This is a genomic window from Candidatus Thiothrix putei (assembly GCA_029972225.1).
GTDB lineage: Bacteria > Pseudomonadota > Gammaproteobacteria > Thiotrichales > Thiotrichaceae > Thiothrix > Thiothrix putei.
On sequence record CP124756.1, the window covers coordinates 3,717,265 to 4,178,637 of the forward strand.

Genomic DNA, 461,373 nt, shown 5'->3' on the forward strand with positions numbered 1-461,373 from the left:
AAAGGCGGCGGGAATCAGGCTGCCGGCTTGCCCGCCCAATTTCGCCAAGCCATAGCTTAAACCAAGGTTGAACATGATCATGCCGATCACCGCAAGGGCGATGCCGTAAGTGATTTGACCGGGTTCGGGGAGTTTTTCCTTGAGGATTACCCACATGACCAGCAGCAAAAACAGCACCAATGGCACAATGGCGCGTAAACCAGCGATGATTTCCAGCCACGGGGTTTGGCTATACCATGCCGGTTCCAGTGCTTGCTGGGCGTGGGCGGCGGCGGCAATGATCCCGGCGGGCGTGGTGGTGAACGCGAGATACAGCGCGAGTAATTGCACACTGAGAATCGGGAATAGCGAGGCTAAGGTGACGATACCAAAGCCTGACAGTGAGGATTGCCCTTTGCCAGCGGCGGCGGCAATGCCGATCCCCAATGCCAGCACCAGCGGCACGGTGACGGGGCCGGTGGTGACAGCGCCGCTATCCCACGCCAGCCCCAAGGTTTTACTGAGTTCGGGGTCGAATTGCATGAAAACGGTGAGGGCGATAATCGGGATGAGTGACAAGTAAATCAGCGGTTTCAAGCTCCAGCCATTGAGCAGGCGCAATGTGCCGAGGATGGCGGCAGCACCGACGCCAATCCCGACTCCTAACACCAATACTTCTGCCCATTCGTTGAGCATGGCGTAGAGATAGGGAGCGGATTCGACTTGCACAATTTGCCCGGCAGCTTTCAATGCGCCAATGGCGGGTTCGGCAAAGGTGACACCAATACCGAGCAGAAAGACAATGCTGAGTACCACCGGCAAAGTGGCTTTGGCGGGGAGCGTATTGCCGAGTGTTTCGCCAAAGGGCATCAGGCCAACTTTTAAGCCTTCCATGAAAAACATTAAGCCGAGAATTACCGCGACTAAGCCGCCGGTAATCAAGCCAGCGTCGGCGACGCCTTGTTGCAGCACAAAAATCTGGAACAGCACGAGGTACAGCGCGAGTGGGACAACGGCTTGCATTTGTTCCATCAGGCGGCTGCTGATGTAGGGTTGAATCAGGCGGTAAGCATCAATCCAGCGTAGGTGGATTTTGGGGGCGCGGTAGGGAATTTCGCTGCCATCAGCGGCGTGCCACACTTTGGGCGTGAGGTTGTTGTAGGAGATTTGTTGCTGCTGAAGCGTAATTTCGCGCACAAATGCGCCAAAGCGGATTTCAGTTGGCATGGTTTTCCTGAATACTGATTGGCTTATTGCGACAATACCATATTTTATGAACACTCACTTGAAGAGCAAGCAAATTCACGCCAATACACACATATTACGTGCTGATCCTGCACACCCTCGCCATGCCCAAGGACACCAACCCCAACGGCGACATCTTCGGCGGCTGGATTCTCTCGCAGATGGACATGGCAGGCGGCATGTAAGCCTCAGCCCTTCGTCCAGTCCGGCAGGTATTGCATTGCGCCCTTCATCTGCGCGTGGATCGCCTTGTAGTCTGGCGCAAACTTCGCCACCAGCGCCCAAAACCGCGTGGAATGGTTCATCTCCACCGTATGGCACAACTCATGAATCAGGGTGTAACGCACCCATTCCACCGGCAGCAGCACCAGCTTGTAGTTGAGGTTGATATTGCCACGGGTGGAACAGCTTCCCCAGCGCGTTTCTTGCCCCTTCACACTGTAACTGACGTAACCCAGACCGGTCTGCGTCGCCAGTTGTTGCAGCATCTGCCCCAGATGGTAGCGGGCGTAGTTTTTCGTCCACTCGCGCAGCACGTAACGGCAATGTTCCGGGTTACTGACCGCGCCGGAAAGAGTCAGTGTGCCGTCATCCCCAATATCCGCCGCAATATTGTGGCGCGAGGTGGGTGTATACACCAGCCGGAAACGTTCGCCCGTGAGCGGAAACTCAAGGTATTCAGGCAGGGCAGGCGCATCCACCAGGGGTACGGTATAACGTTCCACCTTGGGCAGGTTGTCCGTAATCCAGTCCAGTTTGCTATGAATCCAGTCACGTAACTGCTGCTCACTCACCCCGACTGGCTGTGTCACCACCAGCCCCTTGTCAGTCGACAGATTCATCCGCATGTATTTCGCTCGCGCTGATTGCCGTACCTGATAATCCAGCACCCGCCCATCCACCAAGGTCAACCGTCCCATCCTGTTAATCCTTCAATCGTGAGAATCCTCTTGCAGAAAGTGGATTCTACCCCGCAACCCGCCTAAAATCCCCCTTTTGCCCACACCCGAAAAGAGCCTGATGAATATTCGCCAACTGCTTGATGACCGTATTACCGCCGCGCTGCACACACTCGGCGCACCTGATACCGTGACCGCCATTGTGAAACCTTCCGCCCGCCCCGAATTCGGTGACTACCAAGCCAACGGCGTGATGGCAGCCGCCAAGCAGTTGAAAACCAACCCGCGAGAACTGGCAATGCGCTTGCTGGAAGTGCTGGATTTGTCCGACCTCGCTGAAAAGCTCGAAGTCGCAGGCCCCGGTTTTATCAATATCCACCTAAAAAATGCCTGGTTGAGCGAAACAGTAGGTCGGGCTTCAGCCCGACAACCCACCCCCAACACCCAAACCATCGTCGTCGACTATTCCGGCCCCAACCTAGCCAAAGAAATGCACGTCGGCCACCTGCGCTCTACCATCATCGGTGATGCCGTCGCCCGTGTCCTCGAATTCCAAGGCCACACCGTCATTCGCCAAAACCACGTTGGCGACTGGGGCACGCAATTCGGGATGCTGATTGCGCACATGGTCAGCGTTGCCGAGCAAAACGGCGGGGTGAGCGGTGTCGAACCCCAACTCGCCGACCTCGAAACCTTCTATCGCGAAGCCAAACAGCGCTTCGATGCCGAACCCGCTTTTGCCAACACCGCCCGCGATTACGTGGTGAAACTGCAAGCCGGTGACGCAGCATGTCACGCGCTGTGGCAGCAATTCATCGACATTTCCTTGCACCACTGCGAAGAGGTTTACGAACGTTTGGGTGTTTCCCTGACCCGCGCGGATGTGATGCCGGAAAGTGCCTACAACGCCGATTTAGCTAATATTGTCAGCGAGTTACAGGCGCAAGGCTTACTGGTGGAAGATCAGGGTGCACAATGCGCGTTCCTCGACGAATTCAAAAACAAAGACGGCAGCATTACGCCGATTATTGTGCAGAAAACGGGCGGCGGCTATTTGTATGCGACGACAGACCTTGCGGCATTGCGCTACCGTAGCGGTGTGTTGAATATTGACCGGGCTTTGTATTTCACCGATGCGCGTCAAGCGTTGCATTTTCAGCAAGTGTTTCTGTTGGCGCGTAAAGCCGGATTTGTGCGCGAAGGCGTGTCACTGGAACACATGCCGTTCGGCAACATGCAGGGCGAAGATGGCAAGCCGTTCAAAACCCGTACTGGCGGCACGGTCAAGCTGGTGGATTTGTTGGTGGAGGCGGAAGAACGTGCGTTCACCCTCGTCACCGAGAAGAACCCTGAACTGGGCGAAGCCGAACGCCACGACATCGCCCGCACGGTCGGCATCGGTGCAGTCAAATACGCCGATCTGTCCAAAAACCGCAACTCGGATTATATTTTTAACTGGGAAACCATGCTGAGTTTCGAGGGCAATACTGCGCCGTATTTGCAGTATGCGTATGCGCGGATTAAGAGCATTTTCCGCCGCTCAGGTGTGGATGCGGCGGCGATTAGCCCCCCCATTTCGCTGCATGAAGTGGCTGAACGCACCTTGGCGATGAAGTTGCTGCAATTCACGGAGGCGACGGATAGCGTGGCAAAAGAGGGTTTGCCGAACCATCTTTGCACTTACTTGTATGAATTGGCGGGCAATTTCATGAGCTTTTATGAAGCCTGCCCGATCTTGAAAGACGGTGTGGCGGAAGAGGTGCGTAACAGCCGTTTGCAGTTGGCGAATTTGACCGCGCAAACCCTGCAAACTGGCTTGGGTTTGCTGGGGATTGGGGTGTTGGAGCGGATGTAATTACGTCAATTCCTCTTCCGGCTTCGGCTCTAATGATAATTTCGCCATGAAATCAGCATCTGCCGCCTTGGGCTTTGCCTCCGGCGCAGGTGCTGCCGGACGCGGCTTATTCAAATTCCCCGACAAGTTAATTTTCAGCTTCAAATTGCTGGGTGAGTCGGCATTGCGCAAGGTTTCCGCCAGCGAAATTTGCCCTGCGAGATACAGCTTGTAGAGGTGGCTGTCGAAGGTTTGCATTCCCTGTTCTTCAGACTTTTCCATGATTTCTTTGATGGCGTGAACGTCGCCTTTCATGATCAGGTCACGCACCATTGGTGTGCCGAGCAGGATTTCGATGGCGGCAACGCGCTTGCCATCCACGGTGGGGATCAGGCGTTGCGAGACAAAAGCTTTGAGGTTGAGGGATAAATCCATCAGCAATTGGTGGCGGCGTTCTTCGGGGAAGAAGTTGATAATGCGGTCGAGGGCTTGGTTGGCGTTGTTGGCGTGCAGGGTGGAAAGGCACAGATGCCCGGTTTCAGCGAAGGCTAGGGCGTGTTCCATCGTTTCTTGGGCGCGGATTTCGCCGATTAAAATCACGTCGGGGGCTTGGCGCAGGGTGTTTTTGAGTGCGTCTTCGTAGCTGTCGGTGTCTACGCCAACTTCGCGCTGGTTGATGATACATTTCTTGTGCGGATGCACGTATTCCACCGGGTCTTCGATGGTGATGATATGCCCATCCGCGCTGGCGTTGCGGTGGTCGATGAGGGCGGCGAGGGAGGTGGATTTGCCCGAACCTGTGCCGCCGACGAACAGGATTAGCCCGCGTTTTTCCATGATCACGTCTTTTAAAACTTGTGGCAGACCGAGTTTGTCAGCGTTGGGAATTTCGGTCTTGATATTGCGGATTACCATCGCGATTTTGTGGCGCTGCTTGAAGATATTGATGCGAAAACGCCCGATGCCTTCTTCGCTGATGGCGAGGTTCATTTCCGGTTTCTTTTCAAACTGTTGTTGCTGTTCGGGGTTCATTAGCTCGTAAGCCATTGCTTTGAGCATTTCCGGGGTCATGATGACTTTATCGACGGCTTTGAGTTTGCCTTGGAATTTGGCTTTGGGTTCGAGATCAGCGGTTAAATACAAGTCGGAGCCGTCGTAATGGGCGAGGATGCGTAGATAGTCTTTGAGTTTCATGGGTATTGCCTTTATTGTTGTTGGTTTTTTCCAGTATAGCAGTAACTTTATCATGCGTTTAGATCAGTTCGTCAGTCAAGCCGCCGCCATTACGCGGGTGGATGCCCAAAAAGCCATTCGGTGCGGATGGGTGGAGGTGGATGGTGTGCGGGTGACGAAAACGTCTACGCACATTGAGCCGACCATGGTGGTGGTGACGTTGGATGATGCGCCGCTGACCTTGCCGGGGGATATTTATGTGATGTTGCATAAACCCGCAGGCGTGGTGAGTGCGCGGGAAGACCCTGAGCATCCCACGGTGTTGGATTTGATTGATCATCCGCACCGCAAAACGCTGCATGTGGTGGGGCGGCTGGATAAGGATACGACGGGTTTGTTGTTGCTCACCAATGACGGTGATTGGTCGCACCGGATTTCTGCGCCGAAACACCATGTGCCGAAAACGTATTTAGCGACGTTGGCGTGGGAATTGACGGAGGCGGGAGCGCAAGCGTTACGCGCTGGGGTGCAATTGCACGGTGAAAAGGGGTTGACCAAACCGGCAGAGGTGGAGATTTTACCGGACAATCAGGTGCGGATTACGATTTCGGAAGGTAAGTACCATCAGGTGAAACGCATGTTTGCGGCGGTGGGGAATCGCGTGGAGGTGTTGCATCGGGAGCGGATTGGTGGGCTGGTGTTGGATGATGAACTCCCGCCGGGTGGGTGGCGGGAGTTGCGTGATCAGGAAGCGCGTGACCTTATGGCGATGTGAAATTCGCGGTTAGGGTTTTTGCTTCCGTCATGGTCACTCTGCAAGTCGTAGACGTGGTGCAACTGGTTGCGCCTGCGCCTGTCCAGCCGGTAAAGCGTGAGCCAGTGACGGGTTTGGCGTAAAGTGAAATAATCTTTCCTGTCACCATTGCTTCGCTACAGTCTGTCCCACAGTCGATCAAGCTGACAGGAGAACTGGTCACTTTACCCGTACCTACGATACCCACTGTTAGTGGCACTAAGGGTCTAAACGTCGCAGTGACGGTTTTGCTTGCCGAAAATGCACTGACGGTGCAGGTATTGCCGGTGACAGCGCTACACCCAGCCCAACTGTACAAGCCGTAGCCGCTGGCAGGTGTGGCAGTCAGCGTAATGGTGGCTTGATTAGGATAGGCTTGGGAACACGCCGTTCCACAGTTAATAGCGCCATCGGTGCTGGTGATAGTGCCACTACCGACGGTTTTTGCAGTTAACACCAGATCGAAATGAGCCGTTAGGGTTTTTGCTTCCGTCATGGTCACTCTGCAAGTCGTAGACGTGGTGCAACTGGTTGCGCCTGCGCCTGTCCAGCCGGTAAAGCGTGAGCCAGTGACGGGTTTGGCGTAAAGCGATATGACCCTGCCAGTGATCACGGGTTCCTCGCAATCGGTTCCGCAGTTAATACCAGTGATGGAACTCGTGATGGTGCCACTGCCGGTTCCTGTCTTATTAACGTTAAGCGCATACGTTCCGGTTGAGGCGGCGGTGGTGCTGGTGAAAGTACCCGTTACGCCACCAATGCTGAGTGTTGTATTGGTGCTGCTTGAGTAATTCGCCGATGAGGTGTGTTGCACCCGTACAGTGTTACCATTATTAACTAAACCGGCAGCGTTGGTGAAAGCACCACCGTTGATGCTATAGCTTCCCCCCGATACGCTGATCGCAGCGCCAGTATTGATACCACTGACTGTAATGGCGTTAGAGGTGATAACCGTGGAACGGGCTACCGCTGTTTGTGCTGAGAAACTAAAAGCGTTGGGTTGGGTATCAACGGCGGCAGAAGTTTCGCTGTAAAGTAATGACCCCCAAGCAAGCCCCGGATAACCTGCCCATGGGATGACCCGTGCCGTTAAAGCATAACGTTTGCCGCTAACCGGCGTGAAGTTAAAGCTGGTGTTGCTACCCGTATTCTGAGTGTTTTCAGCAACGACTTGTTGAGCATTGTTAATTTGCACATTATCGACCAAGAAACTAACATTAGTACCAGTGCCGAGGTAGCGGTATCCCGTATGTCGGTATTGCGCCCTGAACTTCACCAGTTTATTAGCGTAGGCACTCAGTGAAATACTTTTGGTTGAGAAAGCAGTTTCTTCAACACTTCCAGAATTTGTACCGGTTTTGCTGTAAATGTCCTGCCAGCTTGCACCACCATCCAGACTGATTTGCATGGCTGCGGTTTGCTCGTTGGTTGCCAAGCCTAATTTAGAGTCAAACTGCAATACACTGTTTGAGGAGGGGATATAAATTCGCGGAAATTCGACCGTTTCAGACTCGGTGGCAGGTGCGAGACGGTAAACATTTGTGCCATTCGTGCCGCTGCCGGAATAGACCAAGGTATAAGAGCTATCAGTGCCATCGGTGACGTTCAGGCTACCGGTTTCCGCATTGTATACGCCGGTCGCGGCAGCAATTTCGGCGATGTAGGCTTCGTATTGTTGAGCAAACGCTACCGGATTAAAGGTATAAGTGGCAGGTGTATTCGCAGGTGGTGAAGTGTTACCGCTGACTGTGACTTGCTCTTCTCCTACACCGGCTGTTTGTGGATCAAAGACAGTGACGGTGTAAGTAAAACTGCGTGGGCTGCCGCCGACAATGACGTTACTCACAGTGACTTGGTAACTGGTATCGGTGGTTGGCTTAGGCCAGTTTTGGTTAGCTGTCATGTTATTTGGTCGCCACACCAAGGTGTTTTCGCCATAGCCGTTTGCAACTGTTTCGAGTGCCACGGGAATACTGGTTCCGCCTTGGGTCATGCTAACCGTCGCATTGGTAAAATTAGCACTAGGGTAAGAAAAAGACCAACGCACAGGAACGACTGGGTAAGGGTTAAAACCTTTCGTTGGCCAAGCAATAAAGTCATCGCGGGTGGCGGGGCGAGTGCTGTACGCATTGCCATCAAATACCCAAATCGCATTGGCAGCAGCGAGCGAGCCAACTTTGGGTACGTCCCCTGTTCCCATGGTTTGGGTCTGTGGATGTAGCAACCAACGCCGATGCCCAACGGCGTGATTGTCGATGCCATTATCCTGAATCTGACCGTCTACGGCATTCCAAGCATTGTGACCCCAGGAAATGTTAGAACTGCCCGCCGCAGTGGCACCATCAGCAGTATAGCAATTCCAAGAGGAAGGCGGATTATGGCTCAGGCTATTGTTGGCACTCATCATCAATGCAGCTTGTTGGGCTTTGGTATTGAAGGTTGCATTGAACGTTATACTGGCGGGTACACCTGCCATGGCACGGAAATAATTGATACGGGCAAGCACCGCATCTTTGAATTCACTGCTGGTTGTACCCGGTGTACAGGTGCTGTGGTTGCCTGTCCATGCTATCGGTGTATTGTTTGAAGCCAAATAAACGCTGTTGTAAAATGCTCTGGCTAATTGGCGATTGCTGGGGTCAATAGCCCAGCCGCCCGTATTGGATGCGGGGACACGCCATGCCTGTTCGGATTCATCGGAAAAGTGATGAGGTTGTAGCCCAGGATACGGCAGGGCATCACCTAGTAGAACGGAGCCGGATAATGAGGATTCTGTTTTAGCTTGCCCCGGAGAAAATGTTTGTCCGCTTTCTTTTTGACAAGCGGACAATAATACCATTGACGTTACCACCAGTATGGTAAACGCTTTAAACCTTCTGAAGACACTCATAGCCTATTCCCCCATTGATGTAACTAACCGATGCCCTTAGCCAATCAATAGAATGGTAAATGAATTGGCTATTAAGTAAGCCTAATCATAAGATTTACATTGTTTTGATACAAGTAATTAATAAAGGCGAATTCGTATCATAAGTGCATAGCCTGTTAATCGAGGCGGGATGCGATTTTCCTCATCAGGTCAGCGGCAAGATGTGGTAAAAAGCATCCCGAAAAACCACTGACAGGAGAGCTTCATGGCTTACACACACCTTACCTCTGAGGAGAGGCATTATATCGAAACCCGGCACAAGATGAAGGAATCGACGGCAACAATCGCGTTAACCTTGGGGCGCAGTCAATCGACGATCAGTCGTGAACTGACCCGCAACCGAGGGCAACGCGGCTATCGGCACAAGCAAGCGCACGCCAAAGCGCAACAACGCCATGCGGACAAGCCCAAAGCGGTCAAGTTGACCCCGGAACTGGCGGTCAGCATTGATACGCTGCTGGAACAGCAATGGAGTCCTGAGCAGATCAGCGGTCGACTGAAAGCGGAAGGCAAAACGACTATTTGCCATGAAGCCATCTACCAGCATGTACTCAGGGACAAGCGTGCGGGCGGCAAGCTGTACCTGAACCTGCGCCGCCATACGAAGAAATACCGCCAGCGTTACGGCAGTAAAACGGGCAGCGTCAAAGGCATCCCCAACCGAGTGGACATTGACGAACGCCCAGCGGTAGCCAACCAGCGTGAACGGCTCGGTGACTGGGAAGCCGACACCATGATCGGCAAGGGACACCAAGGCGCACTGGTGACACTGGATGAACGCAAATCCAAGCTACGCCTAGCTTTTCCAGTGGCAAACAAGACCGCAGAAGCGGGTGTGAACAAAAGTGCGGTGTCCTGTAGACTAAGATGGCATCCCCTAAAACCAGAGAAAAAGGACTTTCCCATGTTGACAGTTAGCTCCCGCGACCAAAAACTTTTAGAAGCCTTGAACCGCAACCCCGCATTAAAAGCTCGGATGGAAGGGCTAATCGAGGTGGTTGAAAATGCCGGTGATGACATTATCAAAGCAGCAGACGCCGAACAGCGGGTGATAGAAGAACTGCGCCAAATGGGAAATGATGCGATCACTGCATGGGCAAACAAACGTGTAGAAAAATGCACAGCCCCAGCCTGTGAAGAAGGCATTGGGAAGTATGTAAAGAGTGGAAAAAAAACTGTCATTGGCACACGACCTACGGAAAAATCCACATAAGCGAACCGGTCTACCGGATTCCCGGCAAGCGTGTCCGCCCCTTTAGCCAGAGTGCCGAGGTTGTTTGCCGAGGCTGTTCGCTCCCGCTGCAACGGGCGGTGACGGACTTTGGGGCGGACTGTTCATTTGCTCAAGTGCCTGATAAATTAGAAGAACATTACGGGATACGGCTGGCATCCAGCAGCATCCGACACATCACCGAAGGTCACGCCAAACGCATCCATGAATCCCAAGTGTTGATAAAAGACTATCCAAGCACGTTGGGAAAAGCCTATGTCATTGCCGAAATGGACGGCAGCATGATCCCCATCGTCGAGATTGACGAAACAGCCCCCGACAAGCGCAAAGGCAAAAAGGAAAGCTGGAAAGAAGCCCGCCTGTGTCTTGCCCACGCCAAAGGCAGTGCTACGCCAACGTTTGGCGCAATATTCGGTGGCACGGTAGAAGATGCTGGAAAAATCTTATTCGACACCGCCTGCCGTGCTGGATTTGGAAAAAGCACGTTCCTCCATGCGGTGGGTGATGGGGCAAGCTGGATCAACCGTCAAGTGGATGAACAATTTGGCACACAAGGACATTACCTGATTGATTTTTATCATGTTTGTGAATACCTATCAGCAGCATCCGCAAGCTGTTCATGCCTCAAGGACAAGGATAAATGGTTTGCCAAACAGAAAAAAGCCCTACAGGATGGTCAAGCTCAAGCGGTCATCGACACACTGAAACCTTTCCTCGAAGCAGAAACGGTAGAAGACAGTAACGCCCCAGTACGAGCTTGTCACCGTTACCTGAGCAACCGCATTGAGCAACTGGATTACCCGACAGCAAAATCCCTCGGATTGCCCGTGGGGTCGGGCGAAATAGAAAGTGCACACCGTTACATCATCCAGCAACGCTTAAAAAAATCGGGGGCATGGTGGAAAAGTGATAATGCGGCGGATATGTTGGCGTTGAGGGTCATGCGGGGAAACCAGCAATGGAAGCATTATTGGCGAAACACCGCTGAGGCGGCATGAGGTTTACCGCACTTTTGTTCACACCCTTGATCGGTATTGCGATTGCCACCGCTGGCGGCTTTGTGGTGTATGGCATCCTCAAAGCCACAATGGGCATTCGCTTGTCACAAGAAGAAGAGTACAACGGCGCTGACTTGAGTATTCACAAAATCAAAGCTAACCCGGATAACTAACGTATAATCAACCCCATCGTCCATGACCTTGGGGTTTTTATTGGAAACGTTGTTTATCTGGCTCGGTGCAATTTCTGCCATTACGTTTGTATTGTCGCTGCTGCTCTTGCCGTGGTTTGTCGCACGGATTCCCTGCGACTATTTCACCCGCCCGCGTGACCCGCATCGCTGGCAAGTGTTGTTGCAACCTCGCGCTATCGTCCGCAATTTGCTCGGTTTACCCGTGCTATTAGCCGGGATTGCCATGCTGGTGTTACCGGGGCAAGGCTTGCTCACCATTATGATTGGCTTGGGGATTATGAATTTTCCCGGCAAATTTGAGCTGGAAAAATGGATCGTCACCCGCAAAGGCGTGCTCAAAGCGCTTAACTGGATACGCAAAAAAAATCGGCATTTACCTATTTCTGAACCATGATTTTCAGGATTAAAAGATTACCAGGAAAGAACCGTCTCCCTCATCCTGTCATCCTTTAATCCTAAAAATCCCAGTTCAAGACTACAGCAACACCTTCTCTATCCCGCCATGCGTAGCCTTGCCGACAAAACCTTGCTGCCAATCATTGCCCAGCAAATAATTCGCCATTTCCACCACTATGTAATCGGTTTCCATGCCGGTATCATCCGCATAACGCGACAACCCTTGCTGACAAGCCGGGCAGGACGTGAGAATTTTCACCTTACCCTCCTGCGCCATGTCCGCACCCGTTAGCTCTTTGATACCTGCTTTGAGGCTTTCGGCTTTGCGGAAACGTAACTGGCTGGCAATATCCGGGCGGCTAATCGCAAACGTCCCCGCTTCCCCGCAGCAACGCTCGCTCAAAACCACGTTGGAACCCGTTAATTCCTGCGTGACTTTCAACGGGTTAACCTGCTTCATCGGCGTATGGCAAGGGTCGTGGTACACGTACTGAATACCGCTAACCCCGTTCATTTTCACACCTTTTTCCAGCAAATACTCGTGAATATCGAGCAAGCGGCAACCGGGGAAAATCTTGTCAAACTCGTATTTGAGCAACTGATCCATGCACGTCCCGCACGATACCAGCACGGTTTTAATGTCGAGGTAGCTCAACGCATTCGCCACGCGGTGGAACAACACGCGATTTTCGGTAGAAATTTGCGTTCCCTTTTTCAAATCACCGCCCGCGTTTTGCGGGTAGCCGCAGCACAAATACCCCGGTGGCAATACCGTGGTCGCACCGGTTTCGTACAGCATCGCCAGCGTTGCCAAGCCCACCTGACTGAACAAACGTTCCGAACCGCAACCGGGGAAATAGAACACCGCATCGCCACGTTTATCCGCTGTTTTCACCGGATCACGCAAGATCGGAATCACGCTATCGTCTTCCAAGCCCAACATCGCACGGGTGGTTTTCGCGGGCAACCCTTTCGGTAACGGCTTTTTAATGAACTGAATCACCTGCTCTTTAATCGCCGGTTTGCCCAAAGTTGAGGCAGGACGTTTATCAGTGCCTAACACATTCGCTGCTTTCGCCAAGGAATACGCGAAACGCTGCGCTTTGTAACCGAACTTGATCATCCCGGTACGCATAATATTGATTTGCGTCGGGTCTTTCAGATTCAGGAATTGCATCGACGCCCAGGTCACCGGGCTGGTCTTTTTCTTGCCACGTTCGCGCAAAATACTGCGCATCCGCACGCTGACTTCGCCGAAGTCGATATTCACCGGGCAAGGGTTGAAACACTTGTGGCACACCGTGCAATGGTCGGCAACATCGTTCATTTCATCGAAATGGCGGATCGACACCCCACGCCGCGTCTGCTCTTCGTACAAAAACGCCTCAATCATCAAACCCGTTGCCAGAATCTTATTGCGCGGCGAATACAGCAAATTGGCACGCGGAATATGCGTATTGCACACCGGCTTGCACTTACCGCAGCGCAAACAATCCTTAATGTCGTTGTTGAGCGCACCCAACTCATTGTGTTCCAACAGCAACGCTTCGCGCTCGACCAAACGTAACGACGGCGTGTAAGCATTCTGCAAACCTGACCCCGGCAGCAATTTACCTTTATTGAAATGCCCTTGCGGGTCAACGTCTTGCTTATACGCGGCAAATTCGTTGATTTCACGCGCATCCAAATACTGAAATTTGGTAATGCCAATGCCGTGTTCGCCGGAAATCACCCCATCCAATTCCCGCGCCAACACCATAATCGCATCCACCATGCGCTCGGCTTCGTGCAACATGCCGTAATCGTTGGAATTCACCGGAATATTGGTATGCACATTGCCATCGCCCGCGTGCATGTGCAGCGCCACGAACAAGCGGCTGGTGCGAATCTTGCGGTGGATTTTTTCCATCGCCTGCATCAACGGCTCTAATTCACGCCCGGCAAACATTTCCTGCAACGGTCGAATGATTTCCTTGCGGTAAGAAATGCGCAAATCACGCCGCAACAGCAAATCAATCAGCCGATCTTGCGGGCGTTGCGCGGCTTTCGCAGTATCATCCAACAAGTCTTGGTGAGCAGCGGCAGGTGCATCGAAATGCGCGAGAATCTGTTCCCAACGCTGCTTGCGTTGCTGAAGGTAATCCACCGCATGAGCCAGCTTGTTTGCCCAGATGGAACTGCGTTCGGCACTCGCCTCGTAGTCCGCCACTGCCCGCAATTCCGGCAAATCACCCGCCAAATGTTCCAGCAAACCGTCGATCATGCGCAGCTTGTTTTGCATCGACTGGCGGATATTGAGGGTTTCAATGCCTTCGGTGTAACGCGCCAAATTGTGCAGCGGAATCACCACGTCTTCGTTGATTTTAAAGGCATTGGTGTGTGCCGCAATCGCCGCCGTGCGCGAACGGTCTGCCCAAAACTGACGACGCGCTTCCGGGCTAATCGCGATAAAACCTTCGGCATTCCGCGCATTCGCCAAACGCACCACTTCGGCAGCGGACTCGGCAACAGCCTTTTCGTCATCGCTCACAATGTCGGCAATCAGCACCATTTTTGGCAACATGCCGCGTGCGCCTTTCGGGGTGTATTTCACCGCTTTGACGTAACGTTCGTCGAGATGCTCCAAGCCGGACAGCAGCACGTCATTGCGCCCATCGAGGTAGTTTTTCACCTCCACAATCGCGGGGACAGCTTCGTGCAAATCCGTGCCGTAGAATTCCAGACAGACGGTACGAATTTGGTCGGGCATCCGATGCAAAATGAATTCGCCGGAGGTAATTAATCCGTCACAACCTTCTTTCTGGATACCGGGCAAACCGCCAAGGAATTTATTGGTGACATCCTTGCCCAGCCCTTCTTTGCGGAAATAGCGCCCTTCAAAGGTGAGGATTTCCGGCTCACCCTTGCGGGTTTTGCCATCGGCTAGGAAGCGTTGCACCGAAAATTGCACGGTTTGCTGATCGTGGATTTTGCCGAGATTGTGATTCAGGCGCGTGACTTCCAACCAATCCGCATCCGGCGTGACCATGCGCCAAGAGAGCAGGTTGTCGAGGCTGGTTCCCCACAAGACCGCTTTTTTGCCACCGGCATTCATGGCGATATTACCGCCAATGGTGGAAGCATCCTGCGACGTCGGGTCAACCGCAAACACCAAACCGTGCTTGCCTGCCAAATCCGACACGCGGCGGGTAATGACCCCTGCCCCTGTGCGCACGACTGCCACGGTTTTATCCACGCCCGGCAAATCGTTGCGGTATTGCACTTCACTGAGGGATTCGAGCTTTTCGGTATTAATCACCGCGCTACGCGCATCCAATGGCACTGCGCCGCCGGTATAACCCGTGCCACCCCCACGCGGAATCACGGTCAACCCCAGCTCAATGCATTCGCCAACCAACGCAGCCATTTCTTCTTCGGTGTCCGGGGTCAGCACCACGAAGGGCAATTCCACCCGCCAGTCGGTCGCATCGGTGACGTGTGACACCCGTGCCAAGCCATCAAACTGAATATTGTCTTTGCGGGTAATCTTTTGCAGACGCTTGCGGGCTTTTTCGCGCAAATCGTATTCCGCCCGAAACATCTCCGCAAATTGTGTCAAGGCGCTGCGGGCAATCTGCATCAACTCTAACGTCAGGGCATTGCCGTTGGCACGTTCTTCAATCTTTTCGACGCGCCCATTGAGGGTGTCGAACAGCGATTGCCGCCGCTCGCGGTTTTCCAGCAGGTCATCGTGGATGTAAGGATTGCGCTGCACCACCCACATATCACCGAGGATTTCCAGCAACATGTGCGACGAAATGCCGGTTTCGCGCTTTTCACGCAAGGCTTGCAGGATTTCCCATGCCCGCGCACCCAACAAGCGTTGCACGATTTCCTTGTCGGAGAATGAAGTGTAGTTGTACGGAATTTCCCGAATCGGGTGGGTAGCTGTCATGGCGTTCACGAATGCTCTTATGCAAAGAGGCGTAGTGTAACGCGCTGCACCATTGAAAAAAACCTGTTATCACAAAGGGGATTGTTTAATGCCACAAGCGGTGGCCTTGAGCAATTTTTGCAGCCACCTCCTGCTGGAAGTCTGGCGGGCCGTAAGCAATGGCTTGCTGGTCTTTCTGGAACTTGCCGTCGAGGATTTCTTGTTCCAAATAGACCAAGGGGCGACCGTGTTGCTCGGCAAACTGTTTCAGCCAATTCAAAGCTCGCGGGGGAATGCGTTTACCGACGGGAATCGCCACATCAACCGGCACACCGCGCCATTGGAATTTGTTGAACAGCACCATGACTTTGGCTTCGTTTGGTTTCATCCAATCCGGCAGTGGACTGTTGGGAATGACCCAACCGCAGTTGAAATTATCGCACGGATCTATAGGGCGGTTGGCGTAGTCGTTGCAGCCTTTGCCGGTACTGTGCGGGCAGGGGCAACCGGGGTAGACATCTGCCCCCATGATGTTCATCTGAACCCAACCGTCGCAACAGGCGGTACAGGGCTGGCATTGACGGATTTTAGGCATCACCAGATCACTTTAACCGGATACTGCTGAATCAAGGGATCAGGAGTAAGCAGTACCATGCCCTCCTCAACTGCCTGACAAATCAGCATCCGATCAAACGGGTCGCGGTGAATTTCGGGCAAATTCGCCAAGTGTTGAATCGCCTCCTCATGCAGACTGAGTGACTCTATCTGATGCTGGATGCGTTTTTGCGGAATATACTGACGCGGATGCTGTGGCAAGGGCAACTTACCCAACTGGTATTTCACCGTAATTTCCCACACTGACACAACACTTAAAACAACTTCGTTTTGTGGATTTTGAAATAGCTCGCGTGCCGCTTGGCTCAAGCTATCATCATCAGAGATAAGCCACAAAAATGTACAGGTATCCAACAACAAGCGCATTCTTAGCGTCCCTCAAATGCGGCGATTAAATCATCCGGCAAGGGGTCGAAAAACTGACTTGGCACGGTGAATTCACCTTTTGCCAAACCGATGGGGCGTTTTTGTTGGAGCGGTTTGGATAATGCGCGTATCTCTGCAATAGGCACATTCCGTTTACATAGAAAGATACGCTCACCTTGCAGCAGTTGCTCAAGATAACGCGATAGATGTGTTTTGGCCTCATGGAGATTGAGATATAACATGACTTACAACCTAGTTCAGTACATGGTCAAGATTATACTTTTATAACGGATTCCCCACAATGCGAAAAGGCTCCCGAAGGAGCCTTTTCTTTAACTGTCAGCTAAAATCCAGCAGGATCTTAGAAGTCAGTAACCAAACCAACTGCTGTGGCAGTAGTTGAGCTTTCATCACCAGTCGCAACACGACCAGTGTTGGTGTTGTCGTTCCACAGCAAGTAAGCAGAAGTTTTCTTGCCTAAGCTGTAGTCAACGCCGACAGTAGTTTGCTCTTCTTCACCAGCACCGTCAGTTTCGCCTTTACCGTAGCCAGCTTTGAACGTCATAGCACCACTCTTGATACCACCAGCAACATACAAATTGGTATCTTCTTTAGTACCGCCTGGGAAACCAGCTACAGCAGGTGAAACAGCGTTGTCACCTTCAGACGTTTCACAAACCGCATTCACAAAATGACCAGCTTCGGTTTTGTAGCTACCACCGATATTAATCATAGTACCAACATCATCAACAGCAGTATAACCTAAGCCAGCATAGAAAGGGCCATTGCTGTAGTTAGCCATTACAGTGTTAGCCGTTGTACCACCGTTACGGTCACCGTCAGCAGATGGTACCACATCAATTTCAGTAGAATGAGCCGCTGCCAAACCGACAGGACCAACTTTAGTGATGTAAGCAACAGCGTTGTCTACACGATGACCATCAGCACCGATAATGTTAGACATATCAGCGTAGGTATCAGCAAAAGCATCCAGACCTGCTGTAGCCAATTTAGCTGGAGTATCGTGACGACCAACGCGAACTTCACCGAAACCGCCTTTCAAACCAACGAAAGTGTTACGGGCACTTAATCCACGAGACTGGGCATTACATTTCGTAGCACCAGCAGTAGTATCGCTACAACCTGACGGATTTTTCTCATTATCCCCATCTAGGTCAATACCGTATTCCAAGCCATAAGTAGCGCTCAGACCGTTGTCTAGTTCGGTAGAACCTTTAACACCCAGACGTGAAGAGTGGCTTTCTACAACTGTTTCAGAAGATTCTACAGCACCTTTAGTTGTTTCAACATTACCAACAGTAGCGTGCAGTTTGCCGTACAGAGTGGTATCAGCCATTGCCGCAGCAGGTGCGATCAGTGCAGTAGCAACTGCGATTACGAGTAATTTTTTCATGAGTCGACTCCTATTAAGAAGGTTTGTCCTGTCTTTAAAATTTAATCTTCGATTTGTTCAATCTGACGGAAGTATTTATACATCCCTTGCCAGCGTCTTGCAACTGCTTTTTTGCAAATACGCTACAAAGCTTAGTACAAATGTTGCAGAAACGCCACATCTATTGCTTGACAAAAGCGCAGCATACCGACGAACGGTAGCATCTTGAATTTCAGCAGCTTAGAAACGACAAAGCCACAGGTGGCAACACGCTGTGGCTTTGTTACAACAGATTGGGAACGCCTTAAAAAACTGCGCCGACCTGCCGGATAATTAACGCTTGGAGAACTGTGTCGCGCGGCGTGCTTTGTGCAAACCGACTTTCTTACGTTCAACCTTACGCGCATCACGGGTCAGGAAGCCTTCAGACTTCAGATCACCACGTAGCGTTTCGTCATATTGCAACAGCGCACGGGCAATACCTAAACGGATCGCGCCGGACTGACCGGTGATACCACCGCCAGCAACCGTCACATTGATGTCAAATTTCTCAGCCATGTTAACGGTGTGCAGCGGCTGGCGCACGACCATGCTGGCGGTTTCACGCCCGAAGAAGTCACCCAGTGCTTTGCCGTTAACGGTGATCGCACCACTACCTGCACGCATGAAGACGCGAGCAGAAGAAGATTTGCGACGACCAGTGCCGTAATATTGTGTTTCAGCCATGTTTCATTCCTGCCCGATCAAAAGTCCAGCGCTTGCGGCTGCTGTGCTTGGTGGTTATGTTCTGTGCCAGCGTAAATTTTCATTTTACGGTACATGGCGCGACCCAGTGGATTCTTTGGCAACATGCCTTTAACAGCCAGCTCGATAACACGACCGGGAGCACGTTGTTGCATCTTTTCAAAGGTGAAGGCACGCATGTTACCGATATAGCCGGTATGATGGTGATAGGTTTTGTCTTTGGCTTTATTACCAGTAATACCTACTTTGTCTGCATTGATAATAACGATGTAATCACCGGTATCAACGTGCGGGGTGTACTCTGGCTTGTGCTTGCCACGCAAACGCCGGGCAACTTCGGAGGCCAAACGGCCTAGCGCCTTACCTTCGGCATCGACGACGTACCAGTCGCGTTTTACCTCAGCTGGCTTTGCACTGAATGTTTTCATCTTGCTCAATCCACTTCTTAAATCTGTTTTGCCGATCCACCCCAAACCTAAAAAGGTGGGGGAACAAAGAAACGCGGCATTTTAGGGTAAGTGGCGCTAATTCTCAAGTGTTTACCATCAGCCAACCCACAAAAAAATGCCTCACACAGACGGAGAGGCAATAATAAAGAGACAAACACATGAAAAATCAGGCAACCATTACTATCAATCTGACATAAAAAAACGCGGCTCATGTGAGCCGCGCAATTACCACCAAAGGAGGATGGAGGAGTGTTAAATCGGTAGTAAACAATATATGAATATTCTAATATTCGAGCTTTTCCTTGTCAACATTCTGTAACAAACTTTTCGCACATTTTTCATATCTTTGGTGCGCTAATGCACCTAAAGAGGGCGTATGCAATACGCCCCTACCAGTGGGGATGGGTAGGGGCGTATTGCATACGCCCTTCCCTCCAACATCATCCACCCAATAGGCGCGTTGCACACTAATCATCTTGCATACCACGCGCGGCAATTTATCGTAACGCTTCCCCAAACGAAAACCGATGAGTTTCACTAGGGTTTGTAGCGCCGCGAGTGGCAATAACCATTTGCGACGTTTAGACAAATACGTAATCAATGAACGCACATACACCCAAGCTTCACGATCAGGTAATCCAACCGCCTGCATCAACGGCTGCTCGGCGGCATGAAACACCCCCACATCAAAATAGCGCCTGAAAATCTGAATCAAAGAATAATGGTGTGAATGTTCCACGGTACTATCAGCCGCATACACCGTTTTCCACCCAGCCAGCAACAGACGTGCTGCCACATAACTGTCTTCACTAACGATAATATGTTGCGGAAACCCACCGATGCTGCGCAACGCACTCGCCCGATACACCGCATACACATCCGAGGCAAACGCCGCACGATACCCCAGCGTTTTAAAACTCTCACGATCACGCACAGACACTATTGCAGGATACGTAAACTCACGCGCATGGCATTCTAAGGCATCCGCATTTGCACGTGGTAAGTGCCGCCCGTAAGTCATTCCCACCTGCTCATCATCGCAATGCCTCAACAACTTTTCCAACGAATCCACTTGTTTGAGGACTGCATCTTGCGTCAGGTAAACCAGAAACGCCGCATCCGGGCATAATTCTGCCGCCAATTGGCGTGTGCCACCGTGGCTGAAATCACGCGGATGAATACACTGCACCGCTAGACCCGCAGCCACTGCCAAGTCTGCCGTATGATCGTCAGACATGGAATCAATGACCAAATAACGCCCTGCCTGCACCGTCTGATGCTGAATAGCCTTGATCCATTCCGGCCACAAACGCCCGGCATTGCGCGTCAACACGATAACAGCCACATCAGGGCGCGAAATTATTGTTGTCATAAGTATATCCCTGTGATTAAGCAAACAGCAGTAACGCCACATTATTCAAAACGCCCTGCTTAAATAGCCGGTGATGTAAAATATGTTGCCGCCGTTTCCAACCGCGCAAATGGCGTAACCCGGCAACAGCCTCCACCAGTTTGTAATCCTCAGCATCTAACTGCTCACCGAAACGGTGCAAGAAAACGTCTGCCTGTTGACTCCATGCCTCAACCCGCTCACTCAACCCATTCACAGTGGCTGGCTCTGCCCCGATCTCGTTATCCTCATGCTGGCGATACAACAGTAACGGGTGTGGTAAAGGCTGTATCTGCCCAAACCATGCGCATACCAAGGCCAACCAACGGTCATGCTCCATCGCATACACCGGCAGCGGAAAAGCCAATTGCGCCGCCGCACGATTAAATGCCGTCGCACAACCCGTCACCACATTATTCAGCAAATACGCCTGCTTGCGCTGATTCACCTCAAAACCACGATAGTCCCAAAATGACACCGTTTGTAAAACCCGCCCCTGATCCACCACCACCAAATCGGAATGCACCAACAAGGGGGATTCCTCACCATACTGTGCTTCCAAACGCCGCAGTGCCGTGTATTGCAGTTCCACTTTTTCGGGAAACCACACATCATCCTGATCGCAAAACATCAAGCATGGCGCGGTACTCGCCTCAACCAAGCGGCTGAAACTCAGCTTGCTTCCCAAATGACTGCCATCCAACAGCAAACCTGCCAGCTTTTCCGGGTAGGCTGCCTGCCACTTCAGCAAAATACGTAAGGTTTGGTCAGTCGAGCCATCATCCCGAATCAGCAATTGCCAATCCTGAAACGTCTGCCTTTCCAGCGAAGCCAATAACTCAGGCAACCAGCGCTCACCGTTCCAAGTGGACAGTAAAATCTGCACCCGCACACTATCCATACTCACGCAGACTCAAACCACCCGCGCCACCACTTAACCGCAGCACGATCTAATAAAAACAAGCGCAGGCGTGTAGCGTACCAAATTGTCATTGCCTTGATTCCGGGGCTAAAACAACGCCCACGCCCCGATGAAAAACGGAACGCCAGCGCATACACAAACAGTTTTACTGGACTCAGCACCATAACAGTCCCCTTGGTTTATTATTTTTTTACGGTGTGTAAATACGCGATCCGAAACACAAAATTCGCAATCCCCAACGGCATCCGCTCAAACAAGGCATAGCGCCAAGCACTCAACTCCAACCGCTGCCACAAACGACGCGGACGTAATAAATCCCCCCAGCCCACCGCTTGATTCGCCAGAGCCAACACATGGTCATGCCCAAAATCTTCGGTATGCACTAACTTCGTCAACTCACAGGTTTCCTCTGTCGTGGGGTAAACCACCGCACGCTCTAACACACCGTGCACATAAGGCAATAATTGTTGACTAGAATACCCAGTCAGTTGCTGAACAGCGCGAAAATGTCCCCAATGATGCGCGATACCTAGCTGCATCTGTGCCACCAACGGATTGCAAGCCAATTCAGCCTGCCGGTCAGGAGCCTGTGCGGACTTCAAAACCGGCACAATACGCCCATCTTGCTCCCGGTAAGCAATCGTGGTTGCCTCGTGAGAACGCGCCCCCTGCTCAAAAATCTCCTCAAACTCGGCGGGAATACGCTCGCAGGCATTACCCCGTCGCGAATCATGCACAATGCCTTCACAGGTATTATCGTCCCCAAAGTCCGCATACAATTTCGGGACAAAGGCAAAGTAATAACCCTGTAACTGCGGAAAATCCTTACGCATTCCAAACGCCTGCTTCAAGAACTTCTGCACCGTGCCATTCCAACCAATATCCACCAGCGCCACCCGCTGATGCGCGAAAAAACCCACCTGTTCCAGATACCGTTGCAATAAATCGCGGTGCTGCTTACCCTCAGCCCGAATAATAGCCTGTACCGCTTCATCCTGGAGAAAGTGATGCAAACGCACATCCTCCCAATCATGAATCGGCGCGGAAAAATCCTCAAACCCGTGCTGTTGCGCCAATGGCTGCAAGGCAGCTTCCGGCAAACCGTACACCTTACAAACCGAAGCTAACCCCTGTTGCTTGGGGTTATAGAACGCCACTATTGCTTGCGCATGACTCAAGCCATCTGCTGTTGACGCTGCCGTTATGACACGCCGCGATAAATACACGTACTCAGCCGGAACCGTTGCATCTGTCGTGCGGTACAAACGTTCAAACAAAAAACCATCACGCGCCACAAACAACAACTTTTCCAAGGGCTTACCTGCATCGGCCTGCTGCTGCAAACGTTCTTGCAACCCTTGCATAAACACACTAAAGGCGGGGCCCAATACATCACGCCCATAACGAAAAAAGAAATCACGCGGGTTTAGGCCATCTTGCTGCTGGCTACGGGTTTGCACGCATTCAAAAAAGTGCCGCCCTGCCCAAATGCCACCGCGTTGCGCCATACGTGCTGACAGCACCTGACGCTCACGACGACGTAAGTCTGCTTTTTCATATAACCAAACACCCTGAACCCCAGTACGGCACGCCATGCGTCGATCTGAAATGGGGTTATCGCCGATGTGAACCACCTGTTGGCTATCCAACCCTTTGACTTGCAGCATTTTCTCAAACAAGCGCCCGCTGTATTTACCCAACTTGAAATCCGCTGACACATAGACAAAGGTGAAATAATCAACAATACCCAGTCGCCGTAACAACTCACACAGCATATCGCCATCCAGATACATATCCGACATGGCAATAATTTCCAGGTTTTGTTCGCGCACCCAGTCCATGAAGACTTGTGCATCAGGCTTGACATACAGGGTTGCAGCTTCTAGCGCCAGCTCCGTTTGCCGAATAAACTGCGGTAAAGTCTCCTTCTCTCGCTCCCTAAGCGCAGTCGAAGAGAGACACTCCAGCCAACGGGTAAGTAACTCACTATAACGGCATTCATGATCAAAACCCGCCTGTACGGCTTCAGCACGTAACGCCTGCTCTGCTTGCTGACGCGCCCGCCACACTGTTTCCGCATCCATACCGATACGTTGGCTCACGGCACGGCACACCGCACGCTGCACTTCTAGCGGGTCGCCCACATAACGCCCCAACACCGTATCAAATACATCGAGGGAAACCAGCCGCACATCCTGAAGACGCGGTTCCAACCATACCCGAACGTGTCGCCAATCACGCACAATCAACTTTTCAGGCACAATTCACCCCCCATCAGCCATTGCTTGCAGCGGCGCAACGGGTTTAACAATGCCTGTCCCAAACGGAAAGCGCGGCTATGCAGCAATACGTGTTGCTGCTGTTGTAATTGCTGGATAAGGGCATCACGTTCGCGTATCCACCCATCACGATCAGCCACCCACTGATCACGTGCCGCTAAAGCTGCAACCTGTTGCTGAATTAACGTATCACGTTCCACCAGCCAACCATCACGTTGCACAATCCATGCATCACGCTCGCTTATCCAGCCATCACGATCAGCCAGCCATTGGCGCTGTTCTGCCACATGCTGCTGCAAATCGCGGATAATCTGGTCGCGCTCCGCAATCCAAGCATCACGATCACGGATTAACGGTAGCAACTCCTGCTCACGCGCCAGTAGACGTTGATGTACCAACGTCAACCACTCTTCACGGGTATAACGGTATAAATCCTGAAGTTGTGCCGACAAGCCAGCCAACGGTGCTGACAACAGTGGCAACCAACGCAACAGCAGTTGCATGTTTTCTTCAATCGCCGCCAACGGTTTTTCACGAATGGTATTGGTATCGTGCAAACGATAACCCAACAATTTCTCACCACTCAGAAATTGCACATGCAAACCTGCCGCCACTACCCGCAAGGCATACTCATAATCGTGCACATAGCGCAACTCGGCGAACTTCCCAACCTGCTCATACACACGACGATGGAAAAAGAAATTAGAGGTTGTAATCAGGAAATTACCACGCAGTAACGTTGCCTTGGTATTCGCATGAACGGCATAATCCCGCTTCAAACCTTCAAACCAAGCCACCCAATGGGGTTCCGCCTGTTCTTTGGGATTGGAATCTGCATCCAACACAGCGACATCCGTACTGATGAAATCAACACCCTGGCTCTCTGCCACGCCAACTAAGCGTTGTAAACGCCCAGCATCCCAGACATCATCAGAATTCAGGATGGCGAAATAGTCGCCCCGTGCAAGTTGCAGCCCTTCATTAAGCGTAGCAGGTGCACCCTGATTGCTTAGATGGCGTAAGCAACGTATCTCTACTGCCGAGTGTATTGCACAAACAGACTGAATCACCTGCCAAGAAGTATCCGTTGAGGCATCATCAATGATAATTAACTCAAACGCGGGAAACGATTGTGCCAACACTGACGCAATGGCCTGTTGCACCCATTGGGCATGATTGTAAACCGGCAGAATCACACTGACTTTACTGTTTGCGTGCTGCTGCGTCACGGCCTAATACCCCAACTTGTTATAATTATTACAATTTAATCAACCATCACTGTATCACTCATGCGTGAATCGTGCCTGAATATTGCGCCATGCCGTCGCCCCCCGACGCAGCATTTGCCAACTCCTAGTGGCATAAACCCGCTCCAGTTCTGCCTGTGCAAGTGCCAACTCCGTGTGTACTTTGCCCCATGTTTGCCAAGAAGCATCAATCGGCTTTAAGCGATGTTGGATGGTTCTTACTTTACCCTTAGGGGATTTCTCCACAATGGGGCTGCCTGCAATAATAAATTGGTATGCAACGGCCTCTGGCTCATGAAACTTGGCTAACGCTGCGGGCGTGGACTCTAAACCTGCCGCTTGCAAGTACTGCTTAATCACCTCATCCGGCAAATCATGCCAAGTATAGTCAATCTCATTCACTGCAAACCCAGCATCCGCCAGCAATGCCTGCACACTTTCAACTGTAAAAAACTTTAAGTGTGTCTCATCCAAAATACCCGCTGGCTCATAATCAAAATGCCCATTGAGTAATTCTAGGCGTACCGAAGCATGGGCAATATTGGGAATAGAAATCAGAATTTGCCCCTCATCCAACAACAAGGGTTTAAGCCGTCGCAGCAGTGACTCAGGGTGTTTCAAGTGTTCCAACACGTCAACCAAGGTAATAACGTCAAATTTCTCATCTTCTAACGCATCCAAACTCTGCGGGTCATCCAAATCCTCAGTGAAGACGTAATCACAATAACGCTGGGCTTGCCAAACAATATCCGGGTTGTGATCAATACCAATAATGTTTGCCTCACAACGTTCACGTAGCAAACGTGACATACTGCCATCACCGCAGCCCAACTCTAGCACGTGGGCATAGCGTGGAACGCGCCGTACAATTTGACTATGGGAATGGTTATCGTCCAGTGAGTTGGCTGTCGCCTGAGTCATTCTTGTTACTCCGTAGCAGAGGGAGTGCAGGCCATAACCACCAGTGACCGGGATTTTCCCGAATGCGCTGTTCCAGTTGGCTGGCAAGCATCCCCATCAATGCCGTTTCGTCATAATCATATGGATCAAGCAATGCCGTAAACTCTGCACAAACTCGACCCCCCCCCAAATCACGCATAAAGAATGGCGCGATCCATGCCTTGGTTTTTTTTGCAATTCGATAAATACCGGCAGGCAGGTCAATAGTACCGCTTATAAAATTAACTGTCACCCTTCCTTTATGCGCTTCTATGTATGGAACATCAAAAATCAACGCAATTAAGTGATCGTTAATCGCCCGATACAGGGGACGCAACTCACCGCCTTCCACTAAAAAAGGCCCGCCCAATGCTCGCTGTAAACGCTGCAATTTAAATAAACGGTAACGGTACTCGGCAGGATGTAGCCCATGAACGTTCGCATTACCACCATCACGGGTAATCGTACCTGTCGTCACACCACGCGCCCGCATCGCGGCTCCTGCCATCCAGAAACGCCCAAAATGCCCCCCCGTCAACATGACTCGCCTGCCTTGTTTACGTGCCTGCTCGATGGCGGCAAACCCTTCCATCTCAACAATTTGCTGAATGGGTTGGTATTGCAAGTACCAAGTATCCAGCGCTTCCTGCTCCACCATACGGTAATAATCACTGAGCCAACCTTCTACTTGCATCGCGCTCGCCTGAGGAAAAGCGCCTTGCATCTGGGTACGGATCAGCCCCTCCTCATCCTGCTTTTTGCGCCTAAAAAAGGCAGCTTGTTGCGCAGCTAATGCATACCCGGCTGACGGTGGCAAGCGACCATACAATGGAAACAACAGGTTATAGCGTAATGAAAAATCATCAGGACGTAACGGCATGTGCCACCTCACCCCAACGGTGCGCCAATGCCACCATACCAACCCCTTGATGCTGCCCAGCTTGTTGCACCCGAAAGTGACAACAACGTTCCCGCGAGTCATACACATGCACCCCGCTGCTGTCGATCAACCACACTTCTAAACAATATTCCCCAGCCAGCAATGGCAGTTGCTCAATACTGAAAGTAGTAGCAAGGATACCCTCCCCCACCGTTTGCAGCGTGACCCCATCATGCAAGGTGCTGATGCCGTAACATTGCACCTCATCATTACGCCGGATAACAATACCGACATGGACATCCCCCAGCGGACGATTCCCTTGAGTGGCTTGAATATGAATCGAAAAAGGCTCATACGTTTGAAACACATCACGATTCAAGGTAACACTGAGCAACAGCGGTAATCCTAGGTGGCTACCCTGTTGCTGATGCTTGAAACCACTAGGTAAATCTGCCCCGACAGCAGCTCTGGCACGCACCGCATCCTGATACGCATCCACCACCGTTTGCGCATCACCCAACAACCTGACTTTACCCTGTTCCAACCACACGGCCTGGCGACACATTTCCCGGACTTGATAAAGATTGTGAGAACAAAACACCAGCGTTGCGCCATTGCTCAAGATAGCCCGCATCCGATCCAAGGATTTTTTTTGGAAATATTGATCGCCTACCGACAATGCCTCATCCACAATCAATACGTCTGGCTCAATCACCGCTGCCACTGCAAACACCAAGCGCACAATCATGCCGCTCGAATACGTTTTCACGGGCTGTTGAGCAAACGCTCCCAACTCCGCAAACGCCAACACCGCTGGCAATTTCGCAACAATCTCTGCATGGCTCAGCCCGCGCAATGCCAGACCCAGCCGCGCATTCTCCACCCCACTGAACGCTGGTTGCAAGCCCGTGCCTAATTCCAACAACGCTGAACGCCTGCCCCGAATCTCACACCGTCCCTCCGTCGGCGGCAAATTACCTGCCAGCATTTTCAGAAAAGTGCTTTTACCCGCCCCATTGTCCCCCACCACACCCAAGGAAGCGCCTGCTGGCAAGGCTAGGCTCACCCCCTGTAATGCATGAAATGGCGTATGGCGCGGACGACGCAACAACCATTCCAGCAAAGCATCACGCGGATGCGCATAACGTCGATACGCCACGCCTGCATCTTCCAAGCGAATAGCCCAGTCAACACTCACAACACATACCTCACCCGTAACAGTAAGTGTTGGAATAACCACCACCCCAGCGCTACACAAGCGCTTGCCAACACCAGCAGCCCCGCAAATGCCTCCCACAAAAATCGCCCTTCCAGCAGAGCTACCCGGTAGCCTTCCACCAAATAAGCCAGTGGATTCCATGCAAACCAGCCCTGAAATGACTCAGGTACAATACTCATGGGGTAAACAATCGGTGACACCAGCAGCAATACCGTCAACAACGGTGGGATCAACTGACGCAAATCACGCAAGAATACGCCCAGTACCGCCAAACCATACGCAAAGGCTAACGAAAACAACAAGCGTAACAACAAAAAAGGCAGGTAAAACACGATAGCCAGTGGCTGACATTGCCCCTGCACACACAGCCACAACCACAATAACCCCACAGATAAACCTTCCACTATTAGTGAAGCCCCCACCGGCAACAGCGGCAATAGCACAGGCGGCAAAGGTGAATTGAGCAATAACTCACGACGTTCAGTAAGAATAGAGGGGGCACGCGTCAACACCTCTGCCAAAGCATTGAAGGCACTTAAACCCGCCAATAACCAAGCTGCAAATGCCCCTGTTTCGGTTGATGTTCCCAAACGCACTTGCAAAATCTCACCAAAGACCAAGGCATACACCAGCAACATGAATAGCGGTTGCGCCAATAACCAAAACACCCCTAAAGCCGTGCCGACATAACGCTCTTGTACATCATGCCGGAGCAATTGCCACAATAACGCCCAATGCGCTGCCATTAGCGTGCAGCTTGTTGCGATTTAAACGCGGTGCTCAACGACTCCAACAACATTCTTTCACGGTCTGTGCGGTATTCTTGTTGCAGTTCCGTCATAATTTCTGATTTTACTTCAGCAAAGGTTCGTGTTTCTGGCGCTTTACGATCCAAAAATGCGAGCAAATAGGCTTTATGGTTGTGAATAAAAACCTCACTCAATGGCTTATCGGCTGACAACTGCTCGGCTGCCTGAAAAAACACATCCGGTCGCTGACCTTGCTGAAACCATTGCGAATCACCTTCTGTCAGTTTCAGATCCACCGCATCACTATGTGCCATCACGGCTGTTTTGAAATCGGTTTTACCCGCAGCAACTTCGGCACGGATACCATTAAGTTTGTCACGTATTGCAGTCGCGTCACCTTCTTTAACCGCCATTTCCAACACGCGCACCCGCAAACGCAGCGGTAATTGGTACTGTTTTTCTTGGCGTGCTTGGTAAAGCTCTTCAGCACGGGCAGTGAAATCAGGCATACCTTCCTCACGAGCCGCGTCTAACGCTAAACGAGCTAGTTGATCATTGCGGAATTCGGTAACGAGTTTTTCCAACTCTGGGCTTTTATCCAACCCGCGCTCTAAACCTTGTTGTACCAAAGTATTGCGGATATAGGTCGTTTCTGACAGTGCAGAATCATCAGCAGCCAGTGCCGGAAACACACACGCGCACAGCAGCGCGAAAGTTAAGTGACGCAGCATAAACATATTTACCTGATAGCAAGCCATATATCATAAAGGGCAGCAGGAAAAGCGCCTGCCGCCCATGGTTTCCCCCGCTATTAGCGGGAGTGTCCGCTGTTAAGAATTAACGCTGGACTTTGTGTGGTAATGCATCACCAAAGCGAGCATTGGGATTATCACTAATGTTGCCTTCTAGGAACGCGGAACCAACAGCCGGTACACCTTTGTAAATGTTGCTGTTTGCATTGTAAGTACCCGCTGTTGAGCCGTAAGCCTCTGCGGCTTTGAAACCTGCTTTCAGGTCGTAGCCAGTGAAGCCCAAACGCGCCCAACCACTGACAAATGCTCCTGTAGTCACGCTTTGCTTCGCGTAGCTGGACAATACAGTACGGCTATCATCGTAAGATGGGTCTGTTGATTTGAAGCTAATGACGTTCACTTCACGATTCAGAGTACTGGAGTCAGGCTTTTTACCCGGCAATACTGGAGAGAAACCAAAGCCACTATTAGGTTTGGAGAAACCTGCTTTGGTTTCTTCACGGTCAAAAATGCCATTTTCAAAGTTGGCAACCACATCTTGATGGATACCGTGCTTTTTCATCGGGAAGGTGATTACCCAATCAGTATGACCATCATAACCACCGGTTGGATCGACGAAGTATTCGTTCATGACATGGGGTGCAAGCAGCACGTGTGCAATCGGATATGGGTTAGTACCACAGCGCGGCGTCAATTCATCTTTGTCTTCCAAACACGCATCTGCTTGCGCATTCCAATCAGTCACAACCATTTCACCCTCACCTGAAGCATTGCGCACCATAATGCTACTGCTGGCGACGTTACCCGATGCCAAGGAAGGCAGCAGGAAGGTTTCCGGGTCATGGGACAGATAATGCTGTGCTTGTGTACTGTAGTTATCAATCGCAATCGGGTCGATAGCAAACGCGGAACCTTTGGCGATATTGATGACGGCTGAAGAGCCAAATAACCCACCTGTTGGTGCTGAAAGACCTTTTGGAGGGGTGTTTTCAGATTCCACAACGCCTTTTTTATTGATAATCATTGGACCTTGGGTGAACGTACCTTTAGTCCAAGCCTCTTCAACCGTTTTGCAGTTGTTAGGTTTACCGTTGTTGTGCAACACACCTTGTTTGACTGTAGCATCATCCACAACACCCATTTCGATGACCTCAACATAACCTTCTTTGGTATCCGCACCAGTAACGCCTTGGTAAATATTGTGACCATTGAATGGCTGTTCTGCCAAACACTTACCGTCATCGCAAGAGGCTAATGCAGGTAACGTACAAGTACGGTCAGTGGTACTCAGCACACCTGTCCAGTTGCCAGAGGCATCTTGACCGTTTTTCACCGTACCAGTCCAAACATCTTCCGGTGACATGTAAATATTAAAATCCAACACGTCATGGCTGGTTTTACCTTCACGGAAACGGATCTTAACGGCCTTAGTCTGGTCAGTGGAGTTCACCAAGTTAATATTAGTGACGTAACCGCCGGTACCATTGTAGTAAGGGAACAGCAACACCTGACCCGTACCGTCTGGATTGATGTGTACCGCTTGGACACTCGTGATGACTCCCACTACACCTAAAATGCCGGTTGCGACACTGATGGCGACTTTATTTTTCTTGAACACTTGCGTGCCTCCTGGTTCTATCTTTTATATTGTTGACGGAGTATTGAAAGATTTACTTATTTAAATCTGCTTATTCCCAGACCCATTTGCCTCTAGGGATGACCAGACCATTATACGCAATCAATAGATTATTATTACCTATAAATTTATTCTTTTACGTACCGCCAGTCTGAAAACCAACCGTTCTTAACCCACGTTTCCTGAACAATATCGCTGGTCTCCACCGGTTGGTTTAGACCCCGCATTTTCAGTGAAACCGTGACCTTTACATCCACCCGACAGCGCTCGGCCTCACACTGGACTTTTTGCACCTGTGCCTTACTCCACAGCCCGGCTCCTTGGGTTTTACGTTTGAATATCTCCGGTGGTGTCGTGGCCTTGAAAGCATCGGTATAAAACTCGTAGGCTTTTTCAAGCTCACCTTTAATCAATGCATCCCAACGTTGTTGTGAACGCTCACTAATGACCGACTCCGTTGAGCTGCACGCGGTTAGCAGAGAGCCAACCAATAACACAACGATTCCATTATTAATCGACATATTGCCCCTTTAGTTGTGGCAAGAATTTATCGCCATCCATCAAACCTTGCATACGCTCGCGCATTTCTTCACCAGCCTTAACCAGATCGCGCTGCCCTTTAATTGCGGTTGGGGTAATCAGTACCAGTAATTCGGTACGTTTGCCGCCACTGCTGTTAGCACTGAACAGCCCGCCCACCAAGGGGACTTTACTCAAACCCGGTACACCATTGCGCCCTTGCGTATTGTTATCACGGATCAAGCCCCCTAACACGATGGTTTCACCACTTTTCACCGCCACTGTGCTCTTGATATTGCGTTGCAGGAAACTGCGGTTGCCAGTGGCAGAATCCACCTCACCCACATCCGTAATATCTTGCTGAATATCCATCTTCACCAAACCATTGCTGTTCACCTGTGGCGTGACCTGCAAGGAAACCCCTGTATCCTTGTACTGCACCGTGGTTGCAGTGGTTAAACTTGTGCCATTACCATTTGGTGTAGAGAGACTTCCCGTAAATACAGGCTGCTGATCCCCTACTTTAATGGAGGCTGTCTGATTATCAAGCACCAGAATAGACGGTGAAGACAATACTCGCACTTTAGATTCACGCGCCAACGCATTCAGCGCCCCCATGACCCGTTCCGCTCCCAGTGTTGCTGAGAACGAGAAGCCACCCGGTGTCATGTAGCCATTGCTACCGGAAGCCAGTCCACCAACGCCGTTAGAACCAAAGGCATTACCATCGTTTTTGAAATACCACTGCAAGCCGTATTCCAAACCATCGGTCAGTGTCACCTCCATAATGGAAGCTTCTACCTGAACCTGCATCGGCATCACATCCAAGCGTTTGAGCGATTCCAAAATCTGCTGGTAAGCCTCTTCGGTGGACATAATCATCAACGAGTTATTGGTTTTGTCTGCCACAATGCGGACTTCTGCATCCGGGTTAATCGTCACACCACCGCTATCGCCCAGCATGGTCTTGGGAGCCCCTGCCGCAGCCACAGGATGACCATCTGCTCCGACCGTTGCTGGCTCTAAACCGGGTGCAAGGCTGGAAGCATTACTTCCCGGCAATGCACTTTTCGTGCTACTGCCCTTCTTGCCACCAAAAATCTGGTTCAACATATCGGCTAAATGTTCTGCATTGCCATTTTGTACATGGTACACAAACAATTGCTGGCCGGCGGTCTGGCTAACTTGGTCGAAGCGATCCACCCAGTCTTTCATGTCCTTCAGGTAATCGGCGTTAGCAGAAATAATCATAATGCTATTCATGTGCTCGATTGGCATGATTTTAATCATGCCTGCCATCGGGCTATTACCGCTTTCACCAAACAAGGCATCAAGGTTCTTTGCCACAATGTTGGCTTCGACATTTTTGACGCGGTATAGACCTACTGACATACCTTTCAAGACATCCACGTCAAATGTCTTAATGGTTGCCATCAAGTTCGCCAATTCAGAACTTGTACCCGCCAACACCAACATATTGCGGTTCGGGTCAACGCGAACAAAAGCGTCAGGGCTGGCAAGTGGCTCCAGAATCTTTTGCATTTCAGCAACGGGAATATAACGCAAGGTTACGACCTGCATACTGTAACCTGGCTTAATTTGCCCAGTGGATGGCATGAAACCACGCCCTTTCAAGTTGGCGCGTGCAGCTACCCGATAATTGCCCGTATCATCCTTGTACAGCACCGCCCCTTGGGTTTGCAGCAAGGATTCTAAGGTCGGAATCAAGGCACTGCGATCAATCGGATCAGTGGAGTTAATCGTGACTTCACCTTCCACCCCCGGTTCGACGGTATAGGTTTCCTTGAGAATATCCCCCAATACCACCTTGACCACTTCCCGGATACTGGCTCGTTCGAAATTGAGGGCAATACCCGCGTCGTCACTACCGCGTTTACTGCCAGCAGCCACCGGATTTTTGACATCAGAACGGTAATAATCCTGACTGCCAAGGATCAACTCAACGTCATCGGCTTTACTTTTAGTTGTTGCGCCAGAACTACCCGCTGACATGGCATCCCATGCCGGTGTCGCCCGACTTTCTTCTTGATAGCCTACCGTTTGGATACCACCCGTTTCCGCCGGACGTAATACCGGACGCGACAAACCAACAGCGGCTGGCTCCAGCTCCTTCACAGCATTACTGCGTTGAAAACCTTGATGCTTGATATTGTTGCGATAACCCGGACTGCCTTTTATGGATGTGCAAGCGGACATGAGTACCGCCACACTGACCAGCCCTACAATGCTGCCCCTGTATTTCACAAAGCTAACCCCATTTGTTTTTTATTTTTATTCTAAGACCCGATGCAACAAACGTTGTCGAGTTTGGTTTTAACTATACTAATGGTTTATAAATTCAATAAAAAGTACAGCTCATCGGATAACCCATCCTTATTGGTTTGGTTTCGGCGCTTGATCCGGGTTTTCACCCGTTAACCCCCCCCAGCGTGCTGCCATCAAACGCTGACGAGCTTCCAATGCATCTTGAACGGATAAGGCTGGCGGCTGTTTTTCCATATCAGCAGGAAATGGCAAGCCTGCACCTGCTGGAACATTTGCCGCATTAGCTGTCGGCAATACCAGTGGTTGCGGTGGGAAGGCTACAGGCTGCTGCGATGCTACCTGTTGTTGCGCCCGCGCTTGTGCCACTTGCGGGTTTTCTTTTGGCGCAGAGAAGTATCCCACTAATGGAATAGTCTGTTGCTGCTCACCAAGCGCCAAAATTAAACGATCAGGGTCAATCCCCTTCACAGCCCAAGCGCCCCACATATCGCCGCTACGCAGATGCACACTGCCACCAGCGGCATTTTCCATAATGGCAAACAGGCTACTACCCATATCCACGATCCCAATTAAACGTCCCTCTGGTAACGTCGTATCAACAGGTGTAGCGGCGATGACCGGTATTTCAGCTTGCTTTGGTGCTAATGCCTTGCGACTTTCCCAAAATAATGGCGCACTCACCATCTGTGAATAACGGTTCAAATCCGGTGCATCCAACGCACTGGCATCAGGAATCTTCACCGTGACTGCATTGGCTTGCTGTGCCTGCTCCTCATCTAGCAGTTTCAGGTTAACCAGACTCCAGCCTGCCACCCCCAGCAACGCTGCGCCCCCCAACCAAAGCAATGACTGGATCGGTGGATCAATCAAGCGCTTCATGCCGCACCTCCCCACCGCGCCAATAGGTTGAAATCTGAACTTCGGCTTTTACCATCTGATTTTTTTCTTCTTCTTTTCCCAGCGGCTTTACATCAAGGCTTTCCACAAACATAAGCGGACGCGCCCGGTAAGCCTGATGCAACACTTCACGTAATAAAGCAGGTTCGCTCTGAAAGACCGCCTTCACCATAACACGCTGGTAAACTGCATTCTCCTGCTCCGCTTCTGTTTGCGGAACATCCAATACCTCAGAGCTTAGCAACACGCCATTATCGCGCGTAATCACGGTAGCAAGGTTCCTCTGTAATTCTTTTGCTACTTGTGCAGCGGTCATACCAGCGGGGTAAAACAACTTATCCAAGCCATTTTGCTGCACCCGTTCGTATTCCGCCATAAATTCAGGTGTAGCCGCTGCCATTTGCCGAAAACGTGCAAGCTGCTGGTAGCCGGTTTCAATACGCTCACTCAATTCCAGTGATTTTTGTGCGGCGGGGATAAGTACCAAAAACAATCCAGCCACCACCACCAACACCAGTAAACTCCACGCCAGCAATACCTGATGCTGCCGCCACAACCCATTATTCAGCATGAGGAACCTCCAATGTTGCTTCGATATGGAAGCGGTCGCGTCCATTGTCTTTATTGCGGGTAACGGGTGACTTGAAACGTACATCCGCAAACTCAGCAGCATCCTCCAACGTATCAATAAGGCTCAACGCCATTCCTGACTCACCGCGAATTTCCAATTTACCGCCCTGAAACTCCAAGCGCTCCAACCATGTATGCTCCGGCAACAGGGCAGAGAGTGTTTCCACCACATCCAAAGCCATGGGGGAGGTTTTACGTTTTGACTCAATAAACGTCAGTGCATCCTCAGCCTCAAGCAGCTTGTCACGGATAGCAAGCTGCTCAGCCGAGGAACTACGCACCTCTGTCAGTGCGGTTTCAATTTGCTCCACCCGACGATACTTGTAACCCAGCGGAACCACTAACGAGAGCATCAAAGCTCCCAGAAAAAAATACAGTGGAATGCGCGACCAACCCTGTGCTTGCTGCGCTTCTTGGCGAGCAACCAAATTAATATCCGGGTGCGCTCCCTCAACAGAAACCACCTGTATAGGGCTAACACCTATCGCATCCAAAAGACGATTGAAGCGCTCCACCACATACTTAGGAACCACGAAAATATCAGACAGAATTTCTTTGCGGCCTTTATCATGCTGCGCCACCCGTGCATCAAATAACGCACTATCCGCCGTAAACGGTGTAAGGCGATCCAGTTGATAACCCAATACCTGAACCAAGTTTTCCTTAACCGCTTCGGGAAAGTGATGTTGTAATGCTAAGACTTGAGTCTTCCCCAAACGCAACTCTACCGCGTAAGGCTTACCATGCGCATGAGAGGGCAGCAAATCAGCCAATTGAGTATTACCGTCTTGCAAGGCAAACTGACCTCGCATCTGTGGCTTGCCGTCTTGCGACCACAAGGCATCAACATTGCATCCATCGTGCGTATGCAAAATCAAACGCGGCAACTCTGTGCGGAAAAATTTACGAGTCGTGTTAGGCAAGCCGTTGTACAAGCCTTCCTTCCACCAGCGTATGAATGTTTGAAACTTTGGAATAAATGACATGGCTTTTTATATATTGTTGTAAACCCCAAGACTCATCCTAACGTATCGCCCGATGAGTGTCGAATCTTAGCCGACCAACTGCACATCCCTCGACCAAGGCATCGAAAGTCTGGTTTCACAGTTTACAAGCCTCCTGTCCTGCGTTACGATTGCGCCCTTGATTTTGCGGATAGCAAAACTCTGCGGAAAAGTGTCCGAGTGGTCGAAGGAGCACGCCTGGAAAGTGTGTATACGGCAACGTATCAAGGGTTCGAATCCCTTCTTTTCCGCCATTATTCAAAAAGCCCCGTATAGTCAATGACTTACTGGGCTTTTTTGTTTTATGATAAAAAACAATCTATTCCAATCAAACAATTTTATTGATACCATTCTAAGACATACACATAACAACATTCGCGCAGCTAAAAATTACTCAAAAATAAACGGGGATACAGCGCATGAAACACCCATTACGGCTGACATCAGCTTTCATTCTATGCAGCACATTGAGCTTGGCTCACGCTGAAACACCCACCATCAAGATCGGCACACTCAAAGCCGCACCACAACTCGACGGTTCAGCCGAAGACTGGCAAGACATTGCCTCCAGTAAGATCAAACTCACCTATGTTGGCAAACCTGAACTCACCAAAACCGTCTTATTGAAAGCGGGGGTCTTCGGCGATGAAGTTTTCTTCCACACCGAATGGGAAGACAGCACCCAAGACATTCAGCATAAGCCCAGCGTCTGGGATGAAGCCCAGCAAAAATACGTCGAAGGCCCACAACTCGAAGACCGCTTTGCACTAGAGTTCGCGATGAAGGGTGATTACGACGCGAATTGGTTTTCCGGCAAAGAATTCACCGCTGATATGTGGAACTGGAAAGCGGCACGTACCAACCCCATCGGCATAAGCCATGACAAAATCACCGTCATCAGCAAACAGCCCATGGCTGAATCGTACAAAGCCACCTTGCCAGATGGTTCACACTTATACATCAATCGCCCTACCGATATGGGCGTTGAACCCTATGAAACCAAACGCTATTTTAAAAAACAGCAAGACATCATGCCTAAATACGTGCCGTTAGAAAAACTCCCCGCTGGCGCTGATGACATCAAAGCAAAAGGCGTGTGGAAAGACGGACGCTGGTCTCTGGAACAACGTCGCAAGCTCAATACGGGTTATGAGGATGATGTGCGTTTCACCGTAGGCAATCCCGTTAAAGGCGCGGTGGCGGTGTTTGACCACGATGACAGTGCTCATCACTTTATTTCAGAGACACTGACTTTTGCGTTTTAACACGAACCATAACGACGAATAATTAATTATGCGCGTTTTCAATAACTTACGGCTACTGCAAATTATTGACAGTACATTCCTAGTCACGTTGCTAGGAATTATTGCCGTATTACTGTGGTTCAACCTCACCGACATATCCAACCAAGTGCGCCAGAATATGCAGGTGTCGAATACCTCGTTGCAGCAATCCCATGCTGCCTTCGTACAACAGGTCAAACTGGAAACGACCATTGACCAACAACGCGCAACGTTTGATCAGTTGAATGATGAATTCTTCAAATTTGCGTTTAACCCCAATAGTACGCCGGATAATCTACCGCTCCTGCACCAGCTTAGCCACCAATTGCAACAACAAGGCGAAGAACTTTTAGCCGTCTGGCCACTGGAAAACCGCCCTGACCTGAAAGCCGACTACGAAGAAGTCATTGGCATCATGTCCAACCTCAGCACTGAGCTAGAAGGCTTAAACTCCCCGCATTGGCGGCAACTCGCTGCGGATGCCCGCGATACCGCCCATCAGGCGAAGGAGTTGATGGCAGAAATCGAAAAAATCGACAATCAATTAGGCACAAAAATTGGCGATGCCATTCAGCAATCCATCCAAAACACCAATGCCAGCACCGCACAGATGGCGGAAGAACTCACGCATTTAAAACAACGCACCTTGTGGGGAACATTACTCATCATTACCCTATTAATCATCAGTCGCCTGTATTTTTCCACCCGCTTCCAGCACATGACCCAAATGGCACGCAATGCCCAACAAGTTGCTGAAGAAGCCCTCAAGACCAAAGCACGCTTTCTCGCTACCATGAGTCACGAAATTCGTACCCCCATGAATGGGGTGATCGGCATGACCCGCTTGCTGATGAATACGCCGATGAGCAAGAAACAAACCGAATTTGTCGATAGCATCCACCTGAGTGGTGAACACCTGCTAACGGTCATCAATGACGTACTGGATTTCTCCAAAATCGAAGCGGGTAAGCTCGACCTCAAGCGCGAACCGTTTGAGTTACGCGCCTGTATTGAAGAAATTCTCAACCTCCTGAATGCCAAAGCCTTAGAAAAACACCTGGAACTGGCTTATGCCGTTGGACCCTCCATACCGCTGTTCATTGAGGGTGATATGGTGCGTTTACGGCAAATTCTAACCAACCTCATTGGTAACGCCATTAAGTTTACCGATAGGGGCGAAATCACCATTTTTGTTATCCCGCGCAACCAAAAAGGCGAAAATTACGAACTCGAATTCCAAATCAACGATACCGGCCCAGGTATTCCGGCAGAACGGCTGGAAAGTATTTTCGAGCAATTCAGCCGTGCCGACGACAACCTCGCCCGCCGCCATGAGGGCACTGGCTTAGGGCTAACCATTTCGCGCCACTTAGTCGAGATGATGGGGGGAACTATTTGGGCAGAAAGTGCTGTGGGTGTCGGCAGTCGCTTTCATTTCACCATCAAAACGCACAAAGCTGTGGGGAAACTCAAACCGTTTCTGCACAGCAATATCCCCGAAATTGTCGGCAAACGCATTTTGCTGGTGGAAAACAACCCTGCCAGCAGCCAAGCCATGCAAGACTTTTGTATAGGCTGGGGTGCGGTAGTTGACACCGCCAGCACCAGCACTGACGCGATTAGCCGTATCGCCATCGGTAAAGCTTATGACATCGCGTTAGTCGATAGCAATTTACCCGGCGACACCCCGCTGGAACTAGCCAAATACATCCGTAAGCGCTTCAGTAAACAAGAACTTCCCCTGATTCTGATTGCGCCGCCCAATGACCGGCATTCCAAAGAAACCGTGCGCGAACTCTACAATCTCTACCTAACCAAACCCATTACCCGCAGTCGCCTATTCGACAGCCTCATGACCGTATTGGGCGAACTCAACCTCGTCAGCTCCAGACCGGAAAAATCCAAACTCAAACTGGGGGAACGCCTACCGTTATCGATCTTGCTGGCTGAAGATAACCCCATCAACCAAATTGTCGCGGCCTCAATACTCGATGAAATGTCTTACAAAACCGATGTGGTCGAAAGTGGTCTGCAAGTCCTGCAAGCCCTGCACAAAAAAGCCTATGATGTTATTTTCATGGACATGCAAATGCCGGATATGGATGGTTTAGAAGCGACGCGCCGCATCCGTGCCGATTTTCCACCTAACCAACAGCCGATTATTATCGCCATGACTGCCAACGCAATGGAAGGCGATAAGCAACAATGCTTACAAGCAGGCATGAACGACTACATTAGCAAACCCGTATTGCCCGAAGCCGTCGAAACCGCCTTGCAATACTGGTGTACACCCAACAACCGCTATCAGCCTCGTGAGGAAGCCAACCATGCCGTTACTAGCCACTGAAGCACTCCAACAGCTCCCGGCTGCTATCTTACCACGGCTAATTCAATTATTTAGCAGCACTACGCCCGCCATGCTGACTGATATTCGGCAGCACGCCAAGAGTGGAAATCTTCTTGCCATGAGCCAAACAGCTCACAAACTCAAGGGTTCTTGCATAAGTCTAGGCGCGGAACACATGGCTGACATCTGCAAAACCTTGCAACACAAAGGTGAAATCGGCGATGCCAGTAACATCAGCACACTGATTGCCGAACTCGAAGCCATTTATCCACAAACTCTACAGGCATTAGAACAAGCCACCTAATAGCGACGTTGCTATTGATTTGTGGTAGAGACGCAAATAAGATTTGCCATAAATCTACACATAACAATAAAATAACATGATCAAAAACAAGAAGGCTCAATATGCGTTTCAGGGTCTTATCCCAACAGCAGCGAAAGCAAGGACTGTAAGGCAGCTTGCCCCCGTTTCCTGATGTTGTGAAGAGACTCGAAGAATGCAAGGTAACACGGTAGCTTTTCTTGTGAGATCCCCCGATGAGGTCGTAACCATGAGCGTAACAGTGACCAAAAACCTTCCATCGTATTGACGTGGACTTCATGGAAACCGTCACCATCTTCGTCACGGGCATATTCGCCTGCGCCATGGTTGACGGTTTTGTGGGCATAGCCCCATTCTTCCAATCGGCTGTAAATGTTGTACTCATCGGTGTAGACCAGCGTGCCTGCTGCCACCGTTTCCACAATCAACGGCTTGATCGTCGTCTGTTTCACATTCGCCAGCATACGGATCACGACCTCCCCGGAACGCTGGATCATGCCGAAAATGGGTGGTTTGTCCTTTTCCAGTGTCCCACGCCCCGGCGCACCTTTCAGGGCGCGGCGGCGACCTTCACGCCCAGCATCCGCGACGGCTTCGGGGTTTCCCTTGTGTCCAGCCTTGACATAAACCTCATCAAATTCAACATTCCCAAACAGGTTTACTGGCGTTTTTTTCTCGACACCACGCCGTAACTGTTCCGTCATCGCCTGAACATCATCCTTGTTCAACCCCAATTCGCGGGCGATTTGTTGGTTGGACAGGTTCAACGACATCAGGTACAGGCACAACACCCACACCTTCAGCGGCTGGTGGTGGCCTTCAAACACCGTGCCCGTCAGGTCATCAAAACGCTTTTGGCAATCCTTACACTGGTAACGCTGGCGTTCCTGCTGGGTGTCATCCTTGCCTCGACGGATAGTGTCCTGTGAACCGCAGTGCGGACAAATCACCCCATTAGGCCAACGCACGGAACGGACTTGCTCGAAACAGGCGGCATCACTGGTCAGGCTGGAAATACTGATGAGCGAGGTCATAAAGCCTCTCCTTGGCTATCGGAAATGACTAACTTTACCGCTATCCATCACGTTTGCAATGCCGGGGAAAACAAGACCCTGAAACGCATATTGAGCCAACAAGAATAATCCGGTGAGTTAGTTTATGTTATCGAGAGGAATATCCGTGCAGCCTCCTACAATGGTCAGACAATCTCAATCTATCGTAGAAACCGTCGAAAAAGACGGCTGCCCCTACTGCGGCAGTTTGGTATGGGAACAAATTCACCGTACCAAGTTACAAAAAATCATCAAGCCATTCAAAGGGCGTTGCTATTGCCGAGCTTGCCAGAATGAATTCTGGAAAGAGGTCGATTAAAGAGTCACCGTAACCTTTAAGCCACCTAGGTGCTCAGAACGCCCGAAGATAAGCGTTCCACCGTACAATTTGGTAATGTCTTTACAAATCGACAGCCCCAAACCATGGCCTTCAGCGCTTTCATCCAGCCGCACCCCGCGTGCGGTCATCTGCTGTAATTCTGCTTCAGTACGCCCAATGCCATCATCTTCCACACTGATATGTACTTTGCCCGCGACGCTGCTGATCTGGCAAAGTACCTGTTGCTGCGCCCATTTGCAGGCGTTATCCAGCAAATTTCCCAACAATTCCAGCATGTCTTCGCGGTCGCCGAAACGGGTGATCGTTGGGGCAATCTCCAGCGTAATGCAGTGTGGGGATTTGTGGTGCACCTGTGCCAACACTTCCACCAGCACGGGTAATTCCACGCGAGGATCAAAGCGTTGTGTGGTATTACCCAAGCCTGCCATGCGGGCGCGTTTGAGTTCGCGCTCAGTCAATTGGCGGATGCGTTCGGCTTGCAATTGCGCCTGCTGATGGCTGGTCGCTGATATGTCAGCATCAAGGTGTTGCGTGAGTAAATTGAGCGGGGTTTTCAGCGCGTGCGCCAGATTGCCTAACGCATTGCGGGAACGTTCCAAACGCTCCTGCATCAAGCTCAACAGGTGGTTGAATTCCTTGATAATCGGGTAAATTTCCGCAGGCACGGCCTCATTGAGCTTATTGATATTGCCCGCATCAAGCTGTTGCAGTTCCGCACGAATGTAATCCAAACGTCGAAAAGTTCGGCGGATAACAATGCCTTGAATCACCAAAATCAAGGCAATCCCCGCCGCCGCCAACAACGGAAATAACCACTTGAAACGCTGCGGACGGTGTTGCGTCGCGTCTGGCACAAACACCACCCCTGCCGAATGCACATTTTGCACTCCTTCAAAAAACCAGGGCAACGCCATTCCCACGCCCCAAATCAGCGCCATCACCAACACCAAAATAATCGCAAGATTGACCTGCAACTGACGTTCCAACGACTTCATGCGAGTGGCTCCGGCTTGTCAGGATCAATGAAAATATACCCCTGCCCGCGCCGCGTTTGGATGCGCCAATCCCCCAACTTGCGGCGCAAATGGCGCACATACACCTCGATCACATTGCTATCACGGTCAAAATCTTGCTCGTAAACGTGTTCGGTTAAACGTGACTTGGTAAGAATCCGACCCGGGTGCAACATAAAATAGCGCAACAAACGAAACTCTGTTCCTGTCAACTCGAAAACTTCACCGGCTGGCGTGGTGACTTGCTGGTGTTCCTCATCCAATTGCAAGCCGCAGCAATGCAGCTTTTGGTCGGGAACTGCCGCTTGCAAATTACGGCGAATCAACGCCTGCACCCGCACCAACAATTCCTCAAAATGAAACGGCTTGCCGAGGTAATCGTCTGCCCCGGCTTTGAAACCGTCCACCCGTTCGTGCCAGGCATCACGGGCGGTGAGGATAATCACCGGCACGCGATTGCCGCGCTGTCGCCAGTGTTGCAACACCTCCAGCCCGCTGCGTTGCGGCAAACCGAGGTCAAGAATCACCGCATCGTAAGGCGTTTCATCGCCCATGAATTCACCATCCACACCGTTACTGGCAATGTCCACCGCGAAGCCTTCACGCTTCAAGCGTGTGTGTAAACTGCTGCTGAGTTCGGTGTCGTCTTCGACCATGAGTAAACGCATCCGTCATCCTTATTTATTGCTGCGCCGTGAAATATTTCCCTAACAAGTCAAGCTGCTCGTCAGATAACTCAAAACGCCGGTGGGCGCGGATACTACCGGAGCGTAACAACGCGGGAATATCTTCTGCTGGTGTTTTGAAGCTGGCAGGGTCAGCCGCATGGCAACTGACACAATGTTCTGTGTACAGTTTTTGTCCTGTTTCTATAGCAATATCCGGCGTTTTTCCAATAGGCGCAACCGGCTGCACTGCCTTATCCAGACTTTGGTAAAAGCTGCCCTTATCCCAAAAATCCGGCTCAGAACAACCAATACAAGGATGACCTGCCTCAATGGGCGAACTCGTCCCTTCATTCCACTGATGCAACGAACAGGCATTGTGGGTAACAGGGCCTTTGCAACCCAGCTTGTACAAACACCAACCCTTGCGGTGACCTTCATCCCCAAAGCGTTTGGCAAATTTTTCCTCGGCGTAATAGCGGTAACGGGAACAGCGGTCATGCACACTATTGCCGTAAATACTCAAGGGGCGCTTGAGTGCATCCAAATCAGGCAGGCGTTCAAACGCAAGGAGATACGCGAATAGGCTGCTAATCGCCATGGGCAGCGGCGGGCAACCGGGTAAATTCACTAAGGGTTTCGTGGCAATCAACCCAGCTTGCATTAACGCTGCCACACTGTTAGCGCCGGTTGGGTTAGGCTGTGCGGCTGCCAACCCACCAAACGCCGCACAACTGCCCACCGCGATCACGATAGCCGCATTGGCGACGCCTTCACGCAGCATATCCAGATTGGTGCGACCTGCAATGGTTGAATAAACACCATCGGCTGCCGTGGGTATTGAGCCGTCGACAATGAGCCAATACTTGCCCGCATGGTGCTGAATTGTCTCCTGCCGTGCTGCTTCTGCCGCTTCACCCGACGCTGCTTGTAAGGTGTGGTGGTAATCGAGAGAAATCAGGTCAAATATTAGCTCTTCAATACTGGGCGTATACGAGCGGGTCAGCGATTCAGTACAGCCGGTGCATTCCTGGAAAGACAACCAAATCACCGCCGGGCGTGCTGCTTGGCGTAGCTTTTCCGCGAGTGCAGGAATCCCACTAACAGGCAGCGCCAAAATGGATGCCACTAATGCGCAATACTTCAGGAAGGCACGGCGACTTACGCCGTACTCCGTCAATCGGGTTACTAACGCTGGACTGTGCATCGTACCTCCCTCCTTAACATGTTCTCAACAGACCTTGCATCACATCAGCAGTTTCTCAAAGCGGAAAGGTTTGTTACGTTAAGTGTTTTTCTGAATACCTTTGGGAACGGGTTTCAACCGTGCAGCAATATACGTCTCGATAGCACTACGGTCGGTCGTACACGCTTCACTGGCAATGACAGCTTCAGCCTGTGGACTAAAATCCACCTTGATATTGCCTTCAAAAAATTTGCCACTGACACCCATCGCGTGGGCTTTCAAAAGCTGGTAAGCGCACGCATCGGTAGCCACTTTTTCAACCAAAACATTATGCCCAGAAACCGACACGCGGGTTTCGTAACGGTGTTCGGTTTTCATGTAGGCATCAGCTAAAAACAGTTTATCCCACTCACGGGGATTACCGCCATTCGCCATTGCCGTTCCCATAAACACGATATGCTTTTGAAGGTTCTCAGCTTGTTCTGCCGTTTGCGTCGCAATCAGCCATGATAAGGAATAGCTGGTATCTTCAAAACGAGCGCTCGGATTTTCCGCCGTACCCGTATTGGTGTAAGCCGCATGATTACTGGCGAGGTAGTCAATGTAAGACTCCGTGGGTGCGCCGCCACCACCGTTACCGCCAGTGGCATTGCTCGTGCTGTTGCCATTGCCGCCACCACCGCCGCAGCCGACGAGTGCCAATAAGGAACACAACGTAACCACACACCCTACTGCCATACTTTTGTTCATTTTCATGCCGAACAATCCCATCCTCTGTTATCTGTATTACGAAAAGCACGGGACTGTAACGGTCCAACCTGAAATGAAGCTGAAAAATCTATCCTCCAAACTGAAGGAAAAACGGCACAAACAAGGCTTTTACTTGCTTGGTTCGCGCCACAATCGCAGCGGAATCATTCGCAGTCAAGGCGGCGGCTAAGGCTTCCAGATTGTTGGTTTGTGCCGTCAGGGAAGTATTCAACGCTGCCTGTTTTTCGGCACTGAACGCGTAGAGCGTTGGGTCAAGCTGTTGCACGGCTGTGACCATTTTTGGCATTTCAGCCTGCAAGACTGGCAAGGTTTGCGCAATAATCGCGGTGATTTCAGCGGTCAATTGGCTGCCATCCGCCACATTCTTCACCGCTGTCAATGCAGGCTCAAAACCGTGATGGTAACGGGTAATCGGATCCATCACCCACGCATAATTTTCCAAGGTGCGCAGTACCAGCAATTGCATCCGAATATCTTCCAGCGGTTCGTGCGCGGGCGTGATGTCGGTGGGGAAATCACCTGCTGCCAAGGCTGCCTCCAACGCGGCTTTTGAGGTGGCAATGTTGGTGTTGATGGCGCTGAAATACGTTGTCCAATTCAGCGGGGTTTGCAAGGTCACGGGATAACGGCTGGGCGTGGTGGCTGAACCCAGCACATTCCAACGGGTTTCCAAGGCGGTTAACGCGGTTTGGGCGGCTTGCACATTTTCAAAGGTGGCGGCGGTGTTATTGCTGGCAAACAAAGCAGGGATGTAGGCTTGATCAAACGCGCCCCATTGCGGCGCGGAAGGGCTGAGAAAATCTCCATACGCGAGAAACAATTTCACAAACAACGGCTTCACTTTGTTCGCGGCGGCTAGGATAGCGGCATTATCATTGAGCAAGAGCGCGTCTTGCAGCGCCGTATTATTTTGCTTGGAAGCGCTTATAGCGGCTTGTATCCCTTGGGTTTTTGCGGGGGAAAAACCGAACAGCTCACTGTCAATCTTACGGGCTGCCAAGGTGTTAAAGGCGCTGATGTAGTTGGCAAGTTGCACGGTCAAATCGGCTTTGTGTTGCTGTGTCAGCAAGGCGGGCGTGGTTGCCCCCGTGAAAGCGGCGATCACATCGCCCATGCTCCGATGCGCCAAGGTCAGGGTATCCATCACATCGTCAACACCATTATCACGGCGCATTTGCAGCATAACGGTGCGGATGTCTTCGAGATGTTCGTGGGCAGCACTCAAATCGGCGGGGTACGCGCTGACTTGATCCAACGTATTTTTAGCTGCCAGCAGATGGGTATCCACCGCCGGTTTGGCAGTGGTTGCGGGTGGAAACGTGGCGGTACTGTTAACCACGAAGGCTTGCCAGCGACTATCCAAACGGCTCAGGGCGGCTTTGCCTGCGGCGGCAATCGGCTGGGGGGCAGCCGTGTTATTGGTGTAAAACAAGGCAGGCACGTAAGCACGGCTGACTTGCGCCATTTCCGCTGTCAAGGCGGGGGTCATGCTTGTCGTGGGGGTGCTGCTCAGTGTGGTGGTATCAGTGGCGAGGTTGGCGGGGCTGTCTGAATTGTTGCAAGCAAACAGGCTCAAGGTCGCCAATAAGGTCGGGAAAACAATACGGTATTGCATAGCGGTCACTCCATCCTAGTAAACATTATCTTTATTAAAAAATGCAAACCGTCTAAGTGTAGCCACAATAAACAATGGTAACACGATATTTTCACCTAAAAATACGGCATTAAGACATTTGTCCGATGCTTCTTATTCCATAGCACAACGCCATGAAAAATCCAAATTAATCAAAGCCACATCAATGAAATTAAGAATATTATAATTTAATAACTAATTAATATAAATTAAAAATCAAATTTATTATTGCTATTTTTTAAAACTCAATCTAACATCTTGCTATATTAAATTTACAAATGAAGACCGTTTAGGAGATCCCACGTTATGCTAAAAAAAGTTATCACCCTGTTTGCCCCCATCGCCCTCGCCAGCATGGTTGCTTTTTCATCCGTTCAGGCATCCCCGACCCCTGATGCTTCAGGGATGTTCCTAGAAGACACGTCTCCTGCTAAAGGGCAGGCTGCTTTTGTCAATGCCATCAAGCTATTCAAGGAAGAAGTGACTGCGGCGGGCTGGTCATTACTCGGCACGGATAACGTCGCGGGTATTCTCTCCGAACGCGGTTTTACGGTTCAGCCCGTCATGGTGTTTTCCGTTTGTAGCGGCAAATACAGCTCTAAACTGCTGGCAAAAGACGAAACCCGTTTTGTCGCATCCATGATCCCTTGCCGGGTCGCCATTTACATGAAATCCGATGGCTCGGTGGTCATTTCACGCATGAATTCCGTCGGTATGGCACAAATGATCGGTGGCGAAGCGGGCAGTGTCATTCAGCAATCCGGCTCCGACATGGAAGGTATTATTGCCAAAACCATGAGCCGTTTAAGTGCCAACTAACAGGGGGCAGTATGGTTGTGAAAACCTTGGCAGCTATCCTCCTGACGGTGGCGAGTTTGCATTTGGCTGGATGCGGCAACGATGACACCAGTACGCCGCTAACCACGCCGACAAACAGCGCCGCCTTGTTTCTGGAGGACACCAGCCCCAAAAACCTGACAGCAACCAGTGCCGCTTTTCAGGCAGCAGCAGTGGCTAATGGTTGGAGCATTCTTGGCATGGACAATATCGGCGAGATCTTGGCAGAACGTGGTTACAGTGTTGCGCCAGTGCTGGTATTCCAAGCCTGTAGTGGCAAATACAGCTCCAAACTGTTGGGCAGCGATGACACCCGTTTTGTCGCCTCCATGATCCCCTGCCGCGTCGCCCTGTACCAAAAAAGCACAGGTGAAGTCATTATTTCCCGCATGAATTCCATCAGCATGGGGGACAAGATCGGTGGGGAAGCGGGCAGTGTCATGAAACAATCAGGGCAGGATATGGAAACCATCATCCAAAACACCCTGAGCAAGCTCAAATCCTGAAACAAACTGCCTGCTACCGGTATTGCGCCGGTAGCAGGCGCATGACTTACATCCCTCGACCTTGCCCTCTACCTTGTCCACGCCCATTACCAGCGCCTTGTCCGCCACCACCTTGCCCACGCTCATTCGGGCTGTTAACGATGGCATCGACTTCCGCTTGTGGCATGGTTTGCGCCACATACGCGATACCTTGGCTTTGAATCTGCCCAACAAACGCCCGCAGGTGATTACGTGACGCTCGCAGCAAACTGTCGTAAGTGTTGAGAAGATCGGGGCGGGTGGTTTCACGCATGGATTTTTGCAAGTCCACAATATCCACTTCCTCAATCAACGCACCGACGTACAGCGCATCCAAAGCGGACGCTTGTCCACGCGCCATCAGCGTGGCGTACAAGGCTGCCAAATCCGTATTCTGGAACACGCCGACGGCATCATTGATCACAGGGTCAGCAATGCGGTAGGTTTGCAGCAAGGCTTTGACTTTATCGGTATGTTGCTGTTCAGATTGGGAAATATTGTTAAACACCGGCAATTGCCATTGCTGATACAGGCTGATGTACACATCCCGCGCCAATTTTTCTTCCTCGCGCATGAAACGCAGGGATTGGGTTTCAGCGGCGCTCAATACCTGAGCTTGCGCTTGCTGCTGTCCGTTGCCTTTAGCAAACGTGGGGGTGGTCAACAGGCCTGTGCAAGCGATAGCAATCATGCCTGCGATGAGTGTTTTACGGAATGTCATGGGAATATCTCCTTGTATTTATGATTGGGGGGTAACAGTTGTCGCCGTTATTTGCCGCATTGCTCTTCGGGGCTGTTGACGATGGCATCGACGGTGGCTTGTGGAATCACTTGCGCTTGGTAATCCACGCCGTTTTTCTCAATTTGCCCCACGAATGAGCGCAAATGGTTGCGTGAACCGCACATCAAGTTGGTGTAAGCGGCAATAATATCGGCGGGTTTGCTGCCAGCGTTGGCTTCGTCGATGGCTTCTTGCAAATCGTTAATGTCGAATTCTTCGATGAAACCGCCGACGTGCAAACCGTCATTCAGCGAGGTAGAGCCACGCATGACCAAATCTTGGTACAGCCCCAGCAATACCGGGTCAGTGAATGCGCCGATGGTGTCGATCACTACAGGGTCTTGCAGGTTGTAAGTCGCAACCAGTGTCCCCATCACATCCATGTGTTGCTGTTCGCTGTTGAGGGCGATGTTTTGGAAAGTTTTAGTACCCCACTTGTTGAAGAGCGTGAGGTAAACGTCGCGTGCCAGCTTTTCTTCTTCGCGCACGAACAGCAGCGTGGCGGTTTCGTCGGCTGTCAGCGTAGTGGTTGTGCTGGGCGTGGTGATGGTGGTGGTATCATCCGCAACGCCAGTAGTCGCATCATCCGCATCGGTAGTGCTGGCTGTTGCAGCGTCCACAACAGACGCCGCCGCCGCCGTTGTGCTGAGTGCCGTAGTATCAGCAGCACTGCTACCACACCCAACCAACAACGTGACGGCACAAGCCAACAGCGCATGACGGGTCAGGGTTAAGGTTTTCATGGTAAGTCTCCAAACAATTCAATTAATGTATGTTTGTAGACTAACCGGCTTATCTGAAATGAAGCTGAAAATCCCCCAAGCGCATCACACCAAATACCACCCCAAGAAACCCACGATTGCCACCAGCAACACCACACCCAAACCAACATACGCCCGCGTAATACCGGCTGCTGTGGCAGATTGCTTGTAGCCGGTAAACATCGCCCGCACCAAGTTTTCCCGATGCAACACACTACTAATCAACACCCCCGCAATGTGCACCAGCACCACCAACAACATCAGATTCGCGGCGATTTCATGCAATTCCTCCATGAAATCTTCAGCACCGATTTCCCATTCCAAGCCCAGCCCGCTGACACTGATCAGCAAGCCCAACGCCAATAGCGCAAAAATCGCCACCCCACCCGCCGGATTATGCCCCACGTAATGCGGCGGCTGCTTGCTCAGCAAACCCAGCAAATACGCTTTCACTTGCGAAGGCGTGAAGGTAAACGCGCTGAAACGCGCATACGCCGTTCCCACCAGCCCCCACACCAAGCGAAACACCAGCAGCCCCAGCAAGACATAGCCCAAGGCCAAATGAATATCGCGGTAACGTTCCGATTCCGCCGTCACATACGCCCCGGCAAAGGACAACGCTAACGACCAGTGAAACACCCGTGTCGGCACATCCCACACTAAAATACGTTGCAACATGGGAACTCTCCTTAACGTGGAATTTTAATGAAATCTTCGTCGTAATTACCCTGTTCCGCCGTGGTATGGCAAGCCGTACAATTGGCAGGGCTGCTCACTCGCTTCCATACCGCAGGGGATAATTCATCGTAATGCTCATGCACAAACCAGCGCGTTTCAGTAATGCGCAACGCTGATTTGCCTGCTGCCGCCGCGTATTTGCGCTCAGAACCGGCGTTTTGTTCCAAAAATGGCAAAATCTCGGCAATGGTGGCGGCATCCAAACTCGCATCCGTGCCAAAATGTTGCCCCAGATTACCCATGATTTCGCGCCAGCCACTGGCGGGTAATAACTTCGCTGGGTACGCAAGGTGACACTCAGCGCATTCGGTTTTCCAAGAAGGTGGCATCGCTGCCGAAGTATCGTTGCCTCCGCCTTTTTCACGGTATTCATCGCCGTCATCATCCGCTGTCACCGGCAAACTGGCGACACTGCCTAACAGCAATGCCCCTAATACCCAAGCGATCGCGCGGTTACGCTTCATTCTTAACATCGTCATGCCCTCATTGAATGCTCAGTAAATAGGTCAACACATCGCCTTTTTCCAGCGATGTACAGGTGCGTTCCAGCACATCGTTGCAATTGCGTTTGAACCACTTTTCCACCTTTTTCGGGTTGGTGAAACGCTCGGCATTCGCACTCGGTGCTAATGGGTCGATGCTTTTAGCGGTTTTGTCGTGTTTGCCCATAGCGGCAGGATTGCTGGTGTGGCAAGTCGCACAACTCCAGTCGTTGGCGTGCGTCTTATTGAAAAATTGCTCGCCGCGTTGCGGATCAAACGCTTTGAAATCAGGGCTTTCTGCTTGTGCTTGCGCCTTGTAACCGTCCAACAGTTGTTGCGGCGTGTCTGCCCATATTGGGGTACTGCCGCACACACTGCCTACGAGGATAAGCCAGCCGTATAATCGCTGATGTTGCATCTCAAAAACTCCATAAACCTAACAATAGGCTTAGAATGCGCTAACATCAGCAGTTAACGCTATCCGCCAACCGTCCATTAGCCGTCAGGCATTTAACCGATAGCCAAGGCTTGGGACAGTTGCCTACAATGCTTTACCTCCACATTAGCGAGAAATGTCACCACCATGGCGCGTTACAAAGATCACTTTTTGCTGTTTATTTTGATTTTACTGGCAGTTCCCTATCTGCTTAATTTTATTCATGAATTTACTGAAGATTATCACGGTATCCATTACCTGATCATGGAAGGCATTATCACCTTGCTGGCGTTGGGCGGTGCTACTATTGTGGTTTGGCAAATGCGGCAGCGTTACCAAGAAAACAAGGAATTGCACCGTACCTTAACGCTCACTCGTGCCGATTTACAACACGCGCATAGCGATCTTGACGCGCTCAATACAAAATTACGTGATACCAGCAAACAATACAGCGCCGTGATTCAAGAACAACTCACTGCGTGGGATTTAACCCCCAGTGAAAAAGCCGTGGCACTGTTATTGCTTAAAGGTTTGAGCTTTGAAGAAATCGCCAGCGTGCGCGATACCAAGGAAAAAACCGTGCGCCAGCAAGCCAGCAGCATTTACCGCAAATCGGGTTTGAATGGGCGGCATGAATTTGCTGCGTGGTTTTTTGAGGATTTTTTAGGTTAAGACACTTTGCGTTATCATTTACACTTTTATGCATTACTGGGAACTTGATTATGAAACGATACTTATCCATTGGCGTACTCATTGGCTTAGCTGTCATCAGCTTGAATGGCCACGCCGACGAAAAAGCCAAACCCAATGCTTGGCAAGGCAAAACCGGCGAAGACGTTTACAACACGGTCTGTTTTGCCTGTCATAAGGAAGGCGTTGCCGATGCCCCTAAATTGGGCGACAAAGCCGCATGGGCAGACTTGATAGAAGAAGGGCAAGCAGTACTCACCGCTCATGCATGGGTTGGGGTTCGTGCCATGCCTGCCAAAGGCGGGCAACCTGACATGCCTCTGGAAGCCTTTGCGGATGCCGTTGCATGGATGGCAAGCAATTCCGGTGGCGATTGGAAAACCCCTGATGACGCATTGTTGGCGGTTATCCGAGAAGAAGCGATTCAACGCATTGGCGTTCAAGTCACTGAAATGCAGGAAATGCAACAAGAACTCCACAAACTGACACAAGAGCATCTGGAAAATCGCCTGCAAAACATGGAGCAACAATTGCGAACACTCACCACTGCCACCGAAAAACCCGCAGAAAAAGCCAACAAAAAATAAGCATTTGGGGCTGATGCCAACACATCAGCCCGTGCTTTGCGCTATGCTCTTTAACAAAAACTTCACAATCAAACGCAATACCGCCGGAAGGAGCATTTCATGCACAACACTGTTATTAACACCACGCGGGAGACGCTTGTCACCATCAGCAAACACTCCCGCAGCTTTTCAATGCTAGTTACCCAAGACGACTCAGCCTTCAAAAACCTGATTTGCAGCTTTTCAGAACACGGGCAGGAACTCTATGCGGCGGTGATCGCGCCCGCTGATGAGCGACAACGGCTGGCACGTCGCGTGGTATCGTTTTTGAATGCGCATTTGCGGATTCGGGATACACACGCGATGCAACGTGAAATTTTGCGATGCATTGAGAGTTGTTTAAGTCAACGCCAACTGTCGGGCTAACACGCCCAACAGTCGACAATTACCATTGCGCTTGGGTTGCGTCTACGCGAAGGTATCGTTGAACAAATTGGTCGTCCAATCAAACATGCGGTTGTAATACATATTGCTGGGCGCGGCGGCAGCACCGAAGGATTCCGGCACCAGTTTCATCGTGCCACTTGCCAAATCATACGCATACACCGCCGTTAACCACGAAGCCGTATCACTGGAAATCGGGCTGTAACAAGCCGAGTTGGTGACAGGTGCGGCATAAGGCTGGCTACCGGACAACAGGCGCAAGATAGCATCCGCACACACTTTGGCTTCCGCATTAGCAATATGCCCAGCCTTGGGTTGCCCCGTACCTTGCGAGTCACCGATGATGTGGATGTTCGGTACGGCGGTGGATTCGTAACTCAGCGGATTCACCCCTGCCCAGCGCCCGCCCACATTCGCCAGCCCAGATTGCAGGACGATAGCCCCGGCACGTTGCGGCGGGATCACGTTCAGCACATCGCCCTTGAAGTCACCCGCGCTGGTTTTCGCAATCCTCAGGTCGGAATCCACGCTTTGCAACGCCGCATTCGGCACGTATTGCACACCATAGCTGGTAAACGCATTACCGAAAATGGTCGGCTCGACCACGATCGCCGGGTTGGCATCCAGCACCACCACCTTGGAACCGGGCTTGTTGGTACGCAGCCAGTCCGCCACCACACAGGCGCGTTCATACGGCCCCGGCGGGCAACGGTAAGGCACACCCGGAATGGTCATGACGAACGTGCCACCCGCTGGCATGTCTGCCAGTTGCTGTTGCAGCAAGGTGGTTTGCGCCCCCGCTTTCCACGCATGGGGAACCTTGTTGCTGTCCAGCCCCGGCACATCCATGAACTCGATCCCCGGCGCAATCACCAGCCGGTCGTAACTGAGGGTCGTGCCATTGCGCAGTTGCACCGACTGGTTGGGGGCATTGATGCTATCCACCCAATCATGGATGACCTTGATGCCATACTTTTGTGACAAGGTGCTGTAATTGAAGCTGATCTGCCCCAGATTGCGCTGGTTGTTCAACACCAGATTGCTGAGGATGGGGGAATAATAGGTCGCATTGGGTTCCACCAGCGTCACATCAACCGTAGTCGACCAGTAGCGCAGGTATTTGGCAACCGTTGCCCCGGCAAACCCGCCCCCGATCACCACCACATGTGGGCGACTGGTAGCGGCCTTGATAATGCCCGGAAATGCGACAGCAGCGCTAGCCGCCGAAGCCAGCCCCAGGGTTTGCAAAAATTGACGGCGATTTAGGTTAGCCATTAGTCATTCCCTCCATTGGCGCTTTTGGGCAGTGCAGCAAGATAGGCTGACAGGGAACGGATTTCGTCTTCGCTGTAGCCTTTGGCCTGATAGTGCATGATGTCGATTTCGGTGCTGTATTTCATTTCCAGCATTTCATCGACCAGTTCTGCGGTGCTTTCCCCTGCGATGCTTTCAATGCCGCTGGCGGAACTGCCGTTCATGCCGTGGCACTGGAAGCACTGGGAAGCCAGCAGGCGTGCGCCATCGGGTGCAGTGATATTGGGTGCAGTACCACTCCCGGCTGTCGTGGTATTACTCGTATTGCTGGTTGTGGACGTTCCACCGCCACCGCACGCTGCCATTAACACCCCTAGCGTCAACGCCAAGGGGATATTTCTACCAATTTTCATGAGATTATCTCCAAGTAGTGTGTCGTTTGATTATCCACGCTGGGGCAACATCCGCAGCAGGGTGTTGTCACGCTGGACATAGTGATGGTACAAACCCGCCAAGGCGTGTAAGCCGATCAGGAAATAGCCCATGGTTCCCGCCGTGCCGTGTATATCTTCCAGCCATTCTGCCAGTTCTTTATCGGGTTGAATCAGGGCTGGTAATTCTAGGCCAAACCATACAACCGCCTTGCCTTCCCCACTGAGGATTGCCCACCCCAGCAGCGGCATTGCCAACAACAACGCATACAGCGCAAGGTGCATCACGCTGGCAAATAACCGTTGCCAAGGCTGAATGGCAACGTGATTGGGCGGGGGTGGATTCATCCAGCGGGTCAGCAAGCGCAGCCCTGTCAGACCAAAGACGGTCAAACCCAGCATAAAATGCCAGCTTTTCAGGGCGGTGCGCGGGTCACTGCCTTTGGGATAAAACTCGCGCAGTTCAATACAGGCATACACCGCCACCAGCAGTAGCAAGGTCAACCAATGGAGCGCAATGGGAAAGGGTTTATAACGTTTGGGTGTGTCGGACATAATGGTTCTCCTGATTCCAACCTGAATGTGTGTTGATTGGTGCAGCTTGCAGGAAAATCCCATGCTCACCAACCGACAAACCTCACAAAAGGCTCACCAAGGCATACGCCAAACAACTCACGTACATTTGTCTTAATGCAGGAAATCCTCAAAAAACCATGCCGCAAACTCATGCCGCCCATTCAACCCTGATTTGCGGTAAATAGCGGTGGCCTGCTGGCGCACGGTCTTTTCCCTGGAATCACGGACACTCGCGATTTCGTCAAAACTCAACCCTTTCAGCAACAACATCGCAATCTCTTTTTCACTGGGGGTGAAATCCCACGTAATTAATTGTTCTTGAATCACTTCACTGTACTGACGACTGGCTTGACGCATTTTATCATTCGTCTCACTCAGGTCTTTGCGGGTCGTTTTCAACTGCTGGCGTAAGGTATCCACTTCGCGCCCACGCTGTTGAATCACGCGCATCAGGAAGGCAATCCCCAAGGTCGATGCCAAAATCACGAAAGCTTCCAAGACAAGGTTAAAAATGCCGTAATCACCGTCCTGATACTCGCCGTAATCGTTGTAAAAATCGTAGATATTCAGCAGCGTGATCACGATGAGCAGATTAATGAAGAATAATTCATTGGTGCGTGGCATGTGGCTTACTCCTTCCGTGGCGGGACTTCAAAACGTAATCGACACATCATTCCCAGTTAAACGCCCATTCGTACAGTGGGCATACGCCTCGTTTTTGTGCAAAAACCGGCGGATACTGCCACTGTGGGACATTTGCCCCACAAGTTGCTTTGCATCCCCTGCACCATCCCCTAGAATCAGCAGTCTGTTAAGACACCCTCACAGGCACAGGCCCGATGTTCCGCCCCAGAGACATTTTCCTCATCGCATTGCTGTTCAGCGTCGCCGTTCTGCACACTTACGGCTTCAGCCTTGATCTCCACCATGCTGACCGCCCGCTGTTGCACACCTTGGTGGATGCCATTGTGGTCATCATCTCATTCATGGGGGTCGGTTATTTAATGTGGGAAAACTACCGCAAGCAACGTGAAATCACCCAACTTCACCGCCAGTTACACCATTCACACGCCCGCATTTCCGACCTGCACAGCAAGCTCCAACAAGCAGGCAAAGGCTATGTTGCCGTGATCCACGAACAATTGAATGAATGGGAACTTAGCCCCACGGAAAAAGAAGTCGCCCTGTTATTACTTAAAGGCTTGAGCTTTGACGAGATTGCCAGCATCCGTCATACCAAAGAAAAAACCGTGCGCCAGCAAGCCATTGCGATCTACCGCAAATCGGGGCTGAATGGGCGACACGAATTCGCCGCATGGTTCTTTGAAGACTTTCTTGGCTGAGCAACGGTAGGGCAAATGCCCTAAAACACCGGTTTCTGACCCTTTGCCGCCTAACCTTTATGAGTCATGACTAATACACTCTGATAACGACTAAACCAGAGTGAATGCCCGTGATCCGTAGAATAACACCCAGCCTATTGAGCTTAGCCTTGCTGCTTCCCAGCATCGCCACCGCCGCCGCTATTATTCCCATGCCAGCAGAACAACGCAGTGCGCTCGGCATTGAAGTCACCCCACTCACCACCTCCAGCGCCAACACCGCGCTGGAAGTGAATGCGCAAGTGATGTTACCGCCTTCCAGCGTGCGCGTGGTCGCCGCACCCGCCAATGGACTCATCACCACCTTACTGCATCAAGCGGGTGAAACCGTGAAAGCGGGTGACAAAGTAGCCTCGCTTTCCTCCCCTGATGTCGTGGAGGCGCAACGCCAATACCTGCAAGCTCGCCTCAAATACCAACTTGCCGCCGACAATGCCGCCCGCGACCAACGGCTGGCAGATCAAGGGTTAATCGCCAAAAACACCTGGCTGCTGACCCAAAACGACGTCAAATTGGCGCAAGCCGATCAGGAAGCCGCGATTGCCACCTTACGCTTGCTAGGCGTTAAACCCGGCAGCGACAGCGCCGAAATCACCCTAACCGCCCCCATCAGCGGCTGGATACTGGAAACGCTGGTCGAACCGGGGCAACGGGTCGAAGCCCCCGCCGCGCTGGTCAAAATCGGCAACTTGCGCCAACTCAGTTTAGAAATTCCCCTCACTCCCGCGCAAGCCAAAGACGTGCAAGCCGGGCAAACCGTCACGATTCGTGACAGCCAACTCAGCGGCACGGTTCGCGCCTTGCAACCCGCGCTGGATAATGCGCAAAACGTCATCGTGCGAGCGGATATAACCCAAGCAGACAGCACCACGCTACATCCGGGGCAAACCGTCAAAGTCACTCTGCAAAGTGCCAGTGCCAGCAACACCTCCGCCGCCAGCATCCCCACCAGCGGCTTAGTCTGGTCGGGCGATCAAGCGTATGTATTCACCGAAAGCACCGAAGGTTTCACCCCAACCGCCGTCAAGATTGTGCAACAAAACGATACCCAAGCCACCATCAGCGGCTTGCCAGCCGACAGCCGCATTGCCACCAAGGGCGTTGCTGCCCTCAAAGCCAAGTGGCAAGAGGCGGAGGAATAACCCATGCTTAACTGGCTAACTGAATTTTCCCTCGCACAACGCTGGCTGATTCTCGGTCTGACCGTGCTGCTGACCGTGTTTGGGGTTCGCACCTTTCAGGAACTGCCGATTGATGCGTTTCCCGACGTCTCCACCACGCAAGTCAAGCTGATCCTCAAAGCCCCCGGCATGACCCCCGAAGAAGTCGAAGCGCGAATCGCCCAACCCGTCGAAACCGAATTGCTGGGGATACCCAACCAAGTCGTGTTGCGCAGTATCTCCAAATACGCCCTCACCGACATCACCCTCGACTTTGCCGAAGGCACGGACATTTACTGGGCGCGAAGCCAAGTGGCGGAACGCTTTGCTAATGTCAAAAACGATTTGCCCGACAATGTGACCGGCGGTTTAGCCCCGATTTCCACCCCGCTTTCCGAAATTTTCATGTTCACCGTGGAAGGCGATTTGCCGCTGCAAGACAAACGCACCTTGCTGGATTGGACTATTCGCCCCCAACTCCGCGCCCTGCCCGGTGTTGCCGATGTCAACGCGCTGGGCGGACGTGCCACCACCTTTGAAATTACCCCCGATTTAGCCGCCCTCAACGCCCGGCACTTAACCTTGGACGATTTGCGTACCGCGCTGAACACCAATATCCGCAACGATGGCGCGGGGCGCGTCAATGAAGGCGAAGAAACCTGGGTGGTGCGTATCGAAAGTGGCATCAACGGGCTGGACGACTTGCGCCACATTGTCATCAAAAGCGTGGACGGCGTACCCGTCACCGTCGGGCAAGTCGCGCAAGTCACCCTCGGCGAACTCACCCGTTACGGCGCAGTTACCCAAAACGGCAAAGGCGAAGCGGTCGAAGGCTTGGTTCTGAGCTTGCGCGGCGCAAATGCGGGGCAACTCACCACCAGCATCAAAACCAAACTCGCGGAAATCAGCCAAACTTTGCCGCCCGGTGTCACCATTGAGCCGTTTTACGATCGCTCCACCCTCGTCGATAAAGCCATCCACACCGTCAGCAAAGCCTTGCTGGAAGCGTTTGTGTTGGTCGGCATTATTCTGTTCGCGTTCTTGGGTAATTTGCGGGCGGCTTTCGTGGTGGCGTTAATTTTACCACTGTCGGTGTTAGGCACATTCATTTTGATGCGCCAATTTGGTTTATCCGCCAATTTGATGAGTCTGGGCGGCTTAGCCATCGCTATCGGCTTATTGGTGGATGCGGCGGTGGTGATTGTCGAAAATATCGTGGCACATCTGGCGCATGACGATGAAAAAGCCAAAACCCCGCAACGCCAAAAAGTCCTGTGGGCGGTGCAAGAAGTGTCCTCCCCCGTCAGTATCGGCATCGTCATTATTGCCTTGGTATTCCTCCCACTGCTGACGCTGGAAGGGTTGGAAGGCAAGCTGTTCTCGCCAGTCGCGCTGACGATTGTTTTCGCGCTGTCCATTTCCTTGCTATTGGCATTGACGGTCATTCCGGTACTCGCGTCGTGGTTGCTCAAGCAAGCGGCGCACACTGATCCGTGGTTATTGCGCGTGTCGCGCCGCGTGTACTTGCCAGTGTTAGATGCCGCTTTGAAACGCCCTAGCTTGGTTTACATCCTGACCCTCGCGGTGATGTTAGGCGCAGGCGCTACTTACCCCTTGATTGGTAAAACCTTCATGCCGACGATGGATGAGGGCGACTTGCTGGTGCAATTGGAAAAACTGCCCTCGATCAGTCTGGATCAAAGCATCGACACCGACTTACGGGTGCAACAAGCCTTGCTGGATAGCATCCCCGAAATTGAGCGCATCGTCGCACGGGTCGGCTCGGATGAACTCGGTCTTGACCCAATGAGCCTGAATGAAACCGACAGCTTTCTGGTATTAAAGCCCCGCGAAACCTGGCGAACGCCGGATAAAGAATGGCTGCAAGAAGAAATCCGCCAAGTGTTGGAGAAATTCCCCGGCGTGGGTTACAACTTCACCCAACCGATTGATATGCGCGTCTCCGAAATGCTGACCGGCAGTCGTGGCGATATCGCCATCAAAATTTTCGGCACGGATCTGGCGGTGTTAGGCGATCTGGCGCAGAAAATCGTCACGATTTTGGAAAAAATCCCCGGTGCATCCGACGTTTACACCCAGAAAAACGCGGGCGTGCAATACCTGCGTGCCGAAATTGACCGCCAAGCCGCCGGACGCTTTGGGCTATCGGTAGACGACATTGCCAGCCTGTTACGCACCCAGCTTGAAGGTGAAATCATTGGCATTATCCAGCAAGAAGGGCGACGCATTCCGCTGCAATTACGCGGTTCTGCCGAATTGCGCCAAGCACCTCAAGCCTTGCAGCAAATCCGCCTGACACTTCCCGACGGGCGCATTATCAGCCTTGATCAGGTGGCAAAACTTGTCCGCACCGAAGGCCCCGTGGCGATTAAACGCGAAAATGCCGGGCGTTTCGTGGTGGCACAAAGCAATGTGGCAGGGCGCGATTTGGTGAGTTTTGTGGAAGAAGCCCAAGCTGCCGTCGCCGCTAACGTGACTTTGCCGACCGGCTACAGCATTACTTGGGGTGGGCAATTCGAGAACCAGCAACGCGCGGCGCAACGCTTGCTGATTGTGGTGCCGATTGCGCTTGCCATGATTGGCTTGCTGCTGTTTTTGACGTTTCGGGATGTGCGCCAAACCGTTCTGGTGATGGCGAATGTGCCGTTGGCGTTGATTGGTGGCATTTTTAGCCTGGGGATTTCTGGGCAGTATTTATCCGTACCCGCGTCGGTAGGCTTCATTGCATTGCTGGGGATTGCGGTACTCAATGGCGTGGTATTGGTGACATTTTTCAACCAATTGCACCAGCAAGGCTACCGAGGCACGGCGGTGGTACGCGAAGGAGCGTTGCGCCGCCTGCGTCCGGTATTGATGACCGCCAGTATTGCGGCATGGGGTTTAGTGCCGTTGTTATTCGCCACCGGCCCCGGCTCGGAAATCCAGAAACCGCTGGCAACGGTGGTGATCGGCGGGTTGGTGAGTGCGACGACCTTGACGCTGATTTTGTTGCCGCTGCTGTATCGCCAGTTTGTGCTCAAAGATGAAGCTGCACGCGAACCTACTCACTCTCATTAACGTTCAATCAACATTCGAGGAAAAAATCATCATGTTCACCGTCAAACCTCTATTAACCAGCATCGTTTTAGCGGTCAGCATCAGCGCGTGTGCCATTGCCCCAGGCGATAATACGACGAATCGCTTTGTCACTGACACCCATGCTGCCCCTGTTGCCTTTCAAGCACTGCGCGTAGAAGGTCAAACAATCAAAGGGCAAATTCGCCTCACCGGGCGTGAACCTGTGCGTTTCGGGCATGTCGATTACGCCGTGCTGGATGTGAATGGCAAACCTCGCGAACAAGGCTGGGTGGAACATTCTGCCGCCATCCGCTTCCGCAATACACATCGCCCTGCTTTGTTCAGCATTGATTTAAAACAACCTTTAGCTGCCGGGGAAAAAGTGATGCTCACGTATCATCTTGACACCCATTAACGCCACTCTGCTAACAGCAAGCTAAGTTTGTACATAAGCACCATCAAGACTATGCTTCTCTTTAAATCAGACTGAAACAATCAGAATAAGGTCTTACCCTGAAGGAAAGGAGCATAGCGTGGAAAATCCAGTCATTACCCTGACACCAGAGGCATTTGTCGTCATTAGTCAGCATACGCACAGGCTTGCCTTGTATGTTCAACGAGAAATTTTTCCGTTGAACAGCCTCATGTGCCATTTTTTGGAAAACGAGCGTGAACTATATGCTGCCGTAAGCGACTCGCATGACAACCTGCCAAACTTAGCCCATCGGGTTGTGTCGTTTTTAAGTGCTTATGTACGCATTCATGACAGCCGCTCTATGGAGCGTGATATTCTCGATTGCATTGAACGTTGTTTACGTAGACGAGAAAGTTGATGCTCACAATTCACGCCATTCGCCGCTGGCTAAACCTTCCAACGTCCAAGTACCGATCCGGTAACGAATCAGGCGTAAGGTGGGGAAACCAATCGCCGCCGTCATCCGCCTGACTTGGCGATTACGCCCTTCACTGATCGTTATTTCTAACCAGGTGTCTGGAATCGACTGGCGTACCCGAATAGGCGGATGGCGCGGCCACAAGCAGGGCGGTTCTGCCATAAGACGTACCGTAGCCGGGCGCGTCATGCCATCTTTTAAACGGATTCCTTGACGCAAGGGTTGTAAATCAGCTTCAGTCGGTGCGCCTTCTACTTGCACCCAATAAGTCTTGCTGGTTTTATGTTTGGGGTCAGCAATCCGGTGCTGCAAGTTACCATCATCCGTCAACAGCAATAGCCCTTCACTGTCACGGTCTAAGCGTCCTGCTGTGTACACATCAGGAACAGAAATGTAATCAGCCAGTGTTGCACGACCTTCCTGATCGGTGAACTGACAGAGGACATCAAACGGTTTATTGAATAAAAGAATACGGGGCATAACAACACAAGTACATGAATGACACTTGCATCATAACAAAGTTATGCCCCGTCTGCCCCCTTAGCCCTTCCTTACCCTTTGTGATGCAATGCCTGCATGACTTTCTTATTGCGAATGTCAAGACTCACCTTGCCACCGCCTAAGTCTTTTAGCACAGCCTCATCGTTTTCACGCTGCCAAACAACACCTTTTGCCTCGACCTCATCCGGTTTACCGAATAAGTTAATGATCTTTTTCCCATGCGCGTCATACAACGCTTCATAGTTACCGGAAGTTTTCATTTGCACTTCCAGACTACACAACTGATCTTCCACAAACACCGCTTTGAAAAAACTCAGTTTCTCATCCCAGAGTTTGCCCACTTCACCGTTTACGGGGGTCGCCTTGCATTCTTCCAGCAAGTAAGCCTTACGCTTATCACCTAGCCCAGTCTTGCCCAGTTTACATTCCAGCGGTGCGCGTAAGAGAGTTTCCAGTGATTTAACTGCTTCTGCCCGCTTATCGCCCAACTTAACCGTCTCAAAACCATAACGATCAAGTGTGGCATCATCCGGGGCGGATAACATATCTTGTTCTAGCCGATCGCAGCCTGCCACGGCAAACAGGAGCAACGCTGAAAGACAGTAATGGATTATTTTCACAGTAGCCCTCATAAGCTGTGGTAAAAAATACCTCCCCGTCTGATCCGAGGAGGAAGATTGTCGGAAGAGTCCACGACCTGATACAAGATTGTCAATAACTTGCATCACCGATTATGACAAGCCATTTTGTGAAATGTTCAGCGCAATAGGAAGAAAAAAGGCAGGATAAACAAATTGTGGCGACACGAAGGCCGCCACAGAGGATGAGAGTATTGGGGATCACTCCCTACCTGATAACACGCTACTTAGTCCGCAATCAAACGAACATAGTTATAATGCGAACCATGGGTAAGGTGCTCTTCTACCAAGCCATTCTTACTGCCAAAGCTGATTGCTACACGTCTGGAAGCATCCGTAGCTACTGCTGTACTCGTCCAGTAGCCACGTGTAACCTGATTGGCTCCTGCTGGATCTTCTGCCGCAGTACTACCGAATACAGGCTTGATGTACGGCTTCTGTGTCTGCGTTGAATCAACCAAACTCATCAATTCATCTTTCGTAGGCAGACGCCATGTCGTTTTATTGCACACTTTTGCTGCATTTACTGCTGCAATATAGTCTTTTGTATCACATGTCTTAAGCGTCGTTCCATAGGCTTGGCATGGCGTACCACTGAACAAATTCGCGACCGTCGCAGCACCGGCTGCTGGGCCTTTAGCACCGCCTGTACCATCAAACCAGAAATACCCATAATCCTTATCTCGGAACGTTTCGCCACTCAGTGTTTGACCCGATGGCTCATCTGTTTTGGCTTCCCAATAACGATCAGCTCGCCCACTTTGGCTATCTTTAACACAGGCAGCAGACTCAAGACCAGGCGTTACATCACCACCATTCGCATCCAACTGGGTAAACGTTCTGGTTGCAGGGGCAGTAGTTGTAGGGTTCGTGGTTCCTGGTGCCGGACTGGGAGTAGCGGCGTTATCATTACTGGCAGAAGAACCACCGCCGCCGCCGCAAGCAGTCAGTAACGAAGCTGACAATGCAACAGCCAAGAAAAGCCCCTTGTTTGCATATAGACGGCCAGTAGATTGAGTTGTCATTTGCATAATAATTATCCTGCTCTATAAGTTGGTTATTTCATTAGTTACGCAGCCTTACGCAACAGATATATTTATAGAACAAAATAAAAAATAGTGTGATATTTATTGATACAGACGTAATATTTTTTATGATAGATGGGCAACAGGGGGAAAAACCTCCCCCCCTGAGTGTAGATTATTACTTACAAATCAGGCGTACATGTCCAGCCAATGTAGGCGCAGCTGGAGGAGCCATACCCTCATCAGATACATTGTTGAATGGAGTTCCCGCTGGAATAACTTTAGAGTAATCAACCTGCTGATCATCAGTGGAATTGAACCATAAGGCACTCGGAATTGCCTCAGGGAAGAAAGCAGCAGGGGGGGCATAATTTGTCGTCGTCGTTGATAACTTCGCATTCCCGTCAGGTTGTGGGAAAGCCGCTGTCGGAAGCGCCAAATAGATTAACTCCGTATGGGAAGGAAGACTGCAAGTCCTCGCGCCACAAGGTTTAGTCGCTGAAGCATTCACGGCTATTGCATAAGCCTCAGGCGAACAAGTTGTAAGAGTACCACCACAAGTAACACCAGATGCGCCATCCTTAGCATAAGACCAATCTTTGTCACGCAAGAGACCGTCATCGGTTTTGACTTCCCAGAAATTCTTCAGCAACGTGTCTTCCACACATGACCAAGAGGTTGCTGAATCATCCAGCATAGCCCCGGTACTGTCATATTTACAGAAACGGGCAGTTAGTTTAGTTGTATCATCTTTTGCCGCGCATTTGGGCGCTGTAGTAGTAGGTGTTGTTATACCGCCGCCAGTGCCGTCACTTGGCGTTGTGCCTGTCGGAGACGTACCTTGTTGCGCAACGCCAGTGCTGCAATCACCATCACAGTCACACGCACTTAATAAAGAAGCACATAACACCATGGCCAAAACCAAGCCACCTTTTTTAATTGCTGGGCGTTCTTTGGGTGAGAAAATTTCTGACATAGCTATTATCCTAATAAATCTTAAGCAACGAAATTCTAGCCTATACGCTTTATGGCTAAATGTTTTATAGCACAGCTCAAGAAAATTGAAGGCACATTTTTAACGCAAATACTCCAAGCAACTGTTTTAAAAACATTAACAGTGCAGCAACAAGCCCTGCTAAGGTCAGAGATCTACTCACAAATCAAGCGAGTATGGCAAGTCGCGCCCGCATCGACAACGGGAGCCATGTATAACGTAAAAGCATCTGCCCGTGTGTTTGCTGGAATACTGACACCATATATCACTTGTCTGGAGCCAACATCCTTAATAGTGTCAGTACAATAGCTTCCACCATCCAGATGATCTGGGAAGAATTTTTTGTCAGGTAAATAGGTCTGCTCACGTTCAGTCAGTTTACCCGCCTCCGAAGGTAACAATGCTGTTGGCATAGCCAGATCAATCAACTCGGAATGAGTGGGAATTCGACAAACTTTAGTCGTACCACAAGGGCGTGGTTCCGATAGTGCAGCATTCACCGCATCAACGTAAGCCGCTGGTGTACAAGCTCCCAAGAACCCGCCACAATCCACACCCGTTGTACCGGTCAACGCATAACTCCAAAGGTTATACCGCGCACTACTGGCCTCAAGGCTTTTCACCTCCCAAAACTTTTTGGTCGCCGTATCTTCCACACATGACCAGTTTTCAGCGAGGTCATCTAATCTAACACCCGTATTGTCGTACTTACAAAAGCGCCCCGTGCACGTTTGTGGTTGAGCCTCTTCTTGTTGAGCTCCCCCACCACCAGCAGGTAACGGCGTAGATGTTAATGGTACTGTTGAACCAATATTACAATCACCATCACAAGCCGTCATTAAAACACCGCATAACGCAGCGATCACGATGACACTAGGCATTTTTACTAGACGTATCAACTGAAATGGATTTTTTTTGAACATAAAGCCCCCGCTAACCAATAAATTTCAACAATAAATTAATTGAAATATTTATAGCACAACGTTACTAGCTAATCATTAAAAATTAGCGCTCAAAAATATATCTCATCTAAATTTACGGGAAAATACCTTAAACAAGGTTTTATCATTATTTTTATATATGCATTTATTTTTTTAATACATATTGCATTCCCTTAGTTGCATAGACCTTAAATCCGTCATGCACTCGCCAGATAAAATAGGCATGAATGTTATAATTATCAGCAAAATCCTTGCCTTTTTCTTCACCTAAAGCCATCAGCAACGTCGCATACGCATCCGCACGGGTCGCATCGGCAGCCAATACCAACACAGAGGCAAGATTGTGTGTAACTGGCGCTCCGGTAACAGGATTCACCGTATGTGAATAACGTTTACCCTCTTTCATAAAGAAATTACGGTAATCGCCCGATGTCGCCAAACCGGCATCTTGCAGAGAAATGCCTTGTTGGATAGCCCGCCGCTCTTCCTGAGGTTTTTCAATCGCAATGCGCCAAGCATCACCTCGCGGACTGAGGCCACGGGTACGAACCTCTCCTGCAATTTCCACCATGTAGTCGCGGATCCCCAATGACTCCAAATACAAACCTACCTGATCAGCAGCAAAACCATCGGCGACCGAAGCCAGCTCTACTTGCACGTCTGCCTGTGATTTGCGCAGAGCTGCTGGATCAAACCGCACCTGAAGTTTCTGATAACCAACCCGTGCAAGTGCGGTATCAATATCCGTCTGGGTCGGAATTTGGGCTTTCTCTGACTCATGTGAACCAAAGCCCCATAAACGAACCAGTGGCCCGACGGTCACATCGTATGCACCTTCACTTTGCTTGCTAATGTTTAAAGTAAGATCAACCAGTTGTGCCAATTCTGGCTCCACCGGAAACCAGTCCGTACCCTGATAACGGTTGAATTGCGAGAGAACGGAGGTTTGATCCCACGTTGCCAGTAACTGATTGGTTTTAGAAAAGGTTTTAGCCAAACCATCCCTGAGTGCAGCCTCATTGAGGTCTGGGGAAGGCGCAGTAAGTGTGACATGCCACAAAGCAGTACCTTGCATACCCTCGATATGCCATGCAGCGCTGCGTTGCTCACAAGCGCTGAGCAACGACAATAACAACCAGAGGCAAAACGCCTTAAGCAGATTTGGCTTTATCACCGGATGGACTGGTAAAGCGGTCATTCAAATGCTGAACAAAACGGTCAGTGGCATGACGAATAGCATCCAAACGACCACGTGTCCGGCGGCTCCACCCCGCAGGTGAATTCTGAAAAATGCTGCGCCAAAACTTGGTACTTTTCAAAAAAGCAGCCGACAAGTTACCATAGGATTCCGACTTACTCAGCGTAGCAGCCAGCCGCTTTGCCAAACGATTACGAATCAGGTAGTGCAAGCCCAACGCCAATCCCACGACAACCGCAAGTACGGCTAATGTCGCCCATAGATTACCAGCAAAAGCCGCTAACCACGGTGGGTTGAATAACAACCCCTCCCAATAACCAAACTCAATACTCATCGCCACCAATGCAACCGCCAGCAAGCCAAAAACCAAAGCATCTGCTGCCAGCACTTGCTTTTTCCAACGCTGTAATGCCTCACGAATACGCGGCACAGCTTGCTGCTCTATCTCGTTGGCCTGCGACTCCATTGCCCCCACAATACGATAAACACGCTCGATGTTTACCCCATCAACTCGGCTCATGATCCGCTGGTAATCTGCATCACGTTTCGCCACGTAACGTGCCCATACATTTTCATTGGCTACCGGCACTGCCAACTTGTCATTGAACAAAATGTGGAAACTACCGGCCGACAATCCTTGTTGTACCAATGCCTTTTGCCAAGCCGATACAATATCTTCGAGGTTATCTTCACGGGCGGAAGTATCAATCTGATTGAGGATAAACAAGAACTTACTACTGTCATTACGGCGTAATGCACCTTTGACCAAATGCTCCAGTGTATCCTGCATCGCCCCCGGCTCTGGATGACGGGCATCAAAAAACACCATCACCAAGTCGGATAATTCAATGATATGGTCAGTAATCCGCAACGTTGCTTTACGCTGTTCATCAGCATCAAATCCCGGCGAATCAATTAAAATTTTACCGCGAATCTTTTCACTAGGGGCAACCTTCATCTGGAGATAATTATCAATTTTTGCCCCCTCACCCTTGGAGACATGTTCAATCTCTTCGCTGATTTGGTAGAAAGGAAAACGTGGGTCGCCATCCAATGCCAAACCCGGCAACGTGCGCACATGTCCATCCGGGCTGAAGGTAATTACCGTAAAACGATCATCAACCGCCTGATTACCGGTACGTTGTAAATCCATACCTAAAAAAGTGTTGATGAAACTGGATTTGCCCGCTGAGAACGTCCCCAGAATTGAGATCATCGGCCACCACGAAATCTGGGTAGCATACGATTCTCCACCACTCAACAAACCAAGCTTTTGCGCAATGGCATCTAGTTCACGATACTGATTGACTGCTTCAACCAAAACCGGATTCTCGCGTTTAAGATGTTCCTGCAACCGTTTAAGGCGTTGCTCCATTCGCTTGGCTGGTGTCATGTCTATCCTTTAATTACTTAGGGAGGCGAGGCTATCACCTTCTATTGTCACCGAACTGTGTCCATCTTTCGCTGTTGCCGAATCAGTCGGCGAAGGCTCAACGACAGGACTCCCTCCAATCGGTGGCGGTACACTGGTTGCTGCTGGTTGCACCGGCGTAGCAACTGTGGGTATTTCAGGCTGTATAGGTTGTTGCAATTGTGGTTGAACCGCTACAGATGTTCCTTGAGGGGCAACGTTTTGAGGCACTGCATAGTAATTATAGTAAGGCGTGGCAACGGCGGGAGGGGGAACAACATACGGTGAAGTCGTGTCGTTACCAAATGGGCTAAATTTATTAAACATTTTCATTGGGCCGGAGATGTTTTTATTCATACTCCACATATCACGTTGCATATTGTACGTGGAAACAGCCATATTTTGGGTTGAAGCATCCATCTGCTTCATGTTCCCGGCCATATCTTGAGTGCTACTGTTCATATCCACAATATTGTGGGTCATTTCACCCACCGATTGTGTCATGTTCGTCATATGAAGCGTCATGGTATCGAAATTATCCGCCATCCGATTCATATTGGAGTCAACCGTTTGGTTCATGCTAGAAATGGTTTCAGTCAGTTTATGCACGTCGGTGGTAAGCGACTGAACTAAATAAAAGCCATAAGCCGAAAGAATGATGAACGCCACCATTGCAGGATAGACAATCATCTGCAAAGTACGAGTGACATTAACCTGTCGCTCCTCAAAATCCTGCAACTCATCCTCAACATGGTGTAACTCATTTTTAATGTCGTTGACACCTGACTCTGAGGATTTCTCATTCGTATTCATACTTGGCTCCTGATTTCCCGACGCGTCTCTATCTCTCTAGATAACAGATCGGCTACTGTGAATGCGTATCACGCTTCATCCCATGCGTTCTACATTAATTTGTCTCCTGAACATCCTTTGGAATCTATTTTATTCTTTTACTCGTAATCTAGCAGTAGAGACAGGTCAAGTTATTGCATACTTAAACCTGCCTCTCCGCTGCTGACCTGCTTTATTTTTTCAGCGCAGCATCAATTTGCTTCGCAAGATCAGGGTTTACCATATCCACATACAACTTCATGTTTAATGCTTCGGTAACACGACCTTGCTCAGCAAGTTTAGGAGCCACCTCTGCAAACAACGTAGCCGCTTGTTGAGCATTACCTTGCTTCCAATAAACGTTTGCCAATTCGCCTTTGTATTCTAAGGAATCGGGCGTTTGTTTGAGCAGGTCATTATACAAACCAACGGCTCTATCCAGTTCGTTAGCCCAGTAAGCTTCACGGGCAGCACGTAACATATCAGCAGAGGCAACAACCTGAGCAGTAGCTGCGGTTTGAGTCGCAGCCTGCGGCTCTGCAACTGGCGCGGCTTGTTGAGTAGCTACCTCAGCAGGCGCAGCAGCTTGTGGCTCTGCAACTGGCGCGGTTTGTTGAGTAGCTACTACCTCAGCAGCCGCAGCAGCCTGTGGTTCTGCAACTGGCGCGGCTTGTTGAGTAACTACCTCAGCAGGCGCAGCAACAGCTTGTGGTTCTGCAACTGGCGCGGTTTGTTGAGCAACTACCGCAGTTTGATTGTGCTCAACAGCAGACGGCTGCTCATGAGCCGTCGCTGCGACTTCGTTACCGTGTTCACCTTGCTTACTACCCATGCTGAAATTTAACAGAATGGCAATAATAGCCAGCAACCAAGCTAGCAAAATTGGATGTTTCATTAACCAACGAAAAATATGCATCTGAATCTCCTTAAAACCCCAGATTTATTAAAAATAATGTTTATACAGGATACAAAGCACGTCCCAATGCATCCAGTTCTAATGCCGCTTTGGAACGCGGCTCCATTTCAAATACCGCCAAACCTTCACTAAAGGAACGTCGGTAAGTTGTGCGCATATACAGACGCTGTTCTAGCAAGCGGATGCCGGGAAGCATTTGCATGGCTTCAGCAGCCTCTGACGTTTCACGTACTGCGTGATGGGTATCTGCTCTGTTGATAACACCTAATAGTTCAACATCGCGTCCCTTACGGACATCCCCAATCATTTTCAGAAAACGCTGGGTCGACCAAATATCTGCTTGGCTTGGCGCAACAGGGATGACAATACGGTCAGCCTTGCTGATTGCCACTTCAACCGCAGCCATGTCAGCCAAGCCCATATCCACCAAAATTTCAGATTTACTGTCTGCCGCACCTAAATCACTGACAGAGGTTAATGGCACAATAGCAGGCAAAAATCCCTCTTCCTGACGAATCTCAAAAGCATCAGCACTCGTTCCTTGAGGGTCAAGATCGTACACCACCACATGTTTATTGTGACGGGTCGCCACCCACAACGCTAGGTTAAACGTTATGGTACTCTTGCCAGTTCCTCCTTTGAGGTTGCCAATCAGCGTAATCATCTAAGACTCACTTAACTCTAAGTTTGCACGAAACCCGCCCTCACGGACGGGCTAACGGTATGCGCTGTTATTACTGTGCAGGTGGTTGCTGTGGTGGCACTGGCATTTGAGCAACACCGTGACCACGCTCCATCGGCATAGGGTAACCACCTTGCGGCATGTATTGCTGCATTTCTGGTGCTCGTTGCCCCTGCGCGGGAGGCATCATATTAGGCGCAGGAGGCATCCCATTACCAGCACCATTGCCGTAACCCGGCACTCCTTGCGGCATAGGGATAGCATACAAGTAATAGTAAGCTGCTGGCGGCTGAGGCATTGGTGGCGGAGTCGGAGCTGCTGGTACTTCAGGAGCAACTTTAGTTTCAGCCGCTGCCGGTTGAGCCGGAGCTGCTGGTACTTCTGGAATGGCTGGAGCAGCGGGTACAGCAGGTTGCTCTGGAACGGCTGGCTGTGCGGGAACAGCAGGTTGCTCTGGAACAGCTGGAGCAGCGGGTTGTGCAGGAGCTTGCTGCGCTGCTTCAGTGGCAGAAGCTGCTGCGGGCATACCAACAGGAGCAGTTGGTGCTGCCGGAGCTTCTGGAGCCTTTGTTTCTGGCGCAGTTGGTGCTGCCGGAGCTTCTGGAGCCTTTGTTTCTGGCGCAGTTGGTGCTGCCGGAGCTTCTGGAGCCTTTGTTTCTGGCGCAGTTGGTGCTGCCGGAGCTTCTGGAGCCTTTGTTTCTGGCGCAGTTGGTGCTGCCGGAGCTTCTGGAGCCTTTGTTTCTGGCGCAGTTGGTGCTGCCGGAGCCGTTGCCTCTGGAGCTGCGGGAACTTCGGGTGTTTTCAATTCAGTAGCGGCTGGAGCAGCAATAGCTGCATCTGCAACAGGAGCCGAAGGGGCTACAGGTACTTCTGGCTGTGCAGGGGCAGCAGGTACGACAGGGGCTGCCGGAGCCGCCGGAAGCTCTGGTGCTTTAGGAGCGGCTGGAGCCACAGGTGCAGCAAGTGCTCCTGCTACACCTACCATTTGCTCAGAACCTTCTGTTACAAATGGGCCTGGCGGCGGCGGCGGTAATTCTGCACCTTCAGCCCATACATTCGCACTCAACAACATTACAGCAGCAGATGTTGCAGCCGTTGCAACGGCTGATGCCATGCGCTTTTTGTTAAATATAGTCATGCTAGTCTTCCTTCCAGATTAAATATCCGTCTTAAGTTTTATGCCCCGTCTACCGGAGGATTTCTTTCGCTCTTGGGAGTCACCAGAACCCAAGGGCATCTCATCTTGTTGTTGCTTACTGTCGGCGGTATCTGTCTCCGGCTTTACAGCCTCGACAACATCAATAGATTGTTCTTGTACTGCATCATCATCAACCGTCGCCGCAACAACCGCTGGCGCTGTAGTTGCTGTAACAGTCTCAGGCATCACACTAACTGTTTTACCTTCACCCGCTTGTTTAGCAACTGAGGCTATTGCTTGCTTTTTAGACTGTTGACGTAACGCTTGCTGTTTTGCCGTTTCACGATTTTTGCGTTTTTGTAATAACTTACGTAGAGCTGCAAATATACCGATGATACCTGCCACCAAACCACCTAACAACGACACTAAGTACATACCAATGTAAACCACCGTATCTTTAGCGATTGTTCCAACACTTTTACTAGATGTTTCAGTGTGCGCTCCACTACTTCCATGAGCACCGACAGCAGCATGTGCACCCGAAGAACCGCCACCTCCATTACTACCGGGAGCCCCCCCCAATGAATCACCCGCGCTAATACAACCCAATGGAATGATCAACAAAGTCAGTAAGGTCGCGACAGCACCACCGAAAATAAGCGACACGGCCATGCCTTGGAAAATGGGGTCGGATAAAATAACCATCGAACCACCAAACAAGGCCAGTGCGGTAATAATGATAGGGCGAGTCCGTGCTTCACAAGAACGAATGACCGCTTCCAGCACCGTTTCACCACTTAGGACTGCCTCACGCGCAAAGTCTACTAATAGAATAGAGTTACGCACGATAATCCCAGCCAAAGCGATGAAACCAATCATGGATGTTGCTGTGAATTCTGCATCCATCAACCAATGTCCCGGCACAATACCAATCAAGGTCAGCGGAATCGGAGCCATGATAATGGCAGGCAAGGTGAAGTTACCAAACTGCGCCACAATCAACATATAAATCAACACCAACGCTGCGGCAAAGGCGATACCCATATCCCGGAACGTTTCCCATGTAACCGTCCATTCCCCGCCCCATTCAAAGGCTGATTTGCGCTCCACATCTTGTGGTGACTTTAACCAATATGCTTCGTCTAATAACAGCGTACCGTCGGGTGAACGATACCCTTCTCCGTTATTAAACTCTGCCAGTAAGGTTTCAACTTGTCCTTGACCGTACACGGGGGCAGCCAAACGCCCTACCGTTTCGGCGGTAACATATTCCACCGCACGCAAATCTTTACGGTAAATCGGCTTATCTTGCTTATCGAATACGAATGTACCGAGTTCATGCAATGGAACAAATTGCCCAATTTGGTTAGTCACCGGTAATTGCGACAAACGGTAAATCTGGGAACGCGCACTCAATGGCACTTGCATCACAATGCGTGTCGGATCAATCAGAGCATTTTTCTTAATATCCCCAAGAATGAAACCACCCATCGCCATTTCCAAGGTACGATTGACACTTTCTGCAGTGATTCCATTTCGTTGTGCTTTATCAGAATCAACCATGAAACGTAGGATCTCATGATCCTCTTCCATCAGGTTGTCCACATCATCCAAGTTTTCCGCTTGCTCGAACAACTTGGTCAAATCAGCAGCGACTTGTCGACGAGTATTAGCATCAGGCCCATACACTTCAGCTACAACAGACTGCAATACAGGCGGGCCTGGTGGCATTTCAACCACTTGCAACTTCCCCCCCGTACCTTTCAGCATAGGCTGCAACAAAGCACGCGCCTCTACCGCAATCTCGTGACTGGTGCGTTTACGGTCATGTTTATCCGTCAATTGCACTTGAATATCAGCCTGCCAGGATTGTTGACGCAGGTAATAATGGCGAACCAAACCGTTGAAGTTAAACGGTGACGCAGTACCCGCATAAGTTTGCAGCGCCGTCACCTCCGGTATTTCTTTCAACTTAGTCGCCATGGTATGCATGAGGTTAGCCGTGACAGGCAATGCAGTACCTTCTGGCATATTAATAACGACATTGAATTCTGGCTTATTATCCAAAGGCAACATTTTCACCCGTACCGATTTGAGCGGGTAAAACAACAACATGAATGCGAAGAACACCACAATAATGGCAAGCAGGAAAGCGTAACCTTTTTTCTTATCCGTTACCAACGGCACAATCATGCCACGGAACAACTTCTCCATCCGGGCTGCTTGTTTGTGTTCCTTTTCAGCCGCATCGTGCAGACTCTTCAATGAAGGTTTGAAACGGTTCGTTAACCATGGCGTAAAGGCGAATGCCGCAAATAACGAGATGACCATTGCCACCGACCCCAAGACGGGAATTGGTAACATATAAGGTCCCATCATGCCACTGACAAACCCCATGGGTAACAGTGCCGCAATAACCGTACCCGTTGCCAGAATGGTCGGGTTGCCCACCTCGCGCACCGCATCCACAGCAGTTTCAACATCTGTATTTTCAATCAACAACCAACGGCGGTAAATATTTTCCACCACCACAATGGCATCATCCACCAAAATCCCGATGGAGAAAATCAAGGCAAATAAACTTACCCGGTCAATGGTCATGCCCATAAGCCAAGCTGCAAAAACCGTGGTAGTAATAACGGCGGGAATAACGATCAATACAACCCCTGCTGCCCGCAAGCCGAGGAAGAACCATACCAACACAGTTACGATACCCGTTGCCACAAACAACTTAAAGATCAGTTCATTGACCTTTGCCTTAGCAGTTTCACCGTAATTACGGGTTATCTCAACATTAACATTATCAGGAATAATTCGCCCTTTAAGGCCGTCAAGTTTTGCTAACACAGCAGAGGCAACATCCACCCCATTGGTGCCATGCTTTTTCGCAATTGCCAAAGTCACTGCTGGGGCATTGTCAGCCTTCTCCTCAGCCTCACCAATGGCAGAACCCGTATAATAACCAACCGAACGCCCTGCATCGCTTGGCTCTTCCGTCACTGTTGCCACATCCCGCACATAAACGGGTCGTCCCTCAATGACTGCCACCATTAAACGCTTAACATCTTCAGCAGAACTGAGGAACGCGCCGCTGTATACTTTAAACACACGCTCATTGGGTTCAACCGAACCGGTATTACGCTCAGAGTTTGCCATACGGATAGCATTAGCCACTTGATCAAGTGACACCCCAAAAGTCGCCAAGCGCTCTGGCAGAATTTCCACCTTCAACTCTTCATGCCGACCGTCGACAATGAAACTCTGGCTAGTGTTTTCCACTTCACGCAGGCTTTGCAGCACATCCAACGCGACTAAGCGCAAATTAGCATCATCTACCTGATTCGACCACAAAGTCAGCGTCACCAACGGCACATCATCTGCACCTTTGGGCTTTACCATGGGTTCTTGCACCCCGATAGGAATACGATCCTTGTTAGACGCCAGCTTGTCATAGAGCTTGACTAGCGAAGACTCCAGCTCCTCTCCCACAATGAACTGCACGGTCACCATGGAATGTTCACGAGCGGAATAAGAGTAAACGTGGTCGACACCCGTCATTTCCGACATGATACTTTCTAGTGGACGGGAAATGAGATTCTCAACTTCTTGCGCCGACGCACCGGGGTAACGCACAAAAATATCCACCATCGGCACAGAAATCTGTGGGTCTTCCTGACGTGGCGTTACCCACATCCCTAACACACCCACTGCAAAAAAAGCCAACAGTAGCAATAATGAGAGTGGGGAGGTGATGAAGGCTTTAGCCATAGCACCCGCCATACCCAAATTATGCTGGGGCTGACTGGATGCGTTGTGCGGCGAATCATTCATAATTACTTACATTCCTAGCAGGGAAAATCACATTCATCTTTATTCTGCATGGGGCATCCAGCCAGATGAGGCAGTAGCAGGAGGTTTATCAATCACCCGCTCATCTGCACTCAAACCAGAAACCACTTCTACTTTGCCATCTTCTTGTTCAGCGCCCAGTCTAACCAAGCGTAATTCGGAGGTATTATCATTTTTTACCACTAGCACACTCGGAAGGCTGCGCCCTTTGAGCAATGCAGTTTTAGGGATCACCACAACTTTAGCATCACCGGCTTTACCCTCTGGCAAATAGACTTCGGCATACATGCCAGGAGCAGCTACCGAATCCACCGGCAAATCGAATTTAACCGTTACCGTATGGCGACTCGGATCAGCCACAGGATAAATTTGTGAAACCTTCACCATTATCGTGGTTTTACTGTCAATTTTAGCAGGAACCAACATTCCTTCGCTCAAATTACTCACCAAACCGGAAGGCACATCCGCCTGTAAGCGTTTGTACTTAACATAACCAAACTTAATTAACGGCTGACCGGGTTGTACCGTATCACCAGCCTCAACCATTTTTTCCAATACAATACCATCAAAAGGAGCAATGGATTTAGCATCACGCAAACCTGCATCAATTTCCTGCAACTGCGACATCGCCTGCTGTAAATTACTTTGTGCTTGCGAAACCCCCGTTGCACTACTCATCAGATCAGAATAACGCCCCATGTCAGAGTCATAATTACCCATCATAGAGTCAGCAAACGGCCGAACCATCGCCATATCAAACATAGCGGGTAATCCAAAACCCGGCATCGTACCAATATCTTTACTACGCGGAGAAATCATCTCGCGGGTATATTGTGCTTGAGCGTTTTGTAACGCCGCTTGTGCGATAGAAATTTGCGCAAATACCGCATTGCGTTTCGCCACCAATTGAGATTCATCAATACGAACAATCACATCACCTTGCTTAAAACTCGAACCTGCCTCGCCAGCAACTAATTTGACTGCCCCAGGAACTTGGGCAGACAATGTTACCTCTCTGTATGGGATAACCGTACTTCCCAATACAGAGCGAGACAATGAAGTGACAGTTTCTACACGCACGATCTCAGCCGCCTGCACTACAGCAGGTAGCCAGCCGATAATGCCAAGCACTAGCAGCAATCTCAGTGTATTTGTTCTTATACTCATCGGCGGTCAGGTTTCCTCAAAGCGGCATGATCTCAAAGGCACGCAAGAGGAATGTCCCGACTGCAACCAGTGCACTCGCTCCTCTCCATCCCCTCTCAACAATCTAGGCAGAACTATATCGTTTAAACTCCCTGAATTCCAGTCGCCCACCAATGAATATTAGCAATCTCTTATAAATATATACCAAAAACGCGCCTAAGCACACCAAAGCGTTTGTGCCGCAAAGAAAACTCGACTGCCATCAATGTCGCCCGCTCTTTAGGCAACTCATCCTTAAACTCACCACCCCGCACAGACAAAAAACGAAAACGCGGCTCACCTTCCAGTCCCTCTAATAAAGTCAGGGACACCGGTGTCGCCCCTTCAACATGGTCAACCAAGTTCCATGTCTGCCGCAGCAGCTTACCGTCTTCAAGTACGTAACGAACCCGCTGCAAACCACTACGCATTTGCCCCGAAGCACGCAATTGCCAGGCCACATCAGGATGACCACCGCGTGTAAACTCAAGCAACGCACCCAAATCTTCAGGCTTAACAATACTGCTATTAGCAAGACCAACATCCTGCCCAATCCCCCCGGCACTCTGCGGGCGCAACAAAGCCAGTTGACGCATATCCCGTTCGACAAACACCATCGCCCGCTGTAATTGCTGCAATTCAACTTGCGGCTGCTCAACCTGACGCCCCGCATCCAGCAACACATTAACAGACTGATACGCCAACGTAATCAGCAAGGAAAAAATAGCCAGCGAAATCATCAACTCAACCAAGGTAAAACCACGGATACGCCTCATTGCCCCTGACTCCGCATCTTTGGCTGGGGATTAGCCACATAAGCCACCTCAACCGCGAGAATTTGCTGTGCCTGCCCCTCACGAAACACACTAACTTTCACTTTACGTAAATCAGGGTCAGGCGTCGCTAAAATTTCCTGCTGCCATTGCCAAGCCCCCTCCCCCATTTCAGCTACCCCCTCAGACTTACCTGTTGCAGGAAAGCCTTTGCCTGTTTGCACCGCCGCAATTTGATTAAAAGCCACCCAACGTGCCAACGTAGTGTCTTTCATACGGTTATAGCTAGCAAAATCACCGCTACTGGTTTCCACACTGACCGAGATCACCAACCCCAGTAACAGCAACGCAAACATGATTTCGATTAAGTTAAAACCTTGCTGGCGCATTTCAACCAGCCTCCGTGGCTAAATCCACTAAGCGACCTACATTATCGAACTGAACAACACCCTCTCGCTGCGCGTTATCCCGCAAATGCCATTCAAACGGCATCATCTCACCCGTCGGCAAAATAAAAACCTGTGGGCGGATTTTGTCATTATCCGGCAAGCTAACCGCTTGCCCTTGCAGATACAGCACCTGCTCATAACTCCCTCGCCAAGTGTAGGCTTGCAACAAACCATCTTTATCAATCGGTTCCCATTGAAGCTGGTCGTTCTGGGCAAAAAAAGCATAGCCATTTTCCCCAAAACCCAATGCCAATGCCTGTGAACGCACAATACTTTCATCTTGAGCCATTTGCACACGCTCACGCAAACGCGTCACTTCTTCATTCAGCGGATCAGACACCGACAAATTCAACATCGAACCCGCTAACGCATATAAAATGCCGATCACCATAATAACGATCATCATTTCCAGCAGGGAAAATCCCTGCTGGCGGGTTTGCCTGCACTTATAACTGCCAGCTACCCACATCATCTTCTGTACCTTCACGTTTATCCGGCCCAATACTATAAACGTCGATTTCACCGCCACGAGTGCCCGGATTCAGGTAACGGTAGTCATTACCCCAAGGGTCTTTAGGCAAATCTTTCATGTACTGACGCCAACGCGGTGCATTACCCGGATTCGTCACCAACGCACCCAACGCGCCAGATGGTGGGAAAACACCATTATCCGCACGGTACATTTCCAGTTTAATTTTCAAATCACCGACTTCTTTTTTTGCTTTCAGGTTTTGTGCATCCCCCATAACATTCAGGTTACTGAACACCAATCCCAACAAAATGCCGATGATCACAATCACGATCATCAACTCCGTTAAGGAAAAACCTACCTGACTTGGCTTACCCCGCCCCGCCTTACTGATACTCATGCCCTTTAGTCCTCATAAACAAGATTTCGTAGTTGCGATTCTGGCATACTGTTTACCATGTTGCACACTTTAGACATCAGTAAACCCACCCGACAATGCGTCAACACCTGCATTATTGCCATCATTTTCACGGTGTTGCTGCCATTATTACAGTTTTTTCATGACGAATTACTGTACCACCGCCATTGGATTGTCGCCGGAGAATACTGGCGTATCTGGTCAGGTAGCTTAGTGCACACTAATTTTTGGCATTTAGCGCTCAATCTTGCAGGCTTATGGCTATTGGCTTTTATTGCACCACTGCCATTCAGCAAAAGTATTCAGCTTATACAGATCGCTTTTTTAACGAGCTGTGTAGGAGCAGGTTTGTGGTGGCTCAACCCCGAATGGGTTTGGTATGCAGGCTTTTCGGGTACGCTTTACGGTCTATTCATGCTCGGCGGCATTCACCTACTGCAACAACGAGACTGGCTGATGGCAGCTCTCATCCTGCTTGGCTTAGGTGGCAAAACTGTGTGGGACTGGTGGTCAGGGGGAGAATCAGCCTCTGCCAGCCTAATCGAAGCACCTGTTATTTACGCTGCTCACCTTTATGGCATGGCAGGCAGTCTATTGCTGAGCATACCAACATTACTTAGCAACCTAAGCAAACGATGAATTACGCACAGCAACTGTGGCAAACATTAAGCCATAGCCTTACCCCTTATTGTGCCTTTTGCTGTGAGCAACGTCTTCCTAACTACCCACTCTGCGAACACTGCCATGCGGATTTGCCCTGGCTATTACCGGAACAGAACGTGCCCTTACCCGGCTGCATTAACAGTCTCAGTGCATTTGCTTACCAACCACCGATTAGCAACCTGTTACTCGGCATCAAATTTGGTAAGAATCTGCGCGAAATCGCCACGCTAGGTGAATTAACCGCCACAGGCATTTTGGCACAATTAACAACAAGTCCCGAGGCCATTCTCCCCGTACCATTGCACACAGCAAGACTACACAAACGCGGTTTTAATCAAGCCCTAGAACTCGCTCGCCCGTTAGCCAAGCAACTGAATATCCCACTGTTGAATCACGCGATTACACGCAGCAAATTCACCTTACCCCAAACAGAACTGGACTCCAGCCAACGTCAACGCAATGTACACGCGGCCTTCCAGTTACAATCGCCACTCACCTACCGACACATTGCCATTTTCGATGACGTCATCACCACAGGCTCAACTGCCCGCGAACTGGCCTCTTTATTGCTGGCACAGGGTATTGAACAGGTTGACATCTGGTCATGCGCCCGTGCCATCTTACGGCAAAAGCATGAACTCACGCCCCAAATCGACTACCATTAACATTAACCAAGATAAACGGAAACCAATACCCATGATTCGCAGCATGACGGCTTTTTCTCACCGCGAACTGACTATTGAGCACGGCACGCTCCAATGGGAAGCCCGCACAGTCAACCACCGCTACCTCGACATCAGTTTACGTCTGCCAGAAGAGTTTCGCAGTCAAGAAAACAGTTTCCGGGACATTATCCAAGGCAGTCTCAAACGTGGCAAATTTGAAGCCAGCCTACGCTTTACCCCGACAACTGGAAATACCAGCGAAATCCACATCAACGAACCACTCGCTCGCGCCCTGATTATTGCCTGCCGCCAGTTAGAAACCATCACTAACAACCCCGAACCCCTCAAAGCAGTAGACATATTGCGCTGGCCTGGCGTTACTCAAGACGCCACCCCGGACAAAGACGTCCTCACAGCTCATGCTAAAGCCTTGCTGCAAGACACCTTAGATGACTTGCTGGAAATGCGTGAACGTGAAGGCAAACGCCTCGCCGATTTCATTTACCAGCGTCTCGACCAAATTGCTGAGATTACCGTGCGTATCCGCAAGCACCGCCCCAGCATCATCTCAGCCCAACGTGAAAAAATCCTCAGTCGCATTGAAGAACTCAAAATATCACCGGATTACAACCGAATCGAACAAGAACTCGTCATCCTTGCCCAACGACTAGACGTAGAGGAGGAACTCGACCGTCTTATGGCGCATTTGGACGAAATCAACGCCGTACTAGAACGCGATGAGCCAGTCGGGCGACGCCTAGATTTCCTAATGCAAGAACTTAACCGAGAGGCTAACACCCTTTCCTCAAAGTCCAACGATTCCGACACGACTCAAGCGGCAGTTGACCTCAAAGTCATGATCGAACAAATGCGCGAGCAAGTACAAAATATCGAGTAAGGCCAAAAAATACATAAAAAAACCTCTTGAATCCCGATGCCGCACCTCCATATTCGCGTTAAGTTAATGAAACCATTCACAATGGAGGTTAAACCATGAACATGACACGTTATGAACCTTGGTCAGTATTAAACCAATTGCAACGCGAAATGGACAGCCTGCTGCGTCGTGATTCAGACACCACCAGCCCAGTCAGCGACTGGACACCAGCGGTAGACATTCGTGAAACGGCAGATGCCTGGTTAATCCACACCGATATTCCGGGTGTTAAAGTGGAAGACATTGAAATACACATGGAAAATGGCGTATTGTCCATCAGCGGTAAACGTGAACTGGATAACACGGAAGAAAAAGAAGGTTACAAGCGCGTTGAGCGGGTGCGAGGGCGCTTTCATCGCCGCTTCAGCCTGCCGGATACGGCTAACGGTGATAAAATCACGGCCAAGTGCAACAATGGGGTGCTGGATATTACCATTCCCAAACAAGAAAAGGTTTTGCCCCGCAAAATTGAGGTACAAATCGAATCTTAATAGGCTCAGATAAAGACATACTTCGTCAGAAAACGCCGCCTATGCGGCGTTTTTTGTCGTAGACTCTGCGACAGAGGTATTAGATGGAATACAAAGACTATTACAAAACTTTAGGCGTTGAACGCAATGCGGATCAGGATAGCATCAAAAAAGCGTTCCGGCGCATGGCAGCTAAATATCACCCTGATCGCAATCAGGACAAGGGCGCGGAAGCACGCTTCAAAGAAATTAATGAAGCTAACGAAGTCTTGAGTGACCCAAGCAAACGCGCCCGTTATGACCAACTGGGCGCAGATTGGCGTGCGGGTCAGAATTTCAAACCGCCACCCAACTGGGGCAATAGCTCTCAGTTTGATGCCTCGTTTTTTGAAGACATTGCCCGGCGCGGATTCAACCATCAACAATCCGCCTCTGGATTCAGTGATTTTTTTGAAGGTTTATTTGGTGGTTCCCGACGCCCGGCCAATGGCACTGCCAACACCTCTCATGCTGCACAGTCTGCTTCTACTTTAGAAATTGATATAGAAGACATCTACCGGGGACTAAAAACCATTCGGCTACCAACGGGAGACAACGTACAAATACGCATTCCCCCAGATATATCGGATGACAAAAGAATCCGTATTCCCGGTAAAGGCTCACATGGCTCGGATGTTTACCTGAAAGTAAGGCTTAAGGAGCACCCCCTGTATCGACGCGAAGGTAGCCACATCTACCTCGACTTACCCATTACTCCTTGGGAAGCCGCGCTAGGAGAGACCATCACCGTAAAAACCCTAGCAGGCAAAATCAGTCTAAAAATCCCCCCCGGCTCCCAATCAGGCAGAAAAATGCGCTTAAAGGGACGTGGCATTGCAGGGCAGGAAACAGGGGACTTGTATATCGTACTGCAAGTTCATACACCTCCTGCTGATACAGCAGAGCAAAAAGAGTATTATGCCAAAATGAAAACGCTGTTCACGTGGAACCCCCGACAGCACATAAGTTGACAAGGAACCTTATCCACGGATAACTGTCTGAAAACATTGAACACCCCATACCGAGAACAGTAGAATATGGTTATGCTTCCCATCACACGCAAGATAGTTTTATTAGCAGCGTTTGTATTGCCCATTGCCTCGCCCAATGCTGTCTTTGCTGCATTGCCAACAGAAATCAATGGGCAAGCACTTCCTTCTCTGGCAACGATGTTAGAGAAAATTACACCTGCTGTTGTCAATATTGCCACGGAAGGACGCCAGCCAATTAATGACTCGCTACTCAATGACCCCTTTTTCAAGCGTTTTTTTGGCGATGCCCCGCCCGGCGAACGGCGGATTAATGGTACTGGCTCAGGGGTCATTATTCATGCTCAACGTGGGCACATTTTAACAAATTCTCATGTTATCGAGAATGCTGATGCTATCCACATTACCTTAAAAGACGGGCGCAAGTATTTGGCAGAAGTCGTTGGTATCGACCCCCGTGCTGATTTAGCGGTATTACAAATCCCGGCAGAACGCTTAACTGACATGCGTTTTGGTGATTCAGATCGTTTGCGCGTCGGGGACTTCGTAGTCGCGATAGGCAACCCTTACAGCATTGGTCAAACAGTAACATCCGGCATTATTAGTGCGCTACACCGTAATCCCGGCATCAGTGAATACGAGAATTTTATTCAAACTGACGCCCCCATCAACTTAGGTAACTCAGGTGGTCCTCTCGTTAATTTAAATGGCGAGTTGATCGGTATAAATACAGCAATACTGGGGGATCAAGGCGGTGGTAATTTAGGTATTGGCTTTGCTGTCCCCATCAACACTGCTGCGGGTGTTATCACACAGATTATCCAGTACGGAAGTGTTGAACGTGGTCAACTAGGCGTCGAAGTACAAGATATTGATGCCGAAATGGCACGTAACTTTGGCATGAAACCCAATGAGGGGGCGATTATCAACCAAATTCTCCCCGGGTCTCCTGCTGAAAAAGCCGGTATTGAGGCAGGTGACATCATCACACGGTTAAACAGTAGAAATGTTCAAAGCGCTGTTGATGTTAAAAACATCATAGGTGATTTACGGGTAGGCTCAGAAGTACATATGACATTGTTGCGGGGAGGGCGTCCTAGGAACATAACTGTCATCATTGCCCCGTCAACGCTGGAAAGATCAGCAATCCCAAGGCACACTGAGAATCTTCAGAGCGCCGCTAATAAGCCGTTCTGGGAGAAAGGTTTACGCTAAACTATATAACTTGGCAGCTCCCAAAAGAGAGCAGGCTTATCATATAAGACGCCAAGACCATTAAAGTATTTTATTTTTACAATACTTAGAAATGCGTTACTATTCGAAACAGATACTTCAAAAATATTTTTGATTTTATGAAAAGTTTCCGTGAAGTATCAAGAAATACACTAGGTGATGCTTAAGCCCGGCATCAGTATTTCTTGTTTACGGACACAGGTTTGGTGTCCCCAATCCAGACCTGTTCGTTAAACCCCGGCTTTTTAGACCCCCTGTTTGGCCGGGGTTCCTTTTTCCTACAGGAAGAAGGATACCCTTAACGAAATGAACTCTTCCTGAATAAGCACCGTTAAATATCCTTGCCCAACCATTTATCCAGAATACCCCAGCATTCGTCCAGCCCTTGCTTGTTAAGTGCAGAAAATGTTTGTACTGAAGCTATGCCGTAATCAGCCAAAGCCTTGCGTACTTGTAACAGCACATTCATCCCCGCACCGCGAGTTAATTTATCTGACTTATTCAGCAACACATGCACCGGCAACATTCTGTTGCGTGCCCAACGCAACATCGCCTGATCGTAATCCGTCATTGGATGTCGAATATCCATCACCAACACCATTCCGCGTAAGGTATTCCGCTGCGTCAAATACGACTCGATGAATTTCTGCCATTCCAACTTAACCACTTCCGGTACTTTTGCATAACCGTAACCGGGCAAATCCACCAAAAAATGGGTATCCGGTAACTGAAAAAAGTTAATTAACTGGGTTCTACCTGGCGTTTTACTGGTTCTCGCCAATGACTTCTGCGAGCATACCCGATTGATTACACTTGATTTTCCCGCATTGGAACGCCCAGCAAAAGCAATCTCCAAACCACTTTCTGCTGGCAGGGTCTTACGAGTGGTCGCACTTTGTAGAAAAGTTGCTTGTTGGTAATAGTGATTCATAATGTTAGCGTTCTCTAATATTTTTTGCGGAATACAAGCAGAATATGTTGTACAATCCATTCGTTTTTTTCAGAATACCTTTCCCGTTACCGCGAAAGGGTGACACTGGAAAAGCTGTAGAGCGTGTGGATTATGGTATGCCTGCGTCAGGGTGGGTGCAGATTAAGATGCACTTGGTATGATTGCAAGTAATTGCCGCAACCGCGAGAAGACGGTTAGGCAACGCATCACATTCAGTGAACATGGGGAGTCACCGAGTGTCATGCAAAAATATGACAGATTTTGTAGATATTAGGAGCACTTCGATTATGAAAAAAGTACTCATGCTTGTACTGAGTGGCTTAGCTGTTAGCATCGCTGCCTCTGCTTCGGCAGAAGGTGGCAATGCTGAAGCGGGCAAAACCAAATCCGCGACTTGTGCAGCCTGCCACGGTGCAGACGGCAACAGCGTTAACCCTGAATGGCCCAAATTGGCAGGTCAACACCCAAGCTATATCTTGAAGCAGTTAATGAATTTCAAGAATGATGAGCGTGTTAACCCATCCATGACCCCAATGGCTAAACCATTGAGCGATGCAGACATGGCTGACCTGGCGGCTTACTTCTCCTCTCAAGTAGCAAAAGCAGGCGAAGCAGACCAAACCAAAGTCGCGTTAGGTGAGCAGATTTACAAAGGTGGCAACAATGCCACTGGCGTTGCTGCTTGCGCCGCTTGCCACGGCCCTAACGGGGCAGGCAACCCTGCTGCTAATTTCCCGGCAATCAGCGGTCAACATGTCGCTTACACCAAGCTTCAATTAAATGCTTTCCGCAAAGGTGAACGTGCTAATGATGCTGGCAAAATGATGCGCAACATCGCCGCAGGCATGACTGATGCTGAAATCGAAGCCGTTGCTGAGTATATTGCTGGCTTACAGAAGTGATATTACCATTCGGTAATGCTTTGCTGTAAAACGGGGGGTGGCTTTTGCCACCCTTTGTTGTTTTAATGCATTCACTTTGTCAAGACGATTTTGTGGTATGAGAAACTCGCCAAGCTCCAGTACACGCCTGATCAATTTTTTAGGTTCGATGAATTTAGCCATCAGCTTGTTGGTGGTGGTCGCCATTGCTTCCATCATTGGCACAGTGCTGCAACAGAACCAACCCTACACCAGCTACCAAATCAAATTTGGCCCCTTCTGGTTTGATTTGTTCAAATCATTAGAGCTGTATGATGTGTATTCAGCCTTGTGGTTCTTGGCTATCTTGGCGTTTTTGGTGGTGTCGATTGCCACCTGTGTAGGGCGTAATACCCCCGGTATTATCCGCGAACTACGCCATTTTCGTGAAAATGTGCAGGAAAAATCCCTGCGTGCCATGAAACATCAAGCCGCCATCAACAGCGTGCAAGATGCTACTGTTACACAAGCGTTGGCAACCCGAATTCTACACGCTCAAGGCTTCAAAACCCGTCAAAAAGTGGCTGAAGATCATACCGTTGTAGCAGGTATGAAAGGCAGCGCTAACCATTGGGGTTACTGGCTGACACACCTTGGCATGATTGTTATCTTCCTCGGCGGATTGATGGATAGTCGCCTTCCCATCATGATTGCTGAATGGCAAGGCAATCTGAAACCCGAAACCCGCAATATTCCTGCATCGGAAGTCCCCGCTATTAGCCAATTATCGGACAGCAGTTTTTCTTACCGTGGCTCCGTCGACATACCAGAAGGCAGCCGTGCGAATATTATTTTCCAACCGGTACGTGACGGCTACTTGGTACAGCACTTGCCGTTTGAAGTCGAAGTTAAAGAATTTCGTGTCGAACACTACTCCACCGGGCAGCCCAAATCGTTTGAAAGTGACATTGTGATTCACGACAAAACGCTTGATGCACCGTTGGAAACCACTATTTCCGTGAATCACCCCTTGATTCACAACGGCGTGGCAATCTACCAAGCAAACTTTGGTGATGGCGGTTCGGAACTCAAACTGCGCCTGCATTCACTCAGCAACCGCTATGCCTCGCAAGACGTTGATGGCAAAGTCTTCCGCGACTACACCTTAACCAGCTCCGACCAGCAATATAAACTGGAAATTAATGACTTCCGCCTGTTTAATATCAATGACATGGAAGACAGCAGTGGCAAGATCGAAAAGAAAAATGTTGGCCCCAGTGTTACCTTCAAATTACGTGATGCCACCGGACAAGCGCTCGAATACCAAAACTACATGAACCCCTTGAGTATCAAAGGGCAAAACTATTTCATCAGCGGGGTACGCACCACGCCGAATGAGCCTTTCCGTTATTTGCACATTCCCGTTGACACCAAAGGCAGCATGGAACGCTTTATGCGGTTTTTGTCCAATATACAAAATACCGAATTGGTGAAACAATCCGCGCTCCAGACCACCCGTAACTCCATGCAACAAACCACGGTTGCTGATCCGGCGGTCGAAGCACAAATCGTGGAGTCGATGCAGCGCTTAACCGAACAGTTTGCGACCAAAGGTTCAGAAGGCATCATGGCTGAAATTGCGGCAAAGTTTCCGCAAGATAAGCAAGAAAGCGCCGCCGAAGCTTTCATGAAAGTGCTGAATGCCGCCTTGCGTGAGGTCTATAAAGAGACGCTCAAGCAAGAAGGCATGACCGCTGAACCGACGGAGGCTGACTGGTTATTCTTCGATGATAGCTTACTTGCGATTGATAAATTGCCTGCTTACGGGTCGCCTTGGCTGATCCACATGGACAGCTTTAAACAGATTGAAGCGTCTGGTCTACAAATCACGCGCTCGCCCGGCAAAGATGTGGTTTATTTCGGCAGTCTCATGTTAACAATAGGGGTATTTCTCCTGTTTTACGTGGCGCATCGTAGAATATGGGTATGGATTAAACCGCTGGACAATAATCAAGCGGAAATCGTCCTGGCAGGTAGTAGTAACCGCAATCAGCCAGAATTTGAGCGTTATTTCCAACAGTTGCAGGGCCTGTTCCAGCAAGTGATGAAACAAGAGGTGAAACATGTCGACTCCCCAACAAACCATTGACTCGCTCATTGATCAACCCAGCCTATTCCAGCAACTGCGTTTGTCGGATTGGCTGTGGGCAGCATTAGTCATTGCTGCCAGCGCATGGGTATTCTTTCAATACGGTAGCGTAATGGATGAATACGAAATCGGGATTCTTGCACTGACTGCACCTTCATGGATTGCCTTGGGTTGGTATTGGAAAGCCTTCCGCCCCTATACCATCGCCGTCGCGCTTTTGAGCTTGTTGGGCATTTGGTTGTATGGCGGCAATTACGCCAATGCTGAACAAGTGTTCGGGCTGAAATTTTTAGTCTCCAGCCAATCTGCCGTAATGTGGATGAGCGCTTTATTTGTACTGGCAACGGTGACTTATTTCGCGGGTTTATTCACAAACAATGCATTCACCTTGAAAACCGGTTCAGCCATGACATGGGTTGCCTTGGTAATGGGTTTCACCGGGTTAATGGTACGCTGGTATGAATCTTATCTGATTGACCCTGAATTTGGTCACATTCCCGTTAGCAACCTGTACGAAGTTTTCATTCTATTCTGCATTATCACCGGCTTGTTATATATGTTTTATGAGGGACGTTACAAAAATCGTTCACTCGGCGGTTTTGTATTGATGGTGATCAGCGCGGCGGTTGCTTTTCTGCTGTGGTACAGCTACACCAAAGGCGCACATGAGATTCAACCATTGGTTCCAGCCTTGAAAAGCTATTGGATGAAAATTCACGTACCCGCCAATTTCATTGGTTACGGAGCGTTTGCTTTGGCAGCCATGACCAGTATTGCCTACCTTTTGAAACACCATGGGCAACAACGCAATGCGAATGGCTTGCTGGCAACGCGCCTGCCCTCTTTGGAAATGCTTGATGATATAACCTACAAAGCGATTGCACTGGGCTTTGCGTTTTTCACCATTGCCACCATTCTTGGCGCAATGTGGGCTGCCGAAGCGTGGGGCGGCTACTGGTCGTGGGATCCGAAAGAAACATGGGCATTAATTGTCTGGTTAAACTATGCTGCATGGCTGCATTTACGCTTTTCCAAAGGCTGGCGCGGTGTACCCATGGCGTGGTGGGCAATCGTTGGCTTATTTGTTACCCTGTTTGCATTCCTCGGCGTAAACATGTTCCTCTCCGGGTTGCATTCTTACGGTGAACTTTGAGTACCTAGCCCAGTCCAACTCAAAGCGAGCGATGAAGATAACTGACAAATCAATGCAGTTCTTACACAAACACAAGCAGGAGACAATAATTAATGAAACGTACCTTAAGCCACACCCTCGGCTTTATGATGGCAGCACTGTTCGCTTTAACGGGTTGTATTCCTGAAGCCAGCCAAGCGCAGGATATCAAAGAAGGCACACATTACGTTACGCTATCACCCACGATTCCGACACAAGCACCTGCTGGTAAAGTCGAGGTTATCGACTTATTTTGGTACGGTTGCCCGCATTGTTATTCTCTGGAACCTACTATTGAGAAGTTTCTTAGCAACAAACCGGATAATGTTGTTTTCCAGCGAGTACCCGCCACATTAAGCCCACGCTGGGAATACCACGCCAAATTATTCTATGTTGGGCAAATGCTTGACCCTGATGGCGCTAAACGCGTCCATACCAAAATCTTTGAGGCAATGCAAAAACAGCGCCGTAAGATCAACGATGACGATGCCATGACCCGTTTCTTTACGGAGCTAGGTTTTACATCTGATCAAGTTAAAAATGCTCTGAACTCCATGGAAATGAAAGCCATGATGGCACGCGCTAATGAAGTAGGTACAAAGTCCAAAGCAGATTCTGTTCCCGTCATTATCGTCAATGGCAAATACCGCACCAGCCCCAGCATGGTTGGCAGTGAAGAAACCTTACTACAAGTTGTTGATTATCTTGTAAAACGAGAGGCTCAACAATAACGTTAATGGAGAGTGAAATGCGCAAACTCAGCTTGTTGGATAAAATTCTGACCGAAATTGACCAGTCTCTGCGCGTGGTTCATGCCACAGCACCAACCACGGAACGCCCTAATCCGGCTGCGGGGATACCAGAAACCGCCCCGCTTAGCGAAGTCGACCGTGAATTGATCAGCAGGTTGATGCGCATTAATCACACAGGCGAAGTATCTGCCCAAGGTTTATATCGAGGGCAGGCATTAACTGCTAAGCGTGAAGATATACGGGAACAGATGGAACGCTCTGCTATGGAGGAAAACGACCACCTCAACTGGACGGAAAAGCGTTTACAGGAACTAGGCGGTCGGAAAAGCCTGCTGAACCCATTATTTTATTGGGGTTCATTCACGATTGGTGCCGTCGCAGGCAAGATTGGTGACAAATGGAGCCTTGGTTTTGTCAAAGAAACGGAAGATCAAGTCATTAAGCATTTGGAAGAACACATCAATCGCCTCCCCCCTCATGCACTAACTGATATGGCAATTTTGCAAAAGATGAAGGCTGACGAACAGCATCATGGCGATGTTGCTATGCAAGCAGGAGGCGCAAAACTTCCCTTGCTAGCGCGTAAATTGCTGATGCCGTTGATGTCAAAAGTCATGACTAAAAGTGCTTATTATCTCTAATTCTAAAGCCATTTTAGCGCTGCGTAACCTAAACGGTGCGTTAAACATTCACACAACTCACGGGCAAGTTCAAACGGTGCTTGTTCAATACCCAAGTCTTGACATTGCGTAACCTGCAAGCCTGCGTAACCACACGGGTTAATGCGCAGGAAAGGCTCTAGATCCATTGCCACATTCAGGCTCAACCCATGATAGGTACGACCTTTCGATACCCGTAATCCTAAGGCTGCAATTTTACGTCCATCGACGTAGACGCCCGGCGCATCCCTATCCCCTCGTGCAGTAATGCCATAATGCACCAACAAATCGATCACCGATTGCTCAATGCCTGTGACCAGCTCACGCACACCTAAAGCTTTACGACGAATATCTAATAGCATATAAGCCACTAGCTGACCTGGGCCGTGATATGTCACCTGCCCACCACGATCAATGGGAATCACAGGAATATCGCCTGGCGCTAACACATGTTCCAACTTACCATTGCGTCCTAGCGTAAATACCGGCGGATGTTGTACTAGCCACACTTCATCCGGTGTATTGAGAAGACGATTTTGGGTAAATACCTGCATCTGCTTCCAAGCGGACACATACTCTAGCAAACCCAGTTGGCGGATATGCAAAATATCCACCACTCGATGCTCTACAATGCCCACAGCACCAACTCACAGGCTTTCAAGTCCTGATACACTGCATCAATCTGCTCCTTGCTGATTGCACGCAAATTCACCGTTAGACTGTGGTATTTACCAGCAGAGCTATCACGTCGCTGTAACCGCACTTCAGGATCAAACACAGAGTCGTGACGGCACACAATTTCACAAATCCGCAGATGAAACTCTACATCTGCACGACCCACCACTTTGATAGGAAAATCACAAGGAAAATCCAGTTTTAATTCATCCTGCTGTCCAAAACGCTCCACAGCCCATCCTCACGCTTGCGGTTATTAATCCGCGAACAACTTCTGAATACTATCCATTGTCCGCCGCCACCAGCCGCCTTCGGTCACATCTTCCAGCGCCAACAACGGGGTTTCCTTAACGACTTTACCCAGCTCTTGATCAGTAATAATCACTTTGCCCAGTACGCCACCCCGTTTAATGGGGGCGTCAATCCCTTTATCAAGCTGCATTCCACCTTTCAATTGGTCGTAGCGCCCTTTGACAATACTAACAAACAAATTATCAACCACCCCAGCAGGCACTTCCGTTGCCTCACCCTTCCAAACTCGCACTTTTGCCAACACAGCCCCTGCATCGTAGAGCTTGTGTGTTTCAAAGGTACGGAAGCCGTATTCCAACAACTGTTGGCTGACATTCGCGCGTGCTTCTTCACTTTTTGCACCCAACACCACTGAAATCAAACGCATATTGTCACGTTTGGCAGAGGCTACCAAACAATAACCCGCTGACTCGGTATGCCCGGTTTTCAAACCATCCACCGTTGGGTCACGCCACAATAAGCGATTACGGTTTTGCTGCTTGATATTGTTGTAGCTGAATTCCTTAATAGCATACAGTTTGTAATACTCTGGAAACTCATGCACCAAGGCTTCCACCAGTTTCACAATGTCACGCGCCGTCGTGTAATGATCCTTAGCTGGCCACCCTGTGACATTCATGTAACGGGTATCCGTCATGCCGAGCTCAGCCGCCGTCTGATTCATACGCTGCACAAAGGTTTCTTCACTACCCGCCACATGCTCTGCTAACGCCATCGCCGCATCATTACCCGATTGGATAATCATGCCCTTGAGTAACTTCTCAAACTGAATTTTTTTGCCCAACTCTACGAACATGCGTGAGCCTTCCATTTTCCACGCTTTTTCGCTGATCAGTACTTCATCCTCCAGCTTAACCGTACCCTTACCTAATTCCTGATAAACCAAGTAAGCCGTCATCAGTTTAGTAATACTGGCAGGTTCCACCCGCATTCCGGGGTTTATACCAGCCAACTCCTCGCCACTTTGGAAATCAACCAGCAAATAGCTTTTCGCCTCAATTTCTGGCACACCAGGTGCCATCGCAATGATTTCCGGTGGAATATTAGGGTCATTGTAGGGAGCAGTGGACATATCTTTAGGTGCAGGCTCACCCGTGTCCGACGGTGCTGAAGCAAACTCAGCGCTAACAATGCCGCCTGCCAGCAATCCCGCTAACAATAACGATTTAAGTATCCTTGTAAACATGAACAATCCTTTCACTTATAGGCATTATTTTCATGGTCAGTACGGTAGCGAAGCTAGCGCCATCCTGCAACTATTTGCCTGCAACGACCTTAAAGTTTGCCAAACCGTTACTTTCCAAAATATCTTTCACATTATCAATTTGATCTTGGTTATACAAAGGGCCAACCCTAACCTGATACATTTCGCGCCCATTTTGTTGCGCAGTAGCCATTTCTGTTTTCGCCAAGCCCACTGATGTCAAACGCACAAACATATCGAGAGATGCATTACGATCAGGCCATGTACCCGCAATCACGTAATAAGGCTTAGACTTATCCACAGGCTCAACCGATTTCACCGGCGGTGCAGCCGCTTTAGGCTTACTCGCGGCTTTAAGCTCAGGTGGCAATTGCTCAGGTGGAATCGCCGCCACTTCAACAGGTGCACCTGTTTTTGCCTTAATACCGAGCGCATTGGCGGCTGCAAACGACAATTGGATCAAATCCCCACTCTCAAATGGTCCACGGTCATTGATACGTACAATAATATGCTTGCCATTCTGCTGATTAGTGACTTTTGCAAAACTGGGTAATGGCAAGGTGCGGTGTGCAGCAGAATAACCGTACATATCAAAGACTTCACAGCCCGCTGTTTCCGTTCCTTGATATTCTGCTCCGTACCATGCCGCAGTGCCGTGTTCCGCATAACCCGCTGCCGAGTCCAACACTTGGTAAGTTTTGCCTTCAATCGTGTAAGCGGGGTCATTACCACACTCACTACGGGCTTCGGTGCTTACCTTATTCTGCACTTGCGCCGTATCCATATTTGATTTTTTAGCGCCATTGCTACTGCAAGCGACCAAACTTATGGTCATGGAAGCCAATAAGACTCCCGAAAATCGCCAGTTTATTGTCATCGTATTGTCCAGCTTTTTATCATCGCCCATTAGAACACTGACCCGCGCTGCGATACACGAGCCAGCTTATCGCTTTCACTATTATAACGTTTAGAAACCAAACTTACGCTTACGAATTTCCTGCGCAAGCTGATGTACTGCCATTGCATATTTTGAACTAGGATTGTAACGGGTAATCGCATAGAAATTTTCACCGCCTACCCAATACTCATCAGTCGTCCCATCCAGCTTAATCAAACTCACTTTGGCAGAGTTGATAGCCCCTTGTGGCCTTACCCCTTTAGCAGCAAGTTCACCCAAAGTACGTGATGGTTTTTTCGGTGTTGCTTCAGCAATACTAGCATAACCCGCACCGGAAACATAAGCAGGGACAGCAACACCGCCACCGCGCTTCCAACCATTTTTAGCAAAATAATTCGCAACACTGGGAATAGCATCCTGAGGATTCCACAAGTCACGCTTACCATCACGGTTGCCATCAATCGCGTAACTGCGATAGCTGCTCGAAATAAACTGCCCTAAGCCCATTGCCCCGGCATAGGAACCGTTAAAAATCTGCGGCCTCACCTTCTCTTCTCGCGATAACAATAAAAACTGCTCCAGTTCTTTCTGATAAAAACTGGAACGACGTGGAAAATCAAACCCTAACGTTGTTAATGCCTGCAAGGTATTGTGCTTACCCGTATTTTTACCGTACTGCGTTTCCACGCCAATAATCGCCACTAAATACTCTGTATCCACCCCGTATTGACGGGTAGCCGCATCTAACAGCGCCGCATAGCGATTCCAAAAATCAACCCCGCCATTAATACGTTCCTCTGTGAGGAAAATGGGGCGATAAGCCCGCCATACTTGCCCTTCGGTAGGTGCACCCGCCTTGGTTAACGCTTCTTTATCACGCTGCACGCTGGAAAAGGTCTGTTCCAAAAACGCAATATCAAAACCATGCTGGCTGTTCATTTTACCAATAAACTGGCGCAGTGCCGGGTAACTGGCATAATCCCCGCGTAGTCCGGCAGGATAATTAACGGGTTGACGCGGTATCGTCGTGTTAGTTGGCTGCTGTGTTGCCGTACTGCCACCAGAAGACGGGGTTCCGACTGGCTGTCTGATAACAGTTGGGGGTAAACCTTGTTGACTGGGAACATTTGCAACCGGTGGATTGAATACCCAAGGCCACTGCGGCCCCGCAGTGCATCCCCCTAATACTCCCCCCATCATAATGACACTTACCAGCTTACCCAGCGACTTATTCCATTGAACTGAATCATGCATGATTTTCATATACTCCATCTCCAAACCTGTTGAGGAGAGCATGAAAATCCTTCTTCAGCTATCCCGTTGATAAATGCGTTTGCGTTTCCTCATCCCCATGATGATCCCGAAAGCCATCATCAGCGTGACCACGGAGGTTCCCCCGTAACTCACCAAGGGCAGTGGCACACCGACAACGGGGAGCAGCCCGCTGACCATGCCGGTGTTCACAAACAAATAAAAAAAGAATGACACACTCAGACTACCACCCAGCAGACGCGCGAACGTATCCTCACCCTTACTAGCAAGGTATAACCCCCGCCAGATGATAAATATGTACAGCCCCATTAAAATCAGGTTGCCCACTAAGCCGAACTCTTCACCAAATACAGCAAAGATAAAATCGGTGTGCCGTTCTGGCAGAAAATCCAGATGCGCTTGGTCGCCTTGCATCCAGCCTTTTCCATAAGCCCCACCAGAACCAATCGCAATTTTTGACTGATAAATATGGTATCCAGTTCCCAACAAATCCGATTCTGGATTCAAAAGCGTATCGACCCGACGCCGTTGATAATCATGCATCCCAAAAAAGTACAACAACGGGGCAGCAACCGTCACAAAAGCAATTGCACCACCAATCAACCACCATGACATACCTGCTAAATAAATAACAAAAAATCCAGAAGTAGCAATTAACAACGAGGTTCCCAAATCTGGCTGCTTCATAACCAGCAGCATCGGAACCAATACCAACAACAACGCAATCACAATATCCACAAAACGCGGCGGCAGCGGTTTCTCAGAAAAATAGTAAGCCACCATCATTGGCACTGCCAACTTCATGATTTCAGCAGGTTGAATATCAACACCAATATATAACCAACGGGTTGCGCCCTTTTTCGTTACCCCAATGATTAAGACCAAGATCAGTAACACCACCCCAATGCCATACAGCCATACTGACCACTGGCGCAGTGTCTTACTGGAAATTTGAGAAAAAATGACCAATAGCCCCAGACCGATTGAAAAATGAATAATTTGCCGCTGCACCTGCTCGATATTGCCATCGCTGGCACTGTACAACGTGGCTAACCCCAAAAAAACCAGCAGTGACAACACCGCCAACAACACCGCATCAACACGCTGTAGCGCAATGATCAACCAAGAAGGCAACAAACCACTAATCACCGTTTACCCCCTGTTTTTCTGTTTTCCTGACTTTTTAGTAGGCTCTTGTACCGATGTAGCTGGCTGCGCTTGCTCCAGTTCCTGCTGCGCTAGCGCACCGGCTGGTTTTAATGCATTATCGCCATATGCTTGATTCAAGTAGGCATCCATGAGCTTGCGAGCAATCGGTGCGGCCGTCGCACCACCACCACCCATAGCATTTTCCACAATCACTGCCACAGCAATTTTAGGATTATCCGCTGGAGCGAACCCAACGAACAATGCATGGTCACGCAACCGCTTAGCAATCCGACCTGCATTGTATTTACCACCAGCCAAACCAAATACCTGAGCTGTGCCCGTCTTACCCGCGATACGGTAGGATGCCCCAGCCCCCGCTGCCCGTGCAGTACCACCGGGACGCATCACATTTTCCATCCCTTGGATCGTCAAATTCCAATAATTATCCTTTGCTTCAAGGGTAGGAAACGGTTCAGGCTTGAGAACGCTTTCTTCCTGATTTCGCGCAGTACGCACCCCACGCAACACATGCGGCTTCAATCGCACCCCACGATTCGCCATAATCGTCGTCGCATGAGCCAATTGCAGGGGTGTTGCTAACCAATAACCTTGACCGATACCAATATTAACCGTATCCCCAGGAAACCAATCACGCTTATGACGTTTCTCTTTCCATTCCTTGGTTGGCATCAAACCTGACGCTTCTGATGGCAAATCAATCCCTGTCTTTTCTCCAAAACCAAAGCGCCTCATCGCCGCAGAGAAACGATCAATCCCCATCCGATAGGCCAAATCGTAAAAATAGGTATCACATGACTGTTGAATCGAATACTTCAGGTCAACCGAACCGTGGCCACTCTTATTCCAACACCGAAAGGCATGTTTTTGCCCCGGCAAACGAAAGAAACCAGGGTCGTAGACCCTTGAACCAGGCGTCACGACCCCCTCAATTAAACCCGCCACGCCGACCATTGGCTTAATGGTAGACCCCGGCGGATAAGTACCTTGCAGCGCACGATTAAACAACGGACGATCAGGATCTTCACGTAAAGCCGTATAGTCCTTCTGAGAAATGCCATTAATAAATAAATTAGGGTCAAATGTTGGTACACTTGCCAAAGCCAGTATTTCACCATTACTTGGATCCATCGCCACAATCGCCCCACGCTCATTTTTCAGCAAATTTTCCGCAAAGATTTGTAAATTAATATCCAAACCGAGAAATAATTCCTGCCCACCAACAGGGTCTTTTTTGCTCAGCAACGACTGTTTTTTACCATGGGCATCCACCTCAATCAATTGATACCCGGCTTGCCCATGCAAGCGATCTTCATGGAAAGCCTCTATCCCCGTTTTACCGATATGGGTGGTACCGATGTATTCATCCTTGTTCAAAGTCTCCAGATCACGCGCATCAATACGCCCTACATACCCAATGACATGACTCGCTGTTTTAACTAAAGGGTAGTAACGCTCCATACGCACCTCTACCCGCGCACCAGGGAAACGCGGACGATTGACAGCCCACGCAGCGTACTCTTCTTCTGTTAAATTTCCCCGAATGAGGATAGGCTGGTATTTAAAACGCCTTGCTTGAGTTTTAAACAAACGGACATCTTTTTCCGCTAGCGGAATAATGGATCCCAAACGCTCAACGAAAATATCAACATCGGCTAACGTCGACTTGCCATCAGCATTCTCATCACCGATATTGTCACGTACCACCTCTAGGACATATTGCGTGTGGCTATCCGCCAGCAGTACACCATTACGGTCATAAATCTGACCACGATTAGGCGGGATGGGAATGCGCTTCTGGTAATGTTGGCGGGAAAGCTCAGAATACTTGGCGTGTTCGGATACTTGGAGTTGGTAAACCCTCCCCAAGATCCCCAACAAGGCAAACAGGATAATGATACCCGCGACCATGGCTCGCACATTGAACATGTGCTGTTCATCACGTTCTAATTTAATCGGTCTATCGCTCATGAATTGCTGACGAGCATCCTGTCTGCCCTGTTTGAAATCGGGCGACTATAACAGATTAAGAGAACGGAATCTCCTCTGGTTGCACCGTATTATAACGCTCAATACTGTCCAAGATTTCTTGTTTGGCTTCCTCAATCCCTGCCCAACCTTCAACTTTCACCCACTTGCCTGCATCCAGCTCTTTGTAACGCTCAAAGAAGTGTTGAATTTGGCTTAACAACAGCGGTGGCAATTGCTCATAGGAGTTAATTTCACGATACCCAGAAGACAGCTTATGTGCCGGAACTGCCACAATTTTGGCATCAATCCCCGACTCATCCGACATTTTCAACATACCCACCGGGCGCACCGGAATCACACAACCGTGCATCAACGGCGTAGGGCTAACCACCAAAACATCAGTAGGGTCGCCATCCTGTGCCAATGTGTGCGGAATAAACCCATAGTTAGCAGGGTAAAACATCGGCGTAGACAAGAAACGGTCAACGTACAACGCCCCGCTTTCTTTATCCAACTCATACTTCACAGGCGTGGACAAAGCCGGAATTTCGATGATGACATTCACGCAATGCGGAACATCACGCCCAGCAGGAACTTTATCAATATTCATTGTTTACTCTACTCTTGTGTAAAAATCACGGTATTATAACGCTTGTTAACGAATCTAACAGCAACTAACCACCACTACTTGTCGACAATTTCAAGAGAACAGCATGGCACACTCACTACGCGACCAACTCCTCAAAGCAGGGTTAGTCACCGAAGCACAGATTGAAAAGGCTAACCAACCCAAACCGGCTCCCTCACGGCAACCGCAACAGCGCAACCATGCCCCGCGTCGTGACAACCGACCAGCCCCTACGCTAGAAAAACCGCAACGCACTGAAAATAAAGCGCCACGTCAAACGCCCAAAGAAAAAAGCGACCTTGAACAATTCTACGCAGCCCGTGCCAAAACCGAACGCGAAGAGCGCGAGCAAGCCGAACAACGCCAGCGTGAAATCGCTGCCCGCCGCAAACAAACCCGCGAACAGGTTGCTGCACTGATCAACGCCAACGTCAAAAATGTCGACGATGCTGACATTCGCTATAATTTTGTGGTCGGTGACAATATCAAATACCTCTACGTCACCGAAGCCCAGCAGCAAGCCTTAGCCGATGGCGAACTCGCCATTACCTTCCTCGGTGGCAAACGCTGCCTGATTCCGCTCGACATTGCGCAACAAATTTTAGCGCTTGACCCCGACAAACTGATTGTCATCAACCGTCCAGAAGAATCCAGCGAGTCGCCAGAAGCAGTCGATTAAACCATCGCCAGCGCTTGCTTGTATAACTGGTTTTTCGGCAATCCGGTCAAGCGGGCAGCAATCGCGGCTGCCTGTTTCACTGGCAATTCCTCCAGCAATACCGCCAGAATACTGTCCGCACGCAAGGCACTGAGTTGTTCCTGATCCTCATTCGCCACCTTACCCGCCACTACCACCACGAATTCACCGCGTGACATATTCGTATCGGTACTCAGTTGCGCGACCAATTCCCCGGCACTGCCCCGGTAAATGCTTTCAAACAGCTTGGTCAACTCACGCAATACCACCACCGGGCGCTCCTCACCCAAAGTACTTGCCACATCCGCCAGCATCTCGGCAATGCGGTGGCTGGATTCATAAAAGACCAAAGTGCGCGGCTCATCCACCAAGCTTTCCAGCCATTTGCGCCGCGACACCGCTTTTGCCGGTAAAAAACCTTCAAACACAAACCGATCCGTCGGCAACCCCGCCACCGATAGTGCTGCAATCAAGGCACTTGCCCCCGGAACCGGCACGATTTTGAACCCCGCATTCCCCAAAGCATGAACCAGCTTGTAACCGGGGTCGCTAATTAACGGCGTACCCGCATCGCTGACCAACGCCAATTGCATTCCCTGCTCCAATTCGGCTTGGATGCTAGCAACGCGACCCGCCTCATTGTAATCGTGCAAACTCGCCAACACCCCTTGAATACCGAAATGGGTCAGCAAACCACGGGTCACGCGGGTGTCTTCCGCATAAATCTTATCCACTTCCGCCAAGATGCGCTTGGCACGTTCCGTCATATCCGCCAAATTACCGATGGGCGTTGCCACGCAGTACAAAATGCCTTGTTTCATCCACTTCCCCAAACAACGAAGCCCACCACGAAGGGCGGGCTTCTGGTTTTTGCTGGCAAAACCAGCCGTGCACTACCTTACGCCAGCAAAGGCACAATCAGCAACGCAACAATATTAATGATCTTGATCAACGGGTTGACCGCAGGACCTGCCGTATCCTTATACGGGTCGCCAACGGTATCGCCAGTAACAGCCGCTTTGTGCGCCTCCGAACCTTTGCCACCGAAATTGCCTTCCTCGATATATTTCTTGGCATTATCCCAAGCACCGCCGCCGGTTGTCATGGAAATTGCCACGAAAATCCCCGTGATAATCGTACCCACCAACACCCCGCCAAGCGCCTCTGCGCCCAAGGTCAGCCCCACAATCACCGGCACTGCCACTGGCAATAATGACGGTACAATCATTTCCTTAATCGCCGATTTGGTCAACATATCCACACAAGTACCATATTCCGGCTTCCCTGTGCCCTCCATAATGCCGGGAATTGTCTGGAATTGCCGCCGCACTTCCACCACCACCGAGCCTGCCGCCCGCCCCACAGCTTCCATCGCCATTGCCGCAAACAGATACGGTACCATCCCACCAATAAACAGACCGATAATGATCAAATGGTTGGAAAGATCAAAGTTCATGGTTGTTTGATGTGCTGCGGACAACGCATGGGTATAATCCGCAAACAACACCAAGGCCGCCAAGCCTGCTGAGCCAATCGCATAACCTTTGGTCACAGCTTTCGTGGTATTGCCGACGGCATCCAGTGGGTCAGTGATATTGCGAATATCTTCAGGCAAACCAGCCATTTCCGCGATCCCACCCGCATTATCGGTAATCGGGCCGTAAGCATCGAGCGCGACCACAATCCCCGCCATGGACAACATCGAGGTTGCTGCAATCGCAATCCCATACAACCCCGCGAGTTCATAGGCTCCCCAGATTGCCACACACACTGCCAACACTGGTGCAGCCGTGGAACGCATCGATACACCCAAACCTGCGATGACATTCGTGCCATGCCCAGTGGTGGATGCTTGCGCAATGTGCCTAACCGGACTGTATTCGGTTGCGGTGTAATATTCGGTAATCCACACCATCGCTGCTGTCAGTAACAAACCAATTACTGCTGAACCATACAACGCCGTCACCGAATAATCGGGGCTATCCCCCATCATAATGACCGTGACCGGATAGAAAAATATCAACGATGCCACTCCGGCTACCGCCAACCCACGGTACAGCGCATTCATAATTTTGCCGCCCGCACGCGCCTTCACAAACATCGCCCCTAAGATGGAAGCCAAAATAGAAAAGCCCCCCAACACCAACGGGTAAATAATGGCATTTTCTGAGCCATTCATCAGCAACCCACCCAGCAACATGGTAGCAATAATTGTAACAGCGTAAGTTTCAAACAAATCCGCCGCCATCCCGGCGCAATCACCCACATTATCCCCGACATTATCCGCGATTACTGCGGGGTTGCGTGGGTCATCTTCAGGAATACCCGCTTCCACTTTCCCCACCAAATCGGCACCCACATCCGCACCCTTGGTGAAAATACCGCCGCCCAAACGGGCAAAAATCGAAATCAATGACCCACCAAACGCCAAACCGACTAACGCATGGATAGCATCAGTCGCCGATGTTCCGGTCATGGTCAATACCGCGTAATAACCAGCCACACCCAGCAATGCCAAGCCAACAACCAACATACCGGTAATCGCGCCACCTTTGAAAGCGACGTCCAAAGCCGCATTCAAACCGTTTTTCGCTGCCTCAGCCGTGCGCACATTGGCGCGTACCGAAACATTCATGCCGATATAGCCGGTAGCACCGGATAACAATGCACCCAACGCAAAACCAATCGCGGTTTGCCAACCTAGTGCAATAAAAATCACCGCAAACAGCAAAATACCCACCACCGCAATTGTGGTGTATTGACGATTTAAGTAGGCTTGCGCCCCTTCCTGAATCGCCTGTGCGATACTGCGCATTTTTGCATCCCCCTCAGGGCGAGCAAGCACCCAGCGGGTCGTCACAATACCGTAAACCAGTGCGGCGAGCGCACACAAAATGGCAACTGCCAAACCTGTGGACATCAGAACACCTCCGTTGTTTATGAATGTATTTTAATCATCGCAAACCATCCCCCTGTTGCAACGACAACAAGGACAATAGTTGTAACAAGCATAGTCCTATTTTTAGCATCCAACCGCACTGTTCATAGACTTAATTGATGTTTATCAGGCAACAAACGACAGAATACCCCCAGTAAAATACCGCTTGCCGAATCAAACATGCAGCAGGCTCAACAAAAAGTGCTATATTTCGACAACAATACCCCACCAATAGGTACTAGGATTCACGTCATGCAAACAAAATTTCGCCAATGCATCCTGAAATACTGCTCGGTTGCCTTATTAGTTGTGCCATTGATATTACAAGGCTGTTCACCCAACGACTTCATGGATAGCGAGGGCAGCTCCGCAATCCAAGGCAATGCCACTGTCGAACAAGCCAATACACTATTTAATCAAGGAAAAAAACGGGAAGCTGCTCAAACGTATTATGCGGCGGCTGCACGCTACCCCTCACCACAACGTGAGCGCGTCATTTTGCAAGCAGCCGAAATTGCCGCCTCCATCGGCGATGCCAAACTTACCAATACCTATTTAGCCAAGGTTCCCGCCTCGGCATTAGACGGTGAAAATCGTGCCCGCCAAGCCTATGTGAAAGCCTTACTGGCTTTACAACAAAACAACCCAGCCTTAGCGCTACGCACGTTGCCAGCTAATCTTGACAACCTATCGCCAGCATTGCGCGAGAAGGTCAAACACATTCAACAACGTGCTCAAACCATGAGCAAAGGCAACCCCGGCGTTCAAAATGTACAAGCAGCACTTATTCCCAGCAGCGTGACCCGTGTTGCAGCCCTACTTCCCCAGTCCGGGGCATTAGGCAGTGTCGGGCAAGAGATTTATCGTGGCATTGATACCGCACGTAACAGTATTGCCAGCGAAACCAGCGTGCAACTGTACGATGTGAGTGCGGGCGGCGCTGTTGCTCAATACCAACGGGCTGTCGCCGATGGTGCTGACATGATCATCGGGCCACTGGATAAAGAATCATTAGCTGATTTACTAGCGCACCCTCAAATACTTTCCAAGCCACTGCTTAGCCTGAATTACTTAACCAACAGCCGCAACATACCGGGTGCGCTTTACCAATTCGGCTTACTGCCAGAAGATGAAGCACGCCAAGTCGCTGAAACGGCGAGTGCACGCGGGCTGCGCACGGCTATCGTATTAGCACCGGCCTCCAGTTGGGGCGACCGCATCGCCGGTGCATTCCGGGCTGCTTACCAAGCCAAAGGCGGGCAAGTCATCAATATTCAGCAATACCCTGATGCTGCATCCAACGCTTATATGCAGAATGTGCAAAATGCACTGGCAGCCACCCAAGGCCGCGCCAGCATGGTGTTCCTTGCCGCATCCCCCAGCCAAGCACGTCTGATGCGCCCTTTGCTAGCAGCACAAGCCCCAGAACTGCCAATTTATGCAACCTCACATATCTTTTCCGGGCGCACTAACCCCGGCAAAGATGCCGACCTTGATGATATTCTGTACACCGAAATTCCGTGGGTTATCGAAGGCTTACAATCCGGCACATTAAACAACTCCAATTTCCCGCGCATGTTCGCGTTGGGAATGGATGCTTTCCTAATTGCTAAAAACCTGCCCAGCATTGCCCGCAACCCGAATACGCAAGTCAACGGCAAAACCGGCAACATCCGTTTAGCAGGCAATCGTCAAATCCAACGTACCTTGCTATTCGCCACTTTCGTTAACGGCGTACCGCAAGCTGTTGGACAATAAGCCTACCGCGCCGCACCTGCAACGCGGCATCAGCACCGAACAACTGGCTTGTGAACACTTGCAAGCCAGTGGTTTACACCTGCTGCACCAGAATTACCGCCTGAAAATGGGCGAAATCGACCTGATTATGCGCGACGGCAGCATCATCGTGTTTGTCGAAGTCCGTTACCGCAAAACCCGCCGTTACGGCGGCGCATTGCACAGTATTGACCCTCGCAAGCAAGCGCGTATCATCCGCACCGCACAACACTATTTGCAATACCGCGCACCGGATGCCCAGGCACGTTTTGACGTGGTAGCGGTCGAAGGTGATAACACTATCCTTTGGATCAAAAACGCTTTCGACACGGGCTAACGCATGAATTTGCAAACACGCATCCAACAACACTTCGCCGCCAGCATTGACACCAAGCAAAAAGCCCTCGCGGTATTACAAGAACCGATTCTCACTGCCGCCACGATGGTGTTTACTGCTGTTCAAAACGGTAACAAAATCCTCAGTTGCGGCAATGGCGGTTCGGCGGGCGATGCCCAGCATTTTTCCTCCGAAATGCTCAACCGTTTCGAGCAGGAACGTAGGGGTTTGCCCGCGATTGCGCTGACCACGGATACGTCCACCCTCACCTCCATCGCCAACGATTACAGCTACGAACGGGTATTTTCCCGCCAAATCGAGGCATTGGGGCGCAACGGTGACGTGCTGCTGGCAATTTCCACCAGCGGTAATTCCACCAACGTGAATCGCGCCATCGACGCAGCACATGAATGCGGGATGCACGTCATTGCCCTCAGCGGCAAAGCAGGCGGCAGCATGAAAGATTTGCTGCAAGCAGGTGATGTGGAATTGCGCGTCCCTGCTGACAGCACGGCACGGATTCAGGAAACCCATTTGCTGTTAATCCACTGCATTTGCGACTTGGTTGATCAGATGTTGTTAACCCAAGGGTAATCAACATGAGGCCAGCACCCAGCCCGCACAGCGTCACATTTTTCCGCGAAGCCGCACCCTACATTCACAACCATCGGGGCAAAACCTTCGTGATCGCCTTTGCCGGTGAAGTGATTGCCACACCACGCTTTCGGCAAATTGTGCAAGACCTCGCCATTATTTCCAGCCTCGGCGCACGGCTGGTACTGGTACATGGCACTCGCCCGCAAATTGACGAACGCTTACACCGTACCAACACCCCGATTCGCTTGCACAAAGGCATTCGTATTACCGACAGCGTATCGTTGCTCGCCGCTCAGGAAGCCATCGGTTTTTTGCGCATTCGCATCGAAAATCTGCTGACTCACGCGCTCAATCAGCCGTCGCTGAACAATGAAGGGCTGGGGATTATTTCCGGCAATTACCTTACTGCGCGTCCGCTCGGTATTTGCGATGGCATCGACTACGGTTACAGCGGGCAAGTCCGCAAAATCAATCACGCGCTGATTAAGCAACAACTCGACTCCGGTAATATCGTGCTGCTCTCGCCGATGGGTTATTCACCGACGGGCGAAGCCTACAACCTGCGTTACGAACAAGTCGCAGTTGCCGCCACCAAAGCCATTAAAGCTGACAAGCTAATTTTCCTCAGCCATCAGCCCTTGAATTTGCCGCACGAACTCACCCTTGAGGAAGCCAAAGCCAGCTTGCCCTACAACCCGCTGCTACCCGCCGTGATTGAAGCATCGGAAAACCAAGTGGAACGCATCCACCTGCTTGACGCCGAGATTGATGGCGCATTACTGCTGGAACTGTATACCCGCGACGGCGTAGGCAGCATGATTGCCGCCGAACAATTTGAACGCCTACGTCCGGCAACGATTGAAGACATCAGCGGCATTATGGAACTGATCCGCCCGTTGGAAGAACGCGGCATTTTGATCAAACGTTCCCGCGAACAACTGGAACTGGAAATCGACAACTTCCACATTATCCTCCGCGACCGTGACGTGATTGCGTGCGTTGCCCTTTATGATACCGCTGATCCACAAGTCGCCGAACTCGCCTGCCTTGCCGTCAGCCAACAAGACCGTGGCGGCAATCGCGGCGATAAACTACTCAAACACGTCGCGCAACTTGCTAAAACACAAGGAAAAACCCGTTTGCTGGTGCTGACTACCCAGACCACGGATTGGTTTCGGGAACGCGGTTTTGAAAAAGGCAGCGTAGACGACCTGCCTGCCAATAAGAAATCGCTGTACAACTACCAACGTAATTCGCAAATATTGTTCAAAACTATCAGCTAGTAAGCAAACTGTTAACGCTCATCCCCCCAATACTATACCCACACCTACTGCTGGCATAAGTTGTTGTTAACTTGATGTCTTAGAAACACGAGGGACAGCTATGCTAGACCAACCGATGATACCTAACCTTGCCATGCAAGCACGGATTCCCCGCGTTATTCACCAAACGTATTACACCAAAACCGCGTTGCCGCCACCGCTACAAAAAAATACCTGCCAGATTCAGCAACTCAACCCTGATTGGGAATACCGCCTTTACGACGATGCGGATATTGAAACCTTTATTCTGCAACACTACGGGCAAGACTTGTTCAACATCTACCAACGCATCGACACCGCTTACGGCGCGGCGCGGGCGGATTTGTTTCGGTATTTGTTGATTTATGCCGTGGGTGGGGTCTATCTCGACATGAAAAGCACCATCACCCGCCCGCTCGATGCGGTATTGTTACCCGATGACCGTTACATCCTTTCCAAATGGGATGACGACAACTACTACGGCTGGGGGCTACACCCAGAACTTGCGGGAATTGAGCGCGGTGAGTTTCAACAATGGCATGTGATAGGCGTCGCCGGACACCCTTTCCTGCAAGCGGTCATCCGCCAAGTGCTCCACAATATTTTACACTACGACCCCCATACCGTTGGCGTCGGGTTCAAAGGCGTGATTCGCACCACGGGGCCGATACCCTATACCTTGAGCATTGAAGCGCTCCGACCATTTCATCCCTACCGTCAAGTCGAAATCGAACGAGATTTGGGCATTATCTACAGCATATACGACTCTCAGAGCACTGACCGCAACCAGAATCATCGCCACATTTCCAAAAAACACTACACCGAATTAGACATCCGGGTCATTGCTCCACCTGCAAATGCTTACCCGCCGCCCACACCAACCACAGAACGGGAATCCCGATCAGGGTGGTAAACGTGAAAAAGCCTGGGTAGCCAATATTATCCACAATCGTGCCGGAATACCCGCCAATGGTTTTCGGCAACAAGGTCATTAACGAGCTAAAAATCGCGTACTGCACCGCCGTAAACGACACGCTGGTTAGTGAAGACAAAAACGCCACGAACGCCGCACTCGCAAACCCGGCGGCCAAATTATCTGCTGTCACAGCGGTATACATTACCATCACGTCATGCCCCACATACGCCAGCCACACGAACACCAAATTCGTAAACGCCGTCAAAATCGCCCCCAACATCAAGGTACGCATCACCCCGTAGCGCGTGGCAAACAATCCGCCCAAAAAGCCACCCGCAATACTCACCACCACCCCGAAAGTTTTCACCGCCGTTGCAATTTCTGGCTTACTAAACCCCAAATCTTGATAAAACACATTGGAAATCACGCCGGGAACAATATCGGTAATCCGATACAAGCCAATCAATGCCAGCAATAACAACGCAGTACGCACCCCGTAGCGGCGGAAAAAATCCGCAATCGGTGCAATCCACGTATCCCGTGCCATCACCTTATTGGCTGCACCCAGCCGCACCAACACCCACCCAACCAACAATCCCAGCGCCAGCCCGCTCAATAAATGCAACGCTTCCAAACCAAAACCGACAAACGCATCATCAAACCGTTCCTGCCACACGCCAAACATGCCCTTGGTATACGCAAATACCAACACAAATCCCGCCACACCTGCCGCAAATACCAACACCAAGCGCAGATAATCCAGCGCCGCATAATGGTAACGCTCTGCCTGCTTTTGCTCCGGTTCGGGAATCACCAACGTTGTCACTACGCCGACCAACATCGTCGCCGCCATTGCCCAATACGTCCACTGCCAAGCCGTGTACACATAATGCTCTTTTTCCGACCCCAGCCAAGACGCCAAAAACAACGCGCCCGCGCCCGCCACAATCATCCCCAGCCGATAACCCGCGATATAAGTCGAAGACATCATCGCCTGCAAGCGTGTTTCTGCCGCCTCAATCCGGTACGCATCAATCACCACATCCTGCGTTGCCGATGAAAAACCCAGCAACACCGCCGCCCACGCCATTAACACCAAATGATCTTGCCCCAAAGACGGGTCGATATTGCCCATCAACACAATCGCCAAAATAATCAACGCCTGCGCGACCAATAACCACGCCCGGCGTTTCCCCAACCATGCGGTTAAAAAAGGCAATGGCAATTTGTCGATTAACGGTGCCCACACAAATTTGAACGAATACCCCAACGCCGCCCAACTGAAGAATGTCACCGCTTTGCGCTCCACCCCCGCTTCGCCCAACCATAACGACAAGGAAGAAAAGATCAGCAAGATCGGAATCCCTGCCGAAAACCCTAGAAACAACATCGTGATAACGCGCGGATGCAGAAACGCCTGCAACGCTTCAGCCCAGCTCAATGGCTTGGCAGGAGAGGATTCAATCATGAGGCAGCGACCTTCTAATGTGATGGATTAATGCTTAAGACCGCATCATCAGCGAATCATTCCCCATTGTAAATGCTCAAACAACACCTGCATTTACACCGCTCGTAAGCGAGTTTGCAACTTTCATCCCTCCTGCCATCACGAACCAAAAAAGCTTGGCACATACTCCAGAACATCGCGCAACGCACCACAACCCCAAAGCAGAGCGCAACAAAATTTATTCTGCGTGAAACAGAAACAGGACGTCTGATATGGATTTTCTGGCACGTCTGTTGACCCTGAACCACTCAGGCTGTTGCACACGGAATAATAAAAAGCGGCTGAAATGACTTCAGCCACGATTAGTAAAGGCAAAGGAGCATAAAATGTCCAATCTCAATCCTCTCAACAGCACCAACAATCACTCTGTGATTAGCGGCAGCTATGGCAGCAATAATACCAATTCAACCTCTGGTTCAGGCTCATCCAGCACATCCATGACGGGTGGCACAAGTGGAATGCCGGGGCTAAGTGGTGATTCCACCCAATTACTAATGAACCTGCTGCAAATGATCATGCAGCTACTGCAACAAATGCAAAGTGGCAACAGCGGCGGCAACCAAGGCCAAGACTGCGACGGTTCCAACGGCACTGGCGGTACCCATGGTAACGGCGGTTCCAACGGCACTGGCGGTACCCATGGTAACGGCGGCTCCAACGGCACTGGCGGTACCCATGGTAACGGCGGCTCCAACGGCACTGGCGGTACCCATGGTAACGGCGGCTCCAACGGCACTGGCGGTACCCATGGTAACGGCGGTTCCAACGGCACTGGCGGTACCCATGGTAACGGCAGTCCCAACGGCGGCGTAAATGGCGAACATAATAATGGTCGCGGTCATGGGCGTGGGCGTGGTCATTACGGCCCTCGTGGTCCACAAGGGGCGACTGGTGCTACTGGTGCTACTGGTGCTACTGGTGCTACTGGTGCAACTGGTGCTACTGGTGCTACTGGTGCTACTGGTGCTACTGGTGCAGCAGGTACCAATGGTGCAACCGGTGCTACTGGTGCTACTGGTGCTACTGGTGCTACTGGTGCTACTGGTGCTACTGGTGCTACTGGTGCTACTGGTGCTACTGGTGCTACTGGTGCTACTGGTGCTACTGGTGCTACTGGTGCTACTGGTGCTACTGGTGCTACTGGTGCTACTGGTGCTACTGGTGCTACTGGTGCTACTGGTGCTACTGGTGCTACTGGTGCAGCAGGTATCAATGGTGCTAACGGCGCTACTGGTGCGACCGGTGCTACTGGTGCAGCAGGTACCAATGGTGCTAACGGCGCTACTGGTGCGACCGGTGCTACTGGTGCTACTGGTGCAGCAGGTACCAATGGTGCTAACGGCGCTACTGGTGCGACCGGTGCTACTGGTGCTACTGGTGCTACTGGTGCTGCAGGTACCAATGGTGCTAACGGCGCTACTGGTGCAACCGGTGCTACTGGTGCTGCAGGTACCAATGGTGCTAACGGCGCTACTGGTGCAACCGGTGCTACTGGTGCAGCAGGTACCAATGGTGCTAACGGCGCTACTGGTGCGACCGGTGCTACTGGTGCAGCAGGTACCAATGGTGCTAACGGCGCTACTGGTGCGACCGGTGCTACTGGTGCAGCAGGTACCAATGGTGCTAACGGCGCTACTGGTGCGACCGGTGCTACTGGTGCAACCGGTGCTACTGGTGCAACCGGTGCTACTGGTGCAGCAGGTACTAATGGTGCTAACGGCGCTACTGGTGCGACCGGTGCTACTGGTGCTAACGGCGCTACTGGTGCGACCGGTGCTACTGGTGCAGCAGGTACTAATGGTGCTAACGGCGCTACTGGTGCTACTGGTGCTACTGGTGCAGCAGGTACTAATGGTGCTAACGGCGCTACTGGTGCAACCGGTGCTACTGGTGCAGCAGGTACCAATGGTGCTAACGGCGCTACTGGTGCTACTGGTGCTACTGGCGCAGCAGGTACCAATGGTGCTAACGGCGCTACTGGTGCTACTGGTGCTACTGGTGCTACTGGTGCTACTGGTGCTACTGGTGCTACTGGTGCTACTGGCGCAGCAGGTACCAATGGTGCTAACGGCGCTACTGGTGCTACTGGCGCAGCAGGTACCAATGGTGCTAACGGCGCTACTGGTGCTACTGGCGCAGCAGGTGCTACCGGTGCTACTGGTTCTAGCGGCTCAAACGGTCAAGGCTTCTTCGATTGGTTTAAAGACACTATTGGTGACTTTGATGGAAGCGGTAACACTGACCAGAATGACGTCCGCGCATGGCTGAAGGGTGACACTGGTGCAACCGGTGCTACTGGTGCTCAAGGTGCGACCGGTGCTACTGGTGCTCAAGGTGCGACCGGCGCTACTGGTGCAGCAGGCACTAACGGTACCAATGGTACTAACGGCGCTACTGGTGCAACCGGCGCTACTGGTGCAACCGGCGCTACTGGTGCAACCGGCGCTACTGGTGCAACCGGCGCTACTGGTGCAGCAGGCACTAACGGTACCAATGGTACTAACGGCGCTACTGGTGCAACCGGCGCTACTGGTGCAACCGGCGCTAACGGTACCAATGGTACTAACGGCGCTACTGGTGCAACTGGTGCAACTGGTGCAACTGGTGCAACTGGTGCAACTGGTGCAACTGGTGCAACTGGTGCAACTGGTGCAACTGGTGCAACTGGTGCAACTGGTGCAACTGGTGCAACTGGTGCAACTGGTGCAACTGGTGCAACTGGTGCAACTGGTGCAACTGGTGCAACTGGTGCAACTGGTGCAACTGGTGCAACTGGTGCAACTGGTGCAACTGGTGCAACTGGTGCAACTGGTGCAACTGGTGCAACTGGTGCAACTGGTGGTACGTCAATGCCTCCAATGATCACACCGGGTACGCACATGGGTAAAACCACTGATGGTTGCAATGCCGATGTTAAGTTCATTTGGAACGGTGGCAGCACTGCAACATTGTGGACTTCCAAAGGTGACATCAATCTGACAGGTGTACAGAAGCAAGCTGACGGCACACTGACAGCCACTGGCGGTTCTGGTTCTTACAACGGCTGGTATGGCAGTTTGGTAGACAATGACGGTAACGGTAAAGTCTTTACTTTAAGCACTCAAGGTGCTGACGGTAAATTCAGCTTCGAAGCCGATCTGAAGAAAGGCATGGATTTGACTGGTAAAGTATCCTAAGCCTGACGTTATTCCATAAGTAACGGGTGGCGGTTCTCTTAAGAGTCCGCCATTTCTCGCCAGAGATGAAAAGCCCGCCTTTTGGTGGGCTTTTCTCTAATGCAAACCTTAACAAGGAGCTATAAAAAATGAACAAACAAAAGCCCAGCATTTGCTTAAACATGATCGTCAAAAATGAAAGCAAGGTTATTACCCGCTGCCTCAACAGCGTTAAAGACAAAATCGACTACTGGGTAATCAGTGACACTGGCTCAACGGATGGAACCCAACAAATCATCCGTGACTACTTTGCACAACACAATATTGACGGCATTCTCATAGAAAATGAATGGCGTGATTTTGCTCACAATCGCAATATTGCACTCGAACACGCCAGAGATAAGGCCGATTACATCCTCATCATGGATGCTGACGACTGCCTGATGGCGGCCGATGACTTCCAATTCGGCAACCTCACCGCTGACAGCTACAATCTAAACATTCGCTATAACGAACTTCAGTACGCCAACCTCAAACTGATTAGCACCAGACTTCCATGGAAATGGCAAGGTGTCCTGCACGAATACCTCGAAACAAACACCCCCTTCACCAACGAAATCTTGCAAGGTGATTATTTCATCCGAGCATCTACCGAAGGTGCAAGAAGCAACGACCCCAACAAATACCAAAATGATGCAAACGTTTTAATCAAAGCATTACAGAATGAACCCAACAATACCCGCTACCGCTTCTATCTGGCTCAAAGCTACCGTGATGCTGGCAATGCTGAAGCTGCCATCGAACATTACCAGCAACGTGCTGCAATGGGCGGCTGGGCAGAAGAAGCGTGGTACTCCCTATTCGAGATCGCCCGCCTCAAAGAACAATGCGACCACCCATCAGAAGAAATTATAAACGCCTATCTAAAAGCCTATGAATACCGTCCCCAGCGTGCAGAAAGCTTATACCATCTGGCACGTTATCTACGCATACACAACCGCTTTGCACTCGCCTATCCATACGCATTAGTGGCTGCTAATACCTCGATTCCCAAGGATATCCTATTCGTGCTCCCTGAAGTTTACCGCTGGAAAGCCAAAGACGAACTAGCTGTTATTGCTTACTGGATAGAGCATTACCAAGAGTGCATGGACTTGTGTGATAATCTATTGTCAGACCCTGAATTACCGGCTGAAGAGCGTTCACGGATACAGCAAAATCTCCAATTTGCGGCAGACAAGCTGGTCACGCCCGTCAGCCCCTCCTAACCTGTACGGACATGGAAAACCTGACCCATGGAAGAAGCACTTTCCCTGCGTGACCGCCTCAACCTAGAAACCGCCCGCATCGGCTGGCACGAATTAGAACGCTATTTTGCTGGCGGCAAAGTCATTCACGTGGATGCGACCCTTGATCTCGTTGAAGTAGCCACCACCATCGCAGAAGACAATACCCACAGACTGCAACAATGGCTTCACGCCAAGCAAGTCGCACAGCTTCGCGATGAGACAGCCATCGGCTGGGCAAATCACCACCCCGACAATCTATGGGCAGTCGTGGTAGCTCCTTGGGTTTTAGTGCAAGAGCGCTTAAGCCCCTAAACAGAAAAAGCCAGCATCTCTACTGGCTTTTTGTCATTCATTTCAAATCAATATGCTTACTTTGCAGCAGCGGGTTTAACCGTCGTCAAACCAAGAATCGCCCAATCCTGCATCCCGCCGCGATACCATTTGAGTTTATCCGCTGGGTAGCCAAACTTCAGTAAGGTTTTGATATTGGTTGGTGACTGACCACACCACATACCATTACAGAACATTACCAACGTCTTAGCCCCAGAATAGTCAAACACCTTACTAACAGCATCACCACCAGCGGCAACCGCTTCGTCCACTGCCAGCGCATCACTACCTTCAGCCAATTTCGCACCGAACTGCTCAGTCAGGATTTTGATGATGTCATCAGTACTAGCGCCCTTATCGGGTGCTAAATTTTCCCACGGCAAATTCACTGCACCTGGAATAGTACCCTTTTCAACCCAGTCAGCAGTACGGGAATCAACCACTAAAACACTAGCATCGCCACCGCTCATTTTTTCGAGATAATCCAACATACCCATTTCAGCAATGGTTTCAACGCCTTCCGCAATAGTATCCGGCTGGATACAGAATGGTGGGCAAGGGCGCGAAGTTTTGGCAAAATCATCAACCACTACGGCTTTATTATCTTGATTACGCTTGATTTCTACCGACTCACCGCCGTGTTTAACCGTAACGCTCATTTTGTCTGCGGTAATGCCTACAGGCTTAGCATCTTCAGCTATAGCCGCACTGGAAACACTCATACCCGCAAGTAAAGCAGCAATACCAAACAATTGAATTAACTTCATTTATATCCTCCAGTTATTAAATCTTACACCGAAATGACTGAACTCCCTCACTCTCTCCTTGCGGGAATACAGCAAACACTATCGACAGATTTTTAGTTACAATCAGGCTCATCATCTTTTGCTTTCTTCTCGCCCTCAGCAGCAGGTGCATTAGCATCAGGCTTTTTCTCACCGTCAGCCGCCGCTGGCACAGTTTCAGCAGGTTTAACGTCGGCAGCAGTCATCACCACTTCTTCAGTAACGACTGGTTTTGCTTCTGTTGTAGCCATTGGCTTAGCAGCATTTTCCTCGGCGTAAGCGGTTAGGTGCAAACTAAATAATGTGGTAACTGCTATTAAGAAAGGTAGTTTTTTCATCATTTTTCATCCTAAGCACATTAAATTGTGCTGTTTTTACAACACAACGTATATTTACCAGAAACAATTACCATACACAAGAAATCAGTTTATTATCAATAATTTATTATATGGTAATAAACTGATTAAACTAAATAACAACCTGTTGTTATTTAAATTCAGATAGTTATTCCACTTTACTTGTTTCATTAACAGGAAAGCGCTCCTTAACTTTACGAGCGGGATTGCCTGATACAAAACTATTGGCTTTGATCGGACTCATAACGATGGAATAAGGTGCAACAAAGCATTCATTTTCGATAGTCACTGCTGGCAAAATAACGGCACCCAAGCCAATACCAACATTATTACCAATCACGATAGGTGCTGATAATTGCGCCAATTCACCCCCCCAGCTATAACACACGCGCCGATCTGGATTAGCAGAATCCGTTGGTAAATTAGTCAAAGAGTAAATTTTTGCTCCTGAACCAGTTCCGCAATCATTCCCTATCTGCACACCACCATGCGCTTGAATCAGCGAGAATGGTGTAATGTGAACATTATTACCAACATGCAACTCACCAACTTCATGCTGATAATTTGGATTATCCAGTACTTTTGCGCCTTGTTCTAAAGGGACTTTACCTGCCATCAGGATGCAATAACGGTCGATCCAGACGTTATCCCCCAGATGAATGTCGCGAGAACCCTGAATAATAACACCCTCATCAATGACCAAATTTTTACCACAACTGCCTAAACGGCGGCTGTAATACCAGTAACGCACGGTGCGGCCTGCTGAGCCACCTAATGGTCGAATGATGCTTCTCAGTAAATTATCAAAAAAAAGCGCTATGGACTTCAACATGAGTAATCCTTTTCTAGTAGCTAGAGGAGAAAGGAGAAAATGACAAATAGCAGCCGTATAATATTAGGACATTACCTGCCCACCATTCACGCGAATCGTTTCCCCTGTCAGGTAATCGGATTGGTGAGAAGCGAGGAAGGCTACCACACCAGCCACATCATCAGGCTTGGCGATACGCCGCAATGGTACCCGTGCCGCCGCCATTAAACGAATGCGCTCTGGCACTTCCGCTAACTGAGCCGTATCAGTCATACCAGGGGCAACCATATTCACTCGAATCCCCTTAGGAGAAAGTTCAATAGCCAGCGCATGACTAAAGCCATCCAATGCTGCTTTAGCGGTGATGAACGGCAACAAATTTCCCATCGGTGCCTCAATCAATTGCGCACTAATGTGGATAATTTTACCGTAACTCGCCGCCTCCATCTGTGGCGTGACATGGCGCACCAAATGGAAAGCACCTTGCAAGGCGGTCTGTAAATGCGCTTCAAAATCTTTCCACTGCACATCGTCCCAGCGGATAGCTGCCATCGGTGCCGTCGTGCAATTAACCAACACCGTAATATTGCCCAAATGGCGCTGTACATAGTGCGCCATATTGGCTACCGCTGTTTCGTTACGAATGTCTGCGGCTATCATGACAGCTTTCTGACCAGAAGCCTCAACATCACGCACGACCACTTCGGCATTCGCCACTTGGGTGAAATAGTGAACAGCGACATCAAAGCCAGTCGCCGCAAGGTGACGACAAACAGCACTACCAATGCCTCCCGATCCTCCGACCACCAATGCCACTGGGCGCGGCGGCTCTGATTCCACACCCGCCTCGTCCTCGAATTCCACCACTTTGACTTTAGCGACACCGGTAGTCACTTTTTGTCGATGCTGGTTGAAAATATCCGTTTGCAACTCAATGACCTGCATCCGGTCAATCTTGCGCAATACTTCTGCCCGCACCGTTAGGGTATCACCGACCCTAACCGGCAATAGAAACTCAAGATTTTGTGCAAACCATAAGGCACCATCGCCGGGTAAGCGTGTACCGATAATCGTTGAGATAAACGATACCCCTAACATACCGTGGGCAACCGGCTTTTTGAAACTGGTACGGGCAGCGTAAGTCGGGTCAACGTGTAAACGATTGTCATCGCCACTGAGTTCCACAAAGCGTTCCAGATCTTTCTCTGTCACGACATGTTCTAACTCAGCTACTTGCCCCACGAGGATTTCATCAAAACGTGCCATGCCCGCCCCTTATACTGCTAAATGAGATCACCATATTAATAATAGCTAAACAAACCGTCATCGGCAGGTGCGGAGGTTTCTTCCTCACACTTATGCAGCGTTAGCGCCACAATATCAGCCGCCGTGTCTAACTGTGCAAATTCTTCTTCTGTGTAACGAATACCGAATTCTTCTTCCAGCAGCAATAGAATCTCAACCTGCTTGAGTGAATCCCAGTCCTTACGCCCACTCATGCTTAACCATACGCCTTCATCATCGGCAACCGGCTTACCCAAAATCGCGACGAGCGCTTGTTTCAGGGTATCCTTAATTTTTTGTGAATCCATGTCTTGTTATTCCTCAATTAATTGAACGCTTTGTACAGGCGTAAACTGTTCAAGGGCGTGTCTAGGAATACCATTCAGCCCTTCTTGAACGGTATCAGGAGCTACCTGCAAATGCCCTGCCAGCCATGTCACCGCAGGCTGGTTACGCGGGCCATGCTGCACACGGAAACAGACTTGCTCACAGCTCTGAAACTGCGGCAAATTGCGGATCGTCCACAGCACAATGGTGTCTTCTAATTGTCGGCCTAACGCACGACAACTGATGCAGAGCTCCTCAATAATCAGCAGATCGCCATGACGCTCTGCAACAACAACTGCAATGATACCACTATCTGACAAGCGGTCTTTCAATTGTACGCAAGCCACACAAGAATTTTCATTTTGGTGACGCTCAGTCAGTTCCGACAAGCTAAAACGCCGCATCGCCAAATTGAACTGATTAGTTTTCTTACATAAATCAGCCAAACGCGACAAATGTTCTTGCGGTGAATGGTTGAAGACCAAGGTCACTTGCAAATTACGCAGGTATTCTTCGTGATCCGTCACTTCCGTCATCAATGACTCACGTAACGCATTCGCTTTCATATCCTGATTACGCTTCACATCATCAGCCGTTACTTTCCAACGCCAAAGAGCGGGATAGAATTCGACCGCACGGCGCGTTAACTCTGCATTTTCGTGAGCGTGAATGGCATGAACCTGGGGCAGTTGACTGGTGACCGCCGCCAATTCCCCAATATTGTCATCCACGAACAGTACTGCATCCGGCGCAATCCGTAAGGCTTGAGCCACGCGTGCAATGGCACTGGCTTTATCGCCCCACGATATTTCTGTTGCCGCAAAATCATCCCATTTCAAGGGAAAATCCTCACGTTGTGCAAACAAGTCTTCCACATCCACACGCTCATTGCGTGACACCAATGCGAGGAAGATACCTTTTTGCTGCAACGCTTTAACGGATTCCTGCAACGCTTTGTGTTGCGGGGTCAACTCCACCCCTTGGATCCCATCTTCGCCCAAAATACCTTTATGCAAAGTATTATCCAAATCCAAAGCCAAGGCTTTGATGGGGGGCGACAATGCCGCAGGAAGCCAATGGCAAGCCAATTTACGCGCTAATAGGGGTTGAGCAGCATTGCTGACAGGGGAACCCGTTGCCACCGCAATACGCATATCCAGCAAGTCCACTCCTGCTGCTGCGCACACACTACCAATATCAGCAAAGTAAATATCTGGCAAGGTATCTACCAGTGCCTGCATTTGTTGGTGCTGTTCATCACTTTGCAGCCAAGTTGCCACAATGATCGGTGCAGTAGTCGCAGCGCGTAACACCCCCAATCGGGTCAACAGCCACTCACGCCACGAAGTAAAATCGGTGTTAGCTAAATAACGGCTACTATCCAGCCACAACAACTCAATATCCGCCTGCTCACGCCCTGCGAACATCAAAGAATCATCGTAATCCCCAAAATTAAACGTCACTTGCCAGCGCCCAAACGCAAAATAAGGTTGCGCCAAACTCGCAATAGACTCTAAGGCATGATTACGCCAAACGTTAACCCTCACCGCACGCTGCTGGTCTTCCCCAAAGTTCAGTTGCTGTAAAGATAACCGGGTAGGTCGCGCAGTAAATAGGGTTGGTTGCCCTTCCATGCGCTTGATAGTTGAAGACATCTCAGGAAACATTACATCCCGCTCCAGACAAATTTCATAAAGCATTGACACTTTTTAGCATGTAGACCCCGTTACCTTACCTGATTGTCAGGATGTAGCAACAGGATGACCCGATCAACTGTCATAAGGAGCTTTATTGACAAATGATTTATTTATTATAATTACCGGTATGCGCTTCAGCAACCGGCAGAGGTATATATAGAAGCCTATACTTATATTTGCAACCAAAATGTCACCGGCCCATCATTCGTTAATGAAACCTGCATGTCCGCAGCAAATACGCCCGTTTGTACATGGTCAGCTAATTGTTGCCGTGCTTTATCCGCAAAATAAGCGAATAATACCGCTCCCTGATCGGGCGGAGCTGCAGGTGTAAAACTGGGTCGCATTCCCTTGCGGGTATCGGCGGGGAGTGTAAATTGCGGCACAATCAGCAATTCTCCACCGATCTCACGCAATGACAGATTCATTTTTCCCAGCGCATCGGGAAAAATGCGATAACCTAACACCCGCTCCAATAAACGTTCTGCTTGAGTGGGTGTATCGGCTTTTTCCACACCCAGCAACAACATAATACCGCGCCCAATCTGCCCAACCGTCACACCATCAACAGCCACTTGTGCACCAGAAACCCGCTGAATTAACCCAATCATGCCAAGTAATCCACCAACGCATCGGTTGCTTGCACCAACGCCTGCTGAATAAGGGCTTCACTTGCCGCATGACCACTTTCAGGGATGACATGAAAATCAGCATTCAACCATGCCCGGTGCAAGGCAAGGGCTTGTTCTAACGGGCAAATCATATCATAACGACCGTGAATAATACTGCCCGGCAAATGCGCAATACGGTGCGCGTTATTCAAAAGCTGATTAGGTTCAAGAAAGCCATTATTGATGAAATAATGCGCTTCAATACGTGCCACACTCATCGCCGTGTAAGGATCGGTAAAATGCGATAAAACCGTTTCTTTCTGCTGCAAATTCGCGCAACGCGCCTCCCACGTTGACCATGCTTTCGCCGCCTGCATCCGGGCAATCTCGTTTCCTCCGGTGAGACGCCGGTAATACGCCGCCACCATATCACTGCGCTCAGCTTCCGGGATCGGAGCCAGATAGTCTTGCCAATAATCGGGATAAATGCGCTCAATGCCCTGCCCCAACTGGTAAAACCAGTCAATATCCTGCTTACGGCACAGAAAAATACCGCGCAAAATCATCCCCTGCACGCTAGCAGGGTAAGACTCTGCATAAGCTAAAGCTAAGGTCGATCCCCACGACCCCCCAAACAAAACCCATTGGTCAATCCCCAACTGTTCGCGAATCAATTCCATGTCCGCCACCAGATCCCACGTCGTATTGCGCTCCAGCGACGCATGGGGCTTAGAACGCCCACAACCACGCTGATCAAACAAAATAATGCGATAACGATTAGGATCAAAAAACTGCCGATGCCAGGATTCACAACCAGAACCAGGGCCACCGTGTAAGAACACCACCGGTAAGCCATCCGCTACACCGCATTCTTCCACATAGATTTCATGCACATCATCCACTTTCAAGTAAAAATGATGGTTCTCACGGATGGGGGGATACAGTGCACTCACGCATTATTCTCCTTCGTTTACCAATAACTGGCGGCATTCTTCAAAACGGGCACGGTCAGCCTCGTTGGGTTGCGGGTAATCCATTTGCAATGCCTCCAAGGTCTTGACAATGATCTCAGCAACGGTAACACGCATGAAATCCTTATTATCAGCGGGAATAGCATACCACGGCGCATGTTGGCGAGATGTCTCCCGCAATGCCTGTTCATAGGCTTGCATATATGCTGCCCAATATTGGCGTTCTCTTACATCCCCCGGAGAAAACTTCCAGTTTTTATCGGCTTTATCGAGCCTTTTCAGGAAGCGTTTTTTCTGCTCACCCCGTGAAATATTCAACCAAAATTTAAGGATCACCGTGCCATTACGCGCCAGATGTCTTTCATGGTCACGAATAGATTCTAACCGATCTTGCCAAAGGGTATCACGGTTTACCTCGGCTGGCAGGTTTTGCCCCTCTAAATATTCGGGGTGAACTCTGACTACCAGCACTTCCTCGTAATAGCTGCGGTTGAAAATGCCGATTCGCCCACGCTCTGGCAAACATTTGCTGGTACGCCACAAGAAATCATGATCCAACTCTTCCGCCGACGGCTGTTTGAAAGAAAACACCTGACAACCTGCCGGATTCACCCCACGCGTCACCGCACGAATCGTCCCATCCTTACCCGCTGCGTCCATCGCCTGAAAAATCAATAACAATGAATGTTTATCATGAGCATAAAATCGTTGTTGTAGCTCATCCATACGCTCCACCAACTTTTGCAGGCGTTCTTCTAAAATCTTATCATCCGGCACATCCTTAGGCGGGCGAGTTGGTGCTGTGGATAAGTCAAATCGACCATCAAACGACACCTGATAATCCATGGGAAATTGGAACATATGGATTTTCTCCTACTGCATTATTAGGAATAGTATAGCCAATAACTGACTCTCGACTGGATTAGCAACATGACCGACATCAAACTCCACTGGGCTAGACTGGAAAACCTATCCGCCCCCCAGTTCCACGCCATTACCCTCGCCCGCCAAACCGTATTCATCGCCGAGCAACACATCTGCTGCCCCGATTCTGATGAACATGACCCCCACTGCTGGCATCTGACCGCCTTGCATGACGGCAAAGTCGCCGCCTACCTGCGCGTCGTCGACCCCGGCGAAAAATACCCCGAACCCTCCATCGGCAGGGTACTCACCACCCAAGCCTATCGCCGCACCGGTCTTGGCAAGCGCATCATGCAAGTCGCCATCGCCAACATCGCTGAACGCTATCCCGGTCAAGCCATCCGCATCAGCGCCCAAGCCTACCTCCAGCCGTTTTACGCCAACCTCGGCTTCACCACCGTTAGTGAGGAATACCTCGAAGAAGGCGTCCCCCACCTCGAAATGCTACGTTTTTCCGACACATAACACTACAAACTGCCATTGATTTGACGCAACTAATTCCTAGTCCTACCATCAGATATAACAAGTCAAAAATAAAACTGTACCGAAGGAGGATCAAGCATGAAAAGCGTTGTCATCGCCGGGTACGCCCGCACCCCGTTCACTCTTGGTTTCAAGGGCGCATTTGCAAAAGTCCGCCCTGACGACCTTGCCACTGCCGCCGTTACCGGCTTACTGGCAAAAACCGGCGTCGATGGTGCTGAAATCGAAGACCTGATCCTCGGCTGCGCCTTCCCTGAAGGTGAGCAAGGTTTCAACATGGCACGACTGGTGGTGCTGATGGCAGGCTTACCGCAAGCCGTCGGCGGCGTCACCGTCAACCGCTTCTGCGGCTCCTCCATGCAGGCCATCCATCAGGCGGCGGGCGCAATCCAAATGAATGCCGGAAACGCCTTCATCTGCGCTGGGGTGGAATCCATGACCCGCATCCCCATGACAGGTTTCAACCCCTCGCCTAATCCGCACCTGTATGAAAAACTGCCCGCTGCCTACATCAGCATGGGGCAAACTGCCGAAAATGTAGCGAAACAATACGCCATTCCGCGTGCGGAACAGGAAGCCTTCGCTGTTGCCAGCCAGCAAAAAGCCGCAGCAGCCCAACGTGACGGCAAACTGGCGGATGAAATCATCATGGTCGGTGCCGTCAAACAGGATGGCTGCCTGCGCCCCGACACCACCACCGCAATACTGGCAGGGCTGAAACCTGCTTTCGACGCCAACGGCACGGTTACGGCAGGCACAGCTTCCCCGCTCACTGATGGCGCATCCGCCACCCTGGTATGCAGCGAGGAATTCGCCACCGCGCACGGCTTGCCGATCCTCGCCCGCATCCGCAGTATCGCCATTTCCGGCTGCGCCCCCGAAACCATGGGGCTGGGGCCGATCGTTTCCAGCCAGAAAGCTTTACAACGCGCCCGGCTGAGTGTCGCCGACCTCGACATCATCGAACTCAATGAAGCGTTTGCCTCCCAATCCATCGCCTGCATCCGTGATCTCGGGCTGGATGAAAGCAAGGTTAACCTCGACGGCGGAGCCATTGCCCTCGGCCATCCACTCGGTGCCACTGGCGCACGTATCACCGGCAAAGCCGCATCCCTGCTCAAGCGCGAAGGCAAGCAATTTGCCCTTGCTACCCAGTGCATCGGCGGCGGGCAAGGTATCGCAACCATACTGGAGGCCGTGTGATGGACATCCGTAAAGTTGCCGTAATCGGCGCAGGCGTGATGGGCGCAGGCATTGCCGCCCACATCGCCAACGCCGGAACCCCCGTGATGCTGCTCGACATCGTGCCGGAAGGTGCGACCGACCGCAGCCAAATTGCCAAAACCGCCCTCGACAAGCTACTCAAGGCCGACCCGGCACCGTTCATGCACAAGAAGAACGCCCACCTCGTCACCCCCGGTAATATCGAAGACGATCTGCCGCAACTCGCCGAATGCGACTGGATCATCGAAGCCATCGTCGAACGCCTCGCCATCAAGCAAGACCTGTACCGCAAGCTGGCAACGGTGCGCAAAGCGGACGCGATCATTTCCTCCAACACCTCTTCGATCCCGCTACACGAACTGGTGGCAGGCTTGCCGGAAGACTTCGCCGCGCACTTCATGATCACCCATTTCTTCAACCCGCCGCGCTACATGCGCCTGCTGGAAATCGTCACCAGCCCGCAAACCGATCAGGACGCTGCCCGCAAAATCCGTGAATACGCCGACCTGAAGCTGGGCAAGGGTGTGGTCGATTGCAAGGATACCCCCGGATTCATCGCCAACCGTATCGGTATTTTCTGGATACAGACCGCGATTCAGGAAGCCATCGACATGGGGCTGACGGTGGAAGAAGCCGATGCCGTCGTTGGCAGGCCGATGGGTATTCCCAAAACCGGCGTGTTCGGCCTTTCCGATCTGGTGGGCATCGACCTGATGCCGCACCTGATGCGCAGCATGAACCGCAGCCTGCCAGCGGGTGACGCCTTGCTGGAAAAGGCCACGATTCCGCCACTGATCCAGAAAATGATCGACGAAGGCTATACCGGGCGCAAAGGCAAGGGTGGTTTCTACCGCTTCAATACCGCAGGTGGTGGCAAGGTGAAAGCATCCATCGACCTGCAAACGGGCGAATACAGCCCCACCCAACCCGCCAAACTGGCAAGTGTGAAGGCGGCGAAAGAGGGTGGTTTACAGGCTTTGGTTTCGCACTCCGACAAGGGTGGTCAATATGCCTGGCGGGTGCTGTCGCAAACCTTGCGCTATGCCGCCGCGCTGGTGCCGGAAATTGCCGACGATATTTGCGCCGTCAACACCGCGATGAAGTTGGGGTATAACTGGAAATTTGGGCCGTTTGAGCTGATCGACCAATTGGGGGCGGAGGATTTTGCCAAGCGGTTGGCGGCTGACGCCGTTCCCCCCATCCCCAGCCCTTCCCCCGCAAGGGGGGAAGGGAGCGAAGAGGTTCGTGGAGATAGCGTCTTGTCCCCTCCACCCCTTGCGGGGGGAGGGTTAGGGAGGGGGGGGATTCCCCCTCTGCTGGAAAAAGCACGTGCCCACGGTTTCTACCGGCACGACGCAGGCGAAACCCTCTACCTCCAACCCGACGGCTCGTACATCCCATTACAACGCCCCCCCGGCGTCCTGTTGCTCGCCGACCTCAAACGCCACGCCGAACCGCTGCTGGAAAACGACGCTGCCAGCCTGTGGGACATCGGCGATGGCGTCGCCTGCCTCGAATTCCACAGCAAAATGAATTCCCTCGACCCGCTGATTCTGGAAATGATTGAGGAAAGCGTCGAGTTCATCCCGCAAAACCACCAGGCGCTGGTCATTTACAACGAAGGCAGCAATTTCTCCGCTGGTGCCAACCTCGGCTTGTTGATGTTCGCCGCCAAACTCGGCGGCTGGGATGAAGTCGACAAAATGGTCAGTGGTGGCCAGCAAGCCTACAAAAAGCTCAAATATGCCCCCTTCCCGGTAGTGGGCGCACCCTTTGGATTGGCGCTGGGCGGTGGCTGCGAAATCCTGCTGCACTGCGATGCCCTGCAAGCCCACGCTGAAACCTACGTCGGACTGGTCGAAACCGGCGTCGGCCTGATCCCCGGCTGGGGCGGCTGCAAGGAAATGCTGCATCGCTGGAGCAATAACCCCAGAATGCCGCGTGGCCCATTACCACCCGTGCTGAAATGCTTTGAAATCATCAGCGTCGCCACCGTCGCCAAATCCGCATTTGAAGCCAAAGACTACCTGTTCCTGCGCCCCACCGACGGCATCACCATGAACCGTGACCGCCTGCTGGCTGATGCCAAAGCACGGGCGCTCTCCATGATTGAAGGCTACCAACCGCCCGTTCCGCCCATTTTCCACCTGCCCGGCGCGACCGCGAAAGTGGCAATGGAAATGGCTGTCAACGACTTTCTCGCACAGGGCAAAACCACGCCTTACGACGCCGTAATTGCTGAGGCACTGGCAACCGTCCTCAGCGGCGGCGACACCGACATGACCGAAACCCTGAGCGAAGACGACCTGCTGGCGCTGGAATATGCGCAATTCACCCAACTGGTACGTAAACCGGAAACACTGGCGCGGGTCAGTCACATGCTCGAAACCGGCAAACCGTTGAGAAATTAACAACGCCCATACTCGTCTCAGCAAAAGTTTATGGAGAAGTAGATAATTAGTTACACAACAACAAAATTTGCCGAAGCAAGAATTTGACAATGTGCCCATTCACACAAGACCAAGCCAAGAATAAATAAAGATTATTAGTTAATATATCATTAGTTATGCAAATATAATATCATTATACAGAGGACTTGCTTTTAATGATATGTATTTATTATGAGTATTAATAATTTATTTATGGTTTGTGTGGCGTGTCTGATATTTCCACACTCAACCAACGCTAATAATTTCGACATACACGGTCGTGACATCGTATACATAGATGGCTATTGGCGTTTCCAATCTGGTTGGGTTGGGCATTTAGGAGTTGAGTATTCCAATCTGGTTTATCATATCCTCCCGGAAAACAGTGCCGGTTGTGATGGCACTGTTACCAAATTAGGTCAAAAAAGCTGTTTGCATCTTACGTCCTTGCCCGCTTTTAAGGAACCTATTCCAAACTTTAAGGGTTACTGGGGAGTCAGGTATGATTATCCCCCCTCACCAATGGGGGTTTTATTGTTTTTAGATTTAGCAAAAAAAGTAGGAGTTGATTATACCCCGCTACCTGCTGCCTCTGAAGCCCCCAGTATTACCTATAATGCGCGGACGAAAAAATATAGCTACAACCGTGGACGATACCGAAGTGATACGTTTGCGATGAAGGCATTGGCATCGGGTGGTAAGAACTATGGTTTACTTGATAACGTCCAGCCCAAATACGTTTTTAGGCATTTGCCCTTTGCGAGGTAACAGGCGCTATGATCTTGCAAGATACTTATTTGACTGACCACAAATACCCTTGGATATTATTGGCAACATTAGCGGTATCTATGAGTATTTATTTTTATCCGCCTGATTCGGGGTTAGTTGAGATTGTCAGAGATAGAGGACTAGAGTTGGCGTCAAAAGTACAGACTTTTCCCATGCCAACAACAGCGTTTCCTCGCCACTTAGGGAACGTGGCAAGCGCTAAACCAATCAGACCTAACCGTAATCTTAAAAAAGCTCAACAGACGGCTAATACTAGCAATGCGATGGATAACCGTCCCGTAACAAACATTAACCAAGCATTCCAACAACTGAATCCGACTAATGAGAACCGGAGGGAGGTTTATACAGTTGCAACATTGACGCAATCGACGCTACCTGAGCAAAAACTTCTCCTGATTGAACAGTTGCTGGATTCAAAAGAAATGATAGGCAAAACTGGGGAAGTTTATAATTTGTTGTTGAATGAGAATAACCCAGTCATTATCAAATCCCTGTCTAGGTTGCTTATGAGTTCTTTTGACGAAAACACGGATGTCGTGGGTGTGTTATCGACATTGGTAACAAATGACAAGATTGCGGCGGATGTAATTGATTATATTCCAGAGTTTTTGTCACCGGAGGAAATCCGGGCATTGTATGTGCTGAACAACAACCAGCTTTCTATTGAGCAAAAGGATATGCTGCTGACATATTACATCAACACCTCGATCCTTAACGCAGAAGACCCTTTTGCTGATGCTTACATGAACCAAGAGTACCAATACCGCAGAGCCAACTTGGCAGTTTCACCGAGAGAGACTCTAGCATTGGCCTTGGTGACAGGCCGAGATAATCTGGAGTATGTAGCCATGCAGAAAAGTCATTTCTCAACCCGGCTGATTTTGCGGGAAAAGCCTTTAAATCCAGACCAAGAGACCTTGTTTATGTGGTTTGAGGCTAATCTGATCATTTCGGAGGATGATGCAGATAAGGCTTTATTTATTGAAGCAATGTCTTATGAATTAACGAATGAAGAAAAGCAGGCAATTAATCTGATGTATCCGATGATATTCTAAACATTTAATAGAGCAACCCTACTCCCTGATTTGTTTCTGGATACCTGAATGGCAGATGCTTTAAGATGAGGTAAAACAATACCCCGTCACAGCGGGTAAAGGAGGAGGAAATGGACAAGCTATGGCTGCAAAGCTACCCACCACAAGTCCCGGCAGAAATTGATCTGAGCCAGTACCGTTCGCTGGCAGATTTGTTCCACCGTAGTGTTGAAAAATACCGCGACCGCCCCGCCTTCAGCAATCTGGATAAGGTGCTGAGCTATGCTGAAGTGGATGAATTAACCCGCCAGTTTGCCGCTTACCTGATCCACGGCGCAGGCTTGCAACGCGGCGACCGTATCGCCATCATGATGCCCAACCTGCTGCAATACCCGATTGCATTGTTCGCTGCCTTGCGTGCCGGGCTGGTGGTCGTTAACACCAACCCGCTCTACACTGACCGTGAACTCGAACACCAGTTGAAGGATTCGGGCGCGAAAGCCATTGTCATCCTTGCCAATTTTGCCCATACGCTGGAAGACGTGATGGATGAAATCGGTATCAAAACCATCATTACCACCGAAATCGGCGACTTGCTAGGCTTTCCCAAATCCCTGCTGGTCAACACCGTAGTCAGGTATGTGAAAAAGATGGTTCCTGCCTACCAGTTACCGGAAGCCATCGGTTTCAATCAGGCATTACGGCTGGGCAGGCAGTACACGCACAGCTACCAAGATGCCAACCCCGGACATGAGGACATTGCTTTCCTGCAATACACCGGCGGTACTACCGGTGTTGCAAAAGGTGCAGCGCTCAGCCACCGCAACCTGCTGGCAAACATGCTGCAAGCCGATGCATGGACGAAAGGCTGTTTGGAACACGGCAAGGAAATTTTCATCACCGCCCTACCGCTGTACCATGTGTTTGCCCTGACCGCGAATGCCCTGTTTGCGATAGAAATGGGCGCAAAAAACGTCCTCATCACCAACCCGCGTGACTTACCCGCTTTCCTCAAGGATCTCGCCAAAGAACCGTTCACCTTCATCACTGGCGTCAACACCTTGTACAACGCCATGCTCAATCACGCGGATATTGGCAAGGTGAATTTTTCCCACGTCAAGATTTCGCTAGGTGGCGGTATGGCGGTGCAGAAATCAGTCGCCGAACGCTGGAAAGCACGAACCGGCTCGGTGCTACTAGAGGCTTACGGGCTAACGGAAACTTCCCCTGCGGTCTGCATCAACCCGGTTACGCTGGAAAGCTATAACGGCATGATCGGTTTACCGATTTCCTCGACGGAGGTATCCATCCGCGATGTCAACGACAATGAGCAAGGGGTGGGTGAAGCAGGCGAATTGTGGGTGCGGGGGCCACAGGTGATGCAGGGCTACTGGCAACGCCCGGATGAAACCGCCAAAGTAATGCCCGGTGATGGCTGGCTAAAAACCGGCGATATTGCCGTGATCAATGCTCAGGGTTATGTCAAACTGGTGGATCGCCTCAAGGACATGGTGCTGGTTTCCGGCTTCAACGTATACCCGAACGAGGTAGAAGAGGTGTTAGCAGCCCACCCGAAAATTCTCGAAGCGGGTGTGATCGGCGTGCCGGATGAGCATTCGGGTGAAGTGGTCAAAGCCTTCATCGTCAAAAAGGATGACAGCCTGACGCTGGAAGAACTCAAGGCGTATTGCCGCAAGGAACTGTCTGCCTACAAGTGTCCAAAACAAATCGTGTTTGTCGCGTCGTTGCCAAAAAGTAATGTGGGCAAAATTTTGCGCAAGGAATTACGGCAGTTGTAATAACCATCAAATGCTATACTACCGCCATTACTTGTTACCGATGGATTCCCTCATGGCATCACTCAAAGACCAACTGCTCAAGGCTGGCTTGATCGATAAAACCAAAGCCGCCAAGCTCGAACAAGAACAGCGCAAGCAAGCCCACCAAAAAACCGCCAAGGCACAGAAACAAGCCAAGAAAAGCGGTGAAGTCATGGTGGATGAAGCCAAATTACTCGCCGAAAAAGCGCTACAGGAAAAAGCCGAACGTTCCAAAGAACTCAACCGTCAACAGCGCGAACAAGCTGAGAAAAAAGCCATTCAAGCACAAATCAAGCAATTGATTACCCTCAACCGCATTGACCGCAAGCGCGGCGATATTGCCTACCAGTTTGCCGATGGCAGCAAGATCAAAAAGATTTACCTCACAGCAGAACTGCAAGACCAACTGGCCTACGGCATTATCGTGCTGGTCAAATTGGGCGACGGCTACGAACTCGTTCCCAAACAGGTTGCCGAGAAAATTGCCCAACGCGATGCCGCCTGCATTCTGGTGCAAAACACCGGCAGCACCGAGCCAGCAGCCGTGGAAGAAGACGATCCCTACGCCGATTACAAAATTCCCGACGATTTGATGTGGTAAACACCTTTTTCTTGAATTGTAATTCAAAAATATCATACTATTCACGAATTACGATTCAAGAAGTACTGCATGATCAACCGGCAACTCCTCGCGGAAATACAAAGCAAGCTGTTCAAAGGCAAAGCCATCTTGCTCATGGGTTCACGACAAGTCGGTAAAACCACGCTAGTACAAACGTTGCTGGCAAATCTCGCCATGCCCGTCATGAAGTTCAACGGTGATGAGCCTGATATGCGGGAAATACTCGCTAACACCACCTCTACACGCCTAGCCGCCTTGGTCGGCAATCACAAAATTGTTTTTATTGACGAAGCACAGCGCATCGAAAATATCGGTTTAACCTTAAAATTATTCACCGATCAATTACCCCATATTCAAGTGATTGCAACGGGTTCATCAGCGTTTGAGCTTGCCAGCAAAATTAATGAACCGCTCACGGGGCGTAAATTTGAATACGAACTGTACCCGCTATCGTTTGTTGAAATGGTTGAACATCATGGCTGGTTTGCTGAAAAACGCTTGCTGCCACACCGCATGATTTACGGTTATTACCCCGATGTCGTCAATGCACTCAGTGAAGGCAATAGCGCACACGTATTGAAATCACTCACGAGCAGCTACCTCTACAAAGACTTACTCAGTTTGGAAGGTGTTCGCAAACCCCAACTGCTGGATAAATTAATCAAAGCCGTTGCCCTACAAGTTGGCTCAGAAGTGTCTTTCAACGAATTGGCACAACTCACCGATACCAACGCTCATACGGTTGAGAAATATATCGACCTGCTAGAAAAAGCCTATGTGCTGTTTCGTCTGCCCGCTTACAGTGGTAATCACCGCAATGAAATCAAAAAAGGGCGCAAAATCTACTTTTTCGACAATGGCATTCGTAACGCCCTGATCAATAACTTCAACCCGCTGGAATCACGTACTGACGTAGGTTCACTCTGGGAAAACTTCCTGATTAGTGAACGTATGAAATACCTGTCCTACCAACAAAATCTTTTTTTCACACGGCGTTACTTTTGGCGCACCACCCAACAGCAAGAGATCGACTACCTCGAAGACAGTGGCGGCAAACTCCACGCATGGGAATTCAAGTGGAATCCCAAGGCGAAGGCAAAGTTTCCTGTTACATTCACGAATGCTTACCCAGATTGTGTAACCATGCGTGTAGACCCCGACAATTTTGAAGCATTTATTGGCTTGGCATGACTTCCACACATCACCATTCACAGGGCTAACAACTATTATGCAATTCAACCGCTATATTTGGGATTTGTACCGCTCCTCGCCAGAGGGGCAGGCAGCCATCAAACGTGATGTCACGGAACATTGGAAGGTACTTGATAATACGGGTGACATACGCCAAGAGTTGGAATTTACCGCTGAAGTTTTCGGCTTTGAAAATATTGAGGATGGAGAATCAGACATTCTCTCAGTCAATCTGAATAACTTACTTCATGAATTCACAGACGATATTCCTATCCATGACAATCAAGAAGCCGACGAACTATTTATAGAAATGGTAGATGATGGCTGGGAAATACCTGTCAATGTTGGGGAGGAAAATCAATGGCTCGTTTTAGTAGGCGGTGGACTTGAAGATGATACAGTTTATCGACAAGTTTTTACTACTATTACAGGGCTATCAGCGGGCTTACATACCGCTCATCCTGATTACTTCATCCCCTATTTTTTTATCAAACGTTTTGATCACCTGACCAAAATCTGTCATTTTTTTGGCATTACTCTACCCGATGAACCTACCAAGCAACAAAAGCGTGAACGTGCTCTGTACTATCTTGAAATTAATCGAGTATTTCAAGCATTTCGCCATGAACATGGTCTTTCCCCTGAGGAATTGAACGCCTTTTTATATGACTTCGCGCCCAAAAATATCCAGTTAGCAAATACCAATTCATTACCCGAAGCGTCCCGTGTTTGGTTTTCCATTGGCAACAGCGTTGACTTTGAATATTTAGATGAAGCCAATGAAAAATCCATCAGTTTTTGGCAAGGTAACTTAGAAGCGCGTCGTGGTGACATCGTATTAATGTGGTGCGCTTCACCGCGTAGCTATCTCCACTCTATTTGGCGTGTTGTGGATGACGGTTTTAACGATCCTTTTTTCTATTACTACAATAGCATCAGAGTCGGGCATCCTCTCAAAATACCCCCCATCACGTTTAAAACATTCGCACAAGACCCGTTGCTCGGTGCTTCTCCTGCTGTAAAAGCCCATTTTCAAGGGCGTAGCGGTAGCGCACTAAGCCTAGAAGAATACCAAGCCATTTGCGAACTCATTAAACAAACAGGTTTTGATACAACCCTACTTCCCATCGCCCCCAGCGAACTCACTTTCGGCGATTTGACATTGAACAATGAACGGGATGTCGAAACCCAATTACTTGAACCGCTACTGTTAAAATTAGGTTTCACACCAACCGATTGGGTTAGACAACTCCCCGTTAGAATGGGACGCGGACAACGCAACTACCCCGACTACGTACTCGGTTGTGATCTCAAATCGGGCGAGGAAAGCGCGATTTCGGTACTCGAATGCAAATTCCGCATTAGCTCACCCAAAGAATTGAAAGATGCTTTTCTGCAAGCAAAATCCTATGCCCTACGCCTACAAGCTCAATCCCTAACATTAGCGGATGCTCGTGGAATTTGGGTATTTCAGCAACGCAGTGACGGATTTGTATTTGATGCCTTTACATTCAAGGTATGGAAAGAACTTACCCATCCCGACATACTGCATGAAATTTCTCTCATTTTCGGTAAGAAAGTGATTGATGATGCGGTACAGTCACGCTTGCGCACTATGAAAGCGCCTAGCAAGCCAAAAGGTTAAACGTCAAGCATGAAACCCTTCACCCGCATCCTCCGCCTGTGGACGATCAACCGTGTCTTCATCCGTCACGGTTTGGACGAACTCGTCCTCAATCTCCCTTTCATGCGCCCTGTAGCGTTTATCTATCACATTCTGCCGTGGAATTGGGGCAAGCAAGAAACCCGCCCACGCGGCGAACGCATCCGCCGTGCACTGGAAGATTTAGGGCCGATTTTCATCAAATTCGGGCAAATGCTCTCCACCCGCCGCGACTTGCTGCCGGATGACATCGCCGCCGAATTAACCCGTTTGCAAGACCGTGTGCCACCGTTTTCCAGCATCGAAGCACGGAAAATGATCGAAAAGGCTTACGGCAAATCCGTCACCGACGTGTTCCAACGCTTTGAAACTGACCCAATGGCATCCGCCTCCATCGCCCAAGTGCACGCCGCGCAATTGTGGGATGGCAAAGAAGTGGTGGTCAAAGTATTGCGCCCCGGCATTGAAAAAACCATCAGCCAAGATGTGGAACTGATGTACATGATGGCGGGCTTGCTGCAACGTTATTGGAAAGAAGCCCGCCGTCTGCGCCCCGTGGAAGTGGTTGCTGAATACGAAAAGACCATTTTCGACGAACTCGATTTGATGCGCGAAGCCGCCAACGCCAGCCAAATCCGCCGCAATTTCGAGGGCAGCACCACCCTGTATGTGCCTGAAATCTATTGGGATTACACCCACCCCAACGTGATGGTGATGGAACGGATTTACGGCATCCCCGTCGGCGACATCGACCAACTCAAAGCGCACCATATCAATTTCAAACGGCTGGGCGAATTGGGCGTGGAAGTGTTTTTCACCCAAGTCTTCCGCCACAACTTTTTCCACGCCGACATGCACCCCGGCAATATTTTCGTCAATGCTTCCAACCCTAACGAACCGCAATACATCGCGGTGGATTTCGGCATTGTTGGCACGCTATCCCCCGCTGACAAGCGTTACCTCGCGGAAAACTTCTACGCCTTTTTCCAGCGCGATTACAAACGGGTCGCGGAACTGCATGTGGAATCCGGCTGGGTTCCGCCCACCACACGAGTCGATGAATTTGAATCAGCGATCCGTTCGGTGTGCGAACCGATTTTCAACCTGCCGATTAAAGACATTTCCTTCGGGCAATTTTTGCTGCGCCTGTTCCAGACGGCACGACGCTTTAATATGGAAGTACAACCGCAATTGGTTTTGCTGCAAAAAACCTTGCTGAATATCGAAGGTTTGGGGCGGCAGCTTTACCCCGACCTGGATTTGTGGTCAACCGCGAAACCGTTCATTGAGCGTTGGATGGATGAGCAAGTGGGCGTGCGTGCCTTGTTCAACGGCGTGAAGGTCAACCTGTCTAAGCTCCTCGAAAACTTGCCGTACATGCCCAATATGCTGCACGACATCATGCAGCAAACCACCCAGCAAAAACTCAAAATGCAGTGGGAATCGCAGCAACTCGAAGACTTACGTAAAGAAATACGCCGTTCGCAACGCCTTAACCAAACGCTGATCATTACCGGCATCCTTATCTTTATAGCCATACAAGTCTTCAACGCTTACCACTAACGCAAAAAAGCCGCCCCGTTTCCAGAGCGGCCTGCTCAAAGCGCTGGCGTTACCGACGCTTAAGCCGGAGGGCTATTGGGATCTTTGATATTGGCTGGAGCCACATCAACGGTCACCGTCGCTTGCGCCTGATTACCGTACTTGTCTTTCACGATATAGGTGAACTCGTGGTCAGCACAATAACCATGACGTAAGGTGAACAGGATGGATTTGCCATCAGCACTGATACGCGCAGTACCGTACTGCGGCGTACTGACCGCGATAATGGTCATTTCATCACCCGTATCGTTATCCAATACTGCCAAGGTTTTCGTGGTGGTATCGTTCAGGTCAATCAACAGATAATCACCTGTTGGTGCAAGATTACCCGGTGTTGTCGTGCCACTGATGGTGATATCCACCGTTGTTTCCGTGGTAAAGCCCCGATCATCCGTCAGACGATAGGTCAACTCATCCACACCTGAGTAACCGATTGTCGGCGTATACACGATCTGATTACCAGAAACACTCGCAGAACCATGACCCGGCGCGTTAACAATGGTCAACGTTGCCCCGCCTGCCGGAACCTCGTCATTACTCATCACAGCAAACACGTTGTCGCTGCTGTTCATATCAACGGTGTACAAATCGGCCTGTGCATTCAAGTTACCACCCGGCGTATTCACCCGCACAAACACATCACCCGTTACCGTGTTGCCATTACCGTCGGTAACGGTATAAGTAAACCGGTCATCACCGGTAAAACCTGGATTAGGCGTGTACGTTACGTTGTTACCACTTTGCGTTACTGTACCATTGGTAGCAGCACCCGTGCCGGTAACGCTCAACGGATCACCATTGGGGTCACGATCATTATCCAAAACAGGGATAGTGACGGCAACATCCCGAATCGTTTCCACTTGATCGGTATTCGCAATAGGTGCATTCGGGTTAGCAGCCCCACCGACCGTGACAGTGACTGTCGCTTGGCTTTGATTATTGCCTGGATCTTTCACAATGTAGGTAAACTGATCAGTACCAGTAAAACCCGCCACCGGTGTGTAGACCAACATATTACCCACTTGTGTCACGGCACCATTCGTACCCTGAGCAAAACTGGCAATGCTCAGTGGATCACCGTTCGGGTCGGTATCGTTCGTCAGCACATCAATCGCAACCGGCGTCTCAGCGGTGGTCGTCGCATTGTCATTCACCGCAACCGGCGTGTTCCCGCCATTGCCGCCGTTAGCACTGCCAGCCGTGGTCTTGTAAGTATCCACGGTTTGTTTGTGATCAGCCGTGTTACGCAAGGCTTGACGCACCCACAGTGGTGGCTCAGGAATCAATTCTTTGCGCCATACCACTTTAGGGTCGCTGGTGGACGTTCCACCCTGCTCAATCACTTCATCCTTGTATTCATTCTGGTAAGTAACGTATTCGATGTCTACCCGACGGTTTTTATGGCCTTCTGCTTCAGTATTGGGGTATTTAGGCTGCGATTCACCCAAACCACGCGCCTGCAATTCGTCCGCACTGAAACCGTTTTTGACCATAAAATCACGCACGGCATTCGCACGGCGTTCAGATAGACTTTGGTTGTGCGCATCTGAACCTTTATCGCAGGTATTGCCGGTAATGCGGATATTACCTTCATGTCCAGAGGCACGAATTTGTCCCATAACCGCTTTCATCCGTTCCTGTGCTTCAGGTGTTAACTTGGCGCTATCGAGTTTGAAGAAGGTATCAGATTCCAATTCCATGGTGTTTTTAACCAGCTTGCGCTCAATTTTGGGCGGCTGCTTGATTTGTTCACCTGGAATTTCAGTACGGATACGACGATAGCGCTGTTCAGGTTGCCACACGCCAGCTTCACTGCCGATGTCATAGCGGTAGGAAATACCACCACGGGCTTCGGCATCTTCGGAAACCATGGCACCACCGGCTTTTTTGTAGACCTCTACTTCTGCACCCACACTATGCGGGGTATCGGGGAAGAATTTTTCCACACCGCCCGTGAGGGTTGTTTGCGTGGGGCGCTTTTCACTGGCAGAAAAATCTTTGCCCCACTCATAGTCCAAACCACCTTGCACACGCATTTGCTGCTCAGGCAAAAAAGTCCCAACGCGCCCGCCAACACCCAAGTCATAGGCTTTCTCAGTCACACCCGGCGTAGTGGTTGCCCGCCCCTCAGAAAGCCCTTTACTGACATGCCCTGACCAGAACAAGCTGGCATTCTCCTGACCATAACCAAGCGTGGCTTTTTTATCTTCTTGCTCATTTTGGTCATAAGCACCAAAAATCTTGTTGACGCGTGAAGGATTATTAGCATCGCCGGATACCCAGTGATGGCTCAGTTTTGCACCTGCACCTGTTAAGGATTCTTCACCAGCATCTTTGTCAGCATTCGGGTTGAAACCAACGTAGCCCTGCCCGATAGTAGCGCTGCTGCCATTTTCGTGAATTACTTGACTGGCCTCAGCCTTACCCTTGAGCTCAGTGTCAATGCCAACACCAATGCGGGTATTGCCCCCCACATAACCCGTATTTACCGTGGAGGTTTCTGTGGAATCTTCCAGAAAGCCATCACTTTCCTGCCCCAGTGCTTGGGCTTGAGCCATAGAATCGGGGACAGGTACGGGTGCTGCTGCGTTATCTTCCAGCGTTAGCGCTGCGGCTGGTGGAAGAGGAATATTACCATATGACCCATCATGACCGCCGTCTCCTGCGAGAACAGCGGCAGAACAGAATAGCAATGGTAAGATAGCCCATTTAGGGGAAAGTATTTTTTTGTTATTCATCGTGATATCTCTCTGTCTGCGTGCCTTTATTATTGTATTGGGTCACATGATCAGGCTCACTATATTCTGTGTGGCAAACACACCACAAAATATTCCGACGAACGTATTAGCGCGTGTATACTGTAGTGATATTCTCGAAAGAAGAACGATGGAGTGTCAGTAATTTTATGTTTAAAATAATACAAATTGTCCCATTTTTTGGCATATTACTGCTGATCTACTGGCTGGCAGTGAAAACCAACTTATTCCCTGACGGCTTAAACCACGTTTTGTTTCACTTGCACTTACCTTCCAAAGCGTTGTGGAAACCCACATGGGGGGATTTCATGGTTCTACTCGGTGTGCTCTTCTTGTATGTTGAACTATTCAAATCGACCCGTACCTCAGAAACGACGATTGTGGATCATTTATTATCAACATTTGTGTTGATTTTTTACCTAACAGCCTGGTTGATCTACCCATGGGCTGGTAATTCTGTTTTCCTGATTTTGACTGGCATGGCATTTCTTGATGTCATTGCAGGCTTCACTATCACGATTTCAGCCGCACGTCGCGATTTGGCGATTGGTGGAAAATAACCATTTACACCATAATACTTCAGGTATTTTTGAGAGAGAGTCTTCCATGCACACACTGATTGCCCGCTTGACTGTGCTGTCTACCCTGTCAGTTAGCGCTTACGCTGAAACGCCGCAATTTCCCGACCCTGCGATGTTGCCGCCCGATACCAGCATTACCACCGACAGCACCACATCGAAACAAACGTATAGCTATACCCAACCAGCAGCAACCAGTACTGGCACAACGGGAACATATGTTTACCCACAAACCAGCACGAGTAGCACCAGCGGTAACAGTGCAGCGGGTATTTACGTCTACCCTCAAGCAGATACCGCCACTACTAACGCCAGTACAACAGTCACCCCAACCAGCACCTATACTTACACCCAACCGCAGGCTGTCAGTAACTGGGGAAGTAACTACGCCCAACCCTACACGGGCGGTATGCAACCCTATTCCTACAACCCAGCACAATACTTCTTGCATAGCCCAATGCTAACGCCCCCTACCCCTCCATCACCTCCCCCCATGGTCATGCCCCCCATCCCAAGTTTTACATGGCCAAACATGGGCTATGGCTATCGCAACAACCCTTACAGTTATTGGATGGGCAACACTGCCCCCCCCCAAACCAACACACAACCGGCTGCGGCGCAAACGCAAAACACCCAACAAATTGACACCCTGAATCAAAGTCTCAGCAGCCTGCGCCAACAACAAACGGAATTAGAAAGCAAAACGCAGGAAACCCTCGCAACTCAAGAACAAACCATTGCGGCATTACGCAAGCAACTCGAAGATGCCAGCAAAGGCAAAGGCGACCTCGAAAGCCAACTGACCGCTCTCAAAGGCGAATTAGCCGAAAGCGTCAAAAAAGCCGAGCTAGAAAGCTGTAAAGCTGAAAAAGACGAATTAGCAGGCAAAGTTACCGACATGGATCAAAAAGTGTCAGCGATTGCCGAAGTATCACAGCAATTCGCACAATTGCGCCAAAACTTTGCCACGCTCGAAACCGAAAAGCAGCAATTGGTGAGTGCGCTGGAAAACGAAACCAAAGACACTGATGCGGATGGCATTCCTGACAAACTCGATAAATGCCCTGAAAGCGCACTAGGTGTTAAAGTCGATACCAGTGGTTGCGAACCCCCCAACGATACTGATAATGACGGTGTTATTGATGAGAAAGACCGCTGCCCCACCACGTCTGCGGGTGTTAAGGTTGACGCCAATGGCTGTGACTTACCGCCACCAGATGGCGATAAAGATGGTATTCCTGACGATGCCGACAAATGCCTCGATACAAAAGCAGGCGTAAAAATCGACGCGCTCGGTTGTGACTTACCACCTCCTGACGGTGACAAAGACGGCATTCCTGACGAAGCCGACAAATGTCCAACCACTACTACTGGAGCAAAAATCGACGACAACGGCTGTGACCTGCCGCCACCTGATAGCGACAAAGACGGTATTCCTGATGAAACCGACAAATGCCCTGACACCAAAGAAGGGGTAAAAATCGACGCACTCGGCTGTGACTTACCCCCTCCGGATGGCGACAAAGACGGCATTCCTGATGATGCCGATAAGTGCCTCGATACCAAAGAAGGCGTCAAGGTCGACGACAAAGGTTGCGACGCAATTCCTGACGCTGACAAAGACGGTGTTGCCGACGCTGATGATCTTTGTCCTGACACTACCACCAATACCGAAGTCAATCAGGTCGGCTGCTCCAAAACCGAAAACATTAACCTCAAAGGCGTTACCTTTGAAACCGGTTCTGCGGTTCTGACGGCTACCTCACTGCCGATTCTGGATGAAGCGGCCACCACTCTGAAGAAATACCCTGACCTCAAAATCGAAGTTGGCGGTCACACTGACAGCAGCGGCGACAAAACAGCCAACGAAAAGCTTTCGCAAGCCCGTGCCGAAGCCGTGATGAAATACTTGGTGGAAAAAGGTGCGAAAGCCGAACTCCTCAGTGCTAAAGGCTACGGCCCCAACACCCCGCTGGCGGACAACACCACTCCCGACGGCAAAGCGCAAAATCGCCGCGTCGAACTGAAAATATTGGGGCAATAGTGAGCCAATACCAACAACACGCCAAAAAACGTTTCGGTCAGCACTTCCTGCATGACCGCAACGTCATCGACAACATGCTCCGTGCGGTTAACCTGCAACCCACCGATCATGTAGTCGAAATCGGCCCCGGCCCCGGTGCACTTACTTTCCCTCTGCTGGAATTACTCCCGCGTCTGGATGTGGTCGAAATCGACCGCGACGTGATTGCATGGTGGCAAGAACAGCCACAAGCCCAAGGTAAACTGCACATTCACGCCCAAGACGCGCTCAAGCTGGACATTCCTGCATTGCGCGGCGACGGCGACACGTTACGAATTATCGGCAACTTGCCGTACAACATTTCCACGCCGCTGATTTTTCACTTTCTGGAACATCGGGTTCATATCCACGATATGCTGTTTATGCTACAAAAGGAAGTGGTGGATCGCCTCACCGCCGAACCGGACAGTTCCGATTACGGGCGACTATCGGTGATGGTGCAATACTATTGTGAACCGCATTATTTGCTGAAAATTGGCCCCGGCGCGTTTACTCCGCCCCCCAAGGTCGATTCGGCAGTGGTGTATCTGAAACCGTGGACAACGCCCCCGCACGTTGCCAATGATCCTGAACAATTCGGCAAACTGGTGCAGCAAGCATTCTCACAACGCCGTAAAACCTTGCGTAATACGCTGAAAGGTTTGTTGACAGCAGAACAGATCGAAAGCGTGGGGATAGATCCGGTGCGTCGCGCGGAAACCTTAGCGGTTGAGGATTTTGTTAATTTAGCGAATTTTCTGACTGCATAATATCCCCCTAATTGCAAAGAGCTGAAAAATAAATACCCCCGCTATGGAGCCGGGGGTTAGAGGAGTCGAAGCATGGTCAGGCAATTTATTGTTATTGATGTTTAAGCCTGCTCTCTGCCTCTTGGGGCTTGCTGATAAATTTTTTATGTTGTTGCGCTGTTCTGACTGAAAGGCATACTGCAATGGGTGTGCCAATGTTGGTCTCTGCAATTAAACCATTGATAATATTTACTATATCTATTGTTGATGGGAAGGCGTGACAGGTATTAACTTGGCAATGCTGTCAGAAAGCGACAGGTGTCACGTCAGTGGGTGACAAACCTGCCAATGTGACGGGTTTTCAGTATATGATTAGCTCACAACTTTTCTGATTTTGACTAGGAGCCTGCCATGATCCGCTTCACCAGCCCTGCCGCTGCCAGTGTTTCCATGTTTGAAAAAGATGCGAAAGCCCTGATTCGCATGATGGGGCATAGTGGTACGATTCCCAGTGCCATCCGTGCCGAAGACGTGGCAACCGCACTGCAATGCCTTGAAGCCGCCTTAAAAGCCGAAGCCGCTCAAACTGATGCCACCACCAAGCAACCACCAGCAGATGCGGAAGAAACCGCCGTTAGCACTAATGTTCGCGCTTACCCTTTGCTGGAATTGCTCCGAGCCGCAGTTGCCAAGCAGAAAAATGTGATGTGGGAACAAGATAAGGCATTTTTCTAAAGTCACAAACAGCAAAAAGGCTGCACTAGGCAGCCTTTCTGTTTTTTGCGGACTTGTGTCGAAACTCAGTGACCGCGCAGCTTACCGATACGGTGCAGCATTTCGATCTGCGCCTTCGCTGACTCCAGCTCAGTCTGGATCGCCTCATAATCGAGGTCTTCCGGGTCTTTGCCTTGCAGCGCGTCTTGGGCTTGCTTCATCGCTTCGCGGGCGGCGGCCTCGTCGAGGTCTTCCGCACGCATCCCGGTGTCAGCCAATACCGTCACTACATGCGGCTGAACTTCCAGCACGCCACCGGAGACGAACAGCGATGCCATTACGCCTTCCTCGGTTTTGTACTGCAATTCACCTGCACGCAGCTTGGAAATCAACTGGGAGTGACGTGGCAAAATACCCAAATCACCCATTACACCCGGTGCAATCACTTCTTCGACTGTGCCAGAGAACAGTGCTTGTTCTGCCGTCACTACGTCCAAATGAAATGTCATCGCCATGATGCCCTCCTATCAGAGCTTCGTAGCTTTTTCGACCACTTCGTCGATGCCGCCGACCATGTAGAACGCTTGTTCTGGCAAGTGGTCGTATTCACCGTTCAGGATGGCTTTGAAGCTGCTCAAGGTTTCTTTCAGGGTAACGTATTTACCCGGTGAACCCGTGAACACTTCCGCTACGAAGAACGGCTGGGACAGGAAGCGTTGGATACGACGCGCACGACCGACGACTTGTTTGTCTTCGTCAGAGAGTTCGTCCATACCCAAGATCGCGATGATGTCCTTGAGTTCTTTGTAACGTTGCAGGATACCTTGAACGCCACGCGCAATACTGTAGTGTTCCTGACCAACGACCAGCGGGTCAAGCTGACGCGAGGTGGAGTCAAGTGGATCTACCGCTGGGTAAATACCCAGTTCCGCGATATTACGTGACAATACCAGTGTCGCATCCAAGTGGGCGAACGTGGTAGCTGGGGATGGGTCAGTTAAGTCATCCGCAGGCACGTAAACCGCTTGGAACGAGGTGATCGAACCCGTTTTGGTGGAAGTGATACGCTCTTGCAGTGCGCCCATTTCTTCCGCCAGTGTTGGCTGATAACCTACCGCCGATGGCATACGACCCAACAGTGCGGATACTTCCGTACCCGCCAGCGTGTAACGGTAGATGTTGTCAACGAACATCAGTACGTCACGGCCTTCGTCACGGAAATATTCCGCCATGGTCAGACCAGTCAACGCTACGCGCAGACGGTTGCCAGGTGGTTCATTCATCTGACCGTAAACCAGTGCTACCTTGTCGATAACGCCGCCTTCAGTCATTTCGTGGTAGAAGTCGTTCCCTTCACGAGTACGTTCACCAACACCCGCAAACACGGACAAACCGCTGTGTTGCTTAGCGATGTTATTGATCAGTTCCATCAGCGTTACGGTTTTACCTACACCCGCACCACCGAACAGACCGATTTTACCACCCTTGGCGATTGGCATGATCAGGTCGATAACCTTGATGCCTGTTTCCAGAATGTCAATACCGGATGACAATTCATCATACGCAGGTGGCGCACGGTGGATTGGCATTTTCTTGTCGCAGACAACTTCGCCTGCATTATCAACCGGTTCACCCAGAACGTTCATGACACGTCCCAATGTACCCGGACCAACAGGCACAGAAATCGGTGCGCCTGTGTTTACTGCTTGCATACCGCGCTTAAGGCCATCAGATGCCCCCATCGCGATGGTGCGTACAATGCCGTCACCCAACTGCTGCTGGACTTCCAAGGTCAGACCTTGGTCGGCTACTGTTAACGCATCGTAGACCGCTGGCACAGCAGTGCGTGGGAATTCCACATCAACAACCGCGCCGATGACTTGAACGATGTTTCCAGTACTCATTATTCAGTACCTCACTAAAAATTTAAAATCCGTAACAGCCTTAGACAGCCGCAGCACCTGCAACAATCTCGGAAATTTCCTGAGTAATCGCCGCCTGACGCGCTTTGTTGTAGATCAGCTTCAAATCACCAATCATTTTACCGGCGTTGTCGGATGCGCTCTTCATGGCGACCATCCGCGCTGCCATTTCACAGGCAACGTTTTCAACAGCACCTTGGTAAATGATTGATTCAATGTAACGCTGCATCAATGCGTCAATAACTTCTTTCGACTCAGGCTCGTAGAGATAGTCCCAATGGTGCTTGATTGAATCCGTGCCTGTGGCGACCAACGGAATGAGCTGCGTCACTTGCGGACGTTGCGTCATGCTGTTAACGAATTCATTCTCAACCAAGAAAAGGCGATCAATGCGACCTTCTTCGTAAGCATCCAGCATTACCTTAATTGTGCCTACCATATCCGCCACTTTGGGCGCATCGCCCATGTGGGTTTTCTGGGCAACGATCCCGTAACGACGGAAAGCCGCAGATGCTTTTGCACCGAAAACGCAGATGTCGACTTCGACATCCTGCTTTTTCCATTCCGCAATACTCTGCAAGGCTTTCTTAAACAGGTTGACGTTCAAGCCACCACACAAGCCCCGGTCAGAGGACATGATGATGTAGCCAACCCGTTTGACGTTTTCGCGCACCTGGGTATAAGGGTGTTTGTACTCAAGATGACCATACGCCACGTGGTTAACCACTTGGCGCATTTTCTCAGCATAAGGACGGCTGGCTTTCATCCGGTCTTGCGCACGGCGCATTTTGGATGCAGCAACCATCTCCATTGCCTTGGTGATCTTCTTGGTATTGCCGATACTCTTGATCTGGGTCAGTATTTCTTTACCAACTGCCATAGGAATAACCTCCCATTACCAAGTGTTGGTCGACTTGAAAGTTTCCAGTGCTTTTTTCATTGCACCAGCAATCTCGTCGTTGAAATCACCTTTCTCGTTGATCTTGTCCAGCAGTTCCTTTTGAGAAGAGCGCAGATAGCTCAGCATCGCGGCTTCAAAGTCCACAATTTTCTTCGCATCGACGTCATCGAGGAAACCCTCGTTGGCGGCGTACAGCGAGAACGCCATTTCTGCGACGGACAGTGGGGAGAATTGCGGCTGCTTCATCAGTTCGGTAACACGTTGACCACGAGCCAAAGACTTACGAGTACCTTCGTCGAGGTCAGATGCGAACTGGGAGAATGCTGCCAATTCACGGTACTGCGCCAATGCCAAACGTACACCACCACCGAGTTTCTTGATGATCTTGGTTTGTGCAGAACCGCCTACGCGGGAAACCGACAAACCTGCGTTGATCGCAGGGCGGATACCGGCATTGAACAGGTCGCTTTCCAAGAAGATCTGACCATCAGTGATCGAGATAACGTTGGTCGGTACGAAGGCAGAAACGTCACCGCCTTGGGTTTCGATGATTGGCAGTGCGGTCAATGAACCGGTTTGGCCTTTCACTTCGCCTTTGGTGAATTCTTCAACGTATTCCTTGTTAACACGCGCTGCACGTTCCAGCAAACGGGAGTGCAGGTAGAAAACATCCCCTGGATATGCCTCACGACCCGGTGGGCGGCGCAGCAACAGGGAAACCTGACGGTAAGCCCAAGCCTGCTTGGTCAAATCGTCATAAACGATCAAAGCGTCTTCGCCACGGTCACGGAAGTATTCACCCATGGTGCAACCCGCGTAAGGCGCGAGGTATTGCATGGAAGCGGGGTCAGCCGCTGTTGCCGCAACCACCACCGTGTATTCCAGTGCACCGTACTCTTCGAGTTTCCGTACTACGTTAGCAACGGAAGAGGCTTTTTGACCAACCGCGACATAAACGCATTTTACGTTTTTGCCCTTCTGGTTGATAATCGCATCAACTGCCACTGCCGTTTTACCGGTTTGGCGGTCGCCGATAATCAATTCACGCTGACCACGACCGATGGGAACCATTGCATCCAGTGCTTTCACGCCGGTTTGCAGCGGTTGGTCAACCGATTTACGTTCGATAACGCCCGGAGCCATACGCTCAATCGGCGCGAAACCGTCGTTTTCAACAGGGCCTTTACCGTCAATCGGATTGCCCAGTGCGTCAACAACGCGACCCAGCAAACCACGACCGTGGGGTACTTCTAAGATACGACCAGTACATTTTACAGTGTCGCCTTCAGTGATACCTTTGTAATCACCAAGGACAACCGCACCGACGGAATCACGTTCTAGGTTCAAAGCCAGACCGTAAGAGCCGTTGGAGAATTCGATCATCTCGCCAGACATTACATCGCCAAGCCCGTGAAGGCGGACGATACCATCCGTAACGGAGACAACCGTACCCTCAGTGCGAGCTTCAGCACCAGACTCAAAGCTGCTGATGCGCTTTTTAATCAGGTCACTGATTTCAGTTGGGTTAAGTTGCATATGCTATTCCTCAATATATCGGCTGGGCTTAACGCGCCAACGCCGCCTTCATATCTTTCAGCCTGCTCTGGATTGAGCCGTCGATCACCAAGTCACCGGCGCGAATAATTGCGCCCCCCATCAGGGTCGGGTCTACTGTAGTGACGAGCTTAATCTCACGTCCCAAGCGTTTTTGGAGTGCCGCAGCAATGGTCTGCTGCTGGTCATCGCTCATTTCCTGTGCAGAAATAATTTCCGCTTCAATCGCACCTTCCGCTTCCGCCTTCATTTGTTCAAAGATGGTAGAAATTTCAGGCAATAATGAAAAACGGTCATTCTCTGCCAGTGCCTTGAGCAGATTACGGCCTTGGTCGTCGAGTGCATCACCTGCAATCTCGGCGAACACGTCCGCTTTCTGTTCTTTGGTCATGCGAGGATGAGCCAACAAGGCAGATGAACCGTCAGCCGCGACCACCGCAGACATGGCTGCCAGTTGCGCTGACCACTCGGTCAGTTTCCCGGCTTCCTGCGCCATCTCAAACACCGCACGGGCGTAAGGACGGGCAGCGGTTGTCAAATCAGACATGGTTCACCACCTTAAATTTGCGCAGCCAGTTCATCCAATGCTTTAGCGTGAGCTTTGGCATCCACTTCGCGACCAAGAATTTTCTCAGCCCCAGCAATCGCCAGTGCAGACACCTGTGAACGCAAGCTTTCACGAGCGCGGGAAACTTCCTGCTCGATGTCTGCCTGAGCCGCCACTTTTACGCGACCTGCTTCTTCCACAGCAGCACTCTTGGCTTCGTCCACGATTTCAGACGCACGCTTTTGCGCTTGTGCGACGATTTCAGCAGCTTCAGCTTTGGCTTTTTTCAGCTCATCCAAGGCGTGTTTGCGAGCCAATTCTTCTTCGTGCTTGCCTTTTTCGGCAGCAGCAAGACCATCAGCGATACGCGCTTTACGATCTTCCAGCACTTTCAGCATCGGTTCCCACAGAACACCTTTGATGAACCAGATCAGGATCGAAAAAACGATCATCTGCCCAATCAGGGTTGCAGTTACGTTCATGTTAACCTCCGAATGTTAGTAACAACGTTTAACAATCGGGGAATTAACCAGCACCCATTGCAGCTTTAGCAGCACCGATGAACGGGTTGGCAAAGATGAACCACATGGAGATACCCAGAACGATCATTGGGAATGCTTCCATCAAGCCGCCGGTAAACAACATTTGACCAGTCAGTTGCGCACGCATTTCAGGTTGGCGAGCGATACCTTCGATAAATTTAGAACAGATCATACCCCAGCCCAGCGCTGAACCCAGACCAGCAGCCGCCAAGATAATGCCAACGCCTACAGCAGTGTAGGAATAGATCATTGCAACAACTTGTGCATCCATTGTGAAGTCTCCGAAAAGTTAAAAATCAAAAAAAGTAAAATCAAAAAATCTTAATGGTGTTCGTCGTTCTGGCTGGCCAGCCCCAGATACACAATGGTCAGCAGCATAAAGATAAATGCCTGCAACGGAACCACCAGCATATGGAAAATCGCCCACAATGTGCCCAATGCAATCTGAGCAGGCATTGCCCAAACTGAAAACGCCAACAGTGCAATCAACAGGAACAACAATTCACCCGCAAACATGTTTCCGAACAAACGCAGACCGAGACTGACGGGCTTCGCCACCTCCTCAATCGCCGTCATCACAATGTTAACTGGCATTAGGTAAGGTCCGAATGGGTGGAATAGGAACTGTTTGGTATAACCCCACAGACCTTTGTGTTTAATGTTATAGAAAATAATCAGTGCGAATACACTTAAAGCCAAACCGAACGTGGTATCCAGATTGGTGGTCGGCACGACTTTCAGGTAAACATGATGTGGATCTGCACCGAACAGGCTGGCAATACCACCCGCTAATGCTGGTAACAAATCAACCGGCAAGAAGTCCATGGCATTCATCAGCAGCACCCAGACAAAAATTGTCAGTGCAAGCGGGCCGATTAAACGGTCAGCATTTGGAAAAATATCCTTTACCTGTTGGTTAACAAACTCAAGTAATGTCTCGACGACATTTTGTGCCCCGGTGGGCTTATCAGGATTCAGGTTTCTGCCTATTTTCCAAGCAAAAAATGCAACCAAACCTGCGAGTAACACACTGAACAAAAAAACATCGACATGAAACACGCTGAAGTCAACAATCTTGACTTGCTTACCGTGTTCAACGCCAACGCTCCAGTTGGTCAGATGGTGCTGGATGTACTCGACAGGATTTGAGATTGCTGGCGCGTTAGACTCGCTCACAATTCACCCCGTACACTAAAGTTAAAAAATCATTGGCTGGCATCACCCGACTTGGCGAGTTCCCATCAGCATATAAGCCAGTTGCGACACCATAAACGTGCCGAGGAGTGGAACAGGGGACAACTTCAAATAGCCCAGACCTAAACCTAACGCAACTAACACAAATACAAATCGTTGTACCACACCAAAATACAAAGCATTCACGCTTTGCTGTGGACTGGTTTTTGCCATCTCCCCTGCTTGCACCACGCGACGCGATAACAGCAAGGTATTTGCGAGTGCAATAGCACCGCCGTAAAATGCAGGCAACAATGCTGAATCACCTTGGTATGACCACGACACCGCTACACCGCCCAACATCAAGATAAATTGAATAATGAGTATGCTTCGCATTTGTTCCTCTAGAGCAAGTTAAATTACAACCTGCTCTCGCCTAAATCCCGATGGAGTATAAATACATACTAATATACGGTCAACCACTAGGGCTTACCCTGACCCATTAAGCAACAGGGGTGGATTATATATCTCTTTTGGCATATCCCGCCACAACAAAATGCCTTATATTTTGTCTACAAAGTTGAATAATGACAGCGGCTTACCCAAAGGAGGGAAATTCATGCACTCGAACCGGCATCGCACCGCCATATCATTACTAAGCCTGACATTATGGATAATATCACTGATACCCACTGCCTTTGCTGAAGAGATCATTCCAGAAACTAACGACTTCTATGCTTTACAGCAGGAAATGAAAAGCAAAGGACTACCATTACTGCTCGCATTTCGGGCAGATTACTGTGGGTTTTGCAGAAGATTAGAAACCGAACACCTTGAACCTATGTTGCGCAGTGGTCAGTATGATTCACGTATTCTAATTCGCCGCTTTGACATAGGCGGTAATCAAACTGTGATTGATTTTAATGGCAACAAGATCAATGCAGAGGAGTTTGCGGCAAAACATCAAGCATCACTAACACCAACACTGCTCTTTTTGAATGCGGAAGGTAATGAAGTAGCAGAACGCCTACTAGGGTATAACAGCCCTGACTTTTACGGTGCTTATTTAGAAAGCGCCATTAGCGCTGCGCAACAAGCAGTGAATTGATCAGCAAAGATAGGGGCGTGAAGCTATCACGCCCCAAATAGGAGAAATTAACGGTTACGCACGAATCGACGCACTTCCGCCAAGTGGCGACGACTGACTTCCAATTGATCGTTGACATTATCCAGCACGATTTGAGTACGACCTACAGATGATTTCGACAACCCTGCAATCGCACTTTTGGAAACCAGTGCATTACGGTGGATACGAATAAAACGGTCTGCCAAATCCGTTTCCAGTGATTTCAATGACTCCTCGATGATAACCTCGCCTTTCTTATGACGCACTGTCACGTATTTTTGGTCGGCTTGGAAATACACCACATCTTCAATGGGAATCAACTCAAGGTTCCCTCGCATCCGCGCACAAATATGCTTACGTGACAGCAGATTACGCCCTTCACGATTTTCCAGCGCTTCCATACGTTGCGCACGGTTCAGTGAACGGGCTTGTTCCAGACTTTGTAATAATTGTTCTTGTCTAATAGGCTTCATAAGATACCCTGTTGCTTTTGTTGAAAAGGCTTCTAAAGCATATTCACCATACGCTGTGGTGAATATGACGGCTGGCGGGCTATCCATGCCCGAAATATGCCGCGCCGCTTCCAACCCATCCATACCGGGCATGGAAATATCCATGAGCACGATGTCGGGCTGATAACGCTCGGTCATAATCACTGCATCCACCCCGTTTTCGGCTTCTGCACAAACACCATAATCGACTTGGCTTGCCAACAACCCCTTAATGCGGGCACGCGCATACTCCTCATCGTCAACGATTAAAATTTTTAATGTCATAATTCTTCTACTCCTTGGGGATGGAAAACGAAACCCGATATTGTTGTACATTCTTTTGGATTTTTAGATTAGCGCGGTCGCCATAGGCAAGATGCAAGCGTTTCACCATATTTTCCTGCGCAATATGATTGCCTTTGGTATGAGTACTCATACCTGAAGGTGGTAAGGGGTTGGTAACAGAAACATCCAAACGATCACCTGCGTCATACAAACTAACCGTTAACAAGCCACCATCCTGCCGTGGCTGAATACCATGGTAAACTGCATTTTCCACCAATGGTTGCAGTAAAAAGGGAGGAATATCCATATCCAATGGCAAACTGTTTTGATCCATATCTAATTTAACGGTCAGGCGGCGTTCTCCCAAACGCAAACCTTCCATACGCAAATACGCCAGTGTTAACTCTAACTCTTCTTTGAGTGCAATCCGCGACCGTTTGTCGAGTGTAAGACGCATAATATCGGCTAGGTCTAATAGCGCTGCCTCTGCTTTATTGGGATCAATATGCACCAAGTGTGCAATCGTATTCAGACTGTTGAATAGAAAATGTGGGCGCATCCGAGCTTGTAACGCATCGTACTTAGCAGCCGAATCAGACTCGACTGTCTCCTCCCACTGTCCATGAATGTAAAAATATCGCAGCAAGACCAAGGTGATAATCAAACTAATCACCAAGTTTTTAAACACGAACAGGGCGTCGGTTAATATACTGTCAGCCCCCCTGCTACTACTTGACATCAACAATCCCAAAACCGAGGCAATCAAAATAAAGCCAGCAACCGTAGCCAAGACAATAACTGAGGCTTGAGATACAGAAGGATTAACCAAAAATCGACCGATGAAGCAGAGCGTAAACATAGAGGCCAGCATTACCCATAACACAAACAGGGAATGCAACCCAAGATTAACGAAGAAATCTCGCAAATCCGTTGCCACCACCAACGCCAATACCATTGCCAATAACTCACCTGCCAGAACTGCACGCAATAGCACCTGAGGAACGCAAAGGTTTGGTAAATAATTTAAGGTTTTTCCATTAAGTGATGGCATTTTTCGCTCTCAATCAGACTTGATAACACCCAACTCCACAGTTGCGGCGTTTCATTCTGACCCAGTTGTAATTGTTTATATTTTTTATAATTCCCTGACCTGACATAGCAGGCTGAGCATTTCCTTGTATACTAGTTGCAGCTAACGCTGCACGAATACAACATTGAGGATCGCGTTTTTTATTCTTCCACAATGTGATAATGTTTGGCAACTTCTTTTAACAACTTGATGAAAATTCAACATTAACTCATGAACCAACAACTACCAGATAACGCCCAAGACAAACCTTGGGGCGGACGTTTCAGCGAATCCACCGATGCCTTTGTTGAAGCATTCACTGCATCCATTCCCTTTGATAAGCGCCTGTACCGTCACGACATCCAGGGTTCTCGTGCCCACGCCCGCATGTTGGGTAAAACCGGCTTATTAAACACCACGGAAGTTGAACAAATCCTGAGTGGACTGGATGAAATCGAAAAGTCCATCGAAAAAGGCGAATTAGAATGGAAAATTTCGCTGGAAGATGTGCACATGAACATCGAAGCTCGCCTCACCGACCGCATCGGCATTTCTGGCAAAAAATTGCACACAGGACGTTCCCGCAATGATCAAGTAGCCACCGACGTGCGCTTATGGCTGCGTGACCAAGTAGACGGCATTAGTCACGAATTACGCCGCCTGCAACGCGCCCTAGTTGACCTTGCTGAACGCGAAGCGGACACGATTCTCCCCGGCTTCACCCACTTGCAAGTAGCCCAACCGATCACCTTTGGTCATCACATGCTGGCATGGTTTGAAATGCTGCAACGTGACTTCGAGCGCCTGCAAGATTGCCGAAAACGTATCAATGTTATGCCTTTAGGTGCAGCCGCGCTGGCAGGAACGACCTACCCCATTGATCGCCTGTATACGGCTGAATTACTCGGCTTTGACCACCCCGCACGTAATTCTCTGGATGCAGTGAGTGATCGTGATTTCGCTATTGAATTCACTTCCGCAGCATCCCTGATCATGATGCACCTGTCTCGCTTTTCGGAAGAACTGGTACTATGGACATCAGCCCAATTTGACTTCATTCGTCTGCCTGACCGCTTCTGCACCGGCTCGTCGATCATGCCGCAAAAGAAGAACCCAGACGTGCCAGAACTAGTACGCGGCAAAAGCGGTCGTGTTTTCGGACATCTGTTCGCCCTGCTAACCCTGATGAAAGGCCAGCCCTTGGCTTATAACAAAGACAACCAAGAAGACAAGGAGCCGCTGTTTGACACAGTAGACACATTACTAGGCAGCTTGCGGGCATTTGCTGACATGATGCCACACGTCCAACCAAAACCAGAAAAAATGCGGCAAGCTGCTATGCAAGGTTTCTCAACAGCAACTGACCTTGCCGATTATTTGGTACGTAAAGGCTTACCCTTCCGTGATGCTCATGAGGTTGTCGGCAAAGCGGTAGCATTAGGCGTAGAAACTGGGCGGGATCTTAGTGAAATGCGACTAGAAGAGTTACAGACATTTTCCAACATCATCGAGCCTGATGTATTTGCCGTTTTGACATTGGACGGCTCAGTGGCCGCACGTAATCATTTGGGAGGCACTGCACCGGAACAAGTAAAGCAACAAGTACAAATTGCGCGTGGACTGCTCAGCGCCAACTAACATACCCCAAAGACAACCATGATAGGGGTAGCCTCTATCATGGTTAATCGCCTGATTTTGCGTATCACGACTCCAGGTCAGAGGTAAATAAACTTAGTAATACCAACAAAACTGCCCCGCAGGTAATCGCAATATCCGCCACATTAAAAATCGCAAAATGATAGTTATCCATCACAAAAGGAATATCGAAATACACATCAATAAAGTCGATAACCTTACCGTACAACAAGCGATCAATCAGATTGCCAATCGCACCGCCTAACACCATGGTTAACCCTACCGCCACCCATACACGACTTTTTTTCAGCTTACGCAGCCAGTTAATGATAAAAACACTGACAGCAATCGCCAAAATAGCAAAAAACCAGCGCTGAACTCCACCCATATCAGACAGAAAGCTAAAAGCAGCGCCAGTGTTATACGCCAACGTCATATTCAAGTGTGGGAATACCGCAAATGACTCTCCGGGTTCAAGATTTGCCTCAGCCATCCACTTAGTCCACTGATCAATAAACACCAGCGCAGCCGATAGCCACAACCAACCCAACATCCCCGTATCCGCAGAAAGAGAACGAAAACTACGCATACTGACGCACCTCGCCCGTTCCTTCGATATTCTCAATGCAACGCCCACACAACTCAGGATGTTCAGCATGACTGCCTACATCCTCACGATGATGCCAGCAACGTGTGCATTTGCCATGTTCGGAGCGTACAACCTTCACAAACACCTGATCCAACACCTCTACTGCATCCCCCGGCACATCGGCTAAATCATGTAAATGCACGCCAGATGTAATCAACACAAAGCGTAATTCCTCCCCCAATTTCAGCAGCGGATCATGATTCGTCTCAACACCTGCCTGACGGTAATAAATTGCCACTTCCGCATCTAAACCAGCACCAATTTGCCCGGCAACACGCACATCCTCCAGTTGCTTACTGATCAGTTCGCGTAACGCAAACACATAACTCCATTCACCCGCAGACAGTTTGTCAGCCTCATCCAGCCTAAACAGCCCATCATACCACTGGGTAAACAGCACAAAATCCTGCGCCTTTTCACCCGGCATATTCTGCCAGATTTCCTCAGCCGTAAAACTCAATACCGGATACAACCAGCGCACCATTGCATTCAAAATATGCCAGGCTGCTGTCTGTGCCGAACGCCGCCCGCGACTACCCGCCTGCATAGTGTATTGGCGATCTTTGGTAATATCGAGGAATAAACTGCCCAGCTCCACCGTACAGAAGTTCAACACTTCTTGCGCAATCAAATGAAAATGGAAATTATCGTAAGCAGCCAGCACTTTATCTTGTACTTGCGCGGCTTGATCGACCGCCCAACGATCTAACGGCAACATATCCGCTGCCGCAACCAAATCAGTTGCCGGATCAAAATCATTCAAATTTGCCAACAAAAAACGGGCTGTATTGCGAATACGTCGATAAGCATCCGCAGTACGCTTCAAAATCTCATCGGAGACCGACATTTCGCGACTGTAATCGGTAGAAGCCACCCACAAACGCAAAATATCAGCCCCCAAAGAATCGGTTACTTTTTGTGGCGCAACAATATTTCCCTTGGACTTGGACATTTTCTCGCCCTTACCATCCACCGTAAACCCGTGAGTTAGCACAGTACGGTAAGGCGCTTCGCCGCGCGTGCCAATCGCTGACAGCAACGAAGACTGGAACCAACCCCGATGTTGATCAGAACCCTCCAAATACACATCAGCAGGAAAACGTAAATCAGCCCGACGTTCCAATACCGCCGCGTGAGTAACCCCAGAGTCAAACCACACATCCAAGGTATCACCTACCTTGTCATAGTCAACTGCATCCTTACCCAGTAACTCTTCAGGCGTTAAGCGGAACCAAGCATCAATACCTTCTTGCTCAATACGCTGTGCCACCGCCTCAATCAAGGTGGCGGTTTGTGGATGTAACTCACCGGTTTCTTTGTGGATAAATAAAGCAATCGGCACACCCCAGTTGCGTTGACGCGAAACACACCAATCCGGGCGGTTTTGCACCATCCCCTCGATTCGCGCTTTGCCCCAGTCGGGAATCCACTTGACGCCCTGAATCGCCTCTAGTGCCTGTTTACGCAAACCATTTTGCTCTAAGCTAATGAACCACTGCGGCGTAGCACGGAAAATCAGCGGGGTTTTATGCCGCCAGCAATGCGGGTAACTGTGGCGTAACTTTTCCGCTTTCAACAATTTGCCGCGCTCGGTCAACACCTCCAACACATGCGGATTCGCCTTGTGGACTGATTCACCCGCAAACAATTCTGTATTTGGTAAGAAGCAACCATCGCCACCCACAGGGTTATCCACCGGCAAACCGTATTTCAAACCAACCACAAAGTCTTCCTGACCGTGCCCCGGCGCGGTATGGACAGCGCCCGTCCCCGCCTCAGTGGTGACATGCTCGCCCAAGATAACCGGTACTTGACGCGCATAAAACGGATGCTGTAATAACAGCCCCTCCAGCTTATCACCCGTGCAACGCGCCAATACCGTGTGCTCAGCAAGCTCTGCCCGTTGTAACACAGACTCCAACAGAGCTTCTGCCACCAACAAACGCTCACTCGCGATTTGCACCACCACATAATCGAGTTCGGGGTTCAGCGCCACCGCTTGGTTAGCCGGTAATGTCCAAGGTGTGGTTGTCCAAATAATTACTGACAACTCACCTTGCCCAGCGGCATCAGGCAAACGTTGCAGCCATTCAGCTTCGTCGGCAACCGTGAAACGTACATCAATCGAAAACGAGGTTTTATCCGCGTACTCCACCTCCGCTTCTGCCAACGCCGAGCCGCAATCGGTACACCAATGCACCGGTTTTGCGCCTTTGTGTAAATGCCCATTAGTAGCAATTCGCCCCAACGCCCGCACAATATCCGCTTCGGTTTGGAAATCCATCGTCAAATACGGGTTTTCCCAATCGCCCAGTACGCCCAGACGTTTAAAATCTTTACGCTGCAAATCAATCTGTTCCGCCGCGTATTCACGGCAAGCCTTGCGGAACACAAACGCATCGACTTTATCGCCCGCTTTGCCGAGTTTTTCTTCGACTTTTAACTCAATCGGCAAGCCGTGGCAGTCCCAACCCGGCACATAAGGCGCGTCAAAACCACCTAAGGTTTTGCTTTTCACAATAATGTCTTTGAGGATTTTATTGACGGCATGACCAATGTGAATAGTACCGTTTGCATACGGAGGGCCATCGTGCAGAATGAACTTGGGGCGACCGTGCGCTTTGGCACGCAATTGTTGGTAAAGCTGGCGATTTTCCCAGTCTGCCAGCATCCCCGGCTCACGTTTAGCCAAGTCGCCGCGCATTGGAAACAGCGTATTAGGCAGATTGAGAGTGTGCTTGTAGTCCGTCATCGTTCGATCCTATTGTCTTCTTGAGGCGTGTGCCATGCCGTAAGTGCCGAAGAATACCAAGTTTTACCTTAAAAACCGATAGATTACCGTCAGATTAAAGTCTTTTCACACAACCGACGGATACGTTATAGTCCTTTAATTATTCATGCCTCTCGCCTTGGGCTGTTATTATTTTCAATATGGGACTCAAAAAAATGCGCCAAACAACCCTTATTACCCGCACCTTCCTGTGTCTTGGTTTAGCCATCTCACCTAGCTTATTGGCTGAAATCAATATCGCCCCACCGCTTTCACCCCCTGCGACGCAAGCCGTCATGCCTGCACCGGCAGTACCCGCCGAACCAGCCGTCTCAGAAGCACCCACACCGGTTGCTAATGAAGTTGAAGCCAGCACCAGCAACACACCACTCGAAGACGAAGTGGTCACCACACCGGATGGTTCAGACCCACGCGCTAAAATCAAAGATGCGGTCGTTAAAGTTCACGTCGTGCAGCACACTTACGATACGCTCTCCCCTTGGAACTCCGATTCGCAGAAAGGTTCTGGCTCTGGCTTAATCATTGCTGACAACCTGATTTTAACCAATGCGCACGTTGCCTCTAATGCAACTTTCTTGGAAATTCAACGCCATAGCGAAACCAAGCGTTATGAAGCGGAAGTCGTGTACATTTCGCACGAGTCCGACCTCGCGATTTTGCGCACCAAAGACGCCAGCGCTTATAACGATGTTACCCCGCTGGAACTCGGCGATTTGCCTAAAATGCAGCAATCTGTCGAAGTGTACGGCTTCCCAATTGGCGGCAACACCCTCAGCGTCACCCGTGGGGTGGTGTCTCGTATTGAAAAGCAAAATTACGTGCATACCGGCGAAAATCTGATCGCGGTACAAGTGGATGCCGCGATTAACTTCGGCAATAGCGGTGGCCCGGTTATCTCCGATGGCAAAGTCGTCGGAGTCGCAATGCAATCAGGATTCCTAACCGAAAATATTGGCTACATGATTCCGACCCCGATTATTCGCCACGTATTAACTGACGTAAAAGACGGCAAAGTGGATGGCTATGGCTTCCACGGCTTCCTTGCTCAGTCGATGGAAAACCCAGCAATGCGCCGCAAGTACGGTCTAAGTGACGACCAAACCGGCATGTTGGTACACAAGGTTTACGAAAATTCCCCAGCGTATGGCAAAGTGCAAATCGGTGACATAGTGACCGAAATTGACGGGCACAAAATCGAAAACAATGGCACGGTAGAATTCCGCCCCGGTGAATTCATCGACCACACGCACTACATCGACATGCACCAGATCGGCGAAAGCATCGCTTTCAAAATCCTGCGCAATGGTCAAGAGCAACTTGTTAACTTACCGCTCGACAAACCCGGTAAAGAATACCTGCTGGTGAAACCGAACCAGTACGACAAACAGCCCACCTACTTCATCTTCGGCGGGCTGGTATTCATGCCATTGAACCAAGACGTGATTGACAGCATGGACGGCACGCCCGCCCGCATCGGCGCCTTGACCTACGAATCCCCCGATGAAAAACGCAGCGAAGCGGTCATTCTCACCAAAGTATTACCGGCTGACATTAACAAAGATTATCACCATGACAACAATTTGCTGATTGAAAAAGTCAACGGTGAAAGCATCCGTGATTTCAATGACTTCTACCAAAAAATACAGTCATCCAACACCGATTACATTACGTTGGAAACCTCTGATCACTATCAGTTGGTGATTGATCGTAAAGAAGCTATTGAACGTCAGCCCAAAATTCTAGCACAATACGGCGTGAATGCAGATCGCTCTAAAGACTTGCAAGCCATTGCTCAACCTCCGGTAACACCTATACCCGTAGCCGAACCAACACCCGCCACCGCGCCAACGGCAGAAGCAGTGCCAGCAACAATCCCTGCCCCCGCACCAGCGACAGCAGTGGTACAACCAGCACCGGTTGCCACTCCCCCAGCACCGCTCGTTGTGCCACCACAACCGGTGATGCCGCAAATCCCACCAGCGGTAGGCGGTACGCAACCCTAATGCCGATACGCCAGCTTCCTAACCACCTCATTAACCAAATCGCCGCTGGCGAGGTGGTTGAGCGCCCCGCGTCGGTAGTCAAGGAATTGCTGGAAAACGCGCTCGATGCGGGTTCAACCCGTGTCGAGATCGACATTGAACAAGGTGGCAGCAAACGCATCCGCATCCGCGACAATGGCAGCGGCATTCCTCACGAGGAACTCACCCTTGCCCTAAGCCGCCACGCAACCAGTAAAATTGCCAGCCTCGACGATCTGGAACAAGTGCGTAGCCTTGGCTTTAGAGGGGAGGCTCTCCCTAGCATTGCCTCGGTTTCGCGCCTGATTCTCAGCTCCCGACACACTGATGCCTCCCAAGGTTGGCAACTGTTTGGTGACGGTCAGGAGGTTTTCGATACCCCTGAACCTGTTGCTCATGCCACCGGAACGACCGTGGATGTGATTGATCTTTTTTTCAACACACCCGCACGGCGCAAATTTCTCAAAACCGAAAAAACCGAATTCGGGCATATCGAAGACATGGTGCGCAAAATTGCCCTCAGCCGCTTTGATGTCGGTTTTGAACTCAACCATAATCAGAAAAATGCCCTGAAATTACGCCCAGCCGTTGAACGCAGTGGCGCAGAACGCCGCATTGCCGACATCTGTGGCAGCGCTTTCGTCGAGCAAAGCGTGTATCTGGACTACGAAGCGGCAGGTTTACGTCTGTGGGGTTGGGTAGGTTTACCCACCTTCTCACGCTCACAAGCAGACTTACAATATTTTTATGTCAATGCCCGTAATGTACGTGACAAACTGATTACCCATGCGGTGAAACAAGCTTATCAGGATGTGATGTACCACGGGCGACACCCTGCCTTTGTGCTGTTTCTAGAGTTGAATCCGCAACTGGTGGATGTGAATGCACATCCCACCAAGCAAGAAGTACGGTTTCGGGAAGGACGGCTAGTACATGACTTCCTCTTTCGCACCCTGCACCAAGCACTGGCGGATATTCGACCTGGGGATGAAGCGAATGCGCCTACGCAGATTCCTGCACAAGTGCCGGATACCCCCCGTTCCAACCTTCCCCCGCAGGGGGGGAAGGAGCAAGCCCCACCCCCTCGTCCAGTTTATCAGGCACAGTACCAGCAACGTTTACAAATGCCGGTGCGGGAACAGATGGCAGCTTATCAGCAGTTGTATCAGCCGATTGTGCCATTAGAAAACGTGGATAAAGATGTCGGGCTGAAGCCTGACCTACAACCAGACCGTAGGTCGGACTTTAGTCCGACAATCCCCCACCAGGACGATGGTATGCCACCCCTAGGCTACGCAATCGCGCAACTCCACGGCATTTACATCCTCGCACAAAACGCCAACGGCCTAGTGGTAGTGGATATGCACGCCGCCCACGAACGCATCACCTACGAATACCTCAAACAAAGCATGGCACAAGATGCCATTCGCTCACAGCCACTACTAATACCTGCCAGCCTCAATGTTAGCAAAAAGGAAGCCGATCATGCCGAACAATACGCCACTACCTTCCGCACCCTCGGTTTTGAACTCGACCGTCTGGGGATGGAAAAACTGACTATCCGGGCCGTACCCAGCCTGCTCAAAGAATCAGACACCGAAGCACTGGTACGTGACGTACTGGCTGACCTGATAACGCATGGCACGAGCCACCGTATCCAAGATGCCATGAATGAAATCCTTGCCACGATGGCCTGCCATGGCTCAGTACGGGCTAACCGCAAACTCAGCATCCCCGAAATGAACGCCCTGTTACGCGATATGGAACGCACCGAACGCAGCGGGCAATGCAATCATGGTCGCCCCACTTGGACGCTGCTATCACTGGATCAGATCGACAAACTCTTCCTGCGGGGGCGCTAATGTTACCCAAAGCCATTTGCATTATGGGACCAACCGGAACGGGTAAAACCGATCTTGCGGTAGAATTATGCAAACACTTTCCGCTAGACATCATTAGCGTTGATTCTGCCCTAGTCTACAGGGGTCTGGATATTGGCAGTGCCAAACCTGATGCAGCCACATTGGCACAAGCACCACACCGTCTAATCGACTTTCTTGACCCAGCGCAACCCTATTCAGCCGCCGAGTTCCGCACCGATGCCTTACGTGAAATGGCAAACATCACCGCGCAAGGGCGCATTCCACTACTGGTGGGTGGAACCATGCTCTATTTCCGCGCTCTTGAATACGGCTTGTCCGATCTACCAGAAGCCAACCCCGATATCCGCACCCGCCTAGAAGCCGAAGCCGCAACCCACGGCTGGCAAACCTTGCATGACCGTTTAGCACAAATTGACCCTGTAGCCGCCCAGCGTATTCACCCCAATGACCCCCAACGCTTGCAACGCGCACTGGAAGTGTACGAACTTACTGGCAAATCGTTAACGGAATTGCAACAAGCAGCCTGGCATGATGCCTGCCCTTATCAATTATTAAAAATTGCCCTGATTCCCGAAAACCGGGCATGGTTGCACGCACGATTAGCACAACGTTTTGATCAAATGCTAAAGCAAGGGGTCATTGAAGAAGTACGCCAACTCTTGGCACGCGGTGACTTAAACATTCATCTACCGGCAATAAGAGCGGTTGGCTACCGGCAAATTTGGGATTATTTAATTAATGAAATAGACTACAATCAAATGCGCGATCGTGCTATTGTCGCAACACGACAGCTTGCTAAACGTCAAATGACGTGGTTGCGTTCGGAAAAGGATGTGTCTTCGTATAACCCCCAAGAACTCAACCTTTCATCGGTCATCAGCAACGTTTCAACGTTTATTGGCGGATGAACGGATACGTCCGACAAACTGGCATTCTGGTGAGACGATAGAACTGATAAGCTTTTATGCGTCGTAGGAAACAAGCGACTGGCTCACGACCACCCCCTAGCTTTAGGTGTGAGACCATAACAACCACAAACCCGAGAATATTTTTTAGGAGAAGCTCATGTCGAAAGGGCACACATTACAAGAACCCTTCCTTAATGCTCTGAGAAAGGAACGGATTCCTGTCTCCATTTACTTGGTCAACGGCATCAAATTACAGGGTCACGTCGAATCATTTGACCAATTCGTTGTTTTGCTGGGTAATACCGTCAGCCAATTAGTGTACAAACACGCCATTTCCACTATCGTGCCAGCTCGCCCGATTAAGCTGGCATTGGCTCCAGAAGAATAAATCATTCGACTAAAATCATCAGGAAGGTTGCCGATTGGAACTGTTTGAGCGCCCCGGTGGCGGTGAAAATGCTGTTCTTGTTCAAATCAGTTTCAATACGGCAAAGTCTACACAAGATGAAAAGGAATTCATTGAATTAGCGGATTCGGCTGGTGCTCAAGTAGTCGGCTTCGTTAATGGCTCGCGCCAACGCCCTGACCCTCGCTATTTCGTAGGCACAGGTAAAGCGGAAGAAATTCGCCAGTTACGCGAAGCCCATAATGCCGATTTGGTTATTTTTGACCATTCGCTTTCTCCTGCCCAAGAACGCAATCTCGAAAGGCTGTTGCAATGCCGTGTTCTCGATCGCACTGGCCTAATTCTGGATATTTTTGCGCAACGTGCACGTAGCTTTGAGGGCAAACTGCAAGTTGAACTGGCGCAATTAAAACACCTTTCAACCCGCTTAGTACGTGGCTGGACTCATCTTGAACGTCAAAAAGGCGGGATAGGGATGCGCGGCCCCGGTGAAACCCAATTGGAAACCGACCGACGCTTGATTGCAGAACGCATCAAACAAATCGACCGCCGCCTAGAAAAAGTGCAGAATCAGCGCGAACAAGGGCGTCAATCGCGCAAAAAAGCCGAAATCCCCACAGTATCACTGGTTGGTTATACTAATGCAGGCAAATCCACTTTATTCAATGCTTTAACCAAAGCAGAGGTTTACGTCGCAGACCAACTATTTGCGACCCTCGACCCTACCTTACGCCAAGTACAATTACCTAATCAGCAAGAAATCATTCTGGCAGATACTGTTGGCTTCATCCGTAACCTTCCTCACGACCTAGTTGCTGCCTTCCGCTCTACCTTACAAGAAACCATTGATGCTGACCTGCTGCTCCACGTCATCGACAGCCACGACGAACACCTTGAACTATTCCGTGAACAAGTAAACAACGTCATTGCTGAAATCGGCGCAGAACATGTGCCGCAAATAGAAGTCATGAATAAAATTGACCTCGGTGGACTCAGCCCGCATATCGAAGAAAGCATCGGCACAACGCCGCCCCGCATCTATATTTCTGCCCAAAACAATCTGGGGCTAGAGGCGTTACTGGGCTATTTGGGAAATTACTTTGCCGGAAACATGTTCCGGGGCGAACTGACACTCAAACCCCAACACGCACGCTTACGTGCTAAGTTGTATGCTGATAAAGCGATTCAACAGGAAAGCATTACGGATGAAGGCAATTTTAGCTTGAAAGTAGTCATCGACCAACGACGGCTGGAACAGTATCTACGCGAAGAAAATCTAACAATGGAAGATTTGTAGGGGCGTATTGTATACGCCCCTACGATTTAGCCGCGACGCATCACATCAAAGAACTCACTGTTCGTTTTGGTCTTCGACAACTTATCAAACAGCAATTCCATTGCCTCCAGATCATCCATACCGTGTAAGAACTTACGCAACACCCACAACGTTTGCAGTTCGTCTTGCGTAGTAAGCAACTCTTCGCGACGTGTACCGGAACGGTTGATATTGATCGCAGGGAACACACGCTTTTCAGAAATACGGCGATCCAGATGGATTTCCATATTACCCGTACCTTTGAACTCCTCGTAGATAACCTCATCCATCTTGGAGCCGGTATCAATCAGCGCCGTTGCAATGATAGTTAAACTACCACCTTCTTCGATATTACGTGCTGCACCAAAGAAACGTTTCGGGCGATGTAAAGCATTGGCATCCACACCACCGGTTAACACTTTGCCGGAAGATGGCACGACAGTATTGTAAGCACGCGCCAAACGCGTAATGGAATCCAGCAAGATTACCACGTCACGCTTGTGCTCAACCAAACGCTTAGCTTTTTCAATAACCATTTCAGCAACTTGTACATGGCGTGCAGCAGGTTCATCGAAGGTAGAAGATACCACCTCACCTTGCACCATACGCGACATTTCAGTCACCTCTTCCGGGCGCTCGTCAATCAGCAAAACGATCAGGTAACTGTCCGGGTAATTGGAAGCGATGCTCTGCGCAATATTTTGCAGCATGATGGTTTTACCGGCTTTGGGCGGTGCGATAATCAGCCCCCGCTGGCCTTTACCGAAAGGAGCTACGATATCAATAACGCGAGCAGTAATGTCTTCACGGCTACCGTTACCTCGCTCCATCCGCATCCTCTCATCAGCATGTAGGGGCGTGAGATTTTCAAACGCAATTTTATTACGCGCACTTTCCGGTGGCTCAAAGTTGATCGTATCAACTTTCAATAGCGCAAAGTAACGTTCGTTATCCTTAGGTGGACGAATTTTACCTGATACCGTATCACCGGTGCGCAAACCAAAACGGCGGATTTGGCTAGGTGATACATAGATGTCATCTGCGCCCGCAAGATAGCTGGAATCATCAGAACGCAGAAAACCGAAACCATCTTGGAGAATTTCCAGTACGCCGTCACCATGAATATCGACATTATTGGCGGCATTAGCTTTCAGCAAAGCAAAAATGATGTCTTGTTTACGAGTACGGGAGATACTCTCGATACCCATGGCTTGAGCCATTTCGAAGACTTCGGCGGCAGATTTCTTTTTTAGTTCAGACAGGTTCATAGAATAATGAGTTGATGGAGACATTAGGAGTAAACAATCAGGAAGCCCCTGCTCGATGTATGTTTCTCAATCGGGAAATATGACTGAATACCATGCAGTCACCATAAGTGAAGCGAACACCTATGACAGTCTACGCGGGTAATAATTGAGAAAACGAGACAGGATTTTCAGGAATGAATCTGGATGCAAATTCAAGTAGGTTTAAACTAGCACGTCAGTTTCATAGAGTCCAGAAAAATAATACATACAACGCCCCACAGAAGTAAAAATCTCCATGGGGCATTCAGATTACTTAAAGGCTTTGGTTCAAAAATGCCGTTAACTGTGACTTGGATAAAGCACCAACCTTGGTTGCCTCCACCTCACCATTCTTAAACAGCATCAGCGTCGGAATACCACGGATACCGTAGCGCGGTGGTACAGCTTTATTGTCATCAATATTCAGCTTAGCTACTTTTAATTTGCCAGCGAACTCAGTGGCAATTTCATCTAGCAAGGGTGCAATCATTTTGCATGGCCCACACCATTCAGCCCAGTAGTCAACCAGTACTGGTACACTGGATTTCAGCACTTCTTGATCGAAAGTGGCATCGGAAAGGTAAATAATGTCATTACTCACAGAAGGGTTCTCCCTGATTTTTGAGGTGTCACGATTGCTATTCTCTAATATTTTGCGCCATCTTTGTAGTATAGCGTTTCAGAACCAACACAGCTTGCTGTAGTCTAATCAGGTCAGTAGCATTTAACCAGAAGGAAACATGCATGAAACGTTTGATTGTTGCCGCAAGCTTGGCCTTATGGGTATCAGCAGGGGCTGCGGCACCAACTGCCTTCCAGGCAAACTATACCGTCACTGCCAAAGGTATCGAGATGGGAACCATGTCTGCCAGCCTACGCTATGACGGCGATGCGTATACTTACCAAAAACTTACTAAGGCCAATGGTCTAGCCGCGTTGCTGAGTGGCGATACCCTTACCGAACGTAGTACCGGTACAAAAAAGGCTGACACGCTCATCCCGGAACACTACCTTCATCATCACCAAAACAAGCGCAAAGATAAAAAAGACCAGTTGAGCTTTACCAGCCCCACGAAAGTGGAGGGTACATTTGATGGCAACGCCTACCAACTAAACGTTCCGAAAGGCACGTTAGATATAGCTGCATTAGAATTGCATGTAATGGATGCGCTCGCAACCAATAAACCTCTCAACTACCAAGTAGTTAGCAAGGGTAAGTTACAAGATTATCGCTTACGTAAAACCGGAAAAGAAACCTTGGAGGTTCCAGCAGGCACATACGAATGCGAAAAAGTCGAAGTCATCCACAACAGCAAAGAACGTCAAACGACATTATGGCTGGCTCCCTCCTTAAATTATGCGATCGTGCAAGTGCGCCACGCAGAAGAGGGTGAAATCATTGAGACACGTCTATCGCAATACCGCTAACAGCAAGGGACGTATAATGTACACTCAACTCACGATAAATAGATATTTTTTAGACTTTTCATAGTTATGTAGCTAATATATTCGCGTATCAGTGTTTAAGCCTATAAATTTTCTGAAAAATGAACCTCATCAATCCCCCGATAAATGTTGAAAGCAATCGTCAGATTCTGCTCGTCGATGATGATCTTCTGCTGCATAAGCTATTAGCGGAGTATTTGCTTGGACATCATTACCACCTTCACACTCTGCCTAACGGTGAAGGGATCAGTAACTTTTGCCAACACCAACAACCTGACATCATTTTACTTGACATTATGATGCCCGGCGAAGACGGCATACACTGGCTGAAGTGGCTAAAAGCAAATCACTCCACTATCCCCGTCATGCTATTATCGGCCAAAAAATCAGCACAAGAACGCCTGCAAGGGCTAGAAGTTGGTGCTGACGACTACCTAACGAAACCCTTTCATCCGAAAGAACTGCTGATTCGTATGCACAACATCATGCGTCACCAACCCGTTAAACACATACAAACGATCAAAATTGGCAGCAATGTGTTCGACCCTGAACAAGAAAAGTTAGAACGTGATAACACCATTATCAAACTCACCGCTCAGGAAACCAGCCTACTACGCTTTCTCTGCCAGAATGCCGGACAAATTTTGACGCGAGATGCCATCTCCCATGCCATTAACGGCAACGACTATCATCCCCTCAACCGCAGCATCGACATGACCATCAATCGTTTACGCAAAAAACTAGGAGATGATGCGCATTCCCCCCAGTATTTACGCACCATTTGGCGGAAGGGCTATCGTTTAACACTGAATACATAGAGACACCGCTAATGTTCACCACTCTGACTGAAATGCTAGGTAAAGAAGCGGCACAACGTTTTCTAACCGTTGCTCAAACGCAACTTCAGCAATATCAATATGACTTACAGGCTGGTTTACAACAACAAGATTGGCACACTGCTGCTATCATTGCCCACAAACTTTCTGCCACTGCGCATCTGTATGACTCAAGTACCTTACCTGACTTATTAGCACTAATTAGCTCGCAAAATACAGAAGTTTTGCAACAAGCGAATTTCATAGACAAACTTAATCAAGAATTTCAACAAATTACCTCGAACATTTATCTTTTCATTGATGATTATCCCTAACGCCACACAGGCTGTTACATTTTTTTACAATTTTTTACGTTACAAACCCTACTAGGTTCGTTAAGGTTGTGCACAGCAATTTGATTAAATTCATTTAAAGCAACAAAATTAAGTTAATAGGGATATTGTAATCATGGTCAGCGTGCTTCGCCTCCAATTATGCCTATTTGTTGGGTGGATAGTATTCCAACCAGCAATGGCCTTATCAGAAAAAGGGACTCAAACCCTGCAACAAGCCAATAGTAGCGTCACGACAGAAGTTATTGATGTGCAAGATCCGTTAACATCACCCAGCTCAAATGATTTCTTACCAAAACTGCTTGGTTCACACTTGTATTTGTATTTTCTCCAGTCAGATCAATTCATCACCCTACAGGGAGTAGTCGAATCCCTTTGGGCAAAACACATGATAAAAAAACAGTAAGTTCTCCTTACTCGACTCACCAAGCTGCGCCAAAATTGGTGGGTTTTTTGACAGCCCTACTTACTCCCCTGTAGTTAGGGCTTTTTTTTATCACTATTGTCTCTCTGCATAATCGTGAAACCCACACACAGGATGGGTATAATCGTGCCTCTCTTATCCACGCGACACAAAAGGAACCCCGATGAGGCCAAGCGAACGCGCACCCGACCAAATGAGAACGGTCAAATTTACCCGCAACTACACCTGCCATGCTGAAGGCTCGGTATTAGTAGAGTTTGGCAACACCAAGGTGCTGTGCACGGCTACCGTAGAAGACCGCCTACCCGGCTGGTTAAAAGGTAAAGGCCAAGGCTGGGTAACTGCTGAGTACGGCATGTTGCCGCGTGCCACAGGTTCGCGCACTGCGCGTGAGGCGACCAAAGGCAAGCAAGGTGGGCGCACCATGGAAATTCAACGCCTGATTGGACGCGCCTTACGCGCCGTGGTTGACCTTGAAGCACTGGGCGAATTCCAAATCACCATCGACTGTGACGTGATTCAAGCCGACGGCGGGACGCGCACGGCTTCAATCAGCGGTGCTTACGTCGCCTTGTGTGACGCGATTACTTGGCTGCAAAAAAACCGCCGCTTGAAGAAAAACCCATTGCACGGGCAAATCGCGGCGATTTCCGTCGGCATTTTTGACGGTGTGCCAGTGCTGGATTTGGATTACGCTGAAGATTCCAAGGCCGAAACCGACATGAACGTGGTGATGAACGAAGCCGGACAATTCATCGAATTGCAAGGCACTGCCGAGGGTCACGCCTTCCGCCGCGACGAACTCGATGCCCTGCTGGCATTAGCAGAAAAAGGCATTCGGGAAATCATGCAAGCACAACAACAGGCATTGGAATCATGAGTCAACGTATCGTATTAGCCTCCGGCAATGCCGGAAAACTGCGCGAATTCAACGCAATGCTGGCGGATTTAGGCATTGAATTTGTGCGCCAAAGCGAATTTGGGGTGCAAGATGCCGACGAAACCGGTTTAACCTTCGTCGAAAACGCCTTAATCAAAGCGCGTAACGCCGCCCAACACACCGGAATGCCAGCCATGGCAGACGATTCCGGCATTGTAGTCGATGCACTGGGTGGTGCGCCGGGGTTATATTCTGCCCGTTACGCAGGAGAACACGGCGACGATGCTGCCAATAACGCCAAACTACTACAAGCCTTGCAAGACGTGCCGGATGCGCAACGCACCGCACGTTTCTATTGCTGCATCGTTTACTTGCGCCACGCTGAAGACCAATTGCCGATCATTGCCGAAGCCAGTTGGGAAGGTCGTATTCTGCACAGCTTAAGCGGGGCAAACGGCTTTGGTTACGACCCCTTGTTTTACGTGCCTACCCACGGCTGCTCGTCCGCCGAATTACCGCCGGAAGAAAAAAACCGCATTAGCCATCGCGGGCAAGCGTTACGCAAGCTACATGAATTGCTGGAGAAAGCCGGGTGAAACTCATCATCCTTGACCGTGACGGCGTGATTAACGAAGATTCCGATGCGTTCATTAAAACGGTGGACGAATGGATTCCTATCCCCGGCAGTATCGAAGCCATGGCACGCTTGTATCAAGCCGGTTACACCTTAGCCATTGCCACCAACCAGTCAGGCATTGCGCGGGGCTACTACGACGTGACCACCTTGAATGCCATGCACGCCAAGTTGCACGACTTACTCGCGCAACACGGTGGTAAAGTGACTTATATTGCCTATTGCCCTCACCTTAGCAGTGATCATTGCACTTGCCGCAAACCCAAACCCGGAATGCTGCTGACGATTGCCGAACACTTTGGCATAGCACCGCATCAAGCCACCGTTGTGGGCGACTCCTTACGCGATTGGCAAGCCGCAGCAGCCGTTGGCGCAGCGTATGCTCAAGTGCGCACGGGTAAAGGCTTACATACACTCGCGGATGGCAAATTACCGGCTGACATTCCCGTATTTAATAATCTAGCCGCTTACGCCGACTCACTTCTAGGAACAATACCTACATGAATGCACTCAACACGCTTTGGCTAGGCACTCGTGCCGCAATCTTTTGGGTAGGCTTTGCCATCAGCACCCTACTAGCAGGCTTGTTAACCCCGGTGGCATGGCTGTTTCCGCTTAAATATCACTACCCTGCCGCCACCTTGTGGAATTGCTTTAATCTCTGGTGGTTAAAGGTAACGTGTGGCGTGAAATATCACATCATCGGACGCGAAAATATCCCAACCGATAGTGCCTTCATTATTATGTCCAATCACCAGTCGACATGGGAAACCTTAGCTATCCCCTGTATTTTCCCTCAACAATTAAGCTGGGTAATGAAGCGCGAACTATTGAAAATTCCCTTTTTTGGCTGGGGATTGCGCCTGATTCGCCCAATTGCGATTGATCGTAATGCAGGCAAGGCTGCCGTCAAGCAAATCTCCCAGCAAGGTAAAGCCTTGTTGCAAGAAGGCATCAGTATCGTCATATTCCCTGAAGGCACACGGGTAGCCCCGGATACCACTGTACCGTTTAAAATAGGTGGGGCAATCCTTGCCTCTCATTCTGGTTTTCCCGTCGTACCCGTTGCCCATAACGCGGGTCTGAGCTGGCGGCGTCATGCTTGGATCAAAAAACCCGGTACGATTACCATCAGCATCGGCCCAGCCTTTGCCACGCAAAAGCTAAAAACGGATGCCATAAACCAGCAAGCACAACACTGGATCGAGACAGAAAAACAACGTCTAGCGCCCCCCTGAGGACTGGCAAACGTTTTACTATTGAAGGATGAAGTAACCAATGAACTTACCAACCCTAACGCATTACGACATGCTCGGCAAAGAAGAGGGTGTGCTGCGCCTCGTCAACCGCTTTTATGATGTGATGGATGAGTTACCCGAAGCCTGGGAATTGCGCAAAGTTCACCCGCAAGATTTGCAATCAGCACGTGACAAGCTATTTAAGTTTTTATCAGGATGGTTAGGTGGCCCCGGTTTGTATGAAGCTGAATACGGACATCCCCGTTTGCGAATGCGCCATGCTCCTTTTCCCGTGGACATCCAGATGCGCGATCAATGGTTAATGTGTATGAATGTCGCCTTAGATGAACAGGTAAGGGATGAACTGTTCAAGATGCAATTAAAATCTGCCTTTGCCAACGTAGCCGATCACATGCGTAACCGCGCAAATTGAACAACTTTTATTCTGGAAAGCACAATAAATGGATATTTTCGGCATTTCTGCTAAATTCATTTAAGCATAAACATAGAATGAGGAAAGTTGGATGAATAAATATTTACCTTTGGTAAGTGTAGCGATATTACTATGCAGCAATGCCGCATTGGCGGGTTCACCGAAAGCACCTTATATCGGTGCAGGGGTAGGGATTAATACATCCGTCGACGACAATGACCTGAGTAGCACTTGTGGTGTTGGCGGTGTCGCCTGCCGTGAAGTGTGTGATACAGATAAAGCGATCAATGCTTATGCGGGTTATCCACTTAGCCCCAATTTGGGTGTGGAAGTCGGCTATACCGATATGGACTACACCGCTCGTATCGAACAGGAAGGCGGTGCAGTGCGTGGAGACCAGCAATCTAAGGCGCTGACATTAAGCGCCATCGGTAGAAAACCGTTAACGCAAAACGTCGGTGTTTTCGGTAAAGTTGGTGCAGCTTATTGGAAAAGTGAAGTCGTGAGCACAGCAGGCAATGCCGATGACTCTGGTGTAACCCCTACGTTGGGTGCGGGCGTAGAGTATAACTTCAGCGAACACTTTGGTGTTCGTGGGGGTGTTGACCATTTCTTCAACATGGGCGAACAGTCCAAATTGATTGAATCAGGTGTTGTTGGTACGGCTGATACTGGCATTACCACAGCAACCGTTGGCCTGCACTATAATTTCTAAGTCATTAACCTTGAATTGGTTGTGATATTTGTCTTGAGCCGGGAAATAAATTTTCCGGCTTTTTTATGCGTAATCGCTCCCACCTCCCACACCGTCTTAAGATTATTTTTTGAGCTTGCTATTTGTCATAAATAAAATCTATTATTTGGGGCAATAAAATCGACCGAACTAGCGCAATCCTGACAAGATGCACTATATTCAAACTTGGCATTGACAGGGGCGTCACGCCAAGACGCAATAACACGATGGTTGCCACTAAGAAAAAACTCAATGAATAAGAAAAAGACCCATTCATCTTTACACAGTTCCCCCCTGATTCTTCATGGGCAGATCGCGTTTTTATCGCGGCATGGGTCTACTTGGTTTTTAGGAAATGCCTTTGCGGCCAGTCTGTTTATCTTATTACGTTGGGTTGACAGCGATGAAAACATGCTATTACTAATAGTGTGGTATGCATCTATCCTTGCCACCAATGTGATGCGCTGGTTATTTGGACAACGATTCTTACCCTCACAGCACTATTCTCTTGAAGAACTACAGGAATTTGGGCAGCGTTACCTCACTTACTCCACGCTAATCAGTGCGCTATGGGGAGTATCCGGCTTTATTCTGTTTTCACAAACGATATCCACTCAAGCTGTGCATATTTTATTATTAGCCGGTGCCATTGTTGCCGCCATGCCCGTATTAGCCTTATCCAGTTTTGCATTGTACGTGCAAATTGGTGCGATTCTTCTGCCAGTGACGCTCAATTTATTGCTACTCGGCGCGGCACCACAACAATCATTAGCCTTAGCCACCCTCCTCCTTGCCGTCTTGCTGGTGATGGCCTCACGTTCCATTACCAGTCTACTCAATGATCTTCATGCGGTACAAATACAGGTTCAGGAACAGGCTCATACGGATCCCGTCACCCAAATTTCCAACCGCCGTTATTTTGATAGCACCTTTAAAACAGAGTGGCGACGTGCGGCACGTGAAGGTAAACCACTGTCTCTGTTAATGATTGATGTTGATTATTTCAAGCGTTACAACGATAAACATGGGCATCAAGCAGGTGACCAGTGCTTACAGATTATTGCACAATGCATTAAAGCGGTAGCGCGGCGTGCCTCAGATGTTGTGGCACGTCATGGCGGAGAAGAATTCGTCATTTTGTTACCGGATACCAGTTTAGAAGATGCTGTATTACTGGCTGAACGGGTACGCAAAAGCGTAGAAGACCAACGTGTACCACACTCTGACGGTGCTATTCCTCGCATTGTTACGGTCAGTGTCGGTGTCTCCAGTTGCACCCCCAATACACCCCATAATGCTCAAGCCCTGCATGATGCAAGTATCGTGTACCCCGCCATGCTCATGAATGCGGCTGATCGGGCGCTGTATCGGGCTAAGCGTAATGGACGCAATCAAGTAGCAAAAGAAAGCTGTGGAGAGGGTATAATCCAGCTTAATCTTCCAAGCACTGCGGTGACTCACGCAGCGTAAGCAAGATGCTCACTTAAATACCTGTTACAACTTGTTACAAAAAGTTTTCTCTTGGTTAGCAAAAATAGCATTTTTTTATCGCAAAAAACATGCTATACATTACTGCCTCACCTTTTAGAAAAAACACAAGAAACAGGAATTTGCTGGCTTCCATGAATATTGATAGAGAACTTGTCATTGCCGAGTTGGAGCAACTTATTGCCAGCCCCAACTTCCGTTCGAGAAAGGTCATCAAATCGTTCTTACAATATGTTGTACATGAGACACTAGTGCATCGTCATTCCTTAGATTTGGGATAAATGGATTTGAGTTTACAGCGTGCATCGCTGATGTTCATCTGCCAATCCACCCCACGCTGCTGGCTATTCACGTCGGTAGACCATGCTGCAATTTCTTTCTGTAAGGTTTCAATATCGCCAATACGGCGACCTGATACACACTGGCGCGTCATGGAACTCAATTCATTTTCAGCGATGTTGAGCCAACTGCCATGTTTAGGGGTATGGCAGAACTCAATCCGACGTACCAATGCCCGCGCCCGTTCCGGTTCAAAGGCTTCATAAAATGCACCCTTGGTATGGGTGTTAAGGTTGTCGCTAACCAAGGTGATTTTGTCACACTCCGCGTAACGCCCTTCCAGCAGCTCGGCAACTTCAATCGCCCAGTCCACTTTCGTCCGGCGTGGGCGGGCATGGGCTTCGCGCCAACCCGATAGCGGTTCGGTGAACATAAAGATGCTGGCTGTACCCGCCCGTTCGTATTCGTAATCCACCCGACGGGGATGGGTTTGGGTCGCTGCAATCGGTTGGCGGGTTTCTTTGGTGAGCTGCACGGGTTGCTCATCCATGCAAATCACCGGATGCTGGGCATCGTAGGGTTTCGCATAGGTTTCAAGCACTTCCTCCATATTAGCCACAAACTCGGCATCACTGTCCGGTGGGATAACCCAATATTGGAGCTTGCGCGAGGTCATACCGTTTTTTTTAGCATCTTCCGTAGGGTTTCGTGGCTAACCGACTCCACGATCGCCAATTCAATCACGTGGCGGGTGAGCAGGCGCAATGACCAGTTGGCATAACCCGCTGGCGGCGAACCTAAGCGCAACGCGATAATCTTCGCCTCTTGTTCGCCATCCAGTATTTTTGGGATGGCTGGGTGTTCACGTCGCTTGCCGTCCAATGCCTGCTGAAAACCGTGCTGCACCAACTGTTGGCGAATATTTTCAACGGTCTTTGTCCGGCAGTTGAAGGCTTCAGCTATCTGACGGTCTGTCCAGTTGGCTCCTTCTACATCAGCTTTCAGCAAAATCTGTGCACGGCGGACTCTTTGTCCACTGCCACGGAGTTTCTTGATGGTTTCTTCAAGGATCTGACGCTCTTCATCGCTTAAGCGGACAATGTATTTCTTTTGCATGGGCTAACCTTTCGTGTGTTGCCCATAGCATCTACCTAAATCAGGTGACTTAAAACCCTAATTTCTGAATTTGGCAATGCACTAGCAGGGCGTGGAAACGGCTTAAACCAGCAAACCATTGCGACCCAAGCCTTAGGCAGACCCGCTGACTTTTCCCCACTTAACAACCCACTGGTACGCATTGAAGCTGGGCGGTTGCGCAAATTACTGAAAGAATATTATGAGGATACTGCCAATTACAGTGCTATCATGATCACCATGCCCAAAGGCACTTATCAAGTCGTTTTTGCACAGCGCCCCCCGCAGCCCAATACCGTTGTACCGGTATCAGAAAACCTGACCCCCCGTATTACAGAAGGACCTCGCTTATTGTTGCGTTGCCAACTGCTAGAGTCCCCCCCGCTTACTAGCTACCCTATTTGTTATAAGCTACATAACGAACTGTTAACGATGTTGAATCGTTTTCGTAATATCCGTGTGGTGGCAACGGATCATACACAAGAAAAACTTCACCATGTAGATTACACCTTAAATTGTAACATTCATCAAACGCCCCAACACCTTGAATTATTTTTTGTGCTAACACAGGTCATTGGTGGTGTATTGGTATGGACACACACATTCTACCTACCCCTGCAACCCAGTCACGATGACTTCGATGCAATCGGTTTATGCATTGCAGCCAATACGGTTGCCGTACACTCTGGCGCGATGTTGTCCCATTGGGCACATTACCAACAGAGTCTGCCAACACCTATCCCTGAACACCACAAGACGTTAATCCATTATTTAGCCTTTCTGCATGACATTAGCAGGGATAGTTTTCGTAACGCTTTAGTAACTTGCCAACAACGTTTACAGCAGTATCCTGATGATAGTAAGGCACTGGTTATCTTAGCGCGTCTGTGTGGTTATGATCATGTACTGCAATACCACCTCATTGAACACTTAGAAACCACGTGGACACAAGCAGCACGCAGTGCCTTGAAACTAGACCCTGGTAATGCCGAAGCACATTCGATTTTTGCACATAATCGCTATTTTTTAGGAGACTATGCGCTGTGTCGTGAAGAACTTGAAATTGCACGACATACCAATCCTTTCGACACCTCGATAGAGTACTTATACGGTTTTGGACTTTATATGATGGGCGATCAAGAAACAGGAATCAAAGCCATTCAACGCTTGATGGCTATTCCCTTTCCACAACCAGACTGGTATCACGTACTGCCGTTTATTCACGCATTCAATCATGGGGATTACCAGCAGGCATTGGCACTAGCGGAACGTATTCAACATTTTGGTTATTGGGGAGAAATGGCTCGTTGTGTCAGTTATTTTAAACTGGGTCAGACCGAACGTAGCCTACGAGAGTATCAGGAATTATTGCGTTATAATGCGATCATTCCTACTCATTCCAACACTGAAAACCGCTCTATTTTTACACATAATGCACTAAAGACGCTCTTAAGTGTTTTACAAGAAATTAACAAATCCAACTTATCTGCACTAAAAAAATAAATTAATAATAAGATGGTCATCGCTTCATTAATTATTAATCACTATCAATAAGTTTTGCGTATGTATTTTTAAAAAAATTGATTTAATTAATTATCGAAATCAGCATATAAATCAGCATAGTTTATCCAAATGCTGATAACGGGGAAATTTTATGAAGTGGGTTCAAGTTGTAGCAGCAATACTAGCAATCATGCCTTACTTAACCGGATGTGGGGGGGGAGATACCGCAGCTACATCGCAAAATAGTATTAACGACAAAACAACAGCAGCCAACGTAACCGCAACAGAACCCAGTTCATCGACACCTGCCGTGTCGAGTACGAGTAACAGCGCCAACACCAACTCGACCACGAGCTATGCTCTCGTCTCCAGCAGTGGGGCAATCATCGCTTCGACGAATAATTCCGCATCCAATAACACTGCATCGTTTGGCTCAACCGGTATCGAAGGTCGCCTTGAAGCTGATGACGTAGATCTAACACCGCTGAGTGATGCCGAACGAGCCGCTATAAAAATAGCTACACCCACCGCAACAGCCCGCATCATTCAAGAATCAATACTAGGCTTTGATAGCCGCTTCCAAGTAATTCCCGCCAGCTACCCAGAACGCGCCGTGGCACTTATCACTTATAACGGCAATACCCACTGTTCAGGGTGGTTGGTCAGCAAAGACACCCTAGTAACCGCTGGGCATTGTGTTCACGGCGGGGGCAGCACGGGGCGCTGGGGAGCCACAACAGCTTTCAAAGTATACCCTGGCTTCTCTGATGGCTATGCGCCGTATGGCTCTTGCACACCCAGAGAGCTTTATTCCACCTATGGATGGGTAACGAATGCTGACAGCAATGCTGATATTGGTCTTATTAAATTAGACTGCACCGTTGGTAACTCAACCGGTTACTTCAGTTACGCAATAACCGATACCATTGATAACACCGCTGTGAATATCAACGGCTATCCCGGTGATAAAGCAGGTGGCGGTCAACAATGGGGCAGCAAAGGCATTGTCTTATACGCCACACCCACCAAAATACATTATGACAATGACACCACCGGTGGCATGAGTGGTTCACCTGTTTGGGTACAAGACAGCACCACGGCTTGGGCACTTGGCATTCATACCAATGGCGAAAACACACTCGCCCCCGGTAGTAATTCAGGAACACGAATTTCCAAAGAGGTCTTTGACCTGATTACCGCCGCGAAAGCCCTACCGTAAGTCAGCCCTGTTTCTTAAGCGACAGGTGAATCCCGCAAGGTGGCGCGTTACAATGCCCGCCTTGCTTTAATGCTTAACGCTGGATTCCTACCTGAGTGAGTACCCTCATCCAAAAACGCGCCTTGCGCCTACAAAATCTGCCCAAACCCGAATACCCGGAAGAACTGCCGGTAGCAGCACGACGCACCGAAATCATCAAGGCGATTGCCGAGCATCAAGTCGTCATTATCTGCGGCGAAACCGGCTCAGGCAAAACCACCCAACTCCCCAAAATGTGCTTAGAACTCGGGCGCGGCGTAGATGGTTTCATTGGACACACCCAACCACGCAGGATTGCGGCGCGTAGCGTTGCCGCACGCATTGCCGAAGAGTTGAAGGTGCAACTGGGGCAGCAAGTTGGCTACAAAGTGCGTTTCCACGACCGCTGTTCCCCCGACAGTTACGTGAAACTCATGACAGACGGCATCTTGCTTGCAGAAATTCAGCAAGACCGTTACCTCAAGCAATACGACACCCTGATTATCGACGAAGCACATGAACGCAGTCTCAATATCGACTTCCTGCTTGGCTACCTCAAATGGCTATTGCCCAAACGCCGTGATTTGAAAGTCATTATCACCTCCGCTACCATCGACCCCGAACGCTTTTCGCAGCACTTTGACAATGCCCCGATTATTAACGTCTCAGGGCGCACCTATCCAGTGGATATTCGCTACCGCCCACTGGTTGATGTGGATGCCGAGGAAGAATTTGAGCGTGACCAAACCCAAGCAATTTTAGATGCAGTGGATGAATTGGGGCATGAAGCCCCCGGCGACATCCTAGTCTTCCTGCCCGGTGAACGGGAAATCCGCGAAACGGCGGAAGCCTTGCGCAAACATCACCCACCCGCCACCGAAATTTTGCCGCTGTACGCCCGTCTTTCCAACGAAGAACAGCACCGTATTTTCGAGCCGCACGGTCGCCGCCGCATTGTATTATCCACCAACGTAGCTGAAACTTCCCTCACCGTCCCTGGCATCAAATACGTGGTGGATAGCGGTTACGCCCGCATCTCACGTTACTCATGGCGTGCGGGTGTGCAACGTTTGCCCATTGAAAAAGTCTCACAAGCTTCTGCCAACCAGCGTTCCGGGCGTTGCGGACGCGTTAGTAATGGCATTGCCATCCGCCTCTACAGCGAAGACGATTACCTCAAACGACCGGTGTTTACGGAACCGGAAATACTGCGAACTAACCTCGCTGCCGTCATTTTGCAACTGGCAACGATGTGGACGGCGGACGTCGAAAACTTCCCTTTCGTCGAGCCACCCGACACACGCCTGATCCGTGACGGTTACAAGCTGCTGTTTGAACTTGGCGCGGTGGATGTGGATTACAACGTCACCCCAAGTGGGCATCAACTCGCCAAACTGCCACTCGACCCGCGTTTCGGACGCATGTTGCTGGCAGCACACGATAATGGTGCATTACGCGAAGTATTGATCATCGTCAGCGCCCTCACCCTGCAAGACCCGCGTGAACGCCCACTGGATAAACAACAAGCATCCGACGAAAAACACGCACGCTTCAAAGACGAACACTCCGATTTCCTAGGTTTTCTGAAACTCTGGGATTATTTTCACGAGCAGCGTAAACACCTATCACAGCGCAAATTCCGCGAACTCTGCCAAAAAGAATTCCTCTCTTACATGCGCCTGCGCGAATGGCACGACATCCATACCCAACTGCATCAAATGGTGCTGGAAATGGGCTGCAAGGAAAATGAAACCGCAGCCAGTTACGATGCCATTCACCTCAGCCTGCTGACCGGGCTACTCGGCAATATCGGCATGAAAGACGAAGAGCGCGAATACATAGGCGCGGGTGGACGCAAATTCCACCCATTCCCCGCCTCCAGCTTGCGCAAAAAGCCACCTCAATGGATCATGGCTGCCGAATTAGTGGAAACGTCACGCTTATTCGGGCGCACCCTCGCTAAAATCCAACCGGAATGGATTGAAAAACTCGCTGCCCACCTCTTGCGCCATCATTACACCGAACCGCATTGGGAACAAAAACAAGCGCAAGTTGCCGCCTTTGAACGCACCTCGCTGTATGGCATTACCATCACCCCGCGCCGCAAAGTCAGCTACGGACGCATTGATCCCATCGTGTGCCGCGAAATTTTCATCCGCCATGCGCTGGTTTATGGCGAATACCGCACTACTGCCCCCTTCTTTCAACACAATGCCGAGCTAATCGCCGACATCGAAACCCTAGAAGCCAAAGGCCGCCGCCGTGACATCCTCGCCGATGAACATCGTTTGTATGCGTTTTATGATGAGCGTCTCCCCGCCCACATTGTCAACGGACACGCCTTCGAGCGCTGGCGCAAAAAAGCCGAGCAGCACAACAACACATTGCTGTACCTCAACCGCGATTATCTGATGCAGCGTGAAGCAGGGCATGAAACCAGCGGGCAATTCCCCGATACCTTGTCAATACAAGGCATGATCCTACCGTTACGCTATCACTTTGACCCCAAAGCAGAAGATGATGGTGTCACCGTGCGCTTGCCCTTGTTAGGCTTAAACCAACTGAACCCGATACGCTTTGAATATTTAGTACCGGGGATGTTAGAAGAAAAAATCACCGCACTGATCCGCACCCTGCCGAAACACATCCGCAAACAATTTGTGCCTGCTCCTGATTACGCCCGTGCCTGCATGGAAGCCATCCAACCCAGCGATACGCTCCCCCTGCAAACAGCGCTGGAAAAACAACTTTTACGCATGACCGGCAACCAAATTCCGCCAGAAGCATGGTCAGAAGTCGCTCTGGAAACACACTTGCAAATGCGTTTTGAAATCACCGATGAAGCAGGCAACGTTATCCGCAGCGGGCGCGATTTGGAAATATTACGCGGCAAAGTCCGCCAACAAACCCGTGCTGAACTCGCCGCCAAACCCGTACAATCCATCGAGCGGGTCGGCATTACCACATGGGATTTCGGCGATTTACCCGAATTCCATTGGCTGGAAGCAGGTGGCACGAAATTACGCACATGGCCTGCCCTCGTCGATGCCAGCAACAGCGTCAGCATTCGCCTGTTTGATAATGAAGCCGATGCCAACCAAGCGCATTGGCAAGGCGTTTTGCGCTTGTTTTTGCTCACCTTGCCTGCTGAAGTCAAAGACGTGCCTAAATATATTCCGCAAATGCAGACCTTGTGCCTGCACTACGCCGCTACTGGCAAATGCGATGAGTTGAAGGAAAGCCTTACCCGCTATGTATTCCGGCAAGTGTTTAACGATTATCTGACTATCCGTAAACAAGACAGCTTTACACACGCATTGAGTGAATGCCGCTCACAGATTTTCCCACAAACCCAAGACACAGCGCGTCTGGTTGCCCCCATACTCGCGCTTTATCACGATTTACGCAAACAACTCAAAGGCAAAGTGCAACCCATTTGGCTCGAAGCCCTCACTGACATCAGCGAACAATTGAATCATCTGGTTTATGTCGGTTTTCTGGATGCAGTATCCCCAGATGCGTTGCGGCATTTCCCGCGTTATCTAAAAGGTATTCAAAGACGTTTACAAAAATTGGCGGAGAATCCGACCAAAGACAGGGCATTACGGGTACAAGTACAACCGTATTGGGATCAGTGGAAAACAGCTTCGTCTAGGAACTTAAACGAATACCGTTGGATGCTGGAGGAATTTCGGGTGTCGCTGTTTGCGCAGGAATTGGGAACCGCAAGGCCGGTATCGGCCAAGCGGCTGGATGAACTCTGGAAAAAGGCGCTTACTGAGTAGCCACCATGGCTGTCTGACCGCTACGCGGGTAGCGGTTCGGATAACCGTAGTATTTGTTGGATACTTCAGGCGACTTCAATTTAGTCAGCACTGCACCGATGATGTTGCATTGTGCTTGCTGTAAACGCCCAACAGCATCTTTCAAATTGCGCTTGCGGGTTTGTCCATTAGCATTCACTAACACGGTGTTGCCGGTACGATTGGAAATGATCAATGCATCCGCTAAGCCCATAACGGGCGGCCCATCAATGATAATGTGATCAAACATACCTTCCACTTCACTCAACAAGGCTGTAAAACGCTCACCAGCCAATAATTCGGTCGGGTTAGGTACAGCAGAACCGGCACAAATAGCAGACAGATTTTGTACTGTCGTCTCCTGAATCAACTCGCCGACATCTTTATCACCGAGCAAGAAATCACTGACGCCAACACGATTCTCTAAACCCAACTTATTATGAGCTTCTGGATGACGCATATCGCAATCAACCAGCAATACTTTTTTACCTGTATAAGCAAATACTGTCGCCAAATTCACTGCTGTCGTGGTTTTACCTTCGCTAGGTGAAGCGCTGGTAATATTCATAATAAAAGCCAACCCTTGATGAGAAGGCGTCTTCATCATAATCAGATTTTCACGTAGCGACCGGAACGCCTCCAGCATGAATGAACTACCAACCTGCCCACGCAGTGCCAATACATTCTTGTTGTTACGACCTGAAATATAAGGGATAACACCCAATAAAGGTATAGATCCCAGCACACGGCGCAAATCTTCAACACTTCTCAGGCGATCATCCATTACTTCTGCTATCGTGGCAGCCAATAAGCCTAAGAGCAAACCAACAGCAACTCCCATCACCAGATTCAAGGGAATATTCGGTGAAAACGGTTTAGTAGGAACGCTGGCCTCATCAACAATAGCAACGTTACTGGCACTGCTGTCCGCAACCCGACCAATTTCATTCAAACGCTCCAGCAAGCTTTCGTAGTTATCACGATCTGCTTCAACCTCACGTTGGCGTGTCATATAGTCAACCGACTTGTCACGATTGCCCATCAGTACCGCTTCTTGCTTTTTGACCTCAGCCTTTAACTCACCTTCCCGTTGTTTAGCTGCCTCGTACTCTGCTTGCAGCTTACTGCGAGCAGTACGGTCAATACTGGATGCTTCACGCTGAATTTCACCACTCAGTTGATCAATACGTGCTTGCAGTTGCTGCATTTCTGGAAAGCTCGCTTTAAACAAACGAGATTGGTCACGATACTCAGCTTGCACACGCGCTAACTCTTCTTTCAAACGCTGTACGGCTGGATTTTCCAAGGTTCGGTCAGCACCCGCTACATTTTTAGAACGGTTAAAAGCAGCCTCAGCCGCAATTCGCGCCCCTGTTGCGTCAGTCAGCGCTAAATTGAGGGAATCCAGTACCCCTGATGCTGAAGAACGATCCCCATCCAAGGTGATAATACCCTGCTTACGCGCGTAAGCCACTAGCTCATTTTCAGATTTTTCCAGTTTACTTTTAGCTTCTTTTAATTTGGCTTCCAGCGTTTCTTTCGTATTAGAAACAGCCTCATTACGCAAATTCAAACTCATCTGCTTATAATTTGCTGCTAAGGCATTGACTATCGCGGCACTTAGTTCTGGATCAGTATGATCATAGCTAATTTTGAAAATTTGAGAATCTTCAACAGGATAAATAGAGAGATTACGCCTAAAGTTTTCACCGACATCACTCACTGCATCAGGAGCCTCTCCATCACCTGCAACACTGCGTTTAACGGATGTTAACCAGCTATAGAGTTTCGTATACAAGGAAGTGTCATCTTCAAAGCGTGACGAAATCCCCAACTCCTTAATCGTTTCACTCGTCAACCGTTCACTTGCGAGTAATTCGGTTTGCGTTTGGTAAAACTCCCGCTCACTTCGTGGAGTACGTGCACCTTCAGCACCATCACCCAATGTCACTCTCACCTCTTCAGGCGTCACTTGTAAAGTAGTCGTTGCACGGTAGACATCTGGGGATAAAAAGCTAATAACAGCCGCTAGGATGAAAACGCTCAGAGCTGTTCCTAGTAACAACCATTTGCGCCGCATCAACCTTCGCCATAACTCGCCAAAACCAACTTCTTCGACTTGATTTCTCGGCGCTATATCTTCAATCGGGATATACTCAATCATTTGACTATTGCCCGCTGCTCTCACTTCGAGACTTTTTGACTGGTTTGTGTAATAGTTTTCCATCACTGCTCCTTGAGCCTTGCCGCTAACGGCTGCCTTTTGTTAATGACAAAGGTTTTTGCAATTCAACCAATAATAGTAAGTGCTGTAACAGTTGCACACACATACGACTAGGCTTCGTTTCGACCATACTGATCTTCCAGACGCACAATATCGTCTTCCCCAAGGTAACTACCTGATTGCACTTCCACTAACTCCAAGGGTACTTTACCCGGATTAGCCAGACGGTGAGTGCTACCCAAGGGGATATAGGTTGACTGATTCTCGGTCAACAAAAAGGTCTTGTCACCACAAGTCACCTCTGCTGTACCCTTGACGACTATCCAGTGCTCCGCGCGGTGATGATGTTTTTGCAGGGATAGTTTTGCTCCGGGCTTGACTGTAATACGCTTGACTTGAAAGCGTTCCCCTGCATCTACCGAGTCGTAACATCCCCACGGGCGATTAACTAAACGGTGAATAATCGCTTCACTGCGACCTTCTGCTTCTAGCGCATTAACAATCTGCTTAACATCTTGAGCCTTACTTTTATGTGCGACTAGCGTGGCATCTTTAGTGTCAATAACAATGAGATCATCTACACCAACCAATGTGACCAAGCGATCTTCAGTAAATACCAAGTTATTACCTGAACCATGGGTCATGACATTACCGCGCAATACGTTATTAGCCGCATCACGCTCACTCACCTCCCAAACGGCAGACCATGCCCCCACATCGTTCCAACCGGCAGTGAGTGGCACAGTCGCTGCATGGCGAGTATGCTCCATAACCGCGTAGTCGATCGAATCAGAAGGGCACTCTCTGAAAGCACCCGCATCCAAGCGTACAAAATCTAAATCATGTTGAGCCTGTGCCAAGGTTTTTTTGCAAGCAGCCAATATTTCAGGCTTATAGGTTTCTAGTTCATGTAAAAAGGTACTCGCTTTAAACATGAAAATACCGGAGTTCCACAAGTGTTTCCCGCCATTCAAATAGGCAGTGGCAATTTCCACATTGGGTTTTTCAGCAAACGCTGCCACTTGCCAAGCATTATCAAAGCCGATGATGGCCTCACCTTGTTCAATATAGCCATACCCTGTTTCTGGTGACAGTGGCGTAATACCAAATGTCACTAAATAACCCTGATTGGCTAAGGAAGAAGCTTGCATAATAGCCTGTTGAAAAGCACTTACGTCAGCAATCACATGGTCAGCAGGCAATACCAACATCACCGGATCTTGCCCTGTTTTCTCCAACAAGCTCAATGCGGCGACAGCTACTGCCGGAGCCGTATTGCGCCCAACCGGCTCTAACAAAATACCTTGGTGAGTCTGACCGATACTTTGCAATTGTTCTGCAACCATAAACCGGTGCTCTTCATTGCATACGATGACGGCGGGTTGCTTATCAACAATTCCCTCCAAGCGCTCTAATGTCGACTGGAATAGCGTTCGATCTGCTGCAATCAACGGCAGGAATTGCTTCGGGCGCAGCTTACGAGATACCGGCCACAGGCGTGAGCCAGAGCCACCAGAAAGAATGACAGGGGTTATTGGGGTTACCATCTCAATACCTTCTTTAAACTTGTTAAGATTGACGGAAATCACTTTGGTGGCTTACAAACCATTCATACGTTGATTTCAGCCCATCAGGTAAGGATATTTGGGGTTCCCATCCCAGACTTTTGAGACGAGAAACATCCAGCAATTTACGGGGAGTGCCATCAGGCTTACTCGCATCAAACATAATCTGTCCCTGATACCCTACAACCTCAGCCATCAACTCAGCCAGTTGGGCAATGGTGCAATCCGTGCCGGTTCCGACATTAATATGTGACAAAGTTTGTGGAACAAGCTGCTGGTAAGCAGCATCATCCATTTCCATCACATGAATCGACGCAGCCGCCATGTCGTCTACATGTAAAAATTCCCGGAGCGGCTTTCCTGAACCCCAAACAACAACTTGGGGAGCGTTTGCCAACATTGCCTCGTGAAACCGTCGCATTAAAGCAGGAATAACGTGCGAGTTTTCCGGGTGGAAATTATCATTAAACCCGTACAAATTGGTCGGCATAACACTACGGTATTGCGTGCCATGCTGCCGGTTGTAGGATTCACATAATTTGATACCGGCAATTTTGGCAATAGCATAAGGCTCATTAGTACATTCCAACTCACCTTGTAATAATTCAGACTCTGAAATCGGCTGTTTTGCAAACTTGGGGTAAATACAAGACGAGCCAAGGAATAGCAGGCGTTTGACACCTGCTTTCCAAGCTGAATGAATAATATTGCATTCAATCATCAGATTTTCATAAATAAAATCTGCCGGATACGTGCTATTAGCATGAATCCCCCCGACTTTTGCCGCTGCCAGATAGACTTGATCAATATTTTCCGTTTGGAAGAACTGCTCAACGTCTTGTTGACAACTTAAGTTCAACTCCTGCCGGGAACGAACCACCAACTCAACCTCAGAACGCTGTTCCAATTGGCGAACTAACGCGGAACCGACCATTCCACGATGGCCTGCGACATAAATGCGGGTTTTTTTCATGCGTATTACTCGTGATAAGACATAATGCGGTGACCGTGATCCTTCAAATGCTTTTCTTTCAGCATCAATTTCAGGTCAGATTCCATCATGTCATTCACCAGTGAATTCAGATCATGCTTAGGAACCCAACCCAACTTTTCCTTGGCTTTGCTTGGGTCGCCGATCAACAGCTCGACTTCAGTTGGACGGAAGTAACGTGGATCAACCGCTATCACTTCACGTCCTACGGTTAGCCCATGCTGCTCAGGTGTGCCACCTGTCGCCGTTTCGTACACATCGCGGTCAAAACCAGCAATGATACCTTTTTCATCAATACCTTCACCCTGGAAGTCAATCTTGATACCTGCACGTGCGAACGACATGCGTACAAATTCACGTACTTCGGTGGTAACGCCAGTGGCAATTGCAAAATCTTCTGGTTGGTCAGCTTGCAGAATCAACCACATCATTTCCACGTAGTCTTGTGCATGACCCCAGTCACGTTTCGCAGACAAATTGCCTAAATGCAGGTTTTCTTGTAAGCCCAAAGCAATACGGGAAGCCGCACGAGTGATTTTACGGGTTACAAACGTTTCACCACGTAAAGGCGATTCGTGGTTGAACAAAATGCCATTGCACGCAAACATACCGTAGGCTTCGCGGTAGTTAACCGTGATCCAATAAGCATATAACTTAGCCACTGCGTAAGGTGAACGTGGATAGAACGGTGTGGTCTCTTTTTGCGGCACTTCTTGCACCAAACCATACAATTCAGACGTTGATGCTTGATAAATACGAGTTTTCTTGGTCAAGTTAAGAAACCGAACTGCTTCAAGAATACGCAAAGTACCAATACCATCTGCGTTGGCGGTGTATTCGGGCATATCGAACGAAACATGTACATGGCTCATTGCCGCGAGGTTATAAATTTCATCAGGCTGCACCAGACCGATAATACGGGTCAGGTTCATGCTGTCAGTCATATCACCATAATGCAGCACGAACTTGCCATCAGAGGTATGCGGATCTTGGTACAAATGGTCGATACGATCAGTATTCAGCGACGAAGAACGACGCTTGATACCATGCACGGTATAGCCCTTTTTCAACAAAAACTCGGCCAAATAAGCACCATCTTGCCCAGTGATCCCAGTAATTAAAGCCGTTTTACTCATGATTATTCCTTATTTAGATAACTTGATTGTTAGAGGTCGTTTTGCTGCGGATCAGCAAATACAAAGGGTATGAGAACCGTTTCAGATTCATCAAACCAACCGAACGTGCTGCATATACAGCCGACGATGCAGGTGAGCAAAGACCATTTTCCACCCTTAAATTAAAGTCTTCCTTGATACCGGACAGTCGCCGATTATTAGAGACACCCGTCATATCAAAGCGTGAAATGACCATATCTAAACGCTGCATCTCCGCTGGGTGTTTGAGCATTTTCACTGCTTTCACGATATAGTCATAGTCCGACGAAATTTTATACTTAAGATCGTAACGCAACCCGGCATAGCGATAGTGAAAAAACATAGACTGATGGCTACAGAACATGCCTTTCTTAAGACTAATTGTGTTGCTTGCTTCTTTGATTATTTGCTTACCATCAGTAAACTCTTCGCACATATGCCCATATACGATCGCAGGCAATTGATTACTAACGGCTTGAATACTTTCATCCAACTGCTCAAGAGTCGTAGGTGAAAACAACGAATCCCCAGAGTTAAGAAAACAGAAATAATCACAAGGCTGAATATGGCTAATTCCCTTGTTCATAGCATCGTAAATACCACGATCTGCTTCTGATATTGAACGAATCTTGGTTTGTGTTGCAGACAGTTGCTCTAGATAAGCTAGAGTACCATCCCCTGAACCACCGTCGATGATAACACACTCCCAATTGCTATAAGATTGCGCAAGCAAAGAATCAACAGTTCGTCTTAAACCCTGAAGATTATTATAGCAAATTGTTATAAAAAAGAACTTACTACTCATAAATATATCTCAAAACCTCACGCACCGCATTAAATTCAACCTTTTCATAAGGTTGTAGATGCTGAGTATGTCTATCAATGGCTAAAATAGCCGGTACAATTTCCTGAACATGGTCGCAAACTGCACATAATTTCTGTGACCGCACATAATTCGCTAGCTCAGCTTGGTGCTTATCCGGTCTTTCCACATTAGGAACAACTAATACTCTTTTTTTGTGTTCCAATAACATAAAAATGGTACCAGCACCCGCGTGAGTAATAAAAAAATCATAGTCTGCTAATTTATCTCGCAGGCTTTTATCGAAATCAAACCATGCTTTATATTTGGGGTGATATACACCTTCTCCGATCTGCAAAGTGATTTCATAGTTCTGTTCAAGCTCTCTACTCTCATCAATTTTTCGCACAAGAGAGTCAAACCCAGTAGTACCCGTTATAACTAGGATTCGCGTTTTTTTATTAGAGGCGTCCGGCGAACTCAGCGTCACGATATAACTCCTTCAACGATTCATTTTGTACAAAAAATTTAGTACTAAAGGGAGAGCACGCCTTACCAGATAAGCTTTTACTAGTAAATCGACACCAATCTTCAAAAAATATACGTTTCTTAACCCCAAGAACTTTGCAAACCATAAATACAGGAATGCAAATCCCAGGCCCAAAACCAATCACCGCACGCGGCTTATACTGTCGCACCAGCTTTATGGTTAAGCTTACCGCTTTTAGATAAGCATTCACAAAAGCGAGAGGATTGAAGGACTCATTTTTATGCCTAATGGGCATCACTGTATAAATATTTTTAATTGAATCGGATTTCATCGTTTCTGTATCTGTTATGTGGATGAAATCCAGCTTAGGATCAAGAGACTGCATCTGTTTCATCAGACGCATAGCCTGATCATGATGTCCGCCCTCGCCGTACACAAGCAATATACTTATGTCCATGGTCTACTCCTTGCAATCTAATTAATACCATTAATAATGCAAACTCTTCAGCTCCCCTGCCCAAGAAATCACCAAATGGAATGATCATAAAATCTGCCAATAATGTTGCCATCAATATTATTGAAAAATGATTACGATATTTTTCGCCCAAACGATGCACAATCATAATCATCATAAAAACTAGCGGAAAAAAGAAAATGCCAAATTTGAACAATAAACCACCCAAACCAATATCTGACACATACATATTAATCCCGTAGACTGAACGAAATCCCTCATTAAATTGAAGAGACAATGCACCATGAGGCAGCAAAAAGTGGTTCAGTGCTTCGCCCAACATCACATGCAATTCTCGGTTGCGGTGATAATCGTAGAAGAACACCGGTTCATTAAATGTGTAGGCATACAAGAAATAGGACAAGTACCCTAGAATAGCCACCGCAGGCACAAGTAACATAACACCAACATTAAAATTACTCAGGCGCTGCCGCAAAATAGTTATCCACAGCAACGTCAGCACAATAGCCAAACCAAATCCACGAGTTTGGTTGATGAACAACATATATGCCGCCAACAATACAATGGGCAAAACAGCCTTTAAAAATTGCCCACGAGCAATCAGATAATAAGGGTAAAATGTTATAAGGAACCCCGCTTCTAAAAAGCGAGTATCGAAGCGCTCATCGGTTGCCACAAAATCTTCAGCAAACTGCTCTGAGTGTACCGAAAAAGCAAAGCCAGAGTTACGCGGAATCAGCTCAAAGGCATTCGCAGCAGACCATGCCAAGCCCAAGTAAAACAAATACTTAAGAACCGATTCCAAATCAGCTTCACCGTATGCCTTGCGTCCTCCAATCGTCAACATAATCAAAAAGTAAACGAAATAAAGTAACGTGCGGCGTTCTTCTAACAAACCGTACTGCAAAGGCTGTTGATAACTAAGATAAGCAAACACAGGCGGAATAAGAAATAGCAATAACACCATTGCTAATAAATACCAATCAACAGTGTCCAACTCCTCTTTTTTTAGAACCAAAACATATCCGACCGCCAACACGGAAAGAACAATGACCCCTTCTCGCAGAAATACTAAACCATAGCGGTGGTCGTCGCTCAGAAAAAACAAACCAGACGCCAATGCAAATGCAGCCACCATCAAAAATTTATCGTAAGCAGAGGCTACCGCACCATTATACTGGGGCACTTTCAGGAATGTAGAGTTAATCTGCATACAAATTCCCCTTACTTATTAATGACATCCAATATTTTCCTAGCATAGCCCTTATGATCAAAACTGCTAACGCGCTTCCGCCCTCTCTCCGCCAGCTCAGATGCTAACGACTCATCACGTAACAATTGCAGCATCTTACTTGCCATATCTGCGGGATCATTTGGATCAAAAATTAAAGCTGCATCACCTACCTGTTCAGGCAAAGCAACCACGTTAGAACAACATACAGGTACACCCAAAGCAAATGCCTCATAAATAGGTATACTTACACTTTCGAATAATGTGGGCATAACCAACATCTGTGCCATTTTGTAGAGGTAGGGAATATCCTCATAATCAATATAGCCCAAGTGTTTAACACGGTGTCCAATGCCTAATTCTTGTATTTTGCCCACTAACTTAGGGTAATTGTCTTGCTGAGAACCGGAAAGAATCAAAGTGACATCTTCATCCGTTTCATTCACAATGATACTAAATGCCTCAACCAGCTTGACATGGTTTTTATGAAACCAACACTGGGCAGGATAAAACACATAACGCCTTGGTAACCCATATTTACGTTTTACTGCGGAAAAGTTATCCTGATTAACCTCATAACTCAGCAAAAAGCTTGGCGGTGGCGATTGAATAACCGCAATTTTGTTACTATCAACACCCAAAAAATGCACGATGTCTTGTTTGACATAGTTTGACTCACAAATCACTGCACTCGCCGACTTGCTCAATGCTCGGTTCCGTAACTCCCGCTTGAAACGCTCAACCCATGTAAAAGCATGAGGATAATATTTTTCCTGCATATCATGCAAAGTAAAAACAAATGGCTTTCTCAGAAACAAATGTGGGTAAACCGAAGTTGCCGGTGACATGAACAAATCAATATCGGCATAGACTCGTTTCTCATCATCTCTCAAAAAAAATGGCTGACGTAACCCCAGCAAAAGCTGAGCAAAAATAATAACCTGGTTGATGCCAGAACGATTAGAAGGATTCAGTTTCCTGACCTCTAAACCGTAACCATCAAAGCGTGTATCATTTGTGTCGGCAAAAATAATATACGTATTACTCCCATCCGCAACGAGTGCATCAACCATGGATTGAATATATTGAAAAATACCCCCGCCATGCATAGGATAAAATGTCAATATACCGATTTTTTTCTTCATACAAAGCAACCAGATCGTTATTTATTAATATGTTACTCAAATCGAAGCCGTAGTTTTTCCCTAAAAAGGTATAACAATGACACGCCAATAACACCTCCCAAGATGAGGCCATCTACCAAAATAATTAATACATTATTAGGTATATAATGATGAACTTGGCTCAGCAGAAGAATAATAAGTAACCCAACCGTGACAAATAAACTGGTGAGCAATAAATACTCTCCAAACTTATGCCCAACATTACGTTGCACCCACCAATAAAAATAAGGCAATGGCAACAACAACAGGAACAACGACATCGCAGCACCATCATAGCCATAGTAGTATGTTAGGAAATACATACCGATGAAATAAGCCAAAGTCCCCAAGAAAGAACTGATTGCCGTCACCTTAGCATTACCTGAACCCTGTAATACCCAGTAAGCGACCACGGTGTTGGACTGAAAAAAGAAATACAACGCAATAATTTGTAGCGTCAGCGTGCTCTTAGCGGCAAATTCTGGTGATATCCATAACTCAAGAAATGTGCCACCCGCCGAGATTAACGCCACATTGATTCCCATACTAAACAAGAAAACCAATAACATGGCGTGTTTGTACAGAGCAAGCCGCCCTGCCTGATCATCCAAACTGGATAATTCGCTAAAGCGGGGGAACGTAATTTGACTGAGAACTTGAATGATTCCATTTGCCATTTGAGCAATTGTGTGCGGAATCTGGTAATAAGTGACGGCCTCTGTACCCAGAATCATACCAATAATAAGCTTATCAAGCCTTGATACCACACCACCTAAAAAGTTACTGACAAAGGTATAAGCGCTGAAACCTATCATTTCAGCAAAAATATGTCGGTCAAATGACAAGCCTAACTTAACGCCTTTCGGCAAAATCTGCTTACCTAGAGTAAAACCTATCGCCAAAGCCACCGTCTGAATAACGACATATCCCCACAAAATGGTCAGCAAGTCATATCCGGTGAGCACAAGTGCTGTGGCAATCACAATGCCTGCAATATTCGCTGAATTTTGAATCACTGCGGGAATATCAAAACGATGATAAGCCTTAAACACATTCAAAAAGAACTGATTGATGTAGCTTAATAAAAATGCAAAAGCAGTAATGGACAACGCTTTTGACGCTAATATCGCTTTTGTTGAGTCCAGTGCATTGCTGTAAATCAGCTTCCCTAACGGTACAGAAAATAATGTAACCGCAGCAGCAATGACAACCCCTAAAACAAGGTACATGAGTAATGCGATATCCAGCACGGGCTTAACCTTGATGCCCTCTCCTGTTGCCTCATACTGTGAAACATACTTAACAATCGTTTGACCCACACCAAGGTCAATAAAGTTCATAAAACCAATCAACGAAATACAAATAATATAAAGACCATAGACATCGTCGCCCATGCCCTTGAGCATCAACGGCATAGTGGCTAATGATGCCAATAATGGCAAAATATAACCAAGACCACTGAATACAACGTTTCTACGAATATTTTTCATGGCTCAATATGCGTTTCAGGGTCTTATCCCAACAGCAGCGAAAGCAAGGACTGTAAGGCAGCTTGCCCCCGTTTCCTGATGTTGTGAAGAGACTCGAAGAATGCAAGGTAACACGGTAGCTTTTCTTGTGAGATCCCCCGATGAGGTCGTAACCATGAGCGTAACAGTGACCAAAAACCTTCCATCGTATTGACGTGGACTTCATGGAAACCGTCACCATCTTCGTCACGGGCATATTCGCCTGCGCCATGGTTGACGGTTTTGTGGGCATAGCCCCATTCTTCCAATCGGCTGTAAATGTTGTACTCATCGGTGTAGACCAGCGTGCCTGCTGCCACCGTTTCCACAATCAACGGCTTGATCGTCGTCTGTTTCACATTCGCCAGCATACGGATCACGACCTCCCCGGAACGCTGGATCATGCCGAAAATGGGTGGTTTGTCCTTTTCCAGTGTCCCACGCCCCGGCGCACCTTTCAGGGCGCGGCGGCGACCTTCACGCCCAGCATCCGCGACGGCTTCGGGGTTTCCCTTGTGTCCAGCCTTGACATAAACCTCATCAAATTCAACATTCCCAAACAGGTTTACTGGCGTTTTTTTCTCGACACCACGCCGTAACTGTTCCGTCATCGCCTGAACATCATCCTTGTTCAACCCCAATTCGCGGGCGATTTGTTGGTTGGACAGGTTCAACGACATCAGGTACAGGCACAACACCCACACCTTCAGCGGCTGGTGGTGGCCTTCAAACACCGTGCCCGTCAGGTCATCAAAACGCTTTTGGCAATCCTTACACTGGTAACGCTGGCGTTCCTGCTGGGTGTCATCCTTGCCTCGACGGATAGTGTCCTGTGAACCGCAGTGCGGACAAATCACCCCATTAGGCCAACGCACGGAACGGACTTGCTCGAAACAGGCGGCATCACTGGTCAGGCTGGAAATACTGATGAGCGAGGTCATAAAGCCTCTCCTTGGCTATCGGAAATGACTAACTTTACCGCTATCCATCACGTTTGCAATGCCGGGGAAAACAAGACCCTGAAACGCATATTGAGCCTTTTTCATTAATTGACTGGCTCTGGGGTTTGGCAAACCAGGCTCAACACCAAGCCTGATTAATACCAGCATTCTAACTTCTTATTGAAACATTTCCATACATTTCCTGACAGCCGCGCATACACGCTCGACATCACGCTTCTCCATGTCAAAATAAGAAGGAAGATTAATCCCTGTCTTATAGACTTGATACGTCATTGGCGTGGATGTACCCGGATAGTCACCCATTTCGGAGAGTGGATAAAAATAGGGGCGGCTATCCACCTCAAGTTCACGTAACTTCTTCATGAAAGCATCACGTGTTGTCTCATCTGCGCCTTCCAGCTCTGCGGTCACCATCCAATATACATTTTTTGCCCAAGGTGCTGTGCGATTTAAGGTAATACCTGCCACATCTCTTAGCGCTTCTTGATACCAAGCAAATATTTCCTGCTTTTTATCCAGAATTTCTTCGATCCGCTCTAACTGCGCCAATCCCAATGCTGCCTGCAAATTAGTCATCCGGTAGTTGTAACCCACCTCGGTATGCCAATAGCGTTTGGTAGGACTCATCGCATGGTCACGTAAATATTTAGCACGCAGATACAGGGCTTCATCATCGGTCGTAATCATCCCGCCCTCACCGGAGGTAATGACCTTATTGCCATAAAAACTGAATGAGCCACAGTGTCCCCACGAACCCACTTTTTTACCGTTCACTTCAGCACCATGTGCTTCTGCGGCGTCTTCAATCACCAACAAACCATATTTCTCAGCAATCGCCATAATCTCAGGCATATTGGCTGGATGCCCATACAGGTGAACCGGAATAATAACTTTCGTTTTCTCTGTGATAGCCGCCTCGATAGCTGCCGGGTCAATACACAACGTTTCAGGGTCAATATCAACAAGCACTGGCACTGCCCCGACATACTTAGCAGCGTTGGCAGTAGCAATAAAGGTCAAATCAGGCATGATGATTTCATCCCCTGCCTTAACCCCCATACTCACCAAGGCCAAATGCAATGAAGTCGTGCCATTACTGCAAGTAAGTGCATACTTACTGCCACAGAATTGAGCGAATTTTTCCTCAAATGCGGTGATGTACTCGCCTAACGATGAAACCCAACCGGAGGCAATAGCAGCCGTCACATACTCGATTTCTTTCTTAGTAATGGTCGGCCTGGAAACAGGCAGAAAACCATTGTTCTGTTGTAATTGAGTCATTTACATTATTTCCTATGCTAAACAATCTGTTACTCAGCGAATTTTCTTTTCAAATGACGCACCCTGAAAGTATAAAGGACAAAGCCCATCAGGAAAGTCAAAAAGATAGTGACGTCTTGAAAGTGACTAACATGCATTGCTATGCCTACAACTGCAAAAAATGCCGATAAAGTGCAAATTCTCAAAAGAGCCATGCGCTTATCATCCCCGCCTTGCAACAAAATATGGTGAAGATGTGTACGATCTGCTTTCAGCGGTGATTGCCCGCGCATTAATCTATCGATGATCACCCGCGCCATGTCCATCAAAGGAAACGCAATCAACCACAACGCTGTTGCTGCGGAAAAACCAACCGCAGATTTAGCATCAACTGGCTGTATTCCCTGAATCAGCAGCCAAACGAGACGGTAAACCCAATCAGCATCGACCCTGTATCACCCATAAAAATCTTGGAGAGTCGTTTATCTTTTTCTTGAACTCCCCCTGCGAGATTCGCGATGAGATAAGGAATGAGTGCGCCTGAGAGAATCAAGGTTAACTTCATATTCGTTAAGTCTCCCTTGAGGAAGAACAGAACTCCCATGCCCACAAAGGTAATGAGCGATGAAATACCAAGCAATCCATCAATGCCATCAATCATATTGTAGGCATTGATAGCCGCAATGACTGCCAACACCGTCACCACATAGCCAAACACCCCCAAATTCACTTCACCAAGACCCACAATATTTCCCAGACTATGAATGTAAGTCTCACTTCCCACGCACATCAGCACAGCCACCAGACTTTGCACCAACAAGCGGAATTTAGCTGACAACTCTTTAGCATCATCAACTACCCCTAGGGCAACGATCAGACTACTGCATACCAGATACGTCAAAGAACTAGAGCTAGGCGTAATGAAGAACGAAATACCCATCACCAAACCTGCATAAATCGACACCCCACCGATCAGCGGTATGTTGCCATCATGAAACTTACGTTCACTGTTTGGCGCATCAACCAAGCCAAATCTCATCGCAAAAGGCGTGAGCAGCAAAATGGACAATGCAGATACAAGAGAAACTAATAAAAAAATACCCGCAAAACTCATTGGAACCTCCTGTTCACAACAGCACCCACACAATATCGACACAACATAAAAAGTCACCCCCCATCTGCTACCGACCGCCCAGTCGCGTTTCCCGGCAACTTAATAAACACTCGTTAGTTATAAATCCAACCACGCTGAAAACAGATGGGATTGACATGAACGCACAAAATACTGAAGTCAATAACCATCTATTGAATCAAAATCCTATGACGTAAGATGAACGATAGCTGAAAAGAACTCAGTGATTACAATCACAGTAAAACACCTAAATACATAGATCGACATCATTTCTTAATCACTTTTCCTATAAGGAAAAAAACCATGCAAATAAAAAATATTTATAATAAAGGTTGGACTCAATGCTAATCTTGGTGTAATTCATCGATGAATACACCATGCCAATATAATCAGGCAGGAAAATACCATCCACCGTTGAAAAAGAATTTCCATAAAAATCATATAGGTGCTTGACTAACAAGACAGAAAACATTGCGCCAAACATCAAGGCAAGCTAATTAAAAATATCTTTTTTTGCTTATAAAAAAAGCATATAACAATAAGTACCCTTAATACCTTAGTGTTAAACTATAGTTCGTTTTTACATTATTTCTATGGATTTTTTGGCTTTTTGATTTATTTTTTTGATCATAAACAAGGAAATGATTTTTTATTAATAATCATATAAAAACAATGATTATTAATTAATCAATTCTCTCACGGTGACACAGCCTCAAAAATTTTCGTAGCACACCAATACACCCTAAACGGCGATACGCAGCAAGCAAAATACAGCGTGACACTGGAACACCTTACGCCAAAACCGCTACACTACAGCAATCCCTCATACAGCTAAAAGCTTGATCTCATGGAAAAACCAGCAGCACATATCCTCTCTCCACACGGTCATCGTGAAGAGGCTTACACCGAAGATCACATTCGCCCACGCCGCCTGCAAGACTATATTGGTCAGCCCGTCGTTCGCGAACAAATGGAAATTTTCATCCATGCCGCTCGCCATCGTGGGGAAGCGCTGGATCACGTGCTGATTTTTGGCCCCCCCGGTCTGGGCAAAACCACACTTTCGCATATCATCGCCCATGAAATGGGAGCCAACCTGCGTCAAACCTCAGGACCAGTCCTGGAAAAAGCCGGGGATTTAGCCGCCCTGCTCACCAACCTCGAACCTCACGACGTATTATTTATTGACGAAATCCATCGACTTAGCCCGATGGTGGAAGAAATCCTCTACCCCGCCTTAGAAGATTTCCAACTCGACATCATGATTGGTGAAGGCCCTGCGGCACGCTCCATCAAATTGGATTTGCCCCCCTTCACCCTAGTGGGAGCAACCACGCGAGCAGGCTTACTGACCTCACCACTGCGTGACCGTTTCGGTATTGTGCAACGTCTGGAGTTTTACAATATTGATGACCTGGCCTACATCGTGCAACGCGCTTCCGGCATCATAGGTGCGCGGATTGATGGCGGTGGCGCACAAGAAATCGCCCGTCGCTCACGCGGCACACCCCGTATTGCCAACCGCCTGCTGCGCCGGGTACGCGATTACGTGCAAGTAAAAGGCACCGGATTGATTGATAGCGAGATGGCAGATAAAGCCCTCAATATGCTCAATGTCGATAATCAAGGCTTTGATCATATGGACAGACGTCTGCTGTTGGCTGTCATGGAAAAATTTGACGGTGGTCCTGTGGGTGTTGACAGCCTGGCAGCGGCGATTGGCGAAGAACGCGGCACGATTGAAGATGTACTCGAACCCTTCCTCATCCAGCAAGGTTTCCTGATGCGTACTCCACGTGGCAGGGTCGCCACCCGCAGGGCATGGCAACATTTTGGGCTGAACATCCCCTCACGTTTGAACCTCTCTACCCCCAATACTGACGAAGAAGGCACGAGTTTTGACCTGTTTGAATGAATTTATTCTCCCAGTGCGCGTCTACTACGAAGATACTGACGCAGGCGGTGTGGTATATCATGCCAACTACCTACGGTTCATGGAACGCGCCCGTACCGAATGGCTACGTACCCTAGGCTTTGAACAAGACAAGTTGGCACAAGAATTAAACATTGTCTTCGTCGTGGCCGGATTGGAGATTGCCTACCGCAAACCTGCCCGATTTAATGATGCATTGTTGGTTAGCACCCATGTCGACGCCATTGGTCGGGCAAGTATTGCATTTAAACAAGAAATTTGGCGTGAAGGCAGCAATAATTCGCGTGAACTCTTGACAACTGCCAGCGTCAAAGTAGTCTGTGTCAGCACGGGCAACTTTCGTTCAACATCTATTCCAACAGCAATCAGGGAACTTCTTCAGTGACAACAGACCTCTCCATACTCAAGCTGATCATGGATGCCAGCTTGGTCGTCAAAATTGTGATGATCTTGCTGGTATTGGCTTCGCTGCTGTCTTGGACTTTGATCATGGTCAAATCCAGCACGATTAACAGCACCCAAAGCAATGTCACCAAATTTGAAGAACGCTTCTGGAGCGGCGTTTCACTGAACTCCTTATACGAAGAGTTGTCTCAGAAAGCACAGCGGCACGGGTTAGAGCGGATTTTTTATGACGGCTTCCACGAGTACAAACGTGCACTCAACGTAGACCCGACATCACGACTATCCGTAACAGATTCCGTGCAACGCTCAATGCGCGTCGCTGCTTCCAAAGAAGTGGATGATTTGGAACAAAATCTAGCGTTTCTTGCCACCGTCGGCTCGACTAGCCCATATGTTGGTTTATTTGGCACAGTGTGGGGAATCATGAACTCGTTTATCTCACTAGGACAAATGCAGCAAGCTACTTTAGGTGTCGTCGCTCCCGGTATTGCGGAAGCACTGATTGCCACTGCGATTGGGCTATTTGCTGCGATTCCAGCCGTCATTGCCTACAACCGCTTCAGTGACAAAATTGACCGTCTGGTCGTGAGTTACGACAACTTCCGGGAAGAGTTCACGGCCTTATTGGAGCGTCACGCCAATACACCAAGGAAAGCGGCATGAGCAGTTCGCGCCGTCGCCGTAAAATCATGGCAGAAATGAACGTCGTGCCGTATATCGACGTTATGTTAGTCTTGCTGGTTATTTTCATGGTCACTGCCCCCATCATGCAAACCGGTGTCACTGTGGATGCACCTGATGCGCAAGCAGAACCATTAGATGCCAACAACCAACAAGAGCCATTGACGATTTCCGTTGATGCCAGTGGTAAATTATTTCTGGATGATGGCACAGAAGTTCCTGCTGCCAATGTGACAGAATACGTCACCAGCCAATTGGATGCCAAAGCCGAACGTCCGGTGTATGTGCGTGCCGATAGCACCGTCGAATACCGTCACCTGATGAACGCCATGGTTGCCGTGCAACAAGCTGGCGCAAAAAAAATTGGCCTGATGGCGGATCCAGCACCGCCTGACCGCCCCTAACACACCAGTGATCTAACAGGGCTAATGACAAGATCATGTTTAAAGAAATACGCAATAAACCACAAGCACTCTTTTGGGCTATCGCCCTGCACATCCTCATCGTGGCAGTGCTCTTGCTCAGTTTTCAGCTAACCGATCGCCCGGATACCGCTGAAAACACCGCCATCGAAGTCACGCTTCCTGAAGGGACACTCCCCCCAGAAGAACCTAAGACCAGCGAACCGGAGCGTACCGCCTTAACCGCAACCCAAGACGCCTCTCCAGCCGAGGTTCCACCCACAACAAACGCCGATACAGAAGCGGCTGAAGCACAAGCCAAGCAGCAAGCGGCTGAAGCAGCTGCTGCGGCAACGGCACAAGCCGAAGCACAACGTAAAGCACTGGCTGAAAGCAAGGCAGAAGCGGCTCGTGAAAAAGCAGCCGCAGAAAAAGCGGCTGCCGAAAAAGCCCAACAACAAGCCGCAGCCCGTGAAAAAGCAGCAGAGCGCCAAGAAACGGCTGCCGAAGAACGTGCCAAAGCCGAAGCTCGCCGCCGTGCCGAAGCCAGAGCCGAAACCCGCCGCCAAGCATTAGCTGAAGAAAAAGAAGCTGAACGCAAACAAGCCTTAGCCGCCAGCAAAGCCAAGGCGGAAGCAGCAGCCAAAGCTCTTGCCGAAAAGAAAGCCCGCGAAAAAGCCAACGCCGCAGCAGAGGCCGCTGCCAAAGCCAAGTCAGAAGCAAAAGCAGAGGCCACCGCGAAAGCTAAAGCAGAAGCGGCTGCCGAAGCAAAAGCCAAAGCTACCGCCGAAGCCAAAGCAGAGGCCGCAGCGAAGGCTAAAGCAGAAGCCGACGCCAAAGCCAAGTCAGAAGCCCTTGCCAGTAAAAAAGCGGCTGAAGAAGAAGCCAAACTTGCAGCCGACCGTGAGCGCTGGAAAGCGGCTGAAGCCAAACGCAAAGCGGCTGAAGAAGAAGCCCGTCGAGCAGCAGCGGCTGCCGCAGGCCCCAGCAACAGTGACCTCAGCTCCGCCAGAGCCGCTTGGAAAGCTGCCGTCAACCGCAAGATTAAAGCCAATTGGAACAAACCCAGCGAACGCTTCGGTATGTCTGCCACTATCCGCCTAATGATCAGCCCATCCGGCGGGATTCAACGCTTTACCTTGTCTTGTGATGGCAGCCCGGCTTTTTGTGAATCAATCAAAGCGGCTGTCCACCGCTCTGATCCGTTTCCACGTCCAGAATACAAAGAACTGTACAACGATACCCACGTTATCAAGATGGATTAACAGCAATGCACATGAAAACAACCACTTTACTGGCCTCCGTCCTGTTAGTCACCGGACTTGGCTTACCGCTCGCCTCAATGGCTGAAGAGCTACACTCGCGCATTGACATTGATGCCACTGCCGGTGAAACCAGCATCATTATTGCGCCGTTCAGCCCGCTCTCCAAAGTGATCGAAGCGGATCTGCAACGTAGCGGACGCTTTGCCCTGATGGATCCCGCCCGTATTGGGGGTAATTTATCCCCCGAAGCCTTGCGGGCGACCGGCGCAGAATACGCAGTGGTCGGCAGTCATAACGGGGATATGAATTTCCAACTGATCAATTTACGCACCGGGCAAGCGGAAGGCGCATTTCGCATTCCGTCACACCAAAACCAACGCCGCATGGCACACAAAGCCGCCGATCTCGTTTTTGAAAAACTCACCGGTGTTAAAGGCGCATTCGATACCCGCATCGCCTACGTATCCGCCAGTGGCCCTGCGAAAAACCAAACCTACCAACTGATCGTGTCGGATGCGGACGGTTTCACCCCCCGCACCATCGTTTCCTCACGCAAGCCGGTCATGTCACCCAGTTGGTCACCCGATGGCCGACAAGTGGCTTACGTCTCCTACGAAACCGGACGACCGGTGGTATACGCCCAAGACTTAGCCTCAGGCAGTAAGCGCACCATTTCTGACCCGAACCGCTCCAGCATTTCCCCCTCTTGGTCGCCGGATGGGCGCTCCATTGCCTACAGCGTGGCAGAACGGGGCAATTACAACATCGTCGTGGCAGGCGCGAATGGTGGCGGCGCACGCCAAATTACCAATACACGCGGTATCAATGCAGAACCACAATGGGCAGACAGCAATACGATTGTGTTTACCTCTGACCGCAGCGGGCAACCCCAACTGTACAAAATCACTGCGAGTGGTGGTAGTGAAAGCCGCATGTCCTTCAGTGGCGGCTATAACGCCGGAGCCAGTATTGCAGGCAATAGTGTCGCAATGGTACGGCAAAATGGCGGCACATCCAGCATCACCATTATGGATGCCGCGACCAAACAAGAGCGTACTATTTCGCGCGGTACACAAGACGATTCACCTGCCATTTCCCCCAATGGCATGATGGTGTTGTACGCCACGGATGCCGGTGGACGCAACTCCCTAGCCGTTGCCAGTGACAATGGTAAAGCCCACCAAAGCCTGTATTCACAGGCTGGTGATGTACGCGACCCCGCGTGGTCCCCCTACCTTGATTAATGAATAGCGAGATGAGTGTTATGAATAGGAAAGCATTAGCAATGTCAGTATTGGTTGCCGCATTAAGTATTACTGGCTGCCAACAAGTTCCGCCGAATGGTGCAGGCACAGGCGGTACAACAGGTAGTGGTTATGGAACCGGCGGTGGCTACGGCACAGGCGGCTATGGCACGGGTGGCACTTACGGGAACGGCTACGGCACAGGTACTGGGCAATACACACCCGCAGAACTGCGCAACCCCAACAGCATTCTCGCGCAACGGGTCATTTACTTCGACCTTGACCGCTCGGAGATCAAACCGGAGTACATGAATATCCTCAATGCTCACGCCTCTTTACTTGCCGCCTACCCTAACCTGCGGGTACGGTTAGAAGGCCATGCAGACGAACGTGGCTCACGCGAATACAACGTCGCCCTGTCTGAACGGCGCGGCTATTCAGTACTCGATTACATGCAAGTCAAAGGCAGCAGCAGCAACCAGATGGAAGTCATCGGTTATGGCGAAGAAGTTCCTGCTGTTTTCGGGCATAATGAAAGCGCGTGGGGTAAAAACCGCCGCGTCGAAATCAAATATGCCGGAGAATAATGTCATGCAAAACAAGCTAAACCGCAGCGTCCTAGCCGCTTTGGTAGCTACTCTACTGACTGCGCCCGTCGTGGCGCAACCCATGTCAGATGAAGCGGCAGTCCAGTTACTGCAACGGGTGAATGAGCTGGAGCAAGAACTGCGCAACCTGCGGGGTGATAACGAAACCCTGCAAAACGAGCTGGAAACCATCCGCAAAAGTCAGCAGGATACCTTTCAACAAGTTGACGAACGGATTGAAAAGCTGCAAAGCGAGACTCCCGACACCACGAACAGCGGCACTTCTGCTGACAAAGTGTTGGACAATACGGACGCCGCTGCTCTTAAAGCCAAGGAATCCGCCACTGACGTTACCGACAAGGTAACTAAAACAGATCCCAACGGCTTCTACAGCTACGGCACTGGCAAGTCAGATGACAAAAATCTACCTGCGGATAAAGCGGCTGTTCCTCCAGCAGAGGCTAAAACAGATGCATCCACAGACGTCAAAGCAGATACGGCGAATAGCAGTGAGATAAAAACGCCTGACAAAGTAGCCCTACCCGAACAGGAAGAGCGTTCTGTTTATGACCATGCTTTCCAAACCTTGCTGCAAGACCCGAAAGAAGCGGTTCCAGAATTTCGCGCTTTCCTCAAGGATTACCCCAAAAGCCCACTGGCTGCCAGCGCACAATACTGGGTAGGTGAAGCGTTATACGCTGAAAAGGATTTCAAAGCAGCTATTGAAGAGTTCTTAGTGGTACTCAAAGAACACAAAGGTAGCGACAAAGCCCCGGATGCCGCACTCAAGTTAGGCTACAGCTTCTACGAACTCAAAGACTGGGAAAAAGCCCGCAAGACCTTGGAAGACGTGATCAGCTTCTTCCCCGATAACGCGGAAACTAGCAAACTGGCCAAAGCAAGGCTTAACCAAATGCAGGCTGAGGGGCACTAAGCCCCTCTTTTTTTAATCAGACTGACAGCTTCTTCTGCAAAATTCTGCTTCTTTGCATATAGTTATTGGGCATGGATGACCATTAAAAATAGCGGAGATGTGCATGTTCGGCAAAAAAATCCCCAAATCCCCCCCTGCCATTGATCTAATGCAGGCATTCCCCACGCCGTTAAAAACCGCCGCAGCGCGACGTTTCATGGAGTTTTGCTTGCAAGACTTGCCTCGCCATACCCATGCGGATGGCTTTGATCCCCACGTGTATGCGGATGCTGTCGCGCTGGTGATCAGTCGCCTCGAAGCCACCCGCCACATGGAGTAAGTCAGATGATCATCACTGCCATTAACGCCGAAAACTTCCGTAAATACACCAGTCTGCAACTGGATAACTTGCCTGATCGTGGCCTCATTGCCCTGAGTGGTGGCAATGAATCGGGCAAAAGCAGCATTGGTGATGCCATCCAATTCGGTTTGTTCGGGCGCACCGATCAAGTTCCCCCCGAAGAAGCAGCCAAATTGATTCACTGGGGTACAAACCAAGCCAGCGTTGCCCTACGCTTGCAACACCGGGGGCACGAATACCGCCTAGTACGCTCGATCGACACCGAGGGCAACGTTGCTGCAACACTGTTTTCCACTGAGGAAGAAGTCACGCTTGCCGACACCCCGGAAAGTGTCGAACGGCAGATCAAAGCACTGTTCGGCTATTATTATGGTGCATTTTCCAAAGCCTTTTACTGGGGGCAACAAAGCAGCAACACCAAGGAAGGTGATAGTGACAATCTACGCGCCATTGCTGGCCTTAAAGAACACGCCAACCTGAGCAAACAACTCGAACGCGAACAACAAGAACGCCTCGATACCCTCAAGGAACTGGAAGGCCGCAGCCGCCATACGCTGAATGCCATCGACACCTTGCATATTGATGACACCCAACTGCCACGCCTCAACACGATTGTTGCGGATATTGAAGCGCGTCAGCAACAACTCACCTTAATGGGGCAACGGCTAGACAAGGAGTCACTAGCCTACCCTGCCAATCTTGAGGCTTTTCAAGGTGTTGACCGCAACACCCGTAAGCTGGGACTGTGGACTACGCTTACCTTACTCGTGTTTCTTATTGCCCTACTCATTGGCTTATTCCTGATGTTTACCCCAGAATGGGGTAATAAACTGTTAAGTGCTATTTCAACACCAACACAAGACTTAGTGGGGAGGAGTGCTATTCGACTCGCCTCGCTTGCAGCGCTGGTGGGGGCAATCCTCTTGGTTTACGGTTGGTATGTGGACGTGCGTCGCTTACGCCCCTTGCAAACCCAAGCCAATCACCTTGCTGCGGCACTAGACGATAGTTACCAAGCCTGTACCCAACCCATCAGTCGCCACTTACAAACCGATAGCATCGACTATTTAGTGGAAAAACACTTGGATTTCCCCGAAACCAGCACCAACCACCCCGATATGGTCGCCATACCAGAGTGGACACAAGCAGCACGGCAGTATCAATCCAAAGCACTATACGTGCACAGTGCCGCTGACACCCTGAATATTGGGCTGACCAACCGTCGCCAAGAACTGGCACAACACCTTGAAACGGTTAAAGCCGATATGCTCACAGCCCAACAACAACTGGAGCATCGTGCTCATTTGCAAACGTTAGCAACCGAGCAAGAAACCACGCTGGAAAACGAACGTCGCCAACAAGTCGTCACCAGCACAGCCATCGACCTGTTGCAGCGTGATGCCAGCCATTCTATCGAACGCTTCAACCAGTTGGTCAAAACCCGTTGCCCAGAGTTGTTGCAACGTTTCACCCAAACCCACTACAAATCCCTGGAAATCTTGCCTGACTTCAGCCTAAAGGTATTGTCGGAAGAAAAAGGTGATTATCTCGATTTCAATGAGATCTCCACCGGTACACAACGGCAAGTTGCGTTAGCGATGCGTATCGCCCTAGCGAATGCATTGGCAGATGCCACTAAAACCGATAAACAAATGCTGTTCTTGGATGAGCCATTTGCCTTTTTTGACCCCGAACGCACGCAGAACACCCTACAAAGTCTGGCAGAAACCAGTAAAGGTGTAATGAGTCAAATATGGTTGACAGCCCAAACCCAACCAGAAGGAGTTAAACTGGCAAGGAGCATCCATTGCCAGCAAGGGAATCATGCCCTGAAGGTATAGAGGCTTTCTTCTTTGCGATTTGTCAAACTATAATCGCCTCTGCACTACAGCTAGAGGAGTTACTATGACATTTGATAATTTTGCATCCGCACAGTCGTTTTTGCTGATCGCGGGGTTTGTGATTGCCTTCATCATGGGGGCAATCGTCAACAAAACACATTTTTGTACCATGGGCGCGGTATCGGACTGGATCAATATGGGCGATACCGGGCGTTTCCGTGCTTGGGGTTTAGCCATTGGCGTTGCCCTATTAGGGGTGGTATTACTGGAAATGGTGGGGCTGGTGAATGCCAACGGCTCTTACCCGCCTTACCGTAACGGGCAACTGATCTGGGCTGAAAATCTACTCGGTGGTATTCTGTTTGGCATCGGCATGACCATTGCTGGCGGCTGCGGCAATAAGTGCTTAGTGCGCATTGGGGCGGGCAATCTCAAATCCATTTTCGTGTTTCTGATCATTGGAGTTGTCGCCTATTTCATGTTAAATCCATTCCCCGGCTCGGATAAAACCTTGTATTCTTTATTGTTCTACCCATGGCTTAATCCTTTAGCCGTGAATATGGGCAACTCACAAGATTTGGGCAGCGTCATTGCAGGCGAAGGTAATGCCCTGATCGCACGACTGGTCATCGGTTTGATTATTGGACTATTTCTAGTATGGCTGGCATTCAAATCCAAAGATTTCCGCAGCAGTAGCGACTTCGCACTTGGCGGCATTGCCGTCGGTTTATGCGTTTTAGCGGCGTGGTATGTCACCAGCAATATCGTCGTAACCATCGACGAGCAACCTTACCCCCTTACCCAATATTACAGTGAATGGGACATGCTGGCAGAATCTGAGGAAGGCAAACCGGCTATCGGTGCAGCACTCAGCTCACAATCGTTTACCTTCATCAATCCAATGGCGCAAGCGGTGGGCTACGCAGCGGGTGGTTTCAACAGCAGTCTGTTGACCTTTGGTGTAATGGCTTTCTTTGGTGTGATGGCAGGCTCATTAGCTTGGGCATTGGTCAGCCGCACCTTCCGCATCGAATGGTTCGCTTCTGTGGGCGATGTGATTAACCACGTCTTAGGTGCAACCCTAATGGGTATCGGCGGGGTATTAGCAATGGGTTGCACAGTAGGGCAAGCAATTACCGGTGTTTCTACCCTCGCGATTGGCTCATTTATCGCCTTTGCAGGCATCGTACTGGGTAGTGCACTGACGATGAAAGTACAGTTCTACAAAATGATGTACGAAGAAGAAGCCAGTTTTGGCAAAGCGTTAATTACCGGCTTAGTCGATTTGAAACTACTGCCTGAATCTTTGCGTAAACTGGAAAAAGTTTAACAGAACCTGAAAAAAGACTTGCACGCCAAAAGTCTTTCCTTATAATAGCGCTCTCTCACGGGCCGTTAGCTCAGTCGGTAGAGCATCTGACTTTTAATTAGGTGGTCGTGCGTTCGAGTCGCACACGGCCCACCATACAAAACAAAGGGTTGCACCCATAAAAGTGCAGCCCTTTTTTGTTTCTGACGTTCTATCATCTTATGGAACAACTCCTACCATGCAACACCCCATTATCATCAGCATCCTGCTACTGCTATGCAGCAACGTGTTCATGACGTTCGCTTGGTATGCCCATCTGAAGGAACTCAATCACAAACCATGGCTCATCGCCGCCTTATTCAGTTGGGGCATTGCCCTGTTTGAATACTTGCTGCAAGTACCCGCCAACCGCATTGGCTACACAGCACTCAGTGTCGGGCAACTCAAAATCATGCAAGAAGTGATCACCTTGACAGTATTTGTACCCTTTGCCGTGTTCTACTTGAAAGAACCGCTCAAGCTAGACTACCTGTGGGCAGGACTATGCATACTGGGAGCCGTGTATTTTATTTTTCGCGATAAGCTGTAGCTGAACATTAAATCTTAGCTGTCACAAAAAGTTCATCTTTCTGCACATCTGCGCAAGCGGGGCAACCGCGCTATACTTGACTATGTTCTTCTATCGCTATCAAAATATTATGCAATTGGAAATTTTCACCAAAGCCCTTGCCGACCAGACCCGTCTACGCATCCTGTTATTACTAGCAGTAAGGCGGGAACTATGTGTCTGTGAACTGACCCAAGCATTGGAGCTAGCACAGCCGAAAATTTCCCGCCATTTGGCGGTTTTGCGTGAGAGCGGTTTACTACAAGACCGCAAAACTGGGCTATGGGTGTATTATCGCCTGCACCCGGACTTACCCCAGTGGGCAACTGCTACCTTGGACAACCTGCATTCAGGCAGCATGACTGAAACACTGTTCCTGTCAGACCGACAGCGTTTAGATAATGCCAACCGTATCGGGGAAAGCTGCACAAGCTGAAGTTACCAACTGCTTGCTTCAATCGCATGTTTTCTTCAGCAAGGCGGTCAATGCCCCCAAAACACGGCACAAGTGCCCCCACTAACCTTCCCGCAACAAAGTACCCAAATCAATCAATGCCGCATTCGCCCGTGAAATTTGCGATGCCATCACCAAGGAATGGTTAGCCACAAAACTGTAACCACTGCCATTGAGGATAACCGGACTCCATATCATGGCTTGTGTATCTTCCAGCTTATTAATGATTTGGCGCAAACTCACCAAAGCATTTTTCTGACGCAGAATATCCTCAAAATCCGCTTCAATCGCTTTCAATAAATGTAACAGCGCCCAAGTTTGCCCCCGTGCTTGATAAAACACATCATCAACCTTTAAACGCGGGGTTTTCACGATCACTTCATTAGGGTCATCGGTTGCCGGTAACACTTCGGGTTGCAACTCAATGCCGGGTACGGGTGTCACACTGCCGTCACGTTGCATCGCAGCGCCCTCTTCTTTCACTTGGCGAATACCAACGCTGGCACTCAAGGCAATGGATAGCGAACCCATTTGGCGTTGCACCTTGTTCAACCAGTTATTCAGGTTATCCGAACGGGCATAAAACTGCGCCTGACCTTGCTGCAAACGCTGCAAATACGCCTCCAATGCCTGTGCCCCTTCATTGAACTGGCTTTCTGCCGGAGGAAACAGCCACAGCTTACCATCGGTATTGAACCGCAATTGCGCCCTCACCAAGTCCGGGTCGGCGGCTGACTGTGATTGCGAACGGCTCAAATCATCCCGCATTGCCAGCGACATATCCCGTAATTGCGTCAATACCCCCAATTCCCAGTTCGGAATATTGTCCATCACAATGCCTGGCGGGGTCACATCATTACTCAAATAACCGCCGGGCTTATCCAATAAGGTATTGGCAATGTGCGCCAAAGTAGCGGTGGTAATAACACCGGGGCGCAGCGGCTCATTGGCACTAACACCCACCATCTGCCGCGCATTGGCACGCACGTCAAAGGTATCCGGGTCACGGCTCCACAAAAACATCAACAGCGCCTGCGTGACCAAGAAAATAATCAGGAAAAATTGCAGCGTCCACCGCAAGCCTTTTTCCCGCCAGAAACGCGGGTCAAAATGCCGTAACAGGTAAATCAAAACGGCACGCCCCCAACCTTCCACATTACGTTGCATTGCCTTTTCAAACTCCACGACCACAAAAACCAATGAACCAACGCCGACTATCCAGAACCACGCATACAAATCAATTGCATCCGTGCCAAATACGCCCTGAAAAGCAGGCATATACGTAAACAACCCCTGTAATACCAATACGGAGACAATCGCGGCTAATAACCACGGATTTTCACGCAAGCTCGCCCATTGCCACCCCGGTTCACTCGCATGGCGCACACTCAACAAGTAGAAAATCTGCCCGATTACCAAGGTATTCAGTGCTGCCGTGCGAGCCGCCTCCAAGGTTTCACCGCGCTGCAATTCCCAGTGGAAAATGGCTAATACACTCACCAACAGCAGCCCCGATACCAACAACAGCCGCCACACCAAGAAGCCGCTGATTAACGATCCCACCGGCTGTGCGATGGGTTGCCCGCGAGCCGCCGGTAATGCCGCTTTCTCAAACGCCAAGGTCAGCGCCAAAATACCCGCTGTCACCAAATTGACCCACAACACCTGTACCGGCATCAGCGGCAACGCCAAGCCAAACCATGACGCCAAAATAATGGCAGCGGCTTGTGCGCCATTGGTCGGCAACATGAATTGCACCATTTTGTAAAAATTCTGAAAGACCTTACGCCCCTCCTGCACTGCCGTCATCAGCATCGGCAATTGGTCACGCATCAGCACGATTTCTGCTGACTGCCGCGCCGCTTCCGTGCCATGAATAGCAGGAGCCACGCCAACATCCGCCTGTTCCAACGCGGGTGTATCGTTTACCCCACCGCCCAGCATTACCACGCGCTCGCCATTTGCTTGCAAAGCCTTGACCAAACGCAATTTTTGTTCAGGGCGTAACCGTGCAAACACATCAACGTGCATCACCGTTTCCCGCAAGGCATCCTCATCCAATGCGTCCAAATCAGCTCCCGTTAACACGGTTTCACCGTCACCGATCCCCACTTGCTTGGCTAATGCGCAAGCAGTCAGCGCGTGATCCCCCGTCAGCATTTTGACGGACAATCCCGCCTGCTGGCAGGCTTGTACCGCTGCCAATGCCGACGCTTGCGGCGGATCGCCGATGCCCACCACCCCCAATAACACCATTCCGTACCCCACATCCTGATGCGTTAGGGTTTGCAACAGTGCATCGGGTTGGCGGCTGGCAATCACCAACGGCTTCATGCCCTCTTCGGCAAGCTTTTTCAGCTTGTCTTCCCAGACATCTTGTTGCAATGGCTCAAGCCCCGTATCGGTTTGCACATGACTGCAACGCGGCAAAATGGCTTCGGGTGCACCTTTCAACGCCACGTACTGAGCTCCCGTTGCATCTTGGCTTAACGTCGCCGCATAGCGGTAAGTTCGATCAAACGGGATACTTGCCAAGCGGGTAAATTGCTGCCGCAATGCGTCAGGCTCCACCCCACATTTATGCGCCATTACCAGCAATGAACCGTCCAAAGGGTCGCCCAGCACTTGCCAGTGTTTATCCAACTGCTGCAACCGTGCGTCACTGGCTAATACAGCCGCCTGCGCAAGCCGTTGCAAATCAGCGCGGTCATCGTGTTCGGGAAACTCAAAATTTTCCCGCAAGAGAGCGCCTTGTGGGGCGTACCCCACCCCCTGCAAGCGCACGCCACCACGCGGGGTAATCACCTTTTGCACGGTTAATTCATGGCGGGTCAGGGTATGGCTTTTATCCGTACACACCACGCTCACCGTTCCCAAGGTTTCCACCGCAGCAAGCTGGCGCACCATCACATCTTGTCGCGCCAAGCGCCTGACACTGATCGCCAACATAATCGCAAACAACGCCGGTAAACCTTCCGGCACAATCGCAACAGCGAAACTCGCCATCGCTTGCAACAACCCCTGCGGGCTATGTCCGCTCACCCCCGGCGTCAACCAGCCAATCAGCAAAATCAAAGCCGCTGCTGCTGCCAATACCAAGGCCACCGCATTCATCAGGCGCTTTAATTCATCGCCTAACGGGGTAGCATACGGCTCATTATTATCCAGCAAGGCATTCAGCATCCCCAATTCGGTACGTGACCCAGTGGCGACCACCACACCCCGCCCTTGTCCTGCCAACACTAACGTCCCTGCATACGCCATATTGCTGCGGTCTGGGAGTGCGGTATCAGCATCCAAGCGGCTAATGCCTTTTAACACCGGGGCGGAATACCCCATTAGGACTGATTCATCCAACTGCAAACCGTCGCTGTGCAGCAAGCGCACATCCGCTGGCACTTGATTCCCGGCTTCTAATAACACCACATCACCCGGCACAAGCTGCTCAGCGGGCAACGCTTGTACTTGCCCATCACGCAATACCGGCGCGGTGGGTGACAATAGGCGCTGCACCGCTTCCAGCGTTTTCGCCGTGCGCCGCTCTTGCAGCAAACCCAACACAATATTGAGTACGACCACTCCCAGAATTACCAAAGTATCCAGCCATAACTGCAACATCAGTGTCAGGGTCGCCGCTAATAACAAAATGTAAATAAAGTGGTGGTGAAATTGGTGCAGCAAGCGGTTGAAGAAGCCAGCGCGTTGCGGTGTGGCAAAGCGATTAAAGCCGTGTTGCCGCAAGCGTAATTTAGCAGATGCGGCGTTTAAACCTTGTTCCTGGGTATCAAGCTGTTGCAAAGCAACCTGCGGTGCAAGGCTATGCCAGGGGATAGAATCGGTTGTGCTTGGGGTGTCGTTGAACATCAGTGTACTCCTTACAAAATAACCCTACACAAGTCCACCAAATTCCTACCTTTTTACTAGGAATTGAATTTACTATAAAATAAGGCAAAAAGTACTTTCAACAAACCTTTTGTTTGTGGTGTTTGCAACGCAGACTTACCCAAGCAAATCCATCAGCGTTTGCAATAACGCGGTGGGTTCAAACGGTTTCGCCACATGTGCATTCATCCCCACCGCTAAACAACGCGCTTTTTCTTCACGCATTGCATTTGCCGTCAGCGCGACAATCGGCATGGCGGCGTAACGGGTATCAGCGCGAATCAAACGGGCTGCTTCGTAGCCATCCATCACTGGCATTTGAATATCCATTAACACCGCGTCATACGCGGGCGGCAGGGTGGCAAAGATTTTGCTCACACCATCCCGACCGTTATCCGCACATTCCACAATCGCGCCGTATTGCGTGAGGATCTCGGAGGCAATCAATTGGTTAATCGGGTTATCTTCCACCACCAAGATGCGTTGATGGTGCAACGGTGTGCCAACCGTTAGTAATGTGGCACTCTCCACATGGGACGGGTTAACCGCAGACGAACGCGCATGTGCCAAAGTGAGCGTCATGCTGAACCGCGAACCCTGACCGGGTTCACTGCTCACCGTAATCTCACCGCCCATTAAATCCAGCAAGCGTTTCACAATGCTCAAACCCAAGCCCGTGCCACCGTAACGGCGCGTGGTCGAATCATCCGCTTGCGAAAATTCCTGAAACAAGCCATTCACCGCCACACTGTCCATGCCGATGCCGCTGTCTTCGATGCAAAAACGCAAGCGACTGCTGCTTGCCCCGCGTTCCAATTCATCAATGTACAGTGCCACATGACCTTGACTGGTAAATTTCACGCCATTGGTGAGCAAATTGTTGAGTATTTGTTCCAAACGCAAGGCATCGCCCAAGAAAAAGCCCTGTTCGCCTTCCAAGTGTGGGCTACGAAGCTCGAATAACAACCCAATGTTTTTTTCCTGTGCTTGCTGACGCTGCAAGGTTAGTGCATTATTTACCACGTCTTCCAAACGGAAAGGGGTCATTTCCAGCGTTAATTTGCCCGCTTCGATCTTGGAAAAGTCGAGGATGTCGTTGATAATGCGTAACAATGATTGAGCCGCGTGCTGTATTTCCATTACGTAATCATGCTGCCGCTGATTCAGCTCGCTTCCCAGAGCCAGGTGGCTCATGCCAATAATCGCATTCATCGGGGTGCGGATTTCGTGGCTCATATTGGCCAGAAACAAGCTTTTGGCCTTGCTGGCTTCTTCCGCTTTCGCCGCCATCGCGAGGGAATGTTCAGTGGCTTGCGCTAACTTGAGGTTGGTTTCCCGCAACGCCACTTCCGAGCGATGCCGTATCACCGCCGCACCGACCGATGCCGCCATTGAGGTGAGAATGGCCTGATCTTCTATTCCCCACTGGTAATCAATGTGGCAGTTATCAAAACCGATAAAGCCCCAGAAACGCCCCTCCACATTCACGGGGACAACCATCAACGACACAATATCTTGCGCTTCGAGAATCATACGTTCCGTCTCAGGAAACGTAGCCACCAAACCCGATACCGCTCGCCCCTCTGAGAGCGTGTCAAACCAGCGCGGAAACAAGCCGTCAAACGACAAGTATTGTAACTCAGGGTTATCAATTTGGATACTAATGCCGTCACGCACGGGTGTGAACAAAAGTGCGGTGTCCTGTAGACTAAGATGGCATCCCCTAAAACCAGAGAAAAAGGACTTTCCCATGTTGACAGTTAGCTCCCGCGACCAAAAACTTTTAGAAGCCTTGAACCGCAACCCCGCATTAAAAGCTCGGATGGAAGGGCTAATCGAGGTGGTTGAAAATGCCGGTGATGACATTATCAAAGCAGCAGACGCCGAACAGCGGGTGATAGAAGAACTGCGCCAAATGGGAAATGATGCGATCACTGCATGGGCAAACAAACGTGTAGAAAAATGCACAGCCCCAGCCTGTGAAGAAGGCATTGGGAAGTATGTAAAGAGTGGAAAAAAAACTGTCATTGGCACACGACCTACGGAAAAATCCACATAAGCGAACCGGTCTACCGGATTCCCGGCAAGCGTGTCCGCCCCTTTAGCCAGAGTGCCGAGGTTGTTTGCCGAGGCTGTTCGCTCCCGCTGCAACGGGCGGTGACGGACTTTGGGGCGGACTGTTCATTTGCTCAAGTGCCTGATAAATTAGAAGAACATTACGGGATACGGCTGGCATCCAGCAGCATCCGACACATCACCGAAGGTCACGCCAAACGCATCCATGAATCCCAAGTGTTGATAAAAGACTATCCAAGCACGTTGGGAAAAGCCTATGTCATTGCCGAAATGGACGGCAGCATGATCCCCATCGTCGAGATTGACGAAACAGCCCCCGACAAGCGCAAAGGCAAAAAGGAAAGCTGGAAAGAAGCCCGCCTGTGTCTTGCCCACGCCAAAGGCAGTGCTACGCCAACGTTTGGCGCAATATTCGGTGGCACGGTAGAAGATGCTGGAAAAATCTTATTCGACACCGCCTGCCGTGCTGGATTTGGAAAAAGCACGTTCCTCCATGCGGTGGGTGATGGGGCAAGCTGGATCAACCGTCAAGTGGATGAACAATTTGGCACACAAGGACATTACCTGATTGATTTTTATCATGTTTGTGAATACCTATCAGCAGCATCCGCAAGCTGTTCATGCCTCAAGGACAAGGATAAATGGTTTGCCAAACAGAAAAAAGCCCTACAGGATGGTCAAGCTCAAGCGGTCATCGACACACTGAAACCTTTCCTCGAAGCAGAAACGGTAGAAGACAGTAACGCCCCAGTACGAGCTTGTCACCGTTACCTGAGCAACCGCATTGAGCAACTGGATTACCCGACAGCAAAATCCCTCGGATTGCCCGTGGGGTCGGGCGAAATAGAAAGTGCACACCGTTACATCATCCAGCAACGCTTAAAAAAATCGGGGGCATGGTGGAAAAGTGATAATGCGGCGGATATGTTGGCGTTGAGGGTCATGCGGGGAAACCAGCAATGGAAGCATTATTGGCGAAACACCGCTGAGGCGGCATGAGGTTTACCGCACTTTTGTTCACACCCGTCACGCACCCATTCGTAACGCTGACTCATGAAACGTTCAGCCGTGAGCGGGTCACGATGGTATTCAAACAGATACACCCGATCCTGTTTGGTCGCATTCCCCACCGCTGCTAACGCTTGTTGCATGGCTTCATTGATACAGGGTTCAAACAACAATGCCTGCATTGCAATCGCTACCGCTTCAAACAAGGCATCCTTGCGCAGCAACAAATCTTCTGCTTGTTTGCGTTCCGTAATATCGCGCCCGGTTTCGAGAATGTATTCGGGTCGCCCTTGTGCATCCCGAATCAGCCGGTGACTGCTGTTACACCAATAGTGCGAACCATCTTTGCGAATAACATCAAGATTCACATCAAAAGCAATATCACACTGCGGGTCGGCTAATTTCTCTGGGGTTAAATTGTCTGCCACCAATTGCTTGAGTCGCACCAACGATTCCGGTGTCATCAAGTGCTCAAACGGTAGACAACGAAACTCCGCCGCGCTATACCCGGTGCGTTGATACAGCGAGGGCGTGGCGTACAACACACTCATATCGAGATTGAGAACGCCGATGTAGTCGTGCATATTCTCCGTAATCAAATTAAACAGGCGGGTTTGTTCACGGGCTTCCGCTTCAGCCTGTTTACGCTTGGTAATGTCGCGTACATCGACCACCAATTTACAGCCATCTTCATGGCGGTTAAGCGAGGCCATGAACCAGCGTGTTTCCCCCTGAATCACTAACCGGTATTCGTAACGACGGTTCTCGCCGGTACGCCGCACGTATTCAGCGCATTCCAAATAAGGCTCACTGGTATCCGGCGGCAGCACCGCTGTAACGGGTTTGCCGAGAAAGGCTTCGGGCGGTGCAAATAAAAGCTGGGGGGAACGGCACTGAACGTCCAATAAGCAATCTTCGGCATCTATTAGGAAAATTAAATCACTCATGGACGACATCAAAGTCTGGTAACGTTCCTCACTGCGCTGGAGTGCTTGGCGCGTTTGTGCCAATAAGACGCGCAATGTGTGCGGATCATCAGGCAAATCGCCCACCGTTAATAACTCGGCGGGGTGAGTATCGAGGTAGCAATTCATGGGGTTCCCTAACGGTGCTTATCATTTTAATGGGTAACAGCGCGTAGCATATCGCCCTAAACGCTAGGTTTCCACACCATCCAGAGCAAACGCATTAAAGATTACGTTAAGTGGATAAACAACGCCTATGTTTACGCCACCATTCCCACACCCAATGCCACCCACGGTAGCCAGCGTGCGCCACCAACACCGGCACATCCCCCGCTGGAATACGCGGCAATAACGCCAAAGCAACCACTCCAAGACCCAGCAAAATCGGCAATACATCCCACCACTTAAACGCAGGCAGCGCAAACAGGAACGGCCACCACAACACCCATTCCACCAAAATAGCCCACCCCAACCATTGCGTCAGACCGGGGGAAGTGCTGGTGTGATGGCTGGAAGCTCCCCCATGCTGGCGGCGATAACGCCACAAACTCCATACAAAGCGCCCCATCAGCAAGGTGGTTGCCAAGCTACTCAGCCATAAACCCAGTGCCAAGTGCTGCCAATCGGCGGGCAATGCCGCTTTCACACTGCCTTTTGCCAACGCCCCACTGGTCAATGGCACGCCGATCAACACCAACGCCAAAACCACCAGCACACCCAATAACCACCAAGACAAGGTTTGCTTAAACAAGCCCACCCCAAGGAATAACGCCCCTTTCACCCAAGCATGGTGCGCCACATACAATAACAACGCCATTGCCAACGCCACATCCGCAGGGGCTTGCAAACCCAATCCCGTCAATAAGGTCAATACCCCCAACTGACTCATGGTCGAATACGCCAGAATCACTTTCGGCACGGTTTGCCGCAAACCAAACACCACCCCGTAAAACGCGCCCACCAATCCCAGCCACACCAACCACTCTGCCACCCACACCGTGCTGGCTGCACCCGCTGGCAGAAAGCGCACCAAACCCAATATCCCCGCTTTCACCATCACGCCGCTCAACAATGCCGACACTGCTGGAGGGGCAGCACCGTGCGCAATCGGCAACCACACATGCAAGCCCGGCAATGCCACCTTAATTCCCAAGCCCAGCGTCACCAATACCACCGCAGCGAGAGGCAACGCCTTGCCCACCAGCTCACTGAAATACACACTCCCGATTGCACCCGCCGTGAACACTGCACCGGCAAACAACAACACCTCACCCAACACCGTCCAGATCAGGTAAATGCGCCCGGCACGGCGCGTCGTCACCGAAGCCTGTTGCGCAATTAACCCATACGCTGCCAGCCCCATTAAGGCAAACCCCAGAAAAAAGCTCCCCATGTCCTGCGCAATCACCAACAACACATTGCCGCTCAAGGTCAACAGGAAAAACACCCGAAAACGCCACCAACTTGACCCCGCAGGCTTACCACCCACACTGTACAAGCCCGCCAACAGCCACAACAGTGCTGTCACCAGTAAAAATACCTGCCCCGTGGCATCAAGCCCCCATTGCGCCCCCAATAATACCCACGGCAACGCCACCGACGTTCCCACTGGCAACACAAACGCTGCGACTAACGCAGGCAATGCCGCCACCGGCAAGAGCCATTGCCCAATACGGTCATTCCCCACCAAGGCAAAGCATAGCGGTAACAAGGGTGCTAACAGCAATAAAAACGGTAACTCCAGCAGCACAGGTTGCAGCATTATTTGTACTCCCTAGCGGTGATCAATTGCGCCCACTCCAACGGGCTAAACGGCAAAGACGCGAACAAGCCCGCCAATAACGCCAAACTCGCGGTAATCACCGGCGGCCACAACAACATGCCATGCGTTTCCCAACGCTGCGCCTGAATGTGTTCGTCTGGCCAAGGGTCAGCAGGCAAAAACCACGCGCGGTACAAAATGGGCAAAAAATACGCCGCGTTCAGCAAGCTACTGGCAATCAACACCGGCATTACCCACAGCAATACCCCCGCTTCCAACGCCCCTAACCCCAAATACCATTTGGAAATAAACCCCGCCATTGGTGGAATCCCGATCATTCCCAACGCCCCCAAGGTAAACGCCAACGTGGTTAACGGCATTCGTTTGCCCACCCCGTTCATTTGACTGACGCGATGAATCCCCAAGGTTTCCGCGTAATTACCGGCGGCAAAGAACAAGGTGATTTTCATAATGCCTTGGTGTACCAAATGCACAATACCGCCCACGGTTGCCAACGGCCCTAGGATTGCCGTTCCCAACACAATGTAAGACACCTGACTCACCGTCGAATACGCCAAGCGTTTTTTCAACTCGTCCTGAAACAATGCCAAGGTCGAGCCGTACACAATCGTGAACGCCGCCACTATTCCTAACGGCACTAATACGCCCAAGACAGCGGCAAATTCCACCCCATACACATCGTAAACCACACGCACAATCCCAAATGCCCCCGCTTTCACCACCGCCACCGCGTGCAACAAAGCACTGACCGGCGCAGGTGCAACCATTGCTTTAGGCAACCAACCGTGAAATGGCACCAAGGCGGCTTTGACCCCCAAACCCACGATCATCAGCAAGAAAATCCAACGCAAAGCGCTGTGCGTTTCCGCAGGCAAGCCATCCAGAATCCCCCCCTGCACGAACGTCAACGGCCCGGCAATCGACTTCAACCACACCACTGCCACCAGCAACAGCAAACCACCGGTGAAGGTGTAAGCCAAATACAAACGCGCGGCTTTGCGAGCTTCATGCGAGCCTTTGTGCGCCACCAAAGGGTAAGTCGCCAAGGTCAAAAACTCGTAAAACATCACAAACGTCACCAGATTGCCCGCCAACGCCAAGCCCACGGTTGCCGATACGCACAAGCTAAAAAACCCAAAGAAGCGGCTGCGGTGCGGGGAATGCTCCAGATACCCAATTGCATAAACCGTTGTCACCAACCACAGCAGGGCGGATAAGGTCACAAACAACATCGACAGCGCATCGGCGTGCAATAGCAATTCCAAATTGGGCGCAATCACCCAACGCACTTCGTACACCTGCCCGTGATACACCCCCCACAGCAAGACCCCAACCAATGCCAGCTTCACCACTGCCGCCAGCAAATTCAAGGTAGTACGCAAGCGATGGCTGCTTTCTTGCACAAAGAAAATCACCAATCCGACGCTAAACGAACTCAGCACAATCCACAGCGGTAAATTCTCCCCCAGCGCGTCGGTGAGAACATTCAATAACTCGTTCATAGCCCTGCCTCCGTGCCAGTGTGCGCCAACCATGACCACAGACTCATAGCGCCTAAGCCCAGCCCAAAGGTTGCCAGCAATGCCAACGCCAAGGCAGGTATTTCCTGCGTAGCCGCCACGACTGGGCGCTTAACCGCTGGCAAATGCCCGAAAGCGTGCCCCAACAAACGGAACACATAAGCCGTTGCCAATAACGACCCCGCCACCAAGACTAGCACCCACCACCATTGCCCCGTCTTAAACGCCGCATCCAACAAATACCACTTACCCAGAAACGCCCCACTCGGCGGCAAGCCCACCAAGGCAATGCCCGCCAACGCAATCACAAACGTGGTCAATGGCAAAGCTTGCGTCGTCCCACTCAATTCGCGGATACGGTCATGCCCGGCGTATTGCAGCAAAATCCCCGCTGCCAAAAACAACGCCGATTTCGCAAACGCATGAGACAGTGCAAACAACACCATTGCCCCAAACAACCAGTGCCGTGCTTCGCCTTCCAACACCATCAACAACGGGAAAAACATCACCAAATAGCCCAATTGCGCCACACTGGAATACGCCGCCAATAATTTCAGGCGTTCTGCCCGCAACGCTGACCAAGACCCCCACAACACCGCCATTGCACCCAATGCGCCCAAAACATTCGCCAGCACCGGTGTCGTCAACGGTGCAAACACGTCAAACCACAGCCGTACCACCAAATAAAACGCTGCTTTCACCACCAACGCCGACAATGCCGCACTCACCGGCGCGGGCGCATTAGAATGCGCCGGAGGCAACCAGAAATGCAGCGGGAATAACGCCATTTTCAACGCCAACCCTGCCAACATCAGCAACAACGCTGCCCAGCCCAAGGGGTTAACTTGCAATGCCTCGGCAATTTGCAATGCGTTCAGTGTGCCATACGCGGCATACAGCAAGGTGATAGCCATTAGATACAGCATCGACCCCAATAGCCCCACCACCAGATAGCGCAAGGCTGCCCGCAATGCCGCCGGTTTCCCCCCTAAGGCGGCGAGTGCGGACGCTGAAATGCCCAACAATTCCAAGGTGACATATACATTGAACAAATCACCCGCCAAAAACAATGCATTCAACGCCGTGGCTAACAACAACCACAACGGCCAAAACAATTCGTGCTGACGCGGTGCCCGAAAATAGTGCCGCGCATACACACTGCACCCCAATACCACCAGACTGCTCATCAGCACCATGACTGCCGCCAAGCCGTCCGCGTACAAACTGATACCCAGACCGATTTCCCAGCCACCCAGCGCCAGCTCTTGCACCCCAGCGTGTTGCACCACCCACAACAGCCAGACCGCACACCCCGCCGTTAACGCGCTGCTAACCCAACCAATCGTTGTCGCGTGTTGCCGCCACACCGTTGCCAGCAATGCCCCCAGCAACGGCAGGCTAATCACCCAAACGGCACTTGCGGCTTCATTCATCGGTTGCATCCTCCAAACGGCGGATAATCACCAATGCCAGCGCCGTTGCACTGACAGCCACCACAATGCCGGTCAACACCAAGGCATGAGGCACAGGGTCTGGGGGCAGATTTTCACCGCGATACGCCACCGCGATCAGTGTCAGAAACACCCCCGCACCCATCACATTCAAGCTAATAATTTTGCGCACATAATGGGCATGTAGCCATGTTCCCCACACACCAATAGCGAATAGGAAAATGCCAGCACACCCATACAAAAACTGCGGATTGATTGCACTGATCCCTACCATTACGCTGCCTCCTTTTCCGGTATCCCGCCCATGAAAGCCAACGTCAGCGTCATCCCAATCGACACCGTAGCCAGCATTTCAATCAATAATATCCACCATTTTGCATAAGCGACCGGGTAATGCAGGAAACCCTGCCCCCACCCCAACAGCGCCAAACCCACCAGCAAAAACACACCCGTTCCCGCCACCAAGCCCAAACGCACCAACCAGCGTGTGGTCGGTAAACCCGCATGGGAATACCCCGCCAAACGCAGCAAAATGCCCGCGCCCGCCAGCAATGCTCCCGCCTGAAACGCCCCACCCGGCGAATGCGCTCCCGCCCACAGCACATAACCCGCCATTAGAATCAATAGGGGCACCAACCACACCGCCAATTGGCTGAATGCGGCTTCCGTCACATACGCCGCACGCACATACCCCAAGGCACGAATCCCCAAAATGGCCGCCAACAACACCGCCAATTCCAACAAGGTATCCCACGCCCGAAAATTCAATAACACCGCCGTTACCGGGTGGCTAATACCGCTGAATGCCAATTGCGCATCCACCGCCGCGCCTTTACGCCAGGTTTGTTCCACCGTGGGCAATACCGAGAACAAGCCCCACGCAATCATCGTTCCCAGTACCATTACCAACACGCCCGCACCCCATAACACCGTCGCGTGTTGTGGAAACTGATCGGTCTGCTGATGCGTATCGCGCCGCAAGGTTGCCATTAACAACGCTCCGCCCAACCCCGCCCCAATTGCGGCTTCCGCCAGTGCAATATCCGGGGCGTGTAACCGCGCCCACACCAACGCCAATACCAAACCAAACACGATAAACAGCATCATGCTACGCCGCCGATCACTGCTCAGTACCGCCGCCATTGCCAATAACAACAACACCGCCACCAGCAACAGATCCAAAATGCCCCACAAGCCATCAAGCAGATTCATCGTGTCCCTCCTGTTGCCGGTGCAGGGATACCGCAATCAAATGCGCATTCACCGCACTCGCCACCAATGCCAGCAACCACACCAAGACGAATTTAATCGCCCACAACACATCGGGTACTTGGAAGAGCAAGCCGGTCATCACCAACCCCAAGCCCAAATTATCCGCCTTCGTCAGGGCATGAAGCCGCGCAAACGTATCGGGAAACCGCCATAACCCCAACAAACCGGACACAAAGAAAAACAAGCCCAGCACCAGCAATAGCACGGAAAGCGCGTCAAGGATCATGATTTCCCCCCCCGCTGCCGGTGAGTAAAGACTGCCGTCACCAATACCGCCAACAACACCAGAATCAAGGCAGTATCCAAAAACGCCCGTTGCTGCATCACCACTGCCAGCACCAACAAAATCGCGACACCCAAGGTTCCCAGCAATTGCACCGCCAACAAGCGGTCAGTCAACCGCGCCCGCGATAAAATAATCAGTAAACTGATGAGTAACACCAGCGCCAATACCACCACTACTGCCAATAGCACCGTATTCATAGCGCCCCCTTGTAACAAGGCAATGCAAACAAATCACAAACCCGCCGCTCCAAACGGGCTAAATCTTCCGCCACTGCGCCACGATCATCGAGTACATGCAAGCGCAACTTACCATTTTCTGACACGCACACACTCAACGTACCCGGCAACAAACTGATGCAATACATAAAAAACGAGCGGATTGGCCCTTGAGGAAAAATAAGACGGTATTCATAGAACGCCACCGACAATGACACGCGCGGTTGCCACACCCGCAACGCAATATCCAAACCACCACGCAAAGATTCGCGTAGGAAAAACACCGCAAAGCGCAATGCGCCAAGGAATGAAAACGTTAAGGGATAAGGGGCATGGCGCTGCAACCGATAACTCCACAGCGCCAACATCATGAACGGCAACCCGACCAGCAAAGAACCGAGATCACCACTGGTCAATAATAACCAGAGTGCCAGCAATACCATAATTACTAAAACTATCAATTGCATAACGTTTTATCCCTTATTGGCTTTCTTTCACACCGGCACTAATACGGCAAATGCAGGTAAATCTCTTCCTCGTCTTCCATCATCTGAATCGCCGCATCCAAGCCCAATTGCTGCGGGTTATCCGCGCTACACGCCTGCAAACGCGCAAACAGCGCCTCTTGTTCCAGCACATAGCGCTCACCGTTTTTCAATTGCACATACGCCGCCCAGGGAATGAATTTGGTTAACACAAACGCCTGTTCCGGCGACGGTGAAATATCCACATGCAAGCCTGCAATGTAGAGCAAATTACGCCCCCGATACGCGCTATCTTGTGAAATGCTGCGGTAAGCACGGTCGAATTCGGCTTGCGTATTGGCTTGCGCTGCCGTCAGCATTGGCTCAGCAGACGTCACAATCCAGGGCATTGCGCCGATCAGGTTTTGCTCCAATTGGCGTGACCCGTCGGTGTCTTCCCGCAAGCTGGTGTGGTAGGTGAAATATTCCGGCAACAAGGCATCGCCAAGCGGTTGCTTGCCCGTGCCTTCGTTGAAAAACCAGCGCATGTGCTGAAAAAAAGCGTCGGTCGCCATGAACGTGCGCGACGTGCTTTGCATGGCAATCGGTAACATTTCACCGTCATGCTGGTGTTCCACCATTTTTTCCAGATGCAACACCAAACTGCGTTCCCGGCTACGCGACAAATATTGATTGTCCAAGGTCAAGCGGCAATGATCCGCCCGCATATCCACGAAAATGTTTTGGCAAGCAAACTCGTATTCGCGCAAATACCATTCCAACGTGGCGTGGATTTTGCCGCAGTTACTGGAGCAGCGGTGATTCGCCGTCTGGATGCGCCGATAAGAACCAAAGGTCATGGCTTCGGGGTCATAACCGACGTGGCTAGAATGCACAATCACCAAATCTTTACCGTGATGCGCGTGTGGGCCATGCCGGTCACACGCCATAATCCCGCCCACTTGCCCGTGGTTGAATGGAAATATCCCAAAATGTTTTGCCAGCAAAATCACCGGGTAGCCTTGACTCTCATCCGAACAAAACGCCCGTGAGGGCATGATTTTTCCCGGCTCAAACCCCAGTTCCACACACCAGTTAAACAAACGCGGCACGAAATTACTGTAACGAAACCAGTAATTTTCCATGCGAAAATGCCCCAAACTGGCTTGCACATTGTCACGGACGTTGTACATGTTAGTCGCCCTCACCCAATTCCGCATCCCAGCCCTTGGCTTTCGCCTCACGAATCGCATGACTATGCAATTCGCTGTGCCGCTGCTGCAATTCCGGTGGTAGACGGCTGGGCAAATGCCCGTATTGCATCCATTCCGCATGGACTTTTTCATACAGGTTTTGCAACATTCCAGCATTCCAGCCTGCGCACTGTTCGGTATCGGGCAGTAAGCCAAACACCCACGCATCGCGAATCAGTCGCCCGACCGGACTCATGCCAAATTGTTTATCGTTATGTAAACCTTCGTATTTTCCGCTCATGGTATTCCTCTGTATTCACCCGTGTTACGCCGTCGCCCGCGCATTAATGCTGGCAATGGCGCGTTCTGCTGCTTGCATGGCTTGGGCGGTTTCCGCCTCACTGCCCATCATAATCAACCGCCCGAATGCGCCGTAAGCTTTCACATCCACCAAGGTGACGTGCGCGGCTTTTTCGGCTTCGTTGGCAGCGTACACAATATAACCGGCGGGTTCGGTTTCAAAAATAAACATGCTTTTGCCCGGTAACAACATCGAACCGTGACGCAACTGGCGGTTGATCAGGGTAGCATGATCGGGGGTAATGGCGCGGATGATTTCTTGCCAAGCGACGCGGCACGCCATGCGATTTTCGACATCCGCATGAATTTCACGCAAGACTGCTTCGCCCGCTGAAGTCACTTCACTTTGGTTACGGTAGTGAACCTCCATCGAACCGAAGGCGCGTTCTACCACCTGTTGACCGAGGCGCACATTGGTAGCTTTGAGCGCAATGTCACTGAGGCGGTGCACTGCCATGCCCGGTGCCACTTCAATCCACAAGCAGGCATCGCCGGGGATCGGCAAAAAGCCTTGCGAAGAAGTCGCCAAGTACGAAGCAAGCTGAGGTTGCAACGAATCAATAAAGGAATACACGCGCAAAGTGACATTATTCATCGGCATCAGGCTCAAGTTTTGGGTTCAAAAGCGAGGTTGGCAGGTGCAAACGCTTAACGTTGATGTCTTCCCACATCCGCGCCCCGTCTTGTAACAGAAAATCGAGAAAGCGTTTGGAGGTATTGGAAAGCTTTTTCCCTTTCAAATGCACCGCGTGCCAACCGCGCATGAGCGGAAAATGTTGCACATCCAAGATGGCGAGCAAACCCGCTTCCAGTTCAAGGCGCAAATTGTGAAACGACAATACCGAAATGCCCAAGCCTGCCATGACCGCTTGCTTGATGGCTTCGCTACTGCCAAGTTCCATGTAGATATTGGCTTCCAGCCCGTGTTCGGCAAACAGTTTGATGCGGGCTGCACGTGTGCCGGAACCCTCCTCCCGTGACAAAAAGCGTTCTTGGGCAATGCGTTCCAAGGTAATGTTGCGCTCCCCAACCAAGGGGTGATTGGGTGGGGCAATCACCACAATGGGGTTATCAAGGAAATATTCAGCGGCGAGTTCCAGATTACCGCTGGTGGGAATCGTCCCCATGATCACCAAGTCATCCAGATTATCCTCCAAACGGCGGATCACTTTCGCTTGGTTGGTAATGGTGAGACGTGGCTCCACCCGTGGGTAATCCTTGAGGAACGTGCCGAGTAAATGCGGCATGAAATACTTCGCGGTGGTAATCGCGGAAATATTCAACGGGCCTTTCACGCCCCCTTCCATACCAATCATGTCGTCGTTGAGCACCCGCAAACGGTCTAGGACATCGCGACATGCCTCGAACAGTTCACGCCCGGCTTCGGTGAGGAATAAACGCTTGCCGATTTGTTCCGTCAGCGGGATGCCGACACTTTCCTCCAAGCGTTTAATCTGGATAGACACCGCCGGTTGGGTCAGGTGCAATTCCTCCGCTGCCCGCGTAAACGACAAGTGCTTGCCTACGCTGTAAAACAGGCGCAACTGGTGCAGGGTAATGTGGCGCAGGTTCATCATTAAGTCCGCTTTATCAAGAGCATTTACATTTACTTAGGTTAATCTAAGCAATATTAATGATTAACTTTAGTTGATTGTCAAGCTAATTTATAGTGCGCCTCAATTCGAGGAATTTACTATGTCGCAACCACAGCACGATGATCAACACGAGGCAAAACCGATGGAACACACGCTCCCCCCCAAGCAGTCGATCTTAAGCTGTGACCCCGCTGTATTGGCGATTTTATTGGTATTTGTATTGTTCTTTTCTGCGCTGTTACCCAGTGCATGGCCACTGCTTGTCGGGGCGACCCTGGTGGGTTTAGCCATCCGCTGGGGAGTTCTTTGGTATGATCGACACCGGGAAAAACGCTAACGCCAACACGAGGAAATCACCTTGCACCATTTTGTAAGCAATAACATTGCAACGGCCTGCCAAGCAGTGCAACAGGGTAAAGTGATTGCTTACCCAACTGAAGCGGTGTTTGGCTTAGGCTGTGACCCGGCCAATCTTGAAGCGGTGCAGCGCATTCTTACGCTTAAACAACGCCCCGCACACAAAGGGCTGATCCTGATTGCGGCTGATTTGCAACAGCTTGAGCCGTGGTTATTACCGCTCGAAGCGGCGTTACTGCAACAAATCTTACCCACTTGGCCGGGAGCGGTGACGTGGTTGTTACCCGTGCGCCCTGAGGTTTCCCCGCTCATTCGAGGCGAACACGACACACTGGCGGTGCGGGTCACAGCGCATCCTGTTTGCCGGGAATTGTGCCACTGTCTGGGGCATCCGCTCATTTCCACCAGTGCCAATTTGAATGGGCAAGAACCCGCCCGCAACGTGACAGAAATCCTCCAGCAATTTGACCAGCAATTGGGGTTTGTCTTGGATGCGCCCTTGGGCGGGCAATTACAGCCGACCCAAATTCGTGACGGGCGTACCGGGCAGGTGATCCGAGCCAGTTAACTACCAAAGCCCCCACGAACCATTAACGCCCCTTAATTCCTACCATTAACATTAACCAAAGTTTATGAAAACAATTTTTACAATTAACTTTAGTTGATCATTCCCCTTGCTTATAGTTGCTCCATCTGACGCACCGAGGTCAGAGCAAGATTCCCTAGAGCAACTTCTGCAAGGAGAAGATGATGGCAAAGAAATACGAAGCCGGGGTGAAGGAATACCGGCAAACCTATTGGCAGCCTGACTATATCCCGTTGGATACGGATATTCTGGCGTGCTTCAAGATCACCCCGCAACCGGGTATTGACCGTGAAGAAGCGGCTGCGGCGGTTGCGGCAGAGTCTTCCACCGGTACTTGGACGACCGTGTGGACAGACTTGCTGACCGACATGGATTACTACCGTGGTCGTGCGTACATGATCGAAGATGTACCGGGCGACGACACCTGCTTCTATGCCTTCATCGCTTACCCGATTGACCTGTTTGAAGAAGGTTCGGTAGTCAACGTCTTCACCTCATTGGTGGGTAACGTATTCGGCTTTAAAGCGATCCGCGCCCTGCGTCTTGAAGACGTGCGCTTCCCGATTGCTTACGTGAAAACCTGTAATGGCCCGCCGCACGGTATCCAGGTTGAACGTGACAAAATGAACAAGTACGGTCGCCCCATGCTGGGTTGCACCATCAAGCCTAAGCTGGGTTTGTCTGCGAAGAACTACGGTCGGGCGGTATACGAATGCTTGCGCGGTGGCTTGGACTTCACCAAAGACGACGAAAACATCAACTCACAGCCATTCATGCGCTGGCGTGACCGCTTCCTGTTCGTGCAGGACGCGATTGAAACCGCAGAAGCGCAAACCGGCGAACGCAAAGGTCACTACCTGAACGTAACCGCACCTTCCCCTGAAGAAATGTATGAGCGTGCTGAGTTCGCTAAAGAAATCGGCTCACCGATTATCATGCACGACTTCCTGACTGGCGGGATGACGGCTAACACCGGTCTGGCACGCTGGTGCCGTAAAAACGGCATGTTGCTGCACATCCACCGGGCGATGCACGCGGTACTCGACCGTAACCCGCACCACGGTATCCACTTCCGAGTACTGACCAAAGCACTGCGTTTGTCGGGTGGCGACCACCTGCATACCGGTACGGTGGTGGGCAAGCTGGAAGGCGACCGCGCTTCTACACTGGGCTGGATCGACCTGTTACGTGAATCTTACGTACCCGAAGACCGTTCACGCGGCATCTTCTTCGACCAAGACTGGGGTTCAATGCCGGGCGCATTCGCTGTCGCCTCCGGTGGTATCCACGTCTGGCACATGCCTGCACTGGTGAACATTTTCGGTGATGAGTCTGTTCTGCAATTCGGCGGCGGTACATTAGGGCATCCATGGGGCAACGCGGCAGGTGCGGCGGCTAACCGTGTGGCATTGGAAGCGTGCGTTGAAGCGCGTAACCGTGGTGTTGAACTGGAGCGCAACGGTAAGGAAATCCTCACCAAAGCGGCACAGTCTAGCCCTGAACTCAAGATCGCCATGGAAACATGGAAAGAAATCAAGTTCGAGTTCGACACCGTTGACAAACTTGATGTTCAGAACCGCTAATCACAGGAGTTGCAAACCATGGCTGATTTTCAGGATTACAAACAAACCGTCAAGTACGAAACCTTTTCTTACTTGCCTGCGCTGACGGCAGACCAAACCCGCCAGCAAATTCAATACATCGTGTCACAGGGCTGGAATCCAGCTATCGAACACGTGGAGCCTGCCAGATCCCACAAGTATTACTGGTTCATGTGGAAGCTGCCCATGTTCGGTGAGCAAAGCGTTGACCGTATTCTTTCAGAACTCGAAGCGTGCCATCGGGAATACCCCAACCACCACGTGCGTCTGATCGGTTACGACAACTACACCCAAAGCCAAGGCACATCGTTTGTTGTGTACCGCGCTTAACGACTGACAGGGAGGAGACACCATGCCAGCACAACCTGCAAACAGCGCGGATAAAGCCCGCGAAGCAGCCGCCGCGCGTCGGCGGGCTGCTGCCCAGCGCAGTGCCGGTCAGTCACGCCCGGTAGCTGTTAAGCCAGCACCTGCGGCATCCACCCGACCTGAACCTGCACAAGCTGCCCCGGTGGCAGCTTATGCAGCCCCGTCCACCGCTGTTGTCGTTGCCATCAATGCCAGTGCGAACAAAGCGCGTGAAGCGGCTGAACGCCGCCGCATCGCCGCCCAACGCAGTGGTGTGCAAGCTCGGCAACGCTCGCGCCCAACAGTAGCCCCCGCACCTGCGGTTGCCGCTTACCCCACCAGCACTGCTTTGGAAGACAATCTAGGCAGTCTGTTTGGCAGTGAGCCGGTGACAGAAGAAGCGATGGATGCGCTGTGCGAACTGGTCGAAACTGATCCGAACGCTTTGGGTGTGAGTGGTAACAGTGTCCGTGCCATTTGCCGTAACCGTCGCCAACAACTGGCAACGCAAGGCAAAGCCGCCGTACCACGTCGTCCCGGTAGCCGTCCTGTTGGTCGTAACCCACGCATGGGTGTCGTCCCGCAAGGGCGTGATGCTGCTCGCCAGCACCGTGTACAAGCGGCACGTGGGCAACGCCCCGATGCACCCGCCGCACCGCGTCCCACCGGGCGAATGCGTCCGCAGCGCGTCCCCCCCAAGGTCGAAGTTGACGAGACCCTGTTGGGAAACGCAGTGACCGGCACACAGGTGAGTCGTGTTACCGCTAATACCGTGACGGGGGGCGAAGCTGGTACTTGCCGCGCGGTAACAGGAACGGAATACCTCGGCACTGACCATTTCGACACCATTTGCGGGACACGTCCCGAACCGAATCCGCCGAAAGTCGGGTTAACCGTAACAGGTGGCGGTCTGGCAGTTTCCGGTACGGAAGTCGGTCGTTCCGGCAAAGTGACCGGTGATGAAGTGGGCAGTTGCCGCGCCGTCACTGGCACGGAGTACCTAGGGCTGGAGCAGTTCTCAGCGTTTTGTGAAAACAAAGGCTTAACGACTCGCGCTCCCAAGGTAGTGGCTGGGACAACGGCGCGCAAGCAGCTAACGGTAACAGGTGTGGATGAAGCCCGCCTGCAACCTGTCACCGGCAATGAGCCGGGCGCGGGACGCAGCATTACCGGTTCGCAATATTCGGATGCCGGTGCTGCACGCCTAACCATTAATGGGCCGCAGAAGGTTGCCTTAACGCACACCGTCGCGGGTCGTGAAGTGACAGGGACAGAAGTCGGGCGTTCGATCAAGGTAACGGGTGATGAATACGGCAGTTGCCGCCCGGTAACGGGGACGGAGTACGTATCCAGCGAGCAATTCCAATTCATTTGCAAGACGCAAGCACCCGCGCGTTCTGCCAAAGTGGGGGAGGATAACAGCCAGAAAGGACAGCGTATTACCGGCAATCTCGTCAATCGTACTGAAAAAGTCACAGGAAACGAGGCAACAGCAGTGGGTAAAGTAACCGGTTCACAGTATGGCGACAGCCAAGTGGCAAATCGTGCGCCACCGAAAGCGTATCCGATGCAAACCCTTGCGGGGCGCAGTCTGACAGGCAATCGGGTGGATCACAGCCCAAAGCTCACCGGTGATGATCGTGGCGGCTGCTTGCCCGTCACCGGTACTGAATACTACGGCAAGGAACATTTTGCCCAGTATTGTGCAAGCGAACCGCCACAACAGCACCATGCGCAGGGTCACGACCACCCTCATGAGCATGATCACGGCGAAGGTGAACACGGCTTTTGCTGTGACGAATGCGCGGCTGACCATTTGCTGAAAGTGAAAGTGGCGCAAGCACGGCGCATGTTGCCACCGCCGCCGGTGATGTGTCATGGCTGTGCTGACAGTGCCGTAGCAGAAGCGAAACAAGCAGCCCAACAAGCGGCAGCGAGTTTCAGCATTCAATCACCGGCACAAGCAGCACTCGGACGGGTAACAGGCAATGCCTACGAAGGTGCGGGGCGCATTACCGGCCCTGGCAATCGTGGCAACCAAGTGGTTTCCGGCACACCCGAATTCCGCTACCAGCAGCCAGCAGCAGCCACGGTTGCCAGCGAACCGGTAGCGACCAGTGCCGAACCAGCCGCCTCGCGTGTGACCGGCGACGGGCGTGACAACCTGCGCATCACGGGTGACGACTGGGGTCGCAGCCAACGCATGACCGGTACGGAAGGGCGGTGGGCGCAAAACCGCAACCCGACCTTACGTGGGATGCAACCAGCGATGGCCATGGTGAATGCTCACGCCAACAAGTCACTGGAACGCCCCGAAGCACCGCCTATCGCTAATGTGACAGGCAGCAGCGGCAACAGTGGCAAAGGTGCGCTCATCACCGTTTCCGGTGGAGCCAGAGGTTAGGAGGGTCGTTAAGTGAATAGCCGTCAAGCGCAACAAGCACTGCGTGTGACCCGCCAAACCCAAGGCAAGGGACACACACCGCGCAAAGTGACACACCCCGCAACGCCAGTGGCGTTAAGGGTAGAAACGGGGACGCGCTTAACACCCGTCAACGCGGCGGCGGTGGGTTCTCACCGCCACCCGTTGGCTAACCAACACGCCAATGCCCGCTTGGCGCATTGTGAGGAAACGGTCAAAGGGCGGTTTGAAGCCATCGCCCCCGCCCTGCAAGCCATTGCCGGTTTGCATTTGGGGGCAGGTTTCAGCGCACAAGCACAAGCGATTGCGGAAGCCCAACTCGGCTACCGCTTGCCGGAACGCATCCTCAACGATGCATGGGTCAGCGGTGTGGACATGAAAGCCCTGTATGCGTATTGCACGTTTCAGGCTTTGAAGCTGGCAACCGAACAGTTTGCCAACGATTTACGCCAACAGGTGGAAGCGGTGCAGGATACCCGCAACTTCTTCCTCGACTGTGGCTTTCACGCGGTGGACATCAGCCCCTGTGCCGATGGTCGCCTCAAAGGTTTGATGCGCTACATTTTGCGTCTGCCTTTGACCTCGTTTACCCGGCGCAAGGCGTATGCCGGGGCATTATTCGACGTGGAAACGGACGTGCGCCACTGGATGGCAACCGAATTACGCCGTTTCCGCGAAGGTGTGCCAACCACCGTCGATGCAGGGACTCGTTACCTGAAAATCGCGGTGTATCACACCAGTAGCAGTTCCCCCTGCCATGAGGGATGTGCTGCCCACGGGAGTAACGACCATCAAGCGGTGGCAGCGGCTCTGGATCGCCTAAACCAGTTCCGCCAGGCTATTGAGAATTCGTTCTGTTGTGGTGCCAGCACAGATATTTTGTTGATCGGGGTGGATACCGACACCGATGCCATCCGGGTACACATTCCCGACGGCGAAGGTGAGCTTTCCCCGCAACGCTTTGTGGATAACAAGGTGCTGTTCCATGCCACGCTGGGTTTGTCAGCAGATCAAGCAGGTTTGGCAGTACACGAGGCGGTCGAAGCCGCGATTAACCAGCACGGCTGGGGAACCGGCAAAGGTGCGCCTCACGACGGGATGCGACGGCTGGTGACGAACCTGCTGATCAACAACCTGTCACAGATGGATTACGTGGTGGATTTGCACAACGGGCAATACGCCGACATCGGGCACGCCGAACGCTACATCAGCGTCGGGGATGGTTTCGAGGAAGTGCAAATCCGCAATGTGGCGTATTACGCCCACCTGCACACGCTGGAAGAAGGCGTGGCAGATATGGATGTCGGCATCAAGATTTTCAAAGGCTTGAACGTGAAACACGGTCTGCCTGTGCCGGTAGCGATTCACTACCGTTACGATGCCGGTGTACCGGGGTCACGCGAACGCACAGTGGCGAAAGCCCAGCGGGTTGCCGCCGCCATCCGCAACCGTTACGCGGCATTGGTGGAACAGGGTTTGTTACTGTGCCAGTTGTCAGTGCAGGATACGCCGACAGGTAGCCCGGTCGAAGTCGTGGAGGATGTGGCATGAAGATCATGCGCGTAGAAAAAACACTGGTATCCACCAACCGCCTTGCCGAACTGGGGCATAAGGGCTTGTTGGTGGTACAGGAAAAAGTCGGCGGAGCGCGGCAAGTGGCAGTGGATGCTATCGGTTGCGTCCCCGGTGACTGGGTAATTTGTGTGGGTTCTTCTGCTGCTCGCGAAGCCGCTGGCAGTAAGGAATATCCTTCCGACCTCACCATCGTCGGCATTATCGACCGCTGGAATGGCGAGTAAGGAGCAGCACATGGAAATCATGCGGGTACAGTCTGATTTGGTCGCCACCCAGCGCGTACCTGGCTTGAAGGCTATGTCCTTGCGGGTTTTGGTGGACAGCAAGGGGGCTAAGAATGTGGCTTGCGATCCGGTGGGCGCACCGCCCGGAGCGTGGGTTTTCACCATCAGCGGATCAGCGGCGCGTTACGCGCTCAAAGATCCCAAGGTGCTAACGGATTTGACCATCGGCGGCATTATCGACCATTGGGAAGAATGACCGCCGCTGTGTTGAGTAATGACTGATTTTTTACGAGAGGATATTCAAATGGCTGAAGTAACTGGTATTGCCTTAGGCATGATTGAAACACGCGGTCTGGTACCGGCTATTGAAGCCGCTGACGCCATGACCAAAGCGGCTGAAGTACGTTTGGTAGGTCGCCAATTCGTGGGCGGCGGTTACGTAACCGTGCTGGTACGCGGCGAAACCGGTGCTGTCAATGCGGCGGTGCGGGCAGGCGCGGATGCGTGTGAGCGCGTCGGTGACGGCTTGGTGGCGGCGCACATTATTGCCCGCGTCCACTCTGAAGTCGAAAGCATCCTGCCGAAAGCCGGTCAGCCGGTTGACAATGCAGTAATTGGTTAATGGTTAAGCGTTTATAAGGAGAATACACATGGCACAAGTAACAGGTGTTGCATTAGGCATGATTGAAACACGGGGTCTCGTTCCGGCTATCGAAGCCGCCGATGCCATGACCAAAGCGGCGGAAGTCAAGCTGATCGGTCGTCAATTCGTTGGCGGTGGTTATGTCACCGTTTTGGTTCGCGGCGAAACGGGCGCGGTTAACGCAGCGGTACGTGCGGGTGCTGACGCTTGTGAGCGCGTCGGTGACGGTTTGGTCGCGGCGCACATTATTGCCCGCGTCCATTCTGAAGTCGAAACCATTTTGCCGAAGTCGGAGTAAGAAGGTATTTCCTTCCCCCCCATCCCCACCCCTTCCCCCGCAAGGGGTGAAGGGAGCTTAAAGAGGAACTTATCATGACCGCAACCCAACCCAGCAGCGCATGGAATGTCCAGCAACGCCCAGCGGCAATGACCCGCCGTTATGAATTTGCTTCCTACGCTGAAACACGCACGTTTTTGGATCAACTTGCCGCGCTTTCCGAACGCACGGGTTTGCATCCGAACCTGAATTTCGCCCGCAATCACGTGAGCGTGAGCATCAATGCGGAAGGTGACGCATTAACGGATGCGGACTATGCCTACGCTGCCGAAGCTGATGCTTTCGCCCAACAATAACTTGGTTTAACCACGAGGTTTGGCAGATGACCCCAAAACCCAGCAAACCCAAAGCGGTGAAACCTGCCGCAGCCGCACCAATAGTGCCTGAAGCACCCGAAGCCGAAGCAGCGGTAGCACACGAAGCGGCAGCATCTCCTGAAGAGACCGTTCCAGCCGTTGCTGATGTACCGCAACCGCCGCAAGCACCCGCGACACGACCAAGCGTGCCAGCCGCAGCCGACCTGAACCAACCGGGTTTCCCGTTGCACCCTGAGCGTGTTTGGCCTGATTAACCTGCGAGAAGACACCATGACTTCCAGAGTAACCACTTCCGCTTCCATGCAGTCACGCGCTCCGCGTGGTGCTGTCACCGGGGCTTATGTTGGCAATACCACCCCGCCACCCGTGGATGTGGATGCCCTGTTCAAACGTTGGGATGCTGCCTTGCATACCCGCAGTGTCGATGCTGTGGTTGCCTGTTACAGCCATGATGCGGTATTGCTGCCTACGGTTGCCGATGAGCCGCACGTTGGGCACAAGTCGATTGCTGACTATTTCAAGCATTTCCTCGCTGGTTCACCACGCGGAACCGTGACCGAACGTCACGTGCAAGTCGGCTGGGATATGGCGGTGGATATGGGTACGTATTCCTTTGTGTTTGCTGACGGGCGCAAAGTGACCGCACGGTATACCTTTGTGTACCGTCCGCGTGCCGGAGAGTGGCTCATTACCCATCACCATTCGTCCGTTCTGCCAGAACAATTCTGCAAGGTGTAAGGTAATAAGGAGTACTTTGATGGCGTTACAACTCAGCGATTATCAGGACATTATTGATGATTTGGGCGATACCACCAACGAAGTGCTGGAAGCCAACTGGCAAGAAGCCGCACGGGTGTTTTCCCCACGTGGGCTGGATACCTATTTGCGCGGTGCTGCCGGGCTGAAATCGCTGGGGCGCGGCACGGATTTGGTCGAATCTTTCTTGGAAGCGGCGCCGCTGGTTGCCAGAGAAGTGGGGGAACAAGCCGTTTCCGAGCTGTTGTCCGCCTCCATCCAGATGTTCTCCAAAACCAGTGCCAGTGTTTTGGTGCTGCTGTTTGCCACCGCACCCACAGCGGCAGCGCGGATGGGCGAATTGGAACTGTTCAAAGGCTACTTAAGCCTGTTGAACCATCTGTTAGCGCAAGCCCCGCGTGCTTTGCGCCCGATGCTGGAAAAGCTCGATGTATTGTTAGCGCACCTAACGCTGGGCGGCTTGCGGCGCTGGGCAATGTGGGGCGTTTCCGCTTACCGCAACGATTTTAACGGGCAGGCGGAATATTTCGGGTTGAAAAATGATTCCGCCATGAACGTGCTGAAGAAAGAGCAGCGCGGGGTATTGTTCGTCGATGTGCAACGCCGCCTGATCATGTATTTACGCGCCTTGTGGGGACGTGACTTTTTCTTGCGCCCGACCTCCGGCGACTTTGAAACCCGCGAAGGCTACCGCCCGTATATCGAAGCGAATTTCATCCATTTGCCGGATGCGTTTGACGATTTCACCCTGCCCAATGGCGAAAAAGCCAACGGCATGGATGTGTACCGCGCTGCTGCCGCCCACACCGCCGCGCATATCGTGTATTCCCGTTATTATGACGATGCCCAAGGATTGACCCCGTTGCAACAAGCCATGGTCGGCGTAGTGGAAGACGCACGGGTGGAAACACTGGCGGTGAAGGATTTCCCCGGCTTGCTGACCTTGTGGAAAAACCTGTTACCGGCGGATTCGCAAGACAACAGTGCCGCGAGTGTGTTAGGGCGCATGGCGCGTGGCTTGCTGGACAAAGATTACCGCGATGATCACCCGCTGGTGGAAGCTGCCACTGCCCTGTTTGCGCAACACACCGAGCGTTTAAACGACCAAACCTTGGCGTTGGACATTGGGTTGCAATTGGCGGAGCAAGCAAAAGCTTTGGATTTCAAATACAACCCGCGTCAGGATCAGCCCACCAACCCGTACCGTGACGATAACCGCTACCTGTGGCAATCCCCCGAAGACCCTGAAAACACCGTGCTACTACCGGGGCAAACCCAGCAAGTGCGCAAATACGTCAGCATGATGGAAATGGTCATGGGGCTGGACGTGGAATACGCAGGCGATGACGCGCAGGAAATCTGGGTGCTGGAAACCGAATTTTTCCATGATGACGGCACGACCCTCAATGAAAAAGAGGGCAAAGAGCCGGTGGCATCGCCCGTGCATTACCCCGAATGGGATTACCAGACGCAACTGGAACGCCCCAACTGGGTAACAGTGCTGGAAAAACGCCCCAAACGCGGTGATACCGACCTCATTGAGCAAGCGGTAGAAAAGCACAAACCGATTATCCAACGCCTGAAACGCTTGATCGAAGCCGCGCAACCGCAAGGTGTGATCCGCCAGCGCAATGTCGAAGACGGCGACACCATTGACCTGAACGCCGCTGTGCAAGCGATGGTGGATATTCGCATGGGCAAGCAACCCAACCCGCGTATTAATATCCGCACCCGTTTGCAGATCCGTGATTTATCGGTGCTATTGCTGATTGATTTGTCGGAATCCACCAATGATCAGGCACGGGGCGCTGCCGAAGGCGTGAAAGTGATTGACCTTGCCCGCGAAGCTACCGCTTTACTCGCAGAAGCGTTACACAAGATTGGCGACCCGTTTGCGATTCACGGCTTCGACTCCAACGGGCGGCACGATGTGGAATATTTCCGCTTCAAGGATTTTGATGCGCCCTACAACGACACTGTAAAAGGGCGACTAGCCGCCATGGGTGGCAAGCTTTCCACGCGCATGGGAGCAGCATTGCGCCATGCCGGACAATTACTATCCCAACGCGCCAGTCAGAAAAAGCTGATCCTGCTGCTCACCGATGGCGAACCGACGGATAACGACGTGCGTGACCCGCAATATTTGCGTCACGACACCCGGCGGGCAGTGGAAGAATTGGCACGGCGCGGTATCCGCACCTTCTGCATGACGCTTGACCCACACGCTGACCAGTACGTGGAGCGCATTTTTGGGGCAAAACATTATCTGGTGCTGGACAATATCACGCGCTTGCCGGAAAAATTACCGGCGTTGTACTTGGGTATGACGAAATGACGCATCATTAATAACAATTTTCAGGCAAACACACTAAACTCAGTAGAAGACTCAAATTGAGCATGTGTAGTCATGAATCATTTTTTTGCGCGGGAAGACTTCCCCCACCTGCTACGTGCATTAACACAAGCGGGGTACGATTGTGTCGGCCCGCAAATCCGCCAAGGCGCAATCGTGTTCGACCACTTACACAGCGTCACGCAACTGCCCCAAGGCTGGCAGGATGAGCAACAACCGGCGCATTACCGCTTACAGCAAACCGATTCGCCTTATTGGTTCGATTGGAGCAATGGTGCATCCGCCATTAAACCGTATACCTTTGCCCCGCAAGAAAATTTGTGGACAGTGCAACGCGACCAGAGCGGGCGCTTGCGTTTTCAAGCCACCCTGCCCAAGCCGCAAAAAACCGCCATTATTGGGGTGCGTGCCTGTGACCTTGCTGCACTCGCGCTGCAAGATCAGCATTTTTTACACAGCAAGCATGTCGACCCGTATTACCAAGTGCGGCGGGAGAACTTGCTGCTAATCGGGGTGAATTGCACCCACGCCGCTGCCACCTGTTTTTGCGTATCAACCGGCGATGGCCCTGACATTCGCCAAGCTTACGACCTGTTATTAAGCGAAATTGCGGCAGGTTTTTTGCTGAGTAGCGGCTCCACGGCAGGCGCGACCCTTGCCGCCCAATTGCCGCTTACCCCCGCCAGTGATGCGCAACAACACACCGCCCAGCAGCGAATGCAAGCCGCGACCCAGCAGCAACGCCATTTGCCCGCTAAACCGCCGTTGTTTGCGCATCTTAACCACCCGCACTGGCAAACCGTTGGCGCACGCTGTCTGGCTTGCGGCAACTGCACCAGTGTTTGCCCCACCTGTTTCTGCCATCAAGCGGTGGAAATCCCGGATCTGGATGGCGACACCAGCCGTCATGAACGCCGCTGGGATTCGTGTTTTCAACCCGGTCACAGCTACATCCACGGCTGGCAAATTCGCAGCAATGCCACCGACTATTACCGCCAATGGCTGACGCACAAACTCGCAGGCTGGCATGAGCAATTCGGGCGCAGTGGCTGCACGGGTTGCGGGCGCTGCATTAGCTGGTGTCCGGCGGGGATTGATTTGACCGCTGAGGTGGAACAACTGGTATGAAACCCAATGATTACTTACCACACGAAGTGCAAATCGTCGCACGGGTGCAAGAAGCCCCGGATATTTTCACCCTACGGCTGCGCTTCACCGATCTTGCCCACCATGCGCGTTACCACTTTGACGCGGGGCAATTCAATATGCTGTACCTGCATGGGGTGGGCGAAGTCGCAATTTCGATTGCCTCTGACCCGAAAGACACGCATTTGATTGATCACACCGTGCGGGTTGTGGGGCGCGTCACCAAAGCGTTGGCGCAATTGCAAACGGGTGATTATTTGGGGTTGCGCGGCCCTTTCGGGCGAGGGTGGCCGATGGCGGCAGCGCAAGGGCGTGATGTCTTGCTGATTACCGGCGGCTTGGGTTGTGCGCCGGTGGTATCGGTGGTGCATTATGTATTGCGGCGACGCGCCCATTACGCCCGTTTAATCATTATGCAAGGGGTGAAACACACCCACGATTTGATTTGGCGCAGGCAATACGACACCTGGGCGGCAGCTCCCAATACCCAAGTATTGCTCACGGCTGACCAAACCGGGCAAGGCTGGCCGTTCAACACTGGGCTAGTCACGCAATTGATTGGGCAAGCGCAATTCGACCCCGCCAATGCGGTCGCCATGTTGTGTGGCCCGGAAGGGATGATGCGAGCCACCGCCCGGGCGTTGCAGGAACGCGGTTTGCCCGACCATGACATCTGGTTGAGCATGGAACGCAATATGCACTGCGCCGTCGGGCATTGCGGGCATTGCCAATTCGGCAGCAGCTTTATCTGCAAAGACGGCCCGGTTTACCCGTTACCAGAACTCAGCCACCTGTTAGGGCTGAAGGGGTTTTGACATGCCACTGCCAACGGTTGCGGTACACAAATTTTCCTCGTGTGATGGCTGTCAGTTAGCCTTATTGAATGCGGGGGAGGCGCTGTTACAACTGGCGCAACGGGTCAATATCGTGCATTTCGCCGAAGCGGGCATGTTGGCTGAAACCGCGCTGGTTGATATTGCCTTGGTGGAAGGCAGCATTAATACCAACCACGATGTGCAACGCATTCGGGAAGTCCGTGCCAACAGCCGCTATTTAATCACGATGGGCGCGTGTGCCACGGCGGGCGGGGTGCAAGCTTTGCGCAATTTGCAGGACGCGCAGGGCTGGCATCAAGCCATTTACGCCCACCCCGAATACCTCGATAGCCTTGACACCGCCACTGCGATTGCCCAACACGTCAAAGTCGATCTGGAATTGTGGGGTTGCCCGGTCAATACCCAGCAAGTGCTGCAAGCGCTTAGCAGTTTAGTGCACGGCGCAACCCTCGCCATCCCTCAAGAAAAAGTCTGTGCCGAATGCAAACGCCGAGGCAATGTGTGCGTGTTGGTGTCCGAAGGCAAACCGTGCTTAGGGCCAAGTACGCACGCCGGTTGCGGGGCGATTTGCCCAGCATTTGGGCGCGGTTGTTACGGCTGCTACGGCCCGCAAGGAGTGATTTATGCCGGAATCCCGTAAGCTCAGCATTCGCGTTCCCATTCTCACCCGCGTGGAAGGCGAAGGGGCGCTGGAACTCGACATTGATAAGGGTGCGATTACCCACCTTAAATTCAGCATTTTCGAGCCGCCGCGCTTGTTTGAAAAACTGCTGGAAGGCCGCGATTGTCAGGAAGTACCCGACATTACCGCCCGCATTTGTGGCATTTGCCCGGTGGCGTATCAAATGAGCGCCGTACATGCGGCTGAAATGGCGTTTGGCGTGACCATCAGCCCCTGGGCGCGGGATTTACGGCGTTTGCTATATTGCGGGGAATGGCTTCAGAGCCATGCCTTGCACATTCATTTGCTGGCAGCACCGGACTTTTTGGGGTTTGACTCCGCGTTGGCAATGGCAAAAACCTTTCCCCATGTGGTCAAGCGCGGGCTGACGTTGCAAGGTTTGGGCAATCGCCTGATGCGCGTGATTGGCGGGCGTTCAGTGCATCCGGTGAATACCTGTGTCGGCGGGTTTTATGCTGCACCGCCGGTCGCCGAAATGCAGGCATTGCGGGCGGAACTGGCTGCCGCGCAGGAAGACGCTTACGAATTGGTACGCTGGGTGGTACGTTTGCCGATGCCTGCTGATGAGCAGGATTTTGTATCAGTCGCCTTGCAACACCCCGATGAATACCCATTCAATGAGGGGCGGATTGTGTCTGATGCAGGGTTGGCAATTGACATCGCGGACTACGCCCAGCATTTTGAGGAATTTCAAGTACCGCATTCCACCGCGCTACACGCGCATTTGCACGGCAAGGCGTATTTGGTGGGGCCATTGGCACGGGTCAATGTGTTGCATGAGCAATTGCCTGCGCATTTGCTGGCGCTACTGGCAGGCAGCAGGGTGCAATTCCCCAGCCGCAATATGTTCCACAGCATGGCAGCACGGGCGCTGGAAATCGCTTACTGCATTGATGAGGCCTTGCGCTTATTGGACAGTTACACCCTGCCCGACCAGCCGTATGTTGCGTTTACACCGCGTGAAAGTACCGGGTTTGGTTGCACCGAAGCACCACGCGGAATGTTGTGGCATCGCTATGATTTTCATGCCGATGGCACGGTGAAAACCGCGCGGATTGTGCCGCCCACCAGCCAGAATCAGGCACGGATGGAGCAGGATTTGCACCAGTCGTTACACGCTTTCGGGCTGGACAATGACGATGCGGCACTGCGCTTGCGGGCAGAGCAGGTAATCCGCAATTACGACCCGTGCATTTCGTGTGCCACGCATTTTTTGCGGCTGAAGGTCACGCGCACGTGAAAACCGCCATTATCGGCATCGGCTCACCGTTTGGGGATGATCAGGCAGGCTGGCTGGCGATTGATAGCTTACAGGAAGAACCGTGGGTGAAAGCGCAGGAGGCAGCAGGTATCCTGACACTGCAAAAACTGGATCGCCCCGGCATGAGCTTACTGGAACACTGGCACGGTTATGACCATGTGATGCTGATTGATGCAGTCATTTCCACCCAACATGCGCCGGGGATGCTCTTCAAGCTCCAGCCAGAGGAATTAGCGTTACTTGAATTCCCCACTTCATCCCACGGCTTTGGTATTGCAGAAGTGCTGGCGCTGGGAGAAACCTTGGGATTATTACCCAAACAACTCGACATCTGGGGTGTCGCGGTGCCATTTCACAACGTTGACTCAAATTCCCTTACCACTGGAATTGTCTGTACTGGTGTAGCTGACGTTCTTGATTGGAAATAAATATCCAGTAATAAAGGAACGGATATGCGCAAAATAGCCGCCACCTTGATCAGGGTAGACACTTTCGCTTCCTGGATTTCGGCACGCATTAACTTGTGCCACGTCTGCCGGGATAACCCCGAACGTGTGGCAGCGTCTTTCATGCTGATATTTAAGGTTTTCATCCGACGTTGCACATAGCTTGCTAGATCTATTGCTGACATTTGGTCACCCCTCAATGACACTCAGAACCTTGGTATCAGTGTCACTATTTGGCAGGGGCGTAACAAGGTGGGAATTTCCACCCTTGACAGCATGAAGATACGTCTATAGGTGATTCAACAATTGGAGTAATCCAATTTTTCTCCGTATTTAGCAGAAATACCGGGTAAGTGATCGGGTAGGGTTAATGGTTGATAGCTGCAAGCTCCTTGACAATGCTACGAGAACCGTGTGTTTTCCTGAAGGCAAATCGCATATCGACGCCCGTTTAATTCCATTGGCTGCCGGGGAGATTGACATTGACGCCAGTGCCGCCCGCTTGACTGGGGCGCAGACCCGCATTCAGGTGATATGGTCGGTATTCCATCTGCTATTGGCGGTGGTGGGCGGAATGATGGGCGGTGTTATACTGTCTGTTAGGTATTATTGGCGGCAAAAGCAGCACCATTCGCCGCCGACGTTAAGGCTTATGCCTATTTTTGTGGGAGCAATCGGTGGCGTAAGCATTTATTTCCTGCTGCTAGGTCTGGTTCCAATGGAAATTTCGATTCCCACATGGTTGAAAACCTATCAGAGCAGTTTGGTGATTGCGTTGCTGGGCGGTAGTGGACTCGCGGTTATTACCCTGTTGTCAGGGCTTAGTGATAGTATGGAAAATAAATTGATAGAACCCATGCTGAGTAAAATACGGGAAAAGCGTTGTGCCGCTTTGGTGGATAAATTAAACCGCCTGTATGAGCAATACGATGTTGAAACGCATGTAGAGGAAAGAATACGCATGGAACGTATTATTGCCGAAACCGAAGCAAGCATAACAAAACTCCAAGGAGGCTCTCATGTTTAAAGCACTTATCCTGAGTCAGGTGGAAGGCAAAACCCACGCAGAAATCCGCCGCCTTAATGTTGACAATTTGCCTGAAGGCGAAGTCTTAGTCGACATTGCCTATTCATCGCTCAATTACAAAGATGGGCTGGCGGTCACGGGTACTGGCAAAATTATCCGCAACTTCCCGATGGTTCCGGGGATTGATTTTGCGGGGACAGTCGCCGAATCCGCATCCGACCGCTTCAAACCGGGTGATCAGGTGATCCTCACCGGCTGGGGGGTCGGCGAACACCACTGGGGTGGTTTTGCCCAGAAAGCGCGGGTCAAAGCCGATTGGTTAGTCCCCATGCCAGCGGGCTTGGATGCCAAACAAGCAATGATCATCGGCACCGCAGGCTTTACCGCCATGTTGTGTGTGATGGCGCTGGAAGAAGCGGGTGTAACCCCCGATTCCGGCAACCTGGTCGTCACGGGTGCAGCAGGCGGTGTGGGCAGCGTGTCGGTATTGCTGCTGTCACAACTCGGCTACGCGGTCACGGCGGTATCCGGTCGCCCGGAAACGCAAGATTTCCTGACGGGTTTGGGCGCAAAAGCCTTTATTTCACGCGAAGAAATGAGCCGACCGGCACATCCCTTAGAAAGCCAAAACTGGGCCGGTGCGGTGGATGTGGTCGGTGGCAACACCTTGGCACGGGTTTTGGCTGAAATGCAATACGGCGGCACGGTGGCGGCTTGCGGTTTAGCCGGAGGTTTTGAGCTGAACACCACAGTCATGCCGTTCATTTTACGCAATGTCGGCCTGCGCGGGGTGGATTCAGTGAGTTGCCCAGCAGAACGGCGGCTGCGTGCATGGGAACGCCTTGCTGCTGCCATGCCACCGAGTGCCTATGCCGAATTGGGTTGCGCGATTGCCTTGGAAGAAGTGCCGCAAGCCGCCAAAGACATTTTGGCAGGGCGCATTCAGGGGCGGCTATTGGTGAATTTGAACCTGTGATGCAACGGAGACACACCATGACGCCTGTTCAGCTTACCTTCGCACCACCGGCGTTGGCGTGCCGCGATGCCCTTTCTGCCGTCGTGCCAATCGGTGATACCTTGTGGGTTGCTAACGACGAAACCACCCATCTGGAACGCCTCACCTACCAAGGTGAAACACCGGATGGCAACCCGCATTATGCCGCCCACACCCGTATCAATTTGCACGATTATGTGAAACTGCCCGTCGCCATGGATGCCGATGACAACGAAGTCGATGTGGAAGGCTTGGCCTGTGCCGATGGTTATTTGTGGCTGGTTGGTTCGCACAGCCTTAAACGTAAACAGCCCAAATCCGGTAATGCCAGCAAAGGCATTGAGCGGCTGGCAACGCTGACTATACCTTACAGCGTCAAGACCTGAACATTTTTAAAGGTTTGAAAATTTGTTGTCATCAACTGGGTCAGTTCTTTCTTGTGATCGGTATCCAGCTTGTCGAGACAGTTGGTGATGGCCGCCTTGAAAGCGGGAAACTTATCATAGTATTTCGAGTACAAGCATTTTTTCTTGACGAACTTCCACAACCGTTCAATCAGATTGAGGTTGGGTGAATAGGTCGGTAAAAATAATAGTTCAATATTGAGCCTTTTCGCACAGGCAAACACGGCTTCACAGCGTTGATACTTGGCATTATCCAAGACCAAAGTGATCGGTATTTTGAGTGCTAACGCTGCAATTTTTTCCAATAATTCACACACGCTGTTAGCGTTGATATAGGAGTCGTTAGTGATCGTGATGAGTTGTAGCGTTATCGCATTGAGTGCGCCCAATACGTTGTAGCGTTGTCGACCACAGGGGGCTTTGATGAATACGCGGGAAAATGACCACAAAAACCCCAGAAACGGTGCTAACACGAAGTGGGCGGCATCGACAAAAAAAGGGCGCGTTTGCCCTCCTTAGCCTCCTGAATGCGCGGTTTTAGTTCATTTTCTAGGAACTTTTCTTGTGCTTCCACATCAGCTTTGGCGGGTATCATCCCCACTTTATGGATGTCCATCCCTATTTTCTTCATAAAGACACGTACCCTGTCCTCACTGCGTTTGATGCCTGTCAGCTCCTCAATCTTAGCGGCTGCCGCCTTGCTGGTTGCGGGGGGATATTCACGAAAATAGGCTTCAATCTTGTCTTTATATGCCATCAAATCACTCTGTGGTTTATTGAATCGTATTTCTTTAAGAGCTTCTAAACCGTTAGGTTGTAGGTAGGCGTTTAGGTAGGCAAGCAGCGTGGCTTCTGTAATCCTTTCCAATCGTTTGATTTCCTTATGCGTCAACTGTTGGGATTTCAGGTACAGCACGGACATTTTCTTACGGACTCTGGGATGAGGATGGCGCTCCTTCCAGTAGAACAGCTCCGCTATCTCATCCTCAGTGAAAGTGATTTTTAATGTCATACATTACTCATGGCTGCTTTTGTTACCAGTCATCTAACCATATTTCCTTGATCAAAAAAACTATTTTATGGCACGGACTGGTATACTGACGCTAACCGTTACTTGTTAGCGCGTATCCCATGGGTGCAAGAAAATGGGAACACCACCTTGCAAGCACCTGCTGCACAATTACCGATCCACAAAGACGGTAATGCGCTGCTGGATGCGTTGCACGATGACCCGCACCTCGGCGCATTCCTGCGTATTCCCGGTAAGGATAACGGTTTCGACATCGAAGGGCTGGCCGTGGTGGGTCAGCGCGTGTTTCTCGGTTTGCGCGGCCCTGTGTTGCGTGGTTGGGCGGTGATTCTGGAATTGGCGGTGGAAGCCGATAATGATGCGCCCTCTACCTTGCAGCTTGTCAAGATAGGTAAAGGCAAGCGCCCTTACCGCAAGCATTTTCTGCCACTCAATGGTTTAGGGGTGCGGGATTTGTGCGTACAGGGCAATGATTTGCTGATTCTGGCAGGGCCAACCATGAGTATTGACGGGCCGGTGCGGGTCTACCGTTGGTTAGGTGGGGCAAACCCGAATGCTGACAGCCTAGTCACAACAGAAGCCTCACAGATTGTGACTGAAATCCCCCACGGTCACGGCGATGACCATGCCGAAGGCATGTGTTTGTGGCAGCAGGCGGATGGGCAGGATGCACTGTTGATTGTGTATGACAATGCGGCACAAGCGCGGAAGCGGGGCAAAGACGGTGTATTAGCCGATCTTTTCCTAATCACAAGCGGTTGAACGTTTTATAGTCACACACTTGCAAGTCAAGCAAACCCATTCCAATATACACATATTACGTGTACACGGAGACTGTGCCATGAATATCACTCTGTCTGTTGACGACACGCTTGTGACAGAAGCCCGTCGGGTTGCTACGACGATGGGCAAAAGCCTGAATCAGATTATCCGCGAATATCTGGAACACTTAACCCGCCAGCAAAAAACCGAGGCTGATTTCGATGAATTCGCCGCGTTGTGTGGGCAGGGTAACTCGCACGGCTGGAGATTCAATCGGGATGAATTGCATGAAAGAACGTAGCTTTCTCGATACCAATATCCTGCTCTACACCGATGACAGCAAAGAGCCGGAGAAGCAGGCGCAAGCCCTCGCCCTGTTGAAATCCGGCTGGCAAACCGGCAATGCGGTTATTTCCACGCAGGTGTTGCAGGAATATTTTGCCGCTGCCACACGCAAACTGTCAGTACCTGTAGAAACCGCCCGTCGCAAGATCGAATTGCTCAGTGCGCGTGCGGATGTGTTTAGTATTGCACCTGACGATATTGTGCAAGCGATTGATTTGCATCGCCTACACAACTTTTCATTTTGGGATTCACTGATTGTACGCATGGCGCAGAAAAGTGCTTGTACCGTGCTGTTGTCGGAAGACATGCAGGATGGGCGGGTGATCGGTAATGTGCGGATTGTGAATCCGTTTGCTTGACGCACTCAATACAACATCCCAAACAACCACAACGGAATCCGCCTGCCATCGCCGATGACCACATCATCGACCACCGCATAGCCTTCTGGGTGCTGGGCAAGCTGCTTGAGGGTTTTGCCAGCACCGCCGATCTCAAACACCCAACGTTCATCCACCACAAAATCACCCTTGTCGTGGTAATGCACCTGATGCTGGTAACTCAGTTGTGAAACAAAAAAACTTTCACGGAGCGAGCCGACATTGGGGCTGGCACACAGCGCGTAAAACAGGTTGGTGTTATCCAGCAATAGCTTGTCCGGCTTGTTGACGGTGCGCATCCCGCTGCCACCACGCACAATATGCACCAGACTGCCCGCGCTCATGCTGTCGAGATAACGCGAAAGCGTCGGCCAGGATGTACCCACCCCCGCGCTCAGTTTGGAAATGTTCAACTCCACCGGGTCAGTGCTGCACAGCATGTACAGCAGCTTTTTCAGCTTATCCCGTTTGTCGGGGGCGATGCTGTAGAGGCTGGCAAGGTCGGAATCAATCGTCAGGTTGATCACTTCCAGCAGCTTGCTGGTGTAATTGTCCAGCGATTCGCGGTAGAACGGGTAAGCACCGTAACGCAGGTATTTCTTGAACTGTTCAATCGGGCGCAGCGTTTGCATGACGTTTGCCGCCAAGTTGGCGTGATTGGCGAGGATGTCGGGCAGGGCATAAGCCGTGAACTGTTGCCCGGTTTCGATTTCCATGAATTCACGCAATGACAGTACCGGCAGCTCATGTACCACCGCACGCCGCGACAAATCCGCCAGTTCGTGTTCTAGCCGCAACGCCGACGAGCCGGAAAAGATCACCTGCAAATCAAAGGTATCGCGGATCGCCTTGAGGTGAACGGCAAAGCCCTTGCTCTTGTGGATTTCGTCGATCAGCAGCAGTTGCCCGCCTTCTTGGTAAAAGGTTTGCGCCAAGGCATACAAATCCACATCCACCATCGCCGGGTGGTCGCAGGCAATGTACAGGATGCGCGAGGCTTCCAAGCCGCAGCTTTGCGCGTGTTGCAGCAGCACGGTGGTCTTGCCACAACCGCGTGCGCCCTTGATGCCGATCAGTTGCTCGCCGAAGTCGATGCGAGTGTGCAGGAAACGGCGGTATTCGGGTTGCCGTCGGGCAAGGATTAAGGCGGATGTCTGACGGAGGATGGGGGAAATCATCGTCTGTTAAACCTGTTTTAGTGAAAGGTAACTTTAGTCTAAAGTCTAGTTTAGAGCAAAATGCAGAAGTTATCATTCACAAGCTAATATGTACTAATCGTGTAAGCAGTTCACATCAAGGAGGCGTTATGAGCGTAATCACCGTCAGATTGCCAGAAGATACCCACCAACGGGTCACAAGTTTGGTGGTGTGATGTGCTGTTTCACTCCGAACTTCCCCCCATCCCCAACCCCTTCCCCCGCAAGGGGTGAAGGGGCTAAGAAGTACATTTTGTCAGCGTGAATTGCATGGTCAGATAAAGTTACTGACACTGATAAAATGGAAAAAGAAAACAATAAAATTCACCGCGATCTTGCCAGAAATCTGCGCAAGAACATGACATTGCCAGAACAGCAGTTATGGAAAGCCTTGAGGAAATGCCAACTAAACGGCTATCGTTTTCGCCGCCAAATGGTGCTGGGGCGTTATATCGCTGATTTTGTTTGCTTGGAGGCACGGTTAGTGATTGAACTGGATGGTAATCATCATGGCGAGCAACAAGGTTACGACCGCGAACGCGACAACTGGATGCAGCAACAACAGTTTCAAGTACTGCGCTTTTGGAATCACGAAATACTGAATCACCAAGAAGCCGTTTTACAACAAATCCGCCAAGCCTTACAACGCAGTCACCACGCCTCTTAGCCCCTTCACCCCTTGCGGGGGAAGGGGTTGGGGATGGGGGGAAGTTCGGAGTGAAAGGGGAGACAGAGGGGATTTTCTTCGATTAGCCGGACAAAATCGCCGATAAACGGTATTATCAAGCCCATTGTAAAGTGAACAGGGCTTGCTCACATGACCAGGGTTTTCATCAGTTACAGCCACGATTCGGACGAGCACCACGAGTTTGTGCGCGGCATATCCGACCGTTTGCGTAAGGAAGGGCTGGATTGTCTGATTGACCTGTATGTGAACGGTTTTCCACCCGAAGGCTGGCAATGCTGGATGGAAAACCAGATCGAAGCGGCTGATTTTGTGCTGCTGGTTTGCACCGAAACCTATCTGCGGCGCTATCGCAAGCAGGAAACGGAGGGTGGACGTGGCGTGACGTTTGAAGGCGTGGTCATCTCGCAAACGCTTTACGACCACTATTACCGCAACACCAAGTTCATCCCGCTAATTCCGACGCATGGCAGTCTGGAGCATGTACCGCTAACACTGAAACCTTATTCGACGTATTGCCTGCCCAGTGATTACGACAAGTTGTACCGTGTGCTGACGGGGCAGGCTGAATACATTGCGCCGCCGTTGGGAGAAATCCGTTCCATGCCAGCGGCGAATGGATATGCGCCAACCTCCATCCACTCCGACCGCCTCCCCACCGTCAAAGGCGGTTTCTTCGGACGCACCGCCGAACTGCAACTCCTCACCAACGCATGGGCAAACACCACCACCCGCATCGTCCAATTCATCGCCCCCGGCGGCACAGGCAAAACCAAATTGCTGCGCTACTGGCTCGACCACACCGCCGACATTCCGGTGCTGATTGCATGGTCGTTCTATTCGCAAGGGTCATCTGAGGACAAGCAGACTTCCGCCACGCCGTTTTTCAGCCATGCGTTTGCCAAGCTGGGTTCGACCCGCGAACGGTTTGCGTCGGAGGAGGACAAGGGCGATCACCTTGCAGAGTTGCTGCACGGCAAACGCTACGTGCTGGTATTGGACGGTCTGGAGCCGCTGCAACACGGTGGTGCGGCAATGCGCGGCGAACTCAAGGACAAAGCCATCCGCCAGTTGCTGCGCCAGCTTGCCCGCCATCCGTGCGGCTTGTGCATTATCACCACGCGGATTGCGCTGCATGAGCTCAGTGACCGGGATCCGCCCACCGTCATCCGCCACGATTTGCAAAACCTGACAGCGGCGGATGGCATCCAGTTGCTGCAATCGCTGGGGGTAAAGGGCAGCGTGGCGGAACTGGGCAAGGCGGTGCGCGAATACGGCGGTCATGCGCTGGCGTTGCGTTTGCTGGGGAATGTGTTGCGGCTGCGGCATCAGGGCGATGTACGCAAGCGCGACACGCTCAAGGCATTGGTCAAACCCACGGGCAACCGCGACAGCCGCCACGCCTTCAAGGTGATGCAGGCTTACGCGGAATGGTTGGCGGGCGAGCCGGAACTGGCATTGCTGCACTTGTTGGGGCTGTTCGACCACCCCATCGGGCAAGAGGTGCTGCACATGCTGTGGGATGCGCAAATTCCGCACCTGACCGCAGGCATTGATGAAGACGAATGGTTGGAAGCCATCGCCAGTTTGCGCGAAGAACACCACCTGTTGTCGCAGCATGACGACGGTGGCGACCTCGACTGCCACCCGCTGATCCGCGAATACTTCGGCGGGCAACTGCAAACCCAGCAGCCGCAAGCGTGGCAGCAGGCGCATGAACGGCTGTACGGCTACTACAAAGCCCTGCCGGAGAAGGAGTTACCCGATACGCTGGAAGAAATGCAGCCGTTGTTTAGTGCGGTGGCGCATGGGTGTGCGGCGGGGTTGCACGAACATGTATTGGATGAGATTTATTGGCCTCGTATTCAACGTGAGAGGCGTATTTACCTTTATAGAAAGTTGTGGGCATTTAGTGATGATTTAGCTGTACTCGCTAATTTTTTCAAACAAACTTGGCATGATCTTAAAGTTCCATTAAGTAGTTTTTGGTACGCACCTATTTTGCACTTCTCTGCTTTTAATTTAACAGCGATAGGGCGACTAAAAGAAGCAATAGTGCCTCAACAAAAAAGTGCACACGCCTTTTACAAGGAAAAGCGTTGGCTCGAAGCATCTGAGGCATTTACAAATTTAAGTGGTTTGCAACTATCTATGGGCTTAATCGAGGTGTCAATAGAAGAGGCTAGGAAGGGGGTTGTTTGTTCAGTGAGGGCAAAATCAAAGAATAAACAAACGACTGCGTTAGTTGAGCTTGCTTATATTTTACATCAAGCAGGTAATTTCGCAAAGGCTCTTGAATTATTTGAGAAAGCGGAAAAACTTAATCAGGAGGTTCACCCGGAAGAGATTTGCTTAAATTCAGTATTTGGTTACTTTTACGTTAGTTTGGTTATTGATTGCTCAGATTCTTCAAGTCTATTAGACAAAATGCTAGCCACTTTGGAAATGGTTGAAAATAGAGAATGGCTATTAGGAGTAGCTCATCATCACTTGGCAATTGGGTGTGTTTATGTTAATAAAAATGAATTTTTCCAAGGATTAATATACTTAAATAAAGCAGTGAGTGGGCTTCGTTTAACCGGAAGTCACTTACATTTACCTCGTGGTTTGCTCGCCCGCGCTGCGCTGCACCGCCACACCCGCGACTTCGCCCGCGCCCGGCAGGACTTGCAGGAAGTGTTCGACATCGCCGACGGCAGCGGGATGCGGCTGCATTTGACGGATTATCATTTGGAGATGGCGCGGTTGTTGGTGGCGGAAGAGAAAGAGGGCGTATGCAATACGCCCCTACAGGGAACGGCAGACGTAGGGGCGTATTGCATACGCCCTCTTCAATACCACATCACGGAAGCCGAACGTTTGATCGCGGCAACCGGCTACCACCGCCGCGACCAAGAACTGCTGGAGCTACAAGCCGCCCTCGCTTAATACACCAACTCCGCCCAACGCCCATCCGCCACCAGCCGGTTCTTCAACGCCTGCCAGTTCGCCGCCGAACCCGCCAGTTCGCCCATCACCTTATCCAGCACCGCCACCTGTTTCTTCAACCCGGCAAGGTAAACGTAAGTGTTCGGCATCTGCATCAGCACCCAGGTTTTCGCGCCGTTTTCCGCCAGACTCTTGCCCAGATTGCCGGACGCATCGCGCCACGCCTGCGGGTCAATCGCCTGATACGCCTCAAAGGTTGCCTGATCGTAATAGTTGGTAATGTCGTTGTTCTGGTCGTTCATGTACAACGCATCCAGCCCACTTTTCGCGCCATAGAACAAGCGCACTTGCCCACGCCAGCCCTGTTCCTGCGCGTATACTGACTTGATCAAAGTACGGAAAGGCGCAATCCCAGTCCCTGTCCCAATCATCAACAAGTTGCTGGTGTTATCCGCTGGCACTTTGAACGCTGCCTTGTAAGGCCCTGTCAGGGTAATCTGCTTGCCCGGTGCAGCATCACACAGGTAGTGCGAAGCAATGCCGGGGTATTCTTCACCCGACACCTCGTCGATATAGGAACAACGCCGCACCAGAATCTCGATGTCCGAGCCTTCGCCATGCGGCTGTGCCGCTAACACGCTGTAATAGCGATGATGGAAGCGGTTGCCAAACGGATGCTTGCCTTCCACCAGCACGCCGATATTCTGCCCCGGCATCGCCCTGAACGCCGGGTCATGGATGGTCAACACCATCTCACGCACCTCATCCGTTTTGGTATCGGTAATGCGCTTGCTGGAGCGAACGATCGCGTCGCAGGTATTGCTGTAAGTCTGTTCGTTGGTATCAGTCATAAAATCCTCTCTCTTCAATGTTCGTGTTTGTCGCGGTTCTTGCACGCCTTCTTGCCACTGCACCCGCACGACGACCCGCAGCCGCCGCCTTCTTCGCGTGGCGGGCCAAATTCCGGGTGGCGCAAGGCAAATTCCTTCACGATGCGTTGCACCACAATCCACGCGCCGAACAACACCGGAATCACCAGCATTGCAATCAGATAATCCCGCATCATTCCGCTCCCAGTCCTGCAAATCCCATAAACGCCAGCGACAACAAGCCGCCCAGAATCAGGCTCAATGCCGCCCCTTGGGTCACGCTCGGCAACTTCGCCAAATCCAGCCGCTCACGCAGCCCCGCCATCAGCAGCAAGGCCAGAATGAACCCCGCGCCCGCGCCCAGCGCATACGCCAGCGACTGCATGAAGTTGTATTCCTTGAATGTCTGGAACAACGCCAGCCCCAGAATCGCGCAGTTGGTGGTAATCAGCGGCAAATAAATCCCCAGCGACCGGAACAGTGCTGGGCTGAGTTTTTTCAAGGTCATTTCCACCAATTGCACGGCGGACGCAATCACCACGATGTAGCTGATCAGGCGCAAATATTCGATATTGAACGCCACCAGCAATTCATTGAGGAAATACGCACACACCGAACTCACCAGCATCACGAACGAGGTTGCCAGACCCATCGGCACTGCCGTATTCAGCTTGCCGGACACACCCAGAAACGGGCAAAGCCCTAAAAACATCGCCAGCACAAAGTTATTCGCCAAAAAAGCGTTGAAAAAGATAAAGGTAATGCTGTCGGTACTACCCATGCGTGACACCCTCCGCCAAAGATTGTTTGCGTGTTTTCAGCCATTCAAAGAACAGCAACCAGCCGCCCAGCACCAAAAAGCCGCCCGGTGGCAATACCATCACCACCCACGGCTGGAACTGTTCACTAAACAGCGGCAAACCGAACAGCGAACCACTGCCCAGGATTTCGCGCACTACGCCCAAGCACAGCAAAGCCAGCGTGAAACCCAACCCCATGCCCGCCGCGTTCACCATCGACTTCAGCGGTTTGTTGCGTGACGCACAGGCTTCCGCCCGCCCCAGAATAATGCAGTTCACCACAATCAACTGGATGAACGCCCCCAGCGCGTTGTAAACCTCCTGACTCAATGCCTGCATGGTGTAATCCACGATGGTCACGAAGGTGGAAATGATCACAATGTAAGTGGCAATGCGCACTTCCGACGGAATCAGGTTGCGGAACAACGACACCAGCAAACTCGATGCCACCAGCACGAACGCGGTTGCCAAGCCCATTGCCAGCGCATTGATCGCCGAGTTGGTGACAGCCAGCACCGGACACATTCCCAGCATCATCACGAACACCGGGTTTTCGCGCCAAATGCCTTCGAGGAAAGTATCGACCGTAATCCGGTCATCCTGTTTGATCAGGCTCATGGTTGCGCTCCTTCGATTTGCGGCAATAGCGGTACGACCTTGGGCAGCACGTCTTGCGCACTGTTATTCAAACCCTTGGCAATCGCCTTGGAGGAAATGGTCGCGCCACTAATCGCGTCGATTTCCCACGGATTCTGTTTCGCGCCGTGCTTGACCGCGACAATCGCGTTTGCCAGCGCATCGCCCGCCGCATTCACCTTGGCTTCCAGCTTGTCGAAATTGGCAACGAAGTGTTTGTCAGTAATCACCTTGTCACCCAGCCCCGGCGTTTCGGTTTGCTTGATGACCTTGATGCCGGTAATGCACTCGCATTGCGGGTTATAAGCGTACTCAACAGTCATAAGTTCTCCCCATTCCCCCAAGCAGCACGAAATCCCTTAGAGTAGGCGTTACCAGCGACCTATTATCCAAGGGACATCATGCTAGTTGATCTATACCAGAGCCTTCACCACTTTAAAAGTGAATTTTCGCGCCAGCGAGCATGGCTATTGTTTTGCGCCATCATCCTGAGCTTTTTAGCGGCGACCGAGATGAGCGGGGTCACGTCGATGTGCCGTTACTGGTTATCGGATGAACGGGGCTACCATCGGTTGCTCCATTTTTTTCGTGCCGGGTCTTACCATCCTGAGCGGTTACGGGCGAGCTGGCAGCGGTGGGTGTTGTCCCATGCACCGCTGGTTGAGGTGGCGGGGCGTTTAGTGGTGCTGGGCGACCATACCCATGTGGTTAAGGATGGTGGGCGGATGCCGGGGGTCGTTTCCTTGCGGGAAACCTCGGAAACCCAAAGCAAACCGGACTATTTCCGGGGGCAGTGTTGGGGAGCCGTGGGGTTGTTGGTGGGGAGCCTGTCCGCCTGTTTCTGCCTGCCGCTGAGTTTGCAAATCCATCAGGGGTTTCGGCATTTGGGGGAAGAGGATGCTAACGACCCGACACTCAAACTGGGGACACGAAATGCACAGGGTCACTTCACGGAAAAAATCAGCATGGTCAAAGGCTTCCCACAACACCAGCTTCATCCCGTACTGGCGTTGCCGCCCACGCCTTCCCGGCGGTTTGGGTGGCGCAGGGAAGTAGGCCACATAGTTCTTTTTAGCGCGGGTGATGACCTGCACCAGTGGTTGTTGTAACGCCACCGACCAAACCGAGCGTGCCAGCCGGAACACCGAAGCCGTGGCAAAGAACGCATCCAGCACCAGCCACACCGGGCGGTCATTCACCTGCGCAAACGACAACGCCATCTGCACCACCCGTGTCCCCAGTTTGAGTGTCGGGTCGTTAGCATCCTCTTCCCCCAAATGCCGGAAGCCCTGATGGATCTGCAAACTCAGCGGCAGGCAGAAACAAGCGGACAGGCTCCCCACCAACAAACCCACAGCGCCCCAACACTGCCCCCGGAAGTAGTCCGGTTTGCTTTGGGTTTCCGAGGTTTCTCGCAACGACACCACACCCGGCATCCGCCCACCATCCTTGACGACATGGGTATGGTCGCCCAGCACCACCAAACGCCCCGCCACCTGGGACAACACCCACCGCTGCCAGCTCGCCCGTAACCGCTCAGGATGGTAAGACCCGGCACGAAAAAAAATGGAGCAACCGATGGTAGCCCCGTTCATCCGATAGCCAGTAACGGCACATCGACGTGACCCCGCTCATCTCGGTCGCCGCTAAAAAGCTCAGGATGATGGCGCAAAACAATAGCCATGCTCGCTGGCGCGAAAATTCACTTTTAAAGTGGTGAAGGCTCTGGTACAAATCAACTAGCATGATGTCCCTTGGATAATAGGTCGCTGGTAACGCCTACTCTAAGGGATTTCGTGCTGCTTGGGGGAATGGGGAGAACTTATGACTGTTGAGTAGCATGATGTCCCTTGGATAATAGGTCGCTGGTAACGCCTACTCTAAGGGATTTCGTGCTGCTTGGGGGAATGGGGAGAACTTATGACTGTTGAGGTCTTTTTAGATAGCCAGAACCTTCCCCTGCACCTGCGTATACGGCAATACCTCAAACGCGCTGCGCCGCTGTGCTTCCAGCCCGCCATACACCAGCGTCATGCCTGCTACCCGCTCCCCCAAGGCTGCTTGTACCCGCATGGCAGGTTGCATGGCATCGCTGGCAACCGTTTGCGCCGCCTTGATTTCCAGCAAGTGTAGCTTGTCGCCGCTTTCCAGCAGCAGGTCAGCTTCGTTGCCCCTGACATCACGGTAAAAATGCAGGTGGGGTTTGGTGCCGACATTGTGCAGGGTTTTCAGCACTTCCAAAATCACCAAATTTTCAAACAGGTTGCCGCGCAACGGGTGTGTCGGCAGGTAAGACGGCTGGGTAATGCCCATCAGCCATGCCGCCAGCCCGACATCGTAAAAATACAATTTGGGCGTTTTGGTCAGACGCTTGCCGATATTGGCAAACCATGGCGGCAGGCGGAAGACGATGTATACCTTACAGCGTCAAGACCTGAACATTTTTAAAGGTTTGAAAATTTGTTGTCATCAACTGGGTCAGTTCTTTCTTGTGATCGGTATCCAGCTTGTCGAGACAGTTGGTGATGGCCTCCTTGAAAGCGGGAAACTTATCATAGTATTTCGAGTACAAGCATTTTTTCTTGACGAACTTCCACAACCGTTCAATCAGATTGAGGTTGGGTGAATAGGTCGGTAAAAATAATAGTTCAATATTGAGCCTTTTCGCACAGGCAAACACGGCTTCACAGCGTTGATACTTGGCATTATCCAAGACCAAAGTGATCGGTATTTTGAGTGCTAACGCTGCAATTTTTTCCAATAATTCACACACGCTGTTAGCGTTGATATAGGAGTCGTTAGTGATCGTGATGAGTTGTAGCGTTATCGCATTGAGTGCGCCCAATACGTTGTAGCGTTGTCGACCACAGGGGGCTTTGATGAATACGCGGGAAAATGACCACAAAAACCCCAGAAACGGTGCTAACACGAAGTGGGCGGCATCGACAAAAAAAGGGCGCGTTTGCCCTCCTTAGCCTCCTGAATGCGCGGTTTTAGTTCATTTTCCAGGAACTTTTCTTGTGCTTCCACATCAGCTTTGGCGGGTATCATCCCCACTTTATGGATGTCCATCCCTATTTTCTTCATAAAGACACGTACCCTGTCCTCACTGCGTTTGATGCCTGTCAGCTCCTCAATCTTAGCGGCTGCCGCCTTGCTGGTTGCGGGGGGATATTCACGAAAATAGGCTTCAATCTTGTCTTTATATGCCATCAAATCACTCTGTGGTTTATTGAATCGTATTTCTTTAAGAGCTTCTAAACCGTTAGGTTGTAGGTAGGCGTTTAGGTAGGCAAGCAGCGTGGCTTCTGTAATCCTTTCCAATCGTTTGATTTCCTTATGCGTCAACTGTTGGGATTTCAGGTACAGCACGGACATTTTCTTACGGACTCTGGGATGAGGATGGCGCTCCTTCCAGTAGAACAGCTCCGCTATCTCATCCTCAGTGAAAGTGATTTTTAATGTCATACATTACTCATGGCTGCTTTTGTTACCAGTCATCTAACCATATTTCCTTGATCAAAAAAAACTATTTTATGGCACGGACTGGTATAGGAGGCTTCCAAGAGGGTCAGCCATTCCTGTACCGTGTGTGCGGATACCCCCACATCCGCCCCCAGACTTTGCAGGTTTACCAGTTGCCCGACCCGCCCAGCCACCAGCCGCACAAACTTTTCAAACAGGTGCAGGTTGCGCAATTGCACCAACTCGCGCAAATCGCGCTGCACATAAGTCTCGAAGTAATCCCCCAAGGCTACCGCCGGGTCGAGTTGCTGGGCATGAATGCGTGGATAGCCGCCCTGATACAAAAAGCTGTCAATCGACGGGCTTGCCAAGACTGGCAGCAATTCAGCCATCGACAAGGGCAGCAATTTCAGCAGGGCAGTCCGCCCCGCCAGCGACTGCGAAATGTGGCGACTGAGTTCAAACTGATGGCTGCCCGTGAGGATAAATTGCCCCTGCGTATTTTTTTCATCCACTGCCACTTGAATCCACGACAATAACTCCGGGACTCGCTGGATTTCATCAATCACCGCCCCGTCGGTAAATTGCCCCAAAAAGCCACGCGGGTCGGTGCGGGCAAAATCGCGGGTATCCGGGCGTTCCAAATTGGCGTAAGGCTTGTCGGGGAAGGCTTCCCGGCACAAGGTGGTTTTTCCTGACTGGCGTGGCCCTGTGACGGTCACGACTGGCCATTGGGAAGAACGTGCCAGCAACGTTGGCAGCATGTGGCGTGCAATCATGGCAACCCCTGTAAAATCGGAAGTAGGACTTCATTTTTTCACATTGCCTGTGGTTAAGCCAGCCTGTCGTGTTGGTATTTATTGGCTGTTTGTGCAGGAATAAATAAAAAGATAGGCTATTTATCTTTTTAGATAGTAAATTTGGCTTGTAACTGGCGTGGCAAAAATGAATTTTGAGTTTTATCATATATTTTTCAAAAGGTTAATTTGCTTTATTTGTGGCTGGCATACCCCTTGCAATACTTGCAGCGTAAGCAACGACAAGCAAGGAAAACACCATGAGCACTACCACCACTCCCTACGAAGTCCTCCACGAAGCTGGTCACGCGCCCGTTAAGGCGTGGACAAAAGGCGTTCCCTTTGACGACAACTCCAAAAAGCAATTGCTGAACATTGCGCAGATGCCGTTTATTCACCAATGGGTGGCGGCGATGCCGGATGTGCATCTGGGGAAAGGTGCAACCATTGGCAGCGTGATTCCGACCGTGGAGGCGATTATTCCGGCGGCGGTGGGCGTGGATTTGGGTTGCGGGATGATGGCGGCGAAAACCACCTTGACCGCAGCCGACTTGCCCGATTCCTTGGAGGCGATGCGTAGCCAGATTGAACGTCGTGTGCCGCACGGGCGCAGCCTTACCCGTGGTCAGCGCGATACCGGTGGCTGGGGTGATCCGCCAGACGATGTGCTGGAAAAATGGCTGGCGTTGAGTGCGGGTTTCCAGCGTTTGTGCGAGAAGCACCCGTTCCTGAAAGTAGCCCGCATTTCCGCGACTACGTGGAGGCGGTGGCCTGGGCGCAGGATTTTGCGCAAGCCAACCGCGAGGTGATGATGGCGCGTACTTTGCAGGCGATCCGCGAGGTGTTGCCGATCCCGTTCACGGCGGACGTGGAGGCGGTGAATTGCCACCACAACTACATCAGCCGCGAACACCATTACGGCAAGGACGTGTGGGTGACGCGCAAAGGCGCGGTGAGTGCGCAAAAAGGTCAGCTTGGGATTATTCCGGGCAGCATGGGGGCGAAATCCTTCATCGTGCGCGGGTTGGGTAATGCCGAAAGTTTTTGCAGTTGCAGCCACGGCGCGGGGCGCGTGATGTCGCGAACTGAAGCCAAACGCCGCGTGTCGCTGGAGGAGCATAAACGTGCCGTCGCGGGGGTGGAATGCCGCGTGGATGAGGCGGTGATTGATGAAACGCCGTCGGCTTACAAGCCGATTGATAAGGTGATGGCGGCGCAGAGTGATTTGGTGGAAGTGCTGCATACTCTGAAGCAGGTGGTGTGTGTGAAGGGGTAACCAATGATGACAAAGAAAAATGAGGCATCCACATGATTAAAATTGAAATATTGTCAGCTAGAGACCCACAATGGGCTAGCGAGGATTGCAGCGCAATAGACTGCTGGGTCAGAACTAATACGCTAATTGAGGAGGTTCCCTTTACGGCGTCTAAGGAACTGTCCCGAAATAACTTCCCGAAATCAGGGGGACTGAGGGGTAGCGGTGTAGTTCCATTTTGGCAGGAAATCATCGAACTGGATGGTCATGTTATCCTTAAACGCTTGGGTATACTTGCGCCCGGTTTCAAAAACTTTACTGATGATGCGGACAGCGACCTTCAAGCCAGTGGTGGTTTCCGTTTTTGCCATGTAGTGTTTGGCGGTTTCGACCGTTTCCAACGGCACACCCCGGCAGGCACGGGTCACATGGGGGAACAGTCGGTGTTCAATCGGGTTGTATTTGGAGCAATAGGGCGGGTAGTGGGCGATGCGTATTGTCAGGTTCAGGCTGTCCGCCAATGCCTGCAAGTCTTGCTTGAACAGGTACGCAGAGGAACTGTTGCTGCCACCACCGTCACATAAGACCAACAGCTCGTCAGCTTCGGGGTAGTTGGGTTTCCCTTGCTCACGCCACCATAAGCCAAGGCTTTCGCAGGCAAACTCGGTGGTGTCGTGGCTGGTGTTCAGGTGCAGTGCCGCTTCGTTGCGGGCAAGGTCGTAGATGCCGTGGGGGATCACCTGACCATTGCCATAGCTGGGGAAGTCATGGTCATTGACCTCCGTGGGTTCGACGGCATCCGTTACCCCTTCACGGTAAAAGTTGCCCAGCAGTTCCTTCTTTTTGGTGTCAATGCTGATCACGGGTTTGCCTGCTTGCAGGTAGGTTTGTTTGAGTTGGGCAATCTTTTCAAACTGGGCATTACGGTCAGCGTGTTGCCCCATGGTGCGTTTCTTCTGGGGCTTGCGGCGGCGGTAGCCGTGCTCCCGTAATAGGCGCGACACCACGTTTTTCCCAGCCGATGTCCCCAATGCCTGCATCCGCCGGGCAATCTGCCGACGTGACAGGTTCGTCCATTTCACCGCCTCCCGCATGGGGTCGCCTGCCGTATGATCCTTTAAAACTTGGCGAAAATGCTCATCCAATTGCAGGTGCGTAGCGTTCAGCCGTTTGCGCCCGCCCCTTTTTTTCGCTGCCTTACGGTGGGCAAGCCATCTTCCGATTCCAACTCCGTCAACCCGTGGCGGATGGTTTTGGGGTCACAGTCCAATAACCGGGAAATGTAGTCCTGCCCCCCGTGCCCAAGCCGGACGGCTTCCACGGCGGCGTAGCGGCGGCGGTCACGCTCATTGAGCGATTGGTAGAACCGCTGCATTTGTTTTTCTATGGCTGATGGGTAAACATCCATTGGCTCATCCTCGGTGTTGATTGGCATTACAAGGGGCTATCTTCCCCCTTTCGCTGTTAGCAGAAAAGAGGGAAGTTATTTCGGGACAGTTCCTTAGCTATATTGCTATCGTCTACGTAGAGGGAACCATGAGGAATAGTGTGCAAGGCAGAAAAGCCACCTCCAAGGTAGAACTGATTTTTTGAGTTATCGTTAGGCGCTAACTTTTTCGCATAGAAACGGATTGCTCCATGTGATTCCATGAGCTGTAAGAGCGACTTGATTGATTCCATCATTGATCCACATATCGGTCATCAGGGGTTTGTAAGTTTGTTGCATTATCCAGGGTTTCATCACGCGGGCAACTTCGCGGAAGACAGGCATCACCACTGAGTTGCCGAACTGTTTGTACGCCCGTGTATCCGACACCGGAATACGGAAAGTGTCCGGGTAGCCCATCAGCCGCGCACATTCTCGCGGGGTAAGGCGGCGCGGGTTTTTGTGGGTGTGAACAAAAGTGCGGTGTCCTGTAGACTAAGATGGCATCCCCTAAAACCAGAGAAAAAGGACTTTCCCATGTTGACAGTTAGCTCCCGCGACCAAAAACTTTTAGAAGCCTTGAACCGCAACCCCGCATTAAAAGCTCGGATGGAAGGGCTAATCGAGGTGGTTGAAAATGCCGGTGATGACATTATCAAAGCAGCAGACGCCGAACAGCGGGTGATAGAAGAACTGCGCCAAATGGGAAATGATGCGATCACTGCATGGGCAAACAAACGTGTAGAAAAATGCACAGCCCCAGCCTGTGAAGAAGGCATTGGGAAGTATGTAAAGAGTGGAAAAAAAACTGTCATTGGCACACGACCTACGGAAAAATCCACATAAGCGAACCGGTCTACCGGATTCCCGGCAAGCGTGTCCGCCCCTTTAGCCAGAGTGCCGAGGTTGTTTGCCGAGGCTGTTCGCTCCCGCTGCAACGGGCGGTGACGGACTTTGGGGCGGACTGTTCATTTGCTCAAGTGCCTGATAAATTAGAAGAACATTACGGGATACGGCTGGCATCCAGCAGCATCCGACACATCACCGAAGGTCACGCCAAACGCATCCATGAATCCCAAGTGTTGATAAAAGACTATCCAAGCACGTTGGGAAAAGCCTATGTCATTGCCGAAATGGACGGCAGCATGATCCCCATCGTCGAGATTGACGAAACAGCCCCCGACAAGCGCAAAGGCAAAAAGGAAAGCTGGAAAGAAGCCCGCCTGTGTCTTGCCCACGCCAAAGGCAGTGCTACGCCAACGTTTGGCGCAATATTCGGTGGCACGGTAGAAGATGCTGGAAAAATCTTATTCGACACCGCCTGCCGTGCTGGATTTGGAAAAAGCACGTTCCTCCATGCGGTGGGTGATGGGGCAAGCTGGATCAACCGTCAAGTGGATGAACAATTTGGCACACAAGGACATTACCTGATTGATTTTTATCATGTTTGTGAATACCTATCAGCAGCATCCGCAAGCTGTTCATGCCTCAAGGACAAGGATAAATGGTTTGCCAAACAGAAAAAAGCCCTACAGGATGGTCAAGCTCAAGCGGTCATCGACACACTGAAACCTTTCCTCGAAGCAGAAACGGTAGAAGACAGTAACGCCCCAGTACGAGCTTGTCGCCGTTACCTGAGCAACCGCATTGAGCAACTGGATTACCCGACAGCAAAATCCCTCGGATTGCCCGTGGGGTCGGGCGAAATAGAAAGTGCACACCGTTACATCATCCAGCAACGCTTAAAAAAATCGGGGGCATGGTGGAAAAGTGATAATGCGGCGGATATGTTGGCGTTGAGGGTCATGCGGGGAAACCAGCAATGGAAGCATTATTGGCGAAACACCGCTGAGGCGGCATGAGGTTTACCGCACTTTTGTTCACACCCGGTTTTTGTTTTCGCCTTGCCAGACCAGTATTTCCGAGCCGTCTTTGTAATAACGGGCGGAAAGGGTGCGGGTCACGCTATTGGCATACGCCAGCCCAAAACCATAGCCGTTACCCTTAGCCTTGTGTTTGTCAGCGTAATCTTGCAGGTATTTCCAGAGATTGTTGGTTAGGGTGTATTTGTCATGAATCTTGCGGTTGGCATGATCGAAATAGCGGCCTTCGTCGTGTTCCAGTACAGGTTCGCTACCATCGGTCTTGTGTAGGATGTTACCTAGCGTGATACGACCTTTGCCCGGCAGTTGCAGTGCATCCCAGCTAAATGCGGTTGGTTCGCGGAAGCCGACAATGACCGTGCGTTCACGGTGCTGGGGTGTCCAGTGCTGCCCGTCAATGGTTGTCCAGTGAACCTGATAGCCGAGTTCCTCCCGCAAGGTGTGCAGGATGATACGGAACGTATTGCCCTTGTCATGGGATTGCAGATTCTTGACGTTTTCCAGCAGAAATGCACCGGGGCGTTTGGCTTTGATGATGCGTGCCACGTCGAAAAACAGCGTGCCTTGAGTTTCATCCTCAAAACCGTGCGCCCGTCCAAGGGCATTTTTCTTCGAGACGCCCGCAATCGAAAACGGCTGGCAGGGGAAACCGGCTAATAGTACATCATGTGCCGGAATGTTCGCTTCAGGTATCGTGGTAATGTCCCCTGCAATGGGTTGCCCGTCAGCAAAGTTGGCGTGGTAGGTACGTTGGGCGTAAGCATCCCATTCACTGGTAAATACGCAGCGTCCCCCGTTCAGCTCAAATGCCTTGCGAATGCCGCCAATTCCCGCGAACAGGTCGATGAAGGTGAAATCGGCACTGTCCGCCGGTTTGCCAAACGGCATCAACATCTGTTGCAGACCATACAGAATGCCATGTTTCGGCTCTGTTTCACGTTTTAGCCAGCGTCCGACGGTGCTGGGGTTAACGCCCAGCTTTTCAGCAATCTCGGAATGGTTGTAGTAGTGCGCAGCCTCTTCAAGACACTGCAACACCGTTGACGCTCTGACTTCGTACATGATTGACTCCACGGGAAACTTTTTTGCATTTTATGCTTATGGTTTCCCTTTAGCAATCAATGGTTCGTTTTTAGTTCGCCATTTGAGTTCAGGAAAATTGATGGGCAGAGTGACTTATTCAATCACGAGAGAGGGGAGTCAGAGGGTGTCATATCCCATGGGATCATATTCCCTCAAGGAGCTACCCACTCTTCAAAGCGCGGGCTATCCTTGAAGGCATCTTATCCACGCATGGTTACAAGGCAAAGCGTACATGAAACTGCATCCTGAAGCACGGACAACGCCGCCTGACGATCCGCAAATGGCAGAACCGTGAGGAGATGACCGACAAATCGCACCGCCCGGATACGCCGCAAACCACGCTGACCGAAGCACAAGAATGGCTGGTGGTGGAGCTGCGCAAAACCCTGCTGTTGTCGCTGGATGACCTGACCCACATCACCCAAGAATACATCAATGCCGCCGCCAGCCGCTCGGGTATTGACCGCTGCCTGCGCCGTCATGGGATTGCCAACCTGAAAGTGATGAAGCGGGAACTGTATGGCGAGGAGCCACCGCCGAAAAAGGTATTCAAGGACTATGAACCCGGCTATATCCATATTGACATCAAATACTTGCCGAAGATGTCCAACGAGAAGGAACACCAATACCTGTATGTCGCCATCGACCGTGCCAGTCGTATGGTATGCCTTGCCATTTACCCGGACAAAACCGCTGCCAGCACAGCGGAGTTTCTGGGTAAGGTGGAGCAACGCTTCCCCATCAAGGTGCAATATGTGCTAACCGATAATGGTAAGGAATTCACCGACCGCTTTACCCGTAAAGGCGAACGTGACCCCACTGGCAAGCACAAATTCGACAAAGCCTGTGAACGCATCAAGGCTGAACACCGCCTCACCAAACCACGCCACCCCCAAACCAACGGCATGGTGGAACGCTTCAACGGGCGTATCAGCGACTTGTTGCAAACCACCCGTTTCGCCTCATCCAATGAATTGGCTGAGGCGATCAAACATTATGAACGGCTTTACAACCACTGCATTCCCCAGAAAGCACTGGGATACAAAACCCCTATTCAAGCGCTCAAAGAATGGCAGAAAAAGAAGCCAGATTTATTCAAAAAGAAAGTATATGATCTATCGGGACTTGACACCTAGAAATACTGAAATACCCGACCCCGTAAGTTACTTCTTCTTGGTTTTCTTCACGGTCTTTTTCGCTTTAGGTTTGGCTTTGGTCACTGCCTTGAACTCAGAGGCGGTGTAATACATTTCCTCATCAGCCATCTGCGTATTTTGGTCGATACTGATCGACAGCGGGCGACCGTTTTGTGCGTCATATTGCACGTCAATACGCGCTGCTTTGGCATCAATGGCTTTGCGGATAATGTCGAATAAACCTTCGGTGGTTAGCGCATCAGCACGGCGTTCCAAGGAAAGCGGCACACCGTCTACCGTTGATTTCGTTACCGTGCTGCCCGATACTTCAATCGCAATCGGTTTGCGAAATTCCGGGGTGCAGAAGCAGGAACGTTGTAAGGTGTAAGTGTAATGTGCTGGTTTATTTTGCCGCCACTTGGTTTCTGCTGCTAACAAGTCGCGATTGGCAATGAAGTAGCTTTCCGCAGATGGCACAGGGTGCTCTACCACTGTACCGGTATTGCCTGTAAAAGCAGGTGTGGTTGCGACACAGCCACTCAGCAAGCCTGCGCAGAGTGTGGTCAGCAAGATGTATTTCATAGCAGTGTCCCCTTGGTATGTGCTGGTGTTGATACAGCACAAGACCGGTAGAACAGGGGAAAGTTCAGGAAGGTTATTATGAGCATAACAATATGACACACCGCACGTGGTTTCTCGGTTTGCTTGGGTTATTTCTGGTATTCGCCGTAGCGTTGGGGATTGCACCACGCTACCGTCATGACTGGATGTTGGAAAACATTCTCACCGTGTTAACCGTGATTTTACTACTGAGTACCAGCAAAGCGTTTCCGCTATCACGCCTTTCCTATGGCTTGATTTTCGTATTTCTAACCTTGCATGAAATCGGCTCGCACTATACCTACGCTGAAGTGCCGTATGACCAGTGGTGGCAATCCGCCTTTGGTTATTCCCTAAACGAAGCGCTGGGGTTTGAACGCAACCATTTCGACCGGCTGGTGCATTTCTTGTATGGCTTGCTATTGGCTTACCCCGTGCGGGAAATGTTTATTCGGGTGGCGGATGTGAAAGGCTTCTGGAGCTATTTCCTGCCGTTGGATTTAACCATGTCGACGTCGCTGCTATACGAATTGGTGGAGTGGGCAGTCGCGGAAGTGTTCGGCGGTGAACTCGGCATGGCTTACCTCGGTACACAAGGTGATGTGTGGGATGCACACAAAGATATGGCACTGGCAAGCGGTGGGGCATTCTTGGCAATGGGGCTGACGGCGGGGATAAATAGTCGGGTTCGACGATGACCGCGCCGAAACTGACCATTGAGTAATCGCCGGGGATTGGGCCATCGGCTTCGATGTCAACCATGATGAAGGTCATCTGTGTTTCTCCCGATAAGGTAAGGGGCGAAACATTTTCCGCCCCTACCAATGTTACGCTGCTTTGCCCTTGTCTGTCAGTTTGACCAGATCGTTCATGACGCCATCCAGACCGCCGTAGACGTTCAGGGTGCTGATGCGTCCGGTGATCTTTTCCAATATTTCCAGCTCTTTGAGGCGCAGCAACACAGGGTTGCCTTCCATGACCTTGGCGGTGTTGTGCATGGAGCGCGTTTCCTGTGTTTCTTCACGGCGGCGGATTTGGTTGGCTTCGGCCTTTTTCTCGGCTTCGACGACTTGCGCCAAAATCGCCTTCATATCACCGGGCAACACGATGTCACGCGCCCCGACGGTTTTCAGGTCGATGCCGTAAGCCGCTGCTTTTTCCGCAACCGTTTGCTGGATGGATTGGTTGAGCAGGTTTTTGTCTGCCAGCAATTCGTCCAGCGTTTGGGTGGAAACCACCGCACGTAACGCCAGTTGCAGCTCGCGGTACAGGTAGTCCTTGTGGTCTGCCAGTGCCGTTTTGACTTGCTGCGGGTCAACAATCTGCCACATGGCGGAGAGGTTGATGCGCAAGCCTACACGGTCTTTGGTGAGGATTTCCTGACCGTTAACCTCCATGTTTTGCAGGCGGCAATCGAGTTGCGTGACCTTGATCGTGTGGTTGAATTGCCACCAAACGTGCGTACCTGCTGTCAGTATTTCGCGCTGTTCGCCGTCGACTTCCAGAAAGCCGGTGTGACCTTCGGGGATGGTCGCCATCACCAACGCGTTTAACGCCGCCGCCCGTAAGGTGGCATCTTTTGCGGTCAGCAATTGGCTTGCCAAGGCTTTGGGCAGCTTGAAATCGGTGCTGATGTCGATTTTACGCACTTCAATGCTGCGCTGACCTTGCCAGCACGCGCCACGTTGCGCAGGCGGCTTGATGTCTTTCAGCACCTTGTCTTGGTACAGCAAACCGACTTCCTGTTCGCCGGTTTCCCAGCGATGGATATGCGCGGCGAATTTGTCGGCGTGCAAGTCGGCAAGGCTGACGACATCCTCCGGCACGAAGGTTTGCGCACTGCCCGTGACGGCGAATTGCTGTACGCGGTACTGATTTTTCCAGCCGTAAAAGGTGTGGACACCCGCAGGCAGGATTTGCGCGAACTGTTCGTCTTTGAACAACAGCCCGCGATGTGTTTCTGGAACAATAATTTTGGTTTTGAATAACATGGCGTTGTCCTTTAAAAATTGGGTGGCATTCCCCCACACCCGTGCAGGCTTGACGGTTTGTGCCGGATGGGAAATCCGCGTGAGCCGAAGCCGTTGCGGTTTCGCACCTCGCAGACCCACCGTCAAGGCGGCGCGGGTGTTGGTCGTTGCTGTCTGCCCATTCCTGCCGCAGCATTCCTGAGCGTCGGGCATTGACCGTGGTGGTTTGCCGTTTGTTTGCCCTTGCGGGCTAAGTTACCGTTTCAGGGTAAGTTCACTAGCCGGAGTCGAACCGACGACAACCAGATACCAGATCCAGTGCTCTACCAGACTGAGCTACAGTGATGGGGCAGCCAGTTGGAGTCGAACCAACGACCGACCGGATTTCCGGTTGCTCTACCAGACTGAGCTATGGCTGCATGGTTTTGACGATCAGAACAGATACGCGGGTACACCAGCGGTGGTCGCGTCAGGCAGGCGGTTGAACCTGCTCCACAAGTAACGAAAGTCGTGAATGGTTTTGCAAGGGGTGTGCCAAGTTTGTTGGTATTTTTTAAGCTATTGATAATGATTGATTTTATTTGTTTTCCCGATTCGGAGGGAGAACGGGGCAATGGAATTAATTATCTATAAAGATAGGAATCTATTTTCATGAAAGAAACAGCACGCTATCTCAACACAGACCTTGACCTGATTGCTGAGCAGGATTTGACGCTTCTGGTGCAGGTGTTGGAAGCCAACGGCTTTTATTCATTGCACGCTGGGGTTGGCGATGACGGCAAATGGTATGCAACCTTAGAAATCAATGAAGTGGCTGACGAGGCATTGCATCTGCGCCAGCCTGAGCTGACTATTGTGCTCATGCTTGATGCTATCGAAGCACTGGATGCTTCAGCCCGTGCTCTTTGGGATGCTTGCATGAGCAAAACATTGGACATTGGTTATCAGTGTGGTGATGGGATGGGAGTCAGGAATGCGCTGACGAATGCAACCCTAACCCGCATGACTGCTTTAGGGGTGGATGTGTATATCTCGCTGTATCCGTGCGAATCGGACAACATTGCGGAATCCGTGCTTCAACCGCTATGATGAGTTCATGAAAAACGCTAACCGAGGTGTTAGAAATGCAAGTTACACTCGATGTCCCTGAACAATTCGGGCTGGACTACACGCTTCCCGAACTTGCCAAACAAATCAAGCTGTATGCGGCTCTCGCCATGTTTCAGGCGGGTAAAATATCCGCAGGATTTGCCTGTGAGTTTGCAGGTGTAGACCGCTACCGCTTTTACGAAGAATGCGCAAAACACAAAATCCCTGTCATCAACTACGAACCCGGCGAACTCGAAGCGGAGTTGGAGGCATTGCGGGATTTATGATTATTGTTGCGGATAGTTCTGCCTTGGTTGCATTGGCAGTATGCAATGGATTGCACCTGTTGGACGCGCTTTATCAACAAGTCCGTGTGCCGCGTGCGGTGTTTGAGGAATGTGTTATTGCAGGCAAGCCCGCTGCTGAAAAACTGCTAGCCTACCTGAGTGACAAAACGGTGGATGTTGATTTGTCTGGTTTAGTCATCACCGCTAACGGGCTTGGAGCGGGTGAATTACAGGCGATGGCGCTGTACAAGCACTTGAATGCTCAACATTTACTGATTGATGATCAACGCGCCAAAAAAGTAGCATCACTTAATGCCATTAAAGCTATTGGTAGCTTGGGGTTGTTGTTGCGAGCCAAGGAAAAAGGGCTGATTGCGGCAATCAAGCCCTATGCGATGATTATCCAGCAGGCAAATCTGTATCTCAGCGACGTGGTGGTAACTGAGGCTTTGCGGTTGGCGGGGGAATGATTTTCATCCCTTCACACACACTACCTGCCTGAACGTATGCAGCACTCCCACCAAATCACTCTACTCCGCCATCACCTTATCAATCGGCTTATAAGCCGAGGGTGTTTCATCAATCACCGCCTCATCCACGCGGCATTCCACCCCCTCAACAGCGCGTTTATGCTCATCCAGTGACACGCGACATCACGCGCCCCGCGCCGTGGCTGCAACTGCAAAAACTTTCCTCATTATCCAAGCCGCGCACGATGAAGGATTTCGCCCCCTAAAAAGATAAAAACCCTATCTTTCTATTTATTCCTAGGTTGGCAGGAACAACCTTGCATATTGCCCGTCATACGCTATTATTCCTTGGATAGCAGGAACAATGGTAACGCACAATGGCAAGACCGCTCACACCACTTCCCACCCCCCAACAATTCGGCGCACTCACCCCGGCATTACTGGGGCAATTCATCCGCGCCAAACGCACCCAATCCGGCTTGCGGATTGATGATGCTGCCGCGTTACTCGGCGTTGCCAAAGACACCTTGAGCAAGCTGGAACGTGGGCATTCCGGCGTACAACTCAGTACATTGCTTCAAGTGCTCAACGGTCTTGGCATTGCGCTAAAAGTAGAGCCGTGGACAGAAGGTGGTGACGATGACTGGGTATGAGCACCGCCTGCGGATTTACTTGGGTGAGCAGCCCATCGGTTTCCTGCTGGCAGATGCGCAAGGGCAATTGACGCTGGAATACACTCCGACATGGCAGGCCAGTGGTTTTGCCATTTCGCCGCATTTGCCGCTGACAAACACAGCGAATCATCAAGTGGTGCAACGTTTCCTGCGTAACTTGCTGCCCGAAGGTCAGGGTTTCGACATCCTGCTGGAAAACTACCAGCTCAGCCGTGCCAATACCTTTGGGATTATCCGCGCTTTGGGAACAGATACGCCGGGTGCATTGCAGTTCTTGCCTGAAACGCTTGAACCCATCCAGCCCGCCTGCTTGCGCCCGATCCTGCCTGCTGAATTGCTGGAGCGGCTCGACAATCAACCCGCCCGCAACCTGATTGTGTGGGATGGTCGCCCGCGCCTGTCGGTGGCTGGGGTTCAACATAAAATCAATGTGTTGGCGGATGCACAAGGCGGGCTGGCATTTGGCGAAGGCAGCTTGTGTTCCACCCATATCCTTAAGTTCGAGCCAGCCAGCCAGAACCATGTGGTGCTGAATGAATACCTGCTGATGCAGCTTGCCAACGCTATCGGTTTGCCCGTCGCAGCGGTGGAATTGCTGCGTTTCGGGCAACATCGTGCGTTGCTGGTGACACGCTTCGACCGCAAACGCCAGGGCGATACGGTATTGCGTCGCCATCTGATTGATGGTTGCCAAGCACTCGAGCGACTTGCAAAATCCGACAAACTGAGTTGCTCAATTTTCAGCATTGACCGAACGCCGCATATTCAGCCGATTTTTTACTCAATTTGACCAACGAAACCTGAGCTTTTTCAGTTTTACCGTAACTTTTGCTAAATTTCACCCATACCGATGCGACTGCTCCTGTTTTTCAGTCAGTCTTCCCGTGTTTTTTCAAAACCAGTCGCCTTATAACAAGACACGCATCAGTTGATCAGCACTCAACACCAAAATCCCAAACATCAAGTGGCTGTAAACTTTTTGCGCACCTTGCACCCACACATTCCGACCACCAAATTCATCCTTCAGGCGGGCATTGGTTCGTTCTACGGTGCTGCGAATTTTGTAACGCTCGGCATCAGCAGGTTCAAACGCTTCTTTCTGTCCGCCGCGAGGATTGTGATCAATCAGAGGGACATGCCCCAGATGACGGCTGTATTCGTGCAAATCAGCACTGCAATAGGCTGCATCCATCAGGTCGTAGAGACTGGTGACACGTTGGGCACTGATTTGGGACAGTGGAATAGCCGCCCCGCTGTCGTGAAACGAGGCGGAAGACAGAATGGCTGCTATCGGGACACCACAATCGGCGGTATCGATATGCAGTTTGTAGCCGTTCCAACTGTGCTTGTAGCCTTGGGCATTCTTCTTCGTCCCCCGGTTACACTGAACCGGTATCTCATCGAGTGCTTGCTGAAGTGACTGTTCCCGTTGGCGCTGAATCCGTGTTTGCCCTTGTTTTTTCTTTGGCTTTTCCTCGGCAACAGGCCGTTCACGTGCCTCAATGGCTGTTGAATCCCGACACAGGTGACCGATCAGCGCATCGCCCAAATACGTTTTCACCAACGTTTCATGCACACGTTCCGCTAAACGCTGTTCAGCAAATTCAGCGAAGGCACGTGAAAAGGTGGATTCGGAAGGCAGTTTCTTGGTCAGGGGAAACCCGCAGATGCGTCGCAGGGAGCGATCGTTTTGCAGCCGGTCAATGAGTGCTCGCGTATTGACAATATTGAGCACGCTTTTGGCGACAAAAGCATTGGCAAACCAAGATCGCTCCGTCGCTGGCCGTCCAGACCCATCACGAAAAGAGCGCACAAAATCTTCAATGCGCGTCAGCTCCAGTACGTGAATGAGTTTTTCAAGCTTGGGGGTCAATGTGCCAAAGGCATCATTGAAGCAAGGTAGTATTTCAATTTGCAGCAAACTCCAGCGTTGTGCAATCAGGGCGCGTTCGGTAGAATTCATAGCGTGGGCTTAATGGTTGTTTTGACGCTTCTATTATCGCCGAAAACGGCAGCCCACACTTCTTTTTTCCTTCAGATGAAGGAAGGTTTACGCTGAAAATGTAATTTTGCAAGTGGCTCACTCGATTTGCCGCCTGAATACAAATACGAACGCAATTTTGGTAACAGCCCCGATGTGGCGGCTATCCGTGACGGCGCAAGTTTGCCGCGTTTATTTGCCTTCTGCGCTCATTGCCGTTCGCCTGCACTTGCCCGCAAATACGTGCTGGACTGGGTGCTATTCAATCTCATCATCAGCAATTGGGATGCGCACGGCAAAAACATCAGCTTTTTCGTCGGCAAAAACGGCATCGAACCTGCGCCTTGCTACGATCTGGTCAATATCGCGGTATATCCCGAATACCAGCAGGAACTGGCGATGGCGTTGGGGGATGACTTCGATACCCGTGTGTCCGCCTTTCAATTGGCGGATTTTGCCGCGAGTTGTGGTCTGTCGCGCTCACTGGTGCAGGCAACACTGACCGCCATGTGCAAGCAGGTCGTTGAACAATTGCCCCGCGTGTGGGCGGCGTGTGTATTGAAAACCCCAGCAGAACAGCAGTTTGCAGCAAACTTGCGGGATAGCATCCAGCAACAGACAAGCCGCTTGCTGGAACATGCGGGCATGATGCAGGATGTAGTGCTATAAGCGTAACTTACACCCTACTCGAAAATTGTGGTGGATGTGCATTTGTCACAATAGTGAGTCGCACAATTTTAGTCTCCGCTAAGCCGCGTTAGAAATTTCATTACAAGCATTGAGCATGATGCGCTGTAGATCATCTGAATGAGAAAATCCAAGTCTTCGTGAAATACGAAGGTTTGTCTGTGGTCAAGTTTGTAAAGAGTGTGGAGATTTTTACGAATCCCCTTGGTCGACAAGGAAAGTTTCCATTCATGCGCTGCTTTGTGGCGGATAAGTCGGATAAGGTGGCATCTTTTAGCTTCCTCTTGAGTAATCAAATTGAGTGTCAGTGCTTGCTTGATTTTCTTGTCAAATATTGGAGGTGGTTTGCCAGTATCGCCAGTACGCGATGCTTCCTTTTCAAGCAGTCCTTCAAGTATATACCAGTCCGTGCCATAAAATAGTTTTTTTGATCAGGGAAATATGGTTAGATGACTGGTAACAAAAGCAGCCATGAGTAATGTATGACATTAAAAATCACTTTCACTGAGGATGAGATAGCGGAGCTGTTCTACTGGAAGGAGCGCCATCCTCATCCCAGAGTCCGTAAGAAAATGTCCGTGCTGTACCTGAAATCCCAACAGTTGACGCATAAGGAAATCAAACGATTGGAAAGGATTACAGAAGCCACGCTGCTTGCCTACCTAAACGCCTACCTACAACCTAACGGTTTAGAAGCTCTTAAAGAAATACGATTCAATAAACCACAGAGTGATTTGATGGCATATAAAGACAAGATTGAAGCCTATTTTCGTGAATATCCCCCCGCAACCAGCAAGGCGGCAGCCGCTAAGATTGAGGAGCTGACAGGCATCAAACGCAGTGAGGACAGGGTACGTGTCTTTATGAAGAAAATAGGGATGGACATCCATAAAGTGGGGATGATACCCGCCAAAGCTGATGTGGAAGCACAAGAAAAGTTCCTGGAAAATGAACTAAAACCGCGCATTCAGGAGGCTAAGGAGGGCAAACGCGCCCTTTTTTTGTCGATGCCGCCCACTTCGTGTTAGCACCGTTTCTGGGGTTTTTGTGGTCATTTTCCCGCGTATTCATCAAAGCCCCCTGTGGTCGACAACGCTACAACGTATTGGGCGCACTCAATGCGATAACGCTACAACTCATCACGATCACTAACGACTCCTATATCAACGCTAACAGCGTGTGTGAATTATTGGAAAAAATTGCAGCGTTAGCACTCAAAATACCGATCACTTTGGTCTTGGATAATGCCAAGTATCAACGCTGTGAAGCCGTGTTTGCCTGTGCGAAAAGGCTCAATATTGAACTATTATTTTTACCGACCTATTCACCCAACCTCAATCTGATTGAACGGTTGTGGAAGTTCGTCAAGAAAAAATGCTTGTACTCGAAATACTATGATAAGTTTCCCGCTTTCAAGGCGGCCATCACCAACTGTCTCGACAAGCTGGATACCGATCACAAGAAAGAACTGACCCAGTTGATGACAACAAATTTTCAAACCTTTAAAAATGTTCAGGTCTTGACGCTGTAAGGTATATTCTCCAAAAATGAACTCCAAACAATCACAACACTCCGAAAGGACTTCCGGCTATTTTCTTGGTTAGCCTCATGCAAAAACTGTCCTAAGGAACTGTCCCGAAATAACTTCCCGAAATCAGGGGGACTGAGGGACAGCGGAGTAGTTCCATTTTGGCAGGAAATCATCGAACTGGATGGTCATGTTATCCTTAAACGCTTGGGTATACTTGCGCCCGGTTTCAAAAACTTTACTGATGATGCGGACAGCGACCTTCATGCCAGTGGTGGTTTCCGTTTTTGCCATGTAGTGTTTGGCGGTTTCGACCGTTTCCAACGGCACACCCCGGCAGGCACGGGTCACATGGGGGAACAGGCGGTGTTCAATCGGGTTGTATTTGGAGCAATAGGGCGGGTAGTGGGCGATGCGTATTGTCAGGTTCAGACTGTCCGCCAATGCCTGCAAGTCTTGCTTGAACAGGTACGCGGAGGAACTGTTGCTGCCACCACCGTCACATAAGACCAACAGCTCGTCAGCTTCGGGGTAGTTGGGTTTCCCTTGCTCACGCCACCATAAGCCAAGGCTTTCGCAGGCAAACTCGGTGGTGTCGTGGCTGGTGTTCAGGTGCAGTGCCGCTTCGTTGCGGGCAAGGTCGTAGATGCCGTGGGGGATCACCTGACCATTGCCATAGCTGGCGAAGTCATGGTCATTGACCTCCGTGGGTTCGACGGCATCCGTTACCCCTTCACGGTAAAAGTTGCCCAGCAGTTCCTTCTTTTTGGTGTCAATGCTGATCACGGGTTTGCCTGCTTGCAGGTAGGTTTGTTTGAGCTGGGCAATCTTTTCAAACTGGGCATTACGGTCAGCGTGTTGCCCCATGGTGCGTTTCTTCTGGGGCTTGCGGCGGCGGTAGCCGTGCTCCCGTAATAGGCGCGACACCACGTTTTTCCCAGCCGATGTCCCCAATGCCTGCACCCGCCGGGCAATCTGCCGACGTGACAGGTTCGTCCATTTCACCGCCTCCCGCATCGGGTCGCCTGCCGTATGATCCTTTAAAACTTGGCGAAAATGGTCATCCAATTGCAGGTGCGTAGCGTTCAGCCGTTTGCGCCCGCCCCTTTTTTTCGCTGCCTTACGCTGGGCAAGCCATCTTCCGATTCCAACTCCGTCAACCCGTGGCGGATGGTTTTGGGGTCACAGTCCAATAACCGGGAAATGTAGTCCTGCCCCCCGTGCCCAAGCCGGACGGCTTCCACGGCGGCGTAGCGGCGGCGGTCACGCTCATTGAGCGATTGGTAGAACCGCTGCATTTGTTTTTCTATGGCTGATGGGTAAACATCCATTGGCTCATCCTCGGTGTTGATTGGCATTACAAGGGGCTATCTTCCCCCTTTCGCTGTTAGCAGAAAAGAGGGAAGTTATTTCGGGACAGTTCCTAAAGGCAAAACGTCACGCACAAAAGCCGATGTTACCTTCTATTGGGTCGATAAGAACGGACGTTATCTTGCCCCGAATGCTCAACTTATTCTGTATCCCGAATACCCGGAAGTACGCATGTCTGGGCTTCTAAAAGGTTGCCGTCATGCCCCCTCAAACGTGATCGCTTCCCGCGATGAAGGCAGGACATTGTTCCTTGGTATCACCCCAAACGGCGATGTATTGGGTTACGCTGCTACCCCGGATGACCCGTTGAGCAAGGAGCTTTATGCGCTTACCAGCAATAACATCAACGTCAGCAGTGTTCTTATTGAGCTATTCCCGCCTGATAAAAAGCAAAATACCCGCGTTCTGCTATTACTCAACAGTCGTGACATTCCCCCAAAACCAAGCATGATGTTAGGCAGCAGCCTTACTGAACTGCTGTTTTAACACCTTGATTATGGGTATTTTCCCGCTGTTAGCGGTTCATGTTTGCCTATCATCGTCCTCATCGCCGTTGACGGCCGCGTTAATTCGCCACCAGAAGGCTTTGGGGGGAGAGCGCAGTAATTGCCGTGCCAGTAGTGGTGCTAAAATCTGTCGCACGGTGTTCTCGGAAGGCAATTCACGGGAACGGGTGCGCAAATACAAGACCTGCTGCTTCCAAAGCCCCTCATGGTACTTGAGGGAAAACAGTTGTAGCAAACCGGTGGCGATGCAGGCACACAACACAAAGGTTTCCATTGCCTGCCAGCAGGCCACCACCGTGGGGAGGTGCTGTGCTTGGGGGGCTTTGAGATGCCGATTGGCGGTAGGTCGCCGGGAATGGCGCGGCAGGTAACGGCTCCAGAAGTGGAAGCGGAATGCGCCCATGGTATTTTTCAGGGCATCAAACAAGGTTTCAATCCGGGTGCGTCGGCAGTACAGGGTGAGGATGGTTTCCGCGTCCAGCACCAAATCCGAACACATCAGCAGGATGGGGCCACGGGAAGTGACTGCCCAGACAAATTGCAGCGGCTGCCCTAACGGTTTCCACCACAGGGTATGGGACATCAGGCGTACCGACTCCTCCTTGCCATAAATGCACAGGGTCACTTCACGGAAAAAATCAGCATGGTCAAAGGCTTCCCACAACACCAGCTTCATCCCGTACTGGCGTTGCCGCCCACGCCTTCCCGGCGGTTTGGGTGGCGCAGGGAAGTAGGCCACATAGTTCTTTTTAGCGCGGGTGATGACCTGCACCAGTGGTTGTTGTAACGCCACCGACCAAACCGAGCGTGCCAGCCGGAACACCGAAGCCGTGGCAAAGAACGCATCCAGCACCAGCCACACCGGGCGGTCATTCACCTGCGCAAACGACAACGCCATCTGCACCACCCGTGTCCCCAGTTTGAGTGTCGGGTCGTTAGCATCCTCTTCCCCCAAATGCCGAAACCCCTGATGGATTTGCAAACTCAGCGGCAGGCAGAAACAGGCGGACAGGCTCCCCACCAACAACCCCACGGCTCCCCAACACTGCCCCCGGAAATAGTCCGGTTTGCTTTGGGTTTCCGAGGTTTCCCGCAAGGAAACGACCCCCGGCATCCGCCCACCATCCTTAACCACATGGGTATGGTCGCCCAGCACCACCAAACGCCCCGCCACCTCAACCAGCGGCGCATGGGACAACACCCACCGCTGCCAGCTCGCCCGTAACCGCTCAGGATGGTAAGACCCGGCACGAAAAAAATGGAGCAACCGATGGTAGCCCCGTTCATCCGATAACCAGTAACGGCACATCGACGTGACCCCGCTCATCTCGGTCGCCGCTAAAAAGCTCAGGATGATGGCGCAAAACAATAGCCATGCTCGCTGGCGCGAAAATTCACTTTTAAAGTGGTGAAGGCTCTGGTATAGATCAACTAGCATGATGTCCCTTGGATAATAGGTCGCTGGTAACGCCTACTCTAAGGGATTTCGTGCTGCTTGGGGGAATGGGGAGAACTTATGACTGTTGAGAAGCGTAAATGGTGTCCACCGAACCGGAATAGCCTTGCGCACTGCCTTCCGCCGCCACGCCCACCAGTTTGCCTTGGGCATCGTAGCCCGCGTCAGTATTCGCCCATCTGGGTGGAAGGGGTAATCGGGTACGCACCCGCTGCATCCGATGCCTCGCGTTCACACATAATGACAGCGGCGTTGCCGTCCATTGCCATGCGCGTACCGGGGTACTTGACGGTAGGGGTAACAGGTTTCTTGATTCCGAACATGGTTTGACTGCCTCTACGAGTGAGATTCAAAGGATTATGCGTGGCTAACTGGGAGTGCTTTTTTTCTAATGACGGGTTTGGCTTTCGACCCTTTTTCAGTCTCCCCTTTGCGGTTCAGCCACACGATTGCCCCGGTAGGGCAACGCTGGATGCTGACGCGAGAGGCTAAGGTGTTTTTGCTGTAATCAATGGTTGCCAGGTTGTCCCTGATCGTTATTAACCCTTCCGGGGAATCGTTCACGCAACGCCCACAGGCATTGCAAGCCACTTCGCATTCGGCTTCTGCCTCTGCGCCGTGGTGGAGATTTTTGCAAGCCACCCACAATTGGTGGCTGACCGGGTGCAGTTCAAACAGCTTTTTCGGGCAAACATCGACGCAATCGCCACAGGCGGTGCATTTGTCGGCATCGACCACCGGAAGGCCATTTTTGTCCATCGAAATCGCGCCGAATTCGCACACGTCGGCGCAATCCGCCATGCCGAGGCAGCCCCACGTACAGGTTTTGCCACCGCCGCCCACCATTGCCGCGCCCCGGCAGGAATGCAATCCGGCGTATTTGGCGCGGTTGTAGGCAACGTGATTGCCACCCGCGCAAGCCAGCCGCGCCACGCGCTTTTCCTGATTACCGAGATCCACGCCGAGGAATTCGGCAATGGCAACATTATTGGCAGGCGCATTAACGGTGCATTGCCCCGGCTGTGCTTCACCCGCAATCAGCTTTTCGGCGAAAATGCGGCAACCGGCTTCGCCACATGCACCACAATTGGCATGTGGCAGTGCGGAATCCACTTCGTCGATGCGCGGATCTTCGTAGACGAACAGGAAACGGTTAGCGATAGCCAGAATAACGGCGAGAGAAATCCCCAAAGCCAGCATGTAACCTAGGGCAACTACGGTGTCGGCGGAGAGAATGCTGGCGTCAATCACGATAAATGTCCTTTTTGGGGAAATGTGACATTTAAATTACCCAAAATTGTGCATCGCAACAATGACCTGTATCAAGGTTTTACATTGCAGCGCACAAGACGGAAGAGACAGGATCGGCTAGCCAAAAGAGATAGACACACACTCAGACAGCCTCCTCTTGAATCTTCCCGCGTTATCCCCCATCCTTGTTCCACCATACAAAACAAGGGTTCACCGATATGACTGCCAAAACACCTGTTATCCCCATTATTAAAGCGCCGCGCACGGCGTATATCGAATCCCTGAACCCGCATTACACCCCCGAACAAAAAGCACTGGTCAAAGACAAGATTAAACAAAAGCTCAAAGAACAAGATGCGGTGTTGGTCGCCCATTACTACGTTGAGCGTGATTTGCAGGAATTAGCCGAAGAAACCGGCGGCTATGTGTCTGATTCGCTGGATATGGCACGTTTTGGCAATGAACACTCAGCTACCACCTTGATCGTGGCTGGCGTGCGTTTCATGGGTGAAACCGCCAAAATCCTCAACCCCGAAAAGCGCGTGTTAATGCCGACTCTGGAAGCAGAATGTTCGCTGGATTTGGAATGCCCCGCGTCTGAATTCATCCCGTTTTGTGACCAGCACCCTGAGCGCACGGTGGTGGTGTATTCCAATACCAGTGCGGAAGTGAAAGCACGCGCCGATTATGTGGTCACTTCCAGCATTGCGGTGGATTTAATTACCTGGCTGGATGAGCAGGGCAAGAAAATCCTGTGGGCGCCGGATAAACATCTGGGGCGTTATATCCAGCGTTTGACCGGGGCGGATATGCTGTTGTGGCAAGCAGCCTGTGTGGTGCATGACGAATTCAAATTCCGCGCACTCGGTGAGATGCTTGAGCAATACCCCGATGCAGGCATTTTGGTACACCCAGAGTCGCCGGAAGAAATTATCAAATTGGCAGATGCCGTCGGCTCTACCTCGCAACTCATCAAAGCTGCGCAAACCCTGCCGCATCAGCGTTTCATTGTGGCAACTGACAGCGGTATTTTTTACAAGATGCAGCAAGCCGCGCCGGGTAAGGAATTCATTGCTGCCCCCACCATGGGTGAAGGTGCGACTTGCCGCAGTTGCGCCCACTGCCCTTGGATGGCGATGAATGGCTTACACAACCTGTTGCAAGTGCTGGAAACCGGCAATAATGAAATTGTGGTCGATGAGGAGGTGCGGGTAAAAGCACTGCGCTCCACCCAGCGGATGTTGGATTTTGCGAAAATGCGGCGCGGGTAACACCTGTCTTTAGGTGCGGCTGGTCTGCATCAGCACCTGCCGTACATTTTCCATTTGGCTGACATCTTTCTCACGTTCACTGGGTGATAAATCCTCCCACAAGACGATGGAAGGGTGTAACTTTTGCTGGTTATCACGCACCTTCCCATAACGCCAACCGTTCAATAGACGCTCGTAACGCCATGAACGGTGTTCCAGTCGACTCAGCAATTCCCGGCGTTCTGCTGGCGCATCCAAACGAAAATCAGCGGCTAATGCCAGGGGTTTGCCCGGTTCTGGCACATACCCAAGGCTGGCTAATTTGACGGCAAAATGGTCACCAGCGCGGCGGTTGGCTTCGCGGTAGGTTTCCGCCAAATCTTCCCACGGCTTTAAGCTGTCTGAAGCGCTTGCCATCACCGGGTCAACCTGTAGCATCGTTTGCCGGTAAGCCTCGTGTACGGCACGGGCATTGCGTTCCACTGCCTCGATTTGTGCCTGATCCGGTTGCTCAGGCATACCAAAGGGGATCAAGCCTGCGGGCAGTGGTGCAGGATGGGCGTAGGGTTGGTAAACGTAATACGGCACGTCTTGCCGCAGCACTTCGCGTAAATGCAACGCACACGCCAGATTCCAGGCCGTATCCGCAGCACCGCACACCACCGCCGTTATCGGTAGCGGCGCAAGTTGCCGGGTATCCACATGGCAATCAACATCACATGCCAGTGCGTACAGCCCCGCGATAACCTGCTCAGCACCTGCCCTGCCATTGGCAAACGCCGGGTAACGTGCCACCAACGCCTGACGGTGCGTTTCTGCATCCTGATCAATCAATGTAAACACCGGTGGTGCAAAATCTTTGTAGGGCGAAATTTTAGCGTATTGGCACATTAACGCTTCTACCAGCGGGCTGAACCCCGCAAAGACCAGATGCACTTGCTGTTGCCCGTGCTGGTCTGCCCACACATGCGGTGGATATTGATTGAAATACCAGCGTGCCAGCCAGTTTTCTGGGGTATCGACTGCATCCACAGCAGGGGTAATGGCTGCTTTATTATCATTAACTATTAGCATTTGTGCATCCGTCGTAGCAGAGAAGAACATGATCCTAGGGAGTGTAACGCAAAAGCAGTGAGATAATATGACTCCCCCGCCTATCGGCGCTAGAATGCGGTTTTATACCAAGTTTCGTTCAGGAGTACACCATGCCCGTTTACCGTTCCCGCACTTCCACTGGCGGTCGCAATATGGCTGGCGCACGCGCGTTGTGGCGTGCGACCGGCATGACCGATGCGGATTTCCAGAAACCGATCATCGCGATTGCCAATTCCTTCACCCAGTTCGTGCCGGGGCATGTCCACCTCAAAGACATGGGGCAGTTGGTGGCGCGTGAAATCGAAGCCGCTGGCGGTGTCGCGAAAGAATTCAACACCATTGCGGTGGATGATGGCATTGCGATGGGGCATGGCGGGATGTTGTATTCGCTGCCTTCCCGCGAGCTGATCGCCGATGCGGTGGAATACATGGTCAACGCGCATTGCGCCGACGCGCTGGTGTGCATTTCCAACTGCGATAAAATCACACCGGGGATGCTGAACGCGGCACTGCGCCTCAACATTCCCACCATTTTCGTTTCCGGCGGCCCGATGGAATCCGGCAAAGCCGTGATCGGCGGCAAGCTGGTGAAGCTGGACTTGGTGGATGCGATGGTGTCCGCCGCCAACAGTGCCGAAAGCGATGAAAATGTGGAAACGATGGAACGTTCCGCCTGCCCTACTTGCGGCTCGTGTTCCGGCATGTTTACGGCCAACTCCATGAACTGTCTGACCGAAGCACTCGGCTTGAGCTTGCCGGGGAACGGTTCAACGCTGGCGACGCATTCCGACCGCAAACGTTTGTTCCTTGAAGCGGGGCGCATCATTGTCGGTTTGGCGAAACGTTACTACGAACAGGACGATGCATCCGTGTTGCCGCGCTCGATTGCGACAATCGAAGCGTTTGAAAACGCGATGTGTCTGGACATTGCCATGGGTGGCTCGACCAATACCATCCTGCACTTGCTGGCAGCCGCACAAGAAGGCGGGGTGAATTTCACCATGAATGACATCGACCGCTTGAGCCGTAAAGTGCCGCAATTGTGCAAAGTTGCGCCTTCCACCCAGCTTTACCACATGGAAGACGTGCATCGTGCGGGCGGCGTATTTGCGATTCTGGGCGAACTCGACCGCGCCGGATTATTGAACCGCGAAGTCGGCACCGTTCACGCCACCAACATGGCAGAAGCCTTGTCCTTGTGGGATGTGCGCCTGACCGACGATGCTAAACGCCAGGAATTTTTCCGCGCAGGCCCCGGTGGAGTACCCACGCAAGTGGCGTTCAGCCAAAGCAAACGCTGGGATACGCTGGATATTGACCGCGAAAACGGTTGTATCCGCGACAAAGCCCACGCTTACAGCACCGAAGGCGGGTTGGCGGTATTATTCGGCAATATTGCGCTGGATGGTTGTGTGGTCAAAACCGCCGGAGTGGATGACAGCATCCTCAAATTCTCCGGCCCTGCGCGTATTTTTGAATCGCAGGATGCTGCCGTTGCAGGCATTTTGGGTGATCAAATCGTGGCGGGCGACATCGTACTGATCCGCTACGAAGGCCCACGCGGCGGCCCCGGAATGCAGGAAATGCTCTACCCCACGTCGTATATCAAGTCCAAAGGCTTGGGGAAGGCGTGTGCGCTGATTACTGACGGGCGTTTTTCCGGCGGTACATCGGGCTTGTCGATTGGGCATGTTTCTCCCGAAGCGGCGGAAGGTGGCGCGATTGGACTGGTGCAAGAAGGCGACATGATCGACATCGACATCCCGAACCGTACCATCAATGTCCGCATCAGTGATGAAGAGCTTGCCAGCCGTCGTAGCGCGATGGATGCACTCGGCAAAGCGGGCTGGAAGCCGCTGAACCGTGAACGTTACGTGAGTGCGGCGTTGAAGGCTTATGCAGCGATGACCACATCAGCATCACGCGGTGCTGTGCGTGACGTTACCCAATTGGAAAAATAAGGTATCAGGGCTGCATTCTGTATTCATCAGAATGCAGCCCTTACTTATTTATACCGCTTTTCCATGAAAATCATCAAGAAATTTCCCGCCTAAATTTTCGTGTATCTTTCGTAAAAACTTCAGGACAAATTCTCAGCTTTATCAGATGCTACTCAATAGACATTATCTATAAAAGTGAATTCAAGTAATAAGTGCATAACCCACCAACTTTTCGGCCTCTATGCCGGATAGTTCTCGGAACACCTCGTAAGGTGTCTTGAATCCCAGACACTTCCTTGGTCTGTTGTTGAGTTTATGTACAGCCTCCAGTACCTGTCGGGTGGTCACGTCCAATAGCCCCATTGCCTTGGGGAAGTATTGGCGTAACAGCCCATTGGCGTTCTCATTTTGCCCACGCTCCCACGAATGGTAGGGCTTGGCGAAATACGTTTCGCACCCAAGGGCTTGGGCAACTTGCTCATGTTTGGCAAACTCTTTGCCGTTGTCGAAGGTGAGCGTGTGCACCCAATCCTTGAAGCTGTCCAGCAAGGTGATAATGCTGCTGGTTACGGCTTCTGCGGTCTTGTTTGCCACTGGAAAAGCTAGGCGTAGCTTGGATTTGCGTTCATCCAGTGTCACCAGTGCGCCTTGGTGTCCCTTGCCGATCATGGTGTCGGCTTCCCAGTCACCGAGCCGTTCACGCTGGTTGGCTACCGCTGGGCGTTCGTCAATGTCCACTCGGTTGGGGATGCCTTTGACGCTGCCCGTTTTACTGCCGTAACGCTGGCGGTATTTCTTCGTATGGCGGCGCAGGTTCAGGTACAGCTTGCCGCCCGCACGCTTGTCCCTGAGTACATGCTGGTAGATGGCTTCATGGCAAATAGTCGTTTTGCCTTCCGCTTTCAGTCGACCGCTGATCTGCTCAGGACTCCATTGTTGTTCCAGCAGCGTATCAATGCTGACCGCCAGTTCCGGGGTCAACTTGACCGCTTTGGGCTTGTCCGCATGGCGTTGTTGCGCTTTGGCGTGCGCTTGCTTGTGCCGATAGCCGCGTTGCCCTCGGTTGCGGGTCAGTTCACGACTGATCGTCGATTGACTGCGCCCCAAGGTTAACGCGATTGTTGCCGTCGATTCCTTCATCTTGTGCCGGGTTTCGATATAATGCCTCTCCTCAGAGGTAAGGTGTGTGTAAGCCATGAAGCTCTCCTGTCAGTGGTTTTTCGGGATGCTTTTTACCACATCTTGCCGCTGACCTGATGAGGAAAATCGCATCCCGCCTCGATTAACGGGCTATGCACTTATGATACGAATTCGCCAAATAATAATTATCGAAAAGTTTTTAAAACTTTCAATAGATTGGATTTCGCATGGAGTTTCTCAGGTTGTGTAGTCCGCAAGCAATTTCCATAATCTGGTCATCAAAGTCATCTTTTAAATTACGGTACACATCTTTCAGGCATCGGCAGCGTTTAATACCACTGATGATATGTTCAACGACTACCCTGCGGGCAGAAATTTGACGGTTTTCTTCTTTTTCTTGTGGGGTCAGACATTTATTCCGTGGCTTCTTTTTTGGCTCAATGACGGTGACACCTTTTCCCATGTCAGCCCCCTTGAAGCCTAAATCACGTAAAATCACAGAACCCTCCGGTAATTGGGTCTGCTCCTCATCGGCAATTTTCTTGTCATGCTTCTTGCCTGAGTGAGTATCCCCTAAGTATTTGATATGTCTGTCAGCACAGCCAACGATGACATTGTTTTTAACCGTATGGGCTTTTTTTTTACCACTATAGTATTCGCGCTGGACATCATTATCCACGGGGCGCTGGATTCTCCGCTCTGTTCCGTCAATAATCAATTCCTGTTGCCCTTCTGGGTGTGACCGGAAGTGATGCATGGTCTAATATCCGGTAAATATTGCCATTACCATTAAATGAGTCCCCCCGATGTTAGACAAACCAACGCAGCTCGCCCAACGCCTTGCCCGTCATCCCGCACTTCAGGAACGGATTGAATCGATCCTAACCATTATGGAATCCAGCAGTGACGACTTGAAACGCGCCGATGAAGCAGAACGGCAGATCATCGAAACCCTGCGCCAACTGGGGCACGATGCGCTATCCGGCTGGGCACAACAGCATGAAGCAGCGGCCGCCGATCAAGGGCAACAGACAGCGGGTTGGCGTCCTATGGGTCAAAAAAACTCTACTGGCACAGTACCTACGGACAGATTGAAGTAAACGAACGGTTGTTTCGCCAAGGTACGTGCCTGCAACGGCCTTTTTCCGCCAGTGCGGCGGTGCGTTGCCGGGGAGTATCCGCGCCGCTGCAACGGGTGGTCACGGATTTTGGGGCGGATCATCCTTTCCGGCAGGTGAGTGAAAAACTTCAGGAACATTATGGCATCAGCTTGCCCCCGGAAACGATCCGGCAGACAACGGAACGTCATGGACGTCTGATGCTGGACAATACGGTACTGGAAACGACCCGGCCTGAGCGCACGGGAAAAGCCTGTGTGCTGGTGGAAATGGATGGCGGCATGGTTCCCATTGTCACGAGCGCCCCGGAAGCGGCTGACCGCCGCAAAGGTAAAACCCTGAACTGGCAAGAATTAAAGCTGTGCATTGCCCGCGAATTGGGGAGCACCCGCCGGTTTTATGGCGGAACGTTTAACGGCGGCACGGAACAGGCCGGACAACACCTGTACCATTGTGCCTGTCAGGCAGGCTTTGGACGGGCAACCGACATTCATGGCGTGGGCGACGGGGCGGTCTGGATTGCCGACCAGATAGAACACTGGTTTGGCAGTCAGGGTGCTTATCTGGTGGATTTTTACCATTTGAGCGAATACCTCGCGGAAGCCGCCCCCTCCTGCTCCTCTGACACCGACGCATGGCTGGAGCAGCGGCAAGCGGAATTGAAAGCCAACCGTTCTGCCAAGGTACTGGAAGCCCTGTTGCCTCATCTGGAAGCTCCCGCCACAGTGGATGCGCAAGCTCCTGTCAGGAAAGCTTACCGCTACCTCAATAACCGACGTGAGCAAGTGGATTATGCCGGGGCTATCCGGCAGGGACGCCCTATCGGCTCCGGCGAAATTGAAAGTGCTCACCGCTTTGTCGTACAAGCACACCTGAAAAAGCCGGGTGCTTGGTGGGCAGCAGAGAATGTCGATCCCATGCTCGCCCTTCGCGTGACTCGCCTGAATGGCGGATGGAATGATTATTGGCAGAATTTCTCCGCCTGCAACGCTGCTTAATGTGTCCGGGCATCACTTCCGTTCACACCCTGCCCTTCTTCTGCTAGCCGTTCCATTAATTCTGAGGATAGTCGAATGGGCTTATGTCCCATGTTATCCAATGCACTTTGTAATACGGGACACAAGCGGTGTATCCAGTGGTTTGCCACACTTTGGGGAAGATCAAATGAATACGCCAGCACTTCTTGTAAAGGATAGGTCTTCAGGTAAAACAGAATGAAAAACAGTTTGTCTTCTATTAATGCCAGTTTCCCATCAGAACGACCCCGCGTCTCATCAACACGTTTGCCCCGGGCGTGTAGGTCAGTTTGGTAAGCTGCACTGAACCGTTCGAGCAAACCCAAAAACTCCTTAACGTTGAGACTGGTCATGGCAACAAATGCCTTTTCATTGGATTTCAATGCGTTAAAACTGTACTCCGCCATGCCGTTAGTCCCTACTCTAGGCTATTATTACTGTCAGGAATTTACACTCTGGCTGTGTATCTTGCCATTGATAATTATTATTTATATATTTCATTTTTTTATAGATAATGTCTAATAAGCAATAACGATAAAAACTACACCCTGTCTCATCAAGTATAGTGGCGCACAAAAGGTCATGAACTCCGTTCTATTGTCAATAGTTGAGGTACTTCAACATGAAAGCACTAGTCCTCATTGGTTTGATTATTTGTTTTTTAGAAACACCGGTGGTCTTTGCAGAGCAAACTACCGTCCCATCACCCACGACCATTGTTAAAAAGCCTGATTGGTTTAAACAACCACCCGCAAATCTGCCTCATAATATCACCACCGCAACACGTAATAATAAGCAAATCATCTTGTATTTTTATCAAGATAGCTGCCCATTCTGCGCAAAACTGCTAAAACACGACTTCGGCAACCCCGACATCGCTAACAAGACCCGTCAATATTTTGAGGTGATCCCCATCAATATGAAGGGAACCAAACCCGTCACTGACATATCTGGCACGGTATTGAATGAGGCAGATTTTGCTGCTGAAAAAGACGTGTTGGCTACTCCCGTTTTATTGTTTCTGGATGAAGCGGGAACAGAAGTACTGCGTGTTAACGGTTATTACCCATCTCCTTATACACAAGTTCCCAAGCTGATGTAAGATAAGCAATTTTCACTCATGAACTGGTCATCTACCGAACTCACCGATCTTGATTTGGGAGACAAGCGTCTCGAAACACGAGCCGCCCATATCCTCAAAGCCATGCTGAAAGCCCCCCAGTCCAGCATCCCTAAGGCTTGCCAAAGTTGGTCAAGCACCTTGGCGACGTACCGTTTCTTCTGGAATGAAGCGGTGAGCCATGATGCTTTGATGGCATCCCACTTTGAAGCGACAGAGTGCCGAATTCGTCAACAAGATTCGCGGATTATCCTGTGTATTCAAGATACGACCGAACTGGACTTCAATGGACAAGAAACCGAGGGTTTAGGGCGGTTATCCTACGACAAGCAACGCGGGATGTACCTGCATCCGACCTTGTGTATTACCCCAGAACGTTTGCCGTTGGGCATCACCGATACGTGGATGTGGTCACGGGGATTGAGCAAAGCTGCCGACCAAGCCAACCCCAGCATCAAAGAAAGCCGCCGCTGGATTGAAGGGTATGAACGGGTAGCTGAACTGGCGGCACGCTGCCCTGAACACCGCCTCATCTATACTGGCGACCGTGAAAGCGACTTTTATGACTTACTCAAACGGGCGCAAGCCTTGGATTACCCGGCTGACCTGCTGATACGGGCGCAACATAACCGGGCTTTGGGGGATGACCTCAAACTGTGGGATGCCATTGATCAACAAAAAGCGTTGACTCGTATCACTTTTACCAAACCGCGCAAGCAGGGTGAAAAGCCCCGTAAAGTGGTACAAGAAATCAAGGTGTTACGTTATACCTTGCGTCCCAAGAGTAAGCATCCGATGCTATTGACCTTGGTGCAAGCCAAAGAAATCAACCCACCCGCCGGAAAATCGCCCCTCATTTGGCGTTTAGTCACCAACCGTTGTGTAGAGACCGCCGATGCCGCCTGTGAACTCATCGACTGGTATCGGGCGCGTTGGGAAATCGAGATGTTTTTTGATGTTCTGAAAGTCGGTTGTCGCGTCGAAAAACTGCAACTGGACACCAAAGAGCGCATCGAAAAAGCCCTCGCGCTCTACATCATGGTGGCCTGGCGGATTATGTTTCTGATGCGGTTGGGGCGTACCTGTCCAGAACTTCCTGCTGATCTGGTGTTTGACCCCTTGGAATGGAAAGTCTCCTTCCGACTCGGCAAAAAAGCACTACCCGATGGCATACCTACCCTCAATCAAGTGATCCGCAATCTCGCAGAACTGGGGGGCTTTCTGGGCAGAAAATCCGACGGCGAACCGGGGGCTAAAAGTATCTGGTTAGGCTACTCACGCGTGCTGGACTGCATTTATGGCATTCAGATGGCTAGTGAGTTGGGAATGGACTGATTTGTGTATAAGGAGATGGGGTAACAGTGGTAAACAAAATGGTGGGGCGTGTGGTAATACTAGCCCATGTGATACTAATGCTTATATGCAGAAAGTGAATACAGAAGGTTGGTGTGGTGCGAAAGACTGGCGATTACCCACACGCGAAGAAATGGTGAATCTAATAGATGTTTCTACAACACCGACTCCCGAATATTTTCCAAACACACAGACAGGTTTTACAACCTCATCAACGTATGCCTTTGATCCTCAGCAGGTGTGGGTTACATTAGGTGTAGGCTATGTCTTTCAATCTAATAAAGATGTTGCGGTGTATGTGCGTTTAGTGCGTGATGGCAAATAACGGGTGTTCACTATTTCACTATCTTGATAGACAACCAGGAGGTATTCAATGCGAAACGTAACCCATACCCTGATGGCAGGTATTTTATTAGTGTTGCCAGTCATCGGTTATTCTCAGGTGTGCAATAACGCCATCGTTGCCAACACGCCTGACACTAGCTTTAATGTAGATGATCAAAACGGTACAGTTACCGATAAACAGACTGGCTTAATGTGGAAAAGGTGTGCAGAAGGACAAACGTGGGATACTGTCAACAAAAAGTGTAACGGCACTGCGGTTGCTTACAACTGGCAAGCCATGTTTGATAGAGCAGCGATTGCTAATCAGACCCTATTTGCGGGCAAGATAGGCTGGCGTTTAGCTAATATAAAGGAATTGGAATCGATTATTGAAACCCGCTGTTATGCTCCTGCTATCAATGCCACAGCCTTTCCCGATAGCCCCTTGGGAGATTTCTGGTCATCTTCTATAGCGGGTAGAGGTTATGCGTGGTATCTCAACTTTGATTTTGCTTACAATGGCTTTATTTCTAGAGATAAGCAAAGGTATGTGCGTCTAGTGCGCGTCGATGAGTGAGGTACAATCGTTATCGTGTTCACTGGGTTTAGTTAGCTTTTTGCAAGCCTGCATACAACGACTCCAAACCACTCACCAACCCCATATGACGGTGCAGCGCCAACTCACTTGCCGTCAACCCTTGCCGGATACGCTGTTTGACCTCCTCCAACAACACGAGCGTATCCGGTGAGGGTGACAGCTTCAGGTGTTGGGATAAATTGTCTGCCGCTGCAATGCATTGCCAAGCCTGAGCCAGATTGCCTTGCAAAGCACTGGCAACCCCAATCCCCTGCATCACCTCAATCTGCCCCTCACGGTCGCCCAAATGCAAGTAAGCTTCCATGCTGCTATTGAGGTGTTGCAACCCCAACGCAATATTGGCATCACTCAGCTCGATCCAGCCCAATTTACACAAGGCTTGCGCCCGATACAGCGCAATCCCCAATTTCTCGGCAATCTGGATGCTTTGATGCAAGTATTCACGGGCATAACCTAATTGCCGCAACTGCCAATGTAGCCGCCCCAGATTCACCAAAGCGTAAGGCATACTAATGGTCAAACCGATCTTCTGATTCAAGTCAATACACTGCTCCAAGGCTTGCACAGCCTCATCGTAACGCCCCAACCGCAGCAATACATGCCCGCTATTGGCGAGATTGAATTGATAGCCCCCCTCATCATAAACAGTCGCAAAAAGCTGCATACTCTGTTGCCCGCACTGGAGAGATTCGTCATACCGCCCCTGTAAGCGCCGGAATACACTCAACGCCATCAAGCCCCGCGCCGTTTGCCAATCCCCTCCAAAATGCGCCGCCATTTCCGTTCCACGACTCAAATACTGTTCGGCAACGCCATGATTATCCAATAATGCTGAAATGCCCCCCGCCGTCAACATCGCCATTGCCTGAGCTAACGAAGGTTGAGCATGACGGTGGATAGCCAAAAAAGATTCAGCCCAGCGATACCCTTCCTGCCAATGGTTTGCCATAAACCAGAACATGCCGAGTGAACCCACCAAACGTAAACCTATCTCAGAACTCATCGCCGGTGGGTTGGTATCGGAATGACACAAGGCCAAACACGCCCGGAAATTATCGTGTTCACCTTCCAAACGCGCAAGGCCGGGTAATTGCTGTCCACCGAGAATCCCGGCATCCACATTTTCTGCTACCTCAAGATGATACTCAACAAAACGCTGGGTCGTCGGACAATGGGATTGCTTGGCAAAGCGTACTTCATTGGCATACTGGCGCATCACTTCGTGAATGACGTAATGACCGATCTCTTTACGATACAGCATCGACTTGTCGAGCAAACCACCGTAATCAGCCAAACCAGCCCCCGCAACCGCAGATGCTGCTTCTCGGGTAAATTTTCCTTGGAATAAAGCCAAGGCTTGCATAATCTGCTGTTCGCGGGCATTGAGCATCTGCCAACTTTGCTGCACCACATTGGTAACAGCAGGCATGGCGCTGGTGTTCTCCTTGCTATCGGCATTGAGCGCAGTCGGCAATAGCGATGAGCGCAACTCCTGCAAGATTTCCCCGCAGGAAAGCTGCCTGATCCACCTTGCTGCCATTTCAATCCCTAACGGCAAACCATCAACCAAACGGCAAATCTCCAAAATCGTCTGCTGATCGGTTTCATCAGGTGCAAAGGTATAATCCACTTGGCGAGCTGACTGCACAAACAACGAAAACGCCGCGCATTCGGGGGTTATTTCACCTGATGGCGGCAATAACCCCTGCAACTGATAACGCCACTCACCATACACTTGCAAAGGCAAGCGTGAAGTAGCCAAAATCTTCAACGTCGGGCAGTGTTCCAGCAAAGCCTCACAAATGCCCACATCTGGCAGTAAATGCTCCAAATTATCCAGAATCAACAATTTGTGCTGAGAAGATAAAGCCATGTGCAATTGCTCAATGGGCGGGCGTGAGCCTTGTAACGCAATACCAAGACTTGCCCCAATGGCATTCGCAATGAGATCGGGGTGTTGCACAGAAGCCAGTTCAACGCAGCCAATGCCATGCCTGAAGTATTCAGCAAGGCGTTGCGCTAACGTTTTGACCAGTCTGGATTTGCCTACACCGCCCAAGCCCACTACCGTAATCAAACGGCAGGAGGCATCATGGAGCATGGTAGTTAACTCGTGCAATTCCTTGTGCCGTCCGATAAAAGGCAGCAAACCTTCTGAGGCGGGTAAATCGGTGACAGGCAAGTGCGCCACCAATAAGTAACCCTTGCGTGGTACGGTCTTGACGATTTCGTGTTTGTTATCCTGCAAAACACGGCGAATATCAGCGATACACTGCACCAACGAATCATCCGTGACATAGGTATCTTTCCAAACATAGGCGAATAACTCGGCTTTAGAAACCGTTTTATTGGCATTAAGCGCTAAATAGTGCAAAACACTGAGTGACTGAGAGCGTAAGGTGCAGGAAGCTCCTTGCGTATCAAGTAATAATTGTTCACTCAAGTGGTAATGGTGGCAACCTAATACTAAGCTACTTACCATAGCTACCGGTTCCCCAATAGTTTCTGCGAAGCTGGGGTAATACTCACATCCCATGTGCTAATGGTCTCCCTCGGAATACTATCTGCCACTGACTATCACACCTGAATAGGGCTACTACTATTCAAAAATACATGCAATCAGCTTGCCATAGCATAGTTGAAGCAGACCCTTCCTGCCACGGGAATCACCTTATAGAAACCCACAGTGGGAAAAGCGCTCACCACCGCCTTACCCTTTACAAACTGCTGTATTTCTTCGCAAACACCACCGATGGTTCACCGCTGCGGTTATAGAAATGCAGGGTATTACCCTCTTGCTCCACACTGCCAGCACGTTGCAGGGTACGCAAATAACTGCCCTCCCAATCACCCACGTTAATCGTCGGCCCACCCGGCGTAGTCGGCAGTACACGGCAAACGTCCTTGCCTTTTTCAATTCCCGTCATCATGAACCCACTGTGTCCGACCCGCTTAAACGTCGTGCTGTATTGATTGCAACCAGAAAAACCCGTCAACGAATCCTCACCGACCGTTAAGTTGATTTCCAACTCGGCAGGCACTGACGTGCCATACACAGACAATAAACGCCACTCAGTCCCCAGCAACGAAGACCCGCCACTATTCAAGGGGCAAGCCCCTACCGGTAGCGGTGTTTCAGTGGCATTATGGGGTTCAGCAGCCCCCACAACACTCATCAGTGACAAAGACACAAGCAGGAGTATCTGCTTGCAGTAACGCGTAGACCCAACAATAACAACAGATCGTTTCATGGTGTTTTCCTAAAGTAATAATGGATGGAGTAACCGGGTTTACAAATGGGTACGCAACTCCAGCGTTTTGTCTTCCAATACCTGTTGCGCAGCCTGCAAATGGTTCAAATTAAACTCCTGGATCAATTGGCGACTCATGGGCAACAAACGCTCTGCTTGCTCAAGATTTTGGGTTTGTAACGCAACCCGTACTCGGCGTAGGGTTGCTGCTGCCATTTCCTGCCCCAAACGCGCCACTTGGGGATGATTAGGGGATTTCCCCCGCAGTTTTCGGGTGAAATGCAGCGCACTGTTACTACCACCGCCTAAGTTTCCGGCATTCATCGCGGCGTATGCCTGTTGGATCAGGCTATCAATACTGTCATCAGGCTGAGGCACACTGCCTGTACTCGATGCCAGCTCAGTGGGCGTATCCTGTTTTTTTACCGGAGCGGCAGCGGATGTCGGCTTTGAGGGTAATGGCTGGCGCTGTACTGGGGGTTTAGTCACCACGGCCTGCTCAATTTTTGATGATATTTTATTAACGGGCGGCTGCGGGGTAGTCGCCATGATGGGGGTATCTTTATAAACCTGCGACCCTTGATTCATCGGTAAAATACTCGCCAGTTGCATCGGCTCACTGGGTTCAGGCACAACCACTACTGCCGGGGTAGGGGATACGACTGTTTCCAAGACGGCATTACCGGCTACTGCTGTAAAAATGGCAAATAACGTTAGCAATGAGCCAGTCATCAGCGCATGACTAACTTGTTTACGCGGCATAATGCGGTGTGAACCCCGTTTTTCCAAACGTTGCACCAAGGGTGATAAGGCTGTTGCCAACAAGTTCACCTCTTCACCCAACACACACAGCAATAAGGCCGGATCAATTTGTGCATCCAGATAACGCTCTTTTATTAAGGGGTTGATGTGTTTGGCAGTGCTGCGCTGACAAGACAGTTGCTGGTCTGTTTGATTCAGCAGGCTTTGCACCTCCCATGTATCGGGACTTTCCAACACGACATAAGCTTGCCCATTATCTTGGCCATAGGCTAATGGCGCGAGAATCCAAGGCAAAGCAAGGCGTTGGCAGGTAGCAGTGATGTGTTGAAAGAGTTCATCCAAGACCCAATGGGATGCATTGCCCGGTAACACATGAATCAAGATGCGTGATTCTAAACCTTGGTGTTTGACTCGCTCTAAATCACGTCCCCGGTAGATCTTACCCACCCCCGATACGGCAATACACCCTAATAATGCATAGCGGTTATTCAAGACAAGATGTTTGCCTGACTCACTCACAGCCCCCATACCAACACTCCATTTCTTTCATAAAATACTGAAAAATAAAAAACAAGCAAATAATAAACCAGTAGCCACTGTGTTACTTGCCCTGAAAAAATCGCCCATCAAACCTTATCTGTGCAACGCATCTTAACCGTAAATTCACAGAAACAAAGTAAAAGCTTCATGTTACCCGTAACAGCAAAAGGCTTTTCACCCGATCATGCACCCATAAAAAAAACTAATTATTTCTCAGTTAAAACAACAACTTGCTTAAATATAAGGAAAAACTCATATTTTCCGTTAAAAATGACCGGGTTTCATGATTAACAACTTGTTGGGGTATCACTTTCATGTAACCATTGCTAACTTATGGTTCAGTAATACAATCAACAAAATTGACTAGTTTTTTTATCAATAAAAAAAAGAGATCTTATGGAGAGCAAAGAGTCGATTAAAAAGGAGCTTGGTCAAATATTAGCTAGCCGATTATTCGAGGGGAAAAAACAGGCCAGCAATTTTCTTGCTTATATTATTGAGGAAACCTTAATTGGACGCGGTGACAAAATAACGCAGTACGGCATCGCCATTGAAGCATTGGGTAAACCGGCAGAGTTTTGCCCTACCGAAAATCCTGCGGTGCGCGTGGAAGCCGGGCGGGTGCGCAAGCTACTGGAAGAATATTATGCCAGTGAAGGTAGCAGTAGTAAGTTGAGGATCATTTTACCTAGCGGCAGCTACCAACCCGTTTTTGAAACATCCTCGTCTACAACGTCAGTACAGCATTTTTCACCTAAGAGTATCCAGTCATTAGGCCCCAAAGTGCATATCAGCTACCCGGATACCGCACTGATTCGGGACGATGCATTACGCGGCTTGGTCTATAATATGCGTTCATTGTTACCCATGACGTTGGGCAATTTTCGTGAAGTCCGCATCGCGCTGGCGCGGGTCAGTCAGCCAAAAGGTCATAAAGTGGATGAGCTGGAAGCCGCCTGGCGTCACCATCAGGCAGAGTTCCTCCTACAATGTAGCACCGAAGTCATCGAAGCGGGTTTTGCTATCAAATTTGTGTTGTTTCATACCCTGACCCGTGAACAATTGTGGTCAGATAGCGCTCAGATGCCTGTGCATTACACCCAAACAACCCTAGAAATGGTGTTTAGCCAGTTGATACTCGAAACATTCAGTTTGCACCGGGGTATCGCCATGGCTTACTGGAGCCGTTACTGGAAAATGCAAAGCGATATTCCCTGCCATTATCGCGTGCTCGTCGAACACATTCACTTTATTCAGGATAAGAGCGGCGATGCTAACCTTCAGGCATTTCTGGAAGCTTGCCAAGCCCGTACCGAGCGTTATCACGATGATGCACTGGCACATTTACACTACGCGGTACTGTGCCTGTATGCTTACATGTTGCGTACTAAACCAACGGATAACCTGGAAACTCAATGGCATCGTCTGGCGCTTCGCGCCCTGGAACTCAACCCCGGCAATGCCTTGGCGCACAGCATTTTTGCCTTGGAATGCTTTCATCGCGGTGATTATGAAATGGGGAAGGTGGAAATCGAAACAGCCCGCCAAGTGAACCCTTTTGACCATACCGGCGGACATTTGCTGGCTGTTGGGCTATGCGCTCTGCGGCATACAGAACTCGCCTTCAATTTATTATGCGAACTTGCGGGGCTGGATTCACGCTATCCTGATCCACTGCGGGTTGTACCCTGTTTATTCTATTTCCGACGGGGCGAATTTGCTAAAAACGCCCGTTCAGCGTCACAGTACGCAGCGTTGGGGGGGTGGGAAATCTTTGGTACATTGGTTAATCATTGTCGTACCGATGACTGTAAAAGTTGTATCCAGGTACTCAGTCATGCGGTAGATGATTTACCGACTAACCATGGCAATCACACACTGCCCACCAGTGATTTCTGGGAAAACATTCAACAACGCCTAGTGCATTGCCAAATTCAGAAATTAGGGTTTTAAGTCACCTGATTTAGGTAGATGCTATGGGCAACACACGAAAGGTTAGCCCATGCAAAAGAAATACATTGTCCGCTTAAGCGATGAAGAGCGTCAGATCCTTGAAGAAACCATCAAGAAACTCCGTGGCAGTGGACAAAGAGTCCGCCGTGCACAGATTTTGCTGAAAGCTGATGTAGAAGGAGCCAACTGGACAGACCGTCAGATAGCTGAAGCCTTCAACTGCCGGACAAAGACCGTTGAAAATATTCGCCAACAGTTGGTGCAGCACGGTTTTCAGCAGGCATTGGACGGCAAGCGACGTGAACACCCAGCCATCCCAAAAATACTGGATGGCGAACAAGAGGCGAAGATTATCGCGTTGCGCTTAGGTTCGCCGCCAGCGGGTTATGCCAACTGGTCATTGCGCCTGCTCACCCGCCACGTGATTGAATTGGCGATCGTGGAGTCGGTTAGCCACGAAACCCTACGGAAGATGCTAAAAAAAACGGTATGACCTCGCGCAAGCTCCAATATTGGGTTATCCCACCGGACAGTGATGCCGAGTTTGTGGCTAATATGGAGGAAGTGCTTGAAACCTATGCGAAACCCTACGATGCCCAGCATCCGGTGATTTGCATGGATGAGCAACCCGTGCAGCTCACCAAAGAAACCCGCCAACCGATTGCAGCGACCCAAACCCATCCCCGTCGGGTGGATTACGAATACGAACGGGCGGGTACAGCCAGCATCTTTATGTTCACCGAACCGCTATCGGGTTGGCGCGAAGCCCATGCCCGCCCACGCCGGACGAAAGTGGACTGGGCGATTGAAGTTGCCGAGCTGCTGGAAGGGCGTTACGCGGAGTGTGACAAAATCACCTTGGTTAGCGACAACCTTAACACCCATACCAAGGGTGCATTTTATGAAGCCTTTGAACCGGAACGGGCGCGGGCATTGGTACGTCGGATTGAGTTCTGCCATACCCCTAAACATGGCAGTTGGCTCAACATCGCTGAAAATGAATTGAGTTCCATGACGCGCCAGTGTGTATCAGGTCGCCGTATTGGCGATATTGAAACCTTACAGAAAGAAATTGCAGCATGGTCTACCGACGTGAATAGCCAGCAGCGTGGGGTGGATTGGCAGATGAACATCAGCGATGCACGCTGTAAACTCAAATCCATTTATCCCAAATCTAAGGAATGACGATGCACTAGCGAAATCTGGCACTTCCAATCCCCAAACCTTAAGGGATGCGCTCACTGCGTCCGACGCTTCTCCGAGCATAAACCGCTAAAGCGGTATTCATGGCTGGATGACCGCGCCGCCTCTCCGTATACTTTAAGCCCCCAGTTGTTGAGATGACGCATGAAAGACGCAATTATTGTCGGTGGTGGCATTTTAGGTATGTTGACAGCCCGTTCCCTGCACGAGGCGGGCTTGAAAGTCATGATCATCGACCAAGGTGAGTTGGGCAAAGAATCGACATGGGCTGGTGGCGGTATACTCTCCCCCTTGTACCCATGGCGTTACCCCGACCCGATTTCACAACTCGCACAATACGGTCAGCAACACTACCCAACCTTGTGCGCCACCTTGCGTGAAGAAACCGGCATTGACCCGCAATGGATACGCTCCGGTCTTGTGTTTACGGGTGATCAAAACTATGCCGAAGCACGGGCATGGGCAGACCAGTGGGGTTACGTGTTACAGCACTTCACCAACACTGCGGCGTTGCACGCTTGCGAATCACAATTGGCAGACACGTTTCAAACCGGCATGTTTATGCCGGAAATAGCACAAGTACGTAACCCGCGCATTGCTGATGCGCTACGCACCAGCTTGCGTTTGCTTCCCATTGAAATTGCCGAACATTACCCCGTGTCAGGCTTAGAAATCACCAATGGGCGCGTCACCGGCGTATCCATGGGCAATGAAGTCTTCCACGCCAATAACGTCATCCTCACCACCGGCGCATGGACAGGGCTATTCCCCGAAATGCAGGCGTTAAACGTGAATGTGCGTCCAGTATTGGGGCAAATGATTCTGTTCCGAGGCGCGCGCGGTTTGCTGAATCGCATCGTGCTGCATGACGGTACGTACCTGATTCCACGTCAAGACGGGCGGATTCTGTGTGGTTCGACCTTGGAAATGCGGGGTTTCGACAAACAAACCACCGCCGAGGCGTATGAGGCGTTGCGGGAAAAGGCATACCAGATGATGCCTGCATTACGTGACTTGCCCATCAATAACCATTGGGCGGGCTTACGCCCCGGTTCGCCGGACGGTGTGCCGTATATCGACCAACACCCGGACATTGCAGGCTTGTATGTGAATGCAGGACATTACCGTTACGGCGTCACGATGGGGCTGGCTTCGGTACACATGATGACGGATATGCTATTAGGCAATACCCCCCGTATTGATCCAACGCCCTACCGTTTGGATGCAGTGCGTGTGCCCACCGCAGAATTTAAATAGTCTGAACTGGGATTTCTAGGATTGAAGGATTAGCAGGATGAAGAAGTCTCCCTCTTACATCCTATTAATCTTTTAATCCTGAAAATCCCAGTTCAAGACATTACAATACCGACAAATCAGCCACGCGCAGGAACAGCCCACGCAAGCGATTCAGCAACGCCAAACGATTGTTTTTCAAATCCACATTATCCGCCATGACCATGACATCATCGAAGAACTTGTCCACAGGTTCGCGCAGTTCTGCCAATGACAGTAACGCCGCTTCGTATTGCCCCGCTGCAAACAACGGCAAAACTTTGTTTTCCTGATATTGCACCGCACTGGCTAAGGATTGTTCTGCCTCAAGTTGTAACAAGGCCGGGTTCACATTTTCTGGCAAACTGCCTTCGACTTTTTTCAAGATATTGCCGATACGCTTGTTGGCAGCCGCAAGGCTTTCAGAAGCGGTCAATTGGCGGAAAGCAGCAACCGCTTTCACACGGCGGTCAAAGTCCAGCGGCTGAGTGGGCTTGAGGGAGGCAACCGCTTCCACCAATTCCGCACCAATGCCCTGTTCCTGATAGTAAGCACGCAAACGTTCGAGGATGTAATCCAAGGCTTCCTGCGTATCCGGCTTGCTGCCCAGTTGCGGGGTTAAGCCGTCGGCAGCTTTATCCAGCAAGTCTGCCAAATCCAGCGGCAATTGCAGTTCGATCAAGATGCGCAACACGCCCAACGCGGCACGGCGCAACGCGAACGGGTCTTTTGTTCCCGTCGGCTTTTGCCCGATGCCAAAAATACCGGTGAGGGTATCCAGCCGTTCCGCCAACGCGAGAATGCGCCCAGTAGCCGTGGCAGGCAATTCGTCACCCGCAAAGCGTGGCATGTATTGCTCTTCCATCGCGCTGGCGACTTCAGCCGCTTCACCGTCGTGGTTGGCGTAGTAGCGCCCCATCGTACCTTGCAGTTCGGTGAATTCAAACACCATGCTGGTCACAAGGTCGCACTTGCCCAATTGTGCTGCGCGAATGGCTAAGGTTTCATCGCCGCCCATGCGTTGGGCAATGTCTGCCGCCAGCAAGGCGACACGCTCGGACTTGTCGTAGAGCGTGCCGAGTTTTTGCTGAAACACCATTTTCTTAAGCTGTTCGCGGCGGCTTTCCAGCGAGGTCTTTTTGTCTTGCGTCCAGAAGAATTCGGCATCGCTGAAACGCGGGCGAATCACGCGCTCATTCCCGGTGGAAATCTGGGTAACATCGCGGCTTTCGATATTGGCAACGGTGATGAAGTTCGGCATCAGTTTGCCCGCAGCATCCACCAACGCGAAGTATTTCTGGTTGTCCTGCATGGTGGAAATCAGGGCTTCCTGTGGCACGTCGAGGAAACGTTCCTCAAAACGCCCGGCCACGGGGACAGGCCATTCGACCAAGCCGGTGACTTCATCCAACAATTCGTCGGGCATGATGGCAGTGCCGCCGAGTTCGGCAGCGAGGGCTTCGACTTTAGCCTTGATCATGTCACGCCGCGCTTCAAAGCGGGCGATGACATACGCATCACCTAATTGCACGGCGTAATCGGCTGGCGTGGTAATCGCGAGGGCAGCGGGGGCGTGGAAACGGTGTCCACGGGTTTCGCGTCCGGTTTTGATACTGAGAATTTCAGCATCAATCACGGCATCATCTGCCAGCATCACAATCCAATGAATCGGGCGCACGAATTCTGCCGTGCCGCTGCCCCAACGCATCCGCTTCGGAATCGGCAATGCCGCGAGGGATTTTTCGACAATCGCAGGGAACAGCGCTGTGGTTTGTTGCCCGACTTGTTGCTGGCGAAAGATCAACCAACCGCCTTTGTCGGTATCAATTTGTTGCAAGTCCGCAAACGCCACGCCACACGAACGCGCAAACCCTTCCGCCGCTTTGCTGGGGTTGCCTTCCTTGTCAAACGCGGCAGCCAATGCGGGGCCTTTGCGCTCGATGATTTGGTCGGCTTGCTGCTTGGGTACGCCTTTCAACCATACCGCCAAACGACGCGGCGCTGCGTAAGCGTGTACGTCGGCAGCAACTAAACCCGCTTCGGCAAGACCCGCAACGATACCCGCTGTGAAAGCGTCGGAGAGTTTTTTCAGGGCTTTAGGTGGCAACTCTTCCGTGCCAATTTCCACCAATAAATCGTGTAACATTATTTTTCTCCTGCGGACAGCATCGGGAAGCCCAAAGCTTCACGGACGTTGTAATAGGCTTCGGCAATCGCACGCGACAAGGTACGCACCCGCAAAATAAACCGCTGGCGTTCGGTCACGGAAATCGCTTTTCGCGCATCCAGCAAGTTGAAGGTGTGCGAGGCTTTGAGCATTTGTTCGTAAGCAGGCAAGGGCAAGCCAGCTTCAATCAGGCGTTGGCTTTCGCGTTCGCACACATCAAAGGTGTGGAACAGCTCTTCGACATTCGCGTGTTCAAAGTTGTAAGTGGATTGCTCGACTTCGTTCTGGTGGTAGACATTGCCGTAGGTGACAATCCCTTGCGGGCCTTTTGTCCACACCAGATCGTAGACGCTTTGCACGTTTTGCATGTACATCGCGAGGCGTTCCAGACCGTAGGTGATCTCGCCGCTGACAGGTTTGCAATCCAAGCCGCCGACTTGCTGGAAGTAGGTGAACTGGGTGACTTCCATGCCGTTCAACCACACTTCCCAACCCAAGCCCCATGCGCCCAGTGTTGGCGATTCCCAGTTGTCTTCGACGAAGCGGATGTCATGCACCAGCGGGTCAAAACCGAGCATTTGCAATGAACCGAGGTAGAGTTCCTGAATATTATCCGGCGACGGCTTCAGCAAGACTTGAAACTGGTAATAGTGTTGCAACCGGTTGGGATTTTCGCCGTAACGCCCGTCCGTGGGGCGACGCGACGGTTGCACATACGCTGCACGCCAGGGCTCAGGGCCGATGGAACGCAGGAATGTGGCTGGATGGAACGTCCCCGCACCCATTTCCATGTCATACGGTTGCATAATGACGCAGCCCTGTTGCGCCCAGTAATCTTGCAGAGCCAGAATCAGCCCCTGAAAGGTGGAAAGGTCATAGTTAGCCATAACTTACTTGCTTTACGTTTATGCCTGAAAGGGGGCAAGTATACTGCAAGCTGCTACTGCATTCAGCACTCTAACCGAATGTGCGGTAGGAAATTAGGGGTTTATGGATACCTTACCCTGCCTCCATCACCCAATCATCCACACTCTTCAGCTTACTGCTGAAATTGATGCCAACCAATACTTTCGGGCGCGGATCATCGCGGAATGCACCGGCATAATCGCGGCTTTTAATCTGCTCCATTGCCACTTGCGCAGTTTTATCCAGCTTGAATTCGAGAATATAAATGTGCGTTGCCGTCTTCACCACGCAATCGACCCGCCCATTATTTTCATTCACCTCTGCCTCGGCGTATTGCCCCAAATAAAAGAAGGTCAGGTAAATCAAGCTGTGGTAGTACGCTTCACGGTCTTTAATGAAAATCTGGTAAGGGATTTTCTTGAACATGGTTTTAATGACTTCAATCAGTGCTGGCATGTCGTTATCGTCGAAGGCATCACTGAGTTGCACTACCATCGGCGTGGTATAGGCTGGCTCAACATGCGCCCATTCTGCCATCAAGAAAATCAGCATGGCATTGCGCACTTCGCGGTTGGGGTAGTCCAGCCAATACATGCCGCGCTTGTCTTTGCTTTGCAACGTCAAATAACCCGTCTGGAACATCACCGGAATCAGTTGCAAGGTTTCCAGATCGTAATTACCCAGTGTTAACTCATCCACTTTGAACTTATCCAGCCGATAGACTTTATCGCGGTGCATCAACTTGGGGAGGAAAGTGGGTGTACCAGATTCAAACCAGAAATTACGGAAATCCCCGTTAGCAAACAGGTTCAGCACCGAAAAAGGGTTGTAGAGCGAGGTTTGTAAATCCCACGTATAGCCGTTGTACCAATACCGAATTTTTTCCAGTAATTCGGCACGACTGAGTTGGCAGTATTGTTCCAATTCGGGCATATACGGCGCGAAATAATGCTCTAGCTCTTGCTGAGTGTAGCCTGTCAAGGTGGCAAAACGGCGGTGCAGGGTTAAATCCGCCAGATTATTTAAATCGGAAAAAATCGACACGCGACTGAACTTTGATACGCCCGTAATCAGCAAAAACTCCAGATACGGGTCGCTATCTTTGAGTACCGAATAGAAGGTTTTCATCACCTGTTGGTTGGCTTTTGCCAGCGGAATATCGTCGAGGTAGTCAATCAACGGCTTGTCGTATTCGTCGATGAGTAGCACGACTTTACCGTGTTGTTTGGCGAGTTTTTCCAGCAACTCACTAAACAGGGTTTTCAACGTGAGGCTGTGTAATTCAATTTGATATTGCGTGGCAGATGCGTGCAGGGCTTGTTGCAAGGCAACGTCTAGCCCTGAGCCTTGGTAATCCAACTTGTTGATAGAAAGGTGGATGACCGGATGTACTTTGTTCCAATCCCACTGATCGGCAATCCACAAGCCGTCGAACAGGGCTCGGTTGCCTTGGTAGATGGCTTTTATGGTGGAAAGCAGCAACGATTTTCCGAAGCGGCGCGGGCGCGAGAGGAAGAAGTAGCCTGCATTGCTACAGAGTAGCTTATGGATGGCTTCGGTTTTGTCCACGTACAGGTAGTTGTCTTGCCGAAGTTTCTCAAAGGTTTGAATACCGACGGGTAAGCGTTGCAACATGGCGATGCTCTGTTTTCAATGGCGATGGGGTTAGGATAGCATTTTTTGGGGTAAGCCCCCAACGTGGTAATTGACAAAGCCATAAATAATAGCCATATTAACGCAGGCTATTAATTCATTGAATTGGGGAATTCACCATGATCCGTCCACCTGTTATGACACATTCGGCTACTGTGCTGTTGTGCAGTGTTGTGCTGTTGTCAGGGTGTAATATCGACAAATCGCTGACGGTGGCGGCGAATGACAGCAACGCTAACACCACGACTACCGCGCCTACTTCCAACACCAATACCTCCACGACGACTACCACGCCCGCGCAAGCCATCAGCGTGGCGGGTAAAGCCTATGTGGGTGATCAGGGGATGGTGGTTATCTATGCGGGGGGTAATGCCACGGCTTATTCCAGTACCGATACCAGTAGTGCCGCAGCCAAGCCTACCGCGCTGACGTGGGCGTTGGATGGTACAACGCTGACGTTGGCTTCGGCGGGGGGTACGCAGACGTTTACGGTGGCGGCAGATGGCGCGACGTTGACGGCGGGTAATGTGATTTATCGGCAGGGTAAGGCGCTGGTTCCAACGCAGTGGGCTGGGGTAGATGTGGGTACGGCGACTCTAGGTGCGCAGTATTACGTCACTTGGCGGTTTACGGCGACGCAATTGGTCATCACGGAGAAAGGTGGTATACCTTACAGCGTCAAGACCTGAACATTTTTAAAGGTTTGAAAATTTGTTGTCATCAACTGGGTCAGTTCTTTCTTGTGATCGGTATCCAGCTTGTCGAGACAGTTGGTGATGGCCGCCTTGAAAGCGGGAAACTTATCATAGTATTTCGAGTACAAGCATTTTTTCTTGACGAACTTCCACAACCGTTTAATCAAAGGGGTCAGACTCGATTGATTGATCTCTAACGCTGAGTTATCATTATCGCTTTTACTAATCAATCGAGTCTGACCCCTTTGATTCTATTCAGGGGTGAAAATCTTACTCCCGATTGATTAATCCAGCTCCACCCAGACTAACCGCTCAAAGCCCAATGCGACTACCGCGAAGCAGTGCAGACGCTGTGGTTCGCGGTATTTTTCCACCAATACGCGGCGGTAATCCTGCAATTGCAATAAGGCTGCTTGAATAGCTTCTTGTACCGCAGGCAGTTGTTGCAAGGCTTCACGGCTTTGCGCCCGTACCTCTTCTGCCGTCAGCCCCAGTGCTTTCAATCGCAGGTATTTAAATTCCAGCACGAAGTCGTTCAACGCTGCCAAGCGGCGTTGGTCGGGGCGAATAATCATCAACAAATCCGCATAACGCCGTTGCAGTGCCGCCTCCGAGTCCATGATGTAATACATATCATCGAATAACAGGCTCATAAACGCGGTTTTGATGGTGAGTTCATTGCTCCACTTATAATCACGGTTGTTGAATGCCTTGAAATAGCGGGTTTCAAGGTAATCGGCTAAGGGATGCAAATCTGCCGTTTGATAAAACTGTTTAGCAAGCGCTTCAACGTGGCGACGGTCTGCCAAATCGGGTAAGGCTTTTTCACGCAAGGTGTCCACATACAGCGCAAAAATAACCCGATTCGGCACTTCCAGCTTCATTTCTTCCAATGGCCCTGCCGTGCCGCCGATGGTTAATACCCCGAAGAAATACAGCAAGGATGCCATGTAACGCGGGTCAGTTTGCAGCCGGTGCAATTGCTCCACACCGAATTGCGTTTCCAAATAGGGCAGCAATACCGGATTTTGTTCGTCGAGGATATTGGCGATGACATTGCCACCTTCGGGCAGGCTGGCGATGTAACGCACGCGGCTGGCATCCATGGCGAGATTAGCATCCAGCATTTCCGCTGGTGGCTTGCAGCGTTTTTGATACGCCCGCAAAAAGTAAAAGCACAAAGTGGGGTTATAAACCGTGGGGAAGCGGGCATCGGCACAAAAGCGGTAGCCGTTGTAAAACTGGCGCATGGTGTCCAACACCGTAGCAGCTTGCGTGGCGGGTAGACCGCAGTCGTGCAAGACTTCGCTGACTAAGCCGCTCAATTCCGCCTCAGCAATCCCGCATATCCCGTTGAAATCTTCATCCAGCGAAATATTGGTGGCTACGTTATAGCCGCTGGTCATATCACTCAACACCAAGGGCGACACGCCGGTGATGAAGACGCGGGCAATTTTGCCCTCAGACACGTTGCCTTTGATCACCTTGAACAACGTTTTGACGATACCCTCGCTTTCCAGCAAGTCGTAGTAGCGTCTAGTGTTACCAGCATCATGCACTAACACTTCGTTGGCGAAGTTGTCGTATTCGTCGATCAACAGGTAGATCGTGTGACCGCTGTTTTGCACCACCCCCGCCAATGAATCGAAGGAGGCTATTCCATTGTCCGCGATGATGTTGGGGGTTGTTGTCAAGATAGAGCGGTATTTTTCGACAAACTCGCGCATCGTGGTGTTGAGGTGTTCAAACAAATTTTGCTTGATTTGTTCAATATCGCCTTGCCCTGACACCTTGGAAAAATCCCAGCGCAGAATCAGGTATTGGTTGTGTTCCGGCGTAGGATTATTGCCTACTGCCAACCCGCCGAACAGGGTTTCAAATTCACTTGCCGTATTGATGTCGTAGTAATTGGCAAGCATCGACAGCAACAGCGATTTACCGAAACGGCGCGGACGCAGGAACACCAATTGCCGCCCTGACTCTTCGAGTTTGGTAATACAGTCTGTCCGGTCGAGGTACAGGTAAGGCTTAGTGCGTAATAGGTGAAAATCACTGATGGCGTAGGGAAACTTGATCATGTCCGACTGCTTGCATGGCTGGGCGATGTGCCAATTATAGCATTAGTTTCGTTTACAGCCCGTTTGTCGTGCGCTACTATTCAAAAATATTGTGGCTAATTAAATATTCTTGGGGAATCTGTCATGAACCGTCCACCTGTTGCTCCTTCGTTAATGTTGTGCAGTGTTGTGCTGTTGTCAGGGTGTAACATCGACAAATCGCTGACGGTGGCGGCGAATGACAGCAACGCCAATACGACGACTACCGCGCCTACTTCCAACACCAATACCTCCACGACGACTACCACACCCGCGCAAGCCATCAGCGTGGCGGGTAAAGCCTATGTGGGTGATCAGGGGATGGTGGTTATCTATGCGGGGGGTAATGCCACGGCTTATTCCAGTACCGATACCAGTAGTGCCGCAGCCAAGCCTACCGCGCTGACGTGGGCGTTGGATGGTACAACGCTGACGTTGGCTTCGGCGGGTGGTACGCAGACGTTTACGGTGGCGGCAGATGGCGCGACGTTGACGGCGGGTAATGTGATTTATCGGCAGGGTAAGGCGCTGGTTCCAACGCAGTGGGCTGGGGTGGATGTGGGGACAGCGACTCTAGGTGCGCAGTATTACGTCACTTGGCGGTTTACGGCGACGCAATTGGTCATTACTGAGCAAGGTGGTAGTGGTTTCTCGCGCACCTCTACGTTAGACGTTGAGGCTGTGCCGGGGGTGGATAATGTGTGGTATGTGCATGGGTCGGTGAGCGGGGTTAATGCGCCACTGACAAGCACGCCAGCGGCGGCTTACATCGCATTGGTGGAGGGTGACACGACAGCGGGTAGCCGCTGGCAGTGGGTGGCAGCGACGCAGGATACCGCTCTCAGCGCCCTGAGCCAAATACCACTCCAGTTCAAAAAACAGACCACTAGCACACCCGTGCCACCCGCAGCGAACACCGCCCCGATAGCGGCATTGGACACTGCCACCGTCACGGCTGGAGAATCCGTCACGATCAATGTCCTCGCCAATGACACTGACCCGAACAGTGATCCCCTCTCGATCGCTTCATTCGGTCAGGGGGCACATGGAGCAGTCACTCAGGTCGGAAACAGTCTCAAATACACTCCAGCGGCGGGATTCACTGGGGTGGATAGCTTCAAATATAAAGTAAAGGATGCTCATGGTGCGGAGACTGAAGGGACAGTGAGTGTGACGGTAAAAGAAATACCTGTCACTGTCCTCACTGCTACCACCTCAGCAGATAGTATGGCTATGATATTTATGGATACGACCGGTATCGCTCTCGGCGAAGTCACAGGCGGGAGAGTGACTCTCTCGACGAATGCGATCATTTTCTTCCCAGCGAATCAGACAGATGCAGGTACGGGTACGGTTTCCTATGTCGGTGCAGATGGAAAACACTACAGAATCGATATCGAGATCACGGCGAAAGTAGAGGGTGGTGGAGATACGGGAGGTGGAGGAACAAATCCTGATCCAAACGGCGGAATCTAATTTTTCCCTTAAAATCAAAGGGGTCAGACTCGATTGATTGATCTCTAACGCTGAGTTATCATTATCGCTTTTACTAATCAATCGAGTCTGACCCCTTTGATTCTATTCAGGGGTGAAAATCTTACTCCCGATTGATTAATCCAGCTCCACCCAGACTAACCGCTCAAAGCCCAATGCGACTACCGCGAAGCAGTGCAGACGCTGTGGTTCGCGGTATTTTTCCACCAATACGCGGCGGTAATCCTGCAATTGCAATAAGGCTGCTTGAATAGCTTCTTGTACCGCAGGCAGTTGTTGCAAGGCTTCACGGCTTTGCGCCCGTACCTCTTCTGCCGTCAGCCCCAGTGCTTTCAATCGCAGGTATTTAAATTCCAGCACGAAGTCGTTCAACGCTGCCAAGCGGCGTTGGTCGGGGCGAATAATCATCAACAAATCCGCATAACGCCGTTGCAGTGCCGCCTCCGAGTCCATGATGTAATACATATCATCGAATAACAGGCTCATAAACGCGGTTTTGATGGTGAGTTCATTGCTCCACTTATAATCACGGTTGTTGAATGCCTTGAAATAGCGGGTTTCAAGGTAATCGGCTAAGGGATGCAAATCTGCCGTTTGATAAAACTGTTTAGCAAGCGCTTCAACGTGGCGACGGTCTGCCAAATCGGGTAAGGCTTTTTCACGCAAGGTGTCCACATACAGCGCAAAAATAACCCGATTCGGCACTTCCAGCTTCATTTCTTCCAATGGCCCTGCCGTGCCGCCGATGGTTAATACCCCGAAGAAATACAGCAAGGATGCCATGTAACGCGGGTCAGTTTGCAGCCGGTGCAATTGCTCCACACCGAATTGCGTTTCCAAATAGGGCAGCAATACCGGATTTTGTTCGTCGAGGATATTGGCGATGACATTGCCACCTTCGGGCAGGCTGGCGATGTAACGCACGCGGCTGGCATCCATGGCGAGATTAGCATCCAGCATTTCCGCTGGTGGCTTGCAGCGTTTTTGATACGCCCGCAAAAAGTAAAAGCACAAAGTGGGGTTATAAACCGTGGGGAAGCGGGCATCGGCACAAAAGCGGTAGCCGTTGTAAAACTGGCGCATGGTGTCCAACACCGTAGCAGCTTGCGTGGCGGGTAGACCGCAGTCGTGCAAGACTTCGCTGACTAAGCCGCTCAATTCCGCCTCAGCAATCCCGCATATCCCGTTGAAATCTTCATCCAGCGAAATATTGGTGGCTACGTTATAGCCGCTGGTCATATCACTCAACACCAAGGGCGACACGCCGGTGATGAAGACGCGGGCAATTTTGCCCTCAGACACGTTGCCTTTGATCACCTTGAACAGCGTTTTGACGATACCCTCGCTTTCCAGCAAGTCGTAGTAGCGTTTGGTATTACCCGCGTCATGCACCAAGACTTCGTTGGCGAAGTTGTCGTATTCGTCGATCAGCAAGTAGGCAGTATGACCGCTATTTTTGACAACACTGCTTAGAGATTCAAAGGTCGCCAGTGCATCGTCATCGTAGATACGCACGGGAAACCGTAGCAAGGCTTGGTAATTTTGCACAAAATCTGTCATACGTTCATTGAGGTGTTTGAACAAATTCTGCTTAATCTGCTCCACATCGCCTTGCCCTGATACCTTGGAAAAATCCCAGCGCAGGATCAGGTATTGGTTATGTTCGGGCGTGGGATCGTTGCCGACCGCCAACCCGCCGAACAGGGTTTCAAACTCCCCTGCCGTGTTGATGTCGTAGTAATTGGCGAGTGTGGATAGCAGCAACGATTTTCCGAAACGGCGCGGACGCAGAAACACCAGTTGATCCCCCGCTTGCTCTAACGCGGGAATTGCGCCTGTTCGATCAAGGTAGAGCATCTGGCGCGTGCGTATTTTGTGAAAATCACTGATGGCGTAGGGAAACTTGATCATGTCCGACTGCTTGCATGGCTGGGCGATGTGCCAATTATAGCATTAGTTTCGTTTACAGCCCGTTTGTCGTGCGCTACTATTCAAAAATATTGTGGCTAATTAAATATTCTTGGGGAATCTGTCATGAACCGTCCACCTGTTGCTCCTTCGTTAATGTTGTGCAGTGTTGTGCTGTTGTCAGGGTGTAACATCGACAAATCGCTGACGGTGGCGGCGAATGACAGCAACGCCAATACGACGACTACCGCGCCTACTTCCAACACCAATACCTCCACGACGACTACCACGCCCGCGCAAGCCATCAGCGTGGCGGGTAAAGCCTATGTGGGTGATCAGGGGATGGTGGTTATCTATGCGGGGGGTAATGCCACGGCTTATTCCAGTACCGATACCAGTAGTGCCGCAGCCAAGCCTACCGCGCTGACGTGGGCGTTGGATGGTACAACGCTGACGTTGGCTTCGGCGGGGGGTACGCAGACGTTTACGGTGGCGGCAGATGGCGCGACGTTGACGGCGGGTAATGTGATTTATCGGCAGGGTAAGGCGCTGGTTCCAACGCAGTGGGCTGGGGTAGATGTGGGTACGGCGACTCTAGGTGCGCAGTATTACGTCACTTGGCGGTTTACGGCGACGCAATTGGTCATCACGGAGAAAGGTGGTAGTGGTTTCTCGCGCACCTCTACGTTAGACGTTGAGGCTGTGCCGGGGGTGGATAATGTGTGGTATGTGCATGGGTCGGTGAGCGGGGTTAATGCGCCACTGACAAGCACGCCAGCGGCGGCTTACATCGCATTGGTGGAGGGTGACACGACAGCGGGTAGCCGCTGGCAGTGGGTGGCAGCGACGCAGGATACCGCTCTCAGCGCCCTGAGCCAAATACCACTCCAGTTCAAAAAACAGACCACTAGCACACCCGTGCCACCCGCAGCGAACACCGCCCCGATAGCGGCATTGGACACTGCCACCGTCACGGCTGGAGAATCCGTCACGATCAATGTCCTCGCCAATGACACTGACCCGAACAGTGATCCCCTCTCGATCGCTTCATTCGGTCAGGGGGCACATGGAGCAGTCACTCAGGTCGGAAACAGTCTCAAATACACTCCAGCGGCGGGATTCACTGGGGTGGATAGCTTCAAATATAAAGTAAAGGATGCTCATGGTGCGGAGACTGAAGGGACAGTGAGTGTGACGGTAAAAGAAATACCTGTCACTGTCCTCACTGCTACCACCTCAGCAGATAGTATGGCTATGATATTTATGGATACGACCGGTATCGCTCTCGGCGAAGTCACAGGCGGGAGAGTGACTCTCTCGACGAATGCGATCATTTTCTTCCCAGCGAATCAGACAGATGCAGGTACGGGTACGGTTTCCTATGTCGGTGCAGATGGAAAACACTACAGAATCGATATCGAGATCACGGCGAAGGTAGAGGGTGGCGGAGGTACTGGCGGAAATAATAATGGAGATGGAGGTGGCGGAGCCTAATTTTCCATTCAAACAATAATCAAAGGGGTCAGACTCGATTGATTGATCTCTAACGCTGAGTTATCATTATCGCTTTTACTATAATCAATCGAGTCTGACCCCTTTGATTTGGAGACACCATGCCTCGCCAACCGCGTTTCGTGCTGATCGGTCAGCCGCAACATGTGATCATCCGTGGCAATAACCGCGAACCCGTGTTTTATGCCGATGATGACTACCGTTTTTATCTGGAAAAGCTCAAGTTGGCTTGCGACAAGCACGCCTGCGACGTACACGCCTATGTGCTGATGACCAACCACATCCACCTCTTGATTACACCCCACAAAGAAGACGGCCTCGCGAAAGCCATGCAGATGATCGGGCGCTATTATGTGCAGTATTTCAACAAAACCTACCAGCGCACCGGCACGTTATGGGAAGGTCGCTACAAAGCCACCCTGATCGACAGTGAAGCCTATGCCCTGACCTGTTACCGCTACATCGAAATGAACCCAGTACGTGCGCAAGGCATGGCGGATCATCCCGCCGCATACCCGTGGTCAAGCTACCGTGCCAACGCTTTGGGCGAAGCTAACCCTTTGCTCGTCCCGCACTTGACGTATGAACACTTGGGTAACACACCACCACAACGGCAACACGCCTACCGCGAATTGTTCACCACCCTGCTGGACACCAAAGCATTGAACGAAATCCGCGAAGCCACCAACAAATCGTGGGTACTAGGCAGCGACTATTTCAAAGAAAAAATAGCCGCCGAGCTGGATCGCCCCGTTGCGCCAGCGGCAAAAGGCGGAGACCGTAAATCCAAACAATACCAGAATCAAAGGGGTCAGACTCGATTGATTGATCTCTAACGCTGAGTTATCATTATCGCTTTTACTATAATCAATCGAGTCTGACCCCTTTGATTCGCCCTCCCCCAACCACACAGTGACCACCATGACCCGACAATACCGCGCTGTTTCCCTCATCTCCGGCGGACTGGATTCCATGCTTGCCACCAAAGCGGTGCTAGAACAAGGCATCCACGTCGAAGGCATCAACTTTTACACCGGCTTTTGTGTGGAAGGTCATACCCACGCCATCCGCAAGCAACACAGCGACAAAACCAAGCGCAATAATTCGCTATGGGTTGCCGAACAGCTCGGCATCAAGCTACACATCGTCGATATTGTCGAAGAATACAAAGACGTGGTGCTCAACCCCAAATACGGCTACGGCGCGAACATGAACCCCTGCCTCGACTGCAAGATTTTCATGGTAAAAAAAGCCCACGAATGGATTCAGCAAAAAGGCTTCGATTTCATCATCACTGGCGAAGTCGTCGGGCAACGCCCGATGTCGCAACGCGCCAAAACTATGCCGATCATTGCCGCCGAATCGGGTGCGGAAGATTTGCTGTTACGCCCCCTCTCCGCCCACAACCTGCCGCCCAGCAAAGCCGAACGCGAAGGCTGGATCAACCGCGAACAGCTCTACGGTTTCAGTGGGCGCAGCCGCAAGCCACAAATGGCACTCGCCGCGCAATGGGGTATCGAAGAATACGCCCAACCCGCAGGCGGCTGCTGCTTCCTCACTGATGCGAATTACACCGACAAGCTCAAGGATTTGTGGGCGCATCGCCCCAGTCGCGACTACGAACTCGACGACATTATGTTGCTAAAAATTGGGCGGCACATCCGCCCGCGCCCGCATTTCAAAATGATCGTGTCCCGCGAAGAAGGTGAAACGAATTTCCTCGAAGGTTACAAAAACCAATTTACCTGGATCAAAACCGCCAGCCATTCGGGGCCATTGACGCTGCTGGACGGTGACAATATCACAGGCGAAGACTTGCTGCTTGCGGCACAAATTTCAGCACGTTACAGCCAAGGCAAGCACGCGCCTGAAGTGGTCTGCAAACTCGCCCGACCGGGGGAAACGCCTATTGAGCTGAGCGTTACGCCTTTAGCAGGCACTATTCCTGCTGAGTGGCTGTTGTAAGTACCCGCTGTTAGAATGCTTAACCGTATAATTTCCGGTACAAACCGTCTTGTTCCAATAATTCCTGATGGCTGCCCTGTTCGCTGATACCGCCATCATCAAAGACGAAAATATGGTCAGCCTGACGGACTGCACTCAAACGATGCGCCACAATCAGGGTAGTGCGCCCTTGCAGGAACTCGCTCATCGCTGTGTGTAGCTTTTGCTCCGTCGCGGTATCCAGTGCCGAGGTTGCCTCATCCAAAATCACCACGCTGGGATTCGATAAAATCATGCGGGCAATCGCCAAACGCTGGCGCTGCCCCCCCGAAAGCCGCATACCCTGCCGCCCCACCACCGTATCCAACCCTTGAGCTTGCTCACGAATCGTGTCATCCAGTTGTGCAATGCGTAAAGCCTCCCAGAGTTGCTCATCTGCTAGCGTGCGCCCCAAGGTCAGATTGGCACGTACTGTGTCGTTGAACAATGCCGGTTGCTGTAAAACCGTGGCAACGTGTTCACGCACCACGTCCAAACCGATTTCGGTGACAGGAATACCATCAAAATACAACTGCCCTTGCTGCGGTTGGTAAAGCCCTAACAGCACTTGCACAAAGGTGGATTTGCCGCCACCGCTTGCCCCTACCAAGGCAATTTTCTGCCCTGCTTGGATGGTGAGATTCACATTGCGCAATACCGGCGGCTTGTTTCCGTAGGCAAACGTAATATTGTCAGCCCGCACACTGACCGTGGTTTTGCCTGCGAACGGGTTGTGGATATGGGGATAACGGGGTTCAGGTTGCAGTGCCAGCAAGGTGTTAATGCGTTGTAAAGCGGCTTTCGCGCCGTACCAGCCGTATTGAATCGCCAGCACCTCTTGTACCGGCCCCATCATGAACCACAAATAGCTGAATACCGCAAACATTTCGCCAATACTGAGATCGGAAAACACTACCATTAACATGCTGACCGCACGGAATAGGTCAAATCCCGCGATGAATACCGTGAAGGATAAACGGCTGGCAGCATCGCTGCGCCAGGCAAATTGCCCTGCGTGTTGCCTGACTTCTTGCGCGTGCTGGGTGACACGCCCGAAAAAACTACTGGCGCGGTTGCTGGCACGAATTTGCTGGATGGTATCGAGGGTTTCGGTCAAGGCTTGCTGGAATAGTTCAAAGGCGCTGTTTTCCTGTTTTTTCAGCTCTTTTACGTAAGAGCCGAGTTTGGTGGTGAGCAAAATCACCAGCGGATTCAGCAATAAAATGAACAGGGCTAATTGCCAATGCAGCCACAACAACACCGCCGTGACCCCAATCAAGGTTAACACTGCCACAATGAATTTGCTGATACTGATACCCAGAAAATTGTCGACGGTTTCCACATCTACCACCAACCGAGAACTGACTGTGCCACTGCCAAGGGTTTCGTATTCAGTCATCGCCACTGTTTCGATGTGTCCGAGCAGACGACGGCGGATGCTGTAGGTAAGTTCCTTACTGATCAGGGTAAACTCACGGTTTTGCCAAACGCCTGCTGTCAGCCCGGTCAGGCGCATGATGACGGTTAACACGCTGATGAAGGTGATGTAGAGCACGGGTCCGTGCCAAGCGGTAGGGAATAAGCCATTCATCCATGCGACCAACCAACCGGGTTTATCGAGCAGCACTTCATCAACTAATAGCGGGATCAATAAAGGGATAGGTACACTAATCAGCACTGCAAAAATAGCAACAAGGTTGGCAATGATTAATTCCTTACGATGCAGCAACATCTGCTGGAACAATTCTTGCCATGTGTAAATGTATTGAGTGCTAGGTGTTTTCATGTGGGCATACTACCCGCAATCGTGTTCTCTGCAAAAAAGAAAGGCGCTGTGTAGCGCCTTTCTTTTTTGCTTAGGGTGTCAACAGCACATTATTTGGCGTGAGAAACCATGTAATCAACGGCTGCTTTGACTTCAGCATCAGACAGCGCTGGATTGCCACCTTTGGCTGGCATTGCGCCTTTACCATTCAATGAGGAGCCATACAATGTTTCCATTCCTGTCGCAATACGTGGATCCCACGCTGCTTTATCGCCAAATTTAGGTGAACCCGCAACACCTACGTCGTGGCAAGAGAAACAGATACCTTTATAGATTTTTTCACCATCAATGGCCGCAGCTTGTGCAGCAGGGGCGGCTTCAGTGGCTGCCGGAGCAGCAGCTTGTGCTGCGGTAGGGGCTTGCTCAGTTGCAGGGACGACTTCAGGAGTCGGAGCAGCAGCTTGGGCAGCAGGGGCAGCGTCAGTGGTTGCCGGAGCAGCTTGTGCAACAGGGGCAGCGTCAGTGGTTGCCGGAGCAGCTTGTGCAGCAGCGGGTGCTTTCACTTGAGAAGAGAGGTCATGACCTGCTTTACCCGTCATGTAAACGATGGCATTGCTCAGCTCTTCGTCGGTAATGCTTGGATCACCGCCGCGTGCTGGCATTGAGTTAAGGCCATTGATGGCGTTTTTCATCAAACCGTCTAAGCCATTCGCAACACGTGGAACCCATGCCGCTTTGTCATCAATTTTGGGAGCGCCCAGTACACCAGCCGCGTGACAGGAAGTACAAACGGCGGTGTAGACCGCTTCACCGGAACGCGCTTCCTTCACAATGGATTTATCCACTGCGTTAACCTTACCAATGGGAGCGAGATTGGCATCAGCCGCAGCGACTTGTGCTGTCGTGTCAATTTCGCCCTTAATGGAATTCTTTTCAATGGTACTGAATAAGTTGGAAACCAATACGGCGACTGTCGTGCCGATCAAAACGAGACCACCAATCAGCATTGGCTTAGCCATCGGGTCTTTAGGTGTATAATGAGCCACTTGTGTCCTCCTGTAGACTGGGCGCTATGCGCCAAACAATCTGTGAATTTTGAGCATCAGAAAATTATAAACCGACGGATTATATTCAAATTCCCTAATATTCGCTATGTGTCGGCAACGAAAACTTGACCTGAATCATACTAAAAAATGCAATTTTCCGCATTAACACGATGATAGACGTGGCGACGCTCCTTGGGTATGATGCACCTTCTGCAAAGCACCCGTAGCTCAGGGGATAGAGTATCGGCCTCCGAAGCCGAGGGTCGCTGGTTCGATTCCAGCCGGGTGCGCCAGTATTTTCATACACTTACGCAAGATTCAGAAAAGCAAAAAAATGGTGAGTCACCATAGAGTCACCGCCAGAAAAGCCGCAACAGGTGCGGCCTTTGGTCTAAGTGGTTAAATTTTCTTGTGTCTATGCCGCTTTCAGCACGTTGTAAACGCTTGCCACTGAGATACCCAATGCTTCAGCAATCTTCGGCTTACTTCCCCCGTTTGTCGATTGATGTGTGTAAATGTTCCCATGGGATATGACAAACTTGTGTGCCAGCTCCACGCTTTACCTTTTGTCGACTTTGTTTGAGCAAATCGCGTAAAAAACGCAATATCAGTGCCATTTCCGCACCAATAGTCAGCAATAATCATTATGAGCTTAGCCATCGTTTACAGCCGCACCAATAATGGGCTGGATGCCCCCTTAGTGAGCGTCGAAGTACACCTCGCCAATGGCCTGCCCGGTGTTTCCATCGTCGGTTTGCCCGAAACCGCCGTGAAAGAAAGCCGGGATCGCGTCAAAGCCGCCATGACCAATTCCGATTTCAACTTTCCGCTGCGGCGCGTCACCATTAATCTCGCTCCGGCGGATATTCCCAAAGATGGTGGGCGCTTCGATTTACCGATTGCGATTGGGATGTTGGCGGCGAGTGAGCAATTGCCGCATGACGTATTGCAAGGTTACGAATTCATCGGTGAGTTATCGTTAGGTGGGCAATTGCGCCCCGTGCGCGGGGTATTGCCCACCGCGTTTGCTGCCCTGCAAGCCGGACGTGCTTTAATCGTGCCGCAAGACAATGCCGCCGAAGCCAGCTTGATCAAAGGCTTGAAAGTTTTTGCCGCGAACACCCTCAGTGAAGTGGTGAAACACCTGCACGGCAGTGAACCGCTGGTACGCTGGGAACACAATATTGAAACCACAGAGACCACCTACCCTTTCGATCTCAGCGATGTGAAGGGGCAATTCATGGCACGTCGAGCGCTGGAAATTGCGGCGGCGGGTGGTCACAATCTGCTGATGGTCGGACCACCGGGAACGGGCAAAACCATGCTCGCCAATCGCCTTGCCACGATTTTGCCGCCACTCTCCGAAGACGAAGCGCTGGAATCCGCCGCGATTGCCTCGATCAGCCATCACGGTTTTGAAGCTAGCCGCTGGGGGCAACGCCAAGTGCGCGAACCGCACCACACCTCCTCCGGCGTGGCCTTGGTCGGCGGTGGTTCGCAAGTCAAACCGGGGGAAATTTCCCTCGCGCACCACGGCATTTTGTTTCTCGACGAACTCACCGAATTCGACCGCCACGTACTCGACGTACTGCGCGAACCGTTGGAAACCGGCAAGATCACGCTCTCCCGCGCTGCCCGCCAAGCCACTTACCCCGCCAAATTCCAGCTCGTCGCCGCCATGAACCCGTGTCCGCAAGGGCGTGCTTGTGACTTGCGTGAAAACTGCGAATGCAGCCCGGAACGTCAGCGCAAACACCGCAGCCGCATTTCTGCACCGTTTCTGGATCGCATCGACCTGCAAATCGAAGTGCCACGGGTGAAACAAGACGACCTGCAATCCTTAAAACAGAGCGAAACCAGCGCGATGGTGCGCCAACGGGTCGAAGCGGCGCGTTCCCGCCAACATGCCCGCCAAGGCAAGATCAACAATGCCCTGAGTGGGCGCGATGTGGATCAGCATTGCGTCTTAAGCGACAAAGACCAAAAATTGCTGAATGCGGCAATGGAACGCTTCAAGCTTTCCGCACGGGCGTATCACCGCATTCTCAAAGTGGCGCGTACCATTGCCGACCTTGCCGACAGTACCGAGATTCGCACCGCGCACTTGACCGAAGCCCTCAGTTATCGGGCGTTGGATCGCCTCGCTGCGCTGTAAAAACAGCAAGCCATTTATCTGATGCTGGTTGATAGAATTAACAATAAAAATTAAACTACGACCTACTTAATAACATAATCATAATGAGGCTTAAAATGGACGAAAATAATCAAAATATTGACTTTAATGAATTCAATATCGACAGCTATCTCCATGAAGTAATGGAAAATAATCAATCTGCATTGGATGATAGTCCAGTCCAGTCCAGTCCAGTCCAGAGGACAATATTGATTTAACTAACTTTGATGAAGAGTATTTTCCAGATGAGCCAAATGAACCAGAAGATTTAGGTGTCATTATTGATGATAGCGCTCTCAAGGAAAAAGAAGACTGGTTTCAATCAGAGATCAGAAACGTCGAAAACCTTAAAGCTGAATGCCACGCCCTTTACAAAGCTTGTCATCAAAAAAAGCAAGAAATAAAAGCAATAAAAAATAATATTGCTTTTAGTCATGACTGTAAAAATGATATAGAAACCATTTACACCAATATTGAAACCGATACTTGTGAGAATATTAAGGCTCATGCTGCTGACATCGGAAAAAATATTCGCACCAACAAAAACATTGCTGAAATGTACCTGCGAAACCTCAAACGCGATGCTGATTTATTAGCTTTACAATTTGATTATACCAATATCATTGAAAAATTCTCCATCACCTGTTCCGAATGGAATAAACGCCAAAAAGTTGCAGAAGACGTTAGAGTTAGAATTTCAGGCTTTGAGGAGATTAGAGAAAGAATGCGTCAACGTGCACTTAGTGAACAAGAAGATCGCAGAAGAATCACGGAAATTGAAGAAATTATCAATCAGCGATAATTTTCTGTCTTGTTGAAAATACAATCTGCCATCGTTAAGCCGATCATATTGTTAACTTCAACCTAAGGTCATATTCCCCAGTATGGCTTTAGGTTTATAAAAATGAGTGTCACCCTAATGATCTATTATAAGCATAATGGTTTTATCCATTCTATTCATAAACTTTACCAAAAAGATGGCGATTACCGTCGTGCTGCAATGGTTGCCTTAGCCATTATGGCAAAATCACAAGAAAGTGATGTTTTTAATGATGCACTTATTATTGATAAGTTAAACACCGTCACTATTCAAGGCATCTCAGGAAAATTATACAATGTGTATGATTTGCCAAAGTCATGTCGTCTTGTGGTCGCCGTCCAAGACCAAGAGAAAATACTCTTATTTGTCGGCAATCATGACACATTCCAAACTTGGAAAGCCGACACGCTGAAGGCTAAATTTGCTTTTAGCGAACTTAAAAAGAACTCGAAACAGTTATCTAAAATAGCGCAAGAAGAAACACTAAGCGAAGAAGAAACAGCAGAGTTCAATTTCGATGACTTTGTTAAACAAAACCCGGACAGTGTTGAAGCAAAAATAAAACAAGCCATTGATACACTGATTAGCCAATCATCTGAAAATAAAGTATCCAGAAAAAACCTAAGAAACGCAATAAAACAATACCGTCAAGACATCAAGGAATATTACAGCCTGTTAGAGCATAAAAACCCAACCAGCTATGATGATGATCTGCCTAATGAAATGACTGTTAACGTTGAAGTAGACAAGGTTATCACAACGGTTGATACCAAACATCATGCTGTTGTGACTCATAAAGTTGAAGATGCATTTTCACTGATAAAAGCTCGTCAGTTAGAAAATGGGCTTATCGCTACTAAAACATTGAAAGACGAAGTTGATTTCATTGAAATAAAAGTTAAATATGCAATAGCACTTGAGAGCCTTGTAGAGAATATGAAAACTGGCATTGCTCTTGAAGAAAAAACCAAACGCATCAATGATGTTATCAATGAAAATCCAGTCAACGAGGAGATTTAACATGCCAATTCTTATACCAGAATCCCCTTGCTTTAATGGAAATAAAGGGGAAGAAACAATTTTTAACCTACTCAAAAAATTACCTGATGATTGCATTGTGTGCCATGAACTTGATGTTCAAGATAGGCGACCAGATTTCATTATTTTCTCACCAAGGCTCGGCATCTTAATTATCGAAGTAAAAGCTTGGAACATCACCACTATTATTGATGGCGACCAAAACATCATCAACATAAAAAGCAAGTATGAACACTTAGGTCAAGTAAAATCAGTTACACACCCAATAAAGCAAGTCAATAGCTACATTTATCGATTACAAGACAAATTACTAAATGATTTAAATATTAAGGAACTGGTTAGTTCTGATAATAGTCCATATCGAGGAAGATTGGTTTTTCCTATTGCAGGAGTCATTGCATTGACAAAGATTACCAAGCAACAATTACATGAGCATGGCATTCAAAACAGTGATGGATATATTACCGAAAAACGTACTTTTTTTAAAGATGAACTAGATCTAATTAATGACATTGATGATATAGCACTTGAGAAAGAACTAAAAAAGTTTTTTCTCATAAAATGGCAGTTTTCACTTACTGATAGGCAAAAATATCTCGTAAAAGCAATATTAAGTCATGAACCTGTCGCAGTAGTTGAACCTGTCGCAGTAGTTGAACCTGTCGCAGTAGTTGAACCTGTCGCAGTAGTTGAACCTGTCGCAGTAGTTGAACCTGTCGCAGTAGTTGAACCTGTCGCAGTAGTTGAACCTGTCGCAGTAGTTGAACCTGTCGCAGTAGTTGAACCTGTCGCAGTAGTTGAACCTGTCGCAGTAGTTGAACCTGTCGCAGTAGTTGAACCTGTCGCAGTAGTTGAACCTGTCGCAGTAGTTGAACCTGTCGCAGTAGTTGAACCTGTCGCAGTAGTTGAACCTGTCGCAGTAGTTGAACCTGTCGCAGTAGTTGAACCTGTCGCAGTAGTTGAACCTGTCGCAGTAGTTGAACCTGTCGCAGTAGTTGAACCTGTCGCAGTAGTTGAACCTGTCGCAGTAGTTGAACCTGTCGCAGTAGTTGAACCTGTCGCAGTAGTTGAACCTGATGAAGCTAAAATTAAAAATGTAGTCGACTCCATTTTGCAGAATTATTTTTCGCTTGAGAATGAAAAATATAAAAAATCACAAGATGTGAATTCTTTACAAAAAGAAATCAGTTTAATCAATGAACAAATCTCGCCAGAAATTGATAATAACGACTTCATTAATCAACATCGTGAAGTGATAAGCCGCATAGTATCAAATTTAGGTCAAGGCATTAATAAGAGCACTGCACATGATGCTGATGAACTGTACAGTCGCTCTAAAGTCATAAAGTTAAAGGCAGAAGAGGAAATGATCAAAAGCTCGCTGCACAATATTGAAAAAAACCAACAAGAATTAAAATCAAAACTAGTAAGAGTAGCCTCCATTCTTGAGGTAGAAATAGCATAAAGGAAGCAATAAAATGAGCGCTTTTTTTCAATGGTTTTATAGATTGATTTTTTCTCGAAAAGAATCAATCCAGCATGGTTCAGATGTCATTGTCCAGATTCCGCTTCAAGCAGCAGAAACGGAAATTGAACAATTACCATCAGATAATGTTCCTGAAAAACCACCTGTTATCTCTATCGACAATACGTCTCAAGAGATTGAGTTAATCTGCCATCAGATAGAGCAAGCCATTGAAAATATCCGTGCTAATAATATCCGCACCAATAACGACCACGCTGCACGGCAAACCTTGCAGCGCCTTATCACAAAACTCGATCACTTGATGGCCTGCCCTCAACATTTGGACAGCAAATAGTAGCGCACTGCAACAATAGTTTGTGCCATTATCCGCGCTGGCCAATCACAAGAATCAGGTGCGGGTATGCTGCGTTCGACAGACACAAGAAAAGTATTGCTGGCAGGCATTTGCAGCCTGATCCTCACCGTGGGCTTAGCGCGGTTTGCCTACACGCCGTTACTGCCGGTGATGCGAGCAGAAACTTGGCTCACCGAAGTTGCGGGCGGCTGGCTTGCTACCTTCAATTACATGGGCTACATGAGTGGCGCATTACTCGCCGCCTCCATTAGCAGTTTGCACACCAAATACCGACTCTACCGCGCAGGCTTAGTCATTGGCGTGTTGAGCATTGCGGGCATGGCGCTGACGCAAGACATGGTGCTGTGGTCGATTTTTCGTTATACCGCAGGTTTAAGCAGCGCCGCTGGAATGCTGATCGGGTCAGGCTTAATGCTAAGCTGGCTAATACGCAATGGGCATCGCCCCGAACTCGGCATTCATTTCGGTGGCTTGGGCGGAGGCATTTTGGTGTCGGGGTTAGTAGCGGTTGCCATGAGTGCCTTGGCGCTGGATTGGGCGCAGCAATGGTGGACACTCAGTCTGCTGGCGGCGCTGCTGTTTATTCCCGCGTGGTTATGGTTGCCCGAACCGCTCCCGACAACGGCGCAAGCCCCCCATACCCAAACGCCACCGTCACGCCGTTGGTTGCTGCTGATGGTGGCGATGTATTTTTGCGCGGGCGTGGGCTTTGTGGTCAGTGCCACCTTCACCGTGGCAATGGTGGAAAAAATTCCGGCATTAGCAGGCTGGGGAAACTGGACATGGGTCTTGGTAGGGCTTGCTGCCACACCTGCCTGTTTTGTGTGGGATCGGGTGGCGCGGCGGGTGGGCGATGTACGCGCCTTGCAATTGGCATTTGCGGGGCAAATTGTGTCGATTTTATTGCCAGCCTTATCCCAGCATCCTTTATTGGCGGTATTGAGCGCCGCGCTGTATGGTGCAACCTTTATCGGCATTGTCAGCCTGACCCTGACGGTCATCGGGCGTTATTACCCCGCCAACCCTGCCAAAGCGATGGCGCGGCTGACCGTGAGTTACGGCGTGGCGCAAATCGTCGCCCCCGCAATTACCGGCTACATTGCCGAAGCAACCGGCAGTTACCAAGGCGGTTTGTTAATAGCAGCCGCCTTTATGATGGTCGGCATGGGCTTGTTGTGGAAAATGGAGTTTTGACATCCTCCCCTCCCTAAAGGAAGGGGATTCCTACTGCATTCAGCCAGATAGCTGACTTGCTTCGGTGGGTTCCCTTAGTCCGTTGCAACCCCGAAGGGAAATATTCTTTTACGCCACCTCAGTTTCTAGGGCTATGGGTTTTTCTGCACCTTGGGTTTTCAAACTCCTATTTGGAGAACCCTTCCCATCTATCCGACGGTACTTCCAAGGCTCTGCCGCCGACAACGACAGATAGAACAATTTTAGGTTTTTATGTGAAAGAAAACAACCAAATCTCAGTGAACATAGGGCGGCTACACCGCCCGCGCTATCCTCCCCGCCCTGAAGGGCGAGGTTTGCCGCGCAATCTGATCAAGCGTATTTGGGCAACGTTTTACGCCCGCTCTCTGGAATTTTTGCGGGATCGTTCCACCCTTGGCTGGAATTTCATCCTGCCAATCGCGTTGGTGTTTGGCTTGGCGTTTGTGTTTTCGGGGGATGGGCAGCCGCTGTTCAAAGTCGCGGTGGTCGCTCAAAGTGCCGAGCATCCGTTTCTGCACACCGAACACGTTGAGTTTTATGAGGTGACACCGGATGCGGTGGAGGCAACGGTGCGCAAAGTCGGGCGGCATCAGGTCGATATGCTGCTGGATTTACGCGCCGAATCTGCCCGGTATTGGATCAATAGCGACTTGCAAAACGGTTACTTTTTGGAAAAGCTGTTGCAACACAGCGGCGGTACAGCGTTGCAGCCACAGAGTGTGCAGGGCGCAGAAATCCGCTACGTCGATTGGGTGGTTCCCGGCATTTTGGGGATGAACCTGATGTTCAGTTGCTTGTTTGGCGTGGGCTTTGTGATCGTGCGCTACCGCAAAAGCGGCTATTTGAAACGCCTGAATGCCACGCCCTTGAGTGCTACCGAATTCCTGTTGGCGCAAATTGCTTCACGTTTGGCGCTGGTCGTCGTCGTGACCACGATTGTATTTACCGGCACTAACCTGTTCATGCATTTCACGATGGAAGGCAGTTATTGGAACTTATTGTTGGTGCTGGTATTGGGGGCATTTACCCTGATTGCGCTGAGCTTGGTGGTTGCCGCACGGGTGAGCAGCGAGGAATTGGCGGGCGGTTTACTCAACCTGCTGACTTGGCCAATGATGGTGTTGTCGGGGGTATGGTTTTCGATGGAAGGCACTAACCCAGTGATGCAATGGGTGAGTCAATTGTCACCATTGACCCACATCCTCAGTGCGGCGCGGGCGATTATGCTGGATGGGGCAGGCTTGGCGGATATTGGTGTGCAATTGCTGGTATTGGTAGCAATGGCAGCGGTGTTTTTGGTGATTGGCACCTTGTCATTTAAATGGACAACCGAGTGAGGGGTTAATAACAGGCAAGCCCCCTCACCGACACCTATCATTAAGCCGCTTGCGCCTTCATCGGCAAATAGCCGTTGTGCAATAACGTCGGGTATAAATGCACGATTTCGTCGTCAATGCGGCGAATCACCAGCGCAAAAATCTCGCGGGTATCGCGGATAAACGCTTCATGATCACGAATGCGCAGTTCTTTGCCTTTGCACCAGCGTTTCAAATATTGCCCAAAGACCCGCTTGATTTCGCCGGAACCGGAGAGGAATTTGCGCCCGGTATTGCGAGCATCGTTGTCATCATCCATCAACAACAACTGGTATAACTCGCGCTCTTCGGTTTCCAGATGCTCTTTTACCAATTCGACATAACGGAAAAACAACTCACAGGATACTTCGGTATCACACATGGAACGTTCGTTAATCAGGTAACTTAACACATTGGACAATTCAGTAATTTTGTGGTTTTGCTCATTGAGCTCCATGTATGAAATCATGGGGGCGGCCTCCTGTAGTGGTATTTTGCTTGGTGTTTAATCTTCTGTGAATCATAGGTGATTAAGCCTAGACAAATCATGACATTACTCATGAGAACTGACAGGAGGAGCTTAGGGTTTCCACTAGTTATTAAGCATTGCTAATATGTTCCAGTGCAATTTTCAGCATCCGGCGCACCGGTTCAGCCGCACCCCACAGCAATTGGTCGCCGACGGTGAACGCGGTGAGGTATTCCGGCCCCAAGTTCATTTTGCGAATCCGCCCAACCGGAACAGTCAGCGTGCCGGAAGCTTGTACTGGAGTCAGGCCGTGCAAGGTGGATTCCTTGTCATTCGGGATGACTTTTACCCACTCGTTATGGCTGGCGATAATGCTTTCAATTTCCGCCAGCGGCAAATCTTGCGTAAGCTTGATGGTGAAACCTTGCGAATGACAACGCATTGCACCGATACGCACACACTGCCCATCCACAGGGATGAGGTTCGCCGCCGTTTTGCCGAGGATTTTGTTGGTTTCGGCAATGCCTTTCCACTCTTCCTTGGTTTGACCGTTTTCCCACAGCTTGTCGATCCACGGGATTAGGCTACCAGCCAGCGGCGCACCGAAGTTGGCGGTGGACAGTGTGCCGTCATTCAATTTCGCGGTAACTTTGGTGTCGATGTCGAGAATCGCAGAAGCAGGGTCTGCCAGCAAATCGCCGACTTCGCCATTCAATTCGCCCATTTGCGTGAGCAATTCGCGCATGTTTTTCGCGCCCGCACCGGAAGCGGCTTGGTAAGTCATGGAACTGATCCATTCGACCAGCCCTTTTTCAAACAAGCCGCCCAAGGCCATTAACATCAGGGAAACGGTGCAGTTGCCGCCGATGTAATTCTTGATGCCGCTTTGCAAGCCCGCGTCGATCACGTTACGGTTTACCGGGTCGAGTACAATGATGGCGTCATCTGCCATGCGCAGGGTGGAAGCTGCGTCAATCCAGTAGCCGTTCCAGCGGGCGCGAAGGGGGGCGTACACCGCATTGGTGTAATCACCGCCTTGGCAGGAGAGGATAATGTCCATTTCCGCCAGCTTGTCGATATTCATTGCATCTTCCAGCGGTTTCGCGCCCATGCCGACGTCAGGGCCGGGTTTGCCGGACTGCGAAGTGGTGAAAAATACTGGCTCAAAGCCCTGAAAATCGTGTTCCGCACGCATCCGTTCCATCAGTACCGAACCGACCATACCGCGCCAACCGACAAAACCAACCTTTACCATCACAAACTCCGTCAATACCCGCAAATAAACGTGTGATTATAACATTTTCGTCAGTGCAGCAAAACACCGGTATGCCAGCATTCATAGGCTATATGGACTATACTGTCAGCATAAAATCACCACGGGCGAGCGAGGGTTTCAATATGTCTGATACTGCTGATAAGCATTCCCTGCAACTGTTATTACCCGGTGTCCCCGGAGCATCAACCAACCTAGCGAAGACTCCCCCCGCCATCCTTAGCGATATTAGCCGTTCTGCTACGGGAATACCTGACCCTTTTATTAGCGAAGCAGTTGTCAAGGTAACCGCCGTGCATGAACTGCTGGCTCCCAATCGCAGTGGTGAGGCAGGCAAAATCAGCACCACGGCTGAGGCTACGCAATTATTGGCGCTGGAAGCCACAGACGGCACAACGCTATTCATCCGTGCTGACAAATTGCAAGCCGATTTGCAACGCCTATACCCCACTGAATACGCCACAGGCGTGCTGGATCTCAGCAAACTACCTGACCCCGAAGGCACATCACGCGGGCTAAGTGATTGGGTATGGTCAAAACTAGCCGTCTTGAACCTTGCCCCCGATGCCTTGATTGAAACCGCCAAAGCCGAAGCCTTACGCTTGGCTAAAGATGCCTTAGGCGAAAAACTCAGCCAACACCTGAGTGAAGACTTGGAAGACAATTTGTCTTGGGTAGGTGCTAAAGCACTGATGTGGGCGATTGAATCACGTTTAGACGGTGGTCAACCGGGCTTATACCGTTGGCAAGGGCAAGCCATTCTGGCTGCTGACCGGGTTATGGCGGATGATCCCGCTTATTGGGAGGCCAATAGACAAAGCGCTGACACCCCCATACTCCTGTTCATTCATGGCACAGCATCCAGCACACTTGGCAGCTTCAAAGAGTTAGCCAACAATGCCGGTCATAAACTCTGGGGCAATTTGCAACGCCAATTTGGTGAACACATTTACGGTTTCGAGCACCGTACCTTTTCAGAAAGCCCGATCGAGAATGCTTTGCAACTTGCGCGTTCCTTACCTCAAGGGGCACGTTTATCGGTAGTCACCCATTCGCGGGGCGGGTTAGTGGGTGATTTGCTGTGCATGGATACCCTGAACAAAGAATTGATCCTGCGTTATCAACGGCATCCACCCGCTAATACCAAAGAAACCCGCCAGCAAAAAGCCTTGCGGGAAAGTCTGAATGCCCTACAGCAAGCGCAATTGCGTGAGTTATCCGCCTTATTGCAAACCAAACAATTCAGGATAGAGCGTTACGTGCGGGTTGCCTGCCCAGCCGGTGGCACAACACTGCTTTCTGATAATCTTGAACTGTTTCTGTCCAGCCTGTTGTCATTAATGAACTTGCTGGTTGGTTCATTTACCGGCGGGTTGGGCAACGCCATGCTGTCGGCTTTCAAGCGTATTGTGCTGGAAATTGCCAGCAAGCGTATTGACCCGCATGTAATTCCCGGTATCGAAGCCATGCTGACCGATGCGCCGATGGGCGCATTGCTAGCTAACGCACCCCGTCTCAAGGGAGTGAAAATGGCAGTCATTGCGGGTGATATTGCTGGCGGCAATGCCCTCAAACGCATCGCGGTCATGTTCACCGATTGGATGTTTTTCAACAAGGTCAGAAATGATTTGGTAGTGGATACGCACTCCATGTATGCCGGGCAAGCACGCCACCCGGACACTTACGCTTTATTTGACCAAGGGCAGGAAGTCAGCCATTTCTCTTACTTCAGCAACCCCTATACCCGTCAGGCGCTGGATGAATGGTTAGCAGGCAATGCCCCGGAACACACCGCGTTTGAACCACTGACGGATGTGGCTAAGCAAGAGCGTCAGGAACGTTCCGCCACCACCCGCCTCAGCGCCCCCAGTGGCAAACGCCCGGTGGTGATTTACGTACCCGGTATTATGGGCAGTCATCTGGAAATTCCCACCGCCGCCCACCAACGCCCCGGTCATGGCAACCGCGTCTGGCTGGATGTCCTGGAACTGGGCATCGGTGGCTTAGGGCGCATCCACATCGAGCAAAGCGTTGTGCCAGAAGCATTGGTTGACCTGTTTTACGGCAAGCTGTCGGCTTTTTTAGGGGAAACCTACGATGTGATTGAATTCCCCTACGATTGGCGCAACCCGGTTGAAGAAGCCGCCGAGCGCCTTGCACAACGCTTGCGCGGTATTTTGGCATTCGTGCCACCGGATCAACCGGTACATTTACTAGCGCACAGCATGGGCGGCTTGGTCGTGCGAGCCATGTTGGCACAAACCAACTTATGGGCAGAAGTGGTCAAACGCCAAGGGCGCTTTATTATGCTGGGAACCCCCAACAATGGCTCTCATGCCATGGTCAGCACCTTAGTCGGGCGTGCCAGCAGTATCCGCAAGCTGGCAATGCTGGATATGTCGCGCTCGTTACAAGGTATTCTGGATGTTATAGGAGCATTTCCCGGTGCCTTACAGTTATTGCCACGCCCCGGATTTAGCGATACCGATGGTGCTACTGGGTTCGATTATTTTACCCCCGATACCTGGGCAACCTTTAAGAAACACAATCGTGATCGCTGGTTTGGTGATACGACTGGAGCCATCCCCGGCAGTACGACCTTAGCCACCGCGCACGCTGTCTGGGCAAAGCTAAAACCCTTGCCGAACCCCGAACACATTGCCTATGTTTTTGGCAAAGCAGAGCAAACAGACTGTGGCATTAAACTGGAGAATTCACGGCTTTATCTACGCTCCACCGCGCAAGGTGATGGCTCGGTCACGTGGAAGTCCGGTAAGCTGGAGTGGTTGCCAGAAGACCGTTATTGGTACATGCCTGTCAATCACGGGGCGTTAACCCATACATCGCAGTATTTCCCGGCTATCCGTGAATTGCTGGAAACTGGCACGACTACCAAGCTGGAGCAAACCCCGCCGGTTAGTCGTGGCGATGACATTATTCGTAGCTACGAAGCAGCGCCAGAACCTTACCCCAGTGCTGAAACGTTCGTGTACAGCATTTACAGCGATGCCCCCGAATACCCACTTGCCAACCGTAAAGCACACCGCCTCACCGTCAGTGTGCAGGCCATGGATTTACGCTTTGCACAATTGCCGGTGATGTGCGGGCATTATTGGGCCGATGCCATTTCCGGGGCAGAACGGGCAGTGGATGAGTACATTGTCAAGGGAGCATTAAGTCAGCGCCAGCGTTTAGGCGTATACGCGGATACCGAAGGCAGCAGCATCGTTATTCTGAATAAACGCACCCAGGAAGAACTTCAGCGTGGGACAGGCAAAGGTGCGGTGATTATCGGTTTAGGTGACTGGAGCAAAATTTCTACCCAACGCATTACGGAAGGCGTGGCAGATGGGGTGTTAAATTTCCTCCTGCAACAGCATGAACTGATTACTGGGCTGGAAGAGACCTTACCACCGGCGGCACTGTCATTGGGGTTGAACAGCCTGTTGATCGGCTATAATTCCACCACACACATCACCGTTGAATCCTCCATTGATGCAATTGTGCGCGGGGTTTGTGAGGCGAATCAACGCTTTGCCAGAAATACAACCAGCCAGTTGCGGGTTGGTAAACTGGAATTCATTGAGCTGTATCGTGACACGGCGATTACGGCTGCCTACGCAGTACGGGAATTGCCTAAACGGCTCACAAAAGAGTTTCAGCGCTATGCGGTGCAAGTGAGCGCAGCGCCGCATATGCTGATTTGCAAAGGGGTACGCCCGCGTTTAGGCGTGATGGCAGCTTCCGGTTATTGGCCACGCTTGATGGTGACGGCCGCCAATTCACTGCCACCAGACGACTATAAAGCGGGCGAAACCCCCGATGCGTTTAAATACGTGTTCCTTTCTGAACGCGCACGGGCTGAAGAAATTGCCTATCAGCGTCAACCGCGTCTGATTGAAACCTTGGTCGAGAGCAGCTTGTGGAATAATCGCTATAACGCTGAAGCGGCACGTACCTTATTCCAGTTGATGGTTCCCTTGCACTTTAAGGCGATGGCACGTCAGACCGAACGCCTATTGTTGGTGGTGGATGCGTATACCGCTAATTTGCCTTGGGAAATGTTGCTGGCAGATGATGAACCCTTGGTATTGCAGGTCGCGATGATACGTCAACTGGTGTCAGTCCGTTTCCGGCGCACCGTGACCAGCACGGTACAACGCACCGCGTGTGTCATCGGCAACCCTGCGACGACGGGGTATCAGGGTGCTTTTAATCCACAGCACCCTGAACCAGAAGCCGGTTTGCTCTCGTTACCGGGGGCTGCCCAGGAAGCCAACACCATTCATACCATTCTGCAACAAGCACCGGAGCACTATGAGGTAGTCGCACTGTACCCTCAGAAACACAGTGATGCGCCGCATCATACTGCTGAAATGGTGTTCAACGCCTTGTTCAAACAGCCCTACCGTATCCTGACCATTGCGGCTCACGGGGTGGTAAATGCCAAACATAAAGATGGCAAGTATCGTACCGGGGTCGTGTTATCAGGCGGCTTATTGCTGACCGCAGCCGAAATTGGGCAAATGGAGGTCGTGCCTGAATTGGTGTTTTTAAACTGCTGCCATCTTGCCACAACCAACGGTGAACCCGTGCGTACCGATGTGCCTTACAACCACCTGGCTTACAGTTTGGCTCAGGAATTAATCGAAATGGGGGTGCGGTGCGTGGTGGCGGCGGGGTGGGCTGTCGATGATGCCGCCGCAGCGGTGTTTGCAAAAACTTTTTTCAGTGCATTTGTGCAAGAACAACAAACCTTCGGGGCGGCGGTGCATAACGCCCGGCGGGCAACATGGACACACGATAAGCACTGCAATACGTGGGGTGCTTATCAGGCATACGGCGACCCCAGTTATGTGCTGGATGCGGATGGTAGCCAACCAGAGGTAAAAACAGCCTGGAATCCCGTCGCCCCGGATGAGTTACTGGCAGAACTGGAAACCTTACAAACCGATGCGAATCACCGCAAGCACCGAACGTTTGCAACGACCTACCACAAAGTACAGGGGTTGTTGCAACGTTCCCCCGCAGAATGGCTGCAATTATCGCGGATACAATTTGCGTTAGGTGAATTGTATGCTGAATACGCACCGGAAGGTTTCGAGCAAGCCCAAGCGGCTTACCGTCAAGCGATCAGTGGCGATGACGGTGGGCGCGTGCCGGTTAAGGCAGTCGAACAATTAGCCAATCTGGAAGCGCGAACGGGTGAAAAAATTGGCGGGGAGGCAGGGCATTCCCTGTTGAATAATGCCATTAACCGCCTTACCGGTTTGCTGGAAGTTACCGAAGGGATTCAGGTCGAAACCGTCGATGGCATCAAACACGTTATTAGCCAAGGTGTGACGGATACCAAGCCCAATGCTGAGCGCTGGTCATTGCTGGGTAGTGCATGGAAGCGCAAAGCGGTATTGTACAAGCGGGCGGAAACTACCACTCACCCCTTAACTGAGGCCATTAAAGAGGCACTCAATCACAGCCGTCGGGCTTATCACGCTGCCAACCGAAACGTTACGCTAGAAAACCCCGCCTTTAATTTGTATGCACTGCTTAACGGTTTGCAACTCGATGCATTGCTAACAACGGATGCGCAACAACCGGAAGCCGTACTAGCATTGCAACACGCCAGACGCTGCCAGGAACTGGCTCGCCAGCGTTTTGCACGGTCGTATGACTTCTTTGATGCAGTGATACCCGTTGATGCGCAACTGGCCATTTACTTGCTGGAAAATACCTTGGCTGATCAGCCTGTCAAGGCATTGGTAAAGCTGTATCAGGATGCGGCTGCACCCGTACCGACCAGCAGTCGTCAATTTGATTCTGTGGTAAGGCAATTACAGTTAATCGCGGATTTTCTGCCACTACAGCAGCGGGATAACGGGGATAGGTGTGTGCAAACGCTGCGCGATGTTGCCGAACGCTTAGCGCAGCAGGCGGAATGAGAGGCGAGAGACGCATCCATTGCGTCTCTGTAAGCTCAATGGGCGGGCTTGGCTTCGTCTTGATAAGCCGTTAAAAACTCGTGGGGATTAACGTAAAAGACTTGATCCAACCCTAACGGTTGTTCGGCTTTCCAACCGGTGACTAATGGCGGCAGACTACGGATAGAGTAATACAAGTTAGCCGCAGATTTAGTTTGCTTGGCAGTACCCAATGTGCCGATTTTCTCGCCTGTTTTAACCCAAGAAGCAGGTTTTACTGCAACCGTGTCCAAGTTGGCATAGTGATGTAAGCGCCATTTTGCACCCAATACCCACACAGAATTATCACCTCGCGGGGTATCTGCACTGTAAAGGACTAGCCCACTGGTGACAGCTTCTACGGAAGCACCTTGGTCAGCGAAAATATTAATGCCTTTGTACGCATCAAACCCACCCACTTTATAGCCATACACTGTTGGGTTGCCCTGATAAGACTTGGCACTTGCTACCGGCACATGACGGTCTTCCGGTATCCAGTAACCGATCATAAAAATGGTAATTGCTAATAAAAGCAACAGAGGTTTCTTGTTCATTGCATACACCCTATATATCCCTATCCACTGTTATTGCTATTTATGACGGACAGAGTATTTGAAAGTTCAGATTTTTATATAGGATATAATACAATTATTTTATGGATCAAAAAACCTTTTTCCGAAGAAAGGTTTATTGTGCAGGCTTTATGAGTATTTGCTGAATTTCTTCAACAGTTGGCTGCCACTTGGATGGGAGGTTATTTTCCCAATCTGTCAGGTACTTACGCAATGATTTATCATCACTGTCATCGCCCAGATTTAAATAATTGAGCGTTGTCCATGCTTCCGGTTGTTCCGTAAAAATAGGTAATAACTGGTTGGCAACCAGTTCGTTGAGATCACGCCCTTGGGCATAAGGGTCGGCGCTCAGCGTTTTGGCATACGCCTGATACCATTTGGGCAATTTCATGCTGTTGGGAAGCTGACGATGCGTTTGCTTGAACATGTCTTGCTGGTATTCGGTAAACTTGGGGGCATATTCCTGCCAATGTGGGTACGGCGGGTTGCTTGCCCACTGTTGTGCCATTTTTTCCAAAGCAAACAAGCTAAAGGCTTCGCAGAGTGATTCTTCAAACCATTGCTGGCGGGTGATGTTATTGGGGGCAAGGTCATAGTTTGACATCAAGTGGCACATTTCATGGGAAAACTGGTAAGCGAGTTGCGCCCAGTAACGCCCGTTAACGTTTAACAGAACGATGTATTCGTCGTTAGGGCTTTTTTCGTACAGGGAAATAGGACCACTCTTGTCGTTTCTGACAATGATATTACCAAAGGTTCGCCCTGCCATATAGGGGGAAATGGCTTCGATCACGGAATTCAAGACCGCTTTCACATCATCTGGATTGGCATCCCCCCACTCGCTTTCGACTTGTACTTGTGCCGGAGCCACAAAGGCTTGTAAGCGCATGGGGCTAAGCAGTAACAACAATGACAGCAGTAACAAGCAAGTTTTTAGATAACGCATGGCATCACTCAGCGGTTACGGAGATTTAGTGGATTATCGGAATGTTTATTTTGGCCTGCTATCCACGCTTGAAAAGACATGTATCATGTCAATCGGTAGTGGAAATACGATATGCGTGAACATTACTCAACAGTGATGACTTCCCCCCCAAAAAAACCAAGCATGGCGTTAGGCAGCAGCCTTACTGAACTGCTGTTTTAACACCTTGATTATGGGTATTTTCCCGCTGTTAGCGGTTCATGTTTGCCTATCATCGTCCTCATCGCCGTTGACGGCCGCGTTAATTCGCCACCAGAAGGCTTTGGGGGGAGAGCGCAGTAATTGCCGTGCCAGTAGTGGTGCTAAAATCTGTCGCACGGTGTTCTCGGAAGGCAATTCACGGGAACGGGTGCGCAAATACAAGACCTGCTGCTTCCAAAGCCCCTCATGGTACTTGAGGGAAAACAGTTGTAGCAAACCGGTGGCGATGCAGGGGTGTGAACAAAAGTGCGGTGTCCTGTAGACTAAGATGGCACCCCCTAAAACCAGAGAAAAAGGACTTTCCCATGTTGACAGTTAGCTCCCGCGACCAAAAACTTTTAGAAGCCTTGAACCGCAACCCCGCATTAAAAGCTCGGATGGAAGGGCTAATCGAGGTGGTTGAAAATGCCGGTGATGACATTATCAAAGCAGCAGACGCCGAACAGCGGGTGATAGAAGAACTGCGCCAAATGGGAAATGATGCGATCACTGCATGGGCAAACAAACGTGTAGAAAAATGCACAGCCCCAGCCTGTGAAGAAGGCATTGGGAAGTATGTAAAGAGTGGAAAAAAAACTGTCATTGGCACACGACCTACGGAAAAATCCACATAAGCGAACCGGTCTACCGGATTCCCGGCAAGCGTGTCCGCCCCTTTAGCCAGAGTGCCGAGGTTGTTTGCCGAGGCTGTTCGCTCCCGCTGCAACGGGCGGTGACGGACTTTGGGGCGGACTGTTCATTTGCTCAAGTGCCTGATAAATTAGAAGAACATTACGGGATACGGCTGGCATCCAGCAGCATCCGACACATCACCGAAGGTCACGCCAAACGCATCCATGAATCCCAAGTGTTGATAAAAGACTATCCAAGCACGTTGGGAAAAGCCTATGTCATTGCCGAAATGGACGGCAGCATGATCCCCATCGTCGAGATTGACGAAACAGCCCCCGACAAGCGCAAAGGCAAAAAGGAAAGCTGGAAAGAAGCCCGCCTGTGTCTTGCCCACGCCAAAGGCAGTGCTACGCCAACGTTTGGCGCAATATTCGGTGGCACGGTAGAAGATGCTGGAAAAATCTTATTCGACACCGCCTGCCGTGCTGGATTTGGAAAAAGCACGTTCCTCCATGCGGTGGGTGATGGGGCAAGCTGGATCAACCGTCAAGTGGATGAACAATTTGGCACACAAGGACATTACCTGATTGATTTTTATCATGTTTGTGAATACCTATCAGCAGCATCCGCAAGCTGTTCATGCCTCAAGGACAAGGATAAATGGTTTGCCAAACAGAAAAAAGCCCTACAGGGGGTGTGAACAAAAGTGCGGTAAACCTCATGCCGCCTCAGCGGTGTTTCGCCAATAATGCTTCCATTGCTGGTTTCCCCGCATGACCCTCAACGCCAACATATCCGCCGCATTATCACTTTTCCACCATGCCCCCGATTTTTTTAAGCGTTGCTGGATGATGTAACGGTGTGCACTTTCTATTTCGCCCGACCCCACGGGCAATCCGAGGGATTTTGCTGTCGGGTAATCCAGTTGCTCAATGCGGTTGCTCAGGTAACGGTGACAAGCTCGTACTGGGGCGTTACTGTCTTCTACCGTTTCTGCTTCGAGGAAAGGTTTCAGTGTGTCGATGACCGCTTGAGCTTGACCATCCTGTAGGGCTTTTTTCTGTTTGGCAAACCATTTATCCTTGTCCTTGAGGCATGAACAGCTTGCGGATGCTGCTGATAGGTATTCACAAACATGATAAAAATCAATCAGGTAATGTCCTTGTGTGCCAAATTGTTCATCCACTTGACGGTTGATCCAGCTTGCCCCATCACCCACCGCATGGAGGAACGTGCTTTTTCCAAATCCAGCACGGCAGGCGGTGTCGAATAAGATTTTTCCAGCATCTTCTACCGTGCCACCGAATATTGCGCCAAACGTTGGCGTAGCACTGCCTTTGGCGTGGGCAAGACACAGGCGGGCTTCTTTCCAGCTTTCCTTTTTGCCTTTGCGCTTGTCGGGGGCTGTTTCGTCAATCTCGACGATGGGGATCATGCTGCCGTCCATTTCGGCAATGACATAGGCTTTTCCCAACGTGCTTGGATAGTCTTTTATCAACACTTGGGATTCATGGATGCGTTTGGCGTGACCTTCGGTGATGTGTCGGATGCTGCTGGATGCCAGCCGTATCCCGTAATGTTCTTCTAATTTATCAGGCACTTGAGCAAATGAACAGTCCGCCCCAAAGTCCGTCACCGCCCGTTGCAGCGGGAGCGAACAGCCTCGGCAAACAACCTCGGCACTCTGGCTAAAGGGGCGGACACGCTTGCCGGGAATCCGGTAGACCGGTTCGCTTATGTGGATTTTTCCGTAGGTCGTGTGCCAATGACAGTTTTTTTTCCACTCTTTACATACTTCCCAATGCCTTCTTCACAGGCTGGGGCTGTGCATTTTTCTACACGTTTGTTTGCCCATGCAGTGATCGCATCATTTCCCATTTGGCGCAGTTCTTCTATCACCCGCTGTTCGGCGTCTGCTGCTTTGATAATGTCATCACCGGCATTTTCAACCACCTCGATTAGCCCTTCCATCCGAGCTTTTAATGCGGGGTTGCGGTTCAAGGCTTCTAAAAGTTTTTGGTCGCGGGAGCTAACTGTCAACATGGGAAAGTCCTTTTTCTCTGGTTTTAGGGGATGCCATCTTAGTCTACAGGACACCGCACTTTTGTTCACACCCCCCTACAGGATGGTCAAGCTCAAGCGGTCATCGACACACTGAAACCTTTCCTCGAAGCAGAAACGGTAGAAGACAGTAACGCCCCAGTACGAGCTTGTCACCGTTACCTGAGCAACCGCATTGAGCAACTGGATTACCCGACAGCAAAATCCCTCGGATTGCCCGTGGGGTCGGGCGAAATAGAAAGTGCACACCGAGCGACTTGCAAAATCCGACAAACTGAGTTGCTCAATTTTCAGCATTGACCGAACGCCGCATATTCAGCCGATTTTTTACTCAATTTGACCAACGAAACCTGAGCTTTTTCAGTTTTACCGTAACTTTTGCTAAATTTCACCCATACCGATGCGACTGCTCCTGTTTTTCAGTCAGTCTTCCCGTGTTTTTTCAAACCCAGTCGCTTTATAACAAGACACGCATCAGTTGATCAGCACTCAACACCAAAATCCCAAACATCAAGTGGCTGTAAACTTTTTGCGCACCTTGCACCCACACATTCCGACCACCAAATTCATCCTTCAGGCGGGCATTGGTTCGTTCTACGGTGCTGCGAATTTTGTAACGCTCGGCATCAGCAGGTTCAAACGCTTCTTTCTGTCCGCCGCGAGGATTGTGATCAATCAGAGGGACATGCCCCAGATGACGGCTGTATTCGTGCAAATCAGCACTGCAATAGGCCGCATCCATCAGGTCGTAGAGACTGGTGACACGTTGGGCACTGATTTGAGAGAGTGGGATGGCTGCCCCGCTGTCGTGAAAGGAGGCGGAAGACAGAATGGCTGCTATCGGGACACCACAATCGGCGGTATCGATATGCAGTTTGTAGCCGTTCCAACTGTGCTTGTAGCCTTGGGCATTCTTCTTCGTCCCCCGGTTACACTGAACCGGTATCTCATCGAGTGCTTGCTGAAGTGACTGTTCCCGTTGGCGCTGAATCCGTGTTTGCCCTTGTTTTTTCTTTGGCTTTTCCTCGGCAACAGGCCGTTCACGTGCCTCAATGGCTGTTGAATCCCGACACAGGTGGCCGATCAGCGCATCGCCCAAATACGTTTTCACCAACGTTTCATGCACACGTTCCGCTAAACGCTGTTCAGCAAATTCAGCGAAGGCACGTGAAAAGGTGGATTCGGAAGGCAGTTTCTTGGTCAGGGGAAACCCGCAGATGCGTCGCAGGGAGCGATCGTTTTGCAGCCGGTCAATGAGTGCTCGCGTATTGACAATATTGAGCACGCTTTTGGCGACAAAAGCATTGGCAAACCAAGATCGCTCCGTCGCTGGCCGTCCAGACCCATCACGAAAAGAGCGCACAAAATCTTCAATGCGCGTCAGCTCCAGTACGTGAATGAGCTTTTCAAGCTTGGGGGTCAATGTGCCAAAGGCATCATTGAAGCAAGGCAGTATTTCAATTTGCAGCAAACTCCAGCGTTGTGCAATCGTAACTGTTCACGAGCTTGCAACTGCCACAGCTTGAGCTATGCTTGATGAATGAACGATCTGACCATCACCACCGATTTTACCGACATTGCGTTGCCCACCGATTTGGCAGCCTCCCAGCAGCTTAACCGTGATCTGCTGACGTTGGTGGTTGCTTTGCAAGCACGGGTCAAACGACTGGAAGCGGAACTGACAGAACTAAAAGAACGCCTGAATGACTCCTCCAGTAACTCCTCTAACCCACCCTCACGGGACACGCCCGAACAACGCGCCCAGCGCGAACGCAAACCCAAAAGCGCGCTAAAACGCGGCGGTCAGCCGGGGCACAGCAAACATGAACGTGCCTTAGTGGAGGAATCGCGGCTGGACGCTATCCAGCACTATTATCCTGAAGGCTGTTGCCGTTGTGGGGGTCATCTGGCGATGGAAACCACACCGAGCCAGCGTCATCAGGTGTTTGACCTGCCGGAAGTCGCTTACCATGTAACGGAACACCGCCTGTATGCGGGTACGTGTACTTGCTGTGGGAAACGTCAGGTAGCTGAGTTGCCCGAAGACGTCCCCAGTGGGCAGATGGGAGCAGGATTGATCAGTTGGATTACCCTGATGAACGGGGCTTGCCGCCTATCCACGCGGCAAATCCAGTTACTGCTGGAAGAACAATGGCAGTTATCCTTCAGTAGCGGTGCGATCAGTGAAGCGACTGCACCCGTCAGCGGTTGGTTAGCGCCTTTATATGCGCAGGCGGGTGAAGCGGTGCGTAGCAGCCCGGTGGTAAACGCGGACGAAACCAGTCACTACCGTGGGCGCGAACGTGAATGGTTGTGGGTGATGTGTTCGCCACAGGTGGTGTACTTCATGACGCATTACTCACGCGGCAAAGGCGCAGCGGATGAATTGTTGGGTGCATTCGATGGCATACTCGTGACCGACCAGCACGGCGGCTATAACCACCACCCCACTGAACGGCGGCAACTGTGCTGGGCGCATATCATCCGCAAGTTCAAAAAAATGGCACAACGTTACGGGCGTGCAGGCATCTTAGGGAAACGTTTACTGCGTCTGGCACGCCTGATTGTCCACTTACATAACCGCAGGCTCGCAGGCGCTTACGCTGACAGACTCTACCGGCAACGCATGGATAAACTCCGCGAAGCCTTCCGCCAGACATTGTTGGCAGGTAGCGGCTTACGGCAAGCACAACATCCTGATAAGCCCACTAAAACCGCCAACCAGTGCCAACGTTTACTGGATGATGAGCTTATGTTATGGACATTTCTGCGTCATCCCGGTGTTCCTCTGACCAATAATGCCGCCGAACGTGCCATCCGCCCCTATGTCATCTGGCGTAAGACCAGTTTTTTCAGCCAATCTTTCCGGGGCGACCAATTCCGCCCGTTAATACTGACTATCGTGGAAACCTGCAAACGCCTAGGTGTCAGTGCTTACCGAATTATCCGCCAGGCGTGCCAGCAGGCACTGACCAAAAAACCAGTGACGGTGCGTTTGCCGATTCCTCCACCGCAAGTACTGAATCCGGTTACTGGATTTCTTGCCGCTTAAGGGGAGCTGTTCCGTGAACAGTTACTGTGCAATCAGGGCGCGTTCGGTAGAATTCATAGCGTGGGCTTAATGGTTGTTTTGACGCTTCTATTATCGCCGAAAACGGCAGCCCACACTTCTTTTTTCCTTCAGATGAAGGAAGGTTCACGCTGAAAATGTAATTTTGCAAGTGGCTCCACCGTTACATCATCCAGCAACGCTTAAAAAAATCGGGGGCATGGTGGAAAAGTGATAATGCGGCGGATATGTTGGCGTTGAGGGTCATGCGGGGAAACCAGCAATGGAAGCATTATTGGCGAAACACCGCTGAGGCGGCATGAGGTTTACCGCACTTTTGTTCACACCCGCGATGCAGGCACACAACACAAAGGTTTCCATTGCCTGCCAGCAGGCCACCACCGTGGGGAGGTGCTGTGCTTGGGGGGCTTTGAGATGCCGATTGGCGGTAGGTCGCCGGGAATGGCGCGGCAGGTAACGGCTCCAGAAGTGGAAGCGGAATGCGCCCATGGTATTTTTCAGGGCATCAAACAAGGTTTCAATCCGGGTGCGTCGGCAGTACAGGGTGAGGATGGTTTCCGCGTCCAGCACCAAATCCGAACACATCAATCAGGCGTACCGACTCCTCCTTGCCATAAATGCACAGGGTCACTTCACGGAAAAAATCAGCATGGTCAAAGGCTTCCCACAACACCAGCTTCATCCCGTACTGGCGTTGCCGCCCACGCCTTCCCGGCGGTTTGGGTGGCGCAGGGAAGTAGGCCACATAGTTCTTTTTAGCGCGGGTGATGACCTGCACCAGTGGTTGTTGTAACGCCACCGACCAAACCGAGCATGCCAGCCGGAACACCGAAGCCGTGGCAAAGAACGCATCCAGCACCAGCCACACCGGACGGTCATTCACCTGCGCAAACGACAACGCCATCTGCACCACCCGTGTCCCCAGTTTGAGTGCCGGGTCGTTGCTGTCTTCCTCCCCCAAATGCCGGAAGCCCTGATGGATTTGCAAACTCAGCGGCAGGCAGAAACAGGCGGACAGGCTCCCCACCAACAAACCCACGGCTCCCCAACACTGCCCCCGGAAATAGTCCGGTTTGCTTTGGGTTTCCGAGGTTTCCCGCAAGGAAACGACCCCCGGCATCCGCCCACCATCCTTAACCACATGGGTATGGTCGCCCAGCACCACTAAACGCCCCGCCACCTCAACCAGCGGCGCATGGGACAACACCCACCGCTGCCAGCTCGCCCGTAACCGCTCAGGATGGTAAGACCCGGCACGAAAAAAAATGGAGCAACCGATGGTAGCCCCGTTCATCCGATAGCCAGTAACGGCACATCGACGTGACCCCGCTCATCTCGGTCGCCGCTAAAAAGCTCAGGATGATGGCGCAAAACAATAGCCATGCTCGCTGGCGCGAAAATTCACTTTTAAAGTGGTGAAGGCTCTGGTATAGATCAACTAGCATGATGTCCCTTGGATAATAGGTCGCTGGTAACGCCTACTCTAAGGGATTTCGTGCTGCTTGGGGGGATGGGGAGAACTTATGACTGTTGAGTAAAAAGACAATCACCTAATCTTGACATCCTCCCCTCCCTAAAGGAAGGGGATTCCTACTGCATTCAGCCAGATAGCTGACTTGCTTCGGTGGGTTCCCTTAGTCCGTTGCAACCCCGAAGGGAAATATTCTTTTACGCCACCTCAGTTTCTAGGGCTATGGGTTTTTCTGCACCTTGGGTTTTCAAACTCCTATTTGGAGAACCCTTCCCATCTATCCGACGGTACTTCCAAGGCTCTGCCGCCGACAACGACAGATAGAACAATTTCAGGTTTTTATGTGAAAGAAAACAACCAAATCTCAGTGAACATAGGGCGGCTTCGCCACCCGCGCTATCCTCCCCGCCCTGAAGGGCGAGGTTTGCCGCGCAATCTGATCAACCCAACAACCATGCGACGGGTACTGCCACCACATTCCCCCATTGCTGAATCCGTGGGTCATTCGACACCACCAGCGCGTGCAACAATGGCTTATCCAACAAATCCGCCAAGTCGTGCAAATGCCGTGCATCCGCTGCACTGACATGGGCGGACATGTTGACTTCGATGGCGATATAACCGTTTTCCAGCTCCAGCAACAGGTCAACCTCACGCCCATCCACTGTGCGCAAATGGTAACAATCCACTGCCAGCGCGTGCGTTTTGATTTGCTTGTACACCTCCGCCACCACCGCACTTTCAAACTCATGCCCGGTGAATGTGCCCGTGCGGTTGAGTAAGACGCGCTGAATGCCGGGGTCAAGAAAATGCACTTTGGGTGATTTACTCAAACGCTTATGGAGATTGCGAAACCACGGTGCAAGCTGAATCGCTTGATAACTGATTTCCATATAGCTGATGAAACGTTTCGCTGTCACCGCCGAAATACCCGCCTGTTTTGCCAACTCGCTGACATTCAGCAACTGACCGCTCAATGCGGCGAGGGCTTTTTGTGCCCGTACAAACGGCTCAAGTTCACGCAAATTGCCCAAATCACGCACATCGCGCTGCAAGTACGTCCGAATATAATCCTGTAACCATTCGCGTTTTTCTGACTTTTCCACGCTGCTATCCACAATCGCAGGCATTGCACCGTATTCTAGGTAATCCGCCCACGCATTTTCAGCCTTGGCGTAACGGGTGTCGGTGAGCGGGATGCCCTGCAAAATACTGGCAGGTTCACCCATGAGCAAACGCACCAGCCGCGACGGAATAATGGCTTCGTCGGCAGTCGCGGTTTGCCGTTCCGGTAACGTCAACGGGTAAAGCTCAATCAACGCGGCGCGTCCTGCCAAACTTTCCTGCACCTTTTCCAGCAACAATATCTGGCTAGACCCCAGCAGGATGTAGCGGGTATCTGGATATTGGTCATAGGTCGCTTTCACGGAATCCAGCAGTGCGGGCAACTTTTGCACCTCATCCAGAATCGCCAGCGGGTAACGTTCTTGCCATTGCGCCGCCGACAGACGGGCGTAATCCGGGCGCGTGATCGGGTCATCCAGGGTTAGGTAGGCGTAATCAGGGAACAAGGCACGTACCAGCGTGGTTTTACCCGTTTGGCGTGCGCCGGTTAACACCGTAATGCGCCCAAAACGGGAGGCGGCTTTGTGTTGCAAGCGTTGGGTGATGGTTCGATTGTGCATACAGTTATAATATGGGCGTAAAATTAGTAAGTAGAGTATAGAATATTACGCCAATATTAGCCTATCTCTGCCAAAATCTTCTCAGTCATCCGCGCCGCCTGCTCCCCATACCCGCCCCAAAACAGGTTGAAGTGATTGAGGATGTGGTACAAGTTATACAACGTTTTACGCACCGCATAGCCCGAATCCAACGCCCAAGCCGCATTATACGCCGCGTAAAAATCCGCCCCAAACCCGCCAAACAGCTCCGTCATCGCAAGGTCAGTTTCACGATCGCCGTAATACACGGCTGGGTCGTATATCACCGGGCTGCCATCCAGCAAATACGCCAGATTCCCACCCCACAAATCGCCGTGCAACAACGAAGCTACGGGCTGATAATCCGTAAACAATGCGCTGATGCCTTCTTTCAGACGCAAGCCTTGCTCATAAGAACGGTGCGGATAGCCATTGCGCCGCGCCCGTTCAAGCTGAAACCCCAGCCGTTCCTGTTGCCAGAATTGCACCCAATCGTGCGTTTGGGTATTGCGCTGTGGGCTTGCACCGATGGTATTGCTACGAAACCAGCCGTGTTGTGCAGCAGTATGACGGTGCAGCGCAGCCAATTGCGTACCCGCCTGCGGCTGATCACCGCGTTCTTGCAGCGGCAAATATTCCAGCAATAGATACGCCTGTTGCCCTTGCACCCCATAGCCCAGCGGCTCAGGCGCACGCAGGCTGGCGCTCGCACGGATTGCATTCAACCCATCCGCTTCCGCCGCGAACATTTCCAGCAAACTCGCCTGATTTATTTTGAGGAAATAGCGGCTGCCATCGGCAAGTGTTACCGTACTGGTTTGGTTGATACAGCCACCGCTGGTAGCATCGACTCGCGCAATCGTAATGTCCGTACCAAGGTGTTGCTGAAGTATCGGTAAGATCAGGTCGGTGCTGCTGGATTTCATTGAATGTAAACCGGGGGATATGACATGAAGAACGCATTGTGTGCCGCACTCGCTCTCTTAGCAACCGCGCAAACGCCCGCCAACGCTGAACCGCGCCAGTGGAATGTCGGTCTTGCCGCTACTGCGGATCAATCGCCATTTGTGGGGGGCGACACGCAAATCGGCGTCAAACCTGTGATCATCAAAGAAAACGGCTTTGATATTGTAGGCCCTGCCTGGTCATTCAGCGCCACGCCCGAACGCGAATTTTATGTCGGTGCAGGGCTGGACGAATGGGATCACGAACGCGGCGATAGCGCGGTGTTGCAAGACATGGCAGAGCTGGATCAGGCCATCAACCTGCGGGTTGGCGGTGCGTGGAAACTCGCCACCGGCACGATTTCCGCCGACCTTGCCCAAGATGTCGCCGCCCACAACGGTGCACAAGCCAAACTGCGTTACACCCATCACCCCGACACGGTGCTCAACCTGCGCCCGTATGCGGAATTGCAATGGCTTTCCGCCGACCTCACCGACTACTACGTAGGCGTGGATGCGGCTGAAGCCAAAGCCGATCGCCCCGCTTATCAAGCAGATGATTCACTCGCCCTAAAAGTTGGCGTTAAAATGGAAAAACCACTCAGCCGCCGCTTGACCTTGGTGAGCAGTGTGAGCGCCAACAGCTATGTCAGCGCCATTGCGGACAGCCCGATCATCGACAGCAGTACGGTGTGGGGCGGGTACGCGGGCGCGGCGTATCGTTGGTAAGCCATTCCTTCAAATAGAGAGCGACACCATGACCGTATTTACCATTACCGGCGACGTTGACCCCTTCCTCCACGTTGCCATGCAGAAAGGCGACAAGATTTATTGCGAATCCGGCGCAATGGTGATGATGGAAGCTAACCTTGAGCTAAAAGGACGCATGACTGGTGGGTTGGGCAGTGCCTTGATGCGGCGTTTCACCAACGGCGAATCCCTGTTTCAGCAACACATCGAAGCGATAGGGGGGGATGGCGACTGCCTGCTTTCCCCTGCGCTACCCGGTGGCATGGAAATCATCGACGTAGGCGCACGCCAATACTTGCTGAATGATGGCGCATTCGTCGCCGCCACCTCCGGCACAGAAATGAAAGTGCGTACCCAAAGTATCGGCAATGCCTTGTTTGCGCAATCCGGCGGCTTTTTCGTCATGGAAACCTCGGGAACGGGACAAGTAGTCGTCTCCGGTTTCGGCTCGATGTTCTCGCTGGACGTTGAGCCGGGTAAAGACCTCACCATTGATAATGCCCACGTGGTGTGTTGGGACAGCACCTTGCATTACGAAATTTCCGTCACCACCAGCAGTTCCGGCGGTGGCTTGGGCGGCATGTTCGGCAATCTGGTTAACAGCGTCACCAGTGGCGAAGGCGTGGTGTTGCGCTTCAGCGGGCGTGGCAAAGTACATATTTGCTCGCGCAACCCCAGCTCATTTGCCGCCTTGGTGCGCAAGCACATGCCTGCTTGATGGCTATGCTATATTTCAGTAAACCCATCGGTTACGAGGCAATGGCATGAAACTCCCCTACGGCATCGCCAATTTTGAAGCAGTTATTAGCGAAGGTTACGAGTACGTTGACCGTACCGCTTTTCTGCCATTGCTGGAGGATGCAGGCAAGCAATTGCTATTTCTGCGCCCGCGCCGTTTTGGTAAGTCGCTCTTGCTGTCGATGCTGGAAAACTATTACGACCTCAATAAGGCCAGCCGTTTTGAGGAAATCTTCGGTAAGTTAGCGATAGGGCAGAATCCGACCCCCTTGCATAACCGTTACTTAGTGATGAAGTGGGATTTTTCAGCGGTCAGCCCAGAAGGGGATGCCAACAAGGTTGCAGCCAATTTGTTTGATTACCTGAATGGCAATATCCGCAAGTTCAGTGAGGACTACAAGGACTTGCTGCCGACCCCGATAACCATCCATGCTGACAATGCGCTGGCTTCTTTCCAGTCACTGGTGGCAGTGGTTAGCCAAACCCCCCACAAGCTCTATTTGCTGATCGACGAATACGATAATTTCGCCAATGAAATCATGGTGAGCCAACATTACCCCAACCACGATTCACGTTATGCGGCATTGCTGATGGGGGAAGGCGTTCTCAAGTCGCTATTCAAAAACATCAAGGCAGCGGCGGCTGGGCTGGGGGTAGACCGGGTATTTATCACGGGTGTAGCACCGATTGTCATGAGTGACATGAGCAGCGGCTACAATGTGGCGACCAATATTTATCTGGAAGAACGTTTCAATACCCTGTGCGGGTTTACGGAAGGTGAAATCAGCCAGTTTGTGCAGGGCGTGACCCAAGCCTGCCAGCTTCCCGCAATGTTTGCGGATGAAACCTTGAGCTTGATGCGTGATTTCTATAACGGCTACCGTTTCTGCCCGGAACCGCAACAAGATGGCGTGTATAACCCGACCTTGGCGTTGTACTTTTTGGGGCATCTGCAAACCGGGTGTGCGTATCCGCGCCGGATGCTGGACAGCAACCTGTCAATGGATCGCAACAAGCTCAGTTACATTGCCAACCTGCCGGGGGGCGATCAGTTGATCATGACCGCGCTGAGCCAGCAGGGAGACATTGCGATTCAGGAATTGCAAGACCGTTTCGGGGTACATGACATTTTGCAGACCAAGAAAGACCCTGATTTCATGGCATCCTTGCTGTATTACTTTGGGGTGTTGACCTTCAGCCGTGAAGCCAATGCATTCGGCGAGTCCTGTCTGGTGGTGCCCAATCTGGTGATCCGCAGCCTGTATGCCGAACGCTTGCAAGCCTTGCTGGTACCGCAACTGGACTGGCATGACCATCAGGCAGCGGTGAAGTCCTTGCTGGGTTATGCGGACATTGCGCCCTTGTGCCATCTGGTCGAAAGCCAATATTTCCCGGTGTTCAGCAAGCGCGATTACCGCTGGCTCAATGAACTCACCATCAAGGCGGCGTTCCTCACCCTGTTGTTTGAGCAAGCGACGTACATTATGGATTCGGAAGCGGAAATCGGTGACGGTTATGCCGATTTGACGATGCTGATACGCCCGGACATGCGCCATTTCCAGCAGTTGCAGGACATCCTGATCGAATTCAAATACGTGGGTTTGAAAGAGTTGGGGATGACAGCGGCGGAACTTGCCACCCCCGGTCAGGCGGCACTGGAAGCCTTACCACCCGTTGCCAGCCGTTTGCGCGAAGGGCGGGAACGGGTGCTGGCTTATCGTGACGGGTTGCAAAGCAAGTACCGGCAGCAGTTGCGTTTGCACAGTTTTGTGGTGTGTGCGTTGGGGGTGGAGCGGTTGGTGTGGTGGGTGGTTTGAAGACCCACCACTATCATGCCACTAACCGATTCACCCCGCTGACCAACGCTTTGATGGACGCAGTAATAATATTGCCGTCAATCCCTACGCCGTAACATTCAGCACTGCCACCCGCGCCTGCCTGCCGCAATTCAATGAAAGCGCAGGCTTGCGCATCACCCGCATCCACGCTTGCACCGATGGAACGTTCCTCATAACTACGCACTTGCACCCGGATGCCTGCCCCTTGTAACGCATGAACTGCCGCATCAATCGGCCCATTGCCCGTCCCCGTGAGTTCGTGCTGAATGCCATCGCGCTCAATCACCAAGCGGATGCCTTGCGCGTTACCCTGTTCAAACAAATGGTGTTCGCAATAGCGCACGGGCGTGGCAGTGTCCAAATACGTCGCCGCAAAAATACCCCAGATGTCGCTGGCATTCACTTCGCAACCGTGCTGGTCGGTGTGGTCTTTCACCACGCTGGCAAATTCGACCTGCAAGCGGCGCGGCATCACAATGCCATAAGCACTTTCCAACAAGTACGCAATCCCGCCTTTGCCCGACTGGCTGTTGACGCGAATCACTGAATCGTAACTGCGCCCCACGTCCGCTGGGTCAATCGGCAAATACGGCACGTTCCAGAACGACTCCGCTGTTTGCACCGCCAAGCCTTTCTTGATCGCATCCTGATGCGAGCCGGAAAACGCGGTAAACACCAAATCGCCCACATACGGGTGACGCGGGTGGATTGGCAATTGCGTGCAATATTCCGCCGTCCGCGCCACTGCATTGATGTCGGAAAAGTCCAAACCGGGGGCAATGCCTTGGGTGTAGAGGTTCAATGCCAAGGTCACGATGTCGACGTTGCCAGTGCGTTCGCCACTGCCGAACAAGCAACCTTCGACCCGATCTGCGCCTGCCAACAACGCCAATTCGGCGGCGGCAACGGCTGTGCCTCGATCATTGTGCGGATGCACACTGAGAATCACGCTGTCGCGACGGGCAAGCTGGCGGTGCATCCATTCAATCTGGTCGGCGTACACATTCGGCGTTGCCATTTCGACCGTGGCAGGCAAGTTGAGGATCACGGGTCTGTTGGGGGTTGCGCCCCATGCAGCGGTCACGGCATCGCAGACTTCGCGGGCAAATTCCAGTTCGGTGGCGCTAAAGGTTTCGGGGCTGTATTCCAATACCCATTCGGTTTCCGGCTGGTCGGCTGCCAAGTGCTTGATCAATTCCACTGCCGACACTGCCATGCCCAACACATCTGTCTTGCTCATGCCAAACACGGTGTCGCGGAATGGCTGGGAAGTGGCATTGTAGACATGCACAATCGCCCGCCGTGCGCCGCGCAAGGATTCCATCGTGCGCCGAATCAGGTGTTCCCGCGCCTGCGTCAACACCTCGATGGTGACATCGGCGGGAATGTGCTTGCCTTCGATCAGCTCGCGCACAAAATCGAAATCGGTTTGCGAAGCGGAAGGAAACGCCACTTCGATTTCCTTGAAACCGATGCCGCAGAGGGTGTGGAACATGCGCATTTTGCGTTCAACGTTCATCGGCTCGAACAGGGCTTGATTGCCATCGCGCAAGTCGGTACTCATCCAGATCGGCGGCTGGGTGATGGTGCGGCTCGGCCATTGGCGGTCAGTCAATGCGACGGGCGGGAATGGCTTATATTTGGTGGAAGGCTGTTTCAACATGGCACGCTGCTCTAGTAGTTAATGCAGCTAGTTTAAAAGAAAGGGCGTAGCAGGCGATTGCGTTTTGAGGGATAAAAACCTATCGTATTGGCAGTAAATTGCTTAACTCAAATCAATAATGGAATAATCATGCAACTCGACCGCCACGATTGGCACATCCTGCAAGTGTTGCAAGACAACGGCTGCATCAGCAATCAGGATTTGGCTGACCGCATTGGGCTTTCGCCTTCACCCTGTTTGCGGCGGGTACGGCTGTTACAAGAGGCAGGTTTCATCACCGGCTATCGGGCGTTGCTGGATGCCAAAAAGCTCGGTTTATCGCTGATGGCATTAATCCACATTTCGATGGATCAGCATACGCCGGAACGTTTCGACACGTTTGAAGCCCGCATCGCAGCCATCCCCGAAGTGTTGGAATGCCTGCTGATCACGGGGCAATCCGCCGATTACCAGCTCAAGGTGGTGGTGAAGGATATGGATGCGTACCAGGAATTGCTGCTCAACCGCATTACGCGCATACCGGGGGTGGCTGGGGTGCATTCCAGCTTTGTGCTGCGGCGGGTGGTGGATAAGACGGCGTTGCCGCTATAGCGTTGGATAATTCCTTCACGGCAGCTTGGTCAGCTCTCCCGCCAATTCACGCAGGCTGATGACTTCTACGCCAGCACTTAACGGGTATCGGTCTTGTCCGGGGTAAACGATAAACGTCCGTGTCGGTTTCAGGTCTTCCCTTGCATGATGAAAACCCTTACTGGGTGCGGGTGCGAGGCTACGTTTGACCTCTATCGCCCATAGGCCGTGTTCGCCGCCCAATTCCAACACCAGATCCATTTCAGCACCGGCAGCGGTACGGTAAAAGCTAGCCTGAGTGCGCCGTGGGGTTGCCGCCAACAGGTTCTCAATCACAAAGCCTTCCCAACTAGCCCCCACGACCGGATGCCCAGCCAAGGTGTTCAAATCACCGAGCCGCAGCAGGGCATGAACCAAGCCGCTATCGCGGATATACACGCGGGGGGATTTGACCAAACGTTTGCCAACATTGGCATGGTAAGGCTGCAAACGCCGCACCAGCAGCAAATCCACCAGCAAGCCAATGTAGTGATTGACGGAGTGCGAACTAACTCCCAGCGATGCCGCCAATTGCGACACATTCAATAACCCGCCTTGTTGATGCGCAAGCATCGTCCACAAGCGTTCCACGGTTTCGGTGGGAATACGAAAGCCAAACTGTGGCACATCGCGTTCCAGATACGTGCGAATGAAGGCTTCCCGCAAGATCAGGCTGTCACGGTCATCCGTCGCTAGGTAACTGTCAGGGAAACCGCCACGTAGCCAGAGGCGGTTAAGGTCAGCATTGCTTTCCCCAGCCTCCAATATATCCAGTGGCCCCATATCCACATACTCGATACGCCCCGCAAGCGTTTCACTGGACTGACGCAGCAAGTCAATGGAGGCCGAACCGAGAATCAGAAACCGCCCGGTACGTTTGCCGGTGCGTCGCCCTTTGTCGATCAGCCCGCGAAGGTTCTGAAACAGTTCTGGTACACGGTGGATCTCATCCAGGATCACCAGTTTGTCTTCATGTTGCCCAAGGAACAGTTCCGGGTCACTGAGCTTGTTACGGTCAGCGGGTGATTCAAGATCAAGGTAAAGCGATGGGCGTGTATCCGCCAGTTCATAAGCCAAGGTGGTTTTGCCCACCTGACGTGGGCCGATAAGAGCAACAGCAGCCTGACGATTGAGGGCTTGCTGGACAATGGATGTGATGTGTCGTGCAATCATCCTTGCAATTTAGAGACTTGACCTCAGATTTGCAAGGATAAAATGACAGAAACGTCCATGATGAAAGATATGGATGCGTATCAGGAATTGCTGCGGCGCGTGGTGGATAAGACGGTGTTGCCACTATAGAATGGAAACAGCACCTTTCCACTAGGAATACATGACATGCAAATCACAATGGACATCCCTGAATACTTCGGGCTAGATAAAACCAAGCCGGAAATCGTCAGCACCCTCAAGCTGTATGCTGCCCTTGCGCTATTCCAAGCCGGAAAACTGTCCGCTGGCGCTGCAACCGAACTGGCAGGCGTTGACCGCTACACCTTCATGGCAGAGTGCAAAAAACACGACATTCCGACCATCAACTACACGCCCGAAGACTTGGAAGCCGAGCTGGCTGATTTTCGGTTAACCTGCTGATGCTGGTCATTGCTGATACCTCACCACTGGTTGCCATAGCCGCGTGCGACGGCTTGAGCTGGCTGGACACTTTGTTTGCAGAAGTGCGTGTACCTCCCGCCGTGTTTCAGGAAGCAACCGTTCAAGGCAAACCCCAAGCAGACAGGCTACGGCACTACTTGCAAGATAAAGTGTTGACGATTGACCTGCATGATTTCGTGATTACCACCGAAGGGTTAGGAAATGGTGAACTGCAAGCAATGGCGTTGTATAAAAAACAACATGCCGACCGCTTGCTCATTGATGACTTACGGGCGCGGAAAGCGGCATTGCGTAACGACATTCACATTATCGGCAGCGTCGGTATCTTGCTGTTAGCCAAAGAAGGTCAGCTCATTTCCACCATCAAACCTTATCTGCAAATTATTCAGCAAACCGATGCTCATCTCAGCGCCAAGCTGATCGACAAAGCGTTGTTGATTGCTGGGGAATGACGCTGACTGAAAACCCTACCATCACAACCGATCCCATTCCGGCACATTAGGATTGTGTGGCACTTTATCCAACAATAACGCAATTTTCTGTTTCAAGTCGCTGAGGTTTTTAGTGCGTAACCGTTGTTCAATACCCGCGAAGGTTTCAAGTTGGCTGAGTTGTGTTGTCAGCAAGTAGTTAGCCAGATTGTTCAGCGAAACCCCTTGAACTTTCGCCTGTTGTTCCAAGCGACTTTTTAGCTCATTGGGTACGCGCAAGGTGATAACTTGTGTTTTGATTAAGCAGGATTCACTCATGGCTACTTCTCCATCGTTTGCAAAAATCACTGGGGGTGACAACCTCGAAGGCTGCTCCGAGCCATTCTGCGTGTGTAAAGTCTCTGATATTGGATGTGATCAAGTAATCGCTATTACTGGTAAACGCGCATTCAAATATTAGGTTGTGGTGAAGGTGGTTTAAGTCGCCCGCCTCGTGTGGCTAACGCTGTGCCTATTTCATCTTTTCCAACAACGCCTCATAGTTTTTCCGCCCGGTTTTGGTCTCCGAGTGGTCGTCGCCGAATACTTTTTCCCAAATGCCTAGGGCACGCTCATACAGCGGTAGTGCCTGCTCGTACTGCCCCTTGGCTTCGTACAAGAGTGCCAGATTGTTGAGCGAGGTGGCAACATCTGGATGGTCGTTGCCGAGGGTTCTTTCATCAATGCTTACGGTACGCTTAAGCAGCGGCAGTGCTTGCTCGTACTCCCCCTTGGTTTTGTACAACATGGCGAGATTGTTGAGTGAGGTGGCAACATTCGGGTGGTCGTTGCCAAAAGATTTTTCCAGAATGCTTAAGGCACGTTTATGCAGAAGCAGTGCTTGATCGTACTGACCCTTGGCTTGATACAGGAGTGCTAGATTATTGAGCGAGACGGCAACATCTGGGTGATTATTGCCGAGGGTTTTTTCCCTAATACTTAAAGCACGTTTATGCAGCGGCAGTGCTTGTTCATACTGAACCGTGGCGTGGTACAATTCAGCAAGATTGTTGAGTGATTGGGCAACATCTGGGTGATTATTGCCGAGGGCTTTTTCCCTAATGCTTAAAGCACGTTTATGCAGCGGCAATGCTTGCTCGTACTGATCCTTGAGTTGATACAAGCTCGCAAGATTGTTGAGCGAGGTGGCAACAGATGGGTGGTTATTGCCGAGGGCTTTTTCCCCAATGCTTATGGCGCGTTCAAGCAGTGGCAGTGCCTGCTCGTACTGACCCTTAGTTTGGTGCAAACCCGCAAGATTGTTGAGCGATTGTGCAACATCTGAGTGGTTAACAGGCAAGTATTTTTCTCGCAGGGCGAGTGCTTTTTCATACAGAGGCAGTGCTGTCTTGTATTGCCCAGCACTCTGGAAAGCTATACCAGCCCAATTCAGGTACTCGCTCCACTTCGCATAATGTTTATCACCCAACGCCGCCATTTTGTTGGCAGCGTCTTCGTAACTTTCACCTGCCTCTTCGTATTGCAATTGGATGTTTGCCAATCCTCCTTCAGATGCTGCAATTTCGGCTGCTGTGATTAGTCGGTCTTCCGTTTTTCCAGACATTGCCAGCTTTTTAGCTGCGCCTAATAATGATTTGGCTTTCTGGTATTGACCTGCCTCAATAGCTTCTTCCGCTTCGGCTTTCAGAGCGATAAAATCTTCATCTGTGGTTTTGATAGCAGCGAGTTCTTCTTTTAAATTCTTGTAGTTTTCGGCGATTTCTGCGAGTTTCTTATCCCAGTCTTGCAGCGGCACGTCTTCGACTTGCAGGATGGCGAAGAATGAAGCCAGAGATTTTTCCGCAACACCCAGTTTCTTTACAGCTTCTTTATTGGCTTGGTAAACGATAGTGCCGTTGCCCGTTTGGACAATGACCACGCCTTTGCCCGTTGCCTTGATGGTCAGGTTTTCTCCCGCAGAAATGCTGCTGTTACGGTTGTCACCCGATTTTGAGGGACGCAGTTCCTTGATGAAGTCGCCCGTTTTGCCAATGATCTTGCCGTCACCTGTCTGGATGATCGCCGTGGCTTGATCATCAGCCGTCATTTCGACTTTTTTGGCACGGATGCTGGAATCCTGATCCGCCAAAACCAGCGAACTGCTGAGTAACAACGGGAGGAAAAAGGCTGTTGCTTTCATGGCTTACTCCGCTTGCTGAATTTGTCCGTTGCCCGTCACGACATTGACCTTGCCGTTGCCTGTGGCTTCGATCACCAGATTGCCGTCGCTGCTAATGCTGGAATTACTGGGTGTCGCGGGTTGTTCCTTGAATTCGCCCGCCGTTTGCTTGCCTTGCACCACCTGCCCATTGCCCGTGATGACATTGACCTCACCCTCATTTGCAGCACGGATTTTGGCATCTTTGTTGGAATGAATACTGCTATCACGCTGGATTTCAGCGGCTTTAGGTGCTTGCATTTGGGTAAGCGTAACAGGTTGGCTTGGTTTGGGAGCTACTGCTTTTTCAACCGATTTAACCATCGCTTGCGGTGCTTCCGCTGCAATGACCGGCGCAGCCGACGACTGCCACCACGCCAGCACCAACACAAACAATGCAATCCCACCCGCCGCTTTCAATGAAGTACTGGACTCCTTATGCTGCATAGCCAGCGTCATATCCCCCGTCAGGAAAAAGCCAAACAAACCCGCCAGCAACGCCATCGAAAATGCCAGAATCTGTTGTTTGAAAGACGGCAAAGCATCCGGTGCAAGCCAGAAAACAGCGAAGACAAAAATCAGCAGGATTGCGCCGAAAATCCAGCTACCGTAAGCGCGGTGGTTTGTACGAGTCATGCAGAAGCCCCTGAGACTGAAGTTCGGTAAATTTTAGCTGATAAACGGTAGTAATGTAGGTGTTTGCCATCACAAATAGCCCAGAAATTCGTGATATGGCTTTTCCACCGGGATAACCCTACAATCAAGCAAACTCGCGCCGCATGATTGTCATTGCAGATTGATAAAATGTACGCACAAGGTATATCGTTTCTCAGACACTTGCATTCTTGTTGTATCCTTATAAAAAAGCACATCGAGGCATTCCGATGAACCTAAACAACCGCATCACTATCGACCCTGCTATCTGCCACGGCAAACCCACCATCCGTGGCTTGCGTTACCCTGTTGAAATCATGATGGAATTATTCAGTTCTGGCATGAGCATCGAAGAAATTCTTGATGATTATGAAGACCTAGAACGGGCAGACCTGTTAGCGGTACTGGCTTACGCCACCCTCCACTAATACGGGCTTCATCTCAATACAAAAACCCAAACAACCACAGCGGAATCTTCCCCTCCACCCCAACTTCCAGCCCATCCGCCACCACCCACGCCGCCGTTTCATCCTTAATCTGCTTCTTCGTTTTGGACTTGCCGCCAACCTCAAACACATACTGCCCATCCACCAGAAAATCCCCACTTTTGGGATAGTTCAAAGTGTGGTGGTAAGACAGCATTGAAGCAAAAAACGTCTCGCGCAGCGTCCCCGCTTTGGGCTGGTTGCAAAACACGGCAAACAGGTTGGTGTTATCCAGATACAGCTTTTCCGGCTTGGAAATAATGCTGACCCCGCTGGATTTCGCCCCCAATAAGCGCAACAACCCCGCCGCCTGCAATAAACCCAAATATTTGTAGAGGGTTTTCTGGTTCAGCTCCACCGCGCCGCACAGCTTGGACACATTAATGTCGTAAGGCTCGCTTTGGCACAACATCACCATCAGCTTTTTCAGCGCATTCACTTTGTCGTAGTCAATCGGGTAAAGCGCGGGGATGTCAGTCTCGATCACCTGCATCGACGCATTCAGCAAGCGCGGCAAATAGGTTGAACCCGCCTCGCGGTAAAACGGGTAAGCACCGTGTTCCAGATACGCGGGCAAATACGCCAAGGGTTTGATGCGGCTGACGGTTTCCAGCGCCAATTGCGGATGGTGTTGGAGCAGGGCATCCAGCGTCACCGCCTCAAAGGTTTCGCCCGTTTCCAACTCCAGAAACTCGCGGAATGACAACACTGGCAAACGGTATAGCATCGCCCGACGGCTCAAATCCGCCTTGGCATTATCAATGGTGGTTGCTGATGAACCCGTGAAAATGACTTTGAGATTGAAATAGCTGTCGAAAATCAGCTTCAGGTCGCGCTCGAAGTGTTGGCATTTGTGGATTTCGTCGATGATGAGCAATTCACCGCCGATTTTCTGGAATTCATCGGCAATGGTAAACAGCCCGTGCTGCCCAACCAAGGGGTGATCAGCAATGACATACAGCACCTTGGTTTCCCGCGCCACGGATTTGAGGTATTGCAGCAGCAAAGTGGTTTTACCCGCCCCGCGTGCGCCCATAATACCGATCAAGCGTTGCGAAAAGTCGATTTGCCGGAACAGGAAACGCTGGTAATCCGGTAGCTTTTGCGTCCTGATTTGATTGGAAAGGTGTTGTAGCGGCTCAATCATCTTACTTAAATACCTGCTTTTAAGTAGTTTTTTAGTATTATAATGCCAAAGACAGCCAATGTCTTGCCGTGCTGTAGAGAATTCGCCTCTTTCCAACCACTTTAATACACTCCTTGTATTAAGATGTTACACTTTAATGCAAGGAGTGCATTATCATGTTCCATCGTCAAGCCGTCACCGACATTATCCGCTGGTATCAGCAACCCCAACGCAAGCCGCTGGTGATTCGTGGTGCACGCCAAGTGGGGAAAACCACCGCCGTGCGTCTAGCAGGCGCACAACTCGGCATTCCCGTCATTGAAATCAACCTCGAACGCCATGCCGAACTCGAAACCCTGTTCCGGCGCTACCAACTCGATGAACTGCTATTCAATTTCGCCCTGATCACCGGGGAACAAATAACCCCCGACAAACCCATGATCCTGTTTCTGGACGAAGCGCAAGCCACCCCCGCAGCCTACGCCTGCCTGCGCTATTTCTGGGAAGACATGCCCAATCTCGCGGTCATCCTCACCGGCTCATTACTCGATCAAGTGTTGAATGACTGCCAGCTACCCAGCCCGGTAGGGCGTATCGAGCCGTATTTCATGGGCGCATTGCGTTTCGACGAGTTTCTGCAAGCCATCGGTGCAGACAAGGAATTGCGGGCGCTGGACATGCTCAATGCCAGCAATATGCACCTGATTCCCGACAGCCTGCACGAAAAACTGCTGGGGCTGGTACGGCGTTACACCCTCACGGGCGGAATGCCGCATTGCGTGCAATTGGGGTTGGATACGGGCTTCAGCCATGCCGACATCCTCAAATACCAAACTTCATTGCTGCAAACTTATCGGGATGATTTTGCCAAATACCGGGGTTCACAAACCGCGCTGACGTTGAACACTTTTTTCAATGGCATTCTAGGGCAGGTCGGGCAACAGTTTTCCCACAAACAAGCCAATGAACTCGCCACCACCAGTAGCGGAGACAACCGCCAGTTGAATACCGCCATTGAACATTTCCTTGCCGCTCGCTTGTTTTACCGCGTGCTGCACAGCCAGGCGGATGCCGTGCCATTAGGTGCAGAAACCAAAATTCGCATCAGCAAATTTCTGTTTATCGACATCGGCTTATTGCTGGCAGCACAAGGCATTCCAGCCCAAAGCATCCTGCAAGCCCCGCTGGAAATGGCAGGGCGTGGCACGCTGGCAGAACAATTCGTCGGGCAGCAATTACTGTATGCCAAACCCGCTTACATCAACCCGGAACTGTATTACTGGCAACCGCCCAAAGCCGAAGGTCAGGCAGAAGTCGATTTCCTCTACACCCACGGCAACGAAATTATTCCGGTGGAAGTGAAGGCTGGCAGCAGCGGTACAATCAAATCGCTGCAATCATTTGTGGTTAAGAAGCAATCTGAACGAGCGGTACGCATCAGTTCAGCCAAACCCTCGGTCGATAAGCTAGAAGCCAAATCCAATGGGCAAAGCCGCTCGTTCCAATTGTTGAATATCCCGTTTTATCTGGTGAATCGCTTGGATGCTTTGCTCGGCTCAACAACAGGAAACGCGCCATGAAAACTACAGTCATCGGCATCCTCGGCTCACGCCTTGACCACCAAGGCTTAGGCAAACGTCGCCACTCGCGCTGGCGACCGTCGGTCAGCATCCTCATGCACCCCGATTTTCCGGTGGATGAATTCATCCTCATCCACCATAGTGACGAAGCCGCACTTGCCGCCGTCACCCTGCGTGACATGCGCGACCTTGCGCCGCACGCCCGCATCACCCCCTACGTAGTCGACTACGAAAACCCGTGGGACTTCGAGCAAGTCTACAACCAGCTCCACGAATTCACCCGCCAGCAACGTTTCGACCCAGAGCAACACCGCTACTACGTGCACATCACCACCGGTTCACATGTTGCGCAAATCTGCCTGTTCCTGCTTACCGAAGCCAATTACATCCCCGGCAAGTTGTTACAAACCTCGCCGAGTGCGGAAGGCGTGCAGGGCACGTATCAAATCATCGATCTCGATCTGTCGCGCTACGACCAGATTGCCAGTCGCTTCGAGCGCGAAGCCCAAGCAGGCATCGCCTACCTGAAAGGCGGCATCGACACCCGCAATCTCGCCTTCAACGCCCTGATTGCACAACTCGAACAAGTCTCCATCCGCTCCGCCGCGCCCATTTTGCTCACGGGCGCTACCGGTGTCGGCAAATCGCGCCTCGCCAAACGCATTTACGCGCTGAAAAAACAACGCGGGCAAGTCAGCGGCAAACTGGTGGAAGTCAACTGCGCCACCTTGCGCGGCGACAATGCCATGTCCGCGCTGTTCGGGCATGTCAAAGGCGCGTTCACCGGCGCACTCACCGCCCGCAGCGGCTTGCTGCGTGAAGCCGACAAGGGCTTGCTGTTTCTGGATGAAATCGGCGAACTGGGGCTGGACGAACAAGCGATGTTACTCCGCGCCATCGAAGACAAAGTGTTCATCCCCTTCGGCAGCGACAAGGAAACCAGCAGCGATTTCCAACTGATTGCCGGAACCAACCGCGACCTGTTCCAGCGCGTGCGCGATGGCAAATTCCGCGAAGACTTGCTGGCTCGCATCAATTTGTGGACGTATGAATTACCCGGTTTACGCCACCGCCTCGAAGATTTGGAGGCGAATATCGAATACGAATTACAGCACTTCACCCGCAAAGTCGGGCATAAAGTCAGCTTCAACAAAGCGGCACGGGAACAATACCTCGCGTTTGCACAAACCCCGGCAGCAACCTGGCGGGCGAATTTCCGCGACCTCAATTCCAGCATCACGCGCATGGCAACGCTGGCAAATGGTGGGCGAATTACGGAGGAAAGCGTGACGGAGGAAATCCGCCGCTTGCGTTACGACTGGGGCAGTTTCCAAAGCGTGACGGGCAATAACGATCCTGATGCGATGTTGCGCGAAGTATTGGCAGAGGAGGTACTTGCCAATATCGACCACTTTGACCGCGTGCAATTGGCGGAAGTCATCCGCGTATGCCGCGAATCGAAAAGTCTGGCGGATGCCGGACGCACCCTATTCAATATCAGCCGCACGCAACGTGCCAGCGCGAATGATTCGCACCGGCTGCGGGTGTATTTGCAAAAATACGGGCTAACGTTTGGTGAATTGCAGTAAGGCTATTTTGTGCCGCTCAAGGCTTGCACTTCCGCAATCGCGGGTGCTGCACCTTCGAGTTCAAATTGTGGCGGGAAGGATTCGCGCACACTTAACACCTTTAATTGCCCCGCTTTTTCAAGGTTACGAATTTTCGTTTCAACCGGATCAGGTTGCGCAGTCGTACCGTGAACAGTATACCAGTCCGTGCCATAAAATAGTTTTTTTGATCAGGGAAATATGGTTAGATGACTGGTAACAAAAGCAGCCATGAGTAATGTATGACATTAAAAATCACTTTCACTGAGGATGAGATAGCGGAGCTGTTCTACTGGAAGGAGCGCCATCCTCATCCCAGAGTCCGTAAGAAAATGTCCGTGCTGTACCTGAAATCCCAACAGTTGACGCATAAGGAAATCAAACGATTGGAAAGGATTACAGAAGCCACGCTGCTTGCCTACCTAAACGCCTACCTACAACCTAACGGTTTAGAAGCTCTTAAAGAAATACGATTCAATAAACCACAGAGTGATTTGATGGCATATAAAGACAAGATTGAAGCCTATTTTCGTGAATATCCCCCCGCAACCAGCAAGGCGGCAGCCGCTAAGATTGAGGAGCTGACAGGCATCAAACGCAGTGAGGACAGGGTACGTGTCTTTATGAAGAAAATAGGGATGGACATCCATAAAGTGGGGATGATACCCGCCAAAGCTGATGTGGAAGCACAAGAAAAGTTCCTGGAAAATGAACTAAAACCGCGCATTCAGGAGGCTAAGGAGGGCAAACGCGCCCTTTTTTTGTCGATGCCGCCCACTTCGTGTTAGCACCGTTTCTGGGGTTTTTGTGGTCATTTTCCCGCGTATTCATCAAAGCCCCCTGTGGTCGACAACGCTACAACGTATTGGGCGCACTCAATGCGATAACGCTACAACTCATCACGATCACTAACGACTCCTATATCAACGCTAACAGCGTGTGTGAATTATTGGAAAAAATTGCAGCGTTAGCACTCAAAATACCGATCACTTTGGTCTTGGATAATGCCAAGTATCAACGCTGTGAAGCCGTGTTTGCCTGTGCGAAAAGGCTCAATATTGAACTATTATTTTTACCGACCTATTCACCCAACCTCAATCTGATTGAACGGTTGTGGAAGTTCGTCAAGAAAAAATGCTTGTACTCGAAATACTATGATAAGTTTCCCGCTTTCAAGGCGGCCATCACCAACTGTCTCGACAAGCTGGATACCGATCACAAGAAAGAACTGACCCAGTTGATGACAACAAATTTTCAAACCTTTAAAAATGTTCAGGTCTTGACGCTGTAAGGTATAGCGCGAGTAGTCGCAGCAGTGTCAGTCGGTGGGGTGCAAGCACCTAGGGTAGCAAGGCAGAACACCAATAGGCTGAGAGTTTTCATGACCATTCCTTGTTGGGGGGTAGAGACGCAAAAGCTTGCGTCTCTACGGTGGCGTTGTCAAACCTTATACTTTGCGGTTCATCGCTTCCACGCTGGCAAACGCCGCCATGTTCACAATGCCGCGCACGGTGGTACTTTCAGTCAGGATATGCACAGGGTAATTCGTCCCCACCAACATTGGCCCCACTGGCAAGCCATCTGCCAACATCTTGGTCATGTTGTAAGCGATATTCGCCGAATTCAGATCAGGGCACACCAGCAAATTGGCTTCACCCTCAAACGCCGCCCCCTTAAACAAACGGTCACGGATTTCTTGTGACAGGGCTGCATCTGCGTGCATTTCACCTTCCACCCGCAAATCAGGATGCTTCTCACGCAAGATTTCCAGCGTGCGGCGCATTTTGGCGGAATGCACATTCATGCGGCTGCCAAAGTTGGAATGCGACAGCAACGCGGCTTTCGGTTCAAACCCAAAACCTGCCACCAGTTCCGCTGCCAACGCTGTGTTATACCAGTCCGTGCCATAAAATAGTTTTTTTGATCAAGGAAATATGGTTAGATGACTGGTAACAAAAGCAGCCATGAGTAATGTATGACATTAAAAATCACTTTCACTGAGGATGAGATAGCGGAGCTGTTCTACTGGAAGGAGCGCCATCCTCATCCCAGAGTCCGTAAGAAAATGTCCGTGCTGTACCTGAAATCCCAACAGTTGACGCATAAGGAAATCAAACGATTGGAAAGGATTACAGAAGCCACGCTGCTTGCCTACCTAAACGCCTACCTACAACCTAACGGTTTAGAAGCTCTTAAAGAAATACGATTCAATAAACCACAGAGTGATTTGATGGCATATAAAGACAAGATTGAAGCCTATTTTCGTGAATATCCCCCCGCAACCAGCAAGGCGGCAGCCGCTAAGATTGAGGAGCTGACAGGCATCAAACGCAGTGAGGACAGGGTACGTGTCTTTATGAAGAAAATAGGGATGGACATCCATAAAGTGGGGATGATACCCGCCAAAGCTGATGTGGAAGCACAAGAAAAGTTCCTGGAAAATGAACTAAAACCGCGCATTCAGGAGGCTAAGGAGGGCAAACGCGCCCTTTTTTTGTCGATGCCGCCCACTTCGTGTTAGCACCGTTTCTGGGGTTTTTGTGGTCATTTTCCCGCGTATTCATCAAAGCCCCCTGTGGTCGACAACGCTACAACGTATTGGGCGCACTCAATGCGATAACGCTACAACTCATCACGATCACTAACGACTCCTATATCAACGCTAACAGCGTGTGTGAATTATTGGAAAAAATTGCAGCGTTAGCACTCAAAATACCGATCACTTTGGTCTTGGATAATGCCAAGTATCAACGCTGTGAAGCCGTGTTTGCCTGTGCGAAAAGGCTCAATATTGAACTATTATTTTTACCGACCTATTCACCCAACCTCAATCTGATTGAACGGTTGTGGAAGTTCGTCAAGAAAAAATGCTTGTACTCGAAATACTATGATAAGTTTCCCGCTTTCAAGGCGGCCATCACCAACTGTCTCGACAAGCTGGATACCGATCACAAGAAAGAACTGACCCAGTTGATGACAACAAATTTTCAAACCTTTAAAAATGTTCAGGTCTTGACGCTGTAAGGTATATCCGCAAGCTGTTCCGCCGTTGGATCTTCGCTGACGTGCGTATCGGTGAGGAAATACGTCCCCTGCTTCAGAATCAGCATGGTGACAGCCGCCACATCCGTCAAACCGGGACGCGCCCCGATCATGTCGCGCACGTAATGCAGGTGCGAAATGAAGTTACCTTCCACCCCGCAAATCATCGCGTCAGCATCGCCACAACGTACCATCACCGCTGCAATTTGCGTGGTACGTGCCGTCATCACCCGACGGCTATACATGGGCGTAACACCCTTGAAAAGATGTACATATTCATCAACAATCCCAAGAATCCCTATTTTGATGAGTATAACCATCATGTTAGCAGCCATCGGTGAAACCATCCGCTCCGCCCGCAAAGCACGCGGCTGGAGCCAGCAACAACTTGCCGACCTGTGCCATCTCGACCGCACCACCATCGGCGCACTCGAACGCAACGATTTCAACGACCTTGGCATCCGCAAAGTCGAGCGGGTATTAATGGTGCTAGGCAAAACCCTCACCACCAAAGATGTCGGTTTGCCCACGCCTGACGATTTGAAGGCACAACAATATGGCTGAAGTTGACGTTTACACCGGACACGGTTCGCAACCAGTAATGTACATTGCTGAAAACCAAGCCCACCAACAAGGATAATTGAAATTCCCGCCCCCCTACACCACACTTTGCGCCCATCGCTTTATCAGGAAAAATCTCACCATGCACATTGCTGAAAACGCTTTCATGCCACAGGAAATCCCCGCCATGACCCAACTCCACGAAGAAGAGCGGGTCATGCTCAACGCCCTTTACCCCTTACTGGCACAAGCAACGCCGGATATTGCCAGCATCGACGCACACCTCGACGCGCTGCTCCAGCACACCACCGCGCATTTCGAGCAAGAAAACCGCAATATGCTGATCATCGAATTCCGCCCTTACCCGGTACACAAGGACGAACACGACCTCGCCCTCAGCGCCATGAGCAGCGCGTTCGATCACTGGAAAGTCAGCCGCGACCTGCCCGCCTTGCGCCATTACCTCGAAACCGAATTGCCCGCTTGGTTGCAACAACACATTGCGACGATGGACATGATCACCGCGCGTTTCCTGAAAATGCATCAGGACAAAGGCGGCGTGCTTGAATTCGCCTGAGTTACCCACCGTGCTAAGCCTGCATTGCCACCCCAGCACCCCCTGCCCTGCGGTCGATGCCTTGCAGGTGCAAGTAACACCCAGCGCAAGCGGTTTACACCTGCGTTACATACTCAACGGCACACTCGCAGCCCTCAACATTCCCCGCCCGCAAGCCCCGACCGCCACCGATGGCTTGTGGGAACACACCTGCTTTGAAACATTCATTCGCGTGTTGGGTGAAAACCGTTATCATGAGTTCAACTTTTCGCCTTCGAGCCAATGGGCAGCGTATGCATTCAGTGCTTATCGGGAACGGCTGGCATGGCAAGCACAACAGCCGCCCGTGATCAGTACCGCAGTACACGGCAATGAATTCGTGTTGGAAACCTTGCTTGCCAGCGCTGATTTACCCGACAATAGCACCCAACAGCCGTGGCAACTGGGGATAACGGCGGTGCTGGAAACCACCAGCGGCGAAAAATCCTACTGGGCATTGCAGCATCCCGCCACACGCCCGGACTTCCACCATAATGACGGATTTGTACATGCAATTTGGCCTTGACCGCTTTCTAAACGATGCCAGCCTGCGTGCGCCCTTGCACGGCAAACGGGTTGCTCTACTCGCGCACCCTGCCTCCGTCACCGCCGACTTGACCCATTCGCTGGATGCACTCGCCGCTTTACCGGACATTCACCTCAGCGCCGCGTTCGGTCCGCAACACGGCATTAAAGGCGACAAGCAAGACAATATGATGGAATCGCCCGACTTCATCGACCCGCAACACGGCATTCCGATTTTCAGCCTGTACGGGGAAGTACGCCGCCCTACCGCCGCGATGATGGATACCTTTGACGTCTTGCTGGTGGATTTGCAGGATTTAGGTTGCCGTATTTACACTTTCATCACCACCCTGCGCTATGTGTTGGAAGCCGCCGAACAACACGGCAAAAGCGTATGGGTACTCGACCGCCCCAACCCTGCCGGTCGCCCCGTCGAAGGCTTAACCTTACGCACGGGCTGGGAAAGTTTCGTCGGCGCAGGCGCAATGCCGATGCGTCACGGCTTAACGATGGGCGAACTGGGTTTATGGTTTATCCGCGAACTCAAGCTCAATCTCGAATACCGCGTGATCGGCATGGAAGGCTGGCAACCAGAACGGGCAAACGGCTACGGCTGGCCACTGGGTGAGCGTGAATGGATCAACCCCAGCCCCAATGCCCCGAACTTATCAATGGCACGTTGCTACGCCGGAACCGTCATGCTGGAAGGCACAACTCTCTCGGAAGGACGCGGTACGACCCGCCCGCTGGAACTGTTCGGCGCACCCGACCTTGACACTCGCGCCATTATTCGCACCATGCAAACCCTTGCACCGCACTGGCTGCACGGCTGTCGCTTGCGTGAATGCTGGTTTGAACCCACCTTCCACAAACACGCGGGCAAACTGTGTGCGGGGGTGCAAATCCACGTCGAAGCGCCGCATTACGACCACGCCGCGTTCCGCCCTTGGCGCGTGCAAGCCTTGGCGTTCAAAGCGATTCGCCAGTTGTACCCCGATTATCCGCTGTGGCGGGATTTCCCCTACGAATATGAATTCGGCAAACTCGCGATTGATGTGATCAACGGTTCACCACTGTTACGCGAATGGGTGGATGCCCCGCAAGCCACCCCAGCGGATTTGGATGTATTAACCTGGCCTGACGAACAGGCGTGGCTCAAACAGCGTGAACCCTTCCTGCTGTACTAATCCCAAGCTATACCGCAACTGCCCACTGATACCAAGCCACCGTCATCCCTGTGGCGGCAGCCAAGAACAGCGGAATACCTACCCGTAAACCCACACCCCATCCTCCAATACTGAGAGCCATCCCCGCTTTCACCAAAGAATTAACTGCCGCAGCCAACACAATCCCAAACACAGCAGTGGACGCAGTTAAACCGTTTAAACTCATACGTGACAATGACAAGGTGATCGCATCCACATCCGCCACCCCTGATGCGGCAGCCAATAGCAGCACGCCCATTGCCCCGACCCAATCTTGCAGTGCCTTGCCCAACAACATGATCACTGCCAACAATACCCCAAACAGAAAAGCCGTGCGCAATTCCAACGGATTACTCAAATGCACCCGTGGTTCAGCCTGTTGACCTTTCCCCGTGAACCAATACAGCAAGGCAGGCACATAGGTCAGCACCGCCATCAACACAACCGGCAACCACAATAAATCAAATATCAGAGGGTTAATCAGGCTCGCCACTAACAACATGCGCGGAAACATCGTGCCACAAGCCAGCAAAATCCCCGTTGCTAAGACCGGCGCTAATGCAACCTCTTGCCTTGCCAGCCGTGAAAAATTCAAGGTTAAAGCCGTCGATGACACTAACCCACCGAGTAAACCCGTCAGCAATGCCCCCTTGCGTGCCCCCCCCAATTTCAGCGCAAAGTAACCGATGAAGGAAATGGCGGCAATCAACACCACCATCCACCACAGCTCATAAGGGTTTAACGCCTGCCAAGGCCCAAAGCCTTGATGCGGCAAAATTGGCAAAATCACCGCCGACATTAACAACAGTTTAGTGGCTGCCCGCAACTCACTTTCTTCCAGCGCCTGCACCCAGCGGTGCAATTGCGGCTTGTACGCTAACAGTGCCATGGTCACGACACCTGCCGCAACCGCCTCTTCTTCCCTACCGCCCACCGCCAGTAGCCCAAACACAAACACCAGCAAACCCGCCACCAGACTGGTGATACTGACATCTTTACCGTGATTTTCACGCAAATTAACGCCGTAGGTAAGCGCCAAGGCCAGTGCAACGCCAACAAAGATTAAACCAATCGCTACCGCCCCCAATTGCGCCCCTAGCAATGCGGTACAACCACCCAACAACCCCAGCAAACCGTAAGTACGTACCCCAGCAACACGCTTGCCCTCACTGGCATCACGCTGTTGCCAACCACGCTCCACCCCAATCAGCAAACCAATGCCCAAGGCAATCGCAAGGTGATAAAAAATAATCGGATTGGCGCTCATCGTGAGTGCTCAGCCTTGATCAGTTGTGCGATATTCCACAAACTTGGCACGTATTCCACTGCGGCTTTCAGCGATCTATCACCCGGCTGTTCAAGGTGTTGTGCATAGAGAGCGTGGTAAAAATTGGCAAAACTCAACGCCACCCCACGTCTTTCCATGTCTGCCAGCAGGCGTTTGACATTACCCGCCCCCCAGTTATACGCGGTAAACGTCAGCAACCACGCATCGCTTTCGGCAAATCCTGCCACCTTCGCAAAATAGAAATGGTAACGGTGTAAATGCGCTTGTGCTGCTTGGGTACTTAAGGTGGCATCCGAGCGTAATTTATTGATGCCCGTGGTTTTGAGCTTGTCACCAACATAATCCAAAGCCTGAATTTCTTTCAATACCTCTGGAGTCAGTTGCCAGTAACCGTAATCGGCGGATTTTCTACCTTTTTTGCCGTGCCACTGCGATTCCAGATATGCAATCAGCAAAATGCTATCCGGCATTCCCTGCAAATCGACGTTTTTCGCAAACGGATACGAGCGGACAAAGGCATCCAAGTAATCATTGTGACCGTTATCATCACGCCACTGAATTTTGTTGCGCACGTGTTCTGCCACCTGCAAAAACGTGGTTTTACCTTCGCCATGCAATGCATTGCTTAGAAAAAACGCGAACAAATCGTAATGCTTATCCGCCAACTGTCCGATGGAAGATTCTGCGGGTACTTGGTAGGCCACTTTGTGCCATGCGGGGGTTTCCGCCTGTGAAGTGGCATTCAGCGAAAGGATTGTGAATAGCAGTAAGGCAATAGCAGTCCGTATTGAGGATGACATAAACAATCCATTTTGCAAAAGAAAGAATGAGCCTATTTTAGCGAGACTCATTCCCTCTGCATGGATTATTTTTGGCTTATTTCATCGTCACCATTTCTTCGGCACTAACAGGGTGAATCGCAATGGTGTCATCAAAGTCCTGCTTAGTTGCACCCATACGGATAGCAACCGCGAAACCTTGCATCATTTCATCCACACCCAAACCAATGGCATGGCAACCAACGATCTTCTCGTCTTCGCCCACCACGACCAGCTTCATCGCGGTTTTGGCTTTGTGCTTGACGAAGGAGTAATACATCGGGGTAAATTCGGTGCTGTACACCTTCACCGCATCGCCGTACTTTTCCCGCGCCGCTTCTTCCGACAAACCAATCGTGCCAATCGGCGGATGGGTAAACATTACGGTCGGAATCAGGCTGTAATCGACCTTGCGGTCTTTCATACCACCGAATAAACGATCACCGAGGCGACGACCAGCCGCAATTGCTACCGGAGTCAGTTGCACCCCGCGCTTATTGATAATGTCACCAATCGCGTAAACACCGGGAACGCTGGTTTCCTGATACTCGTTTACGTCGATGAAACCACCGGGCGCAAGCTCCAGACCGATGTTTTCCAAACCAATGTCGTCGGTATTGGTCTTACGCCCAATCGCCCACAACAACTGATCCAAATCAGCCAGCACACTGCCGTCGGTGTAATTCACGGTAAGTTTACCGTCGGCTTGTTTTTCCACACTGGCAATTTTCGCCGTGTCGTTGAACACAATGCCATCATGTTCCATTTGCGTGCGCAGGGTTTTCTGCATCAGGCTATCGAAACCGATCAACACGGGGAAACCTTGGTGCAACATGTGCGTTTCTGAGCCAAGTGCATTCAACACACCTGCCAATTCCAGCGCAATGTAACCGCCGCCGACAACCGCGACTTTCGCAGGCTGTTCGTCCAGTTCAAAAAAGCCGTCAGAGGTGATGCCGTGTTCTGCACCGGGAATATCCGTTGGCACAATCGGGCGACCACCCGTGGAAATTACAATGTGATCAGCGGTGTAGTTTTCACCATCGACTTCCAGCGTCTTGGCATCGACGAAACGCGCCTGGCCTTGAATCAGGTCAATGCCCGCTTCCGCCAAAAAGCTATCCATGTACCAATCGGTAATGCCACCGATCATGTTGTCGCGCTTGTTGACCAAGGTTGCCCAATCCAATTTACCGGGCGTTGTCGCAAAACCGTAATCTTGCGCGTCGTGTTGGGCATGAGCCAGATTTGCAGCAAACCACATCACTTTTTTGGGAACGCAGCCACGGTTGACGCACGTACCGCCGAGGTCATCATTGACTTCCACGACTGCGCACTTCGCGCCATGTTTCGCAGCCTTTTCGACCACTGACAAACCACCGCTGCCTGCGCCGATGGCGATTAAATCGTAATGTTGGCTCATGCCCTACTCCTTCTTAGCGTGCTTGCAACCAAGCTTCCAATTTGTCAGAACCGCCAATCAGTTCACCGTTAATGAACACTTGCGGAACCATATCCACACCAGCGATAGCACGCAGGCTGCGGTTGGTATAATCGCGGTTCAATTCCAGTTCGTCAAAGTCAATTTCCGCATCGTGCAACATGCCTTTGGCTTTCGCACAGAATGGGCAACCTTGACGGGTGAATACGGTAACATCCAGTGGTGCTTTTGCATTCGGTGCGATGTAAGCCAGCATGGTATCCGCATCGGAAACTTCAAACGGGTCACCCGGTTTGTTTGGCTCAATGAACATTTTTTCCACCACGCCGTCTTTCACCAGCATGGAATAACGCCATGAACGCTTGCCGAAACCGAGGTCGTTTTTGTCAACCAGCAAACCCATGCCATCCGTGAAGTCACCGTTGCCATCGGGGATAAAGGTAATCTTGTCGGCTTTCTGGTCAACTTTCCACTCGTTCATGACGAACGTGTCGTTGACCGACATGCACACGATTTCATCTACGCCCAGCTTTTTGAAGGTATCTGCCAACTGGTTGTAACGTGGCACGTGGGTAGAAGAGCAAGTCGGGGTAAATGCGCCCGGCAGTGAGAATACGATGACGGTTTTGCCCTTGAATACGTCGTCAGTGGTAACATCCACCCACTCGTGGTTTTGACGGGTACGGAATGTCACGTTAGGGACGCGCTGACCTTCTTTATTTTCAAACATGGGTAGTCTCCTTTTGAGAAAAAACAATTTAACTAATCTTTAACAATCTATAAAACTGATTGGAATGGGCGCAGTATAAGCAGATGCTGATGCATTTCCTAGTGGATTGTTTCTAATGTTATGTTCTGTTTATTCGATGAAGATTATCAACAAAGGTAGGGCACATCATGAAACACATTGTCGTCGACATCACTGCGCACGGCTTCGGTCATGTAGCACAAACGGCTGCTGTATTGAATGCACTCGATGGCAGCAACATTCGCCTCACTCTCCGCTCCAGTGCTGCCGAAACCGTGCTACGCGAACGGATTCGCCATCCCTTCACCTTGATTCCTTACCAACAAGATGCAGGCATGTTAATGCACGATGCGCTGCGGGTAGATACCGCCGCCAGTATGCGCTGGTATACGGATTTTCACGCCACCTATTCCACCCGCAAAACCCAAGCCGTCATTGAATTAGAAAGACTGCAACCTGACTTGCTGTTTGCCAATGTTCCCTACTTGAGCCTGGATGCGGCTGGGGAGCTAGGAACCCCCGCTATTGCGCTGTGCTCCCTCAACTGGGCAGACGTATTCCACAGCTATTGCAGCACATTACCGGGCGCGGACAAGATTCGCGACCAAATCCTCCATGCGTATGCGCAAGCTGAGATCTTTTTGCAACCCACCCCTTCGATGGATATGCACACCATGCTGCATACGCACCCCATTGCACCGATTGCTGCTATCGGTCAGCGTAAGCCTGAGTGGTTAAGGGAAGCTTCCGGGATGCCCGCTCACACCCGTTTCGTGTTGGTCGCACTGGGTGGTTTGGGCATGGAATACCCCTTAGCACATTGGCCGCAGTTACCCGATGTGTGCTGGATTTTTCCAGATACTGCACTAACACAAGCACGCGCTGATTTTATTCCGGCCTCGCTGTTTGGCTTGGATTATGTGGATTTACTCGCGTCTTGTGATGTTGTCATGACCAAAACCGGCTACGGCACGCAAACAGAAGCGGTAGTGAATCAAGTGCCAACCTTGTGCATTACCCGTCAGGGCTGGCCAGAAGAACCCAATTTACCCCACTGGCACACGCAACACGGCGAAGTCAGCTTCACCGATTGGCGCACCATTCAAGCCGGTGATTTCGGCAAGCACATCACCGCATTACTCGAAACAACTTGGCATAAGCCATTCGTTGTGCCTACGGGTGCACGCGATGCGGCAGCGGTGTTACAACACCAAATATCCCCAATGCCCGCGACAGTTCTTGTGTAAGCGGCTATATTGGTTTAATTAAATACCTTAAATTTCCATCACAAGAGGAGTGAGCTATGCAAGACGGTATTATACAAGACAGTATGAAAGGCATTGCTAATATTGCCGACAACCCTTACAAGCACTTACAAAAAATTGCAGGGGAACTGGATAGCTACGACACCCGTGACAAGATTGACCGGGTGTTAGATGAGCTGGATTTTATCCATGAATTAATTGACCCGGAAGCGCAGCCGATGGTGTCACAAGTCACCAAGACCCTGATGGAACGTTACCGCGCTCTCGCCTAAGGAACTGTCCCGAAATAACTTCCCGAAATCAGGGGGACTGAGGGGTAGCGGAGTAGTTCCATTTTGGCAGGAAGTCATCGAACTGGATGGTCATGTTATCCTTGAACGCTTGGGTATACTTGCGCCCGGTTTCAAAAACTTTACTGATGATGCGGACAGCGACCTTCAAGCCAGTGGTGGTTTCCGTTTTTGCCATGTAGTGTTTGGCGGTTTCGACCGTTTCCAACGGCACACCCCGGCAGGCACGGGTCACATGGGGGAACAGTCGGTGTTCAATCGGGTTGTATTTGGAGCAATAGGGCGGGTAGTGGGCGATGCGTATTGTCAGGTTCAGGCTGTCCGCCAATGCCTGCAAGTCTTGCTTGAACAGGTACGCAGAGGAACTGTTGCTGCCACCACCGTCACATAAGACCAACAGCTCGTCAGCTTCGGGGTAGTTGGGTTTCCCTTGCTCACGCCACCATAAGCCAAGGCTTTCGCAGGCAAACTCGGTGGTGTCGTGGCTGGTGTTCAGGTGCAGTGCCGCTTCGTTGCGGGCAAGGTCGTAGATGCCGTGGGGGATCACCTGACCATTGCCATAGCTGGGGAAGTCATGGTCATTGACCTCCGTGGGTTCGACGGCATCCGTTACCCCTTCACGGTAAAAGTTGCCCAGCAGTTCCTTCTTTTTGGTGTCAATGCTGATCACGGGTTTGCCTGCTTGCAGGTAGGTTTGTTTGAGTTGGGCAATCTTTTCAAACTGGGCATTACGGTCAGCGTGTTGCCCCATGGTGCGTTTCTTCTGGGGCTTGCGGCGGCGGTAGCCGTGCTCCCGTAATAGGCGCGACACCACGTTTTTCCCAGCCGATGTCCCCAATGCCTGCACCCGCCGGGCAATCTGCCGACGTGACAGGTTCGTCCATTTCACCGCCTCCCGCATGGGGTCGCCTGCCGTATGATCCTTTAAAACTTGGCGAAAATGGTCATCCAATTGCAGGTGCGTAGCGTTCAGCCGTTTGCGCCCGCCCCTTTTTTTCGCTGCCTTACGGTGGGCAAGCCATCTTCCGATTCCAACTCCGTCAACCCGTGGTGGATGGTTTTGGGGTCACAGTCCAATAACCGGGAAATGTAGTCCTGCCCCCCATGCCCAAGCCGGACGGCTTCCACGGCGGCGTAGCGGCGGCGGTCACGCTCATTGAGCGATTGGTAGAACCGCTGCATTTGTTTTTCTATGGCTGATGGGTAAACATCCATTGGCTCATCCTCGGTGTTGATTGGCATTACTTGGCATTACAAGGGGCTATCTTCCCCCTTTCGCTGTCAGCAGAAAAGAGGGAAGTTATTTCGGGACAGTTCCTAACCCGTATGTCTATCTGATGGATGTTCTGTTGCGCGTTAGTGAGCATCCCGCTTCTCAGGTACAAGATCTTACGCCAAGATGTTGGAAACAACAGTTTGCGGATAAGCCATTGCGCTCGGATTTGTTTGCGGATGTCAACGACGGGCTAGAATGACCGTTTACGCATATTCTGGTGGACACCCTAGGCAACCTGCTTCATGTGAGCGTCCATGCCGCCAACCGCAGTGATACCAAAGCGGCAGACCCGGTTCTGGCGAGGGGTCTCGAAAAGTACCCCTCTATCAAAGCCTTTTCAGGTGATGCCGGTTATGGCGGCACGGCGGTCACGTTTGTGGATGAGACCCTAGGACTGGTGCTGCACATCTCCAGAAAAATCAAGGATGGCTGGGCTGGGCTGTCCTACCCAAGCGCTGGATCGTGGAGAGGACATTTGTCTGGTTGGGCAACTTCAGACGACTGACCAAAGATTTTGAAATCCTCACAGGAACAGCGGAGAACATGGTGCGGATTGCCATGCTGAAAATAACACTTGCGAAATGCGTTTAAGCTTTTGCCAGACAGCTTCTAAAGTCATCTATGAACAGGCATGATGATCAAAAATCAAATAGATCGTTCATGCTTGTTTCTCAATCAGAAAAGATTTCTATCGGGCAACATAAAAACCACCTGACGAACAGGCCGCTCGTGAACTAAAGTCAGCACATGGACTAAGAATAACTTGATCAGACCAACCGTTTAATGTGGTTGGTTGAAAATTTTTGTTGACGCGCCATGCTTTGCATTTGTTAGTACCATCTCTGCAAACTCGCCATTCACCTCGTACATTCGAAGCTTCAGCCTGAGACAGTACTTGCACTGAATCAGATGACACGGCAGAAAGAACATCTGGTAGAGCATCCTCAGCATTTACTGGCAATGCACTAAACATGAAAATCATGGAAATAGTTGCTAACTTAAACATAATTATAACACTCCTTATTTATGGCTAACTTACGCGTTTGCTGGTCAATTAAAATCAGACTAGCTGGAATTAATGTTACTTTTAAATATGAGAATAAATCAAATTACAAAAAATTATTTTTTTAAAAAATTATTTTTATTGATAGGCGAATTCGTATCATAAGTGCATAGCCCGTTAATCGAGGCGGGATGCGGTTTTCCTCATCAGGTCAGAGGCAAAATGTGGTAAAAAGCATCCCGAAAAACCACTGACAGGAGAGCTTCATGGCTTACACACACCTTACCTCTGAGGAGAGGCATTATATCGAAACCCGGCACAAGATGAAGGAATCGACGGCAACAATCGCGTTAACCTTGGGGCGCAGTCAATCGACGATCAGTCGTGAACTGACCCGCAACCGAGGGCAACGCGGCTATCGGCACAAGCAAGCGCACGCCAAAGCGCAACAACGCCATGCGGACAAGCCCAAAGCGGTCAAGTTGACCCCGGAACTGGCGGTCAGCATTGATACGCTGCTGGAACAGCAATGGAGTCCTGAGCAGATCAGCGGTCGACTGAAAGCGGAAGGCAAAACGACTATTTGCCATGAAGCCATCTACCAGCATGTACTCAGGGACAAGCGTGCGGGCGGCAAGCTGTACCTGAACCTGCGCCGCCATACGAAGAAATACCGCCAGCGTTACGGCAGTCAAACGGGCAGCGTCAAAGGCATCCCCAACCGGGTGGACATTGACGAACGCCCAGCGGTAGCCAACCAGCGTGAACGGCTCGGTGACTGGGAAGCCGACACCATGATCGGCAAGGGACACCAAGGCGCACTGGTGACACTGGATGAACGCAAATCCAAGCTACGCCTAGCTTTTCCAGAGTAAACGGTCATTCTAGCCCGTCGTTGATATCCGCAAACAAATCCGAGCGCAATGGCTTATCCGCAAACCGTTGTTTCCAACATCTTGGCGTAAGGTCTTGCACCTGAGAAGCGGGATGCTCACTAACGCGCAACAGAACATCCATCAGATAGACATACGGGTTAATGTCATGCAGGCGGCAGGTGGTGATCAGGCTTTGGATGATGCCCACGTGTTCCGCGCCGAGTTCTGTCCAGCAGAACAACCAGTTTTTCCTGCCCATGGGGATGGGCCGCAGGGCGCGTTCGATGTGGTTGGTATCCATTGGCACGTCGGGATCTTCCAGAAACACGCGCAGTTCGTGTTCGCGGCGGATGACATAACCAAGGGCTTTGGTCAGCGGGTTGGAGGGGATTAAATCGGTACGTTGTAATTGGGTTTGGCACCATTCAAAGAACTGGTCGACCAACGGCTTGCTGTGGGTGAGGCGGTAGGTACGTTTGGCTTCCCCGTCGAGTTTTTTCTCGTTAATCTGGGCTTCGTGCTGATAGAGTGCCGCGATAGTGTCAAGGGCTTGGCGTACTGCTTGTGGTTCAGCGGTTTCGGCGGCAATGAAGGTGCGACGGCTGTGTACCCAGCATTGGGCATGGGTAATCTTGTCATTGGCGTTGACGTAACTGGCATAAGCACGGTAACCGTCGCTGAGCAGTGTGCCGCTGAACTGTTGGCGAAGAGTCTTTTCAATGTGTTGCCGCCCACGGCTGGCGGAGAAGGTGAAGACGATTTCGTCCTGATCCCCGTACAGCGGCCAGAAGTAGCCTTGCTTCATCTTGCCGTTGCCTGCGGGGCTGGCTTTGATGGGGGTTTCGTCCATCGCCAGCAGCTTGCTTTGCAGTACACTGGCGAGTTGCGCTTCGGCAATGGGTTTGAGCAGGTCGATGGCACGTTTCACCGCATTGGTCAGCGTCGTGCGGCTGAGGGTGATCCCCGCTTGGGTCAGGCGTTGGTGCTGGCGGTACAACGGCAGGTGGTACTGGAACTTGTCCACCAACATCCCCACCAAAAAGCTGACATCGGTGACACTACGTTCCAGCACGTTGGCGGGTGCAGGGCTGGGAAGTGGTGGGTTGCTGAGCGAAGCCGAAGCACTGCCCTTACGTTTGATGACCGGGCGCTCGTATTGCAGGATGAGGTAGCTGGCAGGGCGTTGCGCCACCCGATGGGTCACCTGGGTGCCGATCACCTCATACTGGTCAGCCTCTTCCCCCTGAAGTTCCGGCGGGGTGAGGTGAATCACCTTGACCGGGACATCGGCGGTAAAGCGTAACCCGCTGTCATTCACGCAGTCATCCGGGCGCAGCTTGGGGGCTTTACCGCGTTGGTAGGTGACGGTAATGCTTTCACCCTCGGGTGCGGCAACCGGGGCGGCGGCGGGGGCAAACAACGGCAACTGCGCCACCGGTATCTCAACCGGACGCTTTTCCGATTTGCTGCCAAAGACATGTTGCCTGAACCACGCCAATTGGCGTTTCAATTCAGCTATATCCTGTTTCAGGGCAGCATTTTCCTCACGCAACGCCAGCATTTCCGCCACAATCGGCGGCATGGGAACGCTGGTGTCAGACGGGGTGGATGGCTTTAAAATCATGGGCTTATTGTACCAGAATGTGGCTGCACAGGATACTGGTAACGCTTGAATTGTCTGGATTTTTGCACCTCAATGCCCGCCAAAATCAACTGCAAATCCGTCCGGGTCAGTTCGCGCTGCCCGCTGGTTGTCGGCTGCACCCGGTATTGGCCCTGCTCCAGGCGTTGGCTCCATAAGCAATAGCCGCTGGGTTCAAAATAGAGGATCTTCATCTGGGTTTTACGTAGGTTCACAAACACGAAATAATGCCCACTCAGGGGATTTTGCCCTAACTGGTTTTTCACCAAAGCGGTCAGCCCCGTAAAGCTTTTGCGCATGTCGGTGGCTTGGGTGCATAGCCAGATGCGGGCGGTGGCTGCGGGGGCAAACATCAGCGTTGGCTCAGGCGTAGTTCAACACCATTCCCCAAACTCAGCACAATGTGCCAGCCTTGCCCCAGCGCGGCATGACCCGCCGATAATGCTCCCAAGTCGATGAAGGTATTGGCGGGAACGGCTGGTTCCTCCACGCCATCTGCGGAGCGTAGACGCTGCCGCCATTGGCAAAAACTGGCGTAACCGATACTGTGCTGTTCACAAAATGCCGGGGCGGATAAGCCGCTGGCTTGCCATTGGCTAATGAGGGTTTGCCATTCGCTGGCGCGGCGGTGAGGGCGTTTCATTGAGGTTTCCTTCGGTTGTTCAGGTTGGAAACCAGTTTAGGACGTGGAAATCGCGAGGGCTAGACGTGCTGAAATGGTCGCTTACGAATCAGTGCCAATACAATAATCGGCATGTGTACTGCGAAGGTGAACGCGGTAGCCTTGGTGATATTGTCGTAAATGCGCCGCCCCTGCCGAATCGCCGCGACGATGCTGGCAAAACTGTCATCCAGTAACACCAACGCGGCGGCTTCGCGGGCGACATCCGTGCCACGTTCGCCCATGGCAATGCCAATATTGGTGGCCTTGAGTGCAGGGGCATCGTTAACGCCATCGCCGGTCATGGCGACTACGGGTGTGAACAAAAGTGCGGTAAACCTCATGCCGCCTCAGCGGTGTTTCGCCAATAATGCTTCCATTGCTGGTTTCCCCGCATGACCCTCAACGCCAACATATCCGCCGCATTATCACTTTTCCACCATGCCCCCGATTTTTTTAAGCGTTGCTGGATGATGTAACGGTGTGCACTTTCTATTTCGCCCGACCCCACGGGCAATCCGAGGGATTTTGCTGTCGGGTAATCCAGTTGCTCAATGCGGTTGCTCAGGTAACGGTGACAAGCTCGTACTGGGGCGTTACTGTCTTCTACCGTTTCTGCTTCGAGGAAAGGTTTCAGTGTGTCGATGACCGCTTGAGCTTGACCATCCTGTAGGGCTTTTTTCTGTTTGGCAAACCATTTATCCTTGTCCTTGAGGCATGAACAGCTTGCGGATGCTGCTGATAGGTATTCACAAACATGATAAAAATCAATCAGGTAATGTCCTTGTGTGCCAAATTGTTCATCCACTTGACGGTTGATCCAGCTTGCCCCATCACCCACCGCATGGAGGAACGTGCTTTTTCCAAATCCAGCACGGCAGGCGGTGTCGAATAAGATTTTTCCAGCATCTTCTACCGTGCCACCGAATATTGCGCCAAACGTTGGCGTAGCACTGCCTTTGGCGTGGGCAAGACACAGGCGGGCTTCTTTCCAGCTTTCCTTTTTGCCTTTGCGCTTGTCGGGGGCTGTTTCGTCAATCTCGACGATGGGGATCATGCTGCCGTCCATTTCGGCAATGACATAGGCTTTTCCCAACGTGCTTGGATAGTCTTTTATCAACACTTGGGATTCATGGATGCGTTTGGCGTGACCTTCGGTGATGTGTCGGATGCTGCTGGATGCCAGCCGTATCCCGTAATGTTCTTCTAATTTATCAGGCACTTGAGCAAATGAACAGTCCGCCCCAAAGTCCGTCACCGCCCGTTGCAGCGGGAGCGAACAGCCTCGGCAAACAACCTCGGCACTCTGGCTAAAGGGGCGGACACGCTTGCCGGGAATCCGGTAGACCGGTTCGCTTATGTGGATTTTTCCGTAGGTCGTGTGCCAATGACAGTTTTTTTTCCACTCTTTACATACTTCCCAATGCCTTCTTCACAGGCTGGGGCTGTGCATTTTTCTACACGTTTGTTTGCCCATGCAGTGATCGCATCATTTCCCATTTGGCGCAGTTCTTCTATCACCCGCTGTTCGGCGTCTGCTGCTTTGATAATGTCATCACCGGCATTTTCAACCACCTCGATTAGCCCTTCCATCCGAGCTTTTAATGCGGGGTTGCGGTTCAAGGCTTCTAAAAGTTTTTGGTCGCGGGAGCTAACTGTCAACATGGGAAAGTCCTTTTTCTCTGGTTTTAGGGGATGCCATCTTAGTCTACAGGACACCGCACTTTTGTTCACACCCCGGATAAGCCGCTGGCTTGCCATTGGCTGATGAGGGTTTGCCATTCGCTGGCGCGGCGGTGAGGGCGTTTCATTGAGGTTTCCTTCGGTTGTTCAGGTTGGAAACCAGTTTAGGACGTGGAAATCGCGAGGGCTAGACGTGCTGAAATGGTCGCTTACGACGCACCCGGATTGAAACCTTGTTTGATGCCCTGAAAAATACCATGGGCGCATTCCGCTTCCACTTCTGGAGCCGTTACCTGCCGCGCCATTCCCGGCGACCTACCGCCAATCGGCATCTCAAAGCCCCCCAAGCACAGCACCTCCCCACGGTGGTGGCCTGCTGGCAGGCAATGGAAACCTTTGTGTTGTGTGCCTGCATCGCCACCGGTTTGCTGCAACTGTTTTCCCTCAAGTACCATGAGGGGCTGTGGAAGCAGCAGGTCTTGTATTTGCGCACCCGTTCCCGTGAATTGCCTTCCGAGAACACCGTGCGACAGATTTTGGCACCACTACTGGCACGGCAATTACTGCGCTCTCCCCCCAAAGCCTTCTGGTGGCGAATTAACGCGGCTGTCAACGGCGATGAGGAGGATGAAGGGCAAACATGAACCGCTAACAGCGGGAAAATAACTATAATCAAGGGGTTAAAACAGCAGTTCAGTAAGGCTGCTGCCTAACATCATGCTTGGTTTTGGGGGAATGTCACGACTGTTGAGTACTGAAAAATCGTGACTTTTAGTGTGCCAATCACAGTAAAATCCTGCCTGAAGTCGCCAACATAAAAGTTGTGAGCGGTCTTAAAGAAATGACTAACGGCAACTATGCGCATACAAAAACGCCCGCATCAGCGGGCGTTTTCACCATCACTCACCACCAAGCCACTTACGTCGCCTGATAGTAAAGATTCTGCGGATGGTTTGCCTGTGCGAAGAAGAACCAGCGTTCTGCCAGCAAGCCCACGTACTGAATCAACGCCGCCGCCAGCAACACCACCGCAAACTGATTCGACCAACCAATCACCACCAGCGTCACCGGCACAATAAATGCCATGATCAAGAAAAACACCTTGATCCCTTGCATGAATTGCAGGCTTTTATGATGGAAAAACTCACGGGTATTGAACGAGCCGCCCATTGCCCCTTGTGAAATCTGGGTAATCTTCGGGTGACGTACCCCAATGGCGGTGCAAGCCGCGCTCTTACGCTTAATTCGCCCATTACGGCGCAACGCAAACATACGGCTCACAAACCCCAGCAAGGTAAACACCAACGCCCACAAGGCATACGCATCCACCAGCGTGCTACAGTAATACGCACTCAGCGCGGCAGCCAACGAAAACCCCGAAGCCAAACCCAACAGCGTGTAGTTCACAATCGTCAACGGCGTTGCCCATTCCTGAATGAACTTAATCGCCGCGTAAATCATCCCCGTGCAAATATACAGCAAGAACGCTAACACACCCGCGACCAAACCCACCAACAAGGTCAGTTTGACCTCCACCGTCCCTGCGGTAAAGATAACCGGATCAATTCCCAAATAGTGCAACGCGCCCCAGATGAACGCCGTCCCCGCAAACGCTGGCAACACAATCACTTCACGCGCCAACCAGGAAGTCCGCCACATGGTCGCCGCTCGCCACGCCCGCTCTGGTCTTCCCAAATGGAAAAACGAGGCAAACAAACCCAACGCCATCAACACCGTCACGATGACCGTGCCAGCAATGTACAACGCTTGCGGCGACATGGCATCACCCACCACCCCAAACGTGTTGTAAACCTGACCCGTATACAGCGCCAGAAACAAGCCCTGACCCGCACCAATCAATGTGGTCAAAAAAATGACCGAAAAAGCAGGATGCATAAATCCAATCTCCTTAGAACAGGAAGTCGTCCAACGATGGCAAGTCAGAGCTGACCGGCGCACGCTGTTCTTCTTTCTTCAACGGGTTATCAATACGGTTCAACGATTCCTCAGTGACATGCGACTTGATTTTTTGCCTAGGCAGGTAATGGTTCGCAGGTCGTGTTCCCCATTCTGGCATTAACTGATAACCGCCACGTTCATTAATTGCCACCGACACTTCCGACATCGGGTCATGCACGTCACCAAACAGCCGCGCACTGGTTGGGCAAGCCAACACACACGCCGGTTTACGGCGGGCTTCCGGCAAGGTGGTGTCGTAAATACGGTCGACGCACAAGGTGCACTTCTTCATCACCTTCTGCTTTTCGTCGATTTCCCGCGCACCGTAAGGGCACGCCCACGAGCAATACTTACAGCCAATGCACTTGTCGTAATCGACCAGCACAATGCCGTCTTCCTTGCGCTTGTAGCTTGCACCCGTGGGGCAAACCGGCACGCACGGCGGGTCTTCGCAATGCAAACAGCTTTTCGGGAAATGCACCGTTTCGACGTTGGGGTATTCGCCCACTTCAAAGGTTTGCACGCGGTTGAAGAACGTTCCCGTCGGGTCTTTGCCATACGGGTTTTTGTCCACCATGCCACCGCCGCCTTCGCTGGAGGTGTTCCATTCTTTACACGATGTGACGCAGGCGCTACAGCCGACGCACACATTCAGGTCAATGACCAAAGCCAACTGGGTCATCTTACTTACCCCCTTTGAACATGTTCTTGAATTTGCCAGAACCACCCACGAAGGTCAGCCACTTGCCCACAGGCTTCGCCATGCCGGGGTAACGCGGCTGAGTCGGGAATTGCGGGAAAGTCGAACCTTGGTCTTTCTTATCCGCTTTGTAGACTTTGACGCGCACATCGAACCACGCCGCCTGCCCGGTGATCGGGTCAGAGTTGGAGAGATGTTCGCCTTCCGCCTGATTCGGCAGCTCTTCGCCGATAATGTGATTCAGCAAGAAACCACGGGTGCATTCGTTGGCATCTTTTTCCAGACCCCACGCGCCGGAGGCTTTACCAATTGCGTTCCACGTCCACACCGTGTTCGGCTCGACCGATTGCGAGTAACGCGCTTCGCAACGCACCCGCCCGTGGGTGGATTCCACCCAAATCCAATCCCCGTCTTCAAAGCCGTACTTTTCGCCGACGCTGGGGTGCATGTGCAAATAGTTGTGCGCGTGAATCTGGCGCAACCACGCATTCTGCGAATCCCACGAGTGATACATCGCCATCGGGCGCTGCGTCAACGCACTCAGCGGGAAATCCTGCTTATTGATCATCTCGTTTTCGAGCGGCTCATGGTAAAACGGCAGCGCATCGAAGAAACGTTCCACCCGTTTACGCAACCGTTCCGGCGGCTGCTTGCCGTGCGAAATGCCTTGCGCGGCGCGGCGGAATTTGTGCAGCACCTCGGAATACAGGTGAATATTGATCGGTTCAGCGTGGCGCACCATACCGTTCTCTTTCGCCCATTGCAGATAGCCCGCGTTCCAGTTCCGCATGTACTGGTACGACTTCGGCATCACGGTATGGTGCATACAATTGTTCTTGGCGTACTGTTCCCACTGATTAGGGTTCGGTTCGCCACGCATGGTTTTTTGACCATTCTGCCCACGCCAGCCGCTCAAAAAGCCAATGCCAGACCCCGGTGCAGTTTCAAAATTGACAATGAAATCAGGGTAATCTTTGAACTTACGCTTGCCCTTCGCATCGGTGAACGCGGGGAAGCCCAAGCGTGAACCCAGCTCAATCAACACTTCTTGGAACGGCTTGCACTGCCCTGTTGGTGGCAAAATCGGAATCCGCACGGAATCGACTGGGCCGTCGTATTCGGAAATCGGACGATCCAACATCGACATCACATCGTAACGCTCTAGGTACGTGGTATCCGGCAGAATCAAATCCGCAAACGCTGTCATTTCGGAATGGAACGCATCGCACACCACGAGGAACGGGATTTTGTACTCGCCGTTCTCATCCTTGTCCTTGAGCATGTCGCGCACGGAGGTGGTGTTCATCGACGAGTTCCATGCCATATTCGCCATGAAAATCAGCAAGGTGTCGAGTTTGTACGGGTCGCCGCGCCACGCGTTGGTAATGACGTTGTGCATCAAACCGTGTACCGACAGCGGGTATTCCCACGAGAAACCTTTGTCGATCCGCACCGGCTCGCCCTTGTCATCGACGAACAAATCATCCGGGTCAGCAGGCCAGCCCAACGGCATCCCATCCAGCGGGGTATTCGGCTTGACCGCATCCGGCGACGTACCCGTTTTCGGGCAAGGCGGAATCGGGCGCGGATACGGCGCTTTGTGGCGGAAACCACCGGGGCGGTCAATCGTGCCCAGCAACGCCATCAGAATACTGAGGGCGCGAATGCTTTGGAAACCGTTGGAATGCGCCGCCAAACCGCGCATCGCATGGAACGCCACCGGATTACCGGTCACGTGATCGTGCTCATTGCCCCACACGTCTGTCCACGCAATCGGCAATTCGATTTTCTGGTCACGCGCCGTAATCCCCATCTCATGCGCCAAGCGCTTGATGGTTGCCGCTGGAATGCCAGTAATGTCTTCCGCCCATTCCGCCGTGTACGATTCGACCCGTTCGCGCAGCAATTGGAACGCGGGTTTGACCGGCGTACCGTCTTTCAGCTTGAATTCGCCGGTCAAAAACGGGTCAGCGCCGGGGGTATGCGTCGAAATCGGCTTGTTCAGGTCACGATCCCACCACAGCTTGTTTTGCGGGTCGAAACAGCCTTCTTCGGGCGGTACTTCAAAGCGCAGGAACATGCCGTATTCGCGGTTGTTCGGGTCAAGGTTGACCAGTTCGGGGCCATTGGTGTAATTCACCACGAAGTCGCGGTCATACAAACCTTGCTCGATAATTTCGCGGGTAATCGCTAACAGCAACGCGCCGTCTGTGCCGGGGCGGATCGGAATCCACTCATCTGCCACCGCTGCATAGCCTGTGCGCACGGGGTTGATCGCAATCATGCGTCCGCCGTTGCGTTTAAACTCTGCCAGCTCGATTTTCAGCGGGTTGGAATGGTGATCTTCCGCCGTGCCGATCATCACGAACAATTTCGCGTGGTGCAGGTCGGGGCCGCCGAATTCCCAGAACGAACCGCCGATGGTGTAGATCATGCCTGCCGCCATATTGACGGAGCAGAAACCACCGTGTGCCGCGTAGTTCGGCGTGCCGAATTGCTTGGCGAACAAGCCGGTGAGGGCTTGCATCTGGTCACGTCCGGTGAACAGCCCGAATTTTTTCGGGTCAGTGGCGCGGATGTGGCGCAGGCGGGTTTCGAGGGTGTCAAAAGCTTCTTCCCACGTAATCGCTTCAAATTGCCCTTCGCCACGGGTCGCGTTGGCTTTGCGGCGCAACGGCGTGGTCAGGCGGGCAGGCGAGTACTGCTTCATAATGCCGGATGAACCCTTGGCACAAATCACGCCCTTATTGAGCGGGTGATCAGGGTTGCCCTCAATGTATTTCACCTCACCGTTTTTGAGGTGGACATTGATGCCGCAGCGGCAAGCACACATGTAGCAGGTGGTGCTTTTGATTTCGGTTGCTTGGTTTACTTGGTTTGTTTGGGTAGTCATATCAGTACGTAACTAAATAATGAATTACTGAAATACAGCGTTACGCCGATAGTGCTTGAGATAGATCAAGGAATCAATAATAAAGATTATTTATATCAATAGATTTTTTCTATGAAAAGATAGAGTCACCCACAAGGGATAGTTGTGCTTTAATCCTAACTATCACTGAGGAGGTAGCACCATGCAAAGAATATGTAACGCAGGCCATTTTTGGAAAAAGTGGGAGATTTAGCGGTAGAGGCATTCCACGTTCTGGGTTTGTTCGTGATCGGCGGCACGATTGTGTGGTCGGCGGCGCACGCTTACTTGGTGGATATTATGCAGAAGCCCTACGCCAGTCTGGATGACATCCTGTTGCTCTTCATCTATCTGGAATTGGGGGCAATGGTCGGTATCTTCTTCCGTACCCATCGGCTGCCCGTCATTTTAAAGATTTCGTGATCACTTCCGGTTCATTCCGACCATTAGCGTGAGCGTATTGTCTTCTGCCACTGCTCCAGTTCCTGCCGTGAAAATCCCATGCCCGCGATATTATGCGGGGCTAGGTGTTCAAGGTCGTAGCGCAAGTCTGCCATGAATTTTTCCTGGTGAATCGCGGGTACAAGTGCCGCAACCTGTTGCTGAATATAACGTTCCAGTGTTTCACCATGCAGTGTGTGCTGCACAATGTCCCTGATCACCCCCCGCCGTGTTTGCCGGTATTGCACCCGCAGCGGATCAATGCCTATCGCTTCAGCGGTGACGCTGTACAGTTGGCAGGAACGCAAATACGACCAGACATACAACTCAGCCAGCGGGCGGGTTTCATGCTGTTCATAAGTCACCAGCACTGCCGAAGCGTAATCATCCTTGTCGATGTCGTTAAAAGAAAGCGGCACAAGATTATGTCGCACCAGAGGGATATTGCACGCCAGCCGTGCGGTGCGTTTATTGACATCAATAAAGGCTTGTAAGTAAGCAATGTGTACCAGCAGAAAAAAGCTTTGCTCAAACGGGTCATGGATGAGCTGGGCTTTATCTGCAATACGGGTAAGCTGTGCTTCCAGCCGTTCGCGGTTATCCATCGGCATATACGTGCTGGAGGCAATCCGCACGCTATCACTGCGTATTTGCCCCGCCGCACCCGCAACAACCAACCCGTCAGCCAGTAAATAGTGCAAGGAGCGGATATTATCCGTGCTGATTTCCATACGGTTGATGCCCTCCACCAGAAAACGGATGGCATCCTTATGGTTCAGCAACATGATTTTTTCTTCATCCAGCTTATTGTCAGCTTCAAGCCCTTCCAGCAGCAGCTTTTGGGTATCCAGTAGCGAGTAGGTGTTGCCTTCCAAACGTGATGAGTTATAGGACAGGTCGATCAGCATACGGGTGAAAATGCGCTGTGCATAAGTGCCCGCCGGTAATTCGTCAGTGATTTTTCTACCCTGTTGCATCAGGCGTTGGCGTTGTCCAACATCCAGATAAAAGGTTTCATTCGGTTGGTAAGCATCAAACCACTTGGTGTCATAGGTACACGGCGAGCGGGTCATCAATGGCTGGCGGATACGCTCAATAAAAGGCAATGCCACTGCTGAAAACAACAGGTGTGCGCTGGTTGCGGGCGGCAAGAGTGAACGTTGCGTCGGCAAGAAATAACGACGACCCCGTTTTTGACCGGAAGTTTGCACTTCGCCTGTTGCGACCCATTGTGCCAACCAGCGGTGTAATGTCCGCTCTGGTATGCCGTTCAGTTTGGCCTTAATGTCAGACAAGGCGGCGGGTTCGCCTAATTCACGTAGCACTTGCAGAATGAGATCTTTGTGATTGCTGAGGTTATCCGCCATTTTATCCGCCACTTTTGGCTGTAAAACCTCAATATCCGCCACATATCCGCCAAAAGTCAAGTTATCCGCCACCGGTCAGGCGGAATTCACCGATGGTATCCTACGGCGAAGGCTCCAACCGATACAACGCCCCGTCGCTCCATCCGTCAGCACATACAAATACCCATCCGGCGCTTGCTGAATATCCCGAATTCGCCCGATGTCGTCTTCCAGCAAACGCTCCTCATCCACATAGCGATTCCCATCCAACCTAAGGCGCGAAATCAATGCAAACTTGAGGGCGCTGACCAGCAAATTACCTTGCCAGCTGGGGTTTGAAACAGTTACCATAAAATCTATCTAAATCTATTCAAACTTTATCATTTTGGTTAGGTTTATAAAAGCGTAGTGCCGTTTATCCGTAAAAGATAGCAGCAAAAGCACGGATGACTAGACAACTATCACACCGTGCTGCATTCTGTTTGCCATGATCATCAGCCACAAAATCCGCCTCGACCCCAACCATAAGCAAGCGACGTACTTGGCGAAAGCCGCAGGCACAGCGCGGTTTGCCTACAATTGGGCATTAGCGGAATGGCAAACCCAATACACGGCATGGAAGGAAGACAACACTCAGCCAAAACCCAACCAAATGCGCTTGCGCCGCCAATTGAACGCCATCAAACGCGAACAATTCCCCTGGATGCTGGAAGTCACCAAAAACGCCCCACAAATGGCGATTATCCAACTCGGCGCAGCTTTCAAGAACTTCTTTGCGGGGCGAGCCAAGTACCCGCAATTCAAAAAGAAAGGTAAAAGCCGCGACAGTTTCACCCTCACCAACGACCAGTTCAGCCTTGACGGTTGCCGCATCCGCATTCCCAACCTTGGGGTAGTACGGATGCGGGAAACGTTACGCTTTTCCGGTAAAATTCTCTCTGCCACGATTTCCCGCACCGCTGACCAGTGGTTCGCCAGCATCACCGTGGACACCACCTCAAACCACCTCCCGCCTGCCAAAAACCAAGGCACGGTAGGGGTGGATTTGGGCGTATCTGCACTGGCAACCCTATCAACGGGGGAAAAAGTGGTTGGGGCGAAGCCGCATAAAGCCTTGCTTTCCCGCCTAAAACGGCTCTCGCGCAGCCTGTCCCGCAAGGTCAAAAGCAGTGCCAACCGCCACAAGGCAAAACAAAAACTGGCAAAACTTCACGCACGTATCGCCAATATCCGCCAAGACAGTTTGCACCAACTCACTACGGATTTAACCCGCCGTTTTCACACCATCGGCATTGAAGATTTGAACGTGTCGGGTATGGTGAAAAACCGTCATTTATCCCGTGCCATCAGTGATATGGGGTTTTTCGAGTTTCGCCGTCAACTGGAATACAAGGCGGGAATGCGGGGTGCGGTGGTCGTGGGGGCTGATCGGTTTTTTGCCTCCAGCAAAACCTGTTCTGCTGCTGGCTGTGGGCATAAAGTGGAGAAGCTGCCACTGTCGGTACGTGAATGGACTTGCCCCGTTTGCGGTGCAGTCCATGACCGTGACGTAAATGCCGCCAAGAATTTAGAAGAATATGCTTCGGCTACGCTCAGCAACCACGCCGTGAGTTACACGGTGTCTGCCTGTGGAGGGGAAGGCTCTGGTCTTGGGCGCAAGCCGAAGACGAAACCAGCCCCCGTGAAGCAGGAATTCAACACCATGACTACTTTTAGTTAGCTATAGGTAGATTTGGGTAGGTTTGAAATAACGGTATTTGTCACCGGTGTAAAACGTCACCCTTGCTCAGCAATCGCAGGCAAACCGCTCACCGGCTTGGGCAATAAGGTGTTTCCCTAAATACGCCGCAATTTGCCCGCCCGTTCACTGACCAACACCTCGCCATCGGGCAGAAACACCATGCCCCACGGATGCTCCAGCTCATCAACTTGTTTAACAGCAGTAACGGCATTTACAGGGAATGCCGTTACCAACAGTAATGACAGGAAAAACGCAAGCGCTAACTTAACGTTCACCTTTCGCCGTGTAATACAAACTTGCATAAGGCGCAAACAAGCGTTCATTATCCAGCCTCATTTCAATAGGCAAACCTTGGAAGTTTACCCAACCATCCAAATCAGCACTGTATGGCGTTTTGTCGACTTTGCCATCATTATTCAAATCAAGCTCTTCACCTTCCGTATTTTTACGCACCAAGCCCACAAAACCATCCCACATATTGCGCACATTGGTGTAACCCGCCTCTGCCAGTAAATTGCTTGCACCAATACTGCGGCTACCGGTACGGCATACCGTCACGATTAAACTGTCTTTCGGCAAACCCAAGGCATCCACCGCTTTGACGAATTCAGCATTCGGCTGGGCGATGTATTCGCCGAGCGTTTTTTTTTACGTTTTACGGTAAGACCGACTACACTCTTTAAAAAGAGCGTGACAAACACAATAAGACGGGAGGATGTGTGGAGATTATCCAGGAAAACCGGGAAGTTGCCATTCAAACGCAGCTTGGGAAGGATGTACTGGTGTTGCGTAGCCTTACCTTGAAGGAGGAGTTAGGGCGGCTGTTTACTATTCATGTCGAAGTACTCAGTTTAAAAGGAGCCACTTGCAAAATTACATTTTCAGCGTGAACCTTCCTTCATCTGAAGGAAAAAAGAAGTGTGGGCTGCCGTTTTCGGCGATAATAGAAGCATCAAAACAACCATTAAGCCCACGCTATGAATTCTACCGAACGCGCCCTGATTGCACAACGCTGGAGTTTGCTGCAAATTGAAATACTGCCTTGCTTCAATGATGCCTTTGGCACATTGACCCCCAAGCTTGAAAAGCTCATTCACGTACTGGAGCTGACGCGCATTGAAGATTTTGTGCGCTCTTTTCGTGATGGGTCTGGACGGCCAGCGACGGAGCGATCTTGGTTTGCCAATGCTTTTGTCGCCAAAAGCGTGCTCAATATTGTCAATACGCGAGCACTCATTGACCGGCTGCAAAACGATCGCTCCCTGCGACGCATCTGCGGGTTTCCCCTGACCAAGAAACTGCCTTCCGAATCCACCTTTTCACGTGCCTTCGCTGAATTTGCTGAACAGCGTTTAGCGGAACGTGTGCATGAAACGTTGGTGAAAACGTATTTGGGCGATGCGCTGATCGGCCACCTGTGTCGGGATTCAACAGCCATTGAGGCACGTGAACGGCCTGTTGCCGAGGAAAAGCCAAAGAAAAAACAAGGGCAAACACGGATTCAGCGCCAACGGGAACAGTCACTTCAGCAAGCACTCGATGAGATACCGGTTCAGTGTAACCGGGGGACGAAGAAGAATGCCCAAGGCTACAAGCACAGTTGGAACGGCTACAAACTGCATATCGATACCGCCGATTGTGGTGTCCCGATAGCAGCCATTCTGTCTTCCGCCTCCTTTCACGACAGCGGGGCAGCCATCCCACTCTCTCAAATCAGTGCCCAACGTGTCACCAGTCTCTACGACCTGATGGATGCGGCCTATTGCAGTGCTGATTTGCACGAATACAGCCGTCATCTGGGGCATGTCCCTCTGATTGATCACAATCCTCGCGGCGGACAGAAAGAAGCGTTTGAACCTGCTGATGCCGAGCGTTACAAAATTCGCAGCACCGTAGAACGAACCAATGCCCGCCTGAAGGATGAATTTGGTGGTCGGAATGTGTGGGTGCAAGGTGCGCAAAAAGTTTACAGCCACTTGATGTTTGGGATTTTGGTGTTGAGTGCTGATCAACTGATGCGTGTCTTGTTATAAAGCGACTGGGTTTGAAAAAACACGGGAAGACTGACTGAAAAACAGGAGCAGTCGCATCGGTATGGGTGAAATTTAGCAAAAGTTACGGTAAAACTGAAAAAGCTCAGGTTTCGTTGGTCAAATTGAGTAAAAAATCGGCTGAATATGCGGCGTTCGGTCAATGCTGAAAATTGAGCAACTCAGTTTGTCGGATTTTGCAAGTCGCTCAGCAGAAAAGAGGGAGGTGAATTCAAGTAATAAGTGCATAACCCACCAACTTTTCGGCCTCTATGCCGGATAGTTCTCGGAACACCTCGTAAGGTGTCTTGAACCCCAGACACTTCCTTGGTCTGTTGTTGAGTTTATGTACAGCCTCCAGTACCTGTCGGGTGGTCACGTCCAATAGCCCCATTGCTTTAGGGAAGTATTGGCGTAACAGCCCATTGGCGTTCTCATTTTGCCCACGCTCCCACGAATGGTAGGGCTTGGCGAAATACGTTTCGCACCCAATGGCTTGGGCAACTTGCTCATGTTTGGCAAACTCTTTGCCGTTGTCGAAGGTGAGCGTGTGCACCCAATCCTTGAAGCTGTCCAGCAAGGTGATAATGCTGCTGGTTACGGCTTCTGCGGTCTTGTTTGCCACTGGAAAAGCTAGGCGTAGCTTGGATTTGCGTTCATCCAGTGTCACCAGTGCGCCTTGGTGTCCCTTGCCGATCATGGTGTCGGCTTCCCAGTCACCGAGCCGTTCACGCTGGTTGGCTACCGCTGGGCGTTCGTCAATGTCCACTCGGTTGGGGATGCCTTTGACGCTGCCCGTTTTACTGCCGTAACGCTGGCGGTATTTCTTCGTATGGCGGCGCAGGTTCAGGTACAGCTTGCCGCCCGCACGCTTGTCCCTGAGTACATGCTGGTAGATGGCTTCATGGCAAATAGTCGTTTTGCCTTCCGCTTTCAGTCGACCGCTGATCTGCTCAGGACTCCATTGTTGTTCCAGCAGCGTATCAATGCTGACCGCCAGTTCCGGGGTCAACTTGACCGCTTTGGGCTTGTCCGCATGGCGTTGTTGCGCTTTGGTGTGCGCTTGCTTGTGCCGATAGCCGCGTTGCCCTCGGTTGCGGGTCAGTTCACGACTGATCGTCGATTGACTGCGCCCCAAGGTTAACGCGATTGTTGCCGTCGATTCCTTCATCTTGTGCCGGGTTTCGATATAATGCCTCTCCTCAGAGGTAAGGTGTGTGTAAGCCATGAAGCTCTCCTGTCAGTGGTTTTTCGGGATGCTTTTTACCACATTTTGCCTCTGACCTGATAAGGAAAATCGCATCCCGTCTTGATTAACAGGCTATGCACTTATGATACGAATTCGCCCATCACTGTTGAGATCGGAACCGCAGCCTGAAGATAATTGGACGGGATACGTCGGATTTATTCACGATGTACTTTATAAAAATTATTTGAAAGATCATGCTGCACCAGAAGAGTGCGAATATTATTTGTGTGGGCCACCGATGATGAATGCCGCTGTCGTCAGAATGTTATTGGATATTGGCGTAGAGCGCGAAAACATTTTGTTGGATGATTTTGGCGGTTAATGCTATTTACTGAATAGCATTAGTGTGAGTTAAGTTGTTGATTGGTATGTAAAGAGCGGGGTGGACATCCACCCCGAACCGCTAGGAGGAAATGGGTTAGTTGCCTAACCCAAGGTAATAGTAGCGTAAAATTCGCGAACGTGAAATGTTTTTGCGGTGCAGCATGATAATATTCGGAATTACTAAGATTAACGGTAAGTAATTATGAAAATTTTCCTATTAACGTTTCTTATTTTTGGATTGGCAATTATTGGTTTGGCTTTGGGCTGGATATTTTAAAATCTTGAATAAGCTGGAGGAGTCCATCATGGCGGATGTTTCATTGTCGGTGCGTCATTACATGTCAAACCGCCTCGCGACCTTGTATGAAAAGCAGGATATTCGTGAAGCCGTGAAGGGGGTGTGAACAAAAGTGCGGTAAACCTCATGCCGCCTCAGCGGTGTTTCGCCAATAATGCTTCCATTGCTGGTTTCCCCGCATGACCCTCAACGCCAACATATCCGCCGCATTATCACTTTTCCACCATGCCCCCGATTTTTTTAAGCGTTGCTGGATGATGTAACGGTGTGCACTTTCTATTTCGCCCGACCCCACGGGCAATCCGAGGGATTTTGCTGTCGGGTAATCCAGTTGCTCAATGCGGTTGCTCAGGTAACGGTGACAAGCTCGTACTGGGGCGTTACTGTCTTCTACCGTTTCTGCTTCGAGGAAAGGTTTCAGTGTGTCGATGACCGCTTGAGCTTGACCATCCTGTAGGGCTTTTTTCTGTTTGGCAAACCATTTATCCTTGTCCTTGAGGCATGAACAGCTTGCGGATGCTGCTGATAGGTATTCACAAACATGATAAAAATCAATCAGGTAATGTCCTTGTGTGCCAAATTGTTCATCCACTTGACGGTTGATCCAGCTTGCCCCATCACCCACCGCATGGAGGAACGTGCTTTTTCCAAATCCAGCACGGCAGGCGGTGTCGAATAAGATTTTTCCAGCATCTTCTACCGTGCCACCGAATATTGCGCCAAACGTTGGCGTAGCACTGCCTTTGGCGTGGGCAAGACACAGGCGGGCTTCTTTCCAGCTTTCCTTTTTGCCTTTGCGCTTGTCGGGGGCTGTTTCGTCAATCTCGACGATGGGGATCATGCTGCCGTCCATTTCGGCAATGACATAGGCTTTTCCCAACGTGCTTGGATAGTCTTTTATCAACACTTGGGATTCATGGATGCGTTTGGCGTGACCTTCGGTGATGTGTCGGATGCTGCTGGATGCCAGCCGTATCCCGTAATGTTCTTCTAATTTATCAGGCACTTGAGCAAATGAACAGTCCGCCCCAAAGTCCGTCACCGCCCGTTGCAGCGGGAGCGAACAGCCTCGGCAAACAACCTCGGCACTCTGGCTAAAGGGGCGGACACGCTTGCCGGGAATCCGGTAGACCGGTTCGCTTATGTGGATTTTTCCGTAGGTCGTGTGCCAATGACAGTTTTTTTTCCACTCTTTACATACTTCCCAATGCCTTCTTCACAGGCTGGGGCTGTGCATTTTTCTACACGTTTGTTTGCCCATGCAGTGATCGCATCATTTCCCATTTGGCGCAGTTCTTCTATCACCCGCTGTTCGGCGTCTGCTGCTTTGATAATGTCATCACCGGCATTTTCAACCACCTCGATTAGCCCTTCCATCCGAGCTTTTAATGCGGGGTTGCGGTTCAAGGCTTCTAAAAGTTTTTGGTCGCGGGAGCTAACTGTCAACATGGGAAAGTCCTTTTTCTCTGGTTTTAGGGGATGCCATCTTAGTCTACAGGACACCGCACTTTTGTTCACACCCTGCCATCTTAGTCTACAGGACACCGCACTTTTGTTCACACCCGCCGTGAAGGTGTTTACCGAGCGCAATCTGTTCGGTGGTGCGGTGCTGGATAACTTGGGCAATCTGATCGGCATTTTGTCGGTCACTGACTGCATTGATGTGGCATTGCGTTCTGGCTACCATTCCGGCTGGCGCGGTACGGTGGGTGAACGGATGTCACGGGATGTGCGCACCGTGGATGCGGAAGACAGCATTCTCGATGTGGCAAAAATGTTCATGGATGACCATTACCGCCGTTACCCGGTGGTGGATGATAACCGCGTGGTGGGCGTGATCACGCGCTTGGATGTGCTGAAAGCCCTACGCACCATTGGTGATTCGGGCTTTCCGGTGTAAGCACCTAGGCGGCTGGGGTTTTGCGCACCAATAACCATGCCACCAAGCCGCCCGCGATACCACCAAGTAAATGCCCATCCCACGATACGCCGGATTGCCAAGGCAAGATGCCCGTGAGCAAGGTCGTACCGTAAGTAAAGGCCACAAAGACGCTGACAAGCAGCGGCACTACACGCCGTTCCAATGCGCCAGATACGATTAAAAACACCGCTAACCCAAACACCAGCCCGCTTGCGCCAATGTGCAGCGAATGCCCGCGCCCAAACAGCCACAACAATACCCCGCCCACGACCGCCACCAATGCCACTGCCGCACGTGAATCGGTGCGCGAACCCGCGAGTAAGGTCAGCAATACCGCCAGCGGCACGGTGTTGTTCAGCAAATGCGTGAAGTTGGAATGCAGAAACGGCATGGTGACAATGCCGATCAAGCCGCCAAAATCACGCGGAATCAGCCCCAAGCGTTCCAGTGGCAGGATGCGATCCAACAGAAATACGCCCCACATGGTGGCGAGAAACAGGAGAACCAGCGGTAATTCTTCGCGGATACGGTGGATGTGGCTTTTCATTCAGGCTCTTTTTTGGTTTGCAGACAGGTTTCCAACACCTGACGGTGGTGTGCCGTTCCCAGCGCGTTCATGGTTTCAATATTGCGTTCAGGAATGGCATCGACATCAGGATAACTGTCAACGGCTTGCGCCAGGCTGTCTTCGCGGATTAAGTGCAGCATTGGCCAGGGTGAGCGGTTGGTGTAGTTTTCTGCGTCGTTCGGGCGCGTGCCGTCAAACTGGTAATCAGGGTGGAAGCTGGCGACCTGAAATTCACCTTCAAAGCCGCCGTCTTCCAGCAGTGCGTCGACCAGATCGAGGAAGTCGTTGTAATCGAGGAAATCCTCCAGCGTGCCGGGGTGAATCAACAAGGTGGTTTCGACTTCACTCACCGGTGTGGCGCGGAGTTGTTCGAGTTCGTATTGCAAGTCTTCCAGCAAAAATTCAGGGCGGGCGGAATCAGTCACTACGTAGCGGATTTGCCCGCCTTTGAACGGCTTGTGCGCAAACGGACACAGGTTGTGCTTGAGGACAACGTTTTCCAGCCAGCAACGGGTTTGGGCGATGTAAGTGGCGTTAGAATGTTTCATGGCTTAGGCTTCCAAAATGTCGAGGATTTCCAGTTCAAAGGTGATGTTATGCCCAGCCAGTGGATGGTTGAAATCGACGACCACACTGTCAGCAAGGATGTCGCGCACCTTGCCGGGGATTTCTTGCCCTGACGGTAGCGCAAAGCTGATGATTTGCCCGACGTTTAGTTGCCAATCGGCGGGGAATTCATCGCGTGCCAAGGTTTGGATGGCATCAGGGTCGGGATACCCAAAGGCTTGATCCGCCATAATAATCAGGCGGATGGGTTCGCCTTGTGGCAGACCGATCAGGGCGTTTTCGATATTGGGGTGAAGCTCGCCTTGACCCAGTTGCAAGATGTCACCGGCGGGGTCTTCGCTGGCTTCTACCTGGTGTCCGTCGGCGAGGAATAGTTGGTAAAGCCAGCGGATGCGGCTATTGGCTTCTACGGTTTTACTCATGGTGATGGCGCTTACTGCTGGGAAAACACTGAGGATACCAGAGCTATCCAGCAAGCGGCATCAGATAGCGTACATTCACGTAACAAGGGGTGTGAATGGTGTCGCGTGGGTAGACGTGCAGCCAGTACTCTTCACCGTGTTGCTCCATACTTCCCTGTAGTGATACTAGATTGACCTGTTGATGCTTGCGCAGGGGCGTGACGACCGGAGAACCTGCATCGGCTAGTTGGTGACAGGTAACGGAATCCGTGTCTGTTTGCACGGCATAGACGGTAGCAACTATCCGTGTGATGGGTAATGTTATGGTTGCTGTATGTATTTTCTGCCCACACCCGCTGAGTAATGCAGCGATGAGCAGACCTCCATAATAATAATGCTTCATACCCGGATATTCCTTTATTCTCGGCCTCAACTTGAGTGATTAAACGCATGAACGCTTGAAACGGCTACCTAATCCCGCTTTAATGGTGCGTTTTTCAGGATGCAACGGGAGTAACGCAATGAAAGTACTGGTAGTAGGCGGCGGCGGGCGTGAACATGCGCTGGCATGGAAGATTGCACAATCCGGGCGGGTAAGCGAGGTGCTGGTTGCTCCCGGTAATGCGGGTACGGCGTTGGAGCCGAACATGCGCAATGTACCGATTGCGGCGGAAGACGTGGATGCCTTGTTGCAATACGCGCAAACCCACTCTATTGATTTAACTGTTGTTGGCCCTGAAGCACCGTTGTCAAAAGGCATTGTGGATAAATTCCGTGCAGCAGGTTTGCGTTGTTTTGGCCCGACCCAGCAAGCGGCGCAATTGGAATCGTCGAAAGCCTTTGCCAAGGATTTTCTGGCGCGGCATCACATTGCCACTGCCGAATACGCGAATTTTACCGAGATTGAACCGGCGATTGCCTACATCCGCAAAATGGGTGCGCCGATTGTGGTGAAAGCGGACGGCTTGGCGGCGGGCAAGGGCGTGATTCTGGCGCAAACTGAGGACGAGGCGATTGCAGCAGTGCAGGATATGTTGGCAGGCAATGCCTTTGGTGCGGCGGGTAGTCGCGTGGTGATCGAGGAGTTTTTGCTGGGCGAAGAGGCCAGTTTCATCGTGATGGTGGATGGCGAACACGTGCTGGCAATGGCAAGTTCACAAGACCACAAAGCCCGCGACAACGGCGATAAAGGCCCGAATACTGGCGGTATGGGTGCGTATTCCCCCGCGCCCGTTGTTACCCCAGCGATGCACGAGCGCATTATGCAGGAAGTGATTTATCCCACCGTGCGCGGCATGGCGGCGGATGGCATTCCCTACACCGGCTTTTTGTACGCGGGTGTGATGATTAATGCGCAAGGTGTGCCGAAAGTGCTGGAATTCAATTGTCGCTTTGGCGACCCCGAAACCCAGCCGATTATGGTGCGCTTGCAGTCCGATTTCGTCGGTTTGCTGGAAGCCGCGTTGGAGGGGCGCTTGGATAAAGTGACCGCTGAGTGGGATAGCCGTGCCTCATTGGGCGTGGTGCTGGCGGCAGGCGGCTACCCGGATGCTTATGCAAAAGGCGCGGTGATTCATGGTTTGGATAATGCCGCAATGCTTGAGGGTAAAATCTTTCATGCCGGAACCGCCGTTCAGGATGGCAAGGTTGTCACCCAAGGCGGGCGTGTCTTGTGTGCCGTGGGCTTAGGCAACTCTGTCACCGAAGCGCAGGCAGCGGCTTATCAGCTAGTGCAGGCCATCACTTGGCAGGACGTGTATTACCGTACCGATATTGGGCATCGGGCGGTGGTAAGGGAGGTTTGAGGGGGGACAGATTCCCACTGATTTCACTTAGATTGCTTGCAAAACTTTACTTTCCCCCCGGTTACAAGCATAAAATGCCGCCTTGTGACTAATTGAAACACGGGCAGTAGCGCCTTGAAGCATAAAAAATGAGCGAAAATCTAGTAATCGTCGAATCTCCGGCGAAGGGTAAAACCATCCAAAAGTACTTGGGGAGCGGGTTTGAAGTGCTGGCCTCTTACGGTCATGTGCGTGACTTGATCCCCAAGGAGGGCGCTGTCGACCCCGACAACGGTTACGCGATGCGTTATGAAATCATCGACCGCAACCAAAAGCATGTCGATGCGATTGCGCGGGCGCTCAAAAAGGCTGACAACCTGTATCTCGCGACTGACCCGGATCGTGAAGGCGAAGCCATTTCCTGGCATTTATACGAATTGCTGAACGAACGCGGTGCACTCAAAGGCAAAAATGTGCAGCGCGTGGTCTTTCACGAAATTACCAAACACGCGGTGCAAGAGGCTGTTGCCAACCCGCGCGACCTTGCCTACGATTTGGTGGATGCGCAGCAAGCCCGTCGTGCCTTGGATTATCTGGTCGGTTTCAACCTCTCCCCCTTGCTGTGGCGTAAGATCAAGCCCAGCCTTTCGGCTGGGCGGGTGCAAAGCCCGGCATTGCGCCTGATTGTCGAGCGAGAGGAAGAGATCGAACGTTTCGTCCGCCAAGAATACTGGACGATGACCGCGCAAAATGAAAAAGACGCTCAAGCTTTCAGTGCACGATTGCACACGCTTGATAGCCACAAACTCGATCAATTTGATATTAATAATGAGGCGCGAGCTAGCGAAGTACGTCAGCACTTACTGCAAGTAGCCAACGGCAAATTGTTAGTCAGCAAAGTCGACAAAAAGCAACGCAAGCGTTACCCCGCGCCGCCGTTCACCACCTCTACCTTACAGCAAGAAGCGGTGCGCAAACTCAAGTTTTCCACGCAACGCGCCATGCGGGTTGCCCAGCAATTATACGAAGGGATTGACCTCGGTAACGGCCCGGTGGGGTTAATTACCTATATGCGTACCGACTCGGTGACATTGGCAAATGAAGCGCTGGCTGAATTGCGCGGCTTGATCGAACAGCGTTACGGTCAGGACAAATTGCCGGAAACCCCCAACTTCTATAAAAACAAATCCAAAAATGCGCAGGAAGCGCACGAAGCAGTACGCCCGACCTCCGCACACCGCACGCCAGAACAGGTCAAAAGCCACCTTAACGAAGAACAGTTCAGGCTGTATGAGTTGATCTGGAAACGCACCGTGGCGTGCCAAATGATCTACGCCACCCTGGATACCGTATCGGCGGATTTGAACGCAGAAACGGGCAGTTTCTTCCGGGCGTCCGGTTCCACCATTCGTGATCCCGGTTTCCTCATGGTGTACGAAGAGGGCTTGGATGATCGCGCCAGCGAAAAGGAAAGCCCACTACCGCCGTTGGAAGAAGGTGAAAGCATCACGTTGCACGACATTGCAGCAGAACAGCATTTCACCGAGCCACCGCCGCGCTATTCCGAAGCCTCGCTGGTCAAAGCCTTGGAAGAATATGGCATTGGGCGACCGTCAACCTACGCCAGCATTATTTCGACCCTATTGGCACGTGAATACGTCGAGCTGGACAATCGCCGTTTCACGCCGACGGATATTGGGCGCATCGTGATCCGGTTTTTGACGGAACATTTCACCCAATACGTGGATTACGATTTCACCGCCAACCTTGAAAATGAATTGGATGAAATTTCACGCGGTGAAAAAGCGTGGGTTCCGGTCATGGATGCCTTCTGGCAGCCGTTTCACCAGCTCGTTGATGAAAAAATGGAAAGTGTCAACCGTAGCGATGTGCTCCAGTCCCGTGAGTTAGGTATCGACCCGACCAGTGGCAGACCGGTATCGGTACGTTTGGGGCGTTTCGGGCCGATGGTGCAGATCGGTACGAAGGATGATGAGGAAAAGCCGGTATTCGCGGGGTTACGCCCCGGTATGAAGCTGGATACGGTCACACTGGAAGAAGCCCTCGAACTCTTCAAATTGCCGCGTCAATTAGGCGAAACCGAAGACGGCAAAGCCATCAGTGCCAATGTGGGGCGTTTTGGCCCTTATGTGAAATACGGCGACCAATTCGCTTCGCTAAAAAAAGAAGATGACCCGCACACCATTACGCTGGAACGGGCACTGGAGCTGATTGCCGAGAAAAAGGTCAAAGATGCCGAAAAAATTCTGGTGGACTTTGGCAACGGCGTGCAGATTCTCAAAGGGCGCTGGGGGCCGTACATCAACAAGGTTATCAAGCGTGTTAAAGTGCAGGCACGTCTGCCCAAAGACCGCGAACCGGACAGCATGACTTTGGAAGAATGCGAAGCCCTGATTGCGGTTGTTGCCGAGGCCAAGAGCGCCAAAAAAGGGGCGAAGAAGGCCGCAGCGGTAAAACCAGAAACTGAAGCGGCAGATAAGCCCGTTGCAGCAAAGGCCGAAAAACCTAAGCCGGTAACAGCTAAAGCCGCGCCCAAAAAAGCTAGCACAGCCAAAAAGCCAGCAGGAAAGAAAACCACGGCAAGCAAAAAGTCAGCGAGTTAAAGCATACTAACTGAAATCCGCCCCGGGCTGAGCAGGGAATTTGTCCGCCCTGCGTAAACCGGCTAGGATTGCTTGCCATGCAAATTAATATTCTCCCCAATCTTGATAGCGTTGCCGCTGAACAATGGAATGCCTTGGTGCAAGACGCTAACCCTTTTCTGCGTCATGAATTTCTTGCCGCGCTCGAACATCATGGTTGCCTGAACATTCCAGAGTTTGAATGGCTACCGCGCCACATCGTTGTCTATGAACAAGAGGTGTTGGTTGCTGCGATGCCCTTGTATGAGAAAAGCAATACTTACGGCGAATTTGTCTTCGACCATGCATGGGCGCGTGCCTATGAGCAGCACGGGCTGCGGTATTTTCCGAAACTGGTTTCTAGCATCCCCTACACTCCCGCTAGTGGGCAACGTTTGCTCGTAGCCACAGGGCGGGAGGCAGAATTATTGCCGGTACTGTTAGCGGCGGTGATGCAAGTGGCAGAAGCGTTGGAATCCAGCAGTTTCCACTGTTTGTTTCCACCTGCTGAACAGCTTGACTGGCTGGCACAACAGGGGCTAACCATTCGCCATGACTGCCAATTTCACTGGCGCAATGCGGATTACCAGAGCTTTGACGATTTCCTCGCCGTCCTCACTGCGAAAAAGCGTAAAAATATCAAGCAGGAACGTCGTAAGGTGGCGGATGCGGGGGTCACCTTACGGCAACTCAACGGTCACACTGCAACAGCGGAAGATTGGGAACGTTTTGCCTTTTTCTATCAACACACCTTTGAAAGCAAGTGGGGCATCCCGACCTTAAATGTTGGCTTTTTCCGCGAAGTGGCAACGGCCTTGGGCGAACAGGCGTTGCTGATTATGGCTGACAACCGTGAGGGCGAATGTATCGCTGGTTCGTTGATGTTTGCCAGTGCCACCCGGCTTTATGGGCGGCATTGGGGGTGTACACAGGAAATCGACAGCCTGCACTTTGAGGCGTGTTATTACCAAGGGATTGAGTATTGCATCCGGCACGGTTTACAGGTATTTGAGCCGGGTGCGCAAGGGGAACATAAGATTCCGCGTGGCTTTATTCCCACCCTGACACGTTCCGCGCATTGGCTGCGGGAACCGGTCTTTCGTGCGGCAGTGGAACGTCATGCGGCTTATGAGCGTGGTTCAGTGGCAGACTACATGCGTGCTGCCACTGAACATTTGCCGTATCGTATCGCCACAGAGACTTAGGCGTAGCGCCCCAGCAAATCCGCCCCTATCGTCCCCCGCAAGCTATCCAAATACGCAGCGGTACGAATCCGCGCCAACTTGTCCTGCGCCTGTTGCAACCTTCCGGCAATATCCAGCCGTTCCGCCACATCCTGATGGGTTTCCTTGGCGAGGAACGCTTGCAGATACGCGCAATGGCGTTCCCACAGTTCCGCATCGCGCTGCTGCTTGGTTTCCAACCGTTGCTGATACCAGTCGGATGCCAGCAACGCCTCGCGGGTAAACAATGCGCGAATCTCAGGATGATGCGCATCCTTCCCCTCGTACTGCCCCGTTGCCATGATATGCAGCAAGGCTTTCAGCGGCGGGCAAGCGTCTTCAATACTGCCGTCATCCAGATACGCCTGTGCCACCTGCTGCTGCGCTTCGACGATATTGTTCACGCCATCCACGAACACATCCATGCCCTGCGTTTCGGGTTTGAGGATGTCTTCGCCGAATACTACCGCCGGATTGTCGAAGATTTTGCCCATGAAGGTTGCCACAAAGCGGTCGGTAATCCGATACCCCAAGCGGCTGGCTTGCACCCATTGCCCGTGATGCTCGAAATCGCTCAACGCTTCCAGATAGCCGTGTTCAATCAAATACGCCGGATCGCGCTCGTTTTCGCGCAGCCGTGACCAAATTTCGGGAATCAGCAAACTGATGTCGTGATCCACCCGCAAATTCGCGCCGATATAGCCCGCCGCGCTGGAAAAGCCCGCGTAGCCGCTGATCATGAACGACACCAGCGCATTGTTCAGATCCGCCGTGGTGCGCAACGCATTGAACGGTGCTTTGGTCAACGCGCCTTCGCTGCCCGCGCCTGTGGTGGATGGCGATTTGCCGGTCACGCTACAGATGAAATCCATGAACAGTTCCGGCAATTCCTGATAATGGATCGGGTTGAATACTGCCAGCGGACGAATCCCCTTACCCGGCGGATTATTACGCCGCCCGGTCAGCACCGCATCCACGGGTGTCATCAGCGGCTGATCCAACGGCACACGTCGCAGGAAACGCGCCCCCATTTCCGCGATGTATTTGCGCATCGGCTGTTGCAAGTCAGGGCGGATTTGCAAATAACGCGGGTTCTCGCTGGGCTTGCCATTCACCAAACGCGGGTTGGCGGAAGACACCACGTATTCGCCGGATTCATGTGCGGCTTGCAGCAGATTCGCCATTGGCGCGGTGTATTTCTGAAACTCGACCACATCCTCGACGATTTCGGTGAGGTTATCGCCCTTGAGCGGCTCGAAATTAGCAATGAAGTTGCCCGGTTGCGCCATGTCGAATTCGGTTTGCTTGTCGAAACCGCGATGAATCGCTTCATCAGGGCGTTGAAACAGGCGATATTCGCAGTTTTTCACCAGTTTCACGCTGGGATTGGAGGATTTCGGCGACGTGTTGGGTAATGCTGCCGCGCTGACTACGACCGACGCGCTAATGTCGTCTTCCATCTGCACTTTTTCGGTGGCAATGAAATCCTGGCGGACTTTGTAGGTGCGCCAGTTGCCGCCATTCCCCAAACCGACCCGCAAATACGAAGCCACCAAATCACGTCCGTTGTGTTTAAGCGCGTTACCGGGCATTCCGTTAATCACGTCCACCGAGAAATGCTTGCGCCAATCCTTGCCCCATTCCGGTTTATACATGCGCTTGATGATGAAGGCTTGCGAGAGGATGCGGGCAGGAATAGTTGCCAGCCACGCATTGTAGGCATCGGTATGGCTGGGTGATGGCGTAAACAATTTAATCACTGAGCCGAGGCTGCGTTCTTCACTGAGCGGTTGACGGGAAGGGTCACGGTCTTCGTGCGAACATTCGGGCTTGAAACGGGTGCTGTAATCGTAGTCGAAAATTGCCGCGACTTGATCCATATCCGTCTCGAAATCTTGCACGAATACCGGGCCGTAAATCACCGCATCATTTAATGATTTGGAAATTTCCGACTTGCCACCGCCGGATACGGTGCAAGGCTTGTGGCAGAACGTACCTTCCGCATCCGTACCGATAATCCGCCAGCTTGGAGCAGACGGGTGTTTTTGCATTTCAGTCTTGTAGCCGTTGGGCTGCATGTAGACTTTGTTCGGGCGCAATTTAAGGCTGTGTTCGCCCGTGGCATTTTTCCAGCGGATGCTTTGAGTGCGCAAGTCCATGCGGATGTCGAGCGGCAAATAGATCAAATCGGGGAACTGCTTGTCGATGGCGTAGCCTTCGGGTTGCACATCCATCACGCTGCCGTATTGCGCCACCATGTTCTCGAAGGTGTAAATGTCCGGGCGTTTACGGGTGCGGCTATCCGTGCCGTATTCCTCTCCGTGGTTGCGGCGTTGGAACGCGAGTGCGCCGCCTGCGTGTTCTTCTTCAGCCAGCCCGAACAGGTTGGCGGAATAGCTGATCTGGGTTTTGACTTCTTTCTTGCAATAGCCGTAATAGTTGTCGGCGAGGATGGTCACAATCACGCCACGGGTATCGCGGGCAGTGACTTTAAAGGCGTTGCCGTCGTTGTAACGTTCGCCGTCTTCCTTCCAGCACATACCATCTTTGCGCTGGCGTTCCGTGGCTTGGTCGTAGTGTGGCAAACCCAGCTCCTGCTTGGTCAGGCGCGTGAGGTGCGGGGCAAGAATCACGCAGCCGGTATGCCCTGTCCAATGCTCCACATCCAACGCGGCATCGTGTTTGGGTAGGTAGGGGTTGCCTGCATTGCCGAAAATGCTTTCGACAAAATCGAGATTGCTGACCAGATTGCCGGGGGCAAAAAAGCGGATTTCCATGCTTTTTTCCGCTTCGCTACCGGGAATTTCGGGGCAGACCACTGGGCGTAGCAGCAGCGACACGAACAGGCGGGCTTTTTGTGCTTCGTTGGCAGTGAAAGGCAGTTCCAGCAATTCGTCGGGTGGGTTGAGGGCGGATTGCAACATCCGTGCATAGGCAAGGGTCGGCACGGCTTTCTTGTCACCGGGGATCGGCAAGCCGCCTTCGGCAATGTGGAACGAGCCTTTGGTGGTACGGCGGTCATTCGCCGGGTTGTGCAAAATGCCCTGTTTCACCCGGTAGCTGGATACGATGTCGGATTTGAATTCATCGCCGTCGGATGGCAAAGACAGTTCCCGCGCTACACCGTAGCGGTCGAGGACGATGCTGTTACCGGGCAAGCGGACTTTTTCCGCGCCACAATCAGCTAGGTAGCTGTCGAGGAAATCTTGAATACGCTGGTCGGCGGGGCAAAGATAGCCTGCCAACAAACGGTTTTTTTCGCGGTAACTGGCGAGTAAGTCGTCGGCGATGGAAAGGAATTCGTTGTCTCCGGCATGGGAGGCGGGTTGCCCAGTGGAGGAGAGTTTGAGGTTGATGTAAAGCTGTAGGCGGCGGCGCTCGGCATCAGTGTCTGGGCGTGACTTACCCAAACCCAAGGATTGTTCCATGTTCATGTGGGGCGGCTCTCGTTGGTGTGCTAACGGTGGGTGGTTTTGGGGCAGAGATTACCGACAAGCGGTGCAAAACTCCATATCCCACTTGCACGGGTGAGGATTGGCAAGTGATTATTTTGGAAAAGGATTTTTCAGTAAGCCTGCCAACCGTCATTTCAAGCTGGCACGGAGGGCTTGGCGAATCATGTCTTCCACACTCAAGCCTTGGTCTTCGTAAGCCGCAATCATCTGGCTGGCTTGCGCCGGTTTGTAACCTAAAGCCAGCAGTGCATTGATGGCTTCATCACTAGCGGAAACACTGGGGACAGATGTGGTGGTTGGGGTGTGGATGCTATCGCTGATTTCTGCTTTGGGCAAGCGGTCACGTAACTCAATCACCAAGCGCTCCGCTGTTTTCTTGCCAACGCCCGGAATGCGGCTCAAACGGGCAATATCCGCCGCGTGAATCACTTGATTGAATTCCAAAGGACTCATGCCCGACACAATCGCCAATGCCATTTTGGGGCCAACCCCATTCACTTTGAGCAAATGGCGGAATAATTCACGCTCGGTTTGGGAACTGAAGCCGTACAGCAATTGCGCATCTTCACGCACCACAAAATGGGTATAGAGCGTCACCTCTTGGTGCAATTCCGGCAGATCGTAGAACGTGGTCATCGAAGCCTGCACTTCATAACCCACGCCATTCACATCCAGCAATAAATCGGGGGGTTGTTTGATGAGTAATTTACCGCGCAATAATCCAATCATGTGATTACCTCGATTTCATGGCTTGAGCAAGGCGATTATTCAAATGGCTCGCGTGCGCATGGCACAACGCCACGGCTAAGGCATCGGCGGTATCCGCTTGCAAACGCCCCTGCAAACCCAGCAACAGTTTAACCATGTGTTGCACCTGCGTTTTATCCGCCCCACCTTTGCCGACGGTGGCTTGCTTGACTTCTTTGGGGCTGTATTCCGCCACCGGTAAGCCAGATATCACGCCCGCACAAATCGCCGCACCGCGTGCCTGCCCTAATTTTAGTGCAGAAGCGGCATTGTTGGAGACGAACACGCTTTCAATCGCCATTTCAATGGGTTGGTATTCGCAGATAATGCGGGTAAGTTCGCTGAAAATCGTGCCAAGGCGTTCAGGAAAATCCGCATCGCCCAAGCGCAAGCACGTGCTGAAAACGTGCTGATTGCGCCGCCCATCGGTGTCGATAATCCCGATTCCCGTCTGGCGCGAACCGGGGTCAATGCCCAGAATACGGCGGGTGGTCACTTAACCATGCGCCGCTAAGGCTTCATCGCTGAAATCCGCATTGGTGAAGACTTCTTGCACGTCATCCAAATCTTCGAGCATGTCGATCATTTTCAGCAATTTGGCAGCGGTATCGCCTTCAACCAGCGTGAGGTTGTCCGCCCGCATGGTGACTTCATCATGGTCGGGGGTGAAACCGGCGGCAATCAGGGCAACTTTCACGGCAGCGAAATCTTCCGGGGTGGTGACGATTTCAGCCGAGCCGTCATCATCCATCTGAATGTCGTCAGCACCGGCTTCGAGGGCGGCCTCCATGAGCTTTTCTTCATCCAAACCGGGGGCGAAGTTCATCACACCGATTTTCTTGAACTGGAACGCGACCGAGCCGTTCGTGCCAAGGTTGCCGCCGTGTTTGGTGAGGGCGTGGCGCACTTCGCCCACGGTGCGGTTGACGTTATCGGTCATGGTTTCGACGATCACCGCAATGCCGCCGGGGCCGTAGCCTTCGTAACGCACTTCGGAATAGTTTTCCATGCTGGTTTCACCTGCGCCGCGTTTGCAGGCTTTCTCAATGGTGTCTTTGGTCATGTTGGCCGCCAAGCCTTTGTCCACGGCTAAACGCAAGCGTGGGTAAGCGTTGGGGTCGGACGTTTTGCCTTCGCGCGCCGCGACGGTGATTTCGCGGATGATTTTCGTCCAAATTTTGCCGCGTTTTTTATCCACTGCGGCTTTTTGGTGTTTGATGTTTGCCCATTTGCTATGACCGGCCATGTCGAACTCTCGTCGTTAATCTCAAAAAATGCCGCTCAGTTTAGCATAATTGGCAAAAGTTTCAGACTGCTATCAGCAAAACTCGGTTCTGCGCTACTATCCTCGCTTTCGATTCTGGGCTTATTCGCATGGCAGCACTTTCCAACCGCAAGACTATCCATGGCAACGCGCTGACGTTCGTCAAAGAATGGGGCAATGAAACGCGGGAGGAAGCCGAAGCCAAGTCCTTTTGGGATGCGTTTTTTGCCATTTTCGGGGTCAATCGCAAGAGTGTCGCGGCGTTTGAACATGCCGTCGAGCGCACTGATAACACCAAAGGCTTTATTGACCTGTTTTGGAAAGGCGTGTTGCTGGTTGAACATAAATCACGCGGTAAATCCCTCGATAAAGCCAAGTCGCAAGCCTTTGATTATGTCCAGCAGATAAAAGACCAGCGCGTCCGCCCGCGTTACGTGTTGCTGTCGGATTTTGCCCGCTTCAAACTGTATGACCTTGATCGGCGTTTGGAGCATGACATTGCGATTGAGGACTTGCCCGATAAGATCGAGTTTTTCGATTTCATGGCGGGGTTGGACAATCACGGGGAAAGCATTCAGGAATACGCGCTGAATATTAAGGCGGCGGAACGCTTGGGCAAGCTGCATGACGCGCTACAGGATGCGGGTTGTGCGGGGCATGAGCTGGAAGTGTTTTTGGTGTGTATTTTGTTCTGTTTGTTTGCGGAAGATACGGGGATTTTTTCCCGCCACCAGTTCTACAACTACCTCGAACATTTTACTGCGCCAGACGGTTCTGACACGGATTCACGCCTCAACAAGCTGTTTCAAACCTTGGATAAGCCGGTGCAGGCGCGGGGCAAGCATTTGCTGGCAGAGTTGAAGGTGGCGGTGTGCTGTTACTAATGCTTTGAGGATAGCGGGTGTTTCCAGTTGCGGTAACAAGTCTGTTAACATGGCAAGTTGCATGTTTTTCTCTCATCTTCTCAAAAACACACCTTTTTGGTGTATATCGTTCCGCATCTTCTCAAAAAACGCGATTTTTGAGAAGATGAATCTTTGATTAAGTAATGAGCTTTGAATCATTGCCATTGTCGACCTCTCTTACCCAAAATGGGCATTAACTCCAACAACGATACAACATAATTAGATTTCCATCATCTCAAAATCATCCTTACTCACCCCGCACTCCGGGCAGCGCCAATCGTCGGGAATCGCTTCCCAAGGTGTACCCGGCACGATACCTTCTTCTGGCAAACCCTTGGCTTCTTCGTAAATCCAGCCGCACACGACACATACCCATGTTTTCATCTAAGCTACTACCTGCTAGTCATAATAATGACATGATTTTCAGGTAAATGGCTGGGGGAAGCAAAAAAGCTGGTGTTGTTAGGGATTTTGTTACCATTGTCATACGAATCAGAGGAATTGAGTGTTGTGATGCTGTGGGTTTTTTTTGGCCTAATCTTGGTGCTGGTGGCAGGATTTGCGTATCGTGCAGGTGTAAACCGTGGACGCCTTGAGGGTTATCAGGCAGGCATGGGCGACGGTGTGAAGAAAGGTCACGAAGAGGGCATGAAAGTCGGTCTCAAAGCCGGAATCAAAGAACACATGGTCACAACCTTGGTGGATGCCAAACCTATTCCGGGGATGCACGAAGACTTGCACCAGCAAGTGAAAGAGGAAGTGCTGAAAGCGATTAACACCAAACCGGAACAGAAAAAAGCCTCCGCTGCTCCCAAGCCCAGTTTGGTAAACATGCTCTGGGAAGAGTTCGGCGGCTGGTTACTGCTGGCTTTGTTCGTGTTGCTGCTTGTATACCTGTTCCGATCGGGGTAAAAACACACGGGAGTTTTCCCATAACTAAAGTGATGTCGCACCCATGAAAACAGCACCCCGTGAAATCGCTACCCCTTGCCCGCAAATGTCCCTGAAAGTGCCGCAAGGTATGACGCAGGTGGAATTTTTCAACAGCCCCGCCAACCTGAAAAACCTTGCCGAAGAAAACGGCTTGTTCCGCACCCCGGAAGATTTATTGCTCTACCGCAAGCTGGTGGGGCATAGCGTGGAATTCGACACCTCGATTATTCTGGATTGTTCGCGCCGCATTCTTGACCCGCTGGGTCGCCCGGTGCGCCGCGATCAAATGAAACGTCAGGAAAAGAAAGTCTGGTCGAAGATGACGCAAATCATCTGCGATTACATGTTTGAGAAATACCCCGACCCTGCCGAACACCTGATTTTATGCGGGGAAGCCAGCCTGGATTCGACCTGGCCGTTAAACAAGCCGGGTGTTCCCAGTATCCGCATGATTCACAATCACTTTATGGTGTTCCCGATGGCGGAATTGCGCAATGCCAAGGAAGCCGATGCCAATAACCCCAACCTCACCGACAGCGGGCATAACACGTTATTTTTGCGCCAACTGAGCGAGGCTTACGGCAAATTTTTGGAAGTGTTGGATCTGCAAATCCTCAAGCTATTGCCAACCGAAGAAGCCTCCTTGCGCTTGACTGGCTACCCGCAAGGCTTGCCCTGTTGGGAAGTGGTCGGCGGTGCGGAACGCTTGAAAGACCGGTATTTCTGGCACGAATACGAGCAAGTGTTACGCGGCTTTTTGGATTTCTACCGCACCTTCTTTTCGCTGGTGGCGACGGGCGAAGCGCGAGTGCCGGACAATGCCAATTTCCCGAACCAGATTGATGATGTGTTACTGGGTAATCAGCGTTTTGTACGGGTCGCACGCGATTTGCGCGAAAAAGTGATTCAAGACCCGCAATTTGCCAACGATATTCGCTGGCGACCGGCATACAAGCAAATCCTGTTCCGTGACGATAAAGGGCGCTTGGTGGTAACGATTTCGCAGAATTCGGTGGGCAATGCAATCACCGAATTGCTGGGCATTGTGGTGAAACGCCAAGTCGATTCCGACGCTTACGCTGCCGTGGAAGAGGGATTGGTCAGCCGTTTGTTGGAGGTGCGTGGACGCTTGCAGGCCGCTAACTTGGGTGAATCGTTGTCTGCCCCGTGCTGGCCGAATGGTCATTACCAGCCGTGCCGTTAAGTGAAGTATATTAGCTGAATGAACGTATTATCTGACCCGTTAACGCTAACCATGGCGGTGTTGGCACTGCTTATCGTCGGCATTTCCAAAGGTGGCATGGGCGGCGGTTTGGGGGTATTGGGTGTGCCGTTAATGGCGTTGACCATGCCCCCGGCGCAAGCGGCGGCGATTTTGCTGCCGATTTTGTGCGTAATGGATTTGATGGCGTTGAAAGCCTTTTGGCAACGCTGGTCATGGGCGCACCTTCAGCAATTATTGCCCGCTGCTATTCTGGGCATTGTGATTGGAGCGCTCACTTTTACGTATTTTCGTGCCAGCGATGTGCGGTTGTTGGTGGGGCTGATTGCGGTCGGGTTTGCGTTGAATTATTGGTTCAAGCCCTTCCAGCGCTTGGCAATGGGTAAACCGGGGGCAAAGGCGGGGTTGTTTTGGGGCAGTATTGCGGGGTTCACCAGTTTTGTGGCGCACGCGGGCGGCCCGCCGGTGAATATTTACCTGTTGCCGCAAAAGTTGGATAAGACGGTGTATCAGGCGACCACGGTGTTGTTTTTTACCAGCGTGAATTACGTGAAGTTGATTCCTTATGCGGCGTTGGGGCAATTCAACAGCACCAACATCGGCGCGTCGGTGCTGTTGTTACCGATTGCGGCATTCGGGATTTGGTTGGGCTACAAACTGCATCACCGGGTACCGGAAAAGCAGTTTTTTCAAGTCGCGTATGTGTTTTTGTTCCTCACTGGCTGTAAGTTAATGGTTGACGGTATGCAAGGCTTAGGAGTGTTGGGATGAAACTGGGAACGTGTGTGTATCAACAACAAACGTATGTGTGCATAGCAGCAGGCGATACGGTGCTGCTTCCGGCGTTGGATGCGGCGTTTGATCAACCCGCGTGGCGCGATATGTTGGCGCTGATTGATAGCGACATCGACTTGCAGGCCGTGCGTCACACCTTAACGGCCGCGATGCACGTGCCATTGGCGGACGTGACTTTGCTGGCACCGATTCCGCGTCCGCGCAAAAACGTGATGTGCTTGGGGCTGAATTATCTGGAACATGCGCAAGAAACCGCGAACCAAATCGGGCGCACCGGCAAAGCGCCGCAATACCCGATTGTGTTTACCAAATGCCCGACCAGCGTGATTGGGCATGAAGCTACCGTGCCGTTTGACCCGGAGACTTGTTCACAATTGGATTGGGAGGCGGAATTGGGTGTGGTGTTGGGCACAGGCGGTAAAAAAATTACCCGCGAGAATGCCTTGGCGCATGTGTTTGGTTACACCGTGATTAATGACTTGAGTGCGCGGGATATTCAGTTGAATCACAAGCAGTATTTTCTGGGCAAAAGCATCGACGGCGGTTGCCCGATGGGGCCCTGGATTGTGACGGCGGATGAGATTGCTGATCCACAAGCGCTGGCGATTGCGTGTCGGGTGAATGGCGTGACGAAACAGGCATCGAATACGCGCCAGATGATTTTTGACGTGGCGAGCATTATTGCATGGCTGTCGCGGGGGATGACGCTGGAAGCGGGCGATGTGATTGCCACGGGTACACCAAGTGGTGTGGGTTTTGTGCGTGAACCGCCGGAATATTTATTGCCGGGGGACGTGGTGGAATGTGAGGTGGAAGGCGTGGGGGTGTTGCGCAATACCATCGCCAGTTAAATGCTGGACAATTGACCCCACGGTATTACCCGCACGCCGTGACGGATTTGTGGTGTATCGCCCGCGTATGCGATTTTCCCCTGACTAACGTTCAGTTGGGTTGCCAGTTCTTCGCGGCTGGCGGCTTGGGTGAAATTCTTGAAAAATTCACTGTTGATGGTTTGCGCCGATTTGATTTCTACGGGAGTCAACCCTTCCGGTGTTTCCATCAGTACGTCGAATTCTAACCCGCTGTTTTCACGGTAATGGTACAGCCCCGGTTTTTTTCCTTGATTGAGGTAGTGCTTGTGCAATTCGGCAACCACCCACGACTCGAAAATAGCTCCGCGTAAGGGGTGTAGCCGTAATTGTTCGGGATTGCTGATGCCCAACAGGGAGCACACCACGCCCGTGTCGAGAAAATGCAGTTTGGGGGTTTTGACCAGCCGTTTACGAATATTGCCGAGCCAAGGCATGAGCGTTGCGGTGAGAAAACTTTCCTGTAAAACCGATGACCAGTTGCGAATGGTGTTGTGCGACAGCCCCACATCATTGCCGAGCGTAGTGTAATTCACTTCCTGCGCCGTGTGCGCGGCGGATAATTGCAGGAAGCGGAAAAATTGATCGAGATTACCAACGTTGACCAATTGGCGTACATCGCGTTGCAAATAGGTGAGGATGTAGTCTGCCAGCCATTCCTCTGGTGCAACCGCTTGATTATAGAGACGCGGGTAGCCACCTTTCCAAACCGCTTCCCAGACGTTGGCAGGAGGTGTCGCGGCTTGGCTGATTTCGGCATAACTGAGCGGCAAAAGGGTGAGAATGGCGGTGCGACCCGCCAAGGATTGTGACACTTTGGCGGAAATGACCAGATTTTGCGAACCGGTCAGGATGTATTGCCCCATGTTGCCGTTGTTATCCACCCGATCTTGGATGTAGTGCAGCAATTCCGGTGCATTCTGAATTTCGTCTAACACCACCCCTTTGTCGCCGAATTGATCCAGAAAACCACGCGGGTCAGCTTTGGCGTAATCGCGGGTATCCAACGGTTCGAGCGAAACGTAGGCTTTGTCGCTGAAGGTGGCTTTGCACAGCGTGGTTTTACCGGATTGACGCGGCCCCAGCAGAGTAACGACAGGGTTGCTGGCGGCGCGTTGGCGTAATACAGCGGTTAAGGTACGGGGGATCATGGTTTGCCTCAGCAGCATTCTTGCAGATTGTAAGTTGGACTTATAAAGTGTAGGCCATCTATATGTACAGCGCTACACCACGCCCCATTACAAATGTCTAAAAATACTGCGTTAAGTCAAATAGTCATTAAAAAATTTGTTCATGGTTATATCCGTTGTCGAATTTTATTCCTATATACCTATAGAATTAGGCATACTTTTTAAGTGTTATGTGAAGTATCAAGGGGCTTAATCATGCGTATTTTGATTGTGGATGATCACCCGTTATTTCGTGAAGCGTTAGGCAGTTTGCTCGAGCGCTTTTACCCCAGTGCTGCGGTATTTGAAGTCGGTTCGGTGGAAGAGGCCGAAGGTGTAGTGCGTCAATATGCACCGTTTGATTTGATTATGTTGGATGTTTTGTTACCGGGGCAAAGCGGTGTGGCGGGCTTGGAAACGTTACACGCCAACGTTACGACGGATACGCCGATTGTGATTATGTCCGGCTCGGACAATTCAGAGATGATGAATCAAGCACTTGCCAAGGGTGCGCGGGGTTATATTGCCAAGTCAGCGGGCGTGGGCGATGTCAAAAATGCGTTGCATTTAATTTTGGCGGGGGAAATTTATATTTCACCGTCGATGTTAGCCGAGGTGCGCCAACGTGCGGAAACGAAAGACCCACCTCCCCCGAATTTGCTACCTCCTGTCGATAACAGTGGTTTGACGCCGCGTCAGCGCGATGTCATCCGTTTGATGGCGCGAGGTTTACCCAATAAATCCATCGCCAGAGAGCTGAATTGTTCGGATGGCACGGTGAAACTGCATGTGAGTGCGATTTTGCGCACCCTCCATGCGCGTAATCGGACAGAAGCGGTGCAGGCAGCGACCCGTTTGGGTGTGTTGTAACTTGACCCAGTGAGGATTCATGCAGCCACAACCACCGATTCAGGATGAGGCGTGGGACGCTTATTTACGGCGGCATTATTACCGTTTATTGGTGCAAGTAATTCTGCCGCTGATCCTGACGACGGTAGTGTTTGTGCTGGGCGGGGTCTTTTGTAGCGCTATTCCTTGGTGGTATTGGTTGCTGGGCTATGTGGGGCTGGCAGCATTATTTTTCAGATTCGGGCACGCTTTACACGCTGAATTGCAGGAATTGTTTGCGGCGCAATTGCACTGCACTGTGATTGAACACGAAGCGCATTGTTTTCAGCGTGATGCTGCCGTTGGGCATTCTGTCTGCGTTGTTACCCATGAAATTAATAACCTGATCGGCATCGCCAAGATGTCGGTGGATAACCTGCGCTATTCCCCGGTGGCTATGCCTAAAGACATAGACCGCTTGGAAAAAGCCTTGGGCTATATGACTCAAGTAACCCATTTGATATTGGATGGGATAGGCAATAAGCACACGACCACCCGCACGCTTTCGCTGGCAGAACTGCAAGAGGATGTGCGTTTATTAATAGGGCATGGGCAATCCCACCCGCAAGTGGCGTTGTCGGTGGTGTTCCCGGCGGATGCGTCACAGTACCGTTTTGAGGAACGCACCGGGGCGACTTATCTGATTATTCATAACTTAGTGAAGAATGCGTTGGAGGCGGTGGAGGCGCGGTTTGGGGAACAGTTGGGGGGTGAGATTAGGGTTACTGCTGAAGTCTTGGATAATCAGATAGTTATTGCGGTGGAAGATAATGGCGTGGGGATGACGGCGGAGCAAATTGAGGCGCTGATGCGAGGGAATGGGCAGAGTTTTAAGGTGAATGGGCATGGGTTGGGGCTGGGGTTTGTGCACAGGGAATGTGAAAAAAGTGGTTTCACGTGTGGATTTGTCAAAATGCCGGTTCAAGGCATGAAATTTCACGTAGGTATAGCATTACGCTGATACATTTATTAAAAATACTATAAATTTCGTCTATGATTTATTGTCTATAGCTAATAAAAATAATTTTGGTATAACTGTAGGCAAGATTAAACCCCCAGTGAATTGCCACTCTGGCAATAGGAGGCTGTGATGCCAAGCCCTACACCCGTCAATGCATGGCGTGAGAATCAAGCGTGTGTTGCCACCTATACGGTGTTAGAAAGCGATAAGTTTTTGGATCAATTTGAGCAGTTAGATGTGCCTTTTGATAAAGCAGCAACATTAGCGATGAAAGAGCTGCGTTATTTTCCCAGCACCACCAACAACTCCAGTTTATTAGCCGTTTTGTCCTTGGAAATTGCTAGAAAGTTTGTAAAACACTTAATCAGTATTTTTACGGTGAGGCGACAGCATTCTGCGGGTTCATCTGCTGAGGTGATTCAGGCCATTGCACAGGTATTCGCGAATGGCGATAAAACGCTTGTGGATCTAGCGGTTGTGGTTGATGAACAAATTAAATTTCCAGACGAGCACTGAGGTGTATCGCAATGAATACTAAATTAGGCGTGTTATTTGCTTTATTATCTGGCGGTGTTTTGATGAATGCCCAAGCAAATGCTGCTGATCTGTCACCTAAAGTAGCAAATCTCAACCCAGTTGTTATGGATACAGGTAATGCGGGTGAAACAGTTTTAGGTCTGGAGTATCAATTTAAGGGTGATTTGTTATCTAAGGCATTGTCTGACAATGAAGGCTCTGATTTATTAGCGGCAGATGGATCAATACGGAATGTGGTATTAAGTTATGATATACGCGGTACTTTAGCCACAGATAAAGAAAAAAATCCCAAGGATTTTCAAACTTTCGGTTTAGATGTGCAACTACTCCATAGTACGGATAAGGGTACGCTAAAAAGTGGGGCTTTTGTAAAGTATGAAATGGATCAGGGGTTTGATAGTAAACAATGGCGTTATGGTTTAGGGGCTACCTATGGTAAAAGCAGTTTATTGGCATCGCATGATTTTTTGGGTGTCGATGTCAATTATGGAACCATTGCGGTTGATAGCGATGTTGAACGTGAAGCCTTGTTGGGTGAAGAAACGTTAGCGGATTATGATAGGGTGGATGCCGAAGTGCTTTACCTATACCCATTAAAGAATCCACTGATTGACACGGTTGAATTTAATTATCGGATTTTTTATGAGTTAGATGCGCCGGATATTATTAAAGCTAATCGATTAGATCAATATGAGCTGATAACCTTACATCTGGGGTTGAAAAACAAACTGTACCTTGCTTACAGTGAAGGCAAATTGCCTTTTGATAGACAAGCGGGGCAGTTATTTCAGTTGGGTATTTCACATAACTTTTAAATGGTTAATGATTTAAAGCGTTTTGTGTTAATGCAATGTTTAATTAATTCATGAGGGTGGGGCTATGAAAATTCAAAAAGAAACCTTTTTTGCACAGATTGGTAGTACATTATTTAAAAATCGTCTTAGTGATACGCAACGGCAAGGGCTAAACACTTTGTTGGGTTATTGGGAACAACATTTTTCTAAGCAAGATTTGCGTTGGTTAGCTTATGTGTTAGGTACTGTACACCATGAAGTCAGAAAATCAATGCAGCCTATTCATGAGGATGGTGCTGACCAATACTTTTTTGATAAATATGATATTCAAGGGCATAACCCGGAAACAGCGAAAGAGTTAGGCAATATTTATCCTGGAGACGGCGTTAAGTTTCATGGGCGCGGGTTTGTGCAACTAACCGGCAGGAGTAATTATGCGTATTGGGCAAAGCGTTTAAACCTTGATTTGTTGAATGACCCTGACAACGCCTTACAGCCAGAGGTGGCAACCATTATCCTGTTTCATGGCATGATTGAAGGGCGTTTTACCGGAGCGACTTGCAAAATCCGACAAACTGAGTTGCTCAATTTTCAGCATTGACCGAACGCCGCATATTCAGCCGATTTTTTACTCAATTTGACCAACGAAACCTGAGCTTTTTCAGTTTTACCGTAACTTTTGCTAAATTTCACCCATACCGATGCGACTGCTCCTGTTTTTCAGTCAGTCTTCCCGTGTTTTTTCAAACCCAGTCGCTTTATAACAAGACACGCATCAGTTGATCAGCACTCAACACCAAAATCCCAAACATCAAGTGGCTGTAAACTTTTTGCGCACCTTGCACCCACACATTCCGACCACCAAATTCATCCTTCAGGCGGGCATTGGTTCGTTCTACGGTGCTGCGAATTTTGTAACGCTCGGCATCAGCAGGTTCAAACGCTTCTTTCTGTCCGCCGCGAGGATTGTGATCAATCAGAGGGACATGCCCCAGATGACGGCTGTATTCGTGCAAATCAGCACTGCAATAGGCCGCATCCATCAGGTCGTAGAGACTGGTGACACGTTGGGCACTGATTTGAGAGAGTGGGATGGCTGCCCCGCTGTCGTGAAAGGAGGCGGAAGACAGAATGGCTGCTATCGGGACACCACAATCGGCGGTATCGATATGCAGTTTGTAGCCGTTCCAACTGTGCTTGTAGCCTTGGGCATTCTTCTTCGTCCCCCGGTTACACTGAACCGGTATCTCATCGAGTGCTTGCTGAAGTGACTGTTCCCGTTGGCGCTGAATCCGTGTTTGCCCTTGTTTTTTCTTTGGCTTTTCCTCGGCAACAGGCCGTTCACGTGCCTCAATGGCTGTTGAATCCCGACACAGGTGGCCGATCAGCGCATCGCCCAAATACGTTTTCACCAACGTTTCATGCACACGTTCCGCTAAACGCTGTTCAGCAAATTCAGCGAAGGCACGTGAAAAGGTGGATTCGGAAGGCAGTTTCTTGGTCAGGGGAAACCCGCAGATGCGTCGCAGGGAGCGATCGTTTTGCAGCCGGTCAATGAGTGCTCGCGTATTGACAATATTGAGCACGCTTTTGGCGACAAAAGCATTGGCAAACCAAGATCGCTCCGTCGCTGGCCGTCCAGACCCATCACGAAAAGAGCGCACAAAATCTTCAATGCGCGTCAGCTCCAGTACGTGAATGAGCTTTTCAAGCTTGGGGGTCAATGTGCCAAAGGCATCATTGAAGCAAGGCAGTATTTCAATTTGCAGCAAACTCCAGCGTTGTGCAATCAGGGCGCGTTCGGTAGAATTCATAGCGTGGGCTTAATGGTTGTTTTGACGCTTCTATTATCGCCGAAAACGGCAGCCCACACTTCTTTTTTCCTTCAGATGAAGGAAGGTTCACGCTGAAAATGTAATTTTGCAAGTGGCTCTCTTAAAAACATTAAAAGATAAAACAGTGATTCGTCAAAACAAAGAACGTTATGTGGTGTATTTTGATGATAGCCTGAATTTGCGTTGGGAGTTTCATGCGGACGTAAAAGATCGGGTTAATGCGTATGCGTGTATGATGGAAATTGAACACGTTGCTGCGTTGCCCATCGACTATTTGAGTAAAAAACACTTGATGGCATGGGGTAAAATGTTGGCTCACGCGATTTCGTTAGCTACCATGCATAAAGTTGAAGACGCTACTAAAGTGGCTAAAGCTGCAAAGAAGTTTATTAATGCACGTGCCAGAGAAAAAGCTAGATTCTGGTGGGTGCAAGCCAGTGTTGTCTGTTCCTTCTTGTTGTTTTTTACCTATGCAGTCACATTGTTCTATTTGCCAGAGCAAATAAATGGCGTTGCGGGTATTAATTCTGATGAGGTTTTCTTAATAGCAACAGCGATTATCTTTGGTGTGATTGGGTCACAATTTTCCGTGTTAGAGCGCTTGGGTGATATAGAAGTTGATCCTTCAGCCGGTAAAACTGTGTATTGGGTGGATGCAGTGGTGAGGATATTAACCGGTGCATTTGCAGCAGTCGTCAGTTATGCTGCTTTAAAGTCAGATATTATTCTGGGTTTTTTAAATGCAGATACAAGTGGCACAGTAGATAATAAATATTTTTGGATTGTGGCATTTATTTCAATGTTGAGTGGCTTTAGTGAGCGTTTCGTGCCAAGTCTCTTAAGAAAAGCGGAAGAAGAAAACGGTAACGGTCATGTGAAACCGGAGGGTGATACAAACCCCAAAGAAGAACAGCACAAGCCACTGCCTCAAGATGAGACTTCCCGCCTAGAAACAGAGAATCAAACCACCGCAAGCACCTTGAGTAAGGATGAGGGATAAGTGATGTCAAGCAACACGTTAAGCGAACAGGTGATTTATAATTGCCACACCCACATTTTTACCCACAAGCACATACCCGATGGTTATTTTCCGTTTTTTATTGTGCCGTTGGCACGCAATAAGGTGATACGGGGGGTGTTAAACACGGTCATGCAAAGAATTGTGCCTTGGACAACCAACGATCGGTTACAGCGTTGCGCTAACTTTATCAGTTTTGCTTATAAAAAGGGGCAGGAAGAGAACTTCAAAGCGTTAATGAATTATTACCCGCAAGGGACGCGCTTTGTGGTATTGCCGATGGACATGGCTCACATGGAAGCAGGCAAGGTCTTGGAGGATATTGATCAGCAACATCAAGAATTAGCAGACCTTACCCAGCGTAAGGAATATAAAAACATTCTGATTCCTTTTGCCCACATTGACCCGCGTCACCCTGCGGCGTTGGCGCGTTTGACGCGGTTGGTGGAGGAGAAACAGTTTCGCGGTGTTAAAATTTACCCTCCGTTAGGGTATTACCCTTGCGACCCTGTATTGATGCGCGACATTTACCCTTTCATGGTCAAGCATAAGCTGCCGTTGATAGCGCATTGTTCGCCGGGGTCAGTGAATACCAAACACTTGCCGTTTGAAGTGGCGCAGGGCTTAGCAGACCCTAAACATTACGCAGCGGTGATGGAAGCATTTCCCGATCTCAAAATCTGCCTCTCGCATTTTGGCGGCATTTCAGAATGGCAGCGTTATTTGACCCGCGACCGATCGGTTAATAACCCGACTTGGCTGGAAAAAATCCTCGATATGATGCGCAGCGGGGACTACCCTAACCTTTATGCAGACGTTTCCTATACAGTTTTTAATTTTCAAGAAAACATTACCTTATTGAAGGTGCTGTTAGAGGATGAGAGCGTGCGTTCTCAAGTGTTGTTTGGTTCCGATTTTTACATGACCAGCAATGAGCGTTACCCTGAACGGCGTTTGTCAATCGACCTACGAGCTGCGTTGGGCGAAACCTTGTTTTGGCAAATTGCTAACCAGAACCCGAAAAAGTTTTTAGCGGAAGCTGCTTAACACCGGGGACACCTTGGTGAGTTGTCAGTTAGACTTACAATTTGTCGAAAATAACGCTGGGGGCTTGCTGATGAATACAATGTCTAACCGTGTGTTAATCACACTATTTACCTTATTGAGCTTAACGGCTTGTGCATCCAATAATACCGCCTCATCGGGTTCTGGTGCGACGAACACCGGTGCTACGGCGAGCACCGCTGGCAGTGCCAGTGCTTGCCCGCAGCATCACGCTAACGGCGATATGCCGCAATTGGTGAACGCGAAACTGGCGGCTAAAACGCAGGCGTTGTGTTTTACGGAATTTGCGGTACTGCATTCGGGGGTGACACGCACCCCGTTATGGGCGAGTGAGCACATGACGTATGCCGAGCTGCTGATGGATATTGACCGGACTGACAATTTCTACGCTGAGCCGCGTCTAACGGTGGATGAGCGTGCTGAACTGGCTGATTATGCAGGCTCTGGTTTTGATCGTGGGCATTTGGTTCCAGCCGGTGATATGCCGACGGTGGAGGCGATGCGTGAAAGTTTTTCCCTCGCGAATATGACACCGCAAAATCCATCGAATAACCGGGGGTTGTGGTCAAGCATTGAGTCACGCACCCGCGATTTAGCCAAGCAGCGCGGTGAGTTGTATGTGGTTTCTGGTGCCATTTTTGCGGGAGCCTCGCTGCAACGCATCAATAATCGGGTGTTAGTGCCAAGCAGTTACTTCAAAGCGATTTACGACGCCAATACGGGGGAAAGTGGGGCGTATTGGGTTGCAAACGATGCTAACAGGAACTACAAAATGATGAGCATTGCCGAGTTGACGCAAACGGCAGGCATTGACCCTTTCCCTAGCATCGACGCTTTCAGCAAAGCTAATGTAATGCCTTTACCGCAACCTTGAGCATAGCCCGATGGATTTTTTCAAGAATGAAGCCGAAACCCGCTTATTGCAGGATTTAACCATTGAAAACCGTTTGGATCGCGTATCCTTGCACGGTAGTTTGGATATTACGCACGATGCCGCCGGTTTAGCGCTTGCCCTCAAACTCAAAGACATGCTGGATGCTGTGGTGCAAATATTGAGCACTGAACAAGCCAGCGGTGTTTTGCCGGAAAAAATTAGCCTTAAAACGAGTGATGAAGTGGCTAATCCATTTGCGTAATATGCGCTGAGGGCATAGGGGCGGCGGCGAGAAACCGCTATACTCAAGGTTTTAACGCCGTAAGCCAGCCCTTATGACTACCCATAGCAGCAAGCCTCTTGTCCTCGTTGATGGTTCTTCCTATCTGTTTCGTGCGTTCCACGCCCTGCCGCCGTTGACCAATGCGCACGGCGAACCCACCGGAGCCATGCACGGTGTGCTCAATATGCTGGATAAATTGCGCAAGGATTACGACCCGGAACACATGGCGGTGATTTTCGACGCACCCGGCAAAACGTTTCGCGATGACCTGTACCCGCAATACAAAGCTAACCGCCCGCCGATGCCAGACGATTTGCGCTGCCAAATCGAACCGTTGCTGGACATTATCCGCGCTCAAGGCTACCCGTTGTTGATTATTCCTGATGTGGAGGCCGATGATGTCATCGGTACATTGGCAAAGGAATACACGGGTAAGGTCATTATTTCCACTGGCGACAAGGACATGGCGCAACTGGTGGATGAACGTGTCCATCTCATCAACACCATGAGCGGGCATTATGCTGACCCTGCGGGGGTCGTCGAAAAGTTTGGGGTTGCACCGGAACGCATTCGTGACTACCTCGCCTTGATTGGTGATTCGGTGGATAACGTTCCCGGTGTTGCCAAAGTCGGCCCGAAAACGGCGGTGAAATGGCTGGAAGAATACGGTTCACTGGAAAACATCATCGCGCGTGCTAACGAATTCAAGGGCAAGATCGGCGAAAACCTGCGCGAAGCGTTGGCGCACCTGCCGCTGTCGTATGAGCTGGTGACGATCAAATGCGATGTAGCACTGGATTTGCAACCGGAAACGCTGGCGTTTAACCCGCAGGATGTGGATAGGTTGCGGGTGTTGTATGAGCGGTATGGGTTTCGGACGCGGTTGGCGGCGTTGGATGTGCTGGAGAAAATCCCCCCTAGCCCCCCTTTTTCAAAGGGGGGAACAGGAGAGGGCGACCTGCAACTGCCTCTTGCCCCCCCCTTTGAAAAAGGGGGGACGGGGGGGATTTATTCTTCCATCCTCTCGCAAGAAGACCTCGACACTTGGCTAACCCGTCTGCAAGCCGCTGGCGAATTCGCTTTCGATACCGAAACCACCAGTCTCAACTATATGGAGGCGGAAATCGTGGGGGTATCGTTTGCCATCCAACCCGGCGAAGCGGCTTATTTGCCATTGGCACACGATTATCTCGGTGCACCAGCGCAACTCGACCGTGACGCCGTGTTTGCCCAACTCAAACCGCTGCTAGAAAACCCTGGCCTGCGCAAGATTGGGCAGAATCTCAAATACGACCGCAGCGTCCTGCTCAACCATGGCATCGAATTGCGGGGTATCGCCCATGACACCATGCTCGAATCCTACGTGCTGGATTCCACCGCCAGCCGCCACGATTTCGATACCTTGTGTGAAAAGCACCTCAATCACACTACTATCCATTTTGAAGATATTGCGGGCAAGGGCAAAAACCAGATCACCTTCAATCAAGTCGCTTTGGAACAGGCCACACCTTATGCCGCCGAAGATGCGGATTATACGTTGCGCTTGCATCGGCATTTCTGGCCGCAGTTGCAGGCACTCGATGCGCAGCGTCAGTTGTATGAGGCAGTGGAAGTGCCGTTGGTGAGTGTGCTTTCCACCATTGAACGCAACGGTGTGAAAGTCGATGCCATGATGCTCGCCAAACAAAGCAAGGAGCTGGAAGCGCGGATGCATACGGTTATGCAACAGGCTTACACTGTTGCCGGGCAGGAATTCAACCTTGCCTCACCCAAGCAGATTCAGGAAATCTTTTTCGACAAACTGGGCTTGCCGGTGTTGCGCAAAACGCCGAAGGGGCAACCGTCCACCGCTGAAGATGTGTTGGAAGAGTTGGCGGAGATGGGGCATGACTTGCCGTCGTTGATTTTGGAACATCGCGGTTTGGCAAAACTGAAGTCCACTTACACGGATAAGTTACCGGAACAAATCAATCCACGTACCGGGCGGGTGCATACGTCCTACCATCAGGCGGTGGCTTCGACTGGGCGTTTGTCGTCGTCTGACCCGAATTTGCAGAATATTCCGATACGCAATGAGGAGGGGCGGCGGATTCGCCAAGCCTTTATCGCGGAAAGCGGTTGCAAGCTGTTGGCGGCGGATTATTCCCAGATCGAATTGCGTATCATGGCTCACTTATCCGGCGATAAAGGGCTGTTGGAGGCATTTGCACAGGGTTTGGATGTGCATCGGGCAACGGCGGCGGAAGTGTTTGGTACAGCATTGGCGGCGGTGACGACCGCGCAACGTCGGGCGGCGAAGGCGATCAATTTTGGGTTGATTTATGGGATGTCCGCGTTCGGTTTGGCGAAACAACTCGGCGTTGACCGCAAAGACGCACAAGCTTACGTTGACCTGTATTTCGCCCGTTACCCCGGTGTGAAGCAGTACATGGATGACACCCGCGAACAAGCACGGGCGCAAGGCTATGTGGAAACGCTGTTTGGGCGGCGCTTATTTTTGCCGGACATCAAGTCCAAAAATGCGGCGACACGCCAGTACGCCGAACGCACAGCGATTAATGCCCCCATGCAAGGGACGGCGGCTGACATTATTAAAAAGGCGATGATTGCGGTGGATAGCTGGCTACGGAGCAGTGGTTTGCACACCAAGATGATTATGCAAGTACACGACGAACTGGTGTTTGAAGTGCCGGAAGCCGAGTTGGCAACCGTGCGCTCACAGGTCACGGCACTCATGACGGCAGCGGCTCAGTTGGCTGTGCCGCTCTTGGTCGAGAGTGGCGTGGGCGATAATTGGGACGAGGCGCATTGAAAAGGTGTCATGACGTAAGAGAGGTGCGTCATGGCTGTATGGAAGCGTATGAATAATGTGAAATAGGAGGAGATTGATCATGGTTAACTTCATGGCGAAAAGTGTGTTAGCGACGGTGGTGAGTGCCGCGTTGAGTACCACGGTTCAAGCGGCTGGATTTGCGTTGGCCAACCAGTCAGGTTCGGGCGCAGGGAATGCGTATGCGGGTGGGGCAGCAGCGATTGATGATGCATCGGTCGTTTGGTTCAATCCCGCTGCGATGACAGCCTTGGGTGAGGGTACAAAAACCAGTGTCGCCGCACACGTGATTGCTCCCAAGGCGGATTTCACCGATAAGGCATCACGGGTTAACCCGGCACTGACCGGGGGCAATGTGGCGTTAGCGGAGACAACCTTAACGGGAATCAACGATGGTGGAGGACACGCAGCGCCGGTTCCTAATGCCTACGCGGTACGCAGCTATGGCGACAAGTTGAGTGCCGGTATCGGTATCAATGCCCCCTTCGGCTTGGGTACTGAATACGAAGAGGATTGGATTGGGCGTTACAATGCGTTGAAATCTGCAATTAAAACCGTCAATGTCAACCCGGCACTGGCCTATCAGGTGAATGATAAGCTCAGTGTCGGCGCAGGGGTGAGTGCGCAATACATTCACGTTGAGTTACAAAGTGCGATTGATTCAGCCGCTGCTTGCCGTAGCATTGCCAGTGCCGCGAACAGTGGCGCATTATTGACGCAGTGTCTGGCGCGTTTGCCTGCCTTGTCGAATGCGGCAACCGATAGCAAGGTGACGATCAGTGGTGATGACATCTCTTTCGGGGTGAATGCGGGGGCGTTATACCAGGCAACGCCAAAGACACGGGTGGGGGTGAATTACCGTTCCGCGCTGGATCATGAGTTGGAAGGTGAAGTCGAGTATGACATTGATGCGAGTTTGCAACCCATTGTGACGGCAACCGGTATTACCCGTTTCAATACGGCTGATGCGACCGCAGAGGCTAATTTACCTGCGAGTTTTTCCGTGTCGGCGGCGCATAAAGTGAATGAGCGTTTAGACGTCATGGGCGATGTGACCCGTACCAACTGGAGCAGCTTTGAAAGCCTGACTGTTAAAAAAACGGCAGATGGTTCCTTAGTCACGGATGTGCCTCAGGCATGGGAGGATGTGAACCGCTACAGTGTCGGGGCGAATTACCAATATAACGATCGCCTGAAGTTGCGTGGCGGGGTGGCATTTGATGAAACCCCCGTGCCTAGCCCACAATTGCGTACTGCACGTACCCCGGATGCGGATCGGACGTGGGTATCCGCTGGTGCGAATTACAAGCTGAAAAAGAATTTGGATGTGGATGTCGGTTACACCCACATTTTCACGGATGAAACCCCGATTGATAATGTCAGTACGGATAATGGTTATGCCCTGCGTGGTGTGTACGATTCCAGTGTGGATATTGTCAGCGCTCAATTGAACTGGTCGTTTTAGAAGGAGTTTCCCATGAAATTACAGCTTTTATCACGGAATATTCTGCTGGCCTTGGCTGTGTCAGGGTTGGGAGCCTGCGGCGACTCCAGCGATTATGATTTCAGTGCCAACGCCAATGGCACGACGGGGAGGGGCACGGCAGTGGCACGGTTTGATCCTCGTAGCGGCGTGATTCCGCAAACCAATGACCTGTTGCTGGCAGGGTCAACGGATGGCACCTTGAATATTCCCACTGCCACCATCACCAACCCCGGTCAGCTTGGCTTGGTGAACAGCCTGAATACCTTGGACGGTTTTGGCCTGACCGCACCGATTACAGCGGCGTTTGGCGCGAGTCTGAAAGCAGGTTCGCTGCAAACGGGTAGCAGTGTGCGGGTGTTTGAGGTGCGTAAGGATGTCGCTACTCAAGCCATTACCGGGGTTGTTCGTGAAGTAACGGCGGCTGAATTGTTGGCAACCGCTGTGGGAACGCAGCAGGATACCTTAGCCTTAGTGCCGTTAAAGCCGTTGAAGGAGAGCACGAGTTATTTGGTGGTGTTAACCAATGCCATTCAAGGGAGTGATGGACGGGCGGCAACCAGTGATTCGGCCTATTTGCTGGCAAAAAGCACGACCCCCTTAAGCGGTGAGTACGCAGCGTTAGAACCCTTGCGTCAACTAATCAATAACCAAGAGGCTATTGCTGCCAATCAAGGTGTCAGTGCGGCGACTATCGTGTTGAGTTGGAGTTTTACTACGCAATCGGTTACGCCAGTGTTGGAGGCGATGCAGCGGCAAGCAGCGGCAAGCCCACTGCTGATTTCCCCGACGTTGGGGGCAAGCAATACCTTTGTTCCGGCGTTAGCGGGAAAAGCTAATGTGCATATCGGCACATTAGACGTACCGTATTACCTGACAGCGCCCAGTACCGCGAATCCGACCGCGCCGTTGACGACGGCTTGGTCGGGAGCAGCAGGTTCTTTTTTAACCCGCTATAATCCAGCTCCAGTCGCGACGTCTACGCAGACCGTGCCTGTGTTGATGAGTGTGCCGAATGCCAGTGCGTTGGCGGGGGCAACACCGCCTGCGGGTGGTTGGCCTGTGGTGATTTTCCAGCATGGGATTACCCGTAACCGCCAAGACTTGCTGGCAGTCGCGGATACACTGGCGGATGCGGGGTATGTCGGAATTGCGATTGACTTACCGTTGCATGGGGTAACAGAGGATGCCAATCCCTTGCGTGCAGACAAAAATGCCGCGTTTGCGAACGATGTGGAACGTACCTTTAATTTGGATGTGCAAAATGCCTCGACCGGTACAGCGGGAGCCGATGGTGTTATTGACAGTTCCGGTACGCATTTCATCAATTTAGGCAGTTTACTCACCTCACGTGACAATATCCGCCAAGGGATTGCGGATTTGTTGGTGTTACGGCGCAGTTTGGGCAATATCACTGCCGTGCCTTTAAATACCGCTAAGGTCGGTTTTGTGGGGCATTCGTTAGGGGGAGTTATTGGTACGGGGTATTTGGCAGCGGAAACGGCTGCAACGCCTGCATCTTTGGTGACAACGGGCGGGGGAATTGCGCGGTTGTTGGATGGCTCGGCGAGTTTTGGCCCGGTGATTCAGGCGGGTCTGGGCAGTGCAGGGCTGACACCGGGGTCGGCAGCGTATGACGCTTTTATGGTGGTGGCGCAGACGGTGATTGATCCGGCTGACCCAGTGGTATTGGGAGCGCAGGCGGCGGCTAAGCATCCTGTGCACATGATTGAGGTGTTAGGGGATCAGGTCATTCCTAACCGTGTGACGGGAGCGCCACTGTCCGGCACGGAGCCACTGGCAAGCGTGATGCAATTGACGAGCAGAACCGCAACCGCTGCGGGTGAAGATGGTATTGTGCGTTTCAATAGCGGTGCACACAGTTCGGTGCTTGACCCTAGTGTTAATTTGGCGGTAACGGTGGAAATGCAGCGCCAGATTGCGGCTTTCCAATTGGCGGGGGGAGCTGCCATTGCCATTAATGACAGCACGGTGATTGCCGGTGCAGCACCTTGAGCCAGTGGGCGGGGTAAGCAATGGCTTATAGCCAGTGTGAGTATTGACACGCCCCGCCCTTTTATCAGTAAAATACCCTACTAAATTACTAGGCAATTTGAGGAGACTTAAACAATGAGTGTAGAAATTCCAGCACGCGATGGTGACGGTTACTTACTGAGCATGGATGATTGGACACCGGAAATTGGTAAAGCCATGGCAGAAGCTGATGGTGTCGAACTGACCGATGCCAAGTGGGAACAGATCATGAAAGCGCGTGAGTATTATGATGATCAGGCTGTGGTTCCACCGATCCGTAAATTCTCCAAATTCATCAATATGGATCAGAAAGAGCTGTTCGCGCAGTGGAAAACCGGGCCAATGAAGCCCATTACCAAATATGGTGGTCTGCCTAAGCCTACTGGCTGCGTATAATGAAATGATGGGTGTGTGGGGGGCTAAACGTACTGCCCCGCACACCACCCTGATGCCCATGCCCACTGAAAGTTATATCCCCCTAACCAACCGGTTACATCCACCGTTTCACCAATAAAATACAGCCCCGGTACGTGGCGAGCCTCCAAGGTTTTAGACGAGAGTTCGCGGGTATCCACCCCACCTAAACTGACTTCAGCGGTACGCATTCCTTCTGTGCCTGCGGGGGTTAATTCCCAAGCGTGTAATTGCTCAGCAATGGATTGCAGCAGTTTGTCGCCGTATTGTCCTAAGGGACGATTGGGGAACACGGTTTCGCACAAGCGTTGTGCCAGTCGATTGGGTAAGACGTCTGCGAGTACCGTTTTCAATTCGGCCTTTGGGCGTTGTTTCTGTAGTGTTTGTAGCCAACTTAAAGCATCCCGCCCCGGTAGTAAATCAATCTGTACCGCTGCACCTTTTTGCCAGTAAGATGAAATTTGTAACATTGCCGGGCCACTCAAGCCTCGGTGAGTAAATAGCATGTCTTCGCGGAAATAACCTTCCCCACAACTGACCGCAACGGGGGTACTCACACCGGCTAAGCCCGCAAACAGGCCATCCAGCATGGTTTGGGTAAACGTGAAGGGGACGAGCGCTGGGGAAAAGGGGATATTTTTCAAGCCAAACTGTTTCGCAACGTGTATGCCAAAATCGGTTGCACCCATGCGAGGAATCGAAGGCCCGCCAGTGGCAATCACGAGGGCGGTGGTTTGGAATGCGCCTTGGGTGGTTTGCAGGTGAAAGCGCTCGGTGGCGCGGCTAATGGCCTGAATCTCGGTATTCAGGCGCAAGTGTACGCCTGCATCGCGGCATTCTGCCCATAGCATCTCAACGATGGCTGGTGCTTTTTGGTCACAAAAGAGTTGCCCTAAGGTTTTTTCATGCCAGCTCAGGCTGTGCTTACGCATTAAGTCGAGGAAGTCGGCTGGGGTATAACGCGCCAGGGCTGATTTGCAAAAGTGGGGATTCTGCGACAAATAGGCGGCTGGGTTGACATGCAAATTGGTGAAATTACAACGCCCACCACCGGAGATGAGGATTTTTTTGCCGATTTTGTCCGCTTTATCCAGCAGTAGCACACGCCGTCCGCGTTTTCCGGCTGTCGCGGCACACAGTAAACCCGCCGCGCCAGCGCCGAGGATTACAACATCATAAGGTTCTAGGGTTTGCATGGGCGCATGATAAACTTGTGGCAACCAAGAAAAAAGCCCGCAATGTGCGGGCTTGAGAGAATCCTTCAATCGTGTGGTTTTTTTACCAATGAATGGTGACTTTGCGTTTTCCCCAACGCTTGGCTTCGTGGACATCTTTTCCCATGTAGATGTCAATTTTTTTGCGCCAGCGTGAGTGCATTTTGTCGAGTACGACATATTCACCGACATAGCGGCCGTCGAGGCCACTGATTCTGACTTTATCACCACGGGTTAGGCCATGCTGTTTGAGTAAATCACTCGAAATGGCAATAGCTTTTACGCCCGGTTTTAGGCGGTCACCCCATGCGGCGACATCTGGAGTACTATCGGTCTGTTTAGAAACCGAATTATAAGCGGTAGCGGTTACCTTTAGGCTGTTTGGCCGTTTCTGCCCTGCCGAGGCGATTCCAACCATGCTAATGGTCAGAAGAACCACTGTTAGGAGACGTGTTACAGTAAACATAAATTAACCTAAGTTTTTAATTTAAAAAGAAATTTCATCAAGGTTGATAGAAGGATTGGAGGCGAGATTAGCATATCGGTATATTCTAATGAAGAAGATTTTGCGATAAACAGGACAAGCGGTACAGTTTTTGGGGGGGGAGTGATTGACGACACTAATCAACTTCACTGTGTTTATATAACAACATACTATATGTTGCTGGAGTGTATAGTAGCGACAGCTTTCTGTCATTTTTTTTGCTGTGAAAATCTCTATGGTTTATTTAATAAATTAATAATAAATGGTTATATGTCATTAAAACAATCAGTTGCGTATGGTTTTTATGCTGACGCGTTATTAATTAGAATTTTAAATTAACAAATTATGGTTTATTTATGATTAAAGGTATTATTCTTGCCACATTGAATGCGCGTTACACCCATGCCTCGTTGGGTTTACGCTACTTATTCGCCAATCTGGGGGAATGGCAGGCACAGACAAGCATTATGGAATTTACTATTGCGATGCGCCCGCTGGATATTGCCGAGCAGCTTTTGGCAAGTCAGCCACGGATTATTGGTTTGGGTGTGTATATCTGGAACATCACGGAAACCACTGCGCTGGTGGCATTGCTTAAAACGCTCGCACCTGAGGTGGTGATTGTATTGGGTGGGCCAGAAGTCAGTTATGAAACGGCGCAGCAGCCGATTGTCCAGCAGGCGGATTATGTGATTACCGGGGCAGGTGAGGTTAGTTTGCGTCACTTGTGCGGGCAGTTGTTGAATGGGTATAAGCCGTTGAACAAGGTGATTCCGGGGGAACAAGCACCATTACAGCAGTTGGTGTTGCCTTACGCGCACTACACCGTGGATGATTTAGCGACACGCTCTATTTATGTGGAAGCCTCGCGGGGTTGTCCGTTTAAATGCGAGTTTTGCTTGTCAGCGTTGGATAAAACTGCGTTGCCATTTGAATTACAAGCTTTTTTGCTGGAAATGGATCAGCTTTGGCAGCGTGGTTTACGCCAGTTCCGCTTTGTGGATCGTACATTTAATCTGAAAATAGCGACGACGGTAGCGATTCTGGATTTTTTTCTGGAACGCTTGGATGCGGAAACCTTTCTGCATTTTGAGTTGATTCCTAATCATTTGCCGGAGGTGCTGAAGGAGCGCATTGCCCGTTTTCCGGCAGGCTCTTTGCAGTTTGAGATTGGTATTCAGACGTTCAATCCAACGGTGCAAGCCTTGATCAGCCGTAAGCAGGATAATGCCAAATCGGCTGACAATATTCGCTGGTTGCGTGAACATTCTGAGGCGCATTTGCATACGGATCTGATTTTTGGTTTGCCGGGGGAGGATTTAACCAGTTTCGGGGAGGGTTTTGACCGTTTGATCCGTTTGAATCCACACGAAATTCAGGTGGGAATTCTCAAGCGTTTACGGGGAACGCCGATTATCCGCCACACCGCAGCGTTTGGGATGGTGTATAACCCGCAGCCACCGTACAATATTTTGCGTACCGATCGGGTGGATTTTGACACCCTGCAACAGATGAACCGGTTTGCGCGTTATTGGGACATGATTGCCAATTCCGGGCGTTTCACCCATACCTTGCCATTGCTCTTGGGGGATGCGCCTTTTGCACGTTTCTGGGAATTATCCGTTTGGATTTATGCACAAGTGCAACAAACGCATCAAATTGCATTACCGCGCTTGTTTGTGTTGGTTCACGGGGCAGGGCAGGCTGTGCTAGGGATTGAGCAGGCGGTCTTGGAGGATACCTTGCTGAAAGATTATGCGGTGACAGGGCAAAAGGGGCAAATTCCGTTTTTGAGCGAAGCCCGTAAGAATCGAGCGCTGGTATCAGTGGCAGGTAAAAGTGGTAATCAACGGCAATTACGCTTTGTGGGCAAGAGCGAGTAATTACTCGCTTTTGCTACATACTTCTTTGGCAAAGGTGGGGTAGTCGACGATTTTGGTGCTTTCGCAAGCAATTTTGCAGCGCCGCTCAAAGGCTTCATGGATAAAACCGGGGTGCTCGCTGACGGCTGCGATGCCGCGTGTTAAATAGCCGGGGAAGTTGATTTGTGGTTCACGGCAGCTTGTATCGGTTTCCTGATGTTCTTTGCAAGCGCCCAAGGCTTCGTCGTAAAGCCAGCGGCAGTTTTCTTCACCGACAAAACTTTTTGGAACCGTTTCCAGTTCAATGCCTAGCTTGTTGGTTTGCAGGACAGCATTTTTGTGTTTTCCTGCCTGAAAGCCTAAATCTAATAAGAGGCGATCACCATCAACATTCAGGGTTAAATCTTCCGGTATTGCGCTGAAATCGGGGTGGGTGACAATTTCAGGGGTGGTGTCTTTATTCAGTAGCAGGAAGTAAAACTGGTGTTGCGGGCAGGCAGTGCCACCACAATTAGAGCCAAACAATACCACATCGCGGGTATTTTGTTTGACGTAGTAATGCAGTGAAAGGTAAAACCCTTCTTGTTGAAAGAGCTGTTGCTTATCCAGGGTGAGGGTATCCGGGGGCATATCGGTTTTGCTGTGGGTAATCGCCAGCTTGCCAAAGCGTGTGTCGAGTATTTCATCTTCTAAAGTCAGTGACTGGATGTAGGTTTCCAATACCGTGACTTTAGGTGTATCGGTTGGCGGTGTTTCAACGCGGGTATCACAACCGGGTAGCACCAGCAATAGGCTGCAACAGCTTAGCCAGCCTACATGCGCTAAGTATTTCATCATACTATTAATAATCCAGTGGTGAGGTAGTGATGAATACTAATGGATACCCATCAGTTCGGCAATTCCTTGCTTCCAGATACTTTGCATCCGTTCGCCGATGTCGGCAAAAGCGGGGTGTCGCTGTTGGTATGACTGTAATTCCGGCAAGGTGGTTTCCAGCCCGTGGGCAACCCATTCCAATAGGTGTTTGGCACGACGTTCATTGATATTCTCAACAGTCATAAGTTCTCCCCATTCCCCCAAGCAGCACGAAATCCCTTAGAGTAGGCGTTACCAGCGACCTATTATCCAAGGGACATCATGCTAGTTGATCTATACCAGAGCCTTCACCACTTTAAAAGTGAATTTTCGCGCCAGCGAGCATGGCTATTGTTTTGCGCCATCATCCTGAGCTTTTTAGCGGCGACCGAGATGAGCGGGGTCACGTCGATGTGCCGTTACTGGTTATCGGATGAACGGGGCTACCATCGGTTGCTCCATTTTTTTCGTGCCGGGTCTTACCATCCTGAGCGGTTACGGGCGAGCTGGCAGCGGTGGGTGTTGTCCCATGCGCCGCTGGTTGAGGTGGCGGGGCGTTTGGTGGTGCTGGGCGACCATACCCATGTGGTTAAGGATGGTGGGCGGATGCCGGGGGTCGTTTCCTTGCGGGAAACCTCGGAAACCCAAAGCAAACCGGACTATTTCCGGGGGCAGTGTTGGGGAGCCGTGGGGTTGTTGGTGGGGAGCCTGTCCGCCTGTTTCTGCCTGCCGCTGAGTTTGCAAATCCATCAGGGGTTTCGGCATTTGGGGGAAGAGGATGCTAACGACCCGACACTCAAACTGGGGACACGGGTGGTGCAGATGGCGTTGTCGTTTGCGCAGGTGAATGACCGCCCGGTGTGGCTGGTGCTGGATGCGTTCTTTGCCACGGCTTCGGTGTTCCGGCTGGCACGCTCGGTTTGGTCGGTGGCGTTACAACAACCACTGGTGCAGGTCATCACCCGCGCTAAAAAGAACTATGTGGCCTACTTCCCTGCGCCACCCAAACCGCCGGGAAGGCGTGGGCGGCAACGCCAGTACGGGATGAAGCTGGTGTTGTGGGAAGCCTTTGACCATGCTGATTTTTTCCGTGAAGTGACCCTGTGCATTTATGGCAAGGAGGAGTCGGTACGCCTGATGTCCCATACCCTGTGGTGGAAACCGTTAGGGCAGCCGCTGCAATTTGTCTGGGCAGTCACTTCCCGTGGCCCCATCCTGCTGATGTGTTCGGATTTGGTGCTGGACGCGGAAACCATCCTCACCCTGTACTGCCGACGCACCCGGATTGAAACCTTGTTTGATGCCCTGAAAAATACCATGGGCGCATTCCGCTTCCACTTCTGGAGCCGTTACCTGCCGCGCCATTCCCGGCGACCTACCGCCAATCGGCATCTCAAAGCCCCCCAAGCACAGCACCTCCCCACGGTGGTGGCCTGCTGGCAGGCAATGGAAACCTTTGTGTTGTGTGCCTGCATCGCCACCGGTTTGCTACAACTGTTTTCCCTCAAGTACCATGAGGGGCTTTGGAAGCAGCAGGTCTTGTATTTGCGCACCCGTTCCCGTGAATTGCCTTCCGAGAACACCGTGCGACAGATTTTAGCACCACTACTGGCACGGCAATTACTGCGCTCTCCCCCCAAAGCCTTCTGGTGGCGAATTAACGCGGCCGTCAACGGCGATGAGGACGATGATAGGCAAACATGAACCGCTAACAGCGGGAAAATACCCATAATCAAGGTGTTAAAACAGCAGTTCAGTAAGGCTGCTGCCTAACATCATGCTTGGTTTTGGGGGAATGTCACGACTGTTGAGTGATATTGCAAAACTGGCGGGCAAATGCCAGCAGCGCTTTGCGTTCCGGGAATACTTTGCTGCCACCGAATAACAGCGCGAGTGTGTCGTTGGGGATGTAGGGGGTGGTGGAGACAATATCAAATGCTGGTGCAAAGCGAATGTCGCCTTCGGGGTCATCGTAGAGAACCCCAAAGTTTTTCAGGTGTGCATCGCCATTACGTACTGCACAAGTAAGCGCGAGGGAGAGGAAAAACTGTTCCAGTGCTTCGTGTACCCGTTGCGGTGAGACGAATTGGCGGATGCGTTGTGCAATATCTTGGTAACTGCCAACGTATTTGTCATCGGTTGCCAAACCATTCAGAACGCAAAAATCCTCAAAGCCGAGGTAGCCACCTTTGTCGTTCAGATCGAAACGCTTGACGATTAACAGACGCCCCTGGGCGGCGAGTTCGACTTCCGGGGTTTCTAGCCCGGCTTTGCGAGCTGCTTGCATACAAAAGTATTCGTTTGCCGCGAGTTGTGGGAAGCGTTCTGGATTCCAGCCTTTGACAATGTGGGTAGCGTCACGGTAGCTGAATTGTTCCAATTGTGCGGCGGTTGCTACGGTGTCGGCATCACGAACCAACACTTTGGGTTGCACTCCCGAAATCCCGGAATAGCGGGCATAACGTTGCAATAAATCGGCAAACAGGTCTTCTGTTCCAGAGTAAGTGCGTAATTCCTGCATGTCTTGCAACGGCATGGTATCGGGTTCCATACCGGCTGGTGCAATGCGGATACGCCCAATTTGTGAATGCCCGACAATGCCCAGCAGTGCAAGGTCGTCAAAATTTTGCACCGTTTTCTGGAAACGGTTACGCAATAATTCACGTAACTCACCTTCGGGCAGGTTCATTTGAAAAATAGGGTGTACGCCTTGCTGATAGCCGTATTGGTCAGGCATGACGGGCATTGTAAGCGATACCGCTTGTTGAGGCGTGGCATCCGCTAAGTAACCAAACACATAGCTGAGGGAGCGCATCGCACTACGCCCTAGTGTGCCGCTGCGTTCGCCTTGTACATAAATATCGAGACTACCTTGATCCGTGTTGGTTTGCTTGCTCATGAGTGGCGGCCTGTTTTACGTTGGGTGATTTCATCCACTAGGGTGTGTAAGGTTGGGCGGCGTGGCGCAAGGGGTTGGGCGATTAATTCCAGCCCTAATACCGAACAGAGCGCCATGATTTTGCGAATACCGATTTCGGTAATGGTGCCATTTTCAATACCAGAGAGCGTGGCACGACTCATGCCCACCTTTTCACTGAGATCGGCTTGGGTAAAATGTTGTTTTTTTCGGGCATCACGTAAGGTTTGCCCTAATAATGTCATATCCATGTATTGTATAGAGTGCAAAATAATGGTTTTAGTGAAACATGCATTATATATAGTGCATATCTAAAATATTGTACACTCTATCGCCTTGATTTCCTTTCTGTTAAATTGACCAATGTCAGTTGATCATTGAGGGATAATAACTATGTCTGCATTAGATTTGGCAGATTACTTACGAGTGCGTCTAAATGCTTTGCACATGACCACAACCGAAGCGGCGAAACGCTCCGGTATTTCACGCCAAACATGGCACAAGCTGCTGCGTGCCGAAATTGGTGAAGCACGCCTGTCTACCCTGATTCAGGTTGCCGATACGCTGGAAACACATCCACTCAGTATGCTGCGTATCTTTTTCAACGGTCGTGAGGTTTCACAGGTCGCGCACAGAGAAGGCAATACCGCGTTTGTACTGGGCTTTGTTGCTGATGTGACTTTTCCTGATACCAGTGAAGTGCATGTCGGTCAGGAGTTCGAGAAAATCTGGGAGGTGGCTAATCTGGGCAAGGAGCCTTGGGTTGGTTGGCGTTTACAATGCGTGAGTGGGCAAGAGGACGATAACTTGTTGCCGGTTAATGAGAGTGTTGCGATTCCTGAGACTCCGCCGGGTGCAACAGCACGTTTGGCTGTACGCTTACGTGCGCCGGGTGCGCCGTGCAATGCCGCTATTTCTCACTGGAAATGTGTCAATGCTGAGGGTGAGTTGGTGTTGCCTAACCATGCGGGGTTGTATTGTATGGTTAAGGTCATGCCTGTGTGACAGGGGTGTTTAACCCGATGCATTTCATCGCAGCGCTGTTCCAGGCAACAACGCTGGATGAAGCATTTGCGGCTTATGAACGGCAAATGCAAGCATTGGGGGTGGAAAGTGTCATGTATACCTTTGTGCCACAAATATACCTCGATGCTCACTTGTCGATAGTGCCACTGTTCAAAACCTCTGGTTCGTACAGCCCCGGTTTTCTTAAACATTATCAGGAAGCGGGCTTTGAACAACACGATTTCACGGTAAAAAAATCCTTCAGGGTGAAAGCCAGCTCATTGATTGGTGGGGGGGAAAGCCGTAAGTGTCACTTAAGCAAGCATGAGCAGAATATAGTTGTTACGGCGCGGGAGGATTACGGTATCCGTAATGGGATGACGATTCCGCTCCAAAGTGGCATTGGCATAGGGGGAATTAGTTGCATTAGTGCTGACAAAGACGCAGCTTACCAACGGTTGTTGCAGGAGCGTGCTGAAGCATTATTTTGCTGCGCCCAACTTTTTCATGCACATGTGATGACACGACCGCAGTTAAATGCTTTTTTTATGACGGCGCTGTTGGAAAAGCTGAGTGTGAAAGAGCGTCGCTTGCTTCCCTTCCTCATCACAGGCTTGCCGATGAAAACCCCATCTCACAAACTATCCCCGGTTTGTACGACGGCAGAAAGGGCATCGCGGCACGCCAACGCCGGTGGTGCGAAGGTAAGCTGAACAGGCGTCATGGTGTGTCTCCGTTGCATCACAGGTTCAAATTCACCAATAGCCGCCCCTGAATGCGCCCTGCCAAAATGTCTTTGGCGGCTTGCGGCACTTCTTCCAAGGCAATCGCGCAACCCAATTCGGCATAGGCACTCGGTGGCATGGCAGCAGCAAGGCGTTCCCATGCACGCAGCCGCCGTTCTGCTGGGCAACTCACTGAATCCACTCCCGCGCAAGCTGACATTGCGTAAAATGAACGGCATGACCGTGGTGTTCAGCTCGAAACCTCCGGCTAAACCGCAAGCCGCCACCGTACCGCCGTATTGCATTTCAGCCAAAACCCGTGCCAAGGTGTTGCCACCGACCACATCCACCGCACCAGCCCAGTTTTGGCTTTCTAAGGGATGTGCCGGTCGGCTCATTTCTTCGCGTGAAATAAAGGCTTTTGCGCCCAAACCCGTCAGGAAATCTTGCGTTTCCGGGCGACCGGATACCGCCGTGACCGCGTAGCCGAGTTGTGACAGCAGCAATACCGACACGCTGCCCACACCGTCTGCCACGTTGCCGTACACCCGCTTCTTCCAGCGCCATCACACACAACATGGCGGTAAAGCCTGCGGTGCCGATGATCATTGCTTGTTTGGCATCCAAGCCCGCTGGCATGGGGACTAACCAATCGGCTTTGACTCGCGCTTTCTGGGCAAAATGAGCGATGAATAGGCAATGTCGACTAAGACTTCGCCTTCAGGCAAATCGTCAACATTAAGGCGGCGGATTTCTGCGTGGGTTTTGCCTTCCACCTGACTTAGGATAATAGCCCGTCAGCCCTTTGGGACACCAAGCCCGTGGGGAAGTCTCCCCCGCAAGGAGTTAAGGAACTGTCCCGAAATAACTTCCCTCTTTTCTGCTAACAGCGAAAGGGGGAAGATAGCCCCTTGTAATGCCAATCAACACCGAGGATGAGCCAATGGATGTTTACCCATCAGCCATAGAAAAACAAATGCAGCGGTTCTACCAATCGCTCAATGAGCGTGACCGCCGCCGCTACGCCGCCGTGGAAGCCGTCCGGCTTGGGCACGGGGGGCAGGACTACATTTCCCGGTTATTGGACTGTGACCCCAAAACCATCCGCCACGGGTTGACGGAGTTGGAATCGGAAGATGGCTTGCCCACCGTAAGGCAGCGAAAAAAAGGGGCGGGCGCAAACGGCTGAACGCTACGCACCTGCAATTGGATGAGCATTTTCGCCAAGTTTTAAAGGATCATACGGCAGGCGACCCCATGCGGGAGGCGGTGAAATGGACGAACCTGTCACGTCGGCAGATTGCCCGGCGGATGCAGGCATTGGGGACATCGGCTGGGAAAAACGTGGTGTCGCGCCTATTACGGGAGCACGGCTACCGCCGCCGCAAGCCCCAGAAGAAACGCACCATGGGGCAACACGCTGACCGTAATGCCCAGTTTGAAAAGATTGCCCAACTCAAACAAACCTACCTGCAAGCAGGCAAACCCGTGATCAGCATTGACACCAAAAAGAAGGAACTGCTGGGCAACTTTTACCGTGAAGGGGTAACGGATGCCGTCGAACCCACGGAGGTCAATGACCATGACTTCCCCAGCTATGGCAATGGTCAGGTGATCCCCCACGGCATCTACGACCTTGCCCGCAACGAAGCGGCACTGCACCTGAACACCAGCCACGACACCACCGAGTTTGCCTGCGAAAGCCTTGGCTTATGGTGGCGTGAGCAAGGGAAACCCAACTACCCCGAAGCTGACGAGCTGTTGGTCTTATGTGACGGTGGTGGCAGCAACAGTTCCTCTGCGTACCTGTTCAAGCAAGACTTGCAGGCATTGGCGGACAGCCTGAACCTGACAATACGCATCGCCCACTACCCGCCCTATTGCTCCAAATACAACCCGATTGAACACCGACTGTTCCCCCATGTGACCCGTGCCTGCCGGGGTGTGCCGTTGGAAACGGTCGAAACCGCCAAACACTACATGGCAAAAACGGAAACCACCACTGGCTTGAAGGTCGCTGTCCGCATCATCAGTAAAGTTTTTGAAACCGGGCGCAAGTATACCCAAGCGTTTAAGGATAACATGACCATCCAGTTCGATGATTTCCTGCCAAAATGGAACTACACCGCTACCCCTCAGTCCCCCTGATTTCGGGAAGTTATTTCGGGACAGTTCCTAAGGGGGCAGTCATGGGCATTGAAAGGCAGTGAGTTGTGCTTCACACGCGCTAATCTTTCCGCCCGGCAAGGGCAAGGCGTCTTGTAAAATATCGCAAGCCGCCTGCTTTCCCCCCGCGACACCGTGTTCGGTTTCCAATAACGCCAGTTTCTCGATGGCTTTACTGGTGTTGCAATCCCGCTTCCTATCCGCGCTCAAGGCTGCTTTGTAGGTGTCAGCCGCTGTATCGTATTGCCCTTCCATGACGTAACGCTCAGCCAAGGCCAGGTAAAACTGCTTGTCGAGAATCACCTTGTTGGCAGGGTTCAAAGTACGTGCAGCATTACAAGCTTCATCTGCGATCATGGTGGGCAATGCCTCCAGCGGAGCTGCCCAAGCACGCGCAATGCACAGGTTGTTTTGTATCCAGTCAATGCGATTGTTGAGGCTGATCGCCTGTTCCAACGCGCTTTGTGCCCCTTCAATACTGCGTAATGGTGGCTCAACTGACATCAACACCACGCCCAGATTCGCCCAGGCAAACACATTGCCGCAGTTTTGTTCGATGGCTTGCGCGTATTTCTCCACGGCTTGAATCGGGCGGTTGTTATTAAAGAGCAACGTAGCATCACCTTCGGTACGGTTGGAGGCAAGCATCTCTTGTGGTTTAGCCGCTGGTTTGGCAGCACAGTCCTCTTGCAAGGCTTTGACTGAGGGCAGTGCCATCTGGGGGGTGACCAGCACCATGCTGCGCATCGTCAAACTGTCGGCCTGGAAAGCACTCGCATCGGGGAACACAGGAAAAGCGGGTGGAGCCGCCGCCGGTGCACGCTTCGGCTCAGGGATACGCACCGCTATTTGTGCCATTTCCGGTGTGGCAGACGCTTGACAAACCTTGGTAAGGGCATAATCAGGGCATAAGAGCCGGGTTTTATCCAAAGCATTGCCCATAATTTGCCCAAAAATATGCCGCAGTGTGTCATTATTGCCCGCGATATTGTGTAATCGGGCAGAATGCAATTCGGCTAACAATTGTCCCAAACTTTCCGGGGTAATCTGACTGCTTTGCAGGCGTGAACAATACTCAAACCATTGTCCCAATTGGCTATCAGGGTGCTCACTGGCATCTGCCTCCCCGCTGCAATAGTAATACAGGTTGTGGCTTTCCGAAGCGACACTTAACAAGCGCTGACGGCTTTCACGCAACATTTCACTGAGCAAATCCATGTTCAAGGCGTTCGGGTCACGTGTACCGAGACTGCGTTCAAAACCAAAGATGCGTCCTTCCAGCTCAACTTGCAGAAACAGCTTGCCCTGATCCTGATAAACCGTGCCAGTAATATTGCGCCGCCCAAACAAGCTGGCAATGAATTCCACTACATCGTTGATGGAAATCCCTGTCTCCGGTAATTTGATACTTGCCCCCAGCAAGTAATCTTCGGTATTGCCGGTTACGGTGTCGATAGTGACCTTGCCATTACGGCTCGTGCGTTTGACGGTGGTGTAAATGTCAGCTTCAGCCAGCAATAACTCCTGTTTCAGCGCATTGGCAATCACCCGTCCGGCATCCGAATGGCGATCCGTCATGCTTTTAGGCACTGCAAAGGGCTTGACCAACACCAATTGCGAACTTTCTACGGCTTTATAAACCACAAACAGTACAATCAACAGCAAGCCCAGTGTGGCAAACAGGCGCAAAAACCCCATAATGCGTTCCGTCAGCAAGCGCATGACATCAAGGGAGCGAAGCAGTAGCACTTGCCCATAGTGTTGCAGCGCCAGGAGTCGCAAACGCCATACCGGTAACTCAGCAGGGGTTGGTTCAGCCATGATTGCCCGATTCCTTTGCAAGGGTTTAGCTGATTATAGGCAATATAAACCCGACAAACGAATTTGTGGCAAAATGAGTGCATTGCAACAAGAGGGAGTAAACCATGAATATCACCGTCAATGTCGATATGACGCCAGAGGAGCTACGCCGCGTCATGGGCTTGCCCGATGTACAAGAATTCAATCGCGAAGTCATGGCACAAATGCTGAAAAAAATGCAGGAGGGTGCAGAAGGTTTCGATCCGATGGTATTTTTTAAGCCTGGTGTTGCGGGAAACGCTGATATGTTTAAGCAGTGGATGGAGCTATTTGGTAAGTTTGGTAGTGGTGTGAAGAGCTGAATGGGCGTTTTCCCGACTTCCATCAAGTAAAACCTCCTTCAAAGCTGCTAGGATGACGGCGCATAAGAGATAAGAAATACGCTTTCATCTTCGCCAGAAGGGAGTACCACATGTTTCAAGTCAGAATCCACGGGCGTGGCGGGCAAGGCGTTGTCACTGCCGCCGAAATGCTCTCCATCGCCGCCTTTGTCGAAGGCAAGCATTCACAAGCCTTCCCCAGCTTCGGTTCCGAGCGCATGGGCGCACCCGTCATGGCGTTTTGCCGCATTGACGCTAAGGAAATCCGCCTGCGTGAACCCGTCCTCACCCCCGACGCGCTGATCATTCAAGACCCCGGTCTGTTGCATCAGGTCAACCTGTTTGAAGGGCTGGCGGAACGCGGTTACATCCTCATCAATTCCAACCATTCGCTAAGCGAGCTGGGGCTGGATACCTTTTTGCAAACGCATCCCGGCGAACGCATCAGTGTTATTCCCGCCAGCGAACTGGCTCTCAAGTACGTCGGTCGTCCGTTGCCCAATGCCGCGTTACTGGGTGGTTTCGCCGCCCTCACCGGGCTAATCCAGATGGAAGCGTTGCAAGCCGCCATCCGCCAAAAATTCAGCGGCAAGATTGCCGAACAAAACATCGCCGCCGCGCAAGCCGCCTTTGCCCAGGTACAAGCGACCCTACCGGGAGGAAAACCATGCTGAAACAAATCGAAGGCTCCCAAGCCATTGCCGAAGCCATCGGCCTGTGCCGCCCGGAAGTGATTTGCGCCTACCCCATCACCCCGCAGACCCACATTGTGGAAGGTCTGGGGCAAATGGTGGATCGGGGCGAGATTAGCCCGTGCGAATTCATCAATGTCGAATCCGAATTTGCCGCTTTGTCAGTCGCCATTGGTGCAAGTGCTGCCGGAGCACGCGCCTACACCGCCACCGCCAGCCAAGGCTTGCTATTCATGGCAGAAGCGGTCTACAACGCCTCCGGCCTTGGTTTGCCCATCGTCATGACCATTGGCAACCGAGCCATCGGTGCGCCGATCAATATCTGGAACGACCATCAGGACAGCCTGTCGATGCGCGATTCCGGCTGGATTCAGCTCTATGCCGAAACCAATCAGGAAGCGGTCGATTTGCACATTCAGGCTTTCCGGCTGGCGGAAGAGCTTTCCGTGCCGGTAATGGTATGTGTGGATGGCTTCATCCTCACCCACGCCTACGAGCGGGTGGACATCCCCGAACAGGCGCAGGTGGATGCTTTCCTGCCACCCTTTGAGCCGCGCCAAATCCTTGACCCGATCCACCCCGTCACTATCGGCGCGATGGTCGGGCCGGAAGCCTTCATGGAAGTGCGCTACCTCGCCCATTACAAACAGATGCAGGCACTGGGGCTGATCCCGGAACTGGCGGAAGCCTTCCAGGAGCAATTCGGGCGCGATTCCGGCGACCTGATCAAGCCGTACCGCAGCGAAGATGCCGACACCATCGTGGTTGCACTCGGCTCGGTCAACGGCACAATCAAGGATGTGGTGGATGAACTGCGCGACGCAGGCATGTCGATCGGCTCGCTGGCAATCAGCACCTACCGCCCGTTTCCGCACAAGGCAGTACGCAGTGCGCTGGAACACGTCAAGCGCATTGTGGTGGTAGAAAAATCGCTGGCAATCGGCATCGGTGGCATCGTTGCTACCGACGTGCAAATGGCGGTGGCAGGCTTACACAAGCCGGTGCATACCGTGGTGGCAGGCTTGGGCGGCAGACCGATTACCCGCGATTCCCTGCGCAAGCTGTTCCACCGGGCGGATTCAGGTCATCTGGAACGGCTGGAATTCCTCGACCTCAAGCACGATGTCGTTCATGAGGAAATCGCCCGCATGGAAGCCGGACGCCGTTCCGGGCCGATTGCGGAAAACATCCTGCACAGTGTCGGCACTGTCGCCAGCCAGATTCGCTAGGAGGACAACAATGGAAACCACCATCAAGTTTTACCAGACCGACACCTTTACCGTCGGCAATCGCCTGCTGTCAGAGTCCGAACGCAGCGTGCAGGCGGGGATGCAGCGCACCAACGCGCTCAATTCCGGGCATCGCGCCTGTCAGGGCTGCGGCGAGGCGCTGGGCGCACGTTTTGCAGTGGACGCAGCGATGCGGGCGGCGGGCAATGATTTGATTGCCTGCAACGCCACTGGCTGCCTCGAAGTCTTTTCCACCCCGTACCCCGAATCTTCTTGGCAATTGCCTTGGATACATTCGCTGTTCGGCAATACCGCTGCGGTCGCTACCGGTGTGGCGGCGGCGCAGCGGGTCAAGGGGACGAAAACCCGCGTACTGGCGCAAGGCGGCGACGGTGGCACCACTGACATCGGCTTCGGCTGCCTGTCGGGAATGTTCGAGCGCAACGATGATGTGCTGTACATCTGCTACGACAACGAAGCCTATATGAATACCGGGGTGCAACGTTCGTCCGCCACCCCGCCTGCTGCCCGCACTGCCACCACCGTACCGGTCGGGCAACACTCCAACGGCAATGTATTCGGCAAGGGCAAGAGCGTGCCGCTGATTGCGATGGCGCATGAAATCCCTTACGTGGCGACTGCCTCCGTCGCCGATTTGCGCGATCTGGAAGCGAAAGTCACCAAGGCGATGAGCATCCACGGGGCGCGTTACATCCACATCCACGTACCTTGCCCGCTGGGTTGGGGCGCAGACCCGGCGCACACCATCAAGCTGGCACGGCTGGCGATTGAATCCGGCCTGTTCCCGGTGTTTGAAGCGGAACACGGCGAAATCACCGGGCATCGCGCCATCCGTGAGCAAGTGCCGGTGGAGGATTATCTGAAGCTGCAAAAACGCTTCGCCCATCTGTTCCGCAATCCCAAACAAGTGGCGGTGATTGCGCAATTGCAGGCGATTGCCGACCGTAATATCCGCCGCTTCAAACTGCTGGAAAAATCTTCACTAAATACCGGGGGGACTGCTGTATGAGTATTGATAAGCCATTCGCGATTACGCTGGATAAGAACACCAGCCTTGCCAACCACACCGGCTCATGGCGTAGCAAACGCCCGGTGTACGTTGACCGTTTGCCGCCTTGCAATGCGACTTGTCCGGCGGGGGAAAACATCCAGAACTGGCTGTTCCATGCCGAATCGGGCAATTACGAAGCGGCATGGCGTTCGCTGACTGAAAATAACCCGTTGCCTGCGATCATGGGGCGGGTGTGCTACCACCCTTGCGAAGGCGCGTGCAATCGCGGGCAACTGGACGAGGCGGTCGGTATCAATGCGGTCGAACGTTTCCTCGGCGACGAAGCCTTGAAACAGGGTTGGGCATTCGCCAAACCTGCGGTGGAAAGCGGCAAGCGCGTGCTGGTGGTCGGTTCCGGCCCGGCGGGTTTATCGGCGACCTACCATTTGCGCCGCATGGGGCATGGTGTGACCATTGTGGAGGCGGAAACGGCGGCGGGCGGCATGATGCGTTACGGCATCCCACGCTATCGCTTGCCGCGTCAGGTGTTGGATGCCGAAGTGCAGCGCATTCTGGATATGGGAGTGGAATTGCGCCTCGATACCCGTGTGGATGACGTGTTGGCAATGCAGGCGGCGGAAGGTTTCGACGCGGTATTCCTCGGCATTGGGGCGGGGATTGCCAAACGTGCTTACATTCCTGCGGGGGATGCCAGCCACATCACCGATGCGGTCAGCGTGCTGCACGAAGTCGAAGACAGTCAGCCCTTGCTGGGGCGCAAGGTGGTGATATACGGCGGCGGCAATACTGCCATTGACGTGGCGCGTACCGCCAAGCGGCTGGGGGCGGAAGAATCCATCATCGTCTACCGCCGCACCCGCGACAAAATGCCCGCCCACGATTTCGAGGTGACAGAGGCGCTGGAAGAAGGCGTGAAGCTGAAATGGCTTTCCACCATCACCGAAGCCGGGGAAGGCAGCATTACCATCGAGAAAATGGCGTTGGATGCGAAAGGTTTTCCGCAACCGACCGGCGAATTCGAGACCTTGCCTGCTGATTCGGTGGTGCTGGCATTGGGGCAGAACGTGGAACAGACCTTGTTGGAACACATCCCCAATCTGGAAATGAAGTGGGACAGTGTGCAAACCGACGCGGTAATGATGACCAGCCATGACGGTGTGTTTGCCGGTGGCGACATGGTGGCGGGTTCCGAGCGTACTGTGACCGTGGCGGTCGGGCATGGCAAAAAGGCAGCGCGGGCGATTGATGCGTGGTTGCGCGGTGAACTCTACCAGCCTGCGCCCAAGCATGAGCCTGCTACCTTCGAGCGCCTCAACACCTGGTATTACGCCGATGCGGAAAAGACCGTGCGCCCGGTGCTGGACATTATCCGCCGCCAGTCTACGTTTGACGAAGTAGTGGGCGGGCTGGATGAGAGTAATGCCCTGTTTGAAGCGCGGCGCTGTTTGTCATGTGGCAACTGCTTCGAGTGCGACAACTGCTACGGGGTGTGCCCGGATAGCGCGGTGATCAAGCTGGGGGCGGGCAAGCGGTTCGTGTTCAACTACGACTACTGCAAGGGCTGCGGGCTGTGCGCGGAGGAATGTCCGTGCGGGGCGATTGTGGTGGAATTGGAGGACAAGTAGCACTCACTAAAAATTTATTGACTTTAACAACATTACCGCTAGACTTTCTCACCATTATCAACCTTATTTTATGGAGACACCCAACATGCTGAATGGACATATACGGAGCAATTCAATCAACTAGTGTCTCCCGCGCTTGTGCCGGGGGACTGATCTCAGTCATCCGGCGTAAGAATGCGGTGCTTCGTGTGCAGCATGTCGAAAACCCCGGATGACCTAAAAACCAACGGGGTTTTTTTATGCCTATCAGTTTTATGCTCAATAAGGGCAAAGTGCCGGTCAAGATTTTTACTGACGATGTGGATAGCGGTTCGCTGACACAATTGGGAAATCTGTCGCAACTGCCCTTCATCCACAGCCACATTGCAGCGATGCCCGACGTGCATCACGGCATTGGTGCGACCGTGGGTTCTGTTATTCCCACCCGTGGCGCGATTATTCCCGCCGCCGTCGGCGTGGATATTGGTTGCGGGATGAACGCGGTACGTTTATCGCTCAAAGCCCACGACTTGCCTGACAACTTGTACAGCATTCGCAGCGCGATTGAACAGCGCGTGCCGACCGGTTTCGACGAACACGAACGCCCCAGCATCAACGGTTCGACGCTCAATAACATGGGCAAGCACCTTGATGTGATTACCGACAAGCACCCCGGTCTGGTGAAAATGTTGAAAAACTTTCACCGTCAATGGGGAAGGCAACTCGGCACACTCGGTGGCGGCAACCATTTTATCGAGCTGTGCATCGACGAAAGTGACGACGTGTGGGTGATGCTGCATTCCGGCAGTCGCGGGGTGGGCAATGCCATCGGGCGTTATTTCATCGAAAAAGCCAAGAAGGATGTGGGGCGGGAACTCGGTCAACTCCCCGACAAGGATTTGGCGTATTTCACCGAAGGCACACAGCATTTCGATGATTACGTGGAAGCGGTCGGTTGGGCGCAGGATTACGCCATGGTCAATCGCCGCGAAATGATGCGCTTGGTATTGGATGCGTTGCAACGCAGCAAAGCCTTGCCCGCGTTCACCACCACTCGCGAAGCGATCAATTGCCACCACAATTACGTGCAAAAGGAAGAGCACTTCGGCGCGGAAGTCTACCTGACCCGCAAGGGCGCAATCAGTGCGCAGTTGGGGCAGCTCGGCATTATTCCCGGCAGCATGGGCGCGAAATCGTACATCGTGCGTGGCTTGGGCAATGCGCAATCGTTCTGCTCCTGTTCGCACGGTGCAGGGCGACGCATGAGCCGCACCGAAGCCAAACGGCGTTTCAACACCCTCGATCTGGAAGCCCAGACCAAGGGCATCGAATGCCGCAAGGATAAAGGTGTGGTCGATGAAATTCCCGGCGCGTACAAGGACATCGACGTGGTGATGCAGAACCAAAGCGATCTGGTCGAGGTCGTACATACATTGCGTCAAGTCATTTGCGTGAAAGGCTAAACGAGGTGAAACATGGAAAAAACACAAGTTGAACTGATCCGCGAATGCTTAAGCGGCAACCGCACGGTGTTCCGCTACGCACCGGACAGCTACGCACTGCAATTGCTCAAGGATTACATCGGCAACGGCATGGGGATTGCGGCCTTGCGCCGTTCTCCCTATGCCAAATTGTTAACCAAACCCATCGTCACGGAAGCCTTGGCTTTGGCAGGCAAAGGGCAGTTAGAGCCGTGGCATCTGGAGGCCGTGATTGCGCAATACCGTGATCACAAGCCGCTGAATTTCATCCTCACACTGGACGAGTGGGGCACTGATGACAAAGACGACCGCCATTGGAAACAGACCTGCCGCACCGGTTACGACTTGGTGCTGCAACTGAACTTTGCCAATGATCACCACCAGCACCTCAAAACGCTGGTCGGTGAAGACGATGTTGCGCCGTTTTCCTATCACGGGCATCCCGTGCGCAAAGATGGCACGCTGGAAACACTGGCATGGGCGCGGATCGACCTCGATTTCGCCAGCAACCAGGCGTTGATCGAAGAAATTCAGTCCGATTGGGTCAAAGGCGTGGGGGATAGTTACAAAAACTATCTGTACGGCGAGGACAAGATGCAGCAATACCGCGAGGTATTACGCCCTTACGCCAAGGTGTGGGATGAGGCGATGCTGACGGCGGCACTGTGCTTTATTCGTCGCGAACTCGGCATTCGCGACGTGTTTTACCACAGCTATGACACGGGCAATCGTCTCAAGGGTATCGAGCGTTATTACCACCTCGGCAAGCCGCCGCGTTATTTGTACACCGAGTTGCCGAAAAAGTTTTGCTTCGTCCCCACCAGCGAAGCACCGGACTTCCTTAAACCTGTCCGTTATCTGCATTACCTGCAACGCCACGGTAAAGCACAATGGTTCAAACTGCCAACACAGGAGCAATCTCATGGCAAAAAAGCAGCCGCGTAAGCGCAATCCCGTCGCCCATCACCTGTTTATTCAGCGCGGTGGGGTTCATGAAAAAAGCAATTCTGCCAAGCGGCAGGAAGATAAACGCCAGTTACGTAAGCTGGTCAACAAAGCAGGCGCTTCCCGCGCCTGCTTTGAGCAAGCCGCATAGTGGCTTAGAACGTTACATATTCACCGTTACAATATTGCTATACGCAGAATAAGTGCCATTGGTATGGTAAGCCCGCACACGATAACGGTAGCTCTCACCACTCTCCAGTGTGGAGTCAGTATCGGTAAAACTCACTGCATTCACCCCAACCGTCCCCAAAAACTCAAAACTCGTACAACCCGCCTTTAGGCAGCGTTCCAGCTTGAATCCTGTTTCATTGTTACTGGCATCCACCCAATTTAAGCGCACCTGATTGCCAGCAAGTACTGTTGCTGTCAAGTTAGTAGGCGCTGCCATGGATGTTGAGGATGTGGATATGGTGATATTCACGGTATTGGAATAAGCAGAATACGTTGTTCCCCGGTAAGCCCGCACTCGATAACTGTAGGTTTGATTCGCCTGTAAATTGGTATTGGTAAACTGGACGATATTCGCCCCCGTCGTTTTGATCACCGTAAAGTCAACGTTAGTACAGGTCGCTTTGAGGCAACGTTCAATTTTGAAGCCAGACTCATTATTACTGGCATCCACCCAATTTAAACGTACCTTATTGCCAGTAAGCACCGTTGCGGTCAGATTGGCAGGCGCAGCAATGGATGGTGGCGATACAGGTGTGGTTATGTCCACCGTATTAGCATAGCTGGAATAATCTGCTCCCCGGTAAGCACGTATCCGGTATCGGTAGAGCGTGTTACTCGTCAGGTTTGTATCGGTAAAGCTCACTGCATTCGCCGCAACCGTACTCCGAAACGCAAAGTTAGTACAGCCAGCACCTTGGCAACGTTCAATGCTAAAGCCAGATTCGTCACTACTGGCATCGACCCAGTTTAAACGTACCTGATTGCCCGCCAGTGCAGTTGCTGTTAACTGGCTAGGCGCTGCTGGTAAAGTGACAGGAGCCGGAGTCAGGGCATAAGCTTCCTGAAACGTATAAAACTTCAACCCTAAACCTTTTGCAATATCAATAATCTGATTCAGTTTGCTGGCACGAATCGCATACTGGGAATCGGCATCCGGTGAGGTATCGTCAAAGATATAATGACCATACAAGGTAATAATTTCATTGTTATTTTTCGCACGAATCAAGGCTTGTTCTATTTCTGCTACGGTGCGCCCATAGCGATTATCAAGGCTCTCCCCTTCCAGAACACCGTAGGTCTTGTCGCTGTTATGGTAAATTTCATCCATTTGCGCCAGTTGTTTGCTTGCATCGTAAAAGGTTGTGCGCAAATAGGGAAGATACGGCCTGATAGCGGCGTCATAGTTTTCGTCACGCTCACCGGATGGGTATGAAAAGCTGACCGGATTGAAGCCATCAAGCTGCATGTTTTGTATGGCTGGGATGACTTGGGTGTTCACGTATTCCTGCGTTCTGCTAGGATCAAACAAAAACTCACCCACACCGGTATGGTCATAACTGTGGCAACCTATTTCATGCCCCTTGTTTTGCAAATCCCGTAGTTGGTCGATTTGGGTTGGTCGGGATAGCTCATGCCATTTGGTTACAAAGAAGGTGGCGCGTACATTATCAGTCCTGTTTGCAAAAAAATTATGCCAAAGCCCCGTACTGGTGTCATCAAAGGTTAATACGACGCCCGGTTGATTGGTTGCTGCCTGGGCACTGGCACCAAATAAAACAGCTAACCAATAAATCACAACCCATTTTTTGAAAAAACTTCTCATAGCTCCATACCCTGTGTTGATAGAAAAACTCAGAATCATCATGAAATTAATACTAGATAAAAATGATGGAATTTCCATGAATATAAACGCAAGTGATGGACATATACTCTCTGGACGACAGACCATAGCGTTCTGCCGCTAAATGGTTATGTTTTTTTAAATGCCTGACGAGCTTTTAGGGTAAAAGCAAGCAACAGGTAACTGAGAGGGAAGCTGCCACCGCCGCCGTTGTTATTATTGGTTTGTGGAATGGCATCAGGTGTTACAGTTGCCGTGCCAGTATTATTGATGCTGCTTGCTGAAGAAACAGGGAGGGGGGCTGGTTGGTTTTGGACTTCAAAGGCTTCATGAAACGTATAAAACCTCAGTCCCAATCGTTGGGCTATCGCAATAATCTGGTTTAACTTGCTTGCACGAATTGCATACTGAGAATCCGCATCACCGGATGCGTCATCAAAGATATAATGACCATATAAGCTTATGACTTCGTTGTTATTCTTTGCACGGACGAGTGCCTGCTCAATTTCTGCTATCGTAACACCATAACGGTTATCCAAGCTCGCTCCAGCAAGAACAGCATACACCTTGTCACTGTTGTGGTAGATTTGATCAGTCTGGGCAAGTGGTCTGGATGGATCATAATAGGTTGTACGTAAATAAGGCAAATAGGGTCTGATCGCAGCATCGTAATTTTCATTCCTTTCCCCGGAAGGATAAGAGAAACTCAACGGGTAGAACCCATCATTATTCATATTGCGAATTGCGGGGATCACTTCGGTATTAACGTATTCTAATGTCCGGTTGGGATCAAAAAGGTACTGACCCACCCCTATATGGTTGCGGCTATGGCAACCTATTTCATGCCCACGGTTTTGCAGATCCCGTAATTGCTGTATCTGTGCTGCGGATAAGGTATGCCATTGACTGACGAAGAATGTGGCTCGCACATTGTCAGTCCTGCCCGCAAAAAAATTATGCCAAATACCCGTACTGGTGTCGTCGAAGGTCAACACAATACCCGGCTGATTGGTTGCCGCTTGGCTATTGATCGCTAAAAGCATAGCCGATAAACAGATTACGGTTAGTTTGCTAAAAAGCCCCTTCATGTTGTTTCTCCAGCTAAAACCCTTATAAATATGCCACTAATGCTTGTAAAGCCGAAATCACATGGCCTAGGTGAAGATAGGAGGTCAGTAATATTCCGAGGTCACTGTATTGATGAAGTGAATACTTTCGGTGATAGGTGGATGTAAATCGGTTCAGGGCAAATCGTATCCATCCCCATACTAGTCGTCTTACGTAGTAGTCGCCTTATCGCAAAAATATGGTGATTGCGTGCAAAAAAATTTATATGGAATAAAAACATAAGGAGACATAACCTTGCGCACGTTTATCTTATGGCTATTTGGCCTGCATTTTATCTTTCTGGCTTACCTGAACAATGTTTATCTGGCAGGTTTACCCGTCAGGTCGTTTCTGATTTTGCTGGCAGGCGGGCTGGTATTGTTATTGGATAGCAGTGTGGTTGCCCGCTTGAGACCGGTTAACGTGATTTATGCTTTGCTGGCTATTTTGGGACTGGTAGTTTCTCTGACCAATAATGTTGGTGTGGGGGGAATCATCAGCGGTGAAATGCGACTGTTGCAATCCTATTTATTGCTCATGGTGGCTTACTTTATTCTGGAACAATACGGTTTTCGGGTGCTGGCTTTTGTTTTACTGAGTTTGGCACTGCCCTCGGCCTTGATCGGTATTTTACAAGGGCTTGGCGTACACGTTGCCTGGGAATTTCATGCGATTCTTCAGGAAATGCAGAATAAGGAAATCAGCGATGAAATGCGCACTCAAATGGCGGAGGTACTGGATCGCCCACCCGGACTAACGCTGTATGCCATTCCCCAGACGTATATGCTGTTGAGTGCGATGGCGCTGATGCTTTACTGGGTTATCAAGAATCCTGCCGATCAGCGTACTCAATGGTTGGGGGGGCTAGGCTGCGTCATACTGGCGGGAGGGATTTTTGCATCGGAAACCCGCTCTGCGATGGGGGCTGCTTTACTAATGCCAGCCTTGGTTTATTTACGGTTATTCCCAGCGCGGGTGATTCCGCTGGCGGGGGTAGCCGTATTATTGGGAGCAATGGCTTACTTGTTGCTGCCGGGTAATGCCGATGTGGATTCACGCCTGATCAATTTGGATGATGCTTCCGCTGCGGGGCGTTCCACCCTTTACAAATACGGTATTGAACTGTTTTGGCAGAAGCCGTGGGGTTACGGTTTTGAGTTCAATACGGTGGAGTATGCAGTGGAGTATTTTGTGAATGAACGCAATTTGTTTGATTACGGGCCGTTGGAAAAAGCGCAGTACATTGTACCGGTACACAATTCCATTTTAAATTTGATGCACACTTACGGGTTTTCTGGATTATTGTTATTGGTTTATTACCTTTACCGTCTCATTAAAGGGAGCTGGTATCGGTTAGCTATTATTATCGCTACATTAGTGAATTCTGTGTTTCATAACGCCGGTATTCTGAGTAATGATTTGTTTATGGATATGGTCATTGCGGTCATGCTCTATGAAATTCACCGGGAACAACCCACCGCCTGAGGTGGGCTATGGTGAATGGCTATGCTTAAGCAGGGATGAGCATATTACGTCCGTCAGAGTAGTTGGATGTCTTGCTAATGTGTCTAAGGGGAACCATGTTTTGTACCAAACCGAGCAGTTTGCCATGGCTTTTCTCTAAGCACTCAATCGAGGTACGGACTTCCTGTTTGGTCGAGGTGTTGTTAGCAACGATTAAGAGCGTGCCATCTGCACGGTTGGACAACAATAAGGAATCTGCCATGCCTAATACAGGCGGTGCATCAATAATCACGTAGTCAAATAGTTCACGTGCCTTGTCGAGCAGTGATTGCATCCGTGAACTGGAGAGTGCTTCTACCGGGTCGAGGATAGCTGGCCCAGCACAAATAGCAAACAACATGCGGGTGCTTTTTATCCGGTACAACGGGCTTTGGTTGAGATTGCCACTCAGATAGTTAGTTAAGCCACTGCTATTATCTAAATTCAGGTGCTTGTGGACGGTGGGTTTGCGCAAATCAGCATCTATCAACAGAACTTTATGACCGGAACTAGCCAAAAGGGTTGCAAGGTTGACGGCTACAGTGCTTTTACCTTCACCGGGCAGAGGGCTGGTAATATGTAATACCTGTGGAAACTTGCCGTGATTTGCTAACACTAGCGAAGTACGCAGATAACGTAAGGCATCAAGCCAGAGAACGGCGGCTTTTGGTCTTAAAATGGCAGTAGACCCCTCACTTACCGCTTTATTGTAAGGCAGTGCGTGCAGTACTTGGTATTTGCCCCCCGCCTCTTGCAAATCTGCGGAGATACGCACTTTGGGCTGCATGATTTCGCGCATGAGGATAAGCAATGAACTCAGTAATAAACCAGAAAGCAGACCCAATAGCAGGTATTTCGAGTAACTAGGACCATCTTTACGCGATGGTGCAACGGCAGTATCGACAATACTCACGTTGTCACTTTGCACTGTTTCGACCACACTGACTTCTTTTAAGCGCTGTAATAACCCTTCGTACAAGCTACGCAAACTGTCCACATCACGTTTTAGGTTGGCGTAACCAATGTTATCGCTGCGAAACGTTAAGAGTTCCTTTTCTAGTAACTTGATTTCTTTGGCTAACTTCTGTTCTTCATCCTGTGCAGCATCAAAGGAAGCGCGAAGGTTATTGACCGTATTTTTACGGATCAGCGCCGTTGCTTCGGCAATTAAACGTTCACGGCTGCGAATTTGCTCTTGTAACGACAGCATGGCGGGGTAATTTGGCTTGAATAGCTCCAGGTTGGACAGGTAAGAACCTTGTAATTTGCCAAGCTCTTGCTTATGTTCCTGAACAACCGGGTCGTCTTCCGCATTCAAGATACCGGAAAGCTCGCCCTTATTATTGAATTGGCTTTGGGTACGAATGCGGTTTTCCTTGGCTGCCATGTAAGCTTTGTTCAGGGCTTCCAACTTTTGGGCGATGAGTGGCTCATCTGCATTGGTATCCACGATATTTTTGACACTGGCGTAACGGATCAGGGCGGCTTCAGCAGCTTGTAGTTTTTCACGTGCCGAATAGATTTGCTCGTTCAGGAAACGCTTGCCGTTCTCTGCGACTTCGCGGCGGTCTTCATATTGTTGTTCCACAAATGTTTGTGTCAGGGTTTGAACAACATTGCGGGCTTGCTCAGCATTTTGCCCCGTGTACTGGATGTCGATAATCCGTGAGCTTTTGACCGGTTTGATACTGAGATTTTTGAGGAAAATTTCTTCTGCTGTGACTTGCTCAGTAGCATTACTTGATTCGCCATCAGTGGGGAGCAGACTGCGCACGAATTTAACCAAGTCATTGAACGGGTCAGTCAAGACATACATCGCGGGCTTAAAAGGACGTTCTGCCAGCAGACTGTCTCGTATAGCCAGTTTGTCAATCACACGTTTCGCTAAATCACGGCTGCGAAGCATCTTGAATTGCGTGTTGTAGAAAACCGTCTCATCAATGTAAGAAGGCGGTCGAGCAGTATCAACATCATAGTTCAGCAACATTGGGCTGCGTGTATCCACTTTGATGCTACTTTTGGCTGTATACGTTGAATTAGTCAGAGCTGCAAGCACCAACAGTAATAATGCCCCCCCTATCGCAGACAGCAGTATAGGGCCGAGGTTATGGCGCAATGCCCCCCAGTACTGCCGGAACGGAATTTGCTGTTGAGGTGGTGCGTAGTAACCACGACTTTCTTCCGGCAACATGATACTAGCCATGTTAGTTGTTTCGGTAACATCAGCGGCTCTATTGATAGGATAATTTATAGACATTGTTTGTTTGCCTTGCATAGTCAATAGGTTTGCAGTCTGCCCTGAGACTGGCTGCATGACCTTCTGGTAAAAGCGTATGAATTGTTCGGTAATCAGCGTCCAGGTGTAATTGCTCAACACATGCTGATGTAAAATACTGCCTATGTGTTTTACTTGGGCGGGGTTTGTTATCACCTGTTGCAAATGCGTGCTTAAGGCGTTGACATCACCCACCGGGAATAAAATACCTTTATTGCTTAATGCTTCCACATTGGCTTCAATATTGCTTGCGATACAGCAACGCCCTAGGCTCATTGCTTCCAATAGGGTAATGGGCAGCCCCTCCGTTTCAGACGGTAATACATACACGTAGGCATTGCTGTACCACTCAATCAGCTCGTCACCATAGACAGCACCGGTAAAGACAATACGGCTGTCATTGCCTGCGAGAGCACGTAATTCGTCACCGTAAGCATCACCTGCCCGCGCATTGCCCACAATCACCAGCTTAAGCGGAGGGGTCTTCAGGCGTTGGTAGGCCAGCAACAGGTCATGTACCCGCTTTTCTTTGGATAACCGACCGACAAACAAAATATAGCCGTCCGTTTCAATGCCGTAGCGGGAAATGGTCTGGCAAGGGATAGATTGACGCGGCGTGATACCCGACGGAATGTAGGTAACATCCCGCCTGTATTTTTTATGGTAGTAATGGCGCAACGAGCGCGACACTGCAATGGAATCGTGAGCGAACCAAAAACTGAGTTTTTCAGACAGGAGAAAGACAATACGTGCCAGACCGTTCCATGCGTGAGCCCACTCATGCCCATGGCTTTGGAAAATGGTACGCCGCCCTGCTAGCCGGGGAATGAAGGAAAATAGACTAGGACCAATCGCTTGGTAATGCACAATATCCAAGTGCTTAATAGTGAACTGGTGAAAGCTGGCAAGAGCAACCAACAGCATTTTTTCAAAATACACGTGCTTTAACGTCGGCAATGGAATAATCCACATGCCTTCATGGAAAAAAGGCCGGGAATACTGGGGGGTCTTAATGGTGTAAACAATAACCTGATGGCCTGCATCAACCAAGCGTTTGCCCAGTTCCAGTGTGTAGGTTTCTACCCCGCCAATGCGGTCAATACCTTTAATGGCAATAAATGCGATTTTCACAGTATGTCTCTAACCGTTACTTAGGTAATTGTTACAATAGATAAGGCTAATGGGTATTGCTATGAGGCTTGAGACAGGTGGTAAAAATAAGAAGATGATTTGGTACGTGGCGCTTTTTTAAAATCAGAAAAAACAGCAGAGTTTCCAGTGTCAACATAAGTGCGAGTAAAACCCAGCCATGCAGACCAGCACGAGCGCCTAGGAATGTTAAGCCCCACAAGCTCATGACGAGCAGTGTGGCTGGCAGCGTTTTACAAGCTACCATTCGCCACAAGCGGGTCGGACGTACAGAAAGGGCTGCGGCAAGGCTATTCATGCGTAACAGTGTTGCCAAGAATGCAGCTAATACGCTGGCGTAAATAATCCCATCAGCAGCAAACAGGGTGCTAAAAGGCCAAAGCAAGACTAGCTTAATGCCCATTTCAGATACACCCAGCAGTGCATTGGCTTTTTGTTTGCCCACGGCATTGAAATACGGCGTGGTTGCCAATTGCACCGCCAGCCCTAGCAAGGTCAGGGTAAAAATCGTCAGCGGCAGGGCGAGGTAAGCATAAGACTGACCGACCCACAGGGTTAGAAAGGTTTCACCCACCAACCAGGTATTAAAAACCGCTAATAGTGCTAACCCCACGCCAATTTGCAGTGAGGTTAACAGGGTATCTAAGGCACTCGCGAGGCGTTGTTCCCCGACCTGACGGATGATGATGGTGTCCCAGTAGCTTTGAAAGCGCATCAGAATTTGTGTCAGCATATCTATTAACACGATCATGATGGCGTAGGGTGCAACGGCCTGAATACCAATCAATACACCTACCAATATATTGTCGGTGCGGTATTTAAAAAAATCGGCTGTTTGGCCGAGTGCAGTGTATTTGCTGAAACTTAATAATGCTTTCAAGTGCTGCCAGTCTACGGCTGACCATTGTACATACACTGTTTTGTCGCGCCGATACACGCTGATGAGCATGAGGATGAAAAACAATACATTGACAGCAGAGGCATACAACAGGATGGCTATCAACCCTCCCCCTAGCCACAGTATCAGGGGTATGCCCAGCAATCTTAGGCTGATACGCACTGTTTCAAACCAACCGATTTCCAGGTAGCGGACTTCTGCCCGCAAGATACTTTGGTAAAGCCGCAGCGGCACAGACAAGGCGACTTCCACTAGCAAAATCGTGATCACTTCCCGCAATGCCTGTTGGGTGATGGCAAGTTGTGGGACGCTGAATTGCACCAATACCGCAACGAGTAATAACAAACCTGTTAATAGCAGTGACAGGAACATCGAGGTACTTAGCGTCATTTGCCAAACACGTTTATCATCGCCATGTAAAGCGAGGTAGCGTGTACAGGCGTAAGCAATCCCAAAATCTAATAACAGTAAATAACCCACAATAGCATTCGCCATCGACCACAAGCCAAAAGCATTTTCACCCAGTGACTTAAGTACAAAAGGTAACAGTAACACTGCACCCAAGGCATTGAGGCCGATAGCAAACAGGCGAATCAGTGTCGAGTTAGTGTAATTTTTACTCATAACTAGGGGCGCACAGCCGCAGCAGCAACCAAATCCACGATATGTTGATTCCAGTCGAAGCGATAACGTGCCTGACAAGCGGCAGTTTTGCTCCTGAGCACGGTGGCATAGCCCGGTAATTGCAGGAATTTATCCAGTTTATTGATCAATACCGAGTGTTGGTTGGGGGGGAAAAGCAATTCACGGTCGGGTAGTACCTCGCGTATTTCAGGAATATCACTGGCGAGGCAAGGCAGGCCATAGCCCATGGCTTCCAGCAAGGCATTGGGCGAGCCTTCATGCAGAGTAGGAAAGACAAACAAATGGCAGGTTTGCAAGATAGACGCAACATCACTTTGCCAGCCGAGGAAGGATACTTTATCGGCAATTCCTGCCTTGTCAATGAAGGCTTGCAGTTGGGCTTGATACCCCACGCCGCTGGTGTCGCCACCGATTACGAGATACTCCCAATTTGTGCTACTTACTTGGCTAAGGGCTTCCAGCATAAACTGGATATTTTTGCGTGGTGTCACCACCGAGACTGTCGCAATACGCAGGATATCGTGGCGAATGTCGGGGCGTGGTAAGGCCAGTGGTTGTGTGACTATATGGTTAGGTAAGCACACCGTTTTGGTGTTTCCCCCTGAGCGTTGATTAATGATAGCCCGCATCGTTTCGCTGGTGGTAATCACGCGATAAGAGTAGCGCATTCCCAATTTTTCCAACACACGGTGAAAGGCAATACGCAACCCTGCAAAGCGTTTTTTGCGCGAGTCAAAAACATCATCGCCGCGTATAAAGGTCAGGGTGCGTACCCCCAGCCCCATACTGGATAGAATGGAAAGAACAGCGTAAAAAAATGAAAATATGAAATGTTGCGTAATCTGGTGTTCACGGGTCAAGCGGCGCATCTCACGTACCGCCCGCCAGCAAAATTCCGGCCAATACCATACGGAGGAGGCTTTTGAGCGCATTGGCAAAATGATCGGGCGAATGTGCTTTCCCGTAACAGGTAAGGGTTCGGCTGCAATGTAAAAGACGGTATAACCTGCCGCATCCAAGGCTTGCCAGGCACGGTATAAGCGGGTGGTAAACCCGCCTTGCTTATGCCGGTAATATGCTGACAAGATAGGGGTAGCGCTCATGAAACTCACTCAAGGGTTAACATAAGCGCACGTTATCACTCTATGAGCCAAGTGTTGATAGCGGAAACGAACAGTGGTAGCAGACGCGGGAAGACCGGCATTCAGCGTGCCAAAATCCTCGCCAATACATAGCCATCCCGAATGCCTAAAAAGTGTGAGTTCTGCACCGTCCAGTATTCTGATTTTCCCCGCAATGCAAAAGTATTATTCATATCCTGACTGTAATTAGGTACTACGAAATCGAACCGATCGGGGCGAATTTGGTTATCACGCACCACTGACACGTAACGAATGGCAGGGTGACGCTGATGGTTCAGCCAATACAGAAAACGCCCCGGCTTCTCCACACGCATGTCATCGTATAAATCATCGGCATCGCCACTCCACTTGCCGAAGCCCATCATTTCTGCGAAAAAGCCCATTGGGGTATCAGTAGCTAAACTCGCCAGATCGGCACTCGGCGTGCCCACGTGCGGGGTTGCTAACGTCACTAAGGCATTTACCGGCACACTATTAGCACTGACTAACCATGCGCGTGCGACTAAACCACCCGCAGAATGCCCCACCAAAGTCAGTGGCTCTTGGCGTTGCTCATACAGGTGTTGCAGGTAAGTGTTTAACCAATAAGTTTGCAGCATAATAGGAGCGCGGGGGGGTAACTCCACCGTGTAAAAAATGCGCTCTGGCTTAACCCCCGGTGGTGTTAAGTTATAAACCCCTTGGGGTGTCATCACGACATTGCCACCATCAACCCAGCCGTATTGTTGCAACACGGGAGTAACGCCTTGTTTGCGCCAATCCATGCCGTTTCCCTGAAAACCGTGTACCAGTACCACCGTTTGCGCCCATAATGTGGCAGGAAATAACAGCAAGCTGGCTGCCAGTATTATTAAATGTCGAATTTTCATGTCACCCTCCACTAATCTTCATGCTGTGTTAGCTAATGCTAATATTATCTTTGAATTCTACTGCAAATATTGAGTTTCATCATGACTATACGCTGTATTGCTTTTGACCTTGACGATACCCTATGGGCGGTAAGGCCAGTGATTGAACGCGCGGAACACCACTTTTATACCTGGTTGCAACAGCACTACCCGACCATCACTGAGCACCATTCACCGTATGAACTCATCAAAAATCGCATGAACTACATGCAGCAATACCCTGAATTGCACTATAATCTGACTCGTTTACGCAAAAATTGGCTGGCAACCTTGGCGCAGGAACACGGTTATACCGATACATTGGTCGAATCGGGCTTTGAAGTGTTCTGGCTGGCACGTAATGAAGTGACCTTCTTTGAAGGGGCGTTGGAGGCGCTGGAGTCACTATCGGCACGTTTTTTGCTCGGCGTGATCAGCAATGGTAATGCCTGTGTCCACCGTATCGGGGTTGGGCATTTATTCCAGTTTACACACAGTTCTGCTGAGGCAGGGGTTGCAAAGCCGCACCCAGCTATTTTTCATCAGGCATTAGAACAAGTAGGTATTTCCCCTCAGCAGGCCGTCTATGTAGGCGACGACCCCGTGAGGGATATTCAGGGGGCAGCCAGTGCAGGCTTGCGTACCGTCTGGTTTAATCCCGAACACCAAGCGTGGCCGGGGGGGCAAAAACCGGATGCGACCATTTACCATCTTGCACAACTGGAGGCTGTTATTACGACACTACAACAATAATTATTTGGCACAGAGGAAGCACTGCCGATATGCGACATAGCCGAACCACCAACACCGAATCCCGTACCCGTCAGGCATGGATTGAACGCTTTTGGGTTTCCGATAATGAACGGGATTTCTACCTGTTGGGGCAAATTATCGACAACTTATTGCTGCTGCCCCCGCCTGCCGACCCGTTACAACCCTGTAGTCTGGATGTCGCCGAAATTCTCCGGCATCTGGATGTGGATCAAACCACCATCATGGCAGCCCTGTTGTGCGACAACCGTTTCCAACAAACCCTGACACTGGATGAGGTGGAAAAAGAGTACGGTCAAGCCGTGCGGCGCTTGTGCGAAGACATGCGCAACCTGCAACGTTTCCGGGATTGTGTGGAAAATACCGATTCGAGCAGTTCCCGTCAGGAACAGGGGGAACAATTGCGGCGCATGTTGATGGCGATGATCAAAGACATTCGCACGGTGTTGATCAAGTTGGCATGGAGCCTGCAATACCTGCGGTTGTTATCTCGCGAGGAACTGTCAGACCTGCACCGTTGTGTGGCACGTCTGAGCATGGATTTGTACGCGCCGTTGGCTAACCGTCTGGGTATCAGCCAAATCAAATGGGAACTGGAAGACTTATCCTTCCGCTTTTTGCAACCGGAGATGTATAAAAGTATCGCCAAGTCGCTGGCAGGCAAGCGGATTGAACGCGAGCAATACATTGCCGATTTCATCCACATTCTCAAGGAGTTGCTGGCGAAGAACGCCATCAAAGGCGAGGTATACGGTCGCCCTAAGCACTTGTACAGCATCTGGAAAAAGAAAACCCGCAAACAAATCGAAATTGATGAGCTGTACGATTTGCGTGCCGTGCGCGTTATTGTGGAAGATACCAACACCTGCTACCGCACCCTGGATGTCGTGCATAACACCTGGCGGCATATCCCCGAAGAATACGATGACTACATTGGCAACAAAAAGCCCAATGGTTACGAGTCTATTCACACCGTCGTCGTCGGGCCGGAAAGTAAATTCGTGGAAGTGCAAATCCGCACCCATGAAATGCACCGTTTTGCGGAGTTAGGGGTCGCTGCCCATTGGTATTACAAAGAAGGCGGACGCCAAGACAAAGCCATGAGTGAAGCTATCAACTCAATGCGCCGTTTGCTGGATAGCAACGACAGTGACAGCGATTTGATGGAAGATTTCCGCACCGAAGTCTTCAGTGACAGGGTGTTTGTGCTCACCCCCAAGGGTCGTATCATTGATATGCCCAAAGGCTCAACGCCAGTGGATTTTGCCTACCATGTCCACACCAGTGTGGGGCATCGTTGCCGAGGATCAAAGGTTAACGGCAGTATTGTGCCCCTTAACTACGTGCTCAGAAACGGTGATCAGGTTGAAATCCTGACCAGCAAACACGAACACCCGCGTCAGGACTGGATGAAGCCAGAGCTGGGTTATGTGAAATCTGGCAGTACCCGCCAAAAAGTTCGCCAATGGTTCAGCCAGCAAAACCACGAACAAAATGCTAAAGACGGCGAGCGCATTCTTGAAAAAGAGCGCCATTTGCTCAACCTGCGCAAATTGGATTACGCTGAACTAACCAAACAGTTTAGTCGACCGAGTGAACGCGATTTATTGATTGCAGTGGGGCGCAATGAAATTTCTCCTGCCCAAATCCGCCATTTTCTGCTGAGTGCACACGAACCTGAATTCAAACTGCGTAAGACACACAGCCCGGAAATGCCCAGCAGTGCGATTGAAGTGAGGGGTGTCAGCAAACTGTATACGCAAATGGCGACGTGCTGCCATCCCGTCAACGGTGATCCTATTGTGGGTTACTTGTCACAGGGGCGTGGGGTGATTGTGCATCGTGCCGATTGTCCTGACTTGGCTAACCTGCGCAAGGAACGTGAAGAGCGCATTATTGAAGTCAACTGGGGTACGCATGGTGCGGCCTATGCGGCTGACATTACCGTGTCCACCTTCAATAAATCGGGGGTGTTAGGGGATATTGCCAGTTTGTTAGCCAAGGAAAAGGTTAACATTCACAGCTTGCATACCCGTGATACTCACGATCCGTGCTTTGCGGTGATGGACTTTACGCTGGAAATCCGTGATGTGCAGCAATTGGGCGAAGTGTTGGAAAAGCTGTTGCAATTGCCCTCGGTGATTGATGCCCAGCGTAAAAGTTGAAGGCTTTCTGTGGGGCGAAACAGGTTTCGCCCCGGTGTTGGTCTGCTACTGCCCCAGCAGCGCCTTTTTCAAACTCGCTTGTATGGGGTTTTCGCCCAACCAAATGCCAAACAAGGCTTGCTTAAAATCATTACCTGCAATGGTGGCTGAGGGCTTGCCATTCTTAATAATCACCACCTTGGCGGGTGTGTAGACAAAATCATAGACATCGCCTTCCTTGATGGCTTCTTTGAACACCGTGATTAACTGTTCAATACCTGGCTGAAGCGCGGGGTCAGCGCTGGATTGTTTAAACCGTTATTTCAAACCTACCCAAATCTACCTATAGCTAACTAAAAGTAGTCATGGTGTTGAATTCCTGCTTCACGGGGGCTGGTTTCGTCTTCGGCTTGCGCCCAAGACCAGAGCCTTCCCCTCCACAGGCAGACACCGTGTAACTCACGGCGTATTTTTTCAAATTTTTGGCGGCATTTACGTCACGGTCATGGACTGCACGACAGTCAGGGCAAGTCCATTCACGCACCGACAGTGGCAGCTTCTCCACTTTATGCCCACAGCCAGCAGCAGAACAGGTTTTGCTGGAGGCAAAAAACCGATCAGCCACCACGACCACCGCACCGCGCATTCCCG

444 protein-coding genes, 5 tRNA genes and 16 pseudogenes (2 of these 465 cut by a window edge) are annotated in these 461,373 nt (G+C 51.0%); 225 read left to right on the forward strand and 240 right to left on the reverse strand.

The annotated features are described in order from the left end of the window. Positions 1-1,206: the 5' portion of a DUF1538 domain-containing protein gene (locus tag QJT81_19110; protein ID WGZ93871.1), read on the reverse strand. The gene continues 570 nt to the left of window position 1, outside the view; the window shows 1,206 of its 1,776 coding nt (coding positions 1-1,206); the start codon lies at positions 1,204-1,206; its stop codon lies off the left edge, out of view. Between the two features lie 206 nt (positions 1,207-1,412). Further along, complete coding sequence (locus QJT81_19115) at positions 1,413-2,144, reverse strand: SprT family zinc-dependent metalloprotease (protein ID WGZ93872.1); 732 nt, start codon at positions 2,142-2,144, stop codon at positions 1,413-1,415. A 100-nt stretch (positions 2,145-2,244) separates the two neighbouring features. Between QJT81_19115 and argS the strand changes: the two genes are divergently transcribed. After that, positions 2,245-3,978: an arginine--tRNA ligase gene (gene argS / locus QJT81_19120; protein ID WGZ93873.1), complete on the forward strand. Its 1,734-nt coding sequence runs from the start codon at positions 2,245-2,247 to the stop codon at positions 3,976-3,978. Here argS and QJT81_19125 read toward each other — a convergent pair whose 3' ends face one another. After that, the gene (locus QJT81_19125) at positions 3,979-5,151 is read right to left on the reverse strand and encodes a PilT/PilU family type 4a pilus ATPase (GenBank protein ID WGZ93874.1); all 1,173 of its coding nucleotides are present in this window, start codon (positions 5,149-5,151) and stop codon (positions 3,979-3,981) included. A gap of 52 nt (positions 5,152-5,203) precedes the next feature. Between QJT81_19125 and QJT81_19130 the strand changes: the two genes are divergently transcribed. Then, entirely contained in the window at positions 5,204-5,905 is a 702-nt protein-coding gene (locus tag QJT81_19130) for a pseudouridine synthase (protein ID WGZ93875.1), read from the forward strand. On the opposite strand, the gene QJT81_19135 is transcribed toward QJT81_19130, so the two are convergent. Further along, positions 5,892-8,762, reverse strand: coding sequence for a CAP domain-containing protein (locus tag QJT81_19135; GenBank protein ID WGZ93876.1), 2,871 nt, complete (start codon positions 8,760-8,762; stop codon positions 5,892-5,894). The two genes, QJT81_19130 and QJT81_19135, sit on opposite strands and share 14 nt — an antisense overlap. A gap of 295 nt (positions 8,763-9,057) precedes the next feature. Between QJT81_19135 and QJT81_19140 the strand changes: the two are divergent. The 4 genes and pseudogenes from QJT81_19140 to QJT81_19155 all read left to right on the forward strand — a co-directional run bounded on the left by QJT81_19140 (position 9,058) and on the right by QJT81_19155 (position 11,669). After that, positions 9,058-9,672, forward strand: a pseudogene (locus tag QJT81_19140) (IS30 family transposase). Positions 9,673-9,756: 84 nt separating this feature from the next. After that, a pseudogene (locus tag QJT81_19145) lies at positions 9,757-11,081 on the forward strand (UPF0236 family protein). Further along, entirely contained in the window at positions 11,078-11,254 is a 177-nt protein-coding gene (locus tag QJT81_19150) for a hypothetical protein (protein WGZ93877.1), read from the forward strand. Before QJT81_19145 ends, QJT81_19150 begins: the two are co-directional and overlap by 4 nt. A 22-nt stretch (positions 11,255-11,276) precedes the next feature. After that, the gene (locus QJT81_19155) at positions 11,277-11,669 is read left to right on the forward strand and encodes a PGPGW domain-containing protein (protein WGZ93878.1); all 393 of its coding nucleotides are present in this window, start codon (positions 11,277-11,279) and stop codon (positions 11,667-11,669) included. An 81-nt stretch (positions 11,670-11,750) separates the two neighbouring features. On the opposite strand, the gene QJT81_19160 is transcribed toward QJT81_19155, so the two are convergent. From QJT81_19160 to QJT81_19270, 23 genes are all read right to left on the reverse strand, one after another. Then, positions 11,751-15,605: a DUF3683 domain-containing protein gene (locus QJT81_19160; protein ID WGZ93879.1), complete on the reverse strand. Its 3,855-nt coding sequence runs from the start codon at positions 15,603-15,605 to the stop codon at positions 11,751-11,753. A gap of 85 nt (positions 15,606-15,690) precedes the next feature. Continuing rightward, the gene (locus QJT81_19165; protein ID WGZ93880.1) at positions 15,691-16,179 is read right to left on the reverse strand and encodes a hypothetical protein; all 489 of its coding nucleotides are present in this window, start codon (positions 16,177-16,179) and stop codon (positions 15,691-15,693) included. After that, positions 16,179-16,565: a type II toxin-antitoxin system VapC family toxin gene (locus QJT81_19170; protein ID WGZ93881.1), complete on the reverse strand. Its 387-nt coding sequence runs from the start codon at positions 16,563-16,565 to the stop codon at positions 16,179-16,181. The genes QJT81_19165 and QJT81_19170 overlap by 1 nt, the downstream gene beginning before the upstream one ends. A 2-nt stretch (positions 16,566-16,567) precedes the next feature. Beyond that, positions 16,568-16,807 carry a type II toxin-antitoxin system Phd/YefM family antitoxin gene (locus QJT81_19175; GenBank protein ID WGZ93882.1) on the reverse strand — a complete coding sequence of 80 codons (240 nt, stop codon included), beginning with the start codon at positions 16,805-16,807 and terminating at the stop codon, positions 16,568-16,570. Positions 16,808-16,926: 119 nt separating this feature from the next. Beyond that, positions 16,927-17,979, reverse strand: a complete 1,053-nt coding sequence (locus QJT81_19180) for a porin (GenBank protein ID WGZ93883.1) — start codon at positions 17,977-17,979, stop codon at positions 16,927-16,929. 312 nt (positions 17,980-18,291) lie between these two features. Further along, positions 18,292-18,684, reverse strand: coding sequence for a 30S ribosomal protein S9 (gene rpsI / locus QJT81_19185; protein WGZ93884.1), 393 nt, complete (start codon positions 18,682-18,684; stop codon positions 18,292-18,294). Between the two features lie 17 nt (positions 18,685-18,701). Further along, positions 18,702-19,130 carry a 50S ribosomal protein L13 gene (gene rplM / locus QJT81_19190; GenBank protein WGZ93885.1) on the reverse strand — a complete coding sequence of 143 codons (429 nt, stop codon included), beginning with the start codon at positions 19,128-19,130 and terminating at the stop codon, positions 18,702-18,704. Between the two features lie 304 nt (positions 19,131-19,434). Next, positions 19,435-20,523, reverse strand: coding sequence for a glycosyltransferase family 2 protein (locus QJT81_19195; GenBank protein ID WGZ93886.1), 1,089 nt, complete (start codon positions 20,521-20,523; stop codon positions 19,435-19,437). A gap of 16 nt (positions 20,524-20,539) precedes the next feature. Beyond that, entirely contained in the window at positions 20,540-21,442 is a 903-nt protein-coding gene (locus QJT81_19200) for a glycosyltransferase family 2 protein (protein WGZ96517.1), read from the reverse strand. A gap of 2 nt (positions 21,443-21,444) precedes the next feature. After that, complete coding sequence (locus tag QJT81_19205) at positions 21,445-21,627, reverse strand: hypothetical protein (protein ID WGZ93887.1); 183 nt, start codon at positions 21,625-21,627, stop codon at positions 21,445-21,447. Positions 21,628-21,645: 18 nt separating this feature from the next. Next, a complete protein-coding gene (locus tag QJT81_19210; protein ID WGZ93888.1) occupies positions 21,646-23,724 on the reverse strand; it encodes an HAD hydrolase-like protein in 2,079 nt (692 codons plus the stop codon). Then, entirely contained in the window at positions 23,709-24,971 is a 1,263-nt protein-coding gene (locus QJT81_19215; protein ID WGZ93889.1) for a glycosyltransferase, read from the reverse strand. The genes QJT81_19210 and QJT81_19215 overlap by 16 nt, the downstream gene beginning before the upstream one ends. Positions 24,972-25,025: 54 nt before the next feature. Next, on the reverse strand, positions 25,026-25,910 hold the full coding sequence (locus QJT81_19220; GenBank protein WGZ93890.1) for a class I SAM-dependent methyltransferase: 885 nt from the start codon (positions 25,908-25,910) through the stop codon (positions 25,026-25,028). Next, positions 25,876-26,808, reverse strand: coding sequence for a lipid A biosynthesis acyltransferase (locus tag QJT81_19225; GenBank protein ID WGZ93891.1), 933 nt, complete (start codon positions 26,806-26,808; stop codon positions 25,876-25,878). The genes QJT81_19220 and QJT81_19225 overlap by 35 nt, the downstream gene beginning before the upstream one ends. Further along, the gene (locus tag QJT81_19230; GenBank protein ID WGZ93892.1) at positions 26,792-28,006 is read right to left on the reverse strand and encodes an ABC transporter ATP-binding protein; all 1,215 of its coding nucleotides are present in this window, start codon (positions 28,004-28,006) and stop codon (positions 26,792-26,794) included. The genes QJT81_19225 and QJT81_19230 overlap by 17 nt, the downstream gene beginning before the upstream one ends. Continuing rightward, positions 28,003-28,773: an ABC transporter permease gene (locus tag QJT81_19235; protein WGZ93893.1), complete on the reverse strand. Its 771-nt coding sequence runs from the start codon at positions 28,771-28,773 to the stop codon at positions 28,003-28,005. The genes QJT81_19230 and QJT81_19235 overlap by 4 nt, the downstream gene beginning before the upstream one ends. Next, positions 28,773-29,507, reverse strand: coding sequence for a peptidylprolyl isomerase (locus tag QJT81_19240; protein WGZ93894.1), 735 nt, complete (start codon positions 29,505-29,507; stop codon positions 28,773-28,775). The genes QJT81_19235 and QJT81_19240 overlap by 1 nt, the downstream gene beginning before the upstream one ends. Before the next feature lie 106 nt (positions 29,508-29,613). Next, positions 29,614-31,146 (reverse strand): hypothetical protein, encoded by a 1,533-nt coding sequence (locus QJT81_19245; protein ID WGZ93895.1) that lies wholly within the window; start codon positions 31,144-31,146, stop codon positions 29,614-29,616. A gap of 146 nt (positions 31,147-31,292) precedes the next feature. Next, positions 31,293-31,685 carry a hypothetical protein gene (locus QJT81_19250; protein WGZ93896.1) on the reverse strand — a complete coding sequence of 131 codons (393 nt, stop codon included), beginning with the start codon at positions 31,683-31,685 and terminating at the stop codon, positions 31,293-31,295. After that, on the reverse strand, positions 31,675-33,948 hold the full coding sequence (gene gspD, locus QJT81_19255) for a type II secretion system secretin GspD (GenBank protein ID WGZ93897.1): 2,274 nt from the start codon (positions 33,946-33,948) through the stop codon (positions 31,675-31,677). Before gspD ends, QJT81_19250 begins: the two co-directional genes overlap by 11 nt. Before the next feature lie 129 nt (positions 33,949-34,077). Beyond that, the gene (locus tag QJT81_19260) at positions 34,078-34,848 is read right to left on the reverse strand and encodes a hypothetical protein (GenBank protein WGZ93898.1); all 771 of its coding nucleotides are present in this window, start codon (positions 34,846-34,848) and stop codon (positions 34,078-34,080) included. Further along, complete coding sequence (gene gspM, locus QJT81_19265; GenBank protein ID WGZ93899.1) at positions 34,832-35,437, reverse strand: type II secretion system protein GspM; 606 nt, start codon at positions 35,435-35,437, stop codon at positions 34,832-34,834. Before gspM ends, QJT81_19260 begins: the two co-directional genes overlap by 17 nt. Further along, positions 35,427-36,482 carry a PilN domain-containing protein gene (locus QJT81_19270; GenBank protein WGZ93900.1) on the reverse strand — a complete coding sequence of 352 codons (1,056 nt, stop codon included), beginning with the start codon at positions 36,480-36,482 and terminating at the stop codon, positions 35,427-35,429. The genes gspM and QJT81_19270 overlap by 11 nt, the downstream gene beginning before the upstream one ends. A gap of 184 nt (positions 36,483-36,666) precedes the next feature. Between QJT81_19270 and QJT81_19275 the strand changes: the two genes are divergently transcribed. The 4 genes from QJT81_19275 (at position 36,667) to QJT81_19290 (ending at position 40,434) form a co-directional block, all read left to right on the forward strand. Beyond that, positions 36,667-36,754: transfer RNA gene (locus QJT81_19275), tRNA-Ser, on the forward strand. Between the two features lie 165 nt (positions 36,755-36,919). Continuing rightward, on the forward strand, positions 36,920-37,765 hold the full coding sequence (locus QJT81_19280; protein ID WGZ93901.1) for an ethylbenzene dehydrogenase-related protein: 846 nt from the start codon (positions 36,920-36,922) through the stop codon (positions 37,763-37,765). A 28-nt stretch (positions 37,766-37,793) separates the two neighbouring features. Next, complete coding sequence (locus QJT81_19285; protein ID WGZ93902.1) at positions 37,794-40,130, forward strand: response regulator; 2,337 nt, start codon at positions 37,794-37,796, stop codon at positions 40,128-40,130. Further along, complete coding sequence (locus QJT81_19290) at positions 40,111-40,434, forward strand: Hpt domain-containing protein (protein ID WGZ93903.1); 324 nt, start codon at positions 40,111-40,113, stop codon at positions 40,432-40,434. Before QJT81_19285 ends, QJT81_19290 begins: the two co-directional genes overlap by 20 nt. 116 nt (positions 40,435-40,550) lie before the next feature. On the opposite strand, the gene QJT81_19295 is transcribed toward QJT81_19290, so the two are convergent. Next, complete coding sequence (locus QJT81_19295; protein ID WGZ93904.1) at positions 40,551-41,486, reverse strand: IS1595 family transposase; 936 nt, start codon at positions 41,484-41,486, stop codon at positions 40,551-40,553. Positions 41,487-41,646: 160 nt separating this feature from the next. Between QJT81_19295 and QJT81_19300 the strand changes: the two genes are divergently transcribed. Next, the gene (locus QJT81_19300) at positions 41,647-41,823 is read left to right on the forward strand and encodes a hypothetical protein (GenBank protein WGZ93905.1); all 177 of its coding nucleotides are present in this window, start codon (positions 41,647-41,649) and stop codon (positions 41,821-41,823) included. On the opposite strand, the gene QJT81_19305 is transcribed toward QJT81_19300, so the two are convergent. From QJT81_19305 to QJT81_19325, 5 genes are all read right to left on the reverse strand, one after another. Beyond that, a complete protein-coding gene (locus tag QJT81_19305; protein ID WGZ93906.1) occupies positions 41,820-42,839 on the reverse strand; it encodes an ATP-binding protein in 1,020 nt (339 codons plus the stop codon). The two genes, QJT81_19300 and QJT81_19305, sit on opposite strands and share 4 nt — an antisense overlap. Next, positions 42,836-43,525 carry a response regulator transcription factor gene (locus QJT81_19310; GenBank protein ID WGZ93907.1) on the reverse strand — a complete coding sequence of 230 codons (690 nt, stop codon included), beginning with the start codon at positions 43,523-43,525 and terminating at the stop codon, positions 42,836-42,838. Before QJT81_19310 ends, QJT81_19305 begins: the two co-directional genes overlap by 4 nt. Before the next feature lie 13 nt (positions 43,526-43,538). Beyond that, the gene (locus tag QJT81_19315; protein WGZ93908.1) at positions 43,539-44,729 is read right to left on the reverse strand and encodes a hydrogenase small subunit; all 1,191 of its coding nucleotides are present in this window, start codon (positions 44,727-44,729) and stop codon (positions 43,539-43,541) included. A gap of 78 nt (positions 44,730-44,807) precedes the next feature. Next, a complete protein-coding gene (locus QJT81_19320) occupies positions 44,808-45,464 on the reverse strand; it encodes a hypothetical protein (protein ID WGZ93909.1) in 657 nt (218 codons plus the stop codon). Positions 45,465-45,546: 82 nt separating this feature from the next. Next, complete coding sequence (locus QJT81_19325) at positions 45,547-47,094, reverse strand: hypothetical protein (GenBank protein ID WGZ93910.1); 1,548 nt, start codon at positions 47,092-47,094, stop codon at positions 45,547-45,549. Between the two features lie 324 nt (positions 47,095-47,418). Here QJT81_19325 and QJT81_19330 point away from each other — a divergent pair, with 324 nt between their 5' ends. After that, complete coding sequence (locus tag QJT81_19330) at positions 47,419-47,931, forward strand: DUF302 domain-containing protein (protein ID WGZ93911.1); 513 nt, start codon at positions 47,419-47,421, stop codon at positions 47,929-47,931. An 11-nt stretch (positions 47,932-47,942) separates the two neighbouring features. Next, the gene (locus QJT81_19335) at positions 47,943-48,455 is read left to right on the forward strand and encodes a DUF302 domain-containing protein (GenBank protein WGZ93912.1); all 513 of its coding nucleotides are present in this window, start codon (positions 47,943-47,945) and stop codon (positions 48,453-48,455) included. A gap of 46 nt (positions 48,456-48,501) precedes the next feature. Here QJT81_19335 and QJT81_19340 read toward each other — a convergent pair whose 3' ends face one another. From QJT81_19340 to QJT81_19360, 5 genes are all read right to left on the reverse strand, one after another. Then, positions 48,502-49,194, reverse strand: a complete 693-nt coding sequence (locus tag QJT81_19340) for a DUF2202 domain-containing protein (protein WGZ93913.1) — start codon at positions 49,192-49,194, stop codon at positions 48,502-48,504. Between the two features lie 47 nt (positions 49,195-49,241). Next, the gene (locus QJT81_19345; GenBank protein ID WGZ93914.1) at positions 49,242-49,997 is read right to left on the reverse strand and encodes a DUF2202 domain-containing protein; all 756 of its coding nucleotides are present in this window, start codon (positions 49,995-49,997) and stop codon (positions 49,242-49,244) included. 84 nt (positions 49,998-50,081) lie between these two features. Beyond that, complete coding sequence (locus QJT81_19350) at positions 50,082-50,693, reverse strand: cytochrome b/b6 domain-containing protein (protein ID WGZ93915.1); 612 nt, start codon at positions 50,691-50,693, stop codon at positions 50,082-50,084. Positions 50,694-50,704: 11 nt separating this feature from the next. Beyond that, positions 50,705-51,217 (reverse strand): diheme cytochrome c, encoded by a 513-nt coding sequence (locus QJT81_19355; GenBank protein ID WGZ93916.1) that lies wholly within the window; start codon positions 51,215-51,217, stop codon positions 50,705-50,707. Positions 51,218-51,236: 19 nt separating this feature from the next. After that, positions 51,237-51,653 carry a DUF1924 domain-containing protein gene (locus QJT81_19360; GenBank protein WGZ93917.1) on the reverse strand — a complete coding sequence of 139 codons (417 nt, stop codon included), beginning with the start codon at positions 51,651-51,653 and terminating at the stop codon, positions 51,237-51,239. A 165-nt stretch (positions 51,654-51,818) separates the two neighbouring features. Here QJT81_19360 and QJT81_19365 point away from each other — a divergent pair, with 165 nt between their 5' ends. From QJT81_19365 to QJT81_19375, 3 genes are all read left to right on the forward strand, one after another. Continuing rightward, positions 51,819-52,343 carry a helix-turn-helix transcriptional regulator gene (locus QJT81_19365; GenBank protein ID WGZ93918.1) on the forward strand — a complete coding sequence of 175 codons (525 nt, stop codon included), beginning with the start codon at positions 51,819-51,821 and terminating at the stop codon, positions 52,341-52,343. 50 nt (positions 52,344-52,393) lie between these two features. After that, entirely contained in the window at positions 52,394-52,948 is a 555-nt protein-coding gene (locus QJT81_19370; protein WGZ93919.1) for a c-type cytochrome, read from the forward strand. 99 nt (positions 52,949-53,047) lie between these two features. Continuing rightward, the gene (locus tag QJT81_19375) at positions 53,048-53,353 is read left to right on the forward strand and encodes a hypothetical protein (protein WGZ93920.1); all 306 of its coding nucleotides are present in this window, start codon (positions 53,048-53,050) and stop codon (positions 53,351-53,353) included. Positions 53,354-53,395: 42 nt separating this feature from the next. Here the strand turns inward: QJT81_19375 and QJT81_19380 are convergent, their stop codons facing one another. From QJT81_19380 to QJT81_19395, 4 genes are all read right to left on the reverse strand, one after another. Continuing rightward, entirely contained in the window at positions 53,396-54,646 is a 1,251-nt protein-coding gene (locus QJT81_19380) for an FAD-dependent oxidoreductase (GenBank protein WGZ93921.1), read from the reverse strand. Next, complete coding sequence (locus tag QJT81_19385) at positions 54,646-55,038, reverse strand: cytochrome c class I (GenBank protein WGZ93922.1); 393 nt, start codon at positions 55,036-55,038, stop codon at positions 54,646-54,648. Before QJT81_19385 ends, QJT81_19380 begins: the two co-directional genes overlap by 1 nt. A 30-nt stretch (positions 55,039-55,068) precedes the next feature. Then, positions 55,069-55,611 carry a cytochrome b gene (locus QJT81_19390; protein WGZ93923.1) on the reverse strand — a complete coding sequence of 181 codons (543 nt, stop codon included), beginning with the start codon at positions 55,609-55,611 and terminating at the stop codon, positions 55,069-55,071. A 132-nt stretch (positions 55,612-55,743) separates the two neighbouring features. Further along, on the reverse strand, positions 55,744-56,256 hold the full coding sequence (locus tag QJT81_19395; GenBank protein WGZ93924.1) for a helix-turn-helix transcriptional regulator: 513 nt from the start codon (positions 56,254-56,256) through the stop codon (positions 55,744-55,746). A 215-nt stretch (positions 56,257-56,471) separates the two neighbouring features. Here QJT81_19395 and QJT81_19400 point away from each other — a divergent pair, with 215 nt between their 5' ends. The 5 genes from QJT81_19400 to QJT81_19420 all read left to right on the forward strand — a co-directional run bounded on the left by QJT81_19400 (position 56,472) and on the right by QJT81_19420 (position 62,085). After that, positions 56,472-56,975: a LuxR C-terminal-related transcriptional regulator gene (locus QJT81_19400; GenBank protein ID WGZ93925.1), complete on the forward strand. Its 504-nt coding sequence runs from the start codon at positions 56,472-56,474 to the stop codon at positions 56,973-56,975. A gap of 110 nt (positions 56,976-57,085) precedes the next feature. Next, the gene (locus QJT81_19405; protein WGZ93926.1) at positions 57,086-58,156 is read left to right on the forward strand and encodes an efflux RND transporter periplasmic adaptor subunit; all 1,071 of its coding nucleotides are present in this window, start codon (positions 57,086-57,088) and stop codon (positions 58,154-58,156) included. Positions 58,157-58,159: 3 nt separating this feature from the next. After that, positions 58,160-61,252 (forward strand): CusA/CzcA family heavy metal efflux RND transporter, encoded by a 3,093-nt coding sequence (locus tag QJT81_19410; protein WGZ93927.1) that lies wholly within the window; start codon positions 58,160-58,162, stop codon positions 61,250-61,252. Between the two features lie 31 nt (positions 61,253-61,283). Next, on the forward strand, positions 61,284-61,667 hold the full coding sequence (locus tag QJT81_19415; protein ID WGZ93928.1) for a hypothetical protein: 384 nt from the start codon (positions 61,284-61,286) through the stop codon (positions 61,665-61,667). A 118-nt stretch (positions 61,668-61,785) separates the two neighbouring features. Continuing rightward, positions 61,786-62,085: a hypothetical protein gene (locus tag QJT81_19420; protein ID WGZ93929.1), complete on the forward strand. Its 300-nt coding sequence runs from the start codon at positions 61,786-61,788 to the stop codon at positions 62,083-62,085. A 3-nt stretch (positions 62,086-62,088) separates the two neighbouring features. On the opposite strand, the gene QJT81_19425 is transcribed toward QJT81_19420, so the two are convergent. The 11 genes from QJT81_19425 to QJT81_19475 all read right to left on the reverse strand — a co-directional run bounded on the left by QJT81_19425 (position 62,089) and on the right by QJT81_19475 (position 71,580). Then, positions 62,089-62,625 (reverse strand): pseudouridine synthase, encoded by a 537-nt coding sequence (locus QJT81_19425; protein ID WGZ93930.1) that lies wholly within the window; start codon positions 62,623-62,625, stop codon positions 62,089-62,091. A gap of 71 nt (positions 62,626-62,696) precedes the next feature. Beyond that, positions 62,697-63,266, reverse strand: coding sequence for a hypothetical protein (locus tag QJT81_19430; GenBank protein WGZ93931.1), 570 nt, complete (start codon positions 63,264-63,266; stop codon positions 62,697-62,699). A gap of 245 nt (positions 63,267-63,511) precedes the next feature. Further along, positions 63,512-64,315, reverse strand: a complete 804-nt coding sequence (locus tag QJT81_19435) for a DUF1566 domain-containing protein (protein ID WGZ93932.1) — start codon at positions 64,313-64,315, stop codon at positions 63,512-63,514. Between the two features lie 172 nt (positions 64,316-64,487). Next, positions 64,488-65,285 carry a hypothetical protein gene (locus QJT81_19440; GenBank protein WGZ93933.1) on the reverse strand — a complete coding sequence of 266 codons (798 nt, stop codon included), beginning with the start codon at positions 65,283-65,285 and terminating at the stop codon, positions 64,488-64,490. Positions 65,286-65,458: 173 nt separating this feature from the next. Continuing rightward, positions 65,459-66,226 (reverse strand): hypothetical protein, encoded by a 768-nt coding sequence (locus tag QJT81_19445; GenBank protein ID WGZ93934.1) that lies wholly within the window; start codon positions 66,224-66,226, stop codon positions 65,459-65,461. Positions 66,227-66,389: 163 nt separating this feature from the next. Then, positions 66,390-67,442 (reverse strand): FAD:protein FMN transferase, encoded by a 1,053-nt coding sequence (locus QJT81_19450; GenBank protein ID WGZ93935.1) that lies wholly within the window; start codon positions 67,440-67,442, stop codon positions 66,390-66,392. Continuing rightward, positions 67,396-68,835, reverse strand: coding sequence for a dynamin family protein (locus QJT81_19455; GenBank protein WGZ93936.1), 1,440 nt, complete (start codon positions 68,833-68,835; stop codon positions 67,396-67,398). Before QJT81_19455 ends, QJT81_19450 begins: the two co-directional genes overlap by 47 nt. 9 nt (positions 68,836-68,844) lie before the next feature. Further along, positions 68,845-69,666 carry a hypothetical protein gene (locus QJT81_19460; protein ID WGZ93937.1) on the reverse strand — a complete coding sequence of 274 codons (822 nt, stop codon included), beginning with the start codon at positions 69,664-69,666 and terminating at the stop codon, positions 68,845-68,847. Between the two features lie 211 nt (positions 69,667-69,877). Further along, positions 69,878-70,600: a hypothetical protein gene (locus QJT81_19465; GenBank protein ID WGZ93938.1), complete on the reverse strand. Its 723-nt coding sequence runs from the start codon at positions 70,598-70,600 to the stop codon at positions 69,878-69,880. 40 nt (positions 70,601-70,640) lie between these two features. Next, positions 70,641-71,264, reverse strand: a complete 624-nt coding sequence (locus QJT81_19470) for an AAA family ATPase (protein ID WGZ93939.1) — start codon at positions 71,262-71,264, stop codon at positions 70,641-70,643. 70 nt (positions 71,265-71,334) lie between these two features. Continuing rightward, positions 71,335-71,580 (reverse strand): hypothetical protein, encoded by a 246-nt coding sequence (locus QJT81_19475; protein WGZ93940.1) that lies wholly within the window; start codon positions 71,578-71,580, stop codon positions 71,335-71,337. 134 nt (positions 71,581-71,714) lie between these two features. Between QJT81_19475 and QJT81_19480 the strand changes: the two genes are divergently transcribed. Then, positions 71,715-72,095 carry a hypothetical protein gene (locus QJT81_19480; GenBank protein ID WGZ93941.1) on the forward strand — a complete coding sequence of 127 codons (381 nt, stop codon included), beginning with the start codon at positions 71,715-71,717 and terminating at the stop codon, positions 72,093-72,095. 343 nt (positions 72,096-72,438) lie between these two features. On the opposite strand, the gene QJT81_19485 is transcribed toward QJT81_19480, so the two are convergent. From QJT81_19485 to gspG, 6 genes are all read right to left on the reverse strand, one after another. Further along, the gene (locus tag QJT81_19485) at positions 72,439-76,251 is read right to left on the reverse strand and encodes an efflux RND transporter permease subunit (GenBank protein ID WGZ93942.1); all 3,813 of its coding nucleotides are present in this window, start codon (positions 76,249-76,251) and stop codon (positions 72,439-72,441) included. A gap of 39 nt (positions 76,252-76,290) precedes the next feature. Further along, positions 76,291-77,436, reverse strand: coding sequence for an efflux RND transporter periplasmic adaptor subunit (locus QJT81_19490; protein WGZ93943.1), 1,146 nt, complete (start codon positions 77,434-77,436; stop codon positions 76,291-76,293). A gap of 170 nt (positions 77,437-77,606) precedes the next feature. Continuing rightward, on the reverse strand, positions 77,607-78,230 hold the full coding sequence (gspJ, locus tag QJT81_19495) for a type II secretion system minor pseudopilin GspJ (protein ID WGZ93944.1): 624 nt from the start codon (positions 78,228-78,230) through the stop codon (positions 77,607-77,609). Beyond that, positions 78,227-78,616: a type II secretion system minor pseudopilin GspI gene (gene gspI, locus QJT81_19500; GenBank protein WGZ93945.1), complete on the reverse strand. Its 390-nt coding sequence runs from the start codon at positions 78,614-78,616 to the stop codon at positions 78,227-78,229. Before gspI ends, gspJ begins: the two co-directional genes overlap by 4 nt. A gap of 1 nt (position 78,617) precedes the next feature. Next, positions 78,618-79,148: a GspH/FimT family pseudopilin gene (locus QJT81_19505; protein WGZ93946.1), complete on the reverse strand. Its 531-nt coding sequence runs from the start codon at positions 79,146-79,148 to the stop codon at positions 78,618-78,620. Next, a complete protein-coding gene (gspG, locus tag QJT81_19510; protein ID WGZ93947.1) occupies positions 79,123-79,545 on the reverse strand; it encodes a type II secretion system major pseudopilin GspG in 423 nt (140 codons plus the stop codon). The genes QJT81_19505 and gspG overlap by 26 nt, the downstream gene beginning before the upstream one ends. A gap of 57 nt (positions 79,546-79,602) precedes the next feature. Between gspG and rrtA the strand changes: the two genes are divergently transcribed. The 6 genes from rrtA (at position 79,603) to QJT81_19540 (ending at position 84,541) form a co-directional block, all read left to right on the forward strand. After that, entirely contained in the window at positions 79,603-80,202 is a 600-nt protein-coding gene (gene rrtA / locus QJT81_19515; protein ID WGZ93948.1) for a rhombosortase, read from the forward strand. After that, positions 80,199-80,891 (forward strand): ComF family protein, encoded by a 693-nt coding sequence (locus QJT81_19520; GenBank protein WGZ93949.1) that lies wholly within the window; start codon positions 80,199-80,201, stop codon positions 80,889-80,891. The genes rrtA and QJT81_19520 overlap by 4 nt, the downstream gene beginning before the upstream one ends. Positions 80,892-80,922: 31 nt before the next feature. After that, on the forward strand, positions 80,923-81,789 hold the full coding sequence (locus QJT81_19525) for a YicC family protein (GenBank protein WGZ93950.1): 867 nt from the start codon (positions 80,923-80,925) through the stop codon (positions 81,787-81,789). A 95-nt stretch (positions 81,790-81,884) separates the two neighbouring features. Beyond that, the gene (locus tag QJT81_19530; protein WGZ93951.1) at positions 81,885-82,319 is read left to right on the forward strand and encodes an Hsp20/alpha crystallin family protein; all 435 of its coding nucleotides are present in this window, start codon (positions 81,885-81,887) and stop codon (positions 82,317-82,319) included. Between the two features lie 83 nt (positions 82,320-82,402). Continuing rightward, positions 82,403-83,308: a DnaJ C-terminal domain-containing protein gene (locus QJT81_19535; GenBank protein WGZ93952.1), complete on the forward strand. Its 906-nt coding sequence runs from the start codon at positions 82,403-82,405 to the stop codon at positions 83,306-83,308. A 72-nt stretch (positions 83,309-83,380) separates the two neighbouring features. Continuing rightward, complete coding sequence (locus tag QJT81_19540) at positions 83,381-84,541, forward strand: Do family serine endopeptidase (GenBank protein WGZ93953.1); 1,161 nt, start codon at positions 83,381-83,383, stop codon at positions 84,539-84,541. 349 nt (positions 84,542-84,890) lie between these two features. Here QJT81_19540 and yihA read toward each other — a convergent pair whose 3' ends face one another. Further along, positions 84,891-85,490, reverse strand: a complete 600-nt coding sequence (yihA, locus tag QJT81_19545; protein WGZ93954.1) for a ribosome biogenesis GTP-binding protein YihA/YsxC — start codon at positions 85,488-85,490, stop codon at positions 84,891-84,893. Positions 85,491-85,798: 308 nt separating this feature from the next. Here yihA and QJT81_19550 point away from each other — a divergent pair, with 308 nt between their 5' ends. The 5 genes from QJT81_19550 to coq7 all read left to right on the forward strand — a co-directional run bounded on the left by QJT81_19550 (position 85,799) and on the right by coq7 (position 91,084). Then, positions 85,799-86,413 (forward strand): c-type cytochrome, encoded by a 615-nt coding sequence (locus QJT81_19550; GenBank protein WGZ93955.1) that lies wholly within the window; start codon positions 85,799-85,801, stop codon positions 86,411-86,413. Positions 86,414-86,510: 97 nt separating this feature from the next. Continuing rightward, a complete protein-coding gene (locus QJT81_19555; protein WGZ93956.1) occupies positions 86,511-88,520 on the forward strand; it encodes a cytochrome c biogenesis protein ResB in 2,010 nt (669 codons plus the stop codon). After that, positions 88,495-89,673, forward strand: coding sequence for a c-type cytochrome biogenesis protein CcsB (ccsB, locus tag QJT81_19560; GenBank protein WGZ93957.1), 1,179 nt, complete (start codon positions 88,495-88,497; stop codon positions 89,671-89,673). Before QJT81_19555 ends, ccsB begins: the two co-directional genes overlap by 26 nt. 92 nt (positions 89,674-89,765) lie before the next feature. Then, a complete protein-coding gene (locus tag QJT81_19565) occupies positions 89,766-90,422 on the forward strand; it encodes a thiol:disulfide interchange protein DsbA/DsbL (protein ID WGZ93958.1) in 657 nt (218 codons plus the stop codon). A gap of 17 nt (positions 90,423-90,439) precedes the next feature. Next, positions 90,440-91,084, forward strand: coding sequence for a 2-polyprenyl-3-methyl-6-methoxy-1,4-benzoquinone monooxygenase (gene coq7 / locus QJT81_19570; protein WGZ93959.1), 645 nt, complete (start codon positions 90,440-90,442; stop codon positions 91,082-91,084). A gap of 2 nt (positions 91,085-91,086) precedes the next feature. On the opposite strand, the gene lipB is transcribed toward coq7, so the two are convergent. The 8 genes from lipB to ppa all read right to left on the reverse strand — a co-directional run bounded on the left by lipB (position 91,087) and on the right by ppa (position 99,211). Further along, positions 91,087-91,740: a lipoyl(octanoyl) transferase LipB gene (lipB, locus tag QJT81_19575; GenBank protein ID WGZ93960.1), complete on the reverse strand. Its 654-nt coding sequence runs from the start codon at positions 91,738-91,740 to the stop codon at positions 91,087-91,089. Continuing rightward, on the reverse strand, positions 91,728-92,009 hold the full coding sequence (locus QJT81_19580; GenBank protein ID WGZ93961.1) for a DUF493 domain-containing protein: 282 nt from the start codon (positions 92,007-92,009) through the stop codon (positions 91,728-91,730). The genes lipB and QJT81_19580 overlap by 13 nt, the downstream gene beginning before the upstream one ends. Positions 92,010-92,033: 24 nt before the next feature. After that, positions 92,034-93,275: a D-alanyl-D-alanine carboxypeptidase family protein gene (locus QJT81_19585; GenBank protein WGZ93962.1), complete on the reverse strand. Its 1,242-nt coding sequence runs from the start codon at positions 93,273-93,275 to the stop codon at positions 92,034-92,036. 70 nt (positions 93,276-93,345) lie between these two features. Continuing rightward, positions 93,346-94,170, reverse strand: coding sequence for a septal ring lytic transglycosylase RlpA family protein (locus tag QJT81_19590; protein ID WGZ93963.1), 825 nt, complete (start codon positions 94,168-94,170; stop codon positions 93,346-93,348). Between the two features lie 90 nt (positions 94,171-94,260). Then, a complete protein-coding gene (mltB, locus tag QJT81_19595; GenBank protein WGZ93964.1) occupies positions 94,261-95,445 on the reverse strand; it encodes a lytic murein transglycosylase B in 1,185 nt (394 codons plus the stop codon). 54 nt (positions 95,446-95,499) lie between these two features. Further along, positions 95,500-96,612, reverse strand: a complete 1,113-nt coding sequence (rodA, locus tag QJT81_19600; protein ID WGZ93965.1) for a rod shape-determining protein RodA — start codon at positions 96,610-96,612, stop codon at positions 95,500-95,502. Positions 96,613-96,615: 3 nt separating this feature from the next. Beyond that, complete coding sequence (gene mrdA, locus QJT81_19605) at positions 96,616-98,601, reverse strand: penicillin-binding protein 2 (GenBank protein WGZ93966.1); 1,986 nt, start codon at positions 98,599-98,601, stop codon at positions 96,616-96,618. Between the two features lie 55 nt (positions 98,602-98,656). Further along, positions 98,657-99,211, reverse strand: a complete 555-nt coding sequence (gene ppa / locus QJT81_19610; GenBank protein ID WGZ93967.1) for an inorganic diphosphatase — start codon at positions 99,209-99,211, stop codon at positions 98,657-98,659. A 103-nt stretch (positions 99,212-99,314) separates the two neighbouring features. Here ppa and QJT81_19615 point away from each other — a divergent pair, with 103 nt between their 5' ends. Then, positions 99,315-99,908, forward strand: coding sequence for a DUF2058 family protein (locus tag QJT81_19615; GenBank protein ID WGZ93968.1), 594 nt, complete (start codon positions 99,315-99,317; stop codon positions 99,906-99,908). Here QJT81_19615 and rsmI read toward each other — a convergent pair. Next, entirely contained in the window at positions 99,905-100,747 is an 843-nt protein-coding gene (gene rsmI, locus QJT81_19620; GenBank protein ID WGZ93969.1) for a 16S rRNA (cytidine(1402)-2'-O)-methyltransferase, read from the reverse strand. The two genes, QJT81_19615 and rsmI, sit on opposite strands and share 4 nt — an antisense overlap. Positions 100,748-100,824: 77 nt before the next feature. Then, a complete protein-coding gene (locus QJT81_19625) occupies positions 100,825-102,846 on the reverse strand; it encodes a sodium-translocating pyrophosphatase (GenBank protein ID WGZ93970.1) in 2,022 nt (673 codons plus the stop codon). Between the two features lie 270 nt (positions 102,847-103,116). Here QJT81_19625 and QJT81_19630 point away from each other — a divergent pair, with 270 nt between their 5' ends. From QJT81_19630 to QJT81_19650, 5 genes are all read left to right on the forward strand, one after another. After that, positions 103,117-104,622: a penicillin-binding protein activator gene (locus QJT81_19630; protein ID WGZ93971.1), complete on the forward strand. Its 1,506-nt coding sequence runs from the start codon at positions 103,117-103,119 to the stop codon at positions 104,620-104,622. Then, entirely contained in the window at positions 104,612-104,977 is a 366-nt protein-coding gene (locus QJT81_19635; GenBank protein ID WGZ93972.1) for a YraN family protein, read from the forward strand. Before QJT81_19630 ends, QJT81_19635 begins: the two co-directional genes overlap by 11 nt. Positions 104,978-104,980: 3 nt before the next feature. After that, positions 104,981-105,571, forward strand: a complete 591-nt coding sequence (locus QJT81_19640; protein ID WGZ93973.1) for a phosphoheptose isomerase — start codon at positions 104,981-104,983, stop codon at positions 105,569-105,571. Between the two features lie 5 nt (positions 105,572-105,576). Beyond that, complete coding sequence (gene argA, locus QJT81_19645) at positions 105,577-106,857, forward strand: amino-acid N-acetyltransferase (GenBank protein WGZ93974.1); 1,281 nt, start codon at positions 105,577-105,579, stop codon at positions 106,855-106,857. A gap of 100 nt (positions 106,858-106,957) precedes the next feature. After that, the gene (locus QJT81_19650; GenBank protein WGZ93975.1) at positions 106,958-107,788 is read left to right on the forward strand and encodes a glycosyltransferase; all 831 of its coding nucleotides are present in this window, start codon (positions 106,958-106,960) and stop codon (positions 107,786-107,788) included. Here the strand turns inward: QJT81_19650 and QJT81_19655 are convergent. The 3 genes from QJT81_19655 to QJT81_19665 form a co-directional block, all read right to left on the reverse strand. Then, entirely contained in the window at positions 107,715-109,259 is a 1,545-nt protein-coding gene (locus tag QJT81_19655) for an MFS transporter (GenBank protein WGZ93976.1), read from the reverse strand. The two genes, QJT81_19650 and QJT81_19655, sit on opposite strands and share 74 nt — an antisense overlap. Before the next feature lie 421 nt (positions 109,260-109,680). Further along, positions 109,681-109,815 (reverse strand): hypothetical protein, encoded by a 135-nt coding sequence (locus QJT81_19660; GenBank protein WGZ93977.1) that lies wholly within the window; start codon positions 109,813-109,815, stop codon positions 109,681-109,683. Between the two features lie 4 nt (positions 109,816-109,819). Beyond that, entirely contained in the window at positions 109,820-110,140 is a 321-nt protein-coding gene (locus tag QJT81_19665; GenBank protein ID WGZ93978.1) for a hypothetical protein, read from the reverse strand. Here QJT81_19665 and QJT81_19670 point away from each other — a divergent pair. The 5 genes from QJT81_19670 (at position 110,112) to QJT81_19690 (ending at position 114,054) form a co-directional block, all read left to right on the forward strand. Continuing rightward, positions 110,112-111,566 carry a hypothetical protein gene (locus tag QJT81_19670; GenBank protein WGZ93979.1) on the forward strand — a complete coding sequence of 485 codons (1,455 nt, stop codon included), beginning with the start codon at positions 110,112-110,114 and terminating at the stop codon, positions 111,564-111,566. The two genes, QJT81_19665 and QJT81_19670, sit on opposite strands and share 29 nt — an antisense overlap. A 3-nt stretch (positions 111,567-111,569) precedes the next feature. Next, a complete protein-coding gene (locus tag QJT81_19675) occupies positions 111,570-112,160 on the forward strand; it encodes a hypothetical protein (GenBank protein ID WGZ93980.1) in 591 nt (196 codons plus the stop codon). After that, positions 112,148-112,474: a hypothetical protein gene (locus QJT81_19680; GenBank protein ID WGZ93981.1), complete on the forward strand. Its 327-nt coding sequence runs from the start codon at positions 112,148-112,150 to the stop codon at positions 112,472-112,474. Before QJT81_19675 ends, QJT81_19680 begins: the two co-directional genes overlap by 13 nt. 128 nt (positions 112,475-112,602) lie before the next feature. Further along, positions 112,603-113,721: a glycosyltransferase gene (locus QJT81_19685; protein ID WGZ93982.1), complete on the forward strand. Its 1,119-nt coding sequence runs from the start codon at positions 112,603-112,605 to the stop codon at positions 113,719-113,721. A 27-nt stretch (positions 113,722-113,748) separates the two neighbouring features. Next, positions 113,749-114,054, forward strand: coding sequence for a DUF2288 domain-containing protein (locus tag QJT81_19690; protein ID WGZ93983.1), 306 nt, complete (start codon positions 113,749-113,751; stop codon positions 114,052-114,054). A 56-nt stretch (positions 114,055-114,110) separates the two neighbouring features. Here the strand turns inward: QJT81_19690 and QJT81_19695 are convergent, their stop codons facing one another. The 9 genes from QJT81_19695 to QJT81_19735 form a co-directional block, all read right to left on the reverse strand. Continuing rightward, positions 114,111-114,839: a rhodanese-like domain-containing protein gene (locus tag QJT81_19695; GenBank protein ID WGZ93984.1), complete on the reverse strand. Its 729-nt coding sequence runs from the start codon at positions 114,837-114,839 to the stop codon at positions 114,111-114,113. 92 nt (positions 114,840-114,931) lie between these two features. Then, positions 114,932-115,198 (reverse strand): hypothetical protein, encoded by a 267-nt coding sequence (locus tag QJT81_19700; protein ID WGZ93985.1) that lies wholly within the window; start codon positions 115,196-115,198, stop codon positions 114,932-114,934. Between the two features lie 163 nt (positions 115,199-115,361). Next, complete coding sequence (locus QJT81_19705; protein WGZ93986.1) at positions 115,362-116,045, reverse strand: hypothetical protein; 684 nt, start codon at positions 116,043-116,045, stop codon at positions 115,362-115,364. A gap of 63 nt (positions 116,046-116,108) precedes the next feature. After that, positions 116,109-117,290: an SDR family oxidoreductase gene (locus QJT81_19710; GenBank protein WGZ93987.1), complete on the reverse strand. Its 1,182-nt coding sequence runs from the start codon at positions 117,288-117,290 to the stop codon at positions 116,109-116,111. A 35-nt stretch (positions 117,291-117,325) separates the two neighbouring features. Then, complete coding sequence (locus tag QJT81_19715) at positions 117,326-117,616, reverse strand: phosphopantetheine-binding protein (protein WGZ93988.1); 291 nt, start codon at positions 117,614-117,616, stop codon at positions 117,326-117,328. A 6-nt stretch (positions 117,617-117,622) separates the two neighbouring features. Further along, complete coding sequence (locus QJT81_19720; protein ID WGZ93989.1) at positions 117,623-119,290, reverse strand: HAD-IIIC family phosphatase; 1,668 nt, start codon at positions 119,288-119,290, stop codon at positions 117,623-117,625. A 212-nt stretch (positions 119,291-119,502) separates the two neighbouring features. Then, entirely contained in the window at positions 119,503-119,943 is a 441-nt protein-coding gene (gene dtd / locus QJT81_19725; protein WGZ93990.1) for a D-aminoacyl-tRNA deacylase, read from the reverse strand. Beyond that, complete coding sequence (gene pip / locus QJT81_19730) at positions 119,940-120,896, reverse strand: prolyl aminopeptidase (protein ID WGZ93991.1); 957 nt, start codon at positions 120,894-120,896, stop codon at positions 119,940-119,942. Before pip ends, dtd begins: the two co-directional genes overlap by 4 nt. 3 nt (positions 120,897-120,899) lie before the next feature. Beyond that, entirely contained in the window at positions 120,900-121,775 is an 876-nt protein-coding gene (locus tag QJT81_19735; protein ID WGZ93992.1) for a polyphosphate kinase 2 family protein, read from the reverse strand. A gap of 69 nt (positions 121,776-121,844) precedes the next feature. Here QJT81_19735 and QJT81_19740 point away from each other — a divergent pair, with 69 nt between their 5' ends. The 10 genes from QJT81_19740 (at position 121,845) to ubiB (ending at position 134,656) form a co-directional block, all read left to right on the forward strand. Then, positions 121,845-122,303 carry a GNAT family N-acetyltransferase gene (locus tag QJT81_19740; GenBank protein WGZ93993.1) on the forward strand — a complete coding sequence of 153 codons (459 nt, stop codon included), beginning with the start codon at positions 121,845-121,847 and terminating at the stop codon, positions 122,301-122,303. A 96-nt stretch (positions 122,304-122,399) separates the two neighbouring features. Further along, positions 122,400-123,524 (forward strand): thiolase family protein, encoded by a 1,125-nt coding sequence (locus QJT81_19745; protein ID WGZ93994.1) that lies wholly within the window; start codon positions 122,400-122,402, stop codon positions 123,522-123,524. After that, a complete protein-coding gene (locus QJT81_19750) occupies positions 123,524-125,956 on the forward strand; it encodes a 3-hydroxyacyl-CoA dehydrogenase NAD-binding domain-containing protein (GenBank protein WGZ93995.1) in 2,433 nt (810 codons plus the stop codon). Before QJT81_19745 ends, QJT81_19750 begins: the two co-directional genes overlap by 1 nt. Positions 125,957-126,166: 210 nt before the next feature. Further along, a complete protein-coding gene (locus QJT81_19755) occupies positions 126,167-126,742 on the forward strand; it encodes a hypothetical protein (GenBank protein ID WGZ93996.1) in 576 nt (191 codons plus the stop codon). An 8-nt stretch (positions 126,743-126,750) separates the two neighbouring features. Continuing rightward, a complete protein-coding gene (locus QJT81_19760; protein ID WGZ93997.1) occupies positions 126,751-127,818 on the forward strand; it encodes a hypothetical protein in 1,068 nt (355 codons plus the stop codon). Positions 127,819-127,928: 110 nt separating this feature from the next. Beyond that, the gene (locus QJT81_19765; GenBank protein ID WGZ93998.1) at positions 127,929-129,596 is read left to right on the forward strand and encodes an AMP-binding protein; all 1,668 of its coding nucleotides are present in this window, start codon (positions 127,929-127,931) and stop codon (positions 129,594-129,596) included. 52 nt (positions 129,597-129,648) lie between these two features. Then, positions 129,649-130,218, forward strand: coding sequence for a DUF2058 domain-containing protein (locus QJT81_19770; GenBank protein ID WGZ93999.1), 570 nt, complete (start codon positions 129,649-129,651; stop codon positions 130,216-130,218). Between the two features lie 69 nt (positions 130,219-130,287). Next, positions 130,288-131,430, forward strand: a complete 1,143-nt coding sequence (locus tag QJT81_19775) for an ATP-binding protein (GenBank protein ID WGZ94000.1) — start codon at positions 130,288-130,290, stop codon at positions 131,428-131,430. Positions 131,431-131,467: 37 nt separating this feature from the next. Beyond that, positions 131,468-133,075 (forward strand): hypothetical protein, encoded by a 1,608-nt coding sequence (locus QJT81_19780; protein WGZ94001.1) that lies wholly within the window; start codon positions 131,468-131,470, stop codon positions 133,073-133,075. Between the two features lie 9 nt (positions 133,076-133,084). Further along, complete coding sequence (gene ubiB / locus QJT81_19785; protein ID WGZ94002.1) at positions 133,085-134,656, forward strand: ubiquinone biosynthesis regulatory protein kinase UbiB; 1,572 nt, start codon at positions 133,085-133,087, stop codon at positions 134,654-134,656. Positions 134,657-134,715: 59 nt separating this feature from the next. On the opposite strand, the gene QJT81_19790 is transcribed toward ubiB, so the two are convergent. Continuing rightward, positions 134,716-137,433, reverse strand: coding sequence for an Ig-like domain-containing protein (locus tag QJT81_19790; GenBank protein WGZ94003.1), 2,718 nt, complete (start codon positions 137,431-137,433; stop codon positions 134,716-134,718). 167 nt (positions 137,434-137,600) lie between these two features. Between QJT81_19790 and QJT81_19795 the strand changes: the two genes are divergently transcribed. From QJT81_19795 to QJT81_19810, 4 genes are all read left to right on the forward strand, one after another. Further along, complete coding sequence (locus tag QJT81_19795) at positions 137,601-138,011, forward strand: hypothetical protein (protein WGZ94004.1); 411 nt, start codon at positions 137,601-137,603, stop codon at positions 138,009-138,011. A gap of 46 nt (positions 138,012-138,057) precedes the next feature. Continuing rightward, on the forward strand, positions 138,058-140,073 hold the full coding sequence (locus tag QJT81_19800; protein ID WGZ94005.1) for an OmpA family protein: 2,016 nt from the start codon (positions 138,058-138,060) through the stop codon (positions 140,071-140,073). Continuing rightward, positions 140,073-140,861, forward strand: coding sequence for a 16S rRNA (adenine(1518)-N(6)/adenine(1519)-N(6))-dimethyltransferase RsmA (gene rsmA, locus QJT81_19805; protein WGZ94006.1), 789 nt, complete (start codon positions 140,073-140,075; stop codon positions 140,859-140,861). The genes QJT81_19800 and rsmA overlap by 1 nt, the downstream gene beginning before the upstream one ends. 390 nt (positions 140,862-141,251) lie before the next feature. Further along, on the forward strand, positions 141,252-141,575 hold the full coding sequence (locus tag QJT81_19810; GenBank protein WGZ94007.1) for a DUF1840 domain-containing protein: 324 nt from the start codon (positions 141,252-141,254) through the stop codon (positions 141,573-141,575). 65 nt (positions 141,576-141,640) lie between these two features. On the opposite strand, the gene QJT81_19815 is transcribed toward QJT81_19810, so the two are convergent. The 9 genes from QJT81_19815 to QJT81_19855 are packed head-to-tail and all read right to left on the reverse strand — an operon-like array spanning position 141,641 to position 148,589. Further along, positions 141,641-142,069 carry a F0F1 ATP synthase subunit epsilon gene (locus QJT81_19815; protein WGZ94008.1) on the reverse strand — a complete coding sequence of 143 codons (429 nt, stop codon included), beginning with the start codon at positions 142,067-142,069 and terminating at the stop codon, positions 141,641-141,643. Between the two features lie 12 nt (positions 142,070-142,081). Further along, positions 142,082-143,458, reverse strand: coding sequence for a F0F1 ATP synthase subunit beta (atpD, locus tag QJT81_19820; GenBank protein WGZ94009.1), 1,377 nt, complete (start codon positions 143,456-143,458; stop codon positions 142,082-142,084). 40 nt (positions 143,459-143,498) lie between these two features. Then, complete coding sequence (atpG, locus tag QJT81_19825; GenBank protein WGZ94010.1) at positions 143,499-144,356, reverse strand: F0F1 ATP synthase subunit gamma; 858 nt, start codon at positions 144,354-144,356, stop codon at positions 143,499-143,501. A 15-nt stretch (positions 144,357-144,371) separates the two neighbouring features. Beyond that, the gene (atpA, locus tag QJT81_19830; GenBank protein ID WGZ94011.1) at positions 144,372-145,913 is read right to left on the reverse strand and encodes a F0F1 ATP synthase subunit alpha; all 1,542 of its coding nucleotides are present in this window, start codon (positions 145,911-145,913) and stop codon (positions 144,372-144,374) included. A gap of 28 nt (positions 145,914-145,941) precedes the next feature. Next, entirely contained in the window at positions 145,942-146,478 is a 537-nt protein-coding gene (locus QJT81_19835) for a F0F1 ATP synthase subunit delta (protein ID WGZ94012.1), read from the reverse strand. An 11-nt stretch (positions 146,479-146,489) separates the two neighbouring features. Beyond that, positions 146,490-146,960 carry a F0F1 ATP synthase subunit B gene (locus tag QJT81_19840; protein ID WGZ94013.1) on the reverse strand — a complete coding sequence of 157 codons (471 nt, stop codon included), beginning with the start codon at positions 146,958-146,960 and terminating at the stop codon, positions 146,490-146,492. A gap of 43 nt (positions 146,961-147,003) precedes the next feature. Beyond that, entirely contained in the window at positions 147,004-147,291 is a 288-nt protein-coding gene (gene atpE, locus QJT81_19845) for a F0F1 ATP synthase subunit C (protein WGZ94014.1), read from the reverse strand. Positions 147,292-147,341: 50 nt separating this feature from the next. Continuing rightward, positions 147,342-148,196 (reverse strand): F0F1 ATP synthase subunit A, encoded by an 855-nt coding sequence (atpB, locus tag QJT81_19850; GenBank protein ID WGZ94015.1) that lies wholly within the window; start codon positions 148,194-148,196, stop codon positions 147,342-147,344. A gap of 42 nt (positions 148,197-148,238) precedes the next feature. After that, positions 148,239-148,589 (reverse strand): ATP synthase subunit I, encoded by a 351-nt coding sequence (locus QJT81_19855; protein WGZ94016.1) that lies wholly within the window; start codon positions 148,587-148,589, stop codon positions 148,239-148,241. 223 nt (positions 148,590-148,812) lie between these two features. Between QJT81_19855 and QJT81_19860 the strand changes: the two genes are divergently transcribed. Then, the gene (locus QJT81_19860; GenBank protein ID WGZ94017.1) at positions 148,813-149,301 is read left to right on the forward strand and encodes a thioredoxin fold domain-containing protein; all 489 of its coding nucleotides are present in this window, start codon (positions 148,813-148,815) and stop codon (positions 149,299-149,301) included. Between the two features lie 47 nt (positions 149,302-149,348). Here the strand turns inward: QJT81_19860 and QJT81_19865 are convergent, their stop codons facing one another. Together QJT81_19865 and QJT81_19870 are read right to left on the reverse strand one after the other, a co-directional pair. Beyond that, the gene (locus QJT81_19865; protein WGZ94018.1) at positions 149,349-150,095 is read right to left on the reverse strand and encodes a LytTR family DNA-binding domain-containing protein; all 747 of its coding nucleotides are present in this window, start codon (positions 150,093-150,095) and stop codon (positions 149,349-149,351) included. A gap of 7 nt (positions 150,096-150,102) precedes the next feature. Further along, on the reverse strand, positions 150,103-151,089 hold the full coding sequence (locus QJT81_19870) for a histidine kinase (GenBank protein WGZ96518.1): 987 nt from the start codon (positions 151,087-151,089) through the stop codon (positions 150,103-150,105). 306 nt (positions 151,090-151,395) lie between these two features. On the opposite strand from QJT81_19870, the gene argH reads away from it, so the two are divergent. Then, on the forward strand, positions 151,396-152,802 hold the full coding sequence (argH, locus tag QJT81_19875) for an argininosuccinate lyase (GenBank protein ID WGZ94019.1): 1,407 nt from the start codon (positions 151,396-151,398) through the stop codon (positions 152,800-152,802). 64 nt (positions 152,803-152,866) lie between these two features. Here the strand turns inward: argH and lspA are convergent, their stop codons facing one another. Both lspA and ileS read right to left on the reverse strand, forming a co-directional pair. Further along, positions 152,867-153,388: a signal peptidase II gene (gene lspA / locus QJT81_19880; GenBank protein ID WGZ94020.1), complete on the reverse strand. Its 522-nt coding sequence runs from the start codon at positions 153,386-153,388 to the stop codon at positions 152,867-152,869. Beyond that, the gene (gene ileS / locus QJT81_19885) at positions 153,381-156,200 is read right to left on the reverse strand and encodes an isoleucine--tRNA ligase (protein ID WGZ94021.1); all 2,820 of its coding nucleotides are present in this window, start codon (positions 156,198-156,200) and stop codon (positions 153,381-153,383) included. The genes lspA and ileS overlap by 8 nt, the downstream gene beginning before the upstream one ends. Before the next feature lie 194 nt (positions 156,201-156,394). Here ileS and QJT81_19890 point away from each other — a divergent pair, with 194 nt between their 5' ends. From QJT81_19890 to hflX, 5 genes are all read left to right on the forward strand, one after another. After that, positions 156,395-158,242, forward strand: a complete 1,848-nt coding sequence (locus QJT81_19890; protein ID WGZ94022.1) for a serine protease — start codon at positions 156,395-156,397, stop codon at positions 158,240-158,242. Continuing rightward, positions 158,242-160,122: a DNA mismatch repair endonuclease MutL gene (mutL, locus tag QJT81_19895; protein WGZ94023.1), complete on the forward strand. Its 1,881-nt coding sequence runs from the start codon at positions 158,242-158,244 to the stop codon at positions 160,120-160,122. Before QJT81_19890 ends, mutL begins: the two co-directional genes overlap by 1 nt. Then, complete coding sequence (miaA, locus tag QJT81_19900) at positions 160,122-161,051, forward strand: tRNA (adenosine(37)-N6)-dimethylallyltransferase MiaA (GenBank protein ID WGZ94024.1); 930 nt, start codon at positions 160,122-160,124, stop codon at positions 161,049-161,051. The genes mutL and miaA overlap by 1 nt, the downstream gene beginning before the upstream one ends. A gap of 157 nt (positions 161,052-161,208) precedes the next feature. Continuing rightward, on the forward strand, positions 161,209-161,439 hold the full coding sequence (gene hfq / locus QJT81_19905) for an RNA chaperone Hfq (GenBank protein ID WGZ94025.1): 231 nt from the start codon (positions 161,209-161,211) through the stop codon (positions 161,437-161,439). 34 nt (positions 161,440-161,473) lie between these two features. Further along, positions 161,474-162,754 (forward strand): GTPase HflX, encoded by a 1,281-nt coding sequence (gene hflX / locus QJT81_19910; GenBank protein WGZ94026.1) that lies wholly within the window; start codon positions 161,474-161,476, stop codon positions 162,752-162,754. Between the two features lie 26 nt (positions 162,755-162,780). Here the strand turns inward: hflX and rho are convergent, their stop codons facing one another. Both rho and trxA read right to left on the reverse strand, forming a co-directional pair. Then, positions 162,781-164,040 carry a transcription termination factor Rho gene (gene rho / locus QJT81_19915; protein ID WGZ94027.1) on the reverse strand — a complete coding sequence of 420 codons (1,260 nt, stop codon included), beginning with the start codon at positions 164,038-164,040 and terminating at the stop codon, positions 162,781-162,783. A 292-nt stretch (positions 164,041-164,332) separates the two neighbouring features. Then, positions 164,333-164,659, reverse strand: a complete 327-nt coding sequence (gene trxA, locus QJT81_19920; protein WGZ94028.1) for a thioredoxin TrxA — start codon at positions 164,657-164,659, stop codon at positions 164,333-164,335. Between the two features lie 143 nt (positions 164,660-164,802). Here trxA and QJT81_19925 point away from each other — a divergent pair, with 143 nt between their 5' ends. The 10 genes from QJT81_19925 to QJT81_19970 all read left to right on the forward strand — a co-directional run bounded on the left by QJT81_19925 (position 164,803) and on the right by QJT81_19970 (position 172,484). Continuing rightward, complete coding sequence (locus QJT81_19925; GenBank protein WGZ94029.1) at positions 164,803-165,486, forward strand: DUF3108 domain-containing protein; 684 nt, start codon at positions 164,803-164,805, stop codon at positions 165,484-165,486. Positions 165,487-165,605: 119 nt separating this feature from the next. Continuing rightward, entirely contained in the window at positions 165,606-166,322 is a 717-nt protein-coding gene (locus QJT81_19930) for a response regulator transcription factor (GenBank protein WGZ94030.1), read from the forward strand. Between the two features lie 11 nt (positions 166,323-166,333). Continuing rightward, complete coding sequence (locus tag QJT81_19935) at positions 166,334-166,654, forward strand: hypothetical protein (protein ID WGZ94031.1); 321 nt, start codon at positions 166,334-166,336, stop codon at positions 166,652-166,654. A 605-nt stretch (positions 166,655-167,259) separates the two neighbouring features. After that, complete coding sequence (gene rph / locus QJT81_19940) at positions 167,260-167,976, forward strand: ribonuclease PH (GenBank protein WGZ94032.1); 717 nt, start codon at positions 167,260-167,262, stop codon at positions 167,974-167,976. After that, a complete protein-coding gene (rdgB, locus tag QJT81_19945) occupies positions 167,973-168,572 on the forward strand; it encodes an RdgB/HAM1 family non-canonical purine NTP pyrophosphatase (protein WGZ94033.1) in 600 nt (199 codons plus the stop codon). The genes rph and rdgB overlap by 4 nt, the downstream gene beginning before the upstream one ends. Then, positions 168,569-169,114: a D-glycero-beta-D-manno-heptose 1,7-bisphosphate 7-phosphatase gene (gmhB, locus tag QJT81_19950; protein ID WGZ94034.1), complete on the forward strand. Its 546-nt coding sequence runs from the start codon at positions 168,569-168,571 to the stop codon at positions 169,112-169,114. The genes rdgB and gmhB overlap by 4 nt, the downstream gene beginning before the upstream one ends. Next, complete coding sequence (locus tag QJT81_19955) at positions 169,111-169,848, forward strand: lysophospholipid acyltransferase family protein (protein WGZ94035.1); 738 nt, start codon at positions 169,111-169,113, stop codon at positions 169,846-169,848. The genes gmhB and QJT81_19955 overlap by 4 nt, the downstream gene beginning before the upstream one ends. Before the next feature lie 40 nt (positions 169,849-169,888). Beyond that, positions 169,889-170,281: a group II truncated hemoglobin gene (locus QJT81_19960; GenBank protein ID WGZ94036.1), complete on the forward strand. Its 393-nt coding sequence runs from the start codon at positions 169,889-169,891 to the stop codon at positions 170,279-170,281. A 91-nt stretch (positions 170,282-170,372) separates the two neighbouring features. Beyond that, positions 170,373-170,996 (forward strand): outer membrane beta-barrel protein, encoded by a 624-nt coding sequence (locus QJT81_19965; protein ID WGZ94037.1) that lies wholly within the window; start codon positions 170,373-170,375, stop codon positions 170,994-170,996. A 270-nt stretch (positions 170,997-171,266) separates the two neighbouring features. Continuing rightward, complete coding sequence (locus QJT81_19970; GenBank protein WGZ94038.1) at positions 171,267-172,484, forward strand: diguanylate cyclase; 1,218 nt, start codon at positions 171,267-171,269, stop codon at positions 172,482-172,484. A 277-nt stretch (positions 172,485-172,761) separates the two neighbouring features. Here QJT81_19970 and QJT81_19975 read toward each other — a convergent pair whose 3' ends face one another. Together QJT81_19975 and QJT81_19980 are read right to left on the reverse strand one after the other, a co-directional pair. Beyond that, positions 172,762-173,457, reverse strand: coding sequence for an IS630 family transposase (locus tag QJT81_19975; GenBank protein ID WGZ94039.1), 696 nt, complete (start codon positions 173,455-173,457; stop codon positions 172,762-172,764). Continuing rightward, entirely contained in the window at positions 173,454-173,897 is a 444-nt protein-coding gene (locus QJT81_19980; GenBank protein ID WGZ94040.1) for a helix-turn-helix domain-containing protein, read from the reverse strand. The genes QJT81_19975 and QJT81_19980 overlap by 4 nt, the downstream gene beginning before the upstream one ends. Positions 173,898-174,146: 249 nt before the next feature. Here QJT81_19980 and QJT81_19985 point away from each other — a divergent pair, with 249 nt between their 5' ends. The 3 genes from QJT81_19985 (at position 174,147) to hrpA (ending at position 180,440) form a co-directional block, all read left to right on the forward strand. Continuing rightward, positions 174,147-175,418 carry a tetratricopeptide repeat protein gene (locus QJT81_19985; GenBank protein ID WGZ94041.1) on the forward strand — a complete coding sequence of 424 codons (1,272 nt, stop codon included), beginning with the start codon at positions 174,147-174,149 and terminating at the stop codon, positions 175,416-175,418. A 190-nt stretch (positions 175,419-175,608) separates the two neighbouring features. After that, positions 175,609-176,637, forward strand: coding sequence for a trypsin-like peptidase domain-containing protein (locus QJT81_19990; protein ID WGZ94042.1), 1,029 nt, complete (start codon positions 175,609-175,611; stop codon positions 176,635-176,637). Positions 176,638-176,732: 95 nt separating this feature from the next. After that, positions 176,733-180,440, forward strand: a complete 3,708-nt coding sequence (hrpA, locus tag QJT81_19995; protein WGZ94043.1) for an ATP-dependent RNA helicase HrpA — start codon at positions 176,733-176,735, stop codon at positions 180,438-180,440. On the opposite strand, the gene QJT81_20000 is transcribed toward hrpA, so the two are convergent. The 14 genes from QJT81_20000 to QJT81_20065 all read right to left on the reverse strand — a co-directional run bounded on the left by QJT81_20000 (position 180,430) and on the right by QJT81_20065 (position 195,397). Next, positions 180,430-182,685, reverse strand: coding sequence for a polysaccharide biosynthesis tyrosine autokinase (locus QJT81_20000; protein ID WGZ94044.1), 2,256 nt, complete (start codon positions 182,683-182,685; stop codon positions 180,430-180,432). The two genes, hrpA and QJT81_20000, sit on opposite strands and share 11 nt — an antisense overlap. Before the next feature lie 107 nt (positions 182,686-182,792). Beyond that, positions 182,793-184,229: a mannose-1-phosphate guanylyltransferase/mannose-6-phosphate isomerase gene (locus QJT81_20005; GenBank protein WGZ94045.1), complete on the reverse strand. Its 1,437-nt coding sequence runs from the start codon at positions 184,227-184,229 to the stop codon at positions 182,793-182,795. Between the two features lie 22 nt (positions 184,230-184,251). Continuing rightward, on the reverse strand, positions 184,252-185,220 hold the full coding sequence (locus tag QJT81_20010) for a GDP-L-fucose synthase (protein ID WGZ94046.1): 969 nt from the start codon (positions 185,218-185,220) through the stop codon (positions 184,252-184,254). A gap of 5 nt (positions 185,221-185,225) precedes the next feature. Further along, positions 185,226-186,374, reverse strand: a complete 1,149-nt coding sequence (gmd, locus tag QJT81_20015) for a GDP-mannose 4,6-dehydratase (protein ID WGZ94047.1) — start codon at positions 186,372-186,374, stop codon at positions 185,226-185,228. Positions 186,375-186,387: 13 nt separating this feature from the next. Next, entirely contained in the window at positions 186,388-187,197 is an 810-nt protein-coding gene (locus tag QJT81_20020; protein WGZ94048.1) for a glycosyltransferase family 2 protein, read from the reverse strand. Then, a complete protein-coding gene (gene pssE / locus QJT81_20025; GenBank protein ID WGZ94049.1) occupies positions 187,190-187,684 on the reverse strand; it encodes a PssE/Cps14G family polysaccharide biosynthesis glycosyltransferase in 495 nt (164 codons plus the stop codon). The genes QJT81_20020 and pssE overlap by 8 nt, the downstream gene beginning before the upstream one ends. Next, complete coding sequence (gene pssD / locus QJT81_20030; protein ID WGZ94050.1) at positions 187,656-188,141, reverse strand: PssD/Cps14F family polysaccharide biosynthesis glycosyltransferase; 486 nt, start codon at positions 188,139-188,141, stop codon at positions 187,656-187,658. Before pssD ends, pssE begins: the two co-directional genes overlap by 29 nt. Then, positions 188,095-189,372, reverse strand: a complete 1,278-nt coding sequence (locus QJT81_20035; protein ID WGZ94051.1) for a hypothetical protein — start codon at positions 189,370-189,372, stop codon at positions 188,095-188,097. Before QJT81_20035 ends, pssD begins: the two co-directional genes overlap by 47 nt. 11 nt (positions 189,373-189,383) lie before the next feature. Beyond that, positions 189,384-190,535, reverse strand: coding sequence for a glycosyltransferase family 1 protein (locus QJT81_20040; GenBank protein WGZ94052.1), 1,152 nt, complete (start codon positions 190,533-190,535; stop codon positions 189,384-189,386). A gap of 32 nt (positions 190,536-190,567) precedes the next feature. Then, positions 190,568-192,043: an oligosaccharide flippase family protein gene (locus QJT81_20045; GenBank protein WGZ94053.1), complete on the reverse strand. Its 1,476-nt coding sequence runs from the start codon at positions 192,041-192,043 to the stop codon at positions 190,568-190,570. Positions 192,044-192,066: 23 nt separating this feature from the next. Continuing rightward, the gene (locus tag QJT81_20050) at positions 192,067-193,002 is read right to left on the reverse strand and encodes an IS1595 family transposase (GenBank protein WGZ94054.1); all 936 of its coding nucleotides are present in this window, start codon (positions 193,000-193,002) and stop codon (positions 192,067-192,069) included. A gap of 177 nt (positions 193,003-193,179) precedes the next feature. Further along, positions 193,180-194,304, reverse strand: a complete 1,125-nt coding sequence (locus QJT81_20055; protein ID WGZ94055.1) for a DegT/DnrJ/EryC1/StrS family aminotransferase — start codon at positions 194,302-194,304, stop codon at positions 193,180-193,182. 29 nt (positions 194,305-194,333) lie between these two features. Continuing rightward, positions 194,334-194,633, reverse strand: coding sequence for a hypothetical protein (locus QJT81_20060; GenBank protein ID WGZ94056.1), 300 nt, complete (start codon positions 194,631-194,633; stop codon positions 194,334-194,336). Between the two features lie 59 nt (positions 194,634-194,692). Beyond that, entirely contained in the window at positions 194,693-195,397 is a 705-nt protein-coding gene (locus tag QJT81_20065; GenBank protein WGZ94057.1) for a hypothetical protein, read from the reverse strand. Between the two features lie 865 nt (positions 195,398-196,262). On the opposite strand from QJT81_20065, the gene ruvB reads away from it, so the two are divergent. The 14 genes from ruvB to QJT81_20135 all read left to right on the forward strand — a co-directional run bounded on the left by ruvB (position 196,263) and on the right by QJT81_20135 (position 207,398). After that, the gene (gene ruvB, locus QJT81_20070; protein ID WGZ94058.1) at positions 196,263-197,330 is read left to right on the forward strand and encodes a Holliday junction branch migration DNA helicase RuvB; all 1,068 of its coding nucleotides are present in this window, start codon (positions 196,263-196,265) and stop codon (positions 197,328-197,330) included. After that, entirely contained in the window at positions 197,314-197,733 is a 420-nt protein-coding gene (gene ybgC, locus QJT81_20075; GenBank protein ID WGZ94059.1) for a tol-pal system-associated acyl-CoA thioesterase, read from the forward strand. The genes ruvB and ybgC overlap by 17 nt, the downstream gene beginning before the upstream one ends. Then, positions 197,730-198,416 carry a protein TolQ gene (gene tolQ / locus QJT81_20080; GenBank protein ID WGZ94060.1) on the forward strand — a complete coding sequence of 229 codons (687 nt, stop codon included), beginning with the start codon at positions 197,730-197,732 and terminating at the stop codon, positions 198,414-198,416. Before ybgC ends, tolQ begins: the two co-directional genes overlap by 4 nt. Then, positions 198,413-198,838 (forward strand): protein TolR, encoded by a 426-nt coding sequence (gene tolR / locus QJT81_20085; GenBank protein WGZ94061.1) that lies wholly within the window; start codon positions 198,413-198,415, stop codon positions 198,836-198,838. The genes tolQ and tolR overlap by 4 nt, the downstream gene beginning before the upstream one ends. A 35-nt stretch (positions 198,839-198,873) precedes the next feature. Then, positions 198,874-200,100, forward strand: coding sequence for a cell envelope integrity protein TolA (gene tolA / locus QJT81_20090; GenBank protein WGZ94062.1), 1,227 nt, complete (start codon positions 198,874-198,876; stop codon positions 200,098-200,100). 11 nt (positions 200,101-200,111) lie between these two features. Next, positions 200,112-201,344: a Tol-Pal system beta propeller repeat protein TolB gene (gene tolB / locus QJT81_20095; GenBank protein WGZ94063.1), complete on the forward strand. Its 1,233-nt coding sequence runs from the start codon at positions 200,112-200,114 to the stop codon at positions 201,342-201,344. A 20-nt stretch (positions 201,345-201,364) separates the two neighbouring features. Then, the gene (gene pal / locus QJT81_20100) at positions 201,365-201,931 is read left to right on the forward strand and encodes a peptidoglycan-associated lipoprotein Pal (GenBank protein ID WGZ94064.1); all 567 of its coding nucleotides are present in this window, start codon (positions 201,365-201,367) and stop codon (positions 201,929-201,931) included. 4 nt (positions 201,932-201,935) lie between these two features. Then, the gene (gene ybgF, locus QJT81_20105) at positions 201,936-202,865 is read left to right on the forward strand and encodes a tol-pal system protein YbgF (GenBank protein WGZ94065.1); all 930 of its coding nucleotides are present in this window, start codon (positions 201,936-201,938) and stop codon (positions 202,863-202,865) included. A 103-nt stretch (positions 202,866-202,968) separates the two neighbouring features. Next, positions 202,969-203,184, forward strand: coding sequence for a hypothetical protein (locus QJT81_20110; GenBank protein ID WGZ94066.1), 216 nt, complete (start codon positions 202,969-202,971; stop codon positions 203,182-203,184). Between the two features lie 5 nt (positions 203,185-203,189). Next, positions 203,190-205,046, forward strand: a complete 1,857-nt coding sequence (locus QJT81_20115; protein ID WGZ94067.1) for an AAA family ATPase — start codon at positions 203,190-203,192, stop codon at positions 205,044-205,046. 64 nt (positions 205,047-205,110) lie between these two features. After that, a complete protein-coding gene (locus QJT81_20120; protein WGZ94068.1) occupies positions 205,111-206,376 on the forward strand; it encodes a YeeE/YedE family protein in 1,266 nt (421 codons plus the stop codon). Positions 206,377-206,435: 59 nt separating this feature from the next. Continuing rightward, a tRNA-Lys gene (locus QJT81_20125) sits at positions 206,436-206,511 on the forward strand. A gap of 82 nt (positions 206,512-206,593) precedes the next feature. Then, positions 206,594-206,944 (forward strand): DMT family protein, encoded by a 351-nt coding sequence (locus QJT81_20130; protein WGZ94069.1) that lies wholly within the window; start codon positions 206,594-206,596, stop codon positions 206,942-206,944. 109 nt (positions 206,945-207,053) lie between these two features. Further along, complete coding sequence (locus QJT81_20135) at positions 207,054-207,398, forward strand: metalloregulator ArsR/SmtB family transcription factor (GenBank protein WGZ94070.1); 345 nt, start codon at positions 207,054-207,056, stop codon at positions 207,396-207,398. An 81-nt stretch (positions 207,399-207,479) separates the two neighbouring features. Here the strand turns inward: QJT81_20135 and QJT81_20140 are convergent, their stop codons facing one another. After that, positions 207,480-211,280: an HAD-IC family P-type ATPase gene (locus QJT81_20140; protein WGZ94071.1), complete on the reverse strand. Its 3,801-nt coding sequence runs from the start codon at positions 211,278-211,280 to the stop codon at positions 207,480-207,482. Between the two features lie 135 nt (positions 211,281-211,415). Next, positions 211,416-212,987, reverse strand: a complete 1,572-nt coding sequence (locus tag QJT81_20145; protein WGZ94072.1) for an ATP-binding protein — start codon at positions 212,985-212,987, stop codon at positions 211,416-211,418. 61 nt (positions 212,988-213,048) lie between these two features. On the opposite strand from QJT81_20145, the pseudogene QJT81_20150 reads away from it, so the two are divergent. Beyond that, positions 213,049-214,373 (forward strand): annotated as a pseudogene (locus QJT81_20150) (UPF0236 family protein). On the opposite strand, the gene QJT81_20155 reads toward QJT81_20150, so the two are convergent. The 13 genes from QJT81_20155 to QJT81_20215 all read right to left on the reverse strand — a co-directional run bounded on the left by QJT81_20155 (position 214,343) and on the right by QJT81_20215 (position 225,465). Next, on the reverse strand, positions 214,343-215,476 hold the full coding sequence (locus QJT81_20155; GenBank protein WGZ94073.1) for a PAS domain-containing protein: 1,134 nt from the start codon (positions 215,474-215,476) through the stop codon (positions 214,343-214,345). The pseudogene QJT81_20150 and the gene QJT81_20155 overlap by 31 nt on opposite strands. A 106-nt stretch (positions 215,477-215,582) precedes the next feature. Then, on the reverse strand, positions 215,583-217,109 hold the full coding sequence (locus QJT81_20160) for a complex I subunit 5 family protein (protein ID WGZ94074.1): 1,527 nt from the start codon (positions 217,107-217,109) through the stop codon (positions 215,583-215,585). Continuing rightward, positions 217,109-218,632, reverse strand: a complete 1,524-nt coding sequence (locus QJT81_20165; GenBank protein WGZ94075.1) for a proton-conducting transporter membrane subunit — start codon at positions 218,630-218,632, stop codon at positions 217,109-217,111. Before QJT81_20165 ends, QJT81_20160 begins: the two co-directional genes overlap by 1 nt. Continuing rightward, positions 218,629-220,083, reverse strand: a complete 1,455-nt coding sequence (locus QJT81_20170; GenBank protein WGZ94076.1) for a proton-conducting transporter membrane subunit — start codon at positions 220,081-220,083, stop codon at positions 218,629-218,631. Before QJT81_20170 ends, QJT81_20165 begins: the two co-directional genes overlap by 4 nt. After that, positions 220,076-220,375 carry a cation:proton antiporter subunit C gene (locus QJT81_20175; protein WGZ94077.1) on the reverse strand — a complete coding sequence of 100 codons (300 nt, stop codon included), beginning with the start codon at positions 220,373-220,375 and terminating at the stop codon, positions 220,076-220,078. Before QJT81_20175 ends, QJT81_20170 begins: the two co-directional genes overlap by 8 nt. Beyond that, positions 220,375-221,313, reverse strand: coding sequence for a DUF4040 domain-containing protein (locus QJT81_20180; protein ID WGZ94078.1), 939 nt, complete (start codon positions 221,311-221,313; stop codon positions 220,375-220,377). The genes QJT81_20175 and QJT81_20180 overlap by 1 nt, the downstream gene beginning before the upstream one ends. Continuing rightward, on the reverse strand, positions 221,300-221,599 hold the full coding sequence (locus QJT81_20185; protein WGZ94079.1) for a monovalent cation/H(+) antiporter subunit G: 300 nt from the start codon (positions 221,597-221,599) through the stop codon (positions 221,300-221,302). Before QJT81_20185 ends, QJT81_20180 begins: the two co-directional genes overlap by 14 nt. Next, on the reverse strand, positions 221,596-221,856 hold the full coding sequence (locus QJT81_20190; GenBank protein WGZ94080.1) for an MrpF/PhaF family protein: 261 nt from the start codon (positions 221,854-221,856) through the stop codon (positions 221,596-221,598). The genes QJT81_20185 and QJT81_20190 overlap by 4 nt, the downstream gene beginning before the upstream one ends. Beyond that, positions 221,853-222,341, reverse strand: coding sequence for a Na+/H+ antiporter subunit E (locus tag QJT81_20195; GenBank protein WGZ94081.1), 489 nt, complete (start codon positions 222,339-222,341; stop codon positions 221,853-221,855). The genes QJT81_20190 and QJT81_20195 overlap by 4 nt, the downstream gene beginning before the upstream one ends. A 38-nt stretch (positions 222,342-222,379) precedes the next feature. Then, entirely contained in the window at positions 222,380-223,531 is a 1,152-nt protein-coding gene (locus QJT81_20200; GenBank protein ID WGZ94082.1) for a hypothetical protein, read from the reverse strand. 1 nt (position 223,532) lies between these two features. Then, positions 223,533-223,832 (reverse strand): hypothetical protein, encoded by a 300-nt coding sequence (locus tag QJT81_20205; protein WGZ94083.1) that lies wholly within the window; start codon positions 223,830-223,832, stop codon positions 223,533-223,535. Between the two features lie 24 nt (positions 223,833-223,856). Next, positions 223,857-224,486, reverse strand: a complete 630-nt coding sequence (locus QJT81_20210; GenBank protein ID WGZ94084.1) for a hypothetical protein — start codon at positions 224,484-224,486, stop codon at positions 223,857-223,859. Further along, on the reverse strand, positions 224,479-225,465 hold the full coding sequence (locus QJT81_20215; GenBank protein ID WGZ94085.1) for a LysR substrate-binding domain-containing protein: 987 nt from the start codon (positions 225,463-225,465) through the stop codon (positions 224,479-224,481). The genes QJT81_20210 and QJT81_20215 overlap by 8 nt, the downstream gene beginning before the upstream one ends. A 121-nt stretch (positions 225,466-225,586) precedes the next feature. Here QJT81_20215 and QJT81_20220 point away from each other — a divergent pair, with 121 nt between their 5' ends. The 22 genes from QJT81_20220 (at position 225,587) to QJT81_20325 (ending at position 243,783) form a co-directional block, all read left to right on the forward strand. Beyond that, positions 225,587-225,823 (forward strand): hypothetical protein, encoded by a 237-nt coding sequence (locus QJT81_20220; GenBank protein WGZ94086.1) that lies wholly within the window; start codon positions 225,587-225,589, stop codon positions 225,821-225,823. A 21-nt stretch (positions 225,824-225,844) separates the two neighbouring features. Further along, positions 225,845-226,411 carry an L-threonylcarbamoyladenylate synthase gene (locus tag QJT81_20225; GenBank protein ID WGZ94087.1) on the forward strand — a complete coding sequence of 189 codons (567 nt, stop codon included), beginning with the start codon at positions 225,845-225,847 and terminating at the stop codon, positions 226,409-226,411. Between the two features lie 182 nt (positions 226,412-226,593). After that, the gene (locus tag QJT81_20230; protein WGZ94088.1) at positions 226,594-228,012 is read left to right on the forward strand and encodes a form I ribulose bisphosphate carboxylase large subunit; all 1,419 of its coding nucleotides are present in this window, start codon (positions 226,594-226,596) and stop codon (positions 228,010-228,012) included. 18 nt (positions 228,013-228,030) lie between these two features. Continuing rightward, complete coding sequence (locus tag QJT81_20235; GenBank protein WGZ94089.1) at positions 228,031-228,360, forward strand: ribulose bisphosphate carboxylase small subunit; 330 nt, start codon at positions 228,031-228,033, stop codon at positions 228,358-228,360. Between the two features lie 22 nt (positions 228,361-228,382). Next, positions 228,383-230,782 carry a CsoS2 family carboxysome shell protein gene (locus tag QJT81_20240; protein WGZ94090.1) on the forward strand — a complete coding sequence of 800 codons (2,400 nt, stop codon included), beginning with the start codon at positions 228,383-228,385 and terminating at the stop codon, positions 230,780-230,782. Between the two features lie 12 nt (positions 230,783-230,794). Then, positions 230,795-232,351 (forward strand): carboxysome shell carbonic anhydrase, encoded by a 1,557-nt coding sequence (locus QJT81_20245; GenBank protein WGZ94091.1) that lies wholly within the window; start codon positions 230,795-230,797, stop codon positions 232,349-232,351. Further along, a complete protein-coding gene (locus tag QJT81_20250; protein ID WGZ94092.1) occupies positions 232,348-232,599 on the forward strand; it encodes a carboxysome peptide A in 252 nt (83 codons plus the stop codon). Before QJT81_20245 ends, QJT81_20250 begins: the two co-directional genes overlap by 4 nt. Before the next feature lie 10 nt (positions 232,600-232,609). After that, positions 232,610-232,855 (forward strand): carboxysome peptide B, encoded by a 246-nt coding sequence (locus QJT81_20255; protein ID WGZ94093.1) that lies wholly within the window; start codon positions 232,610-232,612, stop codon positions 232,853-232,855. A 48-nt stretch (positions 232,856-232,903) separates the two neighbouring features. Beyond that, positions 232,904-233,221 (forward strand): BMC domain-containing protein, encoded by a 318-nt coding sequence (locus tag QJT81_20260; protein WGZ94094.1) that lies wholly within the window; start codon positions 232,904-232,906, stop codon positions 233,219-233,221. Positions 233,222-233,249: 28 nt separating this feature from the next. Continuing rightward, positions 233,250-233,540 (forward strand): BMC domain-containing protein, encoded by a 291-nt coding sequence (locus QJT81_20265; GenBank protein WGZ94095.1) that lies wholly within the window; start codon positions 233,250-233,252, stop codon positions 233,538-233,540. Positions 233,541-233,614: 74 nt separating this feature from the next. Then, on the forward strand, positions 233,615-233,875 hold the full coding sequence (locus QJT81_20270) for a 4a-hydroxytetrahydrobiopterin dehydratase (GenBank protein ID WGZ94096.1): 261 nt from the start codon (positions 233,615-233,617) through the stop codon (positions 233,873-233,875). A gap of 26 nt (positions 233,876-233,901) precedes the next feature. Beyond that, positions 233,902-234,150 (forward strand): hypothetical protein, encoded by a 249-nt coding sequence (locus tag QJT81_20275; protein WGZ94097.1) that lies wholly within the window; start codon positions 233,902-233,904, stop codon positions 234,148-234,150. After that, a complete protein-coding gene (locus QJT81_20280; protein WGZ94098.1) occupies positions 234,134-234,634 on the forward strand; it encodes an SgcJ/EcaC family oxidoreductase in 501 nt (166 codons plus the stop codon). The genes QJT81_20275 and QJT81_20280 overlap by 17 nt, the downstream gene beginning before the upstream one ends. Before the next feature lie 19 nt (positions 234,635-234,653). Next, positions 234,654-236,987 (forward strand): VWA domain-containing protein, encoded by a 2,334-nt coding sequence (locus QJT81_20285; protein WGZ94099.1) that lies wholly within the window; start codon positions 234,654-234,656, stop codon positions 236,985-236,987. A 72-nt stretch (positions 236,988-237,059) separates the two neighbouring features. Next, positions 237,060-238,133: a 4Fe-4S dicluster domain-containing protein gene (locus tag QJT81_20290; GenBank protein WGZ94100.1), complete on the forward strand. Its 1,074-nt coding sequence runs from the start codon at positions 237,060-237,062 to the stop codon at positions 238,131-238,133. After that, positions 238,130-238,966, forward strand: a complete 837-nt coding sequence (locus QJT81_20295; GenBank protein ID WGZ94101.1) for an FAD/NAD(P)-binding protein — start codon at positions 238,130-238,132, stop codon at positions 238,964-238,966. The genes QJT81_20290 and QJT81_20295 overlap by 4 nt, the downstream gene beginning before the upstream one ends. 1 nt (position 238,967) lies before the next feature. Then, complete coding sequence (locus QJT81_20300) at positions 238,968-239,627, forward strand: sulfhydrogenase subunit delta (GenBank protein ID WGZ94102.1); 660 nt, start codon at positions 238,968-238,970, stop codon at positions 239,625-239,627. Continuing rightward, positions 239,611-240,909, forward strand: a complete 1,299-nt coding sequence (locus QJT81_20305; GenBank protein WGZ94103.1) for a Ni/Fe hydrogenase subunit alpha — start codon at positions 239,611-239,613, stop codon at positions 240,907-240,909. The genes QJT81_20300 and QJT81_20305 overlap by 17 nt, the downstream gene beginning before the upstream one ends. After that, positions 240,906-241,358 (forward strand): hydrogenase maturation protease, encoded by a 453-nt coding sequence (locus QJT81_20310; protein WGZ94104.1) that lies wholly within the window; start codon positions 240,906-240,908, stop codon positions 241,356-241,358. The genes QJT81_20305 and QJT81_20310 overlap by 4 nt, the downstream gene beginning before the upstream one ends. Positions 241,359-241,746: 388 nt before the next feature. After that, on the forward strand, positions 241,747-242,403 hold the full coding sequence (locus tag QJT81_20315; GenBank protein WGZ94105.1) for a hypothetical protein: 657 nt from the start codon (positions 241,747-241,749) through the stop codon (positions 242,401-242,403). Further along, the gene (locus tag QJT81_20320) at positions 242,396-243,379 is read left to right on the forward strand and encodes an MDR family oxidoreductase (protein WGZ94106.1); all 984 of its coding nucleotides are present in this window, start codon (positions 242,396-242,398) and stop codon (positions 243,377-243,379) included. The genes QJT81_20315 and QJT81_20320 overlap by 8 nt, the downstream gene beginning before the upstream one ends. Before the next feature lie 17 nt (positions 243,380-243,396). Continuing rightward, the gene (locus QJT81_20325; protein WGZ94107.1) at positions 243,397-243,783 is read left to right on the forward strand and encodes a DUF3616 domain-containing protein; all 387 of its coding nucleotides are present in this window, start codon (positions 243,397-243,399) and stop codon (positions 243,781-243,783) included. On the opposite strand, the pseudogene QJT81_20330 reads toward QJT81_20325, so the two are convergent. After that, a pseudogene (locus QJT81_20330) lies at positions 243,765-244,813 on the reverse strand (IS630 family transposase). The gene QJT81_20325 and the pseudogene QJT81_20330 overlap by 19 nt on opposite strands. Positions 244,814-244,915: 102 nt before the next feature. Here QJT81_20330 and QJT81_20335 point away from each other — a divergent pair. From QJT81_20335 to QJT81_20345, 3 genes are all read left to right on the forward strand, one after another. Next, the gene (locus tag QJT81_20335) at positions 244,916-245,593 is read left to right on the forward strand and encodes a DUF3616 domain-containing protein (GenBank protein ID WGZ94108.1); all 678 of its coding nucleotides are present in this window, start codon (positions 244,916-244,918) and stop codon (positions 245,591-245,593) included. Between the two features lie 79 nt (positions 245,594-245,672). Continuing rightward, entirely contained in the window at positions 245,673-245,894 is a 222-nt protein-coding gene (locus QJT81_20340) for a hypothetical protein (GenBank protein ID WGZ94109.1), read from the forward strand. Then, positions 245,881-246,297, forward strand: a complete 417-nt coding sequence (locus tag QJT81_20345) for a PIN domain-containing protein (protein ID WGZ94110.1) — start codon at positions 245,881-245,883, stop codon at positions 246,295-246,297. The genes QJT81_20340 and QJT81_20345 overlap by 14 nt, the downstream gene beginning before the upstream one ends. A 5-nt stretch (positions 246,298-246,302) precedes the next feature. Here the strand turns inward: QJT81_20345 and QJT81_20350 are convergent, their stop codons facing one another. Further along, complete coding sequence (locus tag QJT81_20350; GenBank protein WGZ94111.1) at positions 246,303-247,493, reverse strand: AAA family ATPase; 1,191 nt, start codon at positions 247,491-247,493, stop codon at positions 246,303-246,305. Positions 247,494-247,812: 319 nt separating this feature from the next. Between QJT81_20350 and QJT81_20355 the strand changes: the two genes are divergently transcribed. Together QJT81_20355 and QJT81_20360 are read left to right on the forward strand one after the other, a co-directional pair. Continuing rightward, entirely contained in the window at positions 247,813-248,178 is a 366-nt protein-coding gene (locus tag QJT81_20355) for a DUF559 domain-containing protein (protein ID WGZ94112.1), read from the forward strand. 150 nt (positions 248,179-248,328) lie between these two features. Continuing rightward, positions 248,329-251,124, forward strand: coding sequence for a TIR domain-containing protein (locus QJT81_20360; protein ID WGZ94113.1), 2,796 nt, complete (start codon positions 248,329-248,331; stop codon positions 251,122-251,124). Here the strand turns inward: QJT81_20360 and QJT81_20365 are convergent. From QJT81_20365 to QJT81_20410, 10 genes and pseudogenes are all read right to left on the reverse strand, one after another. Further along, on the reverse strand, positions 251,121-251,975 hold the full coding sequence (locus tag QJT81_20365; protein WGZ94114.1) for an oxidoreductase: 855 nt from the start codon (positions 251,973-251,975) through the stop codon (positions 251,121-251,123). The two genes, QJT81_20360 and QJT81_20365, sit on opposite strands and share 4 nt — an antisense overlap. A gap of 14 nt (positions 251,976-251,989) precedes the next feature. Continuing rightward, positions 251,990-252,190 (reverse strand): chemotaxis protein, encoded by a 201-nt coding sequence (locus QJT81_20370; GenBank protein ID WGZ94115.1) that lies wholly within the window; start codon positions 252,188-252,190, stop codon positions 251,990-251,992. Next, positions 252,187-252,774 carry an RnfABCDGE type electron transport complex subunit A gene (locus QJT81_20375; protein ID WGZ94116.1) on the reverse strand — a complete coding sequence of 196 codons (588 nt, stop codon included), beginning with the start codon at positions 252,772-252,774 and terminating at the stop codon, positions 252,187-252,189. The genes QJT81_20370 and QJT81_20375 overlap by 4 nt, the downstream gene beginning before the upstream one ends. Further along, the gene (locus QJT81_20380; GenBank protein ID WGZ94117.1) at positions 252,767-253,411 is read right to left on the reverse strand and encodes an electron transport complex subunit E; all 645 of its coding nucleotides are present in this window, start codon (positions 253,409-253,411) and stop codon (positions 252,767-252,769) included. Before QJT81_20380 ends, QJT81_20375 begins: the two co-directional genes overlap by 8 nt. Beyond that, positions 253,408-253,752 (reverse strand): FMN-binding protein, encoded by a 345-nt coding sequence (locus tag QJT81_20385; protein ID WGZ94118.1) that lies wholly within the window; start codon positions 253,750-253,752, stop codon positions 253,408-253,410. Before QJT81_20385 ends, QJT81_20380 begins: the two co-directional genes overlap by 4 nt. Before the next feature lie 354 nt (positions 253,753-254,106). Next, on the reverse strand, positions 254,107-255,024 hold the full coding sequence (locus QJT81_20390) for a transposase (GenBank protein WGZ94119.1): 918 nt from the start codon (positions 255,022-255,024) through the stop codon (positions 254,107-254,109). Further along, complete coding sequence (locus tag QJT81_20395; GenBank protein ID WGZ94120.1) at positions 254,966-255,175, reverse strand: hypothetical protein; 210 nt, start codon at positions 255,173-255,175, stop codon at positions 254,966-254,968. Before QJT81_20395 ends, QJT81_20390 begins: the two co-directional genes overlap by 59 nt. Before the next feature lie 192 nt (positions 255,176-255,367). Then, entirely contained in the window at positions 255,368-255,796 is a 429-nt protein-coding gene (locus tag QJT81_20400; GenBank protein ID WGZ96519.1) for a DUF4143 domain-containing protein, read from the reverse strand. Between the two features lie 52 nt (positions 255,797-255,848). After that, positions 255,849-256,897, reverse strand: a pseudogene (locus tag QJT81_20405) (IS630 family transposase). Between the two features lie 29 nt (positions 256,898-256,926). Further along, complete coding sequence (locus tag QJT81_20410; GenBank protein ID WGZ94121.1) at positions 256,927-257,673, reverse strand: ATP-binding protein; 747 nt, start codon at positions 257,671-257,673, stop codon at positions 256,927-256,929. Positions 257,674-257,951: 278 nt separating this feature from the next. Between QJT81_20410 and QJT81_20415 the strand changes: the two are divergent. Further along, positions 257,952-258,967 (forward strand): annotated as a pseudogene (locus QJT81_20415) (RtcB family protein). 182 nt (positions 258,968-259,149) lie between these two features. Here the strand turns inward: QJT81_20415 and QJT81_20420 are convergent. The 3 genes from QJT81_20420 to QJT81_20430 all read right to left on the reverse strand — a co-directional run bounded on the left by QJT81_20420 (position 259,150) and on the right by QJT81_20430 (position 260,792). Continuing rightward, positions 259,150-260,091, reverse strand: a complete 942-nt coding sequence (locus QJT81_20420; protein WGZ94122.1) for an ISAzo13 family transposase — start codon at positions 260,089-260,091, stop codon at positions 259,150-259,152. Between the two features lie 17 nt (positions 260,092-260,108). Next, positions 260,109-260,381, reverse strand: coding sequence for a hypothetical protein (locus QJT81_20425; GenBank protein WGZ94123.1), 273 nt, complete (start codon positions 260,379-260,381; stop codon positions 260,109-260,111). Positions 260,382-260,546: 165 nt separating this feature from the next. Further along, positions 260,547-260,792, reverse strand: a complete 246-nt coding sequence (locus QJT81_20430) for a DNA cytosine methyltransferase (protein ID WGZ94124.1) — start codon at positions 260,790-260,792, stop codon at positions 260,547-260,549. A gap of 117 nt (positions 260,793-260,909) precedes the next feature. Between QJT81_20430 and QJT81_20435 the strand changes: the two are divergent. Beyond that, positions 260,910-262,234, forward strand: a pseudogene (locus QJT81_20435) (UPF0236 family protein). 18 nt (positions 262,235-262,252) lie between these two features. Here QJT81_20435 and dcm read toward each other — a convergent pair. After that, positions 262,253-263,317: a DNA (cytosine-5-)-methyltransferase gene (dcm, locus tag QJT81_20440; GenBank protein ID WGZ94125.1), complete on the reverse strand. Its 1,065-nt coding sequence runs from the start codon at positions 263,315-263,317 to the stop codon at positions 262,253-262,255. A 293-nt stretch (positions 263,318-263,610) separates the two neighbouring features. On the opposite strand from dcm, the gene QJT81_20445 reads away from it, so the two are divergent. Then, a complete protein-coding gene (locus tag QJT81_20445; protein ID WGZ96520.1) occupies positions 263,611-264,474 on the forward strand; it encodes an IS481 family transposase in 864 nt (287 codons plus the stop codon). Positions 264,475-264,501: 27 nt separating this feature from the next. Here the strand turns inward: QJT81_20445 and QJT81_20450 are convergent, their stop codons facing one another. Continuing rightward, complete coding sequence (locus QJT81_20450) at positions 264,502-265,056, reverse strand: DUF6174 domain-containing protein (GenBank protein WGZ94126.1); 555 nt, start codon at positions 265,054-265,056, stop codon at positions 264,502-264,504. 92 nt (positions 265,057-265,148) lie between these two features. Here QJT81_20450 and QJT81_20455 point away from each other — a divergent pair, with 92 nt between their 5' ends. After that, positions 265,149-265,772 (forward strand): DUF2238 domain-containing protein, encoded by a 624-nt coding sequence (locus QJT81_20455; GenBank protein WGZ94127.1) that lies wholly within the window; start codon positions 265,149-265,151, stop codon positions 265,770-265,772. A 129-nt stretch (positions 265,773-265,901) separates the two neighbouring features. Here the strand turns inward: QJT81_20455 and QJT81_20460 are convergent, their stop codons facing one another. From QJT81_20460 to QJT81_20470, 3 genes are all read right to left on the reverse strand, one after another. Further along, the gene (locus QJT81_20460; GenBank protein WGZ94128.1) at positions 265,902-267,257 is read right to left on the reverse strand and encodes a slipin family protein; all 1,356 of its coding nucleotides are present in this window, start codon (positions 267,255-267,257) and stop codon (positions 265,902-265,904) included. 62 nt (positions 267,258-267,319) lie between these two features. Then, positions 267,320-267,390 (reverse strand) — tRNA-Pro (locus QJT81_20465). Next, positions 267,390-267,463, reverse strand: a tRNA-OTHER gene (locus QJT81_20470). Before QJT81_20470 ends, QJT81_20465 begins: the two co-directional genes overlap by 1 nt. 232 nt (positions 267,464-267,695) lie before the next feature. Here QJT81_20470 and QJT81_20475 point away from each other — a divergent pair. The 3 genes from QJT81_20475 to QJT81_20485 are packed head-to-tail and all read left to right on the forward strand — an operon-like array spanning position 267,696 to position 268,890. Further along, positions 267,696-268,133, forward strand: a complete 438-nt coding sequence (locus QJT81_20475; protein ID WGZ94129.1) for a hypothetical protein — start codon at positions 267,696-267,698, stop codon at positions 268,131-268,133. A 35-nt stretch (positions 268,134-268,168) separates the two neighbouring features. Next, positions 268,169-268,420 (forward strand): UPF0175 family protein, encoded by a 252-nt coding sequence (locus tag QJT81_20480; GenBank protein ID WGZ94130.1) that lies wholly within the window; start codon positions 268,169-268,171, stop codon positions 268,418-268,420. Continuing rightward, a complete protein-coding gene (locus tag QJT81_20485; protein ID WGZ94131.1) occupies positions 268,417-268,890 on the forward strand; it encodes a DUF3368 domain-containing protein in 474 nt (157 codons plus the stop codon). The genes QJT81_20480 and QJT81_20485 overlap by 4 nt, the downstream gene beginning before the upstream one ends. Before the next feature lie 60 nt (positions 268,891-268,950). Here the strand turns inward: QJT81_20485 and QJT81_20490 are convergent. Then, positions 268,951-269,152: pseudogene (locus QJT81_20490) on the reverse strand (RtcB family protein). 115 nt (positions 269,153-269,267) lie between these two features. On the opposite strand from QJT81_20490, the gene QJT81_20495 reads away from it, so the two are divergent. Both QJT81_20495 and QJT81_20500 read left to right on the forward strand, forming a co-directional pair. Beyond that, a complete protein-coding gene (locus tag QJT81_20495; GenBank protein ID WGZ94132.1) occupies positions 269,268-269,543 on the forward strand; it encodes a helix-turn-helix transcriptional regulator in 276 nt (91 codons plus the stop codon). Continuing rightward, entirely contained in the window at positions 269,530-270,354 is an 825-nt protein-coding gene (locus QJT81_20500; GenBank protein WGZ94133.1) for a HipA domain-containing protein, read from the forward strand. The genes QJT81_20495 and QJT81_20500 overlap by 14 nt, the downstream gene beginning before the upstream one ends. A 117-nt stretch (positions 270,355-270,471) precedes the next feature. On the opposite strand, the gene QJT81_20505 is transcribed toward QJT81_20500, so the two are convergent. After that, positions 270,472-271,527 carry a transposase gene (locus QJT81_20505; GenBank protein WGZ94134.1) on the reverse strand — a complete coding sequence of 352 codons (1,056 nt, stop codon included), beginning with the start codon at positions 271,525-271,527 and terminating at the stop codon, positions 270,472-270,474. A gap of 126 nt (positions 271,528-271,653) precedes the next feature. Between QJT81_20505 and QJT81_20510 the strand changes: the two genes are divergently transcribed. Together QJT81_20510 and QJT81_20515 are read left to right on the forward strand one after the other, a co-directional pair. Next, on the forward strand, positions 271,654-272,214 hold the full coding sequence (locus QJT81_20510; GenBank protein WGZ94135.1) for a HipA domain-containing protein: 561 nt from the start codon (positions 271,654-271,656) through the stop codon (positions 272,212-272,214). A gap of 500 nt (positions 272,215-272,714) precedes the next feature. Continuing rightward, a pseudogene (locus QJT81_20515) lies at positions 272,715-273,763 on the forward strand (IS630 family transposase). A gap of 123 nt (positions 273,764-273,886) precedes the next feature. Here the strand turns inward: QJT81_20515 and QJT81_20520 are convergent. Both QJT81_20520 and QJT81_20525 read right to left on the reverse strand, forming a co-directional pair. After that, on the reverse strand, positions 273,887-274,828 hold the full coding sequence (locus tag QJT81_20520; protein ID WGZ94136.1) for an ISAzo13 family transposase: 942 nt from the start codon (positions 274,826-274,828) through the stop codon (positions 273,887-273,889). A gap of 17 nt (positions 274,829-274,845) precedes the next feature. Next, positions 274,846-275,118: a hypothetical protein gene (locus QJT81_20525; GenBank protein ID WGZ94137.1), complete on the reverse strand. Its 273-nt coding sequence runs from the start codon at positions 275,116-275,118 to the stop codon at positions 274,846-274,848. 184 nt (positions 275,119-275,302) lie between these two features. On the opposite strand from QJT81_20525, the gene QJT81_20530 reads away from it, so the two are divergent. Then, positions 275,303-275,617 (forward strand): hypothetical protein, encoded by a 315-nt coding sequence (locus QJT81_20530; GenBank protein ID WGZ94138.1) that lies wholly within the window; start codon positions 275,303-275,305, stop codon positions 275,615-275,617. Positions 275,618-275,653: 36 nt separating this feature from the next. Here QJT81_20530 and QJT81_20535 read toward each other — a convergent pair whose 3' ends face one another. The 4 genes from QJT81_20535 to QJT81_20550 all read right to left on the reverse strand — a co-directional run bounded on the left by QJT81_20535 (position 275,654) and on the right by QJT81_20550 (position 278,344). Then, a complete protein-coding gene (locus QJT81_20535) occupies positions 275,654-277,075 on the reverse strand; it encodes a transposase (GenBank protein ID WGZ94139.1) in 1,422 nt (473 codons plus the stop codon). Positions 277,076-277,151: 76 nt separating this feature from the next. Then, complete coding sequence (locus tag QJT81_20540) at positions 277,152-277,301, reverse strand: hypothetical protein (protein ID WGZ94140.1); 150 nt, start codon at positions 277,299-277,301, stop codon at positions 277,152-277,154. Then, positions 277,258-277,416: a hypothetical protein gene (locus tag QJT81_20545; protein WGZ94141.1), complete on the reverse strand. Its 159-nt coding sequence runs from the start codon at positions 277,414-277,416 to the stop codon at positions 277,258-277,260. Before QJT81_20545 ends, QJT81_20540 begins: the two co-directional genes overlap by 44 nt. 34 nt (positions 277,417-277,450) lie before the next feature. Continuing rightward, positions 277,451-278,344, reverse strand: coding sequence for a (Fe-S)-binding protein (locus QJT81_20550; protein WGZ94142.1), 894 nt, complete (start codon positions 278,342-278,344; stop codon positions 277,451-277,453). Between the two features lie 218 nt (positions 278,345-278,562). Between QJT81_20550 and nadA the strand changes: the two genes are divergently transcribed. Continuing rightward, positions 278,563-279,615, forward strand: a complete 1,053-nt coding sequence (nadA, locus tag QJT81_20555) for a quinolinate synthase NadA (protein ID WGZ94143.1) — start codon at positions 278,563-278,565, stop codon at positions 279,613-279,615. Positions 279,616-279,624: 9 nt separating this feature from the next. On the opposite strand, the gene QJT81_20560 is transcribed toward nadA, so the two are convergent. Then, positions 279,625-280,668, reverse strand: a complete 1,044-nt coding sequence (locus QJT81_20560; GenBank protein ID WGZ94144.1) for a RyR domain-containing protein — start codon at positions 280,666-280,668, stop codon at positions 279,625-279,627. Between the two features lie 131 nt (positions 280,669-280,799). On the opposite strand from QJT81_20560, the gene ilvD reads away from it, so the two are divergent. Beyond that, a complete protein-coding gene (ilvD, locus tag QJT81_20565) occupies positions 280,800-282,650 on the forward strand; it encodes a dihydroxy-acid dehydratase (GenBank protein ID WGZ94145.1) in 1,851 nt (616 codons plus the stop codon). Between the two features lie 180 nt (positions 282,651-282,830). Here the strand turns inward: ilvD and QJT81_20570 are convergent, their stop codons facing one another. Both QJT81_20570 and QJT81_20575 read right to left on the reverse strand, forming a co-directional pair. Continuing rightward, positions 282,831-283,826, reverse strand: coding sequence for an IS30 family transposase (locus QJT81_20570; GenBank protein WGZ94146.1), 996 nt, complete (start codon positions 283,824-283,826; stop codon positions 282,831-282,833). Positions 283,827-283,977: 151 nt separating this feature from the next. Continuing rightward, positions 283,978-284,526, reverse strand: coding sequence for a transposase family protein (locus QJT81_20575; GenBank protein WGZ94147.1), 549 nt, complete (start codon positions 284,524-284,526; stop codon positions 283,978-283,980). 49 nt (positions 284,527-284,575) lie between these two features. Between QJT81_20575 and QJT81_20580 the strand changes: the two genes are divergently transcribed. After that, positions 284,576-285,885, forward strand: a protein-coding gene (locus tag QJT81_20580; GenBank protein WGZ94148.1) for an ISKra4 family transposase whose coding sequence is annotated in 2 segments (ribosomal slippage) — positions 284,576-284,785 and positions 284,788-285,885 — 1,308 coding nt in all. Because the reading frame shifts where the segments join, the coding sequence is not laid out codon by codon here. Here the strand turns inward: QJT81_20580 and QJT81_20585 are convergent. Continuing rightward, complete coding sequence (locus QJT81_20585; protein ID WGZ94149.1) at positions 285,882-286,310, reverse strand: transposase family protein; 429 nt, start codon at positions 286,308-286,310, stop codon at positions 285,882-285,884. The two genes, QJT81_20580 and QJT81_20585, sit on opposite strands and share 4 nt — an antisense overlap. A 215-nt stretch (positions 286,311-286,525) precedes the next feature. Here QJT81_20585 and QJT81_20590 point away from each other — a divergent pair, with 215 nt between their 5' ends. The 4 genes from QJT81_20590 to QJT81_20605 are packed head-to-tail and all read left to right on the forward strand — an operon-like array spanning position 286,526 to position 289,277. Beyond that, entirely contained in the window at positions 286,526-287,005 is a 480-nt protein-coding gene (locus QJT81_20590) for a thioredoxin fold domain-containing protein (protein WGZ94150.1), read from the forward strand. 18 nt (positions 287,006-287,023) lie between these two features. After that, positions 287,024-288,358: an IS4 family transposase gene (locus QJT81_20595; protein WGZ94151.1), complete on the forward strand. Its 1,335-nt coding sequence runs from the start codon at positions 287,024-287,026 to the stop codon at positions 288,356-288,358. Continuing rightward, positions 288,321-288,701 (forward strand): DUF1566 domain-containing protein, encoded by a 381-nt coding sequence (locus tag QJT81_20600; protein WGZ94152.1) that lies wholly within the window; start codon positions 288,321-288,323, stop codon positions 288,699-288,701. Before QJT81_20595 ends, QJT81_20600 begins: the two co-directional genes overlap by 38 nt. A 48-nt stretch (positions 288,702-288,749) precedes the next feature. After that, positions 288,750-289,277, forward strand: coding sequence for a DUF1566 domain-containing protein (locus QJT81_20605; GenBank protein WGZ94153.1), 528 nt, complete (start codon positions 288,750-288,752; stop codon positions 289,275-289,277). A gap of 28 nt (positions 289,278-289,305) precedes the next feature. Here QJT81_20605 and QJT81_20610 read toward each other — a convergent pair whose 3' ends face one another. The 3 genes from QJT81_20610 to QJT81_20620 all read right to left on the reverse strand — a co-directional run bounded on the left by QJT81_20610 (position 289,306) and on the right by QJT81_20620 (position 293,839). Continuing rightward, positions 289,306-291,780, reverse strand: a complete 2,475-nt coding sequence (locus QJT81_20610; GenBank protein WGZ94154.1) for a tetratricopeptide repeat protein — start codon at positions 291,778-291,780, stop codon at positions 289,306-289,308. A 235-nt stretch (positions 291,781-292,015) separates the two neighbouring features. Beyond that, positions 292,016-292,549 carry an META domain-containing protein gene (locus QJT81_20615; GenBank protein WGZ94155.1) on the reverse strand — a complete coding sequence of 178 codons (534 nt, stop codon included), beginning with the start codon at positions 292,547-292,549 and terminating at the stop codon, positions 292,016-292,018. A 39-nt stretch (positions 292,550-292,588) separates the two neighbouring features. Further along, positions 292,589-293,839, reverse strand: coding sequence for a hypothetical protein (locus tag QJT81_20620; GenBank protein ID WGZ94156.1), 1,251 nt, complete (start codon positions 293,837-293,839; stop codon positions 292,589-292,591). A gap of 408 nt (positions 293,840-294,247) precedes the next feature. Here QJT81_20620 and QJT81_20625 point away from each other — a divergent pair, with 408 nt between their 5' ends. From QJT81_20625 to thiO, 4 genes are all read left to right on the forward strand, one after another. Then, positions 294,248-295,804: a hypothetical protein gene (locus tag QJT81_20625; protein ID WGZ94157.1), complete on the forward strand. Its 1,557-nt coding sequence runs from the start codon at positions 294,248-294,250 to the stop codon at positions 295,802-295,804. A gap of 49 nt (positions 295,805-295,853) precedes the next feature. Beyond that, positions 295,854-296,297 carry a helix-turn-helix domain-containing protein gene (locus QJT81_20630; protein ID WGZ94158.1) on the forward strand — a complete coding sequence of 148 codons (444 nt, stop codon included), beginning with the start codon at positions 295,854-295,856 and terminating at the stop codon, positions 296,295-296,297. Then, the gene (locus tag QJT81_20635) at positions 296,294-296,989 is read left to right on the forward strand and encodes an IS630 family transposase (protein WGZ94159.1); all 696 of its coding nucleotides are present in this window, start codon (positions 296,294-296,296) and stop codon (positions 296,987-296,989) included. Before QJT81_20630 ends, QJT81_20635 begins: the two co-directional genes overlap by 4 nt. A 162-nt stretch (positions 296,990-297,151) precedes the next feature. Then, a complete protein-coding gene (thiO, locus tag QJT81_20640; GenBank protein WGZ94160.1) occupies positions 297,152-298,264 on the forward strand; it encodes a glycine oxidase ThiO in 1,113 nt (370 codons plus the stop codon). Between the two features lie 100 nt (positions 298,265-298,364). On the opposite strand, the gene glyS is transcribed toward thiO, so the two are convergent. The 3 genes from glyS to QJT81_20655 form a co-directional block, all read right to left on the reverse strand. Continuing rightward, a complete protein-coding gene (gene glyS, locus QJT81_20645) occupies positions 298,365-300,425 on the reverse strand; it encodes a glycine--tRNA ligase subunit beta (GenBank protein ID WGZ94161.1) in 2,061 nt (686 codons plus the stop codon). Beyond that, positions 300,425-301,333 carry a glycine--tRNA ligase subunit alpha gene (gene glyQ / locus QJT81_20650; GenBank protein ID WGZ94162.1) on the reverse strand — a complete coding sequence of 303 codons (909 nt, stop codon included), beginning with the start codon at positions 301,331-301,333 and terminating at the stop codon, positions 300,425-300,427. The genes glyS and glyQ overlap by 1 nt, the downstream gene beginning before the upstream one ends. Before the next feature lie 112 nt (positions 301,334-301,445). Continuing rightward, positions 301,446-302,987: an AAA family ATPase gene (locus QJT81_20655; GenBank protein ID WGZ94163.1), complete on the reverse strand. Its 1,542-nt coding sequence runs from the start codon at positions 302,985-302,987 to the stop codon at positions 301,446-301,448. Between the two features lie 137 nt (positions 302,988-303,124). On the opposite strand from QJT81_20655, the gene QJT81_20660 reads away from it, so the two are divergent. Then, positions 303,125-303,694, forward strand: a complete 570-nt coding sequence (locus tag QJT81_20660) for a hypothetical protein (protein ID WGZ94164.1) — start codon at positions 303,125-303,127, stop codon at positions 303,692-303,694. Here the strand turns inward: QJT81_20660 and QJT81_20665 are convergent. Both QJT81_20665 and QJT81_20670 read right to left on the reverse strand, forming a co-directional pair. After that, on the reverse strand, positions 303,676-303,930 hold the full coding sequence (locus QJT81_20665) for a hypothetical protein (protein WGZ94165.1): 255 nt from the start codon (positions 303,928-303,930) through the stop codon (positions 303,676-303,678). The genes QJT81_20660 and QJT81_20665 overlap by 19 nt on opposite strands. Before the next feature lie 54 nt (positions 303,931-303,984). Further along, positions 303,985-305,778 (reverse strand): AAA family ATPase, encoded by a 1,794-nt coding sequence (locus tag QJT81_20670; protein WGZ94166.1) that lies wholly within the window; start codon positions 305,776-305,778, stop codon positions 303,985-303,987. 123 nt (positions 305,779-305,901) lie between these two features. Here QJT81_20670 and QJT81_20675 point away from each other — a divergent pair, with 123 nt between their 5' ends. Further along, positions 305,902-307,272 carry an Ig-like domain-containing protein gene (locus tag QJT81_20675; GenBank protein ID WGZ94167.1) on the forward strand — a complete coding sequence of 457 codons (1,371 nt, stop codon included), beginning with the start codon at positions 305,902-305,904 and terminating at the stop codon, positions 307,270-307,272. A 135-nt stretch (positions 307,273-307,407) separates the two neighbouring features. On the opposite strand, the gene QJT81_20680 is transcribed toward QJT81_20675, so the two are convergent. Continuing rightward, positions 307,408-309,201, reverse strand: coding sequence for an AAA family ATPase (locus QJT81_20680; protein WGZ94168.1), 1,794 nt, complete (start codon positions 309,199-309,201; stop codon positions 307,408-307,410). 123 nt (positions 309,202-309,324) lie between these two features. Between QJT81_20680 and QJT81_20685 the strand changes: the two genes are divergently transcribed. From QJT81_20685 to QJT81_20695, 3 genes are all read left to right on the forward strand, one after another. Continuing rightward, positions 309,325-310,692, forward strand: a complete 1,368-nt coding sequence (locus tag QJT81_20685) for an Ig-like domain-containing protein (GenBank protein ID WGZ94169.1) — start codon at positions 309,325-309,327, stop codon at positions 310,690-310,692. A 119-nt stretch (positions 310,693-310,811) separates the two neighbouring features. After that, complete coding sequence (locus QJT81_20690; GenBank protein WGZ94170.1) at positions 310,812-311,546, forward strand: transposase; 735 nt, start codon at positions 310,812-310,814, stop codon at positions 311,544-311,546. 85 nt (positions 311,547-311,631) lie between these two features. Further along, positions 311,632-312,675: a tRNA (5-methylaminomethyl-2-thiouridylate)-methyltransferase gene (locus QJT81_20695; protein ID WGZ94171.1), complete on the forward strand. Its 1,044-nt coding sequence runs from the start codon at positions 311,632-311,634 to the stop codon at positions 312,673-312,675. Positions 312,676-312,694: 19 nt separating this feature from the next. Here QJT81_20695 and QJT81_20700 read toward each other — a convergent pair whose 3' ends face one another. Continuing rightward, positions 312,695-314,479 (reverse strand): ABC transporter ATP-binding protein, encoded by a 1,785-nt coding sequence (locus QJT81_20700; GenBank protein WGZ94172.1) that lies wholly within the window; start codon positions 314,477-314,479, stop codon positions 312,695-312,697. Positions 314,480-314,568: 89 nt separating this feature from the next. Further along, positions 314,569-315,504, reverse strand: a complete 936-nt coding sequence (locus tag QJT81_20705) for a c-type cytochrome (GenBank protein WGZ94173.1) — start codon at positions 315,502-315,504, stop codon at positions 314,569-314,571. A 217-nt stretch (positions 315,505-315,721) separates the two neighbouring features. On the opposite strand from QJT81_20705, the gene QJT81_20710 reads away from it, so the two are divergent. The 8 genes from QJT81_20710 to QJT81_20745 all read left to right on the forward strand — a co-directional run bounded on the left by QJT81_20710 (position 315,722) and on the right by QJT81_20745 (position 323,928). Next, positions 315,722-315,797 (forward strand) — tRNA-Arg (locus tag QJT81_20710). Between the two features lie 353 nt (positions 315,798-316,150). Continuing rightward, entirely contained in the window at positions 316,151-317,659 is a 1,509-nt protein-coding gene (locus QJT81_20715; protein ID WGZ94174.1) for a YifB family Mg chelatase-like AAA ATPase, read from the forward strand. Between the two features lie 574 nt (positions 317,660-318,233). Beyond that, positions 318,234-318,479 (forward strand): hypothetical protein, encoded by a 246-nt coding sequence (locus tag QJT81_20720; GenBank protein ID WGZ94175.1) that lies wholly within the window; start codon positions 318,234-318,236, stop codon positions 318,477-318,479. A gap of 102 nt (positions 318,480-318,581) precedes the next feature. Further along, a complete protein-coding gene (locus QJT81_20725) occupies positions 318,582-319,517 on the forward strand; it encodes a hypothetical protein (protein ID WGZ94176.1) in 936 nt (311 codons plus the stop codon). 1 nt (position 319,518) lies between these two features. Next, positions 319,519-321,000, forward strand: coding sequence for a nuclease-related domain-containing protein (locus QJT81_20730; protein ID WGZ94177.1), 1,482 nt, complete (start codon positions 319,519-319,521; stop codon positions 320,998-321,000). Between the two features lie 13 nt (positions 321,001-321,013). Beyond that, positions 321,014-321,355 carry a hypothetical protein gene (locus QJT81_20735; GenBank protein ID WGZ94178.1) on the forward strand — a complete coding sequence of 114 codons (342 nt, stop codon included), beginning with the start codon at positions 321,014-321,016 and terminating at the stop codon, positions 321,353-321,355. A 66-nt stretch (positions 321,356-321,421) separates the two neighbouring features. Next, the gene (locus QJT81_20740) at positions 321,422-322,570 is read left to right on the forward strand and encodes a YbfB/YjiJ family MFS transporter (GenBank protein ID WGZ94179.1); all 1,149 of its coding nucleotides are present in this window, start codon (positions 321,422-321,424) and stop codon (positions 322,568-322,570) included. Between the two features lie 254 nt (positions 322,571-322,824). Next, entirely contained in the window at positions 322,825-323,928 is a 1,104-nt protein-coding gene (locus QJT81_20745) for an ABC transporter permease (GenBank protein WGZ94180.1), read from the forward strand. Positions 323,929-323,968: 40 nt separating this feature from the next. Here QJT81_20745 and QJT81_20750 read toward each other — a convergent pair whose 3' ends face one another. Both QJT81_20750 and asd read right to left on the reverse strand, forming a co-directional pair. Further along, positions 323,969-324,415, reverse strand: a complete 447-nt coding sequence (locus tag QJT81_20750) for a hypothetical protein (protein WGZ94181.1) — start codon at positions 324,413-324,415, stop codon at positions 323,969-323,971. Between the two features lie 130 nt (positions 324,416-324,545). Then, the gene (gene asd, locus QJT81_20755) at positions 324,546-325,670 is read right to left on the reverse strand and encodes an aspartate-semialdehyde dehydrogenase (GenBank protein WGZ94182.1); all 1,125 of its coding nucleotides are present in this window, start codon (positions 325,668-325,670) and stop codon (positions 324,546-324,548) included. A gap of 143 nt (positions 325,671-325,813) precedes the next feature. Here asd and QJT81_20760 point away from each other — a divergent pair, with 143 nt between their 5' ends. Then, positions 325,814-331,627, forward strand: coding sequence for a CHAT domain-containing protein (locus QJT81_20760; protein WGZ94183.1), 5,814 nt, complete (start codon positions 325,814-325,816; stop codon positions 331,625-331,627). Positions 331,628-331,662: 35 nt separating this feature from the next. On the opposite strand, the gene QJT81_20765 is transcribed toward QJT81_20760, so the two are convergent. From QJT81_20765 to QJT81_20775, 3 genes are all read right to left on the reverse strand, one after another. Then, positions 331,663-332,199 (reverse strand): M23 family metallopeptidase, encoded by a 537-nt coding sequence (locus QJT81_20765; GenBank protein WGZ94184.1) that lies wholly within the window; start codon positions 332,197-332,199, stop codon positions 331,663-331,665. 133 nt (positions 332,200-332,332) lie between these two features. Beyond that, positions 332,333-333,166 (reverse strand): hypothetical protein, encoded by an 834-nt coding sequence (locus tag QJT81_20770; protein WGZ94185.1) that lies wholly within the window; start codon positions 333,164-333,166, stop codon positions 332,333-332,335. Between the two features lie 237 nt (positions 333,167-333,403). Then, the gene (locus QJT81_20775) at positions 333,404-333,622 is read right to left on the reverse strand and encodes a hypothetical protein (protein ID WGZ94186.1); all 219 of its coding nucleotides are present in this window, start codon (positions 333,620-333,622) and stop codon (positions 333,404-333,406) included. 89 nt (positions 333,623-333,711) lie between these two features. Between QJT81_20775 and QJT81_20780 the strand changes: the two genes are divergently transcribed. Next, positions 333,712-334,020, forward strand: coding sequence for a hypothetical protein (locus QJT81_20780; protein WGZ94187.1), 309 nt, complete (start codon positions 333,712-333,714; stop codon positions 334,018-334,020). Positions 334,021-334,154: 134 nt separating this feature from the next. Next, positions 334,155-334,718: a hypothetical protein gene (locus tag QJT81_20785; GenBank protein WGZ94188.1), complete on the forward strand. Its 564-nt coding sequence runs from the start codon at positions 334,155-334,157 to the stop codon at positions 334,716-334,718. A gap of 18 nt (positions 334,719-334,736) precedes the next feature. On the opposite strand, the pseudogene QJT81_20790 reads toward QJT81_20785, so the two are convergent. Next, positions 334,737-336,061: pseudogene (locus tag QJT81_20790) on the reverse strand (UPF0236 family protein). A 123-nt stretch (positions 336,062-336,184) separates the two neighbouring features. Between QJT81_20790 and QJT81_20795 the strand changes: the two are divergent. After that, a pseudogene (locus QJT81_20795) lies at positions 336,185-336,331 on the forward strand (ISKra4 family transposase). A 205-nt stretch (positions 336,332-336,536) separates the two neighbouring features. Here QJT81_20795 and QJT81_20800 read toward each other — a convergent pair. Continuing rightward, a complete protein-coding gene (locus QJT81_20800) occupies positions 336,537-337,568 on the reverse strand; it encodes a transposase (protein WGZ96521.1) in 1,032 nt (343 codons plus the stop codon). A 51-nt stretch (positions 337,569-337,619) separates the two neighbouring features. Between QJT81_20800 and QJT81_20805 the strand changes: the two genes are divergently transcribed. Further along, entirely contained in the window at positions 337,620-339,131 is a 1,512-nt protein-coding gene (locus QJT81_20805) for an IS66 family transposase (protein ID WGZ94189.1), read from the forward strand. 261 nt (positions 339,132-339,392) lie between these two features. On the opposite strand, the gene QJT81_20810 is transcribed toward QJT81_20805, so the two are convergent. From QJT81_20810 to QJT81_20830, 5 genes are all read right to left on the reverse strand, one after another. Next, positions 339,393-339,737: a hypothetical protein gene (locus QJT81_20810; protein WGZ94190.1), complete on the reverse strand. Its 345-nt coding sequence runs from the start codon at positions 339,735-339,737 to the stop codon at positions 339,393-339,395. After that, positions 339,667-340,443, reverse strand: a complete 777-nt coding sequence (locus QJT81_20815) for a transposase (protein WGZ94191.1) — start codon at positions 340,441-340,443, stop codon at positions 339,667-339,669. Before QJT81_20815 ends, QJT81_20810 begins: the two co-directional genes overlap by 71 nt. Then, positions 340,385-340,594, reverse strand: a complete 210-nt coding sequence (locus QJT81_20820; protein WGZ94192.1) for a hypothetical protein — start codon at positions 340,592-340,594, stop codon at positions 340,385-340,387. Before QJT81_20820 ends, QJT81_20815 begins: the two co-directional genes overlap by 59 nt. A gap of 466 nt (positions 340,595-341,060) precedes the next feature. Then, positions 341,061-342,305: an ATP-binding protein gene (locus QJT81_20825; GenBank protein WGZ94193.1), complete on the reverse strand. Its 1,245-nt coding sequence runs from the start codon at positions 342,303-342,305 to the stop codon at positions 341,061-341,063. 56 nt (positions 342,306-342,361) lie between these two features. After that, the gene (locus tag QJT81_20830) at positions 342,362-343,249 is read right to left on the reverse strand and encodes a fructosamine kinase family protein (GenBank protein ID WGZ94194.1); all 888 of its coding nucleotides are present in this window, start codon (positions 343,247-343,249) and stop codon (positions 342,362-342,364) included. A 24-nt stretch (positions 343,250-343,273) separates the two neighbouring features. Here QJT81_20830 and QJT81_20835 point away from each other — a divergent pair, with 24 nt between their 5' ends. From QJT81_20835 to QJT81_20845, 3 genes are read left to right on the forward strand one after another with little or no spacing between them, the layout of a single operon-like run. Further along, entirely contained in the window at positions 343,274-343,996 is a 723-nt protein-coding gene (locus QJT81_20835; GenBank protein ID WGZ94195.1) for a MipA/OmpV family protein, read from the forward strand. A 28-nt stretch (positions 343,997-344,024) separates the two neighbouring features. Continuing rightward, positions 344,025-344,735, forward strand: a complete 711-nt coding sequence (locus QJT81_20840) for a TIGR00266 family protein (GenBank protein WGZ94196.1) — start codon at positions 344,025-344,027, stop codon at positions 344,733-344,735. A gap of 46 nt (positions 344,736-344,781) precedes the next feature. After that, the gene (locus QJT81_20845; protein WGZ94197.1) at positions 344,782-346,572 is read left to right on the forward strand and encodes an AAA family ATPase; all 1,791 of its coding nucleotides are present in this window, start codon (positions 344,782-344,784) and stop codon (positions 346,570-346,572) included. A 13-nt stretch (positions 346,573-346,585) separates the two neighbouring features. Here QJT81_20845 and leuA read toward each other — a convergent pair whose 3' ends face one another. Continuing rightward, positions 346,586-348,256, reverse strand: coding sequence for a 2-isopropylmalate synthase (leuA, locus tag QJT81_20850; GenBank protein WGZ94198.1), 1,671 nt, complete (start codon positions 348,254-348,256; stop codon positions 346,586-346,588). A 126-nt stretch (positions 348,257-348,382) separates the two neighbouring features. On the opposite strand from leuA, the gene QJT81_20855 reads away from it, so the two are divergent. Beyond that, the gene (locus QJT81_20855; GenBank protein WGZ96522.1) at positions 348,383-348,847 is read left to right on the forward strand and encodes an Lrp/AsnC family transcriptional regulator; all 465 of its coding nucleotides are present in this window, start codon (positions 348,383-348,385) and stop codon (positions 348,845-348,847) included. A gap of 15 nt (positions 348,848-348,862) precedes the next feature. On the opposite strand, the gene QJT81_20860 is transcribed toward QJT81_20855, so the two are convergent. Continuing rightward, entirely contained in the window at positions 348,863-350,038 is a 1,176-nt protein-coding gene (locus tag QJT81_20860; GenBank protein ID WGZ94199.1) for an ATP-binding protein, read from the reverse strand. Positions 350,039-350,203: 165 nt separating this feature from the next. Between QJT81_20860 and QJT81_20865 the strand changes: the two genes are divergently transcribed. Further along, the gene (locus QJT81_20865; protein WGZ94200.1) at positions 350,204-350,458 is read left to right on the forward strand and encodes a UPF0175 family protein; all 255 of its coding nucleotides are present in this window, start codon (positions 350,204-350,206) and stop codon (positions 350,456-350,458) included. Next, a complete protein-coding gene (locus QJT81_20870) occupies positions 350,458-350,931 on the forward strand; it encodes a DUF3368 domain-containing protein (GenBank protein ID WGZ94201.1) in 474 nt (157 codons plus the stop codon). Before QJT81_20865 ends, QJT81_20870 begins: the two co-directional genes overlap by 1 nt. A 21-nt stretch (positions 350,932-350,952) precedes the next feature. Here the strand turns inward: QJT81_20870 and QJT81_20875 are convergent, their stop codons facing one another. From QJT81_20875 to QJT81_20885, 3 genes are all read right to left on the reverse strand, one after another. After that, the gene (locus QJT81_20875) at positions 350,953-351,228 is read right to left on the reverse strand and encodes a toxin-antitoxin system HicB family antitoxin (GenBank protein WGZ94202.1); all 276 of its coding nucleotides are present in this window, start codon (positions 351,226-351,228) and stop codon (positions 350,953-350,955) included. Between the two features lie 193 nt (positions 351,229-351,421). Further along, positions 351,422-353,089: a tetratricopeptide repeat protein gene (locus QJT81_20880; GenBank protein ID WGZ94203.1), complete on the reverse strand. Its 1,668-nt coding sequence runs from the start codon at positions 353,087-353,089 to the stop codon at positions 351,422-351,424. A 3-nt stretch (positions 353,090-353,092) separates the two neighbouring features. Continuing rightward, positions 353,093-353,743, reverse strand: coding sequence for a hypothetical protein (locus QJT81_20885; GenBank protein WGZ94204.1), 651 nt, complete (start codon positions 353,741-353,743; stop codon positions 353,093-353,095). A gap of 248 nt (positions 353,744-353,991) precedes the next feature. Here QJT81_20885 and QJT81_20890 point away from each other — a divergent pair, with 248 nt between their 5' ends. Then, on the forward strand, positions 353,992-354,189 hold the full coding sequence (locus QJT81_20890) for a DUF433 domain-containing protein (protein ID WGZ94205.1): 198 nt from the start codon (positions 353,992-353,994) through the stop codon (positions 354,187-354,189). Between the two features lie 13 nt (positions 354,190-354,202). Here QJT81_20890 and QJT81_20895 read toward each other — a convergent pair whose 3' ends face one another. Continuing rightward, on the reverse strand, positions 354,203-355,393 hold the full coding sequence (locus tag QJT81_20895; protein WGZ94206.1) for an AAA family ATPase: 1,191 nt from the start codon (positions 355,391-355,393) through the stop codon (positions 354,203-354,205). Positions 355,394-355,548: 155 nt separating this feature from the next. Here QJT81_20895 and QJT81_20900 point away from each other — a divergent pair, with 155 nt between their 5' ends. The 3 genes and pseudogenes from QJT81_20900 to QJT81_20910 all read left to right on the forward strand — a co-directional run bounded on the left by QJT81_20900 (position 355,549) and on the right by QJT81_20910 (position 359,850). Next, the gene (locus tag QJT81_20900; GenBank protein WGZ94207.1) at positions 355,549-356,952 is read left to right on the forward strand and encodes an AAA family ATPase; all 1,404 of its coding nucleotides are present in this window, start codon (positions 355,549-355,551) and stop codon (positions 356,950-356,952) included. After that, positions 356,949-358,541: an RNA repair transcriptional activator RtcR gene (gene rtcR / locus QJT81_20905; protein ID WGZ94208.1), complete on the forward strand. Its 1,593-nt coding sequence runs from the start codon at positions 356,949-356,951 to the stop codon at positions 358,539-358,541. The genes QJT81_20900 and rtcR overlap by 4 nt, the downstream gene beginning before the upstream one ends. 260 nt (positions 358,542-358,801) lie before the next feature. Beyond that, positions 358,802-359,850: pseudogene (locus QJT81_20910) on the forward strand (IS630 family transposase). Positions 359,851-360,006: 156 nt separating this feature from the next. Here the strand turns inward: QJT81_20910 and QJT81_20915 are convergent. Further along, the gene (locus QJT81_20915) at positions 360,007-360,441 is read right to left on the reverse strand and encodes a phosphate acyltransferase (GenBank protein WGZ94209.1); all 435 of its coding nucleotides are present in this window, start codon (positions 360,439-360,441) and stop codon (positions 360,007-360,009) included. A 93-nt stretch (positions 360,442-360,534) separates the two neighbouring features. Between QJT81_20915 and QJT81_20920 the strand changes: the two are divergent. Beyond that, positions 360,535-361,583, forward strand: a pseudogene (locus QJT81_20920) (IS630 family transposase). On the opposite strand, the gene QJT81_20925 reads toward QJT81_20920, so the two are convergent. Then, positions 361,565-361,924 (reverse strand): phosphate acyltransferase, encoded by a 360-nt coding sequence (locus tag QJT81_20925; GenBank protein ID WGZ94210.1) that lies wholly within the window; start codon positions 361,922-361,924, stop codon positions 361,565-361,567. The pseudogene QJT81_20920 and the gene QJT81_20925 overlap by 19 nt on opposite strands. Here QJT81_20925 and QJT81_20930 point away from each other — a divergent pair. From QJT81_20930 to QJT81_20945, 4 genes are all read left to right on the forward strand, one after another. Beyond that, positions 361,923-362,165, forward strand: a complete 243-nt coding sequence (locus tag QJT81_20930; protein WGZ94211.1) for a helix-turn-helix transcriptional regulator — start codon at positions 361,923-361,925, stop codon at positions 362,163-362,165. The two genes, QJT81_20925 and QJT81_20930, sit on opposite strands and share 2 nt — an antisense overlap. A 139-nt stretch (positions 362,166-362,304) precedes the next feature. Further along, positions 362,305-362,739, forward strand: coding sequence for a hypothetical protein (locus QJT81_20935; GenBank protein ID WGZ94212.1), 435 nt, complete (start codon positions 362,305-362,307; stop codon positions 362,737-362,739). After that, on the forward strand, positions 362,726-363,283 hold the full coding sequence (locus QJT81_20940; GenBank protein WGZ94213.1) for a DOMON-like domain-containing protein: 558 nt from the start codon (positions 362,726-362,728) through the stop codon (positions 363,281-363,283). Before QJT81_20935 ends, QJT81_20940 begins: the two co-directional genes overlap by 14 nt. Beyond that, positions 363,267-364,469: a DUF1343 domain-containing protein gene (locus QJT81_20945; protein WGZ94214.1), complete on the forward strand. Its 1,203-nt coding sequence runs from the start codon at positions 363,267-363,269 to the stop codon at positions 364,467-364,469. Before QJT81_20940 ends, QJT81_20945 begins: the two co-directional genes overlap by 17 nt. A 7-nt stretch (positions 364,470-364,476) precedes the next feature. On the opposite strand, the gene QJT81_20950 is transcribed toward QJT81_20945, so the two are convergent. The 4 genes from QJT81_20950 to QJT81_20965 all read right to left on the reverse strand — a co-directional run bounded on the left by QJT81_20950 (position 364,477) and on the right by QJT81_20965 (position 368,764). Then, positions 364,477-365,754 carry an MgtC/SapB family protein gene (locus QJT81_20950; GenBank protein WGZ94215.1) on the reverse strand — a complete coding sequence of 426 codons (1,278 nt, stop codon included), beginning with the start codon at positions 365,752-365,754 and terminating at the stop codon, positions 364,477-364,479. Beyond that, on the reverse strand, positions 365,751-366,575 hold the full coding sequence (locus QJT81_20955) for a transglycosylase SLT domain-containing protein (protein WGZ94216.1): 825 nt from the start codon (positions 366,573-366,575) through the stop codon (positions 365,751-365,753). Before QJT81_20955 ends, QJT81_20950 begins: the two co-directional genes overlap by 4 nt. A gap of 76 nt (positions 366,576-366,651) precedes the next feature. Next, positions 366,652-368,016 carry a glutathione-disulfide reductase gene (gene gorA / locus QJT81_20960; GenBank protein ID WGZ94217.1) on the reverse strand — a complete coding sequence of 455 codons (1,365 nt, stop codon included), beginning with the start codon at positions 368,014-368,016 and terminating at the stop codon, positions 366,652-366,654. A gap of 13 nt (positions 368,017-368,029) precedes the next feature. After that, positions 368,030-368,764: a glutathione peroxidase gene (locus tag QJT81_20965; GenBank protein ID WGZ94218.1), complete on the reverse strand. Its 735-nt coding sequence runs from the start codon at positions 368,762-368,764 to the stop codon at positions 368,030-368,032. A 167-nt stretch (positions 368,765-368,931) separates the two neighbouring features. Here QJT81_20965 and QJT81_20970 point away from each other — a divergent pair, with 167 nt between their 5' ends. Then, complete coding sequence (locus tag QJT81_20970; protein ID WGZ94219.1) at positions 368,932-370,029, forward strand: hypothetical protein; 1,098 nt, start codon at positions 368,932-368,934, stop codon at positions 370,027-370,029. 56 nt (positions 370,030-370,085) lie between these two features. After that, complete coding sequence (locus QJT81_20975; GenBank protein ID WGZ94220.1) at positions 370,086-370,319, forward strand: hypothetical protein; 234 nt, start codon at positions 370,086-370,088, stop codon at positions 370,317-370,319. A 28-nt stretch (positions 370,320-370,347) separates the two neighbouring features. Here QJT81_20975 and QJT81_20980 read toward each other — a convergent pair whose 3' ends face one another. Beyond that, the gene (locus QJT81_20980; GenBank protein ID WGZ94221.1) at positions 370,348-371,289 is read right to left on the reverse strand and encodes an ISAzo13 family transposase; all 942 of its coding nucleotides are present in this window, start codon (positions 371,287-371,289) and stop codon (positions 370,348-370,350) included. A 17-nt stretch (positions 371,290-371,306) separates the two neighbouring features. Next, complete coding sequence (locus QJT81_20985; GenBank protein WGZ94222.1) at positions 371,307-371,579, reverse strand: hypothetical protein; 273 nt, start codon at positions 371,577-371,579, stop codon at positions 371,307-371,309. 95 nt (positions 371,580-371,674) lie between these two features. Here QJT81_20985 and QJT81_20990 point away from each other — a divergent pair, with 95 nt between their 5' ends. Further along, the gene (locus QJT81_20990) at positions 371,675-371,812 is read left to right on the forward strand and encodes a hypothetical protein (protein ID WGZ94223.1); all 138 of its coding nucleotides are present in this window, start codon (positions 371,675-371,677) and stop codon (positions 371,810-371,812) included. Positions 371,813-371,830: 18 nt separating this feature from the next. After that, the gene (locus QJT81_20995) at positions 371,831-372,118 is read left to right on the forward strand and encodes a hypothetical protein (GenBank protein ID WGZ94224.1); all 288 of its coding nucleotides are present in this window, start codon (positions 371,831-371,833) and stop codon (positions 372,116-372,118) included. A 183-nt stretch (positions 372,119-372,301) separates the two neighbouring features. Here the strand turns inward: QJT81_20995 and QJT81_21000 are convergent, their stop codons facing one another. Continuing rightward, positions 372,302-372,619 carry a hypothetical protein gene (locus QJT81_21000; protein WGZ94225.1) on the reverse strand — a complete coding sequence of 106 codons (318 nt, stop codon included), beginning with the start codon at positions 372,617-372,619 and terminating at the stop codon, positions 372,302-372,304. Positions 372,620-372,882: 263 nt separating this feature from the next. Between QJT81_21000 and QJT81_21005 the strand changes: the two genes are divergently transcribed. Continuing rightward, entirely contained in the window at positions 372,883-373,491 is a 609-nt protein-coding gene (locus QJT81_21005; protein ID WGZ94226.1) for an IS30 family transposase, read from the forward strand. Positions 373,492-373,495: 4 nt separating this feature from the next. On the opposite strand, the pseudogene QJT81_21010 reads toward QJT81_21005, so the two are convergent. The 5 genes and pseudogenes from QJT81_21010 to QJT81_21030 all read right to left on the reverse strand — a co-directional run bounded on the left by QJT81_21010 (position 373,496) and on the right by QJT81_21030 (position 377,459). Then, a pseudogene (locus QJT81_21010) lies at positions 373,496-375,034 on the reverse strand (IS66 family transposase). A 77-nt stretch (positions 375,035-375,111) separates the two neighbouring features. Next, positions 375,112-375,486: an IS66 family insertion sequence element accessory protein TnpB gene (tnpB, locus tag QJT81_21015; GenBank protein WGZ94227.1), complete on the reverse strand. Its 375-nt coding sequence runs from the start codon at positions 375,484-375,486 to the stop codon at positions 375,112-375,114. Beyond that, positions 375,486-375,776: an IS66 family insertion sequence element accessory protein TnpB gene (locus QJT81_21020; GenBank protein ID WGZ94228.1), complete on the reverse strand. Its 291-nt coding sequence runs from the start codon at positions 375,774-375,776 to the stop codon at positions 375,486-375,488. The genes tnpB and QJT81_21020 overlap by 1 nt, the downstream gene beginning before the upstream one ends. 59 nt (positions 375,777-375,835) lie before the next feature. Next, positions 375,836-376,120: an HAD-IC family P-type ATPase gene (locus QJT81_21025; protein WGZ94229.1), complete on the reverse strand. Its 285-nt coding sequence runs from the start codon at positions 376,118-376,120 to the stop codon at positions 375,836-375,838. Between the two features lie 14 nt (positions 376,121-376,134). Further along, positions 376,135-377,459: pseudogene (locus tag QJT81_21030) on the reverse strand (UPF0236 family protein). 251 nt (positions 377,460-377,710) lie between these two features. Between QJT81_21030 and QJT81_21035 the strand changes: the two are divergent. After that, positions 377,711-378,121, forward strand: coding sequence for a hypothetical protein (locus QJT81_21035; protein ID WGZ94230.1), 411 nt, complete (start codon positions 377,711-377,713; stop codon positions 378,119-378,121). A 274-nt stretch (positions 378,122-378,395) separates the two neighbouring features. Here QJT81_21035 and QJT81_21040 read toward each other — a convergent pair whose 3' ends face one another. Genes QJT81_21040 through QJT81_21050 form a run of 3 tightly spaced genes read right to left on the reverse strand, consistent with a single transcriptional unit; the run spans position 378,396 to position 383,029 of the window. Continuing rightward, positions 378,396-379,373, reverse strand: coding sequence for a dimethyl sulfoxide reductase anchor subunit (locus tag QJT81_21040; protein WGZ94231.1), 978 nt, complete (start codon positions 379,371-379,373; stop codon positions 378,396-378,398). 13 nt (positions 379,374-379,386) lie between these two features. Next, complete coding sequence (locus QJT81_21045) at positions 379,387-380,118, reverse strand: 4Fe-4S dicluster domain-containing protein (protein ID WGZ94232.1); 732 nt, start codon at positions 380,116-380,118, stop codon at positions 379,387-379,389. Position 380,119: 1 nt separating this feature from the next. After that, positions 380,120-383,029 carry a molybdopterin oxidoreductase family protein gene (locus QJT81_21050; GenBank protein WGZ94233.1) on the reverse strand — a complete coding sequence of 970 codons (2,910 nt, stop codon included), beginning with the start codon at positions 383,027-383,029 and terminating at the stop codon, positions 380,120-380,122. A 219-nt stretch (positions 383,030-383,248) separates the two neighbouring features. Here QJT81_21050 and QJT81_21055 point away from each other — a divergent pair, with 219 nt between their 5' ends. Beyond that, complete coding sequence (locus QJT81_21055; GenBank protein ID WGZ96523.1) at positions 383,249-383,470, forward strand: phosphate-starvation-inducible PsiE family protein; 222 nt, start codon at positions 383,249-383,251, stop codon at positions 383,468-383,470. 23 nt (positions 383,471-383,493) lie between these two features. On the opposite strand, the gene QJT81_21060 is transcribed toward QJT81_21055, so the two are convergent. Further along, positions 383,494-384,927, reverse strand: coding sequence for a Fic family protein (locus QJT81_21060; protein ID WGZ94234.1), 1,434 nt, complete (start codon positions 384,925-384,927; stop codon positions 383,494-383,496). 3 nt (positions 384,928-384,930) lie between these two features. Beyond that, entirely contained in the window at positions 384,931-385,149 is a 219-nt protein-coding gene (locus QJT81_21065; GenBank protein ID WGZ94235.1) for a PQQ-dependent sugar dehydrogenase, read from the reverse strand. A 172-nt stretch (positions 385,150-385,321) separates the two neighbouring features. On the opposite strand from QJT81_21065, the gene QJT81_21070 reads away from it, so the two are divergent. Beyond that, the gene (locus QJT81_21070; protein ID WGZ94236.1) at positions 385,322-386,554 is read left to right on the forward strand and encodes an RNA-guided endonuclease TnpB family protein; all 1,233 of its coding nucleotides are present in this window, start codon (positions 385,322-385,324) and stop codon (positions 386,552-386,554) included. 116 nt (positions 386,555-386,670) lie between these two features. On the opposite strand, the gene QJT81_21075 is transcribed toward QJT81_21070, so the two are convergent. Together QJT81_21075 and QJT81_21080 are read right to left on the reverse strand one after the other, a co-directional pair. Then, positions 386,671-386,850, reverse strand: a complete 180-nt coding sequence (locus tag QJT81_21075) for a PQQ-dependent sugar dehydrogenase (protein WGZ94237.1) — start codon at positions 386,848-386,850, stop codon at positions 386,671-386,673. Beyond that, positions 386,840-387,154 carry a hypothetical protein gene (locus tag QJT81_21080; protein ID WGZ94238.1) on the reverse strand — a complete coding sequence of 105 codons (315 nt, stop codon included), beginning with the start codon at positions 387,152-387,154 and terminating at the stop codon, positions 386,840-386,842. Before QJT81_21080 ends, QJT81_21075 begins: the two co-directional genes overlap by 11 nt. A 398-nt stretch (positions 387,155-387,552) precedes the next feature. On the opposite strand from QJT81_21080, the gene QJT81_21085 reads away from it, so the two are divergent. Beyond that, on the forward strand, positions 387,553-388,608 hold the full coding sequence (locus QJT81_21085) for a transposase (protein ID WGZ94239.1): 1,056 nt from the start codon (positions 387,553-387,555) through the stop codon (positions 388,606-388,608). 229 nt (positions 388,609-388,837) lie between these two features. Here QJT81_21085 and QJT81_21090 read toward each other — a convergent pair whose 3' ends face one another. Beyond that, entirely contained in the window at positions 388,838-389,833 is a 996-nt protein-coding gene (locus tag QJT81_21090) for an IS30 family transposase (protein WGZ94240.1), read from the reverse strand. Positions 389,834-389,936: 103 nt separating this feature from the next. Here QJT81_21090 and QJT81_21095 point away from each other — a divergent pair, with 103 nt between their 5' ends. Further along, positions 389,937-390,176 carry a hypothetical protein gene (locus tag QJT81_21095; protein WGZ94241.1) on the forward strand — a complete coding sequence of 80 codons (240 nt, stop codon included), beginning with the start codon at positions 389,937-389,939 and terminating at the stop codon, positions 390,174-390,176. A gap of 424 nt (positions 390,177-390,600) precedes the next feature. Here QJT81_21095 and QJT81_21100 read toward each other — a convergent pair. After that, positions 390,601-391,925: pseudogene (locus QJT81_21100) on the reverse strand (UPF0236 family protein). Between the two features lie 103 nt (positions 391,926-392,028). Here QJT81_21100 and QJT81_21105 point away from each other — a divergent pair. Continuing rightward, a complete protein-coding gene (locus QJT81_21105) occupies positions 392,029-392,376 on the forward strand; it encodes a CBS domain-containing protein (protein ID WGZ94242.1) in 348 nt (115 codons plus the stop codon). A 4-nt stretch (positions 392,377-392,380) separates the two neighbouring features. On the opposite strand, the gene QJT81_21110 is transcribed toward QJT81_21105, so the two are convergent. From QJT81_21110 to QJT81_21125, 4 genes are read right to left on the reverse strand one after another with little or no spacing between them, the layout of a single operon-like run. After that, on the reverse strand, positions 392,381-392,944 hold the full coding sequence (locus QJT81_21110; protein ID WGZ94243.1) for a rhomboid family intramembrane serine protease: 564 nt from the start codon (positions 392,942-392,944) through the stop codon (positions 392,381-392,383). Beyond that, complete coding sequence (locus QJT81_21115) at positions 392,941-393,513, reverse strand: DUF1415 domain-containing protein (GenBank protein WGZ94244.1); 573 nt, start codon at positions 393,511-393,513, stop codon at positions 392,941-392,943. Before QJT81_21115 ends, QJT81_21110 begins: the two co-directional genes overlap by 4 nt. Before the next feature lie 3 nt (positions 393,514-393,516). Next, positions 393,517-393,954, reverse strand: coding sequence for an FKBP-type peptidyl-prolyl cis-trans isomerase (locus QJT81_21120; GenBank protein WGZ94245.1), 438 nt, complete (start codon positions 393,952-393,954; stop codon positions 393,517-393,519). Positions 393,955-393,997: 43 nt separating this feature from the next. Then, positions 393,998-394,336 carry a hypothetical protein gene (locus QJT81_21125; protein ID WGZ94246.1) on the reverse strand — a complete coding sequence of 113 codons (339 nt, stop codon included), beginning with the start codon at positions 394,334-394,336 and terminating at the stop codon, positions 393,998-394,000. A 118-nt stretch (positions 394,337-394,454) separates the two neighbouring features. On the opposite strand from QJT81_21125, the gene purD reads away from it, so the two are divergent. The 3 genes from purD (at position 394,455) to QJT81_21140 (ending at position 399,564) form a co-directional block, all read left to right on the forward strand. Beyond that, on the forward strand, positions 394,455-395,738 hold the full coding sequence (gene purD / locus QJT81_21130) for a phosphoribosylamine--glycine ligase (GenBank protein ID WGZ94247.1): 1,284 nt from the start codon (positions 394,455-394,457) through the stop codon (positions 395,736-395,738). A 128-nt stretch (positions 395,739-395,866) separates the two neighbouring features. Further along, the gene (locus QJT81_21135) at positions 395,867-398,341 is read left to right on the forward strand and encodes a DNA topoisomerase I (protein WGZ94248.1); all 2,475 of its coding nucleotides are present in this window, start codon (positions 395,867-395,869) and stop codon (positions 398,339-398,341) included. A 77-nt stretch (positions 398,342-398,418) separates the two neighbouring features. After that, on the forward strand, positions 398,419-399,564 hold the full coding sequence (locus QJT81_21140; protein ID WGZ94249.1) for a GNAT family N-acetyltransferase: 1,146 nt from the start codon (positions 398,419-398,421) through the stop codon (positions 399,562-399,564). On the opposite strand, the gene QJT81_21145 is transcribed toward QJT81_21140, so the two are convergent. The 4 genes from QJT81_21145 to QJT81_21160 form a co-directional block, all read right to left on the reverse strand. Next, entirely contained in the window at positions 399,561-403,016 is a 3,456-nt protein-coding gene (locus QJT81_21145; protein ID WGZ94250.1) for a hypothetical protein, read from the reverse strand. The genes QJT81_21140 and QJT81_21145 overlap by 4 nt on opposite strands. Before the next feature lie 150 nt (positions 403,017-403,166). After that, on the reverse strand, positions 403,167-403,766 hold the full coding sequence (gene ruvA / locus QJT81_21150; GenBank protein WGZ94251.1) for a Holliday junction branch migration protein RuvA: 600 nt from the start codon (positions 403,764-403,766) through the stop codon (positions 403,167-403,169). A gap of 4 nt (positions 403,767-403,770) precedes the next feature. Then, positions 403,771-404,280: a crossover junction endodeoxyribonuclease RuvC gene (ruvC, locus tag QJT81_21155; GenBank protein ID WGZ94252.1), complete on the reverse strand. Its 510-nt coding sequence runs from the start codon at positions 404,278-404,280 to the stop codon at positions 403,771-403,773. Beyond that, positions 404,281-405,030, reverse strand: a complete 750-nt coding sequence (locus QJT81_21160; GenBank protein WGZ94253.1) for a YebC/PmpR family DNA-binding transcriptional regulator — start codon at positions 405,028-405,030, stop codon at positions 404,281-404,283. Positions 405,031-405,158: 128 nt separating this feature from the next. On the opposite strand from QJT81_21160, the gene QJT81_21165 reads away from it, so the two are divergent. Next, entirely contained in the window at positions 405,159-405,932 is a 774-nt protein-coding gene (locus QJT81_21165) for a hypothetical protein (protein WGZ94254.1), read from the forward strand. Between the two features lie 240 nt (positions 405,933-406,172). Here the strand turns inward: QJT81_21165 and QJT81_21170 are convergent, their stop codons facing one another. After that, positions 406,173-406,337: a rubredoxin gene (locus QJT81_21170; protein ID WGZ94255.1), complete on the reverse strand. Its 165-nt coding sequence runs from the start codon at positions 406,335-406,337 to the stop codon at positions 406,173-406,175. Between the two features lie 126 nt (positions 406,338-406,463). Here QJT81_21170 and QJT81_21175 point away from each other — a divergent pair, with 126 nt between their 5' ends. The 4 genes from QJT81_21175 to QJT81_21190 are packed head-to-tail and all read left to right on the forward strand — an operon-like array spanning position 406,464 to position 409,754. After that, positions 406,464-406,865, forward strand: a complete 402-nt coding sequence (locus tag QJT81_21175) for a hypothetical protein (protein WGZ94256.1) — start codon at positions 406,464-406,466, stop codon at positions 406,863-406,865. A 43-nt stretch (positions 406,866-406,908) separates the two neighbouring features. Continuing rightward, entirely contained in the window at positions 406,909-408,090 is a 1,182-nt protein-coding gene (locus QJT81_21180; GenBank protein ID WGZ94257.1) for a hypothetical protein, read from the forward strand. An 18-nt stretch (positions 408,091-408,108) separates the two neighbouring features. Continuing rightward, positions 408,109-408,879 (forward strand): sulfite exporter TauE/SafE family protein, encoded by a 771-nt coding sequence (locus tag QJT81_21185; protein WGZ94258.1) that lies wholly within the window; start codon positions 408,109-408,111, stop codon positions 408,877-408,879. Then, positions 408,876-409,754 carry a fumarylacetoacetate hydrolase family protein gene (locus QJT81_21190; protein ID WGZ94259.1) on the forward strand — a complete coding sequence of 293 codons (879 nt, stop codon included), beginning with the start codon at positions 408,876-408,878 and terminating at the stop codon, positions 409,752-409,754. The genes QJT81_21185 and QJT81_21190 overlap by 4 nt, the downstream gene beginning before the upstream one ends. Here the strand turns inward: QJT81_21190 and QJT81_21195 are convergent. Beyond that, the gene (locus QJT81_21195; protein ID WGZ94260.1) at positions 409,751-410,923 is read right to left on the reverse strand and encodes an ATP-binding protein; all 1,173 of its coding nucleotides are present in this window, start codon (positions 410,921-410,923) and stop codon (positions 409,751-409,753) included. The genes QJT81_21190 and QJT81_21195 overlap by 4 nt on opposite strands. A 234-nt stretch (positions 410,924-411,157) precedes the next feature. Between QJT81_21195 and QJT81_21200 the strand changes: the two genes are divergently transcribed. From QJT81_21200 to QJT81_21220, 5 genes are all read left to right on the forward strand, one after another. After that, positions 411,158-411,811: a response regulator transcription factor gene (locus tag QJT81_21200; GenBank protein WGZ94261.1), complete on the forward strand. Its 654-nt coding sequence runs from the start codon at positions 411,158-411,160 to the stop codon at positions 411,809-411,811. Positions 411,812-411,830: 19 nt separating this feature from the next. Next, entirely contained in the window at positions 411,831-412,790 is a 960-nt protein-coding gene (locus QJT81_21205; GenBank protein WGZ94262.1) for a HAMP domain-containing sensor histidine kinase, read from the forward strand. Between the two features lie 129 nt (positions 412,791-412,919). Continuing rightward, complete coding sequence (locus tag QJT81_21210; protein ID WGZ94263.1) at positions 412,920-413,306, forward strand: hypothetical protein; 387 nt, start codon at positions 412,920-412,922, stop codon at positions 413,304-413,306. 11 nt (positions 413,307-413,317) lie between these two features. Further along, a complete protein-coding gene (locus QJT81_21215) occupies positions 413,318-414,142 on the forward strand; it encodes a hypothetical protein (protein WGZ94264.1) in 825 nt (274 codons plus the stop codon). Between the two features lie 64 nt (positions 414,143-414,206). Continuing rightward, on the forward strand, positions 414,207-414,722 hold the full coding sequence (locus QJT81_21220) for a hypothetical protein (protein ID WGZ94265.1): 516 nt from the start codon (positions 414,207-414,209) through the stop codon (positions 414,720-414,722). 157 nt (positions 414,723-414,879) lie between these two features. Here QJT81_21220 and QJT81_21225 read toward each other — a convergent pair whose 3' ends face one another. After that, positions 414,880-415,935 (reverse strand): transposase, encoded by a 1,056-nt coding sequence (locus QJT81_21225; GenBank protein WGZ94266.1) that lies wholly within the window; start codon positions 415,933-415,935, stop codon positions 414,880-414,882. 106 nt (positions 415,936-416,041) lie between these two features. Between QJT81_21225 and QJT81_21230 the strand changes: the two genes are divergently transcribed. From QJT81_21230 to QJT81_21265, 8 genes are all read left to right on the forward strand, one after another. Next, a complete protein-coding gene (locus QJT81_21230; protein WGZ94267.1) occupies positions 416,042-416,956 on the forward strand; it encodes a hypothetical protein in 915 nt (304 codons plus the stop codon). Between the two features lie 3 nt (positions 416,957-416,959). Next, complete coding sequence (locus QJT81_21235; GenBank protein ID WGZ94268.1) at positions 416,960-418,021, forward strand: amidohydrolase family protein; 1,062 nt, start codon at positions 416,960-416,962, stop codon at positions 418,019-418,021. 70 nt (positions 418,022-418,091) lie between these two features. After that, on the forward strand, positions 418,092-418,913 hold the full coding sequence (locus tag QJT81_21240; GenBank protein WGZ94269.1) for a DNA/RNA non-specific endonuclease: 822 nt from the start codon (positions 418,092-418,094) through the stop codon (positions 418,911-418,913). Positions 418,914-418,923: 10 nt separating this feature from the next. Continuing rightward, a complete protein-coding gene (locus tag QJT81_21245) occupies positions 418,924-419,175 on the forward strand; it encodes a hypothetical protein (GenBank protein ID WGZ94270.1) in 252 nt (83 codons plus the stop codon). 73 nt (positions 419,176-419,248) lie between these two features. Continuing rightward, positions 419,249-422,008: a DNA polymerase I gene (gene polA / locus QJT81_21250; GenBank protein WGZ94271.1), complete on the forward strand. Its 2,760-nt coding sequence runs from the start codon at positions 419,249-419,251 to the stop codon at positions 422,006-422,008. Positions 422,009-422,087: 79 nt separating this feature from the next. Then, positions 422,088-423,491 (forward strand): OmpP1/FadL family transporter, encoded by a 1,404-nt coding sequence (locus tag QJT81_21255; protein ID WGZ94272.1) that lies wholly within the window; start codon positions 422,088-422,090, stop codon positions 423,489-423,491. A gap of 12 nt (positions 423,492-423,503) precedes the next feature. Further along, positions 423,504-425,525: a lipase gene (locus tag QJT81_21260; GenBank protein ID WGZ94273.1), complete on the forward strand. Its 2,022-nt coding sequence runs from the start codon at positions 423,504-423,506 to the stop codon at positions 425,523-425,525. Between the two features lie 114 nt (positions 425,526-425,639). Continuing rightward, positions 425,640-425,939 carry a TusE/DsrC/DsvC family sulfur relay protein gene (locus tag QJT81_21265; GenBank protein WGZ94274.1) on the forward strand — a complete coding sequence of 100 codons (300 nt, stop codon included), beginning with the start codon at positions 425,640-425,642 and terminating at the stop codon, positions 425,937-425,939. A gap of 23 nt (positions 425,940-425,962) precedes the next feature. On the opposite strand, the gene QJT81_21270 is transcribed toward QJT81_21265, so the two are convergent. Beyond that, positions 425,963-427,153: an NAD(P)/FAD-dependent oxidoreductase gene (locus QJT81_21270; GenBank protein WGZ94275.1), complete on the reverse strand. Its 1,191-nt coding sequence runs from the start codon at positions 427,151-427,153 to the stop codon at positions 425,963-425,965. 82 nt (positions 427,154-427,235) lie between these two features. After that, positions 427,236-427,589 carry a 3D domain-containing protein gene (locus QJT81_21275; GenBank protein ID WGZ94276.1) on the reverse strand — a complete coding sequence of 118 codons (354 nt, stop codon included), beginning with the start codon at positions 427,587-427,589 and terminating at the stop codon, positions 427,236-427,238. Positions 427,590-428,011: 422 nt separating this feature from the next. Between QJT81_21275 and QJT81_21280 the strand changes: the two genes are divergently transcribed. Further along, positions 428,012-429,538: a DUF4080 domain-containing protein gene (locus tag QJT81_21280; protein ID WGZ94277.1), complete on the forward strand. Its 1,527-nt coding sequence runs from the start codon at positions 428,012-428,014 to the stop codon at positions 429,536-429,538. Here the strand turns inward: QJT81_21280 and QJT81_21285 are convergent, their stop codons facing one another. Both QJT81_21285 and QJT81_21290 read right to left on the reverse strand, forming a co-directional pair. Next, positions 429,539-430,354: a hypothetical protein gene (locus QJT81_21285; GenBank protein ID WGZ94278.1), complete on the reverse strand. Its 816-nt coding sequence runs from the start codon at positions 430,352-430,354 to the stop codon at positions 429,539-429,541. A gap of 36 nt (positions 430,355-430,390) precedes the next feature. Further along, on the reverse strand, positions 430,391-430,576 hold the full coding sequence (locus QJT81_21290; protein ID WGZ94279.1) for a hypothetical protein: 186 nt from the start codon (positions 430,574-430,576) through the stop codon (positions 430,391-430,393). Between the two features lie 78 nt (positions 430,577-430,654). On the opposite strand from QJT81_21290, the gene QJT81_21295 reads away from it, so the two are divergent. Continuing rightward, complete coding sequence (locus QJT81_21295) at positions 430,655-432,076, forward strand: transposase (protein ID WGZ94280.1); 1,422 nt, start codon at positions 430,655-430,657, stop codon at positions 432,074-432,076. A gap of 94 nt (positions 432,077-432,170) precedes the next feature. Here the strand turns inward: QJT81_21295 and QJT81_21300 are convergent, their stop codons facing one another. Together QJT81_21300 and QJT81_21305 are read right to left on the reverse strand one after the other, a co-directional pair. Next, positions 432,171-433,271 carry a type II toxin-antitoxin system HipA family toxin gene (locus QJT81_21300; GenBank protein ID WGZ94281.1) on the reverse strand — a complete coding sequence of 367 codons (1,101 nt, stop codon included), beginning with the start codon at positions 433,269-433,271 and terminating at the stop codon, positions 432,171-432,173. Then, positions 433,268-433,540, reverse strand: a complete 273-nt coding sequence (locus QJT81_21305; protein ID WGZ94282.1) for a helix-turn-helix transcriptional regulator — start codon at positions 433,538-433,540, stop codon at positions 433,268-433,270. Before QJT81_21305 ends, QJT81_21300 begins: the two co-directional genes overlap by 4 nt. A 142-nt stretch (positions 433,541-433,682) precedes the next feature. Here QJT81_21305 and QJT81_21310 point away from each other — a divergent pair, with 142 nt between their 5' ends. Continuing rightward, positions 433,683-434,294: an NBR1-Ig-like domain-containing protein gene (locus QJT81_21310; protein ID WGZ94283.1), complete on the forward strand. Its 612-nt coding sequence runs from the start codon at positions 433,683-433,685 to the stop codon at positions 434,292-434,294. Between the two features lie 17 nt (positions 434,295-434,311). Continuing rightward, the gene (locus QJT81_21315) at positions 434,312-435,007 is read left to right on the forward strand and encodes an autoinducer binding domain-containing protein (protein WGZ94284.1); all 696 of its coding nucleotides are present in this window, start codon (positions 434,312-434,314) and stop codon (positions 435,005-435,007) included. On the opposite strand, the gene QJT81_21320 is transcribed toward QJT81_21315, so the two are convergent. Continuing rightward, complete coding sequence (locus tag QJT81_21320; GenBank protein ID WGZ94285.1) at positions 434,929-435,567, reverse strand: zinc-binding dehydrogenase; 639 nt, start codon at positions 435,565-435,567, stop codon at positions 434,929-434,931. The genes QJT81_21315 and QJT81_21320 overlap by 79 nt on opposite strands. Before the next feature lie 368 nt (positions 435,568-435,935). Between QJT81_21320 and QJT81_21325 the strand changes: the two genes are divergently transcribed. Both QJT81_21325 and QJT81_21330 read left to right on the forward strand, forming a co-directional pair. Next, positions 435,936-436,208, forward strand: coding sequence for a hypothetical protein (locus tag QJT81_21325; protein WGZ94286.1), 273 nt, complete (start codon positions 435,936-435,938; stop codon positions 436,206-436,208). Between the two features lie 17 nt (positions 436,209-436,225). Further along, positions 436,226-437,167 carry an ISAzo13 family transposase gene (locus QJT81_21330; protein ID WGZ94287.1) on the forward strand — a complete coding sequence of 314 codons (942 nt, stop codon included), beginning with the start codon at positions 436,226-436,228 and terminating at the stop codon, positions 437,165-437,167. Between the two features lie 39 nt (positions 437,168-437,206). On the opposite strand, the gene QJT81_21335 is transcribed toward QJT81_21330, so the two are convergent. Further along, positions 437,207-439,006 carry a hypothetical protein gene (locus QJT81_21335; protein ID WGZ94288.1) on the reverse strand — a complete coding sequence of 600 codons (1,800 nt, stop codon included), beginning with the start codon at positions 439,004-439,006 and terminating at the stop codon, positions 437,207-437,209. A 104-nt stretch (positions 439,007-439,110) separates the two neighbouring features. Between QJT81_21335 and QJT81_21340 the strand changes: the two genes are divergently transcribed. From QJT81_21340 to QJT81_21375, 8 genes are all read left to right on the forward strand, one after another. Beyond that, on the forward strand, positions 439,111-439,347 hold the full coding sequence (locus QJT81_21340; protein WGZ94289.1) for a DUF6489 family protein: 237 nt from the start codon (positions 439,111-439,113) through the stop codon (positions 439,345-439,347). Positions 439,348-439,457: 110 nt separating this feature from the next. Beyond that, on the forward strand, positions 439,458-440,039 hold the full coding sequence (locus QJT81_21345) for a 2-oxoacid:acceptor oxidoreductase family protein (protein WGZ94290.1): 582 nt from the start codon (positions 439,458-439,460) through the stop codon (positions 440,037-440,039). Further along, positions 440,033-441,286, forward strand: a complete 1,254-nt coding sequence (locus tag QJT81_21350; GenBank protein ID WGZ94291.1) for a transketolase C-terminal domain-containing protein — start codon at positions 440,033-440,035, stop codon at positions 441,284-441,286. The genes QJT81_21345 and QJT81_21350 overlap by 7 nt, the downstream gene beginning before the upstream one ends. Positions 441,287-441,296: 10 nt before the next feature. Next, complete coding sequence (locus QJT81_21355; protein ID WGZ94292.1) at positions 441,297-442,316, forward strand: thiamine pyrophosphate-dependent enzyme; 1,020 nt, start codon at positions 441,297-441,299, stop codon at positions 442,314-442,316. Then, positions 442,313-443,944 carry an NAD(P)-binding protein gene (locus QJT81_21360; GenBank protein ID WGZ94293.1) on the forward strand — a complete coding sequence of 544 codons (1,632 nt, stop codon included), beginning with the start codon at positions 442,313-442,315 and terminating at the stop codon, positions 443,942-443,944. The genes QJT81_21355 and QJT81_21360 overlap by 4 nt, the downstream gene beginning before the upstream one ends. A gap of 239 nt (positions 443,945-444,183) precedes the next feature. Next, positions 444,184-445,386, forward strand: coding sequence for an RtcB family protein (locus tag QJT81_21365; protein ID WGZ94294.1), 1,203 nt, complete (start codon positions 444,184-444,186; stop codon positions 445,384-445,386). 12 nt (positions 445,387-445,398) lie between these two features. Then, a complete protein-coding gene (locus QJT81_21370; protein WGZ94295.1) occupies positions 445,399-446,349 on the forward strand; it encodes a hypothetical protein in 951 nt (316 codons plus the stop codon). Beyond that, complete coding sequence (locus tag QJT81_21375) at positions 446,327-446,500, forward strand: hypothetical protein (GenBank protein ID WGZ94296.1); 174 nt, start codon at positions 446,327-446,329, stop codon at positions 446,498-446,500. Before QJT81_21370 ends, QJT81_21375 begins: the two co-directional genes overlap by 23 nt. 12 nt (positions 446,501-446,512) lie before the next feature. On the opposite strand, the gene QJT81_21380 is transcribed toward QJT81_21375, so the two are convergent. Together QJT81_21380 and QJT81_21385 are read right to left on the reverse strand one after the other, a co-directional pair. Beyond that, positions 446,513-448,183, reverse strand: a complete 1,671-nt coding sequence (locus QJT81_21380) for a fibronectin type III domain-containing protein (GenBank protein ID WGZ94297.1) — start codon at positions 448,181-448,183, stop codon at positions 446,513-446,515. A gap of 146 nt (positions 448,184-448,329) precedes the next feature. Continuing rightward, a complete protein-coding gene (locus tag QJT81_21385) occupies positions 448,330-449,289 on the reverse strand; it encodes a polysaccharide deacetylase family protein (protein ID WGZ94298.1) in 960 nt (319 codons plus the stop codon). A 274-nt stretch (positions 449,290-449,563) separates the two neighbouring features. Here QJT81_21385 and QJT81_21390 point away from each other — a divergent pair, with 274 nt between their 5' ends. After that, complete coding sequence (locus QJT81_21390) at positions 449,564-450,793, forward strand: O-antigen ligase family protein (GenBank protein WGZ94299.1); 1,230 nt, start codon at positions 449,564-449,566, stop codon at positions 450,791-450,793. A 25-nt stretch (positions 450,794-450,818) separates the two neighbouring features. Here QJT81_21390 and QJT81_21395 read toward each other — a convergent pair whose 3' ends face one another. From QJT81_21395 to QJT81_21410, 4 genes are all read right to left on the reverse strand, one after another. Next, positions 450,819-454,217, reverse strand: coding sequence for a polysaccharide biosynthesis tyrosine autokinase (locus tag QJT81_21395; GenBank protein ID WGZ94300.1), 3,399 nt, complete (start codon positions 454,215-454,217; stop codon positions 450,819-450,821). A gap of 46 nt (positions 454,218-454,263) precedes the next feature. Continuing rightward, the gene (locus QJT81_21400) at positions 454,264-455,757 is read right to left on the reverse strand and encodes an oligosaccharide flippase family protein (GenBank protein ID WGZ94301.1); all 1,494 of its coding nucleotides are present in this window, start codon (positions 455,755-455,757) and stop codon (positions 454,264-454,266) included. Between the two features lie 2 nt (positions 455,758-455,759). After that, the gene (locus QJT81_21405; protein ID WGZ94302.1) at positions 455,760-456,881 is read right to left on the reverse strand and encodes a glycosyltransferase family 4 protein; all 1,122 of its coding nucleotides are present in this window, start codon (positions 456,879-456,881) and stop codon (positions 455,760-455,762) included. 101 nt (positions 456,882-456,982) lie between these two features. After that, positions 456,983-457,789, reverse strand: coding sequence for an alpha/beta fold hydrolase (locus QJT81_21410; GenBank protein ID WGZ94303.1), 807 nt, complete (start codon positions 457,787-457,789; stop codon positions 456,983-456,985). Positions 457,790-457,870: 81 nt separating this feature from the next. Here QJT81_21410 and QJT81_21415 point away from each other — a divergent pair, with 81 nt between their 5' ends. Next, complete coding sequence (locus tag QJT81_21415; GenBank protein WGZ94304.1) at positions 457,871-458,560, forward strand: HAD family hydrolase; 690 nt, start codon at positions 457,871-457,873, stop codon at positions 458,558-458,560. Between the two features lie 29 nt (positions 458,561-458,589). After that, positions 458,590-460,743: a bifunctional (p)ppGpp synthetase/guanosine-3',5'-bis(diphosphate) 3'-pyrophosphohydrolase gene (locus QJT81_21420; GenBank protein ID WGZ94305.1), complete on the forward strand. Its 2,154-nt coding sequence runs from the start codon at positions 458,590-458,592 to the stop codon at positions 460,741-460,743. A gap of 45 nt (positions 460,744-460,788) precedes the next feature. Here the strand turns inward: QJT81_21420 and QJT81_21425 are convergent, their stop codons facing one another. Both QJT81_21425 and QJT81_21430 read right to left on the reverse strand, forming a co-directional pair. Beyond that, a complete protein-coding gene (locus QJT81_21425; GenBank protein WGZ94306.1) occupies positions 460,789-460,980 on the reverse strand; it encodes a chalcone isomerase family protein in 192 nt (63 codons plus the stop codon). A gap of 91 nt (positions 460,981-461,071) precedes the next feature. Continuing rightward, on the reverse strand, positions 461,072-461,373 hold the end of the coding sequence (locus tag QJT81_21430) for an RNA-guided endonuclease TnpB family protein (protein WGZ94307.1). The gene runs 907 nt beyond the window's last position; only the last 302 of its 1,209 coding nucleotides appear in the window; the start codon falls outside the window, past its right edge; the stop codon is at positions 461,072-461,074.

Coding starts and splice junctions, on each gene's coding strand:
- QJT81_19115 (WGZ93872.1), bottom strand. CDS start 2,144: ATGGGACGGTTGACCTTGGTGGATGGGCGGGTGCTGGATTATCAGGTA.
- argS (WGZ93873.1), top strand. CDS start 2,245: ATGAATATTCGCCAACTGCTTGATGACCGTATTACCGCCGCGCTGCAC.
- QJT81_19125 (WGZ93874.1), bottom strand. CDS start 5,151: ATGAAACTCAAAGACTATCTACGCATCCTCGCCCATTACGACGGCTCC.
- QJT81_19130 (WGZ93875.1), top strand. CDS start 5,204: ATGCGTTTAGATCAGTTCGTCAGTCAAGCCGCCGCCATTACGCGGGTG.
- QJT81_19135 (WGZ93876.1), bottom strand. CDS start 8,762: ATGGTATTATTGTCCGCTTGTCAAAAAGAAAGCGGACAAACATTTTCT.
- QJT81_19150 (WGZ93877.1), top strand. CDS start 11,078: ATGAGGTTTACCGCACTTTTGTTCACACCCTTGATCGGTATTGCGATT.
- QJT81_19155 (WGZ93878.1), top strand. CDS start 11,277: ATGACCTTGGGGTTTTTATTGGAAACGTTGTTTATCTGGCTCGGTGCA.
- QJT81_19160 (WGZ93879.1), bottom strand. CDS start 15,605: ATGACAGCTACCCACCCGATTCGGGAAATTCCGTACAACTACACTTCA.
- QJT81_19165 (WGZ93880.1), bottom strand. CDS start 16,179: ATGCCTAAAATCCGTCAATGCCAGCCCTGTACCGCCTGTTGCGACGGT.
- QJT81_19170 (WGZ93881.1), bottom strand. CDS start 16,565: ATGCGCTTGTTGTTGGATACCTGTACATTTTTGTGGCTTATCTCTGAT.
- QJT81_19175 (WGZ93882.1), bottom strand. CDS start 16,807: ATGTTATATCTCAATCTCCATGAGGCCAAAACACATCTATCGCGTTAT.
- QJT81_19180 (WGZ93883.1), bottom strand. CDS start 17,979: ATGAAAAAATTACTCGTAATCGCAGTTGCTACTGCACTGATCGCACCT.
- rpsI (WGZ93884.1), bottom strand. CDS start 18,684: ATGGCTGAAACACAATATTACGGCACTGGTCGTCGCAAATCTTCTTCT.
- rplM (WGZ93885.1), bottom strand. CDS start 19,130: ATGAAAACATTCAGTGCAAAGCCAGCTGAGGTAAAACGCGACTGGTAC.
- QJT81_19195 (WGZ93886.1), bottom strand. CDS start 20,523: ATGACAACAATAATTTCGCGCCCTGATGTGGCTGTTATCGTGTTGACG.
- QJT81_19200 (WGZ96517.1), bottom strand. CDS start 21,442: ATGGATAGTGTGCGGGTGCAGATTTTACTGTCCACTTGGAACGGTGAG.
- QJT81_19205 (WGZ93887.1), bottom strand. CDS start 21,627: ATGGTGCTGAGTCCAGTAAAACTGTTTGTGTATGCGCTGGCGTTCCGT.
- QJT81_19220 (WGZ93890.1), bottom strand. CDS start 25,910: ATGACTCAGGCGACAGCCAACTCACTGGACGATAACCATTCCCATAGT.
- QJT81_19225 (WGZ93891.1), bottom strand. CDS start 26,808: ATGCCGTTACGTCCTGATGATTTTTCATTACGCTATAACCTGTTGTTT.
- QJT81_19235 (WGZ93893.1), bottom strand. CDS start 28,773: ATGGCAGCGCATTGGGCGTTATTGTGGCAATTGCTCCGGCATGATGTA.
- QJT81_19240 (WGZ93894.1), bottom strand. CDS start 29,507: ATGCTGCGTCACTTAACTTTCGCGCTGCTGTGCGCGTGTGTGTTTCCG.
- QJT81_19250 (WGZ93896.1), bottom strand. CDS start 31,685: ATGTCGATTAATAATGGAATCGTTGTGTTATTGGTTGGCTCTCTGCTA.
- QJT81_19260 (WGZ93898.1), bottom strand. CDS start 34,848: ATGAAGCGCTTGATTGATCCACCGATCCAGTCATTGCTTTGGTTGGGG.
- gspM (WGZ93899.1), bottom strand. CDS start 35,437: ATGCTGAATAATGGGTTGTGGCGGCAGCATCAGGTATTGCTGGCGTGG.
- QJT81_19270 (WGZ93900.1), bottom strand. CDS start 36,482: ATGTCATTTATTCCAAAGTTTCAAACATTCATACGCTGGTGGAAGGAA.
- QJT81_19280 (WGZ93901.1), top strand. CDS start 36,920: ATGAAACACCCATTACGGCTGACATCAGCTTTCATTCTATGCAGCACA.
- QJT81_19285 (WGZ93902.1), top strand. CDS start 37,794: ATGCGCGTTTTCAATAACTTACGGCTACTGCAAATTATTGACAGTACA.
- QJT81_19290 (WGZ93903.1), top strand. CDS start 40,111: ATGCCGTTACTAGCCACTGAAGCACTCCAACAGCTCCCGGCTGCTATC.
- QJT81_19295 (WGZ93904.1), bottom strand. CDS start 41,486: ATGACCTCGCTCATCAGTATTTCCAGCCTGACCAGTGATGCCGCCTGT.
- QJT81_19300 (WGZ93905.1), top strand. CDS start 41,647: ATGGTCAGACAATCTCAATCTATCGTAGAAACCGTCGAAAAAGACGGC.
- QJT81_19305 (WGZ93906.1), bottom strand. CDS start 42,839: ATGAAGTCGTTGGAACGTCAGTTGCAGGTCAATCTTGCGATTATTTTG.
- QJT81_19310 (WGZ93907.1), bottom strand. CDS start 43,525: ATGCGTTTACTCATGGTCGAAGACGACACCGAACTCAGCAGCAGTTTA.
- QJT81_19315 (WGZ93908.1), bottom strand. CDS start 44,729: ATGCACAGTCCAGCGTTAGTAACCCGATTGACGGAGTACGGCGTAAGT.
- QJT81_19320 (WGZ93909.1), bottom strand. CDS start 45,464: ATGAAAATGAACAAAAGTATGGCAGTAGGGTGTGTGGTTACGTTGTGT.
- QJT81_19325 (WGZ93910.1), bottom strand. CDS start 47,094: ATGCAATACCGTATTGTTTTCCCGACCTTATTGGCGACCTTGAGCCTG.
- QJT81_19330 (WGZ93911.1), top strand. CDS start 47,419: ATGCTAAAAAAAGTTATCACCCTGTTTGCCCCCATCGCCCTCGCCAGC.
- QJT81_19335 (WGZ93912.1), top strand. CDS start 47,943: ATGGTTGTGAAAACCTTGGCAGCTATCCTCCTGACGGTGGCGAGTTTG.
- QJT81_19340 (WGZ93913.1), bottom strand. CDS start 49,194: ATGACATTCCGTAAAACACTCATCGCAGGCATGATTGCTATCGCTTGC.
- QJT81_19345 (WGZ93914.1), bottom strand. CDS start 49,997: ATGAAAACCTTAACCCTGACCCGTCATGCGCTGTTGGCTTGTGCCGTC.
- QJT81_19350 (WGZ93915.1), bottom strand. CDS start 50,693: ATGTTGCAACGTATTTTAGTGTGGGATGTGCCGACACGGGTGTTTCAC.
- QJT81_19355 (WGZ93916.1), bottom strand. CDS start 51,217: ATGAAGCGTAACCGCGCGATCGCTTGGGTATTAGGGGCATTGCTGTTA.
- QJT81_19360 (WGZ93917.1), bottom strand. CDS start 51,653: ATGCAACATCAGCGATTATACGGCTGGCTTATCCTCGTAGGCAGTGTG.
- QJT81_19365 (WGZ93918.1), top strand. CDS start 51,819: ATGGCGCGTTACAAAGATCACTTTTTGCTGTTTATTTTGATTTTACTG.
- QJT81_19370 (WGZ93919.1), top strand. CDS start 52,394: ATGAAACGATACTTATCCATTGGCGTACTCATTGGCTTAGCTGTCATC.
- QJT81_19375 (WGZ93920.1), top strand. CDS start 53,048: ATGCACAACACTGTTATTAACACCACGCGGGAGACGCTTGTCACCATC.
- QJT81_19380 (WGZ93921.1), bottom strand. CDS start 54,646: ATGGCTAACCTAAATCGCCGTCAATTTTTGCAAACCCTGGGGCTGGCT.
- QJT81_19385 (WGZ93922.1), bottom strand. CDS start 55,038: ATGAAAATTGGTAGAAATATCCCCTTGGCGTTGACGCTAGGGGTGTTA.
- QJT81_19390 (WGZ93923.1), bottom strand. CDS start 55,611: ATGTCCGACACACCCAAACGTTATAAACCCTTTCCCATTGCGCTCCAT.
- QJT81_19395 (WGZ93924.1), bottom strand. CDS start 56,256: ATGCCACGCACCAATGAATTATTCTTCATTAATCTGCTCATCGTGATC.
- QJT81_19400 (WGZ93925.1), top strand. CDS start 56,472: ATGTTCCGCCCCAGAGACATTTTCCTCATCGCATTGCTGTTCAGCGTC.
- QJT81_19410 (WGZ93927.1), top strand. CDS start 58,160: ATGCTTAACTGGCTAACTGAATTTTCCCTCGCACAACGCTGGCTGATT.
- QJT81_19415 (WGZ93928.1), top strand. CDS start 61,284: ATGTTCACCGTCAAACCTCTATTAACCAGCATCGTTTTAGCGGTCAGC.
- QJT81_19425 (WGZ93930.1), bottom strand. CDS start 62,625: ATGCCCCGTATTCTTTTATTCAATAAACCGTTTGATGTCCTCTGTCAG.
- QJT81_19435 (WGZ93932.1), bottom strand. CDS start 64,315: ATGCAAATGACAACTCAATCTACTGGCCGTCTATATGCAAACAAGGGG.
- QJT81_19440 (WGZ93933.1), bottom strand. CDS start 65,285: ATGTCAGAAATTTTCTCACCCAAAGAACGCCCAGCAATTAAAAAAGGT.
- QJT81_19445 (WGZ93934.1), bottom strand. CDS start 66,226: ATGTTCAAAAAAAATCCATTTCAGTTGATACGTCTAGTAAAAATGCCT.
- QJT81_19450 (WGZ93935.1), bottom strand. CDS start 67,442: ATGACCGCTTTACCAGTCCATCCGGTGATAAAGCCAAATCTGCTTAAG.
- QJT81_19455 (WGZ93936.1), bottom strand. CDS start 68,835: ATGACACCAGCCAAGCGAATGGAGCAACGCCTTAAACGGTTGCAGGAA.
- QJT81_19460 (WGZ93937.1), bottom strand. CDS start 69,666: ATGAATACGAATGAGAAATCCTCAGAGTCAGGTGTCAACGACATTAAA.
- QJT81_19465 (WGZ93938.1), bottom strand. CDS start 70,600: ATGCATATTTTTCGTTGGTTAATGAAACATCCAATTTTGCTAGCTTGG.
- QJT81_19470 (WGZ93939.1), bottom strand. CDS start 71,264: ATGATTACGCTGATTGGCAACCTCAAAGGAGGAACTGGCAAGAGTACC.
- QJT81_19475 (WGZ93940.1), bottom strand. CDS start 71,580: ATGCCTCAGCCGCCAGCAGCTTACTATTACTTGTATGCTATCCCTATG.
- QJT81_19485 (WGZ93942.1), bottom strand. CDS start 76,251: ATGAATGATTCGCCGCACAACGCATCCAGTCAGCCCCAGCATAATTTG.
- QJT81_19490 (WGZ93943.1), bottom strand. CDS start 77,436: ATGAGTATAAGAACAAATACACTGAGATTGCTGCTAGTGCTTGGCATT.
- gspJ (WGZ93944.1), bottom strand. CDS start 78,230: ATGAGGCGTATCCGTGGTTTTACCTTGGTTGAGTTGATGATTTCGCTG.
- gspI (WGZ93945.1), bottom strand. CDS start 78,616: ATGCGCCAGCAAGGTTTTAACTTAATCGAAATCATGTTTGCGTTGCTG.
- QJT81_19505 (WGZ93946.1), bottom strand. CDS start 79,148: ATGATGTGGGTAGCTGGCAGTTATAAGTGCAGGCAAACCCGCCAGCAG.
- gspG (WGZ93947.1), bottom strand. CDS start 79,545: ATGAGTATCAGTAAGGCGGGGCGGGGTAAGCCAAGTCAGGTAGGTTTT.
- rrtA (WGZ93948.1), top strand. CDS start 79,603: ATGTTGCACACTTTAGACATCAGTAAACCCACCCGACAATGCGTCAAC.
- QJT81_19520 (WGZ93949.1), top strand. CDS start 80,199: ATGAATTACGCACAGCAACTGTGGCAAACATTAAGCCATAGCCTTACC.
- QJT81_19525 (WGZ93950.1), top strand. CDS start 80,923: ATGATTCGCAGCATGACGGCTTTTTCTCACCGCGAACTGACTATTGAG.
- QJT81_19530 (WGZ93951.1), top strand. CDS start 81,885: ATGAACATGACACGTTATGAACCTTGGTCAGTATTAAACCAATTGCAA.
- QJT81_19535 (WGZ93952.1), top strand. CDS start 82,403: ATGGAATACAAAGACTATTACAAAACTTTAGGCGTTGAACGCAATGCG.
- QJT81_19540 (WGZ93953.1), top strand. CDS start 83,381: ATGCTTCCCATCACACGCAAGATAGTTTTATTAGCAGCGTTTGTATTG.
- yihA (WGZ93954.1), bottom strand. CDS start 85,490: ATGAATCACTATTACCAACAAGCAACTTTTCTACAAAGTGCGACCACT.
- QJT81_19550 (WGZ93955.1), top strand. CDS start 85,799: ATGAAAAAAGTACTCATGCTTGTACTGAGTGGCTTAGCTGTTAGCATC.
- QJT81_19555 (WGZ93956.1), top strand. CDS start 86,511: ATGAGAAACTCGCCAAGCTCCAGTACACGCCTGATCAATTTTTTAGGT.
- ccsB (WGZ93957.1), top strand. CDS start 88,495: ATGTCGACTCCCCAACAAACCATTGACTCGCTCATTGATCAACCCAGC.
- QJT81_19565 (WGZ93958.1), top strand. CDS start 89,766: ATGAAACGTACCTTAAGCCACACCCTCGGCTTTATGATGGCAGCACTG.
- coq7 (WGZ93959.1), top strand. CDS start 90,440: ATGCGCAAACTCAGCTTGTTGGATAAAATTCTGACCGAAATTGACCAG.
- QJT81_19585 (WGZ93962.1), bottom strand. CDS start 93,275: ATGTTTACAAGGATACTTAAATCGTTATTGTTAGCGGGATTGCTGGCA.
- QJT81_19590 (WGZ93963.1), bottom strand. CDS start 94,170: ATGACAATAAACTGGCGATTTTCGGGAGTCTTATTGGCTTCCATGACC.
- mltB (WGZ93964.1), bottom strand. CDS start 95,445: ATGCATGATTCAGTTCAATGGAATAAGTCGCTGGGTAAGCTGGTAAGT.
- mrdA (WGZ93966.1), bottom strand. CDS start 98,601: ATGAGCGATAGACCGATTAAATTAGAACGTGATGAACAGCACATGTTC.
- ppa (WGZ93967.1), bottom strand. CDS start 99,211: ATGAATATTGATAAAGTTCCTGCTGGGCGTGATGTTCCGCATTGCGTG.
- QJT81_19615 (WGZ93968.1), top strand. CDS start 99,315: ATGGCACACTCACTACGCGACCAACTCCTCAAAGCAGGGTTAGTCACC.
- rsmI (WGZ93969.1), bottom strand. CDS start 100,747: ATGAAACAAGGCATTTTGTACTGCGTGGCAACGCCCATCGGTAATTTG.
- QJT81_19625 (WGZ93970.1), bottom strand. CDS start 102,846: ATGTCCACAGGTTTGGCAGTTGCCATTTTGTGTGCGCTCGCCGCACTG.
- QJT81_19630 (WGZ93971.1), top strand. CDS start 103,117: ATGCAAACAAAATTTCGCCAATGCATCCTGAAATACTGCTCGGTTGCC.
- QJT81_19640 (WGZ93973.1), top strand. CDS start 104,981: ATGAATTTGCAAACACGCATCCAACAACACTTCGCCGCCAGCATTGAC.
- argA (WGZ93974.1), top strand. CDS start 105,577: ATGAGGCCAGCACCCAGCCCGCACAGCGTCACATTTTTCCGCGAAGCC.
- QJT81_19650 (WGZ93975.1), top strand. CDS start 106,958: ATGCTAGACCAACCGATGATACCTAACCTTGCCATGCAAGCACGGATT.
- QJT81_19655 (WGZ93976.1), bottom strand. CDS start 109,259: ATGATTGAATCCTCTCCTGCCAAGCCATTGAGCTGGGCTGAAGCGTTG.
- QJT81_19660 (WGZ93977.1), bottom strand. CDS start 109,815: ATGATCATTTGCAGCAGGTTCATTAGTAATTGGGTGGAATCACCACTT.
- QJT81_19670 (WGZ93979.1), top strand. CDS start 110,112: ATGGCGAACATAATAATGGTCGCGGTCATGGGCGTGGGCGTGGTCATT.
- QJT81_19665 (WGZ93978.1), bottom strand. CDS start 110,140: ATGACCGCGACCATTATTATGTTCGCCATTTACGCCGCCGTTGGGACT.
- QJT81_19680 (WGZ93981.1), top strand. CDS start 112,148: ATGCCTCCAATGATCACACCGGGTACGCACATGGGTAAAACCACTGAT.
- QJT81_19685 (WGZ93982.1), top strand. CDS start 112,603: ATGAACAAACAAAAGCCCAGCATTTGCTTAAACATGATCGTCAAAAAT.
- QJT81_19690 (WGZ93983.1), top strand. CDS start 113,749: ATGGAAGAAGCACTTTCCCTGCGTGACCGCCTCAACCTAGAAACCGCC.
- QJT81_19695 (WGZ93984.1), bottom strand. CDS start 114,839: ATGAAGTTAATTCAATTGTTTGGTATTGCTGCTTTACTTGCGGGTATG.
- QJT81_19700 (WGZ93985.1), bottom strand. CDS start 115,198: ATGATGAAAAAACTACCTTTCTTAATAGCAGTTACCACATTATTTAGT.
- QJT81_19705 (WGZ93986.1), bottom strand. CDS start 116,045: ATGTTGAAGTCCATAGCGCTTTTTTTTGATAATTTACTGAGAAGCATC.
- QJT81_19710 (WGZ93987.1), bottom strand. CDS start 117,290: ATGGCACGTTTTGATGAAATCCTCGTGGGGCAAGTAGCTGAGTTAGAA.
- QJT81_19715 (WGZ93988.1), bottom strand. CDS start 117,616: ATGGATTCACAAAAAATTAAGGATACCCTGAAACAAGCGCTCGTCGCG.
- QJT81_19720 (WGZ93989.1), bottom strand. CDS start 119,290: ATGTCTTCAACTATCAAGCGCATGGAAGGGCAACCAACCCTATTTACT.
- dtd (WGZ93990.1), bottom strand. CDS start 119,943: ATGATTGGGTTAATTCAGCGGGTTTCTGGTGCACAAGTGGCTGTTGAT.
- QJT81_19735 (WGZ93992.1), bottom strand. CDS start 121,775: ATGTTCCAATTTCCCATGGATTATCAGGTGTCGTTTGATGGTCGATTT.
- QJT81_19740 (WGZ93993.1), top strand. CDS start 121,845: ATGACCGACATCAAACTCCACTGGGCTAGACTGGAAAACCTATCCGCC.
- QJT81_19745 (WGZ93994.1), top strand. CDS start 122,400: ATGAAAAGCGTTGTCATCGCCGGGTACGCCCGCACCCCGTTCACTCTT.
- QJT81_19750 (WGZ93995.1), top strand. CDS start 123,524: ATGGACATCCGTAAAGTTGCCGTAATCGGCGCAGGCGTGATGGGCGCA.
- QJT81_19755 (WGZ93996.1), top strand. CDS start 126,167: ATGAGTATTAATAATTTATTTATGGTTTGTGTGGCGTGTCTGATATTT.
- QJT81_19760 (WGZ93997.1), top strand. CDS start 126,751: ATGATCTTGCAAGATACTTATTTGACTGACCACAAATACCCTTGGATA.
- QJT81_19765 (WGZ93998.1), top strand. CDS start 127,929: ATGGACAAGCTATGGCTGCAAAGCTACCCACCACAAGTCCCGGCAGAA.
- QJT81_19770 (WGZ93999.1), top strand. CDS start 129,649: ATGGCATCACTCAAAGACCAACTGCTCAAGGCTGGCTTGATCGATAAA.
- QJT81_19775 (WGZ94000.1), top strand. CDS start 130,288: ATGATCAACCGGCAACTCCTCGCGGAAATACAAAGCAAGCTGTTCAAA.
- QJT81_19780 (WGZ94001.1), top strand. CDS start 131,468: ATGCAATTCAACCGCTATATTTGGGATTTGTACCGCTCCTCGCCAGAG.
- ubiB (WGZ94002.1), top strand. CDS start 133,085: ATGAAACCCTTCACCCGCATCCTCCGCCTGTGGACGATCAACCGTGTC.
- QJT81_19790 (WGZ94003.1), bottom strand. CDS start 137,433: ATGAATAACAAAAAAATACTTTCCCCTAAATGGGCTATCTTACCATTG.
- QJT81_19795 (WGZ94004.1), top strand. CDS start 137,601: ATGTTTAAAATAATACAAATTGTCCCATTTTTTGGCATATTACTGCTG.
- QJT81_19800 (WGZ94005.1), top strand. CDS start 138,058: ATGCACACACTGATTGCCCGCTTGACTGTGCTGTCTACCCTGTCAGTT.
- QJT81_19810 (WGZ94007.1), top strand. CDS start 141,252: ATGATCCGCTTCACCAGCCCTGCCGCTGCCAGTGTTTCCATGTTTGAA.
- QJT81_19815 (WGZ94008.1), bottom strand. CDS start 142,069: ATGGCGATGACATTTCATTTGGACGTAGTGACGGCAGAACAAGCACTG.
- atpD (WGZ94009.1), bottom strand. CDS start 143,458: ATGAGTACTGGAAACATCGTTCAAGTCATCGGCGCGGTTGTTGATGTG.
- atpG (WGZ94010.1), bottom strand. CDS start 144,356: ATGGCAGTTGGTAAAGAAATACTGACCCAGATCAAGAGTATCGGCAAT.
- atpA (WGZ94011.1), bottom strand. CDS start 145,913: ATGCAACTTAACCCAACTGAAATCAGTGACCTGATTAAAAAGCGCATC.
- QJT81_19835 (WGZ94012.1), bottom strand. CDS start 146,478: ATGTCTGATTTGACAACCGCTGCCCGTCCTTACGCCCGTGCGGTGTTT.
- QJT81_19840 (WGZ94013.1), bottom strand. CDS start 146,960: ATGAACGTAACTGCAACCCTGATTGGGCAGATGATCGTTTTTTCGATC.
- atpE (WGZ94014.1), bottom strand. CDS start 147,291: ATGGATGCACAAGTTGTTGCAATGATCTATTCCTACACTGCTGTAGGC.
- QJT81_19855 (WGZ94016.1), bottom strand. CDS start 148,589: ATGCGAAGCATACTCATTATTCAATTTATCTTGATGTTGGGCGGTGTA.
- QJT81_19860 (WGZ94017.1), top strand. CDS start 148,813: ATGCACTCGAACCGGCATCGCACCGCCATATCATTACTAAGCCTGACA.
- QJT81_19865 (WGZ94018.1), bottom strand. CDS start 150,095: ATGACATTAAAAATTTTAATCGTTGACGATGAGGAGTATGCGCGTGCC.
- argH (WGZ94019.1), top strand. CDS start 151,396: ATGAACCAACAACTACCAGATAACGCCCAAGACAAACCTTGGGGCGGA.
- lspA (WGZ94020.1), bottom strand. CDS start 153,388: ATGCGTAGTTTTCGTTCTCTTTCTGCGGATACGGGGATGTTGGGTTGG.
- ileS (WGZ94021.1), bottom strand. CDS start 156,200: ATGACGGACTACAAGCACACTCTCAATCTGCCTAATACGCTGTTTCCA.
- QJT81_19890 (WGZ94022.1), top strand. CDS start 156,395: ATGCGCCAAACAACCCTTATTACCCGCACCTTCCTGTGTCTTGGTTTA.
- mutL (WGZ94023.1), top strand. CDS start 158,242: ATGCCGATACGCCAGCTTCCTAACCACCTCATTAACCAAATCGCCGCT.
- miaA (WGZ94024.1), top strand. CDS start 160,122: ATGTTACCCAAAGCCATTTGCATTATGGGACCAACCGGAACGGGTAAA.
- hfq (WGZ94025.1), top strand. CDS start 161,209: ATGTCGAAAGGGCACACATTACAAGAACCCTTCCTTAATGCTCTGAGA.
- rho (WGZ94027.1), bottom strand. CDS start 164,040: ATGAACCTGTCTGAACTAAAAAAGAAATCTGCCGCCGAAGTCTTCGAA.
- QJT81_19925 (WGZ94029.1), top strand. CDS start 164,803: ATGAAACGTTTGATTGTTGCCGCAAGCTTGGCCTTATGGGTATCAGCA.
- QJT81_19930 (WGZ94030.1), top strand. CDS start 165,606: ATGAACCTCATCAATCCCCCGATAAATGTTGAAAGCAATCGTCAGATT.
- QJT81_19935 (WGZ94031.1), top strand. CDS start 166,334: ATGTTCACCACTCTGACTGAAATGCTAGGTAAAGAAGCGGCACAACGT.
- rph (WGZ94032.1), top strand. CDS start 167,260: ATGAGGCCAAGCGAACGCGCACCCGACCAAATGAGAACGGTCAAATTT.
- rdgB (WGZ94033.1), top strand. CDS start 167,973: ATGAGTCAACGTATCGTATTAGCCTCCGGCAATGCCGGAAAACTGCGC.
- QJT81_19955 (WGZ94035.1), top strand. CDS start 169,111: ATGAATGCACTCAACACGCTTTGGCTAGGCACTCGTGCCGCAATCTTT.
- QJT81_19960 (WGZ94036.1), top strand. CDS start 169,889: ATGAACTTACCAACCCTAACGCATTACGACATGCTCGGCAAAGAAGAG.
- QJT81_19965 (WGZ94037.1), top strand. CDS start 170,373: ATGAATAAATATTTACCTTTGGTAAGTGTAGCGATATTACTATGCAGC.
- QJT81_19970 (WGZ94038.1), top strand. CDS start 171,267: ATGAATAAGAAAAAGACCCATTCATCTTTACACAGTTCCCCCCTGATT.
- QJT81_19975 (WGZ94039.1), bottom strand. CDS start 173,457: ATGACCTCGCGCAAGCTCCAATATTGGGTTATCCCACCGGACAGTGAT.
- QJT81_19980 (WGZ94040.1), bottom strand. CDS start 173,897: ATGCAAAAGAAATACATTGTCCGCTTAAGCGATGAAGAGCGTCAGATC.
- QJT81_19985 (WGZ94041.1), top strand. CDS start 174,147: ATGATCACCATGCCCAAAGGCACTTATCAAGTCGTTTTTGCACAGCGC.
- QJT81_19990 (WGZ94042.1), top strand. CDS start 175,609: ATGCCTTACTTAACCGGATGTGGGGGGGGAGATACCGCAGCTACATCG.
- QJT81_20000 (WGZ94044.1), bottom strand. CDS start 182,685: ATGGAAAACTATTACACAAACCAGTCAAAAAGTCTCGAAGTGAGAGCA.
- QJT81_20005 (WGZ94045.1), bottom strand. CDS start 184,229: ATGGTAACCCCAATAACCCCTGTCATTCTTTCTGGTGGCTCTGGCTCA.
- QJT81_20010 (WGZ94046.1), bottom strand. CDS start 185,220: ATGAAAAAAACCCGCATTTATGTCGCAGGCCATCGTGGAATGGTCGGT.
- gmd (WGZ94047.1), bottom strand. CDS start 186,374: ATGAGTAAAACGGCTTTAATTACTGGGATCACTGGGCAAGATGGTGCT.
- QJT81_20020 (WGZ94048.1), bottom strand. CDS start 187,197: ATGAGTAGTAAGTTCTTTTTTATAACAATTTGCTATAATAATCTTCAG.
- pssD (WGZ94050.1), bottom strand. CDS start 188,141: ATGGACATAAGTATATTGCTTGTGTACGGCGAGGGCGGACATCATGAT.
- QJT81_20035 (WGZ94051.1), bottom strand. CDS start 189,372: ATGCAGATTAACTCTACATTCCTGAAAGTGCCCCAGTATAATGGTGCG.
- QJT81_20040 (WGZ94052.1), bottom strand. CDS start 190,535: ATGAAGAAAAAAATCGGTATATTGACATTTTATCCTATGCATGGCGGG.
- QJT81_20045 (WGZ94053.1), bottom strand. CDS start 192,043: ATGAAAAATATTCGTAGAAACGTTGTATTCAGTGGTCTTGGTTATATT.
- QJT81_20050 (WGZ94054.1), bottom strand. CDS start 193,002: ATGACCTCGCTCATCAGTATTTCCAGCCTGACCAGTGATGCCGCCTGT.
- QJT81_20055 (WGZ94055.1), bottom strand. CDS start 194,304: ATGACTCAATTACAACAGAACAATGGTTTTCTGCCTGTTTCCAGGCCG.
- QJT81_20065 (WGZ94057.1), bottom strand. CDS start 195,397: ATGAGTTTTGCGGGTATTTTTTTATTAGTTTCTCTTGTATCTGCATTG.
- ruvB (WGZ94058.1), top strand. CDS start 196,263: ATGGAAAAACCAGCAGCACATATCCTCTCTCCACACGGTCATCGTGAA.
- tolR (WGZ94061.1), top strand. CDS start 198,413: ATGAGCAGTTCGCGCCGTCGCCGTAAAATCATGGCAGAAATGAACGTC.
- tolA (WGZ94062.1), top strand. CDS start 198,874: ATGTTTAAAGAAATACGCAATAAACCACAAGCACTCTTTTGGGCTATC.
- tolB (WGZ94063.1), top strand. CDS start 200,112: ATGAAAACAACCACTTTACTGGCCTCCGTCCTGTTAGTCACCGGACTT.
- pal (WGZ94064.1), top strand. CDS start 201,365: ATGAATAGGAAAGCATTAGCAATGTCAGTATTGGTTGCCGCATTAAGT.
- ybgF (WGZ94065.1), top strand. CDS start 201,936: ATGCAAAACAAGCTAAACCGCAGCGTCCTAGCCGCTTTGGTAGCTACT.
- QJT81_20110 (WGZ94066.1), top strand. CDS start 202,969: ATGTTCGGCAAAAAAATCCCCAAATCCCCCCCTGCCATTGATCTAATG.
- QJT81_20115 (WGZ94067.1), top strand. CDS start 203,190: ATGATCATCACTGCCATTAACGCCGAAAACTTCCGTAAATACACCAGT.
- QJT81_20120 (WGZ94068.1), top strand. CDS start 205,111: ATGACATTTGATAATTTTGCATCCGCACAGTCGTTTTTGCTGATCGCG.
- QJT81_20130 (WGZ94069.1), top strand. CDS start 206,594: ATGCAACACCCCATTATCATCAGCATCCTGCTACTGCTATGCAGCAAC.
- QJT81_20135 (WGZ94070.1), top strand. CDS start 207,054: ATGCAATTGGAAATTTTCACCAAAGCCCTTGCCGACCAGACCCGTCTA.
- QJT81_20140 (WGZ94071.1), bottom strand. CDS start 211,280: ATGTTCAACGACACCCCAAGCACAACCGATTCTATCCCCTGGCATAGC.
- QJT81_20155 (WGZ94073.1), bottom strand. CDS start 215,476: ATGAATTGCTACCTCGATACTCACCCCGCCGAGTTATTAACGGTGGGC.
- QJT81_20160 (WGZ94074.1), bottom strand. CDS start 217,109: ATGCTGCAACCTGTGCTGCTGGAGTTACCGTTTTTATTGCTGTTAGCA.
- QJT81_20165 (WGZ94075.1), bottom strand. CDS start 218,632: ATGAACGAGTTATTGAATGTTCTCACCGACGCGCTGGGGGAGAATTTA.
- QJT81_20170 (WGZ94076.1), bottom strand. CDS start 220,083: ATGAATGAAGCCGCAAGTGCCGTTTGGGTGATTAGCCTGCCGTTGCTG.
- QJT81_20175 (WGZ94077.1), bottom strand. CDS start 220,375: ATGGTAGGGATCAGTGCAATCAATCCGCAGTTTTTGTATGGGTGTGCT.
- QJT81_20180 (WGZ94078.1), bottom strand. CDS start 221,313: ATGAATCTGCTTGATGGCTTGTGGGGCATTTTGGATCTGTTGCTGGTG.
- QJT81_20185 (WGZ94079.1), bottom strand. CDS start 221,599: ATGATCCTTGACGCGCTTTCCGTGCTATTGCTGGTGCTGGGCTTGTTT.
- QJT81_20190 (WGZ94080.1), bottom strand. CDS start 221,856: ATGAATACGGTGCTATTGGCAGTAGTGGTGGTATTGGCGCTGGTGTTA.
- QJT81_20195 (WGZ94081.1), bottom strand. CDS start 222,341: ATGCAATTGATAGTTTTAGTAATTATGGTATTGCTGGCACTCTGGTTA.
- QJT81_20200 (WGZ94082.1), bottom strand. CDS start 223,531: ATGTACAACGTCCGTGACAATGTGCAAGCCAGTTTGGGGCATTTTCGC.
- QJT81_20205 (WGZ94083.1), bottom strand. CDS start 223,832: ATGAGCGGAAAATACGAAGGTTTACATAACGATAAACAATTTGGCATG.
- QJT81_20210 (WGZ94084.1), bottom strand. CDS start 224,486: ATGAATAATGTCACTTTGCGCGTGTATTCCTTTATTGATTCGTTGCAA.
- QJT81_20215 (WGZ94085.1), bottom strand. CDS start 225,465: ATGAACCTGCGCCACATTACCCTGCACCAGTTGCGCCTGTTTTACAGC.
- QJT81_20220 (WGZ94086.1), top strand. CDS start 225,587: ATGTCGCAACCACAGCACGATGATCAACACGAGGCAAAACCGATGGAA.
- QJT81_20230 (WGZ94088.1), top strand. CDS start 226,594: ATGGCAAAGAAATACGAAGCCGGGGTGAAGGAATACCGGCAAACCTAT.
- QJT81_20235 (WGZ94089.1), top strand. CDS start 228,031: ATGGCTGATTTTCAGGATTACAAACAAACCGTCAAGTACGAAACCTTT.
- QJT81_20240 (WGZ94090.1), top strand. CDS start 228,383: ATGCCAGCACAACCTGCAAACAGCGCGGATAAAGCCCGCGAAGCAGCC.
- QJT81_20250 (WGZ94092.1), top strand. CDS start 232,348: ATGAAGATCATGCGCGTAGAAAAAACACTGGTATCCACCAACCGCCTT.
- QJT81_20255 (WGZ94093.1), top strand. CDS start 232,610: ATGGAAATCATGCGGGTACAGTCTGATTTGGTCGCCACCCAGCGCGTA.
- QJT81_20260 (WGZ94094.1), top strand. CDS start 232,904: ATGGCTGAAGTAACTGGTATTGCCTTAGGCATGATTGAAACACGCGGT.
- QJT81_20265 (WGZ94095.1), top strand. CDS start 233,250: ATGGCACAAGTAACAGGTGTTGCATTAGGCATGATTGAAACACGGGGT.
- QJT81_20270 (WGZ94096.1), top strand. CDS start 233,615: ATGACCGCAACCCAACCCAGCAGCGCATGGAATGTCCAGCAACGCCCA.
- QJT81_20275 (WGZ94097.1), top strand. CDS start 233,902: ATGACCCCAAAACCCAGCAAACCCAAAGCGGTGAAACCTGCCGCAGCC.
- QJT81_20285 (WGZ94099.1), top strand. CDS start 234,654: ATGGCGTTACAACTCAGCGATTATCAGGACATTATTGATGATTTGGGC.
- QJT81_20290 (WGZ94100.1), top strand. CDS start 237,060: ATGAATCATTTTTTTGCGCGGGAAGACTTCCCCCACCTGCTACGTGCA.
- QJT81_20295 (WGZ94101.1), top strand. CDS start 238,130: ATGAAACCCAATGATTACTTACCACACGAAGTGCAAATCGTCGCACGG.
- QJT81_20300 (WGZ94102.1), top strand. CDS start 238,968: ATGCCACTGCCAACGGTTGCGGTACACAAATTTTCCTCGTGTGATGGC.
- QJT81_20305 (WGZ94103.1), top strand. CDS start 239,611: ATGCCGGAATCCCGTAAGCTCAGCATTCGCGTTCCCATTCTCACCCGC.
- QJT81_20315 (WGZ94105.1), top strand. CDS start 241,747: ATGGTTGATAGCTGCAAGCTCCTTGACAATGCTACGAGAACCGTGTGT.
- QJT81_20320 (WGZ94106.1), top strand. CDS start 242,396: ATGTTTAAAGCACTTATCCTGAGTCAGGTGGAAGGCAAAACCCACGCA.
- QJT81_20325 (WGZ94107.1), top strand. CDS start 243,397: ATGACGCCTGTTCAGCTTACCTTCGCACCACCGGCGTTGGCGTGCCGC.
- QJT81_20340 (WGZ94109.1), top strand. CDS start 245,673: ATGAATATCACTCTGTCTGTTGACGACACGCTTGTGACAGAAGCCCGT.
- QJT81_20345 (WGZ94110.1), top strand. CDS start 245,881: ATGAAAGAACGTAGCTTTCTCGATACCAATATCCTGCTCTACACCGAT.
- QJT81_20350 (WGZ94111.1), bottom strand. CDS start 247,493: ATGATTTCCCCCATCCTCCGTCAGACATCCGCCTTAATCCTTGCCCGA.
- QJT81_20355 (WGZ94112.1), top strand. CDS start 247,813: ATGGAAAAAGAAAACAATAAAATTCACCGCGATCTTGCCAGAAATCTG.
- QJT81_20360 (WGZ94113.1), top strand. CDS start 248,329: ATGACCAGGGTTTTCATCAGTTACAGCCACGATTCGGACGAGCACCAC.
- QJT81_20365 (WGZ94114.1), bottom strand. CDS start 251,975: ATGACTGATACCAACGAACAGACTTACAGCAATACCTGCGACGCGATC.
- QJT81_20370 (WGZ94115.1), bottom strand. CDS start 252,190: ATGATGCGGGATTATCTGATTGCAATGCTGGTGATTCCGGTGTTGTTC.
- QJT81_20375 (WGZ94116.1), bottom strand. CDS start 252,774: ATGGGTAGTACCGACAGCATTACCTTTATCTTTTTCAACGCTTTTTTG.
- QJT81_20380 (WGZ94117.1), bottom strand. CDS start 253,411: ATGAGCCTGATCAAACAGGATGACCGGATTACGGTCGATACTTTCCTC.
- QJT81_20385 (WGZ94118.1), bottom strand. CDS start 253,752: ATGACTGTTGAGTACGCTTATAACCCGCAATGCGAGTGCATTACCGGC.
- QJT81_20390 (WGZ94119.1), bottom strand. CDS start 255,024: ATGAACGGGGCTACCATCGGTTGCTCCATTTTTTTTCGTGCCGGGTCT.
- QJT81_20395 (WGZ94120.1), bottom strand. CDS start 255,175: ATGCTAGTTGATTTGTACCAGAGCCTTCACCACTTTAAAAGTGAATTT.
- QJT81_20410 (WGZ94121.1), bottom strand. CDS start 257,673: ATGATTGCACGCCACATGCTGCCAACGTTGCTGGCACGTTCTTCCCAA.
- QJT81_20425 (WGZ94123.1), bottom strand. CDS start 260,381: ATGCCAATCAACACCGAGGATGAGCCAATGGATGTTTACCCATCAGCC.
- QJT81_20430 (WGZ94124.1), bottom strand. CDS start 260,792: ATGGGCTACCCGGACACTTTCCGTATTCCGGTGTCGGATACACGGGCG.
- dcm (WGZ94125.1), bottom strand. CDS start 263,317: ATGTACGAAGTCAGAGCGTCAACGGTGTTGCAGTGTCTTGAAGAGGCT.
- QJT81_20450 (WGZ94126.1), bottom strand. CDS start 265,056: ATGAAATACATCTTGCTGACCACACTCTGCGCAGGCTTGCTGAGTGGC.
- QJT81_20455 (WGZ94127.1), top strand. CDS start 265,149: ATGACACACCGCACGTGGTTTCTCGGTTTGCTTGGGTTATTTCTGGTA.
- QJT81_20460 (WGZ94128.1), bottom strand. CDS start 267,257: ATGCCCGACGCTCAGGAATGCTGCGGCAGGAATGGGCAGACAGCAACG.
- QJT81_20475 (WGZ94129.1), top strand. CDS start 267,696: ATGAAAGAAACAGCACGCTATCTCAACACAGACCTTGACCTGATTGCT.
- QJT81_20480 (WGZ94130.1), top strand. CDS start 268,169: ATGCAAGTTACACTCGATGTCCCTGAACAATTCGGGCTGGACTACACG.
- QJT81_20485 (WGZ94131.1), top strand. CDS start 268,417: ATGATTATTGTTGCGGATAGTTCTGCCTTGGTTGCATTGGCAGTATGC.
- QJT81_20495 (WGZ94132.1), top strand. CDS start 269,268: ATGGCAAGACCGCTCACACCACTTCCCACCCCCCAACAATTCGGCGCA.
- QJT81_20500 (WGZ94133.1), top strand. CDS start 269,530: ATGACTGGGTATGAGCACCGCCTGCGGATTTACTTGGGTGAGCAGCCC.
- QJT81_20505 (WGZ94134.1), bottom strand. CDS start 271,527: ATGAATTCTACCGAACGCGCCCTGATTGCACAACGCTGGAGTTTGCTG.
- QJT81_20525 (WGZ94137.1), bottom strand. CDS start 275,118: ATGCCAATCAACACCGAGGATGAGCCAATGGATGTTTACCCATCAGCC.
- QJT81_20530 (WGZ94138.1), top strand. CDS start 275,303: ATGTCTGGGCTTCTAAAAGGTTGCCGTCATGCCCCCTCAAACGTGATC.
- QJT81_20535 (WGZ94139.1), bottom strand. CDS start 277,075: ATGCTAGTTGATCTATACCAGAGCCTTCACCACTTTAAAAGTGAATTT.
- QJT81_20545 (WGZ94141.1), bottom strand. CDS start 277,416: ATGTTCGGAATCAAGAAACCTGTTACCCCTACCGTCAAGTACCCCGGT.
- nadA (WGZ94143.1), top strand. CDS start 278,563: ATGACTGCCAAAACACCTGTTATCCCCATTATTAAAGCGCCGCGCACG.
- QJT81_20560 (WGZ94144.1), bottom strand. CDS start 280,668: ATGCTAATAGTTAATGATAATAAAGCAGCCATTACCCCTGCTGTGGAT.
- ilvD (WGZ94145.1), top strand. CDS start 280,800: ATGCCCGTTTACCGTTCCCGCACTTCCACTGGCGGTCGCAATATGGCT.
- QJT81_20570 (WGZ94146.1), bottom strand. CDS start 283,826: ATGGCTTACACACACCTTACCTCTGAGGAGAGGCATTATATCGAAACC.
- QJT81_20575 (WGZ94147.1), bottom strand. CDS start 284,526: ATGCATCACTTCCGGTCACACCCAGAAGGGCAACAGGAATTGATTATT.
- QJT81_20585 (WGZ94149.1), bottom strand. CDS start 286,310: ATGGCGGAGTACAGTTTTAACGCATTGAAATCCAATGAAAAGGCATTT.
- QJT81_20590 (WGZ94150.1), top strand. CDS start 286,526: ATGAAAGCACTAGTCCTCATTGGTTTGATTATTTGTTTTTTAGAAACA.
- QJT81_20595 (WGZ94151.1), top strand. CDS start 287,024: ATGAACTGGTCATCTACCGAACTCACCGATCTTGATTTGGGAGACAAG.
- QJT81_20600 (WGZ94152.1), top strand. CDS start 288,321: ATGGCATTCAGATGGCTAGTGAGTTGGGAATGGACTGATTTGTGTATA.
- QJT81_20605 (WGZ94153.1), top strand. CDS start 288,750: ATGCGAAACGTAACCCATACCCTGATGGCAGGTATTTTATTAGTGTTG.
- QJT81_20610 (WGZ94154.1), bottom strand. CDS start 291,780: ATGGTAAGTAGCTTAGTATTAGGTTGCCACCATTACCACTTGAGTGAA.
- QJT81_20615 (WGZ94155.1), bottom strand. CDS start 292,549: ATGAAACGATCTGTTGTTATTGTTGGGTCTACGCGTTACTGCAAGCAG.
- QJT81_20620 (WGZ94156.1), bottom strand. CDS start 293,839: ATGGGGGCTGTGAGTGAGTCAGGCAAACATCTTGTCTTGAATAACCGC.
- QJT81_20625 (WGZ94157.1), top strand. CDS start 294,248: ATGGAGAGCAAAGAGTCGATTAAAAAGGAGCTTGGTCAAATATTAGCT.
- QJT81_20630 (WGZ94158.1), top strand. CDS start 295,854: ATGCAAAAGAAATACATTGTCCGCTTAAGCGATGAAGAGCGTCAGATC.
- QJT81_20635 (WGZ94159.1), top strand. CDS start 296,294: ATGACCTCGCGCAAGCTCCAATATTGGGTTATCCCACCGGACAGTGAT.
- thiO (WGZ94160.1), top strand. CDS start 297,152: ATGAAAGACGCAATTATTGTCGGTGGTGGCATTTTAGGTATGTTGACA.
- glyS (WGZ94161.1), bottom strand. CDS start 300,425: ATGTTACACGATTTATTGGTGGAAATTGGCACGGAAGAGTTGCCACCT.
- glyQ (WGZ94162.1), bottom strand. CDS start 301,333: ATGGCTAACTATGACCTTTCCACCTTTCAGGGGCTGATTCTGGCTCTG.
- QJT81_20655 (WGZ94163.1), bottom strand. CDS start 302,987: ATGTTGCAACGCTTACCCGTCGGTATTCAAACCTTTGAGAAACTTCGG.
- QJT81_20660 (WGZ94164.1), top strand. CDS start 303,125: ATGATCCGTCCACCTGTTATGACACATTCGGCTACTGTGCTGTTGTGC.
- QJT81_20670 (WGZ94166.1), bottom strand. CDS start 305,778: ATGATCAAGTTTCCCTACGCCATCAGTGATTTTCACCTATTACGCACT.
- QJT81_20675 (WGZ94167.1), top strand. CDS start 305,902: ATGAACCGTCCACCTGTTGCTCCTTCGTTAATGTTGTGCAGTGTTGTG.
- QJT81_20680 (WGZ94168.1), bottom strand. CDS start 309,201: ATGATCAAGTTTCCCTACGCCATCAGTGATTTTCACAAAATACGCACG.
- QJT81_20685 (WGZ94169.1), top strand. CDS start 309,325: ATGAACCGTCCACCTGTTGCTCCTTCGTTAATGTTGTGCAGTGTTGTG.
- QJT81_20690 (WGZ94170.1), top strand. CDS start 310,812: ATGCCTCGCCAACCGCGTTTCGTGCTGATCGGTCAGCCGCAACATGTG.
- QJT81_20695 (WGZ94171.1), top strand. CDS start 311,632: ATGACCCGACAATACCGCGCTGTTTCCCTCATCTCCGGCGGACTGGAT.
- QJT81_20700 (WGZ94172.1), bottom strand. CDS start 314,479: ATGAAAACACCTAGCACTCAATACATTTACACATGGCAAGAATTGTTC.
- QJT81_20715 (WGZ94174.1), top strand. CDS start 316,151: ATGAGCTTAGCCATCGTTTACAGCCGCACCAATAATGGGCTGGATGCC.
- QJT81_20720 (WGZ94175.1), top strand. CDS start 318,234: ATGTACCTGCGAAACCTCAAACGCGATGCTGATTTATTAGCTTTACAA.
- QJT81_20725 (WGZ94176.1), top strand. CDS start 318,582: ATGAGTGTCACCCTAATGATCTATTATAAGCATAATGGTTTTATCCAT.
- QJT81_20730 (WGZ94177.1), top strand. CDS start 319,519: ATGCCAATTCTTATACCAGAATCCCCTTGCTTTAATGGAAATAAAGGG.
- QJT81_20735 (WGZ94178.1), top strand. CDS start 321,014: ATGAGCGCTTTTTTTCAATGGTTTTATAGATTGATTTTTTCTCGAAAA.
- QJT81_20740 (WGZ94179.1), top strand. CDS start 321,422: ATGCTGCGTTCGACAGACACAAGAAAAGTATTGCTGGCAGGCATTTGC.
- QJT81_20750 (WGZ94181.1), bottom strand. CDS start 324,415: ATGATTTCATACATGGAGCTCAATGAGCAAAACCACAAAATTACTGAA.
- asd (WGZ94182.1), bottom strand. CDS start 325,670: ATGGTAAAGGTTGGTTTTGTCGGTTGGCGCGGTATGGTCGGTTCGGTA.
- QJT81_20760 (WGZ94183.1), top strand. CDS start 325,814: ATGTCTGATACTGCTGATAAGCATTCCCTGCAACTGTTATTACCCGGT.
- QJT81_20765 (WGZ94184.1), bottom strand. CDS start 332,199: ATGAACAAGAAACCTCTGTTGCTTTTATTAGCAATTACCATTTTTATG.
- QJT81_20770 (WGZ94185.1), bottom strand. CDS start 333,166: ATGCGTTATCTAAAAACTTGCTTGTTACTGCTGTCATTGTTGTTACTG.
- QJT81_20780 (WGZ94187.1), top strand. CDS start 333,712: ATGTTGACAGTTAGCTCCCGCGACCAAAAACTTTTAGAAGCCTTGAAC.
- QJT81_20805 (WGZ94189.1), top strand. CDS start 337,620: ATGAACGATCTGACCATCACCACCGATTTTACCGACATTGCGTTGCCC.
- QJT81_20815 (WGZ94191.1), bottom strand. CDS start 340,443: ATGAACGGGGCTACCATCGGTTGCTCCATTTTTTTTCGTGCCGGGTCT.
- QJT81_20820 (WGZ94192.1), bottom strand. CDS start 340,594: ATGCTAGTTGATCTATACCAGAGCCTTCACCACTTTAAAAGTGAATTT.
- QJT81_20825 (WGZ94193.1), bottom strand. CDS start 342,305: ATGCACAATCGAACCATCACCCAACGCTTGCAACACAAAGCCGCCTCC.
- QJT81_20830 (WGZ94194.1), bottom strand. CDS start 343,249: ATGAAATCCAGCAGCACCGACCTGATCTTACCGATACTTCAGCAACAC.
- QJT81_20835 (WGZ94195.1), top strand. CDS start 343,274: ATGAAGAACGCATTGTGTGCCGCACTCGCTCTCTTAGCAACCGCGCAA.
- QJT81_20840 (WGZ94196.1), top strand. CDS start 344,025: ATGACCGTATTTACCATTACCGGCGACGTTGACCCCTTCCTCCACGTT.
- QJT81_20845 (WGZ94197.1), top strand. CDS start 344,782: ATGAAACTCCCCTACGGCATCGCCAATTTTGAAGCAGTTATTAGCGAA.
- leuA (WGZ94198.1), bottom strand. CDS start 348,256: ATGTTGAAACAGCCTTCCACCAAATATAAGCCATTCCCGCCCGTCGCA.
- QJT81_20860 (WGZ94199.1), bottom strand. CDS start 350,038: ATGATTGCACGACACATCACATCCATTGTCCAGCAAGCCCTCAATCGT.
- QJT81_20865 (WGZ94200.1), top strand. CDS start 350,204: ATGCAAATCACAATGGACATCCCTGAATACTTCGGGCTAGATAAAACC.
- QJT81_20870 (WGZ94201.1), top strand. CDS start 350,458: ATGCTGGTCATTGCTGATACCTCACCACTGGTTGCCATAGCCGCGTGC.
- QJT81_20875 (WGZ94202.1), bottom strand. CDS start 351,228: ATGAGTGAATCCTGCTTAATCAAAACACAAGTTATCACCTTGCGCGTA.
- QJT81_20880 (WGZ94203.1), bottom strand. CDS start 353,089: ATGAAAGCAACAGCCTTTTTCCTCCCGTTGTTACTCAGCAGTTCGCTG.
- QJT81_20885 (WGZ94204.1), bottom strand. CDS start 353,743: ATGACTCGTACAAACCACCGCGCTTACGGTAGCTGGATTTTCGGCGCA.
- QJT81_20890 (WGZ94205.1), top strand. CDS start 353,992: ATGAACCTAAACAACCGCATCACTATCGACCCTGCTATCTGCCACGGC.
- QJT81_20895 (WGZ94206.1), bottom strand. CDS start 355,393: ATGATTGAGCCGCTACAACACCTTTCCAATCAAATCAGGACGCAAAAG.
- QJT81_20900 (WGZ94207.1), top strand. CDS start 355,549: ATGTTCCATCGTCAAGCCGTCACCGACATTATCCGCTGGTATCAGCAA.
- rtcR (WGZ94208.1), top strand. CDS start 356,949: ATGAAAACTACAGTCATCGGCATCCTCGGCTCACGCCTTGACCACCAA.
- QJT81_20930 (WGZ94211.1), top strand. CDS start 361,923: ATGTTAGCAGCCATCGGTGAAACCATCCGCTCCGCCCGCAAAGCACGC.
- QJT81_20925 (WGZ94210.1), bottom strand. CDS start 361,924: ATGATGGTTATACTCATCAAAATAGGGATTCTTGGGATTGTTGATGAA.
- QJT81_20935 (WGZ94212.1), top strand. CDS start 362,305: ATGCACATTGCTGAAAACGCTTTCATGCCACAGGAAATCCCCGCCATG.
- QJT81_20945 (WGZ94214.1), top strand. CDS start 363,267: ATGCAATTTGGCCTTGACCGCTTTCTAAACGATGCCAGCCTGCGTGCG.
- QJT81_20950 (WGZ94215.1), bottom strand. CDS start 365,754: ATGAGCGCCAATCCGATTATTTTTTATCACCTTGCGATTGCCTTGGGC.
- QJT81_20955 (WGZ94216.1), bottom strand. CDS start 366,575: ATGTCATCCTCAATACGGACTGCTATTGCCTTACTGCTATTCACAATC.
- gorA (WGZ94217.1), bottom strand. CDS start 368,016: ATGAGCCAACATTACGATTTAATCGCCATCGGCGCAGGCAGCGGTGGT.
- QJT81_20965 (WGZ94218.1), bottom strand. CDS start 368,764: ATGTTTGAAAATAAAGAAGGTCAGCGCGTCCCTAACGTGACATTCCGT.
- QJT81_20970 (WGZ94219.1), top strand. CDS start 368,932: ATGAAACACATTGTCGTCGACATCACTGCGCACGGCTTCGGTCATGTA.
- QJT81_20975 (WGZ94220.1), top strand. CDS start 370,086: ATGCAAGACGGTATTATACAAGACAGTATGAAAGGCATTGCTAATATT.
- QJT81_20985 (WGZ94222.1), bottom strand. CDS start 371,579: ATGCCAATCAACACCGAGGATGAGCCAATGGATGTTTACCCATCAGCC.
- QJT81_20990 (WGZ94223.1), top strand. CDS start 371,675: ATGGATGTTCTGTTGCGCGTTAGTGAGCATCCCGCTTCTCAGGTACAA.
- QJT81_21000 (WGZ94225.1), bottom strand. CDS start 372,619: ATGTTTAAGTTAGCAACTATTTCCATGATTTTCATGTTTAGTGCATTG.
- QJT81_21005 (WGZ94226.1), top strand. CDS start 372,883: ATGGCTTACACACACCTTACCTCTGAGGAGAGGCATTATATCGAAACC.
- tnpB (WGZ94227.1), bottom strand. CDS start 375,486: ATGTTTGCCCCCGCAGCCACCGCCCGCATCTGGCTATGCACCCAAGCC.
- QJT81_21020 (WGZ94228.1), bottom strand. CDS start 375,776: ATGAAACGCCCTCACCGCCGCGCCAGCGAATGGCAAACCCTCATTAGC.
- QJT81_21040 (WGZ94231.1), bottom strand. CDS start 379,373: ATGCATCCTGCTTTTTCGGTCATTTTTTTGACCACATTGATTGGTGCG.
- QJT81_21045 (WGZ94232.1), bottom strand. CDS start 380,118: ATGACCCAGTTGGCTTTGGTCATTGACCTGAATGTGTGCGTCGGCTGT.
- QJT81_21050 (WGZ94233.1), bottom strand. CDS start 383,029: ATGACTACCCAAACAAACCAAGTAAACCAAGCAACCGAAATCAAAAGC.
- QJT81_21070 (WGZ94236.1), top strand. CDS start 385,322: ATGATCATCAGCCACAAAATCCGCCTCGACCCCAACCATAAGCAAGCG.
- QJT81_21085 (WGZ94239.1), top strand. CDS start 387,553: ATGAATTCTACCGAACGCGCCCTGATTGCACAACGCTGGAGTTTGCTG.
- QJT81_21090 (WGZ94240.1), bottom strand. CDS start 389,833: ATGGCTTACACACACCTTACCTCTGAGGAGAGGCATTATATCGAAACC.
- QJT81_21095 (WGZ94241.1), top strand. CDS start 389,937: ATGATACGAATTCGCCCATCACTGTTGAGATCGGAACCGCAGCCTGAA.
- QJT81_21110 (WGZ94243.1), bottom strand. CDS start 392,944: ATGAAAAGCCACATCCACCGTATCCGCGAAGAATTACCGCTGGTTCTC.
- QJT81_21115 (WGZ94244.1), bottom strand. CDS start 393,513: ATGAAACATTCTAACGCCACTTACATCGCCCAAACCCGTTGCTGGCTG.
- QJT81_21120 (WGZ94245.1), bottom strand. CDS start 393,954: ATGAGTAAAACCGTAGAAGCCAATAGCCGCATCCGCTGGCTTTACCAA.
- QJT81_21125 (WGZ94246.1), bottom strand. CDS start 394,336: ATGAAGCATTATTATTATGGAGGTCTGCTCATCGCTGCATTACTCAGC.
- purD (WGZ94247.1), top strand. CDS start 394,455: ATGAAAGTACTGGTAGTAGGCGGCGGCGGGCGTGAACATGCGCTGGCA.
- QJT81_21135 (WGZ94248.1), top strand. CDS start 395,867: ATGAGCGAAAATCTAGTAATCGTCGAATCTCCGGCGAAGGGTAAAACC.
- QJT81_21140 (WGZ94249.1), top strand. CDS start 398,419: ATGCAAATTAATATTCTCCCCAATCTTGATAGCGTTGCCGCTGAACAA.
- QJT81_21145 (WGZ94250.1), bottom strand. CDS start 403,016: ATGAACATGGAACAATCCTTGGGTTTGGGTAAGTCACGCCCAGACACT.
- ruvA (WGZ94251.1), bottom strand. CDS start 403,766: ATGATTGGATTATTGCGCGGTAAATTACTCATCAAACAACCCCCCGAT.
- QJT81_21160 (WGZ94253.1), bottom strand. CDS start 405,030: ATGGCCGGTCATAGCAAATGGGCAAACATCAAACACCAAAAAGCCGCA.
- QJT81_21165 (WGZ94254.1), top strand. CDS start 405,159: ATGGCAGCACTTTCCAACCGCAAGACTATCCATGGCAACGCGCTGACG.
- QJT81_21170 (WGZ94255.1), bottom strand. CDS start 406,337: ATGAAAACATGGGTATGTGTCGTGTGCGGCTGGATTTACGAAGAAGCC.
- QJT81_21180 (WGZ94257.1), top strand. CDS start 406,909: ATGAAAACAGCACCCCGTGAAATCGCTACCCCTTGCCCGCAAATGTCC.
- QJT81_21185 (WGZ94258.1), top strand. CDS start 408,109: ATGAACGTATTATCTGACCCGTTAACGCTAACCATGGCGGTGTTGGCA.
- QJT81_21190 (WGZ94259.1), top strand. CDS start 408,876: ATGAAACTGGGAACGTGTGTGTATCAACAACAAACGTATGTGTGCATA.
- QJT81_21195 (WGZ94260.1), bottom strand. CDS start 410,923: ATGATCCCCCGTACCTTAACCGCTGTATTACGCCAACGCGCCGCCAGC.
- QJT81_21200 (WGZ94261.1), top strand. CDS start 411,158: ATGCGTATTTTGATTGTGGATGATCACCCGTTATTTCGTGAAGCGTTA.
- QJT81_21205 (WGZ94262.1), top strand. CDS start 411,831: ATGCAGCCACAACCACCGATTCAGGATGAGGCGTGGGACGCTTATTTA.
- QJT81_21210 (WGZ94263.1), top strand. CDS start 412,920: ATGCCAAGCCCTACACCCGTCAATGCATGGCGTGAGAATCAAGCGTGT.
- QJT81_21215 (WGZ94264.1), top strand. CDS start 413,318: ATGAATACTAAATTAGGCGTGTTATTTGCTTTATTATCTGGCGGTGTT.
- QJT81_21220 (WGZ94265.1), top strand. CDS start 414,207: ATGAAAATTCAAAAAGAAACCTTTTTTGCACAGATTGGTAGTACATTA.
- QJT81_21225 (WGZ94266.1), bottom strand. CDS start 415,935: ATGAATTCTACCGAACGCGCCCTGATTGCACAACGCTGGAGTTTGCTG.
- QJT81_21235 (WGZ94268.1), top strand. CDS start 416,960: ATGTCAAGCAACACGTTAAGCGAACAGGTGATTTATAATTGCCACACC.
- QJT81_21240 (WGZ94269.1), top strand. CDS start 418,092: ATGAATACAATGTCTAACCGTGTGTTAATCACACTATTTACCTTATTG.
- QJT81_21245 (WGZ94270.1), top strand. CDS start 418,924: ATGGATTTTTTCAAGAATGAAGCCGAAACCCGCTTATTGCAGGATTTA.
- polA (WGZ94271.1), top strand. CDS start 419,249: ATGACTACCCATAGCAGCAAGCCTCTTGTCCTCGTTGATGGTTCTTCC.
- QJT81_21255 (WGZ94272.1), top strand. CDS start 422,088: ATGGTTAACTTCATGGCGAAAAGTGTGTTAGCGACGGTGGTGAGTGCC.
- QJT81_21260 (WGZ94273.1), top strand. CDS start 423,504: ATGAAATTACAGCTTTTATCACGGAATATTCTGCTGGCCTTGGCTGTG.
- QJT81_21265 (WGZ94274.1), top strand. CDS start 425,640: ATGAGTGTAGAAATTCCAGCACGCGATGGTGACGGTTACTTACTGAGC.
- QJT81_21270 (WGZ94275.1), bottom strand. CDS start 427,153: ATGCAAACCCTAGAACCTTATGATGTTGTAATCCTCGGCGCTGGCGCG.
- QJT81_21275 (WGZ94276.1), bottom strand. CDS start 427,589: ATGGTTGGAATCGCCTCGGCAGGGCAGAAACGGCCAAACAGCCTAAAG.
- QJT81_21280 (WGZ94277.1), top strand. CDS start 428,012: ATGATTAAAGGTATTATTCTTGCCACATTGAATGCGCGTTACACCCAT.
- QJT81_21285 (WGZ94278.1), bottom strand. CDS start 430,354: ATGATGAAATACTTAGCGCATGTAGGCTGGCTAAGCTGTTGCAGCCTA.
- QJT81_21290 (WGZ94279.1), bottom strand. CDS start 430,576: ATGACTGTTGAGAATATCAATGAACGTCGTGCCAAACACCTATTGGAA.
- QJT81_21295 (WGZ94280.1), top strand. CDS start 430,655: ATGCTAGTTGATCTATACCAGAGCCTTCACCACTTTAAAAGTGAATTT.
- QJT81_21300 (WGZ94281.1), bottom strand. CDS start 433,271: ATGAGCAAGCAAACCAACACGGATCAAGGTAGTCTCGATATTTATGTA.
- QJT81_21305 (WGZ94282.1), bottom strand. CDS start 433,540: ATGGATATGACATTATTAGGGCAAACCTTACGTGATGCCCGAAAAAAA.
- QJT81_21310 (WGZ94283.1), top strand. CDS start 433,683: ATGTCTGCATTAGATTTGGCAGATTACTTACGAGTGCGTCTAAATGCT.
- QJT81_21315 (WGZ94284.1), top strand. CDS start 434,312: ATGCATTTCATCGCAGCGCTGTTCCAGGCAACAACGCTGGATGAAGCA.
- QJT81_21325 (WGZ94286.1), top strand. CDS start 435,936: ATGCCAATCAACACCGAGGATGAGCCAATGGATGTTTACCCATCAGCC.
- QJT81_21335 (WGZ94288.1), bottom strand. CDS start 439,006: ATGGCTGAACCAACCCCTGCTGAGTTACCGGTATGGCGTTTGCGACTC.
- QJT81_21340 (WGZ94289.1), top strand. CDS start 439,111: ATGAATATCACCGTCAATGTCGATATGACGCCAGAGGAGCTACGCCGC.
- QJT81_21345 (WGZ94290.1), top strand. CDS start 439,458: ATGTTTCAAGTCAGAATCCACGGGCGTGGCGGGCAAGGCGTTGTCACT.
- QJT81_21350 (WGZ94291.1), top strand. CDS start 440,033: ATGCTGAAACAAATCGAAGGCTCCCAAGCCATTGCCGAAGCCATCGGC.
- QJT81_21355 (WGZ94292.1), top strand. CDS start 441,297: ATGGAAACCACCATCAAGTTTTACCAGACCGACACCTTTACCGTCGGC.
- QJT81_21360 (WGZ94293.1), top strand. CDS start 442,313: ATGAGTATTGATAAGCCATTCGCGATTACGCTGGATAAGAACACCAGC.
- QJT81_21365 (WGZ94294.1), top strand. CDS start 444,184: ATGCCTATCAGTTTTATGCTCAATAAGGGCAAAGTGCCGGTCAAGATT.
- QJT81_21370 (WGZ94295.1), top strand. CDS start 445,399: ATGGAAAAAACACAAGTTGAACTGATCCGCGAATGCTTAAGCGGCAAC.
- QJT81_21375 (WGZ94296.1), top strand. CDS start 446,327: ATGGCAAAAAAGCAGCCGCGTAAGCGCAATCCCGTCGCCCATCACCTG.
- QJT81_21380 (WGZ94297.1), bottom strand. CDS start 448,183: ATGAGAAGTTTTTTCAAAAAATGGGTTGTGATTTATTGGTTAGCTGTT.
- QJT81_21385 (WGZ94298.1), bottom strand. CDS start 449,289: ATGAAGGGGCTTTTTAGCAAACTAACCGTAATCTGTTTATCGGCTATG.
- QJT81_21400 (WGZ94301.1), bottom strand. CDS start 455,757: ATGAGTAAAAATTACACTAACTCGACACTGATTCGCCTGTTTGCTATC.
- QJT81_21405 (WGZ94302.1), bottom strand. CDS start 456,881: ATGAGCGCTACCCCTATCTTGTCAGCATATTACCGGCATAAGCAAGGC.
- QJT81_21410 (WGZ94303.1), bottom strand. CDS start 457,789: ATGAAAATTCGACATTTAATAATACTGGCAGCCAGCTTGCTGTTATTT.
- QJT81_21415 (WGZ94304.1), top strand. CDS start 457,871: ATGACTATACGCTGTATTGCTTTTGACCTTGACGATACCCTATGGGCG.
- QJT81_21420 (WGZ94305.1), top strand. CDS start 458,590: ATGCGACATAGCCGAACCACCAACACCGAATCCCGTACCCGTCAGGCA.